General features: G+C 71.1%; 406 protein-coding genes, 10 tRNA genes, 9 pseudogenes and 1 riboswitch (2 of these 426 only partly in view). Of the genes and pseudogenes, 250 read left to right on the forward strand and 175 right to left on the reverse strand.

All coding sequences use genetic code 11. The features are described 5' to 3' along the window. Positions 1-70 carry the beginning of a PTS transporter subunit EIIC gene (locus A6P39_RS25865; RefSeq protein ID WP_067048248.1) on the reverse strand. The gene continues 1,232 nt to the left of window position 1, outside the view, so 70 of the gene's 1,302 nt are visible here — the first part of the coding sequence; its start codon is at positions 68-70; the stop codon falls past the left edge of the window. Positions 71-197: 127 nt separating this feature from the next. Here A6P39_RS25865 and A6P39_RS25870 point away from each other — a divergent pair, with 127 nt between their 5' ends. The 3 genes from A6P39_RS25870 to A6P39_RS25880 all read left to right on the forward strand — a co-directional run bounded on the left by A6P39_RS25870 (position 198) and on the right by A6P39_RS25880 (position 1,772). Further along, positions 198-431: a glucose PTS transporter subunit EIIB gene (locus tag A6P39_RS25870; protein WP_067048251.1), complete on the forward strand. Its 234-nt coding sequence runs from the start codon at positions 198-200 to the stop codon at positions 429-431. Positions 432-509: 78 nt separating this feature from the next. Further along, positions 510-1,247 carry a ribonuclease PH gene (gene rph, locus A6P39_RS25875; RefSeq protein ID WP_067048254.1) on the forward strand — a complete coding sequence of 246 codons (738 nt, stop codon included), beginning with the start codon at positions 510-512 and terminating at the stop codon, positions 1,245-1,247. A 129-nt stretch (positions 1,248-1,376) separates the two neighbouring features. Further along, complete coding sequence (locus A6P39_RS25880; RefSeq protein ID WP_067048258.1) at positions 1,377-1,772, forward strand: hypothetical protein; 396 nt, start codon at positions 1,377-1,379, stop codon at positions 1,770-1,772. Positions 1,773-1,815: 43 nt separating this feature from the next. Here the strand turns inward: A6P39_RS25880 and A6P39_RS25885 are convergent, their stop codons facing one another. The 4 genes from A6P39_RS25885 to A6P39_RS25900 are packed head-to-tail and all read right to left on the reverse strand — an operon-like array spanning position 1,816 to position 5,152. Further along, positions 1,816-2,547, reverse strand: coding sequence for a DUF1707 SHOCT-like domain-containing protein (locus tag A6P39_RS25885; RefSeq protein ID WP_067048261.1), 732 nt, complete (start codon positions 2,545-2,547; stop codon positions 1,816-1,818). A gap of 9 nt (positions 2,548-2,556) precedes the next feature. Continuing rightward, positions 2,557-3,519 (reverse strand): ABC transporter ATP-binding protein, encoded by a 963-nt coding sequence (locus A6P39_RS25890; protein WP_067048271.1) that lies wholly within the window; start codon positions 3,517-3,519, stop codon positions 2,557-2,559. Between the two features lie 3 nt (positions 3,520-3,522). Continuing rightward, on the reverse strand, positions 3,523-4,299 hold the full coding sequence (locus tag A6P39_RS25895) for an ABC transporter permease (protein ID WP_234378986.1): 777 nt from the start codon (positions 4,297-4,299) through the stop codon (positions 3,523-3,525). Between the two features lie 52 nt (positions 4,300-4,351). Further along, complete coding sequence (locus A6P39_RS25900) at positions 4,352-5,152, reverse strand: ABC transporter permease (protein WP_067048277.1); 801 nt, start codon at positions 5,150-5,152, stop codon at positions 4,352-4,354. A gap of 1,190 nt (positions 5,153-6,342) precedes the next feature. On the opposite strand from A6P39_RS25900, the gene A6P39_RS25905 reads away from it, so the two are divergent. Beyond that, on the forward strand, positions 6,343-8,985 hold the full coding sequence (locus A6P39_RS25905) for a transglycosylase domain-containing protein (RefSeq protein WP_275883905.1): 2,643 nt from the start codon (positions 6,343-6,345) through the stop codon (positions 8,983-8,985). Between the two features lie 18 nt (positions 8,986-9,003). On the opposite strand, the gene sugE is transcribed toward A6P39_RS25905, so the two are convergent. The 3 genes from sugE to A6P39_RS25920 all read right to left on the reverse strand — a co-directional run bounded on the left by sugE (position 9,004) and on the right by A6P39_RS25920 (position 10,224). Continuing rightward, positions 9,004-9,324: a quaternary ammonium compound efflux SMR transporter SugE gene (gene sugE, locus A6P39_RS25910; protein WP_067048479.1), complete on the reverse strand. Its 321-nt coding sequence runs from the start codon at positions 9,322-9,324 to the stop codon at positions 9,004-9,006. Positions 9,325-9,355: 31 nt separating this feature from the next. Further along, positions 9,356-9,424: riboswitch (guanidine-III (ykkC-III) riboswitch) on the reverse strand. 67 nt (positions 9,425-9,491) lie between these two features. Then, complete coding sequence (locus tag A6P39_RS25915) at positions 9,492-9,794, reverse strand: GroES family chaperonin (protein ID WP_107304396.1); 303 nt, start codon at positions 9,792-9,794, stop codon at positions 9,492-9,494. 100 nt (positions 9,795-9,894) lie between these two features. Next, entirely contained in the window at positions 9,895-10,224 is a 330-nt protein-coding gene (locus A6P39_RS25920) for a DUF3618 domain-containing protein (protein ID WP_067048282.1), read from the reverse strand. 93 nt (positions 10,225-10,317) lie between these two features. Here A6P39_RS25920 and bcp point away from each other — a divergent pair, with 93 nt between their 5' ends. Together bcp and A6P39_RS25930 are read left to right on the forward strand one after the other, a co-directional pair. Next, a complete protein-coding gene (bcp, locus tag A6P39_RS25925; protein WP_067048284.1) occupies positions 10,318-10,785 on the forward strand; it encodes a thioredoxin-dependent thiol peroxidase in 468 nt (155 codons plus the stop codon). A gap of 47 nt (positions 10,786-10,832) precedes the next feature. After that, positions 10,833-10,919, forward strand: a tRNA-Leu gene (locus tag A6P39_RS25930). Between the two features lie 4 nt (positions 10,920-10,923). Here the strand turns inward: A6P39_RS25930 and rdgB are convergent. Then, the gene (gene rdgB / locus A6P39_RS25935; protein ID WP_067048286.1) at positions 10,924-11,526 is read right to left on the reverse strand and encodes an RdgB/HAM1 family non-canonical purine NTP pyrophosphatase; all 603 of its coding nucleotides are present in this window, start codon (positions 11,524-11,526) and stop codon (positions 10,924-10,926) included. A 24-nt stretch (positions 11,527-11,550) separates the two neighbouring features. Further along, positions 11,551-12,885, reverse strand: coding sequence for an SGNH/GDSL hydrolase family protein (locus A6P39_RS25940; RefSeq protein WP_067048288.1), 1,335 nt, complete (start codon positions 12,883-12,885; stop codon positions 11,551-11,553). 210 nt (positions 12,886-13,095) lie between these two features. Between A6P39_RS25940 and A6P39_RS25945 the strand changes: the two genes are divergently transcribed. After that, positions 13,096-14,424 carry a DUF445 domain-containing protein gene (locus A6P39_RS25945; RefSeq protein WP_275883906.1) on the forward strand — a complete coding sequence of 443 codons (1,329 nt, stop codon included), beginning with the start codon at positions 13,096-13,098 and terminating at the stop codon, positions 14,422-14,424. A 141-nt stretch (positions 14,425-14,565) separates the two neighbouring features. On the opposite strand, the gene A6P39_RS25950 is transcribed toward A6P39_RS25945, so the two are convergent. Beyond that, positions 14,566-15,009, reverse strand: a complete 444-nt coding sequence (locus A6P39_RS25950) for a hypothetical protein (RefSeq protein ID WP_067048485.1) — start codon at positions 15,007-15,009, stop codon at positions 14,566-14,568. A gap of 195 nt (positions 15,010-15,204) precedes the next feature. Between A6P39_RS25950 and A6P39_RS25955 the strand changes: the two genes are divergently transcribed. Further along, positions 15,205-16,167: a GlxA family transcriptional regulator gene (locus A6P39_RS25955; protein ID WP_079133506.1), complete on the forward strand. Its 963-nt coding sequence runs from the start codon at positions 15,205-15,207 to the stop codon at positions 16,165-16,167. A 204-nt stretch (positions 16,168-16,371) separates the two neighbouring features. On the opposite strand, the gene A6P39_RS25960 is transcribed toward A6P39_RS25955, so the two are convergent. Then, positions 16,372-16,674 carry a hypothetical protein gene (locus tag A6P39_RS25960; protein ID WP_067048292.1) on the reverse strand — a complete coding sequence of 101 codons (303 nt, stop codon included), beginning with the start codon at positions 16,672-16,674 and terminating at the stop codon, positions 16,372-16,374. 1,458 nt (positions 16,675-18,132) lie between these two features. Here A6P39_RS25960 and A6P39_RS25965 point away from each other — a divergent pair. The 4 genes from A6P39_RS25965 to drmB are packed head-to-tail and all read left to right on the forward strand — an operon-like array spanning position 18,133 to position 26,859. Further along, the gene (locus A6P39_RS25965; RefSeq protein ID WP_159396105.1) at positions 18,133-19,722 is read left to right on the forward strand and encodes a hypothetical protein; all 1,590 of its coding nucleotides are present in this window, start codon (positions 18,133-18,135) and stop codon (positions 19,720-19,722) included. After that, entirely contained in the window at positions 19,722-21,461 is a 1,740-nt protein-coding gene (locus tag A6P39_RS25970) for a nuclease-related domain-containing DEAD/DEAH box helicase (protein WP_079133507.1), read from the forward strand. Before A6P39_RS25965 ends, A6P39_RS25970 begins: the two co-directional genes overlap by 1 nt. A gap of 2 nt (positions 21,462-21,463) precedes the next feature. After that, on the forward strand, positions 21,464-24,916 hold the full coding sequence (locus tag A6P39_RS25975) for a helicase-related protein (RefSeq protein ID WP_067048298.1): 3,453 nt from the start codon (positions 21,464-21,466) through the stop codon (positions 24,914-24,916). Further along, on the forward strand, positions 24,913-26,859 hold the full coding sequence (gene drmB, locus A6P39_RS25980) for a DUF1998 domain-containing protein (RefSeq protein ID WP_234378981.1): 1,947 nt from the start codon (positions 24,913-24,915) through the stop codon (positions 26,857-26,859). The genes A6P39_RS25975 and drmB overlap by 4 nt, the downstream gene beginning before the upstream one ends. A gap of 85 nt (positions 26,860-26,944) precedes the next feature. On the opposite strand, the gene A6P39_RS25985 is transcribed toward drmB, so the two are convergent. Together A6P39_RS25985 and A6P39_RS25990 are read right to left on the reverse strand one after the other, a co-directional pair. Further along, entirely contained in the window at positions 26,945-27,142 is a 198-nt protein-coding gene (locus A6P39_RS25985) for a DUF397 domain-containing protein (RefSeq protein ID WP_067048300.1), read from the reverse strand. After that, entirely contained in the window at positions 27,143-27,988 is an 846-nt protein-coding gene (locus A6P39_RS25990) for a helix-turn-helix domain-containing protein (protein WP_067048303.1), read from the reverse strand. 220 nt (positions 27,989-28,208) lie between these two features. On the opposite strand from A6P39_RS25990, the gene A6P39_RS25995 reads away from it, so the two are divergent. Next, positions 28,209-28,835: an ATP-binding protein gene (locus A6P39_RS25995; RefSeq protein WP_067048305.1), complete on the forward strand. Its 627-nt coding sequence runs from the start codon at positions 28,209-28,211 to the stop codon at positions 28,833-28,835. Here the strand turns inward: A6P39_RS25995 and A6P39_RS26000 are convergent. After that, on the reverse strand, positions 28,832-29,581 hold the full coding sequence (locus tag A6P39_RS26000; protein ID WP_067048493.1) for an HNH endonuclease: 750 nt from the start codon (positions 29,579-29,581) through the stop codon (positions 28,832-28,834). The genes A6P39_RS25995 and A6P39_RS26000 overlap by 4 nt on opposite strands. Before the next feature lie 161 nt (positions 29,582-29,742). On the opposite strand from A6P39_RS26000, the gene A6P39_RS26005 reads away from it, so the two are divergent. Next, positions 29,743-30,963 (forward strand): DNA cytosine methyltransferase, encoded by a 1,221-nt coding sequence (locus tag A6P39_RS26005; protein WP_067048308.1) that lies wholly within the window; start codon positions 29,743-29,745, stop codon positions 30,961-30,963. On the opposite strand, the gene A6P39_RS26010 is transcribed toward A6P39_RS26005, so the two are convergent. The 3 genes from A6P39_RS26010 to A6P39_RS26020 all read right to left on the reverse strand — a co-directional run bounded on the left by A6P39_RS26010 (position 30,964) and on the right by A6P39_RS26020 (position 33,427). Continuing rightward, positions 30,964-31,431, reverse strand: a complete 468-nt coding sequence (locus A6P39_RS26010; protein WP_267893336.1) for a very short patch repair endonuclease — start codon at positions 31,429-31,431, stop codon at positions 30,964-30,966. 50 nt (positions 31,432-31,481) lie between these two features. Continuing rightward, on the reverse strand, positions 31,482-32,321 hold the full coding sequence (locus A6P39_RS26015) for an HNH endonuclease (RefSeq protein ID WP_079133509.1): 840 nt from the start codon (positions 32,319-32,321) through the stop codon (positions 31,482-31,484). Between the two features lie 71 nt (positions 32,322-32,392). After that, positions 32,393-33,427: a hypothetical protein gene (locus tag A6P39_RS26020; protein ID WP_067048310.1), complete on the reverse strand. Its 1,035-nt coding sequence runs from the start codon at positions 33,425-33,427 to the stop codon at positions 32,393-32,395. A gap of 222 nt (positions 33,428-33,649) precedes the next feature. Between A6P39_RS26020 and A6P39_RS26025 the strand changes: the two genes are divergently transcribed. Beyond that, a complete protein-coding gene (locus A6P39_RS26025; protein ID WP_234378988.1) occupies positions 33,650-34,609 on the forward strand; it encodes a permease in 960 nt (319 codons plus the stop codon). Further along, positions 34,606-35,427: a TIGR03943 family putative permease subunit gene (locus tag A6P39_RS26030; protein ID WP_067048318.1), complete on the forward strand. Its 822-nt coding sequence runs from the start codon at positions 34,606-34,608 to the stop codon at positions 35,425-35,427. Before A6P39_RS26025 ends, A6P39_RS26030 begins: the two co-directional genes overlap by 4 nt. Here A6P39_RS26030 and A6P39_RS26035 read toward each other — a convergent pair. Then, positions 35,417-36,892: a glycoside hydrolase gene (locus A6P39_RS26035; protein WP_067048323.1), complete on the reverse strand. Its 1,476-nt coding sequence runs from the start codon at positions 36,890-36,892 to the stop codon at positions 35,417-35,419. The two genes, A6P39_RS26030 and A6P39_RS26035, sit on opposite strands and share 11 nt — an antisense overlap. A 252-nt stretch (positions 36,893-37,144) precedes the next feature. On the opposite strand from A6P39_RS26035, the gene A6P39_RS26040 reads away from it, so the two are divergent. Then, positions 37,145-37,942, forward strand: a complete 798-nt coding sequence (locus A6P39_RS26040) for a class E sortase (RefSeq protein ID WP_067048340.1) — start codon at positions 37,145-37,147, stop codon at positions 37,940-37,942. A gap of 12 nt (positions 37,943-37,954) precedes the next feature. Here A6P39_RS26040 and A6P39_RS26045 read toward each other — a convergent pair whose 3' ends face one another. Continuing rightward, positions 37,955-39,352: an MFS transporter gene (locus A6P39_RS26045; protein WP_067048350.1), complete on the reverse strand. Its 1,398-nt coding sequence runs from the start codon at positions 39,350-39,352 to the stop codon at positions 37,955-37,957. Positions 39,353-39,458: 106 nt separating this feature from the next. On the opposite strand from A6P39_RS26045, the gene A6P39_RS26050 reads away from it, so the two are divergent. Further along, a complete protein-coding gene (locus A6P39_RS26050) occupies positions 39,459-39,995 on the forward strand; it encodes a winged helix-turn-helix transcriptional regulator (protein ID WP_067048496.1) in 537 nt (178 codons plus the stop codon). A gap of 6 nt (positions 39,996-40,001) precedes the next feature. Here the strand turns inward: A6P39_RS26050 and A6P39_RS26055 are convergent, their stop codons facing one another. Continuing rightward, positions 40,002-40,838 (reverse strand): serine hydrolase domain-containing protein, encoded by an 837-nt coding sequence (locus A6P39_RS26055; protein ID WP_067048360.1) that lies wholly within the window; start codon positions 40,836-40,838, stop codon positions 40,002-40,004. 134 nt (positions 40,839-40,972) lie between these two features. Between A6P39_RS26055 and A6P39_RS26060 the strand changes: the two genes are divergently transcribed. The 3 genes from A6P39_RS26060 (at position 40,973) to A6P39_RS26070 (ending at position 43,184) form a co-directional block, all read left to right on the forward strand. Next, the gene (locus tag A6P39_RS26060) at positions 40,973-41,284 is read left to right on the forward strand and encodes a DUF6412 domain-containing protein (protein WP_067048369.1); all 312 of its coding nucleotides are present in this window, start codon (positions 40,973-40,975) and stop codon (positions 41,282-41,284) included. A gap of 170 nt (positions 41,285-41,454) precedes the next feature. Then, positions 41,455-42,198: a YidC/Oxa1 family membrane protein insertase gene (locus A6P39_RS26065; RefSeq protein ID WP_067048372.1), complete on the forward strand. Its 744-nt coding sequence runs from the start codon at positions 41,455-41,457 to the stop codon at positions 42,196-42,198. 128 nt (positions 42,199-42,326) lie between these two features. Continuing rightward, positions 42,327-43,184, forward strand: a complete 858-nt coding sequence (locus tag A6P39_RS26070) for a fumarylacetoacetate hydrolase family protein (protein WP_067048499.1) — start codon at positions 42,327-42,329, stop codon at positions 43,182-43,184. Positions 43,185-43,211: 27 nt separating this feature from the next. On the opposite strand, the gene A6P39_RS26075 is transcribed toward A6P39_RS26070, so the two are convergent. The 3 genes from A6P39_RS26075 to A6P39_RS26085 all read right to left on the reverse strand — a co-directional run bounded on the left by A6P39_RS26075 (position 43,212) and on the right by A6P39_RS26085 (position 45,725). Beyond that, positions 43,212-44,075 carry an LLM class F420-dependent oxidoreductase gene (locus tag A6P39_RS26075; RefSeq protein WP_067048375.1) on the reverse strand — a complete coding sequence of 288 codons (864 nt, stop codon included), beginning with the start codon at positions 44,073-44,075 and terminating at the stop codon, positions 43,212-43,214. A gap of 85 nt (positions 44,076-44,160) precedes the next feature. Next, complete coding sequence (locus A6P39_RS26080) at positions 44,161-44,655, reverse strand: heme-degrading domain-containing protein (protein ID WP_067048378.1); 495 nt, start codon at positions 44,653-44,655, stop codon at positions 44,161-44,163. Beyond that, positions 44,655-45,725: a Gfo/Idh/MocA family protein gene (locus A6P39_RS26085; RefSeq protein WP_067048381.1), complete on the reverse strand. Its 1,071-nt coding sequence runs from the start codon at positions 45,723-45,725 to the stop codon at positions 44,655-44,657. Before A6P39_RS26085 ends, A6P39_RS26080 begins: the two co-directional genes overlap by 1 nt. A gap of 48 nt (positions 45,726-45,773) precedes the next feature. Here A6P39_RS26085 and A6P39_RS26090 point away from each other — a divergent pair, with 48 nt between their 5' ends. Then, a complete protein-coding gene (locus A6P39_RS26090; RefSeq protein WP_067048502.1) occupies positions 45,774-46,928 on the forward strand; it encodes an ROK family transcriptional regulator in 1,155 nt (384 codons plus the stop codon). 128 nt (positions 46,929-47,056) lie between these two features. Here the strand turns inward: A6P39_RS26090 and A6P39_RS26095 are convergent, their stop codons facing one another. Continuing rightward, positions 47,057-47,464 carry a VOC family protein gene (locus A6P39_RS26095; RefSeq protein ID WP_067048383.1) on the reverse strand — a complete coding sequence of 136 codons (408 nt, stop codon included), beginning with the start codon at positions 47,462-47,464 and terminating at the stop codon, positions 47,057-47,059. Positions 47,465-47,595: 131 nt separating this feature from the next. Here A6P39_RS26095 and A6P39_RS26100 point away from each other — a divergent pair, with 131 nt between their 5' ends. The 12 genes from A6P39_RS26100 to A6P39_RS26155 all read left to right on the forward strand — a co-directional run bounded on the left by A6P39_RS26100 (position 47,596) and on the right by A6P39_RS26155 (position 58,502). Further along, positions 47,596-48,498: a hypothetical protein gene (locus A6P39_RS26100; protein WP_067048389.1), complete on the forward strand. Its 903-nt coding sequence runs from the start codon at positions 47,596-47,598 to the stop codon at positions 48,496-48,498. A 49-nt stretch (positions 48,499-48,547) separates the two neighbouring features. Beyond that, entirely contained in the window at positions 48,548-49,303 is a 756-nt protein-coding gene (locus tag A6P39_RS26105; protein ID WP_067048505.1) for a GntR family transcriptional regulator, read from the forward strand. A gap of 153 nt (positions 49,304-49,456) precedes the next feature. Then, on the forward strand, positions 49,457-50,581 hold the full coding sequence (locus tag A6P39_RS26110) for a TIGR03364 family FAD-dependent oxidoreductase (RefSeq protein WP_067048392.1): 1,125 nt from the start codon (positions 49,457-49,459) through the stop codon (positions 50,579-50,581). 5 nt (positions 50,582-50,586) lie between these two features. After that, positions 50,587-51,294 carry a phosphonatase-like hydrolase gene (locus A6P39_RS26115; protein ID WP_067048397.1) on the forward strand — a complete coding sequence of 236 codons (708 nt, stop codon included), beginning with the start codon at positions 50,587-50,589 and terminating at the stop codon, positions 51,292-51,294. A gap of 1 nt (position 51,295) precedes the next feature. Then, a complete protein-coding gene (locus A6P39_RS26120) occupies positions 51,296-52,342 on the forward strand; it encodes an ABC transporter ATP-binding protein (protein ID WP_067048399.1) in 1,047 nt (348 codons plus the stop codon). After that, positions 52,335-53,117, forward strand: coding sequence for a 2-aminoethylphosphonate ABC transporter permease subunit (locus A6P39_RS26125; RefSeq protein WP_067048402.1), 783 nt, complete (start codon positions 52,335-52,337; stop codon positions 53,115-53,117). The genes A6P39_RS26120 and A6P39_RS26125 overlap by 8 nt, the downstream gene beginning before the upstream one ends. Continuing rightward, positions 53,104-53,901 carry an ABC transporter permease gene (locus A6P39_RS26130; RefSeq protein WP_199840846.1) on the forward strand — a complete coding sequence of 266 codons (798 nt, stop codon included), beginning with the start codon at positions 53,104-53,106 and terminating at the stop codon, positions 53,899-53,901. Before A6P39_RS26125 ends, A6P39_RS26130 begins: the two co-directional genes overlap by 14 nt. A 50-nt stretch (positions 53,902-53,951) precedes the next feature. Further along, positions 53,952-55,004: a 2-aminoethylphosphonate ABC transporter substrate-binding protein gene (locus A6P39_RS26135; RefSeq protein WP_067048409.1), complete on the forward strand. Its 1,053-nt coding sequence runs from the start codon at positions 53,952-53,954 to the stop codon at positions 55,002-55,004. 153 nt (positions 55,005-55,157) lie between these two features. Next, entirely contained in the window at positions 55,158-55,937 is a 780-nt protein-coding gene (locus A6P39_RS26140; protein ID WP_067048411.1) for an HAD-IIA family hydrolase, read from the forward strand. Between the two features lie 106 nt (positions 55,938-56,043). After that, positions 56,044-56,712 (forward strand): hypothetical protein, encoded by a 669-nt coding sequence (locus A6P39_RS26145; RefSeq protein WP_067048414.1) that lies wholly within the window; start codon positions 56,044-56,046, stop codon positions 56,710-56,712. 9 nt (positions 56,713-56,721) lie between these two features. Next, positions 56,722-57,387, forward strand: a complete 666-nt coding sequence (locus A6P39_RS26150; protein ID WP_067048417.1) for a class F sortase — start codon at positions 56,722-56,724, stop codon at positions 57,385-57,387. A 92-nt stretch (positions 57,388-57,479) separates the two neighbouring features. After that, complete coding sequence (locus tag A6P39_RS26155) at positions 57,480-58,502, forward strand: glycoside hydrolase family 6 protein (protein WP_067048422.1); 1,023 nt, start codon at positions 57,480-57,482, stop codon at positions 58,500-58,502. 1 nt (position 58,503) lies between these two features. Here A6P39_RS26155 and A6P39_RS26160 read toward each other — a convergent pair whose 3' ends face one another. The 4 genes from A6P39_RS26160 to A6P39_RS26175 all read right to left on the reverse strand — a co-directional run bounded on the left by A6P39_RS26160 (position 58,504) and on the right by A6P39_RS26175 (position 63,722). Beyond that, positions 58,504-60,438 carry a kelch motif-containing protein gene (locus tag A6P39_RS26160; protein WP_067048424.1) on the reverse strand — a complete coding sequence of 645 codons (1,935 nt, stop codon included), beginning with the start codon at positions 60,436-60,438 and terminating at the stop codon, positions 58,504-58,506. Continuing rightward, positions 60,435-62,405 (reverse strand): glycosyltransferase family 2 protein, encoded by a 1,971-nt coding sequence (locus A6P39_RS26165; RefSeq protein WP_067048427.1) that lies wholly within the window; start codon positions 62,403-62,405, stop codon positions 60,435-60,437. Before A6P39_RS26165 ends, A6P39_RS26160 begins: the two co-directional genes overlap by 4 nt. Before the next feature lie 317 nt (positions 62,406-62,722). After that, the gene (locus A6P39_RS26170) at positions 62,723-63,472 is read right to left on the reverse strand and encodes a FadR/GntR family transcriptional regulator (RefSeq protein ID WP_275883907.1); all 750 of its coding nucleotides are present in this window, start codon (positions 63,470-63,472) and stop codon (positions 62,723-62,725) included. Positions 63,473-63,648: 176 nt separating this feature from the next. Then, positions 63,649-63,722, reverse strand: a tRNA-Lys gene (locus A6P39_RS26175). A 188-nt stretch (positions 63,723-63,910) separates the two neighbouring features. On the opposite strand from A6P39_RS26175, the gene A6P39_RS26180 reads away from it, so the two are divergent. The 5 genes from A6P39_RS26180 to A6P39_RS26200 all read left to right on the forward strand — a co-directional run bounded on the left by A6P39_RS26180 (position 63,911) and on the right by A6P39_RS26200 (position 69,487). Further along, positions 63,911-65,245 carry a peptidoglycan-binding protein gene (locus A6P39_RS26180; protein ID WP_067050469.1) on the forward strand — a complete coding sequence of 445 codons (1,335 nt, stop codon included), beginning with the start codon at positions 63,911-63,913 and terminating at the stop codon, positions 65,243-65,245. A gap of 111 nt (positions 65,246-65,356) precedes the next feature. After that, the gene (locus A6P39_RS26185) at positions 65,357-66,487 is read left to right on the forward strand and encodes an SPFH domain-containing protein (RefSeq protein WP_067050466.1); all 1,131 of its coding nucleotides are present in this window, start codon (positions 65,357-65,359) and stop codon (positions 66,485-66,487) included. A 133-nt stretch (positions 66,488-66,620) separates the two neighbouring features. Then, positions 66,621-67,226, forward strand: coding sequence for a lytic polysaccharide monooxygenase auxiliary activity family 9 protein (locus tag A6P39_RS26190; RefSeq protein WP_067052422.1), 606 nt, complete (start codon positions 66,621-66,623; stop codon positions 67,224-67,226). Between the two features lie 118 nt (positions 67,227-67,344). Then, the gene (locus tag A6P39_RS26195) at positions 67,345-67,809 is read left to right on the forward strand and encodes a DUF3592 domain-containing protein (protein WP_067052350.1); all 465 of its coding nucleotides are present in this window, start codon (positions 67,345-67,347) and stop codon (positions 67,807-67,809) included. Positions 67,810-67,849: 40 nt separating this feature from the next. Next, positions 67,850-69,487, forward strand: a complete 1,638-nt coding sequence (locus A6P39_RS26200) for an AMP-binding protein (RefSeq protein WP_067052351.1) — start codon at positions 67,850-67,852, stop codon at positions 69,485-69,487. A 54-nt stretch (positions 69,488-69,541) separates the two neighbouring features. Here the strand turns inward: A6P39_RS26200 and A6P39_RS26205 are convergent. The 6 genes from A6P39_RS26205 to ehuB all read right to left on the reverse strand — a co-directional run bounded on the left by A6P39_RS26205 (position 69,542) and on the right by ehuB (position 73,706). Then, positions 69,542-69,615: transfer RNA gene (locus A6P39_RS26205), tRNA-Lys, on the reverse strand. 86 nt (positions 69,616-69,701) lie between these two features. Continuing rightward, positions 69,702-70,460, reverse strand: coding sequence for an IclR family transcriptional regulator (locus tag A6P39_RS26210; RefSeq protein ID WP_067052353.1), 759 nt, complete (start codon positions 70,458-70,460; stop codon positions 69,702-69,704). 166 nt (positions 70,461-70,626) lie between these two features. After that, on the reverse strand, positions 70,627-71,409 hold the full coding sequence (gene ehuA, locus A6P39_RS26215; RefSeq protein WP_067052355.1) for an ectoine/hydroxyectoine ABC transporter ATP-binding protein EhuA: 783 nt from the start codon (positions 71,407-71,409) through the stop codon (positions 70,627-70,629). Next, positions 71,399-72,049 (reverse strand): ectoine/hydroxyectoine ABC transporter permease subunit EhuD, encoded by a 651-nt coding sequence (ehuD, locus tag A6P39_RS26220; protein ID WP_067052357.1) that lies wholly within the window; start codon positions 72,047-72,049, stop codon positions 71,399-71,401. The genes ehuA and ehuD overlap by 11 nt, the downstream gene beginning before the upstream one ends. Continuing rightward, a complete protein-coding gene (gene ehuC, locus A6P39_RS26225; protein ID WP_067052360.1) occupies positions 72,049-72,783 on the reverse strand; it encodes an ectoine/hydroxyectoine ABC transporter permease subunit EhuC in 735 nt (244 codons plus the stop codon). The genes ehuD and ehuC overlap by 1 nt, the downstream gene beginning before the upstream one ends. Continuing rightward, complete coding sequence (gene ehuB / locus A6P39_RS26230) at positions 72,780-73,706, reverse strand: ectoine/hydroxyectoine ABC transporter substrate-binding protein EhuB (protein WP_067052361.1); 927 nt, start codon at positions 73,704-73,706, stop codon at positions 72,780-72,782. Before ehuB ends, ehuC begins: the two co-directional genes overlap by 4 nt. 46 nt (positions 73,707-73,752) lie before the next feature. Here ehuB and A6P39_RS26235 point away from each other — a divergent pair, with 46 nt between their 5' ends. Next, positions 73,753-74,247, forward strand: a complete 495-nt coding sequence (locus A6P39_RS26235) for a DUF3830 family protein (protein ID WP_067052363.1) — start codon at positions 73,753-73,755, stop codon at positions 74,245-74,247. Here the strand turns inward: A6P39_RS26235 and A6P39_RS26240 are convergent. Both A6P39_RS26240 and A6P39_RS26245 read right to left on the reverse strand, forming a co-directional pair. Next, complete coding sequence (locus A6P39_RS26240; protein ID WP_067052366.1) at positions 74,228-75,646, reverse strand: amidase; 1,419 nt, start codon at positions 75,644-75,646, stop codon at positions 74,228-74,230. The genes A6P39_RS26235 and A6P39_RS26240 overlap by 20 nt on opposite strands. A gap of 24 nt (positions 75,647-75,670) precedes the next feature. Next, the gene (locus tag A6P39_RS26245; RefSeq protein WP_067052367.1) at positions 75,671-76,621 is read right to left on the reverse strand and encodes a D-2-hydroxyacid dehydrogenase; all 951 of its coding nucleotides are present in this window, start codon (positions 76,619-76,621) and stop codon (positions 75,671-75,673) included. 139 nt (positions 76,622-76,760) lie between these two features. Between A6P39_RS26245 and A6P39_RS26250 the strand changes: the two genes are divergently transcribed. The 3 genes from A6P39_RS26250 (at position 76,761) to A6P39_RS26260 (ending at position 79,461) form a co-directional block, all read left to right on the forward strand. After that, complete coding sequence (locus A6P39_RS26250) at positions 76,761-77,561, forward strand: maleate cis-trans isomerase family protein (RefSeq protein ID WP_067052370.1); 801 nt, start codon at positions 76,761-76,763, stop codon at positions 77,559-77,561. Further along, positions 77,558-78,289 (forward strand): maleate cis-trans isomerase family protein, encoded by a 732-nt coding sequence (locus tag A6P39_RS26255; RefSeq protein WP_067052372.1) that lies wholly within the window; start codon positions 77,558-77,560, stop codon positions 78,287-78,289. Before A6P39_RS26250 ends, A6P39_RS26255 begins: the two co-directional genes overlap by 4 nt. Positions 78,290-78,363: 74 nt before the next feature. Beyond that, entirely contained in the window at positions 78,364-79,461 is a 1,098-nt protein-coding gene (locus tag A6P39_RS26260; RefSeq protein WP_067052374.1) for an LLM class flavin-dependent oxidoreductase, read from the forward strand. Here the strand turns inward: A6P39_RS26260 and A6P39_RS26265 are convergent. Further along, positions 79,440-81,245: a putative bifunctional diguanylate cyclase/phosphodiesterase gene (locus A6P39_RS26265; RefSeq protein ID WP_067052375.1), complete on the reverse strand. Its 1,806-nt coding sequence runs from the start codon at positions 81,243-81,245 to the stop codon at positions 79,440-79,442. The genes A6P39_RS26260 and A6P39_RS26265 overlap by 22 nt on opposite strands. A 337-nt stretch (positions 81,246-81,582) precedes the next feature. On the opposite strand from A6P39_RS26265, the gene A6P39_RS26270 reads away from it, so the two are divergent. After that, positions 81,583-82,827, forward strand: coding sequence for a M6 family metalloprotease domain-containing protein (locus tag A6P39_RS26270; RefSeq protein WP_199840936.1), 1,245 nt, complete (start codon positions 81,583-81,585; stop codon positions 82,825-82,827). Between the two features lie 139 nt (positions 82,828-82,966). Here the strand turns inward: A6P39_RS26270 and A6P39_RS26275 are convergent. The 7 genes from A6P39_RS26275 to A6P39_RS26305 form a co-directional block, all read right to left on the reverse strand. Continuing rightward, positions 82,967-83,040, reverse strand: a tRNA-Lys gene (locus A6P39_RS26275). Continuing rightward, entirely contained in the window at positions 83,031-83,603 is a 573-nt protein-coding gene (locus A6P39_RS26280) for a hypothetical protein (RefSeq protein ID WP_067052378.1), read from the reverse strand. Before A6P39_RS26280 ends, A6P39_RS26275 begins: the two co-directional genes overlap by 10 nt. Before the next feature lie 127 nt (positions 83,604-83,730). Continuing rightward, a complete protein-coding gene (locus A6P39_RS26285; RefSeq protein ID WP_067052380.1) occupies positions 83,731-84,099 on the reverse strand; it encodes a hypothetical protein in 369 nt (122 codons plus the stop codon). Between the two features lie 107 nt (positions 84,100-84,206). Continuing rightward, on the reverse strand, positions 84,207-85,544 hold the full coding sequence (locus tag A6P39_RS26290) for an AAA domain-containing protein (RefSeq protein WP_067052433.1): 1,338 nt from the start codon (positions 85,542-85,544) through the stop codon (positions 84,207-84,209). Positions 85,545-85,576: 32 nt separating this feature from the next. Then, a complete protein-coding gene (locus A6P39_RS26295; RefSeq protein WP_067052381.1) occupies positions 85,577-87,166 on the reverse strand; it encodes a hypothetical protein in 1,590 nt (529 codons plus the stop codon). Further along, positions 87,157-88,407, reverse strand: coding sequence for a hypothetical protein (locus A6P39_RS26300; protein ID WP_079133661.1), 1,251 nt, complete (start codon positions 88,405-88,407; stop codon positions 87,157-87,159). Before A6P39_RS26300 ends, A6P39_RS26295 begins: the two co-directional genes overlap by 10 nt. After that, positions 88,304-89,248 (reverse strand): phosphatase PAP2 family protein, encoded by a 945-nt coding sequence (locus tag A6P39_RS26305; RefSeq protein ID WP_067052383.1) that lies wholly within the window; start codon positions 89,246-89,248, stop codon positions 88,304-88,306. Before A6P39_RS26305 ends, A6P39_RS26300 begins: the two co-directional genes overlap by 104 nt. A 245-nt stretch (positions 89,249-89,493) precedes the next feature. On the opposite strand from A6P39_RS26305, the gene A6P39_RS26310 reads away from it, so the two are divergent. Next, a complete protein-coding gene (locus A6P39_RS26310) occupies positions 89,494-90,090 on the forward strand; it encodes a histidine phosphatase family protein (RefSeq protein ID WP_067052385.1) in 597 nt (198 codons plus the stop codon). Positions 90,091-90,131: 41 nt separating this feature from the next. Here the strand turns inward: A6P39_RS26310 and A6P39_RS26315 are convergent, their stop codons facing one another. Next, a complete protein-coding gene (locus A6P39_RS26315; protein ID WP_199840937.1) occupies positions 90,132-91,607 on the reverse strand; it encodes a hypothetical protein in 1,476 nt (491 codons plus the stop codon). A gap of 209 nt (positions 91,608-91,816) precedes the next feature. Here A6P39_RS26315 and A6P39_RS26320 point away from each other — a divergent pair, with 209 nt between their 5' ends. Then, positions 91,817-92,245 carry a hypothetical protein gene (locus A6P39_RS26320; protein ID WP_079133662.1) on the forward strand — a complete coding sequence of 143 codons (429 nt, stop codon included), beginning with the start codon at positions 91,817-91,819 and terminating at the stop codon, positions 92,243-92,245. 34 nt (positions 92,246-92,279) lie between these two features. Beyond that, a complete protein-coding gene (locus tag A6P39_RS26325) occupies positions 92,280-93,161 on the forward strand; it encodes a spermidine synthase (protein WP_067052387.1) in 882 nt (293 codons plus the stop codon). 27 nt (positions 93,162-93,188) lie between these two features. Here the strand turns inward: A6P39_RS26325 and A6P39_RS26330 are convergent, their stop codons facing one another. Further along, positions 93,189-93,695 carry a hypothetical protein gene (locus tag A6P39_RS26330; protein WP_067052389.1) on the reverse strand — a complete coding sequence of 169 codons (507 nt, stop codon included), beginning with the start codon at positions 93,693-93,695 and terminating at the stop codon, positions 93,189-93,191. Between the two features lie 100 nt (positions 93,696-93,795). Between A6P39_RS26330 and A6P39_RS26335 the strand changes: the two genes are divergently transcribed. The 3 genes from A6P39_RS26335 to A6P39_RS26345 all read left to right on the forward strand — a co-directional run bounded on the left by A6P39_RS26335 (position 93,796) and on the right by A6P39_RS26345 (position 97,514). Continuing rightward, positions 93,796-94,521 (forward strand): response regulator transcription factor, encoded by a 726-nt coding sequence (locus A6P39_RS26335; RefSeq protein ID WP_067052391.1) that lies wholly within the window; start codon positions 93,796-93,798, stop codon positions 94,519-94,521. Beyond that, complete coding sequence (locus A6P39_RS26340; RefSeq protein ID WP_067052393.1) at positions 94,518-95,903, forward strand: sensor histidine kinase; 1,386 nt, start codon at positions 94,518-94,520, stop codon at positions 95,901-95,903. Before A6P39_RS26335 ends, A6P39_RS26340 begins: the two co-directional genes overlap by 4 nt. 132 nt (positions 95,904-96,035) lie before the next feature. Further along, complete coding sequence (locus A6P39_RS26345) at positions 96,036-97,514, forward strand: cellulose binding domain-containing protein (RefSeq protein ID WP_067052440.1); 1,479 nt, start codon at positions 96,036-96,038, stop codon at positions 97,512-97,514. A 102-nt stretch (positions 97,515-97,616) separates the two neighbouring features. Here the strand turns inward: A6P39_RS26345 and A6P39_RS26350 are convergent, their stop codons facing one another. The 4 genes from A6P39_RS26350 to A6P39_RS26365 form a co-directional block, all read right to left on the reverse strand. Beyond that, a complete protein-coding gene (locus A6P39_RS26350; RefSeq protein ID WP_067052394.1) occupies positions 97,617-99,083 on the reverse strand; it encodes a GH1 family beta-glucosidase in 1,467 nt (488 codons plus the stop codon). A gap of 100 nt (positions 99,084-99,183) precedes the next feature. Next, on the reverse strand, positions 99,184-100,089 hold the full coding sequence (locus tag A6P39_RS26355) for a carbohydrate ABC transporter permease (RefSeq protein WP_067052397.1): 906 nt from the start codon (positions 100,087-100,089) through the stop codon (positions 99,184-99,186). A 10-nt stretch (positions 100,090-100,099) separates the two neighbouring features. Then, on the reverse strand, positions 100,100-101,107 hold the full coding sequence (locus A6P39_RS26360; RefSeq protein ID WP_067052442.1) for a carbohydrate ABC transporter permease: 1,008 nt from the start codon (positions 101,105-101,107) through the stop codon (positions 100,100-100,102). A gap of 5 nt (positions 101,108-101,112) precedes the next feature. Continuing rightward, positions 101,113-102,435, reverse strand: coding sequence for an ABC transporter substrate-binding protein (locus tag A6P39_RS26365; RefSeq protein WP_067052399.1), 1,323 nt, complete (start codon positions 102,433-102,435; stop codon positions 101,113-101,115). Positions 102,436-102,746: 311 nt separating this feature from the next. On the opposite strand from A6P39_RS26365, the gene A6P39_RS26370 reads away from it, so the two are divergent. Next, on the forward strand, positions 102,747-103,802 hold the full coding sequence (locus A6P39_RS26370; RefSeq protein ID WP_067052401.1) for a LacI family DNA-binding transcriptional regulator: 1,056 nt from the start codon (positions 102,747-102,749) through the stop codon (positions 103,800-103,802). A gap of 138 nt (positions 103,803-103,940) precedes the next feature. On the opposite strand, the gene A6P39_RS26375 is transcribed toward A6P39_RS26370, so the two are convergent. The 4 genes from A6P39_RS26375 to A6P39_RS26390 all read right to left on the reverse strand — a co-directional run bounded on the left by A6P39_RS26375 (position 103,941) and on the right by A6P39_RS26390 (position 106,849). Then, positions 103,941-104,013: transfer RNA gene (locus A6P39_RS26375), tRNA-His, on the reverse strand. A 106-nt stretch (positions 104,014-104,119) separates the two neighbouring features. Further along, complete coding sequence (gene orn, locus A6P39_RS26380) at positions 104,120-104,722, reverse strand: oligoribonuclease (protein ID WP_067052403.1); 603 nt, start codon at positions 104,720-104,722, stop codon at positions 104,120-104,122. Between the two features lie 246 nt (positions 104,723-104,968). After that, on the reverse strand, positions 104,969-106,189 hold the full coding sequence (locus A6P39_RS26385) for a helix-turn-helix domain-containing protein (protein WP_067052405.1): 1,221 nt from the start codon (positions 106,187-106,189) through the stop codon (positions 104,969-104,971). Between the two features lie 378 nt (positions 106,190-106,567). Next, entirely contained in the window at positions 106,568-106,849 is a 282-nt protein-coding gene (locus A6P39_RS26390; RefSeq protein WP_067052407.1) for a hypothetical protein, read from the reverse strand. 378 nt (positions 106,850-107,227) lie between these two features. Here A6P39_RS26390 and A6P39_RS26395 point away from each other — a divergent pair, with 378 nt between their 5' ends. Both A6P39_RS26395 and A6P39_RS26400 read left to right on the forward strand, forming a co-directional pair. Beyond that, entirely contained in the window at positions 107,228-107,755 is a 528-nt protein-coding gene (locus A6P39_RS26395; protein WP_067052409.1) for a universal stress protein, read from the forward strand. Positions 107,756-107,869: 114 nt separating this feature from the next. Continuing rightward, a complete protein-coding gene (locus tag A6P39_RS26400; protein WP_067052410.1) occupies positions 107,870-108,430 on the forward strand; it encodes a GPR1/FUN34/YaaH family transporter in 561 nt (186 codons plus the stop codon). Positions 108,431-108,504: 74 nt separating this feature from the next. Here the strand turns inward: A6P39_RS26400 and glmS are convergent, their stop codons facing one another. Together glmS and A6P39_RS26410 are read right to left on the reverse strand one after the other, a co-directional pair. Continuing rightward, entirely contained in the window at positions 108,505-110,322 is a 1,818-nt protein-coding gene (gene glmS / locus A6P39_RS26405) for a glutamine--fructose-6-phosphate transaminase (isomerizing) (RefSeq protein ID WP_067052412.1), read from the reverse strand. A 40-nt stretch (positions 110,323-110,362) separates the two neighbouring features. Then, a complete protein-coding gene (locus A6P39_RS26410) occupies positions 110,363-110,620 on the reverse strand; it encodes a hypothetical protein (RefSeq protein WP_067052414.1) in 258 nt (85 codons plus the stop codon). A 188-nt stretch (positions 110,621-110,808) separates the two neighbouring features. Here A6P39_RS26410 and A6P39_RS26415 point away from each other — a divergent pair, with 188 nt between their 5' ends. Beyond that, a complete protein-coding gene (locus A6P39_RS26415) occupies positions 110,809-112,374 on the forward strand; it encodes a purple acid phosphatase family protein (RefSeq protein ID WP_199840938.1) in 1,566 nt (521 codons plus the stop codon). A 190-nt stretch (positions 112,375-112,564) separates the two neighbouring features. On the opposite strand, the gene A6P39_RS26420 is transcribed toward A6P39_RS26415, so the two are convergent. Beyond that, positions 112,565-113,440, reverse strand: a complete 876-nt coding sequence (locus tag A6P39_RS26420; protein WP_067052418.1) for a DUF4429 domain-containing protein — start codon at positions 113,438-113,440, stop codon at positions 112,565-112,567. A 62-nt stretch (positions 113,441-113,502) separates the two neighbouring features. Between A6P39_RS26420 and A6P39_RS26425 the strand changes: the two genes are divergently transcribed. Next, the gene (locus A6P39_RS26425) at positions 113,503-115,104 is read left to right on the forward strand and encodes a beta-N-acetylhexosaminidase (RefSeq protein WP_067052420.1); all 1,602 of its coding nucleotides are present in this window, start codon (positions 113,503-113,505) and stop codon (positions 115,102-115,104) included. A gap of 55 nt (positions 115,105-115,159) precedes the next feature. Here A6P39_RS26425 and A6P39_RS26430 read toward each other — a convergent pair whose 3' ends face one another. The 10 genes from A6P39_RS26430 to A6P39_RS26475 form a co-directional block, all read right to left on the reverse strand. Then, on the reverse strand, positions 115,160-116,932 hold the full coding sequence (locus A6P39_RS26430) for an IucA/IucC family protein (protein ID WP_275883908.1): 1,773 nt from the start codon (positions 116,930-116,932) through the stop codon (positions 115,160-115,162). After that, positions 116,929-117,468, reverse strand: coding sequence for a GNAT family N-acetyltransferase (locus A6P39_RS26435; protein ID WP_067052257.1), 540 nt, complete (start codon positions 117,466-117,468; stop codon positions 116,929-116,931). The genes A6P39_RS26430 and A6P39_RS26435 overlap by 4 nt, the downstream gene beginning before the upstream one ends. Continuing rightward, positions 117,465-118,754 (reverse strand): lysine N(6)-hydroxylase/L-ornithine N(5)-oxygenase family protein, encoded by a 1,290-nt coding sequence (locus tag A6P39_RS26440; protein ID WP_067052255.1) that lies wholly within the window; start codon positions 118,752-118,754, stop codon positions 117,465-117,467. The genes A6P39_RS26435 and A6P39_RS26440 overlap by 4 nt, the downstream gene beginning before the upstream one ends. Beyond that, on the reverse strand, positions 118,738-120,204 hold the full coding sequence (desA, locus tag A6P39_RS26445) for a lysine decarboxylase DesA (protein WP_067052253.1): 1,467 nt from the start codon (positions 120,202-120,204) through the stop codon (positions 118,738-118,740). Before desA ends, A6P39_RS26440 begins: the two co-directional genes overlap by 17 nt. Positions 120,205-120,331: 127 nt before the next feature. Then, positions 120,332-121,174 carry a siderophore-interacting protein gene (locus tag A6P39_RS26450; protein ID WP_067052251.1) on the reverse strand — a complete coding sequence of 281 codons (843 nt, stop codon included), beginning with the start codon at positions 121,172-121,174 and terminating at the stop codon, positions 120,332-120,334. Positions 121,175-121,227: 53 nt separating this feature from the next. After that, entirely contained in the window at positions 121,228-122,274 is a 1,047-nt protein-coding gene (locus A6P39_RS26455; protein ID WP_067052249.1) for an ABC transporter substrate-binding protein, read from the reverse strand. A gap of 165 nt (positions 122,275-122,439) precedes the next feature. Beyond that, positions 122,440-123,600 carry an acyl-CoA dehydrogenase family protein gene (locus A6P39_RS26460; RefSeq protein ID WP_067052266.1) on the reverse strand — a complete coding sequence of 387 codons (1,161 nt, stop codon included), beginning with the start codon at positions 123,598-123,600 and terminating at the stop codon, positions 122,440-122,442. A gap of 5 nt (positions 123,601-123,605) precedes the next feature. Further along, the gene (locus A6P39_RS26465) at positions 123,606-124,550 is read right to left on the reverse strand and encodes a hydroxymethylglutaryl-CoA lyase (protein WP_067052247.1); all 945 of its coding nucleotides are present in this window, start codon (positions 124,548-124,550) and stop codon (positions 123,606-123,608) included. Beyond that, positions 124,547-126,550, reverse strand: a complete 2,004-nt coding sequence (locus tag A6P39_RS26470; RefSeq protein WP_067052245.1) for an acetyl/propionyl/methylcrotonyl-CoA carboxylase subunit alpha — start codon at positions 126,548-126,550, stop codon at positions 124,547-124,549. Before A6P39_RS26470 ends, A6P39_RS26465 begins: the two co-directional genes overlap by 4 nt. An 11-nt stretch (positions 126,551-126,561) precedes the next feature. Beyond that, positions 126,562-128,178, reverse strand: coding sequence for a carboxyl transferase domain-containing protein (locus A6P39_RS26475; RefSeq protein ID WP_067052243.1), 1,617 nt, complete (start codon positions 128,176-128,178; stop codon positions 126,562-126,564). Positions 128,179-128,275: 97 nt separating this feature from the next. Between A6P39_RS26475 and A6P39_RS26480 the strand changes: the two genes are divergently transcribed. The 4 genes from A6P39_RS26480 to A6P39_RS26495 all read left to right on the forward strand — a co-directional run bounded on the left by A6P39_RS26480 (position 128,276) and on the right by A6P39_RS26495 (position 131,724). Beyond that, the gene (locus tag A6P39_RS26480; RefSeq protein ID WP_067052241.1) at positions 128,276-128,905 is read left to right on the forward strand and encodes an SACE_7040 family transcriptional regulator; all 630 of its coding nucleotides are present in this window, start codon (positions 128,276-128,278) and stop codon (positions 128,903-128,905) included. Positions 128,906-129,050: 145 nt separating this feature from the next. Beyond that, entirely contained in the window at positions 129,051-130,208 is a 1,158-nt protein-coding gene (locus A6P39_RS26485) for an acyl-CoA dehydrogenase family protein (RefSeq protein WP_067052239.1), read from the forward strand. Between the two features lie 35 nt (positions 130,209-130,243). Beyond that, a complete protein-coding gene (locus A6P39_RS26490) occupies positions 130,244-131,122 on the forward strand; it encodes an acyl-CoA thioesterase (RefSeq protein WP_067052237.1) in 879 nt (292 codons plus the stop codon). A gap of 257 nt (positions 131,123-131,379) precedes the next feature. Continuing rightward, positions 131,380-131,724 (forward strand): hypothetical protein, encoded by a 345-nt coding sequence (locus A6P39_RS26495; RefSeq protein WP_159396149.1) that lies wholly within the window; start codon positions 131,380-131,382, stop codon positions 131,722-131,724. A gap of 67 nt (positions 131,725-131,791) precedes the next feature. Here the strand turns inward: A6P39_RS26495 and A6P39_RS26500 are convergent, their stop codons facing one another. Both A6P39_RS26500 and A6P39_RS26505 read right to left on the reverse strand, forming a co-directional pair. Next, the gene (locus A6P39_RS26500; RefSeq protein WP_067052234.1) at positions 131,792-132,580 is read right to left on the reverse strand and encodes a phosphatase; all 789 of its coding nucleotides are present in this window, start codon (positions 132,578-132,580) and stop codon (positions 131,792-131,794) included. Between the two features lie 62 nt (positions 132,581-132,642). Next, positions 132,643-134,124: a PucR family transcriptional regulator gene (locus A6P39_RS26505; protein ID WP_199840931.1), complete on the reverse strand. Its 1,482-nt coding sequence runs from the start codon at positions 134,122-134,124 to the stop codon at positions 132,643-132,645. Between the two features lie 146 nt (positions 134,125-134,270). On the opposite strand from A6P39_RS26505, the gene A6P39_RS26510 reads away from it, so the two are divergent. The 4 genes and pseudogenes from A6P39_RS26510 to A6P39_RS26525 form a co-directional block, all read left to right on the forward strand. Then, positions 134,271-135,731, forward strand: a complete 1,461-nt coding sequence (locus A6P39_RS26510; protein ID WP_067052230.1) for a sodium:solute symporter — start codon at positions 134,271-134,273, stop codon at positions 135,729-135,731. 56 nt (positions 135,732-135,787) lie between these two features. Next, positions 135,788-136,756 carry an agmatinase gene (gene speB / locus A6P39_RS26515; protein ID WP_055706451.1) on the forward strand — a complete coding sequence of 323 codons (969 nt, stop codon included), beginning with the start codon at positions 135,788-135,790 and terminating at the stop codon, positions 136,754-136,756. A 23-nt stretch (positions 136,757-136,779) separates the two neighbouring features. Next, positions 136,780-138,465 carry a thiamine pyrophosphate-binding protein gene (locus A6P39_RS26520; RefSeq protein ID WP_067052228.1) on the forward strand — a complete coding sequence of 562 codons (1,686 nt, stop codon included), beginning with the start codon at positions 136,780-136,782 and terminating at the stop codon, positions 138,463-138,465. A 97-nt stretch (positions 138,466-138,562) separates the two neighbouring features. Beyond that, positions 138,563-138,916, forward strand: a pseudogene (locus A6P39_RS26525) (hypothetical protein); the annotation flags it as partial. A gap of 116 nt (positions 138,917-139,032) precedes the next feature. Here A6P39_RS26525 and A6P39_RS26530 read toward each other — a convergent pair. Further along, complete coding sequence (locus A6P39_RS26530) at positions 139,033-141,321, reverse strand: glycosyltransferase family 39 protein (RefSeq protein WP_067052224.1); 2,289 nt, start codon at positions 141,319-141,321, stop codon at positions 139,033-139,035. Positions 141,322-141,466: 145 nt separating this feature from the next. On the opposite strand from A6P39_RS26530, the gene A6P39_RS26535 reads away from it, so the two are divergent. The 3 genes from A6P39_RS26535 (at position 141,467) to A6P39_RS26545 (ending at position 146,842) form a co-directional block, all read left to right on the forward strand. Next, on the forward strand, positions 141,467-142,402 hold the full coding sequence (locus A6P39_RS26535) for a serine hydrolase (protein ID WP_067052222.1): 936 nt from the start codon (positions 141,467-141,469) through the stop codon (positions 142,400-142,402). Between the two features lie 180 nt (positions 142,403-142,582). Then, positions 142,583-146,320 carry an ABC transporter ATP-binding protein gene (locus tag A6P39_RS26540; protein WP_067052220.1) on the forward strand — a complete coding sequence of 1,246 codons (3,738 nt, stop codon included), beginning with the start codon at positions 142,583-142,585 and terminating at the stop codon, positions 146,318-146,320. Positions 146,321-146,449: 129 nt separating this feature from the next. Then, the gene (locus A6P39_RS26545) at positions 146,450-146,842 is read left to right on the forward strand and encodes a hypothetical protein (protein ID WP_067052218.1); all 393 of its coding nucleotides are present in this window, start codon (positions 146,450-146,452) and stop codon (positions 146,840-146,842) included. Positions 146,843-146,860: 18 nt separating this feature from the next. Here the strand turns inward: A6P39_RS26545 and A6P39_RS26550 are convergent, their stop codons facing one another. The 3 genes from A6P39_RS26550 to A6P39_RS26560 all read right to left on the reverse strand — a co-directional run bounded on the left by A6P39_RS26550 (position 146,861) and on the right by A6P39_RS26560 (position 150,581). Next, positions 146,861-147,421: a hypothetical protein gene (locus tag A6P39_RS26550; protein WP_067052263.1), complete on the reverse strand. Its 561-nt coding sequence runs from the start codon at positions 147,419-147,421 to the stop codon at positions 146,861-146,863. A gap of 111 nt (positions 147,422-147,532) precedes the next feature. Beyond that, positions 147,533-149,380, reverse strand: a complete 1,848-nt coding sequence (locus A6P39_RS26555; RefSeq protein WP_067052215.1) for a glycoside hydrolase family 3 protein — start codon at positions 149,378-149,380, stop codon at positions 147,533-147,535. A gap of 400 nt (positions 149,381-149,780) precedes the next feature. Next, on the reverse strand, positions 149,781-150,581 hold the full coding sequence (locus tag A6P39_RS26560; protein WP_067052261.1) for a sugar phosphate isomerase/epimerase family protein: 801 nt from the start codon (positions 150,579-150,581) through the stop codon (positions 149,781-149,783). 385 nt (positions 150,582-150,966) lie between these two features. On the opposite strand from A6P39_RS26560, the gene A6P39_RS26565 reads away from it, so the two are divergent. Together A6P39_RS26565 and A6P39_RS26570 are read left to right on the forward strand one after the other, a co-directional pair. Further along, positions 150,967-151,275 (forward strand): hypothetical protein, encoded by a 309-nt coding sequence (locus A6P39_RS26565; protein ID WP_067052213.1) that lies wholly within the window; start codon positions 150,967-150,969, stop codon positions 151,273-151,275. Positions 151,276-151,429: 154 nt separating this feature from the next. After that, positions 151,430-152,755 (forward strand): FAD-dependent monooxygenase, encoded by a 1,326-nt coding sequence (locus A6P39_RS26570; RefSeq protein WP_067052211.1) that lies wholly within the window; start codon positions 151,430-151,432, stop codon positions 152,753-152,755. Here A6P39_RS26570 and A6P39_RS26575 read toward each other — a convergent pair. After that, the gene (locus tag A6P39_RS26575; protein ID WP_067052209.1) at positions 152,724-153,770 is read right to left on the reverse strand and encodes a LacI family DNA-binding transcriptional regulator; all 1,047 of its coding nucleotides are present in this window, start codon (positions 153,768-153,770) and stop codon (positions 152,724-152,726) included. The genes A6P39_RS26570 and A6P39_RS26575 overlap by 32 nt on opposite strands. A gap of 222 nt (positions 153,771-153,992) precedes the next feature. Between A6P39_RS26575 and A6P39_RS26580 the strand changes: the two genes are divergently transcribed. The 3 genes from A6P39_RS26580 to A6P39_RS26590 are packed head-to-tail and all read left to right on the forward strand — an operon-like array spanning position 153,993 to position 157,122. Then, the gene (locus A6P39_RS26580) at positions 153,993-155,144 is read left to right on the forward strand and encodes a Gfo/Idh/MocA family protein (RefSeq protein ID WP_067052207.1); all 1,152 of its coding nucleotides are present in this window, start codon (positions 153,993-153,995) and stop codon (positions 155,142-155,144) included. After that, positions 155,141-156,292 carry a dihydrodipicolinate synthase family protein gene (locus A6P39_RS26585; protein ID WP_067052205.1) on the forward strand — a complete coding sequence of 384 codons (1,152 nt, stop codon included), beginning with the start codon at positions 155,141-155,143 and terminating at the stop codon, positions 156,290-156,292. The genes A6P39_RS26580 and A6P39_RS26585 overlap by 4 nt, the downstream gene beginning before the upstream one ends. Continuing rightward, a complete protein-coding gene (locus A6P39_RS26590; RefSeq protein ID WP_067052203.1) occupies positions 156,289-157,122 on the forward strand; it encodes a sugar phosphate isomerase/epimerase family protein in 834 nt (277 codons plus the stop codon). The genes A6P39_RS26585 and A6P39_RS26590 overlap by 4 nt, the downstream gene beginning before the upstream one ends. A gap of 220 nt (positions 157,123-157,342) precedes the next feature. Here A6P39_RS26590 and rbsD read toward each other — a convergent pair whose 3' ends face one another. From rbsD to A6P39_RS26620, 6 genes are all read right to left on the reverse strand, one after another. After that, positions 157,343-157,723 (reverse strand): D-ribose pyranase, encoded by a 381-nt coding sequence (gene rbsD / locus A6P39_RS26595; protein WP_067052201.1) that lies wholly within the window; start codon positions 157,721-157,723, stop codon positions 157,343-157,345. After that, a complete protein-coding gene (locus A6P39_RS26600) occupies positions 157,720-158,622 on the reverse strand; it encodes a ribokinase (protein WP_067052199.1) in 903 nt (300 codons plus the stop codon). The genes rbsD and A6P39_RS26600 overlap by 4 nt, the downstream gene beginning before the upstream one ends. Positions 158,623-158,736: 114 nt before the next feature. Then, on the reverse strand, positions 158,737-160,689 hold the full coding sequence (locus tag A6P39_RS26605; RefSeq protein WP_067052197.1) for an ABC transporter permease/substrate-binding protein: 1,953 nt from the start codon (positions 160,687-160,689) through the stop codon (positions 158,737-158,739). After that, positions 160,679-162,199, reverse strand: a complete 1,521-nt coding sequence (locus A6P39_RS26610) for a sugar ABC transporter ATP-binding protein (protein WP_067052195.1) — start codon at positions 162,197-162,199, stop codon at positions 160,679-160,681. The genes A6P39_RS26605 and A6P39_RS26610 overlap by 11 nt, the downstream gene beginning before the upstream one ends. Next, complete coding sequence (locus A6P39_RS26615) at positions 162,196-163,239, reverse strand: LacI family DNA-binding transcriptional regulator (protein WP_067052193.1); 1,044 nt, start codon at positions 163,237-163,239, stop codon at positions 162,196-162,198. Before A6P39_RS26615 ends, A6P39_RS26610 begins: the two co-directional genes overlap by 4 nt. Positions 163,240-163,481: 242 nt before the next feature. Then, a complete protein-coding gene (locus tag A6P39_RS26620) occupies positions 163,482-165,029 on the reverse strand; it encodes an MFS transporter (protein ID WP_234379125.1) in 1,548 nt (515 codons plus the stop codon). A 209-nt stretch (positions 165,030-165,238) separates the two neighbouring features. On the opposite strand from A6P39_RS26620, the gene A6P39_RS26625 reads away from it, so the two are divergent. The 3 genes from A6P39_RS26625 (at position 165,239) to A6P39_RS26635 (ending at position 170,014) form a co-directional block, all read left to right on the forward strand. Then, on the forward strand, positions 165,239-166,141 hold the full coding sequence (locus tag A6P39_RS26625) for a helix-turn-helix domain-containing protein (RefSeq protein WP_067052189.1): 903 nt from the start codon (positions 165,239-165,241) through the stop codon (positions 166,139-166,141). 100 nt (positions 166,142-166,241) lie between these two features. After that, entirely contained in the window at positions 166,242-168,494 is a 2,253-nt protein-coding gene (recD2, locus tag A6P39_RS26630; protein WP_199840932.1) for an SF1B family DNA helicase RecD2, read from the forward strand. 230 nt (positions 168,495-168,724) lie between these two features. After that, complete coding sequence (locus A6P39_RS26635) at positions 168,725-170,014, forward strand: citrate synthase (RefSeq protein ID WP_067052187.1); 1,290 nt, start codon at positions 168,725-168,727, stop codon at positions 170,012-170,014. A gap of 674 nt (positions 170,015-170,688) precedes the next feature. On the opposite strand, the gene A6P39_RS26640 is transcribed toward A6P39_RS26635, so the two are convergent. The 4 genes from A6P39_RS26640 to A6P39_RS26655 all read right to left on the reverse strand — a co-directional run bounded on the left by A6P39_RS26640 (position 170,689) and on the right by A6P39_RS26655 (position 175,119). After that, a complete protein-coding gene (locus A6P39_RS26640) occupies positions 170,689-172,968 on the reverse strand; it encodes a heavy metal translocating P-type ATPase (RefSeq protein ID WP_275883909.1) in 2,280 nt (759 codons plus the stop codon). Positions 172,969-173,105: 137 nt separating this feature from the next. After that, entirely contained in the window at positions 173,106-173,345 is a 240-nt protein-coding gene (locus A6P39_RS26645) for a heavy-metal-associated domain-containing protein (protein ID WP_067057632.1), read from the reverse strand. 92 nt (positions 173,346-173,437) lie between these two features. Next, positions 173,438-174,388, reverse strand: a complete 951-nt coding sequence (locus A6P39_RS26650; RefSeq protein WP_067057629.1) for a PrsW family intramembrane metalloprotease — start codon at positions 174,386-174,388, stop codon at positions 173,438-173,440. Between the two features lie 86 nt (positions 174,389-174,474). After that, positions 174,475-175,119: a TetR family transcriptional regulator gene (locus A6P39_RS26655; RefSeq protein ID WP_234379341.1), complete on the reverse strand. Its 645-nt coding sequence runs from the start codon at positions 175,117-175,119 to the stop codon at positions 174,475-174,477. Positions 175,120-175,281: 162 nt separating this feature from the next. Between A6P39_RS26655 and A6P39_RS26660 the strand changes: the two genes are divergently transcribed. Both A6P39_RS26660 and A6P39_RS26665 read left to right on the forward strand, forming a co-directional pair. Further along, positions 175,282-177,528 carry an MMPL family transporter gene (locus A6P39_RS26660; protein WP_067057626.1) on the forward strand — a complete coding sequence of 749 codons (2,247 nt, stop codon included), beginning with the start codon at positions 175,282-175,284 and terminating at the stop codon, positions 177,526-177,528. A gap of 30 nt (positions 177,529-177,558) precedes the next feature. After that, positions 177,559-178,602, forward strand: a complete 1,044-nt coding sequence (locus tag A6P39_RS26665) for a zinc-dependent alcohol dehydrogenase family protein (protein ID WP_067057623.1) — start codon at positions 177,559-177,561, stop codon at positions 178,600-178,602. Positions 178,603-178,797: 195 nt separating this feature from the next. Here the strand turns inward: A6P39_RS26665 and A6P39_RS26675 are convergent, their stop codons facing one another. Then, positions 178,798-179,100 carry a helix-turn-helix transcriptional regulator gene (locus A6P39_RS26675; RefSeq protein WP_234379340.1) on the reverse strand — a complete coding sequence of 101 codons (303 nt, stop codon included), beginning with the start codon at positions 179,098-179,100 and terminating at the stop codon, positions 178,798-178,800. A gap of 244 nt (positions 179,101-179,344) precedes the next feature. Here A6P39_RS26675 and iolC point away from each other — a divergent pair, with 244 nt between their 5' ends. The 9 genes from iolC (at position 179,345) to A6P39_RS26720 (ending at position 191,563) form a co-directional block, all read left to right on the forward strand. Next, positions 179,345-180,295: a 5-dehydro-2-deoxygluconokinase gene (gene iolC, locus A6P39_RS26680; protein ID WP_067057620.1), complete on the forward strand. Its 951-nt coding sequence runs from the start codon at positions 179,345-179,347 to the stop codon at positions 180,293-180,295. A 203-nt stretch (positions 180,296-180,498) separates the two neighbouring features. Further along, the gene (locus A6P39_RS26685) at positions 180,499-181,377 is read left to right on the forward strand and encodes a Cgl0159 family (beta/alpha)8-fold protein (protein WP_067057641.1); all 879 of its coding nucleotides are present in this window, start codon (positions 180,499-180,501) and stop codon (positions 181,375-181,377) included. A gap of 7 nt (positions 181,378-181,384) precedes the next feature. Continuing rightward, entirely contained in the window at positions 181,385-182,209 is an 825-nt protein-coding gene (gene iolB / locus A6P39_RS26690) for a 5-deoxy-glucuronate isomerase (protein WP_067057616.1), read from the forward strand. Then, complete coding sequence (iolD, locus tag A6P39_RS26695; protein WP_067057613.1) at positions 182,206-184,086, forward strand: 3D-(3,5/4)-trihydroxycyclohexane-1,2-dione acylhydrolase (decyclizing); 1,881 nt, start codon at positions 182,206-182,208, stop codon at positions 184,084-184,086. Before iolB ends, iolD begins: the two co-directional genes overlap by 4 nt. 15 nt (positions 184,087-184,101) lie before the next feature. Further along, positions 184,102-185,604, forward strand: coding sequence for a CoA-acylating methylmalonate-semialdehyde dehydrogenase (gene mmsA / locus A6P39_RS26700; RefSeq protein ID WP_067057610.1), 1,503 nt, complete (start codon positions 184,102-184,104; stop codon positions 185,602-185,604). Between the two features lie 300 nt (positions 185,605-185,904). After that, positions 185,905-187,302 (forward strand): APC family permease, encoded by a 1,398-nt coding sequence (locus tag A6P39_RS26705; protein ID WP_067057608.1) that lies wholly within the window; start codon positions 185,905-185,907, stop codon positions 187,300-187,302. A 170-nt stretch (positions 187,303-187,472) separates the two neighbouring features. Next, complete coding sequence (locus A6P39_RS26710; RefSeq protein ID WP_067057605.1) at positions 187,473-190,121, forward strand: CocE/NonD family hydrolase; 2,649 nt, start codon at positions 187,473-187,475, stop codon at positions 190,119-190,121. Next, a complete protein-coding gene (locus A6P39_RS26715; protein WP_067057602.1) occupies positions 190,118-190,969 on the forward strand; it encodes an ABC transporter permease in 852 nt (283 codons plus the stop codon). The genes A6P39_RS26710 and A6P39_RS26715 overlap by 4 nt, the downstream gene beginning before the upstream one ends. A 12-nt stretch (positions 190,970-190,981) precedes the next feature. Next, the gene (locus tag A6P39_RS26720; RefSeq protein WP_234379339.1) at positions 190,982-191,563 is read left to right on the forward strand and encodes a hypothetical protein; all 582 of its coding nucleotides are present in this window, start codon (positions 190,982-190,984) and stop codon (positions 191,561-191,563) included. 102 nt (positions 191,564-191,665) lie between these two features. Here the strand turns inward: A6P39_RS26720 and A6P39_RS26725 are convergent, their stop codons facing one another. Further along, positions 191,666-192,073 (reverse strand): rodlin, encoded by a 408-nt coding sequence (locus A6P39_RS26725; protein WP_067057599.1) that lies wholly within the window; start codon positions 192,071-192,073, stop codon positions 191,666-191,668. A gap of 227 nt (positions 192,074-192,300) precedes the next feature. Continuing rightward, entirely contained in the window at positions 192,301-192,714 is a 414-nt protein-coding gene (locus A6P39_RS26730; RefSeq protein ID WP_067057596.1) for a rodlin, read from the reverse strand. 263 nt (positions 192,715-192,977) lie between these two features. Between A6P39_RS26730 and A6P39_RS26735 the strand changes: the two genes are divergently transcribed. The 3 genes from A6P39_RS26735 (at position 192,978) to A6P39_RS26745 (ending at position 194,849) form a co-directional block, all read left to right on the forward strand. Then, a complete protein-coding gene (locus tag A6P39_RS26735) occupies positions 192,978-193,394 on the forward strand; it encodes a rodlin (protein ID WP_067057593.1) in 417 nt (138 codons plus the stop codon). A 294-nt stretch (positions 193,395-193,688) separates the two neighbouring features. Beyond that, on the forward strand, positions 193,689-193,940 hold the full coding sequence (locus A6P39_RS26740; protein ID WP_234379338.1) for a chaplin: 252 nt from the start codon (positions 193,689-193,691) through the stop codon (positions 193,938-193,940). 117 nt (positions 193,941-194,057) lie between these two features. Then, positions 194,058-194,849: a chaplin gene (locus A6P39_RS26745; protein WP_067057588.1), complete on the forward strand. Its 792-nt coding sequence runs from the start codon at positions 194,058-194,060 to the stop codon at positions 194,847-194,849. Between the two features lie 77 nt (positions 194,850-194,926). Here A6P39_RS26745 and A6P39_RS26750 read toward each other — a convergent pair whose 3' ends face one another. Both A6P39_RS26750 and A6P39_RS26755 read right to left on the reverse strand, forming a co-directional pair. Next, positions 194,927-196,183: an FAD-dependent oxidoreductase gene (locus A6P39_RS26750; protein WP_067057585.1), complete on the reverse strand. Its 1,257-nt coding sequence runs from the start codon at positions 196,181-196,183 to the stop codon at positions 194,927-194,929. After that, positions 196,183-197,616, reverse strand: coding sequence for a carboxylate--amine ligase (locus tag A6P39_RS26755; protein ID WP_234379337.1), 1,434 nt, complete (start codon positions 197,614-197,616; stop codon positions 196,183-196,185). Before A6P39_RS26755 ends, A6P39_RS26750 begins: the two co-directional genes overlap by 1 nt. Positions 197,617-197,782: 166 nt before the next feature. Here A6P39_RS26755 and A6P39_RS26760 point away from each other — a divergent pair, with 166 nt between their 5' ends. Next, the gene (locus tag A6P39_RS26760) at positions 197,783-199,093 is read left to right on the forward strand and encodes a glycoside hydrolase family 26 protein (protein WP_067057582.1); all 1,311 of its coding nucleotides are present in this window, start codon (positions 197,783-197,785) and stop codon (positions 199,091-199,093) included. Between the two features lie 188 nt (positions 199,094-199,281). Here the strand turns inward: A6P39_RS26760 and A6P39_RS26765 are convergent, their stop codons facing one another. From A6P39_RS26765 to A6P39_RS26805, 9 genes are all read right to left on the reverse strand, one after another. Then, a complete protein-coding gene (locus tag A6P39_RS26765) occupies positions 199,282-200,394 on the reverse strand; it encodes a GNAT family N-acetyltransferase (RefSeq protein ID WP_067057579.1) in 1,113 nt (370 codons plus the stop codon). After that, positions 200,391-201,035: a lipopolysaccharide biosynthesis protein gene (locus tag A6P39_RS26770; RefSeq protein WP_067057576.1), complete on the reverse strand. Its 645-nt coding sequence runs from the start codon at positions 201,033-201,035 to the stop codon at positions 200,391-200,393. The genes A6P39_RS26765 and A6P39_RS26770 overlap by 4 nt, the downstream gene beginning before the upstream one ends. Further along, entirely contained in the window at positions 201,032-202,195 is a 1,164-nt protein-coding gene (locus A6P39_RS26775; RefSeq protein ID WP_067057573.1) for a glycosyltransferase, read from the reverse strand. The genes A6P39_RS26770 and A6P39_RS26775 overlap by 4 nt, the downstream gene beginning before the upstream one ends. Then, positions 202,192-202,884 carry a polysaccharide deacetylase family protein gene (locus tag A6P39_RS26780; protein WP_067057571.1) on the reverse strand — a complete coding sequence of 231 codons (693 nt, stop codon included), beginning with the start codon at positions 202,882-202,884 and terminating at the stop codon, positions 202,192-202,194. Before A6P39_RS26780 ends, A6P39_RS26775 begins: the two co-directional genes overlap by 4 nt. A gap of 52 nt (positions 202,885-202,936) precedes the next feature. Further along, positions 202,937-204,754 carry a murein biosynthesis integral membrane protein MurJ gene (locus A6P39_RS26785; protein WP_234379336.1) on the reverse strand — a complete coding sequence of 606 codons (1,818 nt, stop codon included), beginning with the start codon at positions 204,752-204,754 and terminating at the stop codon, positions 202,937-202,939. Between the two features lie 377 nt (positions 204,755-205,131). Further along, positions 205,132-206,436 carry an O-antigen ligase family protein gene (locus A6P39_RS26790; RefSeq protein WP_067057565.1) on the reverse strand — a complete coding sequence of 435 codons (1,305 nt, stop codon included), beginning with the start codon at positions 206,434-206,436 and terminating at the stop codon, positions 205,132-205,134. Between the two features lie 3 nt (positions 206,437-206,439). Beyond that, positions 206,440-207,861 carry an exopolysaccharide biosynthesis polyprenyl glycosylphosphotransferase gene (locus tag A6P39_RS26795; RefSeq protein WP_067057562.1) on the reverse strand — a complete coding sequence of 474 codons (1,422 nt, stop codon included), beginning with the start codon at positions 207,859-207,861 and terminating at the stop codon, positions 206,440-206,442. After that, entirely contained in the window at positions 207,858-209,090 is a 1,233-nt protein-coding gene (locus tag A6P39_RS26800) for a glycosyltransferase (RefSeq protein ID WP_067057559.1), read from the reverse strand. Before A6P39_RS26800 ends, A6P39_RS26795 begins: the two co-directional genes overlap by 4 nt. A 54-nt stretch (positions 209,091-209,144) precedes the next feature. Beyond that, positions 209,145-209,540 carry a hypothetical protein gene (locus A6P39_RS26805; protein ID WP_067057556.1) on the reverse strand — a complete coding sequence of 132 codons (396 nt, stop codon included), beginning with the start codon at positions 209,538-209,540 and terminating at the stop codon, positions 209,145-209,147. Positions 209,541-209,757: 217 nt separating this feature from the next. Here A6P39_RS26805 and A6P39_RS26810 point away from each other — a divergent pair, with 217 nt between their 5' ends. The 7 genes from A6P39_RS26810 to A6P39_RS26840 all read left to right on the forward strand — a co-directional run bounded on the left by A6P39_RS26810 (position 209,758) and on the right by A6P39_RS26840 (position 213,898). Beyond that, the gene (locus A6P39_RS26810; RefSeq protein ID WP_067057554.1) at positions 209,758-209,997 is read left to right on the forward strand and encodes a chaplin; all 240 of its coding nucleotides are present in this window, start codon (positions 209,758-209,760) and stop codon (positions 209,995-209,997) included. Between the two features lie 171 nt (positions 209,998-210,168). After that, entirely contained in the window at positions 210,169-210,855 is a 687-nt protein-coding gene (locus tag A6P39_RS26815; RefSeq protein WP_067057551.1) for a hypothetical protein, read from the forward strand. 189 nt (positions 210,856-211,044) lie between these two features. After that, complete coding sequence (locus tag A6P39_RS26820) at positions 211,045-211,335, forward strand: hypothetical protein (RefSeq protein ID WP_067057548.1); 291 nt, start codon at positions 211,045-211,047, stop codon at positions 211,333-211,335. 159 nt (positions 211,336-211,494) lie between these two features. Further along, entirely contained in the window at positions 211,495-211,986 is a 492-nt protein-coding gene (locus tag A6P39_RS26825; RefSeq protein ID WP_067057545.1) for a DUF5949 family protein, read from the forward strand. After that, complete coding sequence (locus A6P39_RS26830; protein WP_067057542.1) at positions 211,986-212,570, forward strand: vitamin K epoxide reductase family protein; 585 nt, start codon at positions 211,986-211,988, stop codon at positions 212,568-212,570. The genes A6P39_RS26825 and A6P39_RS26830 overlap by 1 nt, the downstream gene beginning before the upstream one ends. Before the next feature lie 116 nt (positions 212,571-212,686). Then, positions 212,687-213,208, forward strand: coding sequence for a hypothetical protein (locus tag A6P39_RS26835; RefSeq protein WP_067057539.1), 522 nt, complete (start codon positions 212,687-212,689; stop codon positions 213,206-213,208). Positions 213,209-213,370: 162 nt separating this feature from the next. Continuing rightward, entirely contained in the window at positions 213,371-213,898 is a 528-nt protein-coding gene (locus A6P39_RS26840) for a tyrosinase family oxidase copper chaperone (RefSeq protein ID WP_079133887.1), read from the forward strand. A 179-nt stretch (positions 213,899-214,077) separates the two neighbouring features. Here the strand turns inward: A6P39_RS26840 and A6P39_RS26845 are convergent, their stop codons facing one another. Both A6P39_RS26845 and A6P39_RS26850 read right to left on the reverse strand, forming a co-directional pair. Continuing rightward, the gene (locus A6P39_RS26845; RefSeq protein WP_067057533.1) at positions 214,078-214,407 is read right to left on the reverse strand and encodes a chaplin; all 330 of its coding nucleotides are present in this window, start codon (positions 214,405-214,407) and stop codon (positions 214,078-214,080) included. 143 nt (positions 214,408-214,550) lie between these two features. Continuing rightward, the gene (locus tag A6P39_RS26850) at positions 214,551-215,510 is read right to left on the reverse strand and encodes a D-2-hydroxyacid dehydrogenase family protein (protein ID WP_067057530.1); all 960 of its coding nucleotides are present in this window, start codon (positions 215,508-215,510) and stop codon (positions 214,551-214,553) included. A 92-nt stretch (positions 215,511-215,602) separates the two neighbouring features. Between A6P39_RS26850 and A6P39_RS26855 the strand changes: the two genes are divergently transcribed. Beyond that, the gene (locus A6P39_RS26855) at positions 215,603-215,740 is read left to right on the forward strand and encodes a hypothetical protein (RefSeq protein ID WP_234379335.1); all 138 of its coding nucleotides are present in this window, start codon (positions 215,603-215,605) and stop codon (positions 215,738-215,740) included. A gap of 469 nt (positions 215,741-216,209) precedes the next feature. On the opposite strand, the gene A6P39_RS26860 is transcribed toward A6P39_RS26855, so the two are convergent. Together A6P39_RS26860 and A6P39_RS26865 are read right to left on the reverse strand one after the other, a co-directional pair. After that, entirely contained in the window at positions 216,210-216,740 is a 531-nt protein-coding gene (locus A6P39_RS26860; RefSeq protein WP_067057527.1) for a hypothetical protein, read from the reverse strand. Then, positions 216,737-216,985 (reverse strand): helix-turn-helix transcriptional regulator, encoded by a 249-nt coding sequence (locus tag A6P39_RS26865; RefSeq protein ID WP_067057524.1) that lies wholly within the window; start codon positions 216,983-216,985, stop codon positions 216,737-216,739. The genes A6P39_RS26860 and A6P39_RS26865 overlap by 4 nt, the downstream gene beginning before the upstream one ends. A 72-nt stretch (positions 216,986-217,057) precedes the next feature. On the opposite strand from A6P39_RS26865, the gene A6P39_RS26870 reads away from it, so the two are divergent. Next, positions 217,058-218,110 (forward strand): IS4 family transposase, encoded by a 1,053-nt coding sequence (locus A6P39_RS26870; protein ID WP_275883910.1) that lies wholly within the window; start codon positions 217,058-217,060, stop codon positions 218,108-218,110. Positions 218,111-218,310: 200 nt separating this feature from the next. On the opposite strand, the gene A6P39_RS26875 is transcribed toward A6P39_RS26870, so the two are convergent. From A6P39_RS26875 to A6P39_RS26895, 5 genes and pseudogenes are all read right to left on the reverse strand, one after another. Beyond that, a complete protein-coding gene (locus tag A6P39_RS26875; RefSeq protein WP_234378718.1) occupies positions 218,311-218,733 on the reverse strand; it encodes a DUF3592 domain-containing protein in 423 nt (140 codons plus the stop codon). Positions 218,734-218,898: 165 nt separating this feature from the next. Beyond that, positions 218,899-219,114, reverse strand: coding sequence for a hypothetical protein (locus A6P39_RS26880; protein WP_067039417.1), 216 nt, complete (start codon positions 219,112-219,114; stop codon positions 218,899-218,901). Positions 219,115-219,202: 88 nt separating this feature from the next. Further along, positions 219,203-219,529: a hypothetical protein gene (locus A6P39_RS26885; RefSeq protein ID WP_159395928.1), complete on the reverse strand. Its 327-nt coding sequence runs from the start codon at positions 219,527-219,529 to the stop codon at positions 219,203-219,205. Between the two features lie 398 nt (positions 219,530-219,927). Continuing rightward, positions 219,928-221,154, reverse strand: a complete 1,227-nt coding sequence (locus A6P39_RS26890) for a hypothetical protein (RefSeq protein ID WP_079133121.1) — start codon at positions 221,152-221,154, stop codon at positions 219,928-219,930. A 747-nt stretch (positions 221,155-221,901) separates the two neighbouring features. After that, a pseudogene (locus A6P39_RS26895) lies at positions 221,902-222,429 on the reverse strand (IS1380 family transposase); the annotation flags it as partial. A 60-nt stretch (positions 222,430-222,489) separates the two neighbouring features. Here A6P39_RS26895 and A6P39_RS26900 point away from each other — a divergent pair. Next, positions 222,490-222,804, forward strand: a complete 315-nt coding sequence (locus A6P39_RS26900) for a PadR family transcriptional regulator (protein WP_234378727.1) — start codon at positions 222,490-222,492, stop codon at positions 222,802-222,804. Between the two features lie 405 nt (positions 222,805-223,209). Here A6P39_RS26900 and A6P39_RS26905 read toward each other — a convergent pair whose 3' ends face one another. After that, entirely contained in the window at positions 223,210-224,055 is an 846-nt protein-coding gene (locus tag A6P39_RS26905; protein WP_199840669.1) for a helix-turn-helix domain-containing protein, read from the reverse strand. 96 nt (positions 224,056-224,151) lie between these two features. Here A6P39_RS26905 and A6P39_RS26910 point away from each other — a divergent pair, with 96 nt between their 5' ends. The 6 genes and pseudogenes from A6P39_RS26910 to A6P39_RS26935 all read left to right on the forward strand — a co-directional run bounded on the left by A6P39_RS26910 (position 224,152) and on the right by A6P39_RS26935 (position 230,162). Beyond that, a complete protein-coding gene (locus A6P39_RS26910; RefSeq protein ID WP_067039420.1) occupies positions 224,152-224,928 on the forward strand; it encodes an alpha/beta fold hydrolase in 777 nt (258 codons plus the stop codon). 256 nt (positions 224,929-225,184) lie between these two features. Then, complete coding sequence (locus A6P39_RS26915; protein ID WP_067039421.1) at positions 225,185-225,937, forward strand: MBL fold metallo-hydrolase; 753 nt, start codon at positions 225,185-225,187, stop codon at positions 225,935-225,937. A 123-nt stretch (positions 225,938-226,060) separates the two neighbouring features. After that, positions 226,061-226,300 (forward strand): annotated as a pseudogene (locus A6P39_RS26920) (IS5/IS1182 family transposase); the annotation flags it as partial. Positions 226,301-227,555: 1,255 nt separating this feature from the next. Further along, positions 227,556-228,428 (forward strand): DUF4231 domain-containing protein, encoded by an 873-nt coding sequence (locus A6P39_RS26925; protein ID WP_234378719.1) that lies wholly within the window; start codon positions 227,556-227,558, stop codon positions 228,426-228,428. Between the two features lie 673 nt (positions 228,429-229,101). Continuing rightward, positions 229,102-229,623 carry a toll/interleukin-1 receptor domain-containing protein gene (locus A6P39_RS26930; RefSeq protein WP_234378720.1) on the forward strand — a complete coding sequence of 174 codons (522 nt, stop codon included), beginning with the start codon at positions 229,102-229,104 and terminating at the stop codon, positions 229,621-229,623. Positions 229,624-229,934: 311 nt separating this feature from the next. Next, positions 229,935-230,162 (forward strand): hypothetical protein, encoded by a 228-nt coding sequence (locus A6P39_RS26935; protein ID WP_067039423.1) that lies wholly within the window; start codon positions 229,935-229,937, stop codon positions 230,160-230,162. Between the two features lie 80 nt (positions 230,163-230,242). Here A6P39_RS26935 and A6P39_RS26940 read toward each other — a convergent pair whose 3' ends face one another. Next, positions 230,243-232,621 (reverse strand): P-loop ATPase, Sll1717 family, encoded by a 2,379-nt coding sequence (locus A6P39_RS26940; RefSeq protein WP_159395929.1) that lies wholly within the window; start codon positions 232,619-232,621, stop codon positions 230,243-230,245. A 620-nt stretch (positions 232,622-233,241) separates the two neighbouring features. On the opposite strand from A6P39_RS26940, the gene A6P39_RS26945 reads away from it, so the two are divergent. Beyond that, positions 233,242-233,703: a GntR family transcriptional regulator gene (locus tag A6P39_RS26945; RefSeq protein ID WP_067039425.1), complete on the forward strand. Its 462-nt coding sequence runs from the start codon at positions 233,242-233,244 to the stop codon at positions 233,701-233,703. A gap of 1 nt (position 233,704) precedes the next feature. Beyond that, entirely contained in the window at positions 233,705-234,271 is a 567-nt protein-coding gene (locus A6P39_RS26950; protein WP_067039426.1) for an HD domain-containing protein, read from the forward strand. Here A6P39_RS26950 and A6P39_RS26955 read toward each other — a convergent pair. Then, positions 234,259-234,732, reverse strand: a complete 474-nt coding sequence (locus tag A6P39_RS26955) for an NUDIX domain-containing protein (protein WP_067039427.1) — start codon at positions 234,730-234,732, stop codon at positions 234,259-234,261. The two genes, A6P39_RS26950 and A6P39_RS26955, sit on opposite strands and share 13 nt — an antisense overlap. 2 nt (positions 234,733-234,734) lie before the next feature. Beyond that, entirely contained in the window at positions 234,735-235,451 is a 717-nt protein-coding gene (locus A6P39_RS26960; protein WP_234378721.1) for an XRE family transcriptional regulator, read from the reverse strand. 747 nt (positions 235,452-236,198) lie between these two features. Here A6P39_RS26960 and A6P39_RS26965 point away from each other — a divergent pair. From A6P39_RS26965 to A6P39_RS27035, 15 genes are all read left to right on the forward strand, one after another. Continuing rightward, entirely contained in the window at positions 236,199-236,492 is a 294-nt protein-coding gene (locus A6P39_RS26965) for a hypothetical protein (RefSeq protein WP_067039428.1), read from the forward strand. Continuing rightward, positions 236,489-236,818, forward strand: a complete 330-nt coding sequence (locus A6P39_RS26970; RefSeq protein WP_067039429.1) for a hypothetical protein — start codon at positions 236,489-236,491, stop codon at positions 236,816-236,818. The genes A6P39_RS26965 and A6P39_RS26970 overlap by 4 nt, the downstream gene beginning before the upstream one ends. Further along, on the forward strand, positions 236,818-237,201 hold the full coding sequence (locus A6P39_RS26975) for an RRQRL motif-containing zinc-binding protein (RefSeq protein ID WP_067039430.1): 384 nt from the start codon (positions 236,818-236,820) through the stop codon (positions 237,199-237,201). Before A6P39_RS26970 ends, A6P39_RS26975 begins: the two co-directional genes overlap by 1 nt. Before the next feature lie 23 nt (positions 237,202-237,224). Continuing rightward, on the forward strand, positions 237,225-238,280 hold the full coding sequence (locus A6P39_RS26980; protein WP_067039431.1) for a hypothetical protein: 1,056 nt from the start codon (positions 237,225-237,227) through the stop codon (positions 238,278-238,280). 229 nt (positions 238,281-238,509) lie between these two features. Next, positions 238,510-239,010: a hypothetical protein gene (locus A6P39_RS26985; protein ID WP_067039432.1), complete on the forward strand. Its 501-nt coding sequence runs from the start codon at positions 238,510-238,512 to the stop codon at positions 239,008-239,010. Positions 239,011-239,029: 19 nt separating this feature from the next. Beyond that, entirely contained in the window at positions 239,030-239,614 is a 585-nt protein-coding gene (gene traA / locus A6P39_RS26990) for a plasmid transfer protein TraA (protein WP_079133123.1), read from the forward strand. A 13-nt stretch (positions 239,615-239,627) separates the two neighbouring features. Continuing rightward, a complete protein-coding gene (gene traB / locus A6P39_RS26995; protein WP_199840670.1) occupies positions 239,628-241,676 on the forward strand; it encodes a plasmid transfer protein TraB in 2,049 nt (682 codons plus the stop codon). A gap of 169 nt (positions 241,677-241,845) precedes the next feature. Then, positions 241,846-242,301 (forward strand): hypothetical protein, encoded by a 456-nt coding sequence (locus A6P39_RS27000; protein WP_067039433.1) that lies wholly within the window; start codon positions 241,846-241,848, stop codon positions 242,299-242,301. A 17-nt stretch (positions 242,302-242,318) separates the two neighbouring features. Then, the gene (locus A6P39_RS27005; protein ID WP_199840671.1) at positions 242,319-242,489 is read left to right on the forward strand and encodes a hypothetical protein; all 171 of its coding nucleotides are present in this window, start codon (positions 242,319-242,321) and stop codon (positions 242,487-242,489) included. A gap of 4 nt (positions 242,490-242,493) precedes the next feature. After that, the gene (gene ssb, locus A6P39_RS27010) at positions 242,494-242,940 is read left to right on the forward strand and encodes a single-stranded DNA-binding protein (protein ID WP_067039434.1); all 447 of its coding nucleotides are present in this window, start codon (positions 242,494-242,496) and stop codon (positions 242,938-242,940) included. A gap of 90 nt (positions 242,941-243,030) precedes the next feature. Further along, positions 243,031-244,308 carry a DNA cytosine methyltransferase gene (locus A6P39_RS27015; RefSeq protein ID WP_067039435.1) on the forward strand — a complete coding sequence of 426 codons (1,278 nt, stop codon included), beginning with the start codon at positions 243,031-243,033 and terminating at the stop codon, positions 244,306-244,308. A gap of 88 nt (positions 244,309-244,396) precedes the next feature. Further along, positions 244,397-245,320: a bifunctional DNA primase/polymerase gene (locus A6P39_RS27020; protein WP_067039436.1), complete on the forward strand. Its 924-nt coding sequence runs from the start codon at positions 244,397-244,399 to the stop codon at positions 245,318-245,320. Between the two features lie 367 nt (positions 245,321-245,687). Then, the gene (locus A6P39_RS27025) at positions 245,688-246,857 is read left to right on the forward strand and encodes a DUF3631 domain-containing protein (RefSeq protein WP_067039438.1); all 1,170 of its coding nucleotides are present in this window, start codon (positions 245,688-245,690) and stop codon (positions 246,855-246,857) included. A 283-nt stretch (positions 246,858-247,140) separates the two neighbouring features. Next, a complete protein-coding gene (locus A6P39_RS27030) occupies positions 247,141-247,344 on the forward strand; it encodes a helix-turn-helix transcriptional regulator (protein WP_067039439.1) in 204 nt (67 codons plus the stop codon). Further along, the gene (locus tag A6P39_RS27035) at positions 247,344-248,735 is read left to right on the forward strand and encodes a tyrosine-type recombinase/integrase (RefSeq protein ID WP_067039440.1); all 1,392 of its coding nucleotides are present in this window, start codon (positions 247,344-247,346) and stop codon (positions 248,733-248,735) included. Before A6P39_RS27030 ends, A6P39_RS27035 begins: the two co-directional genes overlap by 1 nt. 177 nt (positions 248,736-248,912) lie before the next feature. Here the strand turns inward: A6P39_RS27035 and A6P39_RS27040 are convergent. Next, positions 248,913-248,985 (reverse strand) — tRNA-Arg (locus A6P39_RS27040). A 273-nt stretch (positions 248,986-249,258) separates the two neighbouring features. On the opposite strand from A6P39_RS27040, the gene A6P39_RS27045 reads away from it, so the two are divergent. From A6P39_RS27045 to A6P39_RS27080, 8 genes are all read left to right on the forward strand, one after another. Further along, positions 249,259-250,869 (forward strand): dynamin family protein, encoded by a 1,611-nt coding sequence (locus A6P39_RS27045; RefSeq protein ID WP_067039441.1) that lies wholly within the window; start codon positions 249,259-249,261, stop codon positions 250,867-250,869. 3 nt (positions 250,870-250,872) lie between these two features. Further along, positions 250,873-253,302: a YfjP family GTPase gene (locus A6P39_RS27050; RefSeq protein ID WP_067039442.1), complete on the forward strand. Its 2,430-nt coding sequence runs from the start codon at positions 250,873-250,875 to the stop codon at positions 253,300-253,302. 332 nt (positions 253,303-253,634) lie between these two features. Continuing rightward, the gene (locus A6P39_RS27055) at positions 253,635-254,126 is read left to right on the forward strand and encodes a single-stranded DNA-binding protein (protein WP_067039443.1); all 492 of its coding nucleotides are present in this window, start codon (positions 253,635-253,637) and stop codon (positions 254,124-254,126) included. A 276-nt stretch (positions 254,127-254,402) separates the two neighbouring features. Continuing rightward, on the forward strand, positions 254,403-255,809 hold the full coding sequence (locus A6P39_RS27060) for a Cys-Gln thioester bond-forming surface protein (protein ID WP_234378722.1): 1,407 nt from the start codon (positions 254,403-254,405) through the stop codon (positions 255,807-255,809). A 714-nt stretch (positions 255,810-256,523) separates the two neighbouring features. Then, on the forward strand, positions 256,524-256,814 hold the full coding sequence (locus A6P39_RS27065; protein ID WP_067039444.1) for a ribosomal protein L7/L12: 291 nt from the start codon (positions 256,524-256,526) through the stop codon (positions 256,812-256,814). Positions 256,815-257,256: 442 nt separating this feature from the next. After that, the gene (gene ettA / locus A6P39_RS27070; protein WP_067039445.1) at positions 257,257-258,921 is read left to right on the forward strand and encodes an energy-dependent translational throttle protein EttA; all 1,665 of its coding nucleotides are present in this window, start codon (positions 257,257-257,259) and stop codon (positions 258,919-258,921) included. A 6-nt stretch (positions 258,922-258,927) separates the two neighbouring features. Then, on the forward strand, positions 258,928-259,338 hold the full coding sequence (locus A6P39_RS27075; RefSeq protein ID WP_067039446.1) for an acyl-CoA thioesterase: 411 nt from the start codon (positions 258,928-258,930) through the stop codon (positions 259,336-259,338). Continuing rightward, a complete protein-coding gene (locus A6P39_RS27080) occupies positions 259,335-260,012 on the forward strand; it encodes a hypothetical protein (RefSeq protein ID WP_067039447.1) in 678 nt (225 codons plus the stop codon). The genes A6P39_RS27075 and A6P39_RS27080 overlap by 4 nt, the downstream gene beginning before the upstream one ends. Before the next feature lie 25 nt (positions 260,013-260,037). On the opposite strand, the gene A6P39_RS27085 is transcribed toward A6P39_RS27080, so the two are convergent. Continuing rightward, complete coding sequence (locus A6P39_RS27085; RefSeq protein WP_067039448.1) at positions 260,038-260,442, reverse strand: globin; 405 nt, start codon at positions 260,440-260,442, stop codon at positions 260,038-260,040. Between the two features lie 120 nt (positions 260,443-260,562). On the opposite strand from A6P39_RS27085, the gene A6P39_RS27090 reads away from it, so the two are divergent. After that, entirely contained in the window at positions 260,563-261,537 is a 975-nt protein-coding gene (locus tag A6P39_RS27090; protein WP_067039449.1) for a methyltransferase domain-containing protein, read from the forward strand. 42 nt (positions 261,538-261,579) lie between these two features. Here A6P39_RS27090 and A6P39_RS27095 read toward each other — a convergent pair whose 3' ends face one another. From A6P39_RS27095 to A6P39_RS27160, 14 genes are all read right to left on the reverse strand, one after another. Beyond that, on the reverse strand, positions 261,580-263,166 hold the full coding sequence (locus tag A6P39_RS27095) for an FHA domain-containing protein (protein WP_067039450.1): 1,587 nt from the start codon (positions 263,164-263,166) through the stop codon (positions 261,580-261,582). Between the two features lie 33 nt (positions 263,167-263,199). After that, on the reverse strand, positions 263,200-264,540 hold the full coding sequence (locus A6P39_RS27100; RefSeq protein WP_067039451.1) for a vWA domain-containing protein: 1,341 nt from the start codon (positions 264,538-264,540) through the stop codon (positions 263,200-263,202). A 79-nt stretch (positions 264,541-264,619) separates the two neighbouring features. Further along, the gene (locus tag A6P39_RS27105) at positions 264,620-266,023 is read right to left on the reverse strand and encodes a PP2C family serine/threonine-protein phosphatase (RefSeq protein WP_067039452.1); all 1,404 of its coding nucleotides are present in this window, start codon (positions 266,021-266,023) and stop codon (positions 264,620-264,622) included. 3 nt (positions 266,024-266,026) lie between these two features. Continuing rightward, on the reverse strand, positions 266,027-268,495 hold the full coding sequence (locus A6P39_RS27110) for a serine/threonine-protein kinase (RefSeq protein WP_079133124.1): 2,469 nt from the start codon (positions 268,493-268,495) through the stop codon (positions 266,027-266,029). Further along, positions 268,492-269,769, reverse strand: a complete 1,278-nt coding sequence (locus tag A6P39_RS27115; protein WP_067039454.1) for a hypothetical protein — start codon at positions 269,767-269,769, stop codon at positions 268,492-268,494. The genes A6P39_RS27110 and A6P39_RS27115 overlap by 4 nt, the downstream gene beginning before the upstream one ends. 45 nt (positions 269,770-269,814) lie before the next feature. Then, a complete protein-coding gene (locus A6P39_RS27120) occupies positions 269,815-270,846 on the reverse strand; it encodes a glutamate ABC transporter substrate-binding protein (RefSeq protein WP_067039455.1) in 1,032 nt (343 codons plus the stop codon). A 14-nt stretch (positions 270,847-270,860) separates the two neighbouring features. Beyond that, a complete protein-coding gene (locus A6P39_RS27125) occupies positions 270,861-272,237 on the reverse strand; it encodes a hypothetical protein (RefSeq protein WP_443053075.1) in 1,377 nt (458 codons plus the stop codon). Between the two features lie 229 nt (positions 272,238-272,466). Then, entirely contained in the window at positions 272,467-273,450 is a 984-nt protein-coding gene (locus A6P39_RS27130; RefSeq protein WP_067039456.1) for an N-acetylglucosamine kinase, read from the reverse strand. Next, positions 273,441-274,706 (reverse strand): 6-phospho-beta-glucosidase, encoded by a 1,266-nt coding sequence (locus A6P39_RS27135; RefSeq protein ID WP_067039457.1) that lies wholly within the window; start codon positions 274,704-274,706, stop codon positions 273,441-273,443. Before A6P39_RS27135 ends, A6P39_RS27130 begins: the two co-directional genes overlap by 10 nt. 7 nt (positions 274,707-274,713) lie before the next feature. Then, positions 274,714-275,607 (reverse strand): carbohydrate ABC transporter permease, encoded by an 894-nt coding sequence (locus A6P39_RS27140; protein ID WP_067039458.1) that lies wholly within the window; start codon positions 275,605-275,607, stop codon positions 274,714-274,716. A gap of 2 nt (positions 275,608-275,609) precedes the next feature. Next, positions 275,610-276,551 (reverse strand): carbohydrate ABC transporter permease, encoded by a 942-nt coding sequence (locus A6P39_RS27145; protein ID WP_067039459.1) that lies wholly within the window; start codon positions 276,549-276,551, stop codon positions 275,610-275,612. A 3-nt stretch (positions 276,552-276,554) separates the two neighbouring features. Next, positions 276,555-277,898 (reverse strand): ABC transporter substrate-binding protein, encoded by a 1,344-nt coding sequence (locus tag A6P39_RS27150; protein ID WP_079133125.1) that lies wholly within the window; start codon positions 277,896-277,898, stop codon positions 276,555-276,557. A 47-nt stretch (positions 277,899-277,945) separates the two neighbouring features. Then, positions 277,946-279,157: an ROK family transcriptional regulator gene (locus A6P39_RS27155; RefSeq protein ID WP_067039460.1), complete on the reverse strand. Its 1,212-nt coding sequence runs from the start codon at positions 279,155-279,157 to the stop codon at positions 277,946-277,948. 297 nt (positions 279,158-279,454) lie between these two features. Then, positions 279,455-280,561, reverse strand: a complete 1,107-nt coding sequence (locus tag A6P39_RS27160; protein WP_067039664.1) for a mechanosensitive ion channel family protein — start codon at positions 280,559-280,561, stop codon at positions 279,455-279,457. Between the two features lie 325 nt (positions 280,562-280,886). Between A6P39_RS27160 and A6P39_RS27165 the strand changes: the two genes are divergently transcribed. From A6P39_RS27165 to A6P39_RS27180, 4 genes are all read left to right on the forward strand, one after another. After that, a complete protein-coding gene (locus A6P39_RS27165; RefSeq protein WP_023550692.1) occupies positions 280,887-281,423 on the forward strand; it encodes an HNH endonuclease in 537 nt (178 codons plus the stop codon). Positions 281,424-281,672: 249 nt separating this feature from the next. Continuing rightward, the gene (locus A6P39_RS27170) at positions 281,673-281,918 is read left to right on the forward strand and encodes a hypothetical protein (RefSeq protein WP_067039461.1); all 246 of its coding nucleotides are present in this window, start codon (positions 281,673-281,675) and stop codon (positions 281,916-281,918) included. Next, positions 281,919-284,168: a 4-alpha-glucanotransferase gene (malQ, locus tag A6P39_RS27175; RefSeq protein WP_079133126.1), complete on the forward strand. Its 2,250-nt coding sequence runs from the start codon at positions 281,919-281,921 to the stop codon at positions 284,166-284,168. Between the two features lie 4 nt (positions 284,169-284,172). Next, complete coding sequence (locus A6P39_RS27180) at positions 284,173-284,436, forward strand: hypothetical protein (RefSeq protein WP_067039462.1); 264 nt, start codon at positions 284,173-284,175, stop codon at positions 284,434-284,436. 173 nt (positions 284,437-284,609) lie between these two features. Here the strand turns inward: A6P39_RS27180 and A6P39_RS27185 are convergent. Together A6P39_RS27185 and A6P39_RS27190 are read right to left on the reverse strand one after the other, a co-directional pair. Continuing rightward, positions 284,610-284,828, reverse strand: a pseudogene (locus A6P39_RS27185) (TetR/AcrR family transcriptional regulator); the annotation flags it as partial. Positions 284,829-285,067: 239 nt separating this feature from the next. Then, on the reverse strand, positions 285,068-285,586 hold the full coding sequence (locus A6P39_RS27190; RefSeq protein ID WP_067039463.1) for a MarR family winged helix-turn-helix transcriptional regulator: 519 nt from the start codon (positions 285,584-285,586) through the stop codon (positions 285,068-285,070). A gap of 137 nt (positions 285,587-285,723) precedes the next feature. Here A6P39_RS27190 and A6P39_RS27195 point away from each other — a divergent pair, with 137 nt between their 5' ends. Genes A6P39_RS27195 through A6P39_RS27210 form a run of 4 tightly spaced genes read left to right on the forward strand, consistent with a single transcriptional unit; the run spans position 285,724 to position 289,873 of the window. Next, entirely contained in the window at positions 285,724-287,052 is a 1,329-nt protein-coding gene (locus A6P39_RS27195; protein ID WP_067039464.1) for an MFS transporter, read from the forward strand. Positions 287,053-287,060: 8 nt separating this feature from the next. Then, positions 287,061-287,978 (forward strand): EamA family transporter, encoded by a 918-nt coding sequence (locus A6P39_RS27200; protein ID WP_067039668.1) that lies wholly within the window; start codon positions 287,061-287,063, stop codon positions 287,976-287,978. A gap of 33 nt (positions 287,979-288,011) precedes the next feature. Then, positions 288,012-288,911: a DMT family transporter gene (locus A6P39_RS27205; protein WP_067039465.1), complete on the forward strand. Its 900-nt coding sequence runs from the start codon at positions 288,012-288,014 to the stop codon at positions 288,909-288,911. 17 nt (positions 288,912-288,928) lie between these two features. Beyond that, positions 288,929-289,873 (forward strand): LysR family transcriptional regulator, encoded by a 945-nt coding sequence (locus A6P39_RS27210; protein ID WP_067039466.1) that lies wholly within the window; start codon positions 288,929-288,931, stop codon positions 289,871-289,873. A 38-nt stretch (positions 289,874-289,911) separates the two neighbouring features. Here A6P39_RS27210 and pepN (A6P39_RS27215) read toward each other — a convergent pair whose 3' ends face one another. The 3 genes from pepN (A6P39_RS27215) to A6P39_RS27225 all read right to left on the reverse strand — a co-directional run bounded on the left by pepN (A6P39_RS27215) (position 289,912) and on the right by A6P39_RS27225 (position 294,497). Further along, complete coding sequence (gene pepN / locus A6P39_RS27215) at positions 289,912-292,485, reverse strand: aminopeptidase N (RefSeq protein WP_067039467.1); 2,574 nt, start codon at positions 292,483-292,485, stop codon at positions 289,912-289,914. Positions 292,486-292,650: 165 nt separating this feature from the next. After that, complete coding sequence (locus A6P39_RS27220; RefSeq protein ID WP_067039468.1) at positions 292,651-293,670, reverse strand: aspartate-semialdehyde dehydrogenase; 1,020 nt, start codon at positions 293,668-293,670, stop codon at positions 292,651-292,653. Between the two features lie 284 nt (positions 293,671-293,954). Continuing rightward, entirely contained in the window at positions 293,955-294,497 is a 543-nt protein-coding gene (locus tag A6P39_RS27225; RefSeq protein ID WP_067039469.1) for a CGNR zinc finger domain-containing protein, read from the reverse strand. A 109-nt stretch (positions 294,498-294,606) separates the two neighbouring features. Here A6P39_RS27225 and A6P39_RS27230 point away from each other — a divergent pair, with 109 nt between their 5' ends. The 6 genes from A6P39_RS27230 (at position 294,607) to A6P39_RS27255 (ending at position 301,055) form a co-directional block, all read left to right on the forward strand. Next, positions 294,607-295,053, forward strand: coding sequence for a VOC family protein (locus A6P39_RS27230; protein ID WP_067039470.1), 447 nt, complete (start codon positions 294,607-294,609; stop codon positions 295,051-295,053). Positions 295,054-295,055: 2 nt separating this feature from the next. Further along, entirely contained in the window at positions 295,056-296,036 is a 981-nt protein-coding gene (locus A6P39_RS27235) for a pyridoxamine 5'-phosphate oxidase family protein (protein WP_067039471.1), read from the forward strand. 9 nt (positions 296,037-296,045) lie between these two features. Further along, entirely contained in the window at positions 296,046-296,513 is a 468-nt protein-coding gene (locus A6P39_RS27240) for an NUDIX hydrolase (protein ID WP_107304212.1), read from the forward strand. 210 nt (positions 296,514-296,723) lie between these two features. Beyond that, on the forward strand, positions 296,724-298,475 hold the full coding sequence (locus A6P39_RS27245; RefSeq protein ID WP_067039472.1) for a TIGR03767 family metallophosphoesterase: 1,752 nt from the start codon (positions 296,724-296,726) through the stop codon (positions 298,473-298,475). A 107-nt stretch (positions 298,476-298,582) separates the two neighbouring features. Continuing rightward, positions 298,583-299,710, forward strand: coding sequence for a serine hydrolase domain-containing protein (locus tag A6P39_RS27250; protein WP_199840673.1), 1,128 nt, complete (start codon positions 298,583-298,585; stop codon positions 299,708-299,710). Between the two features lie 151 nt (positions 299,711-299,861). Continuing rightward, positions 299,862-301,055 (forward strand): glycosyltransferase, encoded by a 1,194-nt coding sequence (locus A6P39_RS27255; protein WP_067039473.1) that lies wholly within the window; start codon positions 299,862-299,864, stop codon positions 301,053-301,055. A gap of 30 nt (positions 301,056-301,085) precedes the next feature. Here A6P39_RS27255 and A6P39_RS27260 read toward each other — a convergent pair whose 3' ends face one another. From A6P39_RS27260 to pepN (A6P39_RS27270), 3 genes are all read right to left on the reverse strand, one after another. Further along, entirely contained in the window at positions 301,086-301,895 is an 810-nt protein-coding gene (locus A6P39_RS27260; protein ID WP_067039474.1) for an SGNH/GDSL hydrolase family protein, read from the reverse strand. 151 nt (positions 301,896-302,046) lie between these two features. Then, on the reverse strand, positions 302,047-303,084 hold the full coding sequence (locus A6P39_RS27265) for a hypothetical protein (RefSeq protein ID WP_067039477.1): 1,038 nt from the start codon (positions 303,082-303,084) through the stop codon (positions 302,047-302,049). 207 nt (positions 303,085-303,291) lie between these two features. Then, positions 303,292-305,889 carry an aminopeptidase N gene (gene pepN, locus A6P39_RS27270; protein ID WP_067039676.1) on the reverse strand — a complete coding sequence of 866 codons (2,598 nt, stop codon included), beginning with the start codon at positions 305,887-305,889 and terminating at the stop codon, positions 303,292-303,294. 137 nt (positions 305,890-306,026) lie between these two features. On the opposite strand from pepN (A6P39_RS27270), the gene A6P39_RS27275 reads away from it, so the two are divergent. Beyond that, positions 306,027-306,665, forward strand: coding sequence for a mycothiol-dependent nitroreductase Rv2466c family protein (locus tag A6P39_RS27275; protein ID WP_067039478.1), 639 nt, complete (start codon positions 306,027-306,029; stop codon positions 306,663-306,665). 115 nt (positions 306,666-306,780) lie between these two features. Here A6P39_RS27275 and A6P39_RS27280 read toward each other — a convergent pair whose 3' ends face one another. The 8 genes from A6P39_RS27280 to A6P39_RS27315 all read right to left on the reverse strand — a co-directional run bounded on the left by A6P39_RS27280 (position 306,781) and on the right by A6P39_RS27315 (position 315,314). Further along, positions 306,781-307,428 carry a superoxide dismutase gene (locus A6P39_RS27280; protein WP_067039479.1) on the reverse strand — a complete coding sequence of 216 codons (648 nt, stop codon included), beginning with the start codon at positions 307,426-307,428 and terminating at the stop codon, positions 306,781-306,783. Positions 307,429-307,548: 120 nt separating this feature from the next. Then, positions 307,549-308,934 carry an amino acid permease gene (locus A6P39_RS27285; protein ID WP_067039480.1) on the reverse strand — a complete coding sequence of 462 codons (1,386 nt, stop codon included), beginning with the start codon at positions 308,932-308,934 and terminating at the stop codon, positions 307,549-307,551. 120 nt (positions 308,935-309,054) lie between these two features. Then, on the reverse strand, positions 309,055-309,951 hold the full coding sequence (locus A6P39_RS27290; RefSeq protein WP_067039482.1) for a TauD/TfdA dioxygenase family protein: 897 nt from the start codon (positions 309,949-309,951) through the stop codon (positions 309,055-309,057). 12 nt (positions 309,952-309,963) lie between these two features. Further along, entirely contained in the window at positions 309,964-311,307 is a 1,344-nt protein-coding gene (locus tag A6P39_RS27295) for an LLM class flavin-dependent oxidoreductase (protein ID WP_107304213.1), read from the reverse strand. Beyond that, positions 311,304-312,038, reverse strand: coding sequence for an ABC transporter ATP-binding protein (locus tag A6P39_RS27300; protein WP_067039484.1), 735 nt, complete (start codon positions 312,036-312,038; stop codon positions 311,304-311,306). The genes A6P39_RS27295 and A6P39_RS27300 overlap by 4 nt, the downstream gene beginning before the upstream one ends. After that, positions 312,014-312,859 (reverse strand): ABC transporter permease, encoded by an 846-nt coding sequence (locus A6P39_RS27305; protein ID WP_067039486.1) that lies wholly within the window; start codon positions 312,857-312,859, stop codon positions 312,014-312,016. The genes A6P39_RS27300 and A6P39_RS27305 overlap by 25 nt, the downstream gene beginning before the upstream one ends. Continuing rightward, positions 312,856-313,899, reverse strand: coding sequence for an ABC transporter substrate-binding protein (locus A6P39_RS27310; RefSeq protein ID WP_067039488.1), 1,044 nt, complete (start codon positions 313,897-313,899; stop codon positions 312,856-312,858). The genes A6P39_RS27305 and A6P39_RS27310 overlap by 4 nt, the downstream gene beginning before the upstream one ends. A gap of 215 nt (positions 313,900-314,114) precedes the next feature. Further along, positions 314,115-315,314 (reverse strand): ROK family transcriptional regulator, encoded by a 1,200-nt coding sequence (locus tag A6P39_RS27315; protein ID WP_067039490.1) that lies wholly within the window; start codon positions 315,312-315,314, stop codon positions 314,115-314,117. 448 nt (positions 315,315-315,762) lie between these two features. On the opposite strand from A6P39_RS27315, the gene A6P39_RS27320 reads away from it, so the two are divergent. Beyond that, on the forward strand, positions 315,763-316,347 hold the full coding sequence (locus tag A6P39_RS27320) for a biotin transporter BioY (protein ID WP_067039493.1): 585 nt from the start codon (positions 315,763-315,765) through the stop codon (positions 316,345-316,347). A 207-nt stretch (positions 316,348-316,554) separates the two neighbouring features. On the opposite strand, the gene A6P39_RS27325 is transcribed toward A6P39_RS27320, so the two are convergent. Continuing rightward, positions 316,555-317,982: an amino acid permease gene (locus tag A6P39_RS27325; RefSeq protein ID WP_067039494.1), complete on the reverse strand. Its 1,428-nt coding sequence runs from the start codon at positions 317,980-317,982 to the stop codon at positions 316,555-316,557. A gap of 224 nt (positions 317,983-318,206) precedes the next feature. Here A6P39_RS27325 and A6P39_RS27330 point away from each other — a divergent pair, with 224 nt between their 5' ends. Together A6P39_RS27330 and A6P39_RS27335 are read left to right on the forward strand one after the other, a co-directional pair. Further along, positions 318,207-318,692: a ribose-5-phosphate isomerase gene (locus A6P39_RS27330; RefSeq protein ID WP_067039495.1), complete on the forward strand. Its 486-nt coding sequence runs from the start codon at positions 318,207-318,209 to the stop codon at positions 318,690-318,692. A gap of 64 nt (positions 318,693-318,756) precedes the next feature. Continuing rightward, positions 318,757-319,566 (forward strand): Fpg/Nei family DNA glycosylase, encoded by an 810-nt coding sequence (locus A6P39_RS27335; RefSeq protein WP_067039497.1) that lies wholly within the window; start codon positions 318,757-318,759, stop codon positions 319,564-319,566. Positions 319,567-319,591: 25 nt separating this feature from the next. Here A6P39_RS27335 and A6P39_RS27340 read toward each other — a convergent pair whose 3' ends face one another. Beyond that, complete coding sequence (locus tag A6P39_RS27340; protein ID WP_067039499.1) at positions 319,592-320,830, reverse strand: GNAT family N-acetyltransferase; 1,239 nt, start codon at positions 320,828-320,830, stop codon at positions 319,592-319,594. Positions 320,831-321,005: 175 nt separating this feature from the next. Between A6P39_RS27340 and A6P39_RS27345 the strand changes: the two genes are divergently transcribed. Beyond that, positions 321,006-322,178, forward strand: a complete 1,173-nt coding sequence (locus tag A6P39_RS27345) for a PP2C family protein-serine/threonine phosphatase (RefSeq protein ID WP_067039501.1) — start codon at positions 321,006-321,008, stop codon at positions 322,176-322,178. A gap of 39 nt (positions 322,179-322,217) precedes the next feature. On the opposite strand, the gene A6P39_RS27350 is transcribed toward A6P39_RS27345, so the two are convergent. Then, positions 322,218-322,877: a GNAT family N-acetyltransferase gene (locus tag A6P39_RS27350; protein ID WP_067039503.1), complete on the reverse strand. Its 660-nt coding sequence runs from the start codon at positions 322,875-322,877 to the stop codon at positions 322,218-322,220. An 85-nt stretch (positions 322,878-322,962) separates the two neighbouring features. On the opposite strand from A6P39_RS27350, the gene A6P39_RS27355 reads away from it, so the two are divergent. Then, on the forward strand, positions 322,963-323,424 hold the full coding sequence (locus A6P39_RS27355) for an HD domain-containing protein (RefSeq protein ID WP_067039505.1): 462 nt from the start codon (positions 322,963-322,965) through the stop codon (positions 323,422-323,424). A 32-nt stretch (positions 323,425-323,456) separates the two neighbouring features. Here the strand turns inward: A6P39_RS27355 and A6P39_RS27360 are convergent, their stop codons facing one another. Then, on the reverse strand, positions 323,457-324,512 hold the full coding sequence (locus A6P39_RS27360; protein WP_234378723.1) for an acyltransferase family protein: 1,056 nt from the start codon (positions 324,510-324,512) through the stop codon (positions 323,457-323,459). Between the two features lie 530 nt (positions 324,513-325,042). Here A6P39_RS27360 and A6P39_RS27365 point away from each other — a divergent pair. After that, the gene (locus tag A6P39_RS27365; protein WP_067039514.1) at positions 325,043-325,237 is read left to right on the forward strand and encodes a hypothetical protein; all 195 of its coding nucleotides are present in this window, start codon (positions 325,043-325,045) and stop codon (positions 325,235-325,237) included. Positions 325,238-325,341: 104 nt separating this feature from the next. On the opposite strand, the gene A6P39_RS27370 is transcribed toward A6P39_RS27365, so the two are convergent. Next, positions 325,342-325,415, reverse strand: a tRNA-Gly gene (locus A6P39_RS27370). Between the two features lie 160 nt (positions 325,416-325,575). Here A6P39_RS27370 and A6P39_RS27375 point away from each other — a divergent pair. The 5 genes from A6P39_RS27375 to clpX all read left to right on the forward strand — a co-directional run bounded on the left by A6P39_RS27375 (position 325,576) and on the right by clpX (position 330,334). Continuing rightward, positions 325,576-325,652 (forward strand) — tRNA-Pro (locus A6P39_RS27375). Between the two features lie 179 nt (positions 325,653-325,831). Then, positions 325,832-327,220, forward strand: a complete 1,389-nt coding sequence (tig, locus tag A6P39_RS27380) for a trigger factor (RefSeq protein ID WP_067039517.1) — start codon at positions 325,832-325,834, stop codon at positions 327,218-327,220. 318 nt (positions 327,221-327,538) lie between these two features. Next, positions 327,539-328,144, forward strand: coding sequence for an ATP-dependent Clp protease proteolytic subunit (locus tag A6P39_RS27385; RefSeq protein ID WP_067039520.1), 606 nt, complete (start codon positions 327,539-327,541; stop codon positions 328,142-328,144). A 69-nt stretch (positions 328,145-328,213) separates the two neighbouring features. Further along, positions 328,214-328,879 (forward strand): ATP-dependent Clp protease proteolytic subunit, encoded by a 666-nt coding sequence (locus A6P39_RS27390; protein ID WP_067039523.1) that lies wholly within the window; start codon positions 328,214-328,216, stop codon positions 328,877-328,879. Between the two features lie 168 nt (positions 328,880-329,047). Further along, complete coding sequence (gene clpX / locus A6P39_RS27395) at positions 329,048-330,334, forward strand: ATP-dependent Clp protease ATP-binding subunit ClpX (protein ID WP_067039526.1); 1,287 nt, start codon at positions 329,048-329,050, stop codon at positions 330,332-330,334. Positions 330,335-330,461: 127 nt separating this feature from the next. On the opposite strand, the gene A6P39_RS27400 is transcribed toward clpX, so the two are convergent. Continuing rightward, the gene (locus tag A6P39_RS27400) at positions 330,462-331,457 is read right to left on the reverse strand and encodes a hypothetical protein (RefSeq protein WP_067039529.1); all 996 of its coding nucleotides are present in this window, start codon (positions 331,455-331,457) and stop codon (positions 330,462-330,464) included. Between the two features lie 137 nt (positions 331,458-331,594). Here A6P39_RS27400 and A6P39_RS27405 point away from each other — a divergent pair, with 137 nt between their 5' ends. The 16 genes and pseudogenes from A6P39_RS27405 (at position 331,595) to A6P39_RS27480 (ending at position 352,787) form a co-directional block, all read left to right on the forward strand. Then, a complete protein-coding gene (locus A6P39_RS27405; RefSeq protein WP_067039532.1) occupies positions 331,595-334,225 on the forward strand; it encodes a valine--tRNA ligase in 2,631 nt (876 codons plus the stop codon). 170 nt (positions 334,226-334,395) lie between these two features. Next, the gene (folC, locus tag A6P39_RS27410; RefSeq protein WP_067039534.1) at positions 334,396-335,910 is read left to right on the forward strand and encodes a bifunctional tetrahydrofolate synthase/dihydrofolate synthase; all 1,515 of its coding nucleotides are present in this window, start codon (positions 334,396-334,398) and stop codon (positions 335,908-335,910) included. Positions 335,911-335,921: 11 nt separating this feature from the next. After that, positions 335,922-336,284, forward strand: a complete 363-nt coding sequence (locus A6P39_RS27415; RefSeq protein ID WP_067039537.1) for a DUF4233 domain-containing protein — start codon at positions 335,922-335,924, stop codon at positions 336,282-336,284. 66 nt (positions 336,285-336,350) lie between these two features. Then, the gene (gene ndk, locus A6P39_RS27420) at positions 336,351-336,764 is read left to right on the forward strand and encodes a nucleoside-diphosphate kinase (protein WP_067039543.1); all 414 of its coding nucleotides are present in this window, start codon (positions 336,351-336,353) and stop codon (positions 336,762-336,764) included. Between the two features lie 311 nt (positions 336,765-337,075). After that, a complete protein-coding gene (locus tag A6P39_RS27425) occupies positions 337,076-338,095 on the forward strand; it encodes a rod shape-determining protein (protein ID WP_067039545.1) in 1,020 nt (339 codons plus the stop codon). Between the two features lie 162 nt (positions 338,096-338,257). Further along, positions 338,258-339,057 (forward strand): annotated as a pseudogene (gene mreC, locus A6P39_RS27430) (rod shape-determining protein MreC). Between the two features lie 21 nt (positions 339,058-339,078). Further along, positions 339,079-339,756: a rod shape-determining protein MreD gene (gene mreD / locus A6P39_RS27435; RefSeq protein WP_067039550.1), complete on the forward strand. Its 678-nt coding sequence runs from the start codon at positions 339,079-339,081 to the stop codon at positions 339,754-339,756. 146 nt (positions 339,757-339,902) lie between these two features. Next, complete coding sequence (mrdA, locus tag A6P39_RS27440) at positions 339,903-342,152, forward strand: penicillin-binding protein 2 (RefSeq protein ID WP_067039553.1); 2,250 nt, start codon at positions 339,903-339,905, stop codon at positions 342,150-342,152. Then, complete coding sequence (rodA, locus tag A6P39_RS27445) at positions 342,149-343,342, forward strand: rod shape-determining protein RodA (RefSeq protein ID WP_067039556.1); 1,194 nt, start codon at positions 342,149-342,151, stop codon at positions 343,340-343,342. Before mrdA ends, rodA begins: the two co-directional genes overlap by 4 nt. A gap of 92 nt (positions 343,343-343,434) precedes the next feature. After that, positions 343,435-344,949: a CYTH and CHAD domain-containing protein gene (locus A6P39_RS27450; RefSeq protein WP_067039559.1), complete on the forward strand. Its 1,515-nt coding sequence runs from the start codon at positions 343,435-343,437 to the stop codon at positions 344,947-344,949. Between the two features lie 70 nt (positions 344,950-345,019). Continuing rightward, on the forward strand, positions 345,020-346,981 hold the full coding sequence (locus tag A6P39_RS27455; RefSeq protein WP_067039562.1) for a TIGR03960 family B12-binding radical SAM protein: 1,962 nt from the start codon (positions 345,020-345,022) through the stop codon (positions 346,979-346,981). A 1,031-nt stretch (positions 346,982-348,012) separates the two neighbouring features. Next, a complete protein-coding gene (locus A6P39_RS27460) occupies positions 348,013-348,543 on the forward strand; it encodes a hypothetical protein (protein ID WP_159395931.1) in 531 nt (176 codons plus the stop codon). Positions 348,544-348,752: 209 nt separating this feature from the next. Next, positions 348,753-349,565 (forward strand): DUF5819 family protein, encoded by an 813-nt coding sequence (locus A6P39_RS27465; RefSeq protein WP_159395932.1) that lies wholly within the window; start codon positions 348,753-348,755, stop codon positions 349,563-349,565. A gap of 1 nt (position 349,566) precedes the next feature. Continuing rightward, on the forward strand, positions 349,567-350,856 hold the full coding sequence (locus A6P39_RS27470) for an HTTM domain-containing protein (RefSeq protein ID WP_067039568.1): 1,290 nt from the start codon (positions 349,567-349,569) through the stop codon (positions 350,854-350,856). 656 nt (positions 350,857-351,512) lie between these two features. Beyond that, entirely contained in the window at positions 351,513-352,058 is a 546-nt protein-coding gene (locus A6P39_RS27475) for a PH domain-containing protein (RefSeq protein WP_067039571.1), read from the forward strand. Between the two features lie 393 nt (positions 352,059-352,451). Continuing rightward, the gene (locus A6P39_RS27480) at positions 352,452-352,787 is read left to right on the forward strand and encodes a hypothetical protein (protein ID WP_067039574.1); all 336 of its coding nucleotides are present in this window, start codon (positions 352,452-352,454) and stop codon (positions 352,785-352,787) included. A gap of 106 nt (positions 352,788-352,893) precedes the next feature. Here the strand turns inward: A6P39_RS27480 and A6P39_RS27485 are convergent, their stop codons facing one another. After that, complete coding sequence (locus A6P39_RS27485; protein WP_199840674.1) at positions 352,894-353,247, reverse strand: hypothetical protein; 354 nt, start codon at positions 353,245-353,247, stop codon at positions 352,894-352,896. A 341-nt stretch (positions 353,248-353,588) separates the two neighbouring features. On the opposite strand from A6P39_RS27485, the gene A6P39_RS27490 reads away from it, so the two are divergent. The 8 genes from A6P39_RS27490 (at position 353,589) to A6P39_RS27525 (ending at position 361,662) form a co-directional block, all read left to right on the forward strand. Beyond that, the gene (locus tag A6P39_RS27490; protein ID WP_067039579.1) at positions 353,589-353,810 is read left to right on the forward strand and encodes a hypothetical protein; all 222 of its coding nucleotides are present in this window, start codon (positions 353,589-353,591) and stop codon (positions 353,808-353,810) included. Between the two features lie 511 nt (positions 353,811-354,321). Further along, positions 354,322-356,871 carry an amino acid permease gene (locus A6P39_RS27495; protein WP_079133134.1) on the forward strand — a complete coding sequence of 850 codons (2,550 nt, stop codon included), beginning with the start codon at positions 354,322-354,324 and terminating at the stop codon, positions 356,869-356,871. A gap of 215 nt (positions 356,872-357,086) precedes the next feature. Then, complete coding sequence (locus tag A6P39_RS27500) at positions 357,087-357,953, forward strand: tyrosinase family protein (RefSeq protein WP_067039585.1); 867 nt, start codon at positions 357,087-357,089, stop codon at positions 357,951-357,953. Positions 357,954-358,125: 172 nt separating this feature from the next. Continuing rightward, positions 358,126-359,538, forward strand: a complete 1,413-nt coding sequence (locus tag A6P39_RS27505; RefSeq protein WP_067039589.1) for a condensation domain-containing protein — start codon at positions 358,126-358,128, stop codon at positions 359,536-359,538. Positions 359,539-359,797: 259 nt separating this feature from the next. Then, positions 359,798-360,046 (forward strand): hypothetical protein, encoded by a 249-nt coding sequence (locus tag A6P39_RS27510; protein WP_067039592.1) that lies wholly within the window; start codon positions 359,798-359,800, stop codon positions 360,044-360,046. Between the two features lie 143 nt (positions 360,047-360,189). Then, complete coding sequence (locus tag A6P39_RS27515; protein WP_067039595.1) at positions 360,190-360,573, forward strand: hypothetical protein; 384 nt, start codon at positions 360,190-360,192, stop codon at positions 360,571-360,573. A 144-nt stretch (positions 360,574-360,717) separates the two neighbouring features. Beyond that, positions 360,718-360,975, forward strand: a complete 258-nt coding sequence (locus tag A6P39_RS27520; protein ID WP_067039598.1) for a hypothetical protein — start codon at positions 360,718-360,720, stop codon at positions 360,973-360,975. Between the two features lie 342 nt (positions 360,976-361,317). After that, on the forward strand, positions 361,318-361,662 hold the full coding sequence (locus tag A6P39_RS27525) for a hypothetical protein (RefSeq protein ID WP_234378724.1): 345 nt from the start codon (positions 361,318-361,320) through the stop codon (positions 361,660-361,662). Between the two features lie 71 nt (positions 361,663-361,733). On the opposite strand, the gene A6P39_RS27530 is transcribed toward A6P39_RS27525, so the two are convergent. The 3 genes from A6P39_RS27530 to A6P39_RS27540 all read right to left on the reverse strand — a co-directional run bounded on the left by A6P39_RS27530 (position 361,734) and on the right by A6P39_RS27540 (position 363,211). Beyond that, complete coding sequence (locus tag A6P39_RS27530; protein WP_067039601.1) at positions 361,734-362,024, reverse strand: hypothetical protein; 291 nt, start codon at positions 362,022-362,024, stop codon at positions 361,734-361,736. 222 nt (positions 362,025-362,246) lie between these two features. Next, complete coding sequence (locus A6P39_RS27535; RefSeq protein WP_067039604.1) at positions 362,247-362,540, reverse strand: hypothetical protein; 294 nt, start codon at positions 362,538-362,540, stop codon at positions 362,247-362,249. Between the two features lie 209 nt (positions 362,541-362,749). Next, positions 362,750-363,211: a hypothetical protein gene (locus tag A6P39_RS27540; RefSeq protein ID WP_067039607.1), complete on the reverse strand. Its 462-nt coding sequence runs from the start codon at positions 363,209-363,211 to the stop codon at positions 362,750-362,752. A 479-nt stretch (positions 363,212-363,690) separates the two neighbouring features. On the opposite strand from A6P39_RS27540, the gene A6P39_RS27545 reads away from it, so the two are divergent. The 15 genes and pseudogenes from A6P39_RS27545 (at position 363,691) to A6P39_RS27615 (ending at position 380,024) form a co-directional block, all read left to right on the forward strand. After that, complete coding sequence (locus A6P39_RS27545; protein ID WP_275883911.1) at positions 363,691-364,491, forward strand: hypothetical protein; 801 nt, start codon at positions 363,691-363,693, stop codon at positions 364,489-364,491. 74 nt (positions 364,492-364,565) lie between these two features. Then, on the forward strand, positions 364,566-364,841 hold the full coding sequence (locus tag A6P39_RS27550) for a hypothetical protein (RefSeq protein WP_067039610.1): 276 nt from the start codon (positions 364,566-364,568) through the stop codon (positions 364,839-364,841). Positions 364,842-365,075: 234 nt separating this feature from the next. Beyond that, entirely contained in the window at positions 365,076-365,606 is a 531-nt protein-coding gene (locus A6P39_RS27555) for a peptidylprolyl isomerase (RefSeq protein ID WP_067039613.1), read from the forward strand. 48 nt (positions 365,607-365,654) lie between these two features. Continuing rightward, positions 365,655-366,419 (forward strand): annotated as a pseudogene (locus A6P39_RS27560) (hypothetical protein); the annotation flags it as partial. A 46-nt stretch (positions 366,420-366,465) separates the two neighbouring features. Further along, positions 366,466-367,242, forward strand: coding sequence for a TIGR03936 family radical SAM-associated protein (locus A6P39_RS27565; protein ID WP_067039619.1), 777 nt, complete (start codon positions 366,466-366,468; stop codon positions 367,240-367,242). 262 nt (positions 367,243-367,504) lie between these two features. Further along, positions 367,505-371,803 (forward strand): Rne/Rng family ribonuclease, encoded by a 4,299-nt coding sequence (locus tag A6P39_RS27570; protein WP_199840675.1) that lies wholly within the window; start codon positions 367,505-367,507, stop codon positions 371,801-371,803. A 230-nt stretch (positions 371,804-372,033) separates the two neighbouring features. Further along, positions 372,034-372,354, forward strand: a complete 321-nt coding sequence (gene rplU, locus A6P39_RS27575) for a 50S ribosomal protein L21 (protein ID WP_009188585.1) — start codon at positions 372,034-372,036, stop codon at positions 372,352-372,354. 14 nt (positions 372,355-372,368) lie between these two features. Next, a complete protein-coding gene (rpmA, locus tag A6P39_RS27580; protein WP_030605064.1) occupies positions 372,369-372,623 on the forward strand; it encodes a 50S ribosomal protein L27 in 255 nt (84 codons plus the stop codon). A 163-nt stretch (positions 372,624-372,786) separates the two neighbouring features. Beyond that, positions 372,787-374,235, forward strand: a complete 1,449-nt coding sequence (gene obgE / locus A6P39_RS27585) for a GTPase ObgE (protein WP_067039622.1) — start codon at positions 372,787-372,789, stop codon at positions 374,233-374,235. A gap of 253 nt (positions 374,236-374,488) precedes the next feature. Continuing rightward, positions 374,489-374,947: pseudogene (locus A6P39_RS27590) on the forward strand (hypothetical protein); the annotation flags it as partial. Between the two features lie 157 nt (positions 374,948-375,104). Continuing rightward, complete coding sequence (gene proB / locus A6P39_RS27595) at positions 375,105-376,211, forward strand: glutamate 5-kinase (protein ID WP_067039628.1); 1,107 nt, start codon at positions 375,105-375,107, stop codon at positions 376,209-376,211. Between the two features lie 165 nt (positions 376,212-376,376). Continuing rightward, a complete protein-coding gene (locus A6P39_RS27600) occupies positions 376,377-376,802 on the forward strand; it encodes a hypothetical protein (RefSeq protein WP_067039693.1) in 426 nt (141 codons plus the stop codon). An 81-nt stretch (positions 376,803-376,883) separates the two neighbouring features. Then, positions 376,884-378,170, forward strand: coding sequence for a glutamate-5-semialdehyde dehydrogenase (locus tag A6P39_RS27605; RefSeq protein WP_275883912.1), 1,287 nt, complete (start codon positions 376,884-376,886; stop codon positions 378,168-378,170). Between the two features lie 129 nt (positions 378,171-378,299). Then, the gene (locus A6P39_RS27610; protein ID WP_067049870.1) at positions 378,300-378,863 is read left to right on the forward strand and encodes an SCO2584 family spore wall biosynthesis protein; all 564 of its coding nucleotides are present in this window, start codon (positions 378,300-378,302) and stop codon (positions 378,861-378,863) included. A 90-nt stretch (positions 378,864-378,953) separates the two neighbouring features. Beyond that, positions 378,954-380,024 (forward strand): SCO2583 family membrane protein, encoded by a 1,071-nt coding sequence (locus A6P39_RS27615; protein ID WP_067049867.1) that lies wholly within the window; start codon positions 378,954-378,956, stop codon positions 380,022-380,024. 123 nt (positions 380,025-380,147) lie between these two features. Here A6P39_RS27615 and A6P39_RS27620 read toward each other — a convergent pair whose 3' ends face one another. After that, positions 380,148-381,248 carry a M48 family metallopeptidase gene (locus tag A6P39_RS27620; RefSeq protein WP_067049863.1) on the reverse strand — a complete coding sequence of 367 codons (1,101 nt, stop codon included), beginning with the start codon at positions 381,246-381,248 and terminating at the stop codon, positions 380,148-380,150. A gap of 101 nt (positions 381,249-381,349) precedes the next feature. On the opposite strand from A6P39_RS27620, the gene A6P39_RS27625 reads away from it, so the two are divergent. The 11 genes and pseudogenes from A6P39_RS27625 (at position 381,350) to A6P39_RS27670 (ending at position 386,792) form a co-directional block, all read left to right on the forward strand. After that, positions 381,350-381,514, forward strand: coding sequence for a hypothetical protein (locus A6P39_RS27625; RefSeq protein WP_199840878.1), 165 nt, complete (start codon positions 381,350-381,352; stop codon positions 381,512-381,514). 143 nt (positions 381,515-381,657) lie between these two features. Further along, entirely contained in the window at positions 381,658-381,813 is a 156-nt protein-coding gene (locus A6P39_RS27630; protein ID WP_199840877.1) for a hypothetical protein, read from the forward strand. A gap of 56 nt (positions 381,814-381,869) precedes the next feature. After that, positions 381,870-382,556, forward strand: a complete 687-nt coding sequence (nadD, locus tag A6P39_RS27635; protein WP_067049860.1) for a nicotinate-nucleotide adenylyltransferase — start codon at positions 381,870-381,872, stop codon at positions 382,554-382,556. 16 nt (positions 382,557-382,572) lie between these two features. Further along, entirely contained in the window at positions 382,573-384,300 is a 1,728-nt protein-coding gene (locus A6P39_RS27640; RefSeq protein WP_067049857.1) for an LCP family protein, read from the forward strand. 101 nt (positions 384,301-384,401) lie between these two features. Further along, the gene (gene rsfS, locus A6P39_RS27645) at positions 384,402-384,845 is read left to right on the forward strand and encodes a ribosome silencing factor (RefSeq protein WP_067049854.1); all 444 of its coding nucleotides are present in this window, start codon (positions 384,402-384,404) and stop codon (positions 384,843-384,845) included. Further along, entirely contained in the window at positions 384,845-385,513 is a 669-nt protein-coding gene (locus tag A6P39_RS27650) for a histidine phosphatase family protein (protein ID WP_067049851.1), read from the forward strand. Before rsfS ends, A6P39_RS27650 begins: the two co-directional genes overlap by 1 nt. Positions 385,514-385,605: 92 nt before the next feature. Continuing rightward, a tRNA-Ala gene (locus tag A6P39_RS27655) sits at positions 385,606-385,678 on the forward strand. Positions 385,679-385,849: 171 nt separating this feature from the next. Next, positions 385,850-386,002 (forward strand): annotated as a pseudogene (locus A6P39_RS45560) (MFS transporter); the annotation flags it as partial. 69 nt (positions 386,003-386,071) lie between these two features. Then, positions 386,072-386,245, forward strand: coding sequence for a hypothetical protein (locus A6P39_RS27660; RefSeq protein ID WP_107121669.1), 174 nt, complete (start codon positions 386,072-386,074; stop codon positions 386,243-386,245). A gap of 3 nt (positions 386,246-386,248) precedes the next feature. Further along, positions 386,249-386,482: a hypothetical protein gene (locus tag A6P39_RS27665; RefSeq protein ID WP_006136074.1), complete on the forward strand. Its 234-nt coding sequence runs from the start codon at positions 386,249-386,251 to the stop codon at positions 386,480-386,482. Positions 386,483-386,719: 237 nt separating this feature from the next. After that, a tRNA-Ala gene (locus tag A6P39_RS27670) sits at positions 386,720-386,792 on the forward strand. A gap of 115 nt (positions 386,793-386,907) precedes the next feature. Here the strand turns inward: A6P39_RS27670 and A6P39_RS27675 are convergent. Together A6P39_RS27675 and A6P39_RS27680 are read right to left on the reverse strand one after the other, a co-directional pair. Then, positions 386,908-388,518, reverse strand: a complete 1,611-nt coding sequence (locus A6P39_RS27675; protein WP_067049848.1) for an NADH-quinone oxidoreductase subunit NuoF family protein — start codon at positions 388,516-388,518, stop codon at positions 386,908-386,910. Next, complete coding sequence (locus A6P39_RS27680; RefSeq protein WP_234379018.1) at positions 388,518-389,792, reverse strand: cytochrome b/b6 domain-containing protein; 1,275 nt, start codon at positions 389,790-389,792, stop codon at positions 388,518-388,520. The genes A6P39_RS27675 and A6P39_RS27680 overlap by 1 nt, the downstream gene beginning before the upstream one ends. Positions 389,793-390,216: 424 nt before the next feature. Here A6P39_RS27680 and leuS point away from each other — a divergent pair, with 424 nt between their 5' ends. The 8 genes from leuS (at position 390,217) to holA (ending at position 401,097) form a co-directional block, all read left to right on the forward strand. After that, positions 390,217-393,099 (forward strand): leucine--tRNA ligase, encoded by a 2,883-nt coding sequence (gene leuS / locus A6P39_RS27685; RefSeq protein ID WP_067049842.1) that lies wholly within the window; start codon positions 390,217-390,219, stop codon positions 393,097-393,099. A gap of 152 nt (positions 393,100-393,251) precedes the next feature. Next, positions 393,252-393,983, forward strand: a complete 732-nt coding sequence (locus tag A6P39_RS27690; protein ID WP_067049839.1) for a hypothetical protein — start codon at positions 393,252-393,254, stop codon at positions 393,981-393,983. A 72-nt stretch (positions 393,984-394,055) separates the two neighbouring features. Next, positions 394,056-394,901, forward strand: a complete 846-nt coding sequence (locus A6P39_RS27695) for a DegV family protein (protein WP_067049836.1) — start codon at positions 394,056-394,058, stop codon at positions 394,899-394,901. Positions 394,902-395,002: 101 nt separating this feature from the next. Beyond that, entirely contained in the window at positions 395,003-396,130 is a 1,128-nt protein-coding gene (locus tag A6P39_RS27700; protein WP_107304417.1) for a ComEA family DNA-binding protein, read from the forward strand. Further along, on the forward strand, positions 396,127-398,832 hold the full coding sequence (locus A6P39_RS27705; protein ID WP_079133538.1) for a ComEC/Rec2 family competence protein: 2,706 nt from the start codon (positions 396,127-396,129) through the stop codon (positions 398,830-398,832). The genes A6P39_RS27700 and A6P39_RS27705 overlap by 4 nt, the downstream gene beginning before the upstream one ends. A 4-nt stretch (positions 398,833-398,836) precedes the next feature. Then, entirely contained in the window at positions 398,837-399,673 is an 837-nt protein-coding gene (locus tag A6P39_RS27710) for an arylamine N-acetyltransferase family protein (RefSeq protein ID WP_067049827.1), read from the forward strand. A 102-nt stretch (positions 399,674-399,775) separates the two neighbouring features. Further along, complete coding sequence (locus tag A6P39_RS27715; protein ID WP_067049824.1) at positions 399,776-400,021, forward strand: hypothetical protein; 246 nt, start codon at positions 399,776-399,778, stop codon at positions 400,019-400,021. Between the two features lie 86 nt (positions 400,022-400,107). Next, positions 400,108-401,097, forward strand: a complete 990-nt coding sequence (gene holA, locus A6P39_RS27720) for a DNA polymerase III subunit delta (RefSeq protein WP_067049821.1) — start codon at positions 400,108-400,110, stop codon at positions 401,095-401,097. A gap of 229 nt (positions 401,098-401,326) precedes the next feature. Here the strand turns inward: holA and rpsT are convergent, their stop codons facing one another. Next, positions 401,327-401,593, reverse strand: coding sequence for a 30S ribosomal protein S20 (gene rpsT, locus A6P39_RS27725; RefSeq protein WP_061922887.1), 267 nt, complete (start codon positions 401,591-401,593; stop codon positions 401,327-401,329). A 226-nt stretch (positions 401,594-401,819) separates the two neighbouring features. Between rpsT and lepA the strand changes: the two genes are divergently transcribed. From lepA to hemW, 4 genes are all read left to right on the forward strand, one after another. Further along, complete coding sequence (gene lepA, locus A6P39_RS27730) at positions 401,820-403,694, forward strand: translation elongation factor 4 (protein WP_067049818.1); 1,875 nt, start codon at positions 401,820-401,822, stop codon at positions 403,692-403,694. A 272-nt stretch (positions 403,695-403,966) separates the two neighbouring features. After that, positions 403,967-405,841, forward strand: a complete 1,875-nt coding sequence (locus A6P39_RS27735) for an AMP-dependent synthetase/ligase (protein ID WP_067049816.1) — start codon at positions 403,967-403,969, stop codon at positions 405,839-405,841. A gap of 162 nt (positions 405,842-406,003) precedes the next feature. After that, a complete protein-coding gene (locus A6P39_RS27740) occupies positions 406,004-407,824 on the forward strand; it encodes a SpoIIE family protein phosphatase (protein WP_199840879.1) in 1,821 nt (606 codons plus the stop codon). 27 nt (positions 407,825-407,851) lie between these two features. Continuing rightward, positions 407,852-409,084 (forward strand): radical SAM family heme chaperone HemW, encoded by a 1,233-nt coding sequence (hemW, locus tag A6P39_RS27745; RefSeq protein ID WP_067049873.1) that lies wholly within the window; start codon positions 407,852-407,854, stop codon positions 409,082-409,084. A gap of 63 nt (positions 409,085-409,147) precedes the next feature. Here hemW and A6P39_RS27750 read toward each other — a convergent pair whose 3' ends face one another. Together A6P39_RS27750 and A6P39_RS27755 are read right to left on the reverse strand one after the other, a co-directional pair. Next, positions 409,148-409,960 (reverse strand): DUF3097 domain-containing protein, encoded by an 813-nt coding sequence (locus A6P39_RS27750; protein ID WP_067049813.1) that lies wholly within the window; start codon positions 409,958-409,960, stop codon positions 409,148-409,150. A 34-nt stretch (positions 409,961-409,994) separates the two neighbouring features. Continuing rightward, positions 409,995-410,717, reverse strand: coding sequence for an MBL fold metallo-hydrolase (locus A6P39_RS27755; protein WP_067049809.1), 723 nt, complete (start codon positions 410,715-410,717; stop codon positions 409,995-409,997). A gap of 170 nt (positions 410,718-410,887) precedes the next feature. Here A6P39_RS27755 and hrcA point away from each other — a divergent pair, with 170 nt between their 5' ends. From hrcA to A6P39_RS27845, 18 genes and pseudogenes are all read left to right on the forward strand, one after another. Further along, on the forward strand, positions 410,888-411,904 hold the full coding sequence (hrcA, locus tag A6P39_RS27760; protein WP_067049804.1) for a heat-inducible transcriptional repressor HrcA: 1,017 nt from the start codon (positions 410,888-410,890) through the stop codon (positions 411,902-411,904). Next, positions 411,905-413,041 (forward strand): molecular chaperone DnaJ, encoded by a 1,137-nt coding sequence (dnaJ, locus tag A6P39_RS27765; RefSeq protein WP_067049802.1) that lies wholly within the window; start codon positions 411,905-411,907, stop codon positions 413,039-413,041. It begins immediately after the preceding gene. A gap of 236 nt (positions 413,042-413,277) precedes the next feature. After that, on the forward strand, positions 413,278-414,354 hold the full coding sequence (locus A6P39_RS27770) for a nitronate monooxygenase (RefSeq protein ID WP_067049799.1): 1,077 nt from the start codon (positions 413,278-413,280) through the stop codon (positions 414,352-414,354). Next, on the forward strand, positions 414,351-415,097 hold the full coding sequence (locus A6P39_RS27775; RefSeq protein WP_067049796.1) for a 16S rRNA (uracil(1498)-N(3))-methyltransferase: 747 nt from the start codon (positions 414,351-414,353) through the stop codon (positions 415,095-415,097). Before A6P39_RS27770 ends, A6P39_RS27775 begins: the two co-directional genes overlap by 4 nt. A gap of 19 nt (positions 415,098-415,116) precedes the next feature. Next, entirely contained in the window at positions 415,117-415,509 is a 393-nt protein-coding gene (locus tag A6P39_RS27780; protein ID WP_067049793.1) for a VOC family protein, read from the forward strand. Between the two features lie 75 nt (positions 415,510-415,584). Then, the gene (locus tag A6P39_RS27785; RefSeq protein WP_067049790.1) at positions 415,585-416,139 is read left to right on the forward strand and encodes a hypothetical protein; all 555 of its coding nucleotides are present in this window, start codon (positions 415,585-415,587) and stop codon (positions 416,137-416,139) included. Between the two features lie 154 nt (positions 416,140-416,293). Next, the gene (locus A6P39_RS27790) at positions 416,294-419,437 is read left to right on the forward strand and encodes a S41 family peptidase (protein WP_067049787.1); all 3,144 of its coding nucleotides are present in this window, start codon (positions 416,294-416,296) and stop codon (positions 419,435-419,437) included. 49 nt (positions 419,438-419,486) lie between these two features. After that, positions 419,487-419,840, forward strand: a complete 354-nt coding sequence (locus tag A6P39_RS27795; protein WP_067049785.1) for a histidine triad nucleotide-binding protein — start codon at positions 419,487-419,489, stop codon at positions 419,838-419,840. 6 nt (positions 419,841-419,846) lie between these two features. Beyond that, complete coding sequence (locus tag A6P39_RS27800; RefSeq protein WP_067049782.1) at positions 419,847-420,752, forward strand: ribonuclease Z; 906 nt, start codon at positions 419,847-419,849, stop codon at positions 420,750-420,752. 20 nt (positions 420,753-420,772) lie between these two features. Continuing rightward, positions 420,773-421,777, forward strand: a complete 1,005-nt coding sequence (locus A6P39_RS27805) for an adenosine deaminase (protein ID WP_067049779.1) — start codon at positions 420,773-420,775, stop codon at positions 421,775-421,777. A 206-nt stretch (positions 421,778-421,983) separates the two neighbouring features. After that, complete coding sequence (locus tag A6P39_RS27810) at positions 421,984-422,880, forward strand: 5-dehydro-4-deoxyglucarate dehydratase (RefSeq protein ID WP_067039029.1); 897 nt, start codon at positions 421,984-421,986, stop codon at positions 422,878-422,880. Next, positions 422,877-424,166, forward strand: coding sequence for a glucarate dehydratase family protein (locus A6P39_RS27815; protein ID WP_067039030.1), 1,290 nt, complete (start codon positions 422,877-422,879; stop codon positions 424,164-424,166). The genes A6P39_RS27810 and A6P39_RS27815 overlap by 4 nt, the downstream gene beginning before the upstream one ends. Positions 424,167-424,232: 66 nt before the next feature. Beyond that, positions 424,233-425,426 (forward strand): carbohydrate kinase family protein, encoded by a 1,194-nt coding sequence (locus A6P39_RS27820; RefSeq protein WP_067039031.1) that lies wholly within the window; start codon positions 424,233-424,235, stop codon positions 425,424-425,426. A gap of 148 nt (positions 425,427-425,574) precedes the next feature. Further along, the gene (locus A6P39_RS27825; RefSeq protein ID WP_079133069.1) at positions 425,575-426,654 is read left to right on the forward strand and encodes a PhoH family protein; all 1,080 of its coding nucleotides are present in this window, start codon (positions 425,575-425,577) and stop codon (positions 426,652-426,654) included. Between the two features lie 12 nt (positions 426,655-426,666). Further along, positions 426,667-427,164, forward strand: a complete 498-nt coding sequence (gene ybeY, locus A6P39_RS27830; RefSeq protein WP_067039033.1) for an rRNA maturation RNase YbeY — start codon at positions 426,667-426,669, stop codon at positions 427,162-427,164. A 16-nt stretch (positions 427,165-427,180) separates the two neighbouring features. Continuing rightward, a complete protein-coding gene (locus A6P39_RS27835; protein ID WP_067039034.1) occupies positions 427,181-428,479 on the forward strand; it encodes a hemolysin family protein in 1,299 nt (432 codons plus the stop codon). Beyond that, positions 428,476-428,835: an MmcQ/YjbR family DNA-binding protein gene (locus A6P39_RS27840; protein ID WP_067039035.1), complete on the forward strand. Its 360-nt coding sequence runs from the start codon at positions 428,476-428,478 to the stop codon at positions 428,833-428,835. Before A6P39_RS27835 ends, A6P39_RS27840 begins: the two co-directional genes overlap by 4 nt. Positions 428,836-429,130: 295 nt before the next feature. After that, a pseudogene (locus A6P39_RS27845) lies at positions 429,131-430,380 on the forward strand (IS701 family transposase). A 173-nt stretch (positions 430,381-430,553) separates the two neighbouring features. On the opposite strand, the gene A6P39_RS27850 reads toward A6P39_RS27845, so the two are convergent. Further along, positions 430,554-431,996: an MFS transporter gene (locus tag A6P39_RS27850; RefSeq protein ID WP_067054057.1), complete on the reverse strand. Its 1,443-nt coding sequence runs from the start codon at positions 431,994-431,996 to the stop codon at positions 430,554-430,556. Positions 431,997-432,105: 109 nt separating this feature from the next. Here A6P39_RS27850 and A6P39_RS27855 point away from each other — a divergent pair, with 109 nt between their 5' ends. The 5 genes from A6P39_RS27855 to A6P39_RS27875 all read left to right on the forward strand — a co-directional run bounded on the left by A6P39_RS27855 (position 432,106) and on the right by A6P39_RS27875 (position 436,608). Then, positions 432,106-432,966: a helix-turn-helix transcriptional regulator gene (locus tag A6P39_RS27855; RefSeq protein WP_107304503.1), complete on the forward strand. Its 861-nt coding sequence runs from the start codon at positions 432,106-432,108 to the stop codon at positions 432,964-432,966. Positions 432,967-432,994: 28 nt separating this feature from the next. Beyond that, positions 432,995-433,348: a cytidine deaminase gene (locus A6P39_RS27860; protein WP_067054060.1), complete on the forward strand. Its 354-nt coding sequence runs from the start codon at positions 432,995-432,997 to the stop codon at positions 433,346-433,348. Positions 433,349-433,571: 223 nt separating this feature from the next. Further along, a complete protein-coding gene (locus A6P39_RS27865) occupies positions 433,572-434,048 on the forward strand; it encodes a hypothetical protein (protein WP_067054062.1) in 477 nt (158 codons plus the stop codon). Between the two features lie 152 nt (positions 434,049-434,200). Next, positions 434,201-435,538 carry a beta-xylosidase gene (locus A6P39_RS27870; RefSeq protein ID WP_067054064.1) on the forward strand — a complete coding sequence of 446 codons (1,338 nt, stop codon included), beginning with the start codon at positions 434,201-434,203 and terminating at the stop codon, positions 435,536-435,538. Positions 435,539-435,597: 59 nt separating this feature from the next. Further along, positions 435,598-436,608, forward strand: a complete 1,011-nt coding sequence (locus A6P39_RS27875) for a WxL protein peptidoglycan domain-containing protein (protein ID WP_067054072.1) — start codon at positions 435,598-435,600, stop codon at positions 436,606-436,608. Here the strand turns inward: A6P39_RS27875 and A6P39_RS27880 are convergent. After that, positions 436,502-436,840: a P-II family nitrogen regulator gene (locus A6P39_RS27880; RefSeq protein WP_067054074.1), complete on the reverse strand. Its 339-nt coding sequence runs from the start codon at positions 436,838-436,840 to the stop codon at positions 436,502-436,504. The two genes, A6P39_RS27875 and A6P39_RS27880, sit on opposite strands and share 107 nt — an antisense overlap. Next, positions 436,837-438,150, reverse strand: coding sequence for an ammonium transporter (locus tag A6P39_RS27885; RefSeq protein WP_067054079.1), 1,314 nt, complete (start codon positions 438,148-438,150; stop codon positions 436,837-436,839). Before A6P39_RS27885 ends, A6P39_RS27880 begins: the two co-directional genes overlap by 4 nt. Before the next feature lie 208 nt (positions 438,151-438,358). Here A6P39_RS27885 and era point away from each other — a divergent pair, with 208 nt between their 5' ends. Then, complete coding sequence (gene era / locus A6P39_RS27890; protein ID WP_275883913.1) at positions 438,359-439,312, forward strand: GTPase Era; 954 nt, start codon at positions 438,359-438,361, stop codon at positions 439,310-439,312. On the opposite strand, the gene A6P39_RS27895 is transcribed toward era, so the two are convergent. Then, positions 439,309-440,163, reverse strand: a complete 855-nt coding sequence (locus A6P39_RS27895) for a helix-turn-helix transcriptional regulator (RefSeq protein WP_067039321.1) — start codon at positions 440,161-440,163, stop codon at positions 439,309-439,311. The genes era and A6P39_RS27895 overlap by 4 nt on opposite strands. A 129-nt stretch (positions 440,164-440,292) precedes the next feature. Here A6P39_RS27895 and A6P39_RS27900 point away from each other — a divergent pair, with 129 nt between their 5' ends. Continuing rightward, on the forward strand, positions 440,293-441,150 hold the full coding sequence (locus A6P39_RS27900) for an NAD-dependent epimerase/dehydratase family protein (RefSeq protein WP_067039380.1): 858 nt from the start codon (positions 440,293-440,295) through the stop codon (positions 441,148-441,150). 12 nt (positions 441,151-441,162) lie between these two features. Here the strand turns inward: A6P39_RS27900 and A6P39_RS27905 are convergent, their stop codons facing one another. From A6P39_RS27905 to A6P39_RS27920, 4 genes are read right to left on the reverse strand one after another with little or no spacing between them, the layout of a single operon-like run. After that, on the reverse strand, positions 441,163-442,413 hold the full coding sequence (locus tag A6P39_RS27905; RefSeq protein ID WP_067039322.1) for an MFS transporter: 1,251 nt from the start codon (positions 442,411-442,413) through the stop codon (positions 441,163-441,165). Next, positions 442,410-443,723, reverse strand: coding sequence for a GH1 family beta-glucosidase (locus A6P39_RS27910; RefSeq protein ID WP_079133104.1), 1,314 nt, complete (start codon positions 443,721-443,723; stop codon positions 442,410-442,412). The genes A6P39_RS27905 and A6P39_RS27910 overlap by 4 nt, the downstream gene beginning before the upstream one ends. Before the next feature lie 57 nt (positions 443,724-443,780). Next, entirely contained in the window at positions 443,781-444,047 is a 267-nt protein-coding gene (locus tag A6P39_RS27915; RefSeq protein ID WP_067039323.1) for a protealysin inhibitor emfourin, read from the reverse strand. 21 nt (positions 444,048-444,068) lie between these two features. Next, a complete protein-coding gene (locus tag A6P39_RS27920; protein WP_067039324.1) occupies positions 444,069-445,136 on the reverse strand; it encodes a M4 family metallopeptidase in 1,068 nt (355 codons plus the stop codon). 336 nt (positions 445,137-445,472) lie between these two features. Between A6P39_RS27920 and leuA the strand changes: the two genes are divergently transcribed. The 3 genes from leuA (at position 445,473) to A6P39_RS27935 (ending at position 449,441) form a co-directional block, all read left to right on the forward strand. Continuing rightward, the gene (gene leuA / locus A6P39_RS27925) at positions 445,473-447,194 is read left to right on the forward strand and encodes a 2-isopropylmalate synthase (RefSeq protein ID WP_067039325.1); all 1,722 of its coding nucleotides are present in this window, start codon (positions 445,473-445,475) and stop codon (positions 447,192-447,194) included. 184 nt (positions 447,195-447,378) lie between these two features. Next, on the forward strand, positions 447,379-448,074 hold the full coding sequence (locus tag A6P39_RS27930) for a TerB family tellurite resistance protein (RefSeq protein WP_067039326.1): 696 nt from the start codon (positions 447,379-447,381) through the stop codon (positions 448,072-448,074). A gap of 185 nt (positions 448,075-448,259) precedes the next feature. Further along, positions 448,260-449,441, forward strand: a complete 1,182-nt coding sequence (locus A6P39_RS27935) for a sialidase family protein (protein WP_067039327.1) — start codon at positions 448,260-448,262, stop codon at positions 449,439-449,441. Here A6P39_RS27935 and A6P39_RS27940 read toward each other — a convergent pair whose 3' ends face one another. Both A6P39_RS27940 and A6P39_RS27945 read right to left on the reverse strand, forming a co-directional pair. Continuing rightward, positions 449,442-450,368 (reverse strand): dihydrodipicolinate synthase family protein, encoded by a 927-nt coding sequence (locus A6P39_RS27940; protein ID WP_067039328.1) that lies wholly within the window; start codon positions 450,366-450,368, stop codon positions 449,442-449,444. After that, a complete protein-coding gene (locus tag A6P39_RS27945) occupies positions 450,369-451,016 on the reverse strand; it encodes an oligopeptide/dipeptide ABC transporter ATP-binding protein (protein WP_067039329.1) in 648 nt (215 codons plus the stop codon). A 193-nt stretch (positions 451,017-451,209) separates the two neighbouring features. On the opposite strand from A6P39_RS27945, the gene recO reads away from it, so the two are divergent. Further along, positions 451,210-451,956, forward strand: coding sequence for a DNA repair protein RecO (gene recO / locus A6P39_RS27950; RefSeq protein WP_067039330.1), 747 nt, complete (start codon positions 451,210-451,212; stop codon positions 451,954-451,956). Between the two features lie 18 nt (positions 451,957-451,974). Next, the gene (locus A6P39_RS27955) at positions 451,975-452,826 is read left to right on the forward strand and encodes an isoprenyl transferase (protein ID WP_067039331.1); all 852 of its coding nucleotides are present in this window, start codon (positions 451,975-451,977) and stop codon (positions 452,824-452,826) included. Between the two features lie 36 nt (positions 452,827-452,862). Here A6P39_RS27955 and A6P39_RS27960 read toward each other — a convergent pair whose 3' ends face one another. From A6P39_RS27960 to A6P39_RS27975, 4 genes are all read right to left on the reverse strand, one after another. Next, positions 452,863-453,279, reverse strand: coding sequence for a Fur family transcriptional regulator (locus tag A6P39_RS27960; protein WP_067039332.1), 417 nt, complete (start codon positions 453,277-453,279; stop codon positions 452,863-452,865). A 63-nt stretch (positions 453,280-453,342) separates the two neighbouring features. Beyond that, the gene (locus A6P39_RS27965; RefSeq protein WP_067039333.1) at positions 453,343-454,245 is read right to left on the reverse strand and encodes a metal ABC transporter permease; all 903 of its coding nucleotides are present in this window, start codon (positions 454,243-454,245) and stop codon (positions 453,343-453,345) included. Next, positions 454,245-455,009 (reverse strand): metal ABC transporter ATP-binding protein, encoded by a 765-nt coding sequence (locus A6P39_RS27970; RefSeq protein WP_067039334.1) that lies wholly within the window; start codon positions 455,007-455,009, stop codon positions 454,245-454,247. Before A6P39_RS27970 ends, A6P39_RS27965 begins: the two co-directional genes overlap by 1 nt. A gap of 17 nt (positions 455,010-455,026) precedes the next feature. Further along, the gene (locus A6P39_RS27975) at positions 455,027-455,983 is read right to left on the reverse strand and encodes a metal ABC transporter substrate-binding protein (RefSeq protein ID WP_067039335.1); all 957 of its coding nucleotides are present in this window, start codon (positions 455,981-455,983) and stop codon (positions 455,027-455,029) included. A 176-nt stretch (positions 455,984-456,159) separates the two neighbouring features. Between A6P39_RS27975 and A6P39_RS27980 the strand changes: the two genes are divergently transcribed. Further along, positions 456,160-457,542, forward strand: coding sequence for a glycine--tRNA ligase (locus tag A6P39_RS27980; protein ID WP_067039336.1), 1,383 nt, complete (start codon positions 456,160-456,162; stop codon positions 457,540-457,542). A gap of 83 nt (positions 457,543-457,625) precedes the next feature. Here A6P39_RS27980 and A6P39_RS27985 read toward each other — a convergent pair whose 3' ends face one another. Next, positions 457,626-458,630 carry the 3' portion of a hypothetical protein gene (locus A6P39_RS27985; RefSeq protein WP_234378703.1) on the reverse strand. Its footprint extends 129 nt past the window's final position, so only the last 1,005 of its 1,134 coding nucleotides appear in the window; its start codon lies off the right edge, out of view — the gene reads right to left on this strand; it ends in the stop codon at positions 457,626-457,628.

Raw genomic sequence — 458,630 nt, forward strand, 5'->3', positions numbered from 1 at the left:
TCTTCTGCAGGCCCTGGAAGGCGCGGTTCCAGCGGGCGCGGGCTGGGCTCACCTCGGCCTGAGTGCTCATCGGTTGGCGACCCCCTGTCCTGTGGTGTAGACCAGTCGTGGACGATTGGGTTTGCTGTGACGTCATCCTTCGGTACGCACGGCGCAATCGCTCGCGAAGTTGGGCCAACTGTGCGTGAGGAGAACAAATGGCCAGCAAGGCTGAGAAGATCGTCGCCGGTCTCGGCGGTATCGACAACATCGACGAGATCGAGGGCTGCATCACCCGGCTGCGCACCGAGGTGCACGACGCCTCCAAGGTCGACGAGTCCGCCCTGAAGGCCGCCGGCGCCCACGGCGTCGTGAAGATGGGGACCGCGATCCAGGTCGTCATCGGCACCGACGCCGACCCGATCGCCGCGGAGATCGAAGACATGATGTGAGCCGTCCCGGTTCACCTGTAAGGGGCTCTTCCCGACGCGGGAGGAGCCCCTTGCACAGGTACGACTAGGCTCGTCGCCATGTCTCGCATCGACGGCCGTACCCCCGAACAGCTCCGCCCGGTCACCATCGAACGCGGATGGAGCAAGCACGCCGAGGGCTCCGTCCTCGTCTCCTTCGGCGACACCAAGGTCTTCTGCACCGCCTCCGTGACCGAGGGCGTCCCGCGCTGGCGCAAGGGCAGCGGCGAGGGCTGGGTCACCGCGGAGTACGCCATGCTGCCCCGCGCCACCAACACCCGCGGCGACCGCGAGTCCGTCAAGGGCAGGATCGGCGGCCGTACCCACGAGATCTCCCGGCTCATCGGCCGCTCCCTGCGCGCCGTCATCGACTACAAGGCGCTCGGCGAGAACACCGTCGTCCTCGACTGCGACGTCCTCCAGGCCGACGGGGGCACGCGCACGGCCGCCATCACCGGTGCCTACGTGGCGCTGGCCGACGCCGTCGCCTGGGCCCAGGGCAAGAAGCTGATCAAGGCCGGCCGGCAGCCGCTGACCGGAACCGTGAGCGCGGTCTCCGTCGGCATCGTCGGCGGCGTCCCGCTCCTCGACCTCTGCTACGAGGAGGACGTGCGCGCCGAGACCGACATGAACGTCGTCTGCACCGGCGACGGCCGCTTCGTCGAGGTCCAGGGCACCGCCGAGGCCGAGCCCTTCGCCCGCGAGGAGCTGAACTCCCTGCTCGACCTCGCCGTCGCCGGCTGCACCGAGCTGGCCGCGATCCAGCGCGCCACCCTGGAAACCGCCCTCGGAAAGTAAAGGGCGGACCAACGCGGCGGAGGGCGCGCGGGCAACCGCGCGCCCTCCGCCGCGTCCTAGGGGTACGGGCGTTCTTACCGGGCCCCGCCGCGTCTTGTACGGGGCCTTACCAGGGGAGGAATCACCACCATGGCCGTCAGCCGACGCCGTCTCACCGCCGTCGCCGCCGTCGTGGCCACCGCCGTGCTCACCGCCGGCCTCACCACCGGGTGCGACAGCGTCGACAAGGCCCTGAACTGCGTGCAGACCGCCGACTCCATCGCCGACAGCGTCACCGCCCTGCAGCAGGCGGTGGAGAGCGCCGCGAACGATCCGACCCGGGCCGACACGTCCCTCGACGCCATCGAGAAGAACCTCGGCAAGATCGGCGACAAGACCGACCACGCCGACGTCAACAAGGCGGTCGACCACCTGAAGCAGGCCGTGGGGAACGTGCGTACGGCCATCAAGAACGGGGACAGGACACCGGACGTGAGCCCGGTGACGGACGCGGCCGGCGAACTCACCAAGGTGTGCACGAAGTAACCGCCGCTCAGCACTCCCGGGCCGCTCAGTACTCCCGGACCGCTCAGTACTCCCGGTCCCGGCGCCGCTCCTCCCGTCGCTGCTCGCGCAGCATCCTGCGCTCCTCCTTCAGCCGCTTCAGCTCGGCCCGCGTGGCCTTGCGCTGCACCGCGACCCCGCCCCAGAACGCGAACCCCCCGATGATCACGCGCGGAGCGCCCGGCTCGGGCGGGCCGTCGTCCCTCGGATGGTCGAAGCCGCCCATGACGCCGATGCCGCGCACGACGACCTCGACGCCCGGCGGCACGGTCACCTGCACCCCGCCCATGATGGCCACACAATTGATCTCGACCTCGTGGTCCGCGAAGTTCGCCTCGCGCAGGTCGATCTCGCCACCGCCCATGAAGGCAAGGCAGTTGAACCGCTTCGGCACCGTCCAGCGGCCCCTGCGCTCGAACCCCGAAAGGACCGCGACCCCGCCCGTCGAGGACCCCTCGCCGCCGACGATCCGTGAGGCCCAACTCCCGCTCTGAGCAGGCGCCTTGGTGAAGGAAACCGGCGCGGGCGGTGCCGGCGCGGCGGCCGTCGGCAGATCACGGGTGAGCGGGGCCAGTTCGCCGTAGGTACGCGCCTTGTAGGCCGCCTCCAGACGCTCCTCGAACTCCGTCATGTCGAGCCGGCCCTCGGCCAGCGCGTCCCGCAGCGCCTCGGCGACCCGCTCGCGGTCGGCGTCGGAGGCACGAAGGTCCGGGACGGGAGCAGGGGCCCGGTGGTCCGGTACCGCGTCGTCGGTCATGCCAGCAGCCTACGAGACGGCCTTGTCCGCGTACATCTTGGCGATGACGGCTTCGATGTCCGGTTCCCGCACCGACAGGTCCACCAGCGGATACTCCGCCGCGAGATGCGCCACGACCGGCGCCGCCGACTGCCCCGCGGGGAACGCCAGGAACTGCCGCGGCCCCTCCACCTTCACCACCCGGGCCGAGGGCACCTCGACCGGCGGCAGCTCCCGCTCCAGGTCCACCACCAGCGTCCGCTCGCTCTCCCCGGCCTCGTGCAGCCCCGCGAGCGGGCCGTCGTACACCAGCCGCCCGTGGTCGATCACCATCACCCGCGAGCACAACTGCTCGATGTCCTGCAGGTCATGGGTGGTCAGCAGGACCGTCGTGCCACGCTCGGCGTTCAAGTCCTTCAGGAAGCCCCGCACCTTGGCCTTCGAGACGACATCCAGGCCGATCGTCGGCTCGTCCAGGTACAGCACCTCGGGATCGTGCAGCAGCGCCGCCGCGATGTCCCCGCGCATCCGCTGGCCCAGCGACAGCTGCCGCACCGGCACATCCAACAGGGCGCCCAGCTCGAGGAGTTCGACACACCGGTCGAGGTTCTCCCGGTAACGGGCCTCGGGGATGCGGTACATGCGGTGCGCCAGCCGGTACGAGTCGATCAGCGGCAGGTCCCACCACAGCGTCGTACGCTGCCCGAACACCACCCCGATCCGGTGCGCGAGGCGCGTGCGCTCCCGCGAGGGATCGATCCCCGCCACCCGCAGCCGCCCGCCGCTCGGCGTCAGGATGCCGGTCAGCATCTTGATCGTCGTCGACTTCCCGGCGCCGTTCGGCCCGATGTAGCCCACCATCTCGCCGCGCGCCACGGTGAACGACAGCGAATCCACCGCCCGCACCTCGCGCCGCTCCCGCTTCATGAACCCGGTCTTCCTGCGCACCTCGAAGACCTTCTCGACGTCCTCGAGCGTGATGAAGTCGCCCACGCTTCAGCTCCCTGTGCTCCGATACGAACGAAGTCCGGCCCGCCACGCCAGCCCCGCCAGCGCACAGCAGCCCGCCGCCACCAGCGGAGGCGTGAACGCCACCCACCCGGGCAGGTCCAGCGGATACGGCCGCCCGAGCACATAGGTGGCGGGCAGCCAGTTCACGAAGGCCAGCGGCAGTACGAACGTCACCCCGCGCACCAGCTCCGTCGCGAACACCGTCGGCGGGTACTGCAGCAGCGTCGTCCCGCCGTACGTGAAGGCGTTCTGCACCTCGGAGGCGTCCTGCGCGACGAACTGGAACGCCGCCCCCGCCACGAACACCGCGCAGAAGATCCCGAAGCCGCTCACCACCGTCACCGGCATCAGCAGCAGCTTCAGCGGCGTCCAGTCGATCTGGACCCGGGTCAGCGACCAGCCCAGCACCAGCGAGCCCTGCAGCACCCGGCCCAGCCGCCTGAGCGCGAACCGGTCGGCCGCCACCTGCGCCAGCACCGGCACCGGCCGCACCAGCAGCGTGTCCAGCGTGCCGTCCCGCACCCGGCGCCCCAGCCGGTCCATCGACCCGATCGCCAGATCGGCCAGCCCGAACGACGCGGCCGACAGCCCGTACAGGAACGCCACCTCGGGCAGCGAGTAGCCGCCGAGCGCGTGCACCCGCGTGAACATCAGCATGATCGCGACGAAGTCGAAGAAGGTCGCCGCGAAGTTCCCGAACGTCGTCATGGCGAAGGACGCGCGGTAGGCCATCGTGGACCGCACCCACATCCCGGCGATCATCAGATAGGCCCGCACGCCGGCGACCAGCCGGCCGTCCTGCGGACCGGTGTTCTCACCCACCCTGGACCACCACCCGCCGCGTCGCCGCCGACTGCATCAGCCGGCCCGCGCCCAGCAGCGCCACCGCCCACGCCCCCTGGAACAGATACGTCCGCACCGGATCCGCGTGCCCCAGCAGCACATCCGCCGGCCCCTGGAGCAGCGACGACCACGGCAGGGCCCGCACGACCTCGCCGAGCGCGCCCGGGAAGACGTTCAGCGGCAGCAGCATCCCGCTGCAGAAGTAGCCGGCCAGCCACATCATCTGCCCCACGCCCGTGCCGTCAAGCAGCCAGAACGCGCTCAGCGCCACCAGGTAGCGCAGCCCGAAGCCGACCACCATCGCCAGCAGCACGGTGACGGCGAAGGCCAGCCAGGTGCCCGCGTCCGTCGGCAGATATGCCGGAAAACACAGCGCACCGAAGACGAAGGGGACCACCCCGCGCCCCAGCAGCTGGAAGAAGGCCCGGCCGAGATCGGCGGCGAGCCACCACAGCTGGAGATCGGCCGGCCGGTACAGGTCGATCGCCACGTCCCCCGTACGGATGCGGTCCATCAACTCGTCCTCGACCCCTCCGCCCCCGATCGCGAGCGTCGACAGGAACGCCTGCCCCAGCCACACATACGTCACGGCCTGCGCCTGGTCATAGCCTCCGAGGTGGGGTTTCGCGTCCCACAGGGCGCGATAGGTGTACACGAGAATGAGTCCGAAGACCGTGTTCGTGAACACCCCTGCCGCAGTGGCCGCCCGATACGTCGCGTACCGTCTGAATCCCCCCGCCGCGACGGCCACGTACAACCGTCCCGCGCCCACGCCAGTCCACCTCCTGGGACCGCTCGACACCGAAGCGCAGGAGCCTAGTGCGGAGGCCCGGCGACCGGCCACGTAATTTCCGTGCCGGAAGCGTGCCGGGATCCGGGAACGGAACGCCGGGTGCGAGAGTCTTCAAGCTGGGGACGCAGAAGGCGTACGAGGCGTACGGGAACGTACGACGCGAAACAGGAGTCCGTGCACGACATGAGCGACGAGCCACAGCCGCAGCAGCCGAACGAAGGCGTGGCGCCGGAAAAGCCGCTGCCGGCTGACGGGCCCGGCACACCGGGCAAGGGCACGAGCGAGGCCGACGGGACAGAGCGGAGGGGCCAGGCGGAACCGGCGGGACGGGCGCAGTCCGAGGGATCCACGCAGCCGCGCGAGGCCGGGCGGACCGAGCGGACCGAGCGGGCCGGGGACGGCCGAACGGGTGAGCCGACGACGCCCCGCGACCGCTCCGCCGAGGACCGCACGGCCTCGATGGCCCGCGCCCGCCAGGCGGCCCGGGGAGGACGGACGGAACAGGAGGAACCGGCCACGGCCGCCTCCGGCCAGCACACCGACCCCGACGCCGGCCCGGCCGGGTCTTCGACGGCCCGCGCCGCCTCCGCGCCCGACGCCGCCTCCGCGCCCGACGCTGCCTCCGCGCCCGACGCCGCCTCCGCCTCCGGTGCCGCCTCCGCCTCCGGTGCCGCCTCCGGCTCGGGTGCTGCTTCCGGCTCCGGTATCGCCGCCGGCTCCGGCTCTGCTTCTGCTTCCGGCCGGGCCGTGCCGTCCGGTGACCGCGGCTCTCGCACCGCATCAGGGGCCGACGCGGCTTCCGCGTCCGATGCCGCCTCCGCGCCGCAGGCCTCCGGTTCCTCCGCCGGAGCCGAGAAGCCCCAGTCGCCCCAGTCGCCCGAGAGCACGCAGGTGCTCCGGCGGATCAGTGCGCCCCGGGGACCCCAGGAGGAGCAGCCGGGCAAGCCGACCGGTGCGGCTCAGGGCCCCGGTGAGACGCGGGCGCCCGAGACCACCCAGGTCCTGCGGCGGGTCAGCGCTCCCCGTACGCCCGAGCCGGGCGAGAGCGCGGCCACCGAGCCGGACGCCGCCGGCCGTACTCCTCGTACCTCCGCCCCGGACACCGCGTCCCGGGACACCCGGACGGTAGCGCGGCGCGCTCGGTGCCGCGGCCGCGGGCGGAGCCGCCGGTGCCGCGAGCGCCGCCGCCGCCAGGCGGGCGCCGCCAGGCCGCGGGCGCGGCGGGCGCAGCCACCCGAGGTCCCGGCACCCGGAACTCCGGCACCACCGGAAACGCCTCCCGCACCGCTCCCACCGCTCCCACCACCGGCACCCCCCGCCAGATCCCCGGCCAGGCCTCCGCCCAGTCCGCCGAGGAGGCCACCGCCCTCCTCGCCGCGACCGGTGCGTCCCCCGGTGGTCCTGGGGATCCCGGCGGCCCGGGCGGTCCCGGCGGCCCCGGCGACGGCGGCAAGGGCAAGGGGAAGGAGAAGCGGCCCAAGCGGACCGGCTGGAAGCGGATCATCCCTACCTGGCGCATGGTGCTCGGCACCTTCTTCGTCGGCGTGCTCCTGCTCATCGGGCTGTTCTTCGTCGGCTACTCGATGGTCAACATCCCGCCGGCCAACGCCCTCGCGATCAAGCAGAGCAACGTCTACCTCTACGCCGACGGCTCCCAGCTCGCCCGCGACGGTGACATCAACCGTGAGAACGTGACCCTCGCCCAGGTCTCCAAGGACGCCCAGCACGCCGTACTGGCCGCCGAGGACCGCGACTTCTACAGCGAGTCCGCCGTCGACCCCAAGGCGATGCTGCGCGCCGCCTGGAACACCGCGACCGGCAAGGGCACGCAGTCCGGCTCGACGATCACCCAGCAGTACGTGAAGAACTACTACCTGGCCCAGGAGCAGACGCTCACCCGCAAGGCCAAGGAGTTCTTCATCGCGATCAAGCTGGACCGGAACAAGTCCAAGGACGAGATCCTCGAGGGCTACCTCAACACCAGCTACTTCGGCCGCAACGCCTACGGCATCCAGGCCGCCGCCCAGGCCTACTACGGCAAGGACGCCGCCGACCTCGACCCGGCCCGCGCCGCCTACCTCGCCGCGCTCGTCAACGCGCCGAGCGAGTACGACGTCGTGGCCCACCCGGAGAACAAGGCCGCCGCCGTCGCGCGCTGGAACTACGTCCTGGACGGCATGGTCAAGAAGGGCTGGCTCAGCCAGTCCCAGCGGGCCGGGATGAAGTTCCCCATGCCGAAGGAGCAGACCGTCTCCACCGGCCTGTCCGGCCAGCGCGGCTACCTGGTGGAGGCGGTCAAGCACTACCTCACCACGAACAACATCGTCGACCCCGACCAGCTCGCGGCCGGCGGCTACCGCATCACCACCACCATCCAGAAGGACAAGCAGGACGCCTTCGTCAAGGCGGTCAACGATCAGCTGGTCGCCAAGCTGGACAAGAAGAACAACAAGGTCGACAGCTACGTCCGGGCCGGCGGCGCCTCCGTCGACCCCAAGACCGGCAACGTCGTCGCGATGTACGGCGGCATCGACTACGTGAAGCAGTACACCAACGGCGCGACCCGCGGTGACTTCCAGGTCGGCTCGACGTTCAAGCCGTTCGTGTTCACCTCCGCGGTGCAGAACGGCTCGACCACCCAGGACGGCCGCCAGATCACGCCGAACACGATGTACGACGGCACCAACGAACGTCCGGTCCAGGGCTGGAGCGGCGGCCCCTACGCCCCGCAGAACGAGGATCAGAAGTCGTACGGCCAGATCACCGTCACCAAGGCGACGGACCTGTCCGTGAACGCCGTCTACGCGCAGATGGCCGTCGACGTCGGCCCCTCCAAGGTCAAGCAGACCGCGATCGGCCTCGGCATCCCCTCCGACACCCCGGACCTCCAGCCGTACCCGTCCATCGCCCTCGGCACCGCCACCGCCAGCGTGCTGGACATGGCGGAGGGGTACGCGACGCTCGCCAACCACGGTCAGCACGGCCAGTACTCGCTGGTCAAGAAGCTCACCAAGGACGGCACCGACGAGATCAAACTGCCCGGGCAGTCGGCCAAGCAGGCGGTCAGCCGGGAGGCCGCCGACACGACCACGGCCATGCTGCAGAGCGTGGTCGACAACGGCACCGCCACAGCCGCGCAGGGCGCGGGCCGCCCGGCGGCCGGCAAGACCGGTACCGCCGAGAGCGACACCGCCGCCTGGTTCGCGGGCTACACCCCCGACCTGGCCACGGTGGTCGCCGTCATGGGCCAGGACCCGGTGACCGCCCAGCACAGGTCGCTGTACGGCGCTCTCGGCCAGCCCCGTATGAACGGTGGCGGACCGCCCACCCAGATCTGGGCGCAGTACACGCACGACGCGCTCCAGGGCACCCCGCCCTCCGACTTCGACCTCCACCTGGCGTCGGGCGCCGACCAGCCGCAGCAGCCCAGCTCCGGCTCCTCGGCCCAGCCGGGCACCATCGGGGACCAGAGCACCGGCGGCACCCCGACCGGCACCCCGACGAGCGGCGGCACGACCGCCAGCCCGACCAACGGCGGCACCATCACCGGCACCCCGACCAACGGCGGTACGACGACGAACGGCGGCACCACCACCGGCGGCGCCACGACGACCGGCGGCGGAACCGGAACGACGGGCGGCGGCACCACGGGCGGGGGCACGACGACCGGCGGCGGAACCGGAACGACGGGCGGCGGTACGACCGGCACGGACACGACGACCACCGGCGGCGGCAGCCCCACCGGCGGCGGCACGACCGGCGGCGGTACGACCGGCACGGCCGCCGGCGCCGGAGGCGGTCCCGGCACCTGACGTCGGCCGTCCCACGTCTCAGTGACCGCTGGTCGCCTTCAGCCCCACGACGGCGACCAGCAGCAGACAGACGAAGAAGATCCGGGCGGCGGTGACCGGCTCACCCAGCAGCACCATGCCGAGCACCGCCGCACCGGCCGCGCCGATGCCCACCCACACGCCGTAGGCGGTACCGATGGGCAGGGACTTCGCGGCGTACGACAGCAGCATCATGCTCGCGACGATGCCGGCACCGGTGAGCACACTGGGCACGAGCCGGGTGAAGCCGTCGGTGTACTTCATCCCGATCGACCAGCCCACTTCCAGCAGACCGGCGACGACAAGCAGAACCCAGGCCATGAGGAGCACCTCCGAGACGTCATGCGGACGGGGTGCGTCGTCTTTGCCTTGACCCGGTACGGCGCGTCTCGTCGGGCTCTGCTCTCGAACATAGCAAAGGCAGCGCAAAGGGGGCCGGTGACGATGGTCACCGGCCCCCTTTGCGCTGCCGAACTACAGGTGCCGGGTCACAGGTACAGCCCGGTGGAGTCCTCCGACCCCTCGAACCGGTCCGCGGCCACCGCGTGCAGATCACGCTCGCGCATGAGCACGTACGCCACGCCCCGCACCTCGACCTCGGCCCGGTCCTCCGGGTCGTACAGGACCCGGTCACCCGGCTCCACGGTCCGCACGTTCTGCCCGACCGCGACGACGTCGGCCCAGGCCAGCCGCCGGCCCACCGCCGCGGTGGCCGGAATCAGAATGCCGCCTCCCGACCGCCGCTCACCTTCACCGGCGTCCTGCTTGACCAGAACCCGGTCGTGCAGCATCCGGATGGGCAGCTTGTCGTGATGAGGGGTGCTCTGCTCGTTTCTGTTGACGCTCACACCTTGAACCTACCTGCCTTCGCCCCGCACGTCCGCGCCCGGGTCAGGCCTTGCGCCGCTTGCGGCCCATGGCGAACAGCCCGACGACACCGACGGCGAGCAGCGCGACCGGCACGACCCGCTCGAGCCGAGGCGAGCCCTCGTCGTCGACGAACTGCGCCCGAACCTCACTCACCATCCGGTTGACCTGCACGTAGGCCCGCCCGACGGTGTGATCGAGATTGGCGACGACCTTGGCCTTCGCGTCCCCGATGATCGTCTGCGGATGGACCCGCACCCCGATCTCGTCGAGCGTCTCGGCCAGCACTTCACGGCGGCGCTTGATGTCCGCCTCGATCTGCGCCGGGGTTCTGGTGTCCGACGTGTCCGCCACCGTACGGCCTCCGAAGTCTGCTGATGCTGTTCCGGACAGTCTGTCAGCTCTGTGGCGCACCGCACCGCAAGGCCCCCCGGTTACGCTGGCCCGATGAGCGAGCGACTCCAGCCGGGGGACGTGGCCCCCGCCTTCACCCTCCCCGACGCCGACGGCACCGAGGTGTCCCTTTCCGCCTACAAGGGCCGCAAGGTCATCGTCTACTTCTACCCGGCTGCCCTGACTCCCGGCTGCACCAAGCAGGCCTGCGACTTCACGGACAACCTGGAGGTCCTGGCCGGCGCGGGCTACGACGTCATCGGCATCAGTCCCGACGCCCCGGAGAAGCTGGCGAAGTTCCGCGAGAAGGAGTCCCTGAAGGTCACCCTCCTCGCCGACCCCGACAAGAAGGTCCTGGACGCCTACGGCGCCTTCGGCGAGAAGAAGAACTACGGCAAGACGTACATGGGCGTCATCCGCTCCACGATCGTCGTGGACGAGGAAGGCAAGGTCGAACGCGCCCTCTACAACGTCCGTGCCACCGGCCACGTCGCCAAGATCATCAAGGATCTGGCCATCTGACCACCGGGCACCGCTGCCCGGCCGCTAGCATGGCCGGGCAGCATCACGCGGCCGTGGTGGAATTGGCAGTCACGCTGGGTTTAGGTCCCAGTGGGGTAACTCCCGTGAGGGTTCGAGTCCCTCCGGCCGCACCAGAGTTCAGCCCAGCAGCTCCCGCACCACCGGCACCAGCGCCCGGAACGCCTTCCCCCGGTGGCTGATCGCGTTCTTCTCCTCGGGGCTCAGCTCGGCGCACGTCCGCGTCTCGCCCTCGGGCTGGAGGATCGGGTCGTAGCCGAAGCCGTTCGTGCCCGCCGGGGCGTGCCTGAGGGAGCCCCGGAGCCGGCCTTCGACGACCCTCTCCGTGCCGTCCGGCAGGGCCAGGGCGGCCGCGCAGGCGAAGTGGGCGCCCCGGTGTTCGTCCGCGATGTCGGAGAGCTGGGCGAGGAGGAGAGCGAGGTTGGCCTCGTCGTCGCCGTGGCGGCCGGCCCAGCGGGCGGAGAAGATGCCGGGGGCGCCGTTCAGGACGTCGACGCAGAGACCGGAGTCGTCGGCGACGGCCGGGAGGCCCGTGGCCTGGGCGAGCGCGTGCGCCTTGAGGAGGGCGTTCTCGGCGAAGGTGACGCCGGTCTCCTTGACGTCCGGGATCTGCGGGAAGGCGTCCGCGCCGACGAGTTCGTGGGGGAGCCCGGCGTCGGCCAGGATGGCCCTCAGCTCATTGATCTTTCCGGCGTTACGGGTGGCGAGGATCAGGCGGGTCATGCCCGCCAGTATTCCTCCCGGCTCCTACAGCTGGGCCTGGCCCCCGCCCTCGAGTGTCCGCAGGTCGAACACCTCGGCCATCTTCGCGAAGCCGCGGTCGCTCGGGTGCAGATGGTCGCCGGAGTCGTAGTCGGGGCGCAGGTGGCGGGGGTCGTAGGGGTCGCGCAGGGCCTTGTCGAAGTCGACGACCGCGTCGTACACCGTGCCGGTGCGGATCTCGGCGTTGACCTGCCGGCGGACCGCCTCCCGGGCCGGCGTGTAGTCGCTGTGGCCCCGGAAGGGCGTCAGGGTGGCGCCGACGACCTTCAGGCCGCGTGCGTGCGCCTGGGCGACCAGGGTGCGCAGGCCGGTGACGATGCGGGCCGGGTCGGCGAGCCGGGGGTCGCGCAGGATGTCGTTGACGCCGAGGTCGATGACGACGACCTTGACGTTGGTGCGCGAGAGCGCGTCGCGGGCGAAGCGGCCGAGGCCGCTCTCGTTCTCGGCGGGGCGGCCGAGGCCGTCGGTGAGGACCTGGTTGCCGCTGATGCCCTCGTTCACGACGCTGTAGCGCGGCAGTTGGCCGCCGCTCTCGAGCGCGGTGCGCAGCCGGGCGGCGAGGAGGTCGGGCCAGCGGTGGTTGGCGCCGGTGGTGGAGGTGACGCCGTCGGTGATGGAGTCGCCGAACGCGACGACGGTGCCGTCGGCCTCGTTGCTGAGCACGTCCAGGGCCGTCAAGTACCGCCAGTACGGCGTCTGTTCGGTGTACGGGGTGCCGGTGGGGTCCTCGGTGACGTCACCGGCGGCGACGTAGGAGGTCTGCCGGGCGTGCTGGTGGTAGGTGACTGGGCCCGAGGGGGTGGGGGAGTAGGTGGTGACCAGGACGTCGCTGTCGTGCGGGACGGCGAGGCGTACGGCGTCGCTGGTGATCTGTCCGCCCGGGGGGATGACCACGGTGGTGGAGCCGTTGAAGGTGAGCCGGCGCATCGAGCCCGGGGCGGCCGCCGCGGCGCCGTCCCCGGTGGACAGCGCGATCGAGGCGTGCGTGATGGTCAGCGGCGACTGGCCGTAGAGGTTGGACAGCGTGATCCGGGCGCTCGTGCCGCCGGTGCCCGCGTGCACGACGTTGCGCACCGAGTGGCCCGCGAGGCCGATGGTCTCGGTGCCGGGCTCGCCGCCCACCGGGGCGGTGGCCCAGGAACCCACCCAGGTGCCCGTGGAGGCGGGGGCGGCGGAGGAGTCGTGGCGGGGGCGGCTGTCGGCGAGGGTGCCGCGGGGGGTGCCTTCGTCGGCCGCCACGGTGACGTAGATGACGGCGGATATGGCGACGACCAGCGCGATGAGCGCGGTCATGACGGCATAACCACGACGCTTGGTCATGCTGGAGCTGTTCTCCTCCGGATGGGGAGCCCGGGGCTCCGATCTTGGTGAGCCCATGATGCGTCATGGGCCCGGGAGAGCTGTCAGGGCCCTGCCCGTAACACCCCTGTGGACGGACGCCGGGAACTCTTGTTCCGTTCCGGGAGTAGCTCAGGAAGGGACAATTGTGTGCGGTATTACCGCACGGGCGGACCGGAACGGGTGGAGCTGATGGAAGCGACCGAGGCGGAGACGGAGCGGGACACGGGGCAGGGACGGGGTACGTCGTACCGCACGATGACGGCCTTCACCCCGGCGGACGAGGAGCGCCGGCGCGGGGTGCGGCGGATGAAGCTCACGGCGACCGGCCTGCTGCTGTTCGTGGCGCTGGTCTACGTCCTCGCCAGGCTCGCCACGCACGAGGGCGCCGGGCCCTGGGCCGGTTACGTCGCCGCGGCGGCGGAGGCCGGCATGGTGGGTGCGCTGGCGGACTGGTTCGCGGTCACCGCGCTCTTCCGGCACCCCCTGGGCCTGCCCATCCCGCACACCGCGATCATCCCCACCAAGAAGGATCAGCTGGGTGTCTCGCTCGGCGAGTTCGTCGGCGAGAACTTCCTCTCCGAGGACGTCGTACGGCAGCGGCTGCGCGCCGTCGGCATCAGCAGCAGATTCGGGGCGTGGCTGGCCGAGCCGGAGCACGCCGACCGGGTCACGGCGGAGCTGGCGACGGCGCTGCGCGGCGCGCTGACCGTGTTGCGGGACTCGGACGTGCAGGCGGTCGTCGGGGAGGCGATCACGCGGCGGGCGAACGCCCAGGAGATCGCGCCCGGCCTCGGCAAGATGCTGGAGAAGATCGTCGGCGACGGCGGGCACCGGCGGGTGGTGGACCTGGTGGTGGCCCGCGCGCACGACTGGCTGGTGCTGCACCGGGACGACGTGATGGTGGCCGTGGAGGGCGGTGCCCCCGGCTGGACCCCGAGGTTCGTGGACCGCAAGGTCGGCGAGCGGGTCTACAAGGAACTGCTGCGGTTCGTCACCGAGATGCGGGACATGCCCGCCCATCCGGCGCGCGGCGCGCTGGACCGGTTCCTCACCGACTTCGCCTCCGACCTGCAGTCCGACACGGAGACCCGGGCGCGGGTGGAGCGGCTCAAGGGTGAGGTGCTGGGCCGGGGCGAGGTGCAGGATCTGATCGCGTCCGTCTGGACGGCCGTACGGGCCATGATCGTCGCGGCGGCCGAGGACGAGCGCAGCGAGCTGCGGCTGCGGGTGCGGGCCGCGCTGCTGTCGCTGGGCACGCGGATGGCGACCGAGCCGAAGGTGCAGGAGAAGGTCGACAGCTGGGTCCAGGGCGCGGCGGTGCACGTCGTGACGACGTACCGCAAGGAGATCACCTCGCTGATCACCGACACCGTGGCGGGCTGGGACGCCGAGCACACCACCCGCAAGATCGAGGCCCACATCGGCCGCGATCTGCAGTTCATCCGGATCAACGGCACGGTGGTGGGGTCACTGGCGGGACTGCTCATCTACGTAGTGACGCGGACGCTGGGCGCCTGAGACCGCGGGGCACCGGACCCCCGTCGTCCTGCAGTCCCCCTCCGGCCGGAGGACGTCCTTTCGGCTGGGGGACGTCCTTCGGCGAGGAGCGAGCGGAGTCCATGGCCGCGGCGCGGACGCCGTCACCGCAGGCCGGCCCGGTCAGGCGCCGGTGCTGGATCCGGGCCGCACGATCATCAGGACGGTCACGGCGGCCCAGAGCAGGTTGAAGACGCCGGTGACCATGGCGAGCCGTGCGGTGCCCGCCCCCCGGCCCTCGACGAACGCGCTCTGTCCCGGCAGCACCAGGGCACCGAGGACGACGGCGGCGAGGGCGGTCAGCACGATCGACGTGACCAGCCAGCCACTGCCGAGCACACCCATCCGGCTCGCGGTGGCGAACCCGAAGACGGGGACGACGACACCGACGACGGCGTAGATCCGGCAGATCCGGTGCAGCAGGTTCAGCGTCCCGAGGGCGCCGTCGTCCCCGGGCGCGGCGAGGACCCGGCGCGCGACGGGCGGGAACATGCTGGCGGCGACGGTCACGGGTCCGACGGCGACGATGGCGGCGAGGACGTGGACGGCGAGGAGGAACTTGGTCACGGCGTGACGGTAGGCGGTGGGGGGATCTTGGAGGAGGGGCGAGAGCGCCAGCAATCGACGGATTCCCGCCACGAGGGGCCCGCCAGGGTGATTCTGACCACCCTGCCCGTCGCCAGGGACCATACGGCAGTAGTGAGGGCGGTGAGACGGGTGGTTGCCGTTGGCGGAATTCCGTTGAAGACCTAGGATTCCGCCATGCACACCGTGGCCGTACTCGCGCTGGACGGAGTCATCCCGTTCGACCTCTCCGCCCCCATCGACACCTTCGGCTGGGCCCGGCTGCCCGACGGCCGGGAGCCGTACCGGGTGCGGGTGTGCTCGGTGCGGGAGGAGGTGAGCGCGGGCGCCTTCACGGTGCGGGCGCCGTACGGCCTGGACGCGCTGGCGGAGGCGGACACGATCGTCCTGCCCGGAGTGGCGGACCCCGCGGAGGAGCTGCCGCCGGGGGTGGCCGAGGCGCTGCGCTCGGCCGCCTCGCAGGGCTCCCGGATCGCCTCGGTCTGCGTGGGCGCGTTCCTGTTCGCGGCGACGGGCCTGCTGGACGGTCTGCGCGCGACGACGCACTGGTACGCGGCGGCCCGGCTGGCGGAGCTGCACCCGAGGGTGACGGTCGACCCCAATGTCCTCTACGTGGACAACGGCCAGTTCCTGACCTCGGCGGGCGCGGCGGCGGCGCTGGACATGTGCCTGCACATGATCCGCAAGGACTTCGGGTCGGCCGTCGCCGCGCACGCGGCCCGGATGTCCGTGATGCCGCTGGAACGGGAGGGCGGACAGGCCCAGTTCATCGTCCACGACCTGCCCCCGGCGCCGGCGGGCGCGACCTTGGAGCCGTTGCTGACCTGGCTGGAGGACCAGTGCGACCGTGACATGACGGTGGACGAGATCGCGGCGAAGGCGGGCATGAGCACCCGTACGCTCAACCGCCGCTTCCGGGAACAGACCGGTACGACACCCCTGCAGTGGCTGCACCGGGCCCGGGTGCGGCGGGCGCAGTACCTGCTCGAGACGACGCAGTACCCGGTCGAACGCATCGCCACGCAGACCGGTTTCGGCTCCCCGACGGCCTTCCGGGAGCGCTTCCGGAGGGTGGTGGGGACGAGTCCGCAGGCGTACCGGAGGGCGTTTCGGCAGGGCAACGCCTTTTCGGCAGGGTGACGAAAAGGCGCTTCGAGATCGACCGGGATGCGGGCTCGTCAGATCTTCGCAGGGAGCCTTCCTCCTCGGCGGCCCGGTGCCGGTGACGGCACTGTCGACGTCGTGGGAGGTGCTGAGGCCGCGGAGCGGCACGGGGTGCGCTGCGGGCGGCGCCGGGGAGACAGGTCCCCAGCGCCTGCTCCGAGGGGCTGGCGGCGGCCCCGATCAGCCGCGACGGTCGGCGACGGCCCAGGAGGCGAGGGCGACGGCGCCGGCGACACCGAAGACGGACGGCCAGGCGCCGACCTTCTTGGCCAGCGGGTGGGACCCGGCGAACGCGGCGACGTAGGCGGCACTCAGCGCACCCGCGGCCTTCCCGCCGGCCTGCTTGCGCCACTGCTGAGCGGCAGCGACCCCGGCAACGGCCAGCACGGCCCCACCTAGCTGCCGCTTCTTCGTCCACCGGGCAACGCCATACCCACCGACGAGCCCACCCGCGGCAACGACCGCACTGGGAACCTTGGCCATGACTGCCTCCTCATCCACCTCATTGACCTTTTGTCTGGTCCTGAGGCTAACGAGGGGCGGCGGGGGGCCTTGCACAGGGCCCTGCCCCGACATCTCCAGCCCACGGCATCCTGCCTCGGAGCTGGGGAGCGCACCTTGATCGTGAAGGTGATCGAAGCATTGCAGTGCTCCTTCGCCGACGACCCGTCGGACGCCCTCAGCATGCCAACTACCGGTATTCCCGGGCCTGTACGGAGGACATCAAACCCGCGATGTGCGAGCACGGTGTGACTGCGGACATCGGAGGGCTGGCATCAACCACCATTTGAAGCACCGTACTCACGGCTCTTGCTCCGGCCAGTCCTGACTGGAAGCGGAGCGAACTTGGTGTAAAGGGCAGTCCACTGCTGTAATCTCCGGCCTATATGTCGTGACCTGCGTTTCCGGCATGCTCCAGGAGAAGCGCAGTGGTGGGGGTCCAGTGACATCGGCAGTACCGCGCAGTCCCTTGAGCGCTGCATTCGTCCACAGCTCAAGAGGCCCTGCTCCGCTGCCTCCCTGGGCTTCCTGGTTCGTGCAATTCGGCAGTTGGCTAGGGACGCTCGCGGACCGCGGCGATCCTGTCGGCGTAGCTCTCTCCGTGCCAGTCCTGCGGATGGCATCCGTGCTGATCTCCTGCGGGGCTGCCCACGCACTGTTCAGGCCTCAGCTGAATCCCGATCCGAGTGCTGGCGCAGAGCAGTTCAGCCGTGCACACGGCCTGCCGGCGCAACAGGCCGTACGGCTCGTACCAGTAGACGGGGGCACGTTGCAGACGGGCATCCTCATTGCAGTTCGTGACGATGCCCGTGGTCCCCGATATCAGGTCGGCGCCAGTTCATTCCCAGCGGATCGCTACCGCCTTGACGTCCTGCGCTGGCCGGACACCAGCGACGACTGGGCAGGACGGCCCACAGTTGCGCAGCCGCTGGGCTGTCTGCCAGGGCTCGCAGAACTGCTTCCTGGGTCACCCACTGACTATTGCGGATTCAGTTCGGTGTACGCCGTACTGGTGGGACACCGAACCCGGCTTGATGAGGATGCGTCGCTCCAGGTAGCCGGTGGCCTGGACCAAGCTCCAGTCGCCCTGCAGCACATCCTTCGCATCCGGGATGCCGAAAGACTGGCGCAGCCATATCGAAGTCTGCACGTGCCGGTGTACGACGAACCCGGTGACTGGGCGAGACACCTGTCGGTCCTGCGCCGATCGGTATGCGTGCTCGACGGGGCGGTCGCGGTCGCGCGCTGGGCTGCTGAACCACTGTGTCCTGTGACCGTATCCGTGGTGGAGCGCACCGCGCCAAGTGCGGAGGCAGCCGTGGATGCGCTGGTGGAGCAAAGGGCTCGCAGCGCTGTGGACATACCGCTGCCGCAGACACTGACACGTGTCCCTCCAGGCATTGAAGTACTTGCGTGGCGATACGAGGGAGGCGGGCGCTGATGTTTGCGGATGTGCAGGCGATTTACCGCTGTGCGGAGGTATCGGAGGCGTGGGACCAGCCGGTCGAGCATGCGCTGACCGAACGATTTGTGCGCGCCGCCACTCGTTTCCTGCGGTCACTTGGCGAGAGCGCCGATCTGGCGCGCTGGTCTCCTCATGCCCTGGCGGTTAGGCGTTGCCGACGCAGGGTCACGCACGTGCCCCTACCGGGCAACGCACCCGAACTCGAGCTGCTTCCTGCTGCCGACCAGCTCCGTGAGGCTGCCGGTTCCCTCGATGCTCACGAGGCGGAACGCCGAGACTTGATCCTGGAATGCGCTGCCACCTTGTCCATGCTGCACAGGCACGGAGAAGATCCACTAGGAGACTGTGTCCGTGACTTCCTCAGCGTCGGCACCCCGGGTGGGCGGCTGCTGGCCTTGTCGAGCCGTGAGTTCAGCAACCCAGTAGCCGCGTCGATGAGGCGATCGGGGGTAACCGTGCTTGTTGACGCCTATTCTGCGCTCCAGGGTGAACCTGTCATCGAGTCCGCTGTGGCTGTCGGGCCCCCTGAGTGGATTCCTCCGTCTGTGCTCGATGCGCCGCGTGCGGAGAATCTCTCCCTCGTGTACCTCCGCTGCTTTCGTACGAGGGCCGACGACACGCCTTTGCTCAAGTCGGCGTTCGGGAACGCGGTCAGCGGCCGGGCCGTCGCACACCCCATCACCGCGTCCCCGGTGTTCGTTGTTGGTGAGCCGCCTCCCCAGACCGCGCAGAGCAATGCCGAGTATGCAGCAGAACAGCCAATAGAGGACGACTTCACTCTGAGCCGAGAGGAGGCTGCCCCCGGCGAGGAGCTGTTCGATGCGATCCGGCATGCGCGCCTCCATGACGGTGCATCCAGTGAGCACGTCACTCTGGTGCCCGCGCGGATGGCGCTGCTCGCAGACTCGTCGTACACGCTGGTTCCAGCTCCCGGCAGCGGGAACATGCTCACGGTGCGTTTGGACCCTGCTGGTGGCCAACGGGTGGTGCAGGCTCTCAACGGGATGTTGGAAGAGGGGGACTTCCTGGTGCTGCGGCGGTCCTCGCACGACTTGTATCTCAAAGACCGTGCAGATGCGCTGCTGGGATCTGATGCCCTGCGGCTTCGGGCCCTGCAGAAGGAGTGGAAGCACCAATTGTGGCGGAGTGTGTCGGCTCATCCGAAGGGTTCTGCCGGCGTGGCCGATGACCTGCGCCGTCTGGGCGCAGAGACGGCGAACGTTAGCTACTGGACCAGCGAACATTGCATCAGGACCCGCAGCTTGGCCACGTTCCGTATCGTCCGGGGCTACCTCGGCCATGGAGCCGAGGCGGACTGGCTCTGGCGGGAACTGGGCCGAATCGACTCGGCACATCGGCAGGCCGGTCGTCACTTTGCCGCGGACCTGGACCGTGCACTCTGCACCGTGGACCTGAGGGCCGTAGCTGAGCACGGATTTAGCCGGACGGCGCTTTCAGTGCAGGGCGAACGTGCTGAGCTTGTCCGTGTCGATCAGATTCTTCCCGAGCCGCTGCTGGTGCCGAGCCACATGTTGTGCAGCCGCCGCACCTTTGAGGAGAGCTAATGGCACGGATGATTCCGCCGTCTTTCAATCTTGACGACACTCCGTCTCCGGGTGAGCGGGAATTCTTTGAGCGACTGCGGGACGATCCTGGCACGGAAGGATGGATCGCCCTGCACTCCCTAGGCATCGCTGAGCATCCGCGGCAGATCCGGGGGGAGGCTGACTTCGTAGTCATCGTGCCTGGCGAGGGCATTGTCTTCCTGGAACTGAAGGCACACAGGACGGCTAGCCGCTTGCCGGACGGACGGTGGCGGCTTGGCTCGCAACCGCCTACAGAACGCAGTCCGTTCAAGCAGGCCGAAGAGGCCATGTACGGATTGGCCAAGTATGTCAATCAGGTCGCCCGTGACATTCCCATGGTGCCGGCCGTCGGATTCACCCATGCAGCTTTCACTCCGCCCCGCTCCCCTGAGTGGCATAGTTGGCAGTTCTTCGACAGTACGGCATTTCATCGCCAGCCTGTCTCTGCTCTGATTCTGCGGATCTTGCGCAACTGGCGTCGTCACTTGGCCTCCACCAACAGTGCCAAAGGCTGGTTCCAAACGGATGTAAAGAAGCCAACCGTAAACCAATCTGAGCAGATCCTCCAGAAGCTACGTCCTTCCTTCGATTTTGCCGAGCCTCCACGTATCCGGCGATACCGGCGTGAGACAGAGGCTATCCGTTTTACAGAGGAACAGTTCCAGCTCCTTGACGCCATCTTCGGCAACCCGCGTTGCTTGGCAACTGGACCCGCGGGGACGGGAAAGACCTTCATCGCTCTTGAGGCCGCCCGGCGTATGGCCGCTGCGGGAAAGAACGTACTTTTCTGCTGTTACAACCGACTGCTTGGTGACTGGCTGGAGAGCGAGACCGCAGGCGATAGAAGGATTACGGCAGGTACCCTGCACGGTCAGCTGAGACACCTTGCAGGCCATCAGAAGCATCCCGTTCCCGAACGATCGGCTGCGCGCCGTTCGTACTTCGAAGAAGAGCTGCCTGAAGCAGCTCTGGCCGTCCTGTTGGACGATGAACTGACGCCCCAGCCTCCATACGATGTCCTTGTCCTGGACGAGGCCCAGGACCTGATGACCGATCACTATCTCGATGTGTTCGACGCATCACTGCGCGGTGGCCTGAGCGCCGGGACGTGGTTTATTACAGGCGACTTCACCAATCAGGCAATTTTCGGTACTCCAGGCGGAGGACTGGAACTGCTCCGAAACCGCGCTCCGTTCCTCACTTCACTCACGCTGGGGAAGAACTGTCGAAACGTGCCTGCTGTTGCGCAGTACGTGGAAACCAGCTCCAGACTGGATCCCGGATACGCCGGCTACCTGCGGCCAGAGAACGGCCGTGAGCGCGTACAGGCCTTCTGGCGAGATGATGGTGATCAATTGGCCTTGCTCGAACAGCATCTCACTCGACTGCTCAACGATGGATTCGATGCTGATGAGATAATTGTTCTCTCGCCGCTGTCCAGCCAAAGTGCGGCTCAGAAGCTCTCCCGTTCACAGAGGTGGAGCCATCGCCTCGGACCGGTCGGCAAGACAGCGCCGCGGCAGATTCCTTACGCGAGTGTAGGGGCATACAAGGGACTGGACGCCGCAGCCGTGGTTGTCACGGACTTCGACGGTGTCACCGGTCCACGTGAGGAATCTCTTTTCTATATTGCCACCTCCCGGGCTCGGGACGATCTCACCGTGCTGGCCTCCAGAGAAGCCCGCGAAGACCTCCGCCGCCTCGTACTCGGAGAATGAGCATGAATAATTCCACAACAGGACGTGAAGTCATCGTCGAGGCGCTGCGCCGTGAGCTACTTGGACCAGCTCCAGATGGCAAGCCATTGACTCTGCCTTTCGCTGACAAGGAATCGTCGTACGGACCGTGGACTGACCCGGAAAGCGGAGAGGAGATCCTTGAGCGGAACCCGCTCGTGAGATACGGAGTGGGTGTCCTGTACCCGGCCCCCACCAACAGCGGTCAACAGCAACCGGATGAGCAGACTGAACTCCCCGGCTTGTTTGAACCTGAGGTGCCGGACGGTTCGGAACTAGCGCCGAATCTTGTGCTCCCAACTGCGACTGGCCCGGCCGACGACGCCGACTTCGACCTGTCCGGTGCCAACGAACGCAAGCCGACAGCGGTCGGTCTGTCCTTCATGCTGGAGCGCAGCAACACGGGTGGCCTTGAGATCTTGCTTGAGGGCGGCCGATACCGCGTGCTTCGAGTTGACGTGCCAGCGTCGAGCCCGCGAACCTGGTGGGTACGCAATAAGCTCGCTGCGCGGTGGCGACTGAGTCCGCAGCAGCTGGCCAAGGTTCCTGACGTGCTGCGTGATCTGACCCCGGAAGTCGACCACAGTATTGGTCTTGAAGGCATCGACGTACGCCTCACAGTGCATCTGGACCAGCATCCAAAAGGTGTCCTGGTTACGGCGGCAATCGTCAATAAGTCGCAACTTGGCGGGCAGGCGCTCGCTTCGAAATGCGTATTCCAAACGAGTTTCACGGCCACGCCGCAGGACTGTCGTCTGCTGCCGTATCCCGGGGCTCAGGACACTAGCGATCACTCCGATGATGCCTCCTTCAGACTTCTCTACCGCAAGGCACAAACCTACGCTGTGGGCCACGGGTGTGCCGCGACATGGGAGGACTCCTTCGACGGGTCTCAACCGGCGTGGGTGGCGGCTGACCCTTTGCCTGAATTTGATGTACCCCGGATCACGCCAGACATCGTGGGTAAGGACGGTGCTGAACTCACCGTCTCCATGGAGGACTTGGCCTCTGGAAACGAAGCAGGGCTGGCGCAACTGCACGAGCTTCTGGCCGCGTATAAGGCGTGGATCGATAGACGCAAGGCTGAGGCTGAGTCTCTAGAAGGCGAGTTCAGAAATACTGCCGGTCGGCACCTCAAGGAGTGCGTGAAAGCATTGGGCCGTATGCAGGAGGGACTAGCCTTGGTCGAAGGCGGTGATGACACGCTGATCGCTAAGGCATTCCGTATTGCGAACCAGGCAATGTTTAAACAACAGGCCCGCTCGGGCCGGGAGCGCCGCAAGACCACCATGGCCGAAGACGGCCGCTTCCGTGTAGAGGCATTGCCCACTCTGCCGAGGGAAGACGAGCGACCTCGCCGAGGGCACTGGCGTGCGTTCCAGATCGCATTCCTCCTTGCGTCCATCCCCTCTACCGCGGACCCAGGTCACCGCCACCGCAACAGCGTGGACCTGATCTTTTTCCCGACAGGTGGCGGGAAGACGGAGGCCTATCTAGGTCTTTCGGCCTTTTCCATGGCGCTCCGGCGCCTACGCGATCCAGGCGACGTGAGTGTCACCGTACTGATGCGCTACACGCTTAGGTTGCTGACGACTCAGCAGTTCTTGCGGGCAGCGGCCCTCATCTGTGCTCTCGAGACGATCCGAGACAGCCGAGATGATTTGGGTGAGGATCCTTTCTCCATCGGCATCTGGGTGGGCGGCGACTCCACACCGAACAGCCGAAGTGATGCCGTTTCTTACCTCAACAATATGGAACGGGGAGGTGAGAACCCTTTCCTGCTGTTGCGGTGCCCTTGGTGTGCTGCCCAAATGGGCCCGGTGGAGTCAACCGGTGGTCGCAACCTGCAGGGGGCCCGGCGGCGTCGAGGTGGGCGAAGCACGAGACAGACCGCCGTTGCCGGGTATGTTAGGCAGGGCAACCGAGTCGTCTTTCAATGCCCAGACCTTGGATGCGACTTCTCTAAGTCCGATCGGCGCCTCCCCATTCATGTGGTCGACGACGACGTGTACGCGGCCCGCCCTTCAATGGTAATTGGCACGATTGACAAATTTGCCCTGCTGGCCTGGCGTCCCGAAGCGCGAGCGCTGTTCGGTATCGATGATGACGGACAACGTGCGTATTCCCCACCGGATCTGGTGATCCAGGACGAGCTGCACCTCATCGCAGGTCCGCTTGGGTCGATCGCAGGCCTTTACGAAGGTGTCGTCGAGGAGCTGTGCACCGACTACAGCGGCACTGACCCTGTGCTTCCGAAGATCATTGCCTCGACAGCAACGATCCGCAGATACGAAGAGCAGGTCAAGTCGCTCTACGGCCGTGACTCCGTGCACCTTTTCCCGCCACACGGACTCGAAGCCTCCGACTCGTTCTTTGCTGTGTATGCCCGCGACCGCGAGACCAAGAGGTTGCTGCCTGGCCGTAAGTACATAGGGGTGCATGCGCCTGCGCTCGGCTCGATGCAGACGGCACAGGTGCGTTCATTCTCCGCGCTGCTGCAAGCCGCACAGGATGCCCAGGAGGACGAGAGGGATCCCTGGTGGACCTTGATGGCCTTCTTCAACAGCCTTCGGGAACTAGGAAACTCGCTTTCCTTGCTTCAGTCTGACATCCCTGACTACCTCATCACGATCAATCGCCGTTCTGTACAAGCCCGTACGGACCGGCGCCGGTTGCGGATCGTCGAGGAGATGACCAGCCGACTGCGCCAGGACCAGGTACCCGAGGCCATGGAGAAGCTCGCCCGCACGGAGGGAACAGCCGGGGCGGTGGATGTCTGCCTGGCCTCCAGCTTGATCGAGGTCGGCATAGATATCGATCGCCTGTCTCTGATGACTGTGGTCGGTCAGCCCAAGTCAACTTCCCAGTACATTCAGGTCACTGGCCGGGTAGGCCGTCGTGCCGACCGGCCAGGCCTGATTGTCACGCTTTACGGTGCAGCCAAACCTCGCGATCGCTCGCACTTCGAGCACTTCCGCAGCTACCACCAGCGCTTGTACGCCCAAGTTGAGCCGACTAGCGCCACTCCCTTTGCTCCGCCTGTGCTGGATCGTGCTCTGCATGCAGCATTGGTGGCCTACATCCGGCAGACGATCCCGCGTGTCCTGGATGCCCCTTTCCCTTTTCCGGAAGATCTCTTCGAGCAGGCTGTGAGGCTTTTGCGTGCTCGCGCCGTGGTGTGCGACATGGAAGAGGTCAAGCGAATCGATGAGCTGATCGAGAAGCGGCGCAGGGAGTGGACCCATTGGCAGCCATCTGAATGGGGCAAGCCAGGTGGTGAGGTGGGCACCAACCAGCTCATGCACCCAGTCGGGAAGCACGTTGAGGGCCGGGTGCGGACCTCAAGTTGGGCCACCCCGACATCAATGCGCGGCGCTGACGCTGACTGCCGCGCTGAAGTGACGAGGCTGTACGCCGAGAGAGGAGCCCAGCAGTGATCATCCGCGGCGCTGTGCGACGTTCGCAGTTCGTCATGCCCTTTGGCCCAGGAGCAATGCAGGTTCTGGCCGACGGCACCTCGGTGATCACAGCTGGTCTCGATCACTGGTTCACGCCTACGGACCGCCCATTCGACGCAGATGAGTTCCGCATCGACGAGTGGCGGCTTGAGCAGCAGCTCGGTGTACGCGCTCTGCGTATGCCGCCTGACTACAGACGTCCGACGGCCTACAACAGTGGTGAAGAGAACCTAGGCCTCGTCGTTCCAGTGCTTCGGTTCCCTCGGTGGAGTTTCTGCCCGGCCTGCCGGCGCCTCTCCCAGTACGGCCTTAACCAGCAGGAACGTCCACGCTGTGGAAACTGCGTCACCCCGGAGCGCAAGAATGGACCCTTTCTGTCCCAGGTCCCTTTTATCGCTTTGTGCGAGTATGGGCACGTTCAGGACTTCCCCTGGCAGGAATGGGTGCACCGCAGTGCGTCGCCAATGTGCAAACGCATGGTTCTGGAACTTCGCTCCTCTGGCGGTGGCACCCTGGCCTCGCAAATGGTCCACTGCATCGGATGCGACCTGAGGCGTCCCCTGGAGGGCATTACGTCTCCCGCACATAGTGCAGACGGCGCCGAGTCCAGCTACCTCACCGAGGAGCTGGAGTCTGGTGCCGCGTACACGTGCAGAGGCGCCACTCCTTGGCTGGGGCGTTCTGAGGCGGATGGTGTGCCATGCCACAAGCCGCTGCGCGCTGCTCTGCGCGGCGCCTCAAATGTTTATTACCCTCTGGTGATCAGCTCGATCTTCATCCCAGAACAGACAGTTGGCGGCGCGGACGCCGACCCTGCCGCGATGAAGGCGCTGGATGAGCTGGCGCTGCAGCGGGTCCGCCGTGAGCTGCACGACTACGAGGACGGTGATGACGAGCGTGCAGTCCTGCAAGCGAAGGCAGTACGTAGGTTGGCTGGCCGTGCGAAGTGTGGCTACCTGATTGAGGGTTTCAGTGATGATGTGCTGCAGAAGGCTCTGGACGCAGTAGAAGGGATTACGAACACGCAGCCGCAGGCGCAGGGTGCCCAGCCTGTGTCGCCAGCAGCCACGACCATAGAGCTTCGTCGGCGCGAGCATCAGTTGATGCGAGAGTCTGTTGACTCCCAGCAGCTAGTCGTACGGAGCGCCGCTGGAAGATATGATGCGCAGATCTCCGGTTATTTTCCGCGTATTCGCCTGGTTGAGAAGCTTCAGGAAACCCGAGCGCTCTGGGGCTTCAATCGGGTGTATGCCGAGCATGACATGAAGTTCGCATCCCGTATGGCGCTACTGCGCCGAGAGCCTGTGGAGCACGTCGACACCTGGCTGCCGGCGTACACCGTTCTCGGTGAAGGTATCTATCTCGAACTTGATCCTGCCCGGCTGGCCGAGTGGGAACCGACTGCCTCGACTCGGCTGCAGTACCTGGCGCGAGCATTCCAAAGCGCTGCCGAGCAACGCCATCTGGGAGAGCGTGACATTTCGTCCCGCTTCGTCCTGATTCACACTCTTGCGCATTTGCTCATCAACCAGCTGACCTATGAATGCGGCTACAGCTCCGCCTCGCTGCGGGAGCGCCTCTATGTCAGTTCCGACCCCGACGGCATGGCTGGACTATTGATCTACACCGCCGCCGGCGACTCTGAAGGCACTCTCGGTGGCTTGGTGCGGATGGGACAGCCGGGCCGCTTCGAACAGGCGCTCCGCAGCGCTCTCTCCGCAGCCCGGTGGTGCTCGTCCGACCCTGTCTGTATCGACAGCCGAGGTCAGGGCCCTGATTCCTGCAACCTTGCGGCCTGCCACAGCTGCGCACTGCTGCCAGAGACCGCATGCGAGGAGTTCAATCGGTTCCTGGACAGGGGTGCGGTAGTCGGCACACTTGATCAGCCCGGTCTTGGCTACTTCCACGGACTCCTGCAGTAGCTAAACGGACCCATCTCGTAATGCGTCTCACCCCGTAGGCATGGACAGGCAGGCACTTCCGTGGTGCCTGCCCGCACGGGCCGCCTCAACTCAACCAGTGCGCCACGAAGCTGCTCCACGCCTCCGTCGACACGGCGAGGCAGGGGCCTAGGGGCTGCTTGGAGTCCCGTATCCGCACACCGTTTGAGATGAAGACGGCTTCCACGCACTCGGTTGCGTTGCCGCCGCTGTACGAGGACTTGAACCACGCTTGGTCGGGGACGGGCTGAGGGGTGCCAGACATTCAAAGCTCCTTGCGGATGCGGTGGATCATGGAGGAAGAAGCCTCCATGTTCAACGCTTGTGCGCGGAGGTACTCGAACGCAAGTCTGTATCGATCCAGTTCTTCGTCCTTCTCCAGGAAGAGGGAGCCCGTGTGGAAGTCGACGTACACCACATCGAGGGCTGCCTCGGTACCGCCGATGATGACGAAGCTGCCGAGTGCGGCTGCGTGAGCACCCTGGCAGAAGGGCAGCACCTGAAGTGTGACGTGGGGCGACTCGTTCGCTTCGAGTAGTCGGTCCAGCTGGTCCCTCATGGTCTGCGGCGATCCGACGACGCGGCGGATCACTGATTCGTCGAGGATCGCCCAGAGCCGCGGCGGCTTCGGGCGGGTGAGGATCTCCTGCCGCTTCATCCGGATGTCCACCAGCCGCTCGATCTCGGCCGGCTCCAGGGGCACTTCGTTGGCCTTCTGCAGTGCGGTGCTGTAGGCGCGTGTCTGAAGGAGGCCCGGGACGTACACACAGGCGAAGTGACTCTCGTGGAGGGCCTCATCTTCGAGTGTGAGCAGCAGATTCATGCTCTCGGGGATGGAGTCGGCAAAGGAACTCCACCAGCCTTGCAGTTTGGCACCCTTCGCAAGCCCGACGACAGCCTCGCGCTCGGCTTCAGTTGCTCCGTACGCGCGGCACAACGCTTCGACGACAAGCCACTTGACCGGCCCCGCCTGGGTCTCGTATCTGCTGACCGTCGCCTTGGATACGCCAACGAGCCGTCCGGCCTCCTCAAGGGTCAGTCCCTTCCGGGCGCGGAACTTGCGCATCATGGCGCCTAGTTGGCGACGTCGTGTTGTGGTCCGCTCGGGCATTCGACTCCTTCACCGTGCGCCGGGTGATGGCCCGGAAGTCCTCATGAGGCTAGGTAGCGGTGAACCAGGCGCACCACCAGATTCACTCGATCGATTCCCGTGAGAAGTTACACAGCGAGACTTCTCCTATGCCATGCTCGAGCACAGACCGCTACGCAGTGCAGTCGTTCAGATACGAGAAGGCGCAGGCACGTGCGTGGCTTGGGAGGGAAGACCAACCATGTCCGTCTCTGAAGCGACCGATCCCTGTCTCCGCTGCGTCCTGCCCTTTGAGGCAGCACCTGGAGAGGTGGTGTTGCTGCGAAGAGCTGCCGCGAAGCAACTGGCCATGTGGGGGACGCCGGTAGCCGTTGACGAAGCCGAGGTCATCGTCACGGAACTGGCGACGAACGTTTTCAAGCATGTGGGGGAAGGTGCCTCGGCGACGCTGGTATTGGAGTGGAGGTATGACCGGCTGCGGTTGGAGGTCCACGACAGGAGCCCCGTCCTGCCCTCTCGCAAAACGGCGGACTGCCACGAGGAGTGCGGGCGAGGTCTCCACCTCATCGCAGGCTTCGCTATGGACTGGGGCGCAGTTCTCACCGCCGTCGGCAAGGCGGTCTGGTGCGAGGTGCCGCTCAGCATGAGGAAGGGATGCCGCCGTATCGAGCGGGCCGTCGAGGCGCTGGAGAGGTACCAAAGAGCCCAGGCTGGTTGGCAAGGCCGGAGCCGGGACGGCGGCCTTGCAGAGTCCGCAGTCGAGCTGATCGCTGACCTGCTCCACTGGACGACCGTGCGTGGGCATGACCCGGACGACATCCTCGATCGTGCCCAGATGCGCTACGAAGCCGAAGCGGACGCGGCCTAGTGGAGCGCAGCCTGAGTGAGCTTCCTCATCTCCGCCCGCAGAGATGCCGGTGTGCGCCAGGATTCTCCAGGACGGCTCCTGTGGCACATCCTGTGGCAGTTGGCACACAGGCAAGCCAAGTCGTCGAGCGTTGTCTCCCGGCTTCCGGTGACATGCAAGGGAGTGACATGGTGCACTTCGATGTATCCGTCGCCGAGTTCACCGTAAGTGCGCGAGAAGTCGAACTCGCACACTTCGCAGTGGAGCGGCCCCCCTCGACGTCGAGTCTGCTCGATCTTAAGCTTGCGCAGTTTTGGATCACGCTCCCGAGCGAGGGCCCGGCGGACGAGGAGACGCCCTTCGATTGCTGTGACGCCCGTCTCATTGACTTCATCAGGCTGCGGCGCGATGCCATACAGCTCGCCCGACCCGATGCCGTCCTCGATGGCCTGCGCAGCTTGGAGCATCTCGGCTTCACGGTTAATGAGCGCGTCGATCATCAACAGCGTCGGTTTGCCGCACCGCGTGGCCGCTCCGCTGTGAAGCGGGTGATTCGTCGCGAAGTCGGTGGTCTTGCGGCTGACGCTGCCCGGAGACCTGAAACCGGGCAGTGCGAGAGCCTCGGCGCTGTGAATCGGAAGCGAGCGCAGCAGCTCGGACAGCTCCTGCACCTCCGGGTCCCCCGTCCGGAGTTCGCCCCAGCCATTCTTCACAACCAGCGCTCCAGCCAGTACAAGCTCGTCTTCCGTCCAAGGAGGCGTCCGCATGAGCAATATCGTATGAGTGTTCGGCGTTGCGGAGGGTGCGTTCAGCGAACCGCGGGGCGTGCGGCACACTTGGTGAAGTCTCGTTGTCAGTGGGGTCTGTCACCCTCAGTGATGGTGGATTGCAAGATGCGTCCGCCGCTGTACGTCTGTAAGGAGGGGGCATGACCCACACGAAGGAAACCGAGCGCGCACGCTCGGAGGCGGCGGAGTCTGAGTTCACGTCGATCGAGATCTGCGCTGGCGCCGGCGGGCAAGCCGTCGGTCTGCACCAGGCAGGCTTCAGGCATCTGGCCCTGGTTGAGATCGACCAGCATGCTGTCGCGACCCTTGAACTCAACATCAACGACCACGAGGTGTGGGCGTGGGAGAGGGAGCACTGCGACATCCTGTCGGCTGACGTCAAGAAGTTTGACCCGCACAACGACCTGTCTAAGAGTGCTGATCTGCTGAAGGGTCGCGGACTGGATCTCCTGGCAGGCGGCGTGCCCTGCCCTCCGTTCTCGCATGCAGGAAAGCAACTCGGCAAGGATGACGAGCGAGACCTCTTCCCACGCATGCTGGAACTGGTCCGCGACCTGAATCCGCGGGCCGTGATGATCGAGAATGTCCGAGGGATCATGGACCCGAAATTCTCGGACTACCGTGACTGGATCAAGGCGATGCTCCAGGGTGGGGAGTACCGAGGAGACGACGGGCACCTCGCATATGAGAGGGGACTCGGGTACAGCGTCGCCGAGTGGAAGGTCTTGGAAGCGAGCGATTTCGGAGTGCCGCAGCTTCGGCCACGGGCCGTCCTCGTTGCGTTCCGGAATGACATCATCAAGGACCTGAAGTACGAGTGGCCTACGGCTACCCATGAGGATCCGGTCAGTGTCGCAGCCAGCCTTGAGCCGTCCATGCGGGAGCGATTCGAGCCGTACTTCGAGGGCGTGCACGCAGAGACTGCTCACGCGGCTTTCGATCGATGGCTGAAGAAGGCTCGCGATCGAGATACCGAACTCAAGGGCAAGGGTGGAGGCATCGCACCTACGCTTGTCGGTGGGTCGAAGAAGCATGGCGGCGCAGATCTCGGACCCAGCCGCGCGAAGGCGGCCTGGAAGCTGCTTGGCGTCTCGGGCATGGGCGTGGCTAATGACATCGAGACATGCGCGAAGAAGCAGACTGAAGACCGTGATCTCTTCGGCCCTGACGGACCGATGCTTACTGTGCGACAGGCAGCCATCGTTCAGGGCTTCCCGCCTGAGTGGGACTTCTCGGGCGGGAAGACTGCCCAGTACCGGCAGGTAGGTAACGCATTTCCGCCGCCGGTGGCCAAGGCCGTCGGTAAGTCGATCATTGATGTACTCAAGGCCGCGCGAGAGCGCGACCAGAAGAAGAGCTGATCAACCGTTCGGTATCCCTTTTCGGACTGCGCTGCGACGCTTTTCGACCGCGGCCGCGATGCGGGCAGCGCAGTCCTCCGACGACTCGTGCTCCCAGAACCGGAGCACTGTCCATCCGGCTTCTTCAAGACGCTGGTCGGTATCCCGGTCACGGGCCATGTTCCGGGCGACCTTGTCTGACCAGTAGCCTTTGTTGGTCTTCGGTGGTACGTAGTGCTCAGGGCAACCATGCCAGTAGCAGCCGTCGATGAACACGGCTACCTTGACAGGGCGGAACACCAAGTCTGCGGTCCTGCGGAGATCGGGTAGCGGCCGGGCCGCCACCCGATAGCGAAGCCCTTGAGCGTGTACGAGCCTTCGGACAAGGCGCTCAGGAGCGGTGTCCCGGCTGCGGATGGCCTGCATATTCCTCCGCCTTGCTGCGGACGAGGCCCACGAGCCTGGTGGACGCTCCCACTCTGTAGCCACTCTGGCTGCCCTTTCCTTCTGTTCGAGCACGCTCTGGCTGCAAGATACGCTTACTGCTTCCCCTCTCGCTCTAGGCGACTGATTTCCGCTCTGATTGAGCCCTCCGGCCAGGGTTCCCAGTGCTTCACACAATAGAAAGAACGGAAACGGCCCGACTCGGGATCTTTCTTCTTTTTGGAGTCGATTTTCCAGCCGAGCGTTCGCAGCTCCCGGAGCCGCTTTTGCCAGTCATCTTGATATTGCCTCATGGAAGCGACGACGCTGATTAGTTCCGAAGGGACCCAGTCGCCCCGGAACGCCTTCAGCAGCTCACCTATCCGGCCGTGCGGCTCATCATGGTCGGCAGCTGCCTTGATTTCTTCAGCGTACTCGTCGTATGTGCTGTAGAAGGCCTTCTTGCCAGAGTTGCAGTCCTCGCACAGCGGCTGCAGGTTTTCAATGTCGTCGTTACCGCCCCAGTGGCGGGGAACTTTATGGTCGACTACCAGGATCACGTGATGCTCGGTAGGAGTTCTACCGCATTGTGCGCACCGTTGAGGGGCAAGAACCTGAGCACGCAGACGTCTGCTTAGCGCGCGCCTCAGACCGTTGCTGCGGTCGTGATTCCAGCCGCGGAGGCGATAGCGATGGTTGCGCCCATCACGGACCGTGTCGATCGAAAAATAGTCACGCAGGTCCCGGACTCGACGATCTGTTTGTGCCGGGGAGGAGCCATTTTCATCGGCTACCTCGGCTCTGATCTGCAGCATCGTCGGCGGATCGTGTCTCAGGTTGTACAGGAACTCATAGAGTCGCAAGTGGACTGCGGATAGCCCTAGCTCCGCTACCTCTATACTGTCCGGAGCGGGCGGAAATTCGGAACTTGATTCCTGCGGGTTTTCCTCGGACACTACTGACTCCGCTGCATGGTTCTGTTTTGTGTGTCAATTTTACTAAGGTGCCGTGTGCGGTGCAGACGCTTTCATGCGACAGGGCGAGGTCCGTTACCTCCGCCGTGACAGGCCTCGTACCCCTCTCCCGTGCCACACCAACACCCCGCCCCCCTCTGAGGAGGCCAAGCAACCGCCCGTCCCCGGGCCGCCAGTGTCGTCGCGTACTGCGGTAGCAGTGTCACGTCGTCCGGTGTGGAGCCCTCCGACGCCGCGAAGGCCTCGTACGACGGGACCGTGCCCGTCACGATGCCCAGGTTGCCCGTGCCCGACGACGACAGTTCGCGCAGCGACGACTCTATGGTCGACAGGTGTTCCTCGTGGGACGGGTACTCCGAGGACAGGGTCGGGTAGGCCGACAGCAGTTCGGTCAGTTCCGAGGTCGGCCAGTGCAGTACCGCCACCGGGAACGGGCGGGAGAGGGCCTCTCGGTAGGCGCCCAGTTCGGCCTGGAGGCGGGTGATCTCTGCCGCCAGCTCCGCGGGGTTGTCCGAGCCGAGGGACCAGACCCGTTTGGGGTCGTGGAGTTCGTCCAGGGAGACCGGGGACGCGTGCACGGTGTCCGCCAAGGTGTCCCAGTCGTCGTGCGGCAGGCCCAGCATGCGGCGCACGCGGTGGCGGCCGTAGAGGAGGGGATGGGTCGTGGAAGGCGGCTCGGTGTCGTCCGTCAGCAACAGGCGGGCGGCCTCCGTGAAGGTCTCCGACGCCGCCTCCAGCTCGTCGTGCCCCTCGAGCGCTTCGGCGACGATCACCCAGGGGGCCGGGTCGCGCGGGGCGGTCAGCCGGACGCCCTCGATGATCGCCCTCGCCTCCGCCTCGTGGCCGTACTCCCAGAGGTTCGAGGCCTTCAGGGCCCGGATCAGGGGAGGGTTGTCCAGGTCCGCCGGGGACGACAGCAGGCGGTCGTAGAGCGTGGTCGCGGCGGGGCGGTCGCCGGACAGTTCCAGGTGGGCCGCCGCGCGGAGGAGCAGGGCCTCGGCGTCCTCGGGGTACAGTCCCGCGGTCCGCTCCAGGCGTGCCGCTTCGGCGGTGTGGTCGACGTTCTCGGCAGGCGTGTCGGGGCGCATGGAGGACACCGTACTGCCGCGCGGTGACAAAGGTGAGGCGCGGAGGGGGCGTACGGGAAGGCCCCCTGATCTTCGTCTATCGTCGTGCGGGCATCTCAGGTGCGGGCATCCGGTGGGGGTTGCGTGAAGAGCGCGAGTGGGGCGGTCGACGTGAACGCCGGCGTCGACGTCGGCGTTGGTGCCGACAGTGAGCGGCTGGAGGCCGGGGGTGAGCAGAGTGCCGTGCCGCCCCGGTACTGGGCCCTGCTGCTCGTGGGTGCCGCCGTCGTGCCGGGCGCGGTTCTGTTTCTCGTCGGGAGGTGGGGGGACGCCCCGGCCGTGCAGGCGTGGCGGACGGTGTGCCTGGCCGTGACCGTGCAGGCCACGCCCTTCCTGCTGCTCGGGACCGCGCTGTCGGGGGCGATCAACGCGTTCGTGCCCGAGCGGTTCTTCCAGCGCCTGCTGCCCCGGCGGGCCGTGTTCGCCGTTCCCGTGGCGGGAGCCGCCGGGGTCGTGCTGCCGGGGTGCGAGTGTGCCTCCGTGCCGGTCGCCGGCAGTCTCATCGGGCGGGGGGTCCCTCCGTCCGCCGCGTTCGCGTTCCTCCTCTCCGCGCCCGCCATCAATCCCGTCGTCCTCACCGCCACCGCGATCGCGTTTCCCGGGAAGCCCGCCATGGTGCTGGCCCGGCTGCTCGCCTCGCTCGTCACCGCCGTCGTCATGGGCTGGCTGTGGCTGCGGTTCGGGCGGGCGAAGTGGCTGCGGCCCGCCGTGCGGGAGCACACCGGGCACCGGGAGGGCGGTGACCGGTGGGACGAGTTCCGGCGTGGGTTCCAGCACGACTTCCTGCACGCCGGCGGGTTCCTCGTGCTCGGGGCCATGGCGGCGGCCACCTTCAACGTCGCCGTGCCGCGCTCCGTGCTCGACACCTTCGCCGGGTCGACCTGGCTGTCCGTGCTCTTCCTGGCCGGGCTCGCCGTCCTGCTCGCCGTGTGCTCCGAGGCCGACGCCTTTCTCGCCGCCTCGCTGACCGCGTTCCCGCCGGTGGCCCGGCTCGTGTTCATGGTGGTGGGGCCCATGGTCGACCTGAAGCTGATCGCCCTGCAGGCGGGGACCTTCGGGCGGGCCTTCGCCGTGCGGTTCTCCGCGGCCACCGTCGTCGTCGCCGTCGCGTGCAGCGCGCTGATCGGGGGAGCCCTGCTGTGAAACGGTTGTCCCAGGCGGGGCTGCTCGTGCTCTGCGGGCTCGGGCTGCTGCACATCTCGCTCTTCACCGACCTGTGCCTGCGGTACGTCAAGGAGAGCATGCGACCCCTGCTCATCGCCTCCGGTGTCGTCCTGGTCCTGCTGGGCATCGCCGGCGCCCTCCTCGATCGCCGTACCGTCCCGGAAAAGGATCCGCACGACCACGACAGCCGCGACCACGACAGCCGCGACCACGACAGCCGCGGGCAGGACGGCTACGACCGCGACGGCCGCGGGCAGGGCGGCCGCGGGCACGATCACTCGCGGCTTCCCCGTGTCGCCTGGCTGCTGCTCCTGCCCGCGCTCAGCCTGCTCTTCTACGCCCCGCCCGCCCTCGGTGCCTTCACCGCCTCCCGGCAGCCGGCCAAGCCCGTCGCCGAGCAGCAGTCCTTCGGTCCGCTGCCGCGCACCTCGCCCCTGCCCATGACCCTCTCCGACTTCACCAGCCGCGTGCGGCAGGACCGCGGGCAGGCCATCCGGGGGCGCACGATCCTGATGACCGGGATCGTCACGCCCCATGGGGACGGCGGCTGGGACCTGACGCGGATCATCATCAACTGCTGTGCCGCGGACGCCCAGTCCGTGAAGGTACGGATCTACGGCGGTGACGTGCCGCCCGCGAACAGCTGGGTGACGGTGACCGGGACCTGGCACCCCGGCGGGATGCTGGGCACCGGGTCCGCGCCGGTCGCGCTGGACGCCCTCACGGTCAGGAAGGCCGCCCGGCCGGTCAACGGCTACCAGGACGCCCTTCCGCTGCCGTCGGCGCTCACCCGGTGACCCCGTCCACCTGGAGCGTCTGGACCGACTTCGGCGCGAAGGGGACCGAGAGCGACCTGCCGGACAGGTAGGTGTCCGAGTGGGACGTGTAGAGGTCGGAGCCGCCGGTCGTGACCGTGTTCCAGCGGGGGACCAGGCCGCCCGAGCCGCCGGTCACCGAGGAGAAGGACGAGAGGTCGAAGGTCAGGGTCTGGGCGGAGGACGACGTGTTCGCCGCGACGATCACCAGGCGCTTCGCCGACCGGTCCAGGGCCGCCGCCGCGTAGCTCACGCCCGTGTCCAGGATCGTCATGCCCGGGCGGATGTGCCGGGTGAACTGGGCCAGCGTGTAGTACTTCGTCTGCACCGCTCCCGGCTGGAGGGTGGCGGCGTCGTACACGATCGTCGCCCAGCCCGAGCTGGGGTCCATCACCTGCCAGTACACCCAGGCCGTGGGGTGCAGCCAGCGGAAGTCGTAGAGGAGGTTGCTCGCCAGGGTCAGGCCCGTCGAGTCGCTGTCGCCCGTCTCCGAGTTCCACAGGCCCTTGCCGGCCGTCGTCACGACGTCCGTGTAGAGCAGGTCGCGGCGGCCGCCGGAGCCCTGGTAGCCGTGGACGTTGACCCGGTCGACGTAGCCCTTCGTCGTCGAGGAGAAGGAACTCCAGGTGGTGCGGGCCAGGTCGTAGGTGTTCTCGTCCGACGCCGAGATCTTCGCCGCCGTCAGGCCGCGTTTGTCCAACTCGCTGCGCAGATAGGGGAGTACGGCCGACTGGACGGTGGCGTCCATGTGGCAGCCCTCCTGGGTGCCGGTCGCCGTCCACCAGGAGGACGAGGGCTCGTTGAAGGCCTCCACCGTCGTGAAGGTCACACCCCAGTTCTGCTTCGCGTACAGCGCGACCGCGGCCAGGTGGGAGGCGTGCTGGCGGTAGTTCCAGGACTGGAGGTTGTTGCCGCCGTCGGAGGCGCCCGAGGGGTTGTGGTTCAGACACATCCACCACATCGGGGAGTTGGCGAACAGCTCGGTGGTCGCGCCGCGCGCGGTCGCCTTCACCAGCATCGCGCGCTGGGTCGCGTCCGCCGTCCACTTGAACGACGAGGAGGCCGGGTCCTCACTCGTCCAGTCCTGCCAGTACCCCTCGATCTGCTTGAACTTCGGGATGTTGGCGGAGGCGGCCATCGACTCGCCGCTCACGCTGTTCCAGCTGCACGCGCCCAGGTTGTAGCGGGCGATGTTCAGGCCCAGACCGGGCAGTGACGTGCCGTTGTACGTCGTCTGCTTCGTCGTGAAGAAGATGTCCGCGAAGTCGTCCCGCGCGCCGAAGACGTTCGCCCACCAGGCCAGGGACGTGCCCCAGCCCTCCCAAGTGCCGTAGGTCTTCGCCGGGTTGACGGATATCGTCGCGTCCGCCCGTGCCGTGCCCGTCGCCAGGGCGCTGCCCAGGATGCCGCCGCCCGCTGCGGCCAACAGTGTTCTGCGTCGGATCATGGCTTCTCCGCCTCTCCCATTCCCCGTTTCCCGTTTCCCCGTCGCGGCTTTGGCAGCACGAAGCATCGGGGGTGCCGGGTGGGGTTGTCGAGGGTTCTGACAGCGCTTTCTAAAACCCGTTGAGGAAGGCGGACCGCTCTCCCGGATCCCTTGTGGCTATGGCCAGTTGTGCCCACTGCGCCTATCGTGCGGGCGGCTCCCGGAGGCTCCCGTGGAGGCGGGCGTGAAGGCGGGCGTGGAGGTGGGGTGCGGATGCTTGCGGCGTCGGGCGTGCGGGTCGTACGGCACAGCGACCGGCGCAGGCGTGCCCGGCGCCGCCGCGTGCTGTGGGGCGGGGGCGAGGCGCTCGTCACCGTCGGGGTGCTGCTGATGCTGCTGGTCGTGCACCAGCTGTGGTGGACCAACCGGGAGGCGAAGCGCGGCGCCCAGCGGCAGGTGCAGGCGCTGGAGCGGGAGTGGGGCACCCCGGATGCCGGTGCCGGCAGCGGTGGTCCGACGATCGCGCCCTCCGCCTCGGCCACGGCCCCGGCGGCCGGCTCCGGCAGGTCCACCTCCGGTGCGCCGGGGTCGTCGTACGTCCCCGCCGCCCTGCCCCGCCGGGGCCGGGCGTACGCCGTTCTCGACATCCCCCGGCTGGGGCTGCGTGTTCCCGTCGCCGAGGGGGTGAGCAAGGCGGACGTCCTGAACAAGGGGTACGTCGGCCATTACCGCGGCACCGGGCAGCCGGGCCAGGCCGGGAACTTCGCGCTCGCCGGGCACCGCAACACGCACGGCGAGCCCTTCCGGTACCTGCCCCGGCTGCGGCGCGGGGACGACATCGAGGTGGAGACGCGGACGGCGACGTACACGTACGACGTCGACCAGATCCTGCCGCAGACCTCGGCGACGGACTCGGGGGTCGTCATGGCGGTCCCGCGTTCCCTCGTCCATCCCCGCTACGGGTACGACCAGCCCGGCTACTACATCACCCTGACCACCTGCACCCCGGAGTTCACCTCGCGCTACCGGATGGTGGTCTGGGGCAGGCTCGTGTCCGTGCGGCCCAGGTGAGTCCCCGCACGGTCAGCGCTCCCGCAACGCCACCACGCTCACCGCGCCCACCGCCGCCAGGCCCGCCGACACCAGCAGGGCGATGTCCGTGCCGTGGGCCAGGGTGCCGGAGGAGGTGGCGAGGGCGATGGTCAGGGCGACACCGGCGCTGGAGCCGATGTAGCGGAAGGTCTGCTGGGCGCCGGAGCCCATCGCGGCGCGTTCGCGCGGGACCGAGTCCACGGAGAGCAGGGGCAGCGCGCCGTTGAGCAGGCCGCTGCCCGCGCCGCCGACGATCAATCCGGGCAGCAGCCGGGTCCAGGAGCCGGAGCCGATCGCGCCGAGCATGGTCAGGACGGCGACGGCGTGCAGGGCGAAGCCGGCGGCCAGCTGCACACGGGGGCCGATCCGGCCGGCCAGGTGCTTGACCTGCAGGGCGACCGTGAAGCTCAGCCCGGACCAGATCAGGATCAGCCAGGCCGTGTCCATGGGGGACAGCCGCAGCGTCTGCTGGATCAGGGCGGGCAGGAAGCTGAAGGGGGCGATCACGGCGAGGCCCGTGAACAGGCCGCCGGCGGCCGAGGCCAGGAAGGGCGGGTGGCGCAGCAGCCCGAGGTCGATCATCGGGGTGCCGACCCGGCGTTCCACGGCGACGAACAGCACGACGAGGACCGCGGCGGCCACGAGGAGGACCCCGACCGGTGCGCGCAGCCAGCCGTCCCGGCCCAGGGTCAGGGCCGCGACCAGGGCGACCAGGGCCAGTCCGAAGGTCAGCGCGCCGAGCGCGTCGGGCCGGCCGCCGCGTGGGGCGCGGGACTCGGTGAGCGTACGGGTGCCGAGCGCGGCCACGAGGACGGCGGCGGCGCCCAGTACGCCGTAGGCCACCCGCCAGCTGGGCAGCGCTCCCGCGATCAGCGGGCCGGCCGCGATGCCGCCGCTGACGAAGGCGCCCCAGACGCCGGTCGCGTGCAGCCGGCCGCGCGGGGAGGGGAACGCCGCCACCAGCAGGCCGAGGCTGCTCGCGAGGAGCGCGGCGCTCGCCGCTCCCTGGGCGATGCGGGCGAGGGTGAACTGCCAGGTCGACGTCGCGAAGGCGCCGAGGACGGTGGTCAGGCCGAGGGCCAGGGTGCCGCTGAGGAAGAGCCGGCGGCGGCCGTAGTCGTCGGCGAGGCTGCCGGCCACCAGCAGGAGCGCGGCGAGGCCGAGCGGGGTGCCGTTCAGCAGCCAGGCCTGGGCGGACAGGGAGGTGTGCAGGGCGCTCGCCGTGTCCGGGAGCGTGACCATCGGGGCCGTGTACGTCATCAGGGCCACGGCGGTGGCCGCGCTGGTCAGGGCGAGGGTGGCCCGGGGGCGCACGGGGGCGCCCTGGGTGGTCGCGCCGTGTACGGCGGCGGGGGCGGGGGTGCTGGTGACGGGATCGAGCCCGGTCATGGCGCGTCCTTAAGGTTCAGTCATTGAACTCACGTGACTCCGCCACCGTAACATCGTCGGTTCGTTCACTGAACCAAGAGGTCGGAAAGCGGCTACAGTGGACGGCATGGCACTGGGCAAGGACTACGCGACACAGGAGTGCTCGATCGCCCGCGCGCTCGAGGTGGTCGGCGAGCGCTGGACGCTGCTCGTCGTCCGGGACGCGATGTACGGCGTGCGGCGCTACAACGACTTCCTCGTGCACCTCGGCATCCCGCGTGCCGTCCTCGCCGCCCGGCTGCAGACGCTGACCGCCGAGGGCATCCTCGAAAAGCGCCGGTACCAGCAGTCGCCGCCCCGGGACGAGTACGTCCTCACCGAGCGCGGCATCGCCCTGTGGCCCACGCTGCGCGCCCTCGGCCTGTGGGGGCGCGAACACTTCACCGACGGCCTGCAGCGCTACTTCTGTCATGTGTCGTGCGGCACGGAACTCGGGCCGTACGGCGAATGCCCCGCGTGCGGAGTCGTCGTACCGGCCCGTGACGTCGTCATGGAGCCGGGCCCGGCGCTCGATCCGGACCCGGCGGATCCGGTCAGCCGGGTGCTGCTGAAGCCCAAGCGGCTGCTGGAGCCCCTGGAATCACCGGAGAACGTGTCCGCCTGAGGGGATTCAGGAGCGGGCCGCGCCGCCCTCTTTGAGGAGGTCGAGGCCGGCCCGGTCGGTCGCGTCCGAGTCGCCGCCCAGCCGGTGGACGACCACCCACCGGCCGTCCGCCATCGCCCCGGCGAAGAGAGAGGCGTCGCGGGTCGCGCCGTTGTGCCAGAGAAGGGGCCCGGCCGTCTGCCAGGAGGGGGCCGGATCGCCCAGCCGGCGCTCGATCGCCAGCCGGACCAGCAGATCGGCCACCGCGCGCGGAGTGGCCCACAGGCCGCCCGCCGGCAGGATCGCCCCGGTCATGGTCCAGGGCCGCCGGCCCCGGCCGAACAGGCCCGGCGCGAGCAGCCGCCGGTCCGCGTCCGGCCGCACGCTCACCTCGGCCACGTCCAGCGGCCGCAGCACGTGCTCGGCGAGCAGCTCCTCGTACGGCACACCGGCCGTCGCGACCAGCGCCGCGCCCAGGACGGCGTACCCGAGATTGGAGTACTCCTCCTGCTGCCCCGGTGGCCGGACCACGACCTTGTCCAGCCGGCCGAGCAGCCGGTACAGGGCGGCGCGGTCGAACGCGGCGTACGGATCGCGCAGGCCCGTCCCCGGGGGAAGGCGGGGCAGCCCCGAGGTGTGGTCGGCCAGGTTCCGCAGGGTGACGCCCGTGCCGGCGGGCACGGGGAGCCGGCGTTCGACGGGGTCGTCCGGGTCGAGCAGGCCCGCGGCGGCCATGCGCATCAGCGCGGTGCCGGTGAGCACCTTGGTGAACGAGCCGATCTCGACGAACCGGTCCACCGCGTGGCCGTCGGCGACCCGCGCGCCGGACGAATCGGTCAGGATGCAGCTCGGTGTGCGAGGCACGTGTGTACTCCCCCCATGTCCCCCTCGGTCGAGTCGATCATATGGACTTTCAGGTATAAAGGGCAGGTAGACATCGGCAGTTGTGGACGTGCGGACACATGCGGACACGTGCGGACGAGGGGAGGGAGGACGCCATGAAGCGCGGGATCGTCGCGTCGCGTGCCCTCGCCTCGCTGCTGCTCGTGCTGCTGCCGGTCCTGCTGCTCGACACGGGCAACCTCTCCGCGACCGTGGCCCTCGCCGCGACCGCCGCCGCCGGTTCCGCGCTCTCCGCCTGTGCCCTGCTGGCCGCCCGCAGCGCGCCGGTCTTCCCGCCCACGCGGGTGCGTACGGCGATCCGGGACCGGGCCCGGCGCACGGCCTTCCTGCCCCAGCGTGATCCCGACGCGCCCGGCCGGCGGCGGCCCAGGGCACCCGGACGCGCCCTCGCGGCGACCGCCGCGTAGGGCACGCGTCCTTCTCTCTTCCTCCGCGTGACCCCGCGCGGGTCGTCATGCCGCTCCGACCGATTCCGGTCCGGCCTTCCAGTCCGGCCGCTTCCAGTCCGGCCGCTTCCGGTCCGACCGATTCCGGTCTGGCTTCTTCCGGCACGACGAGACCCCCGGAGGGCTCACCCATGTCCGTCTTCTCCGTCTTCTCTGTCTTCTCCCTCTTCGCCCGCCTGGTCGAGCACCTCGCCGACCTGCTGACCCCGCTCTTCCACGCCTCCGCGGCAGCCGCCGCGATCGTGCTGTTCACCGCGCTCGTACGACTCCTCGTCCACCCCCTGTCCCGCGCCGCCGCCCGCGGCCAGCGGGCCCGCGCCGAACTCCAGCCGCGCATGGCCGAGTTGCGCGAGAAACACGCCAAGGATCCGCAGCGACTGCAGAAGGCGGTGCTGGAACTGCACGCCGAGGAGAAGGTCTCGCCGCTCGCCGGCTGCCTGCCGAGCCTGCTCCAGATGCCCGCCTTCTTCCTCCTCTACCACCTCTTCTCCAGCCCCACGGTCGGCGGCGGGGCCAACGGGCTGCTCAGTCACCAGCTGTTCGCGGCGCCGCTCGGCGGGCGCTGGGCCGACGCGCTCGCGGACGGCGGGGTCCTCGGCCCGGCCGGACTCGTCTACCTCGCGCTCTTCGTCCTCGTCGCCGCCGTCGCCGCCTTCAACTACCGGCGCACCAAGCAGATGATGGCCAAGAACCCGCCCGCCGTGGCCGCGGGCGGCGGCGAGCAGGTGCCGGGACTCGGCGCGGTCGGCAAGGTCATGCCGTTCATGTCGTTCTTCACGCTCGTCACGGTCGCCGTCGTACCGCTCGCGGCCGCGCTCTACGTCGTCACCAGCACCACCTGGACCGCCGTGGAGCGAGCCGCGCTGTACCGGTAGCGAGGTGCGGTTACGGTCCAGTACATGAACAGGGTCTTGCGGAGTGGACCGCGGGATTGGAGGATCGGCCAGTCCTCCGATGGCTGCACCCATCGGCCGGGCGCCCGCTATCGAGGGAGATGGTGACCATGAAGCTGCTGCGAGTCGGTACGGCAGGGGCCGAGCGGCCCGCGCTGCTCGACGCCACAGGGACGCTGCGGGACCTGTCGGGCATCGTGGCCGACATCGACGGCGCGCTCCTCGCCGACGAGGCCGCGCTCGGCCGGGTACGGGCGGCGGCCGAGGCCGGAGAGCTGCCCGCGCTGGACGCGGCGGGGCTGCGGACCGGGCCGCCGCTCGCCCGCATCGGGAAGATCGTGTGCATCGGGCTCAACTACCACGACCACGCCCGCGAGACCGGCGCCCAGCCGCCCGCCGAGCCGGTCGTCTTCTTCAAGGCGCCGGACACGGTCGTCGGCCCGAACGACACCGTGCTCGTCCCGCGCGGCTCCGTGAAGACCGACTGGGAGGTGGAGCTGGCCGTCGTCATCGGGCGTACGGCCCGCTACGTGGACTCCGCCGAGGCGGCGCTCGCCCACGTCGCCGGGTACGCGGTGGCCCATGACGTCTCCGAGCGCGAGTTCCAGATCGAGCGGGGCGGGACCTGGGACAAGGGCAAGAACTGCGAGACGTTCAACCCGCTCGGGCCGTGGCTGGTGACGGCGGACGAGATCGCCGACCCGCAGGACCTGTCGCTGAAGCTGTGGGTCAACGGGGAGCTGAAGCAGGACGGTACGACGGCCGAGCAGATCTTCCCGGTGGGGGAGGTCGTACGCTACGTCAGCCAGTTCATGACCCTCTACCCCGGGGACGTCATCAACACGGGGACCCCGGCGGGCGTGGCCATGGGACGGCCCGAGCCGAAGCCGTACCTGAGGGCCGGGGACGTCGTCGAGCTGGAGATCGCGGGCCTCGGGCGGCAGCGGCAGGAGCTGAAGGACGCGTAGTCGCTCCCCCCGGCGCAAGGTGGCCGCTCACCCCAGCGCAAGGGCGAGCCTGCGCCACTCCTCCCTCGGCAGGGTGGCCCTCCCGGTGCCGGTGATCACCTGAAGGGCCACGTGGTCCGCGCCCGCCTGGTGGAAGGCGGCGACGCGGTCGCGGACGGCGGCCTCGTCGCCCCAGGCGAACAGCGCGTCGACCAGGCGGTCGCTGCCGCCGTCCGTCAGGTCGTCCTCGGTGAAGCCGAGGCGCAGGAAGTTGTTGGTGTAGTTCGGCAGGGCCAGGTACATCGCGAGGGCCTCGCGGGCGAGGGCGCGGGCGCGGGCCGGGTCGCTGTCCAGGACCACCTTCAGCTCGGGGGCGAGCAGCGGGCCCTCGCCGAGGATCTCGCGGGCCTGCGCGGTGTGTTCGGCGGTGACCAGGTACGGCACCGCGCCCGCCGACCGGTCCCGGGACAGCTCCAGGGTCTTGGGGCCGAGGGCCGCGAGGACCCTGCGGTCTGCGGGGACGCCCGCCGTGTCCAGCGCGTCGAGGTAGGCGACCAGGGCCGAGTACGGGCGGCGGTACTGGTCGGCGAGCTTGGCGTGGCTCACGCCTAGGCCGAGCACGAAGCGGCCGGGGTGCACCGCCTCCACCTCGGCGAAGGCCGCCGCGCTCTCCTCGGCGTCGTACTGCCAGATGCTCTGGATGCTGGTGCCGACGACGAGCGTGCCGGTGGCCTCGAGGAGCGGAACGGCGTGGTGGGCGGCGCTGCTGCCGCCCAGCCAGACGGCACCGAAGCCCAGTTCCTCCAACTCGGCCGCCGCCTCAGCCAGTTCGCCGCGCCGGGAGGGTTCCTCCGAGCGCAGTCCGATGTTCCAGATGCCGTACCGGCCGATCCTGTCCTTCACGGTGCTCATGGGGCGGTCCCTCCGGGTGGGTCGTGATCATCACGTCTACAGGCATTCCCAACCGGAGGGATCCACGGCGTAATCCCCGCGGGCGTCACACGTTCAGGAACTGCTCCAGCGCCTCCACCACGAACCTGTGGTCCTGCAGCTGGGGCAGGCCCGAGACCGTCACCGCGCCGATGACCCCGGCGTTCTCGACGCGGACCGGGAACGAGCCGCCGTGCGCCGCGTAGGTGCCGGGGTCCAGGCGGGAGGAGTCCTCGAACGTCGTGCCCTTGGCGCGGAAGCGGGTGCCGACCAGGTAGGAGGAGGCGCCGTAGCGCTCCACCACCCGGCGCTTGCGGGCGATCCAGGCGTCGTTGTCCGGGGTGGAGCCCGGCAGGGCCGCGTGGAAGAGCTGCTGGCCCGCGCGGTGGATGTCGATCGCGACCGGGGCCTGGCGCTCGCGGGCCATGCCGACCAGGAGCGAGCCGAGGGCCCAGGCGTCGTCGTAGGTGAACTGCCGGAAGACCAGGCGGCGTTCCTGTGCCTCCAGCTCCTCGACGGACGGGGTCAGTTCGGGGACGGATCCGGGGGTGATCGGGGGCATCAGAGGGTCACCGTCACCTTGTCGCGGGCCGATGCGCGGGCCGCTTCCAGTACGTCGAGGGCGGCGGCCGCCTCCAGCGCGGTCACCGGGTTGGGACCGGTGCCGCGCAGGGCGCCGGCCACGGCCGCGTAGTAGGCGGGGTAGTCGCCCGGCAGGGTCGGTACGGGGGTGCCGCCGCCGGTCAGCGGGGACTCGCCGGCCCCGGTACGGCCCCACAGGGACTCCGGCTCGGCGCCCCACCGGGGCCCGGGCCGCAGGCCTTCCCGCAGGGCCGCCTCCTGCGGGTCCAGGCCGTACTTCACATAGCCCGCCTGCGAGCCCAGCACCCGGAAGCGCGGGCCGAGCTGGGCGGCCGTCGCGGAGACGTAGAGGTGGGAGCGGACGCCGTTCGCGTGCGTGAGGGCAATGAAGGTGTCGTCGTCGGTCTCGGCGCCGGCGCGGCGGACGACCGACTCGGCGTACACCTCGGTGGCCGGGCCGAACAGGACGAGGGCCTGGTCGACCACATGGCTGCCCAGGTCGTAGAGGAGACCTCCGATCTCTGCGGGGTCGCCGGACTCGCGCCAGCCGCCCTTGGGCTGCGGGCGCCAGCGCTCGAAGCGGGACTCGAAGCGCCAGACGTCACCGAGCCGGCCCTCCGTCAGCAGCCCGCGCAGGGTGAGGAAGTCGTTGTCCCAGCGGCGGTTCTGGAAGACGGAGAGGAGCAGGCCGCGTTCGTCGGCGAGGGCCGCGAGGGCGCGGGCCTCGGCGGCGGTGCCGGCGACCGGCTTGTCGACCACGACCGGCAGGCCCGCCTCGAGGGCGGTGGTGGCGAGCGGGACGTGCGTCCTGTTCGGGGACGCGATGACGATCAGGTCCAGCTCACCGGCGCGGTCGAACAGCTCCTCGGGGCCGGCGGCCGTACGGACGTCCGGGAACTCCGCGCGGGCCTGCTCCTGCCGCTCGGGGTTCGAGGTGACCACGGTGTCCAGGGCGAGGCCCTCGGTCGCGGCGATCAGCGGGGCGTGGAAGACGGAGCCGGCGAGGCCGTAGCCGATCAGGCCGACGCGGAGGGGGCTAGCAGCAGTCATGGAAGCCACTTTCGCAACGCTGTTGCCAAAGTGCAAGCGGCGGGGACAATGGGTGGCGTGAACAGGACGAGGACGGGGCCGGGGACGGGGAGCGGTGTGCCGGCGGGGGCGAATCTCGGCGTGGTGCGCAGCCACAACACCGCGCTGGTGCTGGGCCTGCTGCGGGACGCCGGGGCACAGGGCATCAGCCGGCTCGAACTGGCCGAGCGCACCGGCCTGACCCCGCAGGCCGTCAGCAAGATCACCGCGCGGCTGCGGGAGGAGGGGTACGCGGCGGAGGCCGGGCGGCGGGCGTCGACCGGGGGCAAGCCGCGGACCGTGCTGCGGCTGGTGCCGGAGGCCGGGCACGCGGTGGGCGTGCATCTGGACCGGGACGAGCTGCGGGCGGTGCTCGTGGACCTGGACGGGGCCGTGGTGGGGGAGCGGCGGACCGAGCTGGATCTGGGGGCGGGCGCGGAGGTCGTGCTCCGAGTGGTCGCCCGCGCGGTGGAGGGGCTGGCCGGGGAGGGCTTGGACCTCGGGGACGAGGGGCTCGCCGGGGCCGGGACGCTGCTCGGGGTGGGGGTGGCGCTGCCGGGGCCGCTCGACCATGCCCGGGGTGTGCTGCACCGGGTGACCGGCTTTCCCGAGTGGGACGGCTTTCCGCTGCGGGACGCGCTCGGGGAGCGGTTGGGGGTGCCGGTGGTGGTGGACAAGGACACCAATGCGGCGGCGCTCGGCCTGTCGGTCGGGGGCGAGGGCGGCTCCTTCGCCTATCTGCACCTCGGTACGGGGCTCGGCGCCGGGTTGGTGATCGGCGGGCGCGTGCACCGGGGGGCGCGGACCGGGGCGGGGGAGTTCGGGCACCAGGTGATCCAGCTGGACGGGCCGCTGTGCGAGTGCGGGAACCGTGGGTGCGTGGAGGCGCTGTGCCTGGCGGCGGTGGGGCGCGGGGAGGCCGGGGAGGCGGCGCGGGTGCTGGGGGTGGCGGCGGCGAACCTGGTCGGGCTGCTGGACATCGACGTGGTGCTGCTCGGCGGGCGGACGATCGCGGGGGCGCCGGAGGGTTTTGTGCGGGGAGTCGGGGAGGTGCTCGATGCCCGGGCTCGCCGGGAGGGGGTGCGTGGGGGTTCCGTGCGGGTCGCTCCGCGGGGGGAGCGCGTGGTGGCGGAGGGGGCCGCGCAGTTGCTGTTGGCGCCGGTGTTCGGGCGCGGGGACGTGTGACGGGCGGTGCGCTGTGCTGTGGCGGTAGCGCCCCGAAGGGGCACGGGGAACCGCGCGACCGGCCACGGCGGACCCGCGGCCGCGTACGGTCCGCGGCGGCCCGGTGGGCGGGCGCCGGGCCGGTCAGGTCACGGCAGGTTCAGCTGCCAGGAGACGCCGAAGCGGTCGTTGACCCAGGCGAACTTGGCGCTGAAACCGTAGCTGCCCAGGGGCATGAGTTCCGTGCCCTGCTCGGTGAGGGCGGCGTGGAGGCGGTTGATCTCGCCCTCGTCCTCGCACTGCACGAAGAGTGAGATCGCGGGCGTGAAGGTGAAGTCGTGGTGCGCGGGGCTGTCGATGCACATGAACTGCTGACCGGCGATCGAGAACGTGGCGCGCTGCACGCTCCCCTCCTTGCCGGTGCCATCGGCCCCGTAGCGGGTGACGTTGACGACTTCGGCGTCGTCGAAGAGCGAGGTGTAGAAGGTCATCGCCTCCTCGGCGTTGCCCTCGAACATCAGGAACGTGGTGATCTTCTGGGACGTCGCGATCTTCATGCTGCATGCTCCTCAGCGCTGGTCGGGCACGGCGCGCAGGCCTGTCCAAGTGTTACCCCGCCGATCGAGCGGACTTCGCGGCCCGTACCGGAGTGGCGGCCCGCGCGCGCGGGTCCGACCGGCATGGTCATGTGTTCATGCGACTGTGTTCGTCCCTTTCCCTCTGCCTCCCCGCAGCCGCCGCCGTCACCGTCCTCGCCCCCGCCCCCGTGTCGCCGGAGGCCGTCCGGGCCGTCCCGGCCGCCCGAGCCGTCCAGGGCGCCCACGCCGACCGTGCCGACGTACCCCCCGCGTGCGTCGGCGCGGACGCGCGGGCGTTCCCGCTGGCCACCCGGATCCGTGGCGGCCCCGGCTCGTACGAGGCGGGCGGCGGATACGGCACCTGGTACATCGACCTCACCAACACCACCCGCCGGGCCTGCACCGGTGTCCACCCGGTCGTCGTCCTCGTCGACGACAAGCGTGCCCTGCGGCCGGACCAGCCGCACCTGGACTTCTTCGACGGCTCCCGGGCCCGGCCGGTGTCGTTTGAGAGCACGGACGAGCAGGAGCTGGTCGGGGTGCTGGACGGCGCCGGGTTCGCCGGGTTCGCCGTGCCGCCCGGCAGGACCGTCAGTATCCGGGTCAGGCTCGCCCTCACCTCCGACGCCGTGGCCGACAAGGTCACCGCCAACGCCGCCGTCGTCCAGCGGCGGGGTGAGCACGGGGACTGGATCGGGGAGTCCAACGCCTACCGGTTCGGGATCGGACCGTACACGGACGACGGGACGGCCCGGCCCGAGGACACCCAGGGGGGCGGGGCCGTGGAGTCCCGGCCCTCCGGCAGCGCGCAGGGCACGCCCAGCACCGGCGCCGCATCCTCCTCCGCCCCCGACTCCTCCTTCCCCTTCGCCGAGGCGGCGCAGGAAGCCGGGGAGCGGGCCCGGGAGCTGTCGCGTACCGGGCTCGGGCTCGCCCACGGGCTGTTCGCGGCCGCCGTCGCGCTGCTCGGCGTCGGCACGGGCGCCTTCCTGCTGGCCCGCAGACGCCGCTGAACCGGAGTCCCGTACCGGGAACCGCCCCATGGTCTGCGACGATCCCTGCGTGGACTACCCGAACGACCAGGCCCCCGGCGCCCCCGTCCGCTCCGGCATCCCCGAGCACGGGCGCATCCCCAAGTACTACGCGGTGAAGGCGCGGATCGCCGCGCTGCTGGAGGAGCTGGGGGAGGGCGGCGTCATCCCGACCGAGCGGGATCTCGCCGAGCGGTACGACGTCGCCCGCGAGACCGTACGGCAGGCCGTGCGCGAGCTGGTGCTGGAGGGGCGGCTGCAGCGCCGGGGGCGCGGGACCGTCGTCGCCGGGCCCAAGCTCGCCCAGCCGCTCTCCCTCGCCAGCTACACCGAGGGCGTGCGCCGGCAGGGCCGTACCCCCGGGCGCACCCTCGTCACCCTCGACCGCTTCCCCTGCCCGGACCCCCTCGCCGCCGAGACCGGGCTGACCCGGGGCGAACCGGTGTGGCACCTGGAGCGGGTGCTGCTCGCCGACGAGGAGCGGGTCGGGCTGGAGAGCACGTACGTCGCCGTCGGGCGGGTGCCGCGGCTGGACGCCGACTTCGACCCCGACTCCTCCTTCTACGGCTACCTCACCGCCCAGGGCATCTCCTTCGGCGACGCCGACGAGCGGATCGAGACCGTGCTGGCCACACCCCGTGAGGCGCTGCTCATCGGCACTCCGCCCGCCCTGCCGATGCTGCTGATCCACCGGGTCTCCCGGGACACGCAGGGGCGGCCCCTGGAGCGTGTGCGGTCGCTGTACCGGGGGGACCGGTTCTCCTTCACCACCCACCTCAAGGGCTGAAAAGCGCCCGAAAAGTCGATGAATGTCCCACTCTTCGCCCTCCCTCATGTGTCACGAAAAGATAACGGGTCTAGCCCAAACGTGATGGGTCGTTCACGCTCGCGTTGACAGCCGGATGTCTCCGGTTCCCCGATCGCGAGGAGCGTTGCCGCCGTGAGAGTGACAGTCGTAGGAGCAGGCGTGGTGGGCACCATGCACGCCTGGCATGCAGTGCAGCGCGGCCACCAGGTCGTCCAGATCGAGCGCGAGGCCGAGGCGCGCGGCGCCTCGCTGCGCAACTTCGGGCAGATCTGGGTCAGTGGCCGCGCGGGCGGAGAAGAGCTGGAAACCGCACTGCGGGCGCGGGAGCTGTGGGAAGGCATCGGCGCCCGGGTGCCGAAGCTGGGCTTCAGGGCCAACGGATCCCTCACCCCCGTCCGCGGCCCGCTCGAGCTGGCCGTCGCCGAGACCGCCGTGGCCCGCGCGGACGCCGCCGCCCGCGGCTACAAGCTCCTCACCCCGGCCGAGGCCCGCGCCCTCAACCCCGCCCTGCGCGGGGACTTCACCGCCGCCCTGTACTGCGGGCGGGACGCCGCGGTCGAGCCCCGCACCGCCCAACTCGCCCTGCGCGCCGAACTGTTGAAGTCCCCGGACTACACCTTCCTGCCGGGACGGGAGGTGCGCGAGGTGGTCGGTGCCGGGACCGTCCGGGACGACCACGGGGACGTTCACCACGCCGACGCCGTCGTCCTGTGCACCGGCGCCTGGCTCGGCGGCCTGGTCCGCGAGCTGGCCGGGCCCGACCTGCCCGTGCGCCGCGTCCGCCTGCAGATGATGCAGACCGACCCGCTGGGCGAGCCGCTGCCGACCTCCGTCGCCGACGCCGACAGCTTCCGCTACTACCCGGCCTACGCCTCCCCGGCGCTGGACGCGCTCAACGCGGGCCAGGCTCAAGCGCAGACCGCCGCCGAGCACAAGATGCAGCTGCTCATGGTGCAGCGCGCCGACGGCGGCCTGACCATCGGCGACACCCACGAGTACGAGCACCCCTTCGCCTTCGACACCCTCGAGGACCCCTACGACCACCTCACTGGGGTCGTCGAGTCCCTCCTCGGCCGGCCGCTGCCGAAGATCCGCCGCCGCTGGGCCGGCGTGTACGCGCAGTGCACGGACCCGGGCCGGGTCGTCCACCGCCGGCCGGTGAGCGACGGGGTGTGGCTGGTCACCGGGCCCGGCGGGCGCGGCATGACCTGCTCTCCGGCGATAGCCGAACAGACCGCGAACGAACTGGACTGGTGAGAGAGTTGACCACCGACATCCGCGATATCTGCGACATCCGTCTCGTCGTCCTCGACATGGCGGGTACGACCGTCGCCGACGGCGGCCTGGTCGAGCGCGCCTTCGCCGCGGCCGCCGCCGAGCTGGGCGTCGAACCCGGCTCGGCCGAGCACGCCGGGCACCTCGCGTACGTCCGCGCCACCATGGGCGAGTCCAAGATCTCCGTCTTCCGGCACCTGTTCGGCGACGAGCAGCGCGCCCAGCGCGCCAACACCGCCTTCGAGAAGGCGTACGGCGATCTGGTCGGCGCCGGTCTGGTCGCGCCCGTCCCCGGGGCCCGCGAGGCCATCGGGGAGCTGACCGGCAGCGGTCGCACCGTCGTCCTGACCACCGGCTTCGCCCGGGTCACCCAGGACGCCATCCTCGACGCCCTCGGCTGGCGGGACCTCGCCGCGCGCACCCTGTGCCCGGCCGACGCCGGCGGGCGCGGGCGGCCGTACCCGGACATGGTCCTGGAGGCCTTCGTCCGCACCAAGGCCGCCGAGGACGTGCGGCAGGTCGCCGTCGTCGGGGACACCTCGTACGACGTGCTCAGCGGCGTACGCGCCGGGGCCGGGCTGGTCGCGGGCGTACGCACCGGGGCCCACGGGGACGAGGAGTTCCGCGCCGCCGGTGCCACCCACGTCCTCGACTCCGTCGCCGACCTGCCCGCCCTGCTCTCGGGAGCGCGCTGAGATGGGCATCCGCTTCGACTCCGTCACCGTCGCCTACGACCGCAACATCGTGCTCGACTCGCTCGACCTGACCGTCGAGCCGGGAGAGGTCATGGCGCTGCTCGGGCCGTCCGGCTCCGGCAAGACCACCGCGCTGCGGGCGGTCGCCGGGTTCGTGCGGCCCGTGTCCGGGCGGGTGCTCCTCGGCGGCAGGGATGTGACGGACCTGCCGCCGTACCGGCGGGGCATCGGCATGGTCGTGCAGCAGTACGCGCTCTTCCCGCACATGCGGGTCGACGAGAACGTGGCCTTCGGCCTGCGGGCCCGCAAAACCCCCAAGGGCGAGATACGGCAGCGGGTCGCCGAGGCGCTGGAGATGACCGGCATGGCCGCCTACGCCCGCCGCCACCCGCGTGAGCTGTCCGGCGGCCAGCAGCAGCGCGTCGCCGTCGCCCGCGCGCTCGCCATCCGGCCCGGCGTACTCCTGCTGGACGAGCCGCTGTCCGCGCTGGACGCCCGGCTGCGCTCCGGGATGCTCGCCGAACTCGCCAGGCTGCACCGGGAGTTGCCCGACGTGTCGATGCTGTACGTCACCCACGACCAGGTCGAGGCGCTGACGCTGGCCGACCGGATCGCGGTGATGGACAGGGCGAGGCTCCAGGCCTGCGGCACGCCGAGAGAGCTGTACCACTCACCGGCGAACGAGTTCACCGCCTCCTTCGTGGGCGGCGCGAACCTGATACCGGTGACCGTGGGAGCCAAGGGAGTCTCCTTCGCGGGAACGGAGCTGAAGGTCACCACGGACGGGGCGGTCACGGGGGCACGGGCCACGCTGTGCGTACGGCCGCATCTCGTCGCACTGGGCCAGGGTCCCAACCAACTCGCCGGTGTCGTACGGGAGATCCAGTGGCGCGGCGCCACCCACCGGCTGTACGTCGAGGTCGGCGGGCACACGGTCATGGCGGACCTCCGTGAACTGAGGAACCCGCCCGGCCTCGGGGACCCAGTGGCCCTGCACTTCGCGACCGAGGACGCGGTGCTGCTGCCCGCCGGAGTCACCCATGAATAGGCGCCTGCTGTGGGCCCTGCCCCCGACGGCCCTCCTGGCCCTCTTCTTCCTCTACCCCCTCGCCCTCGTCGTCCAGCAGTCCTTCCAGCCCGACACCGGCGGCACCTCCCTGAAGCCGTATGCCGACGTCTTCGCCTCCGAAGGCTTCCGGCACGCGCTGTGGACCACCGTCTGGCTGGCGCTCGCCTCGACCGCCGGATGCCTGGTGCTCGGCTTCGCGCTGGCGCTGGTCATCGCGTTCGTTCCGTTCCCGGGAGCGAAGGCGGTGGCGCGGTTCATCGACGTGTACCTGTCCTTCCCGTCCTTCCTCATCACGCTGGCACTGCTGTTCATCTACGGCAGCACCGGCATCATCGGGTCCTTCCAGTTCCTCACCACGCCCTGGGGCGTGCTGCTGGCCGAGGTCACCTACTTCACGCCGTTCGTGATGCGGCCGCTGCTCGCCGCCTTCTCGCAGCTGGACACCGCGCAGCTGGAGGCGGCCAGCTCCCTGGGCGCGCGGGCGCCGCGGATCGTACGGCGGGTGATCCTGCCCGAGGCGCTGCCCGCGCTCGCGGCCGGCGGCAGCCTCGTCCTGGTGCTCTGTCTCAACGAGTTCGGCATCGTGCTGTTCACCGGCGCGAAGGGGGTCACCACCCTGCCGGTGCTCGTCTACAGCAAGGCGATCCTGGAGTCCGACTATCCGGGCGCGTGTGTGGTCGCCGTCGTCAACGTCCTGATCTCCGTGGGCCTCTACAGCCTCTACCGGGTGGTGAGCCGTCGTGCTGGTGCATAGCCGCGGGGCCAGGCGGGCCGTGTGGGCGGTGTTCCTCGTCCTCTTCCTGCCACTGTTCGCCCTGCCCCTCCTCGTCGTCCTCGGCGCCTCCTTCGCCACCCACTGGTCCGGCGTCCTGCCCTCGGGCCCGACCGCCGCCAACTACCGTGCCGCCACCCGAGGCGAGGCCCTCCAGGCGCTCACCACCAGCCTGCTCACGGCCACCGCCGCCAGCCTGCTCGCGCTGACCGCCGGCACCTGGGCCGCGCTGGCCGCCGCCGCCCTGAAGAAGCGGTACCGGCGGATCATGGACGCCCTCTTCGTGCTGCCGGTCGCCGTACCGTCGGTCGTGGTCGGACTCTCCGTCCTGGTCGCCTTCTCCAAGCCGCCCATGCTGCTCAACGGCACCCGGTGGATCGTGATCCTCGCGCACACCGTGCTGGTCACGGCCTTCGCCCACCAGTCCGTGTCGGCGGCGATCACCCGCCTCGACCCGGCCTGCGAACAGGCCGCCGCCTCCCTCGGCGCCCGGCCGTCGTACGTGCTGTGGCGGGTCCGGCTGCCGTTGCTGCTGCCCTCCCTCACCGCCGCCGCCGGCCTCTGCTTCGCCCTGTCCATGGGCGAGCTGAGCGCCACGATGATGCTCTACCCGCCGGACTGGACCCCGCTGCCCGTCCTGATCTACGCGGCCACCGACCGCGGCGCCCTGTTCACCGGCTCCGCCGTCGCCGTGGTGCTGATGGCCGCGACCCTGCTCGTCCTGTTCGCCGTCTCCCGGGTCCGCAACCGGGCGTCGTACCGCTGACCCCACCCCCCTCCTCACATCCCGTACGAACGCCAGGAGTTGGCCTCGCCATGCCCAGAAACCGCAGCACGCTCGCCGTAGCCCTCGCCCTGCTCGCCACCCCCGCACTGTCCGCCTGCGGCTCCTCCGCCGCCTCCGACGCCAAGGAAGTCACCGTCTACAGCGCCGACGGCCTGAAGGGCGAGAACGGCGACGGCTGGTACGACAAGGTCTTCGCCGCCTTCACCCGGCAGACCGGCATCAAGGTCAAGTACGTCGAGGGCGGCTCCGGCGAGATGGTGCAGCGCGCCGTCCGTGAGCGGAGCAACCCGCAGGCCGACGTGCTGGTCACCCTGCCGCCGTTCATCCAGGAGGCCGACGCCAAGGGCCTGCTGCAGAAGTACGAGGTGAAGGACGCCGACCAGGTCGGCGGCGCCGACAAGGCCACGGACGGCACCTGGATCTCCGTCGTCGGCAACTACTTCGGCTTCGTCTACAACAAGAAGGAGCTGAAGCAGGCGCCCAGGACCTGGGACGAGCTGCTCGACGCGAAGTACAAGAACAAGCTCCAGTACTCCACGCCCGGCGTCGCCGGCGACGGCACCGCCGTGCTCATCAAGGCCATCCACGACTTCGGCGGCAAGGACCAGGGCCTCGCCTACCTGAAGAAGCTCCAGGCCAACAACGTCGGCCCGTCCGCCTCCACCGGCAAGCTCGCGCCCAAGGTCGACAAGGGCGAACTGCTCGTCGCCAACGGCGATGTGCAGATGAACTACGCCCAGTCCAAGACCATGCCGAACCTCGGCATCTGGTTCCCGGCCGGCAAGGACGGCAAGCCCACCACCTTCGCCCTGCCCTACGCGGCCGGCCTGGTCACCAAGGCCCCGCACAGCGCGAACGGCAAGAAGCTGCTCGACTTCATGCTCGCGCGGAAGCAGCAGCAGGAGGTCAGCTCGATCGGCGGCGGCTTCAGCGCCCGCCAGGACGTCAAGGCCACCGACGCGGACGCCGTCGCCCTGGCCAAGCTGATGGACGGCGTGGACTTCTTCGAGCCCGACTGGAACGACATCGACAAGAACCTGACGTCCTACGTCGAGGACTGGAAGTCGGCCACCGGCAGCTGACCTGGACCGGTCCGTGTCCGGCCGGGGTCAGGATCAGGCCGGTCTGATTAGGCTGGGGGCGTCGGTACGCCGTGGTTCCGGCGCCCCCAGCTTTCCCGCCCCTGCTTCCCCGCCCCGCTTTCTCGACCGTACGTACGCCAGGAGACGCACAACATGGCAGACCGCAAGCCGATCGAGTCGTGGCTCACCGACATGGACGGTGTCCTGATCCACGAGGGCGTTCCGATCCCCGGCGCCGACGCCTTCCTGAAGAAGCTGCGCGAGTCCGGGATGCCCTTCCTGGTACTCACCAACAACTCGATCTACACCGCCCGGGACCTGCACGCCCGGCTGCGCCGGATGGGCCTGGACGTGCCGGAGGAGAACATCTGGACCTCGGCCCTGGCCACCGCCCAGTTCCTGGACGACCAGCGGCCCGGCGGCAGCGCCTACGTCATCGGCGAGGCCGGGCTCACCACCGCGCTGCACGACATCGGCTACATCCTCACCGACCACGAGCCCGACTTCGTGATACTCGGCGAGACCCGCACCTACTCCTTCGAGGCCCTGACCAAGGCCGTCCGGCTGATCAACGGCGGCGCCCGGTTCATCGCGACCAACCCCGACAACGTCGGCCCCTCCACCGAGGGCGACCTGCCCGCCACCGGTTCCGTCGCCGCCCTGATCACCGCCGCGACCGGCAAGAGCCCGTACTTCGTCGGCAAGCCCAACCCGCTGATGATGCGGGCCGGCCTGAACGCCATCGGCGCCCACTCCGAGACCTCCGCGATGATCGGCGACCGCATGGACACCGACGTCCTCGCGGGCCTGGAGGCCGGGATGCGTACGTTCCTGGTGCTCAGCGGGGTCACTCAGCCCGCGGACGTCGACCGCCATCCCTTCCGACCCTCGAAGGTCGTCGACTCCATCGCGGACCTGGTCGACCTGATCTGAACAGGGGCTCTCAAACCCCGGCTCACCCGTTCGGCCCAATCGGGCGCCTCCCGAGGATGCGGAGGCGCCCGGTGCGGGGGAGCCTCCAGATAACTGGAGGTTCACGATGGGCTCACTACGCCTCACTGTCTGTACCGGAATCCTGGCCGTCGCCGCCTTCGCCCCGGCGGCCCACGCGGCCGACGGCGGCGCGGTCTCCGTGACCCCCGGCTCCCCGGCCCCCGGGACCGATGTGGCCCTGCGGGTACGCGGCTGCTCCGGGCCCGAGGGCACCGCCGTCTCGCCCGCGTTCGTCACCGACGCCCGGCTGACCGGCAGCCGCGGCGCCCTGGCCGGCCAGACCCGCGTCCGCTCCTCCCTGACACCCGGCGCCTACGACGTGAAGATCACCTGCGCCGACTACGTCATGATCGGGCGGATCACGGTGGCCGACCCCGGAAACGGCCCTGACCGGGGAACGGCGACCGACCGGGGAACGGGGACGTCCCGGGGAGCATCGGCCGACCCGGGAAGAGGTGCCGGCCAGGGGCCGTCGGCCGTCCCGGGAACCGGGCAGTCCGACGAGCCCATGCGGACGCCCGCCGTGGTCTCCTCTCCCACCGCCCCGGTCCACGCGGGCGGTGGCGGCACCGCCACGCACTTCGCCACCGTGGCCACCAGCGAGTCGGGACCCGACACCGCCGAAGCGGTCACCGGCCTCGGGCTCGCCGGGGTCGCCGCGCTCGCCGTCGGGCTGCGTGCCCACCGGGGCCGTGACGGCCGAAGCACCCGCTGACCGCCCGGTATGACCGACGACCACGGGCATCCCGCCGGCGGCACCGGGCGGCTGGTCTCCGTCCTGGCCTGGGCGGTGCTGCTGCTCGGGCTGTGGCTGTGGGGCCGGGCGGTGACCGGCGTACCGCACGGCACGGACAGCTCCGGCGGCGGTGGCGTGTCCGCCTCCGGCGCCGCCCCGGCCTTCCTGCCGGGCCCCGCCGCACCGCTCGGGGACGCGCTGCCCCAGCGCGTCGACATCCCGCGGCTGGGCGTGCACGCACCGGTCGTGGCCCGCGGCCTGGACACCGAGGGCGCCGTCGATCCGCCGCCCTTCGACCGGCCGGGGGTGGTCGGCTGGTACGGCGCCGGGACCAAGCCGGGCGCCGAGGGCGCGGCCCTCCTCGTCGGGCACGTCGACACCGAGACCCGGCCCGCTGTGTTCTACAAGCTCAGCACGCTGGCGCCGGGCGCGACGGTCCGGGTGGTCCGCTCGGACGGCAAGGTCGCCGAGTTCACCGTCGACGACGTGAGCGTGCTGCCCCGCGACGACTTCGACGCCCGCCAGGCCTACGGCCCCCACCGGGCCGGCCGCGCCGAACTCCGCCTGATCACCTGCGGCGGCACCTTCGACCGCGCCACGCGCAGCTACACCGCCAACGTGGTGGTCTCCGCCTACCTCACCGGCGCCCACTGACCCCGTACGCCCCGTCACGCGACCTCGTGACGAACCGTCCGGATATGTCAGCATGGGCAGGGCACCCGACAGTGCGCCCAGGGGGGAATCGCATGTACGACAACAGGGGGGCCCGGTCGTCCGCGCGGGCGTGTGCGGCGGCGGTGCTGGGGGCGGCACTGCTGCTCGCCGGATGCTCCTCGGGAGGCGGGGACAAGAACGCCGGCCCGGACACCCGGATCACCCAACAGCCCAAGTCCGCCGACCCGTTCTGGGTCAACCCGGACGGCACCGCGGCCCGCCAGCTCGCCGCCTACGCCAAGGCCGGAAAGACCTCGGAAGCAGAACAGATCCGGAAGATCGCCGAGCAGCCGGTGGGGGAGTGGATCGGCCCGGAGAACCCGGAGCAGGAGGCCCGCGGCTTCACCGAGGCCGCCGAGCACTCCGACCGCACGGCCCTGCTCGTCCTCTACGACATCCCGCACCGCGACTGCGGCCAGTACTCACAGGGCGGCGCCGCCGACGGCAACGCCTACCGGGCCTGGATCGACGGCGTGGCCCAGGGCATCCAGGACCGCCCCGCCATCGTGATCCTCGAACCGGACGCCGTCCTGCACCTGGTGGACGGCTGCACGCCCGCACAGTTCCACGAGGAGCGCTACGACCTCCTCAAGGGCGCGATCACCAGGCTCAAGTCCCTGAAGAACACCAAGGTCTACCTGGACGCGGGCAACGCCGGCTGGGGCCACCCCGACCAGATCTTCCAGCCCCTCCAGCAGGCCGGCATCGACCGGGCCGACGGCTTCTCGGTCAACGTCTCCAACTTCTACTCCACCGACGACTCCCTCGCCTACGGCACCCAGCTCTCGGCGAAGGTGGGCGGCAAGCACTTCGTCATCGACACCAGCAGGAACGGCAACGGCCCGGCCACCACCGGCGACCCGGCCAGGCGCTGGTGCAACCCCCCGGGCCGCGCCCTCGGCGAGGCCCCGACGACCAGGACGTCCGACCCCCTGGTCGACGCCTACCTGTGGGTCAAGCGCCCGGGGGAGTCGGACGGGACGTGCCAGGGAGGTCCGAAGGCGGGCCAGTGGTGGGCGAGTTACGCACTCGCCCTGGCCCGCAACAGCAAGTGACTCAAGGGATCCTGACCCACTGTGCGATGGACGGCGTCCCCTGGTCGTCGTCCACGAACAGCATGTACCACCCCGACTGCACCAGATTCCGGTTCGCCGGCACGGTCACCGTGATCCTGTCCCCGGACGTCCTGAAGTCCAGGGCGATGGACCGCTGATCCACGTCCGTCACGTGTGTCGAAGCGCTCGGCCGGATCAACCGCACCTTCCTGATGCCGGCCGCCTGCCTGGAGGTGAACGTCCCCGACGCCCCCCGGGCGATCGTCTGCGGGCCGCCGCTGAGCGAAGGCCGTGAACCCCGGTAGAGATACGGCGGCGTGTAGATCTCGATCCGCTGCTCGAACTTCCCCGGCTTGGTGTTCGCCCGGTCCCCGTACAGCGAGTCGGACCCGAAGAACATCACCCGCCCGTCCGGCAGCAGGATCGACCCGGAGTGGTAGTTGCGGCCCACCAGCGGGTCGGCGACCCGGGTGAAGCTGTTGCTGTCCGGGTGGTACAGCCGCGCCTGGAGGATGTTGGAGTCGCTGCGCCCCCGGTAGTCCTGCGAGCCGCCGCTCACCAGGACCGTGTCGTCCGGCAGGATCGAGGACTGCGGATAGCGGGTCCCCTTCTCCAGCCCGGGGCCGTCCACGAACCGGGGATTCCTCGCCTTCAGATCGATGATCCGGGTCTTCTTGCTGGACAGCTTCGACTCACCGACACCGCCACCCCCGATCACCATGAACTTCTCGTCCTGCGCGGGAGGCAGCAGCACGGTCCCGGAGGTCTCCATCATGTCCGGGTCGCTGAGCCCGGGCACCTTGGTGAAGGCATTGGTGCCGATGTCCCAGATCCCTGGATCCCGGCCGACGTTGTCGGGTCCGTACCCCGCGTTGGACCCCGAGTAGAAGATCTTCCCGTTCTGCGTCAGGAACAGCGCCGGATACGTCGGGAACTGCCGGGTCGTCCTCGTGTACGTCCATTTCTTCGTCGCCGGATCGAAGACCTCGTTCTTGCCCGGCACCAGCTGGCCGATGTCGTCGAGGCCGGAGACGCTGAGGATCCTGCCGTCCGACAGCGTGGTGAGCGTCGGGTACCAGCGGGCCTCGTTCATCGGGTCGACCTTGATGTACCGCTCGGCCACCGGGTCGAACTCGTAGGCGTCCTTGATGCCTTCGAAGTCCTTCTTGTCGAGGGCGAGCTTCTGCGCGATGCCGTAGGTGTTGCGTGCGTCGGCGCCGGTCAGGCCCTTGATGCGGTAGTTGTCCTGGGTGCCGGTCTCGTACTGGCTGCCCTCGCGCTGTGCCTCGACGTAGACGCGGCCGTAACCGGGGTTGTTCCGCAGCCACTTGCCCGCCTTGTCGAAGACCTTGGTGGCGCGCGGGATCAGGACCGGATCCTGGGAGGCGAACGTCCTGCCGTTCTGCCTGCCGGTGAATTCGGTGCCCGCGGGCAGCGTCATCGGCTTGTCCGGGTTCTCGTTGTAGAGGATCATGACGCCGCCGGCCTTCTTGACGTCGCCCTTGAGTTTCTCGTACCGCTTGGTGCCGCCCGCGATCAGCAGATCGCCGTCGGCGAGCTGGGTGTGGCCGGTGCAGAACAGGTCGTTGGGCGTGGGGACCTTCTTGATCGTGCCCTTGAGGGGATCCCAGATCCGGGTGTCGAACTTCTTCGCGTCGAAGTTGTCCTGGTTGTTGCCCGAGCCCGCGACCAGCAGCACCTTGCCGGTGTGCAGGAGCGCCGCGTGGATGGTGTCCTGGCGGTACTCCTTGGGGAACTCGATGATGTCCCAGTGCCCGTTCCCTGCCTTGTACTCAGGTCTGTTGATCTTGTACTGGTGGTATTGCGCGGTGGCGAAGCGGTAGACCCACGGCCCGTTCATCCCGGCCAGCGCGAGCACCACCGCCGTACCGATCGCGAGCCGGCGGACGCGACGGCGGCCGGACTGGTCCTTCATTCCTCACGTCCCCCAAGTCCGCCAAGGGCGATCTGCATGGTCTGCTCGGTGTCCCCGGCGCGCGCCGCCCGTCCGGGGCCCGCCCAGGAGGGGCGCTGCCGCAGCGCCGGGGCCGGCTGCGGCGCGGGCACCGCGGCCCGCGGTCCGGCCGCGTCCGCCGCCCGCTCCGGCCCCCGTTCCTCCTGCCGCAGGGTGTACCGCCAGGCGAGGATCGGCGCGGCGGTGATCAGCAGGGCGAGGCCCGCCCAGGTGATCATCGCCGGCTGGGAGTTGCCCAGCGCGAAACCGGCGCCGAGCGAGCCGCCGAAGACCAGGATGAAGAACCAGTGCACCCGGAAGGTCCCGAACAGCGTGTCGGGGCTGGCCGACTCGCCCTTGGGCGTCACCACGAACGTGCTCCTGCGGCGCAGGACCGCGTCCATCAGCGAGCGGGCGTAGATCGGCGCGGACAGCGCGGACATCACCATGCCCGCGACACCGCCCGAGCCCTCCGGCTCGTGCGGGGAGACATTGTGCCGCCGGTTCCAGATGTACAGCCCGATCTGGAGCGCGGAGGCGTTGCCGTAGAGCATCAGCCACACGGTCGGGTCGATGTTCACGCCCGAGGCGCCGAGCCCCAGGAACAGGGCGCAGCTCAGCGCCGCGAGGATCCAGTTGAGGGCGGACATCGGATAGAAGATGATCATCATCGTGTAGTTGAAGAGCTTGCCCGGCCCCAGCGTGAACAGGCCCTTCCAGTACTGCTTGAGGATCGTCTCGTAGGTGCCCCTGGACCAGCGCAGCTGCTGGGTGAAGAAGTCCGTCCAGGCGGCCGGCCCCTCACCCACCGCGAGCACGTCCGGTGTGTAGACGGACTTCCACTTCCGCCCCGTCGCCGGGTTCCTCGCCCGGTGCATCTCGAAGCCGGTCGCCATGTCCTCGGTGATCGAGTCGTACAGCCCGCCGATCTGCTTCAGCGCCCTGATCCGTACGGCGTTGGAGGTGCCGACGAACATCGGGGCGCCGTAGCGGTTGCCGGCGCGCTGGATCAGGGCGTGGAAGAGGAACTGCTGGGACTCGGCGGCCTTGGTGACGAACGTGTCGTAGTTGCCGTAGACCTGCGGGCCGATGACGAATCCGACGTCCGGGTCACGGAAGTAACCGAGCATCCGCTCCAGGTAGTTGGGCAGCGGGACGTGGTCGGTGTCGACGGAGGCGAAGTAGTCGTAGTCGTCTCCGTGCGCCTGGAGCCAGGCGTTGTAGTTGCCGTGCTTGGTCTTCGCGCGGTGCGGCCCCTTGGGCCGGTTCCACTCGGCTGTGCCCTTGCGGGTGAAGTGGTGCACGCCGAGCCGGGCGCAGACCTCCTTGACGGCCGGGTCGTCGCCCTCGTCCAGCAGCCACACGTGCAGCAGGCCGCGGTGCCGCAGCCGCACCGCCGCTTGGAGGGTCTTCGTCACCATCTCCAGCGGCTCCTTGCCGGGCACGAAGGTGGTGATGAAGGCGACGCGGGTGCCGGTCTCGGGCACGACCGGGACCGGGTCGCGGGCGACGAGCGTGGCGTGCGCGTTGGACAGCACGTTCAGACAGCGGAAGAACTCGATCAGGCCGATCGAGACGAGCATGACGGTGTCGAGGGCCGGCAGGAAGTCGTGGGCGGGATAGTCGCGTTGGGTCCAGTGCTCGGGCTGGAGCAGCCAGAACAGCAGCACCAGCGAGAGGACCGGGGCCGCGCCCAGCATGAGCGCGGCGCGCAGGCGGTGCGGCTCCTGCGAGAGCAGCGACCGGTACTGCACCGTGTACGGCCGGGCCGGGTCGGGCTGGGTGAGAGGGCCTGCGAGCCGGCTGTAGTGCTCGTAGTCGTATCTCGGCAGGCTCTTCCTCATCCGGTGGAACTGGCCCGTCCGGTGCGTGACCGCCCTGAGCCTCGTGGTCTGTGACGGGTCGTCGTGAGCGTGGCTCCGCCCGGCGCCCGTCGGCGTCGACGTCATGAGTCATTCCCCCCACACGCAGGTCACCGCGTGTTGTGTCGGTCCTTCCCGCCCGGCCGGCTCCCCTCGGCCCGCGCGCGCGGAATCCGTGGCGGCGCACGGTCCCGACGTCTTCCCCACCGCACAGACACAGGACCGTGACTCTCCGGTTGCAGATATGCCCCCCTCGGCACCGATTTATGAACGGGGCCCCCTCCCCGCCGCCGTGCCGCAACCGGTCTCTTCCCCCCAACTGCCGCCAATCGGCGGCAGCTTGGGCATCCAGGGTTCTACGGTGCTCTCCATGATCGCAAGACGCGAAACACGGTGTTTACCGGTCAAACCCGTTCATTGTGGCGCGTGTGGGGCTCGGGTGGGCGGTGTGCGCCGGTGGTCTCGGCGGGCCGAAGTGCGCCGGTGGTGGAGAGGCGGACGCGGATGTTGCCGAAGTGATCCCTTATGGCCCGCTCCGCCCGCGGCGAGTCCCCGGACCGGACCGCGTCCAGGATCTCCCGGTGCTGGCGGCAGGTGACCCGGGGATCCTGCGGCACGTCCACCAGATCCCGCTGCACCCGGTGGAAGGCGTCCCAGAACGCCTCCAGCACCTCGCTCAGCAGGACGTTGTCCAGCCCCCGGTAGAGGGTGGCGTGAAAGGCGCGGTCGGTCTCGGCGAGGCCAGCCCCCTCGGCGGCCTCCCGTTCCATGCGGTCCACGAGCCCGCTCAGTTCCACGAGGTCCGCCTCCGGCAGCCGCCCGGCCAGCCGTGACACCAGCCCCGTCTCCACGGCCTCGCGCAGCTCCAGCAGCTGGAGCAGGGAGTCCTCGCCCCGGTAGTGCCCGGCGACGGTGCGGAAGGCGAGGCCCTCGATCATCGGGGCGAACGACATCGAGCCGACGTACGTCCCGAACCCGTGCCGGATCTCCACGATCCCCATCGCCTGGAGCGCCTTCAGTGCCTCGCGCACCGAGTTCCGGCTCGCCCCGAGGTACTCCATCAGCTCCGGCTCGGTCGGCAGCGGGGCGCCCGAGGGCAGCCGCCGGTCGACGATCAGCTTCTTGATCCGCTCCTGGAGGTCCCGGGCTGCCATGGCGAGAGGGTATCCGGCCAATCGGGGCATGCGGAAAGCCCCCTGCTTCCGCGAGCGGCCTCTCGGTCGAGGGGTGTGGGTGGCGGAGCCCCCACCGCGCGCGGCGGAGCCGCGCAAAAACAGAGATGGCGATCCAGGTCCGCGCTTCCTGCGGACGTGGATCGCCATCGTCATCGTGCGCCGCCAGGGACTCGAACCCCGGACCCGCTGATTAAGAGTCAGCTGCTCTAACCAACTGAGCTAGCGGCGCCTGCTGACAGGGATAACTCTACCTGACCTTGAGGGGTGCCTCCGACCACCCCCGGGTGACCGGCCGGGGGTGCTCGGACGGCGGCGTACTTCTTTCGGACCGTCAAAGTGGTAGTCCGCTGGACAGTTGGGGAACTGACCAACGTGCACACTCGTGGACAAATCACCCCTGAATGTGAGGCAGGTCTCATGACAGCCCCGGTGTTCGAGGAATTCGCCCCCGCGAGCGACTGCGGCTGCCCCGGCTGCGCCCGTGCGCGCCACGGCAGCCGCAGGAGTCCCCGCCGGCTGTCCGGCGGCGCGGTCGTCGCCCCGGCGGCCTGCGGGCTCGTGGTCGTGGCCGCCGCGTCGGCCGTCCTCGGCGCGGCCGCCCCGGCCGCCGCCCTCACCACCGGCCGGCCCGCCGTCCATCGCCCCCCTGTCCCCGGGGGCGGCGATTCCGACACCCCCCAGGGCGGCAGGTCCCCGCTGCACGGCCGGACGGGCAAGCCGGCCGATCCCTCCAAGATCCCCACCACCACCCGGTCCAAGATCATCACCCGGGCCAAGACCTGGGTGACCGCGCAGGTGCCGTACAGCATGAGCGCGTACTGGTCCGACGGTTACCGGCAGGACTGCTCGGGCTATGTCTCCATGGCCTGGGGTCTGCCCGGCAACGAGTGGACGGGCAGCCTCGGCGACTACGGCGTGAAGATCACCAAGGAGGAGCTGGAGCCCGGCGACATCCTGCTCTACCACAACCCCGACAACCCGGAGAAGGGCTCCCATGTGGTGATCTTCGGCGGCTGGACCGACTACACGCACGCCACCTACACGGTCTACGAGCAGACGCCCCCGCACGCCCGCAGCCAGCCCACCCCGTACCCCTACTGGAGCAACGCCGACAAGTACGTCCCCTACCGCTACAAGGGTGTGATCCCGGAGGCCTCGGACGCCCAGCCGGCCGGCGGCAAGGCGCAGACCGCCTACCCCGGCGTCGCCGCCTTCGGTCCCGGCGCCGACAACCCGTACGTCGCCCTGCTCGGCCGGATGCTGGCGGCCCGGGGCGGCCGCGCGTACTACCCCCTGGGTCCCGGCCGGGCCTGGACCGAGGCGGACCGGCGGGCCACCCGGGCCTTCCAGCTCGCCCAGGGCTGGAACGGCGCCGAGACCGACGGGCTGCCCGGCCCGCGCACCTGGCACCTGCTCGTCACGGGCCGGGGCAGGGACATCGCGCCGGCCGCGGCCGCTCCGCTCCGGGTCGCCCCGCACGGGGCGCCCGGCTTTCCCGGCCGGGCCGCATTCCTGCCGGGCGCGGAGAACGACCACGTCACCCGGCTGGGCCGCCGCCTGGTGCAGAAGGGGTTCGGCGGTTTCTACGCCAAGGGTCCCGGTCCGCGCTGGGGCGAAGCGGACCGGCGCGCCGTGGCGGCCTTCCAGCGGGCCCAGGGCTGGCGGGGCGGCGCGGCGGACGGCTATCCGGGACCGGAGACCTGGCGCCGGCTGTTCGCGGACGCGGGCCCAGGCCGCGTGACCAGCCTATGACCCCCTGCCCGCTTTCTGCCCCTGTCCTCTTCCGTCCCCCCGTCTGTCCCCCTTCTGTCCCCTGCTCGTCCCCTGTTCATGACGCATCTGGCGCGGAGGCTGGAGGCACGTATGAGTACGACCACGTCACACACGCCGCCCGTATCCGACGGGCGGTCCGGCACCGCCGTGGGCCCGCCCGCCCGGCCGGCCCGGCTGATCCACAACGAGGCGACCACCGAGATCCCCGTCCATCTGCTCTTCCGTGACGACACCGCCTCGGTGAAAGTGCCGCTCAAGCCCGCCGTGGTGGGCCGCCGGCGGGACGCCGGCGAACTGCCGCGCCCCGAGCACCCGGCGCCGCCGCGCGAGCTGCCCCTGCCCGAGGTCGACCCGGAGCTGGCCGAGCGCCCGGCGCGGGCGCTGCCGGGGCTGGCCGGGGTGCTCGCCGGGGTGTGCGGGCTCACCGGGTCGGTGGCCACCTCGTGGTGGGCGGGGCTGCTCCCGCCGCTCGCCGCACAGGCGCTCCGGTTGCCCGCCGGTGCCGGCGCGGGTCTCGGTCCGGCGCAGTGGGCGGCGTACGCCGGGGCCGGGTTGCTCGGGGTGTGCGGCTTCGGCGGGCTGGCCCGGGGGCGGACCGGTCGTGCCTGGGTGCTCGGACTGTCCGGCCGCTACCGGGGGACCGTCCGGCGCACCGGGCTGCTCTGGGTGAACCCGCTGGTGCCGCGCCGCCGGGTGGACGTCCGGCTGCGGCACTGGCGCAGCGAGGCGATGCCGGCGGCGGACCCCGACGGGATGCCGCTCAGGGTCGTCGTGCTGGTGGTGTGGCGGATGCGGGACACCGCGCGGGCGCTGCTCGGCATCGAGGACCACGAGGCGTACCTGCGCGAGTGCGTGGAGTCGGCGCTGGCCCGGGTGCCGGTGGAGCAGGCGGGCGGGAGCCGGGGCGGGACGACGGCGGCCGGGGACGCGCTGACCCGGCTGGTGGCGGCGGAGACCGCGCCGGTCGGCCTGGAGGTGTTCGCGGTGCGGCCGCTGCGGGTGGAGTACGCCCCCGAGGTCGCCCCCACGATGCAGCGGCGCCGGATCACCGAGCTGGACGCCCGGCGGCGGGCCGGCATGCTCGGCTCGGTGGTGGACTCGGTGGAGGACACGGTGACCCGGCTGACCGTGCGCGGCCTGGTCGAACTCGACGACTACGAGCGGAAGGTGCTGGTGCGGGACCTGACGGTGGCGTTCTGCTCGGGGCGCGGCGAGCTGTAGCGGCGAGGGCCTGAGAGGGGGATGGACCCCCTCTTTTGTATGGACACAGTCAACTGACGGCAATAATCTGGGACTTGGTCTAGACCTACCTGCACGGCTCACCGGACTCCCCACGTTCTCGAGGAGCGGCAGCATGCGCATCAGGACCAAGTCGTCCGCGGTCGTGCTCGGGGTGGTGACCGCCGGAGCGTTCGCGCTCTCCACCGGCGGCGCCAGCGGGCACGGCTACACCGACCTCCCCATCAGCAGGCAGAAGCTCTGTGCCAACGGCACGGTGACGAACTGCGGTGACATCCAGTACGAGCCGCAGAGCGTCGAGGGGCCCAAGGGCTTCCCGGCCGCGGGGCCCGCCGACGGCCAGCTCTGCAACGGCGGGCTGAGCCGGTTCGCCCAGCTCAGCTCGCCGGCCACCCCGTCCGGCGGGGCCTGGCCCACCACCAAGGTGACGGGCGGCCAGACGTACACCTTCCGCTGGCAGTTCACGGCCGAGCACGCCACGACCGACTTCAGGTACTACGTCACCAAGCAGGGCTGGAACCAGGATCACGCCCTGTCCCGCTCGGACCTCGACCTCACCCCGTTCCTGACGGTGCCGTACAACGGCCAGCGCCCGCCGGCCACGCTCAGCCACAGCGGCACCCTGCCGTCCGGCCTGAGCGGGCACCACGTCATCCTCGCGGTGTGGACGATCGCCGACACGGGCAACGCGTTCTACGCCTGCTCGGACGTCACCTTCTGAGGGCCGTTGCGCCACAGCTGCGAAACTGAGGTTCCCTTGAGGCCGGGCACCCGGAGTGCCGGATAGGTTCGCGCCACGCCGATCACCGGGAGCGGCGGACCGACCTCGGGGGAACCTCGTGGAACTCTTCCTCTACGCCGTGCCCACCCTCGTGATCGCGGGCTTCGGCGGGGCCGCCTACGGGCTCGTCCGCCGGGCCCGGCGGATCAACCGGACCTGGACGCACGGGCTGACCGCCGAGGCGCGCTGTCTGCGGATGTACACCACGACCGGCGGGGGCCGCGGGAACACGTCGGTGCGCACCACCGTGCACCACGTCTACGAGTTCACCACCCGCGAAGGCCGTGCCGTGCGCTTCGAGGAGAAGGACGGTCCCACGACCGTCCTCGACGGTGACATCGTCACCGTGCGGTATCTGCCGGAGGCGCCCCGGCTGGCCACTGCGCTGGCGCCGTCGCGCACCCGCCTCGTCGTCGGCACCGGCTTCGGGCTGGCCTTCCTCGGGGCGGGCATCGCCTTCTGCGCGGTCTTCATCACCGTGGTCCACATGATGGCCACGGAGGGCGGCGGCATGATGCCGTGACCCTCCCTATCTGACGCCCAGTCAATTACCGTGCGCGTCCATGGAGTCCATGACGCGTACGGTCGCCGAGCTGATCGCGGCACGGTGGGGCGACCACCGGCCGGGGCTGTGGTGCGGTGAGCTGACGCTGACCCAGCACGAGGTGGCCGCGGGCGCCGCCGCCCGGGCGGCCCTGCTGGCCGACCTGCTGCCCCCGGGCGCCGTACGGCACCTCGGCGTCCTGCTCGACAACACCGAGGAGTTCCCGCTCTGGCTCGGCGCCGCCGCCCTTGCCGGCGCGGCCGTCGCCGGGATCAACCCCACGCGCCGGGGTCCCGAACTGGCCCGGGACATCCTGCACACCGAGTGCCCGGTCCTCGTCACCGAGCGGGCCCATCTGCCGCTGCTGGCGGGCCTGGAGCTGTCGGGCGTACGGATCCTCGTGACGGACGCGGACGAGTACGCCGCCCTGCTCGCCCCCTATGCCGACGCCGTGCCCGACCCGTCCCGGGCCACCCCCGCCGACCGCCTTCTGCTGTACTTCACCTCCGGCTCGACCGGCGCCCCCAAGGCCGCGATCTGCTCCCAGGGCCGGCTGGCGGCGGCCGGGCAGGCGCTGGTGCGGCAGTTCGGGGTCCGCGCGGACGACGTGCACTACGTCTGCATGCCGATGTTCCACGGCAACGCGGTGATCGCCGACTGGGCGCCCGCGCTGGCGGCCGGGGCCGGGGTGGCGCTGCGCCGGCGCTTCTCGGCGTCCGGCTTCCTCGCCGACGTGCGCCGGTACGGGGCGACGTACTTCACGTACGTCGGCCGGGCCGTCCAGTACGTCCTCGCCACCGAGGAGGGTGCGGACGACCGCGACAACCCGCTGCGTCTCGGCTTCGGCACCGAGGCCGGCGCGGCGGACGCGGCGGCCTTCGAGCGGCGGTTCGGGGTGCGGCTGGTGGAGGGGTACGGCTCCTCCGAGGGCGGCGCGGCGATCCAGTGGGCGCCGGGCACGCCGCGGGGTGCGGTGGGACCGGCGGCACCGGGGCTCGTGGTGCTCGATCCGGCCACCGGACGCGAGTGCCCGCCCGCCGTCTTCGACGCCGCCGGGCGGCTGCTCAACGGAGAGCAGGCGATAGGAGAGCTGGTCAACCGGGCCCCGAACCCCTTCGAGGGCTACTGGCGCAACCCGGCCGCCGAGGCCGAGCGCCGCCGGGCAGGGGCGTACTGGACCGGCGACCTCTTCTACCGGGACACGGCCGGCTACCTGTACTTCGCGGGCCGCGGCGACGACCGCATCCGCGTCGACGGGGAGAACCTGGCCGCCGCCGTGATCGAGAACATCGTGGCCCGGTACGAGGGCGCGGCGGCCGTCGCCGTGTACGGGGTGCCGGATCCGGTGACCGGGGACCAGGTGATGGCGACGATCGCCGGTTCCTTCGATCCGGCGGGCTTCGCGGACTTCCTGCGCGCCCAGCCCGACCTGGGCACGAAGATGGCGCCCCGGTTCGTGCGGGTGGTGGAGCGGATGCCGGTGACGGCGACGAACAAGATCCACCGGGCGCTGCTCAGGAAGGAGGGGGTCGCGTGTGCCGACCCGGTGTGGTGGCGGCCACCGGGGGAGTCCGGCTACCGGAAACTCACCTTGAGAGCGGCCGAGGGGGGTGTGGGTGGCGAAGCCCCCACAACGCGCGGCGAAGCCGCGCAATAACAGAGATGGCGGTCATGTCCACGCTTTTTGTGGACATGACCGCCATCGTCATCGTGCGCCGCCAGGGACTCGAACCCCGGACCCGCTGATTAAGAGTCAGCTGCTCTAACCAACTGAGCTAGCGGCGCATGACTCTCGCCCTCCGCCGGTTTTTGTTTCCCGCGGCTGGCGACGAAGAAAATACTACCTGGTCCTGAGGAGTGCTCGTGACCACCTAGAGGGTGAGGGACAGGAGCACCGGTGCCGCGTTGCGGTTGAGGGTCTCCGCCGCCTGCTTCAGCCGGTGTGCGTGCTCCACCGGGAGCGACAGCGCCAGGCAGCCCACGGAGGAGCCCGCGGTGATCGGGACGGCCGCGCAGACCGTGCCGATGGCGTACTCCTGCAGGTCGAGCACCGGCACGGTCGGCGGCTGTGACTCCAGGCGGGAGAGCAGCAGCTTGTCGCTGGTGATGGTGCGCGAGGTGAGGCGGGCCATCTTGTGCCGGGAGAGGTGGTCGCGGCGGGCGTTGTGGTCGAGCTGGGTCAGCAGGCTCTTGCCGACGGCGGTGGCATGGGCGGAGTAGCGGAAGTCCACCCACTCGTTCACCGCCGGGGTGCCCGGTCCGGCCGCGTACTGCGTGACCCTGACCTCGCCGTCGACGTACCGGCTCATGTAGACCGCCGCGCCGACCGAGTCGCGCAGCCGGTCCAGGGTGTGCTGGAGCTTGTCGCGCAGGGCCTGCTCGCGGTCGTGGGCCGAGGTCAGCCGGCGCAGGGTGTCGCCCGTGACGTACGCCCCGTCGTCCGTCTGCTCGACGTAACCCTCGCGGCGCAGCATGCGCAGCAGGGCGGTGAGCCGGTCGGCGCCCAGGCCGGTGCGACGGGCCAGCTCGGTGTCGGTGACGCCGGCGGAATGGCGCGCCACGGTCTCCAGGACGCGCAGTGCGTCCTGGGCGGAGTGGTACGGGGCGGTCGGCTCGTGCATCAGCGCCACGGTGTTTCCCCCCTGGCTCGCCTGTCCGGTCGGCGGATCGGTACCACGATATCGGGCAAAGGCCCGCAGGGGAGAGGGCGTTGGCGAGATTGCCTGGCCCGCCGCCCTCTCCCAACTGGGGTTCTAACCCTCTGGCATATGCCAAAGGCACCTTCGCGGCACTGTTTCACAGCACTGCGCCGAGGAATTCCCGGGTGCGCTCCTGCTCGGGATCGCTGAAGATCTTCTCCGGCGGGCCCGACTCGATGACCCGGCCGCCGTCGAACATCAGTACCTGGTCGGAGATGTCCCGGGCGAAACCCATCTCGTGGGTCACACAGAGCATCGTGATGTCGGTGCTGCGGGCGATGTCCCTGAGCAGATCGAGCACGCCCGCGACCAGCTCCGGGTCGAGCGCGGAGGTCACCTCGTCCAGCAGCAGCACCCGCGGCCGCATCGCCAGCGCCCGGGCGATCGCCACCCGCTGCTGCTGCCCGCCGGAGAGCCGGGTCGGCCGGGTGTCGCACTTGTCGGTGAGCCCCACCAGCTCCAGCAGCTCCCGGGCCCGCGCCTCGGCCTCGTCCCGGGACAGGCCGAGGACCTGCACCGGGGCCTCGGTGATGTTGCGCAGCACACTCATGTTCGGGAACAGGTTGAACTGCTGGAACACCATCCCGATCTTCTTGCGGACCTCCCGGACCTGCTTCTCCGGCGCCGGGAACAGCGGCTGCCCGTCGACGGTGATCGTGCCCTCGTCCGGCTTGGTGAGGGTCATCAGGAGTCTGAGGATCGTGGTCTTGCCGGAGCCGGAGGGGCCGATCAGGGTCACGTGCTTGCCGGGCTGGACGGAGAAGTCCAGCTGGTCGAGCACGGTGTTGGCGCCGAAGCGCTTGGTGACCTTGTCCAGGCGGATCAGCTCGGTCGGCGAGGCGTCGGTGGCGGACGGCTTGGGATGGGTCTCAACGGACAAGGCGACGCTCCAGGGCTCGCAGGAGAAGGGAGGCCAGATAGGAGATGACGATGAAGGCCACCCCGATCACGGTCAGGGGCTCGGTGAACTGGAAGTGCTGCTGGGAGAAGAGCCGGGCACGCCCGAGCATGTCCAGCACGGTGATCACCATCAGCATCGGCGTGTCCTTGAGCATGGCGATCACGTAGTTGCCGAGCGCGGGGATCACCCGGCGGACCGCCTGCGGCAGGATCACCGCGGTCCAGGTCCGTCGCCGGGGCAGGTTCAGCGCGGTCGCCGCCTCCCACTGGCCGACGGGCACCGCCTCGATGCCGGCCCGGTAGACCTGCATCGTGTACGTCGAGTAGTGCAGGCCGATCGCGAAGACACCGGTCGACAGCGCCGAGAAGGTCAGGCCCCACTCCGGCAGCACATAGAACAGGAAGAACAGCTGGACCAGCAGCGGGGTGTTGCGCACGAACTCGGTGACCACCCCGACGGGCCAGCGCACCCACCGGCTCGGCGTCCGCATCAGCAGCGTCCACAGCAGCCCGAGGGTGAAGGAGAGCAGCGAGCCGAGGGCCACCGCCTCCAGGGTGACCAGCAGTCCCTGCCAGAAGTCCGGCATGAAGTCGCTGACGGCGTTCCAGTCCCACTTCATCACAGACCCCCTCCGACGCCCCCGCCGACTCCCACACCGGTGGTCTGCGCGCGCTTCAGCTCACGCGCCGCCGACTCGGTCCCGGCGCCCTTGCCGACCCCGGCCTTCAGCCGCTTCTCCAGCGCGCGCATCAGCCGCGTCAGCACGAACGCGATCGCGAAGTAGATCAGCAGCACGTACGTGTAGATCTCCGCGCTCTGCTGCAACGCCAGACGCACCAGATTCGCGCTGAACGTCAGATCGCCCATGCCCATGACCGACACCAGCGCGGTGCCCTTGAGCAGCTCGATCAGCAGATTGCAGAAGGACGGGATCATCTCCGGCACCGCCTGCGGCAGCACTATCAGCCGCAGCCGCTGCCAGGGCGTGAAGCTGAGCGCCGTCCCGCCCTCCTTCTGCGCCGGGTCCACCGCGTTCAGGGCGCCGCGCACGATCTCCGAGCCGTACGCGCCGTACGTCAGCCCGAGTGCGAGCGTGCCCGCCCACATCGGCACCAGCTGCCAGCCGAAGGCGATCGGCAGCACGAAGAACACCCAGAAGATCATCACCAGCGCCGAGGTGCCACGGAACACCTCGGTGTAGAAGCCGGCCACGAAGCGCACGATCCACAGCCGGTGCGTCCGCGCGATGCCGACGACGAAGGACACGGCGCCGGCCAGCAGGGCGCTGAACACCAGCAGCTGGACGGTGGTCCAGACACCCTTCAGTACGAGTTCCCACAGCCCCGAGGTCATCCGCCGCACAGCTCCTTCGCGGTGAGGCCGGTCATCTCGGCCTTGGTGAAGCCGAACGGCCTGAGGATCCGGAACAGTTCGCCGCTCGTCTTCAGCTTGCGCAGCTCCACGTTGAAGGCGTCCCGCAGCCTCGTCTCGGCCGACCGGAACGCGAACGCCCCGCCGTCGACGTGCGGTTTGCCCTTGACCAGCGGCGCGAACGGCGCGGTGGCCTCCGCCTTGGACGACTTCTTCACCACCTCGCGGGTGGTGAGCGCCGTACCGGCGAAGACGTCCACGCGCCCGGCCTCCACGGCGTTCAGCCCGGCCACCTGGTCCGGGACGATCAGGATGTCGCCCTCCTTGTACCCGGCCCCCACCGCGTACTGGATCTCGGCGTACCCGGTGCCGGTGGCGAACTTCGCCTTCTTCGCGACGACGTCCTTGTAGGAGTGCAGCCCCAGCGGGTTGCCCTTGCGGACGATGAACGAGTCCAGCATCTGGTAGTCCGGATCGGCGAAGATCACCTGCTGGCAGCGCTCGGGATTGACGTACATCCCGGCCGCCACGACGTCGAACTGCTGCGAGTTGAGTCCCGGGATCAGCGAGCCGAACTCGGTCGGCACCGGCTGCACCCGGTTCACCCCCAGTCGCTTGAAGATCACCTTGGCCAGCTCGGGCGCCTCACCGGTGAGATGGCCGTCCTTGTCGATGTACCCGAAGGGGATCTCACCGGCGATCCCGAGCCGTACGACCCCTTGCGCCCGCAGCCGTTCGAGCAGGTCACCGCCGTCCTTGCCGGACGCGGCGGCCACCCGTGTGCACCCGGTGGCCGCCAGCGCACCGAGTGCCGTGAGACCGCCGAGACCGCCGAGCACCGAGCGCCGGGTGGGTCTGTGGTCCGACCGGAATGTGTGTGCGTCGTTCCCAAGTGGTGGAGCCATGGCGGCGCGGCTACCCAAGCGCACCCGGGCTATGCACCCTGGTTCCATGGCCGATCGATTCGTCTCCGTCTCACTCGACAAGCGGGACGTGCGCTGCACGGCCCGCCTTCTGACCGACCGCGCGCCCCTGACCTGCGAAGCGGTGTGGGAGGCACTGCCGCTGTCCGGCGACGTCTACCACGCCAAGTACGCGCGCAACGAGATCTACGCCCTCTTCGCGCCGTTCGCCTCCACGGAACCCCCACTGGAGAACCCGACGGTCACCCCGATTCCCGGCGACCTCTGTTACTTCTCCTTCGCCGGTACCGAACTGGGCACCAAGGCCTACGGCTACGACCGCGCCGTCCGCCCCGGCACCACGGTGGTCGACCTGGCCCTGTTCTACGAACGCAACAACCTGCTCCTCAACGGCGACGTGGGCTGGGTGCCGGGCATCGTCTGGGGCCAGGTGACCGACGGCCTCGACCGGATGGCCGAGGCCTGCAACGACCTGTGGCGCAGCGGGGCGGCTGGGGAGACGCTCAGTTTCCGGCGGGCGTGACGGCGGACGCGACGTTCCCGGAGAGGGGGACACCCGCCTCGTACAGCGCGTGCGCCGCTCGTAGTACCAGGTCGTCCCGGTGCCGGGCGGCGACGAGTTGCAACCCCACCGGCAGTCCGTCCCCGTCGGTGCCCACCGGGACGGTCGCCGCGGGCTGCTGGGTCAGGTTGAACGGGTACGTGAACGGCGTCCACCCCGTCCAGCGCCGGTGCGGCGAGGCGGGCGGCACCTCGGTGCCCGCCTCGAACGCCGTGACCGGCAGCGTCGGCGTCACCAGCAGGTCGTACGTCTCGTGGAAGAGCCCCATGCGCCGCCCGAGGTCCATGCGGACGTCCACCGCGGCCAGATAGTCCAGCGCGCTGTACCGGGCGCCCCGGACGCAGACCTCGCGCAGGCCGGGGTCCATCAGCTGCCGCTTGCGCGGGGAGAAACGCTCGGTGAGCCGGGCCGCGCCGCTGTACCACAGGGTGTTGAAGGCCTCCACCGGGTCGCTGAGGTCGGGGTCGGTCTCCTCGACGTACGCGCCCAGGTCGGCGAGGTGCGCCACCGCCCGCCGTACCGCCGCCGCGACCGCGGGCCGGACCGCGACCTGACCGCCCAGCGACGGGGAGTACGCCACCCGCAGCCCTCGTACGCCGCCCCTCAGGCTTTGCGTGAACGGGCCCGGCGCGGGCGGCAGGGCCGACCAGTCGCGGGCGTCCGGCGTCCCGATGACATCGAGCAGCAGCGCCGCGTCGGCCGCGTCCCGGGTCATCGGGCCCGCGTGCGACAGCGTGCCGAACGCGCTCGCCGGGTAGAGGGGCACCCTGCCGTACGTCGGCTTCAGACCGAAGATGCCGCAGAACGCGGCCGGGATGCGGATGCTGCCGCCGCCGTCCGTGCCCAGCGACAGCGGGCCCGCGCCGAGCGCGACGGCCGCCGCGCTGCCCCCGCTGGAGCCGCCCGCGGTCCGGGACGGGTCGTGCGGGTTGCGGGTGATCCCCGACAGCGGGGAGTCCGTCACGCCCTTCCAGCCGAACTCGGGGGTCGTGGTCTTGCCGAGGAACACCGCGCCGTGCTCGCGCAGCCGGGCCACCGAGGGCGCGTCCTCGTCCCAACTCCCTTGCTCCGAAATGGTCTTGGAGCCGCGCAGGGTCGGATGGCCGCGCAGCAGGAGGAGGTCCTTCACCGTGACCGGCACGCCGTCGAGCAGCCCGGCCGGCTCACCGCGCCGCCAGCGCTGCCCCGACTCCCGGGCCCGGGCGAGCGCGTCCTGCTCGGTGAGCCGGACGAAGGCGTTGACCTCCGGCTGGATCCGCCGGGCCCGTTCCAGGGCCTGTTCGGTCGCCTCCAGCGGGGTGAACTCGCCCTTGCGGTATCCGTCGAGGAGCTGGACGGCGGTCAGGTCGGTGAGCTGCATGCACCCTCCAAGAGGTTCCAGAGGTCAGTGGCCGGGGACGTAGCCGCGCTTCTTGTCGACCACGTTCACCAGTGATCTGCCCGCCGCCCACCGCTCGTACAACTCCACGAACTGCGTTCCCAGCTCGTCGCGCCAGCCGATCGTGTCGCCGCTCATGTGCGGGGAGACGATCAGCCCGGGCAGGCCCCACAGCGGGCTGTCCTCGGGGAGGGGTTCGGCCGTGAACACGTCGAGGGCCGCGCCCGCGATCCAGCGCCGGGTCAGCGCCCGGGCCAGGGCGTCCTCGTCGACGAGCGGCCCGCGCCCGACGTTCACGAAGAACGCCGAGGGCTGCATCACGCCGAAGCGGTGGCTGTCGAACATGTGGTGCGTCTGCTCGGTGAGCGGCGCGGCGGCGATCACCCAGTCCGCGCGGGAGATCAGCCGGTCCAGGTCGGCCGGGCCGTGGATGCCGGTCCGCGGGACCCGCCCGACCAGCGCCGTCGTCACCCCCAGCGCCTTCAGCGTCCGTACGATCGCCCGGCCGATCGGGCCCGAGCCGACCACGCACGCGCGCGTGCCCGCCACCCGCCTGCTCTCCCGGTGCCGCCAGAGCCGCTCGCGCTGGTACTCCAGCGTGCGCGGCAGATCCTTGGCGACCGTCAGCACCAGCGCCGCCACGTACTCGGCGATCGCCTGGTCGAAGATCCCGCGCGCGTTGGTCACCACCGTGTCGGACGCGGCCAGCTCCGGGCACATCAGATGGTCCACGCCCGCGCTCGCCGTGTGCACCCAGCGGGGCCGCGGCCCGTCCCCCGGCCAGGCCTCGCGCACCGCGTGCGAGGCGAAGTCCCAGACCAGCAGCACGTCCGCCCGCGGCAGTCGCTCGGCCAGACGGTCCGCGTCGGTGTGCACGATGCGCGCGCGTCCGGTGAGGCGGCCGAGCCGGGGCGGCGGGTCGGCGTCCAGGACGAGGAGGGTGGGAAGCGTCGTCATACGGGGCGGCTCCGGGCGTCTGACATGCACGGATTATGCGCGGATTGACCACGCTCGCACCCGAACCTACCTTCGTCAACACGGGCGTACTCGCGATCCGTTGCCCGCTCGTCCGCTTAGCGTGAGGCCGGTGCCTGCCATGGACGTTTCCTTTCTCGGCGGACCCTGTCCGCAGCGCGGTGTGGGGGTCGTGGCCCCTTTTGATTTCGCTCTCGACCGGGAGCTGTGGCGCTGGGTGCCCGACGAGGTGTCGCTGCACCTGACCCGCACCCCGTACGTGCCGGTCGAGGTGAGCCTGGACCTGGCCCGGCTGGTCAGCGAGCACGAGACCCTCGGCGATGCCGTGCGCGCCCTGACCGCTGTCGCCCCCGAGGTCGTCGCCTACGCCTGCACCTCCGGCAGCTTCGTCGGCGGGATCGCCGGGGAGCGGGCGATGTGCGCGGCGATGAGCCTGGCCGGCGCCCCGCCCTCGGTGACGACCTCCGGGGCGCTGCTGGAGGCGCTCGCCGAGCTGGGCGTGCGCCGGCTCGCGCTGGTCACGCCGTACACGGTGTCCGTCACCCGGGCGCTGGAGGAGTACATAGCCGAGGGCGGCGTGCAGGTCACCGGGTGCGCCTTCATGGGGCTGACCCGGGAGATCTGGCGGGTGCCGTACCGGGACGTCGTCGGCATGGCGCGGCAGGCGGTCCGTCCCGGCGCCGCCGACGCGCTGTTCATCTCCTGCACCAATCTGCCGACGTACGACGTGATCCCCCAGCTGGAGGCGGAGCTGCGCATTCCGGTGCTGTCGGCCAACCAGGTCACGATGTGGGCGGCGCTGCGCAAGCTGGGTACCCGAGCCGTGGGGCCCTATCAGGCGCTGCTGGACGAGTCGGCACGCGCCTGGCCGCCCCCCGTACCCCCGGTACTGCCGGAAGAGACGCAGGAAGGCTGGACATGACCGCACTCGGATTCCTCTACCCGGGCCGCTCCGGCGAGGACGACTACCCACGCATCGAGCAGCTCCTCGGCAGCAACATCCGGCTGGACCTGGTCCACACCGACATCGGCGAGGACGCGCACCGGGAGGACGCGCTGCGCGAGATGGGTTCGGCCGAACGGCTCGCGGCGGGGGTGGAGGAGCTGCGGCGCACGGGCGCGGAGACGGTCGTGTGGGCGTGCACCAGCGGCAGCTTCGTCCGCGGCTGGGAGGGCGCCCGGGACCAGGTGCGCTCCCTGGCCCTGGTGGCCGGGATGCCCGCCTCCTCGACGTCCTTCGCCTTCGTGCACGCGGCGAAGGAGCTGGGGGTGCGGCAGGTCGCGGTCGGGGCGACCTACCCGGACGACGTGGCCGGCCTGTTCGCGGACTTCCTGCGGGCCGGCGGCCTGGAGGTGACCGGGGTGCGGCCGTCGGGGATCATCACGGCCGCGGAGGTCGGCACGTGGGGCGAGGAGGAGGTGCTGGCGCTGGCGCGCGCGGCGGACGCCTTCGGCGGTGAGGCCGTACTGCTGCCGGACACCGCGCTGCACACGGCCGCGCATCTTCCGCTGCTGGAGAAGGAGCTGGGCAAGCCGGTGCTCACGGCCAACCAGGTGACCGTCTGGGAGGGGCTGAGGCTCGCCGACCGGCGGGTGAACGCGCCCAGGCTGGGGGCGCTGTTCACCCGGGAGCCGATCATCCAGGTCTGAGGCAGGAATAACCGGAGACCGCCTCCTGTTAGAGCCGGGCAGGACAGCCACGCCACACAACAGGAGGCCACACCGTGCCGGCAGACGAGGCAGACGAGATCCGGGGCACGACGCACGGCACCGCCCCCGTGCCCCTGTCCGTACTGGACCTGGTGACCGTCGGCGCGGGCAGTACCGCCACGGACGCGCTGCGCACCAGCGTGGCGCTGTCCCGGTTCGCGGAGGCCCGCGGGTTCCACCGGTACTGGGTCGCCGAGCACCACTCCATGCCGGGTGTGGCCTCCTCCTCACCGGCCGTGATCCTCGCCCACCTCGCCGCCCACACCGACCGCATCCGGCTCGGCTCGGGCGGTGTGATGCTGCCCAACCACGCCCCGCTGGTGATCGCCGAGCAGTTCGGCACGCTGGAGGCGATGGCACCGGGACGCATCGACCTCGGCCTCGGCCGGGCCCCCGGCACGGACGGCGCCACGGCCGCGGCCCTGCGCCGCAGCGACACCCTGAACGAGGGCGCCGACGACTTCCCGCAGCAGCTCGCCGAGCTGACCCGCTTCCTGGACGACGACTTCCCCGACGGCCATCCGTACGGCCGTATCCACGCGATCCCCGGGCCGGTGCAGGCCACCACCCCCGGCGGCGTCCAGTCCCCGCACCGCCCGCCGGTCTGGCTGCTCGGCTCCTCCGGCTTCAGCGCGCGCCTCGCCGGTCTGCTGGGCCTGCCCTTCGCCTTCGCGCACCACTTCTCCGCGCAGAACACCATCCCGGCCCTCGACCTGTACCGGGAGACCTTCCGCCCCTCCGCGGTCCTCGACGAGCCGTACGCCCTCATCGGCGTCTCGGCCCTCGCCACGGACGACGCCCAAGAGGCCCGCCGGCAGTGCCGGGCGCTGGCCCTGAACATGCTCCGCCTGCGCACCGGCCGCCCCGGTCTCTTCCCCGACCCGGCCGAGGCCGAGAAGCACGAGTTCAGCCCCATGGAGGAGGAGTTCATCACCTCCTGGACGGCCAACATCGTGCACGGCACCGCCGACGAGGTCCGCTCCGGCCTGGACGACCTGCACAAGCGCACCGGGGCCGACGAACTGATGCTGGTCTCCCACGCCCACCGCGGCGAACTGCGCCTGCGTTCCTACGAGTTGATCGCCGACGCCTACGGCTTGCCGACCGCGTAGGTCTGCTCGCCGAGCAGCTCGGAGATGCGATCCGGCGGCACCGGGCGGGAGTACAGCCAGCCCTGGCCGGTGTCGCAGCCGATCCGGCGCAGCCGGGCGGCCTGGGCGGAGGTCTCCACGCACTCGGCGGTGACCGTGATCCCGAGCCGGTGGGCGAGCTGGATCATCGCCTCCACGACGACCTCGTCGGCGGGGTTGGGGGCGATCGCCTTCTGGTCGCCCTCGTACTGGAAGCCGCGCACGAAGGAGCCGTCCAGCTTCAGCGTCGAGACCGGCAGTCGGCTGAGGTAGGCGAGGTTGGAGTAGCCGGTGCCGAAGTCGTCGATGGCGATGCGCACGCCCATGTCGCTGAGGGCCTGCAGGGCCTGCAGCGGGCGGCCCGCCGAGCCCATCACCGCCGACTCGGTCAGCTCCAGCTGGAGCAGGTGCGGGGCGAGCCCGGTCTCGGCGAGCACCGCGGCCACGTCAGCCACCAGGTCGGAGTCCCACACCTGCCGTACGGCCACGTTGACGCTGACGAAGATGGGCGGCTCGCCGGGACGGTCCAGCTGCCAGCGGCGGGCCTGCCGGCAGGCGGTGTTCAGCGCCCAGCGGCCGAGCTGCACGATCGAGCCGTCCTCCTCGGCCAGTCCGATGAACCGATTCGGCGTCAGTGTGCCGAACTGAGGATGATTCCAGCGGATCAACGCCTCGACCCCGGACAGGCGGCCGTCCTCCATGCCGACCAACGGCTGGTACTCGAGGGCGAACTCGCCGCGTTCGATGGCGGGACGCAGGGTGGAGGACAGGGCCTGACGGGTCATCCGGTGCGCGTTGCGCTCGGGGTCGAACAGGGTCCAGCGGGCCTTGCCGTCGGCCTTCGCCCAGTACAGGGTCGTGTCGGCGGCCTGCATCAGTCCGGTGGCCGTCGTACCGGCCGCGTGGCGTTCCACGACCCCGATCGACGCGGTCAGCGACAGCCGCTGGCCGGCCAGGTCGAAGGGGTCCTCGAGGGCCTTGAGCGCCGACTCGGCGAGGTCGGCGAGCTGTTCGGTGCCGGTGGAGTCCTCCACGAGCAGCGCGAACTCGTCGCCGCCGAGCCGGGCCACCAGGGGAGTGGCGGCGCGCGCGTAGCCCGCCTCGTCGGCGATCCGGGTCAAGCGCTCGGCGACCGCCGCGAGCAGCCGGTCGCCGACCCGGTGGCCGAGGGTGTCGTTGACGGCCTTGAACCCGTCGAGGTCCAGGTAGCACAGGCCGACCCGGCCGGTGCCGCTCTGCTCGTACGACTCCGCCTCCAGCGCGGCCGTGAGCCGCTCGAAGAACAGGGTCCGGTTGGGCAGCCGGGTCACCGGGTCGTGCATCTGCAAGTGCCGCAGCCGCGCCTGGAGTTCGCGGCGGGCACTGATGTCGGCGACCGACAGCAGCACCCCGGGCTCCTCGCCGGTGAGCGGGGCGACGGTGACCTGCCCCCACACCGAGTGCCCCTCGGGGTGCTTCAGCCGGCGGGTGCAGCGCAGCCGGGCCTGCCGGCCGCGCAGGACCTCGCGGTAGGCGTGCCAGCTGCGGGCGTCCGAGGCCAGGGCCACCAGATCGGCGGCGACCCGGCCGGGGAGGGTGTCCGCGGCGATGCCGAGCAGCTCCCCGAAGGCCGCGTTGGCGCTGACGACGAGTCCCGCGCGGTTCACGACGGCCATGGCGAGCGGGGCGGCCGCGAAGACACGATGGTAGGTGGTGTGGTCACTGTCTGTGACGGCTGACCGGTCGAGGTCTGCCGCGGGCGTCGGCCCTTCGGACGTTCCGCTCACCGCTCGCTCCCGCAGTGCACTCGATCTGTGTCCGTGCCTGTCCGTGCCGGAAAGTGTGCCGATCATAGAGGCTGGCCCCGGGCCCTTCCAGCCACTCTCCAGTGTCCCGGATCCGGCAAGGGTTCTGACAGATCGTTTCTGCCCGCACCTGGACGCGTTCTCCGGGCCTCCGACCAGTTGTGACGTTCCGTGAGTGATTCGGGGTGTCGAGCGCCGTCGCGCGCCGGTGCGCGGAAGGGCGCGCTCACCCTTCTGGTGCTGGATAACAGGGCATAAACCAACAGAGCACCTCAATCTGGAACGCGGGTCCCGTGAACCGCTTCCGGAGGTCAAGTCCGTGCCCAAGCTGCGCAGCACCGCCGCCGTGTGCACCACGCTGTCGGCGCTCGCCGCCACCTCGATCCTGTCCGGACCCTCGGTCGCCGAGCCCTTCGCGCCCTGTGCCCTGCACCGCACCGACGCCCACCACTCGGAGGGCGTCGACACCTGGAACCCGGACTACGACCGCCCGAGGGGCACCTTCGACGCCGTGCTGGTCTTCCTCTCCTTCCCGAACGCCACCCCGCGCACCACCCCCGCCCAGCTGACCGCCGATCACTTCCCGGCCACCAGCCGCTACTTCGACCAGGCCTCCTACGGCCGCTTCACCCTGCGCCCGCACGCGATGAACCGCTGGGTGCGCATGCCGAAGCCCGCAACCGCGTACGCCATGAGGCGCGACTGGAGCGCCGAGGACCGCAGCGCCTATCTGCGGGACGCGTTCGCGGCGGCCGACCCGGAGGTGGACTTCTCCCGCTACCAGGTCGTGTACTTCGTCGCCGACCCGGACGCGCCCGGCGTCGACTCGGACGCCACGAAGGTCGTCAACCTCGACACGCCGATGCACGTCGACGGCACGGACGTGCGGCGCGTCGTCACGGTCTTCGAGAAGCACCCGCCGGACCGGCTGGTCCTCGCCCATGAGACCGGCCACGTCTTCGACCTGCCCGACCTCTACCACCGCCCGGACGAGGGCAAGGGCGACTGGGACACCTACGTCGGCGACTGGGACCTGATGGGCAGCCAGTTCGGCCTCTCGCCCGACCTGTTCGCCTGGCACAAGTGGAAGCTGGGCTGGCTGGATCCGCGCCAGGTGGTGTGCGTACGCGGCACGGGCCCGACGCGGCTGACCCTGGAGCCGCTGGAGGCCGGGCCGGGCGTCCCGGTGCAGGGCGCGGCCGGCCCGGCCTTCGGCCTCGGCCACGGGGTGAAGGCGGCGATCGTGCGCACCGGTCCCGACAGCGCCCTGGCCTTCGAGGTGCGCGCTGCGGCCGGCAATGACATCACCACCTGCCGGCGGGGCGTGCTGGTGTACCGGATCAAGAGCGCCGCGGAGTCCGGCGGCGGTCCGGTGGAGGTCGTGGACGCCCACCCGCGGACCCAGGCCTGCTGGGAGAACTCGGTCTACCCGCCCCTCGCCGACGCCCCGGTCGCCCTGGGCGAGAGCTTCACCGTGCCCGGGGAGGGCGTGAAGGTGGAGGCGGAGGACCGGACGGCGTCGGGGGCGTGGACGGTGAAGATCACCCCGGGGGTGCGGGGCTGACGGCTCGGCCGACGGCCACTGGACCGCCCCGACGCGGGTGCGGGTGGCGGAGCCTGTGCTGCGCACGGCGGAGCCGCGCAGAAACGACATTGGCGGGTCACGATCGCGTATTTGCGACCATGACCCGCCAACCTCAACGTGCGCCGCCAGGGACTCGAACCCCGGACCCGCTGATTAAGAGTCAGCTGCTCTAACCAACTGAGCTAGCGGCGCCTGCTGACGTCGTAGACCTTAGCATCATGGTCGGCGGGAGGAAAAATCGATATCCGTACGGCAGCCCGGGCCGCTCGTACGGCCGCCCACAGGACCACCTCGGGGCCCGGCAGCCACGGATGACGCTGGTCCGGCGCCACCAGCCAGCGGGAGTCGCCCGTGGCGGAGCCGTCGTCGGCCGGGGCCGGGACGGTGACCGCGTCGCCGGTGCCGTGACACAGCAGCGGTGGCACCTCGGCCGTACGGTGTGAGCCCCACTCCTCCCAGGCCAGCAGCGAGGGCAGCCGCTGGGCGGTGCCCGGCGCGGCGAACAGCAGCATGCGGCCCCGGAACACCGCGACGGGGCCCGAGCCCGGCCCCTCGTCCCATAACCGGTCCAGCATCCTGCGGCCGAAGACCGCGGGTGCGCTCACCACGTCGAAGGCGGTGCCGCAGGGCAGGGCGAGCGGAGCGTGCGGGCGCTCCTCCCAGCGGGCCAGCGTGCTGCGCGGGTACAGGCCGGCCGAGGCGAGCCAGGCGACGCCCTCGGAGGTGACTCGGGTGACGTTCGGAGCGCTGGTCATGACACCCAGGTGTACCGGGAGTGAGCAGATCGTTCTGCTGAGTTGCCGAAACCCGGGACAACGGAGGTGGGGGAGGAGTATCTTGCCCGCCTGGCATATGCCAGGCGGGTCTACTTATACGGCCGCATCACACGGGGTCGGCGGTCGTCCGCCCTTCGCTGTCGCCCCGCATCAGATCCCGTCCGAACTCGACCATCTTCTTCGCGTAGTCCTCGGTCCACTCCGCGCGCTCGGCGATGTCGGCCGGCGTCAGCCGGTCGAAGCGGCGCGGGTCGGAGAGCTGGGCCGCGGCGATGGCCTGGAACTCCATGGCACGGTCGGCGGCCGCGCGGAACGCCTGGGTCAGCTCCGTCGCCCGGGTCAGCAGCACCCGCGGATCCTCGATCGACTCCAGGTCGAAGAAGTGCTCGGGATCGGCGGCCGCCTCCACGGGCTCGAAGATCAGGGGCGCGGGGCGTAGCCGCGGTTCGTTGCGGCGCGGCGTGGGCTCCGCCATGTCTTGTCTCCTCCTCGTAGGGTTCGCTGGGCACCGCCTGCAGGTGGGCCACCGTCCATTGTCCCGCGCCCCCGCAAGGGGCCCCGGGAACCGCCGTCCCCGACGCCTTACGGCCGCCAGACCACCCGGTGTTCGGCGAGGTGGGCCAGGAGCGCGTGGTTCGCCTCCCAGCCGTCCGGAAACTTCACCAGCGTGCCCAGCTGGACCGGTTCCGTGGACGGGTAGTCGTCCAGGAGGTCGCCCACGCCCGCACGGCAGACCACGATGCACGCGTGGCGGTGCCGGGAGGCGAGGACGCACAGGCGGCCGGTCTCCAGGTGGAACGCGGTGGCGTCGGGGCGGCCGGAGAGCGGGTGCAGGACGACCGTGACGTCGTACTCCCGGCCCTGGAGTCGGTTGGCCGTGTCGACCGTCACGTCCCTCACGCCCAGCTCGGCGAGCGCCGCGCGGACCGCCGCCGCCTGGTCGCGGTGAGCCGTGCCGACGGCGATGCGGTCGGGGGTGAGGGGGGACGGGTCGGGAGAGCGCTCGCAGGTCGCGGCGCCGCCGCGGTCGAGCAGGCGGCGTACGACCGTCGCCACCGCGCGGACCGCCTCCGGGTCGGTGCGCGGCGTGTGCCGGGCGGGCAGCTCCAGCAGGCCCCAGCCGGAGCGCGCGGCCTCGTCGATCACCCGGTCGGGGCCGGAGCCGTCCGAGGAGACGGCGAAGGCGAGGCGCCGGTCGCCGTGGTCCGTGCCGCTGCGGAACGGGGTGTACGGGTAGAACGCGTCCGAGACCAGCGGCGCAGCCGTGGCGGGCAGCCGCCAGGAGACCGGGAGGCGGTGCTGGGGGAGGGCCGGGTTGTGCGCCAGGAGCGTGGTGACGGCGGACGCCGACGGGTCGTACGAGAGACCCGCCCACTGCTCGCTGCCGACGATCGCGAACGGGTCCAGCTGCCCCGGGTCGCCCACGAACAGCGCCCGCTCGAACAGGCCGGCCACGGCCAGCAGCGAGTCCGAGCGCATCTGGTACGCCTCGTCCACGATCGCGTGCCGCCAGGGCTCGTCCACCTTCACATGCGCCCATTTCGCGGCCGTGGAGAGAACGACGGGCAGGCCCTTCAGATCAGCCGCCTTCGCGGACGTGCGAACCTGCGGCAGGTCGTCCAGCGCCGGGTCGTACGCGTCCGCGTCGCTGCTGTGCAACCGGCCGACCGGCAGCTCGGGGTTCTTCTCGGCGAGCCGCAGGACCAGGTCGTCCACCTGGGCGTTCGTCTGCGCCACCACCATCAACGGGCGCCCGGCGCCGGCCAGTTCGAGGGCCGCGCGGACCACGAGCGTCGACTTTCCGGCGCCCGGCGGGGAGTCCACGACCACGCCGCGCTCGGTGCCGTGCAGGGTGTCGCGGAGGATCGCGTCGGTGGCGCGGGCAGCAGCGGCCCCGGGGTCGAAGCCGGCCGTCGTCACGGGACCGACGGGACTGACGGGACTGACGGGACTCACAGGACGTCCTCCTCGGTCATGGAGTCGGGCGCCTCCGGCGCGGGTTCTCCCGGCGGGCCGCCGTGCGTCCACGGGGTCTCCTCCGGGTCGGGCAGCTTCGCGCCGCCGCGCTGCTCGTGCTCGAACAGCGTGAAACAGATCCGGTCGCCCTTCTCCGGCACCGAACCCGGCTCGGGCTCCTTGCCGCGGCCCATCTTGTCCAGGACGCGCAGCACCAGCACCCCGTCGGCCTCCTGCCCGGCGACCTCCGCCGACTGCGGCTTGCCGCCCAGCGAGCGGTACACCTTCGCGCGCTCGGCCAGATGCGGCCGGTCGTCCGTGCGGACCGTCACCAGCGGGCGCGGGCTGGGCCGCCTGCCCTCGCTGTACGCCATGACGACATCGATCACCTCGCCCGCGAACGCCTCCCCGGCCAGCCGCCGCCCCGCCATCACCAGCGGGTCGTCCAGCGCCTCCTGCGCCTCCAGCCGGGCCTGCTCGCGCTCACGCGTGGCCAGCTTGTTCGCCGCCGTCACCGCGTCGTCCCGGCGTGGCTGCGGGGGCTCTCCGGCCAGCACCCGGTCCCGGTGGCCGGTGAACGACCAGCGGTCCCGTGTCCAGCGCTCCTCGACATGCGCACCCTGCGGCAGCTCCCGCAGCAGATCCAGGCCCCGCCACACCGCGTCCCAGGTGGGCCGGGCGCGGCTGTCCACCAAGTCGCGGATCTCCCGCTCGGCCGCGGTGAGCGCGGCCAGCCGGCCGTCGGCGGCCACGGCGTCCTCGGCGGTGGCGAGCGCGGCACGCGCGCGGTCGTAGCGCTCGATCGCGGGGGCCAGCAGCTTGTTGTCGAACGCCGGGTCGGTGGCCGGACCGGCCGGCGGGCACAGCAGCTGGCCGGCGGCGTCCCGGCCCAGCTCGGCCCGGCGCGCGGCCTCGGCACCGAAGATGCCCTCCGGAGGGTCGATCCAGGCGAGCAGCGCACCCAGGTGCTGGTCCTCCAGGCCGGACTGGCCGGTCGCCCAGTGCCGGGACAGCACATCGGTGAGGGCCAGCAGGAGCGAGGAGCCGGGGACCCGGGCCCGCTCGCCGTAGTGGGTCAGCCAGCGGCCCAGCAGCGGGACGCGCGGCGGCGCCGGGTGGGGCGTCTCGGGGTCCTGCTCGGCCGTACGGCGAAACCGCATGGAACGGCCCAGCAGCCGTACGAAGTCCAGGCCCGCGCGGCTCGGCACGATCAGCTGGGGCGCGTCGGCGCACAGCTCCACCTCGACCTTGACCCGCTTGCCGGTCTCCGGGTCGGTCTCGGAGCGCTCGGCCGCCTCCACGGACTGCGCGTGCGCGTCGACGTACGGCAGGACGACGTCCGCCAGCTCGGCGAGGAACCCGAACCGCAGGTCACGGTCCCGCGGCTGCGGCACGACCAGCAGGCGGGGCGCGTCCCGGTCGGTGCCGACCAGCGCGCCGAGCGGGGCACCGGCCTCACCGGCGGTGGTGAGCGGCACGAACACCAGCGGGCGCTCGGACAGGTGCCGGTGCCGGACGGTCGCGACGGGCTGGGCCCGGCCACTGCCGACGGCCTCGAGCCGGGCGAGGGTGGTGATCAGCGACACGCGGCCACCTCCGCCTTCGCCGGCCCCTGCGCAGCGGCCCTGGCACCCGCCGGCGCTTCGGCACGCGCAGCGGCCCGGGCACCCGCCAGGGCCTCCGCACGCAGGGCCGCCGCCCGGCGCAGGGCCGCGACCGCCGGGTCGTCCGGGTCGCCGCTCTCGCCCCGGGCCGCGGCGAGGACGTCCTCGACCGTGGCCAGTCCGCCCAGCTCGGCGCGCAGGGGCCGGCCGAGGCGGGTGACGGCGCCCGCCTCACGCGCGCGTTCCCGGCAGTGGAAGGCCAGTTCGCACGCGGACAGGCACTCCGGCGCGTACGTCGCCGGGACCGCGGCCACGGCCGCCGTCAGCTCCTCGGCACTGCGGTCGGGCGCGAAGCACGTGTCCTCGGGCAGGGCCCCGGCGATCTCCTCGATCCGGGTGAGCCGGGCCAGCTGGCGTGCGGTGACCGCGCGCTGCTTGCGCACGTCCACGGCGGAGCCCGTCGCCAGGTTGGAGAAGTCCTTCGGGCACACCAGCAGCACCCGGTGCCGCACGCGCGGGGCGGGATCGAGGCGGGCGGCGACCTCCTCCAGGGCCAGCACGTACACCGCCGCCTGGCGGGCCGCCGCGCCGACCTTCGCCGGGTCCGCCGCGCCGTCCAGCATCGGGAAGGACTTGATCTCCACCACCGACCAGCTGCCGTCGGGGTGCACCACCACCGCGTCCGGCTCCAGGAAGGCGAGCGAGCCCGCCACGTCCAGCGCCAGCATCGGATGGTCGAGCAGCGTCCAGCCGCCCGCGCTCATGGCCTCACGCAACGCCAGCGCCGTACGCGCCGTACGCCCCTCGGGGCCGTGCGCGCTCAGGTCGGGCACGGCGGCACCCTCCGGCGGCTCGGCGGCCGGGTCGAGCCGGGCGTGCGCGAGGCGCAGCAGCTCCGCGCCGCCGTCCGCCTTCACGCGCGCCTCGAACGCGTTGCCCCGGGTCAGGGCGAACTGCGACTGCCCGAAACCGGACGGCGTGCCCAGCGCGCTCGCCAGCCGCGCCTTGTCCACTCCGGCGCCGTCCAGGATCGCCCGTCTGCGGCACCCGGGGTTGGCGGCGAGCGCCGCGAGGGCGCGCGCGTCCAGGGCCTTGGCGGGTACGTCGGGACCGCGCAGCTCAGCGAGCCGGTGCCGGAGCCCCTTCTCCCTCGTCGCTGGGGGAGGCGTCCGGTTCGGCCCCGGCGTCGAGCCGCGACTCGCGCTGCCGTGGAATTCGCTCACCCGCGGAAGTCTGGCATCCGCCACTGACAATCGGGGAACCCGTGCCGCCCGTGGCCGGTGTGCGGCGCGGGAACAGGCGGGCCCGCAGCCAGTCCAGGCCCCGCATCACGCGCGGCGCCAGCAGGTGGCCGACGCCCATGACGGCGACGCCCGCGACCGCGTCCAGGAAGTAGTGGTTGGCGGTGCCCATGACCACCAGCGCGGTGCCCAGCGGGTAGAGAACGCCCAGAACCTTCGCCACGCGCGTGCCGCCGTGACGCCACAGCATCACTCCGCACCACAGCGCCCAGCCGACGTGCAGGCTCGGCATCGCCGCGTACTGGTTGGTCATTCCGCCCAGCCCGCGCGGCGCGCTGGCCTCGCCGCCCCACCAGCCGTAGGAGCTGTAGTGGGCCATGGTGTCCACGAAACCGTGCCCGGCGGAGAGCAGCCGGGGCGGGCAGGTCGGCAGCAGGGTGAAGCCGATCAGACCTATGAAGGTGGACGTCATCAGCCAGGTGCGGGCCCGCCGGTAGTGCTCGCAGCGGGCCTTGAACAGCCAGATCAGGATGGCGGGCGTGATCAGGTAGTGCAGCGAGGCGTACCAGAAGTCCGCCGGTATGCCGAGCCAGGGCTCGCGCGTGAACAGCCGGTTGAGCGGGTGCTCCGCGTTGAGGTGCAGGGCCTTCTCGAAGCGCAGGATCGCCAGTCCGTGGTCGACGGCCGAGGCGGTGTCACCTCGCGCGAGCAGGCGGCCGGCCGAGTAGCAGCCGTAGACCAGCAGGATCAGCGGCAGCTCGGTCCACCAGCGCAGCCGGGTACGCGGGGCCCCCTCGGTGCCCGGTGTCTCGGTCTGCGGCATCCGATCGCCCTCCCCCTCCGTCTGCTGTGCGGCCCGCCCCGCAGGGCGACCGTGCCACCTTACGGCGTCCGTACATCGCCCCTGCGGGCGCTCCCTCTTCGCTCGAGGGGTGCCCGAGCGTTCGCCTAGGCGATGCGGCCCCGCGGGCACTCAGCCCTCGAAGACGCCGAGATCGCCCACGGGGTTGCCCCGGATGCGGGTGAGCGATGATGGAGGGGTTCCCTTCGCACCCGGAAAGGTCTCCCATGGCACCGCGCATCCTGCTGGCCCGGCACGGACAGACGGAATGGTCACTGTCCGGCAAGCACACCGGCAGGACCGACGTGCCGCTGCTGGAGGAGGGCCGGCGCGGAGCCAAGCTGCTCGGCGAGCGCCTGCACCGTGCCCCGCTGGACGGGCTGCCGGACGTGGAGGTGCGCACCAGCCCGCTGGTACGCGCGCGTGAAACCTGCGAACTGGCCGGCTTCGGTGACAGGGCCACCCCCTGGGACACGCTCATGGAGTGGGACTACGGCGCCTACGAGGGCCTGAAGCCGGCCGAGATACAGGCCGCGCGGCCGGGGTGGCTGATCTGGCGGGACGGGGTGCCCGAGGGCGAGACCGTCGCGGAGGTCACCGCCCGCGCGGACGCCGTCGTCGACTGGGCCCGCTCGGCCGACCGCGACGTCCTGGTCTTCGCCCACGGCCACATCCTGCGTTCCATAGGCGCCCGTTGGCTGGGCCTGCCCCTGGACTTCGCCGCCCGCATCCGCCTCAACCCGACGTCGTTGTCCGTTCTGGGCTGGGCCTACGGGGAGCCGGCGATCGAGAGCTGGAACGACACGGGGCACCTGGCCGGCTGACCGGGGCCGGCGCCGGACGGGCGCACTGCGGGGGGTGCGCCTCAGACCCTCCGCGCCCTCGGCACGGAGGCATGCCGGTCAAGGAACTCGGAGACTCCCGACGCCCGCCGGTGCGGCAGCAGGACCCGCGCCGTACCGGCCAGCATGCTCTGGATCCGCGAGGACTGGACCTGGTCCAGAAGGGACAGCACGCGCACACCGGCGGCCGCCGCCTCGTCGGGACGGCCTTCCCGGGCGAGGTCGTCGGCCAGTTCGGCGGTGTACAGCGCGATGTTCCGGGTGAAATGAGGATCCTGCAGGTGCGCCGCCCGGCGTGCGTGCCGGGACGCCCGCCGCCAGTCGCCCAGCGTGGACCAGCACTGCGCCTCCAGCCCCTCCAGCTCGGCCTCGCCGTAGAAGCTCATCCATTCGGGGTCGGCCTCGCAGTGCCCGCGCGCGAAGAGGGCGTGGGCCCGGGCCAGTGCCTGCTCGCAGCCGGCGCGGTCGGCGAGCCCTGCCCAGCCGCCCGCCTCGCGCAGCGCCAGCAGGGACATCAGACGGGCTGAGCCGAGGGGGTGCGCGGCGCGTTGGGCGGCCTGTGCCGCACGGACCGCCTCCCGGGGGCGGCCGGCGTCCCGCGCCAGGAACGCGGTGTTGCAGAAGGCGTGCGCCTCCAGTGCGGGGTCCCCCGTCATACGGGCCGTGGCCAGCGCCTCCGCGTAGTGCGAGCGGGCATCCTCGAAGCGGCCGGAGTCATGGGCCAGCCAGCCTACGGAGATGGCCAGTTCACCGGCGCCGGAGTGCAGCCGGTCGGCGGTGGTCTGCCGGGTCGCGCCGGCGTCCAGCAGCGCGTAGGCGGCGCGCAGCGGAGCCGCGGCGCGCCGGTAGAGGCCGTCCGCGCCGTGCCGGTCGTCGAGCAGCCGGATGCGGCGGACGGCCTCCTCGAGCGCGGTCGCCTCGGGCGTGCCGGGCCGTCCCAGGGGCCTGATCGCGGCCGCGGTGTCCGTGGTGAGCGCCAGTGGGCCCAGGGTGACGGCGGCGACGGTGGCGCCTCCGCCGGTCATGAATGCGCGACGCAGCACGTCGCTCTCCTCGTGGTTCAGGTGGTCGTTCTCGTACGGCTCGTACAAGTCGTGCGGGCCGTACGGATGGTGCGGGTCGTACGTGTGCTCCGTGTCTTCCTGCGGGTCATACGGATCGCAGGCCGCCCGTGACTCACCGGCCGTGTCCGTGGCCGGGCGTGCCGCCCGGCCACGGACGGCCGAGCGCGGCGCGAAGCCCAGGTCGGTGAGCGTGCGTCCGGGGAACATGTGCAGGAACACCCGCTCGTAGGCGTAGTTCGGGCAGCGGATCTCGCCTGCCTCGACCCTGCCGACGTAGCGCGCGTCACAGCTCACCCGCTCACCGATCTCGCGCGCGGCGCGCCGTACGAGCGCCGCGAACTCGGCCGGTGACCGCCTGCCGCGCAACTGCCGGAAGGCGAGGTTGGGCCGGGGTGGCCGTTCGGGCTGTGACGAGGTCACGGTTGACGACGCCATGGCCGGGTCCTCTCGTGCGAACCGTCGAACCGGGCATGAACGTACCTGCTGTGACGGACCCGCCACGCGGTGTTTGGCTACAAACCGGATATCTCATCCACGATCTGCCATGAAGTGCCATCCTTTGCGGCTCACTTGTGCCGTAGCCGTTGACGGGCCCGCGCGTTGAAGCGGTTGGACCGCAACAGTGCTGTGTGGTGGAGGCCGGCATGGAGACCAGCCAGAGCAACGAACCTTGTACGTCGCCGCTGCCGTCACCGTCTTCGTCGGCCGACGAAGACGGTGAAGACGCAGCGGCATGTGATCTTGTGACGGTGCCCGCCCGGCAGGGACTGGAGGCGGTCGACATCCTGCGGCGCGGCTCCGTCGAGTCGGTCGGGCCCGTCCTGCACGACGACGGCTGCGACACCCTCGGCTTCCTGGTCCCGGCCGGCACCGCGGCCTGCTGGGACGTACCGGGCAGCACCTGCACCGAGACCGACGGACGCGGCATGAGGCTGGCCCCCGAGCCGCCGGTACAGGGCTCGGACTGGCTGCTGCCGCCCGGCGAGGCCGACCTCGCCACCGACCCGGTGGTGCTGCGCAAGGCGCTCGGGGAGGCGGCCCGGCTGATCAAGGCGGCCGACAGCTGCCGGTGAGGCACCCGGCGCAGGCACCTGCGACAATGGTCCGATGGGCAGGGCGTCCGCGAGAACACGGCACACACGGCGCAGGCCGGCGGCCGCCGAGGCCGTCGTGGAGGCGGTCGACGGCGGGCTCGCCCAGCTCGTCCCCGATCCCGGCCGGGACCGGGCCTGGACGCTGCTGGTCGACGGCGCCCCCCAGTCGCACGTCGACCTGGACGACCCGGCGTATCTCTCCTTCGAGTACCAGCGCCGCCTCGGCCATGTCATCGACCTCGTCGCCCCGCCCGGCAAGCCCGTGCACGCCGTGCACCTCGGCGGCGGCGCCTTCACCCTCGCCCGGTACGTGGCCGCCACCCGGCCCCGCGCCACCCAGCAGGTCGTCGAGCGGGACGCGAGCCTCGTCCAACTGGTGCGCCGGGAGCTGCCGCTGGATCCGAACGCCCGGATCAGGGTGCGTTCGGCGGACGCGCGCGCGGGGCTCGGCAAAGTGCCGGACGGCTGGGCGGATCTGGTCATCGCCGATGTCTTCAGCGGCGCCCGCACGCCGGCCCATCTGACGTCCACCGAGTTCCTGGACGAGGTCCGCCGGGCGCTGAAGCCGTCCGGGGTCTACGCCGCCAACCTCGCCGACGGCCCGCCGCTCGCGCATCTGCGGGGCCAGATAGCCACCGCCGCCGCCCGGTTCGCCGAACTCGCGCTGATCGCCGACGCGGCCGTCCTGCGCGGCAAGCGCTTCGGCAACGCGATCCTCGTGGCCTCCGACGCCCCGCTCCCGCTCGCCGAACTCACCCGGCGCGCCGCCTCCGACCCGCACCCCGGCCGCGTCGAACACGGCAAGCCCCTCACCGACTTCACGGGCGGCGCGGCCCCCGTGACGGACGCGGCGGCCGTGGCCTCCCCGGCGCCGCCTCCTTCGGTGTTCCGCTGAGCCCTTCGAGCCGGCCGGCGGGGACGGTCAGTAGTTCCCGACCTCCACATGCGGCGGCCCGTCGTGCCAGGTGCAGAACACCGACACCCGGTCCGTGCCCCGGCTGAACTCCACCCGGATCCACGTCGCGGTCTTCCACACCTGCATCGACCAGCCCGTCCCCGGGGTCGCCGAGACGAGTGTGGCGTCGGCGGAGCCCAGCTCGAACACCGCCCGACCGCCATCGGTGTCGTACGCCTTGACCTGGCCGGACGCGGTGGCCGTGGCGGTCGCGGAGGGGCTCGGCGGCCGCGAGCGCGTGGGGGACGGCGCAGCGGGACTCGTCGACGGCCGCTTCGACGGGGACGGCCGGGACGTCGGCGGGGCCAGGGCCTTCGTGCCCTGCGTGGTGGCACTGGCGTCCGTGATCGGCAGGGCCCGCGGCGGGTCGTACGCCGTGCCCGCCATGACCGTGTGCACACCCCACCACGACAGCGTCACCGCCGCTCCCGTCGCGAGCAGCCACGCCATCACCGGTACGAGTCCTTTGCGCATCGCGGGCCATACTGCCTCACGACCCGCACGGGTTGTCCACAACCCCGGAGTTGTCCACAGGCCCGTACCGCATCCGTCCGCATGGCGTACGGTGCGGCGCATGGCAAGTGTGCTCGTGGTCGAGGACGACCAGTTCGTACGCTCGGCGCTCATCCGGCACCTGACCGACGCCGCGCACACCGTGCGCAGTGTCGGTACGGCGCTGGAAGCGCTGCGCGAGGTCGCCCATTTCCGTTTCGACGTGGTCATCCTGGACCTCGGACTGCCGGACCTGGACGGCTCCGAGGCCCTGAAGATGCTGCGCGGCATCACCGACGTGCCGGTCATCATCGCCACCGCCCGGGACGACGAGACGGAGACGGTCCGGCTGCTGAACGCCGGGGCGGACGACTATCTGACCAAGCCGTTCTCGGTCGAGCACCTCTCCGCCCGGATCGCGGCCGTGCTGCGCCGCTCCCGCTCCGCGGGCGCCGAGCCCCCGCCCTCCCCGGTGCTCCGGGTCGGCGGCCTGACCGTCGACCCCCTGCGCCGCCAGGCCGAGCTGGACGGGGTCCGCCTCGACCTCACCCGCCGGGAGTTCGACCTGCTCGCCTTCCTGGCCGGCCGGCCCGGGGTCGTCGTCCCGCGCAAGGAACTGCTCGCCGAGGTCTGGCAGCAGTCCTACGGCGACGACCAGACCATCGATGTCCATCTGTCCTGGCTGCGAAGGAAACTGGGCGAGACGGCCGCCCGGCCGCGCTACCTGCACACCCTGCGGGGCGTGGGCGTGAAGATCGAGCCCCCTGCCGAGCACGCTGCCGACGGGGCCGGAGGGCCGGCGCTATGAGATGGGCCCTGGTCAAGGTCTGCCTGGCGGTCACCACGATGGTCGTGGTCGCCTTCGCCGTCCCGCTCGGGCTGGTCGTCAAGGAGATGGCCCGGGACAGGGCGTTCTCCAATGCCGAGCGGGAGGCCGCCGCGGTTGCGCCCGCGCTGTCCATCACCACCGACCGGGACAAGCTGGAGCGGGTGGTGGCCTCCGCCGGAGCCGACTCCGGGATGGCCGTGCATCTGCCCGCCGCCGACGGCCGTTCCGCGCTCGACCTCGGCAGACAGCGCGCCGCCGGCCGCGACATCCAGGTCGTACGAAGAATGGGCCGGGCCTCCACGACCTCCGTCCCCGGCGGCTCCACGCTGCTCCAGCCGGTCGCGCTCAGCTCCGGTGCCATCGCGGTCGTCGAGGTCTACGTCCCCGAGTCCGAGGTGACCAACGGCGTCGGCACGGCCTGGGCGGTGCTCGCGGCCGTCGGCCTCGCGCTGATCGTCGGCTCGGTCGCGGTCGCGGACCGGCTCGGGGTGCGCATGGTGGAGCCCGCGCAGCGGCTGGTGCGGGGGGCGCACGAGCTGGGCGAGGGCAAGCTGGGCGCCCGGGTGCCGGAGGACGGCCCGACCGAACTCAGGCTCGCGGCCGTGGCGTTCAACTCCATGGCCGACCAGGTCGTCCAGCTCCTGGCGAACGAGCGCGAGCTGGCGGCCGACCTCTCCCACCGGCTGCGCACCCCGCTGACCGTGCTCCGGCTCAACGCGGCCTCCCTCGGCGCGGGACCGGCCGCGGAGCAGACCCGGGAGGCCGTCGCCCAGCTGGAGCGCGAGGTCGACACCATCATCCGCACGGCCCGCGAGGCCAAGCCGCAGACGGCCGCGGCAGGGCCCGGCACCGGCTGCGACGCGGCCGAAGTGGTGCGCGAGCGTATGGAGTTCTGGTCCGCGCTCGCCGAGGACGAGGGCCGCAAGTGGCGGGTGGCCGGCGTCGAGCGGCCGGTGCGCCTGCCCGTGGCCCGCGCCGATCTGGCCGCCGCGCTCGACGCCCTGCTCGGCAACGTCTTCCGGCACACCGCCGAGGGCACCGCCTTCGCGGTCGACGTGCACAACGGCGAGGACGCGGTGATCGTGCTGGTCTCCGACGCGGGCCCCGGCATATCCGACCCGGACGCCGCGATGGCCCGGGGCCGCGGCTCGGGCAGCGCCGGCTCGACCGGCCTGGGCCTCGACATCGTGCGCCGGCTCGCCGAGTCCACCGGCGGCGACGTCCGCATCGGCTCCTCGGTGCTGGGCGGCACCGAGGTGCGGATCTGGTTCCAGCCGGCCGGACGGCGGCCGGTGGGACGGGGACGTGTGCGCAGGCGCCGCCGATCGGGCAAACCGGTCCCCACTGGTCTCGACCATTAACCGTCCCCGATCCCTTCCTTAAGCGCACCCTAAGGTCTTCAACAGCCGTCCCGATCAGGCCGTTTGTCCGATTCCGGCCCGCTAGCGTGCTGCCGCACCCCACCCCCCGTGAAAGCGAAGGCAGGCATGCGCATGAGCACGCACCGGCGCAGGATCAGTGGCAGGAACAAGGCGATCGGCGGCCTCGTCGCCGCGGCCGTCGTCGGCGGCGGCGCGGTCCTGCTCACCGGCACCGCGAACGCGGCCGGTGTGAACGCCGCGTACACCAGGACCAGCGACTGGTCGACCGGCTACACCGCCCAGTACGTCGTCACCAACAACAGCGGCTCGCAGGAGAAGACCTGGACGCTGGAGTTCGATCTCCCGGCGGGCGCCAGGCTCAGCTCGCTGTGGAACGGCGAGTCGAGCGTGAGCGGTTCGCACGTCACCGTGAAGCCGGCGAAGTGGGACACCGAGGGCCTCGCCCCGGGCAAGTCGGTGACGGTCGGCTTCGTGGTCGAGGGCAGCGGCGCCCCGACCGGCTGTCGTATCGACAACACCCAGTGTTCGGCGGACGGCGGCGCCACCCCCGAGCCGAGCGGCCGCCCGACCGGGACCCAGTCGCCGGCCCCCGCCCCGACGGCCACCAAGACCTCCACCCCCACCCAGAGCGCGACCCCGGCGCCGACCGCCTCGCAAACGACCGGCAGCGGCAGCGGCACCGGGACCGGCACGACCGCCTCCGCCGGCTTCGCCCCCTACGTCGACACCTCCCTCTACCCGGCCTTCGACCTGGTCGGCGCCGCGGACGCGACCGGGGTGAAGAACTACAACCTCGCCTTCATCACCGACGGCGGCGGCTGCACCCCCAAGTGGGGCGGCGTGACCGACGTGACCAGCGACGCCGTGGCCGCGCAAATCGGCTCGCTGCGCGCCAAGGGCGGTGACGTCCGGGTCTCCTTCGGTGGCGCCTCCGGCTCCGAACTGGCCACCACCTGCTCCTCCGCCGACGCGCTGGCGGCGGCGTACGGCAAGGTGATCGACGCCTTCAAGCTCACCAAGGTCGACTTCGACGTCGAGGGCGGCGCGCTGCCGAACACCGCGGCGAACACCCTGCGGGCGCAGGCGATAGCGAAGCTCCAGGCCCAGCACCCGGGCCTGGACGTCTCCTTCACCCTCCCCGTGATGCCCGAGGGTCTCACCCAGGACGGCGTGAACCTGCTGTCGAACGCCAAGTCCAACGGCGCGAAGATCAGCACCGTCAACATCATGGCGATGGACTACGGCGCCTCCTACAGCGGCGACATGGGCGACTACGCCCAGCAGGCCGCGACGGCCACCCAGGCCCAGATCAAGGGCGTGCTGGGGCTGTCCGACTCCGCCGCCTGGAAGGCCGTCGCGGTCACCCCGATGATCGGCGTCAACGACGTCTCCTCCGAGGTGTTCAAGGTCGACGACGCCACCCAGTTGGTCGGCTTCGCCAAGGCCAAGGGTCTCGGCGGCCTGTCGATGTGGTCCGCCGCCCGCGACAAGCAGTGCGACGGCGGCGCGAAGAACTCCGCCGACCCGACCTGCAGCTCCATCGTCCAGGACAAGTTCGCCTTCTCGAAGGCGTTCGGCGCCTTCAACTGACCGAGCCGTCGGCGCAGACCGGGCGCGGCATCTCCCCAGGGTGCCGCGCCCGGTCCGGTACGCGGCCCGCCCCCACGGCAGGCCGCGCCCCGCCCTCCCGCGTCAGGCGGCCGAGTTCGCCCCCGGCAGCACCCCCGTCCGCGCCACCTGCGCATACCAGCGGGCGCTCGACTTGGGGGTGCGCTCCAGCGTCGCGTAGTCGACGTACACCGCGCCGAACCGTTTCCCGTAGCCGTACGCCCACTCGAAGTTGTCCATCAGGGACCACAGGTAGTAGCCGCGCACGTCCGCGCCGTCGGTGAGTGCCCGGCGGACCGCCGACAGGTGGCCGTGCAGGTAGGCGATGCGCTCGGGGTCGTGGACGCGGCCGTCGGGGTCGGGCTTGTCGTCGTAGGCCGCGCCGTTCTCGGTGATGTACAGGGGCAGCCCCGGGGCCTCGCGCGTATAGCGCATGATCAGGTCGTACAGCCCCGTCGGGTCGATCGTCCAGCCCATCTCCGTGCGCTCGCCCGGCGACTGGTGGAACAGCACGTCGTCGGCGGCCGGCCAGGGGGAGTGCTCGCTGGCGCCGTGGCCGTCCGCCCGCGGGCCCGTGACCTCGCCGGATCCGGCCGAGACCAGCGCCGGGGTGTAGTAGTTCAGGCCCAGCGCGTCCAGCTTCGGGCCCGCCGTGCGCAGATCACCGTCGAGGACGTACGACCAGTCGGTGACCGAGGCCGTCGACGCGATCAGCGACTCAGGATAGGCGCCGTGCAGCATGGGGCCGTGGAAGATCCCGTTGGCCAGGTCGTCGATCCGGCGGGCCGCGGCCAGGTCGGCCGCGTCCTGCGAAACGGGCCGGACCACCGAGGAGTTGAGGCTGACCGCGATCCGGTTGCGGGCCGGCATCACCGAGCGCAGTGCCGAAGCCGCCAGCCCGTGCCCCAGGTTGAGGTGATGGGCGGCACGCAGCGACGCCGCCGGGTCCGTCCGGCCGGGTGCGTGGACGCCGGAGCCGTAGCCCAGGAAGGCGGTGCACCAGGGCTCGTTGAGCGTGGTCCACAGCTCCACCCGGTCGCCCAGCGCCTCGCCGACCATGCGCGCGTACTCGGCGAACCGCAGCGCGGTGTCCCGCTCCGGCCAGCCGCCCGCGTCCTCCAGCTCCTGCGGCAGGTCCCAGTGGTAGAGGGTGAGCGAGGGCTTGATGCCGTGCCCCAGCAACTCGTCCACCAGGCGGCGGTAGAAGTCCAGCCCCCGCTGGACCGCCGGGCCCCGGCCGGTCGGCTGCACCCGCGGCCAGGAGACCGAGAAGCGATAGGTGCTCAGGCCCAGCTCCGCCATCAGCGCCACGTCCTCGCGGTAGCGGTGGTAGTGGTCGACGGCGATGTCACCGGTCTCGCCGCCGGCCGTCCTGCCCGGCGTATGGCTGAAGGTGTCCCAGATCGAGGGGGTACGGCCGTCCTCCCGCACCGCCCCCTCGATCTGGTACGCCGAGGTCGCCGCGCCCCACAGGAACGCGGGCGGAAACGTCACGGGGGACACGGCGGGCGCGGCGGGCACGGAGGGCACGGCGGAGACGGATTCAGACATGGAAGCGCTCCCATATGAGGTCGTGGAAGACCGGCGAAGTGAAGGAGGGTCAGGGGGCCGGGGCGGCGGTGGCCCGGCCCCCTTCAGTGGATGCGGGTGGTCAGCCCTTGACCGCGCCCTGCATGATCCCGCCCACGATCTGCTTGCCGAAGACCGCGAAGACGAGCAGCAGCGGCAGCGTGCCGAGCAGCGCGCCCGCCATGATCAGGGACTGGTCGGGGGTGTAGCCGCGGCCCAGGGCCGAGACCGCGACCTGCACGGTCGGATTGCCGTTCTGGGTGAGCACCAGGAACGGCCACAGGAAGTCGTTCCAGGTCTGCACGAACATCAGCATCCCGAGGACCGCCATCGCGGGCCGGGCCGCCGGGAACACGATGTGCCACACCACCCGCCAGCTGCTCGCGCCGTCCACCCGGGCCGCCTCGATCAGCTCGTCCGGCAGCGCCTGCATCAGGTACTGCCGCATGAAGAACACCCCGAACGCGCTCACCAGCGACGGCAGGATCACCGCCTGCAGCTGGTCGGTCCAGTCGAGCTTGGCGACCATCATGTACAGCGGGATGATGCTGAGCTGCGGCGGCACCATCATCGTGCCGATCACGATCAGCATCAGGGCGTTACGGCCCTTGAACCGCAGCTTGGCGAAGGCGAACCCGGCGATCGTCGACAGGAACACGATGGTCCCCGCCGAAACCCCGGCCACGAACGTGGTGTTGACGAACGCCTTGCCCAGATTGGCGTCGTTCCAGGCGACGTTCAGGTTGTGCATCAGGTTCGAGCCGAACCAGAACGGCGGCGGGGTCTCGGCAAGCCGGTTGTTGTCTCGGGACGCGGCGATCGCCGTCCACACCAGCGGGAACAGCGAGCCGATCGAGAACAGGACCAGCACCGCGTACGCGAGGGGCCCCGCGTGCAGCGTCCCGCCGGCCCGCGCCGACTTCGGCCGGCGCGCACCCCGGCGCTCTTCCTTGACCGTTGTCCCGGTCGGGGTCAGGGTCGTCGTCACGGCCGTACTCCTAACCACTCTCGCGCAGGCGGCGCGAGATGACGTAGTTGACGATCCCGATCACGATGAGGATCAGGAACATCGTCCAGGCGATCGCGGAGGCGCGGCCCAGGTGCTGGTTGACCCAGCCCTGCTCGTACAGATACAAGCCGAGCGTCTGGAACTGGTGCTCGGCACCGCCGGAGGCGCCCTTGTTGGCGTCGAACATCAGCGGCTCGCCGAACAGCTGCGAGGCCCCGATCGTCGACACGACACAGGTGAACAGGATCGTCGGGCGCAGTTGCGGCAGCGTCACATGGAAGAACTGCTGCCAGCGGTTCGCCCCGTCCAGGGCCGCCGACTCGTACAGGTCCTGCGGGACGGCCTGCATCGCCGCCAGGTAGATCAGCGCGTTGTAGCCGGTCCAGCGCCAGACGACGATCGAGGAGACCGCGATCTGCGAGGGCCACTTGTCGTTCTGCCAGTCGATGTGGCCGCCGCCGACGAAGTGCAGCGCCCAGTTGATCACGCCGTAGTCGCGGCCGAAGAGCAGCACGAAGACCAGCGAGGCGGCGGCGATCGAGGTCGCGTACGGCGCCAGCATCACGACCCGGAAGAAGGTCGAGGCGCGCAGCTTGTAGTTGAGGATGTGGGCCAGCCCCATCGCCATCGCCAGCTGCGGGACGGTCGAGATGATCCCGATGGTCAGGGTGTTCTTCGCCGCGTTCCAGAAGAAGTCGTCGTCGAAGATCCGGGTGTAGTTGTGCAGCCCCGCCCACTGCATGTCGGTGGGCGCGGTCAGTTCCACCGTGTGCAGCGAGGCCCAGCCCGTGTAGATCAGCGGGAACAGGCCGAAGGCGAGGAACAGCAGGAAGAAGGGGGAGACGAAGGCGTACGGGCTCCAGCGGATGTCCCGCTGCCAGCGGCGGGACAGCCGTGCCCGCCGCCGGGCGTCGGCGCCGGACACGGCGCCGGAGTGGGCCGGGGCCGCGCCCCCCTCCCCCACGGGGGGCGCGGCGGTGTCGTGCCGGGTGGCCATGCCGGTCACTTCTCCAGGTTGTTGTCGATGGTCTTGGTGGCCGTGTCCCAGGCGTCCGCGGCGGACTTGCCCTTGGTCACCAGGATCACGCCGTTGTCCGTCAGTCCCTGCTGGATGATCTGGTCCTTCGGGCCGATCGGCTGGAGCGGGATGGACTTGGCGGCCTGGGCGAAGATCGTGCCGATCGGTGCGTCCCCGGTCATCTCGTTCTTGGCGCCGGTCACCTGGGACAGCGTGTACGCCGACGGGGCGCTCGGGAAGCTGCCCTGGACGGCGAACAGCTTGGCCTGCTGGGCGGGCGCGGTCAGCCACGTGACGAACTTCTCCGCCTCCGTGACGTGCTTGCCGGACTTGGGCACGGTCAGGAAGGTGCCGCCCCAGTTGCCGGCCTGCGGTGCCTGGGCCACGTCCCACTGGCCGGCCGAGTCCGCCTTCGACTTGCCCTTGATGTAGCCGAGCATCCACGGCGGGCAGGCCACGGAGGCGAACTTGCTGTTGGAGATCAGCTGGTCCCAGCCCGGCTGGAACTGCGGCTGCGACTGCACCAGACCGTCCTTGGCGGCCTTCGCCGTGAGGTCGAAGGCGTTCTTCACGGCCGGGTTCGTCTTGTAGATGACCTTGCCGGAGGAGTCGTAGAACTTCTGGCTCTGGCTGCTGAGGATCGCGTTGAGCAGACCGCCGGGTGAGTCCATGAAGGTGGTGCCACTGGGCGCCTTCTTCTTGTACTGCTCGCCGGTCGCGACGAGCTTGCTCCAGTCACCGGCCCACAGCTTGGACACCTGGTCGCGGTCCGCCGGCAGCCCGGCCGCCTTGAACAGGTCCTTGCGGTAGCAGATCGCCATCGGGCCGATGTCGGTGCCGAGGCCGACCGTCTGGCCGTCCTTGGTGGTGGCCTGCTGCCACTTCCAGCCCAGCCAGTTGCTCTTGTCCACGCCCGTGACCTTGGACAGGTCCTCGAGCTTGGCCGCCTGGGTCTGCACGACCTCGGCGATGTTGCCGACTTCGACCGCCTGGACGTCCTGCAGTCCGCTGTTGGTGGTGAGGTGGTTGACGAGGGCCGGGTAGTAGTTCTCGTTCTTCTCGATCACGTTTTCCTTGATCGTGACGTCCGGGTGCAGCTTCTCGTAGTCGGTGTAGAGACCGGCCTCCTTGAAGCCCATGGTGCCGAACAGGCCCAGGGTGATCGTGGTCTTGCCCTTGCCGCCGCCGTCGGAGGTGTCGGACTTGCCGCCGCTGTCGTTGGCACAACCGGTCAGCAGCCCCGTGGTCAGCGCGGCCACGGCCGCGAGGGCCCCCAGCCTGCGGGACCGGTGGATGCTCGTGCGCATTGCGTCCTCCTGTTGCCTGACGTGCCGACCCCCCGGCCAACTGCACTGCTGGGCCCGTGTGTTGTTCGCTGCGGCTCGGGCGGGGAACGTGCGGGATGTGTATGTGTCAGGTAGTGTGGGAGCGCTCCCACACGTGATGTGTTGAAGAGTCGCCGCTCGGGGGCGGGGTGTCAAGGGAGCGGACGCGCAGGAGCGCGTTCAGTTACCGGAGCGTTAGCGGGGCCGTCCGGGCGGCTCGGGCGGGGCGACGCCCTGGCCAGGGCTGTTAGATTCCAGCCAGGGATGCGACACGGTCGAGAGAGGCGGAGCCCATGGCAAGCCAGGGAGCGCGGGGCCGGAGCGGTGGGCGGCCCACGCTCGAGGAGGTCGCCGCCCGGGCCGGGGTCGGCCGGGGCACGGTCTCACGGGTGATCAACGGCTCGCCCCGGGTCAGCGACGCCACCCGCGCCGCGGTCGAGGCGGCGGTCGCCGAACTGGGTTACGTCCCCAACACGGCGGCCCGCGCCCTGGCCGCCAACCGCACCGACGCGATCGCCCTGGTGGTCCCCGAACCGGAGACCCGGTTCTTCGCCGAGCCGTACTTCTCGGACATGCTGAGCGGTGTCGGCGCCGAACTCGCCGACACCGAGATGCAGTTGCTGCTGACCTTCGCGGGCAGCGACCGGGGGCGGCAGCGCCTGGCCCAGTATCTGGCGGCGCACCGGGTCGACGGTGTCCTGCTGGTCTCGGTGCATGCCGACGACCCGCTGCCCGACCTGCTGGCCCAGCTGGAGATCCCGGCCGTGATCAGTGGCCCGCGCTCGGCCGCGGAGACGCTCACCTCGGTGGACTCGGACAACTACGGCGGCGCTCGCTCGGCGGTCGAGCACCTGCTGGCGCGGGGGCGCACCCGGATCGCCCACATCACCGGCCGCCTCGACGTCTACGGCGCCCAGCGCCGCGTGGACGGCTACCGCGACGCCCTGCACGACGCGGGCCGTGGCGGGGGCGAACTCCTCGTCGAACCGGGCGACTTCACCGAGGAGGGTGGCCGGCGGGCCATGTCCGCGCTGCTGGCGCGGCACCCCGGCCTGGACGCGGTCTTCGCCGGCTCGGACGTGACGGCGGCCGGCGCCCGCCAAGTGCTGCGCGAGGCGGGCCGCCGCATCCCCGAGGACGTGGCGCTGATCGGCTACGACGACTCCGCCATCGCCCGCCACATGGACCCGCCGCTCACCAGCGTCCGCCAGCCCATCGAGGAGATGGGCCGCGCGATGATCGGCCTGCTGCTCACCGAGATCGCCGACCGGCGCCCGGCGGCATCGCGCGACCTGGAGCGGCGGCATGCGGTGCTGCCCACAGAGCTGGTGGTGCGGGCGTCGTCGTAGGCGCGGCGGCCGTTGACCGCGGGTTCGGCGACGAGACCCGCTCGCCCGGGCGGCGCGGCGGGCCGTACGCCGCGGGGCTGTTACGGGAAACAGTTCGGCCGGTGCCCCGCTCCCGCGGGCCACCGGCCGACTACTGAGGGTGAGTGACGGGACTCGAACCCGCGACATCCTGGACCACAACCAGGTGCTCTACCAGCTGAGCTACACCCACCATGACCGGTGGTGGAACTTGTCGTTTCCCCGACCGGCCGAGAAGAAGTCTACAGGGTCCGATGGGGTGCTCGCGCACATGTTTTCGCGAGCACCTTTCCCGGGCGCTACTGCGCGGGCAGGACGTGTTTGGCGGCGATTGCCTTCGCGGTGTCGGAGTCCGGGCCGGGCTGCGGGACGAACACGGCCTCGCGGTAGTAGCGCAGCTCGGCGATCGACTCGCGGATGTCGGCGAGGGCCCGGTGGTTGCCGTTCTTCTCGGGGCTGTTGAAGTACGCCCGCGGATACCAGCGGCGGGCCAGCTCCTTGATGGAGGACACGTCGACGATCCGGTAGTGGAGGTAGTCCTCCACGGTCGGCATGTCCCGCAGCAGGAAGCCGCGGTCGGTGCCGACGGAGTTGCCGCACAGCGGGGCCTTGCCGGGCTCCTTCACGTACTCCTTCACATACGCGAGGACCTGCTCCTCGGCGTCCTTGAGGGTCGTGCCGTTCGGCAGCTCCGCGAGCAGCCCGGACGCGGTGTGCATCTGACGCACCACCTCCGGCATCGTCTCCAGCGCCCGCTCCGGAGGGCGGATGACGATGTCCACCCCCTCGCCGAGTACGTTCAGCTCGGAGTCGGTGACGAGGGCGGCCACCTCGATGAGAGCGTCGTCGGACAGCGAGAGGCCGGTCATCTCGCAGTCGATCCACACCATGCGATCGTTCATGCGACCACCCTAAAGCGGGCGTCCGGTTTTGGATGCCCCTGTGCCGGTGCCGGCCTGCTGGGGGATGCCGCCTCCGGACCCCCGCTGCCGGCCTTCGGCCTCGCCCTCGACGGCCGGACGGCCGGACGGCCTGGATTTCCGCCGTTCCGCGCGGAACGGAGATCCCGTGCGGAATGGAGAGCCCCCGCGGAACGGAGATCCCGTGCGGAATGGAGAAGGGGGCGAGCAGGTGCTCGCCCCCTTCTTTCAGTTACCGCTGCGCGGTCCCGGCAGCAGGCCCACCGCGCCGGCTGTCTGGCGGCGGCCCTGCATCGGCACCCCGCTGTCCCGGTCCGCGTGCAGCATCGCGGGCGGGTGGCCCAGCGGGCCGGCGCCCGGCAGGCCGGTGGCCGGGAGCGGCTGGCCGGATGCGGGCAGGGGTGGTTCGCCCTCGACCGGCCTGTCGCCCTGCGGCCGGCGGGCCCGGTAGGCGGCCCGGTAGGCGGCGGGGGAGGAGCCGAGCTGGCGGCGGAAGTGCCCGCGCAGCGCGACGGGGGAGCGGAAGCCGCAGCGGCCCGCCACCTCGTCCACGCTGTAGTCCGACGTCTCCAGCAGCCGCTGTGCCTGGAGCACCCGCTGAGTGATCAGCCACTGCAGCGGCGCGCTGCCGGTCAGCGAACGGAACCGGCGGTCGAACGTACGACGGCTCATATAGGCGCGTGCCGCCAGGGTCTCCACGTCGAACTGCTCGTGGAGGTGCTCCAGCGCCCAGGCGACGACCTCGGCGAGCGGGTCGGCGCCGATCTCCTCGGGTAAAGACCTGTCGAGGTAGCGCTCCTGACCGCCGCTGCGGCGCGGTGGGACCACCAGGCGGCGGGCCAGCGCGCCGGCCGCCTCGTTGCCGTGGTCCGTGCGCACGATGTGGAGGCAGAGGTCGATCCCGGCCGCCGTACCGGCCGAGGTCAGTACGTCGCCGTCGTCCACGAAGAGTTCTCGCGGATCGACGTGCACCGACGGATAGCGCTTGGCCAGCGTCGGTGCGTACATCCAGTGGGTGGTCGCCGGGCGGCCGTCCAGCAGGCCCGCCGCCGCGAGGACGAAGGCGCCGGTGCACAGCCCTACGATGCGGGCGCCCTCCTCGTGCGCCCGGCGCAGTGCGTCGAGCGCCTCCTCCGGTGGTGGTGAGGTGATCGAACGCCAGGCCGGTACTACGACCGTCCCGGCGCGTGAGATCGCCTCCAGCCCGTGTGGTGCGCTGAGTTCCAGGCCTCCTGTGGTCCGCAGCGGGCCCTCTTCGCCGGCGCACACCAGCAGTCGGTAGCGCGGCACCCCGGCGTCCTGGCGGTCGATTCCGAACACCGACAGCGGGATGGAACTCTCGAAGATGGGGCCGCCGCTGAACAGCAGCACCGCGACGATCTCCTTGCGGCGGCGCCCGGAGAGTTTCCGGGCCGCGGCTTCCGGCGCGGCAGTGGAGTCGTGGCTCATACTGCTAAGCCCCCCTCGGTGGTCGCGGCTCCTCGGTTGTGTCGCTCCTGCACGTTTCCCCTCGGTCCTGCACGAGTCCCCCGCCGTAAGACAGTCAAGATCGAATTTACTGGCTACCGCGGTCTCACGGTGGCCGGTTCGACACGCCGGACATTGTCGACATGACAACTTGGCGTGAAGCATTCGATCACGAAGCGTTGCACTCGCGGGGGGCGTAGGGAAGTACGCCTTGTCGCGGTGGCCGAACAGCGTAGGGTGCGCAGCCGTCCGTAGGCCCTTTCCCTGCAGGTCAAACGGGGGTTGAGGGGTGGTCTGAACCCCCCTTGGGCGACATTCGGAAGTTGGCTGAAAAGAGGTGTTCGGGGGTACGGAAACAGGTCAGTCGACCGGTGTCCGTCGACGGGTGTGACGTCCGCCGCTTTGCGTGCCGGAACGCCGCGCGCGGCGCGCGGCGCCCCGCTCCGACTCCCGCAGCAGGATCCGGCACGCGGCCGTGACGGCGGCCAGCCCCAGGGCGGCCCCCGCGGCGCCGGCCAGCGAGGTGCCGTACCAGACCAGGACCACGGGGACGAGGACGCAGCTGAAGGCGGCCCAGCGAATCACCTCGCTCGCGCTGTCCGGCACGGGGCGCGGCGCGGAGGTGGATCGCGGTCCGGGCATCTCGACTCCCCTTCGTGCTCCCGGGGCGTGCGCGCCTGCGTACGCCCCGGGGTGGTGGCTCATCCGGTTCAACGCCGCTCGGGCCGCTCGGTCACCGGTCGGCCACCAGCCGTACGGATGTGAATCCTGTGCAAACCGCCTGTACGGGGCAGCAACCATTGCGTTACGGGCGCGGCTCGTGCATGCTCCGGTGAACCCCTAACGGACGTCGGGGGACCGCTTACGGAGCGTGCGCGGGATCTGGGCTCGGGAGGCGTGCCGCCGTACCCTTGGGGGTATGGGGTTGGGAAGATGTTTCCCGGACACAGCTCCGTGACAGCTCGCTCCGTCGCACAACTGTCGTCCCCACCCATAAAGGATCAATACGCCGAGACAGTCATGGCCGGTCACGAATTCTTCGAACCCGCGGACCGCAAGCGGCCCGTCGCCGATCCCACGGCGTCCGAGCCCCTGGCGGCGGAAGAGTCACGCCCCTCCTGCGACCCAGCCTTCCGGCACGGAGTCGTCGTCGGCTTCGACGGCTCCACCTCCAGCGAGCGTGCCCTCGCCTACGCGATCGGCATGGCCCACCGTTCCCGTTCCGGCCTGATCATCGTCCATGTCGCCAACCGTCTGCCGTCCACCGTGTGGGCCGGCTGCGAGCCACCGGTCTTCGTGGACGTGCCGGACCACCGCACCGAGGTCCTCGGGCTCGAGCTGGCCTGTGCGGACTATCTGGCCGAGGTGCCGTGGATCCTGGTCGAGCGGGGCGGGGACATCTGCCACGAGCTGGAGGAGGTGGGGCGTGAGTACGAGGCGGACGCGATCGTCGTCGGCTCCACACACGGCATCGTGGGCCGGATCTTCGGCTCCGTCGCCGGGCGGCTCGCCAAACGGGCGCAGCGGCCCGTGATCGTCATCCCCTGAGCTTCCAACTCCCTTTGTGCAGCGCAAAACTACTCGCGCGTAGGGGTGGTTTGTGCCCTTGTGAAGGGCATATATCGGTCACCGCGCAACAGCACAGCACGAAGGGAGCCCGCCGTGGACAACGAAGTCTCTGCGGGAAGCGGAAGCGCCACCGTGGTCGGCCGACTCGCCCTGGGGATCACCCTGTTGGCGTTCGGGCTCGGTACGACCGGTGTCATTCACGGCGTGGCTGCGTCCGACGCCGTCTCAGTCGCCCACTATGTGGGCGGAGTTGCCCTGTTCCTCGTCGGCCTGCTGGCCTTCCGTGACCGTGACAGCGCCTCGGGGACGGGCTTCGTGGCCCTCGGCGCGCTGTGGTTCACCTGGGCCGCCGGAGGTCACTCGTCGGCCCACGCGGCCGGGCTCTTCCTTCTCCTGTTCGCCCTCGTGGCGCTCACCCTGACCCTCGCGGGCGGGGACAGCCTCGGCCAGGTCATGCACGGGCTGCTGTTCCTGGCGATGCTGGTGCTGGCCGTCGCGGCCTTCGCGGACAGCTCCTCGCTGACCAAGGCCGGGGGCTGGGTCGCTGCCGCTTCGGGTGCGGTGGCCTGGTACGCGGCGACGGCTGCGGTCGCCCACTGGCCGACGACGCTTCCTCGGCGTGCTGCCGGCCGGGGGGTGACGGCCGCCGGCTGATTCGTGGCAGCACGGAGAAGGACCCCCACGTGCCGGGTGGCACACGTGGGGGTCCGCTCCGTCTGAGGCGGGAACTACTCCACCGTCACCGACTTCGCCAGGTTCCGCGGCTTGTCGATGTCCCGGCCGAGGGCCTTCGCCGTGTGGTAGGCGAGGAGCTGGAGCGGGATGCCCATCAGGATCGGGTCCAGTTCGTCCTCGTTCTTCGGTACGACGATCGTCTGGTCGGCCTTCTCCTGGTGCTGGTGGGCCACCGCGAGGATCTTGCCGCTGCGGGCCTTGATCTCCTCCAGGGCGGCGCGGTTCTTCTCCAGCAGGTCGTCGTCGGGGACGATCGCGACCGTCGGCAGGGCCGGCTCGATCAGGGCCAGCGGGCCGTGCTTCAGCTCGGAGGCGGGGTAGGCCTCGGCGTGGATGTAGGAGACCTCCTTGAGCTTCAGGGAGGCCTCACGGGCCACCGGGTAGCCCCGAACGCGGCCGATGAAGAGCATCGAGCGGGCGTCGGCGTACAGCTCGGCCAGCTCCTTGATGCTCTCCTCCTGCTTGAGGATCTCGGTGATCTGGCCCGGCAGCTTGCGCAGCCCCTCGATGATCCGCTTGCCGTCGCGGACCGAGAGGTCGCGGGTGCGGCCGAGGTGGAGGGCGAGGAGGGCGAAGGCCACCGTCATGTTCGTGAAGCACTTCGTCGAGACCACGCAGACCTCGGGGCCCGCGTGGACGTAGATCCCGGCGTCCGCCTCGCGGGCGATCGCCGAGCCGACCACGTTGACGACGCCGAAGACCCGGGCGCCCTTGCGCTTCAGCTCCTGCACGGCGGCGAGCACGTCGTAGGTCTCACCGGACTGGGAGACGGCGACGTAGAGGGTGTCGGGGTCGACGACCGCGTTGCGGTAGCGGAACTCGGAGGCCGGCTCGGCGTCGGCGGGGATGCGGGCCAGCTCCTCGATCATCTGGGCGCCGATCATGCCCGCGTGGTACGAGGTGCCGCAGCCGAGGATCTTCACGCGGCGGATCTGCCGGGCCTCGCGGGCGTCCAGGTTGAGGCCGCCGAGGTGCACGGTGGAGAAGCGGTCGTCGATGCGGCCGCGCAGCACGCGGTCCACGGCGTCGGCCTGCTCGAAGATCTCCTTGTGCATGTAGGTGTCGTGGCCGCCCATGTCGTACGACTCGGCCTCCCACTCCACCGTCGTGGGCTCGGACGTGGTCCGGGTGCCCTCGGTGGTGTAGGTGCGGAAGTCGTCGGCCTTGAGCGTGGCCATCTCGCCGTCGTCCAGGGTCACTATCTGGCGCGTGTGCATGACCAGGGCGGCGATGTCGGAGGCGACGAACATCTCCTTCTCACCGATGCCGAGGACGACCGGGGAGCCGTTGCGGGCCACCACGATCCGGTCGGGGAAGTCGGCGTGCAGCACGGCGATGCCGTACGTGCCCTCGATCACCCGGACCGCCTGGCGGACCTTGTCCTCCAGCTTCTCGGCGGTGGAGCGGGCGATGAGGTGGGTGAGCACCTCGGTGTCGGTCTCGGAGAGGAACTCGACACCGTCCGCCTCCAGCTTGCGGCGCAGGTCGGCGGCGTTGTCGATGATGCCGTTGTGCACGACGGCGACCTTGCTGTCGGCCGACATGTGCGGGTGGGCGTTGACGTCGGAGGGGGCGCCGTGGGTGGCCCAGCGGGTGTGGGCGATGCCGGTGGTGCCCTTGAAGCGCGCCGGGACCTTGGCCTCCAGGTCGCGCACCCGGCCCTTGGCCTTGACCATCTTCAGGCCGGGCGTCTTCGGGGAGCTGACGACGATGCCCGCGGAGTCGTAGCCGCGGTACTCCAGCCGCTGCAGGCCCTCCAGGAGGAGGGGGGCCACGTCACGCTTCCCGATGTATCCGACAATTCCACACATATATAGGTATCTCTCAGCCTGGCGTCGCAGCCGTAGAAACTCAGCCGTAGACCATGCGGCGCAGCTGCCTGAGCGTCAGCTCCGGCGGCGCCACCGCCCGGTATTTCAGGTCCGCCTCGATCCGTTCGAAGATCTCCGTGTTGACCAGGCCCTGGGCCTGGAGTTCACGGTGGCGGCGACGGACGAAGTCGTGGGTCGTCTCGTCGAAGAACGCGAGCACGTCCTGGATCACCCGCAGCGCCTCGCCCCGGCTCAGGGGCGTGGACCGCGTCAGATGATCAACGAGTTCGTCGTGCACCCGGTAGATCCTGGGCCAACGGCGCCGGTTTCGCAAGAATCGTGCCCGATTTCGGGCAGATGCCTTCCCTTGGGCTTGTCTTGGGGCGGCCTTGGGGTTGTTGGATCTCTGTTCGCGGGCTGTCCATCCTGTGTCTTGCGTCTCGTTGCCCGGACCCACGAGTTTCGGGCGCCATGGACATTCCTCGTATGGGAGTACCCGACCAGCTCGCCGAGCGCATGAGCATGGCCGAGCAGCACGAGTACCTGCGCGCCAGATTCTCGCGGCGCACCATGATCAGGGGCGGCGCCGTCACCCTGGGTGCCGTCACGGGCGGCGCGTTCGTGACGGGCGCCACCGCCCAGGCGGCCGTACCGACGCGGGCCACCGCCCCGGCGGCCGAGACGGTCGACGGCGCCCTGGTCGCCCCCTTCGGCCGCCACCTCGCCTACGGCGCCGACCCGCGCACCGAGATGACCGTCTCCTGGCAGGTCCCGGTCGCCGTCAGGAAGCCGTTCATCCGCATCGGCGCCCGCCCCTGGGACCTCTCCCGCAAGATCGAGGCCGAGGTGCGCACCCTCTACACCCCGGCCGGAGTCGGCGCGAGCGGCGACCACACGCAGTACTACCTGCACGCCCGGCTCACCCACCTGCGCCCCGGCAGGACCTACTACTACGGCGTCGGCCACGAGGGCTTCGACCCGGCCGAGCCGCACCTGCTGGGCACCCTGGGCACCTTCACCACCGCCCCCGCCCACCGGGCGCCGTTCACCTTCACCGCCTTCGGTGACGAGGGCGTCGGCTACCACGGCCTGGCCAACAACGCGCTGATCCTCGGCCAGAACCCGGCCTTCCACCTGCACGCCGGCGACATCGCCTACGGCGACCCGGCCGGCCAGGGCAAGGCCACCGACACGGGCTTCGACTCGCGCACCTGGGACCAGTTCCTGTACCAGACCGAGTCGGTCGCCAAGCAGGTCCCGTGGATGGTCAGTTACGGCAACCACGACATGGAGGCCTGGTACTCGCCCAACGGCTACGGCGGCGAGGAGGCCCGCTGGACCCTGCCGGACAACGGTCCGGACCCGAAGAACCTGCCCGGCGTCTACTCCTTCGTCCACGGCAACACCGCGATCATCTCGCTGGACCCCAACGACATCTCCTTCGAGATCCCGGCGAACCTGGGCATATCTGGTGGAACCCAGACCAAGTGGTTCGAGGCGCAGCTGAAGAAGTTCCGGGCCTGCGACGACATCGACTTCGTCATCGTGTTCTTCCACCACTGCGCGTACTGCACGTCCACGGCGCACGCCTCGGAGGGGGGCGTGCGCCAGGAGTGGGTGCCGCTGTTCGAGAAGTACCAGGTGGACCTGGTCATCAACGGCCACAACCACCAGTACGAGCGCACCGATGTCATCAAGGCCGGCGCGGTCACCAAGAAGCTCCCTATCGGCGGCACCGCCTACCCCGAGACCGAGGGCGTGGTCTACGTCACCGCCGGTGCCGCGGGCCGCAGCCTCTACGCGTTCAGCGCCCCGGACTCCTACGAGGGCCACGAGCACGAGGTCGACTCGGTCGCGTCGTTCGTCAACACCAAGGACGGCAAGGTCAACGAGACGGTCACCTGGTCCCGGGTGCGCTACCTCAACTACTCCTTCCTGCGCGTGGACGTCACCCCCGCCCCGAGCGGCCGCCAGGCCACGCTGCAGGTCTCGGGTATCGCCGAGACCGGCGAGCGCATCGACCACTTCACGGTGTCGCGCCGGGCGAAGTAGTGCCCCGGCAGGCAACGTTTGCCCGTCAAGGAGCGGCGTCCGGTGCGTGCTCTCGGTGTGCCGGCCGGATGCCCTCGTACTGGACGTACTTGGGCTTCCGGGCGGTGCGGCGAGAGGGCGTGCCGGGCGTCGCGACGGGGCGAACGTTGCCTGTTGGGGCAGTAGCTCCCCGGCCCGGGCACGGCGGTCCTCACAGGCGCTTGAGCACCGCCTGCTTGGCCAGGGTGAACTCGTCGTCCGTCAGCACCCCGTCCCGGTGCAGCTCACCCAGCTCGCGCAGCCGGCGCAGCAGGGCGTCGTGGTCGCTCTCGGCGGCTTCCGGCTCCCTGGTGCGCTGCGGCGGCACGGTCCGCGCGTCCGCGGGTGTCGCGGGATGCGGCAGCCGGGCCTGTACGGCGGCGGCCACCAGGGCCATCAGCGGGTCCTTCTTGAAGCCCCACAACTCGACCGCGTTCGGGTCGTACTTGGGCGGGGCCGTGACCGGGGCGCCGCGCACCAGCAGCCGCAGATGGCCGTTCTCCAGCCCGGCGGCCGGCTGCCACTCCACGCCGGTGATCTCCGCGAGGGAGAGGGTCCGGGGGCCGACGGCGGCCTTGGCGTCCTCCGTCTTCCAGTTCCACTCCAGCCGCACCCGCTCCCCGTCGAAGCTCGCCGAGCCGTCCCCGGCGGAGGCGGACACCGGCAGCGCCGGGCCCGGCAGCAGGTACCCGGTCACCGGATCCGGCGCGGCCCCGTCCAGCAGCAGCGCGCTGCGCACCTCGTCCGCGACGTACTCGGCGACGCCGTACCGGTCGCACTGCACCGTCAGCTGATACGGGTCGTCGGCCTCCGCGAGCCGGCCGCCGGTGGCCTGCGTCAGGGGGTCGGCGCCGTCGCGCAGCCGCAGCCTCAGCCGCCCCGACCGGCGCCCCTGCTCGAAGGAGACACCGGCCAACGCCCCCAGCGGTACGACGAGTTCACCCAGCTCGCGGCGCAGCAGGCTCACGTTCTTGTCCCGGCCCGGGGTGAGCCGCAGTGCGTCGCCGTCGAACGCCCAGGTGCCGTCCTTCTGGATGATTTCCGCCATGGAGGGATTGTTTCACCGGATCTGCGGGAGAGTGGTCTCGACCACATTTGAAGGGAGCGCATGTGAGACGCAACCACAGCACGACTCCCCGAACGCCCCGCATCCTCGGATCCCTGCTGCTCGTCGCGGCGGCCGGGGTCTTCACCCTCGGCGCCGCCCCCGCCGCCGAAGCCGCCGCCCCGGCCCCCCTCGGCCAGGTGGTCCCCGCGCCCGCCTCGGTCGCACCGGGCGGCACCCCGTACCGCATCACCCGGGGCACCGGCGTCCGTGTCGACGCCACCCCCGAGGTCCGCGGCATCGGCGCGTACCTCGCCGGTATCCTGCGGCCCTCCACCGGATACCCGCTGCCGCTCACCGACCACGGCACCGGCGGCATCTGGCTCCACCTCGCCCAGGGCGACTTCGGCGCCGAGGGCTACCGGCTGCACAGCGGCGCCGACGGTGTCACCATCGTCGCGAGCGCCCCCGCCGGCCTCTTCCACGGCGTGCAGACCCTGCGTCAGCTGCTGCCACCCGCCGTGGAGAAGAGGACCGTGCAGCCCGGCCCCTGGCAGATCGCCGGCGGCACCATCGAGGACCGCCCCCGCTACGCCTACCGCGGCGCCATGCTGGACGTCTCCCGGCACTTCTTCACCGTCGCCCAGGTCAAGCGCTACATCGACGAACTGGCCCTCTACAAGATCAACGAGCTGCATCTGCACCTCAGCGACGACCAGGGCTGGCGCATCACCACGGACTCCTGGCCGCGCCTGGCCACCTACGGCGGCTCCACCGAGGTCGGCGGCGGCAAGGGCGGCCACTACACCAAGGCCCAGTACCGCGAGATCGTCTCCTACGCGGCCTCCCGCTACCTGGAGGTCGTCCCCGAGATCGACATGCCCGGCCACACCAACGCGGCCCTCGCCTCCTACGCCCAGCTCAACTGCGACGGCACCGCGCCCCCGCTGTACACCGGCACCAAGGTCGGCTTCAGCTCGCTGTGCGTGCCCAAGCAGGTCACCTACGACTTCGCGAACGACGTCGTGCGCGAGCTGGCCGCGCTCACCCCCGGCCGCTACCTCCACATCGGCGGCGACGAGGCGCACTCCACCAGCCACGACGACTACGTGACCTTCATGGACCGGGTGCAGCCCATCGTCGCGAAGTACGGCAAGACGGTCATGGGGTGGCACCAGCTCACCGGCGCCCACCCGGCCAAGGGAGCGCTCGCCCAGTACTGGGGCACGGACGGCACCAGCGCCGCCGAGAAGGACCAGGTCGTCAAGGCCGCCCGGAACGGCACCGGGCTGGTCCTGTCCCCGGCCGACCGGGTGTACCTCGACATGAAGTACACCAAGGACACCAAGCTGGGCACCACCTGGGCGGGCCTGGTGGAGGTGCAGCGGTCCTACGACTGGGATCCGGGCGACTACCTCGCCGGAGCGCCGGGCCCGGCCATCCGCGGGGTGGAGGCGCCCCTGTGGTCCGAGACGCTGAAGACGTCCGCCGACATCGACTTCATGGCGTTCCCGCGCCTTCCCGGCGCGGCCGAGCTGGGCTGGTCCCCGGCGGCCACGCACGACTGGAACACCTACAAGGTGCGCCTGGCCGCGCAGGCCCCGCGCTGGGACGCCCTCGGGATCGGCTACTACCGGTCGCCGCAGGTGCCGTGGCCGACGAGCTGACCCACGTCCGCGGGCACCCCGGTGGACCGTACACCGGGGTGCCTGCCCGTCCAGGTCAGAACCCGGCGATCGGATTGCGCAGGGTCCCGACGAGCTGCAGCGCGCCGGACGGATCCGCCAGGTCCACCATCTGCTCGTTGTTGCGCAGCTGGAGCCGGTTGAGGCAGGACAGCGCGAACTCGGGGGCGAACATGTCGTACTGCCGGAACTTGCCGGCGAGTTCGGGCGCGGACTCCTGGTACTCACGGGTGACCTCGGCGACCGTGCGCCAGAAGCCGTCCTCCGTGAGGATCCCCTCGCCTGCCAGGTGCGCGGCGAGGAAACGGAAGAAGCAGTCGAAGACGTCGGTGAAGACCGACAGCAGCTTCTTGTCCTCGGGCACCTCCACACGGATCCGCCGCACCTCCGGCGGCAGCACCGCGTCCGGGTCCATCACCGCGATCTCCTCGGCGATGTCCTTGTAGACCGCCCGCCGCACCACCCCGTCCTCCAGCACCAGGATCACGTTCTCGCCGTGCGGCATGAAGACGAGGTCGTAGGCGTAGAAGCAGTGCAGCAGCGGGGTGTAGTACGCCCGCAGGTACTGCCGCAGCCACTCGGCGGGCGCGAGCCCGGACCGCTCGATCAGCGCGCCCGCGAAGGAGGCGCCGGTGTGGTCCAGGTGCAGCAGGGAGGCCATGGTCGCGAGGGACTCGCCGTCCTTCAGCGTGGGCACGGGGCTCTCCCGCCACAGTGCGGCCAGCATCTTGCGGTACGGCGAGTAGCGGTCGGTGGCCTGCTCGTACTCCAGGTGCCGGTAGCCCACGGCCGCCCGCTCCCGGATGATGCTCAGGCCCGTGGACTTCAGCACCGGGTCGTTCTCGATCAGCTGGGCCAGCCAGTCGTTGATCGCCGGGGTGGCCTCCATGTAGGCGGCGGACAGCCCGCGCATGAAGCCCATGTTGAGCACGGACAGGGCCGTCTTCACGTAGTGCTTGCGGGGGTCGCTGCGGTTGAAGAAGGTCCGGATGGACTGCTGGGCCAGGTACTCGTCGTCGCCCTCGCCGAGGCAGACCAGGTGCCGCCGGGCCACCTCGGCGGCGAAGGTGACGGACAGCTTGTTCCACCACTGCCAGGGGTGGACGGGGATGAGGAGGTAGTCGGCGGGGTCGAGGCCCTGGCCGGCCAGCGTGGCACGGAAGCGGTCCAGCGTCTCCTCGCCCAGCTCCTCCCGCAGGAAGGACTCGTACTCGATCCCGGCGCCCGCCGTGAACGCGGCCCGTGAGCGGTGCGCGGCCAGCCACACCAGCCGGACGGGGCTCGCGGTCTCCGGGGCGTACGACAGGTACTCGTGGACGCCGAAGCCGAGCCGCCCGTTGTTCGCGACGAAGCACGGGTGGCCCTCGGTCATCCCGGTCTCGATCGCCTGGAAGCCGCTGCCGGCCAGCTCCGCGGCGGTGATGCGGGGCTTGGCCAGCTTGTAGCAGGTGCCGGAGAGGGTGGAGGAGATCTCCTCCAGGTAGACCGGCAGGATCGCGTCGCTGAGCCCGAGGGACTCCTTCAGCTCGATGAAGAAGTCCAGGGCGGCGAGCGGGAGTTCGTCCCCCGCCCGGTGCCGGGAGAGGGAGCCGGCGTCTATCTGCCAGTGGTCGAGGGCCCGGCGGACGGCGGTGAACCGGTAGACGGTGAGCCCGTCGTCGCTGCGGACGGCGTACCGCCCGTCGCCGAGGGCCTCGGGCGTGATCAGGCGCTCGTGCGCGAACTCGGCGAGCGCCTTGCGTATGAGCAGCCGGCCGGCCGTCTCCCAGCGCTCGGGGGACAGGTGTGCCACGGCGTCGGAGAGGGTCATGCGGACACCGCCTTCGTGAACTGCTCGCGCGTACAGAAACTCAACAGGGCCCGCTTCTCCGGCTTCTGGATCTCCCGCTCGGGCACGAACCCGACGGCCTCGTTCAGGGCGTGCACGGCCGTGTTGCGCACGTCCGGCTCCACGACGACGCGGTCCACCGCGGGGTCCGCGAAGAGGTGCGCCAGCACCGCGGTGATGACGGACCTGGTGAACCCGTGCACGGGCGTGTCGGCCGGCGGCACCAGGAAGTGCATCCCGACGTCCCCCGGCCGCGGCTCGTACAGCCCCACCAGCTCCCGGTGCGCCGGGTCGTACCGCTCCATCAGGAACGCGGGCTCGCCGTCGCGCAGGCCGAGCAGGGCGTGGTGGTGCTCGTCGGCGGCGATCTCCATGTACGCGCGCTCGACGTCCTCGAGCCTTGCTTCCCGCATCATCCAGAAGGCCGCCTTCGGGTGGGTGACCCAGGTGTGCAGCAGCTCCGCGTCCTTCAGCGGGTCGACGTCACGGAAGGCGAAGGTCATGGTCGTGCTGGTCATACGGCGAACTCCTGGAACGCGATGGTCTTCTCGACCGGGTAGTACTCGCTGCCGAGCAGCTCGCGGATGATGTACGCGTTGCGGTACGCGCCCATGCCCAGGTCGGGGCTGGTGATGCTGTGGGTGTGGACGCCGGCGTTCTGCAGGAAGACGCCGCGGCCGGTGGTGTCGATGGAGTAGTTGCGGGCGACGTCGAAGCGGCCGTGGCCGTCGAAGCGGAGCCGGTCGCGCACGGGGGCGAGGAAGGCGGGCGGCGTGTAGTGGTAGCCGGTGGCCAGCACCAGGCCCTCGGTGCGGATCTCGAAGTCCTTGCCCTGTTCGTCCTGGCGGAAGCCGAGGGTGTACGCGCCGTCCTCGTAACGGGCGCTGTTCAGCGACGAGTTGGTGACCAGCCGGGTCGGGACCGGGCGGTCGCCGCTCTCGACGTTCTTCTGGTAGAGCAGGTCGAAGATCGAGTCGATCAGGTCCGAGTTGATGCCCTTGAACAGTCCCTTCTGCTGTTTCTCCAGCCGGTAGCGGGTCTCCTCGGGCAGCGCGCGGAAGTAGTCGATGTAGTCCGGGGAGGTCATCTCCAGGGTCAGTTTGGTGTATTCGAGGGGGAAGAAGCGCGGGGAGCGGGTGACCCAGTTCAGCTCGTAGCCGTGTACGTCGATCTCGGCGAGCAGCTCGTGGTAGATCTCGGCCGCGCTCTGCCCGCTGCCGACGATCGTGATCGACTTCTTCGCCTGCAGCTCCGCCTTGCGGTGCATGTACTGGGAGTTGTGCAGGACGGTGTCGCCGCCGAGCCCCTGGCAGGGCTGCGGGACGAAGGGGACGGTGCCCGTGCCGAGGATCAGGTGACGGCCCCTGAACGTCTCGCCGCCCCGGGTGCGGACGACGTACACCTCGTCCTCGTACGTCACCTCGGTGACCGTCGTCGAGAACCGCACGCTGCCGAGCTTGCCCGCCGCCCAGCGGCAGTAGTCGTCGTACTCGACGCGCAGCGGATAGAAGTTCTCGCGGATGTAGAACGAGTACAGCCGGCCCTTCTCCTTCAGGTAGTTGAGGAAGGAGTACGGCGAGGTCGGGTCGGCGAGGGTGACCAGGTCCGACATGAACGGCGTCTGCAGGTGGGCGCCGTCCAGGAACATCCCGGAGTGCCACTCGAAGTCCGGCTTGGACTCCAGGAAGACGCCGTCGAGTCCGGCGATCGGCTCGGTCAGGCAGGCGAGGCCGAGGTTGAAGGGGCCGAGCCCGATCCCCACGAAGTCATGGGTCTTTTCCGGGGCTTCAGGACGCACGGTCAAGGGACTCTCCCAGGTACTGCTCGGCGTGGCCGGCGATCAGGTCGAGGACGGCGGCGATGTCGGCCGCGGTCGTCTCGGGGTTGAGCAGGGTGAACTTCAGGTAGTGGCGGCCGCCCACCTTGGTGCCCGCGACCACGGCGTCACCGGAGGCGAACAGGGCCCGCCGGGCGTAGAGGTTGGCGCGGTCGATCTCGGCCGGGCCGGTGACGGCCGCCGGGATGCAGCGGAAGACCAGGGTGGACAGGGTGGGCTCGACGACGACGTCGAAGCGGGGGTCGGCGGCCAGCAGCTTCCAGCCCTCGGCCGCCAGGTCGCAGACCTCGTCGAAGAGCTGCCCGATGCCGTCGGCGCCCATCACCCGCAGGGTCATCCACAGCTTGAGGGCGTCGAAGCGGCGGGTGGTCTGCAGGGACTTGTCGACCTGGTTGGGGATGCGTTCGTGCACCATGCGGCGCGGGTTGAGGTACTCCGCGTGGTAGGTGGCGTGGCGCAGGGTGGCCGCGTCCTTCACCAGGACCGCGGAGGAACTCACCGGCTGGAAGAAGGACTTGTGGTAGTCGACGGTGACGGAGTCGGCCCGCTCGATGCCCGCGAGGCGGTCCCGGTACTTCAGGGAGGCGAGCAGTCCGCAGCCGTAGGCCGCGTCGACGTGCAGCCACACGCCGTACCGGGCGCACAGCTCGGCGATCTCCGGGAGGGGGTCGATGGAGCCGAAGTCGGTGGTGCCGGCGGTGGCGACGACGGCCATGGGGACGAGGCCGTCCCTCGTGCAGCGCTCCAGCTCGTGGGCGAGGGCGACGGTCTGCATCCGCTTGTCGTGGTCGACGGGGACGGGGACGACCGCCTCCTGGCGAAGGCCCAGTAGTCTGGCGGACTTCTGCACGCTGAAGTGGCTGGCCTCGGAGGCGAAGATCCGCAGTTTCGCGAGGGGATCCCCTTCCTCCCACCCCGCCCGCCCCGGCTTCGCCTCCTCCCTCGCCAGCAGCAGCGCCTGGAGGTTGGACTGGGTGCCGCCGGAGGTGAACACTCCGTCGGCGGCGGGTCCGAGGCCGATCCGCCGGGCCGTCCAGTCGATGAGCTTGCGCTCGATGAGGGTGCCGCCGGCCGACTGGTCCCAGGTGTCGAGGGAGGAGTTGACCGCCGAGAGCACGGCCTCGCCGAGCACCGCCGGGATGACGACCGGGCAGTTGAGGTGGGCGAGGTAGCGGGGGTGGTGGAAATAGACCGCGTCCTTCAGGTAGACGTCCTCCAGCTCGTCCAGGACGGCGGCGGTGTCGCCGAGCGGCCGGTCCAGGTCGATGGCGTCGACGCGGGGGGTGAGGGCGTCGACGGTGACGCCGGTGAACGGGCGGTCGGTGGTGGCGAGTTTGGCTGCCACCCGCTCGACTCCTTCGGTCACGGAGCTGCGGTAGTGCTCCGTGGTGAGGCCATTGAGCAGGTGCGAGCGCATGTGGGGGTCCTCCGGGGGACGGTCCGTGGGGTGTGAACGGGGGCCGTTTTAACTTAGGTTAGCCTAACCTAAGTTAATTGGATCAAGGCATGCCTCGCCCGTGACCGCGGTCACGAGGGGCCGGTGGTCAGCCGGTGGCGCGCAGCTGTTCCTCGGTCATCCCCCGCCGCCAGTACCCGACGAAGGTCACCCGCCGCCGGTCGACCCCGCACTCGCCGACGAAGTGCCGCCGCAACGCCTTCACCTGGCCCGACTCACCGGCGAGCCACACATAGGGCCGTCCGGCGCGGGGGAGTTGGGCGGCCCGTACGGCGTCGACGGCCATGGGGGCCCCGTCGTGCCGTACGAGCCACGTGATCTCCGCGTCCGCCTCGGTGTGCACGTCCTGGATGTCACCGGCGTGCGGCACTTCCAGCCAGGCCCGGACGCGGGTGCCGGCCGGCAGGGACTCGAGGATCGCGGTCGCGGCGGGTACGGCGGTCTCGTCGCCCCACAGGACGACGAGGTCGGTGTCCTCGGGCGGCCGGAAGCGGATCGCGCGGTTGTCGGCGACGGCCGGCCCGAGCACCAGGACCCGGTCACCGGCGGCGGCCCGGGCGGCCCAGCGGGAGGCGGGCCCGGCGGGGGCGTGGGCGCCGGGCTCGAGGCCGTGCAGGGCGAAGTCGATGTCGATCTCATCAGGGTCGCGGCGCAGCGCCCGCAGGGTGTAGGAGCGCATCACCGCCCGTACGTCGTCCGGCAGTTCGCGCCAGGCCTGCCACCAGCCGTCGCCCAGGTCCAGCGGGACGGCGGGCTCCCTCTGGCCGGGGTGCGGCAGGAAGAGCGAGAGGGACTGGTCGTTCCCCAGCGACTGGAAAGCGCACAGGTCGTCCCCGGTGAAGGTGACCCGGACCAGGGACGGCCCGAGCCGCCTCGTCCGTACGACCTGGAGGGAGAAGAAACGGTACGGGGCGGCTACGGCCGTCGTCATGCGGGCTCCTGGGATGGAATGACGTCAGGGCTGAGGTGCGGTCAGCCCGCCGGTCAGCTGACCTTCTTGGCCTTCTCCAGCGCCTCCGCCAGAGTCGTCAGCAGCGGGACGCACTTGGCGTAGGACAGGATCGGCTCGGGTGAGCGGGCGATGACCTGGCCCGCCTTCACCGCGGGCAGCTTCTTCCAGGTCGGCTTGGTGATGCCGGCGGGCTGGATCGCCGAGGTCCGGTCGTCCATCATGATGATGTCGGCCGGGTACTTGTCGACGTTCTCCCAGCTCAGCGACTCGTACCAGCCGCCGCCCTGCTTCTTCGCGCTCGCCGGGGGCTCGACGAAGTTCACGCCGAGGGACTTGAAGTACTCCAGGTCGACGGAGAGGTCGGTACCGGAGACGTAGAAGAGCTGGTCGCTCGCGGAACCGGCCATCACCCTGATGCCGGGCTTGGCCTTGGCGGCGGCGCGCAGCCGGGCGGCGGCGGCCTCGAACCGCTTCCTGGCGTCGGTCACCCTGGCCGCCTTCATGTCCGCGCCGAGCGACCCGGCGAGGTCCCACATGCGCTGCAGCGGCTGGGTGAGCTGGCGGTCGTAGACGGAGATGCCGACGCTCGGGGCCAGTTGGGCGATCTTCTTCTTCGACTCCTCGGGGACGTACCAGAGCGTGCCCGCGTTGTCGAACATCGTCGAGATCAGCACGTCCGGCGCGAGCGAGGCGTACTTCTCGATGTTGAACTGGCCCCAGGTGTTGCCGAGGACCGTCAGCTTGCTGACGTCCATGTCGCCGGCCTGGACGTCGGCCTTGCCGTCCTTGGTCGTCGTCGGGCCGAAGACGCCCTTGACCTGGACGCCGTAGTCGTAGAGCGCGGCGCCCACGCCGGTGAACGCGACGATGTTCGCGGGAACCCTGTCCAGCTTCACACTCTGGCCGCGGTCGTCCCTGAAGGACCAGGGGCCGGACTTGGCGGCCGTCGAGCCCGGGCCGGAGCTGGCGTCTTTGCCCTTGTCGTCCCCACAGGCCGCGAGTGCGGCGCCGAGTCCGATGGCGCCGCCCGCGGCGAGGATTCCGCGGCGAGTCGGATGGGTGGCACGGGCAAAGGGCATGGGTCTGACTGCTTTCGCACGGGGCGGAACGCCCGCCGGACAGGACGAAAGCAAGGTTAGCCTAACCTCAGTTGATGTCCAGGGGCCCCATGCGGCGGGACGTGATGTCCGGCGTGCGCCGTCCCGGCCGGACAGCGCACCGGACCCGCCGTGCGGGGCTCTTTCTCAGCTCACCAGCCCCAGCTCCCGGGCGATCAGCATCCGCTGCACCTCGCTCGTGCCCTCGCCGATCTCCAGGATCTTGGAGTCGCGCCACATGCGGGCCACCGGGTACTCGTTCATGAAGCCGTAGCCGCCGTGGATCTGGGTGGCGTCGCGGGCGTTGTCCACCGCGACGGTGGAGGAGTACAGCTTGGCCAGGGCCGCCTCCTTCTTGAAGGGCTCCCCGGCGACCAGCCGGGACGCCGCGTCGCGCCAGGCCAGGCGGGCCGTGTGGGCCTTCATCTCCATGTCGGCGATCTTGAACTGGATGGCCTGGTTCGCGCCGATCGGCCGGCCGAACGCCTCGCGTTCCTTGGCGTACTTCACCGATTCGTCGACGCAGCCCTGCGCCAGGCCCGTGGCCAGGGCCGCGATGGCGATCCGGCCCTCGTCGAGGATGCGCAGGAACTGGGCGTAGCCCCGGCCCTCCTCGCCGAGCAGGTTCGCGGCCGGCACCCGGACGTCCTGGAAGGACAGCTCGCGGGTGTCCGAGGCGTTCCAGCCGACCTTCGAGTAGGGCGCGGCGACCGTGAAGCCAGGCGTGCCCGACGGGACGATGATCGCCGAGATCCGCGGCCTGCCGTCCGGCCCCCGGCCGGTGACCGCCGTGACCGTCACCAGACCGGTGATGTCCGTACCGGAGTTGGTGATGAAGCACTTCGTGCCGTTGATGACCCACTCGTTCGTGTCCGCGTCCAGGCGGGCCGTCGTACGCGTGGCTCCCGCGTCCGAGCCGCCGTCCGGCTCGGTCAGGCCGAACGCGCCCAGCATCTCGCCCGCGCACAGCCGGGGGAGCCACTCGCGCTTCTGCTCCGGCGTGCCGAACAGGTGCAGGGGCATCGCGCCCAGCGAGACCCCGGCCTCGAGGGTGATGGCCACGGACGAGTCCACCCGGGCCAACTCCTCCAGGGCGATGCCGAGGGCCAGATAGTCGCCGCCCATGCCGCCGTACTCCTCCGGGAACGGCAGCCCGAACAGGCCCATACGGCCCATCTCGCGGACGATCTCGTACGGGAACTCGTGCCGCTCGTAGAAGTCGCCGATCTTCGGCGCCACCACGTCGTGCGCGAACTCCTCCACCGTGCGGCGGAGTTCCTCCAGCTCGGGGCTGAGACGGTGGTCCATGCTGATCACTGGTCCTTGTGGGAGAGAGCGCGGACGGTACGGGACGGGCTGGGCCGGTCCAGATGGGCGGCCATCCACACGCTGGTGGCGGTGAGACGGTCCAGGTCGACCCCGGTCTCGATGCCGAGGCCGTGCAGCATCCAGACGAGGTCCTCGGTGGCGAGGTTGCCGGTGGCCGACTTGGCGTACGGGCAGCCGCCCAGCCCGCCGGCGGAGGAGTCGATCGTGGTCACCCCGTGCTCCAGGGCCGCGTAGGTGTTCGCGAGCGCCTGGCCGTAGGTGTCGTGGAAGTGCACGCCGATCTCGTTGGTCGGCACGCCCTCCTCGTTGAGCAGGTTGAGCAGTTCCTGGACGTGGCCCGGGGTGGCCACGCCGATCGTGTCGCCGAGGCTCAGCTCGTCGCAGCCCATGTCCCTCAGGGCCGTGCAGACGGAGGCCACCTGGTGGAGCGGCACCGCGCCCTCCCACGGATCGCCGAAGCACATCGAGACATAGCCGCGCACATGCAGCCCCGCCTCCTTGGCGTGCCGCACCACCGGCTCGTACACGCCGAGCGACTCCTCCAGCGAGCGGTTGAGGTTGGCCCGGGCGAAGGACTCGCTGGCGCTGGCGAAGACCGCGACCCGCTCGGCGCCGAGCGCGAGCGCCCGCTCCAGGCCGCGCCGGTTGGGCACCAGCACCGGGAGCGCGAGCCCCGGAAGGTCCCTGACCAGTGGGAACAGCTGCTCGGCGTCGGCCAGTTGGGGCACCCACTTGGGATGCACGAAGCTGGTCGCCTCGATCGTCGTCAGCCCCGCGCCGGCCAGTCGGCGGATGAACTCCGCCTTCACCTCGGTGGGAACGGCCGCCTTCTCGTTCTGCAGCCCGTCGCGCGCGCCGACCTCGTGGATGCGCACGCGCGCGGGCAGGTCCGGGGCCGGGAGGACCATCGGCAGTCCCTCGACGCTCATTCCGCCACCTCCTCATGGGGTGCGATCACGGCGAGCACCTGGTCCATGGCGACCGTCGAGCCCGGCGTCACGTCCAGCTCGGCGACCGTGCCCGCGTGCGGGGCGGAGATGACGTGCTCCATCTTCATCGCCTCCACCACCAGCAGGCTCTGGCCCGCGGTGACCTCGTCGCCGACGGCGACCTTCACCACCGTCACCGTGCCCGGCATCGGCGCGGTCAGCGAGTCGGCGCCCGCGTGCGCGGCCCCGGTGAGCGCCGCGGCCACCGGGTCGTGGTCCCGCACCTGCCAGGCGTCCGCGTCCCGGCCCAGCCAGGTGCCGTCCGGCGAGGCGGCGAAGGTGTGGGCGACGCCATCGAGCCGGAAGGTGACCCGGTGCGGGCCGCCGGGCCGCGCCGGAACGCACCCGGACCCCCGCACGGGCCGGTCCGCGCCGGGCAGCAGCAGCTCGGTCCCGCCGTCCGGCGTGCTGCGCACCCGCACGGTGACCGGCTCGTGGCCGGTCACCCGCAGGTGGTGTGCCGTCCAGGCCCGCCGGCCGCCGAGGCGCCAGCCGTCCGCGGCGGCGAACGGGTTCGTCCAGCCGGGGCCGTCGGCGGGCGCGAGCGCGGCCTGACGCAGCAGCGCCGCCGCCGCGTAGACCTCGTCCGGCACCTCGTCCGGCACCAGCGCGTCCACTTCCCGCTCGACCAGACCGGTGTCCAGGTCCCCCTGGACGACCGCCGGATGCGCGAGCAGCCGCCGCAGGAAGCCCGCGTTGGTCGGCACGCCCAGCGTGACCGTCTGCGCGAGGGCCGCCCGGAGCCTGCGCAGTGCCGTCGCGCGGTCGGGGCCGTGGGCGATGACCTTGGACAGCATCGGGTCGTACAGGCTGCCCACCTCGGTGCCCTCGCCGAGCCCGGAGTCCGTGCGGACGCCCTCGCCCCGGGGCTCGTCCAGCAGCAGCACCGTGCCGCCGGAGGGGAGGAAGCCGCGCGCAGGGTCCTCGGCGCAGATCCGGGCCTCCACGGCGTGCCCCGTCAGCGTGACCTCGGACTGCGTGAAGCCCAGCTTCTCCCCGGCCGCCACCCGCAGCTGCCATTCGACCAGGTCCAGCCCGGTGACGAGTTCGGTGACCGGGTGCTCCACCTGGAGGCGGGTGTTCATCTCCATGAAGTAGTACTGCGTCGGGTCGCCTCCCGGCACGATGAACTCCACCGTGCCCGCACCCCGGTACCCGCAGGAGCGGGCCGCCTGCACGGCCGCCTCGCCCATCGACGCGCGCGTGGCCTCGTCCAGCAGGACCGAGGGCGCCTCCTCGATGATCTTCTGGTGCCGCCGCTGCAGCGAGCACTCGCGCTCACCGAGGTGGACGACATTGCCGTGCCCGTCGGCCAGCACCTGGATCTCGATGTGCCGGGGCCGGTCGATCCACCGCTCGACGAGCAGGGTGTCGTCGCCGAAGGAGGCGCGGGCCTCGCGGCGGGCGGCGGCGATCTCCTCCTCGAGGACCGTCATGTCCCGCACCAGCCGCATGCCCTTGCCGCCACCGCCGGCCGACGGCTTCAGCAGCACGGGCGCCCCCAACGAGCGGGCCGCCGCGGCCAGTTCGGGGTCGCGGCCGCCGGGGACCACCGGCACTCCGGCCGCCTGCACCGTCTCCTTGGCGCGGATCTTGTCGCCCATGAGCGCGATCGCGTCCGCCGGCGGGCCGATGAACACCAGCCCCGCCTCCTCGCACGCGCGCGCGAAGGCCGCGTTCTCGGCGAGGAAGCCGTACCCGGGGTGGACGGCCTGTGCGCCGGTGCGGGCGGCGGCCTCGAGCAGCCGCTGCACCGACAGATAGCTCTCGGCGGCCGGCGCCGGGCCGATCCGTACCGCGGTGTCGGCCTCCCGGACATGCCGCGCATCGGCGTCGGCGTCGGAGAAGACCGCCACCGAGCGCACGCCCAGCGAGCGGAGCGTACGGATGACGCGTACGGCGATCTCGCCCCGGTTGGCCACCAGCACTGTGTCGAACACGGTTCCCCTCCTCACATCCGGAAGACGCCGAACTGGGGGTCTCCCAGTGGCGCGTTGGCACAGGCCGTCAGGGCGAGTCCCAGCACCTGACGGGTCTCCAGCGGGTCGATCACGCCGTCGTCCCAGAGCCGGGCGGTGGCGTAGTAGGCGTTGCCCTGGCGCTCGTACTGCGCGCGGATCGGCGCCTTGAAGGCCTCTTCCTCCCCGGGCGGCCACTCCTCGCCGCGCGCCTCCAGCTGGTCCCGCTTGACCGTCGCGAGCACGGAGGCGGCCTGCTCGCCGCCCATGACGGAGATCTTGGCGCCCGGCCACATCCACAGGAAGCGGGGGGAGTAGGCCCGGCCGCACATCGAGTAGTTGCCCGCGCCGTACGAGCCGCCGACCACCACCGTCAGCTTCGGCACGCGCGTGCAGGCGACGGCCGTCACCATCTTGGCGCCGTGCTTGGCGATGCCGCCCGCCTCGTAGTCCTTGCCGACCATGAACCCGGAGATGTTCTGCAGGAACACCAGCGGGATGCCGCGCTGGTCGCACAGCTCGATGAAGTGGGCGCCCTTCTGGGCGGACTCGGAGAACAGGATGCCGTTGTTGGCGACGATCCCGACCGGGTGGCCGTGGATGCGGGCGAACCCGGTGACCAGCGTCTGCCCGAACTCGCTCTTGAACTCGGCGAAACGGGAGCCGTCCGTGATGCGCGCGATGATCTCGCGTACGTCGTAGGGGGTACGGGAGTCGACCGGGACCGCGCCGTACAGCCCGTAGGGGTCGGCCTTGGGCTCCACGCTCTGCCGCACCTCCCAGGGCGGGGACTGCCGGGCCGGGAGCGTGGCGACGATGTTCCGCACGATCCTGAGCGCGTGCGCGTCGTCCTCGGCGAGGTGGTCGGTGACGCCCGAGATCCGCGAGTGGACCTCGCCGCCGCCCAGCTCCTCGGCCGTGACGACCTCGCCGGTGGCCGCCTTCACCAGGGGCGGGCCGCCGAGGAAGATCGTCCCCTGGTCGCGGACGATCACCGCTTCGTCGCTCATCGCCGGGACGTACGCCCCGCCGGCGGTGCAGGAGCCGAGTACGGCGGCGATCTGTGCGATGCCCGCGCCGGACATCCGCGCCTGGTTGTAGAAGATCCGCCCGAAGTGCTCCCGGTCCGGGAACACCTCGTCCTGCATCGGCAGGAAGGCGCCGCCGGAGTCGACCAGGTAGACGCAGGGCAGACGGTTGTCGAGCGCCACCTCCTGCGCGCGCAGGTGCTTCTTCACGGTCATCGGGTAGTACGTGCCGCCCTTGACCGTGGCGTCATTGGCGACGATCACGCACTCGCGCCCGCTGACCCGCCCGATCCCGGCGATCACGCCGGCGGCCGGGGCCTGCCCGTCGTACATCCCGTCGGCCGCGAGGGGTGCCAGCTCCAGGAACGGCGAGCCCGCGTCGAGGAGCATGTCCACCCGGTCCCTGGGCAGCAGCTTGCCGCGCGCGGTGTGCCGCGCGCGGGCCTTCTCGCCACCGCCGAGCGCCGCCGCGGCCAGCTTGCCGCGCAGCTCCTCGACGAGCGCGAGGTGGGCCTGTTCATTGGCCCGCCAGGCCTCCGACGCGGGGTCTGCCGCGCTCCGGAGTTCCGGTGCCTCCTGCATCCTGCGGTCCCCTCACCCGGTGATCGAACCTGTTAATGAGCGTTAACCATTTCCTTCAGGTTAACGACCGCTAACCTCGCTGTCTAGAATTACCCGCATGGCCACCAGAACCGACGCCCCCACCCGGCGCGAACAGATCCTGAAGGAAGCCGCGCGACTCTTCGCGGAGCGCGGTTTCCACGGCGTCGGTGTGGACGAGATAGGCGCCGCGGTCGGCATCAGCGGCCCCGGTCTGTACCGCCACTTCCCGGGCAAGGACGCGATGCTCGCCGAGCTGCTGGTCGGGATCAGCGGCCAGCTGCTGACGGGGGCCAAGCGGCGCCTCGCGGAGGCCGACGGCGGCACCGGCGCCCGGGCCGTGCTCGACTCGCTGATCGAGGGCCACATCGACTTCGCCCTGGACGACCGCCCGCTGATCACCCTGCACGACCGTGAGCTGGACCGGCTGCGCGACAGCGACCGCAAGCTGGTGCGCCAGCTCCAGCGGCAGTACGTCGAGCTGTGGGTGGGGGTCGTCCGCGAGGTGTACCCGGCGCTGACCGAGCCCGCGGCCCGCTCGGCCGTCCACTCGGTCTTCGGCCTGCTCAACTCCACCCCGCACCTCGGCCGCGCGGGCACGCTGCCCGGCCGGGGCACCACGGCGGCCCTGTTGCACAGGATGGCGTGCGGCGCGTTCGAGGCGGCGGGGGAGACGGCGGCAAGGGAGGCGGCGGCGGAAGGGGAGTGAGGCGCCGGGACGTTCGCGGCAGCTTGCGGCCACAGGGCTTGCGCGTGGGATAGCTCACCCTGGACGGCGCACCGTACTGGCCGGTATCTTCGAGTCTGAGCAAGCGCTTAGACAGGCCGTCGTGTCGAGTACGTGGAGGTAAACCGTGCGCCGTACGTTGTTCAACGAGGATCACGAGGCGTTCCGGGAGACCATCCGCGCCTTCATCGAGGCCGAGGTCGTGCCCGTCTACGACGAGTGGTTCGCCGCCGGCCAGGCCCCCCGCGAGTTCTACTACAAGCTCGCCGAGCTGGGTGTCTTCGGCATCCGGGTCGACGAGGAGTACGGCGGCGCGGGCATCGACTCGTACAAGTTCGAGGCCGTCCTCTACGAGGAGACCGCCCGCGCGGGTGTCGCCTTCGGCGGCTCCGGCGTGCACGTGCTGCTCGGCCTGCCCTACATCAAGCTGCTCGCCACCGACGAGCAGAAGAAGCGCTACCTGCCGAAGTTCGTCTCCGGCGAGGAGATGTGGGCCATCGCGATGACCGAGCCGGGTACCGGCTCCGACCTCGCGGGCATGAAGACCACCGCCAGGCTCAGCGAGGACGGCACGCACTACGTCCTCAACGGCGCCAAGACCTTCATCACCGGCGGTGTGCACGCCGACCGCATGATCGTCTGCGCCCGCACCTCCGCGCCCACCGCCGAGGACCGCCGCCACGGCATCTCCCTCTTCGTCGTGGACACCAAGGCCGAGGGCTACTCGGTCGGCCGCAAGCTCGACAAGCTCGGCCTCAAGACCTCCGACACCGCCGAACTCGCGTTCGTCGACGTCAAGGTCCCCGTCGAGGACCTCCTCGGCGAGGAGAACAAGGGCTTCTACTACCTCGGCCACAACCTCGCCTCCGAGCGCTGGGGCATCGCCTTCGGCGCCTACGCGCAGGCCAAGGCCGCCGTCCGGTTCGCCAAGCAGTACGTCCAGGACCGCGTCGTCTTCGGCCAGCCCGTCGCCGCCTTCCAGAACACCAAGTTCGAGCTGGCCGCCTGCCAGGCCGAGGTGGACGCGGCCGAGGCCGTCGTCGACCGCGCCACGGAGGCCCTCGACGCCGGTGAGCTGACCCCGGCCGAGGCCGCCAGCGCCAAGCTGTTCACCACCGAGGTCGCCCACCGTGTGATCGACCGCTGCCTCCAGCTGCACGGCGGCTACGGCTTCATGAACGAGTACCCGATCGCCCGCCTCTACGCGGACAACCGCGTCAACCGCATCTACGGCGGCACCAGCGAGATCATGAAGACGATCATCGCCAAGGACATGGGCCTGTAAGGCTCGCGCCATAACTGGCCGGTACAACTGACCTCATGAGCCAGGCACTTCAGGACCTCCTCGATCTGCTCGACCTCGAGCGGATCGAGGAGGACATATTCCGCGGCCAGTCCCGCTCCGCCGTCGTCCCCCGTGTCTTCGGCGGGCAGGTCGCGGCGCAGGCGATGGTCGCCGCCGGGCGAACCGTCCCCGCGGACCGCACCGCCCACTCCCTGCACGCGTACTTCCTGCGCCCGGGCGACCCCGGCGCGCCGATCGTCTACACCGTGGACCGCATCCGCGACGGCCGCTCCTTCACCACCCGCCGCGTGGTCGCCGTCCAGCACGGCAAGCCGATCTTCCACCTCTCGGCGTCCTTCCAGACGTACGAGGACGGCCTCGAGCACCAGGCCCCGATGCCGCCCGCGCCCGACCCCGCCACGCTGCCCACCTCGCAGGAGCGGCTGCGCGGCTACGGCCACCTCGATCCGGCCGTGGTCGAGAAGTTCGCCGAGGCCCGCGAAGCGGTCGATCTGCGCTATGTCGAGGAGCCGCCGTACGGGCAGTTCGGCACGCCGCGCGAGCCGCACAGCCAGGTGTGGTTCCGCACCAACGGCAAGCTGGGCGGCGCCGTCGACGAACCGCTGCTGCACGTCGTCCTCGCCACCTACGTCTCCGACATGACCCTCCTCGACTCCGTGCTGCTCGCGCACGGCCGCGGCGGCTGGGCGGTCGGCGATGTCGTGGGCGCCTCCCTGGACCACGCGATGTGGTTCCACCGCCCCTTCCGTGCCGACGAGTGGCTGCTGTACGACCAGGAGTCGCCGTCCGCGCACGGCGGCCGGGGCCTCGGCCAGGCCCGTATCTACACACAGGACGGGCAACTCGCCATCACCGTCATCCAGGAGGGCGTGGTCCGCGTTCCGCGTGGCTGACTCGCCGAGATGCCGAGTGACGAATCGGGCATTACGCTCTTTCAGTGAAGCCGCAGTACACGGCGTGACCGTCCGGTTGCGCTCCGGATACCCGGAGTGCGAGGTCCCGGCGGTGACGACCCTGTAGCCAACCTCTGTGGCGACACCTGAAAAGCGCGCCGTGCCCTTCCCTTTCCGTGAGCACGGCGCCGGCCATCCATCCCGTGTCTTCCCTCAGGGAGCTGCGAGAGATGATGGAAACGAAAGGGTAAATTCCCATGCGAGCACAGCGCGTTAAGCGTTATGTCGTGATGTCCGCGGCCGGCCTCCTGCTGGCCGGCGGAACGGCGGTCGGCGCGGCCGGCACCGCCTCGGCGGCCCCGGCTCACCGCCACGGCCACCACCGGCACCACGAGTGCGGCTGCGGCGGCCGGCACCATCACGGCGGCCGTCACCACGGCGGCGGCGAGAACGGCCGCGGCGGCCGCGGCGGCGAGAACGGCCGAGGCGGCGGTGGCGAGAACGGTCGCAACGGTGGCGGCAACTGGGGCGGGGGCAACGGTGGCGGCAACTGGGGCGGGGGCAACGGTGGCGGCAACGGCGGTGGCGGCAACGGCCGTTGACCGCTGACGTCCAACACGCCCGCACTGTGCGGCTCCGCGCGCGAGGAGCCGCACAGTGCTGTCGGCCTCAGGAGAGCCCCGCCTCCGCGAGCAGATAGGCCGTCATCGGGTCGTAGTGGCGCGGGCTGAGCACATGGTCGTCCAGCGGTACGACGACCTGGACGGTGCCCTCGGACTCGGCGAGGAACAGTGCCGGATCGTTGCAGTCGGCGTACCCGACGGAATCGACCCCGTGCTGACCGGCGTACCCGGCCCAGCCGTGGTCGGCGACCACCAGGTCCGGCAGCGGCCGGCCCTCGCCTTCAAGTCCCGTCAGAATGGCCCGCATCGGCTCCCCGGAGTGGGTGTGCCACAGCGTCGCCCCGTGCTCCAGCACCGCGACGTCGGCGAACTGCATGACGTACCCCTCGTCCGTCTGCAGCCCGTCCGGGATGACCACGATCTCGCAGCCCGCGGCACGCAGCGCGGCGGCCGTGGCCCGGTGCACGTCCAGCAGGCCGCCGGGGTGCCCGGTGGCGAACAGCACCCGCTGCCGCCCCTCGGCCGCCTTGCGCAGCCGCGCCGCCATCCGCTCCAGCGCGTCCACGGTCAGCTCGGGGTCGATGGTGTCCTGCCCGTACCGGTACTCGGGATCGTCGTTGACCCCGACCCGCTCGGCCATCACCGCGAGCACGTCCTGCTCGTCGCTCCAGCGGTCGCCCAGCTCCAGCCCGAGCCAGAAGTTGCGGACACCGTTGGCGAGCTGACGGTAGTGGGAGAGGTTGTTCTCGCGGGGCGTGGCGACGTCCCCCGCGATACGGGTCCTCACCAGGTGGTCGACGAGCTGGGCGCGGCTGGGTGTCCCGGATATCGGCATGCCTCCCATTGTGGGGCAGCGCGTCACCGGAGTCCTCGGCATATCGGGGGCTGGGACGGGGGTCACTCGCCTGCTCGGCCGTGCCGCAGCGCGAACCACAGCTCCATGCGGACGTCCGGGTCGTCCAGGTCGGCGCCCAGCAGGGCGGCGCAGCGGGCGATGCGCTGCCGCACGGTGTTGCGGTGCACGTCCAGGGCCACCGCCGTACGGTCCCAACTGCCGTGCAGTGACAGCCAGTTGCGCAGGGTCTCGGTGAGCGCGGGCTGGCCGGTGAGCGGTGCGAGCAGGGCACGGGCGTGTGCCTCGGCGTCCGCCCGCGGCACCAGGTCGGTGAGGCCCGGCCGGGCCCCGTGCCGGACCAGCGGGGTACGGGTGGCGCGGGCCCGGGCCAGCGCACGGGCCGCCTGGGTGTCGGCGGCCGGCCACTCGCGCGGCTCCACGGCGGCACTGACCCCGAGCGTCCAGCCGGGCTGCGGCGCAGGCTCCCGCCCGCTCGGCACCAGTACCCGTACGACGTCCCGGGCGAGATCGACCAGCGGCGAACCGAGGGCGGCGCCGAGGGCGGAGGCGGCGACGGCGTCGGGCTGCTGCGTCTCGGGCCGTGCGTGGACGACGACCCAGTCGCCGTCGCCCAGCAGGGGTGCGACCTGCTCCGGCGGGGCGCCGAGCAGCAGCCGCACGAGCGCCGACGACCGCGCCGCCCCGGCACCGCTGTGATGCTCCCCGGTCAGCAGCGACAGCAGTACGGAGGCCACGGAGGCGATGGTGTGGTCCCCGGGTTCGCGCCGCGCGGTGGCCACGCCCAGGACGAAACCCTCGCCCGGACCGAGGGCGTACGCGGCGAGGTGGGTGTCCCCGAGCGTGTCGGTGGCGGAGGCGGGGGTGCCCGCGCCCGTCGGCCGTACCACCCCCGCCAGGTCCGTCAGCGCCTCCCGCACTCCTGGCCCCGCGGCCCGGCCCGCCGAGGCGATCTCCGTGCCGTCGGGGCCGTGGAGCACCGCCCGGCCGGCCAGGTGCCGGGCCAGTTGCCGCAGGACCGAGGGGACCGGGTCCGGTCGTGCGGCGGCGGAGGCGAGACCCTGCTGGGCCTCGGTGACCCGGCGCAGCTCGGCCAGCCGGGCCTGGGCCATCAGCTGCCACACCGCGCGGGCCACACCGGAGAACGTGGTCTGCGGCGGGACCTCCAGCAGCGGCAGGCCGTGGCGCTCGCAGGCGGCGGCCAGGGCGCGCGGGACGGTGTCGTGCACCGGGGCCAGGCCGAAGCCGAGCGCCGCGCCGCCCGCCGCGACGATCCGGGCGACGTAGTCGTCGAAGTACGTACCGGAGCCCGCCGCCTCCGGGATGTGCACCCCGGCCGTGAGCAGCAGCTCGCCGCCCAGCAGATACGGGTACGGGTCGGCCATCTCCGAGGTGTGCGCCCAGTGGATCACGGTTCCCCGGTCCGTCGGCCCCGCGATCTGCCGCAGTGCCAGGTCCTCGCGGGCCAGCAGGGCCGAGAGCGGTACGGGTGGGGTCGGCGGGACGGCCGGCGCTGCTGGGGTCATCGATTCCGGCATGGTGTGCATATCCTCCACTCCACCCCGTGCATATGGATGAAACGTACACTTCGCAGTCGCTTTCCGGCCACCTACTGTCGGTGGACGTCACCCGCCGGCGACCCCCAGTGCGACTTCGAGTGAAGGAGGGCCTCATGGCCGTCGACTACACAGTGATCGTCGTCTATCTCGCCGGGATGCTGGCCATGGGCTGGTGGGGCATGCGCCGCGCCAAGTCCAAGAGCGACTTCCTGGTGGCGGGCCGCCGCCTCGGGCCCGCCATGTACTCCGGCACCATGGCGGCGATCGTCCTCGGCGGCGCGTCCACCATCGGCGGCGTGGGCCTCGGCTACCAGTACGGCCTCTCCGGCGCGTGGATGGTCTTCACCATCGGCCTCGGCCTGCTCGCCCTGTCCGTCTTCTTCTCCGCCCGCATCGCCCGCCTGAAGGTCTACACCGTCTCCGAGATGCTCGACCTGCGCTACGGCGGCCGCGCCGGGCTCATCTCCGGCGTGGTCATGTGGGCGTACACCCTCATGCTGGCCGTCACCTCGACGATCGCCTACGCCACGATCTTCGACGTCCTCTTCGACATGAACCGGACGCTCGCGATCGTCGTCGGCGGCTCGATCGTCGTCGCCTACTCCACCCTCGGCGGCATGTGGTCGATCACCCTGACGGACATGGTCCAGTTCGTGGTGAAGACCATCGGCATCCTGCTCCTGCTCCTGCCGATCGCCGTGGTGAAGGCGGGCGGCTTCAGCGAGATGAGGGCCAAGCTGCCCACCTCGTACTTCGACCCGCTGGGCATCGGCGGCGAGACGATCTTCACCTACGTCCTGATCTACACGTTCGGCATGCTGATCGGCCAGGACATCTGGCAGCGCGTGTTCACCGCCCGCGGCGACAGGACCGCCAAGTGGGGCGGCACCGTGGCCGGAACCTACTGTCTGGCCTACGCCCTCGCCGGCGCGGTGATCGGCACGGCCGCCAAGGTGCTCTACCCCAAGCTCGGCAGCCCCGACGACGCCTTCGCCACCGTCGTCAAGGCCGAACTCCCCGTCGGCGTACGCGGCCTGGTGCTGGCCGCCGCCCTCGCCGCCGTGATGTCCACCTCCTCCGGCGCCCTCATCGCCTGCGCCACGGTGGCCAACAACGACATCTGGTCGCGCCTGAAGGGCGCCGTACGGCGGGACGGCGACGCGCACGACGAGGTCAAGGGCAACCGCGCCTTCATCCTGATCATGGGCGTCGCGGTGATCGGCACGGCGATCGCGCTGAACAACGTGGTCGAGGCACTGACGGTCGCCTACAACCTCCTCGTCGGCGGCCTGCTCGTGCCCATCCTCGGCGGCCTGCTGTGGAAGCGCGGCACGGCACAGGGCGCGCTGGCCTCGGTGATCGTGGGCGGCCTCGCGGTGATCGGCCTGATGGCCGGTTACGGGATCCTCGCCAACGAACCGGTCTACTACGGCCTGCTCGCCTCCCTCGCCGCCTACACGGCCGTCTCCCTGGCCACCACGCCCACCGACGAGGCCGTCCTCGCCGCCTGGCGCGAGCGCCTCGCCGGGCGGTCCGCCGAACGTCCGTCCGAACCGGTCCCGGCTCACCAGTAGAGTCGTACGGAAAGCAGTACATGCGCGACGAAGCGCAAGAAAGAAGGCATTCAGCTATGAGCAGCAACGAGACGCCCCGTGGCCCCGTCGACTCCTCCCGCATCCCGCGGTACGCCGGGCCCGCGACCTTCGCCCGGCTGCCCCGCCTGGACGAGGTCGGCACCGCCGACGTCGCCGTCGTGGGCGTGCCGTTCGACTCCGGCGTCTCGTACCGGCCGGGCGCCCGCTTCGGCGGCAACGCCATCCGCGAGGCGTCCCGGCTGCTGCGCCCCTACAACCCGGCGCAGGACGCCTCCCCGTTCGCCCTCGCCCAGGTCGCGGACGGCGGCGACATCGCCGTGAACCCGTTCAACATCAACGAGGCCGTCGAGACCATCGAGGCCGCGGCGGACGAGCTGCTCGGCACCGGCGCCCGCCTGATGACCCTGGGCGGCGACCACACCATCGCCCTGCCCCTGCTGCGCTCGGTCGCGAAGAAGCACGGCCCGGTGGCCCTGCTCCACTTCGACGCCCACCTGGACACCTGGGACACCTACTTCGGCGCCGAGTACACCCACGGCACCCCGTTCCGCCGTGCGGTGGAGGAGGGCATCCTCGACACCTCCGCCCTCTCCCACGTCGGCACCCGCGGCCCCCTGTACGGCAAGCAGGACCTCACCGACGACGAGAAGATGGGCTTCGGCATCGTCACCTCCGCGGACATCTACCGCCGCGGTGCCGACGAGGTCGCCGACCAGCTGCGCCAGCGCATCGGCGACCGCCCGCTGTACATCTCCATCGACATCGACTGCCTCGACCCGGCGCACGCGCCCGGCACCGGCACCCCGGAGGCGGGCGGCATGACCTCCCGCGAACTCCTGGAGATCCTGCGCGGCCTGGCATCCTGCAACCTGGTCTCGGCGGACGTGGTGGAGGTGGCGCCGGCGTACGACCACGCAGAGATCACCTCGGTCGCGGCCTCCCACACGGCCTACGAACTGACCACCATCATGAGCCGCCAGATCGCGGCGGCCCGCAACGCCTGACTCTCCCTAGGGGAACGAGAGCTGTGACTCACGACCATGACCTGGTACTCCGCCCGACGCAGACGCAGATCACCGCGGCCCTGAACCCTCCCCCGGGGCGCAACGGCGGAGACCTGGTCGTGGAGACGCTCACCGGGCTCGGCGCGACGACGGTCTTCGGGCTGCCCGGCCAGCACGCGCTCGGCATGTTCGACGCCCTGCGCAGGTCGTCGTTGCGCTACGTGGGCCTGCGGGTGGAGAACAACGCGGGCTTCGCGGCGGACGCGTACGGCCGCGTCACCGGCGAGGCCGCGCCTCTTCTGCTCTCGACGGGCCCGGGCGCCCTCACGTCACTGGCCGCACTCCAGGAGGCGGCCGCCGCGTCCGCCCCCGTCCTGGCGATCAGCAGCCAGGTCCCGACGGCGGGCCTGGGCGGCGGCCGCCACGGCTACCTGCACGAACTCCCCGACCAGTCGGCGTCGTTCCGGGGCGTGGTGAAGTCGGTCCACACGGTCCGCGCCCAGTCCCAGATCCCGTCCGCGATCGCGGCGGCCTGGAAGTCGGCGCTGACGGCCCCGCACGGCCCGGTATGGGTGGAGATCCCGCAGGACGTACTGCTGGCTCCGACCGCCCTGCCGGTGGTGACGGCGCCGGACGCGACTCCCGAGGACGTGGTCCCGCGCCCCGAACTGACGGCGGTGGCGGCCGACTTGCTGTCGCGGGCCGAGCGTCCGGCGATCATCGCGGGCGGCGGGGTCGTACGGTCGGACGCGTCGGGCAAGCTGCGTCAGCTGGCCGAGAAGCTGCAGGCGCCGGTCGTGACCACCTTCGGCGGCAAGGGCGCGTTCCCGTGGGAGCACCCCCTGTCGATGCAGTCCTGGCTGGAGGACCGGTACACGACGGACTTCCTGGAGGACGCGGACGTACTCCTGGTGGTCGGCTCGGGCCTCGGTGAACTCTCCTCCAACTACCACACGTTCAAGCCGCGAGGCCGAGTGATCCAGATCGAGGCCGACCTCGGCAAGCTGGAGTCCAACCACCCGGCGCTGGGCATCCACGCGGACGCCCGCCTGGCGCTGCAGGCACTGCTGGAGACGGTGGCGGAGCGGACGGACGAGTCCGCGCCGGAGCGGGTGCGGGAGCTGCTGTCCCGAGTCGGTGAGCGCATCGCGTCTCAGGAACTCAGCCTGGAACACGAGGTGTTGGGGGCCGTCCGACGCGCCCTGCCCGCCGATTCCCCGTCCTTCTGGGACATGACGATCCTGGCGTACTGGGCGTGGTCGGCCTTCGACCCCCGGGGCACCAACCTCATGCACTCGGCCCAGGGCGCCGGCGGCCTCGGCTACGGCTTCCCGGCGGCGCTGGGCGCTGCGGCGGCCGACCCGACCCGCCCCGTCCTGGCGGTCTCGGGCGACGGCGGTGCCCTGTACTCGATCGCCGAGCTGGCCACGGCCAAGCAGTACGACCTCCCCGTCACCTGGCTGATCGTCGACGACGGCGGCTACGGAATCCTCCGCGAGTACATGACGGACGCCTTCGGCCAGGCGACGGCGACGGAGCTGGCGCGCCCGGACTACGTGGCCCTGGCCGAGTCCTTCGGCGTGCCGGGCGTCCGTACGACCCCGGAGACCCTGGAGGAGGACCTGGCGAAGGCGCTGGCGGCGCCGGGCCCGTCGGTGGTCGTACTCCCCGCAGTCCTGCGGATGTTCGCGCCGACGCATCTCGGTTAGGGGTTAGCCGGAGTTCTCCCAGACGAGCACCCTGCCCCCACAGCTCACCGACGAAGATCTCCTTCAGCTCCTGATCCAGGCCCCGCCCGAACACGTGGATCAGAAGAAGGACGTCCCCCTTGCGGTGCTCTCGGCCACGACACACGGGAGTGGCCCGCTGGGTCCGGCCATACTGGAATCCCTGGCCGCCGCCTTGCGGACCATCGACCCGGACAGTGCCGCGGTCTTCGTGCAGTTCGTCGACTCCTGCCTGGCCGACCCCCAGGCGAAGCAAGGGCGGGCTGAGGCCAAGGCCGAGATGGTCCTGCAGATCCTCGAATGGCGGAAGCTGCCCGTGCCCGATGCTGTACGCGAGCGGGTCCAGTCCTGCACGGACCTGGGCCGGCTGGAAGCATGGGCCCAGCGAGCCATGCACGCCACGGACGCGGCGGAGCTGTTCACCGAGGCGTGAACAAGTAGCGGTCGGTCAGCCGCTCATGTCCCCGCCGGCCGGGTCGTCACTGCGTTGACGGCAGAACGCGCCAAGGCCGGCAGGAGGGCTTGGCGCGCTGCGGGTTGTGATGGGGTTCAGCTCACGTCCGACGGGTCAAGGCGATAGATCGCGGACTGGTTGGTGGAAGCGGACGAAGGCGAGGACGCCTTCGAGGGCGACGACGTCGAACTCTTGCTGTACGCGCTCTCCTTCACCAGCGTCCCGTGCTTCTTCACCCAGGCCGTGACCTCGGAGGACACGCTGTTGCTGTCGCCGCCGGGGCCGCCGCCCATCATGCCGCCGCCGATCTGGATGTAGTGCAGCTCGCCCTTCTTGACCAGCTCCTCGAGCTTGGCGACGGTCATCGCCTTGTCGGTGCCGGTGAAGCCCCACATGGAGATGACGGGCACCTTGGCGCTCAGCTCGATCTGGGCCGCGCTCTGCGAGTTGGAGACCGCCAGCAGCCAGGTGGCGCCGTCCTGGTGCTTCTTCAGGTACGCGATCAGCCCGCTGTTCGCGCCGCCCATCCCGCCCGGGCCGCCGCCCATGCCGGTACCCGTACGGCCGCTGCCCGTGCGTCCCGGCTCGCCGCCCGCGGCACCGGTGCCGCCCGACACGCCCTGGCCGCCGGGGAGTTCACCGCTCTGCCCGCCTCCCGGGAAGCCACCGGCCTGCCGGCCGCCGCCCGGCAACTCCCCGGCCGAGGCGCCGCCCTGGGGCATGCCGGTCGCCGAGCCGCCGGGTGCGGTGCCGCCGCCCGGGAACCCGCCGCCGGCCTCCGCGTTCCGGCCGCCGCCCGGCATCTCGCCGCCGCCCGGGAAGCCGCCCCGGCCGCCGCCCATGCCGCCGCCGAAGCCGTTGCCCGTCGAGGGACCGGCCGTCGGGTTCACGCCGCCCATGCCGCCGCCGCCCGAACCGGACGGCAGCGACCAGGCGTACGCCGCCGGGCCCGCGAGCGCCGCGACGACCGCCGCGGCGACGGAGGCCGCGAGGAGCCGTGCGCGGGCCCCGGAGCGGAAGACGAACAGGCCCACGACCGCCGCCGCCATGACGACACCCACCGTCGGCCACAGCCAGGTGTGCCACCCCGAAGCCCGGCGCAGCAGCACGATCGCCCAGACCGCGGTGACCGCGAGAGCGGCCGGCAGGACCCACGCCCAGCGCTTGTCGGCGCGGAACGCACGCAGCAGCAGCACGCCCCCGCCGCCGCACAGCGCCGCGATGCCGGGCGCGAGGGCGGTCGTGTAGTACGGGTGCATCGTGCCCTCGGCGGTCGCGAAGGTGACGTAGTGCAGGACCGTCCAGCCGCCCCACAGGATGAGCGCGGCCCGGGTGAGGTCGGTGCGCGGGGCGCGGCCGCACAGGATCAGGCCGGCGACGAGGGCGATCACCGAGAACGGGATCAGCCAGGAGATCTGGCCGCCGAGGATGTCGTTGAACATCCGGCCGAGGCCCGCGGAGCCGGAGAAGCCGCCTCCGCCCCCTCCGCCCCCTCCGCCGCCGTTGCCCTCGCCGCCGAAGATCCGGCCGAGGCCGTTGTAACCCATGATCAGGTTCCAGGCGGTGCCGTCCGTCGAACCGCCGATGTACGGTCGTTCGGAGGCGGGGACCAGGGAGACGGCGATCGCCCACCAGAAGCTGGAGACCGCGAGGACCACGCCGGCGATCAGCAGGTTCACGATCCGTCGTACGAGCTTCGGGCGCGCCGCGAACAGGTGGACGGCGAAGACGGCGGGCAGTGCGATGTAGCCCGCCAGCATCTTCGTGTTGAAGGCGAGGCCGAAGCAGACCGCCGAGCCGAGCAGCGGCAGCAGCCGTCCGGTGCGGGTGGCGCGCAGGGCGAGTGCCGCGCCGCCGACCATCAGCAGGACGAGGATCGTGTCGGGGTTGTTGTCCCGGTTGATCGCGACCGTGATCGGGGTCAGCGCGAGGACCAGCGCGGCCACCGCCGCCGCCGCGTGCCCGAAGGACCGCTTCACGGACGAGTGCAGGATCCAGATCGCGCCGAGCCCGGCCGCGACCTCCGGCAGCATCATCTGCCAGGTGCCGAAGCCGAATATCCGGCACGACAGGCTCATGACCATGTCGGCGAACGGCGGCTTGTCGACGGTGAGGAAGTTTCCGGCGTCGAGCGAGCCGAAGAACCAGGCCTTCCAGTTCTGCGTGCCGCTGTAGATGGCGGCGCTGTAGAAGCTGTTGAGGTTCGAGCCCGACAGGTTCCAGGTGTAGAGCACGGCCGCCAGCAGCATGACCGCGAGCAGCACGGGCAGCGACCAGCGCGGTGCGCGCTCCGGCTCGGCGGCGGGCGTCGGTGTCGGCGTCGGTGACGGCGGACCCGGGGTCGTCGTCGGGGCGTGGGGGATGGGATCGGTGGCAGAGGTCACCACTGCACCCTGCAGACCGGCGATGGGTGCGCGCTGTGGTGCACCTGGGCGGAAGCTGTGGGTCGGTGAGAGACGGGTGAGCCCCGCACCCGTCGGTGAGAACAGGTGTGCAACCATTCGACCGCCTCCGCGAGTCAACTGGGGCATGGATTCCCGGACATCACGACGTACCGGCGCGCTTCGTGCCGCCCTCGGCGCCGCACTGCTCATACCGGCCGCGACCGCCGTCACCGCCGCCGCCACGCCGGCCGCCGCCGTCACGCCCGCCGTCAGCTGTACGTCCGCCAAGGCGCCCCTCGCTGCCAAGCTCCAGAAGGACATCACCGCCGCCCTGGCGAACCGCACGAGCACGGTCGCCCTCGGTCTGTACGACCGCAGCACCGGCACCACCTGCACACTGCGCGCCACCAGCGCCTACGACTCGGCCAGCACCGTGAAGGTCACCGTGCTGGCGACGCTGCTGTGGGATGCCAAGAAGCACAACCGGTATCTGACCGACACCGAGGACTCGCTCGCCACGGCCATGATCACCGCGTCGGACAACGACGCGACCAGCAAGCTGTGGAAGCAGCTGGGCATGACGAAGATCAAGGGCTTCCTGGCCGCCGCGGGGATGACGAAGACCGTGCCGGGCACGGGCGGTTACTGGGGTCTGACCCAGGAGAACGTCACCGACGAGCAGCGGCTGCTGGGGCTCCTCACCGCCAGGAACAGCGTGCTGAGCGACAACTCCCGCGCCTACATCCTGAAGTTGATGGGCCAGGTCATCCCCGCGCAGCGCTGGGGCACCCCGGCCGGCGCGCCGTCCACCGTCGCCGTGCACGTCAAGAACGGCTGGCTGCAGCGCTCGACGCACGGCTGGCGCGTGCACAGCCTCGGCACGTTCAACGGCGCCGGCCACGACTACATGATCTCGGTGCTGACCCAGGACAACAGCACCATGGACTACGGCGTCACCACCATCCAGAACATCGCCGAGGCCATCCACAAGGACCTCGTACCGACCACCTCCGCCACCGCCGTCTACATCCCGACGAGCCGGCCGAGCGAGGCCTTCGTCGCGGTGCCGCCGCAGGGCTGAACCGGCCCCGTCACCCTCACGCGCACCGCCGGCCCGGCGGCGGCCGGGCCACAACGGACCCGCACCCGGAAAAGGCCGGGGCCGGGCCGGCGGAGCGTTTTGTTGCGGAGGGATGAAATCCGTTCACCTGTGCGTTGGTGCCTTGAGGCAGAGCAGGTCGAACGAACGGAAGGCACCCGCGTGGCAGCGCAACGGGGATGGGCAAAGCGCCTGGCGGCCTACGCCTGGCGGTATCCGAAAGACGTCGTCCTCGCCCTCGGTTCCTCCCTGGCCGGCATGGCCGTCATGGCCGTCGTCCCGTTGATCACCAAGGTGATCATCGACGACGTGATCGGGAACCACACCCGCTCGATGGCACCCTGGGCCGGCAGCCTGATCGGCGCGGCCGTCCTCGTCTACGCCCTCACCTACATCCGCCGCTACTACGGCGGCCGGCTCGCCCTCGACGTCCAGCACGACCTGCGGACGGAGATGTACGAGACCATCACCCGGCTCGACGGGCGGCGCCAGGACGAGCTGTCCACCGGGCAGGTGGTCGGCCGGGCCACCAGCGACCTCCAGCTGATCCAGGGCCTGCTCTTCATGCTCCCGATGACCATCGGGAACGTCCTGCTCTTCGTGATCTCCCTGGCGATCATGGCGTGGCTGTCGCTGCCGCTGACCCTGGTCGCCCTCGCCGTCGCGCCCGCGCTCGGCTGGATAGCCAGGCGCAGCCGCAGCAGGCTGCACCCGGCCACCTGGTACGCCCAGGCCCAGGCCGCCGCCGTCGCGGGAGTGGTCGACGGCGCCGTGAGCGGTGTACGCGTGGTGAAGGGCTTCGGGCAGGAGGAGCAGGAGACCGGCAAGCTCAGGGAGGTCGGCCGCAGGCTCTTCGCCGGGCGGCTGCGCACCATACGCCTGAACAGCAAGTACACCCCGGCCCTCCAGGCCGTCCCGGCCCTCGGCCAGGTCGCCATGCTGGCCCTCGGCGGCTGGCTGGCCGTGCGCGGGCACATCACGCTCGGCACGTTCGTCGCCTTCTCCAGCTATCTCGCCCAGCTGGTCGGCCCGGTCCGCATGCTCGCGATGGTCCTCACGGTCGGCCAGCAGGCCCGCGCCGGCACCGAGCGCGTCCTGGAGCTGATCGACACCGAGCCGACGATGAAGGACGGCACGAAGGCGCTGCCGGCCGACGCGCCCGCGACCGTCGAGTTCGACGACGTGTCCTTCGGGTACGGGAACGGCTCGAAGGTCCTCGACGGACTCAGCTTCGAGATACGCCCCGGCGAGACCCTCGCCGTCGTCGGCTCCTCCGGCTCCGGCAAGTCCACCCTCTCCCTGCTCCTGCCGCGCTTCTACGACGTCACCCGCGGCGCCGTCCTGATCGGCGGCCACGACGTGCGCGAGCTGACCGCGGACTCGCTGCGGGCAGCGATCGGGCTCGTCCCCGAGGATTCGTTCCTCTTCTCCGACACGGTGCGCGCCAACATCGCCTACGGCCGCCCGGACGCGACCGACGAGGAGATCCGCACGGCCGCCCGGGCCGCCCAGGCGGACCGTTTCATCGCCGAGCTGCCCGAGGGTTACGACACCAAGGTCGGCGAGCAGGGCCTGACCCTCTCGGGCGGCCAGCGCCAGCGCGTCGCGCTCGCCCGCGCCCTGCTCACCGACCCGCGCCTGCTCGTCCTGGACGACGCCACCTCGGCCGTGGACGCCCGCGTCGAGCACGAGATCCACGAGGCGCTGAAGCACGTCATGGAGGGGCGGACCACCCTCCTCATCGCGCACCGCCGCTCCACCCTGAACCTCGCCGACCGCATCGCCGTGCTCGACGGCGGTCGGCTCGCCGACCTCGGCACCCACGAGGAACTCCAGGAGCGGTGCGCGCTGTACCGCCGGCTGCTGACCGACCCGGACGAGCTGGGCGGGGTCTCCCCGGGGCACGCCCAGTCGGCCGCCCCGGCGCAGGACACGACCCTGCGCGAGGAGCTGGACGCCGAGTTCGACGCGGAGCGGGGTGTGACCCCCCGGCTGTGGACCGGCGACCGTGCGGCCAAGAACGCCGGGAGCACGGCGCTCGGCGGTACCCCCGCCACCCCCGAACTGCTCGCCCAGGTCGAGGCGCTGCCCCCGGCCACCGACACCCCGGACGTCGACGAGGCCCGCGCGGTGCGCCGCGAGGACTCCTACGGACTGCGCCGGCTGCTGCGCGGCTTCGGCGCGCCCCTGCTGATCAGCCTGGGGCTGGTCGCCGTGGACGCGGGCGCGGGCCTGCTGCTGCCGGTGCTGATCCGGCACGGCATCGACGCGGGCGTGACGAAGATGGCCCTCGGCGCGGTCTGGGCGGCCTCGCTGCTCGGCCTCGCGACCGTGCTGGTGCAGTGGGCCGCGCAGATCGGCGAGACCCGGATGACCGGGCGCACCGGCGAGCGCGTGCTGTACACGCTGCGGCTGAAGATCTTCGCCCAGCTCCAGCGGCTCGGCCTCGACTACTACGAGCGCGAGCTGACCGGCCGGATCATGACCCGGATGACGACCGACGTCGACGCCTTGTCGACGTTCCTGCAGACCGGCCTGGTCACGGCGTTCGTCTCGGTGGTCACCTTCTTCGGCATCATGGTCGTCCTGCTGGTGATCGACGTACAGCTCGCGCTCGTCGTCTTCGCGACCCTGCCGCCGCTGGTCGTCGCGACCGTCTTCTTCCGCCGGGCGAGCGTGAAGGCGTACGAACTGGCCCGTGAGCGGGTGTCGGTGGTCAACGCCGACCTGCAGGAGTCGGTGGCCGGGCTGCGGATCGTGCAGGCCTTCCGGCGCGAGCGGGACGGCGCGGCGCGGTTCGCCGGGCGCAGCGACGACTACCGCCGGGCCCGTGTCCGCGGCCAGTTGCTGATATCGGTCTACTTCCCCTTCGTCCAGCTGCTGTCCTCGGTGGCCTCGGCGTGCGTGCTGATCGAGGGCGCCCACCGGGTGGAGGCGGCCACGCTGACCACGGGTGCCCTGGTCGCCTACCTCCTCTACATCGACCTGTTCTTCGCGCCGGTGCAGCAGCTGTCCCAGGTCTTCGACGGCTACCAGCAGGCCACGGTCTCGCTGGGCCGGATCCAGGAGCTGCTGCGCGAGCCGACCTCCACGAAGTCGGCCGAGGAGCCACTGGAGGTGCTGTCCCTGCGCGGCGACATCGCCTTCGAGGACGTGCACTTCGCGTACGGCGCCGCCGACGGCGCCGAGGAGGCGCTGACCGGCATCGACCTGACGATCCCCGCCGGCCAGACGGTGGCCTTCGTCGGCGAGACGGGCGCGGGCAAGTCCACCCTGGTCAAGCTGGTCGCGCGCTTCTACGACCCCACCGGCGGCCGGGTCACGGCCGACGGCACGGACCTGCGCGCCCTCGACCTGACGTCGTACCGGCACCGGCTCGGGGTGGTCCCGCAGGAGGCGTACCTCTTCCCCGGCACGATCCGCGACGCCATCGCCTACGGCCGTCCCGACGCCACCGACGCCGAGGTGGAGGCGGCGGCGCGGGCGGTCGGGGCGCACGAGATGATCGCCCGGCTGGAGGGCGGCTATCTGCACGAGGTCGCCGAGCGCGGCCGCAATCTCTCGGCCGGCCAGCGCCAGCTCATCGCGCTCGCCCGCGCCGAGCTGGTCGACCCCGACATCCTGCTCCTGGACGAGGCCACGGCCGCCCTGGACCTGGCCACCGAGGCCCAGGTCAACCAGGCCACCGACCGGCTGTCAGGCCGCCGTACGACGCTGGTGGTCGCCCACCGCCTGACCACCGCGGCCCGCGCCGACCGGGTGGTGGTGATGGACCACGGCCGGGTCGCGGAGGACGGCACCCACGACGAACTCCTGGCCCGCGGCGGCCGGTACGCCGAGCTGTGGCGGACCTTCGTCGGCGGGGCCGAACCGGAGGAGCCGGTGGGCGCCTCCCGCTGAGGCCGGTCCATGGGCGGAGAGATGCGTTCCGCTGACGGTCGTGCAACCGTACGACACACTCGTGCGTCCGTACATCAGTACGGAGCCGTCGGGGGAAGGCGACCGAGACGGGGAACGGGGAGGACAACAGTGGACAGTGGTGGGATACGCCGGCGGCTGGCGCTCGGGGCGGCCGTGCTGGCGGCGTCGGGGGGGCTCGCGCTCGTGGCGTCCGGTACCGCACAGGCGGACGTGCAGAGTTCCTGCGCCGGACGCGAGGTGCGGGCCCTGTCGTTCAGCACCGGTGTCACGCACGTGTACAAGAACGACGGTTACGTCTGTGCGCTGACCATCGCCAGACAGCCGGGCTCGGCGCAGACGATGTCGGTCAGCGTCCAGGCCCGGGGCAACCGCCCGGTGACCGACCAGGGCAGCTACCGGCGCTTCGCGGGCCCGGTCACCGTGTACGCCGGTCACCGCTGCGTGTGGATCAAGGGCTCGGTGGGCCGGGACTCGGTGGACTCGGGCTGGATCATGTGCTGAGCGGGCGCCGGGCGGGGCTCACACCCGCCTGGCACAGCCCACCGGCTTCGTCCCGCCCAGCTGGACGTACAGCACCGTCGAGGCGGGGCACTGCGCGCGCGTCGCGGCCGCCTCGGTGATCCGGTACTGCGGCCGGTGCGCGCCCGAGCCGTCGCACGCCGTCTCGCGGACCTGGCCCGTGCCCGAGGCGTAGACGCAGTCGCCGGGGATCGTGCGCGGGCCGCCTCCGCCGCCGGGGTCGCCCGGGTGCGGGGGCTCCAGTTCGCGCATGCAGGCGTAGCCCTGGGTGCCGATGTGCAGCACGAAGTCGGTGGTCGCCGGGCACAGCGGGCCGTCGGCCGCCGCGCCGTCGTAGCGGGCGACGACCCGGGCCGCCGCCCGCTCGCTCGCACAGGGCACCTCCGTGACACCGGTCGTGCCGAAGGAGCTGCAGCTGCCGACGGCCAGGAAGCCGGTGCCGTAGCCGCCGGCCGCGGTGGGGCGGGCGTCGCCCACGGGGGTGCCCGCCTGGCCCCGGCAGCCGGTCAGCAGGACGGCCAGCAGCAGACATGCCAGCCCTGAGGCACCTTTCGCGCGCATCGTCACCCCCCGACACCCCCGCCCAGCGTGGCCCGGGGCGCCGGTGCCACGCCAGCCGTTCGGGAGGGTTTGCGCCTGACTACGGTGGTACGCCCGGTGTGTGGCGTACGCCTAGTACGTCAGCCCGTGCCCGATCGGGTACAGCACCTGCGCCGGATCGTCCGCCCGCTGGACCGGCACCGGCAGCTTCCCGCGCGGCGACACCCGCCCGGCGATCACCCGGGCCGCGGCGCGCACCTCGACGTCGGTCCAGCCGTAGGACGCCAGGCAGCCCTTCACGGCCGGGTACTGGGCCACGTCGTAGGGATTGCGGACGGCCAGGGCCACCAGTGGCCTGCCCGTGGCCAGCAGCTGCTGCACCAGGGTCCGCTGGGCGCTGCCGGTCGTGACGTCGTACGTCGCCACCACGACCGCGTCCGCGTCCTGGGCGGCCGTGACCGCCCTGGAGATGGCCGCGGCGGAGGGCGAGGTGCCGGTGGCGAGGGCCGTGGCGGTGAAGCCGAGTCCGGTGAGCGCGGCGGCCAGGACGCCGGTGGGCGGGCCGGTGGTGCCGGAGGGGGAGTCCGGGTCCGCGCCGACGACCAGGACCCGGCGCTCGCTGCGCGGGTCCAGAGGGAGGATGCGGTCCTCGTTGACGAGCAGGGTCGTGGTGCGCTCGGCGATCCGGTCGGCGGCGGCCAGGTGCGCTTTGGTGCCGACCGTGCGTTCCAGGCCCGCCCGGTCGGCGTACGGCTGGTCGAAGAGTCCCAGCCGGGACTTCAGGCGCAGGATGCGCAGGATCGATTCGTCCAGGCGGGACTCGGTCAGCTCGCCGTCCTGTACGGCCTTCAGCACGGCGTGCCAGGCCACGTCGATCGAGGGCGGGTTGAGCAGCTGGTCCGCCCCGGCCTTCAGCGCGAGCACCGGCACCCGGTCGTCGCCGTACCTGGTGCGCACGCCCTCCATGCCGAGGGAGTCGGTGATCACGACGCCGTCGTAGCCGAGTTCGCCGCGCAGGATGCCGGAGAGGACCGGGTGGGAGAGGGTGGCCGGGTCGCCGGAGCCGTCCAGGGCCGGGAACTGGATGTGGGCGGTCATGACCGAGTCGATGCCGGCGGCGATCGCGGCCCGGAACGGGACGGCGTCCAGCTTCTCCCACAGGTCCCGGCTGTGGGTGATGACCGGGAAGCCGGTGTGGCTGTCGACGGCGGTGTCGCCGTGGCCCGGGAAGTGCTTGGCGGTCGCCGCGACCCGGGACTCCTGATAGCCCTTCACCTCGGCGGCCACCAGCGTGGCGACCGCGTCCGGGTCGGCGCCGAAGGAACGCACGCCGATGATCGGGTTGGCCGGGTTCACATTGACGTCGGCGTCGGGGGAGTAGTCCTGGTTGATGCCCATCGCGCGCAGTTCGGCGCCGGAGAGCCGGCCGAGCATCCGCGCGTCGGACCGGGAGCCGGACGCACCGAGTGCCATCGCGCCCGGGAAGAGCGTGGCGGGCTTGCCGACCCGGCAGACCGCCCCGTGCTCCTGGTCGGTGGCGATGAGCACCGGCAGGCCGCGCGGCCGGTCCAGGGAAGCCTTCTGGATGCCGTTGGACAGGTCCCGGATCTGGTGCGGGTCACGGGTGTTGTGGGCCCAGGTGAAGTAGATGATCCCGCCGACGCGGTACTCCGCGATCAGCTCGGCGGCCGTGCGGACGCCGAGCTCCTTGCGGTTGGCGTCGATGTCGGCCTGGTCGGGGGCGATGGCGGAGTGGCCGTAGACCCGCATCACGAAGAGCTGGCCGACCTTCTCCTGAAGCGTCATCCGGGAGATCAGGGTGCGCAGCCGGCCCTCGTCGGGGGCCTTGCCCGCGGCGTGGACGGCCGGCGTCCGCACGGTCAGCGCGGCGGTGGCGGTGAGGCCGGCGGTGGCGGTGAGAACGGCGCGTCTGGACGGCCGTGCGGTGTTTCCCGTGTCTCCCGTGCTGGTGTCGGGCACGTGCGCTCCTTCCGGAGGAGAACCGCTGAAGGAAACTTCCAAAGAGCACCAATATCCGGGAAGTTTCTTTCCGTCAAGGCAATGCACAGTACCCGCGCAGGCGGCCGCCACCGGCGCATGGGAGGGGGCGCGCCGGTGGCGGCGGGCCGCCGGCCGCGCCGCGGCGGAGAGGGTGGGTCGGCGTTCGCGGCCAGTCGCGAGGGGCCGACGCCACGGCGCGGGGCACTAGTCCGGCGGTCCGGGCGTTGGACGGTGCCGTCCGGCGACGGGTTCCCTCCGCCGCCGGGTGACCGCCCGCCGGCCGCCCGTCGGGCTTCCACGAGGCGTTCGCGGCACTGGCCGGCTGAGCGCCCCGGAGGGCCACGGGGTCCGGGCCGGCGGCCGTACCCCGGCCCGGGATCTACGCCGCCTCGTCCAGCAACCTCAGCAGATGCTCCCGGCCGGCGCCGAGCAACTGCGCGAGCGGCGCGGCCGACGCGTACCACCGCTTCTCGTACTCCCAGCAGAGCCACCCGTCCCACCCGTGCCGGCACAGCACGTCCACGCACTCGGTGAGCGGGAGCACCCCCGAGCCCAGGGGCAGCGGCGTCGTGTCGTCGGCCGAGGCGATGTCCTTGAGCTGCACGTATCCCAGATGCGGGGCGAGGGCCGCGTAGCTCTCCGAGGGCTGCTCGCCGCCCAGCCAGGTGTGCATCACGTCCCACAGCGCGCCCACGTGGCCGTGCCCGACCGGGCCCAGCACGCGGATCGCGGCGGCGCCGGTGCGGTGCGAGTCGTGGGTCTCCAGCAGAACCCGTACCCCGAGCGCGGCGGCGTCCTCGGCGACGGTCCCGAGCCGCCGGGCGGCGATCGCGTCGGTCTCGGCGGCGGGCAGGGCCGGGTCGCCGCCCGGGAAGACCCGGACGAAGGACGCGCCCACGTCATGGGCCAGGTGAAGGAGCCGGCGCAGCTCGTCGAGCACCGGGGCGTCCTCGCCGGGCGCCGCCACGCGCGCGTACCCGGCGATGCTCAGGACCTCGATCCCGGCCGCCTTGAACTCGGCCGCCACGTCCGCCCGTTGGGACGCCCCGAGCCCCGGATGCACGGGCTCCTCCGGATGGGCGCGCAGCTCGACCCCGTGGTAGCCGTGCGCCGTGGCGAGCGCCAGTACCTCCGGCACCGGCAGACCGGGAACCCCGAGGGTGGAGAAGGCAAGCTTCATGGTCACGGACCCTACTCGTCACTCGCCGATGCGTACCCCCATCGTCGCTCACCCGGCCGGTGCAGATCCAGCCGCCGGCCCGGACGCGGCCGCCGGGGGTTTCCGGTGGACACCCGACGGTTGAAGACTTCAAGTAGGTTGAATTCTTTTGCCGGTTCTCCGCTTCGCGCCCTGGGCCTGCCTTTGACTTCCCCGCTGTCTCATCGTACGTTTAATCACGAACGTCACTTATATCCGAATAGAACCGGAAGTGACTGATCCGCCGCGGATCGCCATCGCGGGCGGCGGACCCTCCGCGCAGAGCTGCGCGCAGGCTCTGAAGCGCACGAGAGCGGCCTGGAAACGGCCGCCGGTAAGCAACCACACCCTCGGAGAGGGGCTCATCATGCGCGCGCACACCACCCGTATCAAGAGAGTGGCCATCGCAGTCTGCTCGGCTCCCATTCTGGCCCTGGCGGCCGGAGCCGGTGCCGCCAGCGCAGCCACCACCACTGCGGCTCCGGCCAATGTCGTCGCGTCCGACCACGGCGGTGGCGGCGGCTGGGGCTGGGGCGACGACCACGGCGGCGGCTGGGGCTGGGGAGACCACGGCGGCGGCGGCTGGGGTTGGGGAGACCACGGCGGCGGCGGCTGGGGCTGGGGCGACGGCTGGGGCGGCGGCGGCTGGGGCGACGGCGGCGGTTGGGGCTGCTGAACGCCGGCTGTGAAGCCACACCCCTGACAGTGAAAGGTGGATCCGGGTGCCCGGCCGATGGGCACCCGGATCCATATCAGTACCCGGATCGACCAGGACCACCCCGGACCGATCAGGATCCAGGGGATGCGGCGGCTGTGAAGGCGGTGACCGGATGAGGATCGTCTGCGTGGGCGGAGGCCCGGCCGGGCTGTACTTCTCGATCTCGGCGAAGCTGCGGGACGCCGGGCACGAGATCACGGTGATCGAGCGCGACCCGCCGGAGGCCACCTACGGCTGGGGCGTCGTGTACTGGGACGACCTGCTGGACATCCTGCACGGCAACGACCCCGAGAGCGCCCGGGCGGTGAGCGCCGGCTCCGTGCTCTGGCAGGCGCAGCAGATCCAGCTGCACGGCGCCCGGCACGACGGTACGGCGTACTTCGGGGGCTACGGCTACAGCATGGGCCGCGCGGCCCTGCTGGAGGCGCTGACCCGGCGCGCGAGGCAACTCGGCGTGGACGTACGGCACGGCGAGCGCCTGGCGGACCCGGCCGACCTGCCCGAGGCCGACCTGATCGTGGCCGCCGACGGGGCGAGCAGCCGCATCCGGCAGAGCCGCGCCGAGCACTTCGGCACGAAGACGGAGACCGGCCGCAATCCCTACATCTGGCTCGGTACGGACCAGCAGTTCGACAGCTTCGTCTTCTGCTTCGAGGAGACCGAGGCCGGCTGGATCTGGTTCCACGCCTACCCGTCGATCCGGGGCATCAGCACCTGCATCGTGGAGTGCTCCCCGCAGACCTGGCAGGGCCTGGGCCTGGACGCGATGGAGCCCGAGGAGGCCGTACCGCTGCTGGAGAAGATCTTCCACCGCGCGCTCGACGGGCACTCCCTGATCAGCAGCTCACGCGGGGCGCCGGCGCAGTGGCAGCGCTTCACGCACATCAGCAACAGGACGTGGGTGGACGGCAATGTGGTCCTGGCCGGCGACTCCGCGCACACCACCCACTTCACGCTCGGCTCCGGCACCCGGCTGGCGATGATCGACGCGATCGTGCTGGCCCACAGCCTCGCGCAGTACCCGGACCCCCGGGTCGCGCTGCGGGCGTACGACGAGCACCGCCGCGCGGAACTGCATCCCGTCCAGGCCGGAGCGCGTTCCAGCATGGCCTGGTTCGAGCAGCTCGACGACTACCTGGACCGTGACCCGGTCTCCTTCGCGTACGCCATGGCGGTCCGCACGGGCCGCGAGTCCCCCTGGCGCTACCAGGCCCACCTGGCCAACCAGATCCCGGTCGTGCGCAAAGCCCGGGTGGCCTACGACACGGGCCGCCGCTGGTACCGGGACCGCAGGAGGGGCGAGGCACCGCTGCCGCTGCTGGGCCGGTCCGTCACCCCGCGGTCCGTCACCCCGAGGTCCGGCACCCCGGGGTCCGTCACCCCGCGGTCCGTCACTCCGGGATCCGTCACCCCCGGGGCACCCCCGAAGACCCCCTGACCATCAACTCCCCCCGGACCGTCGCGATCCCGCCGGGGGGCGGCTCCTCCCGCCCCATGGCGATCCGCCCGGCCCTGGCCCCCGCCTCGGCCAACGGCAACCGCACGGTGGTCAGCGACGGCACCGCGTCGACGCTGAACGGCAGGTCGTCGAACCCGGCCACGGAGACGTCGTCAGGAATCCGCAGCCCCGACTCCCGCAGTGCCGCGCACGCCCCCAGCGCGACGGAGTCGTTCGCGGCGACGATCGCCGTGAGCCCGGAGTCCCGGCGCAGCAGTTCCAGCGTGGCCTCGTACCCGGACCGGCGGTCGTAGCGGCCGTACACCGTCCAGCGCGGGTCCTCCTCGATGCCCGCCGCGGCCAGCGCCGCCCGGTGGCCCTCCAGCCGGTGCCGGGTCGTCGTGCGCTCCTCGGGGCCGGCGATGTAGCCGAGGCGGCGGTGGCCGAGGCCGATCAGGTGCTCGGTCAGCCGGTGCGCGCCCCCGTGGTTGTCGAAGGCGAGGGCGACGGCCTCGGTCCCGGGGGCCGGCGGGCGCCCGCACAGCACCACCCGGGTCCCGGCCTCGGCCAGCTTGCGCAGCTTCGCCGCGACCGCCGCCGCGTGCGGCGCGTCCTCCACGGCACCGCCGGTCAGCACCACGGCCGCCGCCCGCTGCCGCTGCAGCAGGGTCAGATAGGTCAGCTCGCGCTCGGGGGAGCCCCCGGTGTTGCAGACGACCGCCAGCCGCTCGCCGCCCGCCCGGCCGCCCGGACCCCCGATCTCGGCCTGGATCGCGGACGCCATGATCCCGAAGAACGGGTCCGCGATGTCGTTCACCAGAATCCCGACCAGGTCGGACGTCGCCGCGGCCAGTGCGCTCGCCGGGCCGTTGAGGACGTAGTCCAGTTCGTCCACCGCCCGCAGCACCCGCTCGCGCGTGGAGGCGGCCACCGGGTAGTTGCCGTTCAGTACGCGCGACACCGTCGCGGGGGAGACCTGGGCGCGGGCCGCCACGTCCGCCAGGGTCACCGTCATGTCGTCGTCCTCCGGTCGCGCTTCGTGTCGTACGCCCTCGTAGACAGCCAGGTCCTGCTGCTGGTTCCGAGAAACCGTCGAGCAGACCTTAAAGCCATGGACCCGAGTTGTTCGCCCCCTCGAACAACTCGAAGGGGCAACGGTCTTGTACGGACCACTGTCCAGAGGCTAGTTTCTTGGTAATAGAAAGCGCTTGCTATACGTGTACCAGAGGGGACTGACGTGACACGCAAGACGGTGCGTATCGCCATGAACGGCGTGACCGGGCGCATGGGCTACCGCCAGCACCTCGTCCGGTCGATCCTCGCCCTGCGTGAGCAGGGCGGCCTCGGCCTCGGCGACGGCACCGTGCTGTGGCCGGAGCCGATCCTGCTCGGCCGCCGCGAGCACGCGCTCAGGGAGATCGCCGAACGGCACGGCCTGGAGCACGTCTCGACGGACATCGACGCGGTCCTCGCGGACGACAGCGTGGACATCTACTTCGACTCCCAGGTCACCTCCGCCCGCGAGGAGGCGGTCAAGAAGGCGATCGCCGCCGGGAAGCACGTCTACACCGAGAAGCCGACGGCGACGGGCCTCGCGGGAGCACTCGAACTGGCCCGCCTCGCGCACGCGAAGGGCATCCGGCACGGCGTCGTCCAGGACAAGATCTTCCTGCCGGGCCTGCTGAAGCTGAAGCGGCTCGTCGACGGCGGCTTCTTCGGCCGGATCCTGTCCGTCCGCGGCGAGTTCGGCTACTGGGTCTTCGAGGGCGACTGGCAGCCGGCCCAGCGCCCCTCCTGGAACTACCGCGCCGAGGACGGCGGAGGCATCGTCGTCGACATGTTCCCGCACTGGGAGTACGTCCTGCACGAGCTGTTCGGCCGCGTGACCTCCGTCCAGGCCCTCGCCACCACCCACATCCCGCAGCGCTGGGACGAGAGCGGAAAGCCCTACGACGCCACGGCGGACGACGCGGCCTACGGCATCTTCGAACTCGAAGGCGGCGCCGTCGCCCAGATCAACTCCTCCTGGGCCGTGCGCGTGGGCCGCGACGAACTGGTGGAGTTCCAGGTCGACGGCACCGAGGGCTCGGCGGTGGCCGGCCTGCGCAAGTGCCGCGCCCAGCACCGCTCCGCGACCCCCAAGCCGGTCTGGAACCCGGACCTCCCCGCCACCGAGGCTTTCCGTGACCAGTGGCAGGAAGTGCCGGACAACGGGGACTTCGGCAACGGCTTCAAGGCCCAGTGGGAGCTGTTCCTCAAGCACGTCTACGCCGACGCGCCGTACCACTGGGACCTGCTGGCCGGCGCCCGGGGCGTGCAGCTCGCCGAACTGGGCCTGAGGTCCTCCGCCGAGGGCCGCCGCATCGACGTACCGGAGATCGGGCTGTGACCATCCAACTCCCCTCCGCCGACGGCACGTTGCGGACGTACGAACCCCGGGCCGAGCCCCTGGCGGTGAGGCCGGGCACCCCCTTCACCTCCCGTACGGTGTTCTCGGCGGTGCACGTCGTGGCCGACCCGTTCGCCGACACGAGCCCCGGCTCACCCGCCGCCGTCGACTGGGACGCCACCCTCGCCTTCCGCCGCCACCTGTGGTCCCACGGACTCGGCGTCGCCGAGGCGATGGACACCGCCCAGCGCGGCATGGGCCTGGACTGGGCGGGCGCGGCCGAGCTGATTCGCCGCAGCGCCGCCGAGGCACGGTCGGTGGGCGGCCGGATCGCCTGCGGGGCCGGCACCGACCAGATCACGGGCGGCTCGCTGACGGAGATCCGCGCGGCCTACGAGGAACAGCTCGCGGTCGTCGAGGAGTCGGGCGCCCAGGCGATCCTGATGGCGTCGCGGGCCCTGGCCGCCGCCGCCCGTGGCCCCGAGGACTACCAGGAGATCTACGGCCACCTCCTGCGCCAGTGCGCCGAGCCGGTGATCCTGCACTGGCTGGGCCCGATGTTCGACCCGGCCCTGGAGGGCTACTGGGGCTCGGCCGGCCTGGACGCGGCGACCGAGATGTTCCTCCAGGTCATCGCCGCGCACCCGGAAAAGGTGGACGGCATCAAGGTGTCCCTGCTGGACGCGCGGCGGGAGATCGGCCTCCGCCGCCGGCTGCCGCCCGGCGTCCGCTGCTACACCGGCGACGACTTCCACTACCCCGAGCTGATCGAGGGCGACGACAAGGGGTTCAGCCACGCCCTGCTCGGCATCTTCGACCCGCTGGGCCCGCTGGCCGCGCAGGCGGTACGGGCCTTGGACACGGGCGATGCGACCGGCTTCCGGGGGCTGCTGGACCCGACGGTCGAGCTGTCCCGCCACCTCTTCCGGGCCCCGACCCGCTTCTACAAGACGGGCGTGGTCTTCCTGGCCTGGCTCGCGGGCCACCAGTCGCACTTCACGATGGTCGGCGGCCTCCAGTCGGCCCGGTCCCTGCCCCACCTGGCCCGCGCCTACGAACTGGCCGACGCCCTCGGCCTGTTCCCGGACCCGAAGCTCGCCGAGGAGCGGATGAAGAACCTGCTGTCGCTGTACGGGGTGACCTCATGACGGCCGATCTCTCGCGGTTCAGCATCAACCAGATGACGGTGAAGCAGCTGTCGCTGCCGGAACTGGCCGACGCCTGCGGCCGGCTGGGCGTGGGACACGTGGGCCTGTGGCGGGAACCGGTCCGGGAGTACGGCCTGGAGGCGACGGCGAAACTGATCCGCGGGGCGGGCCTGACGGTGACGACGCTGTGCCGCGGCGGCTTCCTCACGGCGATCGACCCCGGGGCCCGGGCGGTGGCGCTGGCGGACAACCGGCGGGCGGTCGAGGAGGCGGCCACGCTCGGCACGGACACCCTCGTCCTGGTCTCCGGCGGCCTCCCGCCCGGCAGCAAGGACCTGCGGGCGGCCCGCGAACGCGTCGCCGACGCCCTGGCCGAACTCGCCCCGTACGCCGGGGAGAACGGCGTACGCCTCGCCATCGAGCCCCTGCACCCCATGTACGCCTCCGACCGCTGTGTCGTCTCGACCCTGGCCCAGGCCCTGGACCTGGCCGAGCGCTTCCCCGCGCCCCAGGTCGGCGTGACCGTGGACACGTACCACATCTGGTGGGACGACCAGGCGCCCGCGCAGATCGCCCGGGCGGGCGCGGGCGGCCGTATCCACACCTTCCAGCTGGCCGACTGGACGACCCCGCTCCCCGAGGGCGTCCTCAACGGCCGGGGCCAGATCGGCGACGGCGCGATCGACATGCGCGAGTGGCGGGGCCACGTGGAGGCGGCCGGCTACACCGGCCCGATCGAGGTCGAACTCTTCAACGAGGAGCTGTGGGCCCGGGACGGCCGGGAGGTGCTGGCGCAGACGGTGGAGCGTTTCCACAGCGCGTTCCTGTGACCGCTAGTGCTGTGGCCGGAAAGGTTTGCCGGAAAGCTCGCGGCGTCCGGTGCGGTGCATCGCAAGGCGGAGCATCGCCCGTGTACTGGATGTACTCGGGTGATGCGGCAACGCGGCGAGGTGCCGTGCCGGGCGTCGCGAGCCGGTGAACCGTTCCGGTCGCAGCACTAGGGGCCTGCCCGGCCGTCGGTCCGGGTGAGCCCCTCGTCATGTCACCTGTTCAGAAGAACACCCCGCACCGCAGCAGCACATTCGCGTACGGCCGCGCCTCCCCGGTGCGGACCACCAGCCGGGCGCCCGCCGACAGCTCCTTGAGCCGCTCGTGCGGGACCAGCTCCAGGTCCTGGAAGTGGCCCTCCAGCAGTGCCCGGCCCGGGCCGCGCAGCTCCTGCGCCGCGGTCGCGCCCTCCACCACCAGCTCGGCCAGCAGACCCTCCAGCACCTGCGCGAACGACGGCACCCCGGCCCGGAACGCCAGGTCCACCACGCGTGGCCCGGCCGGGATCGGCATGCCCGCGTCGCACACCAGCACCCCGTCGCCATGCCCCAGCTCGGCGAGCGCACCGGCCAGATGACGGTTGAGGATCCCCGCCTTCTTCACAGCGCGTCGACCTCCTGCGCCGTCGGATACGACTCCTGCGCACCCCGCCTGGTCACGGCCGCCGCGCCGACCCGGGCCGCGTAGGCCGACGCCTCGGCGGGAGAGGACCCCGACCCGAGCCCGAAGGCCAGCGCGGCGGTGAAGGCATCACCCGCGCCCGTGGTGTCCACCGTGTCCACCTTCACCGGCTCCACCCGCGTCACCCCCGACGCGTCGCACACCAGCGCCCCCTGCGCGCCCAGCGTCACCACCACCGAGCGCGGCCCCTTGGCCAGCAGCAGCTTCGCCCAGTCCGCGGGCTCCTCGCTCACGCCCGCCTCGCCCAGGATCACCCGCGCCTCGTGCTCGTTGACGATCAGCGGATCACAGGCGGCCAGCACCTCGGTGGGCAGCGGCCGGGGCGGTGACGGGTTCAGGACGAAGCGGCTGTCCGGGGGCAGCTGCCGTACCACCTCCACGACCGTCTCCAGCGGGATCTCCAGCTGCGCCGACACCACCCGGGAGGCGTGGAAGAGGCTGCCCGCCGCGCGGACGTCCGCCGGGGTGAGCCGGGCGTTGGCGCCCGGGGAGACCACGATGCTGTTGTCCCCGGACGGGTCGACGGTGATCAGCGCCACCCCGGTCGGCGCCCCGCCCACCAGCACGCCGACCGTGTCGACGCCCGCCGCGCGCAGGGAGCCGAGGAGCAGCCGGCCGTGGGTGTCGTCACCGACCCGGGCCAGCAGGGCCGTTGCCGCGCCGAGCCGGGCGGCGGCGACGGCCTGGTTGGCGCCCTTGCCGCCCGGGTGGACGGCCAGGTCACCGCCGAGCACCGTCTCGCCGGCGGCCGGCCGCCGCTCGACGTCGATCACCAGGTCGGCGTTGGCCGACCCCACGACCAACAGGTCGTAGTCGTACATCAGTTGACTCCCCTTGCTCCCCGTGACTCCCTGACCCGGCCCGGGGCGGACGGCCGCCACCCGGAACACCCGAGGTGCCCATGGTGTACGGCCGCCCGCCCGGACCGCCCGTCGTCAGCCGCTGAATCCGGCCACGTTGTCCTTCGTGACCACCTTCACCGGCACCTTCACCGTCGGATCCACCTTCTTGCCCTGCACGGCCTTCAGCGCGTTGTCCACGGCGATCCTTCCCAGCTGCGTCGGCTGCTGGGCGACCGACGCGTACAGCGTGCCGCCCTTGACCGCCGTCAGCCCGTCCGGGGTGCCGTCGAAGCCGACCACCTGGACGGACCTGCCGGCCTTGGAGCCGAGCGCCTTGATCGCGCCGAGCGCCATCTCGTCGTTGGCGGCGATCACGCCCTGCACGTCCGGGTGGGCCTGGAGCAGGTTCGACATCACGTCGAGGCCCTTGGTCCGGTCGAAGTCGGCGGGCTGCTGGGCCAGTACCTGGATGCCCGGGTAGGCCTTCAGGCCGTCCGCGAAGCCCTGCGCCCGCTCCCGGGCCGCCGAGGTGCCCGCCTGGCCCTGGAGGATGACGATCTTGCCCTTGCCGCCGAGCTTCTCGGCGATGGTCTTCGCGGCCAGCTCTCCGCCGGCCACGTTGTCGGACGCCACCAGGGTGTTCACGCCGGCCTTGTTGACGCCCCGGTCGACGGCGACCACCGGGATCTTCGCCTTGTCGGCGGCCTTGACCGAGTTGCTCGCCGCGTCCGAGTCCACCGGGTTGACGATGATCGCGCCCAGGCTCGAACTGGTGAAGTTCTGCAGCTGGTTGGCCTGCTGAGAGGCGTCGTTCTGGGCGTCGGTGACGGTCAGGTCCACGCCCAGCTTCCTCGCCTCGGCCTGGGCACCGGCCCGGATCTGCACGAAGAAGGGGTTGTTGAGGGTCGACAGCGACAGGCCCATGCGCGCCTTCGCCGAGGACGACGAACCGGTGTGCAGGAAGGAGGTCGCGCCGACGACCGCCACGGTGACGACGGCCGCGAGGGCGTACGTCGCCGTCTGCTTCCCCCTGCCGCCCGGCGCGCCGCCCGTGGTCACCGGGGTCGCTCCGGCCTTGCGGCGCACGGTGTCCAGCAGCACCGCCAGCGCGATGACGACACCGATCACGACCTGCTGCCAGAACGCCGACACCGACAGGAGGTTGAGGCCGTTCCTGAGCACCGCGAGGATCAGCGCGCCGATCAGCGTGCCGGACGCCTTGCCGGTACCGCCCGCGAGCGAGGCACCGCCGATCACGACCGCGGCGATCGCGTCCAGCTCGTAGCCGTCGGCGGCCTGCGGTTGCGCCGAGGACAGCCGGGAGGCCAGCACGATGCCGGCGACGGCCGCGAACACACCGGACAGCGCGTAGATGGCGAGCTTCTGCCGCGTCACCCGCAGCCCGGAGAGCCGCGCGGCCTCCTCGTTGCCGCCGATGGCGTACATCGAGCGGCCGATGTAGGTCCGGCCGAGCACGAGGGCCGCGATCAGCCCCATCACGACCATCACCAGCACGGGCACCGGCAGCCAGCCGCCGAGCGTGTCACCGAGGTGCGAGACCGAGCCGGGGAAGGCGATGGGGGAGCCCTGCGAGATCACCAGGGCCAGACCACGGCCCACCGACAGCATCGCCAGCGTCGCGATGAACGGCGGCAGCTTGCCGTAGGCGATGAGGAAACCGTTCACCAGGCCGGCCACGACACCCGTGGCGAGGCCGAGCAGCACCGCGAGCGCCACCGGCACCCCGTGCTGTGTGGCGCTCCAGGCCAGCACGGTCGCCGACAGCGCGGCCACGGACCCGACCGACAGGTCGATGCCCGCCGAGACGATCACGAAGGTCACACCGAAGGCGAGGATCGCGGTCACGGCCGCCTGGACACCGATGTTGAGCAGGTTGTCGGTCGTCAGGAAGTCACCGGACAGTGCCGACAGGGCGATGACCAAGGCGATCAGCGCGGTGAGCGCGCCGTTGTCGAGGAGCAGCCGGCGCAGGCCGCCGGGGGCGCCGCTCGCGCCCGCCCGGCTCTTGAGCGTGTCAGTGGCCACGGCTGGCCTCCTTCTCGGTGGTGGGGGTGGAGACGGCGAGGGACATCACCGCGTCCTGGGTGGCCTCGCCGGCGGCGAGTTCACCGGCGATCCGGCCCTGGGCCATGACCAGCACCCGGTCGCTCATGCCGAGGACCTCCGGCAGGTCGCTGGAGATCATGAGCACGGCGGCGCCGGCGGCGGTCAGCTCGTTGACCAGCTGGTAGATCTCGACCTTGGCGCCGACGTCGATCCCGCGCGTCGGCTCGTCCAGGATCAGCACCTTGGTGTCGGCCAGCAGCCACTTGCCGATGACGACCTTCTGCTGGTTGCCGCCGGACAGCGTCCGCACGTGCTGCCCGAGGCCCGCCATCCGCACGCCCAGCTGCCCGGCGATCCGCTCGGCGGCCGCATGCTGCGCCCTGCGGTCGACCAGCCCGGCCCGGGTGGCGGCCCGCATGGTCACGAGGCCGAGGTTCTCCTCGACGGAGGCGTCCAGCACGAGCCCCTGACCCTTGCGGTCCTCGGGCACGAGCCCGATGCCGGCGGCCATGGCGGCGTTCACGTCATGCCGCTTCAGCTCGCTCCCGGAGACCTTCACGACCCCGCCGTCGTACGGATCGGCCCCGAACACGGCCCGTACGACCTCGGTCCGCCCGGCCCCGACGAGCCCGGCGATCCCGACCACCTCACCTGCGTGCACCTCGAAGCTCACGTCGTGGAAGACCCCGTCCCGGGTGAGCCCCTCGACGGACAGCAACGCCGCTCCCCGGTCCGGCCGTTGCCGCGGGTACTGCTGCTCGATGGACCGTCCGACCATGAGCCGTACGAGTTCGTCCTCGGACGTGGCGGCGGGCACCTGCCCGACGCTCCTGCCGTCCCGGATGACGGTGACCCGGTCACCGAGGGCGGCGATCTCCTCCAGGTGATGGGTGATGAAGACGATCCCGACGCCGTCCTCGCGCAGCGAGCGCACGATGGCGAAGAGCTTCTCCACCTCCTCGGAGGTGAGCACCGCGGTCGGCTCGTCCATGATGAGCACGCGCGCGTCCAGGCTGAGCGCCTTGGCGATCTCGACCATCTGCAGCCGGGCGATGCCGAGTTCGCGCACACGCGCGCGTGGAGACACGTTGACGCCCACGCGCGCGAGGAGCCTCTCGGCGTCGGCCTCCATCTTCTTCCGGTCGATCAGCCCGAGGCGCCGCGGCTGTCGGCCGAGGAAGATGTTCTCGGCGACGGTCAGATCCGGAACGAGGTTGAACTCCTGGTAGATGGTGGCGATTCCGAGCCGTTCGGCGTCCTGCGCACCATGGATGCGCACTTCCCGGCCGCCGGCCAGGATCCGTCCGTCATCGGGCGTATGGGCGCCGGAGAGCATCTTGATGAGCGTGCTCTTGCCGGCGCCGTTCTCACCGAGCAGCACATGGACCTCGCCCCGGCGCAGATCGAAGTCGACGCCGTCGAGCGCGACCACGCCGGGGAAGGTCTTGCGTATGCCCTCGATGCGCAGCAACTCGTCCGGGTTGCTCACGACGTGCTCCTTTGCACTGGGGAGGGGGACTGCAGGGGGGATGGGGCGGGTGGCTCGCCGCACGAGCGGCGTGCGACGAGCCGGGCGGGCAGGGTGACGGACCGGGGGGTCCGGCCCTCGATGCGGTCGACCAGGGCTCGTACGGCCGCCCGCCCCAGCTCACCGGTCGGCTGGGCGATCGCGGTGACGGGCGGATCGGTGTGCACGAACCACGGGATGTCGTCGAACGCCGCCAGCGCGATGTCGTCCGGCACGCGCAGCCCGCGCGCGCGTACGGCGTCCAGGGCACCGAGCGCCATGAGGTTGTCGGCGGCGAAGACGACCTCGGGCGGTTCCGGCAGATCCAGGAACCCCTCGGTGACCCGCCGCCCGCTCTCGGCCTGGAAGTCGCCCTGGCCTATGTAGGCGTCGGGCAGCGAGAGCCCGTGTGCGGCCAGGGCGGCCCGGAAGGCCTCGACCCGCTCGCTGCCGGTCGTGGTGGCGGCGGGCCCGGCGATGATGGCGAGCCGGCGGTGCCCGAGCGCGTGCAGGTGGGCGACCAGATCCCGTACGGCGGCCCGCCCGTCGGCCCGTACGACGGGCACGTCCACGCCGGGGATCCACCGGTCGACGAACACCATGGGGGTCCCGGCCCGGGCGGCATCGAGCATGAGCGGCGACCCCCCGTCGGTGGGGGACACGAGCAGCCCGTCGATCCGCCGGTCGAGCAGGTTCCGTACGTGATGGTCCTGCAAGTCGGGCCGCTCGTCGGCGTTGCCGATGATCACGCTGTACCCGAGCGCCCGGGCCTCCTCCTCGACGGAACGGGCCAGCTCGGTGAAGTAGGGGTTCAGCACGTCGCTGATCACGAGCCCGAGGGTGTGGGTCTGGTCGGTGCGCAGGGACCGCGCGACGGCGTTCGGCCGGTACCCCAGCTCCGTGACGGCCGCCAGCACGCGCGTGCGTGCGTCGGCACTGACCGACGGGTGCTCGTTCAGGACGCGCGACACCGTGGCCACGGACACTCCGGCCGCGGCGGCGACATCCTTGATACTCGCCATCGCCCGGCTCACCTCCTCGTGGGACCTCTGGGCGGAACGGCCGTGTAATCGTTTCCACGCCGTTGTGCAGAAAGGATTGGAAACGATTACATGAACGGATGCAAGAGGTTGAAGGTTGACCGAAATCTAATCGTGACCGGCGGGGCGGGGAGGGAGACGCGTCCGCCCCCGCCTGCTCCAGCGGAAGAGGGCTTCCGGACTGCGAGAGGCGGGGGCGGGGCGGCTGGGCGGACCGGCAGGGATCAGGTGCGGGGCAGGAGAAGCCGGGCGAGCACGGTGGTGGCGAGGAGGAGGGCGGCGACGCAGAGGAGGCCGAGGCGCATGCCCGGGAGGGAGAAGCCGCCGCCGGGGCCGGAGAGCAGGCTGCCGAAGAGGGCGACGGCGAGCGCGCCGCCGGTCTGGCGCAGGGAGTTGAGCAGCCCGGACGCGGTCCCCGCCCGCTCGCCCGGGACGGCGTCGATCAGCAGCGCGGTCAGTGCGGGCACCGCGAGCGCCCCGCCGATGCTCAGCGGCAGCAGCAGGAGCAGCACCAGCCACACCGGGGTGTGCACGGCCAGCGGCAGCATGGCCAGCATGGCCACGGCGAAGACCAGCTGACCGGTGACGATCACCGGCCGCCGGCCGAACCGCTCCGCCAGGCGCGGTGACAGCAGGTTGGTCGCCGTCACCACCGCCGACATCGGGACGAACATCAGCCCGGCCGCTGTTCCCGACATTCCCCGCAACTGCTGGTAGTACAGCCCGAGGAGGAAGATCCCGCCGTAGAAGGCGGCGTTGACGGCGAATCCGACGACCAGCGGGACCGCCACCAGACGGTCGGTCAGCATCGCCGGCGGGACCATGGGCCGGCGGTGCCGGGACTCCACCGCGTAGAACGCGAACCCGGAGGCGACGGCGAGCACGGCGGCGATCAGCACCGGGAGACTGGTCCAGCCCAGGTGACCGCCCTCGACCACCGCGAACGCCAGCCCGGCCAGCGCCAGTACGGCGGCGAGCTGGCCGCCGCCGTCCAGCGCGGCCGGCCGGCGCGGGGAGCGGGGCACGCGGACCAGCAGGCCGAGGATCACCGCGCCCACCGGGAGGTTGAGCAGGAAGACCGCCCGCCAGCCGGCCGACTCGGTGAGCAGGCCGCCCAGTACCGGGCCCGCGGCCATGGCCACAGAGCCGCCGACCGTCCACAGCGCGATGGCGCGGGCGCGCTCCCGGGTGTCCTCGTAGGCCTGCCGGATCAGCGCCAGCGAGGCCGGCATGACGACGGCGGCGGCGCCGCCCTGCGCCACGCGCGCGGCGACCAGCACGCCGATGCCCGGCGCGAGCGCGCAGCCGAGCGAGGCGAGGGTGAACAGGGCCACGCCCCAGCCATAGGCGCGGCGGGCTCCCGCGCGGTCGGCGATGGCGCCGGCGGAGAGCATCAGGGCCGCGAACATCAGGGTGTACGCGTCCACCACCCACTGCAGCCCGGACATCCCGCCGCTGAGGGAGTCCCGGATCGCCGGCAGCGCGATGTTCACGGCCGACACGTCGATGGTGATCACCGTGAACCCGAGGAGCGAGGCGACCAGGGCGACGCCTGCCCGCCGGGGCACGGCCGGAGCGCCGGCGGGCGGAGCGCCGGCGGGCGGCGCGTCCGGCCGGGCCCGGTCCGGCCGTCGCCCCCGCAGTCCTTGGGGTCCTCGAGGCGACGACGCCCCGGGGCCCGGTCCGTGGGCGGGGACAGTGGACGATGACGGGGAAGAGGTGCCCGGCACAGTGACCTCCTGGGCGCGGCAGGCGTGGTTGACGGTGTTCATCAGGGGTGATCGGGCGGGCGGCCGCAGTCCGCGGGGGCCGCGGCCCGGTGTCTCGCACCCCCTGGGCCCCGGCGGTCGGGCCGCCCGCTCCGGGGTCAACTCTGCGCCCGTCCATGACCGCGCGGCAGACCGCGCTGTACCCGGGGTGTGGCGTTCCAGGCCCTGACACGGCCCCCCACAAGCCGCGCGCGCCTGCCAGAATGGGCCGAATGGCAGCAGCGACGGACACGCGGGGCACCGAACTCGGCAGATACCTGAAGGCCCGCAGGGCGCAGGTGCGACCGGAGGACGTCGGCCTCCCGGCCGGCGCGGGCCTGCGCCGCACCCCTGGACTGCGCAGGGAGGAGCTGGCCGCGCTGGCCGGGGTGAGCGTGGACTACTACATCCGCCTGGAGCGCGGCCGCGAGACCAACCCCTCGCCCGCCGTCGTGGACGCCCTCGGCCGCGCCCTGCGCCTGCGCGGCGACGCCTACGAGCGCCTGCACGAGCTGGCGGAGCTGGCCGCCGGCCGGATGTCCGAGCTGCCGGCCTGCTCCGACCACACCGTCCGCGACTCGGTGCTGCGGATGCTGGAGTCGGTACGTCCGCTGCCGGCCTATGTGGTGAGCCGGTACAACTTCGTACTGGCCGCGAACCCGCCGGGCCGTCGGCTGCTGCCCGGGCTCTGGGACTGGCCGCAGCAGCAGCGCAACCTGACCCGCTACCTCTTTCTCCACCCGGTCGGGCGGGCGCTCTACGAGCCGTGGGAGGAGACGGTCGCGCTGTCGGTAGCGCATCTGCGGGCGGTCGCCGGCGCCGACCCGGACGACCCGGAGCTGACCGCGCTCGTCGGCGAACTGCTGCTGAAATCACCCGAGTTCGCACGACTGTGGGAGCGGTACGACGTCTGCGAGCGCGGCGGCGGGCAGAAGGTCTTCCGGCACCCGAAGGCCGGCCGGATGACACTGACCTACGAGGTCATGCGGCTGGCCCGCACCGGCGGCCAGCGGATGGTGGTCTACCAGGCAGCTCCCGGCACCCCGGACGAACAGGCCATGCTCCGCCTGGACCCGGCGGACACCCACCCGCAGCCGCTCCCCACGGCCCACCCGGCCCTGGCCCCCGCGAACTGACCCCGGTCTCAGGAGGATCGGTAACCCGCTGTCACACCCCACCGGTACCGTCGAAGGCGTGACTCAACAGGCGGGGACCTCCACGAGCGGTGAGCGGCGGATGGCCGTGCTCGAAGGTGTGCTGGAACGCATCACGTACGCCAACGAGGAGAACGGCTACACGGTCGCCCGGGTCGACACCGGCAGAGGCGCCGGCGACCTCCTCACGGTCGTCGGCGCACTGCTCGGCGCCCAGGTCGGGGAGTCCCTGAGCATGGAGGGGCGGTGGGGCTCGCATCCGCAGTACGGCAAGCAGTTCCACGTCGAGAACTACACGACGGTCCTGCCGGCCACGGTCCAGGGCATCCGGCGCTATCTGGGATCCGGGCTGGTCAAAGGCATCGGACCGGTCTTCGCCGACCGGATCACCCAGCACTTCGGGCTCGACACCCTGCGGATCATCGAGGAGGAGCCGAAGCGGCTGATCGAGGTCCCGGGGCTCGGCCCCAAGCGGACCAAGAAGATCGCCGACGCCTGGGAGGAGCAGAAGGCGATCAAGGAGGTCATGCTCTTCCTCCAGACCGTCGAGGTGTCCACCTCCATCGCCGTGCGGATCTACAAGAAGTACGGCGACGCGTCGATCTCCGTCGTCAAGAACCACCCCTACCGGCTCGCCGCCGACGTCTGGGGCATCGGCTTCCTGACCGCCGACAAGATCGCCCAGTCCGTCGGCATTCCGCACGACAGCCCGGAGCGGGTGAAGGCCGGCCTGCAGTACGCCCTGTCCCAGTCCGCCGACCAGGGCAACTGCTTCCTGCCCGAGGAGCGGCTGATCGCCGACGCGGTCAAGCTGCTCCAGGTCGACACGGGGCTTGTCATCGAGTGCCTGGCCGAACTCGCCGAGCCGCCGGAGGACGGCGAGGACCCGGGCGTCGTACGGGAGAAGGTGCCCGGCCCGGAAGGCGACACGGACGCACCCGTCACCGCCGTCTACCTGGTCCCCTTCCACCGCGCCGAGCTGTCCCTCTCCGCCCAGCTGCTCCGCCTCCTGCGCACCGAGCAGGACCGGATGCCCGCCTTCGGGGACGTCGACTGGACCAAGGCCCTCGGCTGGCTGAAGACCCGTACCGGCGCCGACCTCGCCCCCGAGCAGGAGTCCGCCGTACGTCTCGCGCTCACCGAGAAGGTCGCCGTTCTCACCGGCGGACCCGGCTGCGGCAAGTCCTTCACGGTCCGCTCGATCGTGGAGCTGGCCCGCGCCAAGCAGGCCAAGGTGCTGCTCGCCGCGCCGACCGGGCGGGCCGCCAAGCGGCTGGCCGAGCTGACCGGCGCCGAGGCCTCCACCGTGCACCGGCTGCTGGAGCTGAAGCCCGGCGGGGACGCGGCGTACGACCGGGACCGGCCGCTCGACGCCGACCTGGTGGTCGTGGACGAGGCCTCCATGCTGGACCTCCTCCTCGCCAACAAGCTCGTGAAGGCCGTGCCGCCGGGCGCCCACCTCCTCTTCGTCGGGGACGTCGACCAGCTGCCCAGCGTCGGCGCCGGCGAGGTGCTGCGCGACCTGCTCGCCGACGGCAGCCCCGTGCCCGCCGTCCGGCTCACGCGTGTCTTCCGGCAGGCCCAGCAGTCCGGTGTCGTCACCAACGCGCACCGCATCAACGCCGGGCAGCATCCGCTGACCGACGGGATGAAGGACTTCTTCCTCTTCGTCGAGGACGACACCGAGGAGGCCGGGCGGCTCACCGTGGACGTGGCGGCGCGGCGGATTCCGGCCAGGTTCGGGCTGGATCCGCGCCGGGATGTGCAGGTGCTCGCGCCGATGCACCGGGGGCCCGCCGGGGCCGGGGTCCTCAACGGGCTGCTCCAGCAGGCCATCACGCCCGGCCGGCCCGATCTGCCCGAGAAGCGGTTCGGCGGCCGGGTCTTCCGTGTCGGCGACAAGGTCACCCAGATTCGCAACAATTACGAGAAAGGGACGAACGGCGTCTTCAACGGCACCGTGGGCGTCGTCACCTCGCTCGATCCGGTCGAACAGCGGCTCACGGTGCTGACGGACGAGGACGAGGAGGTTCCGTACGAATTCGACGAACTGGACGAACTGGCCCATGCGTACGCGGTGACCATTCACCGCTCGCAGGGGAGTGAATATCCCGCTGTGGTGATTCCCGTCACGACCGGGGCATGGATGATGCTCCAGCGGAACCTCCTCTACACGGCGGTCACCCGGGCCAAACGGCTGGTCGTCCTCGTCGGGTCGCGCAAGGCGCTCGGACAGGCGGTGCGCACGGTGTCGGCGGGACGGCGGTGCACGGCCCTCGACTTCAGGCTGGCGTCACCCGCAGGACGGGCAGGCGTCACCGGTTCGGACGGGTAAGGGACCAGTGCGGGCGGGCATCGCAAAAAATGATCGATCAAATGAGTCGTGAAGGTCACAGAGCACTTCCAGATGCCGTTCGGAGGGGGCAGGATGGGCAAGTTGGCGGCACTGAGTGCCGCCAATGGGCCCAATGGTCGACCCCGAGTGCACTCTCCTGAGCCAAATGGGGGATGGTAGAGACAGTCAGGGCACCTCGAAGATGAGGCACTACGTCGGTGAGGGAAGACGTGAGCGACAACTCTGTAGTACTGCGGTACGGCGACGGCGAGTACACCTACCCGGTGGTCGACAGCACCGTCGGCGACAAGGGCTTCGACATCGGGAAGCTCCGCGCCCAGACCGGTCTGGTGACTCTGGACAGCGGATACGGCAACACGGCCGCCTATAAATCCGCCGTCACCTACCTCGACGGAGAGGCGGGCATCCTCCGCTACCGCGGCTACCCCATCGAGCAGCTGGCCGAGCGCTCCACCTTCCTCGAAGTGGCGTACCTGCTGATCAACGGCGAGCTGCCCACCGTCGACGAGCTGACGACGTTCCAGAACGACATCACGCGGCACACGCTGCTGCACGAGGATGTCAAGAACTTCTACAAGGGCTTCCCGCGCGACGCCCACCCGATGGCCATGCTGTCGTCGGTCGTCTCGGCGCTGTCCACCTTCTACCAGGACAGCCACAACCCGTTCGACGAGAAGCAGCGCAACCTCTCCACGATCCGGCTGCTCGCGAAGCTTCCGACGATCGCGGCGTACGCCTACAAGAAGTCGATCGGCCACCCGTTCGTCTACCCGCGCAACGACCTCAACTACGTCGAGAACTTCCTGCGCATGACCTTCTCGGTCCCCGCGCAGGAGTACGACCTCGACCCGGTCGTCGTCGCCGCGCTCGACAAGCTGCTGATCCTGCACGCCGACCACGAGCAGAACTGCTCGACCTCGACGGTCCGCCTGGTCGGCTCCTCGCAGGCCAACATGTTCGCGTCGATCTCGGCCGGCATCAGTGCGCTGTGGGGCCCGCTGCACGGCGGTGCCAACCAGTCCGTGCTGGAGATGCTCGAGGGCATCCGCGACTCCGGATCCGGCGTCGACACCTTCATCCGCAAGGTGAAGGACAAGGAGGACGGCGTCCGCCTGATGGGCTTCGGCCACCGGGTCTACAAGAACTTCGACCCGCGCGCCAAGATCATCAAGGCCGCCGCGCACGACGTGCTCTCCGCGCTGGGCAAGGAGGACGAGCTCCTCGACATCGCCCTGAAGCTGGAGGAGCACGCCCTCTCCGACGACTACTTCGTGGAGCGCAAGCTCTACCCGAACGTCGACTTCTACACCGGTCTGATCTACCGCGCCATGGGCTTCCCGACCGAGATGTTCACGGTCCTGTTCGCCCTCGGCCGCCTGCCGGGCTGGATCGCCCAGTGGACCGAAATGATCAAGGAGCCGGGCTCCCGCATCGGCCGCCCGCGCCAGATTTACACGGGCGTGGTCGAGCGCGACTTCGTCCCGGTCGAGGCACGCTGACACCTGCCGGTGGGGGGCGCTTCTTCCCCGGTGCCCCCGTCGCCGCTTTTCGCGGTGCCCCGCCGGCTGTCGAGCGACAGGGCCTGCCCGTGCCGGGCGGGCCCTGAAGCGGTGGCGAGCAGCAGTACGCGGCGGAAAGAGCAGAAGGCGCCCTGTCGCCGGTCCCCCCACGGGCCGACGGCCAGGGCGCCTTCCCATGTCCCGGTGCGGATTCCCCCCACGGGATCCGGCCGGGCGCTCGGAGAGGACAGCGCCTGAATCGCTGTCTTCGAGCAGAACGAGCAAAACTCGCCCCACTCCAGTGACACGGTGCGATCTGCCGGGACAACGCACGCTGGGAGGGCCGCTCAAAGCTCCCCGGTGTACGTGCCCCGGCAACGCATCTCTGAGGAGGTCCCCCAAGACATCCTCAGATGCCGGCAGACGCCCCCCAAGACGCCGAACCGACATCGCCAACTTAGACCTTCGAACCCCTTCGATGGTTACGTTCGCATCACTGTGATCTGCGTCTCTTGCATATGTCCTTTAGGTGCGCAAGAGCCCCGATACGACGATCGGAGCCCAAGCGTAAGGATGATGCGCGAGCCTTGTGAAGAGCTTATGTGGTGTGCGCGTCGGACTCTAGAGGGTCTCTTACTTCGACCGACCCGAACCGCCGGTAACCCCCGGGGACTTCAGCGGAAGCGGCGCAGCCGCAGGCTGTTGGTCACGACGAACACCGAGGAGAAGGCCATCGCCGCGCCCGCGATCATGGGATTGAGCAGCCCGGCGGCAGCCAGCGGCAGCGCGGCCACGTTGTAGCCGAAGGCCCACACCAGGTTGCCCCTGATGGTGGCCAGCGTCCGCCGGGACAGCCGGATCGCGTCCGCCGCCACACGCAGGTCCCCGCGCACCAGCGTCAGGTCGCCCGCCTCGATCGCCGCGTCCGTACCGGTGCCCATGGCGAGCCCCAGATCGGCGGTGGCCAGCGCGGCCGCGTCGTTGACGCCGTCACCGACCATCGCCACGGTGCGCCCCTCGTCCCGCAGCCGTCGTACGACGTCCACCTTGTCCTCGGGCAGCACCTCGGCGTACACCTGCGCCGGGTCGATGCCGACCGTCCGCGCGACCGCCTCGGCGACCGTCCGGTTGTCCCCGGTGAGCAGCACCGGCGTGAGCCCGAGCGCGCGCAGCTCCCGTACCGCCTCGGCGCTGGTCTCCTTGACCGCGTCGGCGACCGCGAACACCCCGCGGGCCCGCCCGTCCCAGCCGGCCACGACGGCCGTACGGCCCTGCTCCTCGGCCTCGCGGACCGCCCGGGCCAGCTCCTTCGGGAGGACGTCGTACAGGCGCCCCACGGCCACCTCGTGGCCGTCCACGTGCCCGCGTACGCCCCGTCCGGGAACGTTCTCGAAGCGCTCGGCCTCCGGCAGCTGACCGGCCCGTTCCCGGGCGCCCGCCGCGACGGCGCGGGCGACGGGGTGTTCGGAGGCGTGCTCCAGGGCGCCCGCGAGCCGCAGCAGCTCCTTCTCGTCCTCGCCGTCGGCGACGTGGACCGCCTGGAGCGTCATCCGGCCCGTGGTGACCGTGCCGGTCTTGTCGAGGACGACCGTGTCGACGCGGCGCGTGGACTCCAGCACCTCGGGGCCCTTGATGAGGATGCCGAGCTGGGCGCCGCGGCCGGTGCCGACCATCAGCGCGGTCGGGGTGGCGAGGCCCAGCGCGCAGGGGCAGGCGATGATCAGGACGGCGACGGCGGCCGTGAACGCGGCGGCCGTGTCCCCCGTCAGGCCCAGCCAGAGGCCGAACGTGGCGGCCGCGATGCCGATGACGACGGGCACGAAGACGGCGGAGACCCGGTCGGCGAGCCGCTGCACCCCGGCCTTGCCGTTCTGCGCGTCCTCCACCAGCCTCGCCATCCGCGCGAGCTGGGTGTCGGCGCCGACCCGCGTGGCCTCGACGACCAGCCGCCCGCCCGCGTTGACCGTGGCCCCGGTGACCCGGTCACCCGGTCCCACGTCCACCGGCACCGACTCGCCGGTCAGCATGGACGCGTCCACCGCGGAGACACCCTCGGTCACCGTGCCGTCGGTGGCGATCTTCTCGCCGGGCCGTACGACGAACCGGTCGCCGACGGCCAGGGCGGACACGGGGACGCGTATCTCACGGCCCTCCCGGAGCACCGCCACGTCCTTGGCGCCCAGCTCCATCAGGGCCCGCAGGGCCGCACCCGCGCGCCGCTTGGAGCGGGCCTCCAGATGGCGGCCGAGCAGGATCAGCGTGACGACTCCGGAGGCGACCTCCAGATAGATGGTGGAGGCGCCGTCCATGCGGGAGACGGTGAGGCGGAACTCGTCGTGCATGCCGGGCAGGCCCGCGTCGCCGAAGAACAGCGCCCACAGCGACCAGCCGAACGCGGCCAGCGTGCCGACCGAGACGAGCGTGTCCATGGTGGCGGCGCCGTGCCTCAGGTTGGTCCAGGCGGCGCGGTGGAAGGGCAGGCCGCCCCAGACGACGACGGGCGCGGCGAGGGTGAGCGAGAGCCACTGCCAGTTGTCGAACTGCAGCGCCGGGATCATCGCGAGCAGGACGACGGGCAGCGCGAGCAGCGCGGAGATCAGCAGCCGCTGCCGGAGGGCGGCCGACTCGGGGTCGTGCGCGGAGGGGCCCTGCGCCAAGGAGTCCGGGGCGGAGACGGCCGTCCCGGGCTCGGGCCGCGGCGGTGCGGGTTCCTCGGCGGTGTAGCCGGTCTTCTCCACGGTGGCGATCAGGTCGGCCACCCGGACGCCCTCGCCGAAGGAGATCTTCGCCTTCTCGGTGGCGAAGTTGACGGTGGCGCTCACGCCGTCCATCCGGTTGAGCTTCTTCTCCACCCGCGCGGCGCAGGAGGCGCAGGTCATCCCGCCGATGAGCAGCTCGGCCTCGAAGGAGGGCCCGGCCGTTGCGGCCGTGTTCGCTGCGGTGGTGCTGGTCATGTCCGGACTCCAGACATCGGACCGGACCGCACGGAGCCAGTATGAGCTGGTCGGTACGGCCCGGTCGGGGAAAGAAAGGTTTCGGTCCCGTACGGGACCGGACTCGCGGCTGGTGGGACGGGTGTCCGCAGCTCCGGTCAGGCCCGGCCGGCCAGCTCGAAGCCGGCCTCGTCCACGGCGGCGCGCACGGCCTCGTCGTCCAGCGGGGCCGCGGAGACGACGGTCACCTCGCCGGTCGACGCGACGGCCTTCACCGAGCTGACGCCGGGGATCTGGGAGACCTCGCCGGAGACGGCCCCCTCGCAGTGGCCACAGCTCATGCCGGTCACCTTGTAGACGGTGGTGACGGAACCCGGGGTGTCGGTGTGGGCGGTCATGTCGTTACTCCTCGTCGAGGCGTATGGGGCCGGTGGGGTCCGCGAGGTCCGCTGGGGCCGCGGAGGATTCCCACGTTCCTCACACTATACCCCTAGGGGGTATTTCTCCAAGAGGGGTCCCGGCGCGCCAGCGACCGGACCCAGCCGATCCCGCCCAGGGCCACCAGGGCGAGTCCGCCGACCGAGAACAGTGTGAACAGGTGCTCCTGCGCGGCACTCGGCCGGGCGGGATACGCCTGCGTGAACAGCGGCCCGTCCAGGCCGGCGCCGGTCAGCCGGGCCGTCACCCACGTCGCGATGCCGCGCGTGGCGTCCCACGAGGCGTGCAGCAGGCAGACGCCCAGGCAGGTGCCGGCCACCGGCGCCGTGATGCGGAAGTGCCCGTTCAGCCTGCGCCGGGACAGCAGGACGCCGCCGGCGATCGCGGTCCACAGGCCGTGCCCGAGGGGGGCGAGCACCCCGCGCAGCATCTCCGTCTCGAGCAGCGCGCGCAGATCGACGCCCTCGGTGGTGACGGCCGCGTCGAAGGCGTACCCGGCGCTCTCCAGTGCCGCGAAGCCGAAGCCGACGGCCGCGCCGAGCACGAGTCCGGCGCGCGTCCCGCGGATGCCCGGCCGGCCGCGCAGCACGAACACGAGCGCGGCCAGCTTGGCGGCCTCCTCGGTCGCTCCGATGCCGGTGAACATCCCGAGGGAGGGGCGCAGCAGGTACGACTGCGCCGGCGAGGCGCCGAGCACGCCGAGCGCGCCGCCGGTCAGGAAGCAGCCGAGGACGGCACTGACGCCCAGGTCCCGGCCGTGCCGCTCGTACGCCCACAGCACGAAGACCACCGGCGCCAGAAAGCTGCCGAGCAGGATCAGCGTCGGCAGCAGCGCGCTGTTGCGCGTCTCGTACGTCACCCACGCCGTCAGCACCCACAGGGCGAGCCCGCCGCCCAGACAGTTCCGCCACAGGCCCGCGCGGATGTGCGGGTACGGCGGCGGGGGCTGCTGCGGGCCGGGGATGCGGGCCTTGGGTGCGCCGGGCGGCGGGGAGTGACTCACGGGGGACCCCTCGGGCGGCTGCTGGGCGATTTATCCGCACTGTAGGCAGATGTGCCGGGTGCCGCAGTCCGGGCGGCTCCCCGGGATCACCCGCGGCCGGGCCGGTCTCCCACGAGTGGTTCCAGGTAGCGGACCAGGACGTCCTTGATCTCCTGGACATAGGCGGTGCGTTCGGCACCCTCGTGGGTGAGGACCAGCTCCAGGCCGGCCTTGTAGATGCCGAGGCAGACGTGCGCCGTGCGGGTGACGTCGGCCGTGGCGGCCTCGGGCATGAGGGAGGCGAGCAGGCCTTCGACGCGGCCGATCAGCGTGGTGTGCAGCTGGTCGTGCGCGTCGGCGATCCCGCCGGGCAGGTCGGGGCCGTGCATCAGCGCGAAGAAGACCGGGTGCTCGGTGTTGAAGGCGATGAACCGGTCGACGGCGGCGCCGACGGCCTGCTCGAGGGGGGTAGCCGGGTCGACGGGGGCCAGCGCCTCGCCGTAGGTCTCCCGCATCTCGTGGACGAGCCGGTCGCCCAGCTCGATCGCGATCGCCTCCTTGTTCGGGAAGAACTGGTAGAGCGTGCCCGGCGAGACACCGGCCTCGCGGGCGATGGCGTTGGTGCTGGCCGCGGTGTAGCCCGTGGTGCAGAAGACCTGGGCGGCCGCCTCGAGCAGCTGGGCGATACGGCGCTCCCCCCGGGCCTGCCGGCGGCGCGGCTGCTCCTTCTGTGTCTGCGGGTTGTCCGACACGCGTGATCCCCAGATCTCCGAACGCGATTGACAAACGCGAGTGACCGCTCGCATTCTTGATGAAACGCGAGCGATCTCTCGTGTTCGCCAGTCTATTGGCAATGACCCACTCATGCTGCCTGCCTGCACGGACATGAGTCACGGTGAAGGGGACACCGCACGATGACCGAAGTCAACAGCCCACCCCGGCCCGGCGGCTGGACCCGCTTCGTGACCGCCCGCCCCCGCCTGTCGCTGCTGGTGGCCCTGGTGCTCACCGCGCTTGCCGTGGTGGCCGGCAGCGGGGTCGCGGACCACCTCGGCAGCGGCGGCTGGGAGGACCCGGCCGCCGAGTCCTCGTACGCGACCAAGGCCCTGGAGCGCGAGTTCCCGGCCTCCCAGCCGAACCTGCTCCTCCTGGTCGACGCGGGCCGCGCCTCGGTCGACGATCCGGCGGTCGCCGCCGAGGCCCGCGACCTGACGAGCCGGCTCGCGGCGGAGAAGGGTGTGACGGGTGTCGGCTCCTACTGGCAGGCCGATGCGTCGGCGGCCCCGGCCCTGCGCGCCGAGGACGGCCACGAGGCGCTGATCGCCGCCCGCGTCACCGGCGACGAGAACACCATGGCCAAGACCCTGGACCGGATAGCCCCCCACTACCGGGGCACACACGGCCGGGTGCAGGTCAGGATCGGCGGCATCGTCGCGGTGCGGCACGAGATGCAGACCATCATCAAGGAGGACCTGACCCGCGCCGAACTGATCGCCCTGCCGATCACGCTCGTGCTGCTGGTGATGGTCTTCGGCAGCGCGATCGCCGCCCTGCTGCCGCTGGGCATCGGCATCGTCGCCATCCTCGGCACCAACGCCGTCCTGCGCGGCCTGACGACCTTCACCGACGTCTCCGTCTTCGCGCTCAACCTCACCACGGCCCTGGGCCTCGGCCTGGCCATCGACTACGCCCTGTTCATCGTCCGCCGCTACCGGGAGGAACTGTCCACGGGCGCCGCCCCGTTGACCGCGGTCGGTGCGACACTGCGCACGGCCGGGCGCACGGTGCTCTTCTCCGCCTTGACCGTCGCCGTGTCCCTGGCCGCCATGATGGTCTTCCCGCAGTACTTCCTGCGCTCCTTCGCCTACGCGGGCATCGCGGTGGTCCTGCTCGCCGCGGCCGCCGCCCTGATCCTGCTCCCGGCGGCCCTGGTCCTGCTCGGTCACCGGGTCAACTCCCTGGATCTGCGCCGCCTGTTCCGGCGCGGCCGCACCCCGGGGCCCGCCGACGGGACGGCCTGGGCACGGACGGCCGGCCTGGTGATGCGCCGCGCCCCGCTCTTCGCCCTCGGCACCACCGTCCTGCTGGTGACTCTCGGACTGCCCTTCCTGGGCGTGAAGTTCGGCACCGCCGACGACCGCCAGCTGCCCTCCACCGCCGAGTCCCACGTGGTCCAGCAGCACATCCGCGAGGACTTCCCGGGCAGCCCCGGAGGCGGCCTGGAGATCCTCGCCGAGGGCAGGGCCACCGCCGCCCAGTACGCCGCCTACAAACAGCGGGTGGCCGCCCTGCCCGATGTGGTCCGCGTCGACGGCCCGCTGGTCAAGGGCGACGCCGCCTACTTCACGGTGCAGCCGGGCGGCGAGGCCGTGGACGGCGCCGCCCAGCGCCTGACCGGCGATCTGCGCGCGCTGCACGCCCCCTTCGGCACCAAGGTGACCGGCACGGCCGCCGTCCTCGTCGACACCAAGCACGCGATAGCCGGGCGCCTGCCCTGGGCGGCCGCGTTCATCGCCGTCGTCACCCTGCTCCTGGTCTTCCTGCTGACCGGCAGCGTGCTGATACCGATCCAGGCGGTGGTCCTGAACGCGCTCAGCCTGACGGCGATGTTCGGCGCCGTGGTCTGGGTCTTCCAGGACGGCCATCTCTCCGGCCCGCTCGGCTTCACCAGCCCCGGCTCCATCGAGACCACCCTGCCCGTGCTGATGTTCTGCGTGGCCTTCGGGCTCTCCATGGACTACGGCGTGTTCCTGCTCTCACGCATCAAGGAGGAGTACGACCGCACGGGCGACCACGAAGCGGCCGTACGGCACGGACTCCAGCGCACCGGCGGGCTGATCACCGCGGCGGCGGTCATCCTCGCCGTGGTGATGGTCGCCATCGGCACCTCCCGGGTGACCAACACCAAGATGCTCGGCCTGGGCATCGCCCTGGCGGTCCTGATGGACGCGATGGTGGTCCGCAGCCTCCTGGTCCCGGCGATCATGCGGCTGACGGGCAGGGCGACCTGGTGGGCACCGGCGCCCCTGCGCCGCCTGCACGACCGGTTCGGACTCGGCGAGGGCGAGGCTCCGGCGCCCCGCGGGGCCGCGGGCAACGGCGCGACCGGCCACGGCGAACCGGAACTGGCCACGCGATCCGGGGGCTCGCTGACCCTCTAGTCTTCGCGCAGGTTCCCGAAAGGAGCGCGCATGCGAGCCGTCGTCTTCGACCGATACGCCGCCCCCGCCGAGGTACGTGAGCTGCCCGATCCCCACCCGGCCCTTCACGGAGTGGTCGTCCGCGTCGAGGCCACCGGCCTGTGCCGCAGCGACTGGCACGGCTGGATGGGCCACGACCCCGACGTCGAGCTGCCGCATGTGCCCGGGCACGAACTGGCCGGTGTCGTCGAGGCGGTGGGCCCCAGGGTCCTGCGCTGGCGGCCCGGCGACCGGGTCACCGTGCCGTTCGTCTGCGCCTGCGGCACCTGCCCGGCCTGCGCGGCGGGCGACCAGCAGGTGTGCGAGCGCCAGACCCAGCCGGGCTTCCACCACTGGGGCTCCTTCGCCGAGTACGTGGCGCTCGACCACGCCGACGTCAACCTGGTCGCGATCCCGGACGCCATGGCCGGCGCCACCGCCGCCGCCCTCGGCTGCCGCTTCGCCACCGCCTTCCGCGCGGTGGTGCAGCAGGGCCGGGTGGCGGCGGGGGAGTGGGTCGCGGTGCACGGCTGCGGCGGGGTGGGGCTGTCGGCCGTGATGATCGCGGCGGCCTGCGGGGCGCGGGTCGTGGCCGTGGACGTCTCGCCCGAGGCGCTGGCCCTGGCGCGCAGGTTCGGGGCGGCGCAGTGCGTGGACGCGTCCCGCACGCCGGACACGGCGGCGGCGATCCGCGAGCTGACCGGCGGCGGAGCCCATCTCTCTCTCGACGCCCTCGGCTCCCCCGCCACCTGCGCGGCCTCCGTGAACGGCCTGCGCCGCCGCGGCCGGCACATCCAGGTCGGCCTGCTGCCCTCCGCCGACGGCACCACCCCGGTCCCGCTGGCCCGCGCCATAGCCCTGGAGCTGGAGCTGCTGGGCAGCCATGGCATGGCCGCGCACGCCTATCCCCAGATGCTGGAGCTGGTCGGGTCCGGGGTGCTGCGCCCGGACCTGCTGGTGACGCGCACCGTCCCGCTCGCGGCGGCCCCGCAGGCCCTGGCGGCGATGGGCACGGCGCCGGGGGCGGGCGTGACGGTCATCGAGCCGTGGAGCTGAGCGCGGCCCACTCGCGGTCCACGGCCGCCATCACCACCGCCTCGTCCGCCCAGGCGCCGCCCCGCGGGGCGGCCTCCCGCCGTACGCCCTCCGCCACGAACCCGGCCTCCTCACGTGGACCCGCCGGGCCGGAAGGGAATCTCCTGTGCCCCGCACACGGGCGGTGGGGCACAGGAGACCTTTTCCGGTGCCGGGTCAGTCGGGCCTGCGGCCGCGGTTGCCAGGCCGGGAGGCGACCCAGGCGCGGACCGTGTCGGCGTACCAGTAGGGCTTGCCGCCCTCCACATGGTCGGGTGCGGGCAGCAGCCCGTGCTTGCGATAGGACCGTACGGTGTCCGGCTGCACCTTGATGTGCGCCGCGATCTCTTTGTAGGACCAGAGCCTGCGGTCGGTCATGAGTTGCACCTCCCTGCGCACGCCGCGGCGGCGGCCGGGAAGGCCGTCGGGGGAGCCGGGCGCCGCGCTGGCGATCACCAGCCTGCGCCCGGTGAACGACACAGGGTGACCGAGGGGCAGCGCCCGTAGGCGGGGTGTGACGCACAACCCGCGTACATGCGACACATGTGACACACGAGGTGCCTTTGTGACAGAGCTGCAGCAAAGTGTCTTCTGCTGCACCCCGAGCGAGCGAGTGACGCCAGAAAGCGCTGTCAAAAGCTGGTCCGTATGTCTGGACAAAACATTGACAGGGTCGGGCTTGCGCGGCTAGAAAGCCGGGGAGAGCCGTGACGAAGGGAAGCCGATGGCGTACGACCTGATCACCATGGGGCGGATCGGAGTGGACCTCTACCCGCTGCAGACCGGTGTGCCGCTCGCCCAGGTGTCGTCCTTCGGCAAGTTCCTCGGCGGTTCGGCGACGAACGTCGCGGTCGCCGCGGCGCGGCTCGGCCGGCACACGGCCGTGATCACCCGCACCGGCGACGACCCGTTCGGCGCCTATCTGCACGAGGCGCTGCGCGAGTTCGGCGTCGACGACCGCTGGGTCACCCCGGTCCCGCACCTGCCGACCCCGGTCACCTTCTGCGAGGTCTTCCCGCCGGACGACTTCCCGCTCTACTTCTACCGGCAGCCCAAGGCGCCCGACTTGGAGATCGACGCCCACGACCTGGACCTCGACGCCATCCGCGCCGCCCGGATCTTCTGGGTCACCGGCACCGGCCTGAGCGAGGAGCCGAGCCGCACGGCGACCCTCGCGTCCCTCGCCCACCGGGCCAGGTCCAGTACGACGGTCTTCGATCTCGACTGGCGCCCGATGTTCTGGAGCCACCCCGACGAGGCCCGCCCCTTCTACGCCGAGGCCCTGAGGCACACGACGGTCGCCGTCGGCAATCTGGACGAGGTGGAGGTCGCGACGGGCGTGCGCGAGCCGCACGCGGCCGCCCGCGCGCTCCTTGCGGCCGGGGTCGAGATCGCCGTCGTCAAGCAGGGATCCAAGGGCGTCCTCGCGGTCAGCGCCTCGGGCGAGTCGGCGGAGGTCCCGCCCCTCCCCGTCGACGTCCTCAACGGACTCGGCGCCGGTGACGCCTTCGGCGGCTCCCTCTGCCACGGACTCCTCGCCGGCTGGGACCTGGAGACGATCATGCGGCACGCCAACGCGGCCGGCGCCATCGTCGCCTCCCGCCTGGAGTGCTCCTCCGCGATGCCCACCCCGGACGAGGTGGCCGCCGCGCTCGAGGCCGGAGCGGTGCTGTGAGGGCCGGCCGGGTCACGGGCACCCACACCCACGGCGGGGACGCCGCCGGGCAGCAGGCCGTGACGGGCACCCGCACCGAACGCGGCACCGGCCACGACAGCACCGCGGCCACCTCCCGCGAGGCTGCCGCAGCCACCGCCCCCGACGGCATCGAGCCCGCCCTCAGGGAGGGCGCCGCAGGCTCGTCGCGCCCGCGGGTCGACGTGGCCGAACTCGTCCGCATCCGCACCCACCACCCCGAGGCCGTCGCCGAGGCCGCCGCCCGCAGGGCCCGCAGGCCGCTGCTGAACGAGGGCGGCCGGCTGATGATCGTCGCCGCCGACCACCCGGCCCGCGGCGCGCTCGGTGTCGGCGACCGCAGGCTCGCCATGGCCAACCGCGCCGACCTGCTCGAACGCCTCTGCCTGGCGCTGAGCCGCCCCGGCGTGGACGGCGTCCTCGCCACCGCCGACATCCTGGACGACCTGCTGCTGCTCGGCGCCCTCGACCACAAGGTGGTCATGGGCTCGATGAACCGGGGCGGGCTGCAGGGCGCCAGCTTCGAACTCGACGACCGCTTCACCGGTCACCGCCCCGAGGACATCCAGCGCCTCGGCTTCGACGCCGGCAAGCTGCTGTTGCGCATCGACTACGACGACCCCGGCTCGCTGACCACCCTGGAGTCCGCGGCCCGGGCCGTCGACGAGATGGCCGCGCGCCGGCTGCCCGTGTTCGTGGAGCCGTTCATCAGCCGCCGTACGCCGGAGGGGAAGCTGCGGAACGACCTGTCCGCCGAGGCGGTCACCCGGTCCATCGCCATCGCCTCCGGCCTCGGCGGCTCCTCCGCCTACACCTGGCTGAAGGTGCCCGTCACCGAGAATCCCGACGACATGGCGCGGGTGATGCAGACCTCCACCCTGCCCGCCGTCCTCCTCGGCGGCGACATCGGCGACTCGCCCGAGGACCAGGTCGCCGCGTACGAGAAGTGGCAGGGCGCGCTCCAACTCCCCACCGTGCGCGGCCTGGTGGTCGGCCGCTCGCTGCTGTACCCGGCGGACGGCGATGTGGCCGCCGCCGTGGACACCGCCGTAGGACTGCTGTGAGGGCCGCATGACCAGCACCGATCTGCATCTGCCCAAGGGCGCGACCGCGAACGCCCGGTACGCCGTCGACATCGGTCCCAAAACGGCCGGCTGGACGCACAGCAGCCTGCGGGTGGTCGAGTTGACGCCCCGTGGCACGCATACGTTCACCACCGGGGACAGTGAGTGGATCGTGCTTCCGCTGGAAGGCGGATGTACCGTACAAATTGAGGAAAACGAGATTCAACTCCTGGGCCGGGAAAGCGTGTTCGCGAAGGCTTCCGACTTCGCGTATGTTCCCCGGGACGCCCGGGTCCAGATCGCCTCCGGCGCGGGAGGCCGCTTCGCCCTGGCAGGAGCGAAGTGCGAGCGACGACTCCCCGCCCGCTACGGCCCCGCGCCGGAGGTCCCCGTCGAGCAGCGCGGCAGCGGCACGTGCGCCCGCACGGTGCGCAACTTCGCCTCCGCCGACTCCTTCCACTGCGACAAGCTGATCGCCGTCGAGGTGATCACCCCCGGCGGCAACTGGTCCTCGTACCCGCCGCACAAGCACGACGAGCACCGGCCGGGCGAGGAGTCCGAGCTGGAGGAGATCTACTACTTCGAGATCGACGGCCCGAACGGTCTCGGCTACCAGCGCGTATTCCCCTCACGTGAGGGCGGCACCGACGTCCTCGCCGAGGTCCGTTCCGGCGACGCCGTCCTGGTCCCCGACGGCTGGCACGGCCCGTCCATCGCCCAGCCCGGGCATGACATGTACTACCTGAACGTCATGGCCGGCCCGGGCGAGGCCCGGGAGTGGCGGATCTGCTTCCACCCGGATCACGTAGAGAGCACAGGGGGCTACCGATGACCACGACCCGGCTGACCGTCGCCCAGGCGCTGGTCCGCTTCCTCGCCGCCCAGTACACCGAGCGCGACGGCGAGCGGCGCCGGCTGATCGGCGCCACCTGGGGCATCTTCGGGCACGGAAACGTCGCCGGGCTCGGCCAGGCCCTGATCGAGTACGCCGAGGTGATGCCGTACCACCAGGGCCGCAACGAGCAGTCCATGGTGCACGCGGCGGTCGGCTACGCCCGCCAGTCGAACCGGCTGTCCACGCACGCGGTGACGACGTCGATCGGCCCCGGCGCCACCAACCTGGTCACCGGCGCCGCCCTCGCGACCGTCAACCACCTGCCGGTCCTGCTCCTGCCCGGTGACGTCTTCGCCACCCGCCCCGCCGACCCGGTCCTGCAGCAGCTGGAGGTGCCGTACGCGGGCGACGTCTCGGTCAACGACAGCCTGCGCCCGGTGTCGAAGTACTTCGACCGCGTCACCCGCCCGGAAGCCCTGATCCCCTCCGCGCTCCAGGCCATGCGGGTGCTCACCGACCCGGTGGACACCGGCGCGGTCACTCTCGCCCTGCCGCAGGACGTGCAGGCGGAGGCCTTCGACTGGCCGGAGGAGTTCTTCGCCGAGCGGGTGTGGACCGTACGCCGGCCGGGCGCGGACCCCGTCGAGCTGGCCGGGGCGGTCCGGGTGATCCGTGCGGCGAAGCGGCCCCTGGTCATCGCGGGCGGCGGCGTCCACCACAGCCGCGCCGAGGAGGCCCTCGCGGAGTTCGCGTCGGCCACCCGGATCCCGGTCGCCTCCACCCAGGCCGGCAAGGGCTCCCTGCGCCACGACCACCCGCAGGACGTGGGCGGGGTCGGTCACACGGGCACCGCCACCGCCGACGAACTGGCGCGCACCGCCGACCTGGTGATCGGCGTCGGCACCCGGTACACCGACTTCACCACCGCCTCCGGCACCCTCTTCGCACACCCGGACGTCCGCTTCCTGAACCTCAACATCGCGCCCTTCGACGGCCACAAACTGTCCGGGCTGCCGCTCGTCGCGGACGCCCGCAGCGGCCTTGCCGAGCTGTCCGAGGCGCTGGGGCTGCACGAGCACAGGGCCGCGGACGCGTACGTCACCGAGTACAGCGAGGACAAGGAGCGCTGGGAGCAGCGCGTCGACGCCTGCTTCGAGGCCGACGAGATCGACGTGCGCCCGACCCAGCCGCAGGTCATCGGGGCGCTGGACGCCCTGGTGGACGAGTCCGACATCATCATCAACGCGGCCGGCTCGCTCCCCGGCGATCTGCACAAGCTGTGGCGGGCCCGCTCGCGCGACCAGTACCACCTCGAGTACGGCTACTCCTGCATGGGCTACGAGATCCCGGCCGCGATCGGCGTGAAGCTCGCCGCGCCGGAGCGGAACGTGTGGGCGCTGGTCGGCGACGGCACGTATCTGATGATGCCGACGGAGATCGTGACGGCCGTGCAGGAGGGCATAGCGATCAAGATCCTGCTGCTGCAGAACCACGGGTACGCCTCCATCGGCGGGCTGTCGGAGACGGTGGGCGGTGAGCGGTTCGGCACCGCCTACCGCTTCCCGACCGAGGAGGGCACGTACACGGGCGCCCCGCTGCCCGTCGACCTCGCCGCCAACGCGGCCAGTCTCGGGATGCGGGTGCTGCGCGCGAAGACCGTGGAGGAGTTGCGCGCGGCGCTCGCCGAGGCGCGGGCCGCCGACACTCCCACATGTGTCTACGTCGAGACCGAAACGTCCGACACTGTGTCGGGCGCGCCTCCGGCGCAGGCCTGGTGGGATGTTCCTGTGGCCGAGACCGCGACCCGACCGTCGGCGGTCAAGGCCCGTGAGCTGTACGACCGGCACGTCTCGACCCGACGCCGCCATCTGTAAAAGGAGTTTCTGGGCATGACGAAGATCGTCAACCACTGGATCGGCGGCAAGACCGCCGAAGGCGCGTCGGGTGCGTACGGGCCGGTCACGGACCCGGCGACCGGCGCGGTCACCACGAAGGTCGCGTTCGCGTCGGTCGAAGAGGTGGACGCCGCGGTCGCCGCCGCGAAGGAGGCCTTCGTGACCTGGGGCCAGTCCTCGCTGGCCAAGCGCACGGAGATCCTCTTCCGCTTCCGCGCGCTGCTGGACGCCAACCGGGACGCGATCGCGGAGCTGATCACGGCCGAGCACGGCAAGGTGCACTCCGACGCGCTGGGCGAGGTGGCGCGCGGTCTGGAGATCGTGGACCTGGCCTGCGGGATCAACGTGCAGCTGAAGGGCGAGCTGTCCACGCAGGTCGCCAGCCGGGTCGACGTCTCGTCCCTGCGCCAGCCGCTCGGTGTCGTCGCCGGCATCACGCCGTTCAACTTCCCGGCCATGGTCCCGATGTGGATGTTCCCGATCGCCATCGCGTGCGGCAACACCTTCGTGCTCAAGCCGAGCGAGAAGGACCCGTCGGCGTCGGTCAAGATCGCCGAGCTGCTGGCCGAGGCCGGCCTGCCGGACGGCGTCTTCAACGTCGTGCACGGCGACAAGGTGGCCGTCGACCGGCTGCTGGAGCACCCGGACGTCAAGGCGGTGTCGTTCGTCGGCTCGACCCCGATCGCCCGCTACATCCACACCACCGCCTCCGCCCACGGCAAGCGGGTCCAGGCCCTCGGCGGCGCCAAGAACCACATGCTGGTCCTGCCGGACGCCGACCTGGACGCGGCGGCGGACGCGGCCGTGAGCGCGGCCTACGGCTCGGCGGGCGAGCGCTGCATGGCCATCTCGGCCGTCGTCGCGGTCGGCTCGATCGGCGACCAGCTGGTCGACAAGATCCGCGAGCGCGCCGAGAAGATCAAGATCGGCCCCGGCAACGACCCGACGTCCGAGATGGGCCCGCTGATCACCGCCGCCCACCGCGACAAGGTGGCCTCGTACGTCGCGGGTGCCGGCGCCGAGGGCGCCGAGGTGGTCCTGGACGGCACCGGCTACACGGTCGAGGGCTTCGAGGACGGCCACTGGATCGGCATCTCGCTGCTCGACAGGGTGCCGACCAGCGCCAAGGCCTACCAGGACGAGATCTTCGGCCCCGTGCTGTGCGTGCTGCGCGCCGAGACGTACGAGGAGGGCCTGGCCCTCATCAACGCCTCACCGTTCGGCAACGGCACCGCGATCTTCACCCGGGACGGCGGCGCGGCCCGCCGCTTCCAGCTCGAGGTCGAGGCCGGCATGGTCGGCGTGAACGTGCCGATCCCGGTGCCGGTGGGCTACCACTCCTTCGGCGGCTGGAAGGACTCGCTCTTCGGCGACCACCACATCTACGGCAACGACGGCACGCACTTCTACACCCGCGGCAAGGTCGTCACCACGCGCTGGCCCGACCCGGCCGACGCCCCGGCGGGCGTGGACCTGGGCTTCCCGCGCAACCACTGAGGGCCTCGCAGGGCCTGACGGGGCCGTCCGCTATGCGGACGGCCCTGTTTTTTTGCGGGGACGCCCTGCGATTCTCGTACAGCCCCAAGGGCCCGCGTATGTGGACCGTTGATACGGGAATCGGTTTTCGATCGCCTTATTGCTGCGGATTTCGTAGGTGAACACCCATTGACGTGGCGGTTTTCGTCGGGGTTCTCTATGCACCGCCGGGAGCGGACAAGACGAACGCACCACGATCCGCCGGAGGCGATAGCGCTCCCGACCCCACCCTCAGTCGCACGAGTCGATCGGAACCGCCGTATGACCGACACGCTCCCCCCTGTCGACACAGCCGTCACGGCCGCTTCTGACAGCCCTCAGAAACTCAAGCGGTCCATCGGCGTCGTCGGCGGCACCCTGCTCACGCTCTCGTGCGTCACGCCCGCCTCGACGCTCTTCGTGATCGTGCCCGATCTGTTCTCCAGCCTGGGCACCGCGACGGCCCTGTGCCTCGCCATCGGCGCACTGCTCTGCATCCCCGTGGCCTTCTGCTATTCGGAGCTGGGCACCCTCGTCCCCAGCGCCGGCGGCGAGTACGCCATCGTCTCCACGCTGGCCGGGCGGCTCGCCGGCTGGCTGGCCTTCGTGATGTCCCTGCTCGTCGTGATGATCGTCCCTCCGGTCATCGCCATGGGCACCGCCGACTACCTCGCCCCGGTCGTCCACCTCGACCCGTCCCTCACGGGCGCCGGCGTGATGCTCGCGGCCACCCTCGCCGGCCTGCTGGACCTGCGCGCCAACGCCTGGATCACCGGCATCTTCCTGGTCCTGGAGGTCGTCGCCGCCGGTGTCGTCGCCCTGCTCGGCTTCACCCACACCCACCGGGGCGTCGGCAGCCTCGGCTCGATGCAGATCGCCGGCGAGCACGCACACGTGAGCCCCGTGACGGCCATGATGGTGCTCTCCGGGCTCGCCATCGCCCTCTTCGCCACCCAGGGCTTCTCCACCGCGATCTACCTCTCCGAGGAACTGGAGAACCCGCGCCGCAGCGTCGCCCGCACGGTCCTCGCCACGCTCGCCATCTCCAGCGTGGTCATCCTGGTGCCGGTCGTGGCGATCACCCTGGGCGCCGGTGACCTGAAGACCCTGACCGGCGGCGACATCAGCAGCATGGTCATCGCCTGGAGCAACTCGGCCGTCGGCACCTTCGTCAGCCTCTGCGTCGCCCTCGCGATCATCAACGCGGGCATCGTCATGGTCATCCAGAACTCCCGCGTCCTGTTCGCCTCCGCCCGCGACAAGGCCTGGCCCTCGCCGGTCAACAACGCCCTGGCCAGGCTCGGCCGGTTCGGCTCCCCGTGGGTCGCCACCCTCGTCGTCGGCGTGCCGGGCGCCTTCCTCTGCTTCGTGAACCTGGACACGCTGTACGGCGTCACCGGGGTCGCCGTCACCGGCCTGTACCTGCTGGTCGCCATCGCGGCGCTGTTCGCCCGGCGCGGGGCGCACGGCGGCCGGACGGCCTGGCGGATGCCGCTGTGGCCCGCGATGCCGGTCCTGCTCATCGCGGTCCTCGTCTACATCCTCGTGGAGCAGGACCCCTCGTACCTGCTGTGGACCGGCGCCATCACCGCCGTCGCCACCCTCTACTGGGCCTTCTACCTGCGCCCGCGCCGCGAGACCCGCTGGCTGGTGTCGATCCCGGAGGACGCCGTGGAGTGACGGCCGGCCGCGGGCCCGCACCCCTGACGAACCAGGCGGATCCGGCGGGGCCGTGACCCCGCCGTACCGCGTCCGAAGTACGTCCCGCAGGCCCGTACTCCCCAGGGAGGGGCCGGGGTTCACCCCGGGGGATCCGTCGGTTGTCAGTGCGGGCCCGTACCGTTGAGGGCATGGATCTTCGCCGGCTCTCGGTGCGAGGGCTGCTCAAAGGACCGCGGCGGCTGATGGCCGCCGCGGCCGCCGTTGTGGTGCTCGCCGGGGCCGGCACCTGGACGGCCGCCGCCTCCGGCGGCCCGCCGCGGGTGCACCGCACCGACCAGGTCATGGCGGTCGACGGCGTCCGCCTGGACACCTCGTTCTTCACCCCGGCCGGCCCCGGCCGCCACCCCGCCGTCCTGCTGGCGCACGGCTTCGGCGGCAGCAAGGACGACATGCGCGGCCAGGCCGAGGACCTCGCCCGCGACGGCTACGCGGTCCTGACCTGGTCCGCGCGCGGCTTCGGCAGGTCCACCGGAAAGGTCGGGCTCAACGACCCCAGGGCCGAGGTCGCCGATGTCTCCCGGCTCATCGACTGGCTCGCGCGGCGGCCCCAGGTCCAGCTCGACAAACCCGGCGACCCGCGCGTGGGCGTGGCCGGCGGCTCGTACGGCGGCGCGATCTCCCTGCTCGCCGCCGGATACGACCACCGGGTGGACGCCATCGCCCCGGCCATCACGTACTGGAACCTCGCGGAGGCCCTCTTCCCGAACGGCGTGTTCAAGAAGCTGTGGGCCGGCGTCTTCTTCAACACCGCCGGCGGCTGCGCCCGCTTCGAGCCCGAGCTGTGCCGGATGTACGACAGGGTCGCCGAGTCCGGCACCCCGGACCAGGCCGCCCGCACCCTCCTGGAGGAACGCTCCCCGTCCGCGGTCGCCGCCCGCATCAAGGTGCCCACTTTGCTGGTGCAGGGCCAGACCGACTCGCTGTTCACCCTTGACCAGGCCGACGCCGCCGAGAAGGCGATCCGCGCGGGCGGCGCCCCCGTGGACGTCGACTGGATCGCGGGCGGCCACGACGGCGGCGACATGGAGAGCGGCCGCGTCCAGGCCCGCGTGCGCGCGTGGTTCGACCGCTATCTGAAGGGCGAGAAGAACGCCGGCACCGGCCCGGCCTTCCGGATCACCCGCACCGGCGGCGTCCGCTCCAACGACGGCACGGCGCAACTGCGCGGCGCGAGCGCGGACGCCTACCCCGGCCTGCACGACCACCCGCGGTCCGTCGCCCTGACCGGCGGCACCCAGAAGGTCGCCAACCCGGCCGGCGCCAGCCCGCCCGGCGTCTCCGCCCTGCCCGGCCTCGGCGGCTCCGGCGGCCTGTCCCAGCTGTCCGCGCTCGGCGTCGGCGTCTCCCTCGACTTCCCCGGCCAGTACGCGAAGTTCGACTCCGCCCCGCTGACCAGGGACCTGCAGATCACCGGTGCCCCCACGGCCACCGTCCACATCACCTCGCCCGGCGACGACGCCGTCCTGTTCGGCAAGGTCTACGACGTCGGCCCCGACGGCACCCGGCAGGTGCTGCCGTCCCAGCTGGTCGCGCCCTTCCGGGTGACCGGAGCCAGGGCCGGCAAGGACGTCACCCTCACCCTCCCGGCGATCGACCACGACGTGCAGAAGGGCCACCGGCTGCGCCTGGTCCTCGCCTCCACCGACCTCGGCTACGCCTCCCCGGCCGCCCCGGCCACCTACACCGTCTCCCTGAAGGGCGCCCTGAGCGTGCCGACGGCCCCCGCCGTCCGCACCGCCGCGGCACCCCTGCCGGCCTGGGTCTGGTGGCTGCCCGCGGCCGGCGCGGCCCTCGCGCTCGCCCTGCTGCTCACCGGCCGCCGCCGTACGGCCACCCCCGCACCCGACCCGGAGCTGGCCGAAGTCCCGCTGGTGATCAAGGACTTGAGCAAGCGCTACGCGAAGTCCACCGACCGGTACGCGGTGCGCGAGCTGTCCTTCCGGGTGGAGCGTGGCCAGGTGCTCGGCCTGCTCGGGCCCAACGGCGCGGGCAAGACCACCACCCTGCGGATGCTGATGGGCCTGATCACCCCGGACGACGGCGAGATAAGGGTCTTCGGCCATGCCGTCCGGCCCGGCGCGCCCGTGCTCTCCCGGGTCGGCGCCTTCGTGGAAGGCGCGGGCTTCCTGCCGCACCTGTCCGGCCGGGAGAACCTGGAGCTGTACTGGCGAGCCACCGGCCGCCCGCCCGAGGACGCCCACCTGGACGAGGCCCTGGAGATCGCCGGGCTCGGCGACGCGCTCGCCCGCGCGGTGCGCACCTACTCCCAGGGCATGCGTCAGCGCCTCGCCATCGCCCAGGCCATGCTCGGCCTGCCCGACCTGCTCATCCTCGACGAGCCCACCAACGGCCTCGACCCGCCCCAGATCCGCGAGATGCGCGAGGTGATGATCCGCTACGCGGCCGGCGGCCGTACGGTGATCGTCTCCAGCCATCTCCTCGCCGAGGTCGAGCAGTCCTGCACCCATCTGGTGGTGATGGACCGCGGCCGGCTCGTCCAGGCGGGCCCGGTCCGGGAGATCACCGGCTCCGGCGACACCCTGCTGGTCGGCACCGCCACGCCCGTGCAGGACCCGGTGGTGGAGAAGGTGGACGCGCTGCCCGGCGTCGCCTCCGCCGTGCGCACCGACGACGGACTGCTGGTCCGGCTCGAGCCGGGCGGCACGGCCGAGCGGCTGGTCGTGGAGCTGGTGCGCCTCGATGTGCCCGTCGCCTCGGTCGGCCCGCACCGCCGCCTGGAAGACGCCTTCCTGACCCTGATAGGAGGTTCCGCATGAGCACGCTCACCGAGGTTGCCTCCGGCTATCAGACCCGGCACACCCTGCCCCTGCGGGTCGAACTGGTCCGCCAGCTCAAGCGGCGCCGCACCCTGGTCATGGGCGCGATCCTCACCCTGCTGCCCTTCGTGCTGCTGATCGCCTTCGCGATCGGCACCCCGCACGACCGGGGCGGCCAGATCACCCTGATGGACACGGCCACCGCCTCGGGCGCCAACTTCGCCGCGGTGAACCTGTTCGTGTCGGTGGGCTTCCTGCTGGTGATCCCGGTCGCCCTGTTCTGCGGGGACACGGTCGCCTCCGAGGCCGGCTGGTCCTCGCTGCGCTATCTGCTCGCCGCGCCCGTGCCCCGGGCCCGGCTGCTGTGGTCCAAGCTCGTCGTGGCGCTCGGGCTCAGCCTCGCCGCGATGGTGCTGCTCCCGGTCGTGGCGCTCGCCGTCGGCACCGCGGCCTACGGCTGGGGCCCGCTGCAGATCCCCACCGGCGGCGCGCTCGACACCGGTACGGCGGTGCAGCGGCTCGTGGTGACCGTGGCGTACGTCTTCGTGTCCCAACTCGTCACCGCCGGGCTCGCGTTCTGGCTGTCCACGAAGACGGACGCCCCGCTCGGCGCGGTCGGCGGCGCGGTCGGCCTGACCATCGTGGGCAACGTCCTGGACGCGGTCACCGCCCTCGGCCACTGGCGCGACTTCCTGCCCGCGCACTGGCAGTTCGCCTGGGCCGACGCCGTCCAGCCGCACGCCGAGTGGTCCGGCATGATCCAGGGCAGCGCGATCTCCGTCACCTACGCGCTGGTGCTGTTCGCACTGGCCTTCAGAGGCTTTGCCCGCAAGGACGTGGTCTCGTAGAGAATCTCCGCCATGACCGGTGATCAAGAAGAGCGAGAAGAGCGAGAAGGACAGGCAGAGCCAGAAGGACAGGCAGAGCGAGAAGAGCGAGCCGACGCGGACCGCATATTCGTCCGCAGCAAGTGGGGTACGAACCGCTACGTCTACAACCCGGACAACCCCGTCGGCATGGCCCTCATCGTCGCCACCCTGCTGTTCGCCGCCGGCGCCCTGTGGGTGCTGCACCACTCCGGCGGCCCCGGTTCCGGCTCCTGGGACGGGGACGACCTGCGCAGCGCGGTCACGACGGCGACGGACGAGCTGTCGAAGGAAGCCGATCTGGGACCCGGTTCGGGGGACTACGACGCCATCCTGCGCGAGCAGATCGCCAAGGACGGCAACGGCCCCGAGGACGCCCTGTCCGTCACGCTCGCCTCCGCGGAGCCCGAGTCGAAGATGTTCAGCGGCGGCCTGGAGCAGGCCTGGTACTCCGTCACCGCCCACGGCACGGACACCGCGTTCTGCCTGGACGTCCAGGGCATGAAGCTCAAGGCGCGGGTGGGCTACGACCCCCTCACCATCACCGTGACCGACGGCGCGTGCACGGCCCGTTGACCTTGCGGGCTCGGCGGAGATCGTCAGGGATGCCGGGCAACACGAACACGAACGGCGGGTCACCGGAGTACCGGTGACCCGCCGTTCGCGGAGCGGGATCGCTCAGCCCTTGTTGTCGCTCTGGGTGGACAGGGCGGAGACGTCGTCCAGGATGTGCGAGAGCGGCTCGTCGCCCTTGGCCTGGGTGGAGTTCTCGGTGCACTGCTGGTTCTGCGGCGCGGACAGGACCGGGATGTCCTGGACGCCGACGTTGACCGCGGCGAGGATCGACTGGGCGTTGAGCTTCGCCGGCAGACCGATGCACGGCTTGTTCAGCGAGCCCTGGATCAGCGAGAGCTGCGGGCTCATGTCACCGAAAGTGGCGGAGTTGCCGAACTCCTGCTTGGCGCCGTTGCCGCTGAACGACGTGGTGCCGTGGTCGTTACCGATGGCGAGGGCCTGAGGGGCCGCCGCACCGGCGATACCGGCGACGGAGGCGGCAACAGCCGCGGTTGCCCACAGCTTCTTCATGATCGTTCCCTTTCGAAAGGCGGACTCCGGGGAGGAGCTGCGTGATCGTCAACGCTGTTCCCTTGCCCGGGGTTGCTCCCCTTGCCCCGAACGGACCAGCGCGGTCCGATGAGTGCACAAGCGCTGCTTACGGTCGGGGAAGGCGTGCGCGGCGGACAGGCCGAAGGGCCGCCGGGAGGCCGACGGCCCTTCGGGGCGTACCCATTCGGGCCCGGGGGGTCTCCGGGTCAGTGCTTGTCGTTGTCGGTCTGGGAGGCCAGGAGGGAGATGTCGTCCAGGATGTGCGAGAGCGGCTCGTCGCCCTTGGCCTGGGTGGAGTTCTCGGTGCACTGCTGGTTCTGCGGCGCGGACAGGATCGGGATGTCCTGGACGCCGACGTTGACGAAAGAGGCCAGCGACTGGGCGTTGAGCTTCGCCGGCAGGCCGATGCAGGGCTTGTTCAGCGAGCCCTGGATGAGGGCCATCTGCGGGCTCATTTTGCCGTACGTCGCGGAGTTGCCGAACACCTGCTTCGCGTCGTTGCCGCTGAAGGACGTGGTGCCGCTGTCGTTGCCGATGGCCAGGGCCGGCGACGCAACGGCGGCCGAGGCACCGACCACGGAAGCGGCGATCGCGGCGGAAGCCAGAACCTTCTTGATCACTTGCATTCCCTTCTGAAGAAACCCCGTCCACCGGAGCGCCCTGGTTCAACTCCCCATCCCCTGAAGGGTTCCTGGGTTTCACTCCGATGGCCCACATCAGGGGCGCGAGATGTGCCGTGTGCGCTGGATGGGGAATTCCACCGAATCCGTCCAGCCGAACGATCCGAACGGGTGATGGCCCGCAACCAAACCACCGGGATCCGGTTGATGCGGGGGCAGGAACGAACGTGCGTCTTGGCGAGGAGCCAGGAAAGGAAAGCGAAATGCTGAAGCAGGCAATGGCCGCGGCCGCGGTCGCCGCGTCCTTCATCGGTGTGTCGGCGGTGGCGGCCCCCCAGGCGCTTGCCATCGGCAACGACACCGGCACCACGTCGTTCAGCGGCAACGACGCCAAAGAGACGTTCGGCAACTCCGCCACCAAGGGCAACCTGAGCCCGCAGGCCACGCTGGTCCAGGGTTCGCTCAACAAGCTCTGCGTCGGCCTGCCGGCCAAGGCGGACGTCCAGTCGCTCTTCGCCTGGTTCCTGAACGTCGGTGTCCAGGACATCCCGGTCCTGTCCGCGCCGCAGAACCAGCAGTGCACCGAGAACTCCACCCAGGCCAAGGGCGACGAGCCGCTCTCGCACATCCTGGACGACATCTCCGCCCTGTCCACCCAGACCGACAACGACAAGCACTGACCCGGGCCGGTCAGCGCACCGCCCGGGCGACGTGCCAGATCTTCGGCGCCGCCGCCCGGGCGGCTTTTTTCTGCCCTTCGGTGCTTCTTTCCAGAGGAGTGTTTCTCCCTCGCGCCGAAGCGGGATTCCGCCCCGCTTCCGCCGACGTGTCAATTACATGAAGGCGTTCGAGTGAATTCCCAGGCGGCGCGCGTTCCATAGTTTCTTCGGCTGTCTATCCCTCGTTCTACAGCCTGCCGGTCATGGTGCGAGCCATTGAAGCTGTGCTCGCTCGGTTTCGGCCGTCATAGGGGCATGACCGCAGAGAAGGGAAAACTCATGAAGAAGAGCGCTGCTGTCGTCGCCGGCGCCATCCTGGCCCTGGGCGGGGCGGCCCCCGCCTTCGCGGACGCGAGTGCCGAGGGCGCCGCGGCCAACTCCCCGGGCTTCCTCTCCGGCAACGTGGTCCAGGTCCCGATCCACGTGCCGATCAACGTCTGCGGCAACACCGTCAACGTCTTCGCCCTGCTGAACCCGGCCTTCGGCAACACCTGCGTGAACGGCTGACGTTCCGCACCCGAACACCAGCCACCGGCTGCGTTCTGGCCGGCCCCGGCCCGTCGATCCGTCGATCAGCCGTCCGGGGCCGGCCTTCCCACATCTTCGAGCAGGAAGACAACTAGATTGCGACAGACCCTCAGCAAGGGCATCGTCGTGGCCGCCGCCGCGACCGGCGTGCTGTCCTTGTACGGCGGCAGCGCCGCGTTCGCGGACACCCGCGCGCACGGCGCCGCCCAGGGCTCGCCCGGCCTGCTGTCGGGCAACAACGTCCAGGCACCCGTGGACGTCCCGGTCAACGTCTGCGGCAACTCCGCGGACGCGGCCGCGGCATTGAACCCGGCGTTCGGCAACTCCTGTGCGAACGAGCAGGACTCCGTGCACCGTGCCCACGCAGGCCACAAAAGCCACGCCGGCCACGGCGGCCGGGGAAGACACGGCAGCCACGGCAGCCCCCACCGCCACCCGCTCGCCGACTCCGACGACCGCTCCGGCCACGGCGACTTCGTCCGCGACTCCGGATACGGCGACCTCGGCCGCGACGTGGCTCGCGACTCCGGTTACGGCGATCTCCTGGGCCCCGGCTCCACCACGCCGCCTTCGTACGGAGACGACGAGACCACACCTGCGTCCTACGGCGGGGACGAGACGACGGCCCCGCCCCGCGGCCACCGCAGCACACCTCCGGGTGGTGGTCACAGCACGCCGCCCGGCGGCGGTCGCACGACCCCTCCGCCCGGCGGGAGCCGGACCACGCCGCCGCACGGCGGTGGCGAGCACCACCCCGGGCAGCCGCCCGCCCTCGCACACACCGGTGGGGACGCCCGCTCCACGCTCGCGGCCTCGGCCGCCAGCGCCGCACTGATCGCGGCCGGAACGGTGCTGTACCGCCGGGGCCGGTCCACCGCGCACCGGTAGCACGCGGGGCCTCGCGCCCCACGGGGCGCGAGGCCGCATCGAGGTGCGGCCCCCGCCGCGACGCGGGGTACGGCCCGTCACGGCAGCGGCATCTCCAGCGGAACCTCCTGCCGCCCCGCCGGGATCCGACGGCCGGCCGGGCCCGCGCGCAGCCGTCGTCGTACTCCGCGCACCAGCGTGCCCGCCGTGAAGGCGGCGCCGTGCACGAACCGCATCGCCGGGCCGAATCCGCCCGCCGTGACGAGACCGGCCAGGAACAGGCCGGGGTACGACGACTCGAACTCCGTCCCCACCCGCGGCGCCCCGTCGCCGCCCGCCGCCAGCACCGCGCGCAGCTCGGGGGAGAGCGGCCGCAGCCGGTCCAGGGTGGCCCGGAAGCCGGTCGCCGCGATCACGTGCCCGGTGTGCAGCGACCGCGGACCGGCGCCCCGGCCCGCCGTCTCCAGGCGCAGCCCGTCCGGCACTTCACGGGCCGTCACGATCTCCCGGCCGAGCAGCACCTCCACCCGGCACTCCACCCGCTCGCGCACCCACCAGGCGCCTGCCGGGCCGAGCGCGCCGGCCGCGATCCGGGTCCGGGTGCGCTCCGGGAGCCGTCGGTACAGGCCGGGCCGCTCGGCGTAGAACCAGTTCCGCCAGCCGGGGCCGAGGCCGCTGTGCGGCAGGTGGACCGCATGCCACCAGGGACGTTCCCGGGGCGGCGGCACATCGTTCCAGCACAGCCGGTCCGCGCGGGCCAGCACCCGTACCCGGGTGCCCTGTTCGGCGAGGAGCGCGGCCGTCTCCAGGGCCGCCTGGCCGCCGCCGACGACGGTGACGTCCTGGCCGCGGAAGTGGTCGAGGCCGGCGTGGTGGCTGCTGTGCGTCACCAGCGCCGGGGAAAGGTGGCGCAGGGGAGCCGGGATCTCGGTGAAGGGCAGCACGCCCACGGCCAGCGCGACCGTCCGGGCGGTGAGCGTCTCGCCGTCCTCGGTGACCGCAGTGAACCCGCCGGGCCCGGGCGCCACCCGGGTCACCGTGCGCTCGTCGACCGGGGGTACGGCGTTGCGCGCGAACCACAGCCCGTACTCGGCGAACACCTCCAGCGGGAGCGGCTCGGCGTGCCGGGCCGTGAGGCCGTGGTGGGCGCAGAAGGCGTCGAGCCGCCAACGCCCCTGCGGATCGGAGAGGTTGGACGCCCAGGGCTCCGACTTCAGGAACATGCCGCGGGGCATGTGGTCGCGCCAGGACGCCATGGGCCGGCCGAGGACCCGGACACCGAGCCCGGCCGCCGCGGCGTGCGACGCGATGGACAGCCCGTACGGGCCGGCACCCACCACCAGCAGGTCGTACATCAGCAACTGCTCGCTCTCTCGTCGTCGCGGGGGTCGGGGAAGTCGGGGACGTCCGGGAAGCCGGGGACACCGGCGGTCAGGCCGAGGGGGAGGGGGAGGTCCTGGGGGCCCGCCTGGTGCACCAGGTGCGGTGCGGTCGCCGGCGCCGGTGCCGCGGCCGGTACGGGGGACGGGCGGCGGTGCAGCAGCCCGCTGAAGCGGTCGGTGAGAAGGCCGTGGAGGGGGCCGGTGAGGCGGCCGGTCAAGCGGCCGGTCAGGCGGCCGGTGAGGCGGCCCGTCAGGCGGGTCGCGGCATGGCGGCACCACAGGACCCACATCGCGCGGCCCGGGCCCCGGTCGTCCGGCGCGTGCCAGGCCAGCTCCCGGCCCCGCGGGGCGGGCCGCAGAGCGGTCAGGGGGGCGTAGTTCTCCACCACGAACTCCCGGCCGTGAAGCGGGACTTGCGCGGGCAGCGGGCGGTGGGTCAGGTCCAGGTGCAGGGCGCGTACGACGTCCAGGCCGGCGCCGTCGGCGAACAGCCGGAACTGGGCGCCGGGGCGCGGGTTGAAGTCGAGGAGGTGGTAGCGGCCGGTGCTGCCGCAGCGGCGGAAGTCCAGGTCGAAGATGCCCCGGTAGCCCAGCTCCCCGGTGAGCCGCTCGGCCAGCGCCCGCAGCTGCGGGTTGGGTGTCCACCGGCCGGCCGCGGTCAGGCCCGCGCCGCGCGGCCAGGCCAGCTGCTTGCGGCCGGGGCCGCCGGCCCGGACGGCGCCGGTGCGGTCGGCGTAGCCGTGGAAGAACCAGTCGCGGTCCGGCCCCGGTGGCAGGTACGCCTGGAGCAGCAGGGTGCTGCCGGCCTCCTCGCTGCGCAGGAACAGCTCCCGGGCCTCGCGCGCCGAGCGCACCAGCGCGGTCGAGCGCAGCCCGCTGCCGGCCGGCACCAGCCAGGGCCGGCTCCATTTGGCCACCAGCGGCAGCCCCAGCCGCCAGGCGGCCGCCGCCGCGTCCTCGGCGCTGTCCGGGACCAGGGTCACCGGGTGCGGGACACCGGCGGCGGCGCACACCTCGGCCAGCTCCGCCTTGTCGGCGACGCGTTCGGGCAGCGTGGCGGGCTGCTGCGGCAGCAGATAGGCGGGCGCCAGCTCCTCGCGCAGCCGGCCGGCCGCGATGGCGCTCGCGTCGTCCAGCGGGATCAGTACCGCCGGACACGCGACACGGGCCGCCACCCGGTGCAGGGCGGCAGCGATGTCGGCGGGGGACGCGCCCGGCAGCGGCGGGGGATGCAGCCGGTGCACGAAACGCGACTTGCGTACGGGGCTTCCCGTGGAATCGGCGACGACATGCACGTCCACTCCCGCTCTGCCGAGCGAGCGCACGGCGCCCAGGGTGCCGTGATGAAAGGGATTCCGGTCGATCCGCAGCAGCACCGCGGGGACCCGGATGTCCAGGAGCGACACAGGTGTTGTTCCTTGTCCTTTGTTCGCCCGTGCGGGGGCTTGGGCAACCTGAAAGCCGTAACCGCACTGGCGGAATTCGGATCGATATGACTGTGTGTCAGTGACGGCGGTTGTGCGAACAGTCGGTGCAAGGCGAGAAAACAGTCGAGTGGAAAGAGGAGCAGGCATGGCTCCACAGCAGAGACGGGACCGCTCCCGACGGCTGACCGTGGTGGCGGCGGCGGTCGCCGCCTCGGTCACCCTGGCGGCCGGTTCCGGATTCGCGGTGGGGGTGGACCCGGGCCCGCCGGCTCCGACCGCCCCGGCTCCGGCAGCCCCGGCACCGGCCACCCCGGCACCGGCGGTCCCGGCACCGCTGGTCCCGGCGCCGGCGGTCGCGGCCCCGTTGACCGTGCCTCCCGCGCCCGTCAAGCCCGCCGTGCCGCCCTTCGGGGCGTTTCTCGACTCCGGGCCGCTCGGCGTCGCACGGATGGCCCAGCTGAGCCACTGGCTGGGCGGGACCGAGCTGAAGGTCGCCCACACCTATCTGCCCGGCGACCGCTGGCGGGACATCGAGGGAGCGCCCGGCTTCCTGGACGTATGGGCGCAGTGGCGGCGCGACAAGGCCGACCGGACGCTCGTCCTCAACGTGCCCATGCTGGAGCGCAACGAGGAGTACGTACCCGACGTCGGGGCGGGCTGGCTGCTGCGGGAGGGCGCGGCCGGCGCCTTCGACCAGCACTTCAAGGCCCTGGCCGAGCGGCTGGTGGCGCTGAAGGTGCCGGACACGGTGATCGTGCTCGGCTGGGAGATGAACGGCACCACCTACCGCCATCGCTGCGGACCGGACCCGGAGAGCTGGAAGAAGTACTGGGACAGGATCGTCACCACCATGCGGGCCGTGCCGGGGCAGAAATTCCGGTTCGACTTCTCGCCGAGCCGTGGCCGGGACGCCGTGCCCTGGACAGAGTGCTATCCGGGAGACCGCACGGTCGACATCATCGGCATGGATTCCTACGACCAGCCGGCGGGCGAATCCTTCGAGGAGCAGGTGAAGGAGCCCTACGGCCTGCAACAGCACGTGGATTTCGCGAAATCCCACGGCAAGCCCATTTCCTACCCGGAATGGGGACTCTTCCGCAACGGTGACAACGGCGTATACATGCAACGCATGCTCGCCTGGATCGACGAGCACAAACCGCTGTACAACACGCTGACCGACTACTGCCCGCACGGCGTGTGGCAGTGCTCGGCCAACCCCAGGTCGTCGCAGGTCTACCGCACCGCCCTGTACGGCATCCCCGACCAGCCGGCCGCCCCGGTGCCCACACCGTCCGGTCCGGCCCCGAAGCCGGCCCCCACGCCCACTTCCACACCGACCCCGACGCATTACAAGCCCCCGGCCAACTGCTCGCCGGTGGACCTCGGCGACTGGGTCGAGTACTGGCTCGGCGGAAAGCTCTGCGTCCGCTTCGACTGGTGGTCGCGGAGCAGCTAGTGCCCCAACAGGCAACGTTCGCCCCGTCGCGACGCCCGGCACCCTCCCCCAGCCTTCGGCCGGGAGGTGCCCCCACTCGCCGCACGCCCGGAAGCCCAAGTACGTCCAGTACGAGGGCATCCGGCCGGCACACCGAGAGCACGCACCGGACGCCGCTCCTTGACAGGCAAACGTTGCCTGCCGGGGCACTAGCCCCGCCGGCGTTCCTTCCACCCGCGCAGCACCTCCTTGCCCCGCTGCCTGGCCGCCGCGTCGAGGCAGGCGGCCGCGAGCAGCGGGGCGGTGCGCCGCCGGGCCAGCAGGAGCCGCCGGTTGGGCACCGGTTCCGGCCGCCAGTGCCGCTTGTACGGCTCGTCGCCGCGCAGCAGGCTCAGCGTGCCCCGTCCGCTCGCGTGCTCGGTGCAGGCCTCCAGCAGCATCACGGCCACGTCCGCCTTGCGTTCCCGCAGGCCGGGATGGGCGCCGTAGAGATAGCCGCCGGCGAGGCTCGCCGACAGCAGGGTCAGGTCGACGGCCACCACCTCGCCGTCGATCCGGAACTCGGTGACCGCCGCGTTGCCCGAGCGGACCATCGGGCCGACCGCGCGCACCAGATGGGCCCGGAAACGGGGCTGGAGGTGCTCGGTCGTCACCTTCCGGTCCTGCCACTGCAGCCGGTGCAGCTCCAGCAGGCGGCCGAGCGCCCTGTCCACCCCCTCGGGACCGACCGTGTGGCGCTCGACGCCCAGCGACCGGAGCTTGCGCAGCTTGGCCCGCACCCGCTGCTGGGCCTTGTTCGACGACAGCCGGGCCGTCAGGCCGTCCATGGGGACGGCGGGCAGCTCCAGGCACAGGGATCCGGTCACCGTACGGCGCGGGCCGGGCCAGCGCTCGTAGATCCGCTCCACCGCCGCGCCCGGGCGCACCTCGCGGAAGTCGACCAGCGCCGTGCGGGCCGCCTCCGCCAGGGACGTGGTGAGCGCGAGCGCCGCGTGCCCGTCGTCGGCGTCGTCCAGCAGGACGTCCGCGTAGTCGGAGATCGCCCCGCCGAGCGGCACCAGCGCGGGCAGCGGCCGGCGGACCAGCATCAGCGGTGCGGCGGCCAGCAGTTCCCCGCCGGAGCGCACCAGCAGCAGCCGGAGCCGGCCGGGGCGGCCGTACGACTGCCACCACGAGTGCAGCCAGGCGTGGCTCTGGAACGGGGTCGCGGCGGCGCACCGCCCGTACAGCCGCCCCCAGGCCGGGGCCAGGGCGGCGAAGCCGGCCTCGTCGGTGACGAGTTCGGTGGTGCGGGTGGGGTGCGCCGTCCCGGTGGCCGTCACCGCGAACCGTGCGCGTCGGCGGCGACGGCCGGGCCGGGCACCGAGGCCGGGCGCACGGACTCCTCCTCCGGCCGGCGCCGTGGCCGTACCAGCAGCGCGAGTCCGCCGAGCAGCCCGCCCGCGCTCCCTCCGACCAGCCCGGTCACCTTGGGGGATGCCGAGGTCGGCGCGGTCGGTTTGACCGCGCGGGAGAACTGCAGCAGTTCGACGTGGGTGTCGTCCTTGGTGTCGTCGGCGTGCCGGGTGAGCGCGCGGGCGACCGCGTTGGCCATGTCGGCGGCCTCGGCGGGGTGGGCGGAGGTGGCGGAGACGGCGACCATCGGGGCGTCCGGCGAGGTCGCGGTGCGCACGCTGTTCTGCAGGGTGCGCACCGGCACCCCGGCCCACATCTGGGCGTCGGCGAGCACCGCGAGCTGGGTGGCGACCCGGCCGTAGGCCTGCGCGAAACCGAGGGCGGAGGCGGTGTCGGTCTTGTCGGTGGGGACGGCGATGACATAACTGGTCGCGGTGTAGGCGGGGGGCTTCAGCACGCCGTAGGCGCCGCCTAGCGCTCCGCCCGCGAGGACCCCGGCCGCCACGAGCGACCAGGACGGGAGCGCGCGGAGGCGGGAGGGGCGAGTGGTGCGCTGGTTGTCGGTCATGAGGGGCTTGCTCCCTGCTGGACGGGGACCTTGACGATGGGATGAGGGACCGCGAGCGCCGAGGCGTAGACGTCCATGAGCCGGGCGGCGCTGCGGGTGATGCAGTAGTGGCGGGCGGCCTCGGGGACGGTGCGCGGGCCGGGGCCGGCGGCGCGGACCTCGGCGAGGGCGCGGGCGTAGGCGCCGGGGTCGCACGGGACGCGCACCGCGTGCGGGGCCGCCCCGGGCGGCAGGACCTCCAGGGCCGGGCAGGAGGTGTGGCGCACCGGCAGCCCGGCCGCGAGCGCCTCCACGACCGCGAGTCCGAACGTCTCCTCGGGGCTCGGCGCGGCGAGCACGTCCATCGCCGAGGTCAGCGCGGGCAGGTCCGGGCCGGGCGAGCCGTCGCCGAGATACGGCCGCTCGCCCGCGAACAGCACCCGGTCGGCGACCTGCGCCGCCCGCGCGGTTCGCCGCAGCGCGTCCTCCTCCGGGCCGCCGCCGACCAGCAACAGCCTGCAGTCGTACGGCAGTTGGGCCAGTGCCTGGATCAGGACGGCGAAGCGCTTGCCGGGGGTGAGGCGGCCGACGGCGCCGATGACGAACGCGTCGGCGGGCAGCCCCAGCCGGTCGCGGGTGCGCAGCCGGGCCGCCGGGTCGTAGGCGAAGCGTGCCAGGTCGATGCCGTTGGGCACGACGGCGACGCGCGGTTCGGGCACGCCCCAGCGGACGAGCCGGTCGGCGACCGTGGGCGAGACGGCGACCGTGGACCGGCCGAGCCGCTCGCCCAGCAGGTACAGCCCGCGCACCCCGGCGCTGAGCGGCCGGCCCTCCATCTGCGAGTCGCCGAGGGAGTGCTCGGTGGCGACCACCGCCCGGACCCCGGCCAGCCGGGCGGCGATCCGGCCGTACAGGCAGGCCCGGTAGAGGTGGGTGTGCACGAGGTCGTAGCGGCCGCGCCGGATGATCCCGGCCAGCCGGGGCAGTGCGGCCAGGTCGCGGTTGCCGGCCATACCGAGGTTGGTCACCCGCACCCCGTCGGCCGCCAGCCCGTCGGCGACCGGCCCCGGGTTGGTCAGTGTCACGACGTCGCACGAGACCGGCATGTGCCTGATGAGCAGCCGGAGTTGCTGCTCGGCCCCGCCGACCCCGAGTCCGGTGATGATGTGCAGCGCCTTCACCGCAGCCCCTCGACGGGACGGCGGCGCAGCCGGTGCAGCCGGTACTTCAGGAACAGGCGGACGGCGCGGTCGTTCTGCCCGACGTGCACCCGCGGCAGGGTGTACGGGCCGTTCAGCGCCCCGGGGTCGATGGCGCAGGCGTAGCCGTACCCGGCCGCCCGTACGGCGTCCACGGCACGCCGGTCGACCGTGCCGTAGGGGTAGCAGAAGCCGGTGACGGGGGCGCCGGTCAGCTCCTCGAGCAGGGCGCGGCTCTCGGCGGTCTCGGCCCGCAGTCCGCGGTCGTCGGCCCGGGTGAGGTCCACATGGGTGAGGCCGTGCGAGCCGATCTCCATCCCGGCGTCGGCGGCACGCCGGATGCCCTCGGCGGTCAGCAGGGGCCGGCGCCGGCCGAGCGGGTCCCAGGCGTTGTCGCCGCCGATCCGGCCGGGCAGCACGAACAGGGTGGCCGTGCAGCCCCAACGGGACAGCGCGGGAAGGGCATGGGTGGTGAAGTCGGCGTACCCGTCGTCGAAGGTCAGGCCCACCAGGTACCGTCCCTCGCCGCGCGCGCGGGCGGCGAGCAGCTCGGCGACGGACACGCCCCGCAGCCCCCGCCGGCGCAGCCAGCGCAGCTGCAGCTCGAGCCGGCCGGGGGTGACGGTGATGCGGTAGGGGTCGTCGCAGGCGTCGCCGACCGAGTGGTACATGGCGATCCAGGGGGCGGGGCCGGGTCTGGAGTGGCGGACGGGGGCGGCGGTCTCAACGCAGGAGGGCATGGGCGAGCCTTCGGGTCAGGGTGCGTACGGTGCACAGGGCGGCGGCGCAGCCCAGGTCGCCCAGGGCCCGGCCGAGCAGGACGAACACGACGGTCACGGTGGCGCCGCCGGCGGCGAGTCCGGCGAGCGGCGACGCGGGCAGCCGCGCGGCGAAGCCGCCGGCCAGGGCGGCGACCGCCGCCGCCCGCACCGGCCGGCTCAGCTCGCGCAGCATGCGCGGGACGCGGACCGGCACGCTGCGCCGCCCCATCCCGGCGAGCAGCAGGGCGGCGGTGACGGTGATGCCGGTGGCGTTGGCGGCGGCGATCCCGGTGACGCCCCAGGAGCCGAGCGACCAGGCGCCGATCCACGACGTCACGGCGATCCCGGCCGCCATCGCGCCGACCGGGTACCAGGTGGCGCGGCCGGCCGAGAAGTAGGAGCGGACCAGGACACCGGTGAGTGTCTGGCCGAGCAGGCCGAGCGCGTAGACCCGCATCACCTCGGCGGTTGCGGCGGTGTCCTGGGCGGTGAACGCGCCGCGCTGGAACAGCAGGCCGATCAGCTGCGGGGCACAGGCCACGACCGTGGCGGCGCCGAGCAGCACCAGTCCGGCGGCCACGGCCAGATCCCGCTCCACCCGGGCCCGGGCCCGCTCCGTGTGGCCCTCGGCGAGCGCCCGCGCGACCACCGGGAAGGTGACCGTGCACAGCATCATCGACAGCGTCATCGGGATCTGCGCGACCTTCTGGGCGTAGTTCAGGTGCGAGATCGCCCCGGCGGGCAGGCCCGAGGCGAGGAACCGCTCGATCAGCACCTGCGACTGCCGGCACAGCGCGAAGAGGAGCACGGTCGCCATCAGCGGCACGTCCAGGGCACCGGGCCCGGCCACGGCCGCGGGCCCCGCAGCCGCCGTACGCCGTCTGCGCAACCCGCTCACCAGGAAGGGGAGTTGCACGCCCACCATCAGGCAGCCGCCCGCCGCCACCCCCACCGCGGCCGAGCGCACTCCCCAGTGGCCGCCGAGCGCGTACATCGCCGTGACGATGCCGAGGTTGTAGGCGATGTAGATCGCGGCCGGGGCCAGGAAGCGGCGGTGGGCCCGCAGGGCCGCGCTGCAGTATCCGGCGAGGCCGAAGCTGAGCACGCAGGTCGCGGTGAGCCGGGTGCAGTCCACGGCGAGCCCCGGATCGGGCAGGCCCGGCGCGAGTGCCGCGACGAACTGCGGGGCGGCCAGCGCGAGCAGCCCGCCCACCGCCGCGAACGCCAGCGCCAGCCGCGGCAGCGTACCGGCCACCAGCGCCCGCACCGGATCCCCCGCTGCACCCTGGGCCCGCCGGGCCAGCGCCCTGCTGAACGCCGGGATCAGCGCGAACGCCAGCCCGTCCTCGATCAGCAGCGTGGCCGCGAACTCCGGCAGGGTCCAGGCGACCAGAAACGCATCGGTGTCCTGCCCGGCCCCGAACAGCCGAGCGAGCGACTGATCCCGCACCAGCCCCAGCAACGCCCCCACGACAGACAACGAGGCGGTGACAACCGCGGCCCGAGCGAGAAAGCGCCGGGTGGGCGGGCGGTGGTGGTCGGGGGGCGTGAGGGGGGCGGGGTCCGGGGTGGTGGATGGGGCGGACCGGGCGTCGGAGGAGGTGATGACGGACCCCGACCCGGCGGGTGCGGCCGGAACCGGCTTGGCGTGTGGCTCCGGGCTCGGTTCGGGCTGCGGGGTCGGACCTGGCTCGGCAGGTGCGGCTGGAGGACCCGGCTTGGTATGCGGCGCCGGGCCCGGTTCGGCGGGTGTGGCTGGATCTGACTCGGTGGGCGCCATTGGGCCCGACTCGGCGAGCGCGGTCGGATCTGGCTCGGCGTGCGCGGTCGGGCCTGGCTTGGCGTGTGGCGCCGGGCCCGGTTCGGCGGGTGTGGCTGGATCTGACTCGGTGGGCGCCATTGGGCCCGACCCGGCGAGCACCGTCGGACCTGGCTCGGCATGCGCCGTCGGACCCGGCTCCGCAGGTGCGGCTGGACCCGGCTTGGCCAGGTTGACCAGGGCCGGCTGAGCAAGCGCGGCGGGGTCCGGCTCGGCAGGGGTGCTGGCCGGGCTCGGGCCGGGTTCGACGGGGGGTGCTGACCGGGCCACCGGTACGGTCGCCTCGCCCGTGTCGGTGGCCGGTTCCTGGTCCGGCATCTCGCCGGTCCTCGGGCCCGTCATCGCTCGCCCGGTGCGGTGGTGGCGGGCAGGGCCCACCAGGCGGTCAAGCCGAAGCACACCGCCGTCAGGACGGTCGAGGGGCCGCCGATGTCGGCGTAGGCGAAGTCGATCAGCTGCCAGACGAGCAGGCCGCAGGCGATCAGGGCGCAGTCCAGGCCGCGTTCGCCCCGCGGCCGGGAGCGGTACAGGCGGTGCAGGGCGCGGACCAGCAGGGCCAGCCAGCCGCCCGCGAGGCAGAGCAGGCCGATCAGGCCCTGTTCGCCGAGCACCAGCAGGTACATGTTGTGCGGGGAGAGCAGGGGCTCCTTGCGGAACGCGGCACCGGCGCCTTCCGTGTCGCTGCCGGAGGACAGAGCCAGCGACGCGTGTCCGTCCCGGTACTCGGGGAAACCCTTCAGGCCGACGCCGGTCAGCGGGTGTTCGCGCCACATGTCGAGCGCGGCCGCCCACATCGTGTACCGGTCGGTGACCGACTGGTCGGGCGCGTCGGTGACCCGGGTGATGCTGTCGATCCGCTCCTGCAGCATCGCCGTACCCGCCCCGAACCCGCCCACCAGCACCACGCACAGGGCCACCGCGGCCGCGCCCGCCTTCAGTGCCCGGCGCGGCCCGCTCAGCACCAGCTGCGCGGTGAGCGTGACGGCGGTGGCGATCCAGGCGCCCCGGCTGAAGGAGACGGCCAGGGGCGCACAGAGGACCAGGGCGCAGGCCGCGGCCGTCAGGCGGGTGTGGGCCGGGCCCCGGCCGAGCGCGAGACCCGTCGCGCAGACCAGGCCGAAGGACACCACCGTCGCCATGCCCATCACGTCCGACGGGCCGAAGGTGCCGACCGCGCGGATGTCCTCACCCTGGTAGGAAGCACCGGTCCCGGTGAGGTACTGGTGCACGCCGACCGCGCCCTGGAACAGCCCGAGCGCCACGAACGACCAGGCCAGCAACCGGAAGTCACGGCGTTCACGGACGAGGAGCAGGACGGCGGCGGGGACCAGCACGAAGATCTGGAGGTAGCGGCCGAGGCCGGCGATCCCCGCGCCCGGCGAGACCGCGTGCAGCGCGGCCAGCGACACACCGAACACCGGCAGGCCGAGGAGCACGGCCGCCGTCCGGCTCAGCGGTCGGCTTCGCGCGCGCAGCAGTCGTACGGCGCAGTAGGCGACCACCAGCGCGGACAGCGCGTCGGCGGGGCCCGCGCCGCCGTCGTCGCCGGGGGCGGCCGGCAGCGCGAGCAGCGCGATCACGGCCGCCACGGGCAGCACGGGCGAGAAGCGCGGGGCGTGGCGCAGGGGCAATGCGAGGGCCATCGGTCAGCTTCCCGTCGAGCGCACGAGCGCGGCCGCAGTGCGCAGCAGGACGCAGACGTCCTGCCACAGCGACCAGTTGTCGATGTAGGCGTTGTCGAAGCGGGCCCGGTCCTCGATGGAGGTGTCGCCGCGCAGCCCGTTGATCTGGGCGAGCCCGGTGATCCCGGTGCGCATCCGGTGGCGGGCCGCGTAGCCCGGATGGGCCTGGCTGAACTGCGTGACGAAGTACGGCCGTTCCGGACGCGGGCCGACCAGGCTCATGTCCCCCTTGAGCACGTTCCACAACTGGAGCAGCTCGTCCAGCGAGGTCTGCCGCAGCAGGCGGCAGAACGGGCTCATCCGGTGCTCGCCGGCCACGCTCCACCGGGTGGCGGCCTCGTGCTCGTCGGCCGGGCGGTGGGTGCGGAACTTCAGCAGGGTGAAGGGGCGGCCGTCCTTGCCGATGCGTTCCTGCCGGAACACCACGCCGGGCCCGTCGGTGCGCCGCAGCACCACCGCGCACCCCAGCAGCACCGGGCTGACCAGCACCAGCAGCGTCCCCGCGACCAGCACGTCCAGCAGCCGCTTGCCGGCGCTGCCGCGCCGCCGCGGTCCGAGGTCGAGCCGCCGTACGGCGAACCCGGCGAGCTGGTCGCGCATCTGGTACGACGGCGAGTCCGCGTCCAGCTCCCACACCGTGCAGCCCGACTCGGCGAGCGCCCGCAGCAGCGGCCCCTTCCCGGTGCGGACGGCGGGGTCGACGGTGAGCACGGCCCGCACCCCGTTCTGCACGAACGCCCGCTCCACCTCCTCGCCGCTGGTGAGCACGGGCAGGCCGCCGGGGCCGTCGGGCCGGTCGGCGACGACGCCCACGGGCCGCACCCCGCAGCGCGGATGCCGCAGCAGCGCGGCGGCCACCCGTTGCGCGGTCGCGGCGGGCCCGATCACCAGGGCGGTGTGCGGGCGGCGCAGCAGGGCGGCCCGGCGCCGCCAGTGCACCGCGCCCCGGCCCGCGCAGGCCGCCGCCGCGTGCAGCGTCACCCCGAGCAGCAGCGTGCGGGCGCCGAGGGCGCGTTCGGGGGCGTAGGCGGCGAGCAGCGCGGCGAGGCCCAGCCAGGCCACCGCGATCCGCCCGCACACCGCGGGCAGTTCGTCGAGCACGGCGGGCACCGGCCGGGCCGTGTGCGGGCGCAGCAGCAGCGCACCGGCGACCAGCGCGGCCACCAGCACCGGCCGGCGCGCCGTCTCGTCCAGCGCGACCGCGCCGACCAGCGCCGCGAACAGGTCGGCGGCGATGAGGGGAAGCGGCGGGACGGGCCGGGCGGGCGGGCGCCGCAGCGGGAACCGGAAGCCGTCGGCCGCACGGGCCGGCAGGACCGAGACGGCTGAGAATCCGGGGTCCCAGGGCTGCGCGCCGGGGGAGGGGACGGTACGTTCCGCGGTCACGAGGGGGTGGACTCCCTGCACTCGGAGGGCACGCGCGGGCGTGTTTGTCTGTTCGCATCCGGGCGGCAGGGACGCGCCCCTTCGGCGCCGTCGAGCAGCTCGCGGTAGAGGGCCGCGATCCGCTCGGCGGTGAGCCGTACGTCGTGCGTGGACAGGACGTGCCGGCGCCCCTGGTCGCCGAGCGCGGCGCGCAGCGGCGGGTCGGACAGCAGCCCGGCGACCGCCCCGGCCAGTGCCGTGGGGTCCTTCGGTGGGACCAGACAGCGAGCGGCGAGGCCGGGCGGCAGGCTCTCCCGGGCGCCGTCGACGTCGGTGAGCACGACCGGCCGGCCGCAGCCCATCGCCTCCAGCGGGGCGAGCGCCATGCCTTCCCAGCGCGAGGGCAGCACCACCAGGTCGGCGGCCCGGTACCAGGGCACGACATCGGCGACCGCGCCCGCGAACTGCACGGAGGGGTGGGCGCGTTGCCGTAACGTCTCGCGGTCCGGACCGTCACCGACCAGGGCGAGCCTCGCCCGCGGCACGGCGGTGAGGACCTGCTCCCAGGCCTCGAGCAGCACGTCCTGGCCCTTCTGGCGGCAGAGACGGCCGACGCAGACCACGAGAGGGCCGGATCCGGGACAGGGCCGCGGGCCGGATCCGGGAGGGGTGCGGGGGCCGGGTCCGAGGGGCGGGTGCGGGCCTGGTGAGAAGCGCGCGGTGTCGATGCCGTTCGGCACGACGGCGTACGCGGCCCGGACTCCGGCGTGCAGTCCGGTGGCGCGCTCTGCTTCGCTGACGCACACCACCCGGTGGGCCCAGCGCGCCCCCCACCGCTCCCAGCGCAGCGCGAGCGCCGCCGTGGCTCCGCCGACCGCCTCGAAGGACCAGGCGTGCGGCTGGAACACGGTGGGGATCCGGCCGCGGACGGCGAGCCGGCCGGCCAGGCCCGCCTTCGCACTGTGCGCGTGCACCAGTGCGGGCCGTACCTCGTCGGTCAGCCGTACGAGCCGCCGTACCTCGCCGGGCAGACCCGGCCCCGGGGAGCGGCCGGCCCGCCAGTGGCGGACGTCGGTGCCCGACTTCCGTAGTTCTTCGGCGAGTTCGCCGTCCGGGCAGGCGGCCGTGACGTGCAGACCCGCCGCGAGCTGGGCGCGCGCCAGATCCAGGACGACCCGGGCGACACCGCCGTCGACGGGTTGCGCGAGGTGCAGGACCCGCGGCCGGGGGTCGGGTGCTGACTGGTGCATGGGCGGAATACCTCGTTCACAGGGGGCGCTCGGGACGGCGGTCGGGAACGCGCCTCACACCTGTGCGTCCACGGCGACGAAGAGGACGCCGGCCCATGCCGCGTCCGGCAGGGAAACGAGCCGGAAGCCTCGCCGGTCACCGGTGTGCCGCCGAGCCGGGCCGAGATCGGACAGGTCGGAGTCGTGGCCGGGCGTGCCGTCGTAGCCGGAGATCCGCCGGGCGGGTACCGGCCCCGGTGCGCTGATCGTGGAGTCGAGTACGTCGTCCGGCGGATTGACGCAGCCGCCGCGTGCGACGGGCGTACGCCGGGGTCTTGCGACGGTTGTGCATCGGCGCCCTGCGACGGGCGTGCGCCGGGGATCGGAGGGGAGCGTGAGCCGGTCGCCCGCGCCGACGAAGTCCTCGCTGACCGCGTGCCGCACCGGGTGCGGACCCAGGAACTTGCGCATGACCGGCGGTGCCCTTTCGCATGTGCTGGAGAGATCCGTAACTCTAGTCGCTATGCGTATTAATCCGTTGAAACAGGACAAGTGTGTCGGAAGTGTGAAGGGGAGAGCTTTGCCCGCATCACCCCATTGGCGGCACAACTCCCGGTCCCGGCACGCGTTGACACAACGCCGGGTATCCGCCCGGACGTTTGCCTCGATCCCCAAGGAGCACCTCTCCATGTCGCGTATCGCGAAGGGTCTGGTCCTGACCTCCGCCGCCGTCGTGGCCGTCGCCGGCGGTGCCGGTGTGGCCTGCGCCGATTCCAGTGCGGCCGGCGTCGCCAAGAACTCGCCGGGCGTGCTGTCGGGCAACGTCGTCCAGGTCCCGATCCACGTGCCGGTCAACGTCTGCGGCAACACCGTCAACGTCATCGGGCTGCTGAACCCGGCTTTCGGAAACACCTGCGTCAACAGCTGACGCCGGGACACATCCCTTCGGCCGGCCGTCCGTCCCGCGTATCCGCCATGGGGTGGACGGCCGGAAGTCCGCTCCCCCGGATGGATCACGTTCGGTGATCCAGCGGTTGCGAGGCGCTGTCGGTGAACGGACGGTGGGCACAGGTCCCGCTGTTCACCGAAAGGAATCCCCATGCGTGCTCTGTCCGCGCGGCGCCTTGCGTCCACCATCCTTTGCGCCGCCGTCCTGGCCGGTGTCACCGGCCCGGCGGCCGTCGCCGCCGACGCGGCCGGAGAACACGCCTCCAGTGCCTCCCAGTCCGCGGTGCCGGGAGCGGAGAAGCTGCTCGCCCAGGTCAGAGCCCTGGGCGCCACCAGTTCCGTCCTCCAGCCGGTCGTCGACCTGGTCGATCAGACGCTGCAGAAAGGCAGATTGACCGACGAGGAGGCCGCCAGACTCGGCAAAGCGGCCCGGCAGGCCATCACCGAGGCCGCCAAGGCCGACCCGGCCCTGCTGGCACCGGCCGCGCCCATGACGCCGATGGCACCGATGACACCCATGGCCCCCGCCCTCCCCCCGACCGTGCACGTCCCCGCGGTCCCGGACCACCCGGCGGTCCTGAAGCACGCCGACGACGGCAAGGCGCCCTCGGCCCGCGACGCCGCCGACGACACGCTCAACTCCCTCCTGGGCGCGGTCGACGGCCTGCTGAAGGCGGCCACCTCCGACGTGTCCTCGGTGCTCTCGGCGGCCACCGGTGTGGTGTCCAACCTGCTCAACCTGTTGACGGGCACCCTCCTCGGCGGAGTCAAGTCCACCTCGGCCCCGGCCTCGCCGACGTCCCTGTCCTCGACACCGAGCCTGCCCGCGACCGGCTGACCCTACGGCGCGTGCAGCACTCCAGCCGTCGTACCCCCCGGTACGGCGGCTGGAGTGCTTTTCCCGGTGAGCCGTTTCCCGGGGATCTCATATGTCTTCTCCACGCGGGGTTTCCGCCCCGGCCGGGTCTCGTTAGGCACGGCGTCAGAAATCCCTGGGGTGACGTGAGTTGCCGAAGAAAGGAACACGATGAAGTCCCTGAAGGCTGCCGCCGTCGTTGCCGGTTCCGTGGCCCTCGCCGGCGTTGCCGCGCCCGCGTTCGCCTACAACGCCGCCGACGTGACGCCCACCAGCCTCAACGGCGCCGTCAACCAGCTCACCAAGGGTCCGCTCACCCTCCACGACGCGATGCCGCTCCAGCACCAGTCGGACGCGCTCAACACCGAGAACAAGGACTCCCTGCTGCACACGGTCAAGGGCGCCACCGGCGCGCTGAACCAGCACAACCCGCTGCTCGGCGGCCTGCCCCTGCAGAGCTGACACCCCACCCGTGCGTACGGGGGCCGGTACCGCACCGCGGCACCGGCCCCCGGCCTGTGCGGCCCCGCTTCCCTCGTTCGTGTGGAGCGGGTCAGGACGCTCCTCCGGAAGGGTGAGAAGCCGTCCGGCGGCCCGCGGACGCGTCGATAGGGTCGCGCGGTGACCTCAACCTCAAGCGACCTCCGCACCGCCGACCTCGGCACGCTCGTCCTGCTCGCCTGGAGCGGCGAGGCCCCCGACGGCGCCGACATGCCCTATCTGCTGGCCTACTCCCTGGGGGACACCGAGGGCGGCCCGCAGGCCACCGCGGCCGCGGTCGGGCACCTGCTGACCGGCAACGGGCTCCCGGTCGGCGGCGACCTGGTCGACGGCGGCACCCGGCCCGGCCTCCCGGTCAGCCTGCTGGTCGAGGCCGGCCAGGCCGTCGTACGGATGCCGCAGCTGGTCGCCCAGGCCGGCGCGCCGGCGGAGTGGCTCGAGGCCGTCGCCGAGCGCGGCTACGCCTACCTCGTGTTCACGACCCGCGCCTGGCCCGAGGGCGAGCCCGGCAAGACCGTCGAGCCGGCCGACCTCGCCGCCTTCGCCGGTGCCGAGGAGACCCTGAACGCCGCCGCGCACATCGTCCTGCCGGCCGCCAGAGTGCGCCGCTGATGCCCAAGGCCCTGGCCGGCGGCAGGGGATTCGGGCTGTTGCTGGTGCTCACCGGGGCGGCCGGGCTGCTCGCCTCCTGGGTCATCACGCTCGACAAGTTCAAGCTGCTGCAGAACCCCAATTTCGTGCCCGGGTGCAGCCTGAACCCGGTGGTGTCCTGCGGCAGCGTGATGAAGAGCGAGCAGGCTTCGGCCTTCGGGTTCCCCAATCCGATGCTGGGCCTGGTGGCCTACGGCATCGTCGTGTGCGTCGGCATGAGCCTGATCGCCGGGGCCCGCTTTCCCTGCTGGTACTGGCTGCTGTTCGAGGCCGGCTGCCTGTTCGGCGTCGGATTCGTCTCCTGGCTCCAGTTCGAGTCCCTGTACCGGATCAACGCGCTGTGCCTGTGGTGCGCTCTGGCCTGGGCCGCCACGATCCTGCTGTTCTGGTACGCCACCTCGCTGGTCCTCAGCAACGGCTTCCTGCCCGCCCCGGCCTGGCTGGAGCGGTTCCTCGCCGAGTTCACCTGGGTGCTCCCGGTGCTGCACATCGGCGTGGTCGGCATGCTGGTCCTGACCCGCTGGTGGGACTTCTGGACCAGCTGAAGAGTGACCAGCCGACTATTACGGCAGCCGGGCGAATTGTGAACAGAAGCGGTTTTCCGGCTCGTTACGCGGTACGGACGTCGAACTCCCGCATCCTGGAAGGGACCGTACCTGACATGAAGTCGACCACCCGAGGAACCCTTGCCGCCGTCGTCACGGGCGTCGCGGCCGCCGTGGGCGCCGCAGCCACGCCCGCCGCCGCGGTCGGCACGGTCCCCGTACCCGTGCCGCTGCAAGGCCTCTCCAACGCCCTGGGCACAGAGGTGCCGAAGGCGGGTCTGGAGGTGCCGGTTCCGCTGCTGATGCCGAGCGTTCCCGAGGGCCCGCGCTATGTCACCGGCCACCTGCTGCCCGAGCGCACCCTGCCCCCCGTGCCGTTCACCGGCGCCCTGCCCGGCGCCAGCCTGCGGGCACCGGTCCCGCAGGTCCTCGGCGACCACTTCGACCACGTCGGCGCCACCATCCCCGTGAACGACCTGCGCACCCTCACCCCCGGCCTGAGCGTGGACGCCCCCCTCACCCCGCCCAACCCCGACCACTTCGGCCTGCCGGACCTGAAGCAGCCCGAGGTCGGCCTCATCGCCCCGGTCCTCCAGACGGTCGCGAACGCGGACCTGTCGGGCGGCCCGGGCCTGTAGGCCCCCGCGCGAGGACACGCCGGGCACGCGGCGCACGAAGGGCCGGCCGTTCCTCCTCCTCCCCCACCGGATGGCCCTGGTGCGGTGACCCTCCGTGCCCCGGGCCGGTTAGCCGGTACGGCGTCCGGTCATGGGCGTTCGGTTCGGGACGAGGAGCAAGTGATGGGCGTCGGTGCGCGTGGCGTGGCTGTGGGTGCGGGGCGGCAGGGGAGAGGGCGAGAAGGAGCAGAAGGAGCAGAGGGAGCAGAGGGAGCAGGGGGAGCGGCGAGGCCGGCCCGGAGGGACGTGGCGCGGGGGCTGCTGGCCTCCGTCGCCGCGCTGGCGCTGGCCCCGGTCGTCGCCGCCTCCCGGCCCGTGCCCCCGGAGGAGTCCCCGGACGGCACGTCCTTCGACGAGGTCTACCGGGGCCGCCTCATCCAGGGCGTGCTGGTGCCGGTCGCGGAGGGCGGGACGGCCGACGGCGACTGGCGGATCACCGTCGACGGGCGCCCGCTGCACCTGATGCGGCGGGCCGACGGCACCTGGCTGAGCATGGTCGACCACTACACCTCGTACCGCACACCGCTGGAGGCGACCCGGGCGGCCGTGGACGAGATCGGCCCCGGCCAGCTGCTGCGCGACGACCTGGCGCCGGACCCGATGGGCGGCGAACAGATGCGCACGGCGGGACACCATGGTGTACGTGCGTAGGTGTCTACGACGTCCGGCCGTGGGACTCGACCGTCACCAGGGGATCTGAGCCGGATCTGCCGGTACGCGTGACCACCCCGCGCCGGGCACCTTCGCCTGAGCACGGGAAGAGCCCCGGCGCTCGGAGTGCCGGGGCTCTTCGGGGTCTGCCGACCGGATCGTCGTGTCCGTCGGCCCTGTCAGTGGCCGTAGCCGCTGTTGCCGTAGTTGCCGTGGCTGCCGTGACCGGCGGGGCCGTGGTTGCCCGGCTTGCCCGGCTTCTTCAGCTCGCCCTTGTTGACGCAGGTGTTGCCGAAGGTCGGGTTCAGCAGGGCGATCACGTCGACGGTGTTCCCGCACACGTTGACCGGGATGTTGACCGGGACCTGGATCAGGTTGCCGGACAGCACACCGGGCGAGCCGACGGCCGCGCCCTCGGCGCCCGCGTCGGCCAGGGCCAGTCCGGCCCCGCTGACCACCACGGCACCGGTGCCGAGGGCGACAACGGCTGCCTTCGCGATGCGAGACATCACGTTCTCCTTTTTGTTGCTCGGAAAGCGCAGCGGCAGGCCAGCCGCCGCACTTTCCGTTCAACGGCGCCGCGCGAGGCTGGTCACGCTGATCACCGGGGGATCACCCTTTCAACGGCAGCGCACCGCTTCGACCACGGCGTTCAGGGCAGCCGTCGTACCGGGGAGCCCGCCAGAAAGGCCTGGATGTTCTCCACCGCCTGGCCGTAGTACGTCGTGTAGTTGACCCGCGAGACGTAGCCGAGGTGCGGCGTGGCGAGCAGGCGGGGCGCGGTGCGCATCGGGTGGCCGGCGGGCAGCGGCTCGATGTCGAAGACGTCGACGCCCGCCCCCGCGATCCGGCCCTCGTGCAGCGCGGCCAGCAGCGCGTCCTGGTCGACGACTGATGCCCGGGAGGTGTTGATCAGGTAGGCGGTCGGCTTCATCAGGGCCAGTTCGGCGGCGCCGATGAGGCCGCGGGTGCCGTGGCCGCCGGGCACGTGGACGCAGACGAAGTCGCTGCCGGCGAGCAACTCCTCTTTGGACGTGGCCGCTTCGACGCCGTGCTCCGCGGCGCGCTCCTTTGTCAGGCGCGGGCTCCACGCGCTGACCCGCATGCCGAAGGCGAGCCCGACCCGGGCCACATGGCCGCCGATCCTGCCGAGACCGAGCACCCCGAGGCGGGCGCCGTGCAGATCGGCGCCGACGGTGGACTGCCAGGGACCGCCCGCGCGCAGGGCGGTGTTCTCCTCGACGATCCCCCGGGCCAGCCCGAGCAGCAGCGCCCAGGTCAGCTCCGCGGGCGGGATGCCCGAACTCTGTGTGCCGCACACGGTGACGCCGTGCTGCTCGGCGGCCGCGTAGTCGATGACGGTGTTGCGCATCCCGGAGGCGACGATCAGTTTCAGCCGCGGCAGCCGGGCGAGCAACGAGCCGGGAAACGGGACGCGTTCGCGCAGCGTGACGACGATGTCGAAGTCGGCGAGGGCCGCGGCGAGGTCGTCCTCGGTGCCCAGGTGCTCGCGCAGTGCGACGACCTCGACCCGGTCCTCGATCACCGACCAGTCCGCCAGCGTGGTGGCCACACCCTGGAAGTCGTCCAGTACCGCACAACGAAGCCGCATGTCGGCTCTCCTCTCCCCGCGCACGACTGTATCCACGGCGGGACGACGGGTTCCTGCCGGCCGGGGAAGCTTCGGGCCATCCGGTGCTCTCGGTGTGGCAGACCGACATCATCTACTACGGGCTGGACCTGGTCGACTACATGCACCAGGAGTTCGACGAGGCACGAAGCGATGTCGACGAGACCTGGGACCCGAGAGCAACAGTCCCCTTCTGGCGCGACCTTCTCTGAGGTCTGAGACCTGCGGGCGCCCTTAGCTTGGGAAGCTCGGGTCTTCTGGGGGCAGTTGCTGCGCTGACCTGCGGCGGAGCGATGTTGGATTCAGGTCGCACCCGTGGCCGCTCCCCGCTGTTCCCTGTGGTGCCCCGCACGATCTGGCACGCGAATGGCACGACCCGTTCGCTCCGAAGAGCCCCTGAGCGGAAGCTCAATCTTGGAGGTTTGAGTCTCAGCCGACGACAGTCGGCCACGACGGCGGGTGCGCCGACCGACCGGGCGCGCGTGTGCCTCGCTGCACCCGCACCGGTCTCGGCCACGCTGTTGGCGGGCGGCTGTGGTTGCGGTGGTGGCTGTACTCCCCTGTTGTACAGCCACCGTGGCTGTGGCTGCGCGCTCCGGCTGGCCTCTGAGTGTTCGGGTTGGCCCGGCCGCTTGCGCTTTCTTCGCGGTGGCGATTTGTCGGCCGGGCGTGGCGAACTGGTCAGGCCGTGGGGGTGTCGTCCTCGGCTGGTTCGTCTTGAGTCGTCAGGCCGGCCACCCACAAGGGCATCAGCCAGTGCACTGCGAGGACGGCGATGAGTGCTGGTGCGGTGTACGTCGTCGGGGCATGACCGATTGTCGCGCCCGTGATCAACAGGCCGACGGTGGTTGCGGCGAGGAGCAGGGTCATCATGCGGTGGGCGCAGGCCTGCACCCGCGCGCGTTCGGCCAGTTGCCGTTCGTCCAGTGCTCGTCCGCGCAGTTCGAGCAGGCCGCGGGTGGCCGCATTGATCGCTCCGGTCGCGACCATCCACGGCAGCAGCAGCACCACCATGACGACGACGGCCCAGATCGGTTTGCTCTCCGTGAGCAAGCTGTAGGCCATGAGGGCGCCGATGGCTGCGGTCAGTACCAGGTGCGCGGCGACGACCGAGCGGCGCCGGGCGGCCGTGGCGTACAGGGGCCGGCCTCGGCGATCGTTCATCAGCCGCAGCATGCTGCGGTCGTAGCGCGTGAGCGGCGTCGTGGTCATGACGTCTTCCTCCCGTAGATCTCATCCGTGAGCGGCCGGAACGGTTCGAGTGAGAACAGTGCCTCCACCGGCAGCTCGAAGAACCTCGCGATCTTCAGTGCCAGGTCGAGGCTCGGGTTGTACTGCCCCCGCTCGATGTAGCCGATGGTCTGGTAGTGCGCTCCCACCGCTTCAGCCAGGCTCTGCCGCGACACCTTCCGCTCGGCGCGAACCACGGCCAGCCTATTGTGTACCTGCTCGCTCATGTATAAGAACTACTACATCTTGGGAGGGAGTTGCAACACTCGTAGGGGTGAAGCCGGGGCTTCCCATCCCATGTGAGGTCCACCCTGCTGACCGGCGACAGTGCGTGGAAGCCCGTCGCCCGTATGTATGAGTGTGGCCGAAGCGGCCACTGGGGGCGTCGGGTGCTTCCGAGTACGGCAGCGATCTGGAAAGCCAGGTCTCGGCTGGGGGTGGCGCCGCTGCGGCAACTGTTCGCGCGGGTGTGCCGTCCGGTTGCCACACCGGACACTGAGGGCGCCTTCTACCGCGACTGGCGGCTGATCGCGATCGACGGCACCACGTTTGACCTGCCTGACACGAAGGCGAACGTGGAAGCGTTCGGCCGTCCGCCCCGTTCCGGGCGCGGTGAACAGGACGTCGGCTACCCGCAGTTGCGCATGGTCGGCTTGGTGGAGTGCGGCACCCATGCCGTCTTCGATGCTGCGATCGGAACTGTGCGCACCGGAGAGCAGGCTCTGGCCCGGGCGGCCCTGGGGTCCCTGCGGCCGGGGATACTGCTGCTGGCCGACCGCGGCTTCTACAGCGTGGACCTGTGGCGCACAGCCGCGGCCACGGGGGCGGACCTGCTGTGGCGGGTCCGCAAAGACCTCGTGCTGCCGGTCGTCGAGCAACTGTCGGACGGTTCCTACCTCACCGAGATCTTCGACCGCAGCGACATCCACCACACCCGTCGCGGGGTGCCAGTACGCGCGGTGGAGTACACCATCGCCGGCCATGAGGGCGTCTACCGGCTCATCACCACGATCCTCGACCCGGACAAGGCCCCGGCCGCGGACCTGGCCGCTCTCTACGCCCAGCGATGGGAGTTCGAGTCCACCCTCGACGAAATCAAGACCCACCTCGGCGGGTCGCAGCTGGTACTGCGTTCGCAGCACCCCGTCGGGGCCGAGCAGGAACTCTATGGCTTCCTGCTCGTCCACCATGCCATCCGGCACCTGATGCACCAGGCCGCACGGCAAGCCGACCGGGACCCCGACCGGATCTCCTTCACCCGCTCACTGCGCGTCGTGCGTCGCCAGGTCACCGACCAGGCGGCATTTTCCCCCCGGCAGACTCGCACGCGCGGTCCAAGCCACCCACGCTGAACTCCTCGAACGCCTCCTGCCACGGCGCCGCCGCCGGGCCAACCCTCGCGTCATCAAACGCAAAGTCGCCAACTGGCCGCTCAAACGCGCCGCCCACCGGGCTGCAGACCACCCAGCCACCGCGGCCATCACCCTCGTTGGCGCCACCAAACCCAAACGAGTCAAACGAATACCAAAGCCCTAAGTTACCGGTATTGAGGCTAGTGGTGTCGCACGCCGGCGCTGGAGACCATCCAAAGGATTCCGGCTGCGGTGAACGCCACGCCGAACAGCGCGGGAATGGCGACCTCGCCCCAGCGCCGGGAGCCGATGTCGATGCGGGCCTTCGTCGGAGCGCCGGGCAGGTAAACCATCGGAACCTGCCTGCCGACCGGCAGCTTCCTGGTGCCGGAGAGCGTGCTCCGGTACTCGTGCGGCACACCGTCCACATCGACGAAGCTCACCACCGCGTGTCGGGAAGGCGCCTCGCCGGAGGTGCTGACGGCGTGGCGAACCACCACCCCTTGGACGCGGATCCCCTCGCGTCGCAGCCGACGCTGCAGGGCGATCTCGTAGACGGCAAGTCCGATCACTGCCAACCCCAACAGCGCGGTCACCAACTGCCCGGACATGATCGCGTCCACCTCTTCCCGGCCTTCGTCGACCCCGTAACCGGCCGGATACGGGCGCCTGACCGGACCCGGAAGGGTGCTGACGTGGTCTGGCGGGCGCCCCTGCCTGCGATGCCGTGAAGATCCTCTGTCGCAGCCGCCGTATGTCGTCATCCACCCGCTGCCGGTCGATCGAAATCAGTCTGTGCCATCGTCCTCGGTCCGTTCAGCGCGGCGGCAGCAGCCGAAGCGGCCTGCGCCGATCAGGCCCCTCTCGCCGCTTTGGTGTCCCACTTGTCCCCCGGTTCCGTCGTCCTCGGGCATCTGCAATTCACATGGGACCTCCACCAGGCCACCGGCATCCCTGCCCGACTGCCCGAAGACCTTGCCGAGCAGGCCCTCGCGTTCGCCCACGCCGGACCGTGCTCCCGCCTGTCCCGGCCCTTTTGCTTGCCGCTCGGGGGAGGGCGTCTGCTTCAAGCCCCGGACCGGTGACCGTCCATCACATACCGCTCAAGGCGATATCCATGACTCGTACAGAGAATATGAGAAGACCAACGAGAGCGACCGTTGCCACGGTGAGGGCTGGACCGATCCGCGCCAATCGGTGCATTACCGAATAGACCACTGCGGAACCGAGGAAGGCGAAAATCGCGAAGAAGAAGGCGAACCACGTAGCTGCGCCCACCAAGACGGCGCAAACGGTAGCGGCCAGCACCGCTCCCCGACCGCGCAAGTCGCGGCGGGTAAGGAAGTAGGTACCTACACCGGGTATCACCAAGCCGATAACGAAAAACGCGGAAAAACCCAAGAGATAGCTGAACTTCATCAGGATGACTCCTTGTTGATTCTCGCGGTGCCGCCCCTCGGCCTGGTGTTGTGTGGGGGCGGCGCCAAGATCCACGACGCGGCAGGTGCCCGCTCGATCCAGGCTCTCTGGGGATCTTCTGTGCTGTTCCCCGACCTGTCGGAGGATCGGGCCCCGCAGCGAGCCGCACAGGAGAACCGTGCAGAAATCCGTTCCCGCGTCGCACCGCGCTCTGGCCGTCCGGGGGACGGCCCGCACCGACGGGGCGAGGCTGGGGTGGTCCTCCATGGGGTTCGTCGAGACGCGGACGACGGCGCCCAAGTTCGCCCGCCCGCCCGCAGCGGCGGTGGTGCCGCGCATGCCGCCGGTGCCCGCTCCTTGCCCCTCACTCGCGGAGGGCGACGAGGTAGCAGAGTGTCTCAACTGCGCTGGGCGGCCCGGAACTCCGGCAGCCAGACGGGGTTCTCGCCCGGCAGCCCGTTCTCGCCGTCTCGCACCGTGCGCGGGCAGAACAGGCTGTTGAGCACCCACGGCGTCTTGTCCGCGGTGAAGCCCGACGCGCCGCCCTTGTCCTGGCTGATTCCGTAGCCGGCCACCGCCAGCCGCCCCGTGGCGCGGAAGGCCGTGATCTGCTGCGTCAGGTAGTCGTGGTGGGCTTGCAGCCAGGACGCGGTGGCCAGGAAGTCGTTCCACTTCTCCTGGCTGAACCGCTGCTGGGTGGCGACTTTGAGGACCTGCCAGACCTGTGTGCCGCTCGGCATGCCGTACCGGGAGGCGAAACCGGGATCGACCGGGTCCTTCATGTGCTGCTTCCACAGCTTCACCAGCGAGAACTCAGTGGCCAAGAAGCGCTGGTCGGGCCGCAGCCGGGCCAGAACGTAATCGACGTACTTCTTCGCGTTCGCCATCGACGCCACGTGCGGGTGGATGTCCACGCCGGCCAGCTGCGCGGTCTTGGCGGCGAACCTCACCCAGCGGTCCGTCTGCGGGGTCTGGTTCCTGGCTTCGTCGATGCCTGTGAGTGCGCCCATGTAGAGCTGGGTGCGAGCCTGTCCGCGCTGCTCGATCGCGTGCTGCGCCAGCGCCTCGTAGAAGGCGTTGATCCGCGGGCTGTGGCGGTCGGCCTTCGTGGTCTCGTAGAAGGGCTCGTTGCCAATGACCACGATGTCGACCTTGTCCAAGACCACCGCCAGTACCTTCTGCAGCTGAGCGAGCGGCGTGCCCATCGCCTTGCTGCCGGGTGCAGGCAGCTGCTGGTCCTGGTACTGGAATTTCAGCGTCAGCACCGTCCCGTAGCCCAGGTCGGCGGCGGCCAGGAGCTTCTTCACGCCCGATTGGTCCGCGACGCTGCTCGTGTCGGTGTCCTTCATGATGTAGAAGCCGCGCAACCAGCTGGCCGAAGCAGCCTGCAACTGGGCGAAGTCGATGAGGTCGAAGTCCTGGTTGTAATTGGCGGCGAGCACGCCCTGCGCCGGCGGGGCCGTGACGTGGACGGCCCTCCCGCTGGAGGCTGAGCCGGGGGCGGAGCCGGGCGCGGCCGCTCCCATGGCGGCCAGGCCGAGGGCGCCGGCCGCGCCCAGGAAGCATCGGCGCGAGAGCTGCCGGGCTGCGTCGGCTGCCGCGGGTGCCGAGATGTCCTCGTTCATGACTCCCTTTCGATGAGGAACGGTCGGTGCCACCCTGAACGGTCCGCCGTTCCGCGGGTTAGGCGGCGTGTTCGCCCGGGGCGGCGGTGGGTCGACGGCGCGGCGGGTGGCTGAGCCGAGAGCCGCACGCCAGTCAACCCCGGGCAGTTGATGTTGCGGCACGCCTGCAGCGACCGGTTGTCCGGCGACACGGACGCGCTGCTGGGCGCGGTGGCCGCGCCGGGCTTCGCCACCGGACTGGGGCGCCCGGGCGTCGACCGCAATGGGGCGCCTGGTTGGCCTCCGGCGGTGCACGCCACCACGCGGCTGGCCCGCCCGCCGACTCGTCAGCCGGCCAGCAGGTCACCACCACCCCCCACATCGTGAGCACCGGTTGCTTCACCTGTGAGTTCCCGGATGGACAAGGCTCACAGCAACCCGGAGGAAGCGCTGCCACTGAGGTCGGAACCGGTGCCGTAGGTGCCGCCGAATGCGGGCAACGCCGGCCTTGGCCTGGAACTGGTCCGCTTGGATCTCGGTGGAGTCAGCCAGAGCGCACCCGCGGACCGTCCCAACAACCTGCGCTGTGACAGCCGCCGTCCTTCCCTCGAGCCGGTGCCGTACCCCTGGTTGGCATACCTGGTGACACGTTCCCCCCTGCTTGCATCGTGCCCGCCGCATCGGTGTCCCGACGTGATCGTCGCCGAGGATGGCACCGGATCTTGTGACATTGTTGTGGGACACTCGGTGAACAGCCGGACACGGAAGGCGAACATCGAGGTGCTGCAATGAGCCTTCGCCGTAGAGGGTGTCGGTGAAGAAGATCTGGTGGCGCATGCCTTCGTCGAGGTCGAACAAGGTCAGTTTGGCGCTGGGATGCGGGCGCTCACACCGCACGATGACCCGTGTGCCCTCGGGGTAGCCGTCCAGGTCCACAAGGCCGGTCAGCTCGGCGACCTCCGCGCCGGTGCGCAGGGAGCCGTCCTGCTCCAGCGCGGGATGCCAGACGTGCTCGGGCAGGGCGCGGATCGCGCGGCGGACCAGTTCGGTGACGGGATGACCGACCGAGAAGAACGTGTGGATGCCGCGTGAGCGCAAGCGGCGCAGGTGGGTCAGGAATGCCTTCGCGCCTCCGGCGCTGTCGGTGCGGATGAGGATGCCGGCGCCGTGGCGGTGGGCGTCGGGGATCTGGGTCAGGGCCTGCTCGAGGACGGCGATGTGATCGGCGGCGGTGTGGGCCCCGGCGTTGCGTGGCCGCAGCACTCCGGCCAGGGCTTCTCCGGTGTTGTCCAGGAAGCCGCTCTGTCGTACTCGACATAGTTGTATGTCGTACTCGATACATGGTGCACTGGTGCCGTGACGAACATTCGGCTCACCAAGCCGACGATCGCCGTATTGGAGACGCTGATCTCTGCCACGGACGACGCCCCGGCGTGGGGCCTCAGTATCTGCAGAGACGCCGATCTGGGGCCTGGCACCGTCTACCCGATCTTGGACCGCCTCAGCGAGCGCGGCTGGGTAACAAGCTACGAGGAGACAAGCCCTCATCCCGGCCGTCCCGCCCGTCGCTACTACGAACTCACCGGCGCCGGCCGCCAGCAGGCCACTCAGGCGCTAGAGGCTCGCAAGACGCGTCGCTTTGGTCTGGTTATGGCGCGGGGAACTGCATGAGGCTTCCCGGAAACCCCAGGTAGGGCATGCCAATTGCACAGCGATCACAGCAGCCGCGACGCCGTCGGGTTCTAGTGACTGCTGCGGCCAACGCCGACATCACGCGGCTCAACGACGGCGACAGAAGTCAGGTCTCGGCTGCTCTGGACGGACTGGAGTACCTAGATGATCCCGAACGCCCTGGCTCGGGGCTCAGAGAGCTGACGGGCCTGGACCACAACGTCTTCGAATTGCGTGTCGGGCCGCACGTACGTCTCATCTTGCGCGTAGAGCGTGAGATCGACTCAGAGGTCGCGCGGGTAGGCACGGTGGGGCGCCGATACAGAGAGGCGAGCACGGGGTTCCGGTGATCACGGGTTGTGACGCCACGTGATCATAGGTGTGAGTGTTCTTGTGGGCACCTCCTCACTCGGCGGCCACCGTCGCCTGCCACGCGCCCGGGCGTTTGCCTGTGGCCTTGTGGAAGAACACCGAGAAGTTGGATGCGTCGGGGAAGCCGAGTATGTCGGCGCAGCGGGCGGCGGTGAGGCGGTCGTGTGCGAGGAGCCGTTTGGCTTCCAGGGTGATCCGTTCGACGATGTATGCCTTCGCGGTGCGGCCTGTGGCCTGCTGCACCGCTCGTGAGAGGGTGCGGGGCGCGTATCCCAGAGCACGGGCGTAGTAGCCGGCGTCGTGGTGTTGCCGGAAGTGCGCTTCGACGCTGGAGCGGAACAACCGGAACACCGGATGTGTGAACCGTGCTTCGGCGTGCGGTGGGTGCAGCCGGGTGATGAGCGCGGAGAGCAGGATTTCGGGCAGCTCCGTGGAGAAGTCCTCGGGTGGGGCGGATGCTTCGAGGAGGAGATGGTTGCGCGCGGTGTCGACGAACAGCCAGTCGGCGTCGGGGATGCTCCAGTGCGCGGCCAGGTCCGGGGAGGCGACAAGCTGCCGGGTGGCGTGGGTGACCGGCGCTGTCGGCACGAACAATACGAGGTGCCCCGCCGCATCGCCGATGTCGTCCCACCGGTGCACCGCTCCGGGTGGAATCCACACCGCGGACCGCTCTGTGAGCGGGTGGCGGCGGAAATCGACCGTGACTGAGCCGGGTCCGGCGTCGATAACGGCCAGGACGTGGAAGTCGGCGCGCTGGGTGCCGCAGTCGTTCAGCTCGCGAAGGCGGCCGAACGTCATGGTCTCGACCGCGGCGGCGCGGCGTCCCGCGGGCTGGTAGGTCATTTGCCGGATCACGCTCACGTGTCCAGTTTTCACCATCGGGCGACCAGTCACGCCGATGCCCCGTCCGGGTGCAGAAGTTTCAATGAACTCCCAGGACAATCACTCAGAACGCTGATTGGAAGAAGAGCCACCATGAGCATGACGCAGCAGACGCTTCTGCCCGCTTACGACCATCGGCCGGGGACCGGACCGACTCTGGTGTTCCTGCACTATTGGGGCGGCTCCGCCCGTACCTGGGACCTCGTCGTCGACCGCCTCGCGGGCCGTGACGTGCTCACGGTCGACTTCCGCGGGTGGAGCCGGTCGAGCGCTCTGCCCGGCCCCTACACGCTCGGTCAGCTCGCCGACGACACGCTCGCCGTGCTCGCCGACGCGGGGGTCACCGACTACGTCCTGGTGGGGCATTCGATGGGGGGCAAGGTCGCACAGCTGGTCGCGGCCACCCGGCCCGCCGGCCTGCGCGGCATCGTCCTCGTCGGCTCCGGCCCGGCGAAGCCCGCCGCACAGATCACCCCCGAGTATCAGGAAGCCCTGTCGCACGCCTACGACTCCGCCGAGTCCGTGGCCGGGGCGCGGGATCACGTCCTCACCGCGACCGAACTGCTCGTGTCGGTCAAGGCGCAGATCGTGACCGACTCGCGGACCGTCACCGACGCCGCCCGCACCGAGTGGCCGCTGCACGGCATCGCGCAGGACATCACCGAGCACACGCGCATGGTCAGCGTTCCCGCCCTCGTCGTCGCCGGAGAACACGACCAGGTGGAGCCCGTCGGCGTGCTCCGCGACAACCTGGTGCCCTACCTCTCCCACCCCGACTTCGTGGTGGTCCCCCACACCGGTCACCTGATCCCGCTGGAAGCCCCGGCCGACCTCGTCGACGCCATCACCGCATTCGCGCCGGCAGCCTGACCGTCCCCGCGCCCCTGAATACCCGCCCACGGGGCCGGGACAGGCCCTGCCGCGTTGCACCGCACCCGACAGATCTGCTTGTACGCCGGCCGCACAGCGGCCGGCACCGCATCGTGGACGACCCGAGCCGGCCGCCCAGGGTTCCGGGGCAACACGGTGAGCGGCGCCCGTCACGCACCAGTCACCTCCCCGTCTCACGCCCCAACAGGCCCTGCGACCCCCTTCTTGTGACTTCTCGCAGGAAGCCCTCACCTCAATGTTCCAGACCAAAGTCATCGCGATTCCCGTGCTCGGCAAGCATTCCGTCAACGCCTACCTGCTGCTGGGCAGACAACCGATCGTCGTCGACGCCGGAACACCCGGCAGCGCCCAGCTGATCTACGACCAGATCGCCTCCCACGGCGTGAACCCCCAAGACATCCACCTGATCGTTGTCACCCACGGGCACGTCGACCACTTCGGCTCCGCCGCGGAACTCAGCCGGCTCACCGGCGCACCGATCGCGGGCACATCGCCGATTTCAGCACCTACCGAGCGGGCGGGGCCAGTGTCCCCGTACCTGCCGATCGGGCTGTTCGGACGTCTCCTCGTCCGCTCCGCGAGGGTGCGCGAGACCACCGAGCCGTTCGGGCCGGACCTCCTCATCAGGGGTGCGACACGCCTGTCAGATCTCGGTGTCGAGGCCCGCATCATGCCGACCCCGGGTCACACCGCCGGCTCCGTCTCTGTCCTCACCGACCACGGCGATCTGGTCGCCGGAGACCTCGTGGCCACCCCGTTCCTGGGCTTCGGCAAGCGACCCGCCAACCCGCCCTTCCACGACGACCGGCTCGGCAACCTCGCCAGCCTGCGCGAGATGCTGGCTCTGGCCCCCACCAAGCTCCACGTCGGCCATGGCGCACCCCTCAACCCCGAACAGGTAGGTCTCTGGGCTGCCGCAGAGCAACGACGACTCGATCGCCTCGCGGTCCGGGGGCGTCTGCGGACCAAGAGCGAACCCGCGGCATGATCACCGGATCCTCGATCCGGTCGTCGTGGGCACCAGACGACGATCCGTGCGGGTAGTCCTCCTGTCTCATACACACGAGCCGGGACTAGCAATTTCAAGATACTCACCACTCATGGGGAACCTGTGCCCGTGCTGCCTGCGTGGCTGACCGAACCGCTATGGGATCAATTCATGTCCCTGCTGCCCGAGCGGCCGAGGTATCACCCGGACCATCCGCTGGGTTGCCACCGCTCGCGCATCAGCGACCGGATCGTCTTCGACAAGCCGCTGCAGCTCCTGCGCTTCGGCCGCTCCTACCAGGCGATCGCCGATACGACCTGCTCGGCCACCACGATCCGCAACCGCCGCAACGAGTGGATCCGACGCGACCTCAAGGGCCGTGCGGAGGGCGAGACACGCACCGTGCCGGGGCATCCGGCCCTCACCCGCATCCTGCGGCAGCACATCGCCGACGAACAGCTCCAGCCGGGTGATCTCCTCTTCCAGGGGGAGACCGGCGGCATCCTCGCCGGCTCCGTCATCCGCCGGGCGTGGCGCAGCGCGCGTAAGGCTGTACTGCCCCCACACGTCTTCGAGTCGCCCACCGGGCGGCGCGTGTACGACAACCGGAACACGCGCCTGACGAAGTGGCTCAACGACGGCATCCCGCCCGCCCAGGTGGCCGAGTGGGCCGGGAACAGCGTCGCCGTGCTCCTGGCGACCTACGCCCGGTGCGTCGATGGGCAGCTGCCGGATCTCAAACGGCGGCTGGAAGCCGCGGGCGACCTCCCGGAGGCGGAGGTGCCGGGCGCTGGCTGATCTTCCACCGGTCGAGAACTTCGACAAGTATTCGACACGGCCACCCGCGAAAACCCGGTGACAGCCGGACAGCCCCGGACCGCTCCCTTGATCACCAAGGGGGTGTCCGGGGCTGACCCGTATCGAGCGAAACGGCCCCTGACCAGCAAAAAGCCCTCCCGAAGGGAGGGCTGTGCACGGGCGCCCCCGGCAGGACTCGAACCTGCGGCCAAGCGCTTAGAAGAGAGGTGGGCGCTTGGGTGTCATAAGGCGTCTGACCTGCAAGTTTCGTGATCAAGTGGCGGTCGGACGTCCTGCTCTACCGCGCATTCACCGGAGGGAAGGGTTCCAATCGCTCTGCTACCTCTGTCCGAGGCGCTCTCCAGAGAACTGCAACCCCTCCTGTGGAAGTAGCGGATGCCTCCATCGTCCCGGACGACCGCTGGCGTCCCCGAGAGCGGCGAACTGGCGGATCAGCTCGATGCGAGCTACGAGCGGGGCGTCGCAGGGCGAAGTGGTCGGTCGGGCGTGGTTGCTGTACCTCACTGCTGTCCTGCAATGGCTCCGGAGGCCCCTCTGGGTAACGCAGCAGGTCACGGCCACTGCATGCGACAGATCAGGCGGGGCGAGTCCACGAATAGTCCACTTCGCGACTGTACGAGATAAATGCCGCAAAGCTCATCGGCGCTTCTCCGTTCTTTCGCCGCAGGTGCGGAACCGTCCCTGGCATCCTGGCCTAACGGGTCGCCAACTACGATCTGGCATAGCCGCATTGGGCCTGCCCTCGCGGCCGCCTTGTGGTGCTTTCCAAGCCGGAGGCGAAGAGATCAGAGGGGGCAGAGTGAGCGGTACGGCGAACGGACTGCGGGACGACGATCTTCCCGCCGTGTTCCGGTCCTCGGACGGGGCGTCGCTTGCCGGACAGCGTCGCTACCTCCAGGGCACGAAATGTCGCCTGGCGCTCGCGGTGGCCGCCGCGCTCTGTGGTGTGCTCAACCAACGGCCGGCGTTGATCGCCGTGGTGCTGATCTTCGTAGCGACGGTCTGCGTGGAGATCTGGCTGCTCACGGAACGCCCGGAGCAGGCTTGGTACGACGGCCGTGCCCTGGCCGAGTCCGCGAAGACCCTTGCCTGGCGCTACGCGGTGGCAGGAGCGCCCTTCTCGGCTGAGTTGTCGCAGGGGGAGGCGGCACACCGTTTCGACGAGAGGCTGAAAGAGCTGTTACGGGAAGCGCCCGCTACGAGCTTGGCCCCCGTGGGGCTGGTCGCTGTCACGGACGCGATGAACGTGCTGCGAGCCCGCTCCTTCGCCGACCGGAAGAACGCCTATCTGCGGGACCGTATCGAGGACCAGCAGCGCTGGTACGCGACCAAGGCGAGCTGGAACGTGACACGGGCACGGCGGTGGCGCCTGCTGCTGGTCGCCGTCGAGGGGCTCGGCCTGGCCGCGGCCGTCTTGCGCCTGACCGGAACCTTGACCTTCGACCTCGCCGGGGTTCTGGGGGCCGTCCTGGGGGCCGGGGCGGCTTGGTTCGCGGCCCGGCAGTACGAGACGCTCGGCCGCGCCTACACCTTCGCGGCCACCGAGCTGAGTATCATCCATGGCCGGTTGTCTCAGGCGGACGAGGGCTGCTGGGCGCAGGAGGTGGCCGACGCGGAGGAAGCGATCAGCCGGGAACACACGATGTGGAGGGCTTCTCGCGGCGCCGGATGACCAAGACCCGTCCTTATGGCACAGTCATTTCTGGGACAATGCAGCTCGACCGAGCCAGGCACCTGGGTGCCTGGGCCTAAGCCGACGACAGTCAGCCACGACGGAGAGCGCGCCGACCGATCTGGCGCGTGTGTCTCGCTGTGCCGTCTCCAGCTTCAGCCACGCTGCCATGCCGTCGACCAGAGCAGGTTGCGTCAGCGGAGGCGTGGCAGTGAGACCTTGGCCGACGGCCTCTTCGCCTCGAAGCGACTTGGGGGCTCTGATGCGCCTTTGGCGTCGACGCCTTCCCACACCGAGGTCCGTTGGCCGCAGGCGAGCAGACAGCCACGCTGCATGTGAGCGGCCTTGAGCGTCTCTACCCCTCAGGGAATCGCCAACTGCCGCGATTCGCCGACGACCCCGGGCTATGCGTAAACGAGATGGCTCCCGGGGCCGCGTGGACTACCGTGTAGTTATGAGTCGTTGTACAGCCCCACGCCAGGGGCATCGGACCGCCAGCGGACGTGCGGCGTGCCCCGCGTGCGGCGGCGGAGGCTACGGGTACTCATCGCCCCGGTCCTATTACTCGCCGCCGGCTTACCCGTCGCGGAACAGTGGCGGGGGCGGCGCTACCAGTGGGGGCAGTTCCAGTAGCGGCAGAACGCGGGCGCCTTGGTCACCGAGCACCTCCTCCGTGACTTACACGGCTGCCGAGGTTAAGGGGCTGGCTCCTGTTCGCGACGCCGCCGTGTTGCGCGCGAGTCAACAGCCAGACCTTCGCGATGTCTTCCTCTGCCACGCATGGGATGACCGACGTGGTGCTGCCAAGGAGTTGTGCGGCCTGCTGGAAGCAGAGGGCGTGTCGGTCTGGTTCAGCGAGAAGGACATCGCATACGGCCTACCGTTCATGCGGGAAATCGACAGGGGCCTGGCGAGGTCGCGTACGGGTCTCGTCCTGGTCACCCCTGCGCTGCTGACACGCCTTGAGCACGGTGGCGTCTCCGACAAGGAACTCTCGGAACTCCTTGCACGTAACCTGCTGCTCCCTGTCGTGCACGAGACGACCTACGGCGCGCTTCGGAACGTCAGCCCCCTCCTTGCATCCCGAAACGGGTTCGACACGGCGGAGGATTCGATGGCAGTAGTTGCCACCAAGATCGCCGAGCTGGTCGCCGTTGACGACGACTTGATCGCACCGCCCTCACCGGCGAACTAGCCGTCCGGCGGCGTGCCTGGGCGTCGCTCCCCTCACCGGCGCCAAGCCCAAGGCACGCGAGTCGGTGGCGCGCGCTGCTGCACAAGGGCCTCAGACCAAGATTGGTCCGAGGCCTTTGCTCTGATGCCCCGGCAGGATTCGAACCTGCGACACCCGCTTCAGGAGTTCGATCACTGCTCGCACTAGCGGGGATCCGCCGGCCCACGCTGGCCGTGCCAGACTGCCTAGGACTGCTGACATCCGGCGTCGTTGATGTCACTCGTGGATGTCAGAACGGTGCAGCCGCGTGCGCTCGCTGGCACGCTGGTCTCGTGGTTGATCTGGAGCGCATCAAAGCGGAGAGCGTGGCGTACTTCAGAGCGCTCGATGAGGGCGCCGCCCTACGGCACCACTTCCGCCACGCTGACGAAGAAGGCGGCCTCTGGTACATCGAGGCCGTACCCGACCGTGGCGAGTTGACAGACCAGGCGATTGATCCTAAAGAGGAGCCGTTGGAGGCCATCCCGGCCGAAGAATTCCAGCGGGTGTGGACTCTGTGAGCGCGGTGGACAATCAGTTCGCGTGAAGCTTGAGACGCGGTCGCCCCTAAGAGCTGGCTCAGCGTCCGCCCATCGGATCTTTACAGGGAGTAGTCCTCGATTTCAAGGAAGTTGCGGTATGCGGGATGGAACTCATACCGCTCTTCTCTTTTATCGCGCCGTGAGGCGTTCCGGGCCAGGATCTTCGCCTTCCTTAGATCATCTGCGCGATCGGGGTAAGTAAAGATACCATCTCGCACTTCAATGCCCAAGAAGGAGATTTTCACAAGCCCCTCAAGGAATTGGGTAGCCTGACCTTCCTCGGTCAACCCGGGGACTGATTGAATTATCTCCAGAATCTCCGACTTCGACATAATTGACGGGCAGCCAGCGAATTCGTAGACCACCTCCTCTAAATGGTCTATGGTTGACCCGTACTCGACGATTAGTGCGTCGAGGGCAAACTTGCTGTAGTTTTTAGTCGCCTCCGTGACGTCGGATTCCTCAACTGTCAGGTGTCGCGCATTTGCCGCGCTGAAAACGGCCGCCTTACAGAAAAATACCAAGTCTCGTGGACGGTGGAGGACGACCGACAGGATGTAGTCCAGCGTTGGCCTTCCGTCAATGCTGGGACAAAAATACCTTTCCCACAGCTCGTCCGGCGAGGTCCCCTTTGGGCGGGCGGATAGATACCGCTCGTTCATCACGCGCTTCAGCAGCTCCGGCTGATTCCAGTCGATTCTCTTAGTGTTGATCTTGTCCGGCTCGCGAGCCTCCTTGATTACTTCGTCGTAAATGTCAGACCTCAAGAAGACGCTGACGGTTACGTTCACGGAACGCAGCTTATTGTTTTCCCGTTGGAATTCTTCCGAAATTCTGCTCACAGTGCTTAGCAGGCCCACGAGCAAGACCGCTTGCGTTTTGAGTTGAGCAGATTTCATCCAGGCGCTGTCGAGATTGTCTACTAGTAGTGCTACGCGGTGGCGGTCACGCAGCGCTTCCCCAAGCAACTTACGCAGATTCCCGACGATGTTGCCGTGAAGTGCCTGGGCGATCCGCTCGCGCTGCTTTTCAATAGTTCGAGCGGTCCCATGCATCTCACGGCGAACGGACTCGATGACGCGCTCAAGCCGGACTGAAAACTCCTCGGCGATGTCGTTCTGCGACAGATAGTCGCGTAGCCTCGCCATCGGGGTTCCACTCCCGATGCCGGCTGGCAGCCTGTCAGCCGCAGCGACAGCCTCCAGCGAGATCTCGGAGTAGAGCAAGAATCGCCAGAAGCTCTCAACGAGAAACGACTGATTTCCGTCGCCTCCAAGAGACTGTAATACGCTTACAAGGCCGTCTAGGTCGTAATTAGTCGGCCGGACGACGCAGACCAAATTCCGCTTATCGTCCCGCAAAACTTGCGAAGCTCGGATCATATTCGCCGATTTTCCCATACCCTTGCGCCCGACGAACACGACGCTGTTTTCGCTCAGTATCGCCTCGTATTCCGCCGTCTCAACGAAATACTCATCAAGGGTATCGGCCTCGTTTTCAGCGACATAATCGCCAAATTTTAGGTCCTTAAGTTCTGCTGTGAGTTCGACCTTTGGTGTTGGATGTGAATTTTCCATACCCTCCTGGTTCCATGCCCGGAAAGATTGCTCGCGCCATTGCCCTAGCTTCTCAGCGAGCCTTTTCTTGTTGTGGTAGGTGTAGAGGATATCTTTGTAGTCGACCGGTCCGTGGTAGTCCTCCTCGACTACCACCAACAAAGGCCGTTCTAGCCCCCTGGCGAGTCCGGCAAGAAAAGCACTCCGAGCGTTATGTAGCCGATTCTTTTCGTGCCTCTCGCCTGACATTTGAAGTAGCGTGGCAGCCGAGGAATAAACGGCATTAACGTACCAAGCCAGAGGGGCTGATCCCTGTTCCGCGGGGTCGGCGATAGTTACTTTTGTTCCTAGGTCTCTTTCCTTTCCGACCATCCTTCGGAGATTTCGCTCCGCTTCGGAAGTGTGATAAGTGGGGACATAGAAAAGGGAGTTTCTTGCGGTCCGATCTAGGGCTTGGGATACGTCATCCCATAGCGTTTTCTCGCTCGCTTCTTCAATGCCGGTCATGAATTTTGCGGCGAGTTCGCTGCCAGTTTCGTAGAAGATGCATCCGATTGTCGAGAAAATATCGAATGCCCGCCAGTCCCGCATCGTCTCCGGAGTTTTGCAAACGGACAGGACGATGTGCTTGCGCTGGCTGAAGGCGTAGCCTACTTCAAATAGGACGTTTTCACTTAGAGTGGTGACATCAAAGAGGCAGATTGTGCTGTCGTCGATATCCTGAAGCACGGCCTCGATGACGATTCTACCGGTAGCAGGGTTCGTCTCCCATGTTTTCGCTTCGGCAAAACGGCTCTTATTTATCAGGGTCGCCGCCTGCTGAATCTCCTGTGAGATGTCGGCAGGGTATTTTGAGTAGCCGAGAAAGACTTTGTAATCCATCTTGCCCCCCGTGGCTCAGTGGCGAGGTCGCCATCCCCTGATCGTTCAACGCAAGGAAGCACTCAGTCAGAAGTGCGATCTTCCTTCCCACGCCTCATTCGACTGATTTTAGACATCGACCGGTTGGTTGGGGAGACTTCTCTCGGATTCGTCGCAACCCTAGGTGTGCCAAGGTCGGCGGAGCGGGTTTGGCCCGTGGCCTGCCCGGTCTGGGGTCGAGCATGATCAGGGGGCCGTACGCTGGTTGGTAACTCGGGCAGGCTCTGGGCCTGACCGCAATGTGCACGAGTGGCCCCTGGTCTTACTCGACGCGGGACCCAGACCGGGGAGGTGGCTAAAGCCGTGGAGCCCACCGCCCCAGCCACGACGTACCCCTTCTCTGGCATCAGGTGGCTGATTGCTGTAGCGCGTGGCACGGGTGCCGGCCTTCTGGAGCGGGGCGGAGACAGGAGCGCAGGCCCGGCCGGGGGCCGGGCCGCGCGGTGAGCGGAGCGAGCCGCCTTGATGAGGTAGAGAAGGTCTCATCAAGCCGACGGGACAGCCGAGTCTGGTCCACATCATGGCGCTCCTCACCGTGGGAAGCTGAGATAGAACGATTGGCTGACCGAGAGGGAGAGCGGGTGTCGCAGCAGGGCAACCCTCGGGGGACCTTCCTGAAGGTCGCTGACGCGCTGAAGAGGCAGATCGAGGAGGATCCGGGCATGACGGTGCTGCCGTCGCTGACCGAGGTCATGCGCGATCACAAGGTCTCGCGTGGCGTGGCTGTCCGGGCGTTCGGTGTACTGAAGCAGGAAGGCGTTGCCGAACCCGCGCCAGGCGAGCGGTGGCGCGTCGTGCGCTCGGGGGCGCAAGTCGACCGGCGTCCGCTCCATCAGAGGATCGCGGACGTCATCGTGGCTGATGGGCTCGCTGCAGGGGAAGCCTTCCCGAGTGCTTCGGCGCTTGCCGAACGGTTTGGTGTCTCGCGACCGACGGTGACCAAGGCACTGGAGAAGCTGGAGGCCGCCGGCGTGCTGGCGGGGGGAGGACAGGGCAGGGTGCGGACGGTCCGCGCCGTGCCGACGCGAGAGGAGCGTTCGTAGCTTGCCGAAGTTGACGGAGTGGGCCTATCCCTTGGCTGAGTCCGTGCTCGCCGAGCCGTTGCCGCGGCGGTGGAAGCACTGCCTGGGTGTCGCCGAGAGGGCGCGTACGGTCGCGCTCATCCTCGACCAGGACGCGGATCTGCTGGAGGCTGCCGCGGTTCTGCATGACATCGGTTACGCACCGGACCTGGCCAAGACGGGCTTTCACCCGCTGGACGGCGCGCGTTACCTCCGGGATGTGGCCGACGCGGACGAACGGGTCATCAACCTGGTCGCCCACCACTCCTGTGCCTGGATGGAGGCGGAAGCACGCGGTATGCGCGAAGAGCTGGAGGGGGAGTTCCCACGCGAGCTAGAGCACCTGAACGACGCGCTCTGCTACTGCGACATGAACACCACACCCGACGGCACGCCGACGAACCCGATCGACCGGATCAACGAGATCACGGGAAGGTACGGGCCGGACAGTCTGATCGGGCAGTTCATCCGCCGGGCCGAACCCGAGATCCTCGCCTGCACGTCCCGCGTACTCGATCGGGTAGCCGCGGCCAAGCGTCAGCCGATGTAGGGAGCGGTGCGTGCCCGGTCCATGGCGTGCTCGATCCGGAGCCGCATGGTCGGGTGCACGTCTAGCGTTGCCAGGTCCGCGGGGTCGACCCAGCAGACCTGAGTCGTCTCGTTGCTCGTACGGAGTTCGCCCCCGACCGGCCGGGCGCGGAAGCAGATGCTGAACTGCTGCCGCACCTCGCCGTCGTCGTACTTCATCACGTGCCCGGGGTCCGTGTAGAGCCCGGACACGTCGGTCACCTCTACCTTGATCCCGGTCTCTTCCCATACCTCGCGCACGACCGTGTCGCTGATGGACTCGCCCACGTCGTGGCCGCCGCCGGGCAGTGCCCAGCGTCCATTGTCGGACCGCTGGATTATCAGCACTTGGCCCGCGTCGTTCTGAACGAACGCGACGACGGACGGCACGACCGAGTTGGCCGGCGGGGCGTCGGGGTCGTGCAGGTAGTCAATGCGTCCCATGCTCAGGCTCCTGTGATGTCTTGGTCCGTGATCTGGCGGGCGCCTCCCCAGGTCTGTTCGATGCTATTCGCGTAGGTGTCGAACAGGCCGCCACCCGGCATGCGGCGCAGGTGGAAGACGGGTGCCATGTAGGCGCCAATGCCGTAGACGTGGGGATTGACGAGCATTTCGTCATCAGCCCGGTATATGGAGTTGTAGAGCGTGGTCGCGTGGAGTCGGAAGCTGATTTCAGGGTGGCTCCGGAACAGGGGCCGATAGTTCACCAACGCGTTCCGGATCTTGCCGTCCATGATCCGGTGCCCCTCATCGATGCCACGCTGCTGAACGGCTTCACAGTCGGGGTCCCCGAGCAGGATGCGGACCTGCGCAGTCCCTTCCACCTTCTTCTTCAGGAGATCGTGGAACACAGGATCCTCTGACAGGAAGAGACCCGAGTAGACGAGAACGTCTACGTTCCTCTCCGCTCGCGCGTACAGGTCACGCCAGAGACCGGACGGCACTGTGTGCCGATGCGGGTAGACAGCGACAATCTCCGCCTTGGTCAGGTCCGCCGCGCTCTCGACGTTGCGTCCGTCATCCCACAACGTCGTCACGTCGACCTGAAGCGCTGCTGCCGTCGCGTACTGGTGGCGCCTGTACGGCACCTTGCCCTGAGTGATCCAGCGTTCGACCGTCTTCGGGTTGACCTGGATCGCTTCAGCGAGGCTCTGCACGGTCATACCGCGGGCTAGCAGGGCGGACCGTAAGCGCTCGTTCGACATCTGCACCCCCGTTGGGACTTCTAGGGACCTCCTGACCGTAGCCAGAAGTCCCGGAGCTGTCCACGGGTGAGGTGTCCAACTCCCCTGACCTGCGGCGATTCTGATTGTGCGCCAAGAAGTCCCGGCGCAAAGCCGAGAGGTTCCGCCGACATGCTTGACGGACCCTGATGCAGTACCTGTAAAACAGGTACTGCATCGACCGAATGCGCGACTCGGCCGGAAGGCGGCTTCATGCCGCATGCGCAGAAGGCGGGGACGCTGCAATCCCGCTGAAGGCCAGAGGACAGGGCTTCGGCCCGACTGGCGAGGTGGCCCGGTGACCGCGAGCAACGGCCGGAGAGTGGGGACGTGGTCCCCCTTGCAGTGCTTCACCCCTGCTGACCTCGACTGATGGGAAACCATTGAACCGACGAGGACCGTGGGCGCCGCCGCGATGGACCGGCCGGCGGGCGCCAGTTCGTCATCCGGGTTCGTGAGCGGAACGCGCGCTCACGGCCGATCCGGTCCGTTCTCTACCTGCCATCGCAGCGGCTAGCGCTGCGGCCGGTTGCCTCCCTCGCCCGTCCGGTCCCGCACTCGGTGCGGCGGTCGTACGGGCGGGGCGTGGGGAGCCGGATCTACCCGCTTCAACGGCTCGCGGCTCCGGTGCTGGCGCACCGGGGCCGCTGTTGTTTGGGCCGTTCCCGTCTCACTGGAGTCCGTCCCATGAAGTACATCGTTGCTGGTCATGAGGCCGTCACCGCCGCGGAGTTCGCGGAACTGGCGCTGGGAACCCCGGTCGAGCTGTGGCTGGGTGTCGAGGGCGAGACGGCCGAGGAACGCGCAGCCCGCCTGGACGCGGCGCGCGACATCCTCTCCGACCCCCAGTTCAGCGACCTGCCCGACGACCTGATCCGCCTGGCCGCGCGGATCGTCGACGAGAACCCGGAGCTGTTCAACGTGGTCCCGCTGGTCCGCCCCACCCGTCGGCGCCCGGTGCGCAGGGGGGTTGCGGCATGAACGAGGGTCTGACGCTGGACGACCTGGCCGCGCCGCTGCGGGCGCTGCGCTTGCTGGCCGCGGACTTCGGGCACCTGTCGGCACCGGCCGTGCGGGTGACCCCGATCTACCCGGAGCGGCTGGAGTTGGCGTTCCATGACGACCTGGCTGGATTTGAGGGCTGGCGGGACGCGCTGGGCATCGCGCCGGACGCGGTGACCCACGGCACGCAGAGCGGCGGCCGTACGCGCGTGCTGCGGTCGTCCATCGAATACGCGGGCGCTGAGCTGGAGTTGGTGGCCTACGCCCGGATCCCGGCTGAGGCGCTGGTGGGAGCGGCGGCCTGATGTCGGGGGCGTTCGGCAAGTGCTTCGACCCGACCGGCGCCCGCTACGGCATCCCCACCTACCCGTGGCGCCTGGCCCCGGACGGCCTGGCCACCCGCCGGCAGCTCCGCGAACGGGGCTTACGGCCGGGCGGTCAGCCGATCGCGGCGCAGATCATGCGGGGCAACCGGCGGGCCGGAGGCGAGCGGGTCAGCTACCTCTACCGCGTCGACCGCGCCAAGCCCGTGCGGCCGATGACCTCCCGCAAATGGGGCGCACTCGCGCTGGCCATGCTCGCCCGGCGCACCTGCCCCCGCTGCCGACTCGACGTCGGCTACTGCATCCCGCGCTCCTACGGCATCTGCGGGATGTGCATCGTCACCGAGGAACAGCGCACCACCTGACCTGATCGAGACAGGAAGGTCCGATGAACGACATCCGAGAACGGTCCCTGAGCTGGGGCCAGGCACTCGTGCTGAGTGCCGCCGCGGTGCCCATGGTCGCGTTCGGCGGTCTGGGTGCGTGGGGCACCTACAGCAACATCACCTCCGTGTTCCATCGGTCGGCTACCGCGCTGGGGGTGGTCGCCGCGGGTGAGGGCGCGACGCTGGTTCTGGCGCTGACCCTGGTGGGGCTGACCATGCTGGGCCAGTCCTCCCCGGCCGCCGTGCGGGTCGGTCTGTGGACGCTGCCGGCGGTGGCCTCCCTGACCGGCGCAGCGGTCGCGCCGACGGGGACGGAGTCGGTGGTGTTCGCGTTCACCCCGATGGCCATGTGCGTGGCCGCGGAGGGCATGGGCCTGCTGGCCCGCCGGATCGTGGTCTACCGCACCGGCGTGGACGCCGACGCGCAGCGCCGCAACGCGGCCGTCATGCAGCGCCTCGCCTACCACCGGGCCCGCGCCGCGAACCACCCAGAAGAGGGCGCGCGCAAGGACTCGGAGCTGAAGTCGTGGAAGCTCGCGAAGAAGGTCGGCACCGGTGACGCCCTGCTTGGGGCGCACCTGGTCGGCGTCCAGCGCGAGCGGATGACGGCCGGCGCCGATTCCGCACTGGCGGGCATGTTCGCCCTGCCCGTCACGGCCCCCGCCCCCGGCGTGACGCTCGCCCCCGAGTCACCCGCCGTCGAGGGCGCGAACGAGGAGAGCGTCACGCCCCCCGTGACGGAGGAAGACACGCAGGTCACGGCCGAAGTCGAGACCGTACCGCCGGAGCCCGTCACGCCCGTGACGGCCCCCGTCACACCCCCCGTGACGCTGGAGGAGATCGCGGCGGTGGCCGGGGTTCCCACCCCGCAGGCCGGCGAGCCGCTGACCGATGCACAGTTGGTCGTCGTCCTGCGGCACCTGCGCTACTCCGACGACCCGCCGCTGTCCTACCGCCAGGCCGTCACCGCGTTCCGCGAGGGCGGGTTCGTCGGCGGGGAACAGCGCGTGCGCAAGGCGTGGGGCTCGCTGATGTCCCACGAGGAATCGGAAGCCTGACCGTCGTCCGGCACCACCAATGAGGACCAGCCCAGTGGAAGTGGGCTGGCCCTCGTTGCGACTGCCGGAAGCAGTCGACCGCACCAGTGAAGCAGACCCGGTGAGCCCCGGCGAGCGGCACCCTCGCAGACCCGGCGAGCAGACCCGGTGAGCCCGCCCCGGCACCCGCACAGACGGGGGTCGGGGCATCGCGCACCGCCCAACCGCCCCTCCAACCAAGGAGTTCGCTGTGTCCAGCCGTACCCGCACCCGCAGCGTGAAGACGGCCGCGGGTGTCCACACCATCCACATCCCGCGCCAGCGCGGGCGTCGGCGCGCTCAGCCGTTCGTGGTCGTCGTCCCGGAGCGCCCCTCCCTGACCCGCGAAGCCGTCGGGTTCCTGGGACGGATGCTGTGGCGCTTCCGTGGCGCGCTCGCCCCCACTTTCCTGGCCGTGTCGGCGTGGCCGCTGACCGCGATCCTGCACGCGCTCGCCTGGTGGTCCGGCCTGCTGATCGCACCCCTGGCCGTCGCTCCGGTGCTGTGGCTCGGCTTCGTCCAGATCCGCCGACCGGCACGCACGGCCGCGGTCGTCTGGCGGGCCGGTCTGTCCCTGCTCGCCACGGCCGGGTTCGCCTGGCTGGCGCTGGCGGCCGGGTTCGGGCCGCTCGCGGGCCCGCTGCCCCTGATCTGGCTCCTGGCCTGGCTGGTCGCTCAGACCGCATGGCTCATCGTCCGCCGCTCCCACTGACCCGAAGGAAACCCGACTCATGGCAGACAACGGATCCGCCAACCGGGCCGCGAACCGGCGCTACCGGGAGACTCAGCACGCAGGCCGGCCGCTCATCGACGGAGCCAACGGCTCCTACGCCAAGGGCGCGGTGAACAGCAAGAACTTCGGCGCATCGTTCGCGCCCGGGTTCACCCTCAACATCAACGCAGGCAACAAGACCACCAACGGCACAGGCGGCACCGGCGCTCGCGGCGGTGGCTCACGCGCTGAATCCCTGCTGCCGGCCCCGGAATTCGGTTCCCCGGCGCAGGTGCGGCAGTACTGCAACACCCTGCGCGCGGCGGCCGTGACGCTGTCCATCGAGGTGGCCATGGGTGCCGAGATCATGAAGGGCGTGCTGGCCGCGGTCCCGGACCCGGAGGGGCGCCCGTTCGGCTCCCGGGCCCGCGCCGCGAAGGTGGCCCGCAAGTTGCAGAAGTCCGCCGACGCCCTGCGGGACGCCGCGAAGAACGCCGCGGCCTGCTACTCGACCTTCCAGCAGCAGTACGAGGAAGAGATCAACCGCGTCCGTCACCGTGCCCGCAGGCCGCAGCAGCCGGTCATGAACTGGGCTCAGCAGTAAGGAGGTTCGTTCGATGGCTGAGCGCGACGCACAGCATCAGCTTGCGGAGCTGCTGGAACTTCAGCTCCGGGGCGGCTCGGACGCCGGCGGAGTGGGCAAGTACCTGCTGCACCGGGCCAAGCCGCACATCCCGCCGTGGCTCGGGTGGGCCGGTACCGGCCTGGCCGGGGTGCTCGGTCACCTGCGGTGGGCCGACAGCGCACCGGCGGCCGTGGGCCTCACGCTGGGCTCGGTGGTGCTGACCGGCGCCACCTGGTTGATCGGCAAGAACACCAGTCAGCAGCGGCGCCTGCACTCAGCCATCACCGTGGCCGCGGGCTCCGCCTGGCTGACCGCGGCATGCCTCGCGGGCCCGACCGCGAGCCCGGTCGGGGACCTGTACCTGATGGGCGGGCCCGCCCTGGCTCTGTCCTGGAACGTGCGGCTGGTCCTGCGGCACAACCCGGACGCGTCCGGCGAAGGCTCGGACAAGGGGCTGTTGGAGAAGGTGGGTCTGGCCAGGGCGCAGATCGGCAACGCGAAGGTGGAGCCGAACCGCGTCACGGCGCCGGTCGCGCTGGAAGCCGGCGTGCAGACCAATGACGACATGACGAAGGCGCTGGGCAACATCGCCTCCGCCCTGGACCTGCCGACGTCGGCCGTGCGCTACACCCCGGATCCGGGTTCCGCCCGGCGTGGGGAACTGGTCATCGTGCCGGAAGACATGCTGGCCGAAGTCGTCGAGTGGGAAGGGCCGTCGAACCTGGGCGGTTCGATCGCTGAGCCGCTGGTCATCGGCCGGTACGACGACGGCGCCCTGCTGGTGATCTGGCTTCCGGGCGACCCGGAGGCGGGCCGCAACTCCACCCACGTCCTGGTGGCAGGCGGGACCGGGTCCGGCAAGGGCGACACGGCCCTGAACCTGCTGACAGAGATTCTGTCTCGCCGGGACGTGATCGTGTGGTTCTCCGACCCGAAGGCGTTCCAGGACTTCGCGGCCCTGCGCCCCGGGCTGGACTGGGGCGTTGAGGGTGGCACCCCGACCGAAGTCATGGTTGCGGCCGTCGAGGCCGCGATTCCGGCGCGTACGCGCTGGCTGGGTGCCCACGGCTACCGGCAGTGGGTACCGGAGGCGGCGCAGGCGCAGAACAGCCCGGAGCACACCTGCCGCCCGGACGGGCGGCCGTGCGGCTGTGAGGGGATGCCGTTCCTGGTGGCCTGGTTCGAGGAGGCCGCCAACACCCTGCGCGCGCTGGGCGACGACGCGTTCACCGGCATCGCGCAGGAAGCCCGCTCCGCCGGTATCTCGCTGATCGTGTCGCTTCAGCGGCCGTCGTACGACCAGATGTCCACCAGCACCCGCGCCTCTCTGCCGTCGGTGATCGCGCTGGGCTGCGATGCGCGCGACGAGGGGTTCTCGCTGCCGGACGAAGTCCTGGCCGCCGGCGCCCACCCCGGGGCGTGGGGCAACCGGCGTCCGGGCTACTGCTACGTCGTCTCGCCCGGCATCCCGGAGGACCGCTATCCCTCCCCGGGCCGTACCCGGCGCTTCACGCACCGGGCCGTGCCGGTGATGGAACTGCTCGCCACCTGGGCACAGCGCAACGGCGCACACGCCGACCCCGTCACCGCGGGCGCCGCCTCCAGCGTCGCCGGACGCGCCTACACCGGCCGGGCCGCGTCCGGCACCGAGCAGTCGACCGGCCTGCGGGCTGTCGAGCAGGAGGAGGACGACATGGAGCAGGGCGGCTTGCTGGTCGACCCGGAGGACCGGGACATCGACCCGGAGGCGGACCTCCCCGCGTCGGAGGAGGGCGACGATGCCCCGATCTTCGGGCAGGAGCCGGGGCGCAAGCCGTCGCCGGAGGAAGCGCGTCGGCTGTTCGCGGACGCGCTGGCGGAGTTCGAGAGTGAGGGCCGAATGATCGTGGGCCCGAAGGACTTCACGGACTGGTGCGACGCCCACAACCTGTCCCGCTCGTGGGTGTCCCTGCGGTTGAAGGAGGCGGCGCAGGAGGGCCGGTTGGAGGCGACGAACACCACCGGTCGGTGGCGCATCGTCCCCGCCCTCACGGCCGCCTGACACCCGTAACGCGTTACGCCCGCCTAACACCCAAAACCCTAGGCAGGCACGCGTGTTACCCGCCCTAACAGCGGCCGGTCACGCCGCCTAACACCTGCTCGTAACACCCTCCCGCGGGCCCGCGCACACCCCCGTGCGCGGGCCCGCGGCCGTACCGAAGGGAACTGCCGTGACCCACCCCGAGCGGCCCACGGCCGTCGAAGTCCACCACCCCCAGCCGATCACCGTGCACCCGCCCACCGGGCACTTGGTGCCGATGCAGCCGGGCCCGCCGCCGGCCGTGCAGAGCATCGTGCTGCCCGACGGCCGCGTTGTCACCGGCTACACCCTCACCTCCGCCCCGGTCCCGGCGGCTGTCGAGGCGCGGCCGGCCGTCTCCCGCACCGCGGTGAACATCGCGCTCGGGGGCATCGGGTTCGGCGCGGTGTGCGGCGGGCTGTTCCTGCTCACCTCGTTCATCGCCGCCCTGACCGCGTTCATCACCCAGCTCATCATCCTGGCCGCCGTCATCTTCGGCGGCTGGATCGCCGTCCAGATCTTCGGCGCCACCAGCCACCACGACCACGGCGGGACCACGGTCAACATCCGCAAGGCCGTCATCAAGCGCAGCCACTTCCACGGCTGAACCCCGAGAGGAGCGCCGTGTTCGAGATTCGCGTCATCTGCGAGCCGGACGACGCCGACCTCGTCAGCCGGGCCCTGGCCGCCGCGTTCGACACCGGCCCGGCACGCCAGTACCCCACCCGCGACGGCAGCCGCATCCGCCTCTACATCACCGCCGACCACCGGCCCGCCACACCCGAAAGCGAGTGATCACATGTCGTTCGGAGAGACCCCGATCACCATCATCGGCAACCTGACCGCCGACCCGGAGCTGAAGTTCACCGCCTCCGGCCAGGCCCTCGCGCGCTTCACGGTCGCCTCCACCCCGCGCACCTTCGACCGCGAGTCGAACCAGTGGAAGGACGGCACGTCCACGTTCTTCCGCTGCGCCGCCTGGCGCACCCTCGCGGAACACGTCGCCGAGTCGCTCGGCAAGGGCTCACGGGTGGTGCTGTCCGGCCGGATCCGTCAGCACGACTGGCAGACCCCGGAGGGCGAGAACCGCTCGATGCTCGCCGTCGAGGTCGACGAGATCGGCGCGTCCCTGCGCTTCACCACCGTCCAGATCAACGGCAAGCGCACCAGCGGCGCCGCCCCGTCCGGCGACCCGTGGAACACCGGGGACAACCGCCCCGAGCCGGGCAACGAACCGCCGTTCTAACCGTGCCCGGGGCGACCGCCTCTCTCGCCAAAGACACGCGGTCGCCCCGGCCAACCAGTCCACAACAGACCTGTTGGAGGCACATCCAGCATGACCCTTCACCCCACCGTGCCGCCGGAGGGCGGCAACATCAGCCTGTGCACCGGGTCCGGCGCGCTGGACCTGGCCGTGGAAGCCGTCACCGGTCTGCCCACGGCCGTGGTCGGCGAGAAGGACCCTGCCGCGTCCCGGCTGCTGGCCGCCCGCCTGCCCGGTGCCCGCAACCTGGGTGACATCACGGCCGTCGACTGGTCGGCCCTGTCCGACTCGCTTCCGCGCCCAGCGGCGCTGACCGCCGGCTTTCCCTGCCAGGACATCTCCAACGCCGGACCTCGGGGAGGGATCGCCGGTGACCGCTCAGGACTGTGGAAAACCATCGCCCGCGCCATTCGCCACCTTCGACCCCGACTCGTCTTCCTGGAAAACGTCGCCGCCATCCGCAGCCGGGGACTCGACGTCGTCGCCGCGGACCTGGCCGCGAGCGGGTATGACGCGCGGTGGATGTGCCTACGAGCTGGAGATCCCGAAGTCGGAGCCTGCCACCGGCGAGACCGCTGGTTCGCCGTCGCGTATCCCGCTGCTGAAGACCCCCACCTCCCAGTTGGGACGCAATGGGGGACCCCAGCACCCGGACAAGCGCAGGGCGGGCGGGCACGGGCCCACGCTGGAGGACGAAGTGGTCTTCTTGCTGCCCCCGACGGACGCCTGACGCTGCTGCCCACCCCGGCCGCCGCCGACGGAACCGGCGGCCCCGGGATCTCCCCGAAGCGTAAGGGCGGCATGAACCTGCGCACCGCCGTCACGCTCCTGCCGACCCCGGCGGCACGCGACTGGAAGTCCGGCGCGTCCAACCTGCTGGGGAGCAATTCCCGCCCGCTGAACGAAGTGGTGGTCAACCTGCTGCCCACCCCGAAGGCATCGGACGGGCCGCACGGCGGACCGAACCAGCGCGACAGCGCCGGGAACTACTACCTCCCCGGACAGGCCGTACGACTGGACGGCCGGTGGGTGGCCACCAACGGCACCGACTACGGGCCCGCCATCCGACGCTGGGAGCAGGTGTTGGGGCGCCTGGCGCCGGACCCGACCGAGGCGGGCACCAAGGGCAACCGCCGTCTGTCCCCGGCGTTCGTGGAGTGGATGATGGGCGCCGATCCCGGCTGGGTGACGGGTGCGGACCTGGGTCTGTCCCGCTCCGACCAGCTCAAAATCCTCGGCAACGGCGTCGTCATCCATCAGGCCGTTCACGCGTACCGCGCGCTGCTCGCCGCTGCCGTCCCCGAATCCGCGGGCCCTGCCCCGTCCCAGCTCGCTCTGGAAATCGCCTAGATACACCCGGGGCGACCGCCTCTCTCGCCAAAGACACGCGGTCGCCCCGGCCAACCAGTCCACAACAGACCTGTTGGAGGCATCCAGCATGACCCATCGCACCACCACACGGCGAGCGCACATGCTCTCCGCCGCTCTGGCCGCCGCCGTGCGCGGCTGGCACGTCCACCCGCTGCGCCCCGGCGGCAAGGCATCCGCCCTGCACGGCGAACACGCCTGCCCCCGCACGGGCGAGTGCGCCGGCGGACATGTGAAGTGGGAACAGCGCGCCACCACCGACCCCGACCGTATCCGCGCCGCATGGTCCGCAGGCGCGTTCAATGTCGGCATCGCCACCGGGCCTTCCGGTCTGGTCGTCGTCGACCTGGACGTACCCAAGGAGAGAAGCGGGAAGGGCAGTTCGGACGCGCCTTGCGGCGCGACGGCCTTTTCGGCGCTCTGCGAGCGCGCCGGAGTGTCCTGGCCGACTACCTACACGGTGCGGACGCCTTCCGGCGGCATGCACCTGTACTTCACCGCGCCGCCCGGCGTGCGCCTGCCCTGCACGGCCAAGACCGTGGCGCCGAACGTCGACACCCGCGCGTGGGGCGGCAACATCGTGGCCGCGGGCAGCGTCACCCCGGCCGGGGCGTACGAGGTCACCGACAACGCGCCCGTGGCGGTGCTGCCCGCATGGCTGCTGCACCGCCTCCAGCCCGCGCCCGCACCGGCCCCGGCGCCCGCCCCGCTGCTGGTCCCGGGCGGGGCGACCCGTCGGGCCACGGTGGCACTGGAACGGGAGGCCGCGCGGGTCAGCAAGGCGCCGGAGGGGCAGCGGCATGACCTCCTGCTCAAGCGCACGATTGCCATCGGACGCTTCGTCGTCTGGGGAGAGATCGCCCGGGACGTGGTCGAGGAGGCATTTGGGGCGGCCGGTGAGGCGGCCGGACTGCCGGCGGCCGAGTGCCGCGCGACGATCCGTGACGCGCTGGCCTACTCCGCCCGCACCTGCCGCGCCCGGGGGACGGCATGAGCCACCACCCGCCCCGCCCGCAGCCCAAATGCCCACCGGACACGGCCGGTCGCCCCGGCTCCGCCACCAGCGCGGTACGCCCGACTCAGGGGTGCGGCCAAGGAAAGGCCGCCCGTCAGGGCGTCCTTTCAGCCCTTCCCGCCGAGCAGCACTCCAGCGGCCCGACCGGCGGTGACGGGCGCTTCTCCGTGGCCTGGCTCCACATCCGCGCGCCGCGCGGCGCCACCCCTACGGCCACCTCGACGTGTCTGTGCGGCCGGGATGTGAGCGCCGTCGGGCAGCGCAGGGTGCTGGCCTTGATCGCCGACCACGAAGCCCACCGAGACCTCTGCCCGCTCCGCACCACCCAGGAAGGGAGGAACGTCGCGTGACCAGCACCGAGACGCCCGCACCGCCCACCGACGGCGCCGCACTGCTCGATGAGGTCGAAGCGTTCCACCGGCGCTTCAACATCTTCCCCCTCGATGCCGCCTACGTCGCCGTCACGCTGTGGGACGCGCACGCCCACCTGCTCGACTGCTTCGACTCCACCCCGCGCATCGCGTTCCTCTCCCCGGAGCCCGGATCGGGGAAGTCGAGGGCGCTTGAGATCGTGGAAACCCTCGTGCCGTACCCGATGGTCGCGGTCAACGCGTCCGCGTCCGCGCTGTTTCGCGCGGTCTCCGGGATGGAGGGACGGCCCACGATCCTGTTCGACGAGATCGACACCGTCTTCGGGCCCAAGGCCGGGGAGAACGAACAGCTCCGGGGGTTCCTGAACGCCGGGCACCGCCGCTCCGGCGTCATGTGGCGGTGCGTGGGCGACGGCGCCAACCAGCAGGTACAGGAGTTCCCGTCGTTCTGCGCGGTCGCGGTCGCCGGACTCGGCTCGCTGCCGGACACGATCCTGACCCGCTCCGTCATCGTCCGCATGCGGCGCCGCGCGCCGAACGAGCAGGTGGAGCCGTTCCGCCAGCGCATCCACGAGAAGGAGGGCCACGCGCTGCGTGACCGACTCGCCAACTGGGCACAGTCCGTGCGCCACCTGGTCGACGGGGTGTTCCCGAAACTCCCGGAGGGCATCAGCGACCGGCCCGCGGACGTGTGGGAACCCCTGCTGGCCGTCGCGGAGGCGGCCGGCGGTGCCTGGCCGGAGCGGGCCCGCGCCGCCTGCGTCGAGCTGGTGAACGCGGCCAAGACCAGCGACAAGGGCAGCATCGGCATCCGCCTGTTGACCGACCTGCGCGACTACGTGTTCAACGGCATCGACCGCCTGCCCACCGTCGCCATCCTGGACCGGCTCCACAGCCTTGAAGAGGCGCCGTGGGCGGACATGAGCGGCAAGCCCCTGGACGCCCGCGGGCTCTCACGGATGCTGCGCGAGTACGTCACCGCGGACAACACCCCGATCGCGGCCCGCAACATCAAGACCGGCGGAAGCGTCATGAAGGGCTACTACGCGAGCGACCTTCACGACGCGTGGCAGCGCTACTGCCCGCCCCCCGCTGAAAGTGCGCTACTTCCGCTACCTCCGCTACCGGGCAGGTCAGAGCCCTGAAATCGGTAGCGGATGCGTGCTCCGCATCCGCTACCGCCGCGCCTCATCCGCTACCCGCCCCGCGGCCACCGTCCCGGGGCCGGTAGCGGATCCATCCGCTACCGCTGCCCCTATCCGCTACCTCGATCATTCCCCTGACCAGGGAGGTAGCGGAGGTAGCGGAAGTAGCGGATCTGTCGGGGGGAGCCGGAACCCGGTTCTCCCCGCTCTGTGGCCCACATGGGACAGCGTGACGCCCCCTGCGGGGTGGCGCGGCTGTCCGGACCCATGAGAGGAGCACGCGGTGACGACGGCCGCGTACCAGCCCCGAGACGACAAGCTCACGCTCGCGGAGATCTGCAAGGACCTGAAGATCTCGCGCTCCACCTTCTACGACTGGCGCGCGAAGGGGCGCGCCCCTCGCTGCATCAAGCTGCCCAACGGTGACATCCGGGTCCGACGCAGCGACTACGAACACTGGTTGGACGACCGGGAGGACGCCGCCTGATGGACGGCATGACGTACAGCGTCAAGATCTGGAAGTCGGCGGTCTACAAGGGCAAGCGCAAGACGACCCACACCGTCCGATGGGAGTTGGACGGCAAGGAGTGGCGAGCGCCGTTCGACACGAAGGCACTGGCGGACGCCTTCCGCTCCGAGTTGGTCAGCGCGACGCGCCGTGGCGAGGCATTCAGCCTCGCCACGGGGCGCCCCATCTCGCATCAGTCCGGGGCGAGCGCGGTGAACTGGTATGACTTCGCCGTCCAGTTCGCGGACGCTCAATGGCACCGGACCGGCGGGAACAACCGCAAGAACACGTCCAAGGCGCTCATGGCTACCACCGTTGCTCTGCTGCGCACCCAGCCGACCACGTTCCGGCCGGTCGACGTGCGCACGGCGCTGCGGGAGTTCGCGTTCAACACGCGGCGCAGGGAGGACGCTCCACTCGAGATGGCCGCCATCTTGAAGTGGGTGGAGCGCAACACCCTGACCATGGCTGCATGGGAGGACCCCGCCAAGGTTGACGAAGTGCTCCGGGCCGTTGACTCGAAGTTGGACGGCACGCGCGCCGCGGCAAGCTCCGTCAAGCGCAACCGACGGATCCTGAACGTGGCCATGGAGTACGCGGTCAAGCACCGGATCCTGCGGGCGAATCCTCTACCGAAGGGGAGAGGGGCGGCGCCCAAGACGTCGTCCGCGGTCGACAAGAGGTCTCTGCTCAACCCGGAGCAGGCGGCGCGCCTGCTGGGGTGGGTCCGTCGGCGTTCGCGTGGTGGCAAGCGGCTGCACGCCTTCTTCGCCACGATGTACTACGCCGGGCCCCGCCCGGAGGAGGTTGTGGCGATGGGCGTTGCGGACGTCCGCCTGCCTGCCGAGAACGCCGAAGACCAGTGGTGCGAGTTGCTGTTCCACACGGCTCAGCCGGAGGTCGGGAAGAACTGGACGGATGACGGCGGGATCCACGAAGAGCGCGGGCTGAAGGGACGCGCTTCGGACGACACGCGCGTCGTACCGGGACACCCGTCGCTGACGCGGATCCTGCGCGAGCACATCAAGGCAGAGAGCCTGAAGCCGGGAGATCTCCTGTTCCAGGGCGAGAAGGGCGGCATGCTCGCGGGCTCGGTCATCCGCCGAGCGTGGCGCACCGCTCGCGCGGAAGTGCTCTCTCCGGAGGAATTCGCCTCGCCGCTTGGCAAGAGGGTGTACGACCTCCGGCACACCTGCCTGACCAACTGGCTCAACGACGGCATCCCGCCGGCGCAGGTGGCCGAGTGGGCGGGCAACAGCGTCCCCGTGCTGCTGGCCATCTACGCCCGGTGCATCTCGGGGCAGCTCCGGGACCTCAAACAGCGGATCTTGGCTCGCGGGGATCTTCCCAACCTGCCTGACACCGCCTGACGGCGCCCGGAGAACTTCTCCGCGTATTCACCGCAGCCACCCGCAGAAACCCGGTGACAGCCGGACAGCGCCGGACCCTCCCCACGATCACTGGGGGACGGTCCGGCGCTCTCCTGCGTGTGGCTGCACCTGCCCTGACCAGCAAAAAGCCCTCCCGGAGGGAGGGCTGAGGCTGTGCGCCCCCGGCAGGACTCGAACCTGCGGCCAAGCGCTTAGAAGGCGCCTGCTCTATCCACTGAGCTACGGGGGCCTGGTGGCGGGACCAAGGATAAAGCTCTCTGTTCCTCGACCCTGTCGCTTCGCCTCCGTGGCTCGATGTGGAGGTTCGGTGAAGCGGTCCTGATAATCGCAGGCAGGTACGAATCGTGCATCGCTTTTGGCGTCCGACGCACCGGGTGTTGTGCACTCGTTATGCCTGGACTGTGCGTGTGCCCCAGTCATCCCTTCTGCCCTTTCTGTGCTGTCGGCACGCAGACATGTCTATATGCTTCAGAATTCCCCTAAAATTGGGCATTCTTCGCATGTGGTGACCTTGGACGTACGGCCTCAGCTGCTCGACACACTCTCCGCGCTGCGCGACCGTGTCGCCGCCGCACGCTTTCCGCTCCCCCTGGACGGAGCCCCACGCGCGCGTGCCAACCGCGACGAACTCCTCGCGCAGCTCGACGACTATCTGGTACCCCGCCTGCGGGACCCCGAGGCGCCGCTGCTGGCGGTCGTCGGCGGTTCCACCGGCGCGGGCAAGTCGACGCTCGTCAATTCCCTGGTCGGCCGCCCGGTGAGCGAGGCGGGCGTGCTGCGGCCGACGACCCGGACACCGGTCCTTGTCTGCCATCCGGAGGATCATCACTGGTTCAGCGACCTGCGCGTGCTGCCCGACCTCACCCGCGTGTGGTCGCCCCAGCGGGACACCGCCGACGACCTCCTGATGCCCGGCGGCGCGCACCCCGCGCGCGTACTGCGCGTCGAGAGCGCCGAGACCCTCCCGCCCGGACTCGCCCTCCTCGACGCACCCGACGTCGACTCCCTGATCGCCGACAACCGCGCCCTCGCCGCCGAGCTGGTCTGCGCCGCCGACATCTGGATCATGGTCACCACCGCAGCCCGGTACGCCGACGCCGTCCCCTGGCACCTGCTGCGCACCGCCAAGGAGTACGACGCCACGCTCGTGACCGTCCTGGACCGGGTGCCCCACCAGGTCGTCTCCGAGGTCTCCCGGCAGTACGGCGCCCTGCTCACCAAGGCAGGACTGGGCGACGTACCCCGTTTCACCGTGCCCGAGCTGCCCGAGTCGGCCTGGGGCGCCGGCCTGTTGCCCGCCTCCGCCGTCGCCCCGCTGAAGGACTGGCTCGTCCAGCACGTCCAGGATCCCGCCGCCCGCCAGCACGTCATGGCCCGTACCGCCCACGGCCTGCTCGACTCGCTCAAGTCCCGCATGTCGGAGCTGGCCGGCGCGGCAGCCGCCCAGTACGCCGCCGCGCTCCGGCTCACCACCGCCGTGGAGACCGCCTACGACAGCGAGCACGCGCGCGTGCGTGGCCGGCTGCAGTCCGGCGCCGTACTCGCCGGGGACGCCCTCAAGCGCTGGCGGGCCTTCCCGCTGGACTGCACCGCCGGGGAACTCCTCGACGCGCTCGTGGAGAGCCTGGTCGCCCTCCTGCTGTGCGCCGTCACCGCCGCCGACGAGCGTGTCGACGAGGCCTGGCGGCAGGAGCCCGCCGGCGCCGACCCCGCCCTCGCCGCCGGCGAGTCCTCCATGGAGAGCGCCGAGCACCGCATCGGTCTCGCCGTACGGCGCTGGCGGCGCGAACTGGAGGAGTACGCCGAGGAGGAGTCGCGCGACCTGGAGCGCTCCTCCGCCCCCGACCCGGAGGGCATCGCCGCCCTGGTCGCCACCGCGCTGCTGGGCGGGCGCCGGGCGCGCAGCGCGGGCGAGGGGCTCGCCGAGCGGCTCGGCGCCCATGGCGCGCTGCGGCTGCGCGACCGGGCCGGACGGCTGCTGGGCGAGCGCGTGGACCGCGTCATGCACCGCGAACGCGAGCGGCGCCTCGCCCCGCTCGACGCCCTGGACGTCCATCCCGAGCCCCAGGCCGAACTCATCGCCGCGCTGTCGCTACTGCAGAAGGAGAGGTGACCGGTGACCGCCGTCACTGATCAGGAGCACACGGATCACATCGACCACATGGGACGCGTGGGGCGCATGGAGCACGACAGCAACGACCGCGCGGAGCAGGGCGGCGCTACGACGGCCGGCCGCACCCCTACGACCGGCACCGGCACCGGGACCGGCACCGAGATCCGAGCCGACCGCGCCGAGTGCACGGGCTCTCGGACCGGGACCGGAGCCGAGAACACCGGAGCCGAGAACGAGGACGAGGACGCGTTGAGCGAGCTGTACGCGCGCGTGCATGAACGCATGCACAAACCCGTGCACAAGCCCGTGCACAAGCCCGTGCACAAGCCCGTGCACGAACCCGTGCACGAAGGGGACAGCGCCCGCCGTGGCGCCGCTGGCCAGGCCGCCGCCTACGAAGGCAACATCTACGAAGGCAACGCGTACGAATTCGACGCGTTCGAAGCGGATGCCCCAGGGGCGGCGAGCGCGGAAGGCGCAGGCCGGGTAGACCGCGACGCCATCCACCCGTTCCCGCCCCAGTGCCCGGACCTGAGAAGAAGTCCGGATCCGAGAAGGAGTGCGGATCCGGGGAGGAGTCCGGTCACGGCCGCCGCGCCGCCTCGGCCCGTTCCGTCCCCGCACCCCCGCAGCCCGGCCGCCCTCACCTTCCGTGAGTCCGGCGCGGACGCCGCCCCGGAGCCGGCGGAGTCGGACGAAGGCTGGGACGACGGGCTGATCGCCCGGCGGGTCACCGAGGCCACCGCCGCCGCCCTCGCCGCCGAACGGGCCTCCGCCCTGGAGACCACCGGCCGCGGCCTCGGCAGCCAGACCCCGGCCCCGCTGGCGTACGACGGCCGGCTGCGCTCGCGTCTGGACGCGCTGCGCGAGCTGGTCGGGCTCTCCCGCACCCGGCTGGACGGCGACACCCTCGCCGAGGCGGGCCGGGTCCTGGACGAGGCGGCCTCCCGCCGCAAGCTGTCCGGCCGGCACACCGTCGTCGCCATCGCGGGCGCGACCGGCAGCGGCAAGTCGCAGCTGTTCAACGCCCTTGCCGGAGTGGCCATTTCGGAGACCGGGGTACGGCGCCCGACCACGGCCGCGCCCATCGCGTGCAGCTGGAGCGACGGCGCCGCGAGCCTCATCGACCGGCTGGGCATCCCGGGCCGGCTGCGCCGCCGTCCCCTGCAGAGCGCGGATGCCGAGGCGCAACTGCGCGGGCTGGTCCTGGTCGACCTGCCCGACCACGACTCCGCCGCCCTGGAGCACCGCAAGCAGGTCGACCGCATCCTGAAGCTGGTCGACGCGGTGATCTGGGTGGTCGACCCGGAGAAGTACGCCGACGCCGTGCTGCACGAGCGCTACCTGCGGCCCATGGCCGGCCACGCGGAGGTCATGTTCGTCGTCCTCAACCAGGTCGACCGGTTGCCCGGGGACGCCGCCGACCAGGTCCTGGACGACCTGCGGCGGCTGCTGGACGAGGACGGCGTCGCGCTCGGCGAGCACGGCGAACCCGGTGCCACCGTGCTCGCCCTGTCCGCGCTCACCGGTCAGGGCGTCGGCGAACTGCGCGAGAGCCTCGGCGAGTTCGTGGCCGAGCGCGGCGCGGCGGCCCGCCGGGTCGCGGCCGACGTGGACGCCGCCGCGGCCGGGCTGCGACCCGTCTACGCCACCGGGCGGCGGCCCGCCCTCAGCGAGGAGGCGCGCGAGGAGTTCGCCGCGCGGCTCGCGGACGCGGTGGGCGCCACCGCGGCGGGTGATGCCGCCGAGCGCGCCTGGCTGCGCAACGCGGGCCGCGCCTGCGGCACGCCCTGGCTGCGGCTGTGGCGCTGGTACCAGCACCGCGGCGAGTCCCCCACCGGCCGCCACCTCGTGCGGGCCCAGCCCGACGAGGAGGCCACGGCCCGCCAGCGCGTGGAACAGGCGGTCCGTACGGTGTCCGACCAGGCCTCGTCCGGGCTGCCCGCGCCCTGGGCACAGGCGGTGCGCGAGGCGGCCGTACGCGGGTCCCAGGGCCTGTCCGAGGCGCTGGACGAGCTGGCGGAACGGGCCGGCCTGCCGCCGGGGCGTCCGCCGCGCCCGGGGTGGTGGCCGGCGGCGGTGCTGGTCCAGGCGGCGATGACCCTGCTGCAGGTCGTCGGCGGCCTGTGGCTGGTGGGCCAGATCGCCGGTGTCATGGCGCCCAACCTGGGGGTTCCGGTGCTGCTGATGGTGTGCGGGATCGTCGGGGGGCCGCTGGTGGAGTGGGGCTGCCGGATGGCGGCCAGAGGCCCGGCCCGGCGCTACGGCCAGGACGCGGAACGGCGGCTGCGCGAGGCAGCCGCGAGCTGCGGCCGGGCCCGGGTGCTCGATCCGGTGGCGGCGGAGCTGCTGCGGTACCGGGAGGTGCGGGAGCAGTACGGGAGGGTGGTCCGGGGCGGGACCGGGACCGGGGCGGGGACGGGGGTGAGATGACCCGGATGAGGTGACGGGGATGAGGTGACGGGGGCCGGGGTCCCCGGGGATGGTCTTGACGTGAGGCGAACCGGGTTTCTCCCGGCCGGGTGGGAGTGCCCGGGATGTGAGCGAGGGGGCCGGGGGCGGAGAGTCACTCGTGCGGGTGGCGGGTTTTTCCACAGGTGGGGTGGCCGTCCACAGCGTCCGGCGGGCCCGGCCCGGCGGCGGCACTCTGGGGTCGCGGCGATCGCGGTTCGCGATGCGGTCGCCACGACACAGCCGTACGGGACGGGCCCGTACGCGTGCTGCCCGCAGGCCGCAGGCGCCGGGCGGGGGAGGGGAGCGAGGACATGAACGAGACCATCGTCTGCGTGGTGGGCAACGTGGCGACCCAGCCGGTGTACCGGGAGCTGGCGGCGGGTCCGTCGGCCCGGTTCCGGCTGGCGGTGACCTCCCGGTACTGGGACCGCGAGAAGAGCGCCTGGACGGACGGGCACACCAACTTCTTCACGGTGTGGGCCAACCGCCAGCTCGCGGTCAATGTGATGGCGTCGGTGGAGGTGGGCCAGCCCGTCGTCGTCCAGGGCCGGCTCAAGGTGCGCACGGAGGTCCGCGACGGACAGCAGCAGCGGGCCTCCGCCGACATCGACGCCGTGGCGATCGGCCACGACCTTGCGCGCGGTACGGCGGCCTTCCAGCGGGCGGCCAGGCCGGAGACACCGCCGACGGCGACGAGGCCGGAGCCGAACTGGGAGACAGCGCGCCCCGCGGACGCCGCGACCGAGGCGGCAGCCGGCCAGGAGCACACCCAACAGGCCCATGAACCAGCAATGGTGACATGACGTCAGCGGGCGTGCCTGGTGTGTACGGGCCCGGCGTCCCGCGCGGACGCGACCGGTTGCCCAACACCCTGTACGAACCGGTGGATTTGTCGATATGCCCAGCTCATGGACGGTCCCGGCGATAACGATTACGGATCGGATCGGCCATCGGATCATCCGACCGGCAAGTGAGGCTCCAGCTGATCCATAGGATGCCGGGCATGCCCCTAGGGGCTGCCGATTCTGCTGGTGGGACCGTCCCCCACGTCCAACGGGTCCTGCTCGAAGGGGAATTCTGTGCTTGCTGCGCTCTCTGGGTTCCGCCGGTCCGCCCCCGCGGCCCGCCTGGCCGCCGCCGCGTCGGTGTCCGGCATCGTGGCGGCCGGTGTGCTGTCCGGCGCCGGTACGGCCGTGGCCGCCGGGGCACCGCAGACCCAGGGCGGGGCGACGGCAACCATCAACGGGCTGAAGACCTACGGCGCCGCCGTGATCCACGAGGTGGGCGGCGACCAGCGGGTGGAGGCGGGCCTGTTCGAGATGTCCGTCGACGGCGGCGGCACCCTGCAGACGTACTGCATCGACCTGCACAGCCCCACCCAGCGTGACGCGCTCTACCAGGAGACGCCCTGGAGCAGCACCTCGCTGGGCACCGACAAGAACGCCGGCAAGATCCGGTGGATCCTGCAGAACTCCTACCCCCAGGTCAACAACCTCGCCGCGCTCGCCCGCAAGGCGGGCACCGGGAACCTCACCGAGCAGGACGCGGCGGCCGGCACCCAGGTCGCCATCTGGCGCTACTCCGACGGCGCGAAGGCCGACGCCGTCGACCCGCAGGCCGAGAAGCTCGCCGACTACCTGCAGAAGAGCGCCCGCGACCTCGCCGAACCGCAGGCCTCGCTCACCCTGGACCCGCCCGCGGTGTCCGGGCGGTCCGGCACGCTGCTGGGGCCGGTGACCGTGCACACCAACGCGGCCGGTGTCGCGGTCAGTCCGCCGGCGGACGCGGCCACCACCGGGGTGCGGATCGTCGACAAGACCGGCAAGACGGTCACCACCGCGAAGGACGGCAGCCGGCTGTACTTCGCCGTTCCCAAGGACTCGGCGTACGGCACCGCTCAGCTGACCGTGCAGGCGTCGACCACCGTGCCCGTGGGCCGCGCCCTCGCCTCCGACAGCCGCAGCCAGCCCCAGATACTGGCCGGCTCCAGCGAGTCCACGGTCTCCGCGACCGCCGGCGCCACCTGGGCGGCCGAGGGCGCCATACCCGCGGTCTCGGCGCGCAAGAACTGCGCCGAGGGCGCCGTGGACATCATCGCGGCGAACCGGGGCGACAAGCCGTTCCGCTTCGAGCTGATGGGTGCCGAGCACACCATCCCCGCGGGCGCGACCCGCACGGTGACGGTCCCGCTCCAGGAGGACCAGGCCTACGACTTCACGGTCACCGGCCCGAACGGCTTCAGCCAGCGCTTCACCGGCGTCCTCGACTGCAGGATCCAGGGCGCGATCACGACCCGGCAGGCCAAGAACCACAACGAGCCCAGGCCCGCCACGGTGGGCGGCGGCACCGCGGTCCCCGACACCAACCTGGCCGCGACGGGCGGCTCCGCGGTCACCCCCCTGATCGCGGGCGCGGCCATCGGCCTGGTCGTCATCGGCGGCGCGGTCCTGGTGATCCTGCGCAAGCGCGAGCAGCCGGGCGACTGAGGCAGACGTGGTGCCGCCGGGCATCAAGGCGGCGGACATCGTGGTGCCCGCCGCGCGCTGCGAGATCGTGTACGAGATTCCGGTCGACCGCTAGCAGACAGCCGACGGAGAGCCCGCCAGTGTCTCCTCACCGTCCCGGTGGCCGTTCAGCAAGGCCACTCCTGGTACACCCAGTTGCCATAGTCATCCTGGACATACCTCCAGCAGGTATTGCCAGGATGTGCCCTGGGCTGGGTGCTCGTGAAAGTGGCTGCGGCTGCGGTATGGCCCTCTGCGGAAGCCGCGAAGGCCGGGGCGCCTGACGCGACCGCCACGCCGGCAACGAACAGAGCGGAAGCAACGCCGAAGACGAAGGTCCTCGTCGGTCGAGCATGCATCGGGCACCACCTTTCACTCAGATGGCCCAACAACACCGTATTAACACGAAGCGGGAAAGGGTGCCACTCGGGGTAATCGGGGGCGAGCCCAATGCAGTTGAACTGTCAATCGCATTCGGTTTCTTGCTCGACAGCCGGATGGTGTTGCGGCCGCGGAGCCAGTTTGACGTGTATTCAACTCGCCGATGGTGAGGCAAAGTTCGTGGAACAGGCGGGCCTCACACTCACTCGTCACACCCTCCCGCGAGCCCACGGCGGCGTCGCAGTCCCGGCCGCCCGATTGCCGCCTGCCCCCGGCGAACCGTCCGCTGCCCGGATCGGCCTAGGATCATCTGTCATGGGCATCGTGGAACTTATCCTCATAGCGGGCCTCTTCGCCGGGATCGCGGCCGTCCAGAGCCGTCTGTCCGGCATGGACAAGCGATTGGTGCGCATCGAGCGCCAACTCGCCCTGGTTGCCGACCGGTTGGGGCTGGAGGAGCCGGACGAGCAGCGCGCGCAGCGGGAGCGGGTCGAGGCGCTGGTGCACGAGGGCAAGCAGATCGCGGCGATCAAGGCGTACCGCGAGATGACCGGCGCCGACCTGAAGGAAGCCAAGGATGCGGTGGACCGGATGAGCGGCAGCTAGGGGGTGTCGTTTGGATCATGCCGACCCGCACCGTTCGTCACGGCCGACCTGATCCAAACGACACCCCATAGTCGCTCACGGCGTCATGATCCAACGATGCGCCGGCTGAGATCACGGCCATGCCGCAAGGGATGGCGCTGCCTGCCCTCGGGTCCCGCGTCGCGGGTGAGGTCTTCTGGCACGCCCACAACCACCAGGTGAGAGTCCGGCTCGATGAGTGGCTGACGGCAGACGAGTGACCGCCTCCGGGCCGCCCCCGGGCCGTGCAGGGGTGCCCGAGGCCGCCCACAGTCACCGGCAGCGGCGGACGACCCACCACCGACACCCTCGAAACCCCAGGTCACAGCCCCCCGACCAAACGGGTTAACACCCAAGGCTGGCGTTCAGGCAAGATGGGGTGTATCTGCCCACTGCCAGATTTCAAGCTGCCGGACGGTTTCTCTTGGCTGAGTACATCTACACCATGCGCAAGACGCGCAAGGCGCACGGCGACAAGGTCATCCTTGACGACGTCTCGCTGAACTTCCTGCCCGGCGCGAAGATCGGTGTGGTCGGCCCGAACGGTGCCGGTAAGTCGACCGTGCTGAAGATCATGGCGGGGCTCGAGCAGCCGTCGAACGGCGACGCCTTCCTGTCGCCGGGCTACAGCGTCGGCATCCTCCTCCAGGAGCCCCCGCTCAACGAGGAGAAGACCGTCCTGGAGAACGTCCAGGAGGGTGTCGCCGAGATCAAGGGCAAGCTCGACCGGTTCAACGAGATCGCCGAGCTGATGGCCACCGACTACTCCGACGCGCTGCTCGACGAGATGGGCAAGCTGCAGGAGGAGCTGGACCACGCCAATGCCTGGGACCTCGACGCCCAGCTCGAGCAGGCCATGGACGCCCTCGGCTGCCCGCCCGGCGACTGGCCCGTCACCAACCTCTCCGGTGGTGAGAAGCGCCGCGTCGCGCTGTGCAAGCTGCTGCTGGAGCAGCCCGACCTGCTCCTCCTCGACGAGCCCACCAACCACCTCGACGCCGAGTCGGTGAACTGGCTGGAGCAGCACCTCGCCAAGTACCCGGGCACCGTCGTCGCGATCACCCACGACCGGTACTTCCTCGACAACGTCGCCGAGTGGATCCTCGAGCTGGACCGCGGCCGCGCCTACCCCTACGAGGGCAACTACTCCACCTACCTGGAGACCAAGGCCACCCGTCTGAAGGTCGAGGGCCAGAAGGACGCCAAGCGGCAGAAGCGTCTCAAGGAAGAGCTGGAGTGGGTCCGCTCCAACGCCAAGGGACGCCAGGCCAAGTCCAAGGCGCGTCTGGCCCGGTACGAGGAGATGGCCGCCGAAGCGGAGAAGATGCGCAAGCTGGACTTCGAGGAGATCCAGATTCCGCCGGGCCCGCGCCTCGGCAACGTGGTCGTCGAGATCGACAAGCTCAACAAGGCCTTCGGCGAGAAGGTCCTCGTCGACGGGCTGAGCTTCACGCTGCCGCGCAACGGCATCGTGGGCGTCATCGGCCCGAACGGTGCCGGCAAGACGACGCTCTTCAAGATGATCCAGGGCCTGGAGACCCCGGACTCCGGCGACATCAAGGTCGGCGAGACGGTGAAGATCTCGTACGTCGACCAGGGCCGCGCCAACCTCGACCCGAAGAAGACGCTGTGGGAGGTCGTGTCCGACGGGCTCGACTACATCAACGTCGGTCAGGTCGAGATGCCGTCCCGGGCGTACGTGTCCGCCTTCGGTTTCAAGGGGCCGGACCAGCAGAAGCCGACCGGTGTCCTGTCCGGTGGTGAGCGCAACCGCCTCAACCTGGCGCTGACCCTCAAGCAGGGCGGCAACCTGCTGCTCCTCGACGAGCCCACCAACGACCTCGACGTCGAGACCCTCAGCAGCCTCGAGAACGCCCTGCTGGACTTCCCGGGCTGCGCCGTCGTCGTCTCCCACGACCGGTGGTTCCTCGACCGCGTCGCCACGCACATCCTCGCCTACGAGGGTGAGTCGCGGTGGTTCTGGTTCGAGGGCAACTTCGAGTCGTACGAGAAGAACAAGATCGAGCGGCTCGGGCCGGACGCCGCGCGTCCGCACCGCGCCACCTACAAGAAGCTGACCCGGGGCTGATCGGTCTTGCGGCACATCTACCGCTGTGCGCTGCGCTGGTCGGACATGGACGCCTACGGCCATGTCAACAACGCGGTCTTCCTGCGCTATCTGGAGGAAGCCCGCATCGACTTCATGTCCGGCCGGCCCGCGCAGTCCAAGGAGGGCTCCGTGGTGGCCCGCCATGAGATCGACTACCGGCGCCAGCTCGTCTACCGGCCCACGCCCGTGGACATCGAGCTGTGGGTCACGGAGATCAGAGCCGTGTCCTTCACCGTCTCCTACGAGGTGAAGGACGAGGACGCGGTCTACGTACGGGCCTCGACCGTGGTCGTGCCGTTCGACTTCGAGGCCCAGCGCCCGCGTCGGATCACCCCGGAGGAGCGCGAGTTCCTCGAGCAGTACACGGCCGAGGCCGGGGAGGCTGTCGCCGCATGACGGTGCTGCACCTGGCCGACGAGACGGAGGCGGCGGACCTCGCCGCCTTCCTCTCCCGGCTGCTCCACTACGACCGTGGAGCCGCGGTGCGCCTGCAGGCGGCCGGTACGACGCTCGCCGTCTTCGGCCGGCCCCCCTCCTTCGAGGTGCTGGCCGTGCGCGCGGTGCGGCTGGCCAAGCCGTACGAGGACGGGCTCGAGGTCACCCTCGACGTGACCGTCTCCGCCGGTGAGCTGCTGGAGTCGGTGGACGAGCGCGCGGCCACCGCCGCCGTCCCGGCCGCCGTCACCGGGCCGCCGTGGGCCGGGATGCTGCCGCCGCGCGGCGGCTGGCGTCCGCTGCCGGGACTGCCCGGCCCGGACGCGCTGCGGGCGACCGTCGCCGCCGCGGTCACCGAATTCCGGTCGCGCACGGAGGAACTGGCGCCGGACGGCCGTACCCGCGCCGAGCTGGACCGGATCGGGCGGGACATCTGGTCCCGGGAGATCGGCCGGACCGGGCTGCCGGTGCGGGCCGTGCACGCCGCGCAGTCGCTGGGCTTCCTGCGCCCGGGCACGCGGTCGGCGGACACCGGGCTGTTCTCCTCGGGGGCATGGCTGCGGCTGCGCACCCCGTACGGGTCCGTCGCCGTCCGGCGCGCCGGGCTCGGCCCGCTCGGCGTCAGCGTCCGCTGAGCGAGCCCGGACGCCGGGGGGAGCGTCAGTCCGGGGTGTTCACCATCGACTGGGCGGCGTACGTCAGGTAGTTCCACAGCGTCCGCTCGTGCTCCTCGGAGAGCCCGAGTTCGTCGACTGCCACCCGCATGCGACCCAGCCACGCGTCGTGCGCCGCCCGGTCCACCGTGAACGGCGCGTGCCGCATGCGCAGCCGGGGGTGGCCGCGCATCTCGCTGTAGGTGCTGGGGCCGCCCCAGTACTGCATCAGGAACAGGGTCATCCGCTCCTCGGCGGGGCCCAGGTCCTCCTCCGGGTACATCGGCCGAAGGATCGGGTCCTCGGCGACTCCCTCGTAGAAACGGTGCACGAGCCGACGGAAGGTCTCTTCCCCGCCGACCTGCTCGTAGAAGGTCTGCTCCTGAAGCGTGCCGCGCCGAATCTCATTCACCTGTACATCGTCTCAGACAGGGTGACCCAGGACTCAAGGCTTAGGACCCAGGGGACATCCAGGGATATCGAGGGGCATTCAGAATCATCGGGACTCATTGACACTCATTACTATGGATCCATGGGTGCGTACGACACCGAGACCGACCGCCTGGCCGCCGCCGGGCGGGCCGCGCTGGTGCGGGAGATCGACGCCGGCGGAGTCTGGGCCGAGGACCCGGTGTGGCGGAAGACGTTCGCCGCCGTGCCCCGGCATCTGTTCGTGCCGTACTACTACGTCGCCGAGCGGGGCGGCTACCGGCGCCGCTGGGGCGAGAGCCCCGACCGGCGGGCCCGTGTGCACTGGGTGCGCGGCGCCTACGCGGACGCCCCGCTGGCCACCCGGATGCGCGACGGTGAACTGGTCTCCTCCAGCAGCCAGCCCTCCCTGATGGCCCGGATGCTGGTCGCACTGCGCGTCGAGGACGGCGACCGGGTCCTGGAGGTGGGCGCCGGAACCGGCTACAACGCGGCCCTGCTCGCCCACCGGCTCGGCGACGACGACCTCGTCACCACGATCGATCTGGAGCCGGAGATCACCGAGTCGGCCCGCCGGCACCTGGACGCGGCCGGCTTCCACCCGGCCGTCGTCACGGGCGACGGAGCGCGCGGAGTGCCCGAACGCGCCCCCTTCGACCGGATCATCGCCACCTGCGCGCTGCCCACGGTCCCGCGCGCCTGGCTCGCCCAGTGCCGCCCCGGCGCCCGGATCCTGACCCCGCTGGCCACCGGTGTGCTGGCGCTGACGGTCCGGGACCCGGAACACGCCGAGGGCCGTTTCCTGCCGACGGCCGCCTACTTCGTACCGCTGCGCGGCGGCCGGCCGGTGTCGGAGGGGGTGTCGCCGGCCGGGCTGCCGGACCGGGTCCGCGAGCAGGGGACGTTCCGCTTCCTGTTCGCCCTGACCCGGCGCACTCTCGACCCGCACGCGGCCTGTGCGCTGTGGGAGCGCGAGGACATGCCGGAGCGCGAGCGGTACGGCGTCACGGTCGCCGGCGAGCACGCCTGGGCGTGGCTGGACGACCCGCAGGGACCGTACATCTGGCCCCTGCCCTGACCCCGGTCCCGACCCGGCGCCGGTCCTGCCCCCGGGGCCGGATCAGCCCCGGTGGACGGTGATCGTCGTCCAGGCGCCCACGTGCACCCGGTCGCCGTCCTGCAGCGGGACCGGCACGAACGGCTGGATCGGTTCCTCGGACATGTTGACGGTGGTGCCGTTCGTCGAGTTCTGGTCGACGACCGCCCAGCTGCCGTTCGGCTGCTGCACCAGCACCGCGTGCTGGTGCGAGACGCCCGGGTCCTCCGGCGGCACCGCGAGGTCGATGTCGGGGGTGTCGCCGGTGGAGTGCCGGCGGCGGCCGATGGTGATCTGGTTGCCGCTGAGCGTGCGCTGCTGCTCGGGCGAGTACGCGGGCAGGTTGAGACCCGCGGCCTCGGGACCCGAGCGCTGCATCATCGCCATGAAGTACTCACGGTCCGGGCCGATCGTCGCCGTCCACGTCGCCGGACCGGCGGCCGGGGCCGGGGGCTGCGCGAAGCCGGTGCCGGGCGCGGACTGCGCGTAGGGGGCCTGCGGGTAGCCGTACCCGCCGCCGGGGCCGCCGGGCACCGGTCCCTGTGCCGGTCCGTCGGACGACGGCGGGGAGATCACCCAGTCGTCGTCACCGCCGCCGAAGGAGGGGCCGCCGGCGGGCGGCCGGCCGCTCTCGTCCGGGAAGGCGGGCGGTGCGGGCGGTGCGGGCTGCCCGAACGCCTGCGGGGCACCACCGGGACCGGCGGGCGGGGTCGGCCCGGGCGGCGGCGGGACCGGACGCGAGGGGTCGCCGCCGAAGGCCGAGGGGCCGGGCGCGCCGGGGCCGCCCTGGGGCGGGCCGGGGGGAGTGGGGGCACCGGGAGCGGAGGGCTCACGGCCGAAGGGGTCACCGGGACCGGACGACGGCCCACGGCCGAAGGACGGCGGACCGGAGGGAGCGCCGGGACCACCGGGGCCCTGACCCTGACCCTGACCCTGTGTCTGGCCCGGGATCTGGGCGCCGCCGAACCCGGACGGGCCGCCGGGACCCTGTCCCGCACCCTGCCCCGGGATCTGGGCGCCGAAGCCGGAAGGAGCACCGGAACCCGGGCCCTGGCCCGGGCCCTGCGCACCACCGAAGGCGGGCGGACCGGGCGGACCCGACGGGCCCGGGGAGGTCGGCGGGCCGGACGGGGGGCGCTCGCCGCCGAACGGCGTCGGGCCCGACGGCTCGCTGCCGAAGGACGGGATCGGCTCGGCGGGCCGGTTCACCTGCGAGGGCCGCGAGCCCTGGTACTCGTACCCGTCACCGCCGCCGTACGTCGCGCTCGGCGGCTGGAAGCGGGGCTGGGGCGGGCGCGGGGCGGCCGGGGTGTACGACGTGGCCGTGTTGGTCAGGAAGTTCCACCGGCACTCCTCGCAGAAGGGCGCGCCGCCCTCGCGGGGCGTACGGCACTGCGGGCACAGCTCCGCCTCCGGGGACGGTGCGGCCGGCGGGCGTGCGCCTGCCTGGGCACCGGGACCGCCCGGGCCGGCGGGCGGCGGGAAGCCGTAGCCCCCCGCGGCCGGAGGCGGCGGGGGAGGGGGCGGGGGTACGGCACCGGCCATGCGGTGACCGCAGACCTCGCACCAGTCGTCGGAACCCGACTGGTGTCCGTTCGGGCAGGTCGGCATGTCGGCGGTTCCCCTTCTCCAAAGCTTCCAGGGTCACTTCTTTACACGAACAGTCTTTGTGGACCGGGTCTCCAGAGTCATCTCATCGGCCTCTGCGACCTTCGCCTTCAACCGCACAGTACCTGTCGCGGCGTCGACCACGTCCACCACCTTCGCAAGCAGTTTCGCAGTATCGGCGTTCCCGGAGGCACCGGCGAGCTGAACAGCGCGCCCCAGTTTGGCGGTTGCTCCATCGAAATCGCCCGCTTTGCGAAGGTCGAGGCCTTGCTGGATGGCTTGTGCCAGTTCGGCCTGCCCGGTGTAGTGGGCGACTTGGGGGTTGATGGCGGTGGAGGCCGTCATGTCGTCGGTCCACACCGCCCGCACGAGCCCCTGTGCGCCGAGGTTCTGTACCGAACCGTCCGATTGGGGCACGACCAGCGACACCCGGGCGGCGAGCATCTCCTGGCCGAGGCCGGCCGCCGGGACCTGGACGCACAGGTGGTAGTCGCGGGACTCGTCGCCCCAGGAACCGGTCGGATAGTCCCCGGCGCGCGGGCCGGCCTCGGTGCGTCGGGCGGTCAAGTCCTCTACGGTGGGCGCCACTTGCTTGACGAACCGGATGGCCGTGCCGACCGGCGTCCACACCCTGAGGGAGACGTCGGCGACCTCCTTGCCCATGGCCGTCTCCATCATCCGCGTGAAGTCGGCGGCGAGACCGGCCGGGTCGGCGACGATGTCGGCGGTGCCGAGCAGCGCGGAGGCGATGCCTGTGACTTCTTTCACTTCCCAGTCGGTGCCCACGCCCCGCGCGTCACAGGTGAACCGTCCGCCGCATGCCTGGAGCGTCGCCCGCAGGTCCTCGGGCGACTCGTGCTCGTTGCGGCCGTCGGTGAGCAGGATGCCGTGCCGGATGGTGACGTCCGCCGAGTTCAGCAGCCGGTCGGCGAGCCGCAGCCAGGTGCCGATGGCCGTGCCGCCGCCCGCGCTGAGCGCGCGCAGTGCCTGTTTGGCCTGTTCGCGGGTGGTGGCGTCGGCGGTCGCGAGCCGGCCGCCGCCCGGATAGACCTCCGTGGCCACATGCGTGCCGCCGATCACCGCGAAGTGCGTGCCGTCGCGCAGGGCGTCGATCGCGGCGGCCGTGGCGTCCCGGGCGCCCCGCATCTTGGTCGGCGGGTAGTCCATGGAGCCGGAGCAGTCCACCATGACCGCCACGGCGGCGGACGGGCCGCGGCCCCGCGGATACACCTGGGACGCGGCGCTGCCGATCGTGCCCCCGCCGGTCGCGGTCACCGTGACGATCGCGTTGACCTCACGGCCGCCTTCCGGCAGGTACTCGTTCTGGTAGACGTCCATCGAGAACTGTGGCACGTTCGACTTCGAGAAATTGGCCATACGTACTCAAATCCCCCTTGACCACCCTGCTGACACAGGGCATGGCTGTGGACAGACCGGTCCCCTCCGGCCCGTGGCCTCAGGCCGATCCTGCCCCCTGCGGCGGCGCCGGGAACGGCACGACGGCCACTGTTACGTTGTCGTGGCCCCCGCCGTCCAGGGCGTGGCCGACCAGGACCCGGGCGCTGTGCAGCGGGCGTTCGGCCGCGTCGGCCGGCACGGCCTCGGCCATCTCCTCGGCCGACTCGGCGTAGTTCCACAGCCCGTCGGTGCACACCACGACGACTCCGGGCCGGTCGGGCTTGAACGACGCGGTGTGCGGCTCCAGTTCATAGGCGTCCGCGCCGAGCCAGCCGGTGATCGCGTGGGCGCGCTCGTCGGCGTACGCCTCGGCCTCGCTCATCAGTCCGGCGGCGACCATCTGCGCGGCCCAGGAGTCGTCCTCGGTGAGCCGGGCGGGCGGCGCGGAACGGTCGGTGGGCACCCAGTAGGCGCGGCTGTCGCCGACCCAGCCGACCACCAGCAGCCCGGAGGTGACCACCGAGCCGACGATCGTGCAGGCCGGCGCGTTCTGGTGCGGGGCGTGCTCGCGGGCCGTGGCGGGCTCCTCGGCCAGCGCGTTGACGGCCTGGGCGGCGGCGACGATCGCCTCGTGCAGGGCCGCCTGCGGATGCGTGCCGCGCGGCAGGGCGGCCAGCAGCGCGTCCCCGGCCGTCTGGGCGGCGGCGAGGGAGGCGTCGTCGGGGCGGGTGGCCGAGGAGACGCCGTCGCATACGACCGCGAGGACGGCCGGCGTGCCGTCCGGCAGCGCGGTGTGGCCGACGGAGAAGGCGTCCTCGTTGCGGTGGTGGCGCAGACCCCGGTCGCTGACGGCGGCCACCGGGCCCGACTCGCGCTCCACATGGTCGCGTTCGCGGGGCTGGGCGTGCCCGCAGTTCTCGCAGTAGCCGTCACTGTCCACCCGGCCCGCCCGGCAGGCCACGCACACCTGCGCGGGCTCCTCCGCCGCGCCGCTGGTCTCGGCCACCCGCGGGTCGGGCGCCTGCAGCGGGTACTCGTCGGGCTCCGCGGGCCGGTCGAAGCGCACCCCGGAACCGGCCCGCGCGTCCGGCACGCCGTGCCCGGGCAGCGGGGTGTCCCCGGAGTCGGTGCCGGGCAGGTCGGTCGGCAGGTGGACCGTGGGCGCGGCGCCGGAGCCGTCCTGCCCCGGGGCGGGCCAGGACACGCCCTCCGCGTCATCCCCCTCTTCCCGGTCCTCCCGGTCCTCCCGGTCCTCCCGGTCCTCCCGGTCCTCCCGGTCCCCCCGGTCCTCCCCGTCGTCGCCGGCGGCGCCGGCCATGGTCAGCGTCGGATGGTCCTGCGGCGGTGCGGACACGACGGAGAGGTCGTGTCCGCACGCTCCGCAGAAGAGGTCGCCCGACTCCACGGGCTCCGCGCAGCTCGGGCACTTCGGCAGTGCGGCCTGCTGGGGCATCTGCGACATCAACTACACCCACGTCCGGGGGCGGTAACGGTTGGCCCGTTCCACCAGTTCGATCCTCTCCTCGCCGCCGGGCGCCAGCCGGGCCAGCGTGCGGTAGGCGCGCTCCAGGCCGAAGCGGAGGCCCCGCTCGTCCAGACCGCTGCCCAGCAGCACCCGCCCGCCGGCGCCGGGCCGGTTGCCCTGGCCTCCGGAGAGTATCCAGTCCAGCGCACAGCCGAGGACTTCCACCGCCAACTGCTCGCGGCGCGCCGGATCCAGACCGTACGCGTCCAGCGCCTCGACCTGCCCGGCGGCGGCGGTCAGGTCTTCCAGGAACGGTACGTCGGACGCGCCCGCCGTACGTTGTCTGAGCCGGGCCCGCACGGCCGCGACCCGGGCGGCCGTGAAGTGGATGGAGGACTCCGGCACCGACTCCAGGGTGCGCACGGCACCGTGCCGGTCCCCGGCCGCGAGCTGCACCCGGGCCAGCCCGAAAGCGGCGCTCACAAAGCTCGGGTCGGTCGCCCACACCAGGTGGTAGTACTCGGCCGCGTTGTCCAGCTGACCCAGCACCTCCGCGCACAGGCCGAGCGCCAGCTTGGGCGCGGCCTCGCCGGGGAAGGCGTCGTAGATCGCGTCGAAGCCGAGCGCGGCGCCCTCGAAGTCACCGGTGACCAGCGAGGCCAGAGCCCGGTACCACACCACCCGCCAGTCGTCGGGCCGTTCCTCGTCCAGCTTGGCCAGGCTCATCAGCGCGCTCTGCTGCTCGCCGCTCTCCAGCCGGGCCCGGATCTGCCGCAGCCGGGTCTCCACCGTCTGCGCGGGAGCCGCCTCCAGCGCGGCGATCAGCTCCGCCGGGGCCGAGGTCATCACACCCGCGAGGAAACCGGCGTTGGGGTCGCCCGGGTCGACCAGCGGAACCGGCAGGGCGAGCGCGGCGGCGGGGGCCTCGACGCACTGCACGAGGGAGGCCGGGGGCAGGGCCGGGGCGGCCGTCGTGTTCCTGCGCACCTCCCGCGCCCCCAGCCGCGAGACGTCCCCGTCCAGCCGGGGGAACAACTCCCGGTCCACGACCTTCACTTCGGGCCCGAACAGCGTCGACAGCGCCGGGCGTGCGTGCCCGGTCTGCAGCGAGACGACCTCGCGCAGCACCCCGGTCAGCTGCTCGGCCATCTCCTGCGCGGAGCCGAACCGGCGGGCCGGGTCGGGGTCGGTGGCCCGCACGAGCAGCCGGTAGAAGGACTCGTAGCGGCGGAAGACCTCGATGGTGTCCGGGTCGGGCAGACAGTCCGCGTAGACATTGGTGTAGCCCTGGAAGTCGAAGGTGAGCACCGCGAGCGTGCGGCCCACCGTGTACAGGTCGCTCGCCACCGACGGGCCGACCTCGGCGACCTCCGGCGCCTGGTAGCCGACCGTGCCGTAGATGGCCGACTCCTCGTCGTCCATCCTGCGCACCGCGCCCATGTCGATCAGCTTGAGCTGGTCCTCGGTCTGGATGGCGTTGTCGACCTTGAAGTCGCAGTACAGCAGGTTGCGGCTGTGGAGGTGGCCCAGGGCCTCGAGGGCCTCGATGCCGTACGCGCACGCCTGTTCCACCGGCAGCGGGTCCCGTCGGCCCTCCCGGGTGCGGCGGGCGTTGGCGATCTCCTTCAGCGACTTGCCGCCGACGTACTCCATGACGATGTAGCCGTCGAGGGAGCCGGTGCGCTGGTCGAGGTGCTCGACGAAGTTGTAGATCCGCACGATGTTGTTGTGCTCGATCTCCGCGAGGAAGCGCCGCTCGGAGATCGCCGCCGCCATCGCGTCCTGGTCGCCGGTGTCCAGCAGGCCCTTGAGCACCACCCAGCGGTCGGAGACCGCCCGGTCCACGGCGAGGTAGATCCAGCCCAGCCCGCCGTGCGCGAGACAGCCCGCGACCTCGTACTGGCCGTGCACCACGTCCCCGGCCTTCAGCTTCGGCACGAAGGAGTACGGGTGCCCGCACTTGGTGCAGAAACCTTCCGTGCGGCCCGGCCGCTCCCCCCGGGCCCGCCCGACCGGCGCCCCGCAGTCCGAGCGCGAGCAGAACCGCTTGCGCTCCGGCACCTCCGGGTTCTCGAGCACCATCGCGCGCGGGTCGGGCCGCGGCACCTGCGGCACGCTCACCAGCCCGGCGCCCAGCCGCCCGCGCGCCGACGCCCCCGAGCCCGAACCGGAGCTGCGCACCGACACCGAACGCCCGCTGGAGCGGCCCGACGCGGACCGGGACAGCCGCCCCGACACCGAGCGGCGCGAGCGCGACGACTGCGACGAGGTACGGGAACTGTGCGAGCCGCGCGAACTGCCGCTGTCCGCCGCCTCCTTGGTGATCCCCGTGGGGGGCGAGCCGACCATGCCGTTCGCCGAGACGACCGGCGCGAGACCGCAGGTGTCGCAGTACAGCTCACCGCCGCCGACGTCCTCGTACGACCCCGTGCAGCCCGGCCGCTGACAGGTCTGCCCCGCCTGACTCATGACTGGTCCCCCTTGTCGCGGTCCTCGGGCGCGCCCGGCCCGCCGATCAGATCGGCCGCCAGCCGCTGGTAGCGCAGTACGGCCTGTTCGGCCACCCGCAGGTCGCACGGCGCGCTCCACAGCATCCGCCGGGCCGCGTCGTACCGCTCGATCAGGAACGGGTCCTCCGCGAGCCCGTGCCGGGCCACCTTCGCCTTGTAGGCGTCGAGCCGGCCGCGCAGCTCGGCGCGGACCGCGAGCGGCGCGGTGACCGCGGTCAACGACTCGCGGGCGCGCAGCAGTTCGTCCTCGGCCTTCTCCTCCAGCGATTCCAGCAGCGGGGAGAGCCGGTGCCACTGTGCCTGCCTGCGGTACTCGGCCGCCGTCGCCAGCTGCTCCTGGAGCACGGTCGGCGGGCCGCTGACCACCGGCACCTCGGTCGCGGCGATCTTCGCCAGCACCTCACCGCGCGCGGCGCGGGCCTCGGCGAGGGTGCGGTCGGCACGCGAGAGCACGTCCCGCAGCCGGATCAGCCGCGCCTCCGCGTCCTGCCGGACCGTCAGCACGGCGTCGATCTCCCGGCGCACGTCCTCCAGGGCGCGCGCCTCACGGTCGTACACCGTCGTGTCCGGACGGCCGCCGCCGGGCGCCGAACTGCCCTCGGCAGGAACCCAGAACGCGAGCGGGTCGCGGACGACGTCCTCGCGCAGCTTCGTCAGCGTGCGCGTGATCCGCTCCAGGTCGTCGCCCGCCGGGTGCTCGCCGGGGCGGACGCCGACGGAGTGCGCGAGCCCCCGGGTGCGCTGCAGTTCCGCGGCGAGTAAATCGATCCGGGCGGGCAGCGCCGACCACACCGCGTCGGCGGCGACGACCAGGTCCAGGCTCGTCGCGTACAGCTCGTTCATCCGGTCCACCAGGGCGGCCAGCGAGAAGGTCTCGCTCAGCCTGCTCTCCCCGGCCACGGTCACGGGCTCGCCGCGCAGCAGCCCGGTCAGCTCCACCAGGTCCTCACGGGTGGACCAGCGGCGCCGGGCGCGGATCTCGCGGGCGGAGCGCAGCGCGGCCGCGTAGGCGTCGAAGTAGGCCCACAGCCGGGTGATCCGGTCCTCGGTGGTCCGCCAGCGTTCCTCGGTGACACCGGTCAGCTCGGCGCCCTCGAGGAGCCTGCGGCCCGCGTGGTCCTGCAGGGCCAGCAGCGAGGTCTCGATCGCCTCGTGCTCCTGGCCGAGCCGCGCCAGCGCACGGTCCACCTCGTCCCGGTCCATCACCGGCCCGGCGGGGTCCGTGACGCCCATCGATCACCTCTCGCTGCTGTGGGGTTCCAAAGTCGTCCAGTGGGGTCAACCGGTGCGCAGATACCGCGGCGCGGGCGGCTTCGACGCGGCCGAGTCCTTTCCCAGTGTCGCCGACAGCCAGGTGTCGTACGACGTCTGCCAGCCGCTCGCGCGGTAGTCCACCAGGACGCGGTTGACCCGGCGTACCAGATCGTTGGCGTCCTTCTTCATCGCCACGCCGTAGTACTCGGTGGTGAACGGCGCGCCCTTCAGCTCCACCGTCGGATCCTGCGCGGCCTGGCTGGCGGCGAGCGCCCCGTCGGTCACCACCGCGTCCACCTCGCCCAGTTGCAGCCTGACCAGGCAGTCCAGCTGGTTGGGGACGGTGGTGGAGATGTCGGTGGAGGCGGGCAGGGCGCCGGCCTTCCGGTCGTCGGACAGCTTGGTGTACGCCGTCGAACCGGACGCCGTGCACACCTTCTTGTGCGCCAGGGAGGAGTTGTAGCCGGTGACCGACGACGACTTGGGCGCGAGCACCTGCTGACCGGTCTTGAAGTAGGGTGCCGAGAAGGCGACCTGGGACAGCCGCTCGCAGGTGATCGTCATGGTCCGTACGACCATGTCCACCCGTCCGTCCTGGATCGCCGAGATGCGCTGGTTGGTCGGGATCGCCTTGAACTGCACCGCGTCCGGGTCGCCGAGGACGTCCTGCGCGATCCGGTGCACCAGGTCGATGTCGAAGCCCTCCAGCTCCGCGCCCTCGGTGTTCGGGTTGCGGTAGCCCCAGTGGTAGCTGTTCTGGTCGACGCCGACGACCAGTTTGCGCCGCTCGCCCGTACGGGCCTTGATCGCGTCGATCGTCGGGCCGTCCGCGCCGGACGGCGACAGCGTCTGGTCCTGCGCCTCGGCGGGCTTGCAGGAGTCGGCGCGGGCCTGCAGGCCCTGGGTGACGGCCTGTCCGGTGCGCTGCGCGTGCCGCTCAGCGCGCTGGGTGCACGGCAGCAGCAGGACGAAGGCCAGCGCCAGCGCGCACAGCACCGCCATCGCGCCGACCCCGCCCCAGCCCCGCAGCAAGGCCCGTACACGGCTCGCGTACATCGTCCTGCCCCCTGTCACCGGTACTCCGAGAGTCTGCGTCCGATGCCGGCCACCGCACCGGCCGCGCCGAGCACCGCCAGCACGGCCGCGCCCACCGGCAGCCCGGCCAGTGCGTCCCGCCCGGCCCGGGCGGCCCGGCCGAACTCCGCCTGTTCGTGGTCGATGGCCTGGGCGAGCGAGCTGTCGACGCCGTCGAAGCACTGGCCGGTGGCGTCCTTGGGCCCGATGACCTTGTCCAGCGCCTGGTCGTAGTTGCCGTTCTCGTCCTCGGCGCGGGCCGCGGAGTGCCGCTGCTTCCACACCGCCATGTTGCTCTCGGCCGCCTTCACCGGGGCGCTGCCGCCCTGGTCGTCGGCGAGCTTCTCCGCCTGGCCCAGGCCCTTGCCGAGGGTGGCCATGTCCTTGTCGAAGTCGTAGTAGTAGGCGTCGTACGTCTGCCCGCCCACCGTCACGGTCTCGGCGCCGCGCGCCACCAGGCTCAGGTTCTCGTTGCCGCGTGCCTTCAGGGAGGCGATCCGGGCGTCGTGCAGCACGGTCAGCGAGCGGATGCCGTGGTCGTAGGAGCCGTCCAGCTCCGTGCGGGCCACCGCGTGTCCGACGACCAGCCACAGCAGGGCGATCGTGGTGGCGGCGGACGCGGCGACCAGGCCCTGGTTGAGGACGCGGTTGGTGCGCCGGAAGGTGCGGTGCTGGGCCCAGCCGAGCGCGCCGAGCGCGACCACGCCGAGCCCGATGGCGATCCAGGGGTACGGCGTGGCGTTCCCGTAGTCGGCGTCCAGCCGTCCGTTCTCCGTGGTGTAGAGGTCCTCGGCGGCCGGCAGCATCTCCTGCTGCATCTTCTCGTTGGCGTAGCGCAGGTACGCGCCGCCGACCGGATAGCCCTGCCGGTTGTAGGTCCGGGCCCGCTCCACGAGCCCCTTGTACTCGGGCAGCAGCCGGTTCAGCCTGGCGATCGCCGCCTCGGAGGCCGAACCGGGCACGGCGTTCGCGGCGGCCGTCACCAGGCCCGCGGCGGCCGTGCTGATGTCCTTCTCGTACCGCGTCCTGGACTGCGGCGTCTCCTGGCCGCCGGCCAGGAACCCGCTGGAGGCGGCGGTGTTGGCGTCCGCCAGCGAGCGGTAGATGCCGGCCGCGCCCGAACTGAGCGGCTGGCTGCGGTGCAGCACGTCGTCGGCGGCGGCCGAGCGGGCGTCGGCCTGCCAGGCGGCCGTCGCCCCGAACGCCACGACCAGCAGCGCCAGGACGGCCCCGATGATCCGCAGCCGGCCCGGTTCGGTGGTGGCCGCGGCCCGCAGCCGGTCGGCCCCCTCGGCGAACGCGGTCCGCCGGGTGGGCGCGGCCGGGGCGCCCGCGGGGCCGGGTGGGCCGGGCGGGGACGCCGGGGGCGGCAGCGGGCATGCCGGGGCCCGCCGGCGGCGGTGCCGTGCTGCTTCTCGGCGCGTGTGTCACTCGACCTCCCCCAGGGCCCATCCGTCGCCGCCCAGTATCGCGGCACGCACCGGCATCCGCACCGGCCTTCACTGGATCTTGATCGGATCGCAGTGCGCGCCCCACATGAATACGCCCTGCGCAGCTGTTCGGTTCCGCCAGGGAGTGCGGGTCAGGGACAGGACTTAGGCCCTAGCCGTCCCAGTAGCTCCTCGCCCGCTCCCGCGCCCGTGTGTCCGCCGCCAGCCGGTCCAGGCCCAGCAGGGCCGCGCCCAGGACCGGGCTCGCCGTGACCACGCGGACCTCGGCCTTGGGGGCGCGGGCGGCCAGCAGGTCGCGCACGGCGTCGTCCAGCAGGGCGTGACCGGCCGTCAGGACGCCGCCGCCGAGCAGGACTGGCGTCTGTTCGCCGAGGAGGTCCAGGCGGGTCAGCGCCACCGTCGCCATCACCGTCACCTCCTCGGCGAGCCTCGCGACGATCGCGCGGGCCACCGGGTCGCCCCCGTCGGCCGTCGCGAACAGCACGGGGGCCAGCTCGTGCCGGCGGTCGTGGCCGACGTGCCCGAGGTGCAGCGCCTCGATCAGCGCGTACATCGTCGGCAGGCCGAAGTGGCCGGGCAGGGTGCGGACCAGGGCCGTCGGCCCGCCCCGGCCGTCCTCCGCGCGGGCCGCGTGCCACAGGGCCTCCTCGGCCAGGGCCCACCCCCCGCCCCAGTCACCGGAGATCCGGCCGATGGCCGGGAAGCGGGCGGTACGGCCGTCGGGGCGCATGCCGACGCAGTTGATGCCCGCGCCGCACACCACGGCCACGCCCCGCGGCTCGGCCACGCCCGCCCGCAGGACCGCGAACGTGTCGTTGCGCACCTCCACCGACGCGCCCCACGCGCGCGCCTGCAGCGCGGCCGCCAACTGCTCCTCCTCCACCGGCAGATCGGCGTTGGCCAGGCACGCCGAGACATGCGAGACGCAGGTCACGCCCGCGTCGGCGAAGGCCCGCGCGACCGGCTCGGCCAGCGTGTCCAGCGCCGCCGGCACCCCGGCCACGGGCGGCCGGAAGCCGCCGCCGCGGGCCGTGGCCAGGACCTCCCCGGCGGCGGTGACCACGGCCACGTCGGTCTTGCTGTTGCCCGCGTCGACGGCGAGGACGGTCGGGGTCTCAGGTGCGGTCAGGCCCACGCGAGGTGCTCCCGGTTGTGTGCGATCAACTGGTCGGTGAGGGTCTCGGCGTACGCGTACTGGCCGATCAGGGGGTGCGCGAGCAGGGCGCGGAACACCCGGTCGCGGCCGCCGCGCAGCGCGGCCTCCAGGGCCAGTTCCTCGTACCCGGTCACGTTCGCCACCAGGCCGGCGAAGAGCGGGTCCAGGTCCGGCACCGGCAGCGGGGCCGGGCCGTTCGGGCCGACCGCCGCCTGGACCTCTATCACCGCGTCGTCGGGCAGGAAGGGCAGCGTGCCCTTGTTGAGCGTGTTCACCACCTGGTACGGGCTGCCCCCGCCGCCGAGCAGTGCCGCCGCCAGGTCCACGGCCGCCTCCGAGTAGAAGGCGCCGCCCCGCCTGGCCAGCAGCGCCGGCTTCTCGTCCAGCGTGGGATCGCCGTACATCTTCAGCAACTCCCGTTCCATCTCGGCCACTTCCGCGGCCCGGGACGGCTTGGTGCGCAGTTCTCCGACGACCTCGTCGTGGGCGTAGTAGTAGCGCAGGTAGTAGGAGGGGACCACGCCCAGGCGGTCCAGCAGGGGGCGTGGGAGGCGGACGTCGTCGGCGATCGCGTCGCCGTGCTCGGCCAGCAGCCCGGGCAGGACGTTCTCGCCCTCGGGGCCGCCCAGCCGGACGCCCGTCTCCCAGGTGAGGTGGTTGAGGCCCACGTGGCCGAGGTGGACGTCGGCCGGGGCCACGCCGAGCAGGTGCGCGAACTTGCGCTGGAAGCCGATCGCCACGTTGCACAGCCCGACCGCCCGGTGCCCGGCCTGGAGGAGGGCGCGGGTGACGATGCCGACCGGGTTGGTGAAGTCGATGATCCACGCGCGCGGGTTGGCACGCCGGACCCGTTCCGCGATGTCCAGCACCACCGGGACCGTGCGCAGCGCCTTGGCCAGTCCGCCCGCGCCGGTGGTCTCCTGACCGACGCAGCCGCACTCCAGCGGCCAGGTCTCGTCCTGCTCACGGGCCGCCTGGCCGCCGACGCGCAGCTGGAGCAGGACGGCGTCGGCGCCGTCGACGCCCGCGTCCAGGTCGGCGGTGGTGACGATCCGGCCGTCGTGGCCCTGCCTGGCGAAGATACGGCGGGCGAGGCCGCCCACCAGCTCCAGGCGCTCCGGCGCCGGGTCCACCAGCACCAGTTCGTCGACGGGCAGGGTGTCCCTCAGGCGTGCGAAACCGTCGATGAGTTCGGGGGTGTAGGTCGAGCCGCCGCCGACCACGGTGAGTTTCATACGAGGATCAACCCTTTACTCCGGTGAGAGTGACGCCCTCGACGAACGCCTTCTGGGCGAAGAAGAAGACGAGGATCACGGGGGCCATGACCAGCACGGTCGCGGCCATGGTGAGGTTCCAGTCGGTGTGGTGGGCGCCCTTGAAGGACTCCAGGCCGTAGGACAGGGTCCAGGCGCCGGGGTTCTCGGACGCGTAGATCTGCGGGCCGAAGTAGTCGTTCCAGGCGTAGAAGAACTGGAAGAGGGCCACGGCGGCGATGCCCGGCCTGGCCATCGGCAGGACGACCTTCAGCAGCGTCCTGAGATCCCCGCAGCCGTCCACCTTCGCCGCGTCCAGGTACTCGTTCGGGATCGTCATCAGGAACTGGCGCAGCAGGAAGATGGAGAACGCGTCGCCGAAGGCCATCGGGATGATCAGCGGCCACAGCGTGCCGGACAGATCCAGCTGCTTCGCCCAGAACAGGTACATCGGGATGATGATCACCTGTGGGGGCAGCATCATCATCGAGATCACCAGCATGAGTGACAGATTGCGGCCCCGGAAGCGGAACTTGGCGAGCGCGTACGCCACCGGGACCGACGACACCACGGTCAGCACGGTGCCGAGGCCGGCGTAGACCAGCGTGTTCTTCCACCAGGTCAGAAAGCCCGGCGTGTCGAAGACCTTCCGGTAGTTGCCCCACTCCCAGGTGTGCGGGACCAGATCCCGGCTCAGGGCCTGGCTGTCGCTCATCAGCGAGGTCAGGAACACGAACACGAAGGGCAGCGTGAAGAACAGCGCGGCGGCGACGCCGAGGGAGTGGACCGCGATCCACTCCAGCAGCGCCCTGCGCCGGGCGGTGCGCTCGGCGGCCGAGGCGGGCGCCTTCAACCCCACCGGTTTGTCCAGTACTTGGGTCATGGTCAGTCACCTGCCTGGATCAGGCCGCCCCGGCGCCGCATCAGGAACGCGGTGAACACCATCGACAGGGCGAAGAGGACGAGGGCGACGACACACGCGGAGCCGTAGTCGAAGCGCTGGAAGCCGAGGTTGTAGACGAGCTGGGGGAGGGTGAGCGTGGACTTGTCGGGGTAGCCGGGCTCGAACTGGGTGCCGGCGCCCTGGATCACGCCCGAGGCGACCTTCCCGGCGATCAGCGGCTGCGTGTAGTACTGCATCGTCTGGATGACGCCCGTGACGACGGCGAACATCACGATGGGGGAGATGTTCGGCAGCGTCACGTACCGGAAGCGCTGCCAGGCCGACGCGCCGTCCAGCTCCGCGGCCTCGTACTGCTCCGCCGGTACGTCGAGCAGCGCGGCCATGAAGATGACCATGAGGTCGCCGACGCCCCACAGCGCGAGCAGGGTCAGCGCGGGTTTGGACCAGGTGGGGTCGTTGAACCAGCCCGGCGCCGGGACGCCGGCCTTCTCCAGGATCGAATTGACCGGCCCGGTACCGGGGTTGAGCAGAAAGGCGAAGGCCATGGTCGCGGCGACCGGCGGGGCCAGGTAGGGCAGGTAGAACAGGGTGCGGAAGACGCCCGTACCGGTCTTGATCCTGGTGATCAGCAGGCCGATGCCGAGCCCGAAGACCACCCGGAGGCTCACCATCACCACGACCAGCCACAGGGTGTTGCGCATGGCGGGCCAGAAGTACGGATAGTGCTGGAAGACGTAGGTCCAGTTCTTCGTGCCGCTCCACGTCGGCGGTTTGAAGCCGTCGTAGTGCATGAACGAGAAATAGACCGTCGAGATCAGCGGATACACGAAGAACACCGCGAACCCGATCAGCCAGGGCGACATGAAGGCGAGGGTCCTGAGCGCCGAGCGGCGGCGCTTGGCCGCCAGAGTGACCGTACTCATCGGCTACTTCGCCTGCGCGATGTCCGTGTCGATCTGTGCCGCCGTCTTCCGCAGACCGGCCTTCAGATCGGTGACTTTTCCGCTCTCGTAGTCGAATCCGAGCTGCTGGATGGTGGTGAGGTACACACCGCCGTTGACGGATGCGGGCGTGGTGGTGGAATTCGGGTCGGCGGCGATGTCCAGGAACGTCCTGAAGCGCGGGTCGTACTTCAGCTTCGGGGACTTCAGGGCGGCGAGCGTGGAGGGCACGTTGTGCAGGTCGTTGGAGAAGCCGACCACCGCGTCCGTGTCCGTGGTCATGTACTTCACCAGCTCCCAGGCCGCGTTCTGCTTGTGGCTGGAGGCGGCGACGCCCGCGACGGTGCCGGTGATGTACCCCTTGCCGTACTGGTCCGCCTGGTCGTCGGGGACGGGCAGCGGGGCGACCCCGATGTCGAACTTCGGCTTGGCCGCCAGTGCCATCCCGAGCCGCCACTCGCCGTCGAGCTGCATGGCGACCTGCCCGGTGTGGAAGGGGTGCCTGGGACCCCACTCGTCACCGAGCGTCGCCCGGAACTTCTCCAGCTTCTGGAATCCGCCCAGTTCGTCCACGAGCCGCTTCTGGAAAGCGAATCCCTTCTCGAACGCGGGGTCCTTGGCGAGGTTCGACTTTCCGTCCTTGCCGAAGTACGTCGGCGAGAACTGCGCGAAGTAGTGCTCGGTGGTGGTCTCCCAGCCGTGGTAGTCCGGCATGAACCCGAGCTGTTTGTAGGAGTCGCCGTCCGGGACGGTCAGTTTCCTGGCGTCGGCCTCGAATTCGGACCAGGTCTTCGGCGGAGCGGCGATGCCCGCCTTCTTGAATTCCGTCTTGTTGTAGTAGAGCCCGTACGCGTCACCGAGCAGCGGCACCGTGCAGCGGTTCCCGTCGAACTGGGTGTACTCGTTCATCGTCTTCGGGAAGGTCGTGGCGGGGTCGATGCCCGACTTCCGGAAGAAGGGGTTGAGGTCCACCAGCGCGCCCGAGGAGCAGAACTTGCCCACGTTGTTCGTGGTGAAGGAGGAGATGACGTCGGGCGCCTTGTCGCCGCCCGAGCGCAGCGCCTGGTTGATCTTGTCGTCCGTCATGTTGCCGACGACGTTCACATGGATGTTGGGGTGCGCCCTCTCGAAGCCGGCGATCAGCGTCTTGACGGCCTGCACCTCGTTCGGTGCGCTCCAGGCGTGCCAGAAGGTGACCGTCGTGTCCTTCGTCGGGTCGTCCGAGGCGCCGGAGGCGGACTGCCCCGTACAGGCGGTGGTGAGCAACGCGAGCGAGGCGGTCACGGCAAAAGCCGTCTTTCGGACAGCTGAGGGTATGACTTCGGGCATGGCGAGGTCTCCCAGGAGGGCGGGGTGGGTGAGAGAGGGGGCGTGACTCAGCGCGAGGTGTCGAAGACCTCGTCGCGGGTGGCGACGAGCGCGCACTCCAACGCGCCGCGCAGTACGGGGTTTTCGTGGACGTCGCCGACGACCAGCCGGGGCCGGGCCGCCGCCAGCTCCGCCAGCTCGGCCTGGACGAGGGCGCGCAGCACCTCGCCGCCGGCCGTCAGGGCGGAGCCGCTGAGGACGACGAGTTCGGGGTCGAGGACGGAGACGAGCGAGGCGAGACCGGTGGCCAGCCGGGTCGCGTAGGTCTGCAGCAGCTCACGGTAGGGGCCGCTCGTGTGGTCGGCGGCGCGGGCGACGAGCGCGGCGGCGGCCTCGGAGTACGGCCCCGGCGGCACGTCCGCGATGCCGAGTTCGCGGGCCAGCTTCGGTACGGCCTGGGAGCCGGCCAGCTCCTGGTAGCCGCCGCTGTTCGCCTTGGTCACCTGGCGCACCAGGGGCGCGCCCGGCACCGGCAGGAAGCCGACCTCGCCGGCGCCGCCGGTCCAGCCGCGGTGCAGTCGGCCGCCGAGGACCAGGGCGGCGCCGAGCCCCTCCTGGTTCCACAGGAGCACGAAGTCGCCATGGCCCTTGGCGGCCCCCAGCCGCTGTTCGGCGAGGGCGACGAGGTTGACGTCGTTCTCGTACTCCACCGGCATCGGCAGGGCGGCGGCGAGGTCGTCGAGCAGGGCGGGGGAGTGCCAGCCGGGCAGGTGGGAGGCGTAGCGCAGCCGGCCGGTGCCCGGGTCGAAGGCGCCCGGGGTGCCGATGACCAGCCGGTGCACGTCGGACCGGGCGAGCCCGGCGGCCTTGACGGCGCCGTCGAGCGCGTCGGTGACCTGCCGGACGACGGGTTGGGCGGGACGGCGCCCGGGGGTGGGCAGTTCGTACTCGCCGACCGTGCGGCCGGTGATGTCGGCGACGGCGGCGCGGATGCGCTCCGGGGTGACGTCGAGCCCCGCGGCGTGGGCGGCGCCCGGATGCACCGCGTACAGCTGGGCGCTGGGGCCCGGCCGGCCCTCGCTGGTGCCGGTCACCCGGACCAGCCCGGCCGCCTCCAGGCGGGCCAGCAGCTGGGAGGCGGTGGGCTTGGACAGTCCGGTGAGCTTGCCGATCCGGGTGCGCGACAGCGGCCCGTGCTCCAGCAGCAGGTCCAGGGCGGCGCGGTCGTTCATGGCGCGCAGGACGCGCGGGGTGCCCGGCGTACCGGCGGTTCCTGCCATGGGGTCCACACCTGCCTTTCCAGCCGCCCAGCTTCTCAGTGACCTGGCCGGACGTCCAGCCGTGATCATCGGTCTGATCACCGGCTGGACGGAAGATCACTGTTAGGAAACTTTCCTATTGGGGTGGGAGGAACGTAAGCCCAGGACGAAGGGGGCGTCAATAGACAAGGCAGCTGAGGCAACGCAGTCGTTACCTGTTGACGGACACAGCGATGGGGCACCCCGTGCGCCGCCGGCGCCGGAATGCCCCATCTGTTCGCTCGGACGAGTGCGCTGACCCGTTCCGTCGTTCCCCGGTTACTTGTCCGTGCTCGTAGGCGGCTGCGCATTGATCGGCGTCGTCGCCTTCGCCTGCGGGGAGTCCGCGTTGGCGAAGGCCGACGGGGCCGCCACCGCGGCCGTCGGGTCGAGGGTGTCCGCGGCGTCCTCCGCGGACGTGGCACCGCCCACGATGCGGATGTGCGCCGCGTCGAAGGCCCGCTTGATCCGCCAGCGCAGCTCCCGCTCCACCGTCAGCGCCTTGCCCGGCATCGTCTTCGCCGCAACGCGGACGACCATGGAGTCGATCAGGACCGAGTCCAGGCCCAGGACCTCGACCGGGCCCCACAGCAGCTCGTTCCAGGGCTCTTCCTTGCTCATGTGCTCGGCGACCGCGTTCAGCGTGTCCTTGACCCTGTCCAGGTCCTCGCTCGAGCGCACCGTCACATCGACCCCGGCCGTCGCCCAGCCCTGCGAGAGGTTGCCGATCCGCTTGACCTCGCCGTTGCGGACGTACCAGATCTCGCCGTCCGAACCGCGCAGCTTGGTCACCCGCAGCCCGACCTCGATCACCTCGCCGGTCGCCACGCCCGCGTCGATCACGTCACCGACGCCGTACTGGTCCTCGAGGATCATGAACACGCCGGACAGGAAGTCCGTGACCAGGTTCCGCGCGCCGAAACCGATCGCCACACCGGCCACACCGGCCGACGCCAGCAGCGGCGCCAGGTTGATCTTGAAGGTGGACAGCACCATCAGCGCCGCCGTACCCATGATCAGGAAACTCGCCACCGAGCGGAGCACGGAACCTATCGCCGCCGACCGCTGCCGGCGCCGCTCGGCGTTGACCAGCAGCCCGCCCAGCGCGGTGCCGTCCACGGCCTGCGCGGTCCGGCCCATCCGCTCTATCAGCTTGGTGATCGCCCGCCGCACCATCGCTCTGAGCGCGACCGCGATCACCACGATCAGCAGGATCTGCAGACCCATCGCGAGCCACGTCGACCAGTTCTGCTCGACCCAGCTCGCCGCGTTCGTCGCGCTCTCCTGGGCGTCCTGGAGCGAGGGCACGGCCGGCTGCGTCGACCCGGAGGGGGAAGGGGTCGGGGACGCACCGGCGGCCAGCAGGACGACGGGCAAGGACGACACGGCAGGTACCTCCAGGTGTTGCACGGTCCGCACCGGCGGGGCGGTCAAGGGCTTCAAGGTCACGAAAAGGTCACCGGACGGACAGGACCACCACACTAACGGGGCATCGTGTGTGCCCCGCGCGAATGCGCCAAGGAGGGCCACAGGAGAGACGGGACTCACCCTGGCTTGAACTGGGCATGATCCGGGGGATGTATCGGGTGTGGTCGAAAACACTCCCAGCCCGTTACCGGGACATGGTGGCGCGTTCACCAGGCATGAGGGGAGACTGACTGCAGATCGTCCCGGCGCGAGCCACGCGCCGCCGACGCCCAAGGAGGCCCCCGTGCCGCATGTCCTGGTCCTCAACGCGTCGTACGAGCCGCTCGGCGTCGTACCGCTCCGCCGCGCGCTCATCCTCGTCCTGGAGAACAAGGCCGTCTCCCTCGAGGAATCCGGCGCCTTCATGCACAGCGCAACCGTCACAGTCCCCGCACCCAGCGTGGTCCGGCTCAAGCGATTCGTACGGGTTCCCTACCGGGGGCCCGTTCCTCTCACCCGCCGTGCGCTCTTCGCGCGCGACGGGGGCCGGTGCATGTACTGCGGTGGCGTCGCAACCAGCGTCGACCACGTCATCCCGCGCAGCCGCGGGGGCAAGCACGTCTGGGACAACGTGGTGGCGTCCTGCCGCCGCTGCAACCACGTCAAGGCCGACCGCCACCTCGTCGAGCTGGGCTGGCGACTGCGCCACAAGCCCGCTCCACCCACCGGCCTGGCCTGGCGCATCATCGGCACCGGCCATAGGGACCCGCGCTGGCTGCCCTACTTGCAGCCGTACGGCGCGGACGACGCTCTGGCCCGGATCGACGGCATCTCCGCCTGACGATCCGGGCCTTCGTGCAAGCCGTCACCGACCGGCTGCATGTCGTGCGCATGCGGCCGGTCGGACGCCCTGACTGGGCACAGTTCACGGCCTCGTTGCGCCAGGGAGGGCGTGATGAGTGGCATCTTGTTCCTTTCGGCACGTCTGCCGTAGCGCTCACGGGGTAGGGCTGCGGTGAACCCGCTGGGGCCTGACCGGTGTGATCCGCAGGTCAGGCCCTAGGTCGCCGTACATGACAAGGAGACCCCCGTGGCCGCACCGGCTCGACTGACGATCCCGGCCCAGTGGAAACCCGTGGCGGAGCCGTCCGCCGCGGCCGACGAGGCGTCCGTGTGCGTCTTCAGCGCGGAGAGCGCCTGCATCCAGGCACCGCTGACCAGCGAACCGCCGCTGCCCGACGCCGAGCCCCTGACCAGCGAGCCGCCGCTCGCCGAGACCGCCCCGCTGACCAGCGAGTCCGACCCGGTCCCGGACTCCTTCGGCCCGGGGCTGTAGATGACCGGGGCGAACGACGAGCCCCCGGGGCCGGACCCGGAGCTGGAACCGGAGCCCGAGCCCGAGCCCGAGCTGGACCGGCTCGCCGGACTGCACGGGGTCGCCACCTCCTACAGCCCCGCCCCGGGCCGTACCGTCCAGGTCCCCGCCTCCGCGGTGGCCGCCGCCCTGGCCGCCCTCGGCGTCGACGCGGCCGGACCGGACGCCGTACGCACCGCGCTCGCCGCCCGTGACCGGGAACTGCGCGAGCGCCTGCTGCCGCCCACGGTGGTCCACTGGACCGGCGCCGCGCCGCCCGCCGCCCTCGCCGCACTGCCCGCCGGCACCCGGCTGACCGTCGAGACCGAGCAGGAACGGGACCCCGGCCACGGCGGGGAGCGGGACGGGAGCGAGGACCGGGCGGAGGACCGGGACAGGCCCGGGGCCCGGGAGTGGGACGGGGTCGGCGAACTCCCGCTCGGCGTCCACCGGTTGACCGCCCTCGCCCCCGACGGCCGCAGCACCCACGCCCACCTCGTCGTCGCCCCCGACCGGCTGCCCACCCCGGCCGGCCGCTCCTACGGCCTCCTCGTCCAGCTGTACTCCCTGCTCTCGCGCCGCTCCTGGGGCATGGGCGACCTCGGTGACCTCGCCGAGCTGGCCGGCTGGGCCGGGCGCCGCGCCGGCGCCGGATTCGTGCAGGTCAACCCGCTGCACGCGGCCGTACCCGGCGCCCCCACCGACCCTTCCCCGTACCGCCCCTCCTCCCGCCGCTTCCCCGACCCGGTGCATCTGCGGATCGAGGACGTCCCCGAGTACGCCTACGCCGAGGACCGCGAGCGGCTCGGCGGGCTGCTGGAGCGGGCCGGACGGCTGCGCGCCGCCGTCCTCGACAAGGGCGCCCTCATCGACCGGGACGCCGTGTGGGAGCTGAAGCGCGAGGCCCTGGAAGCGGTGGCGGCCGTCCCCCTCGGGCCCGGCCGGCAGGCCGCCTACGACGCCTTCCGCGCCGCCCACGGCCAGGCCCTCGAGGACCACGCCACCTGGTACGCCCTGGCCGAGACGCATGGCCCCGACTGGCACGCCTGGCCCGCCGGACTGCGCGACCCCCGCTCGCCCGCCACCGCCCGCGCCCGCACCGGACTCGCCGACCGCGTCGAGTTCCACACCCGCCTCGCCTGGCTCACCGACGGCCAGCTGCGCACCGCCCAGCGTGTCGCGTCGGAGGCCGGGATGCCGGTCGGGATCGTGCACGACCTCGCCGTCGGCGTGCATCCGCAGGGCGCCGACGCCTGGGCGCAGCAGGACGTGTTCGCCGCCGGCATGTCCATCGGCGCCCCGCCCGACGCCTTCAACGCCCGCGGCCAGGACTGGGGGCTGCCGCCCTGGCGTCCCGACCGGCTCGCCGCCACCGCCTACGCCCCCTACCGCGACCTGCTGCGCGCCCTCTTCCGCTATGCCGGCGCCCTGCGCATCGACCACGTCATGGGCCTGTTCCGGCTGTGGTGGGTGCCCCGGGGCAGCGCCCCCACCGAGGGCACCTACGTGCACTACGACGCCGACGCCATGCTCGCGATCCTCGCCCTGGAGGCCACCCGCGCGGGGGCCGTCGTCATCGGCGAGGACCTCGGCACCGTCGAGCCCGGCGTCCGCGAGACGCTCCAGCGGCGTGGGGTGCTCGGCACCTCGGTGCTGTGGTTCGAACGGGACTGGGAGGGCGACGGCCGCCCGCTGCCGCCCGAGCGCTGGCGCGCCGACTGCCTGGCCACCGCCACCACCCACGATCTGCCGCCCACCGCCGCCCGGCTCACCGGCGACCACGTCGTCCTGCGCGACCGCCTGGGCCTGCTCACCCGCCCGGCGGCCGAGGAACGCACCGAGGCCGCCGCCGACACCGCCGAGTGGCTCGCCCTGCTCGGCAGCCTGGGCCTGCTGGACCGTCCGGCTGCCGGACCGCCCGGCTCCGACGAGGAGGAGGAGATCCGCGCCGTCCACCGCTTCCTGCTGCGCACCCCGGCCCGGCTGATCGGCGTCTGGCTGCCGGACGGCGTGGGCGACCGCCGCCCGCAGAATCTGCCGGGCACCTGGGACCAGTACCCGAACTGGCGGCTGCCGGTCGCGGACCGCGAGGGCCGCCCGGTGCCGCTGGAGGAGCTGGTGGCCGCGCCACGTCTGGCTGCGTTGCTCCATGTGTTCGCGCAGGTCGAAGGCGTGTCCACGCTTGCTACGGGACCCCGGGCGCGCGACCGTGCGGGCGGTTCGCTAACTTGAGATCGTGGACAAGAAGAACGCCCTGCGCGCCGGCGCCCTGGCCGCCGGTACGACGCTGATGATGCTGCTCATGTCGTCCCCCGCGCTCGCGCTGACCCGCGACGACGGCGACGACCCCGGCAAGGGCCTGAGCGTCGTCCAGACGCTGGGCCTCTACGTGCTGATCCCGCTGGCCCTGTTCGCCGTCATCGCCGGTCTGGTGATCGCGCTGGACAAGTCCAAGATCAGGACCGTCAAGCCCTCGTCCAAGTCCGGTGCCAAGGCCTGACCTGAGCGGGCACTGCTCTTCGTTCGCCGGGGGCGCCTGACCTCCCGTCGGTACGCGCGTTCGCCGTACCCGGGCAGGGTCGGCGCCCCTGGCGTTTTTCCGTGCGGGGCGCTGTGCGGGTCTCCGCGTGGGTCTCCGTGCGGGTCCCTGGGTGAGTCTCCGCGCGGCGCGGCTCAGGGGTTCGGTGCCGTCAGACAGCGCTGCACGGTCGGTCCGAGCCAGGCCAGCAGCTCCTCGCGGGTCAGTTCCCGGGCCGGCGGCAGGCGCAGTACATAGCGCGTGAGGGCCAGCCCGAGCAGCTGCGCGGCGCACAGCGCTGCCCGCGCCGGGAACTGCTCGGGGTCGGGGCACACCTGCCGGGCCACCGGCAGGAGCTGGTCCCGGAAATCCGCGTCAGGTCGGGCAGCCGCAGATCCAGTTGGACGGCCGCCGCGGGACCTAGTGCCCCAACAGGCAACGTTCGCCCCGTCGCGACGCCCGGCACGCTCCCCCAGCCTTCGGCCGGGAGGTGCCCCCACTCGCCGCACCGCCCGGAAGCCCAAGTACGTCCAGTACGAGGGCATCCGGCCGGCACACCGAGAGCACGCACCGGACGCCGCTCCTTGACGGGCAAACGTTGCCTGCCGGGGCACTAGCGCTCCGCTCCCTCGGTTCCGGCGAGCAACTCCCGCAGCAGGTCGGCCAGTTGGCCGGCCTGCTCGTCGTTCAGGCAGGACAGGGCCGCCGTCTGGACCGCGAGGCCCGCGCCGACCGCCCGGTCCACGGTGTCCAGCCCCTTGTCGGTGAGCGTCACCTGCAGGCCGCGGCGGTCGTGCGGGTCGGGGGAGCGGCGCAGCAGGCCGGCCTTCTCCAGTCTGTCGAGGCGGCCGGTCATGCCGCCGGTGGTGAGCATGAGGGTGGCCGACAGCTGGCGCGGGGAGAGGGTGTGCGGCTCGCCGGAGCGGCGCAGGGTGGCCAGTACGTCGAAATCTCCGCGCGAGATGCCGTACGGCTGGTACGCCTTCTCCATTTGGTCGCCCATGGCGCGGGAGAGGCGGTAGATCCGCCCGAAGACCTCCATCGCCCTGGACTCGAGGTCGGGCCGGACGGCCGCCCACTGGTCGATGATCGCGTCGACGGGATCCCTGCGCTGCTGCGGGCCTTCGGTCATGCGCCGAGTATCGCCCTCCCGGTGATCACTCGCAAGAAAGCGGCTCGCGAGGAAGTGACTCACAAGGAAGTGGCTTGCAAAAAAGTAGCTTAGGGCTAAGCTACTTTCCATCAAGCTACTTCGGGAGGATCGGCACGATGAACACGAGGAAGCGGCGGAGCGGGGCGGACGAGCGCGTCCCGGGGGAGTGGGCACTGCCCGTCACCGCCGCCGTCAACGGCATCGGCACCGGTATGTACGTCCCGTTCACGCTGGTCTTCTTCCACGCCGTCACCGGGCTGTCCTTCCCGGTCGTCGGCGCCGTGCTGACCGCCACCGGTCTCGCGGGCATCGCCGTACTGCCGTTCGCCGGGACGGCGGTGGACCGGTACGGCGCCCAGCGCGTGCTGTACGTGCTCTACGGCGTCCGGGTCGCCGGCTTCGCCCTCTATCCCTTCGCCCGCTCGCTCGCCGCCTTCGCCGCCGTCGCCCTGGTCACGGCCGCGGCCGACCGGGCCTTCCCCGCCGCCCAGCAGTCCCTGATCGGCGAGGTGGCGCTCGGGGCCGGGCGGGACCGGCTCCAGGCGTCGACGCGCGCGCTGCAGAACGCCGGCAGCGGCGCGGGTGCGCTGCTGGCCACGCTGGTCATCTCCCTTGCGGGCAGCGCCGGTTACACCTACGCGGCCTGGGGCAACGCCCTCTCCTTCGCACTCGCGGCACTGCTGCTGCGCCCGCTGCGACCGGTGCGCGGGGCGGGCGGGGCGGGCGCAGTGCCCCTCGGGCGGCGGTCGGGCGGCGGGTACCGGCTCGTCCTCGCCGACCGGCCCTTCCTGGTCGTCACCGGCGCCAACTTCCTGAACGCGCTGAGCTATTCGGCCCTCTCGGTGCTCTTCCCGCTGTTCATGACGGAGTGGCTGCACGGGCCCGCGGCGCTCACGGGCGCCGCGTTCACCATCAACACGGTGCTGTGTGCCGTGGGCGGGGTCGCCGTCGGCGCCCGGGTCCGCAGGGCCGGTGCCCGGCGCACCCGGGCGGCGGCGCTGGGCGGCGGCCTGTTCGCCACGGCCTTCGCCGCGCAGATCGTGCTCGGCACCCTGCGGCCGGGCTCCGGCCCGGTGCTGGGCGGTGCGCTGATCGCCGTGGTCGTCGTCTACACCGTCGGTGAGCTGATCCACAGCCCCGCCGCCCAGGTGCTCGCGGTCGAGGCGGCGCCCGAGAAGGCGCGCGGCCGGTACCTGGCGGCGTACCAGATGTCCTGGTCGCTGGCGAAGGCGGTGGCACCGTCCCTGTTCACGGCCCTGCTCGCGCTGGACGGCCGGGCGCCGTGGGCTGTCCTCGTCGCGACGTCGGCGATCGCCGCCGCCCTGCTGGTCCGGGTGGAGCGCCGGCTGCCGGCCCAGGCGCTGCGGCCGCTGCCCCTCACCCGGCACCCCATGACCCCTGTCCCCGCGTCCGTCGCCGCCGCACCCGGAGGAACCCGGCCGTGAAACGCTCCATGACGATCCCGCTGACCGCCCTCGCCCCCGTCTCCTGGGGCACCACCTACGCGGTGACCACCGAGTTCCTGCCGCCGGACCGCCCGCTGTTCACGGGCCTGATGCGGGCCCTGCCCGCCGGGCTCGTCCTGCTGGCGCTGACCCGGGTGCTGCCGAAGGGCGCCTGGTGGTGGAAGTCGCTGGTGCTCGGCGCGCTGAACATCGGCGCCTTCTTCCCGCTGCTGTTCGTGTCGGCGTACCGGCTGCCCGGCGGAACGGCGGCCGTCGTCGGCTCGGTCCAGCCGCTGTTCGTCGTCGGCCTCTCGGCACTGCTGCTGGGGCAGCGGCCGGCCGGGCGTACCCTCGCCACCGGTGCTGTGGCCGCGCTCGGTGTCAGCCTCGTCGTCCTGCGGGGCAGCGGTGCGCTCGACGCGCTCGGAGTGCTCGCGGCCGTCGCCGCCACCGCCTCGATGGCCGCCGGGACGGTGCTGACCAAGCGGTGGGGCCGCCCGGACGGCGTCGGCCCGCTGGCCCTCACCGGCTGGCAGCTCACCACGGGCGGCCTGCTCGTCGCCCCCGTCGCCTTCCTGGCCGAGGGAGCCCCGCCGGCCCTGGACGGCCGGGCCGTCGGCGGTTACCTCTACCTCGCCCTGGCGGGCACGGCCGTCGCCTACTGGCTCTGGTTCCGCGGCATCGGCCGGCTCACCGCGACCCAGGTCGCCTTCCTCGGCCCGCTGTCCCCGCTGACCGCGGCCGCCGTCGGCTGGGTGGCGCTCGGGCAGGCACTGACCCCCGTGCAGGTGGCGGGGATGGCGCTGGCGTTCGGGGCGACGCTGGCTGGGCAGTTCGGTGGCGGCGGGAGCCGACCTTTCAGTTCAGCTGAAAAGAATCGTCCAAAAGATTCGATGGACCTGATGGATCCTGCACTGCGACGGTAGCCACACGGACCCACCCCCGCCGAAAGGAGTCCCGTGGCCGTCGTCCTGCCCAGGACCACCACATCCGCCCCGTCCGCCCCCGCGGCCGGCCTCGCCCTCGCCGCCCTCGCCACCCTGGTCTGGTCCGGCAGCTTCGTCACCTCCCGCGCTCTGCACGACAGCGTCCCGCCGGTCCAGCACGCCTTCTGGCGCTGGGTGACCGCACTGGTGGCGGTGGCGCCCTTCGGCGCCCGGCAGGCCTGGCGGCAACGGGCCCTGCTGCGCCGCCACGCCCGCTACGTCCTCCTCGCCTCCCTGCTCGGCGTGGCCGTCTACAACACCCTCGTCAACCAGGCCGGACTGACCACCCCGGCCGCCACCATGGGCATGATCATGGCCGCCTCACCGGTGCTCATGGCGGTCTTCGAACGGCTCGGCGGCGTACGGCTCGGCGCACGGCGCACGGCAGGGCTGCTGATCGCCTGCGCGGGCGTGACGGTGCTCGCGGGCGGCGGCGCGCACTTCTCGTCCGGCAGTCTGTGGATGATCGCGGCGGCCTGCTGCTTCGCCGGCTACAGCGCGCTGCTGCGCCGCAAGCCGGCCGAACTGACGGGCACCGGCTTCCTGTTCACCACGTTCCTGACCGGCACGGCGCTCCTCCTGCCCGCGCAGGCGGTGAGCGTGACCGTACAGGGCTCCTTCCACCCCACCCCCGCCACCGTCCTGCCCCTCCTCTACGTCGGCGTCGCCTCCTCCGCGGTGGCCTTCTTCGCCTGGAACAAGGCCATCGCCCTCGTCGGCGCGACCCGGGCGGGCATCGTCTACCACCTCCAGCCGGTCTGCGTGGCCCTGCTGTCGTGGGCGTTGCTCGGCGAGACGACGGGCCTGCCGCAGCTGCTGGCGATGGCGCTGATCCTGGCAGGGGTGGTGCTGGGCGCGGGATCACGCCGCTGACGTGTAGCTTTTCCGGCATGGCCGAGTGGGACATCCGGAAGCTGCAGATCCTGCGCACCCTGCGCGAGCGGGGGACGGTGACCGCGACGGCCGAGGCCCTGCACATGACCCCGTCCGCGGTCTCCCAGCAGCTCACCAACCTCTCCCGGCAGCTCGGCGTCCCCCTGCTCCAGGCCCACGGCCGCCGGGTGCGCCTCACCGACGCGGCCCGCCTGGTACTGGCCCACACGGAGGCGGTCTTCGAGCAACTGGAGCGCGCGGAGGCCGCGTTGGCGGCCTACACCGGGGGAGAGGCGGGAGAGGTCCGGGTGGGCGCCTTCCCCACCTCGGTCCCCGCCCTGGTCGTACCGGCCGTACGGGCGCTGCGGGCCACCCACCCCGGGGTGACCGTCCGCGTACGGGAGGCGGAAGCGGCCGAGGCGTACGACCTGCTGACCGCCTCGGAGGTCGACCTCGCCCTGTCCCTGGCCGCCGAGGCCCCGAGCGCGGCCGACCCCCGCATCACCCAAGTCCCGCTCCTGGCCGACCCGTTGGACCTCGCCCTGCCCCCGGACCACCCGTTGGCGGCGGCCCCCGCCCTGACCCTGACCGACCTGGCGGCCGAGCCCTGGATCTTCGGCGGCAGCGGCCCCTGGTCGGACATCACCCGCCGCGCCTGCGAGGCGGCCGGCTTCAGCCCCCACCAGGGCCACTCGGCCTCCGGCTGGACCGCCATCCTCGCCATGGTGGAGGCCGGCATGGGCGTGGCCCTGATCCCGAGAACGGCCGCGACCCGCCGCGACGGCGTCGTGATGCGCGACCTCGGCCCCGCCGCCCCGGTCCGTCATGTGACGGCGGCGGTCCGCAGGGGCGGGGAGACGGGGCGGGCGGTGGCCCGGGTACTGGATGCTCTCCGGAATGCGGCGAGATCCTGCGCGACCGGGTCCCCGGCGCCCTGCGCCGGGCAGACCGCGCCCCGCTGAGGGGCGCCCGGCACAAGGGCCGGGCGCCCTGGTGCGTACTACTCGGCCGCCGCGTCCGCGGCCTGGGCCCTGAGGGCCCTCTCGACGCCCGCGCGGGACTCCGAGACGAGGCGGCGCAGGGCCGCGTTCGGGCCGGCCGCGGAGAGCCAGGTGTCCGTCTTGGCCAGGGTCTCCTCGAAGACCTGGACCGACGGGTACAGGCCGATGGCGATCTGCTGGGCGATCTCGTGCGAACGGGAGTCCCAGACGCCCTTGACGGCCTCGAAGTACCGGTCCGTGTACGGCTCCAGCAGCTCGCGCTGGTCGGTCTGCACGAAGCCGGCGATCACGGCCTCCTGCACGGCGTTGGGCAGCTTGTCGGAGTCGATCACCGACGCCCAGGCCTCCGCCTTGGCCTCCGGTGTCGGGCGGGCCGCGCGGGCGGTGGCCGCGTGCCGCTCACCGGCCGCGGTCCTGTCCCGCTCGTACTCGGCCGCGATCTCCGGCTCGTCGAAGCGGCCGACCGCCGCCAGCCGTTCCACGAACGCCCAGCGCAGCTCGGTGTCCACGGCCAGGCCCTCGATGGTGTGGGAGCCCTCCAGCAGGCCTTCCAGCAGGTCCAGCTGCTCCGGGGTGCGGGCCGTCGCCGCGAAGGCGCGGGCCCAGGCCAGCTGGTGGTCGCCGCCCGGCTCCGCCGCGCGCAGGTGGGCCAGCGTGGCGTCCGTCCAGCGGGTCAGCAGGGCCTCGCGGGCGGCCGGGTCGGCGTACAGGTCGATGGCGAGCTTGACCTGGCGGTGCAGCGACTGCACGACACCGATGTCGGACTCCTTGCCGATGCCGGACAGGACGAGGGACAGGTAGTCGCGGGCGGCCAGTTCGGCGTCCCGCGTCATGTCCCAGGCCGACGCCCAGCACAGCGCGCGCGGGAGGGAGGAGTCGAAGTCGCCGAGGTGCTCGGTGACGAACGCCAGCGACTGCTCGTCCAGGCGGACCTTGGCGTACGACAGGTCGTCGTCGTTGAGCAGGACGACCGCCGGGCGGCGCCTGCCGCTCAGCTGGGGTACGGCCGTCAGCTCGCCGTCGACGTCCAGTTCGATCCGCTCGGTGCGCACCAGCTTGCCGCTCGCGGCGTCGAGGTCGTACAGGCCGATGGCGATGCGGTGTGGGCGCAGGACCGGCTCGCCCTTGGCGCCGGCGGGCAGCGCCGGGGCCTCCTGGCGGACCGCGAAGGAGGTGATGACTCCGTCGGCGTCGGTGGCGAGCTCCGGGCGCAGGACGTTGATGCCGGCCGTCTCCAGCCACTTCTTCGACCAGGTCTTCAGGTCGCGCCCGGAGGTCTCCTCCAGGGCGCCGAGCAGCTCGGACAGGCGCGTGTTGCCGTACGCGTGCCGCTTGAAGTAGGCCTGTACGCCCTTGAAGAACTCGTCCTCGCCGACGTACGCGACGAGCTGCTTGAGCACGCTCGCGCCCTTGGCGTACGTGATGCCGTCGAAGTTGACGAGCACGTCGTCCAGGTCGCGGATGTCCGCCATGATCGGGTGCGTGGAGGGCAGCTGGTCCTGCCGGTACGCCCAGGTCTTCATCGAGTTGGCGAACGTGGTCCACGAGTGCGGCCAGCGCGAGCCGGGGGCGGCGGCCTGGCAGGCGATGGAGGTGTAGGTGGCGAACGACTCGTTCAGCCACAGGTCGTTCCACCACTCCATGGTGACCAGGTCGCCGAACCACATGTGGGCCAGCTCGTGCAGGATCGTCTCGGCCCGGACCTCGTACGCCGCGTCGGTCACCTTGGACCGGAAGACGTACTGGTCGCGGATGGTGACGGCGCCCGCGTTCTCCATCGCGCCCGCGTTGAACTCGGGCACGAACAGCTGGTCGTACTTCGCGAACGGGTAGGCGTAGTCGAACTTCTCCTGGAACCAGTCGAAGCCCTGCCGGGTCACCTCGAAGATCGCGTCCGAGTCGAGGAACTCGGCGAGCGACGGGCGGCAGTAGATGCCGAGCGGCACGGACTGCCCGTCCTTCTCGTACACGCTGTGCACGGAGTGGTACGGGCCGACGATCAGCGCGGTGACGTACGTCGAGATGCGCGGGGTCGGCTCGAAGGCCCAGACGTTGTCCTTCGGCTCCGGCGTCGGCGAGTTCGAGATGACGGTCCAGCCCTCGGGCGCCGTCACGGTGAACCGGAAGGTGGCCTTCAGGTCGGGCTGCTCGAAGGAGGCGAAGACCCGGCGGGCGTCCGGCACCTCGAACTGGGTGTACAGGTACGCCTGCTCGTCGACGGGGTCCACGAAGCGGTGCAGGCCCTCGCCGGTGTTGGTGTACGCGCAGTCGGCGACGACCCGCAGGACGTTGCGGCCCTCCAGCAGCCCCGGCAGCGTGATCCGCGAGTCCTCGAAGACCTCGCCGGGTTCGAGCGCGTCGCCGTTCAGGGTCACCTCGTGGACGGCCGGCGCGACCAGGTCGATGAAGGACGTGGAGCCGTTTTCGGCGACGTCGAAGCGCACCGTGGTCACGGACCGGTAGGTACCGCCCTCCTGCGCGCCGGAGAGGTCGAGATCGATCTCGTACGAGTCAACGGTGAGCAGCTTCGCCCGCTGCTGTGCCTCTTCGCGAGTCAGGTTTGTGCCAGGCACGCGGTCATCTCCTCGTTATGTGTGCGTTCGGCCATCCTTCCACGGGACCTGCGCGCAGGGCGACGTCCTGAGGCTGCGCGGCGCAGCCCTAGGGAAAGCCCTATGGGCCGGGAACACGAGGGGGCGGCCACCCGGAGGTGACCGCCCCTTTTCGGAGTGTCCGTGCTACTTCGCGGACAGCTCGGCCGCCACCAGCTCCGCGATCTGGACCGCGTTCAGCGCGGCGCCCTTGCGGAGGTTGTCGTTGGAGACGAACAGTGCGAGGCCGTTGTCCACCGTCTCGTCGCGGCGGATGCGGCCGACGTACGACGGGTCCTGGCCGGCCGCCTGCAGCGGGGTCGGGATGTCGGAGAGGGCGACGCCCGGGGCCTTCGCGAGCAGCTCGGTGGCGCGCTCGGGGGAGAGCGGGCGGGCGAAGCGGGCGTTGACCTGGAGGGAGTGGCCGGAGAAGACCGGGACACGGACACAGGTGCCGGAGACCTTCAGGGCGGGGATCTCCAGGATCTTGCGGGACTCGTTGCGCAGCTTCTGCTCCTCGTCGGTCTCGTTCAGACCGTCGTCGACGATCGAACCCGCCAGCGGGAGCACGTTGAAGGCGATCGGCCGCTTGTAGACCTGCGGCTCGGGGAAGTCGACCGCCGCGCCGTCATGGGTGAGCTTGTCGGCGTCGGCGACGACCTTCTGCGCCTGGCCGTGCAGCTCGGCCACGCCCGCGAGGCCCGAGCCGGACACCGCCTGGTAGGTGGCGACGACCAGCGCCTGGAGGCCTGCCTCCTCGTGCAGCGGCTTCAGGACCGGCATCGCGGCCATCGTGGTGCAGTTCGGGTTGGCGATGATGCCCTTGGGGCGGTCGGCGATCGCGTGCGGGTTCACTTCGGAGACGACCAGCGGGACCTCGGGGTCCTTGCGCCAGGCCGAGGAGTTGTCGATCACGACGGCGCCCTGGGAGGCGACCTTCTCGGCGAGTGCCCTGGAGGTCGCGCCGCCCGCGGAGAAGAGCACGATGTCCAGGCCGGTGTAGTCGGCGCTCGCCGCGTCCTCCACCGTCACGCCGTCCAGCACGGTGCCCGCCGAGCGCGCCGAGGCGAACAGGCGCAGCTCCGTCACCGGGAAGTTCCGCTCCGCGAGGATCCTGCGCATGACCGTGCCGACCTGACCGGTGGCTCCGACGATTCCGACCCTCACAGCGGCTCCCTCTTGTGTGTCTCTTCTGTGCATTTCCAGGACCAGGTGCATGACCGGGGCATTTACATCATGCGGCCCACCCCGGTCCGCCTGTCCAATTCTTTGCCGGGCGTGCCCGAGGAGTGGGACACCCGGCCCTCGGACGACGGTTCCACACCTGCGCCGTCACCCCTGCTGAGCTGGAGGAATTCCCTCGCCAGGGGGCCCGCGCCGCAAGCTGTGCTGTCCCGCCCCTGCCCGTGGGGACTCCGGCCACACGGCGGTGTGACGTACGCCTCGCAGGGTCAGCCTTCCTTCGAGCGTGCGTAATGCCGGGACGCCTTGGCCCGGTTGCCGCACGCGGCCATCGAGCACCAGCGGCGGGTGCCGTTGCGGGACGTGTCGAAGAAGTGCAGGACGCAGCCGCCGCCGGCGCAGGCGCGGATCCGCTCCGGGGCGCGCTCCAGCAGCTCCAGGTAGTTGCGTGCGGCGAGCCAGGCCGGGCCCCAGGCCGGGTCGGTGAACTCGGCCTCCTCGGCGGGGCCGTCGGCGGTCAGCCTGGCCCGGATGCGCCCGTGGGCGAGTACGGCGTCCACGAGCGGCGCCGCCTGCCGGGGCGAGGTGTGCACGGCGGCCGCGAGCGCCTCCCGGGCCTCGCGCAGATGGCGCAGTACGGGCTCGTCGGCGCGGTGCCGCCCGGCGAGCCCGTTGCTCTCCAGCCACACCGCCAGCCCCTCGGGGCCGTCGAGCAGGTCCTGGGTCACGCCCTCCCGGTTCCAGCGGGTGTTCAGCAGGTCGAGGGCGAGGGGCTCGCCGGTGAGCGGGCGGGGATCGCGGGCGGTGGACATCGGCTGCTCCTTGGTCTTCTAACCCCTCAAGTGTACGTGACCGGTTGACGCAATCGCCAATAACCGTCTAACTTGAAGACAACGGTTAAACAGCCCGAAGGGAAGCGTCATGACCCCGCGCATCGCGCACACCGGCCTGAACGTCACCGACCTAGACCGCTCGCTCGCCTTCTACCGGGACGTCCTCGGCTTCGCCCTGCTCGTGGAGGGCAAGGAGGGCGACCAGCGCTGGGCGATGCTGGGGGAGGCCGGCGGCGCCCCGCTCGTCACCCTCTGGCAGCAGGCGCAGGGTGCGTACGACAGCGGCAGGCCCGGACTGCACCACCTCGCCTTCACCGTGGACTCGGCCGAGCGGGTCCGGGAGTACGAGGCCGCGCTGCGGGAGTACGGCGCGAAGTTCGCCCACGAGGGCGTCGTCGCCCACCGGGAGGGCGGCACCTCGGGCGGGATCTTCTTCCACGACCCGGACGGCATCCGGCTGGAGATCTCGGCCCCGCTCGGCCCCGACGGCGCCCCCGCCCCGCACGACTCGGCCCCGACCTGCGGTTTCTTCTAGTCATGGGCACCTATCACGCGGGTTCGCTCGCCGTGCAGGAACTGATGGGCGTACGCGAGCGCGCCGAGCACGTCGGCCGCTCCCTCGGCCAGGACATCAAGCCGATCGCGGCGGTCTTCCTTCAGGCGCAGCCCCTGCTGGTCGTCGGCGCGGCGGACCCGGGGACGGGGAGGGTGTGGGCTTCGGCCCTCACGGGCAGCCCGGGTTTCGTCCGGGCCACCGGGCCCCGGCAGATGTCGGTCGCCACCGATACCGGGCCGGGCGCCCGGCCCGAAGGGGCGCGGGGCCGCCTCCGGCATGCGGCCACCGCCGCGCGGGCGCGACCAGCCCCGCCCGACCCGCGGCCCGGCCACGGCATGGGCGACCCGCTCGCGACGGCCCTCGGCACCCCCGGCACCGCGATCGGCACCATCGCCCTGGACCCCCGCACCCGCCGCCGCATGCGCCTCAACGGCCGGCTGCGGCCGACGGCAGGCGGCTTTGCCGTGGAGGCGGACCAGGTGTTCTCCAACTGCCCCAAGTACATCCAGCGCAGACAGTCCTACGAGACGCTCGCCGGCCGTACGCCCGGCAGCCCCCGACGGCTCACCGAACTCGGCGCGGCGGAAGCGGAGTTCATCCGGTCGGCCGACACCTTCTTCCTCGCCACGGTGCACGGCGCGGGCGCCGACGTGAGTCACCGCGGCGGCAACCCCGGCTTCGTGCGGGTCACGTCACCGCGCGAGCTGACCTGGTCCGACTACCCCGGCAACGCCATGTTCCGCACGCTCGGCAACCTGCGCACCGACCCGCGCGCCGGGCTGCTCCTCCTCGACTGGGAGAGCGGCGACACCCTCCAGCTCACCGGCGAGGCGCGCGCCGAGTTCGGCGCCGACGGCTCCCGCACCGTCCGCTTCACCCTGCTCGAGGCCCGCTCGACCCCGGCCGCGCTGCCCCTGCGCTGGTCCGCTCCGGAGTACTCACCGGCCAATCCGGACAGCTAACTTCGGGGCATGCGCGAGAACTTGAGGGTGGCGGCCTACGCCGTGTGCGTCCGCGAGGGACAGCTGCTGCTCGCCCGCTCCCCGGGCCCCGACGGCACTCCTGAGTGGGTGCTGCCGGGCGGCGGCATGGAGCACGGCGAGGACCCGTACGACACCGTCCGCCGTGAGGTCACCGAGGAGACCGGCTACCGGATCCGGGTGACCGGCCTCCTCGGCGTCGACTCCTTCCGGCGGACCGGCCGCCCGCGCGTCGGCCGCCGCACGGACCAGCAGGCGCTGCGGATCATCTACGAGGGGGAGGTCGTCGGCGGCGACCTGCGCTACGAGGTCGGCGGATCCACCGACTTCGCCGCCTGGCATCCGCTCGAGGCGGTGTCCGGACTCGTCCGGGTGCGGCTCGTCGACACGGCGCTGGGGCTGTGGCGCGAGCGGCCCGCGGACGGCCACCCGGCGCCTGCCCGATACCCCGGCAGATGAACAAGGAGCGACCGGACCCCGTCCGCCCGCGATCCACTCCATGGCGGCGCGGGCGCCCCGTGATCCACGTACGGTGATCGGCGCTGCGCGTTGCTGCCGCGTTCACGCGCAGGTCACTCCCGGTGCCAAGCATCCAGAGCGAGCGGGGCGTTCGCCACGGCGACGGCCCGCGACCACTGCCGACGCGTTCGCACTCGGGGAGATCGCGCCATGTCGCGCATACGCTCTGTCGCCACCTCCGCTCTGGGGGTCAACCGCCGTACCGTCCTCGCCGCCGCCGGAGCGGTCTCGCTCTCCGCGGGCGTCGGCTACGCCCTGCGTCCCACCGACAGCGAGGCCGTCACCGACGCCCAGGCGCCGGTCGCCGACTCCCGGCAGGCCGCCGGGACCGCTCTCGCCCCCTACACCAAGGGCACCACCCTCGCCTCCGTCGCCGCGCCCCGGAACAGCTCCGGCTACCAGCGCCTCGGCGACGGCCCCGGCTGGGCCCGGGTCGTGCGCGGCGAGCTGGCCACGCCCAAGTCCGGGCGGGCGGGCCGCCGTACCACCCTCGCCGCGTTCGTCCAGCTCACCGACCTGCACCTGCAGGACGTCCAGCACCCGCTGCGCGGGGAGTTCCTGCGCTCCAACTCCGTGCACGCCTGGCGCCCGCACGAGGCGCTGACCGTGCAGGGCGCCATCTCGCTCGTCGAGCGGGTCAACGCGCTCAAGGGCGCCCCCGTCACCGGTGCCCCGCTGCACTTCGTCATGACCACCGGCGACAACACCGACAACAACGCCCACTCCGAACTGGAGTGGTTCATGAAGGTGATGAGCGGCGGCCGCATCACCCCCAACACCGGGGACCCCCGGCACTACGAGGGTGTGCAGAACAGTGGCCTGCAGCTGTACTGGCAGCCGGAGTCCACCGCCCGCGACCACGACAAGCAGCTCGGCTTCCCGCACCTGACCGGCTTCCTGGCCGCCGCCATTCGCGAGGTGCGCAGCCCCGGCCTGGCCCTGCCCTGGTACTCCACCGTCGGCAACCACGACAGCCTCCTGCTCGGCTGCTACGGCGTCCACGGCGACCCCTGGCTCGCCGAGGCGGCCATCGGCGGCAAGAAGCTGATGAGCGTCCCGGCCGCCGACGCCAAGAAGCTCCAGGACGCCATCCACAACGCCACGGATCCGCACGGCGCCGGCTACCGCGACCTGCTCAAGGCGCACGCCCGCTCGATGCGTTCGGTCACCCCGGACGAGAAGCGGGTCCTCTACACCCCGGCCGACTACCTCAAGGCCCACCTCGACCCGGCCTACCAGGGCCACGGCCCGGTAGGCCACGGCTACTCCTCGGCGAACCTGGACGCGGGCACCCAGTACTACGCCTTCCGCATCTCCGACGACGTCATCGGCATCAGCCTCGACACCACCGACCCGGGCGGCATGCCCAACGGCTCCGTCGGCACCGCCCAGCTGACGTGGCTGGACAAGACGCTGAAGGACAACAAGGACTCCTACGCCGTCGTCTTCAGCCACCACACCAGCACGACGATGGACAACACCCGCCCCGACCCGGCCCACCCCGGCGACAGACGCGTCGGCGGCGCCGCGGTGATCTCGGTGCTGTCCTCGCACGCCAACGTGCTGGCCTGGGTGAACGGCCACGTCCACGAGAACGTCATCACCCCGCACAAGGCGGCCTCCGGCGGCCGCTCCTTCTGGGAGATCTCCACCGCCTCCCACGTCGACTACCCCCACCTCGCCCGGATCATCGAGCTGGCCGACAACAAGGACGGCACGATCTCCCTGTTCACCACGCTGATCGAGTCCGCCGCCCCGCACCGCACCGACTTCGCCGACCTCTCCCAGACCGGCCTCGCCGCCCTGTACCGCGAGCTGGCCTACAACGCGCCCGGCGCCAGCAAGGCCCTGGCGGGCGGCGCGGGCGCCCGGAACACGGAGCTGGTACTGAAGAAGGGTTGAAAGAAGGACTGAAAGTCACTCAACTGGCGTAACGGCAGGCAACCTTCTCGCATCCCGCACCCGTTTCTTCCCCCGACCGCACCATTCATCACAGGTTGGGGGAAGTCATGCGCGTACGTACGACCCTGGTGGGCGCCACCGCCCTGCTCGTCTCGGCGGCCCTGGCGGCTCCGGCAGCACTCGCCGCGCAGGGCGGCGGGCACCCGGCCACCCGCAAGGCCGTCGAGGCGGCGGTCGCGGCCGGGGTGCCCGGCGTCACCGCCACCGCGGAGGACGGCCACGGCACCTGGTCCACCACGGCAGGCGTGGGCGACCTGCGCACGGGCAGGCCGCGCTCGGCGGCCGACCGCTACCGCATCGCCAGCATCACCAAGACCTTCGTCGCCACCGTCCTGCTCCAGCTGGAGGCGGAGCACCGGATCTCCCTGGACGACACGGTGGACAAGTGGCTGCCGGGCGTCGTCCACGGCAACGGCCACGACGGCCGGCACATCACTGTCCGCCAGCTGCTGAACCACACCAGCGGCATCTACAACTACCTCGCCGACACCGGCTTCCAGCGCACGTACTTCACCGTGGACGGCTTCTCGAAGCACCGCTACGACACGGTCGGCGCGCGCGACCTGGTGGCGATCGCGATGCGGCACAAGCCCGACTTCGCGCCGGGCACCTCCTGGAACTACTCGAACACCAACTACCTGCTCGCCGGAATGGTGATCGAGAAGGTCACCGGCCACTCCTATGCCGCCGAGATCACCCGCCGCATCATCCGGCCGCTGCATCTGACGGCGACCTCGCTGCCGGGCACGAAGGTCACCCTCCCGTGGCCGAGCAGCCGGGCGTACTCGAAGTTCACCGACCCGAGCGGCCCCACGTACGACGTGACGACGCTCAGCCCGTCCATCGCCTCCTCCGCCGGCGAGATGATCTCGGACTCCGCCGACCTGGACCGCTTCTACGGCGCCCTGCTCGGCGGACGGCTCCTCGCGCACCAGCAGCTGAAGGAGATGAAGACCACGGTCGACACCCGGATCGCACCCAACGTCCGCTATGGGCTCGGACTCATGGACACCCGGCTGACCTGCGGGGTCCACGTCTGGGGCCACACGGGCGGCATCCACGGCTCGGCGTCCGAGGCGGCGACGACCGAGGACGGCCGGCACTCCGTGGCGGTCAACTTCAACGGCGACTGGACCGGGGAGACGGCGCCCGTCCTCAAAGGGGAATTCTGTTAGGCGCCGTTTCATTCGCGTCGTTTCGTGTTAACCCGCACGCAATGTCCGTACCGCCTCATATCGGCTAACCCGCTGTTCACGGGGATGGCTCGATCTTCTCGATCATTTATGCAAGGCGGGTGGTCGTGTGCGCGCTTCGCACGGACTGCGTGTGCTGTCGGTCTACGAGGGCTTCTTCTCCGGAGGGGCCCGGATCGTGCACAGCGACGTCGTACTGGGACTGGCCGAGGGCGGCCAGTCCCACCAGGTGCTCAGTATCCATGGCGAGGTCCGGCGCGAGGCCACCCGGCAGCGCATGGAGGACGACGCCTGCTACCGGGCGCTGACGGCCGCCGGGGTCGGTGTCACCTCGCTCGGGCGCAGCGCCGGACTGGTCGACGGATCCCTCGCGGCGAATGCTTTCAGCGGGCCCGAGCTGGCCGAAACGGCCAGGGCCATGGCCGGGGCCGAGGTGATCCTCTCCCTGAAGGAGCAGCCGCTCGCCCTCCTCAACCAGGGCGGCCTGCCGCGCCGCCCGGTCGTGGTCTGCCTGCACCGCTCCGACCCGGAGAACCAGGGCCCGGCGCTCGGGGAGCTGAAGGCCGCCATCGCCGACGGAACCGTGGTGGCCTGCGTGTGCTGCGCCGAGTCCACCCGGGCCGCCTACGAGGCCGCCGGCATCCCGGCCCGGCTGCTGCACGTCATCCCCAACGGCGTCGACCTGCTGCGCTTCCGGCCGGACCCGGCCGCGCGCCTCGCCTTCCGGGCCTCGCTCGGGATCCCCGCCGCCGCCCCGGTGGTCGTCTTCGCGGCCCGGTACGCCGCGATGAAGAACGTCTCCCTCCTCCTCGCCGCCGCCCGCGCCTGGCTGGCCCGTGAGGGCGGCGGGCACGTGGTGCTGTGCGGCGCCGGGATGACCTCGGGCAACTCCGGGCTGCGCGCGGACCTCGCCGGTGCCTTCGCGGACGCGCCGTCCCTCACCGACCGGGTGCACCTGCTCGGCGTACGGCAGGACATGCCGGCCGTGTACGCCGGTGCCGATGTCGTCGCCCTGACCTCCGTCTCGGGCGAGGCGGCCCCGCTGTGTCTGATCGAGGGCATGATGTGCGGCGCGGTCCCGGTGACGACCGACGTCGGCGACAGCGCGTCGATCGTCGAGGGCCTCGGCTTCGTCACCCCGCCGGACCCGGGCGCGATCGCCCTGGCCTGGACGGCCGCGGTCGCGGGCCGTACGGACCTCGCCCCCGCCCTGGAGGCCGCCCGCGAGCGCTTCAGCCGCACCCGGATGATCGCGGCCTACGCGACGCTGCTCGACGGCCTGCACGCGCAGGCCCTCCGCGCGCCGTCGCTCACGGATCCGCTGTAGCGGGCACCGCCCGGCTCAGGAGACCCGGGTTCAGGAGACCCGGTCGAGGACCGGGAGGTAGCCGCGGGCCTGTCCCGGCGCCGTCGGGTGGTACGACTCGGTGAGGGCCGGCACGTCGACGCCGTGCATCCAGGGGCTGCGGGAGCAGATCTCGTGGCCGTCGAAGGCGGCCCTGACGTCGGCGAAGGTGAACCCGTGGGCGGCGGCGCGCCGGGCGATCACCGCGTCGAGCTGGTCCACGCCGTCGTTGACGGCGGCGCGCGCCCGGTCCTGGAGGCCGGCCTCGCAGCCGCCCCTGAGGTGGTACAGGTGCGGATAGCCGAGCACCACGACGTGGGCGGCGGGCGCCCGCTCCCGGATGGCCGAGTAGAGCTGGTCCAGGTCGCGCACGAGGGGCCCGTCCATGGCCGAGCGGGCGCGGGCGACGGTGGACAGGCACAGGCTGGTGCCGCCCAGGTCGCAGCTGGTCATGACGCGGGCGAACCCGGCGTCGCTGCCGCCGACGGTGAGGGTGACCAGCCTGGTGGCGGGGCCGAGCGCCCCGAGCTGGCCGGACCGGACGTCGCCGGCCTGGGCGCCGTTGCACGCGGGGAAGGCGAACGACGTCGTCCCGTGCGCCTCGGCCCACAGCACGGGGTACGCCCGGCTGCTGCGCTTGCAGCTCTTGCGGCCGGGGAGGTAGTCACCGGCGCCGACACCGGCGGAGTAGGAGTCGCCGAGGGCCACGTAGGCCATGGCCGCCGCCCGAGGCGCTTCGTGTGCCGGCGCGGGGGCGGTGACGAGACCGGCCGAGGCGAGCAGGAGAGAGGACGCGCACGCCATCATCCAGGAATGTCGCATACCTCCCGTCTACCGTCCCCCGAGCGGCCGTCGCCTGCCAGGCTCACCCGTCCGGGTGAAACCGAGAGGGGCCACCGGAACCGGCCCGGTGGCCCCTCTTCCCCCCTCCTGAGGGCGTCTCGTCGCCCTCCTGATGCCTCCCGGTCCGTCACTACCGGGGAAGCACCACGACATACGCGGCGGGGTCGCGATCGGCGGACGCCATCAGGGCCGTACGGACCACCGCCGCCTGCTGCTCCAGCGACGCCCTGAGCTTCCTCGGGGTGATGTGGACGACCGTGATCCCGAGGCGTTCCAGGTGCTCGCGCTTGCGGGCGTACTCCGGCCACAGGTCGTCGTCGTCCTGGCGGGGGGTCCTCGTGTCCAGCTCCACCGCCACCGCCTGGTCGGGCCAGTACGCGTCCAGGCCGCCGAGGTGCGGGCCGCCGGGCAGCCGCAGGTCGACGTTCCAGAGCGGGTCGGGCAGCCCGTACTCGCGGACCATCCGGTAGAGGCGGTGCTCGGCGAGCGCGCGGCCCTCGGCCAGCAGTGCGTCCACGGCGTCGACCACATGCGGATGGTGCAGCAGCTTGGCACGGGTCAACTCCTTGACCACGGCGGCCGGTTCGCAGTGCCCGGCGCGTACCGCCTCGGTCAGCAGCCGGCGCACCGTGTGCGGGTCGGCCAGCTCCGTCACCGCGTCCGCCAGCGCCCGGGGCACGGGGGCCACGGGCAGGCCGGTCACCGTGCGGGGCCCGGGCAGGGCGGGGGTGCGCAGGACGCGGACGTAGCCGGCCGAGCGCAGCCGGCGCGACCGCGGGACCAGGACGTCGACGTGGTCCAGGGAGAGCAGCGGCGGGGTGGCCGAGAAGCCGTACAGGGTCAGTGCGGCCAGCCCCGTGATCATGGCTTCCGGGTAGTCCGGGCCGTGCGGTTCCCGGGCCGTGGGCTGGGCCGGGACGCCCCGCGCGTCCTGGCGGGCCGCGTACAGCAGGGCCCCGCGCAGCCGCTCCTCGCTCGTCGGCGGGCCGGGGTGCAGCAGGACGACGTTCGGCAGTAGCGGCTGCCAGGGGCCGCCGGGGCGGCACTGCTCGTTCAGCTCGGCCGTCGTCACGCCGTGGGCGCGCAGCTGAGCCGTCGTCAGGACGCGGCGGTGGGCCTCGGAGAGGTGCCGCAGGGGGCGGGGGGAGAGCGGGGTGTTGTGCGTCATGGCGTCGGGATTCCCACGCCCCGCCGCCCCCTTAACCGCTGTTACACGGCCGTCGAGAAGTGCGGACAAGGTGGGACTAAAGGTCAGGTGTTCGGATGCCGAGTAGGCAGCGAAAACCCCTGGTCCGATTGGGTGCGGACCAGGGGTTACGGCTCCGTTTGCCCGAATTTCGTAACGGTCACCGAGCGGGCAAGCTCAGGCCAAGGCTCAGCGGGTGCCGGCCGAGGCGTCGCACGCCTGTGCGCGCAGCGCCCGCGCCAGGTCGTCCCGCGCCTCCAGCACCAGCCGGCGCAGCGCCGGCGCCGCGTCCTGGTGCGCCGCCAGCCACGCGTCCGTCGCCTCGAGGGTCTCGGGCCGGTCCTGGAGGGCCGGGAACAGCCCGCGTACGACATCCATGCCGATCTGGATCGACCGCTCCCGCCACACCCGCTCGAGCGCCGCGAAGTACTTCTCGGCGTACGGCGCGGTCAGCTCGCGCTGCGAGGACTGGTCGAAGCCCGCGATCGTCGCCTCCACCAGGGCGTTCGACAAGGTGTCGGACTCCACGACCTGCGCCCACGCCTGCGCCTTGACCGCCGCCGACGGGCGCGCGGCCAGGCAGCGCACCTGGTGCCGCTTGCCGGACGCCGTGTCGTCGCGGGCCAGTTCGGCGGCCAGCACCGACTCGTCCACCGCGCCGTGCGCGGTCAGCGGCTCCAGGAACGCCCAGCGCAGCTCCTGGTCGACCTCCAGCCCCTCGACGACCGAGGTGCCCTCCAGCAGTCCCCGCAGCAGCTCGAAACCGGCCGGGCCGTCCGCCGTGCGCGCGTAGAAGCGCGCCCACGCCAGCTGGTGCTCGCTGCCCGGCTCGGCGTCGTACAGCTCGCGCTCCGCGCCCTGCGCGAGCAGCGCCCCGCCCCGCTCCCGCCACTCGGGCGCCGCGTAGTGCACCAGCGCCGACTCGGTCCACGCGTGCAGCATCTGGAGCACGCCGATGTCGGACTCGCGGCCCGCGAACCGCAGCACCAGAGCGATGAAGTCCCGCGCCGGCAGCAGCGCGTCCCGCGTCATGTTCCACAGCGCCGACCAGCACAGGGCGCGCGCCAGCGGATCGGTCAGCGCGCCCAGGTGCTCCCGGAGCGTGGCCAGCGAGGTCTCGTCGAAGCGGATCTTGCAGTACGTCAGGTCGTCGTCGTTGACCAGCACCAGCTCCGGCGCCTCGGCGTCCGCCAGCTCGGCCACGACCGTGCGCGGGCCCTCCACGTCCTTCTCCACGCGCGCGTACCGCTCGAGGGAGCCCTCGGGAGTGCGGCGGTACAGTCCCACCGCGACCCGGTGCGGGCGCTCCTCGGGATGCGACTCGGGGGCCTCCTGGACGATCGCCAGCTCGGCGATCCGGCCGCTCGCGGGGTCCAGCAGCACCTGCGGGGTCAGCGAGTTCACCCCGGCCGTCTGCAGCCATGCGCGCGCCCACGCCGACATGTCCCGGCCGCTGGTCTCGCCCAGCACCGACAGCAGGTTGCCGAGGCGCGTGTTGCCGTACGCGTGCCGTTTGAAGTAGCGGCGGGCGCCCTCCAGGAACGCCTCCTGGCCGACGTACGCCACCAGCTGCTTGAGCACCGAGGCGCCCTTGGCGTAGGTGATGCCGTCGAAGTTCAGCTTCGCGTCCTCGAGGTCACGGATGTCCGCCGTGACCGGATGCGTGGACGGCAGCTGGTCCGCGCGGTACGCCCACGCCTTGCGGCGGTTGGCGAAGGTGATCCAGGCGTCCTTGAAGCGGGTCGCGCCCACGGTCGCGAACGAGCCCATGAAGTCCGCGAAGGACTCCTTCAGCCACAGGTCGTCCCACCACTCCATGGTGACCAGGTCGCCGAACCACATGTGCGCCATCTCGTGCAGGACGACGTTGGCCCGCGCCTCGTACGACGCCTGCGTGACCTTCCCGCGGAAGATGTACTCCTCGCGGAAGGTCACCAGCCCCGGGTTCTCCATCGCGCCCAGGTTGTACTCGGGCACGAGCGCCTGGTCGTACTTGCCGAACGGGTACGGGTAGTCAAAGTGGTCGTGGAAGAAGTCCAGGCCCTGCTTGGTGATGAGGAAGACGTCGTCGGCGTCGAAGTGCGGGGCGAGCCCCTTGCGGCACATCGCGCCGAGCGGGATCTCCAGCTTCGTCCCGTCCTCGAACGTACGCGTGTAGGAGTCGGTGACGTGGTGGTACGGCCCCGCCACCACGCACGTGATGTACGTCGAGATCGGCTTGGTCTCCGCGAACTTCCAGATGCCGTTGGCCAGTTCGCCCGCGCCGTTGCTCCACACCGTCCAGCCCTCGGGTGCCCGCACCTCGAAGCGGTAGGGCGCCTTCAGGTCCGGCTGCTCGAAGTTCGCGAACACCCGGCGGGCGTCGGCCGGCTCGTACTGCGTGTAGAGGTAGACCTCGCCGTCCTCGGGGTCGACGAAGCGGTGCATGCCCTCGCCGGTGCGGGAGTAGGCGCACTGCGCGTCCACCACCAGTTCGTTCTCGGCGGCCAGGTCCTCCAGCGCGATCCGGGCGCCGTCGAAGACCTCGCCCGGGTCCAGGTCCCGGCCGTTGAGGGAGAGGGCGGTCACGCTCGGCGCGACCAGGTCGGCGAAGCTCGTGGCTCCCGGCTCGTTGCAGCGGAAGCGGATCGTGGTCACCGAGCGGAACGTGCGCGGCGCCCCTGCCTGGCCCTCCGGTTCCCCGTCGCCGACGGCGGACCTCAGGTCGAGGGACACGTCGTACCCGTCGACGGACAGCAGGGCGGCCCGCTCCCGGGCCTCGTCGCGGGACAGATTCTCACCGGGCACGTGCGGCACTCCCTCGTGATCGCGTGGATGGCGGCTGAACAGGACCGATCCTGCCATGCGCTCCTGACGGGCGGACCGGGGAATGGCAGGGCGAGCGGTGGTGTTCTCGCGGAAAAGTGTTCCCCACGAGGAGAGACATGTCGGACAAGACCCCCGTCGACTTCTGGTTCGACCCGCTGTGCCCCTGGGCCTGGATGACCTCCCGCTGGGTGCTGGAGGTGGAGAAGGTCCGTGACATCGAGGTCCGCTGGCATGTGATGAGCCTCGCGGTGCTCAACGAGAACAGGCTGGACGAGCTGCCCGAGGAATACCGCGAGATGCTCGAGACCAAGGCGTGGGGGCCGGTCCGGGTCGTCATCGCGGCACAGCAGGAGCACGGCGCCGAGGTGCTCGGTGACTTCTACACCGCGCTCGGCACCCGCATCCACAACCAGGGTCAGGGCCCGGAGAAGGCGGCCGTGGCCGCCGCCCTCAAGGACGCCGGGCTGCCCGAGTCCCTCATGGACCACTGGGACGCCACCCCCTACGAGGCCGAGCTGCGCGCCTCCCACAAGGAGGGCATCGACAAGGTCGGCCAGGACGTCGGCACCCCGGTCATCGCGGTCCCGGGCTCCGACGGCGAGCAGATCGCCTTCTTCGGCCCGGTCGTCACCCCCGCCCCGAAGGGCGAGGAGGCGGCCCGCCTGTGGGACGGCACGCTGGCCGTGGCCTCGGTGCCGGGCTTCTACGAGATCAAGCGGACCCGCACCAAGGGCCCCGACTTCAGCAACCTGTAGGGGCCCTGGGCATGGGAAGGCCCTCGCGAGTCCTGTCCTCGCGAGGGCCTTCCGTTCATCCGCCTGCCGCCGCGAAAGGTGAGAAGACGATCACGAGGCAGGACGACCCGGTGGCTCAGCCGGCCGGCAGCAGTACGTCCGCGCGGGACCTCGCGGCCTCGTAACGGCGGGCCACGTCCTGCCAGTTGACGACCTGCCACATGGCCTCGACGAAGTCCGCCTTCTGGTTGCGGTACTGCAGGTAGAAGGCGTGCTCCCAGGCGTCGAAGACGAGGAGCGGGGTCGAGCCCTGGCCCACGTTGCCCTGGTGGTCGTAGACCTGCTCGACGATCAGGCGCCCGCTCAGCGGCTCGTACGCGAGCACGCCCCAGCCCGAACCCTGGGTGGTGGCCGCGGCCTTGGACAGCTGGGTCCTGAAGGCGGCGAAGGAGCCGAAGGACTCCTTGACCGCCTCGGCCAGCTCACCCACCCCGTCGGCGGCGAGCGGCTCCCCGCCGCCCTCCTTCGGGCCGGTCATGTTCTGCCAGTAGATGCTGTGCAGGATGTGCCCGGACAGGTGGAAGGCCAGGTTCTTCTCGAGTCCGTTGACGTGCCCCCACGACTCCTTGTCCCGCGCCTCGGCGAGCTGCTCCAGGGTGTCGTTGGCGCCCTTCACGTAGGCCGCGTGGTGCTTGTCGTGGTGCAGCTCGATGATCTCCGGGCTGATCACGGGGGCGAGCGCGGAGTAGTCGTAGGGCAGGTCGGGCAGCGTGTAGACGGGCATGGGTGATCCCCTCCGGAACCTTATTGCAAGTAGGTTGCAACTACACGTTAGCAACAAGAGTGTCAGGGCGACAGAAAGGCCCCCACGTGTCGCACGTGGGGGCCGTTGCCGGTGCGGTGCTCAGCGCTTGGCGCGAGCCCGCTGCCGGAGGTAGCCCACGGCCGCCAGCGCCAGCGTCATCGCGCCCGTCGAGTACAGCTGCATGCGGGTGTCCGCCTCGCGGGCCATCAGGACGAAGATCGTGGCCATGCCTGCCAGGGCGACCCAGGTGAGGACCGGGAACGCCCACATGCGGACGACCAGCTTCTCGGGGCTCTCGCGTTCCACGCGGCGGCGCAGCAGGAGCTGGGAGACGGCGATGAAGATCCAGACGACCAGGATCACCGCGCCGATCATGTTCAGCAGCCACTTGAAGACGTCGTTCGGCCGCCAGTAGCTGAGCAGCACGCAGACGAAGCCCAGCACACAGGAGGTCAGGACCGCGATGCGCGGCACCCCGCCGGAGAGCCGGGCCAGGAGCCTTGGGCCCTGCCCGCGCTCGACCAGCGAGAACGCGATGCGCGAGGAGCCGTAGATGTTGGCGTTCATCGCGGACAGGAGGGCGACGAGGACGACCACGTTCATCAGCCGGCCCGCGCCGGGGATGCCGAGGTGGTCGAGCGTGGCGACGTAGGGGCCCTTCGAGACGACCTCCGCCGAGTTCCACGGGACCAGGGTGACCACGACCGCCATGGAGCCGATGTAGAACAGCGCGATGCGCCACATCGCCGTACGGACGGCGGAGGCCACGCCCCGCACCGGGTCCTGCGACTCGGCCGCCGCGATGGTGACCGTCTCCAGGCCGCCGTAGGCGAAGACGGACGCGAGCAGGCCGATGATCAGGCCGTTGCTGCCGTGGGGGAGGAAGTCGGAGAGGTTCGAGGTGCCGGGGGCGTGCGTGCCGGGCAGCACACCCGCGATGGCCAGCACGCCGAGGACCAGGAAGAGGGAGATCGCGCCGACCTTCAGCGCGGCGAACCAGAACTCGAACTCGCCGAAGTTCTTCACGGCGGCCAGGTTCGTCCCGCAGAAGACCAGCATGAACAGCGCCACCCACGCCCACTCGGGTGTGCCGGGCACCCAGCCGGAGACGATGTGCGCGGCGCCGATGCCCTCCAGGCCGACGGCCGTGCACAGCAGGATCCAGAAGGACCAGCCGGCGGCGAACCCCGCCCACGGGCCGATCGCCCGCTCGGCGTGCGCGGAGAAGGAACCCGAGGAGGGGTAGGCGGCGGACATCTCGCCGAGCATCCGCATCACCAGCATCACCAGGAGGCCGGAGACCGTGTAAGCGATCACGATGGACGGACCGGCGGCGGCGATGCCCGCGCCGGAACCGACGAACAGCCCCGCGCCGATCACCCCGCCGAGCGCGATCATCGACAGATGGCGCTGCTTGAGGCCGTGCGAGAGGGAGGCGCCCCGTTCCTCCGGCGGCGTCTGCGTAGTGGTGCTGCTGTCGGGCATGGGTGCGGCTCCCCCGTGCAATGAGCGGGCAAAAACCCCGTCAGTCTGGGCGGCCCGTCCGCTCACGCGGGCGGGCCGCCCAGTATCCGGACACCTGCCGCACGCAGGGTGAACCGGTGGTTACGCGGCCGCGAGCACCGGTGTGTAGTGCGAGGCGTCGCCCTCGATCGAGTAGCTCTCCTTGCCCTCGATGCCGGCCGGGACGTCACCGGCGACGGTCACCCGGTGCAGCCGGCGCGGCTGCCCGTCGTAGTTGTCGATGGCGTAGTGCTGGGTGATCCGGTTGTCGAAGAGGACCAGCTCGTTCTCCGACCAGCGGTGGCGCAGGATGTTCTCGGGGCGGGTGACGTACGTCTGGAGGAGGTCCAGGATCCTGCGGGACTCGCCCGTCGACAGGCCGACGATCCGCTGCGCGAACCCGCCGATGAACAGGCCGCGTTCGCCGGTCAGCGGGTGCACGCGCACCACGGGGTGGGCCGTGCGGTACGTGATGGACGTGAACTGGGCGCGCTGGGCGGCCTTCTCCTCGTCGACCTCCTCGTCCGGTACGGCGTAGTCGTAGTCGTTGGTGTGCTCGGCCCACAGGGTGTCGGCGAAGCGGCGCAGCGGCTCGGGCAGGTCGCGGTAGGCGGCAGCCGCGTTGGCGATCAGGGTCTCGCCGCCGTACGGCGGGACGGTGATCGAGCGCAGGGTGCTGGCCTGCGGCGGGTTGAGGACGAAGGTGACGTCGGTGTGCCAGTGGTTGGCGCGGCCCCGCTCGCTGTCGACGGGCAGCACGTTCGGGGCACCCTCCACGGCGCCGACCGTCGGGTGGGCGGTGGTCAGGTCGCCGAAGTGGCGGGCGAAGGCCTGCTGGCCGGCGTCGTCCAGGCCGTCGGCGGCGAAGACGAGTGCCTTGTGCACGTTGAGGGCCTCGCGGACCGCGGCGACCTGCTCCGGGGCGAGCGGGCGGCTGATGTCGACGCCGGAGACACGGGCGCCGATGCGGGCGGTGACCTTGGTGATCTCGAGGGACATGGGCGGGTCCTTTCAGACGAGGGCGGGAGCCGGGGACAGGTACTGGTTGGCGGGGCGGGGCAGGCCGTAGCGCTCCCGCAGGGTCTGGCGGGGGCCGTATTCGGTGCGGAACAGGCCTCGGGCCCGCAGGATCGGTACGACGTGTTCGACGAAGGCGTCCAGACCGGAGGGCAGCACGGCGGGCATGATGTTGAAGCCGTCGGCGGCGCCCTGCGTGAACCAGCTCTCGATCTGGCCGGCGACCTGCTCGGGCGTCCCGGCGAAGGTGAGGTGGCCGCGTCCGCCGCCGAGCCGGCCGATCAGCTGCCGGACGGTGAGCTTCTCGCGGCGCGCCAGCTCCACCACGAGTGTGTAGCGGCTCTTGGCACCTTCGACGGCGGACTCGGGCGGCAGGTCGCGGGGGAGCGCGGAATCCAGCTCCAGTGTGCCGGGCGCGAGCTGCAGCAGGCTCTCCAGCCGGGCCACCCCGTGGTCGTACACGATGTGGTCCTCCAGCACCTGCTCGGCCGCCCGCGCCTCCGCCTCCGTCGAGCCGAGCACGGGCACGATCCCGGGCAGCACCTTGATGTGCCCGGGGTCGCGTCCGGCCCGCCCGGTACGGGACTTGAGGTCGGCGTAGAAGGCCTGGGCGCCGGCGAGGGTCTGCTGGGCGGTGAAGACCGCCTCCGCGTAGCGCGCGGCGAAGGCCTTGCCGTCCTCGCTCGACCCCGCCTGCACGAGGAGCGGGTAGCCCTGGGGCGTGCGGGGGACGTTGAGCGCGCCCGCGACACTGAAGTACGTGCCCCGGTGCCGGGGCGGGTGGAGCTTGCTGTCGTCGCCCCAGACGCCGGCCGGCTTGTCGGCGACGACCGCGTCGTCCTCCCAGCTGTCCCACAGCTTGAGTGCCACGTCCAGGAACTCGGCCGCCCGGGCGTACCGCTCGGCGTGCGCGGGCTCCGCGTCGAGCCCGAAGTTCCGGGCGGCCTCCGCTCCCGCCGTGGTGACGATGTTCCACCCGGCCCGGCCGCCGCTGATGATGTCCAGCGAGGCGAACCTGCGGGCCAGGTTGTAGGGGGAGTTGTAGGAGGTGGAGGCGGTGGCGATCAGGCCGATGTGCTCGGTGGCCGTCGCCAGCGCGGTCAGCAGGGTGAGCGGTTCCAGCGATCCGGCCGGGCGCTGGGCGAGGTTGCCCCACAGCTGGGGCCCGTCGGCGAGGAAGAGGGAGTCGAAGGTGCCGCGCTCGGCGGCCCGGGCCAGCCGGACGTAGTGCTTCAGGTCGACGTGCGCGTGGGGATCGCTCTCCGGGAGCCGCCACGAGGCCTCGTGGTGGCCGGTGTTCATCAGGAACGCGTTGAGGTGGAGCTTTCTCTCTGTCACTGGTGGTCCTCCGTGACGCCCAGCGCGGTCAGCAGCTGCTCGCGGTACTCGCCCAGCAGGGCTTCGCGGTAGGAGCGCGGGTGGGGGTGGTCGATGGTCAGGTCGAGGCCGATGCGGCCCTGGTCGAGGACGAGGACGCGGTCGGCGAGCACGATCGCCTCGTCCACGTCGTGGGTGACCAGCAGCACGGACGGCCGGTGGCGTTTCCACAGGTCGCGCAGCAGGTTGTGCATCCTGATCCGGGTGAGCGCGTCCAGCGCCCCGAACGGCTCGTCGGCCAGCAGGAGTTCGGGCTCGCGGACCAGGGAGCGGGCGAGCGCGGCCCGCTGGGCCTCGCCGCCGGACAGCTCGCCCGGCCAGGCCCGCTCGCGGCCCTTCAGCCCGACCTCCGCGAGGGCGGCCCGGCCGCGCTCCTCGGCGTCCCTGCCGTCCAGGCCCAGCAGGACGTTGTCCAGCACCCGGCGCCAGGGCAGCAGCCGGGAGTCCTGGAAGACGACCGACACGCGCTCGGGGGCGGTGAGCCGGCCGCTTCCCGCGACCCCGTGGTCGAGTCCGGCGACCGCCCGCAACAGGGTGGACTTGCCCGAGCCGCTGTGCCCGAGCAAGGCCGTGAACTGTCCGGCCGGCAGGTCCAGGTCGATGCCGTCGAGGACCGTACGGTCCTCGAACGACCGGGTCAGGCCGCGGAGCCGGACGGCGGGCCGGGTCAGCTGCTCAGTGTGCGGCGCCATGCCAGCACCCTCCGTTCGATCAGACGGACCGCGCTGTCGGAGACCAGGCCGAAGACGCCGTAGATCAGCAGGCCGACCAGGATCACGTCGGTCTGGCCGTAGTTCTGCGCCTGGAACATCAGGTAGCCGAGGCCGCTGGTGGCGTTGATCTGCTCCAGCACCACCAGGCCCAGCCAGGAGCCGGTCACCCCGAGCCGGAGTCCCACGAAGAATCCGGGCAGCGTGCCGGGGATCACGACCTGGCGGACGAAGGCGAGCCGGGACAGGCCCTGTACCTCGGCGAGTTCGACGTAGCGGCTGTCGATGCCGGACAGCGCGGCGTGCGTGTTCAGGTAGACCGGTACGTAGACGACGATCGCGATGATGGCGATCTTGAAGGCCTCGCCGATGCCCAGCCAGAGGATGAACAGCGGGATCAGGCCGAGTGTCGGGATGGCCCGGTTGAGCTGCACGGTCCCGTCGATCAGCGCCTCCCCGGTCCGGCTGAGCCCGGCGGCGAGGGCGAGCAGCACGCCCGCGACCAGGCCGATCGCGAAGCCGTATCCCGCTCGCTGCAGTGAGGTCAGGACGTCGGCGGGCAGCGTGCCGTCGCTCCACAGGCGACCCGCGGTCCGCAGCACCGTCCAGGGTGCCGGGATTGCCCCCGTGTCGAGGGCCTTGGCGGCGGAGGCGGCGGCCCACAGGGCGAGGACGACGAGGGGGCCGATCAGCCGGGCGGCGGGCAGCCGGCGGCCGGGGGAGAGCCGGCGGCGCCGCCGGACCTCGGGGAGTTCCCCGGCCTGGGCCGCCGGTACGGCGGTCGTCGTGGTCACGGCGGTCATTTCCGGTACTCCTCGGGTACGGCCTTGGCGGCGATCGGCTCGAAGCGGTGGTCGAAGAGCGAGGAGACGTCGAACCTCTTCACGAAGCCGCCTTCGGCGAGCAGGTCGGCGGTCTCCTGCTCCCACTTGATCGCCTCGTCCCAACTGGGCGGGAACAGCGGCTTGTTGGCGAGCCTGGAGATGCCCTGCGCCTGCTGGGGGGTCAGGTTCTGCGTCTTGACGTAGAACTCCTCGTTCCACACGTCCGGGTGCTCGTACTGCCACACCTGGCCCCTCGCCCACTGCGGGATGTAGGCGGCGATCGCGGCGGCCTTGGCGGGGTCGTTCAGCACGGACTGCGGCGCCCACAGCAGGTTGAGCAGGTCGACGACGTCGGTGGGGATGGTGCGGGCACCCTTCGCCGCGTACTTCTGCAGATACGCGGGGGCCTGGCTGATGGCGAGCGGGGCCACGTCGACCTGCCCGGACTGCAGGGCGGTGAAGAACTGGTTGCTGGTCAGCGGGACCAGCTTCACCTCGTCGTACTTCAGGCCCGCCTGCCTCAGCGCCCGCAGCAGGACGACGCCCTGGGCCTGCCCCTGGGAGAACGCGAGCCGCTTGCCCTTGAAGTCGCGGGCGGTGTGGATGTCGCTGCCGGGCTTGGTGGCGAAGAGGTAGTTGGGCTTGCGGGTGAGGTCGATCGCCACGATCTTCGCGGCGTAGCCCTGGTAGTGCGCCTGGATCGGCGGGATGCCCGCGTTGTTGGCCAGGTCCAGGGACCCCGCGCGGAAGGCGTTGATGACATCCGGGCCCGCCCCGATGTTCAGCCAGTTCGACACGGTGAACGGCAGCGCGGGCAGCTTCGCCAGCCTGAACTGCAGCTGCTGCTGCCCCAGGTAGGAGGCGATCTTCAGGCTGGTCCCGGCCGGGACCTTGTCCGCGAGCGGCTTGGTGGCGGCCCCCTTGGTGTCGGCGGAGGCATCGCCCTTGGCGCAGCCGCTGAGGCCTGCCACGGCTGCGGACGCGCCCAGCAAGGAGGAGAGAAAGACACGACGGTGCATGGGAGAACTCCCAGGTGAAAAGAGGGAAAAGAGGGGAAGGCGCAGCAGGAATTCCGGGCAGGCAGGCCGGAGGAAGAAAGACTCACGCAGCGGGAAACACGCGCTTCATGCGCGGCAATGTGTCAGCAACAGAGGGTGCGACAACTCCTGAGCGGGTCCATGACCAGCATGTTCCCGGCCACGATCGCCCCCTGTCAACATTCCGAGTTTCTGAATTAAATAGCCTCAGGTGATGTGCCCAGCGGATCCCGGAACAGCACGTCCAGCGCCACCGAACCGCCCGCCACAGCCAGCACGGAATCGGGGAAACTCGTCGGCATCACGGCCGCCGCACGGCCCTTTCCGGCCGCTTCCCGCAGAGCCGCGAGGCAGTCCTCGAAATGGATCACGCCGACCTCGGTCACCACGACGGTCTCCGGATTGAGCACGTCCAGCAGCAGCCCGGCCGCCCGCCCCGTCGCCCGGGCCCGCTCCACCAGCAGCCGCCGGGCCAAGGTGTCCCCGGCCGCCGCCGCGGCCACCACGTGCATCGGGTTGGCCGAGCCGGTCACCCCGGCCGCGCGGGCCCGCCGGCTGAGCGTCCGCTCGCTCAGCTCCACCTGGAGGCAGCCGCTGCCGCCGCAGGGGCAGGGTTCGGTGCCGCCCGGCACCGGCAGGTGCGCGATCGTCCCGGCCGCCGAACGCGGCCCGTGGTGCACCTCGTCGTTGGTCGCGAAGGCCGCGTCGACCACATTGCCCACGAACAGGTGCAGCACGCTCCGGCAGCCCCGGGCCCGCCCGAACAGCCGCTCACCGTTCACCAGCGCCCGGGCGTGCCCGTCCACATGGACCGGCAGGCCGGTGCGGGCGCCGAGCAGCCCCCGCACCGGCACCTCGCGCCAGCCCAGCAGCGGGTGCTCGACCACACTGCCCGTCTCCCGGTCCACCCAGCCGCCGACGGCCACCCCGATGCCCAGCGGCCGGCGCCCCGGCACTCCGGCGAGCAACTCCGCCAGCCCCTCGGCGGCCCTCCCCAGCACCCAGCCGGGATCGGTGCGTTCGTGCTTCAGCTCGCGGCGGGCCACCACCCGGCCACGCAGATCCAGCAGCGCCACCGTCGTGTACGGCACGGCCACGTGCACCCCGGCGACCAGGAACCCCGTGTCGTCAAGCTCGAGCGGTACGTGCGGCCGGCCGACCCCGTTCGAGCGGCGGGGCGCGGCGGACTCCCGGATCAGACCGAGGCCGGTGAGCCGGCCGCAGTGCTCGGTCACCGAGGCGGGCGACAGCCCGGTCAGCCGGGCGATGGTGCTGCGCGCCACCGGTCCGTGCTCCAGCACGGACCGCAGCACGACACTGGCGCTGGTGCGCCGCCGGTCGCTGTCGGCGGCACGCGGAACGGGCGAGACAAGGGTGGATACCGCGGTGCGGGGCATGGAGAACCGTCCTCGGGAACGGGGCCGACACGTCTCGGAAAGGGGAGGCGTGCCGTGCAGCCCGCCCCTACCCCGGGCGGCGACAGGTGGCCGTGCCCTGGCGTCGCAGGTCGACATAGCGACGCGACGTGAGGTTCCGGGCCTGGGCGACCATGCGAGCGAAGCTAGCAAAACGCCCCCGCGCTGCCCAGAGCACGACCGACGGGCGAGACGGCCACCTCGCGGGGCTTTGGCGGGAGTCCACAGGCGCGCCGCCGAAGGGCGAGGTACCGCAGGCCACTCCACCTCAGTGACCGTGATCACGTCGAACCCTGTGGAGCCCCCACCCTTTGTACGGAGCCCACCAAGGCCTCGCTCCAGCCTTTGTCGACCGGTGACGGTGATCGGCACGAGGGGAGCGGTATAGCGTCACGGTGTTCCTGTCTGCCCCCTCACCCGCGGAGTCCCCATGAGCACCGCCACCGCCACCGCTCGCCCCGGCGCAGTCCTCGCCGACCTGCTGCCGGCGTCCCGCGTCCGCGACGCGGCCCTCGTCCTCGGCGGCGCCGTGCTCACCGGCATAGCGGCCCAGGTGGCCGTCCCGGTGCCCCACTCGCCGGTGCCGGTGACCGGGCAGACCTTCGCCGCGCTGCTCGTCGGCACCACGCTCGGCGCCCGCCGCGGCTTCCTCTCCCTCGCCCTGTACGCGCTCGCCGGCGCGGCCGGTGTGCCGTGGTTCGCGGACGGCACCTCCGGTGCCGGCATGGTCTCCTTCGGCTACGTCCTCGGCATGCTGCTCGCCTCGGCCGCCGTCGGCGCCCTGGCCCGGCGCGGCGCCGACCGCTCCCCGCTGCGCATGGCGGGCGCGATGATCCTCGGCGAGGCCGTCATCTACGCCGTCGGCGTGCCCTACCTGGCCCTGGCCGCCCACCTGTCCCTGTCCCAGGCGGTCGCGGCCGGCCTCACCCCGTTCCTGATCGGCGACGCCCTCAAGGCCGCCCTCGCCATGGGCGTGCTGCCCACCGCCTGGAAGCTGGCCGGCAAGCAGGACTGACACGGTGGTTCGCGCGGAAGAGGTTCGCCGGGTCGTACGTCTCCCCGACCCGGACGAGCCTCTTTCGCGTATCGGGGCCGTACGGCCCCGCACTCCGGTCGCCCGCCGGAAGCGTGGGCCTCGTCGGCCATGGGATGCAGTTCGGCCGCACGACCCGACGGGTGCCGTCGGGTCGTGCGGCCGTGTACCGCGGTTTGCTCCGGTGCGTCAGCCGGTGGTGACCTTCTCGGCCGTGTCCACGGCGGCCGCGCCTTCGGCACGGTCCGGGCCGAACTTCTGCTTCACCAGGGCGATCACGACGACGACCGCCGCCACGCCCACCGACAGCAGCACGGTCGTACGGCCGCTGCTCGCGCCTTCGGTGTCGGTCAGCATGTAGCCGAGGACGCCCATGATGAAGATGGCCGTCGCCCAGGTCAGGTACGGGTACAGCCACATCCTCACGACGAGCTTCTCCGGCGCCTCCCGCAGGATGATCCTGCGCATCCGCAGCTGCGAGAAGCAGATGACCAGCCACACGAACAGCGCCACCGCGCCCGAGGAGTTGACCAGGAAGAGGAAGACGGTGTCCGGGTAGGCGTAGTTGAAGAAGACCGCCACGAAGCCGAAGACGACCGAGGCCAGGATCGCCGCCATCGGCACACCGCGGGCGGTGGTGCGGGCGAACACCTTCGGCGCGTCACCGCGCTGACCGAGCGAGAACGCCATCCGGGAGGCCGTGTAGAGGCCGGAGTTGAGACAGGACAGCACCGACGTCAGCACGATCACGTTCATGATCTCGCCGGCGTGCGCGATGCCGAGGGAGTTCAGCGCGGCGACGTAGGAGCCCTGAGCCTTGATGGTCGGGTCGTTCCACGGCAGCAGCGAGACCACGACGAGGATCGAGCCGAGGTAGAAGACGCCGATCCGCCAGATGATGCTGTTGGTGGACTTGGTGACCGCGCGCTGCGGGTCCTCCGACTCGCCGGCCGCCAGGGTCGCGATCTCGCTGCCCATGAAGGAGAAGACGACCAGCAGCACACCGGTCAGGATGGCTCCGGGCCCGTGCGGCAGGAAGCCGCCGTGGTTCGTCAGATTGCCGAAGCTCGCCTTGTCCGCGTGCACGCCCGGCAGGACGCCGAAGATGGCGAGCAGACCGATGAGGATGAACGCGCCGATCGCGACGACCTTGATGCCGGCGAACCAGAACTCGAACTCGCCGTAGGAGCCGACGGAGACCAGGTTGGTCGCGGTCAGCACGGTCATCACGATGAGCGCCCAGCCCCACTGCGGCACGGCCGGGACCCAGCCCGCGAGGATCTTGGCGCCGGCGGTGGCCTCGACGGCCAGCACGACGACCCAGAAGAACCAGTAGAGCCAGCCGATGGAGAACCCGGCCCAGCGCCCGAGGGCACGGTCGGCGTGCGCGGAGAAGGAGCCGGAGGTGGGGTTTGCGGCGGACATCTCGCCGAGCATCCGCATCACGAGGACGACGAGGGTGCCGACGAGCGCGTACGACAGGAGGATGCCTGGTCCCGCGGTGGCGATACCGGAGCTGGAGCCGACGAAGAGGCCGGCTCCGATCACACCACCGATCGCGATCATCGTCAGGTGGCGGTTCTTGAGTCCTGCTTGGAGGCCCGAACCAGGGGTCATGGACGGTTTCCTTTACGCCAGGTGGAGCGGCTCGCACGAGCGGTGTACGAGTCGGTCCAGTGAATCCGAGGCAAATGAATTGGGGAACCTCTGAAACTGGATCGTTACTTGAGGTTCCCTTGAGGTTCTATGGCCTCGCTCACATTTCGGGCACTCTTTTCAAAGCCCGGTTCGCACCGGCACCCGGGGCTGCTGCCCCGGAACAGCCGTGTCACACTCGTGGCATGCGCGTGCACCTCGGCTCCGACCATGCGGGCTACGAACTCAAGAACCACCTCGTCCAGTGGCTCAAGGAGGCGGGCCACGAGCCCGTCGACTGCGGGCCGCACATCTACGACGCCCAGGACGACTACCCGCCCTTCTGCCTCCGCGCGGCGGAGCGTACGGCTGCGGACCCCGAGTCCCTCGGCATCGTGATCGGCGGCTCCGGCAACGGGGAGCAGATCGCCGCGAACAAGGTCAAGGGCGTGCGGGCCGCGCTGGCCTGGAGCGAGGAGACCGCGTCGCTGGGCCGCCAGCACAACAACGCCAACGTCGTGGCGGTGGGCGCGCGCATGCACACGCAGGAGGAGGCGACGAAGTTCGTCGAGACCTTCCTGGGCACCCCGTTCTCGGGTGACGAGCGCCACATCCGCCGCATCGACATGCTGTCGGCCTACGAAACGACGGGCGACCTCCCCCCGATCCCGGCTCACCACCCCCAGCAGTAGGGCCCCTGGGGGCTCCGGCCCCCAGGCCCCCGCCTGTTCACCCCGAGGAAGGGACAGCTCCGCCTTGCCGGAAGGGCACACCATTCATCGGCTGGCCCAGGACTACGCCGAGCGCTTCCGGGGCACCACCCCGCGGGTGACCAGCCCCCAGGGCAAGTTCTCCGATGCGGCCGCCCTTGTGGACCGCGCCGAGCTGTCGGCCACCGAAGCCCACGGCAAGCACCTCTTCCTCGGCTTCCGGGACACCGACTGGGTCCACATCCACCTCGGCCTCTTCGGCAAGGTCGGCTTCGGTGACGCCCCCGCACCCCCGCCGGCCGACACCGTCCGGCTCCGGCTCGCGAACGCCACCGCGTACGTCGACCTGCGCGGCCCGACCACCTGCGCGCTGATCACCGACTCCGAGAAACAGGCCGTGCACGACCGGCTCGGCCCCGACCCGCTGCGCGAGGACGCCGAGCCGAGTGCCGCGTACCGGCGGATCTCCCGCAGCCGTACGAGCATCGCCGCGCTGCTCATGGACCAGAAGATCGTCGCCGGCGTCGGCAACGTCTACCGCGCCGAGGTCCTCTTCCGGCACGGCATCGACCCGTACCGCGCGGGCAAGGACATCACCCCGGCCGAGTGGGACACCATCTGGGCCGACCTCGTCGGGCTGATGCGCGAGGGCGTCCGGAACAACAGGATCGACACCGTCCGGGCCGAGCACACCCCCGAGGCCATGGGCCGGCCGCCCCGCGTGGACGACCACGGCGGCGAGGTGTACGTCTACCGCCGCGCCACCCTGCCCTGCCACATCTGCGGCGACGAGATCCGCACCGCCGGCCTCGCCGCCCGCAACCTCTTCTGGTGCCCCACCTGCCAGAAGCGGTGAACCGGCGCCGGAAGGCGGGGCGGTTCTAGAAGCCGTGCGGCAGCCACGGGGCCACCGGTGAGCCGAACGCCACCGACGCCTCCGTCAGCGCGCCCGGCCGCAGCTCCCGTACCCGCCCGGCCGCCGCGAGCGACAGCAGGCTCACCCCGCCGAGATAGGCCGCGCCCAACTCCCGTACCGACAGGGCGAGATCGGCCGCGTCCGTGGTCCGCTCGCAGAACGCGCCCTTCGCGTCGCCGGTGAGCCGCCAACGCCCCGCGTTCCATGGGCAGAAGGCGTCCGCCACCTCCAGCACCACATCGACCGGTGCCTGATACGTACGCGCCGACAGCGCCGCACCGACGTCGACGAGACGGACGTACCCGTCGTCCCTCAGCCGCGGCCGGCAGCGGCGGGTGTCCGAGACCAGGTACCGCCAGGCGTCGTCGACCGGCCGTGACCCCACCGACAGGGTCGTCATCAGGTCGATGCCGAACAGGAACCGCCACAGCGCCGCCTCGGTGACGGGATCGAGCGCGGCCAGGTCCTTCAGGTGCACCGTGCCGTCGTGGCCGCTCTCGCCCCAGCCCATCTTGGTGCGGAAGCGGACGTACCCCGTCACCTCGCCGTCCCGCTCGGCGACCGCGCACTGCAGCGCCGACGCCCCGCCCCGCTCGCTCTCGGGGTCGAGGAGACCGGCCCGCTCCCAGCCCGGTTGCCGGGCCAGCATCCCCGGCCGCAGCGGCACCAGCGCCGCGTAGACCGCCTCGCAGGCGCCCAGGACGTCGGCGGGCGCCGCATAGCGCACCCGTACGCCCTCGACCCCCGGCGGCAGGGACAGCGTCACCCGGCCCGTGTCGATCTCGGCACTCGTACGGAAGGTGGCCGCGCCGTACCCGAAGCGGCCGTAGATCGCGGGCTCGGACGCGGTGAGCACCGCGAGCGGCTCGCCCAGCGCCCGCACGTCGTCCAGCTGCCGGCGCATCATCGACGTCAGCACGCCGCGCCGCCGGTGGGTGGCGGCCACGCTCACCATGGTCACGCCCGCCGTCGGGACCAGGGCCCCGCCCGGCACGGTCATCCGGAAGCTGAACGCCCCGGCCGACCCGATGATCTCCGACCCGTCCCGGGCGGCCAGCGAGCGGTCGAACTCCGTGACGGACCGGTCCAGTTCGCGCTCCTCGGCGGAGGCCACCCCGCCGAAGGCCCGGACCAGGCCGTCCCACCACCGGTCGAACTCCTCCGGCCGCAGCACGGTCAGCTCGGTCGTGCCCTCAGTCCCCATGAGCCATGCCTATCAGGGCGTTGCGGGACGAGCCAGCGAATTTGTCCGGGTCGGCAGCGTGGCGGCCCCCGGTGCCGTTCACTGTGAGGACGAGCCGTCAGGCGGAGCCCCGCACGGGGGACAAGTGGGACCTCCCGTGCCAAGCAGCCGGTCCGATGGATAGGGTCCCGAACTAATGGCAGCAGGACGAGAGCGGCGCGCGAAGGCCGACACGTTCACGGCCCGGTGGCGGATGCAGTGGCACCGGGTCCGCACCGGCCTGCGCAGAAGCGCCGTCGACTACTTCCGCGGCAACGGCTCCGACTGGGTCGCCTTCGCCGGACTGCTGCTCACCGTCCCTCTCCTCGCGGGCATGACGCTCATCGACTCGGTGTGGTGCTCCCCGGCCACCCTGGTGCTGCCGATCGTCGCCGGCGGCCTGCTGCTGCGCCCGGCGAGCCTGCTCGGCCTGTACGCGGCGGCCGCCACCGCGCTGATCGTGGAGTCGGTGCGGCTCGGCCCCTACACGGAGGGGCCGAGCCGGGTCACCCCCGGTGTGGTCCTGGTCGTGGCCGCCTGCGGCTTCTTCGGGCTGCTCACGGCCCAGTTCCGCAGCCGGGTCGGGGTGCCCTGGCGGCGCGGCGGCACCATGCTGTTCGACCTGCGCGAGCGGATCCGGGTGCAGAGCAAGCTGCCGAAGCTGCCGCAGGGCTGGCACCAGGAGATGGCGCTGCGGCCGGCCGGCGGCCAGTCCTTCTCCGGTGACTTCGTCGTCGCGGCCCGTACGAACGGCGGCCGCACCCTGGAGGTCGTGCTCACCGACGTGTCCGGCAAGGGCATGGACGCCGGATCACGCGCCCTGCTGCTGTCGGGCGCCTTCGGGGGCCTGCTGGGCTCCCTCCCCCCGCACGCCTTCCTCCCGGCCGCGAACGGCTATCTGCTCCGCCAGGACTGGGACGAGGGCTTCGCCACCTCCATCCATCTCGTCCTGGACCTCGACTCCGGGGACTACGAGCTGTACACCGCGGGCCATCCGCCGGGGCTCCAGCTGAGTGCGGGCAGCGGGCGCTGGGAGGAGAAGGCCGCCGAGGGCCCGCTGCTCGGTGTGTACGACGGCGCGCAGTTCGACCCCGTGAAGGGCTCGCTGCGGCCTGGGGATGTGCTGATGCTGTTCACGGACGGCCTGGTGGAGACCTCCGACCGGGACATCGTCGAGGGCATGGACCGCCTCACCGGCGAGGCCGACCGCTATGTCGCCGGCGGCTTCCACGGCGCCGCCTGGCATCTCATCGAGGCGGTCGCGAGGGACGTCAACGACGACCGCGCCCTGCTCCTGATCTGCCGCCAGGCATCGGGCCTCACCCGCTGAGCCCGCGCGCCCGCTGAGCCCGCCCGCCCGCTGAGGTCCTCAGGGGGCGCCCCCTTCCGTGTGCCGCATGGCGGCGCTCAGCGGGGCCAGAACCCGCCAGCCCACGCTCTCGTACAGGGCCCGGCCCTCCTCGGTCGCGCCCAGTACGGCCGCCCGGGCCCCCTGGCCGGCCCCGGCCTCGGCCAGCGTGCCGAGCACCGCGCGCCCGAGTCCGCGCCGCTGGTGCGCCGGGGCGGTCTCCACCTGGTCGACGGCGGCCGTCGTACCGGTGACGGCGATCTGCCCGCGGGCCGCGAAGGCCCCGTCGGCGGCACGCACCACCACCCGGGTGACGCCGCCCCGGCTCCAGCTGCTCAGCCGGTATCCGCCGGGGAGGCCGGGCGTGGCCTCGACGTCGGCCAGGGAGGCTGCCATGAAGGCGGCGTGCCCGTCCAGCAGGCCCCAGCCCGCAGGGAGCCACGCCGCCAGGGTCCGCGCCGGCACGAAGACCTTCAGCGCGACACCGGCGACGCTGCTCTCGGCCAGTTTCCGGACGGTCGCCCCGTCCGCGGCGGTCAGTACGTGCCGGGCCACTTCCTTCGACAGGCCGACCTGGACCGTGAAACCCCAGGGCTCACGCGTCGGTTCGGCCGCCCCCCGCGATACGACCCAGCCGTCGACCCATGCGCGTACAGCCTCGGCAGTGCTCCCGAAAGGCACGGTCCCTCCCCGAGTGAGTAATAGGTGATGATGTAGTTTGATTATTACCACACGGGACTGGGGCCGGGTACGGGACACTGGGGCGATGACGCAGCTCACTCTCGCCGAGGTCGAGGCCCTCGCCCGTGCCGCCCATGACGGTCAGACCGACAAGGCGGGACGGCCGTACGCCGAACACCTCGCCGCCGTCGCCGAGGGCGTGCGCGCCCGCGGCGGGGACCCGGAACAGATCGCGGCGGCCTGGCTGCACGACGCCGTCGAGGACGACGCGCTCACCTGGGAGTGGCTCGGACAGGCGGCGCTGACCGCGCGCACCAGGGCGATCGTGGACGCCCTCACCAAGCGGCCGGGGGAGGAGCCCGCGGCGTACGCCCGGCGGATCCTCGCCACGCCGGGCGCGCGCCTGGTGAAGGAGGCCGACCTGGCGCACAACGCCGACCCGCGGCGGCTGGCGGTCCTCGACGAGCCGACCCGGAAACGACTGACGGAGAAGTACGCGGGAATGCGCGCACTCCTCGGCCTGGAAGGCGGAGGCGTCGGCGCTTAGAGCACGCCTGGGGCCTGTCCGCCGGCCGGGACCTAGGCTCCGACGGACTCGGCCGCGTCCTGCCGGAACGCCCACTCCATCTTCGGCTCCATCGCGAAGCGGAAGACACGCCGGACGGGCCCGGTGCACAGCAGCGTGACCGCGGCGGCCGCGAGGACGGTCACCAGGATCTCGCCCGGCGGGCGATGCAGCGAGGCGTGGTCGAACCAGCCGCGGTAGCCGGCGAACTTCACCAGGAAGCCGTGCAGCAGATAGCCGTACAGGGTGCCCGCGCCCAGCGCCGTGAACCACGTCCTGCGGCCCGGCACCCAGGCGAAGAAGCAGGCGGTCAGCAGCAGCGAGCAGCCCATCATCGCGAGCGTCATCACCGGGCCGCACCACCAGGGCACGCCCAGCTCCTGCGCCGAGTCACGGTGGTAGAACCACGCGGTGTTCATGCGCGGCACCGCCCACCAGCCGACCAGCAGCGCCACGGCGAACACCGGCACCGCCGCGGCCCGCACCGAGCGGCGGCGCACCAGCCGGAAGTGCTCGGGCTTCATGTTCAGGCCGAGCACGAAGTACGGCAGGAACTGCAGGACGCGCTGGAGGTCGAGATCGTCACCGATGCTCGGCGTGACGCTCGCCAGCATGGCGATACCGACGGCCACCGGCAGCGGATACCGCACCAGCCGCCAGATCGGCGTCGTCAGCCGCCAGACGAACAGGGCGCACAGGAACCAGGTCAGATACCAGGGATCGAGGAGGCTGATCTCCTCGTGCGAGCCCGTGGCGAGGTTCTTGAACGGCGGATAGGCGGTCTCGAAGACGACGTACGGCACCAGGACACCGGTGACCAGCCGCTTCAGCCGGTCCGGGCGCATGTCGAAACTGCGGGAGAAGTAGCCGGAGATGATGATGAACGCCGGCATGTGGAAGCAGTACACGACCGTGTACAGGCCTTCCAGGATCCGGCTGTCACCCTTCAGCGGCTCCCACGAGTGCCCCATCGCGACGAGCACGATCGCCAGGTACTTGGCGTTGTCGAAGAACGCGTCGCGCTGCCTGCCGGGTCTGTCCGCCTTCGCCGGTCCCTCTTGCGCGCTCATCGGGGTGTGCGGACTGGGCACTCCGTTCGCCGGCGACTGCGCCGAGGGGAGCGGCCTGCGGTTCTGGCCGGGGGACGAGGCGGCGTCAAACATCTCAGGCACCCTAGCGTTGTCCCGGGATTTCGTAAAACTCTTCCAAGATATTCCCGGTTAAGGGCGGGAGCATCTCCGATTTTCCCAACTCGCCCTCTCCGCCCAGGTGGTGGAGTGCACACAAGGGCCAGCGTTTCACCCCTCGATGTCCCGATTCATCCCTACTAAATAGGGCATACGGCATCTCTGTGCCATCAATTCAAATTACCTGCGCACAGGATGTGTGGATAAGGAAAGGGAGTCGCGCAATTCAGCCGGGAGTCGCGCGGAACGGCGTGGTCGAATTACAGTGCGGCGGGCCGCCTGCACCGGACCGTCATCCGACGTTGTGTCACGGGCCGCATACGAGGGCCGGGTTGGTGGCACGATGGTTCTGGCGGGGGTGCGGGCCGTACCTCCGGGCCGGGAGAGCGGACCGACCGAGGGTGTGATCAGTTGTGGCCATTTCACTGTCTGTGGTGCTGCTGTTGGCGATCATCCTGGTGGTGCTGATCCGAGGGGGGAACATCAAGGCGGGCCCGGCCATCGTCGCCATACTCTTCGGCTTCTTCCTCGCCTCGACCGGCATGGCCCCCTCCATCACCCGCTTCCTGAACTCGATAGCGGACTCGATCAACTCGATCAAGTTCTGAGCCGCCGAAGCCGGACCGCCCCCGGGACGGCCGAAGGCCCGCCGTCCCCGGGACGACCGAAGGCCCGGAGAAGAGGACGTCCTCTTCTCCGGGCCTTCGGTGCGTGGAGCGGGCGACGGGAATCGAACCCGCGTAGCTAGTTTGGAAGACTAGGGCTCTACCATTGAGCTACGCCCGCAGCAGTGCGACACAGGTCGGTGACCTCGGCACTGCACGCATCGTAGCGGGTCGCCCGGCGCCTAGGCCAACGAGTTCGCGCCGGAAGCCTCCCGCGCGCCGCCTCGGAGAATACGGCCGACGTAATCGGCCGGGGCATGTACCCTACGTGTCGCACCAGACGGGGTGTGGCGCAGCTTGGTAGCGCGTCCGCTTTGGGAGCGGAAGGCCGTGGGTTCAAATCCCGCCACCCCGACCACCGGCTCACGGCGTCGTGATGATCGCCTTTTGGGGCGCTGACCGGCTGCGGTTACTATGCAAGCTGCGCGCCCGTGTGTCCCGGCCCCCATGGCCTACGTACTCCTCCGGGCGGCGAAGTCCGCCGGACCTGTCTGGCTCCGGCAGAAACCAAGAAGTCAGCCACAAGGAGACCGAACCGTGAAGAGCGCCGTGGAGACCCTGAACCCGACCCGGGTTCGGCTCACTGTCGAGGTGCCCTTCGAGGAGCTCAAGGACAGCCTCGACGCGGCGTACAAGAAGATCAACCAGCAGGTCACGGTGAAGGGCTTCCGCAAGGGCAAGATCCCGGCCCGAGTCATCGACCAGCGGTTCGGCCGCGGTGCGGTCCTGGAGGAGGCGGTCAACGACGCGCTCCCGAAGTTCTACACCGAGGCGGTCAACGAGGCCGAGCTGAGCCCGCTGGGCCAGCCCGAGGTCGACATCACCGAGCTGAAGGACGGCGAGACGCTGAACTTCACCGCCGAGGTCGACGTCCGCCCCGCCCTGGAGATCCCGGACTACTCGGGCATCGAGGTCGAGGTCGACGCCGTCGAGGTCACCGACGAGGACATCGACAAGTCGGTCGAGCAGCTCCGTGAGCGCTTCGCCTCCACCTCCCCGGTCGAGCGCGCCGCCGAGGACGGCGACGTCGTCACCATCGACCTGGAGGCCAAGGTCGACGGCGAGGTCCTCGAGGACGGCATCGCGAACGGCGTCTCCTACACGATCGGCTCCGGCGAACTGCTGGACGGCATCGACGACGCCGTCAAGGGCCTGTCCGCCGGCGAGGAGGGCACCTTCACCTCCGAGCTGAAGGGCGGCTCCGCGGCCGGCCGGGAGGCCGAGGTCACCGTCAAGGTCACCCAGGTCGCCGCCCGCGAACTGCCTGAGCTGGACGACGAGTTCGCGCAGCTCGCCTCCGAGTTCGACACCCTGGACGAGCTGAAGGCCGACAGCCGCAAGCGCCTGGCCAACATGAAGCAGTTCGACCAGGCCACCCAGGCCCAGGAGCGCGTCCTGGACAAGCTCCTCGAGCTGGTCGAGGTCCCGGTCCCCGAGAAGCTGCTCGAGGACGAGATCAACACCCGCAAGCACAACCTGGAGCACCACCAGCTCGGCCAGATGGGCCTCGACCTCGAGAAGTACCTGGAGATCCAGGGCAAGACCGCCGAGGAGTTCGAGACCGAGACCCGGGAGGCGGCGGTCAAGGGCATCAAGACCCAGTTCGTCCTCGACGAGCTGGTCAAGCAGGAGAAGCTCAACGTCAACCAGGAGGAGCTGACCGAGCACCTCATGCGGCGCGCGGCCTCCTCCGGCATGTCCCCCGACCAGTTCGCCCAGGCCGTCGTCGAGGGCGGCCAGGTGCCGCTCCTGGTCGGCGAGGTCGCCCGCGGCAAGGCCCTGGCCGTCGTGGTCGAGAAGGCCACGGTCAAGGACACCAACGGCGAGATCGTCGACCTGGAGGACGAGGAGGAGGAGACCGAGGCCGCCGAGGCGTCGGAGACCTCCGAGGCGTCGCAGACCTCCGAGGAGAACGCCGAGGGCTGAGCCGGCCCTGCGGCGCCTGTGAGGCACGTACGACGGGCCCTGGGGACTTTCCCCGGGGCCCGTTCGCCGTACGAGAGGGTCTGCCGGCCTCGGGGGCGCGGGGCCGTGCCGCTGCGCGGCTCCGGCGCCTGCGCGCGAAAGGCCACGTCACAGCCGCACTCCGCGACGCACCCGGTGCCGACGGCGCTACGCCCCCGGCGAACACCGTCATCTGCGGGATTCCCCGAAGGGACCCTCGCGTTAGGGTCCATGAAAGGCAGAACAATGAGACGGCCCGGCGCCGTCGTAAGACGAGCAGGTGGATACGTGACGAATCTGATGCCCTCCGCCGCCGGCGAGCCTTCCATCGGTGGTGGCCTCGGCGACCAGGTCTACAACCGGCTGCTCGGCGAGCGGATCATCTTCCTCGGCCAGCAGGTTGACGACGACATCGCCAACAAGATCACCGCGCAGCTGCTGCTCCTTGCGGCCGACCCCGACAAGGACATCTACCTGTACATCAACAGCCCCGGCGGCTCGGTGACGGCCGGCATGGCGATCTACGACACCATGCAGTACATCCCGAACGACGTGGTGACGATCGGCATGGGCATGGCGGCCTCGATGGGCCAGTTCCTGCTCACGGGCGGCACGGCCGGCAAGCGGTTCTCGCTGCCGCACACGGACATCATGATGCACCAGGGCTCCGCGGGCCTGGGCGGTACGGTCTCGGACATCAAGATCCAGGCCCAGTACCTGCTGCGCACCAAGAAGACCATGACCGAGCTGACCGCGTTCCACTCCGGTCAGACGGTCGAGACGATCCTCCGTGACGCCGACCGCGACCGCTGGTTCACCCCGGAAGAGGCCAAGGAGTACGGTCTCATTGACGAGATCATCACGCACGCCTCGGGTGTTCCGGGAGGCGGCGGCACCGGTGCCTGACCGGCCAGGCCACGCCACGCACCGCCGAGACCGAAGCCCCCAGAACGCCACCAGGACGGTGAACACCCCATGAGCAACTTCCACGGCGCCGCCAGCGGCATGTACGAAGGGCCCCGCCCCGACAGCCGCTACGTCGTCCCGCGTTTCGTCGAGCGCACCTCCCAGGGCATCCGCGAGTACGACCCGTACGCGAAGCTCTTCGAGGAGCGCGTGATCTTCCTGGGCGTCCAGATCGACGACGCCTCCGCCAACGACGTCATGGCGCAGCTGCTGTGCCTGGAGTCGATGGACCCGGACCGGGACATCTCGATCTACATCAACAGCCCCGGTGGCGACATGACCGCCCTCACGGCGATCTACGACACGATGCAGTTCGTGAAGCCCGACATCCAGACGGTCTGCATGGGCCAGGCGGCCTCCGCCGCGGCCATCCTGCTCGCCGCCGGCACCCCCGGCAAGCGCATGGCGCTGCCGAACTCGCGCGTCCTGATCCACCAGCCGGCGGGCTCCACCGGCCGTGGCCAGCTCTCCGACCTGGAGATCATCGCCAACGAGTTCACCCGGATGCGTGAGCAGCTGGAGAACATGCTGGCGAAGCACTCGAACCAGCCGATCGAGAAGGTCCGCGAGGACATCGAGCGCGACAAGATCCTCACGGCCGAGGAGGCGCTGGAATACGGCCTCGTCGACCAGATCATCTCCACCCGCAAGCTGAACAACAGCTCGGTCCGCTGACGCGGAGCGGCTTGCTCTCTGCCCCTCTTGGCACCGTGCACGTCAAAGTGAACCCTGCCAAGGGGGGCCCGAACACGGGGCCCGGCAAGGTACCGTCGACATAAGGCAGCACCAGGAGCCGCTGGACCCACGTGTCCAGGCGTCTCCCAGGCGAAGGGGAAGCACACCGTGGCACGCATCGGTGACGGCGGCGATCTGCTCAAGTGCTCGTTCTGCGGCAAGAGCCAGAAGCAGGTCAAGAAGCTCATCGCAGGGCCCGGTGTGTACATCTGCGACGAGTGCATCGATCTCTGCAACGAGATCATCGAGGAGGAACTCGCGGAGACCAGCGAGGTGCGCTGGGAGGAGCTGCCCAAGCCCCGCGAGATCTACGAGTTCCTCGAGGGCTACGTGGTCGGCCAGGAGGCCGCCAAGAAGGCCCTGTCCGTCGCGGTGTACAACCACTACAAACGGGTCCAGGCGGGCGAGAACGGCGGCGCGAGCGGCCGTGACGACGCCATCGAGCTGGCGAAGTCCAACATCCTCCTGCTGGGCCCCACGGGCTCCGGCAAGACCCTCCTCGCACAGACCCTGGCGCGGATGCTGAACGTCCCGTTCGCCATCGCGGACGCGACGGCGCTCACGGAGGCGGGCTACGTCGGCGAGGACGTCGAGAACATCCTCCTGAAGCTGATCCAGGCGGCGGACTACGACGTCAAGAAGGCCGAGACCGGGATCATCTACATCGACGAGATCGACAAGGTCGCGAGGAAGAGCGAGAACCCGTCGATCACCCGTGACGTGTCGGGCGAGGGCGTCCAGCAGGCGCTGCTCAAGATCCTGGAAGGCACCACGGCCTCGGTCCCGCCGCAGGGCGGCCGCAAGCACCCGCACCAGGAGTTCATCCAGATCGACACGACGAACGTCCTGTTCATCGTGGGCGGTGCCTTCGCGGGCCTGGAGAAGATCATCGAGGCCCGGGCGGGCGCCAAGGGCATCGGCTTCGGCGCCACGATCCTCTCCAAGCGCGAGCTGGAGGCCAAGGACGTCTTCGAGGACGTCATGCCGGAGGACCTGGTCAAGTTCGGCATGATCCCCGAGTTCATCGGCCGTCTGCCCGTGATCACCTCGGTCCACAACCTCGACCGCGAGGCGTTGCTGAAGATCCTGGTGGAACCCCGCAACGCGCTCGTGAAGCAGTACCAGCGTCTCTTCGAACTGGACGGCGTGGAGCTGGACTTCGAGCGCGAGGCCCTCGAGGCCATCGCCGACCAGGCCATCCTCCGCCAGACCGGCGCCCGCGGCCTGCGCGCCATCATGGAGGAGGTCCTCCAGGGCGTGATGTACGAGGTCCCGTCCCGCAAGGACGTGGCCCGCGTGGTCATCACGGCGGACGTGGTCCTCTCCAACGTCAACCCGACCCTGATCCCGCGGGATTCGCGGGGACGGGGGTCCGGGGAGCAGAAGTCGGCGTAAGAAGCTCTGCGAGACGTGCGCCTGAAGTACCTCCACCAGGCGCACGTCTTCTGTTCGAACTCGGCGAAGACATGGCACGGCCGCCACCTCTTACGAAGTGGCGGCCGTGCCTGCACTGTTGACGCTGTCAGGCCTTGACGCGGACGTCGTTGCGCAGCTTGGCCGCGAGGTCTGCAACGTCCTGCATGCTCATTCCCTTGCCACTGGCCATGCCGGCCAGGTCGAACGCCGAGATGATGGCCATGGTGCTGTGGTCGCCCCAGATGCAGACCGGCACAGTGATGGTCTTCGGCGCGCCGGACGTGGCGCCCTGGGTCGAGATCTGGCTTTCCTGACACTTCATGACGCCGTTGCTGAAGCCGGACGGCGTGAACTGCTGCGGGGAGCCGACGAGCGTGCCTTTGCCCCCGCTGGTCCCGTCGCTCTTCTTCTCGGACTTGGCCTTCGCCGTGGCGAACATCGCGTCGACGACCGCCTCGGGGTCCTTGATGGTGCCGTACGCGCCCTCGAACATCAGGCTCTGGGCGGTGAGACCGGTACCGGCCTTGTAGCCGGCCTGGACGCCCTGTGCGTTCTGGACGCCGGCCTTCTTGAAGTCGGCCATGTCCTCGTCGCTCACCGAGGAGTCACTGCCGTCAGCGGACTTCTTGTAGGTCCCGTTGATCACCGAATCCGGCGTGATCAGCTTGTGCGGCCCGTCGTCCGCGACGGAAGTGCCACCGCCCCCGCTGAACGCGAAGTACGCACCCACCGCCACGGCCGCCACCACGGCCACCGCGGCGATGATCAGGCCCGTCTTCTTCTTGCCGCCGGCCGGCTGCGGCGCCTGCGGCATGGTGTAGGGCTGCTGGCCGTAGCCGGGCTGCTGGCCGTACGGGTTCGGCTGCTGCGGCACGCCCTGCTGCGGGTAGCCGTAGCCCGGCTGCGGCGGGGCGGCCGGCGGGGCCTGCTGGGGATAGCCGTAGCCGGGCTGCGGAGCCTGCGGCTGCTGGCCGTACGGGCCCGGCTGGCCCGGCTGGCCGTAGGGCCCCGGCTGACCGTACGGACCAGGCTGTCCCGGCTGGCCGTACGGACCCGGCTGCTGGGGTGGCTGGCCGTACGGGCCCGGCTGGTTGTTGCTCATTTCTGGGTTCCCCCTAGGACGCTTATGTGTTCCTGACATCCTGGACCAGGCCCGGAAACCGCACGGCACCGGGGGCCGCACCGTTACAGAACAAACGCGTTTCGGGACCGCCCCGTGACACCTCTAAACTGACCCCCGTGACCGAGAACGCTCAGCAGCAGCCACCCGCGCCCGACTCCGAACTGCCGACCCAGTACGCGCCGGCCGATGTAGAGCGGCCGCTGTACGAGCGCTGGGTAGAGCGCGGTTACTTCGAGGCGGACGCCAAGAGCGACAAGCCGCCGTACACCGTCGTGATCCCGCCGCCGAACGTCACCGGCAGCCTGCACCTGGGCCACGCCTTCGAGCACACCCTCATCGACGCGCTGACGCGCCGTAAGCGCATGCAGGGCTACGAGACGCTGTGGCAGCCGGGCATGGACCACGCAGGCATCGCCACGCAGAACGTCGTCGAGCGCGAGCTGGGCAAGGAAGGAAAGTCCCGGCACGACCTGGGACGGGAAGCCTTCGTCGAGCGCGTCTGGCAGTGGAAGGCCGAGTCCGGCGGGCAGATCAGCGGGCAGATGCGCCGCCTCGGTGACGGCGTCGCCTGGTCGCGTGAGCGGTTCACCATGGACGAGGGGCTCTCCCAGGCCGTCCAGACCATCTTCAAGCGCCTCTACGACGACGAGCTGATCTACCGCGCCGAGCGCATCATCAACTGGTGCCCGCGCTGTCTGACGGCCATCTCGGACATCGAGGTGGAGTACCAGGACGACGACGGCGAGCTGGTCTCGCTGAAGTACGGCGACGGGGACGACACCGTCGTCGTCGCCACCACCCGTGCCGAGACGATGCTCGGTGACACGGCCGTCGCCGTCCACCCGGACGACGAGCGCTACAAGCACCTCGTCGGCAAGCTCATCAGGCTGCCGCTGACCGACCGTTCCATCCCGGTCGTCGCGGACACCCACGTCGACCCCGAGTTCGGCACCGGCGCCGTCAAGGTCACCCCGGCCCACGACCCGAACGACTTCGAGATCGGCCAGCGCCACGACCTGCCGTCCATCACGATCATGGACGAGCACGCGGTCATCACCGCGCACGGCCCCTTCCAGGGCCTGGACCGGCTCGAGGCCCGCTCCGCCATCGTCGCCGCGCTGCGCGCCGAGGGCCGGATCGTCGCCGAGAAGCGGCCGTACGTCCACTCCGTCGGCCACTGCTCGCGCTGCAAGACCACCATCGAGCCGCGCCTGTCGATGCAGTGGTGGGTCAAGGTCGGCCCGCTCGCGAAGGCGGCCGGTGACGCCGTCCGCGAGGGCAAGGTCAAGATCCACCCGCAGGAGATGGAGAAGCGGTACTTCGACTGGGTCGACAACCTCCACGACTGGTGCATCTCGCGCCAGCTGTGGTGGGGCCACCGCATCCCGGTCTGGTACGGCCCCGAGGGCGAAGTCGTCTGCGTCGGGCCCGACGAGGAGCCGCCCGGGACCGAGGCGGAGGGCTGGAAGCAGGACACCGACGTCCTCGACACCTGGTTCTCCTCCGGCCTGTGGCCGTTCTCGACCCTCGGCTGGCCCGAACAGACCGAGTCGCTCGCGAAGTTCTACCCGAACTCCGTCCTGGTCACCGGCTACGACATCCTCTTCTTCTGGGTCGCCCGGATGATGATGTTCGGCCTGTACGCGATGGACGGCACCCCGCCGTTCCACACCATCGCCCTGCACGGCATGGTCCGCGACCAGTTCGGCAAGAAGATGTCGAAGTCCTTCGGGAATGCCGTCAATCCCCTTGACTGGATGGACAAGTACGGCAGCGACGCCCTCCGGTTCACGCTCGCCCGTGGCGCGAACCCCGGTGTCGACGTCCCGATCGGCGAGGACTGGGTCCAGGGCTCCCGCAACTTCGCCAACAAGATCTGGAACGCCACCCGCTTCGCGCTGATGAACGGCGCGACGGTGGACGGCCCGCTGCCGGACGCGTCGAAGATGTCGGCGACCGACCGCTGGATCCTTTCCCGGCTCAACTCCGTCGTCGCCGAAGTCGACGCGTACTACGACGACTTCCAGTTCGCCAAGCTGTCGGACGCCCTCTTCCACTTCGCGTGGGACGAGGTCTTCGACTGGTACGTCGAGCTGTCCAAGACGACGTTCCAGGCGGGCGGCGAGCCGGCCGAGGTCAGCAAGCGGGTCCTCGGCGAGGTCCTGGACGTCACCCTCAGGCTGCTCCACCCGGTCGTCCCGTTCGTCACGGAGACCCTCTGGACGACCCTGACGGGCGGCGAGTCGGTCGTGATCGCCGACTGGCCGAAGGACAGTGGCTTCCGTGACGCGGCGGCCGAGCAGGAGATCGAGACGCTCCAGTCGGTCATCACGGAGGTCCGCCGCTTCCGCGCCGACCAGGGCCTGCAGCCCGGCCAGCGGGTCCCGGCCCGCCTGGCCCTGGACGGCACGGCTCTCGCTCCGCACGAGGCCGCCATCCGCCAGCTCCTGCGCCTGCAGCCGGAGGGCGAGTCCTTCACGGCCACGGCCACCCTGCCGGTCGCCGGCGCAGAGGTCGCGCTGGACCTCTCCGGCACGATCGACGTGGCGGCCGAGCGCAAGCGCCTCGCGAAGGATCTGGCGGCGGCCGAGAAGGAGAAGGCCCAGGCCAACGCCAAGCTCGGCAACGAGGCCTTCCTGGCCAAGGCCCCGGACAACGTGGTGGACAAGATCCGCGGCCGCCTGGTGAAGGCGGAGGAGGACATCACGCGGATCCAGGCCCAGCTGGACAGGTTGCCGCAGGCGTAAGCGGTTCTGCGTGACCGAAGGCCCCGGTGCATGTGAGGCGCCGGGGCCTTTCAGCGCCCCGCCAGGGGCGCGCGGAGGTGCGCGGGCAACCACGGCGCACCCGCGCCCGGCGATGCCGAGCACGTACCCCGAACCGGCCCGTTGTCACTTCCGCTCCGTAGACTGGCACCGTGAGCGACCACCCCGGCACCAGCGACACCCCCGACCCCCTCGACAGCTTCGACGAACTCATCGAGGCCGAGACCACCCGCGACCCCGACCTCGCGGTCATCGAGGCCGGCAGCCGTACCCTGCGCACCCAGGGCGGGCAGCCGCAGGCCGACGTGCCCGGGCGGCCGGAGGACCCGGAGGTGGACAAGGCCCTGCGCGAGGTCGAGGCGGAGCTGGCCACGCGCTGGGGCGAGACCAAACTGGAGCCGTCGGTCAGCCGTATCGCCGCGCTGATGGACCTGCTGGGCGAGCCGCAGCGGTCGTACCCCTCGATCCACATCACGGGTACGAACGGCAAGACGTCCACCGCCCGCATGATCGAGGCCCTCCTCGGCGCCTTCGAACTGCGCACCGGCCGCTACACCAGCCCCCACGTGCAGTCGGTCACCGAGCGGATCAGCCTGGACGGCGCCCCGATCTCGGCCGAGCGGTTCATCGAGACGTACCAGGACATCAAGCCGTACGTCGAGATGGTGGACGCCGCGCAGGAGTACCGCCTGTCCTTCTTCGAGGTGCTCACCGGCATGGCCTACGCGGCCTTCGCGGACGCCCCCGTGGACGTCGCCGTCGTCGAGGTCGGCATGGGCGGGTCCTGGGACGCCACCAATGTGATCGACGGCGACGTCGCCGTGATCACCCCCATCGACCTGGACCACACCGACCGGCTCGGTGAGACGCCCGCGGAGATCGCCGGCGAGAAGGGCGGGATCATCAAGCAGGACGCGACGGTGATCCTGTCGCAGCAGCCGGTGGACGCGGCGCAGGTGCTGCTGAAGAAGGCCGTCGAGGTGGACGCGACGGTGGCCCGTGAGGGGCTGGAGTTCGGGGTCGTGGCCCGGCAGGTCGCCGTCGGCGGGCAGCTGGTCACCCTGCGCGGCCTCGGCGGTGAGTACCCCGAGGTGTATCTCCCGCTGCACGGCGCCCACCAGGCGCACAACGCGGCCGTCGCGCTCGCCGCCGTGGAGGCGTTCTTCGGCGTCGGCGCCCAGCGCGCGCAGCCGCTCGACATCGACACCGTCCGCAAGGCGTTCGCGGCCGTGTCCTCGCCGGGCCGGCTGGAGGTCGTACGGCGCTCCCCGACCGTCGTGCTGGACGCGGCGCACAACCCGGCGGGTGCCGCGGCCACGGCTGAGGCGGTGCGCGAGGCGTTCGACTTCACCCGGCTGATCGGTGTGGTGGGCGCGAGCGGCGACAAGAACGTGCGGGGGCTGCTGGAGGCCTTCGAGCCGATCTTCGCCGAGGTCGTCGTCACGCAGAACTCCAGTCATCGCGCCATGGACGCGGACGAGCTGGCCGCGATCGCCGTCGAGGTGTTCGGCGAGGAGCGGGTGCAGGTCGAGCCGCGGCTGCCGGACGCCCTGGAGGCCGCGATCACGCTGGCCGAGGAGGAGGGCGAGTTCGCGGGCGGTGGCGTGCTGGTCACTGGATCTGTCATCACAGTCGGCGAGGCCCGGCTGCTGCTGGGGAAGGGCTGAGGCTCCCGAAGATGCGTACGCTGTGCTCCTCGACCTTGATCGGCGAGTTCTTCATCATCGGCTTCGCCGGGCTCGTCGCCATGAAGGATCCGTCCCTGTCCGCCTCGACGGTGTGGCTGGTCAGCGGTGTCGCGATGCTGCTGTGCGTGCTGATGTGCGCCGTGGTGACCCGCCCGGGCGGGGTGGCCCTCGGCTGGGTGCTGCAGATCGCGCTGATCGCCTCCGGTGCCTTCGTCCCCCTCATGTACTTCCTGGGCGTGGTCTTCGCGGCGCTGTGGTGGGCGTCGGTGCACTTCGGGCGAAAGGTGGACGAGGCGAAGGCCCGCTTCGCCGCGCAAGCGGAGTCGGCCTCCACTCAGGCTGACGCTGCGTAACGGACGCCCCGACACGCCCTGTAACCTCGTCCCACCGCACACGTCCGTCGCGTAAGGAGTCCCCCCGTGAGCCAGCGCACCCTCGTCCTGCTCAAGCCCGACGCCGTCCGGCGTGGCCTGACCGGCGAGATCATCAGCCGTATCGAGCGCAAGGCCGGCTGGCAGATCACCGCGCTGGAGCTGCGCACGCTGGAGCGCGCCACGCTGGAGCAGCACTACGGCGAGCACGTGGGCAAGCCCTTCTACGAGCCGCTGGTCGAGTTCATGTCCTCCGGTCCCGTCGTCGCGCTGATCGTCGAGGGCGAGCGGGTCATCGAGGGCGTGCGCCAGCTCGCCGGCCCGACCGACCCGATCGCCGCCGCGCCCGGCTCCATCCGTGGTGACTACGGCGTGATCGTCCGGGAGAACCTGATCCACGCCTCCGACTCCGAGGAGTCCGCCGAGCGCGAGGTGAAGATCTTCTTCCCGGGCCGGGCGTGAGTCCCGCGCGGATTTTTCGGTAATTTTTCTGAGGGGACGTCAGCTCCACCCTCGTGGTGCCTGACCTGGGGCGGCCGAACATTTCGGCCGTCCCTTGGCATATGCCTTGCCGATCGGGGGAACGCGTGCCTCCGATGGACCGTCTCCACAAGCGGGGCGGGCCGCCATCTGGTGACAATGGCGGAGACCCTCGCGCAGTGGCCGTGCAGGCGCGTTTACGATGGAAGCCTTCACGTCACAGCACCCGCCTCGCCGACCTGATATGCCCTCAAAAGCGCAGGAAGGCCAGATGAATCCGGATGGGGAACTCAATGTCGTTCATCGGCCGTGACATGGCTGTCGACCTCGGGACCGCCAACACGCTGGTGTACGTCAGGGGTCGCGGGATCGTACTCAACGAGCCGTCCGTCGTCGCGATCAACACCAATACGGGTGGGATCCTCGCGGTCGGTGCCGAAGCGAAGAAGATGATCGGCCGGACGCCGGGCAACATCGTGGCCGTCCGCCCGCTGAAGGACGGCGTGATCGCGGATTTCGAGATCACCGAGCGGATGCTCCGCTACTTCATCCTGAAGATCCACAAGCGGCGGTACCTCGCCCGGCCGCGGGTCGTCGTCTGTGTCCCCTCGGGCATCACGGGTGTCGAGCGCCGCGCCGTGATCGAGGCGTCCACCCAGGCCGGTGCCCGCCAGGTGCACATCATCGAGGAGCCCATGGCCGCGGCCATCGGCTCCGGCCTGCCGGTCCACGAGGCCACGGGCAACATGGTGGTGGACATCGGCGGCGGCACCACGGAGGTCGCGGTCATCTCGCTCGGCGGCATCGTCACCGCCCAGTCCATCCGCGTCGCGGGCGACGAACTGGACAACGCGATCATCCAGTACATCAAGAAGGAGTACAGCCTTCTGCTGGGTGAGCGTACGGCCGAACAGATCAAGATCACGATCGGTTCGGCGTACGACCTCGACTCCGACGAGCACACCGAAGTGCGCGGCCGGGACCTGGTGTCCGGGCTGCCCAAGACCGTCGTCATCTCGGCCGCCGAGGTCCGCAAGGCGATCGAGGAGCCGGTCAACGCGATCGTGGACGCGGTCAAGACGACCCTCGACAAGTGCCCGCCGGAGCTGTCCGGCGACATCATGGACCGAGGAATCGTTCTGACCGGCGGTGGAGCCCTGCTGCGCGGCCTCGACGAGCGGCTGCGCCGGGAGACCGGTATGCCGATCCACATCGCCGAGGACCCGCTCGACAGCGTCGCGCTCGGTTCCGGAAAGTGTGTCGAGGAGTTCGAGGCGCTCCAGCAGGTTCTCGACGCGCAGCCGCGCAGATGACGTAACTCTTTGATTCCGCCGTACGAGACGTTCTCCTCTCGTGCGGCGGATCGTTGATATAGAGGCATAAGCTCCCAAATGGGCCCCTTCGGTTTGCGTTTCGCGCGCCGCGCCGCACCGGGGCTCCCGAATTCCTATCGAGGAAGGGCACGGCCGCCGCACGTGAGGGACACGAAAGAGAGCCGGCTGCTCCTGGTCCTGCTGGTCGCCATCGCGTTCGCGCTGATCACGGTGGATATCCGGGGAGGCCGGAACTCCCCGGTCGACGGTGCGCGGCACGCCGCGGCCGCGGTGTTCGGCCCCGTCGAGAACGGGCTGTCCTCGGCGGTCGACCCCGTCGGCAACGCCGTCTCCGCGATCCGTGACTCCGGCAGCCGGCACAGCCGCCTGGCCGCACTGGAGAAGGAGAACGCGGCACTCAAGGCGAAGCTCGGCAGCGACGACCGCAACCAGACGGCATCAAACGGGACATGACGGTCCTCAACGGTGACGGCCTGGTCGGCCGCGTCACCACCGTCGGCCCGGACACCTCCACCGTGCTCCTCGCCAACGACCCCGACTTCACCGTCGGCACCCGCATGGAGGCCGGTGACGAACTCGGCTTCGCCTCCGGACAGGGCGACCGCCCGCTGCGCGTGGAACTGCTCAACGGCCAGGCGGAGGTGCACAAGGGCGACCGGCTCGTCACCTTCGGCTCGCAGAACGACCGGCCGTTCGTGCCCGGCGTGCCGGTCGGCGTGGTCTCCCGGATCGACCCCTCCAACGGCGGCCTGACCCGCACGATCTATGTCACGCCCTACGTCAGCTTCACCAAGCTCGACATCGTCGGTGTGGTCGTCGAGGCCCCGAAGAAGGACCCTCGTGACGAGGTCCTGCCGGCCAAGCCCAAGCCGATCCCGACGCCGACGGTCACCGTCACGGTCACCCCGTCGGCCAACGCGTCCGACTCGACCCGGCCATGAGCAGTAGGAGCTGACTTTCCCATGCGTCTCAACCGGATCCTGCTCTCCAGCGCGCTGGTCGTCGTGGCCCTGGTGATCCAGGTGAGCGTCCTCGCCCGCCTGCATCTGCCGGGTGCCGTCCCCGATCTGCTGCTGCTCACCGTCCTCGGCCTCGCCATGGTGTACGGCCATGTCGGCGGCTGCCTCGTCGGTTTCGGCGCGGGCCTGCTCGCCGACCTCGCCCCGCCCGCCGACCACGCGGCCGGCCGCTATGCGCTCGTCCTGTGCGTGACCTGCTACTTCGCCGGGCTCGCGCGGCCAGGGAACGGCCGGCTGAAATCGGCGACCGGCCCGATGGCCGTGGTGGTGGCCGCCGCCGTCGGCTCCACGCTGCTGTACGCGGGCGTGGGCGCGCTGGTCGGGGACACCGCCGCCCGCCACGTCGGCCTGCCCGGCCTGCTCATCTCGGCCGCCCTGTACGACCTTCTGCTCGCCCCGTTCGTGGTCCCCGCGGTCATGTGGCTCGCCCGCCGTGCCGACAACGACCCGCTCGCCGAGAGCGGTCCCGCCGCCAAGGCCGGGGACGTCACCTCGGGCTGGCTCTCCTCCGGCACCGGCCTGCGCATCGGAGGCCAGCGCGGCGGCCTCGGCGCCCTGAAGACCAGGGCCCGCACCCGTACCGTCCGCGTCGGCCGGATCAAGGGGGTCAAGCGGCTGTGACCGGCGCAGAGTTCACCCGAACGAGTCAGTTCTCGCGGAACGCGGGTTCACAGGCTGGTCGTTCATCATTCGTACGCGCACAGGCCGATCGCACGCACGTGCCGCATGCGCAGTCGTTCGTGTCCTGAGAGGGGGAGGCAGCCGCAGTGACCAACATCCCCGAGACCGGTCGGACCCCACGGGTCCAGATCCGGCTCGTCGTGATCCAGATCCTCGTCCTCTCCCTCCTCGGCACACTCGGCGGCCGCCTGTGGTATCTCCAGATCCGCGAGGGAGCCCAATACCAGAAGGAGGCATCCGGCAACCACGTCCAGCAGGTCGTCGACCCCGCAGTGCGCGGCGACATCCTGGACGCCCGGGGCGTCCCCCTCGCCGACAACGAGACCCGCCTGGTCGTCTCCGCCTCCCGCACCGAGCTGCTCAAGGAGAAGGACGGCGGCAAGGCCGTCCTCACCAAGCTGGCCGGTGTCCTCGGCATGACGCCCGAGGAGGTGAAGCAGAAGGTCCGGCTGTGCGACGCCAAGACCCCCCAGCCGTGCTGGAACGGCTCGCCGTACCAGCCGATCCCGATCACCGACAAGGCGACGCCCAAGCAGGCCCTGCAGATCCGCGAGCGCTCCGAGGACTTCCCCGGCATCAGCGCCGAGCCCGAGGCCGTGCGCCGCTACCCCGGCCCGGGCAACTCCAACACCGCGCAGGTGCTCGGCTATCTCTCGCCCGTCACCGACGCGGAGATCCAGAAGGCCAAGGACACCAACTCGCCCTACCTGCGCTCCGACATGGTCGGCCGCTCCGGCCTGGAGCGGGAGTACGACAAGGAGCTGCGCGGCAAGGCCGGCGTGACCCGCTACGAGGTGGACAACCTCGGCCGGGTCATCGGCAAGGCCAAGTCGGATGCCGCCGAGCCCGGTTCCAACCTGGTCACCAGCATCGACTCCCGGGTCCAGCGCGTCGCCGAGTACGAGCTGGACAACGCCATGAAGGCCGCCCGCCAGCAGTTCGACAAGAACACCGGCGAGAACTTCAAGGCCGACTCCGGCGCCGTCGTCGTCATGGAGGCCAAGACCGGCCGGATCGTCGCGATGGCCTCGGCGCCGACCTACGACCCGAACGCGTGGGTGGGCGGCATCTCCGCCAAGGACTACAAGGCCCTCACCGGCAAGGACTCCGACTACCCGCTGCTCAACCGGGCCATCCAGGGCCAGGCGGCTCCCGGTTCGACGTTCAAGGTGGTCTCCACGGCCGCCGCGGTCCAGGCCGGCTACGCCTGGGACGGCGGCTACCCCTGCACCAGCTCCTACTCGGTCGGCGGCCAGGTCTTCAAGAACTTCGAGGGCGAGAACTTCGGCGACATCTCCCTGGGCCGCGCCCTGGAGGTCTCCTGCGACACCGTCTTCTACGGCCTCGGCGACAACGAGTGGAAGAAGGACGGCGGCATCAACCCCAAGAAGGGCCAGCCCAAGGACTGGTTCTTCAAGACGGCCCACCAGTTCGGCCTCGGCAAGCAGACCGGCATCGACCTGCCCAACGAGGTCACCGGCCGCGTCCCCGACCGCCAGTGGAAGCTCGACTACTGGAAGGCCAACAAGGACGCCTGGTGCAAGTACGGCAAGAAGGACGGCACCTACGTCGAGAGGATCTATTACGAGGACTGCCTCGAGGGCAACAAGATGCGTGAGGGCGATGAGATCAACTACTCCATCGGCCAGGGCGACACGCTCGTCACACCGATCCAGGAGGCGATGATCTACGGCGCCGTCGCCAACGGCGGCACCGAATACTTCCCCACCATCGGCAAGGCGGTCATCAGCCCCGACGGCAAGTCCGTCCAGGAGATCAAGCCCAGGGTGCAGCGCAAGCTGCCGGTCAGCCAGGCCACCCTCAAGGGTATGAACGACGCCTTCGCGGGCGTCATCACCCGCGGTACGGCGGCGTGGAAGTTCAACGGCTGGCCGCAGGACAAGATCCAGCTGCACGGCAAGACCGGTACCGCCGAGGTCTACGGCAAGCAGACCACCGGCTGGCTGGCCACGTACTCCAAGGACTACTCGGTGATCATGACGATCTCCCAGGCCGGTACGGGTTCCGGTTCCGCCGGTGAGGCCGTGCGCAACATCTACAGCGCGCTCTACGGCGTCCAGGGCGACGGCTCCATCGACAACAAGAAGGCGCTGCTGCCCCAGCCGCAGCAGGGCCTGCCCAAGGTCCGCACGGACGGCACCATCGACGCACCGAAGATCACCGGCGACCCCGGCAAGGACGCCGAGGCCTCCCAGAAGGACAACCCCAGCAACAACTCCGACCAGCAGCCCGCCACTTCCCCCTCGCCCACCACGGGCAACCGCAACACCCGCAGGCGGCCGCGCAGGCGGGGAAGCCGGAGGATGCCCGCATGACCGGCAACAGCTTCTCCGTCTCCGGATACGGTCCCGAGCGGGCGGGCTGGACCAGGATCTTCGCCCGCGACTCGCTGGCCCGCCGGCTCGACTGGCCCATACTGATCGCCGCTCTCGCGCTGTCCCTGCTGGGCTCGCTGCTGGTCTTCTCGGCCACGCGCAACCGCACCGAGATCAACCAGGGCGACCCGTACTACTTCCTGGAACGGCACCTGCTGAACCTCGGCATCGGGTTCACCCTGATGATCGCCACGATCTGGCTCGGCCACCGCGGCCTGCGCAACATCGTGCCGGTCCTCTACGGTCTGTCGGTCCTGCTGGCGCTGGTCGTCCTCACGCCCCTCGGCGCGACGATCAACGGCCAGCGGAACTGGATCGTGATCGGCGGTTTCTCGATCCAGCCCGCCGAGTTCCTCAAGGTCGCGATCATCCTCGGGATGGCGATGATGCTGGCCGCCCGGGTGGACGCGGGTGACAAGCCGTACCCGGACCACCGGACCGTGGCGCAGTCCCTCGGCCTCGCGGCCGTACCGTGCCTGATCCTGCTGCTGATGCCCGACCTCGGCTCGGTGCTCGCCATGGTGGCCATCATCCTGGGCGTGCTGCTGGCCTCCGGCGCCTCCAACCGCTGGGTCTTCGGCCTGCTGACCACCGGCGCGATCGGCTGCATCGCCATCTGGCAGCTGCACATCCTGGACCAGTACCAGATCAACCGCTTCGCCGCCTTCGCCAACCCGAGCCTGGACCCGGCGGGCGTGGGCTACAACACCAACCAGGCCCGTATCGCCATCGGTTCCGGCGGTCTGACCGGGGCGGGGCTCTTCCACGGCTCGCAGACCACCGGCCAGTTCGTGCCCGAGCAGCAGACGGACTTCGTCTTCACGGTCGCGGGGGAGGAGCTGGGCTTCCTGGGCGCCGGCCTGATCATCGCCCTGATCGGCCTCATCCTGTGGCGGGCCTGCCGTATCGCCCGCGACTCCACGGAGCTGTACGGCACGGTCGTGGCCGCCGGAATCGTCGCCTGGTTCGCCTTCCAGGCCTTCGAGAACATCGGCATGACCCTCGGCATCATGCCGGTCACCGGCCTGCCCCTGCCGTTCGTCTCGTACGGCGGCTCGTCGATGTTCGCGGTGTGGGTGGCCGTCGGACTCCTGCAGTCGATCAAGGTACAGAGACCGATGTCCGCGTGAGGCCGGTTCACCGGGCGGGCGGTGGGAGTCTTCCTGCCATTCACCCGGAACGGCCCCTGCCGCATCGGCCCGTGGCGCACTAGATTCGGTCCATGGCGGATGCGAAACGCGAGATCGAGCGCAAGTACGAATCCGACGACAGCGGGCTTCCCGACCTGACCGGCGTCGGCGGGGTGGCGGCCGTGCTCGACAAGGGCCTGGTCGAACTCGACGCCACCTACTACGACACTGCCGACGAACGCCTGGCGGCCGCCGCTCTCACCCTGCGCCGCCGCACCGGCGGTTCGGACGCCGGCTGGCATCTGAAGTTCCCGGTCGCCCCCGGGGTCCGCGACGAGATCCGCGCCCCGCTCTCCGACAGCGTCCCCGATGAGCTCGCCGGCCTCGTCCGCTCCCGGGTCAGGGACGCCGAGCTGATCCCGCTGGTCCGGCTGCGCACCGCCCGCGACGTCCGCCACCTGGTCGACGCCGACGGCGCGCTGCTGGCCGAGGCGAGCGTCGACGCCGTGACCGCCGAACGGCTCACCGGCAAGGGCGGGGCCGCCCAGTGGACCGAGATCGAGGTGGAACTGGCCGAGGGCGGCGACCCCGCCTTCCTGGACCTGGTGGAGAAACGGCTGTGCAAGGCGGGCGTACGCCCCTCGCGCTCGCCGTCGAAGCTCGCCCGGGCCCTGGCCCAGACCGCCGGCCGCCGCAAGAGCCGCACGAGCGGCGGGAAGGACAAGCCCGAGCGGCCGGCCACCGCCGGCGATCACGTCCTCGCCTACCTCCGCGCCCAGCGCGACGTACTGGTCGACCTGGACCCCGCCGTCCGCCGTGACGTACCCGACGCGGTGCACCGCATGCGCGTCGCCACCCGCCGCGCCCGCAGCACCCTGCGCAGCTTCCGCTCGGTCCTCGACCGCCACGCCACCGACCCCCTCGCCGCGGAGCTGAAATGGCTCGCGGGCGAGCTGGGCATCGACCGCGACCAGGAAGTGCTGGCCGAACGCCTCACAACCGCCCTGGACGCCCTGCCGCCCGCCCTCGTCACCGGCCCGGTCCGCGCACGCCTCGAAGCCTGGGCGAAGGCCCGGCACGGCAGCGCCCACGGCCATCTGACCGGTGTCCTGGACTCCCGCCGCCATCTCACCCTGCTGGACACGCTGGACACCCTCCTCGCCGACCCGCCGCTGCGCACAGCGGGCGGCAAGCGGCCGGAGAAGGTGCTCGACAAGGCCGTACGCAAGGACCTCGCCGCCCTGTCCGCCCTGGTCGGACAGGCGCTCGACCTCCCGCCCGGCGAAGAGCGCGACATCGCGGTGCACGAGGCCCGCAAGAAGGCCAAGCGCACCCGGTACGCGGCCGAGGCGGCCACCGAGGCCCTGGGAAAACCGGCCCGCACCCTCACCAGGAACATGAAGTCCCTGACGACCCTCCTCGGCGAACACCAGGACAGCGTCATGGCCCGCCGGACCCTGCGCGAGCTGTCCGCGGTGGCGCACGCGGCGGGGGAGAGCGCGTTCACATACGGGCTGCTGTACGGGCGGGAGGAGGCACGCGCGGCACGCGCGGAGGGGGAGCTGCCCGGGCTGTGGCGGGAGACCGGGTCCGGTGCCTTCGGCTGACCGTACGGTTCACGCCGCCGGGCGGGTTAGGCTTGATGGTCACCCCTGTCAGCTCACGAAGGTTCCCCCGATGTCTGTCGAGTCGGTGTTCCCGCAGCTCGAAGCCCTGCTCCCGCATGTGCAGAAGCCGATCCAGTACGTGGGCGGCGAGCTGAACTCCACCGTCAAGGAGTGGGACAGCTGCGACGTCCGCTGGACGCTCATGTACCCGGACGCCTACGAGGTCGGCCTGCCCAACCAGGGCGTCATGATCCTCTACGAGGTCCTCAACGAGCAGGAGGGCGTGCTCGCCGAGCGCACCTACAGCGTGTGGCCGGACCTCGAGGCGCTCATGCGCGAGCACGGCGTCCCGCAGTTCACGGTGGACAGCCACCGCCCGGTGAAGGCCTTCGACGTGTTCGGCCTGAGCTTCTCCACGGAGCTGGGCTACACGAACATGCTCACGGCCCTGGACCTGGCGGGCATCCCCCTGGAGTCCAAGGACCGCACGATCGACGACCCGATCGTCCTGGCGGGCGGCCACGCGGCCTTCAACCCGGAACCGATCGCGGACTTCATCGACGCGGCCATCGTCGGCGACGGCGAGCAGGCCGTCCTCGACATGACGAGGATCATCCGCGAGTGGAAGGCGGAGGGCCGCCCGGGCGGCCGCGAGGAGGTCCTCTTCCGCCTGGCGAAGACGGGCGGGGTGTACATCCCGGCGTTCTACGACGTCGAGTACCTCCCGGACGGCCGCATCGCCCGCGTCGTACCGAACAAGAGCGGCGTGCCCTGGCGCGTGTCGAAGCACACGGTCATGGACCTGGACGAGTGGCCGTACCCCAAGCAGCCCCTCGTGCCCCTGGCCGAGACGGTCCACGAGCGCATGTCGGTGGAGATCTTCCGCGGCTGCACCCGCGGCTGCCGCTTCTGCCAGGCCGGCATGATCACCCGCCCGGTGCGCGAGCGCTCCATCACGGGCATCGGCGACATGGTCGACAAGGGCCTGAAGGCGACGGGTTTCGAGGAGGTGGGCCTCCTCTCCCTCTCCTCGGCCGACCACAGCGAGATCGGCGACATCGCGAAGGGCCTGGCGGACAGGTACGAGGAAGACAAGATCGGCCTGTCCCTCCCCTCCACCCGGGTCGACGCCTTCAACGTCGACCTGGCGAACGAGCTGACGCGCAACGGCCGCCGCTCGGGCCTGACCTTCGCCCCCGAGGGCGGCTCGGAGCGCATGCGCAAGGTCATCAACAAGATGGTCTCGGAGGAAGACCTCATCCGTACGGTGGCGACGGCGTACGGCAACGGCTGGCGCCAGGTGAAGCTGTACTTCATGTGCGGCCTGCCGACCGAGACGGACGACGACGTCCTCCAGATCGCCGACATGGCGACCCACGTCATCCAGAAGGGCCGAGAGGTCTCGGGCTCCAACGACATCCGCTGCACGGTCTCGATCGGCGGCTTCGTCCCCAAGCCCCACACCCCCTTCCAGTGGGCCCCGCAGCTCTCGGCGGAGGAGACGGACGCACGTCTCGCGAAGCTCCGGGACAAGATCCGCGGCGACAAGAAGTACGGCCGCTCGATCGGCTTCCGCTACCACGACGGCAAGCCGGGCATCGTCGAAGGCCTCCTGTCCCGCGGCGACCGCCGCACCGGCGCCGTGATCCGCGCGGTCTACGAGGACGGCGGCCGCTTCGACGGCTGGCGCGAGCACTTCTCCTACGACCGCTGGATGGCCTGCGCCGAAAAGGCGCTCGCCCCCTTCGGCGTGGACGTCGACTGGTACACCACCCGCGAGCGCGGCTACGAGGAGGTCCTGCCCTGGGACCACCTCGACTCCGGCCTGGACAAGGACTGGCTCTGGGAGGACTGGCAGGACGCCCTCGACGAAACAGAGGTCGAGGACTGCCGCTGGACACCGTGCTTCGACTGCGGCGTCTGCCCGCAGATGGACACCCAGATCCAAATCGGCCCGACCGGCAAGAAGTTGCTGCCTCTCACGGTCAAGAACGCGGGTCCGACGCCGGCTTCGAGCGGTCACGTGCACTGAGGTGGGCGGGGCGCTCGATCGGGTGGTTGAGGCGCCGGCAGGGGTGAGTGAGGAGGAGGTGGCTGCTGCGCTTGCGGCGGTCGGTGCTTCGTGCCCTCGCCCGTCGGCGCCGCAGCTGTCCTCCTGTACGCCGCTGCCAGCTCCCGGAAGTGCTCCGCACATCGTCTCTGAGGTGGAGTGGGACTGAGGGCGGTTCCAAGCCTCTGCACGTCTGCATGACCCCGAGCCCCTCTCCCGATGCGAGGGGCTCGTCCGTGTGCGGTGGTGTGTGAGTCTGCGGGCCCGGCACTGCCCAGCGCCGGCCGCCATTGCTCGCACCTGCTAGCGCGACCTCTATGGGCATCTCCCTTGCAGCGGCGGCGGCGAGGTGTTCAAATGCCCCATCCTTGCAAGACGGTACCGCGCCAGAAGCGGGGAGGCGCCGGCGCGGCGCTGCTTCACCAGTACAGCCAGGTACCGTGCCCGCGCAGTTCGTCGACACATTGCCGCGGACGCGGCTGTTGTTCAGGTCGACTGTGTCGCCGGCCCTGAGAATGCAGTCGACGCCTATTCCATTTGTGGCCGCGTTGCTATTGACGTTGGTGCGGTCCAGGTTGACGGTGCCAGCGAGATGGACGACCCGGCGCCATCGCAACGAGCCTTCTTCAATACCCTGTTCCTCGAACCGAACGCCGGTCCCACAGCGATAGCCTGGACCCGCACGCCAAGGACGTCGGCGACGATACCTTACAGCACCGACAGGTGGCCGAGCCTTGGCTGGCATCAAGGTTCGGCCGACCACGGGACGAGCCTCAAGGATTGCCAAACCGAGTCCTCCCGACACACGTATGGCCCTGAAGTCCATGTGGTACCGCCATCAACCGGAGTCACCATTTCAACAGGGTTGATGTAAGCCCGGTTGGGTGAAGATCCGGACGCTATTACATCATTTGGGTCACCTTCCCCTGCGTGTTTCGCTACCTCTGCCATGCCGAAAGGTTGGAGGATCCGGACAGTCCTCTGATCCACCCGCAGAGAAAGGTAGTTCACTGATGAAGGCTTTCCGGGGCCTCGTTGTAGGGCTTGTGACCGGCGCCCTGTCTTTGGGGGGCGTGGCGCTCGCCAACCCGTCCGTTCTTCCCGCCCAGCGGGTGATCACTTCCATCGGTCACACCCTCGGCTACGGAGGTGGAGGTGCGGACCACGGAGACGGCTCCACGTCCCTGAACCTGGACCACAACTGCAAGGGCGGCACCTTCGGGTACTGCACCCAGAACGCGACGTTCAACCCGACGATCACGCTGACCCTGATCCCCGTCGGCCTCATCGGGGGATCCAACGGCACGAACAACCCGAACAACGCCAACAACGGGAACAACGGGAACAACGGCAACAACGGCAACAACGGCAACAACGGGAATAACGGCAATAATGCCAACAACCCGAACAATGCCAACAACCCGAACAATGCCAACAATCCGAACAATGGCAACAACGGGAACAACGGCAACAACGGGAACAACGGGAACAACGGCAACAATGCCAATGGCCAAAACAATGGCAACAACGCGAACGGCGGCTGACAGGGGTCGCCTGATGTATGCCGGTCCCTGGGTGTCTGCTGTCGGTGAATTCAGCCGAAGTCTCGGCCCAATTACGTAGGGGCGGTAGGGAATTCCGGCGTCGCCCTGACGGGCGACGCCGGGGCTTCCGTTGTATGTGAGGCACTGAAGCGGCGCACGGCTCTCCGTCGATGCGCATGCCGGTGAGACGGCAGATCGCGAGGATCATCATGGAGCAGTTCACGAAGACAACGGGCGATTCGACGTCGCCCAGAAGCTCCGACATTCGGGTTGGCTCGCCAAGGGCGTCCGAGGCGGCCGGCCCGGCAGCGGGATGCGTCGAACCGGCCGTCCTTCCCGACGCGGGCGCTACCGGCGACGTAGCCACTACCGGAGGCATCGGGCGAGATACCGTCACGCACGTCCGATCGACGAGATCTCTGGCAGTATTGACGGCTACGGCCGCCGTCCTGCTCGGTGCGGTGTTGTGGCACCTCTGCATGGTTTTCCTGACTCTCGCGCCAGCCAATTCCGTGACAAATAGGTATCAAAAAGCGATCAATGGCTACATCTATCCGGAATTTGGTCAGAATTGGCAGATGTTCGCCCCCAACCCGCTGGCTCAGAATGTGTCGGTCGGTGCACGGGTTCAGACGCTGGGGCGTGACGGCACCCGTCACACGTGGAGCTGGGAAAACCTCTCATTCCCGCATTTGCAGGCCATGAAACACAATCCGGTTCCCAGTCATCTGGACCAGAATGTGCTACGCCGGTCCTGGGATTTCTATACGGAATCACATGATCTGAAGGACAAGCCTACGAACGGCATGCGCAGTGAACTTTCCGCCGAATACCTGACGCGGATCGCGCTTCAGCATTTCGGCCATCAGTGGAACGGCGAACGGATCGTCCGTATCCAACTCGCCAGCCGTACCAATGCCGTTGCCCCTCCGAAGTGGACGGGACAGAAAACGCCGGACACGACGGCCTACAGAATCCTGCCGTGGTGGCCGGTCGAGGAGAAGTTCTACGAGGAGCTGTGACGTGTACGAAAACCGCAACGCGGCGACGGTCGCCGTTCCGGCACCCAAACCTCCCGCAGACGGCGTCACCGCCCCCCCGTCCTCGTCGGCCCCGGCGTCACAGCCGTCGACAACCGAGCCTCCTGCCGTCCGGGTCTCCGTACGCGAACGCGTCGTCGAGGGGCTGTCGCGATTCATCGCTTTCGCCGGCCGAACCCACTCCCCGTACCAGGCCGCTGTCATCCGGATCGGCTACGGCTTCTTCTTCACCTGCTACCTGATCCGGGAGTGGCCGAACCGCCGCGTGCTGTTCGGTGACCGCAATCCCTGGTCGCTGACCATGACCAGGACCCTTGCCTCCAACACGCACGCGTTCACTGTGCTCACCTGGTCGGGTGGCCGGTGGTGGTTCGAACTCGTCTACCACGGGGCGATCGCAGCCGCCGTACTGCTCATGCTGGGTTGGCGCACCCGCGCCACGGCGGTGCTCTTCCTCGTGGGAGTGCTCGCGATCGAGAACCGGAGTCCTTTCGCAGGCGACGCCGGTGACGACATCATCCGCATCATGGCGGTGTACTTGGCCTTCACGAGCTGTGGCCAGGTCTGGTCGCTGGACGCGCGCCGCCGTGGACCGCAGGCCGGAGACGTACGAAGCGACCGGGTCGGGGCCGCGTTGTGGCTCACGCTCGGCCCGCTGCTGTTGTGGGCTTCATGCGTCCACTGGGACGGCTGGCTCGGGGTCTTCTGGGTGATGTGGAGCCTCCAGGGCCTGTGGTTCGCCCTGGACCGGTGGGCCCCTCGGCACGCGATGCGCTCACTGCTGGACTCCGGCGCCGCCATGCTGCACAACTGCGCGATACTGGTCATCGCAGCTCAGGTCTGCTTCATCTACGCCTCAGCGGGCCTGTACAAGAGCCAAGGGACAAAGTGGCAGGACGGGAGCGCCGTCTACTACGCGATGCACCTGGACCTCTTCCGTCCCTGGCCGTGGCTGACCGACCTCGTCTCGGCGAACATGCTGCTGGTCTTCCTGCTGTGCTACGGCACGGTCATCATGCAGATCTCGTTCCCCTTCACGCTCATGTACCGCAAGGTCAAGAACGTGCTGCTGGCAGTCATGATCCTCGAACACGTCGGGATCGCGGTCATCCTGGGCATCCCCTTCCTGTCGCTCGCCATGATCGTCAGCGATTCGGTCTTCCTGCCCACAGCCCTCCTCGTCTGGGCCGACGGCCGGTCCGCAGTGCTGGTACGGCGGATCCGCGAGCGCCACGGACGAGATATGGGCGGGCGATGCGTTGAAGGGGTGTGAGCGTCCGATGAACCTCCCGCACCACGCAGGCCGACTCCAAAGCCTCTCGCTGCTCGTCTACGACGGCGACTGCGGTTTCTGGTGTCACGGAGCGGCGAGCACAGCGCGAGGTGCTGTGGGTCACCCCGACCGGCAAGAAGTTGCTGCCGCTGACGGTCAAGAACGCGGGTCCGACGCCGGCTTCGAGCGGTCACGTGCACTGAGGTGGGCGGGGCGCTCGGTCGGGTGGTTGAGGCGCTGGCGGGGATGAGCGAGGAGGAGGCTGCTGCGCTGGTTGCGGTCGGCGCTTCGGTCCCTCGCCCGTCGGCGCCGCCGGCGTCCTCTCGGACGCCGTTGCCGGGCCCTGGAAGTTCCGCGCACATCCGCTCCGAGGTGGAGTGGGTCTGAAGCCGTTCCCTGGGCGTGCACCGCGTGTGACCTGTCGAGCCCCCTCCCGGATTGGGCGGGGACTCGTTGGCGTCTGATGGCGTGTGAGCCCGTGCTTGGGTGCAGACCGTATCCAGATGGTTGGTACATGATTTAACAAACTGTGAGTTACTCGTCTTTACAGGCCATCACATGTTCGGCACTCTTCCGCCATGAGAAGCGCACAATGCGCTTTCAGTATCGCTACGGGGGCTTTGGCAGCTCCCGTGCAACATGCGCGGAGGAACGACATGGCGAAGATTCCCGAAGGGCTGCGTGACGACCTGGCCGAGGCGGTCGCGCGGGAGAACTCCCTCTGGGGGTCGAAGAAGAGCCTGCTCGTCGCCTCTGGGGCCCTGCGCGACGACGAGCGCGTGCTCGCCGCGACGACGACGTTCCGCAAGCAGGGCAACGTCAACCAGCAGGGAGCGCTGATCGTCACCGACCAGAGGCTGCTGTTCGTCCACGCGCGGGCGTTCGCCTCGGCGACGGAGGAGATCCCCTTGGCCAACATCTCGGGAGTCATCGACCGCAGGGGCCTGCTTCAGGGCGCCATCGTCGTAACTGGCGCCGGCGGCATCACGACCCGCTTCACCAACATCACCAAGGACCGCGTCGGGCCAGTGATGGAAGCGATCCGCTCCCACCTTCGTGTGCCGGGGAGCGCTACGGTCGCCCCTGCCGCGGCGGGCTCGGACTCGGCGGATCAGATCAGGAAGCTGGCTGAGCTGCGGGATGCCGGAATCCTGACGGAGGAGGAATTCACGGCCAAGAAGCGGCAGATCTTGGGGCTGTAGCCGGGAGGCCGGGTCGGCTGCTGCGACATGATGCATGGCGCAGGCGGAACCTGCGCCATGTCGACGGACGTTTCGTTATCGAGCACTCCGGCCCCAGATGGACACCCAGATCCAAATCGGCCGGACCGGCAAGAAGTTGCTGCCGCTGACGGCGCACACACACCGGGCGAAAACATCAAATGGCTTCCATGGCTGTGCCGCCCGCAGCGAGGCCGGTCGCCGTGGCTTGCAGCAGCCGGGTCAGGCGCGGCTCGAAGCCGAGAGCGAAGTGCCCCCAGGGCGCGCTTGCTCGCAAAGCAGGCGGGCGACCAGCAGGCGCTGGCGTAGCAAACCGACAGCAGACTTGGCAAGTCGACAGACAGCTGAGCAAACAACCCAATAGTCTCCCGCGCCATGGGATATGCCGACATTGTGAGCGCGGTGAAGCTCGACGGCGGCGTCAAACGCTTGCCTATGTGGACCATCAAGCAGCAGGTGGCCCCGCATTGGGAGAGGCTGAGCCTCTCCCGCTCACAGACGGTCACGAACGAGCTGAAGCAGCGTGGGATCTTGACGTTGCCAACCACCCTGCCGACGGACGAACGTACCCCGGTACTGCTCGTCAATGAAAATAGTGCGCTTGGCGAGGCCCTGGTCCTCGCCAAGCGGGCCCTTACGTGCAGCAGACTGGACATGCCCATGGCCCCAGGCGCGCACAAGGAGTTGAAGAAGCTGGCACGCCAAGCGTGACGGCGGGAACCCACGGCGGAACCCATGATTCAAGGCAGCTCGGTGAAGTCGCTTGCCCCTTTGCCCCCTGGCCAGAGACGGCAAGGGGGCTGGTGCGGCAGGGCTGTCAGACCAGGCGGCAGGGCACCTCAAGGTCTTCGGACAGTGCGTAGATCGCGCAGATCCTGTGGTAGCCGTCGGCCACGATCAGCGGCCGGCCGCGGACCAGGAGCACCGGCGACAGCTTCTTTCCGGCCTGGACCTTCTCGATGTTGCTCTTTACGTGGACGTTGTCCTGCCCCAGAAGCGGCAGGCCTGAAGCGCGGAGGATGTCCTTCGCCTTCTTGATCGCGGTTGTGGCCTGACGGAGTTCCTCGACGACGCGGTTCGCCTCGCCGCGCGGCAGGATCAGTTCGAGATAGTCCAGAGCGGCCGGGAAATCATGGTCCTCCGGGTCGTGCTTCCACGCAGGGTCAGCCATCGGCATCCTCCTCGTCATGCAGGGCGGCCACCGCCCTGCCCGGCCCAGACAGAGCCGCCTGATGCCGGACAAGACGGTCCTCGACAGACGTGGCCCACTGTCCCACCTCCAGGGCCTCGGCGAGCGTCTCCGCCACGGCTCCGGTCGCTGCCGGCCGCGGTCTTCGTACCGGTGGGCCTCCCTGGTGGACGCCGCGAGCCGGTTACGCAAAGGAGATCTGCGGGCGCGTTTCGCCTCGCCAGGTGTTGAAACCCCAGGTCAGTGGCGTGCGGCGGGTGTCCCCAGCCGGATCTGTGCCGACGGCCACAGCGAACGGTGGGAACGAAGGCGCATACTGAGCCATGACAAAGCCCGCTGCACCGAAGCGTCATTTGCCCACCAGCCCCTTCAAGGCCCCGGTCACACCGGCTCCCAAGCACTTCGCCCTGGGTGATCAGGTCACACATGACGTGTACGGCCTCGGCCGGGTGATCGGCCTCGAGGACGGAATCGCGGCGCTCGTGGATTTCGGCTCGGCGCAGATGCGGATCTTGAGCCCGTACGCCAAGATGACCAAGTTGTAGGACCGCTGTGCCCGGTCACGGCACACCAGGCCCTTTCAGGGGCCTGCCACGAAAGAGAGACCTCTCATCGATCTGATCGATCTGACGCCGCTGTTCTCCGCCCCGGACGGGCAACCCCGCCGCGCCACCGCGGCGTCTCCGCCTCCGGCGACGAACCCCTTCCAGGCTCCTGACTTCGGGCACGAAGACGACACCTTGCCGCTCGAGGGCGCACAGGAGCCCGCTCCGGGCAGGCGCACGGCGCGGCCCAGGGCGGCTTAGGGGCGGCTTAGGGGGTGTCGCTCCACGGATGACGGTGCCTGCGGCAACGGGCCGCGGGCCGTCTCCCGTTTGATTTCGTGAAGTCAGCCGCTGTGACAGGCGGCCTCGCCGCTGTCCTCGCGCTGTTGCGGAGGCAAGCGGCCCGGCGGTGCAATCAAGTGTGAGGCACTTCGACGACGCCGTGTCCGTCGGCCGCCCCGCTCCCGGGACGGGGGCCGGCCGGAAAGGGCTCAAGAACGACGCCCTGGGCATGTTCTCCTCGGTGGCCATGGGCCTTGCCTCCGCCGGCCCGGCGTACAGCCTGGCCGCCACGCTGGGCGTCATCGTGGCCGGGGTCGGACTGCAGGCCCCGATCGTCACGATGCTGGCGTTCATTCCGATGCTGCTGGTCGCGTACGCCTTCCGGGAGCTGAACGCGAGCAACGCCGACTGCGGGACCACCTTCACCTGGGCGACCCGCGCCTTCGGTCCGCGCACCGGCTGGATGGGCGGCTGGGGCCTGATCGTCGCCGACGTCATCGTCATGGCGAACCTCGCCGAGATCGCCGCTGCCTACGGTTTCCGGCTGGTGGGCCTCGACGCACTGGCGGACGACCGGCTGTGGACCACCGTGGCGGGCGTCAGCTGGATCGCCGTGCTGACCGCGATCTGCTACGTCGGCATCGAGTTCTCGGCGGCTGTCCAGCGCTGGCTGCTGTGCCTGGAAGTGGTGATGCTGGTCCTTTTCGCCGTCGTCGCGCTGGTGAGGGTCTACGCCTTCCCTCCCGCGACGGCGATCCATGTCTCGGCCTCCTGGTTCAACCCCTTCCAGGTCGCCTCGGCAAGGGCCCTGACCTCGGGCGTCCTCGCGGGGGTCTTCATCTACTGGGGCTGGGACACCGCGTTCTCGGTCAACGAGGAGACCGTCGACAGCGCGCGCGTCCCCGGGCGCGCCGCGGTCATGTCCACCGTGCTGCTCCTGGTCGTGTACGGGCTGGTGTCCACCTCGGCGCAGGCGTTCGCGGGAGTCGGCACCTCGGGCATCGGGCTCGGCAACACACAGAACTCGGACGACGTGCTGTCCGGGCTGGGCGAGGCCGTGTTCGGGAGCCACGACACGGGGCTGCTCCTGTCGAGACTGCTGATCCTTATGGTGCTGACCTCGGCGCTGGCCTCCGCCGAGACCACCATCCTGCCCCTGGCCAGGACCGTCTTCTCCATGGCGGTCCACAAGGCGCTCCCCTCCCGGTTCGCCCGGGTCCACCGCCGGTACCTCACCCCGACCTGGGGCACCCTCGGCATGGGAGCGGCCTCGATCGCCCTGTACGTCCTGCTGGCGTCGTTCAGCCGGAACGCCCTGGCCGACTCGATCGACTCGGTCGGTCTCGCGATCGCGTTCCAGTACGGTCTGACCGGCTTCGCCTGCCTCTGGTACTACCGCCAGGTGCTGACCCGCAGTGCCAGGGACCTGGTCTTCAAGGGTGTGCTGCCCGGGCTGGGCGGGCTGATGATGATCCTGCTGTTCCTCTACGCCGCCTTCGTGGTCTACGCGGATCCCGGGTACGGCACGACCGTCGTCGACCTGCCGCTGATCGGCAGGACGGGCGGGGTCACCGTCCTCGGCCTCGGCGCCCTGCTGGTCGGTCTCCTGCTGATGCCGGCGGTCACCCGTGGCCACACCGTGGCCCTCAGACTCCAGCGGAGCCTGCTTCCGCGCCGCCTGCCGCAGCACGCCGCCGTCGACTCGGCGAGCCGCTATCTGCCCGCCGACAGCGGGTCAGGGGTGGGCGGCGACTGGTACGACGTCATTCCCCTGTCGGGAACCCGGGTCGGCCTGGTCGTCGGGGACGTGCTCGGGCACGGGCTGCGTGCCGCGGCCACCATGGGACGCCTGCGTACGGGCGTGCGCGTGCTGGCCCGGCTGGACCTGAGCCCGGACGAGCTGCTGTCCCGACTGGCCGACCTGGTCGAGCAGAGCGCGCAGGAGGGCGGGACCGGCCGGGGCCCGGGCAACCGCCTGCTGCCGCACGCCGACGAGGCCCTGGGCGTGAGCTGCCTGTACGCGGTGTACGACCCCGTATCGGGGAAGTGCAGCCTCGCGCGGGCCGGGGAAGCGGGGCTGGCGGTCGTCCCACCGCCCCCGGGCGTCGTCGACTGTCCGGAGCTGCCGCTCGGGCCGCCGCTGGGAATCGGCGGCGTGCCGTACCAGAGCACGGAACTGGACCTGACGCCGGGCAGTCTGCTCGCCCTTTGCACGTACGGCCTCCTCCAGGCGGCCGACGACCGTGACGCCGGGCTCGCGCGGCTGTCCCGCGTCCTGGCCGGCGGCCGAGCGCCCTTGAACGTCCTGTGCGACAGGGCGGTGGCCGCGCTGCTGCCCGGGGCGGTGGACGTGGACGCGACGCTCCTGCTGGTCCGCACGCGCCTGCTCGACCGGAACCAGCACGCCGAGTGGGCGGTGCTCCCGGAGCCGGCGGCGGTGGCCACCGTGCGCGCCGCCGTCGGCAAGCAGCTCCGCGACTGGGGGCTGGACGACCTGGCGTTCACCACCGAGCTGATCGTCAGCGAACTGGTCACCAACGCCATCCGCTACGTCGGCGGCGCGATCCAGGTACGGCTGATCCGCGACCGGTCGCTGATCTGCGAGGTCTCCGACACGGGCCACACCTCGCCCAATCTGCGGCACGCCGCGAGCGATGACGAGGGAGGCCGGGGACTGTTCATCATCGCCCAGATGACCCACCACTGGGGCACGCGCTACACCCGCACCGGCAAGACGATCTGGACCGAGCAGGACCTGCCGCGCAGCAGCGGTCCATGACCGTCTCCGGGCCGGCCGGGCAGCGGTCGCGCCCACTGAGGTGCGCGAGGCGCTCCGTCACCGGTCCGGCCGCACGGCGGTGACCCGGAGGATCGTCCGGCAGTTACCGCTGCGGCCACCGCCTGCGACAGCACCTGCGGCGGCCGGCGCAGAGCAACTACGCGATGTTGCACCCGGACTGATGGATGGGGGGCCGATGCACGAGGAGGGCGAGCGTGGCGTACACCCGTAAGAACGTCAACAGGCTGACCCGCAGCGAGCGGCGACGGTTGGTGGACGCCCTGCTGGAAGTCAAACGCCGCGGAGAGTACGACGAGTTCGTGCACATCCACATCGTGCACAACGCACCCGACGGCGAACACCATTTGCGCACGGCCCACATGACTCCGTCCTTCCTGCCCTGGCACCGCAAGCTCCTGCTGGAGCTGGAGCGGGCGCTGCGGCGGGTGGACGCGTCGGTGACCGTGCCGTACTGGGACTGGACCCGTGACCGCACGGCGAACTCCCTGCCGTGGACCGAGGACCTGCTCGGCGGCAACGGACGGCGCTCGGACCGGCAGGTGATGACCGGCCCCTTCGCCTACCGGGCGGGCTACTGGAAGCTCACCGACAGGGTGACCGACGTGCGGTACCTCACCCGCGACCTCGGCCGCGCCCACGACCCGATCCAGCTGCCGACCGGCCGCGACCTCGAATCGGCGCTGGCCGACCCGGTCTACGACGTCCGGCCCTGGAACTCGACGGTCGGCCGGGGTTTCCGCAACAGACTGGAGGGATGGGGGAGGGGGCGCGGCAGCACCTCCTGGCACAACCACAACCGGGTGCACCACTGGGTCGGCGGGGTGATGCTCGGCGCCGCCTCCCCCAACGACCCCGTTTTCTGGCTGCACCACGCCTTCGTCGACCTGCAGTGGACCCGCTGGCAGCAACGGCACCCCGGCCACCGGTACCTCCCCGCGGAGCCCCCCGGTGTGCGTGACCCCCAGCACGGCCGGATCGTGGCCCGGCACGAGAGGCTGCCGCCGTGGGACGTCACGCCGGACGAACTGGAGGACGTGAGTGGGATCTACCGGTATGAGTAGGGTCAACTCGCCCCGGTCAACAGCCGTTCAGCGGCACCCGGACACCGTCGAGGGATCGCTTCTCCGTTCGAGGTGTCACACGTCCCGCTGAAATGCCGACGACACAGCGACCACCGCTCGCGTACGGCTCCCCCTTGATCAAGCTGGTGTCTTCTGCGAAGGAGACGCCACCGTGCGAATTTCTGACATCCAGCGCTGCGAGGTCCGGCCCGGACGGCTCGTCGAGTGGACGTTCAGCCCGGCGACCATCGCGGCCGCGGCAGTGCTGCCGCCGGACCCGCGGCCGCCGGCGTACATCCAGGAGTCGCACATCCGAACGGCCCGGTCGGTACGGGAGGACGGACTGTTCGTACCGACCTGGCTCGGCACGGCGTTCGACCTGCCGGGCCGGGCCGATCTCGACGCGCTGGAACAGGCGTTGCGTGGCTGGACACTGCGTCACGAGACGCTGCGCAGCGGCTTCAGATGGACCGGTGACGACATGCACCGGTTCACGCTCGACGAGGACGACGTGTCGCTGCACCGCGACGTGGTCGGCGACTTCGCCGACGCGGGGGCGCTGATCCGGTACCTGCAGGACCGGTTCGACGCCGCGGCGGACGCGCTCGGCTGGCCGAACTTCATCTACGCGGCGGTCGTGCGCGAGGACTCCACCAGCGTGTACATGGCCTTCGACCACACCAATGTCGACGCCTACTCCCTGCAACGCATCCCGGACGAGATCCACGGGCTGTACACGGCGGGCGTCACGGGGCGGCCCGGCACCGGCCTGCCCGCGGGGAGTTACGTCGACTTCTGCGAGCAGGAGCGGGTGAACGCGGACGGCATCGACGACACCCACGCGATCGTCGCGCGCTGGCGGGAGTTCATCGGCCGGTGCGACGGGAGGCTTCCGGAGTTCCCCGTCGACCTCGGTCTGCAGCCCGGTGGTGTGCTGCCCGCCCAGAAGCTGCTGTGCGAGCCGCTCGTCGACGCGGACGCCGCCGCCGCGTTCGAGGCGCACTGCCGGCCCTACGGCGGCAGTCTGGTGGGCGTCCTGGCCGCGACCAGCCTGATCGTCCACGAACTCGGCGGGCAGCCGGTCTACCGCACGGTCGTGCCGTTCCACACCCGGCTGAAGTCCGCGTGGTCGGACTCCGTGGGCTGGTACGTCGGCGGTGCACCGATCGAGGTGCCCGCGGCACGGGACTTGGCGGACGCGCTCACCACGGTCCGCGCCGAGCTGCGGGCCAACCGGTCGCTGGCGCGCATTCCGCTGGCGCGGGTACTGCGTCTGCTCGGCGCGGACTTCCGGCCGACCTCGCCCGACATGTACTCGATCATCTCGTACGTCGACGCACGTCTCATCCCCGGCTCGGCCGACTGGACCGAGCGGAAGGCGTACGGGCTGATCCGGGTGTCGTACGGCGACCAGGTGTGCGCCTGGGTCAACCGGCTGCACGAGGGACTGTGGTTCGCCTGCCGCTATCCGGACACCGACGTCGCGTACAAGAACGTACGGCGCTACGTCGAGGCACTGCGGGACCTGATCGGCTCCGTGCCCGCGCGTGACCGCCCCCGAGTCGCGGAACCGGCGTTCTCCTGACGCAACTGTCCTCCGCGTCACCCGTGTTGGCGTCGGCGCCGTGCCGCGTCCGACGCGGACCCGGGTGACGCGACGGCATGCGCGGCACGGCAATCCATGTCCCCGTACGGCCAGTTGGCGTCCATCGGGTGATTCTGCGGGGCTATATCCCCCTCGAGGCGGATGTCCGGTGTGGAATGCCGTATGCCGCTACTGCTAGTGTTCGTTCAGTCACGCTAGGCAATCAGTTTCGCTGTATCAGCAAAGAACCGAGGGCTCCATGCGCAAGCTTCAGCAGGTCGTGATCGCAGCAGTGGCGGCCGGCGGTCTGTCCGCCATCGGTGCCGGCGCCGCCGTCGCCGACACCTACGGCGGTGACCAGCCGCTGACGTCCGACCAGTACCGCCCCTACCAGGAGTGCAGCCCGCAGACGGTGTCCGAGAACAACGTCCCGGTCCCCGTGCTCGGCCTCGCCGACACCCTGGGCGTCAACTGCCACCAGTACAACAACGCTTTCACCACCGGCTGACCCCCGGCGGCGTCATCGTGCGCGACGCCCGGCGCGGGACTCTTCGGGGCCGGCCCCAAGAGTCCCGCACCCCCGGCCGGTTGCCTGATTCTCGAAGACGGAGCCCGGCGCGGCGGGCACCCCAACAAAGGAAAGCGCATCACATGTTCAGCAGGAAGAAGATCGCGGCTGTTTCGGGGCTCGTCGGCGGCATCGCTGTGACCTGCGTCGGCTTCACCCAGGCGTATGCAGCGTCAAGTTCGGGGGGCTGCACTCGCGATCTCCTGGGCACCATCACCTGCACCCAGCAGATCAAGGGTCAGACGTCCGACGGCGGTGCCGTCCCGCATCAGGAGACCTGCCAGCCGGTGCAGCCCCTGAGATTGCCCGCCTTCCTGGGGCAGGGCACGGAGCGGCTCGGGCCCAAGGTCACCTGCTCCCCGGAGACCGTGGGAGTGCCGCCCACGGAGCCCGGTGCCGAGCAGGAGCAGCCGGACGGCGGCGCGTTGGGGCCCATGGCCCGGATTCTTCCGGCCGACGCCTCATAGCGCCGATACGGCGGCCGCCGATACGGCAGACGGGGGCCAACGCGACATGTGGAGTGTAGATCCTCAGTAACTACGGACTGTGTGTATATGCTCACATTAAGTAGTCAAGCCAGGTGTTCCGCCTGGATAAGAAAGGGTCATTCCATGCGTAAGTTTCAGCGCGTTGCAGTCGTAGCGGCGGCGGTTGCGGGGCTGTCCGCCTTCGGTGCCGGTGTCAGCTTCGCCGCCGGCGGCGAGGACGCGCCGCCTCCGCAGATCACCGCCGTGGCCACCTCGACGGCCAACGCCGTGGCCACCGGCGGTAACTTCACCCCGCCGGAGGGTGAGCCGAAGGGCGAGCCGCAGGAGCAGGGTAACCCCGGGCCCGAGCAGGGTTACGGCCAGCACCAGGGCGACGAGTAAAGACGTACCGAGGGGTCATCCTCTCGGCGCCACCACGGGCGCATCCGCCCTCTGGGGAAGCCTGATGCGCATCGCACGAACTCGGCGTCCCGGACCCGCACCGATTCGGTCTGGTCACCGGTGTGCTGAGTGAACCCGTGGCGAAGGCGGCCCGGACGCGTGACACTCCCGTCGGAGTGCGCGTCCGGGCTGCGCCACTTCCGCAACTGGGCGCACGGACAACGCGCCCAGGCGCGGAATGCCTTGTTTCGACCTTCCCGGGCCCGGGCGCACGCCAGTCAATGGCGCACGCGCCCGGGCCTTCGTCGTAGTCGTAGTCCTAGTCGTAAAGGAATTCAGTACATGCTCACTCCACGGAAGATCGCCACCGTCTCGGGGCTCGTCGGAAGTCTCGCCGTGTTCTGCGTCGGCGCCGGACACGCGTACGCGGACGGCCCCAAGAGCGACTGCAAGGCCACCGCGCAGGGCGGCACCGTCTGCGTTCACAAGAGCGAGACCCGCATCGACAAGGACGGCTCGCACGTCATCAAGCAGACGCAGGACTGCTCGACGGCAGACCGGCCGCGCGTGGTGTTTCCGGAGGGCCAGCTGCTGGACGGCGGAACCTCCAGCGTCGGGCCGGTGGTGGACTGCTCCAACACGGCAAAGATGCCCAAGGGCTTCAAGAAGCCGCACATCGAGTTCTGAGCGCCGTCGGCACAACGAAAATCCCCGGTATCCCAACCAGCGGTCGGGATACCGGGGATCGTCGTTGTGCGTTACTTGCCGAACGAGTTGTTGCAGCCCATGGACGAGCCCAGGGACGACTGCTGTGCGCCCGAGTTGCCCTCGCCGTTCAGCAGGTTGCCGCCCAGGCCGTTGAGGATGCCGACCTCGCCGAGGACGTCGAGGTTCAGGTCGTGCGACCTGCAGTTGCTGCTCTGCGTGACTTGGAATTCGTCACCGCCTTTGCCGAAGCCCTGGCCACCGGCGTGGGCGGTGCCGGCCCCCAGGAGTCCGAGACTCCCGAACGCGGTGACGAGAACAGCAGCGGTGCGGAGCTTGTGCATGTCATCTCCGGTGAAATGAGGTGGATGCGATCTGTGAGAAATCGCCAGCTTTGCCATGTGAAGGCTGATACGAAATGACCGAAAGAATCGAGTGACGCGCCGAACTCGAGTGCTTTTTTCGCCACCTCGGAGAGCTGTCGGCGCACATGAATGGTCCCGGCGCCCGGCCTGGCCCGGCGCCGGGACCATTCACTGTCCGGCGCCTCGGCGCCGGACGGAAACTCAGAAGGCGCTGTTGTTGCAGCCCATGGTCGAGCCGAGGTTGGTGGCCTGGGCGCCCGGGTTGCCCTCGCCGTTGATGGCGCTGCCCAGCAGGCCGTTGAGGAGGCCGACCTCGCCGAGGACGTCGAGGTTCAGGTCGTGCGACCGACAGTGGGAACTCTGCGTGATGTTGAACTTGTCTCCGTGGTCGCCGCCCTTGCCGTCGCCCTGGCCGCCGGCGTAGGCCGTGCCGCTCACGAGTCCGATGCTGCTGAGTGCGGCAACCAGGACGGCAACATTGCGAAGCTTGCGCATGTCATCTCCGGTGGAGTGAGTGGATGCGATCTGTGGCAGATCGACTTTTTACAGTTACGGGAGATTAGTACGAAATACGCTAAAACCGGCAACGACGCGCCGTTCTTCTGATGACTCGTCAGAAACACTCGAAAGCCGTATCGCATGCGAACGGGCCTTTCGGTCGTGATCGCCGAAAGGCCCGTGCGACGTGCGAAGATGATGGGACGTCAGCCGTGGTGTGCGTTGGCGAGCGAGTTCGACTGGCTGTTGGCCTGGGTGCAGTCGACGCCCCTGGTCTCGGAGGCGGCGAGCAGGGCGACCGGGATGTTCGCGTCGAGGAGGTTCTGCGGGCTGCACTCCTGGTACGGGCGGAACATGTTGGCCTGGCTGACCGGGCCCGCCGGGGCCGGCTGCGGGGCCGACGGAGAGATCTGGGGGCTGATCTGCGGGTTCAGCTGGGGGTTGACCTGCGGAGCGACATCGGTGCCGCGCCCCTGCGGGGCCGGTGTGCCGTAAGTCTGCGCGGTCGCCTGGGAGGAGGTGGCCGAGGCGGCCTGGGTGTCCGGCTGCGAAGCGGGAGGCGTGCCCCCGTTGTAGGCGGGGGCGACGGCGGAGCTTGGGCCGGCGCCGACGGCGGTCAGGCCGCCGGCTGCTGCGACGACGAGCGCGACTTGGTGAAGCTTGCGCATGGAATCCTCGGCCCTTCATTGACCTGTGCACGGAACCTGGTGAAATCCTGATGAGGCAGCGCAGTTGCCGCTTTTTTCGCTGCCCTGAGCGGCTGCGACGGACCATCGCTGCTTGCCCCGTGCGGAACGAGATGCGCGCGGACTCGGATACGGGTGCCGGGCCGTGGTCACCCATTTGACGCAAGGGCACAGGGGGCGCAATGGCCGGCCTTCGTGGCTGGCAAATGGGTGACGGGCCTTTGTGCGCCGTGACCATGGCGCGGGGATCCTCGTTCCGACCGGGAGAGGGCAGCGACCGTGGACTCAAAGAGGCGGTGAGGGAATTCGCTGCCGGCTCCGACGCGATGTCCGTGTGCCACTCAGGATTGACGGTGCTGACGGTGCAGTGCGATTACCGCACCGGCCGCACGCGTGATCGTCGTGATCGTACTGAATTCAATGGATTTCCCTTTTTCAGGTATCGAAGGGCCGAGGGTTTCATGCGCAAGCTTCACAAGGCCGCGCTCGTTCTAGCAGCGGCCAGTGGTCTGTCCGCCATCGGCGCCGGCGTCAGCCATGCCGACTCTCCCGTCGGATATGGCGGTGCCGCTCCGGCACCGGCGCCGGAGCAGCCGGTTCCCCAGGCCGCACCCCCGGCGCCCGCTCCGCAGTACGCCCCGCCGGCGCCACAGCAAGCCGGTTACGCCTCCGGCACGTCGCAGGGAACGGCACGGGCCACCGCCACACCGCAGTACGCCCCCCAGCCGCAGTACGCGCCGCCCCCGCAGTACGCCCCGCCGGCGCCACAGCAGACCGGTTACGCCTCCGCCTCGGCCTCGTCGCAGGGAACGGCACAGGCTTCCACCACCCCGCCCCCGCAGTACGCGCCCCAGCCGCAGTACGCACCGCAGCCGCAGTACGCGCCGCAGCCGCAGTACGCGCCGCAGCCGCAGTACGCCCCGCAGCCGCAGTACGCCCCCCAGCCGCAGTACGCCCCCCAGCCGCAGTACGCCCCCCAGCCGCAGTACGCCCCGCAGCCGGCCCCGCCCCCGCAGGTGACGCCGCAGGTCGTGCCGCAGGTCATGCCCCAGGTCGCCCCGCAGGTGGCCGTACCCCAGGGCTTCGCGCCGGAGGGCCCGACCCGTGTCGCCCCGCAGGTGAACCCACAGGTGAATCCGCAGGTGAACCCGCTCATCAACCCCCTGGTCGGGGCGCCGAGCGTGCCGGAGCTGGCTCCGGTCGGCCTCGGACAGGTGGCGGCGCCTCCGCTCGGCCAGCTGGGGCTTCCCCGGCTCGGCTGACGGCCTGCCCGTAGACGCCCGCAATACCCCCCCGATCTGTCGCAGATCCCATCCGCTCGACCAACGGAGAACCAATGCGCAAGTTCCACAAGGCAGTCCTCGTGGGCGCCGTCCTCGGCAGTGTCTGCTCCTTCGGCGGCAACACCGCCTTCGCACACGGTGAGCCGGGCCATGACTTCGACGTCACGCAGAACACCGAGTGCCGCTCGCACGACATGAACATCGACGTGCTCGGCAACATCGGCGCCATCACCGGCCTGGCGGGCAACCTGCTGAACGGCGAAGGCAACCCGGGGGCGCAGCAGAGCCACCTCGGTTCGGACATGGGCTGCAACAACCAGGCGTTCTGACCGGCCCCGGACGGACACCCGCCGCCGAATCGGGCACCGGCGCGGGTGAGGCACTGTGCCGCTCGAGCCCCCTTCCCCGGCGGGGAGGGGGCTCGTCGCTGTCCGGCCTTCGGGAACCGCGCCGTGGCCCGCGGTCACTCGTTCGGCGGTATTGCCGCCGTATGCGCCGTCAACCGGGCATGCGGCACGAAGGCCCGTGTCACGATCAAGTGACGACCAGCCAGGAGGACGACGATGGCAGAGCAGCAGCTGTACGCGACGCTGAAGACGAACAAGGGCGACATCGTGATCCGGCTCTTCCCGGATCACGCGCCGAAGACGGTGAAGAACTTCGTCGAGCTGGCGAAGGGCGAGCGGGAGTGGGTCAACCCCGAGACGGGTGCGACGACCACGGACCCGCTGTACGACGGCACGGTCTTTCACCGCGTCATCGAGGGCTTCATGATCCAGGGCGGTGACCCGCTGGGCAACGGCACGGGCGGGCCGGGATACAAGTTCGGCGACGAGATCCACCCGGACCTGGCCTTCTCCAAGCCGTATCTGATGGCCATGGCCAACGCCGGGCCGGGAACCAACGGATCCCAGTTCTTCATCACCGTCGCCCCGACCACGTGGCTCACCGGCAAGCACACCATCTTCGGCGAGGTGCAGGACGAGAAGAGCCAGAAGGTCGTGGACGCGATCGCGACGACGAGCACCAACCCCCGCACCGACCGGCCCGACGAGGACATCGTCATCGAGTCGGTGGCCATCGAGACCCGCTGAGCGCCCGGCGGCCCAGCCGTAACGCCATCGCAATCCGGCGGCGGCAGCCGCGACACGCTGCTGCGGCCGCTCGGCAGGGCCCTGCTGTGGTGCGCGAGGGCCCTGTTCGTACGGCCGCTCGTGGCGCTGGGGCGGTACGTCCTGGTCCCCCTCGGCACGGCACTCGCCCGGCTCGCGCGCGTGCTCGTCGCCGTACCGGCGATGTGGCTCCACCGTTGTGTGCTCACCCCCGTCGGCCACGGTCTCGTCCGGCTCGCGCACCATCTGCTCGTCGTGCCTGCCCGGAGGCTCCACAGGTGGGTACTCGCGCCCGTCGCCACCGGCATCGGCCTCGCCCTGTACCGGGTGCTGCGCGCGCTGTTCGTCCTGCCCGCCCGCGCGCTGTGTCGCTGGGTCCTCGTGCCCGTCGGCCGGGACCTCGCCGTCGTGGTGCGGGAGGTGGGAGAGGCGCTCGGGCACGCGTGGCGGATCGCCGGGCGGATCTCGCGGGCCGCCGGCCGGGTGCTCGGGGCGGTCCTGCGACGGCTCCTCGTGGAGCCGGTGCGCTGGGTGTACCGCAGCGTCCTCACGCCCCTCGGGCACATCGTCCGGGACGCCGTCCTGCGGCCCGCGGCCGCGGGTGCGCGCTTGGCGGGCCGGGCCGTCCGCGAGGCACTGACCAGCGCGCGCGACGCGGTACGGCAGGCCCGCGCCGACATGCGGCGGATGCTGTTCGGCGAACCCCGGCAGCAGGCCGCGGCGGACCGGCGGGAACCTCAGGGGCCCGTGACACGTACTCTTGATAGCAGTACGACCGCTCTCACGAAGGACTAGGACACTGGGCAAGCGACAGCCCGAAGGCCCGCCGCCCGCACCCGCGGTGCAGCGCATCCGACTGCGCTACACCAAGCGCGGCCGCCTGAGGTTCACCAGCCACCGAGACTTCCAGCGCGCCTTCGAGCGTGCGCTGCGCCGTGCCGAGGTGCCCATGGCGTACTCGGCAGGGTTCACGCCGCACCCGAAGGTGTCGTACGCCAATGCCGCACCCACCGGCACGGGCAGTGAGGCGGAGTATCTGGAGATCGCGCTCACCGAGCCGCGTGACCCGCAGACCCTGCGCGTCCTCCTCGACGAGTCGTTGCCCGCCGGGCTCGACATCGTCGACGCGGTCGAGGCACGGACCTCGGGCCTCGCCGACCGGCTGACGGCCTCCGTCTGGGAGCTGCGGCTGGACGGCGTGGACCTGGCCGACGCCGAGCGCGCGGTCGAGGCCTTCGCGAAGGCCGACAGCGTGGAGGTGCAGCGGACGACCAAGAACGGTGTCCGCACCTTCGACGCCAGGCCGGCCGTGGCGGGCCTGGAAACGCATGGTTCACCGGCTGATAGGCCGACCGACCAGCCCTGTGCGATACTGCGGCTGGTTGTTCGGCACGTGACGCCTGCCGTACGACCCGACGACGTCCTGTCCGGTCTCCGCGCCGTGGCCGACCTGGCGCCGCCGGTCCCCGCAGCGGTGACCAGGCTGGCGCAGGGGCTGTTCGATGAAGAGACCGGCACGGTGACCGACCCGCTCGCGCCCGACCGCGAGGCAGCCGAGGCCCTGACGGCCGCACCGGCTGCCGCCGCGACGGCGCCGACGCCGGAAGGTTCCGCGTAGGGACGGACGTCGAAGCGCCGCCCTCGTACTCGGGAGCCACCTGGGTCGGGCAGCGCGCCGACCAGAAGACTTTCGCCAGGCCGTACCGACAAGGCGTACGGAACCGGCGAGACAGGACACAGAGTGCTCCCGTGCGGCGCCCGCGCCGCGGACGGCGGCCATCGCGCATCGCGCGGGCCGCGGACGTCAACGGCGTACGGCCCATCGAGGCCGACGCCGGACCAGGTGCGGCGCCCGGGAGCCTGACGGGAGAACCGCCCGCATGCTCGAGCCGACCGAACCCATCGAGGGTTCCGAACTGAACACTCCGAGCGACACCCTGCCGCCGCGCAGGCGTCGCCGTGCCGCTTCCCGCCCGGCGGGTCCGCCGGCCGCGGCGGAGGCACCCACCGAGGTGACCTTGCCGGCCATACCGGCCGACGAGGCAGCCGAGGCCACCGGGGCCCTGGTCGCAGAAGGCGACGAAGAGGCCGCCGAGGTCGAGGAGACCATCGGGACCGCTGAGACGACTGAGGCCGTCGAGGCCGCTTCGGCGTCTGCCGCCGAGGAGACGCCGGCCGCCGGCCGTCCGCGTCGCCGGGCCACACGCCGTGCGTCCGCGCCCGCCGGTGCGCCGTCCTCCGCCGAGGCCGCCGCACCCGCCGCGTCCGCCGCCGCCGGGACCGGGCAGCCCGCTGCCGCGGCCGAGGGCGGCGAGGTCGTCGTCGGCGAGGAGGCCACACCGCGCCGCGTCCGCCGCCGGGCCACCCGCACCGTTTCCGCGCCGGCCGCCCCCGAGGCCGCCGAGGCCTCCGCCACTGCCGAGCCCGTCGCAGAGCCCGTCGCGGAACCCGCCGTCGAGGCCGCTTCCGCCGGTCGTCCGCGCCGTCGGGCCACGCGCCGTGCGTCCGCGCCCGCCGCGACGCCCGCCGCGTCCGCCGAGGCCGTCGTACCGGCTGCGGCCGAGGCCGAGCCGGTCCCGCAGGAGGCCGCCGCCGTCGAGGAGACCCCGGCCGCCGCGCGTCCGCGTCGCCGCGCGACCCGCCGTGCCTCCGCGCCCGCCGGTGCTCCGCAGACCGCCGAGGCCGTGGCCGCCGAGAAGACCCCGGCCACGGACACCACCGAAGAAGCCGCCGCCGAGGTCGCCGCGCCCGCCACCGAGGAAGCCGCGCCCGTCGAGGAGGCCGCTCCGCGTCGTACCCGTCGGCGTGCCACCCGCCGGGTGTCCGCACCCGCCGGTGCGCCCGCGCAGGAGGAGGCCGCCGTGGCCGACACCCCCGCCGAGGTCCCGGCCGCCGCCGAGCCCGCTGCCCAGGAGCCGCAGGCCGTCGAGGCCGCCGCCGAGGTTCCGGCCGAGGAGGCCGCCCCGCGTCGTGCCCGGCGCCGGGTGGTGCGTGCCGCGTCCGGGTTCTCCGAGCCCGCGCGGTCCGTCCGCGCCGCGGCCGGGACTCCCGAGACACCCGAGACACCCGAGGCCGCGGAGCCCGAGGCTCCGCGCCGGCCCGCCCGCCCCGCCGTCGCCGTCTTCCAGGCGCCGGTCTTCGCCGAGCCGAAGTTCCAGACCCCGGAGCGCGCCGCTGCGGAGGCCGCGGCCGAGGCCGCCGGCACCGAGGAGTCCGAGGAGTACGCGGAGGAGCGCGCCGACGGTGCGCGCCGCCGTCGCCGCCGTCGCGCTGCCGCCGAGGAGCCGCAGGCCGTCGAGGCCGCCGTGGCCGAGGAGCCGGAAGAGGCCGAGGAGGCCGTCGAGGACCTCGCCGAGGGCGAGGAGACCGAGGAGACCGAGGAGACGGAGGGCGCCGAGGGCTTCGAGGAGTCCGGCTCCCGTCGCCGTCGCCGTCGGGGCGGCCGGCGCCGCCGTCGCGGTGAGGCCGCCGAGGGCGAGGCCGGTGAGGCCGAGGCCGACGAGCTGGCCGCCGAGCAGGCCGCGCAGGACGCCGAGGACACCGCCGAGCAGGAGGAAGAGGACGCCGAGGAGGCCCATGGCGACGAGGGCGCCGGGTCCAGCTCCAGCAGCCGGCGTCGCCGTCGCCGTCGTCGCCGCGCCGGTGACACCGGCGCCGACACCGAGCCCGGCGAGGGCGACCCGGAGCGTACGGTCGTCAAGGTCCGCGAGCCGCGCAAGCCCAGCGAGCCGTCCGACGAGGTGCAGTCCATCAAGGGCTCGACGCGTCTGGAGGCCAAGAAGCAGCGCCGCCGCGAGGGCCGCGAGCAGGGCCGCCGCCGCGTTCCGATCATCACCGAGGCCGAGTTCCTGGCCCGCCGCGAGGCCGTCGAGCGCGTGATGGTCGTGCGCCAGCACGGCGAGCGCACCCAGATCGGCGTGCTCGAGGACGGCGTGCTCGTCGAGCACTATGTCAACAAGGAGCAGTCGACCTCATACGTCGGCAACGTCTACCTGGGCAAGGTCCAGAACGTGCTGCCGTCGATGGAGGCCGCCTTCATCGACATCGGCAAGGGGCGCAATGCCGTTCTCTATGCCGGTGAGGTCAATTTCGAGGCGCTGGGGATGGCCAACGGTCCCCGTCGCATCGAGTCCGCGCTGAAGTCGGGGCAGTCCGTCCTCGTCCAGGTCACCAAGGATCCGATCGGCCACAAGGGCGCGCGTCTGACCAGCCAGGTCTCCCTGCCGGGCCGTTACCTCGTGTACGTCCCCGAGGGCTCGATGACCGGCATCAGCCGCAAGCTGCCCGACACCGAGCGCGCGCGTCTGAAGACCATCCTCAAGAAGATCGTCCCCGAGGACGCGGGCGTCATCGTGCGCACCGCCGCCGAGGGCGCGAGCGAGGAGGAGCTGCGCCGGGACGTCGAGCGGCTGCAGTCGCAGTGGGAGGACATCCAGAAGAAGGCCAAGAGCGGCAACGCTCCGACGCTGCTGTACGGCGAGCCGGACATGACCGTCCGGGTCGTGCGCGACATCTTCAACGAGGACTTCTCCAAGGTCGTCGTCAGCGGTGACGACGCCTGGGAGACGATCCACGGCTACGTCTCGCACGTCGCGCCGGACCTCGCGGGCCGGCTGTCGAAGTGGACGTCCGAGGTCGACGCCTTCGCCACCTACCGGATCGACGAGCAGCTCGCCAAGGCGCTGGACCGCAAGGTCTGGCTGCCGAGCGGCGGTTCGCTGGTCATCGACCGGACCGAGGCGATGGTCGTCGTCGATGTCAACACCGGCAAGTTCACCGGCCAGGGCGGCAACCTCGAGGAGACGGTCACCAGGAACAACCTGGAGGCGGCCGAGGAGATCGTGCGCCAGCTGCGGCTGCGCGACCTCGGCGGCATCATCGTGATCGACTTCATCGACATGGTGCTGGAGTCCAACCGGGACCTGGTGCTGCGCCGTCTGCTGGAGTGCCTGGGCCGGGACCGGACCAAGCACCAGGTCGCCGAGGTGACCTCGCTGGGCCTGGTCCAGATGACCCGCAAGCGCGTCGGGCAGGGCCTGCTGGAGTCCTTCTCCGAGACCTGCGTCCACTGCAACGGGCGCGGTGTCATCGTGCACATGGAGCAGCCGAGCGTGCCCGCCGGCGGCGGTGGCGGCAAGCGCAAGAAGCGCGGCCGTGGCGCCGAGGCGCACGAGCCCGCGGCTGAGCACGTGCACGAGACCGCCGCCGTGGCCGTGGAGACCGGCGAGGCCGTCGAGCCCGAGGTGGAGACCGCCGTCGAGGTGGCCGCCGAGGCCGCCGAGCCGGTCGCCCTCCCGGCCCCCGACTTCGCGCCGGACGAGGAGCTGTACAGCAGCGTCGCCGAGGCGGAGGCGGCTGCCACCCGTGGCCGTACGCGGCGCCGGGCGAGCCGCCGGGCCTCGGCTCCGGCGGGTGCGCCCAAGGCGGAGAGGGCCGACAGGGCTCGCAGGGAGGCCGCCTCCAAGGAGGCCGGGGCCGAGGCGCCGACCGCGCAGGAGGTCACCGTCGAGGAGACGGCGGTCCGCCCGGTGCGTCCGGAGCCTGCCGCCGAGGTCCTGGCCGAGCCGGTCGCCGTCGAGGACCAGGTGGTCGCGGCACCGCAGGCCGAGGCCGCCGAGGAGGCCGCGCCCAAGGGCCGTACGCGCCGTCGGGCGACCCGGAAGGTGTCGGCGCCGGCCGGTTCCCCGGCGGGGGCCGAGGCGACCGTGGTGACTGTCGCCGAGCAGGTGGCCGAGCCCGTCGCCGAGGTGCCCGCGGCCGAGGCCCCGGCTCCGGCCCCGGCCGCCGTCGAGGAGGCGCCCGCGCCTGCCGAGGGTGCCGCCCCGGCCCGCCCGCGCCGCCGTGCCGTGCGCAAGGCCACCGCGCCGACCGCGTCCGAGGAGGCGGCCGTCGTGGTCGTGCCGTCGGCCGCGGAGGCTCCGGCGGAGGCGGCTTCGGCGGTCGAGGAGACGGCCGGGGCACCGGCCGAGGAGGCCGCTCCGGCCAAGAAGGCGGCTCGCAAGACCGCCAAGAAGGCGGCGGTGAAGAAGGCCGCCGTCAAGAAGACCGCGGCCAAGAAGACGGCCGCCAAGAAGACGACGGCCAAGAAGGCGGCCAAGACCGCCAAGACGGCCGCCGCGAAGTCGACGGCGAAGAAGACCACCACCACGGTCTCCGCCACCGCCGCCGACGAGGGCTGACGCCCAGGGCGTGCGGCCGGTCCACCGCGACCGGCCGCACGCCCGACGGGGCCCGGTTTGACCCCCTCGGCCGGGGCCCGTAATCTTGACCGTCGGCGTGTCACTGAGCGCGCCACATCCCCGTAAACCTCTTCCTCCCGGACGCAAGGCGGGCCGGGAGAGGTCGTCCGTGTGTTTGTGGGCGGCTGGCCTGCGGGGGTGCCGTTTCTTCGAGCGAAAGAGAGATCCGCGTGTACGCCATCGTGCGCAGCGGTGGTCGCCAGCACAAGGTTGCTGTCGGCGACATCGTTGAGGTTGACAAGATTTCCACCGCCAAGGTTGGCGACACGGTCGAGCTCTCGACCCTGCTCGTTGTCGACGGCGACGCTGTGACCAGCGACCCGTGGGTGCTGGCCGGCATCAAGGTCCAGGCCGAGGTCGTGGACCACCACAAGGGCCAGAAGATCGACATTCTGCGCTACAAGAACAAGACCGGCTACCGCCGTCGGCAGGGCCACCGCCAGCAGTACACGGCGATCAAGGTCACGTCGATCCCCACGGCTGCGAAGTAAGGGACTGAAGAGACATGGCACACAAGAAGGGCGCATCGTCCACCCGGAACGGTCGCGACTCCAACGCCCAGCGGCTCGGCGTGAAGCGCTTCGGCGGTCAGGTCGTCAGCGCGGGTGAGATCCTGGTCCGCCAGCGCGGCACCCACTTCCACCCCGGCGCCGGTGTCGGCCGTGGCGGCGACGACACGCTGTTCGCCCTCCAGGCCGGTGCGGTGGAGTTCGGTACCCACCGTGGCCGCAAGGTCGTGAACATCGTTCCGGTCGCCTGAATCACCTGATCAACAGCTGATCCAGCACCGAACGCTTTCGCGAGGCGGACCTCACTTCCCGGTCGGGAAGGCGGGTCCGCCTTTCGCGTGTTAAGCGTGATGAAGAGAAACATCCGTACTCCCCCGGTCTCCGGCCGGGGGAACCCCCAGGAGGCACAGAACCATGACCACCTTCGTGGACCGCGTCGAGCTGCATGTCGCCGCGGGTAACGGAGGTCACGGCTGTGCCTCCGTCCACCGTGAGAAGTTCAAGCCGCTCGGCGGCCCGGACGGCGGGAACGGCGGGCGTGGCGGTGACATCATCCTCACCGTCGACCAGTCCGTGACGACGCTCCTCGAATACCACCACTCGCCGCACCGCAAGGCCACCAACGGCAAGCCCGGCGAGGGCGGCAACCGCTCCGGCAAGGACGGCCAGGACCTGGTCCTGCCGGTGCCGGACGGCACGGTGGTCCTCGACAAGGCGGGCAACGTCCTCGCCGACCTCGTCGGACACGGGACGTCGTACATCGCCGCGCAGGGCGGCCGGGGCGGACTCGGCAATGCCGCGCTGGCCTCCGCCCGCCGCAAGGCGCCCGGCTTCGCGCTGCTCGGCGAGCCCGGTGACCTGCAGGACGTCGTCCTGGAGCTGAAGACCGTCGCCGACGTGGCCCTCGTCGGCTACCCGAGCGCCGGCAAGTCCTCGCTGATCTCCGTGCTCAGCGCGGCCAAGCCGAAGATCGCGGACTATCCCTTCACGACCCTCGTGCCCAACCTCGGTGTCGTGACGGCGGGTTCGACCGTCTACACCATCGCCGACGTGCCCGGTCTGATCCCGGGCGCCAGCCAGGGCAGGGGCCTGGGCCTGGAGTTCCTGCGTCACGTGGAGCGGTGCAGCGTGCTGGTGCACGTGCTGGACACCGCGACCCTGGAGTCCGACCGCGACCCGGTCTCCGACCTCGACGTCATCGAGGCGGAGCTGCGCGAGTACGGCGGCCTCGACAACCGGCCCCGGATCGTCGTCCTGAACAAGATCGACGTGCCGGACGGCAAGGACCTCGCCGAGATGGTCCGCCCCGACCTGGAGGCCCGCGGCTACCGCGTCTTCGAGGTGTCGGCCGTCGCCCACACCGGGCTGCGCGAACTGTCCTTCGCGCTCGGTGACCTGGTCGCCAAGGCGCGCGCCGCGAAGCCGAAGGAGGAGGCGACCCGGATCGTCATCCGGCCCAAGGCCGTGGACGACGCCGGCTTCACCGTCACCCGCGAGGAGGTCGGCGGCGAGCTGCTGTTCCGGGTGCGCGGCGAGAAGCCCGAACGCTGGGTGCGCCAGACCGACTTCAACAACGACGAGGCCGTCGGCTACCTCGCCGACCGGCTGAACCGCCTCGGTGTGGAAGAGAAGCTGATGAAGGCGGGCGCCCGGTCCGGCGACGGCGTCGCGATCGGCCCCGAGGACAACGCGGTCGTCTTTGACTGGGAGCCGTCGGTCATGGCCGGTGCGGAGATGCTGGGCCGCCGCGGCGAGGACCACCGCTTCGACGCGGAGCGGCCGGCTGCGCAGCGCCGCAGGGACAAGCAGGCCGAGCGGGACGAGTCCCTCCGGGAGTACGACGAGTTCGACCCGTTCGAGTAGGCGAGCAGGGCTCCGTCTGCTGTTGTTGCCGCCTGGGGGCTGCCGCCCCCAGGCCCGCGCTCCGGGCCGCCCAGGGCGCCCACTGGCCGTGGACTCATCTTGGTCCTACGGCTCTCTCAGGCACGTCTCAGGCGTGAGTCCTGCCGTCCCTTGATCATGGAGAGGGACTGTGTCCAGGGCGCGCTTCCGCCGTGAAGGACCGGCTGGGAGAGTGCGGTCTTCCTAAGAGACTTCTCCAGAGACTTCTCCGTTCGATTTCATCGCGAGCGGCAAGCCGTACGCGGTCACCGACTCCGGCGAGCTGGGCGTGGAGGAGTTCAAGCGGCAGAACACCGCCGTACGGGCCGCGGCCGTTTTGTTCAACAGCGCTGTTGAGCTGGACGGCCTGCTGGACGCCGTGCGCGATCCGTCGGCCGACCCGCTGGCGGAGGAGCGTGCGGAGCTGAAGCGCTATCTGCTCGGCCCGGACGAGCCGTGGCCGATCGACCGGTTCAACACCGCGGTGGCCCAGCTCGGGCTCAAGGCCGTCACCCGCAACGTCGGGCAGGGGTCCCGGCCGGGCGCCGGGAGCGTGGATCCCGCCCGGCTGAGCAACGCGGTGCCCGGGCAGCGGACCGTGCCACCCGGACGGGGTGAACGCGGGCTGACCGTGCCGGGCCGCAGCGCCCGCCGTTGCCATCGGTACCGCCTCTTTGCCGTACGCACATCGTGAGCGAACGGCTACCCAGCGCCTGTCCGGGGGCTGGAACGGATGCGCGCGAGGCGATCCACTTCGCGTAGATTGCCGACCAGGCGGCCGGATGTGCGCGCGGGCACAAGAGCCGGAACACGAGGGAACCGAGGGCAAGGTGGCAAGGGCAAGGCAGGCCGTGGGCGAGGCCCGCAGGATCGTCGTCAAAGTGGGCTCCTCGTCGCTGACCACCGCCGCCGGCGGCCTGGACGCCGACCGCGTCGACGCACTGGTCGACGTGCTGGCCAAGATCCGCAGCGGCGGAGAGCGGGAGATCGTCCTCGTCTCCTCCGGCGCCATCGCCGCCGGTCTCGCCCCGCTCGGCCTGCGCCGCCGCCCCAAGGACCTCGCCCGCCAGCAGGCCGCCGCGAGTGTCGGCCAGGGCCTGCTCGTCGCCCGCTACACCGCCTCCTTCGCCCGCTACGGCGTCCGCGTCGGACAGGTCCTGCTCACCAGCGACGACATGAGCCGCCGCGCCCACCACCGCAACGCCTCGCGCACGCTCGACAAGCTGCTCGCGATGGGCGCCTTCCCGATCGTCAACGAGAACGACACCGTCGCCACCGACGAGATCCGTTTCGGCGACAATGACCGCCTCGCCGCCCTCGTCGCCCACCTCGTCCACGCCGACCTGCTCGTCCTCCTCTCCGACATCGACGGCGTCTACGACGGCGACCCCAGCAAGCCCGGCACCTCGCGGATAGCGGAGGTGAAGGGTCCCGAAGACCTCGCGGGCGTCGAGATCGGCAGCGCGGGCAAGGCCGGCGTCGGCACCGGCGGCATGGTCACCAAGGTCGAGGCCGCCCGGATCGCGGCCGCCGCCGGCATCCCCGTGGTCCTGACCAGCGCCGTGCACGCGGCGGAGGCCCTGAGCGGTGGCGACACCGGCACCTACTTCCACCCCACCGGGAAGCGGTCCGCCGACCGGCTGCTGTGGCTTCAGCACGCCTCCACCCCGCAGGGCGCGCTCATCCTCGACGACGGCGCCGTCGAGGCCGTCGTCAAGGGCCGCAAGTCGCTGCTGCCCGCCGGGATCGCCGCCGTGGAGGGCGAGTTCAGCGCCGGCGACCCCGTCGAACTGCGTGACACGGCGGGCCGCGCGGTGGCCCGGGGGCTCGTCAGCTTCGACGCCAAGGAGATCCCCCGGCTGATCGGCCGTTCGACCCGCGAGCTGGCACGCGAGCTGGGCCCGGCGTACGAACGTGAGGTCGTACACAGGGACGACCTGGTGCTCCTGCACGCCTGACACTCGCAAAACCGCTCGTAAAACGGGGCGTAAGGAACGCCCCCGGTGGGGGACGTTCCGTAAAACCACCACGCGGAGCGCTGCGGCCTGCTCAACTTTGTCTCAGGGACAGGGTGAAAGAACCCGTCCCGTCAAGGGGCCATGCGAGCCATGAAGGAGGCCGTCGTGAGACGAGTGCGCCCTGGGGCGACGTCGCGCGGTGCTCTGACGAGCGTCGCGGCCGGGGACACCTACGAGGAGCCCAGAGACCTGCCCCGACTGTGGCATGTCACCCTCAGCGTCTCCGGGGAACACGTCCTGCTGTCCGACCTGCGCCGGGCTCTGGAACAGCTGGCCCACGACCACCCGTTCCTCCTGACCAGCAGATACGCGACCGACCACGCCGAGATCCGGTACTGGGAAGAGGCCCGCGACCTGCACGACGCGGCCGCCGTGGCGCTGCGCCTGTGGGGCGAGCACCGGCAGAGCGCGGGACTGCCCGCATGGGAGATCGTCGGCCTCGAGGTCATCGACCGCGAGACCTACCACCACCGCATCGCCGAGGGCTACGGCCCGCCGCCCGCGACACCAGTGGGCGTCCACCCCTTCTGACCTTGTGAAGTCATCTCCGGAGCCCGTCTCGGGGTGTGGGATGAGCGGTGGGCGCCCCGCCATGCGCACTACCCTTTTTGCATGACCACGCTCTCGCCGTACGACTCGATGTCCCCGGTCACCCAGGCCGCCTACCGGTCCAAGGCCGCCGCCGCCGACCTCGCGCCGCTGCCGCGCGCCGTGAAGGACGACGCGCTGCTCGCCATCGCCGACGCCCTGGAGGTCCGGACCGCCGAGATCGTCGAGGCCAACGCCAAGGACGTGGCCAAGGCGCGGGAGAACGGCACCAGCGAGTCCGTCGTCGACCGCCTCACCCTCACCCCCGAGCGGGTCCGCGCCATCGCCTCCGACGTCCGTGACGTCGCGAAGCTGCCCGACCCGGTCGGCGAGATCGTCCGTGGCTCCACCCTCCCCAACGGCATCGACCTGCGCCAGGTCCGCGTGCCGCTCGGCGTCGTCGGCATCATCTACGAGGCCCGTCCGAACGTCACCGTCGACGCCGCCGCCCTCTGCCTGAAGTCCGGCAACGCGGTGCTGCTGCGCGGTTCGGCCTCCGCGTACGAGTCGAACACCGCGCTGGTGCGGGTGCTGCGCGACGCCGTCGGCGGCGCCGGGCTGCCCGCGGACGCCGTGCAGCTCGTGCCCGGCGAGAGCCGCGACTCCGTGCGCGAGCTGATGCGCGCCCGCGGCCTGGTCGACGTCCTCATCCCGCGCGGCGGCGCCTCCCTGATCCAGACCGTGGTCAGCGAGTCCACCGTCCCCGTCATCGAGACCGGCACCGGCAACTGCCACGTCTACGTCGACGCGGCGGCCGACATCGACATGGCGATCGACATCCTGATCAACTCCAAGGCCCAGCGGGTCAGCGTCTGCAACGCCGCCGAGACCCTCCTGGTCCACCAGGACATCGCCCCCGTGTTCCTGCCGCGCGCCCTGGACGCCCTCGCCGGGGCCGGCGTCACCGTGCACGCCGACGAGCGGGTGATGGCCTACGCCAAGGACTCCAAGGCGACCGTCGTGGAAGCCGTGGCCGAGGACTGGGAGACCGAGTACCTCTCGTACGACATCGCCGCCGCCGTCGTCGACTCCCTCGACAAGGCCGTCGAGCACATCCGGCTGTGGACCTCCGGCCACACCGAGGCGATCGTCACCACCTCCCAGCAGGCCGCCCGCCGCTTCACCCAGCTGGTCGACTCCACCACCGTCGCCGTGAACGCCTCCACCCGCTTCACCGACGGCGGCCAGTTCGGCTTCGGCGCCGAGATCGGCATCTCCACCCAGAAGCTGCACGCCCGCGGCCCGATGGGCCTGCCGGAGCTGACGAGCACGAAGTACATCGTCACCGGCGACGGTCACGTACGCCCCTGAGGTTCACCCGTTCGGACGTACGTCCCGGCCGCGGCCGCGCGGTCGGGAGGCGGCCGGAAAGCGTCTCAACAGGCGGATGAATTTCCATACCGTCTGCCCAAATTGACCCCCCAGGTCTACTCTGGATGCGTGCCGGAGGACGTGGGGGGCACGCCGTTCCCTGACGGCTGGGAGCCCGACGACGACCACGACCACGGGGTGTCGGACGAAGAGTTCGCCTCCGTGGTCTTCGACGAGGCCTTCGTACAGGCGGCGACGGTCCATGAACCGACCGCCGTCGAACGCCTCCTGGCCGCCGCACAGGCCAGAGCCGAGGCCTCCGAGGCGGAGGCCCGCCGCGCCCGCGCCCGGAGCGAACGCTACGACGACCGGTACGACTCCGAGGGGACCGATCTCAGCCAAGATCGGGACGACGACGAACTCGACGACACCTACGTCCTCGGCGACGGGCACGGCCCGTTCGCCAGACAGGTCCGCTGGCACCGTCCGGTGGCCTGGGTGCTCGCCGTCGTGATGGGCATAGGCATGGTCGCCCTGGCCTTCGCCGCCGTCTACCGGGGCGGTTCCTCCGGCACTCGCGACCGGGTGCCCGCCCCCGCCGCGACCGGTGTGGAACAGGGCAGCGCCGCCGCTCCCTCCGTCTCCGCCGAAACCTCCCAGCCGGCCGTTTCGGCCGTCCCGCGCACCCCCTGAACGCCCGCGCCCGCCCCTTGGTGAGAACCTGTCAGAAGTTGTCGTGTACCAGCGCGTTTACCTGGGGCCCCCGAGACCTACTCTGAAAGTATGGGCGGGCCAGGAGACCCACCGGAGGGGACACCCGAGGGCGGCCCCGGAGGTGCGGAGGACGAGTACCGATCCGTCGTGTTCGACGAGTCGTTCGTCCGTGCTGCCCGCCTCCAGGAGTACTCCGCCGAGGAACGGATGGCCGACCACGCGCCCGCCGTACGCCGCCGCCCGTCCCTGCACCGCGGACTGACCCGGCAACTGCTGGCCCTCCTCGTGCTGATCGCCGTCGCCCTGGGCACGGCGGTCTATGTGAGCATCCGCCACCCCTACGACACCTCGCAGGCCCGGAGCCCCGCCGAACCCCTGCGGATGACGGTGATCCCGCTCGCCCCCACCGGCCAGGTACCCGGCACCGCCGACGCCGAGAGCCTGTACGCGCACAGCCCCGCCGCCCAGTTCGACGTCGGCGCCGAGGGCATACCGCTGCCCGCCGCGCGCGGCACCGCCCACTTCTCCGACAGCCAGGTCGTGACCGCGCTCACCACCGCCAAGGACTACATCGTCCGGTCCGCTCTCTATCCCGAAGTGCTGACCGGCCGTCAGACCGGCCCCGCCCGCTCCCTCGTCGACGGCGACCAACTCGACCAGTTCGACCAGAGCTTCGAGCACCCGGCGGCCGACGGCCGGCACGACGCCACCGGCTGGGTGGTCCGCCTCGACCCCACCCGCGCTCAGCTCGCCGACGACCGGGTCCGCGTCCAGGGCAGCCTCCAGGCCGTCGAGGCCGACGCGGACGCGCTGGAAGTCACCGCCGACCACACCTTCGTCTACGCCCTGCGCCCCACCGGCGCCCAGGCCGGCGCGCTCGTCTCCCTCTTCACCGTCCGCCGCGAGCTGACCTTCCGCTTCACCCGCGATGACCTGCGCACCCACCAGGTACAGCTGGTCACGTCCTACATCCAGGCCGGACCGCTCGCCTGCGCCGAGGACTCCACGGCATACCTGCGGCCGCTGCTGGCCGGGCAGACGGCCGGCAGCGGGGGACCGGCGGGCACCGACCCGTACGCCACGGACAGCCCGGCGGCGCTGTGCGGGACTCTCGCCGCCAGTGCCCAGCCGAAGGCGTGAGCGGCACACTTCTGCCCGTCCGGCCCCTCACCGGCGTGCGGACCCGGCACCGTCGGATCCCACCCCGCGGGCAGCGAGAGCAGCCGAGGGGCGCCGCGGTGGGAAGAGGAACTAGAGGAGGAACTACTCGTCGTCCCCGGGCGGAACGTCCACGTCCATCGGGCCCTCCTTCGCCGGCGGCGGGCTGCGGAAGCCGTCGAAGCCGCGCCGTACCCGGCCGCCGAGGTCGCCGGCGCCGCCCGCGAGGTCCGAGACCAGCTTCATCAGCGGGTCCTTGGACGTCTTCACATCGCTCGCGTAGGAGGACGCCGACTCGCGGAAGGAGTCGCTGACCGAGGTGTCCTTGTCCTCGTCGCGCCGCGCGTAGTGGCCGTCCATGATCCGCTGGAAGTCCCGGGACTCGGACCACTTCTTCAGCTCGGCCGCCCGCACGGTGGTGAACGGATGCGAGCGCGGCAGCACGTTCAGGATCTTCAGCACCGAGTCGCGCAGATCGCCTCCGGAGTCGTACTCCTCGGCCTGCTCCAGGAAGGCGTCCACGTTCATCTCGTGCAGGTGGTTACCGCCCGCGATCTTCATCAGGCCGCGCATCGAGGCCTGTACGTCCTGCCCCACCAGCAGACCCGCCCGGTCCGCGGACAGCTCCGACTTGCGGAACCACTCCCTGAGGGCCGTGATGATCGCCATGATCGCGAAGTTGCCCAGCGGGATCCAGGCGACCTTCAGCGCGAGGCTGGTCAGGAACAGCAGGATCGTCCGGTACACCGAGTGGCCGGACAGCGCGTGGCCCACCTCGTGGCCGACGACCGCGCGCATCTCCTCCTCGTCGAGGAGTTCCACGAGTCCCGTGGTGACCACGATGATCGGCTCGTCCAGGCCGATGCACATCGCGTTGGGCTGGGGGTCCTGGTTGACGTACATCGGTGGGACCTTCTCCAGGTCCAGGATGTAACAGGCGTCCAGCAGCATGTCGTGCAGATGCTGGAACTGCCGCTCGGAGACGCGCACCGAGTCGGACAGGAACAGCAGCCTCAGGCTCCGCTCCGGCAACAGCCCGCTGAGCGCCTTGAAGACCGTGTCGAACCCGCTCAGCCTGCGCAGCGCGACCAGGGCCGAGCGGTCGGCGGGATGCTCGTAGGCGCGCGAGGAGATTCCCGGGAAGCGCCTGCGCTGCCTGCTCGGCACGCGCTCGTGCCCGGTCTGCTGCCGGCCGTCGTCGGACATGTCGTCCCCCATGTGCGTGTGAGTGCCCACTGTGACCCCGAGGCAGGGCCCAGCCTAGGCGGAGATACCGTGGACGGGCAGTACAGCCGAAGGAGTCCACGATGGATCACCACCCCGCAGCCGCCTGGCTGACCGAGGCCGCCGCGAGCGCCGTCCAGCAGCACGGGACGGGGAACCTTCTCCGCATCGTGCTGGTCGTGATGGTTCTGGGCTGTGCACTGACCGCCTGGTTCCTGCTGCGCGGCTACAAGCGGAAGGACGACTGACAGGCGGCGGAAGTTCCCCGCCGGTCCCGGGCGGTTCGCCCCGCCCGGTCCCAACGGCGGAGTCGGCGTGATCGCCGCAGGGACTCCCGCATACGATGAGCCGACATCTTTATCCCGCCCACACGCGATAGGTCCTGCCGAAGATGAGCCTTCACAGCGCCGCAGCCCAGCTGGTCACCCTCGCCGAGAGCGAGGGCGGCCACCACAACAGCCTCAACCCGGCAATCACCGGCGGTGGCGCCTTCATCGTCCTGCTGCTCCTGCTGTGGATCACCACCCGCTTCAACCGCGACCGCTGAGCCGCCACCCCGTCCCCGGCGGGACGCCCAAGGCCGGGCCGGTAGGGTCTGCACGCATGGGAGAGCAGGACATGCCTACCGGTCCGGCGTTCGCGACCGCCGACGACACGGCGCACTACCCGCGGTACCGGCCGGGCCACGGCCCCGAGCACACGGGCAAGCGACGCCTGGGCGTCATGGGCGGAACGTTTGACCCGATCCACCACGGGCACCTCGTGGCGGCCAGCGAGGTCGCCGCGCAGTTCCAGCTGGACGAGGTGGTGTTCGTGCCCACCGGGCAGCCATGGCAGAAGTCCCACCGCAAGGTCTCCCCGGCCGAGGACCGCTATCTGATGACGGTCATCGCGACCGCCGAGAACCCCCAGTTCTCCGTCAGCCGCATCGACATCGACCGCGGCGGCCCCACCTACACCGTGGACACCCTGCGCGACCTGCGCGTCCTCAACCCCGACACCGACCTGTTCTTCATCACCGGCGCCGACGCGCTCGCCCAGCTGCTGACCTGGCGCGACAGCGAGGAGCTGTTCTCCCTCGCGCACTTCATCGGCGTCACCCGCCCCGGTCACCACCTGACCGACCCGGGTCTGCCGGAGGGAGGCGTCTCGCTGGTCGAGGTTCCCGCGCTCGCCATCTCCTCCACAGACTGCCGTGCGAGAGTCGCCAAGGGAGACCCCATCTGGTACATGGTGCCGGACGGAGTCGTGCGCTACATCGACAAGCGCGAGCTGTACCGCGGCGAGTGAGCCGAGAGGGGCACCGGTGAACGACCGATACGACGCGGGTGACGCGGGCCACGGCGCCGGCCCGTACGAGATCGTCGGCTACGACGAGTACGGCCGGCCCGTGTACCAGCAGGTCCGGGCACAGCAGGCGCGGCAGACTCCGCAGGCGACCTACGACCCGTACGCCCAGCATCAGGGCTACGGATACGACCCCTACGCCACCGGCCAGCAACCGCCGGTGCCCCCCTACGACTCCGGCCCGCAGGCCTCGCCGTACGACCCCTACGGTGCCCAGGCCCCGTACGACCCCTACGGCACCGGCACCCAGCACACCGTGGGGCACGACCCCTACGGGCAGGCTGCGAGCACCGGACAGCAGCCCCGGATCGCCGGGCCGACCACCCACATCCCGCAGCAGGCGGGCCCGGCCGAGGAGCCACGCGGCCAGGGGGAGCGGTCTCAGGATCCCCGTGCCGACGGTGAACCGGACCACCACACCGAGCAGTTCACCTTCGTCGAGGAACCGGACGGTGACTCCGAGGACGTCATCGACTGGCTGAAGTTCACCGAGAACCGCACCGAGCGCCGCGAGGAGGCCCGCCGCCGCGCCCGCAGCCGGATCATCGCGCTCGCGGTCGTGCTCGCCCTCGTCGCCGTCGGCGGTGTCGGCTACCTCTGGTACGCCGGAAAGCTGCCCGGCCTGTCGTCCTCGGGCTCCAAGCCCGGCACGGCCGTGCCCGTCGGCGCCCAGAAACGTGACGTGATCGTCGTCCATCTGCACAACACCGGCCAGGGCGGCACCTCCACGGCGCTGCTGGTCGACAACACCACCACCAAGCAGGGCAGCACCGTGCTGCTGCCCAACTCCCTCGCCCTGAGCGGCGACGACGGCTCCACCACGACCCTCGCCAAGTCCGTGGACAGTGACGGTTCCTCCGGCACCCGCGACCAGCTCGGCACCGTCCTCGGCACCACCATCCAGGGCACCTGGCGCCTCGACACCCCCTACCTGCAGAACCTGGTCGACCTGGTCGGCAACATCGACATCGACACCAACACCGACGTCCCCGACCCGGACACCAAGAAGAAGGGCGCCGAGCCGCTCGTCCACAAGGGCAGCGCCCAGACCCTCAGCGGCAAGATGGCGGTCGCCTACGCCACTTACCGTGCCACCGGTGAGTCCGAGAACGCACAGCTGGAGCGGTTCGGACAGGTCATGCAGGGCGTGCTGCGCAAGCTGTCCTCCGACCCGTCGTCGGCCATCACCACCGTGCAGACCCTCGCGCAGATCCTCGATCCGCCGCTCACCGACAAGGATCTCGGCACCTTCCTCGCCAAGCTCTCCGACCTGGCCAAGAGCGGCGACTACAAGACCGCCCTGCTCCCCGTGCAGCCCGACGGGACGCTGAGCGCCAGGACCAGCGACAGCGTGGTGAAGGACATCCTCGGCGGCACCGCCAAGAGCCCCGACGCCGGCTCCGCGGTCCGGGTCTCCGTGCAGAACGCCACCGGCGTGAAGGACGACACGGAAAAGGCCCGCGTCGTGCTCGTCAACGGCGGCTTCACCTTCCTGGAAGGCGGCACCACCTCCGGCACCCAGGCCGTCTCGAAGGTCGTCTACGCGGACGCCTCCGCCAAACAGAACGCCACCGAGGTCGCCAAGACCCTCGGACTGCCGGCCGGCTCCGTGACCAAGGGCACGGTCTCCTCGGGCGCCGACGTCTCGGTCGTCCTGGGCCAGGACTACAAGCCGTCCGCCTCCTGACGAAGTCCCGGGCACCCCACGTGCCCCCGTAATCACGTGGGGTGCCCCGGGCGGTCCGTGAGACCCTTGATGGCAAAAGACCGCCGACGGAAAGCCATGTAGTGACCGCCACCGACCGTTCCATTGAGCTCATCAACACCGCCGCCCAGGCGGCGGCCGACAAGCTCGCCCACGACGTCATCGCCTACGACGTCAGCGACGTACTGTCGATCACGGACGCCTTCCTGCTGGCCTCCGCGCCGAACGACCGCCAGGTCAAGGCCATCGTCGACGAGATCGAAGAGCGCCTGCTGAAGGACCTGGGCGCCAAGCCGGTGCGCCGCGAGGGCGATCGCGAGGCCCGCTGGGTGCTGCTCGACTACGTCGACATCGTCGTCCACGTCCAGCACAGCGAGGAGCGGGTCTTCTACGCCCTGGAGCGGCTGTGGAAGGACTGCCCCGAGCTGGAGCTGCCCGCCGACGCCAAGGCCACCCGTGGCAAGGCGCAGGAGCACGCCCGGCTGCAGGCCGAGGAGGCCGCCGCGGAGCCGGGCGGGGAGTGGTGATGAGCGCCACCGGTGAGGTGAGCGACCGCAAGAACCGGGGCCGTCGCATCATCCTGTGGCGGCATGGCCAGACCGCCTGGAACGTCGAGCGCCGCTTCCAGGGCAGCACGGATGTCGCGCTGACCGACACCGGCATCGGCCAGGCCCGCCGCGCCGCCCGGCTGCTCGCCTCCCTGGGCCCGGACGCGATCATCTCCTCCGACCTCCAGCGGGCGGCGAACACGGCCGCCGAACTGGCCCTGCTCACCGGCCTCGACGTCACCCGCGAGGAGGGCCTGCGCGAGACCTACGCGGGCGTCTGGCAGGGGCTGACGCACGAGGAGATCATCGAGCGGTACGGCGAGGAGTACGCCGCCTGGAAGCGCGGCGAGCCGGTCCGCCGCGGCGGCGGCGAACTGGAGACCGAGGTCGCCGAGCGAGCCGCCCCCGTCGTCCTGGGGCATGCCGAGAAGCTGCCCGAGGACGGCACGCTCGTCGTCGTCAGCCACGGCGGCACCATCCGTACCACCATCGGCCGGCTCCTCGGCCTGGAGGCACGGAACTGGGAGAGCCTCGGCGGTCTGTCCAACTGCTGCTGGTCCGTGCTCGGCGAGGGCGCCCGCGGCTGGCGGCTGCTGGAGCACAACGCGGGCACCCTTCCGGAGCCCGTCCTCGGCGACGACACCTGAGGCGCCACGGCTGCCTGACCCCGGATTTCACTTTCTGGCAGGTCACAGGCTAGAGTTCTTCTTGTTCGCCCCGCCGAGCGGGAAGAACGCAAGGGGCTATAGCTCAGTTGGTAGAGCGCCTGCATGGCATGCAGGAGGTCAGGAGTTCAATTCTCCTTAGCTCCACTGGTCGACACTCTGTTGAGTTGTCAAAGATCGGTGATGAAGGTCCCGTCCCTGTCAGGGGGCGGGACCTTCTGCATTCAGTGGCGGACGACCTCCTCTGCCTCCGCTTCCTCGCACGCTTCAGTGAACCACCCGCCACTGACAGTGACCCCCCGACCACTGGAGGAGCGCTCCTCGTTCGGCACACTGTTCCTGAACCGGCTTGAGTCGCTCGGGGCCCTGCGCTCGTATACCTGTGCGGAGGCGTTCTCGGTGTGTGCTCGCGCGCCGGCCGGACCGGCCGCGGTGGCAGCCGTGTCCGGACTGGTACTGAGGCGTCGCTGACCGTATTGCTCCGGCCGTGGCAGAATCAAACGGCCGGAAGGGGGCGCGGCCCGACGGGAGGGAGTAGCGATGCCTGCGAGCATCCTTGGGGAGGTCGGCCACCTCCTCGGTGCGGCGTTGATACGGGATACGACCACCCGGCTGAGCTGCCCTTCCTGTGGTTCCGCGCATGTCGCACAAGTGCTCGGCGACAACGGCGGGATCTCCTACGTGTGCACGGCCTGCGGCCACAGCTGGAGCTGATCGATGGGTGCACACAGGCGAAAGTGTGACTGGTGCGGGAGCGGTACGCCGATCGTCCGTGACATGGAGCCGATCAATCCCGACTACCAGTACTGGTGCGAGGAATGCGCGCGGGCGCTGATCATAAAAGGCGACCCGATCGAGACGTACCGGGAATTGGAGGGCGAGCCGATCTACGGCCGCCTCCTCGAAGAGCACTGCACACTCAAGCGGTTCTACTCCTTCGTGACGGCTTGACGCCGTCCGCACCCTTGCCACGCCATGCCACGGCAACGACCCCTGGTGGAGTTCGGGACACCCGCGCCGGACGCAGGGGCGCGGGGTGGCGGCAGCGCACCCGAGAGGCGCTCACGGTCATGAAAACCGGACATTCACGGGCATATTGGTGTGACGCTGAAACCGATTTGGTGCTGTGCCCCGGGGCCTGTAATGTTTACGTCGTCGCCGGGGGAACCGGGCGAAACAATAAAACAAGGGGCTATAGCTCAGTTGGTAGAGCGCCTGCATGGCATGCAGGAGGTCAGGAGTTCAATTCTCCTTAGCTCCACAGAAGTCGAAGGCGGACCATCCCGAGGATGGTCCGCCTTCGGCGTGTTGGGGATGCGGAAGCTGAGCGCGGCAGGCGGGTCACCCGAACCGGACGACCCGCCCGCTGCGTGTGCTCAGCGGCCCAGCGCCCGCCGGCCGCGGCCCTGGGAGAGCACCGGCAGGTTGCGCGACGGCGCCTGCCCGCGCGTGTCCTCCTCGAGGCGCAGGGCGAGGGCCGGGCAGCGGCGTACCGCGCGAAGGGCCTTGGCCTCGGCGTAGCGCGGCACCTGTGCCTGGGCGACGGTCGGGAAACCGTCGGCGCCGAGTTCGAACACCTCGGGCAGGATGTCGGCGCACAGCCCGTGACCCCGGCACAGCGTCCAGTCGACGTAGATCTTCTGGCGGCTGGCGCCGGTCTCCACGGGCTCTCCGCCGCCCGGGATGCCCGTAGGGGCCCTGCCCCCCTCGAAGAGCGGCAGAACGCCCTCCACGGGCCGTCCGCAGCCGTTCCCGAGGACATGCGCGGCCAGGTCGTCGGTGAACGCCTTGATGGTCGATTCCAGGAACATCGCCGAGCCGTCCGGGTGCGAACACGCGCCACGGCGCTTGACGTTCTTCGCGACCTGTTTCAGTGCTTCCAGGGCCGCCGGTCCGCCGCCGTTGAGGATGTCCTCCAATCCGCGTGCGGCGGCGGGCAGTCCGAGGTAGCAGGGGCCGCACTGGCCCGCGCTCTCCTCGGCCAGCCACTGCGCCACCCGCAGCGACTCGCCCAGTGGACAGGTCTCCTGGCTGATCGGCAGGATCGCGCCCGCGCCCAGCGAACCGCCCACCGCGTCCAGCGAGTTGCGGGAGACGATCGCCTCGTTGACGGTCGCCGCGTCGATCCACTTGCCGTGGTAGCCGCCGGTCAGCACGCCCTGCGGTACCGGCGGGGCGCCTGCCAGCTGGAGCACGTAGCGCAGCGGCACACCCGTGGGGACCTCGATCACCATCGGGCGGGCGACCGCGCCGGACACGGTGAGCATCACGGTGCCCGGCTCGTCGTACAGGCCGGTGTTGCCGTAGCGCTCCGGTCCGATGCGGGCGGCGATGGCAAGCTGCGCGAACGTCTCCGCGTTCGACAGCAGCGTGGGCGCCCCGCCGACACCGCTCTGCGAGGCGCTGATCTTGCGGCCGGGCGGGATCGCCGGGCCGCCGTCGACCGAGCGGATCAGCGAGGCGGCGGCGCCGGTGACCATGCGCACCGGGTTGCGCTGCACCCACGCGCGCAGTGCCGATCTACGGCTGTTGCTCAGCCCGCGTTCGGCGAGCGCGGCCTCCATGGAGCGCTGCGTGGACTCGCGTGTGACACCGATCACCAGCGTGCGCGCGCCGAGCGCCTCCGCGCACAGCAGTGCGCCGTCCAGGATCAGGTGCGGGGCGCGGTTGATGAGCACCGTGTCCTTGCGGCAGGCCGGCTCGTCCTCGCTGCCGTTGACCACGACGACCGGCCGCACCCCGCGCTTGATCGCCGACTCGGCGACCGAACGCAGCTTCTTGTGGAAGGGGAAGCCGGCGCCGCCGCGGCCCTTGAGGTTGATGTTCTCGGCGAGCTGCGCGAGCTGTTCGCCGCCCAGAGGGTCGAGCGGCCCGTGCACCTTCAGGTGCATGGGCAGGTCGAGCCGCTCCACAAGGTCGAAGCCCGACGTGAGCTGGGGAAGGCCGACGACGCGGACTTCAGGGACGTCGGGCAGGGCCTCGTTCACTAAAAGCCTCCGGACGGCGTGTTCCAGGACTCGCCCGAACCCGGTGCGTCGAAGGACGAGCCGGGCAGCGTTTCGGTAGCGGGACCGTTGTTGTACGTGTCACTGGCGTTGTACGTGCCAAAGCGGCCGTTTGTCTCACCGGTGTCGTACATCTCACTTCCGCCGTATCCGGAAGTTCCCGTATTGCCATAGACCGGGATGTTGTATCCGGTGTCCTGGAGCGGGTCGTACGCGGACGGCGGGGCCTCGCCGACCGGCGGCGGGGACGGGATCGGCCAGCTGCCGGAGGTGCTGGAGGGCCCGTCCGCGCGCGGGATGGCCTCCGTGGGCTGCAGATCCAGCGGCAGGTCCATCCGGGCCGTCTGGCCGCCTGCGAACGGCTGCTGGGCGCCTCCGCGCGGGGACACCGCACGGTAGGCGGCCGCGAAGCCCGACGCGGGCTGAGGGCCGGGGGCAGCGGGCGACTGGTACAGCGGTGCGGCGGGGGCGGCCGCCGCCTCGGGCTCGCGCCGGCTCTCGAAGCCCGGCAGGGCCGACTCCGCGACCCGGGAGCGGCTCGCGTCCAGCTCGTCGAGTCCGGGCCGCTCCGAGCTGCCGAAGAGCGCCACCAGGCGGTCGGCGATCCTGCGCTTGACCGGGCGCGGGGCGGCGCGCAGGGCGAGGGCGGCCATCACGCCCAGCAGGGACAGGCCGTAGGAGATCACGAAGAACGGCTTGGCCGCGCGGCCCGCGTACAGGCCGTGCACCAGCGCCGCACACCAGGCCGGGTAGGCCAGCATGTGCATCGCGCGCCAGCGGGCGGCGACCGGGGCCGGAGTGGCGAAGTTGCTGCGCAGGGCACCGGTGACGCCCACGAAGATCATCAACAGGCCCGCGACCGAGCCCAGGCCGATCAGGCCGCCGATTCCGGTGATGCCGAGCGAGAACGGAATGATCGCGGCGATCACGCGCGTGTGGCCGAGCGCGATCTTCGTGACGATGTGCAGCAGGAGGAACGCGATCGAGGCGATCCCGAGGGTGCGGTGCACCGCCTGGCCGACGATCCGCTGCCGGATGTTGAGGAAGATCCGGTCCTGGGCGAACAGGCCCCAGATCACCGAGCAGCTGAGCGAGACCAGCGACAGCACGCCCGCGCCGAAGTTCAGGAAATCGCGGACCTGGCTGCCTCCGACCAGCACGACCACGGGTATCAGCAGCAGGGCGACGGCGGTCGCCACCCCATAGGCCGAGCGGCCCGGTTTGGGGAGTGAGCTGGTACTACGACGAGGGTTCATGGGGGCAACTCCGAGCAGTTTCGGGAAAGCGGTCCCGCTGCCGAACTCTAAGTGGCTCCATACCGATCGGTACGGGGTTTCAGTTATTGCGTTGTTATCAACGGGCAATACGACTGGGGCGATGTCCCTTAGTGGACGGTACGCGAAGTAATTCTTGACCTTGGTTCAGTTCTGGCGGGCGTTCCTGGCATGTCCACATGGGATACGGACGCGCGTCGCGGCTTGCTCAAGGCCGTCGCGGCTCGCTCGGGGCCTGCGGTACCCTAACGCCATGCGTGCCGTACGCCTTCTGCTTAGCGGGCCGCGCTGATCAGTACCGACCCCCGGTCGTACCCGTGAGGTCGGCATCGGCGCGGCGTCCCCTCCTGTGCGAGGGGCTTTTTCATTTCCGCAGGCAGAGACGATCGATGGAGCTTTGAGGATCATGAGCGAGACGAACCCCGCTGCCACCGCCGCGACGTCGGCGGAGGCGGCGCCGCACCGCTACACGGCCGCCATGGCGGCCGAGATCGAGGCACGCTGGCAGGACTTCTGGGACGCCGACGGCACCTATGCGGCGCCGAACCCGAAGGGTGACCTGGCCGGGGACCCCGGGCTGGTCGCCAGGCCCAAGAAGTTCATCATGGACATGTTCCCGTACCCCTCCGGTGCGGGCCTGCACGTAGGCCACCCGCTGGGCTACATCGCCACCGACGTCTACGCCCGGTTCCAGCGCATGACCGGCCACAACGTCCTGCACACCCTGGGCTTCGACGCCTTCGGCCTGCCCGCCGAGCAGTATGCCGTGCAGACCGGCACGCACCCGCGTGTCTCCACCGAGGCCAACATCGAGAACATGAAGTCCCAGCTGCGCCGGCTGGGCCTGGGCCACGACAAGCGCCGGTCGTTCGCCACGATCGACCCGGACTACTACAAGTGGACCCAGTGGATCTTCCTGCAGATCTTCAATTCCTGGTACGACGAGGAGGCGCGCAGCGCCCGCCCGATCTCCGAGCTGATCGCCCGGTTCGAGTCCGGTGAGCGCGCGATTCCCGGGACCACGCGCGCGTGGAGCGAGCTGAGCACCGGCGAGCGTGCCGACATCCTGGGCGAGTACCGCCTGGCCTACGCCTCCGACGCGCCCGTGAACTGGTGTCCGGGCCTGGGCACCGTGCTGGCCAACGAGGAGGTCACCGCCGACGGCCGCTCCGAGCGCGGCAACTACCCGGTCTTCAAGGCCAAGCTGCGCCAGTGGAACATGCGCATCACCGCCTACGCCGACCGGCTGCTGGAGGACCTGGAGGAGCTGGACTGGCCCGAAGCCATCAAGCTGCAGCAGCGCAACTGGATCGGCCGCAGCGAGGGCGCCCGCATCGACTTCCCGATCGACGGCGAGCACATCACGGTCTTCACCACCCGCCAGGACACCCTGTTCGGCGCGACCTACATGGTGCTGGCGCCCGAGCACCCGCTGGTCGAGAAGTTCACCCCCGAGGCCTGGCCCGAGGGCACGCACGCGGTGTGGACCGGCGGTCACGCCACGCCCGGCGAGGCCGTCGCCGCCTACCGCGCACAGGCCGCCTCGAAGTCCGACGTCGAGCGCCAGGCCGAGGCCAAGGACAAGACCGGCGTCTTCATCGGCGCGTACGCCACCAACCCGGTCAACGGCGAGCAGATCCCGGTCTTCATCGCCGACTACGTCCTGATGGGCTACGGCACCGGCGCGATCATGGCCGTCCCGGCGGGCGATCAGCGCGACTTCGAGTTCGCGCGGGCCTTCGAGCTGCCGATCCGCTGCGTCGTCGAGCCCACCGACGGCCGTGGCACCGACACCTCGACGTGGGAGAACGCCTTCGGGGCGTACGAGGCGAAGATCATCAACTCCTCGAACGACGAGGTCTCCCTGGACGGCCTGGGCGTCGTCGAGGCCAAGGCCCGCATCACCGAGTGGCTGCAGGGCAAGGGCATCGGCGAGGGCACCGTCAACTTCCGCCTGCGCGACTGGCTGTTCAGCCGCCAGCGCTACTGGGGCGAGCCCTTCCCGATCGTCTACGACGAGGACGGCGTCGCCCACCCGCTGCCCGAGTCGATGCTGCCGCTGGAGCTGCCCGAGGTCGAGGACTACAGCCCGCGCACCTTCGACCCGGACGACGCCGACACCCAGCCCGAGACACCGCTGTCGCGCAACGAGGAATGGGTCAACGTCACTCTGGACCTGGGCGACGGCCCGAAGAAGTACCGCCGCGAGACCAACACCATGCCCAACTGGGCGGGTTCTTGCTGGTACGAGTTCCGCTACCTGGACCCGCACAACGACCGGCAGCTGGTCGACCCCGAGATCGAGCAGTACTGGATGGGCCCGCGCCAGGGCCAGCCGCACGGCGGTGTCGACCTGTACGTCGGCGGCGCCGAGCACGCCGTGCTGCACCTGCTGTACGCGCGCTTCTGGTCCAAGGTCCTGTACGACCTGGGGCACGTCTCCTCCGCGGAGCCGTTCCACAAGCTGTTCAACCAGGGCATGATCCAGGCCTACGTCTACCGCGACAGCCGCGGCATCGCGGTGCCGGCCGCCGAGGTGGAGGAGCGCGACGGCGCCTACTACTACCAGGGCGAGCAGGTCAGCCGTCTGCTGGGCAAGATGGGCAAGTCCCTGAAGAACGCGGTGACCCCGGACGAGATCTGCGCCGAGTACGGTGCCGACACCCTGCGCCTGTACGAGATGGCGATGGGCCCGCTGGACGTCTCCCGCCCGTGGGACACGCGCGCGGTGGTGGGCCAGTTCCGGCTGCTGCAGCGGCTGTGGCGCAACATCGTCGACGAGAGCACCGGCGAGGTGACGGTGGTGGACGCGGCGCCCGACGAGGACACGCTGCGCGCCCTGCACAAGGCCATCGACGGCGTGCGCCAGGACCTGGACGGCCTGCGCTTCAACACCGCCATCGCCAAGGTCACCGAGCTGAACAACCACCTGACCAAGGCAGGCGCCGCGGTGCCGCGCACGGTCGCCGAGTCGCTGGTGCTGATGGTCGCCCCGCTGGCCCCGCACATCGCCGAGGAGCTGTGGCGCAGGCTGGGCCACACCGATTCCGTCGTCCACCGGGACTTCCCGGTCGCCGACCCGAGCTACGTGGTCGACGAGACCGTGACCTGTGTCGTGCAGATCAAGGGCAAGGTCAAGGCCCGCCTGGAAGTGCCGCCGGCCATCTCCGAGGAGGAGCTGGAGAAGGCGGCCCTGTCCGACGAGAAGGTGGTCGCCGCGCTGGGCGGCGCGGACATCCGCAAGGTGATCGTGCGTGCGCCGAAGCTGGTGAACATCGTCACGGCGTAACGACCGGACGCCGCACGCGGCGGGTATCGGGGTCGTCCCCTACGGGCAGATTCGGGGCAGGCTCGGGGTTCTTCCGGAACTCCGGGCCTGCCCGCCGCGTTTACCGTGGAGAGCGCAGCGGCGTGCGCCGCGGCAGCCGGAGGAGGAGCGTCGTGGAAGCAGTCATCGCCGTGTTCGCATTGCTCTTCCTGCTGTTCGTCGGCCTTGGCGCGTACGCCACGGTGAAGGCGGTCGGCGCCGCCAAGCGCGGAGTGGACCGGACGATCGAGCAGGCCCGCCGCACGGTCGAGGACCACACCCTGCGCGCGAAATCCATCGTCCAGATCGGCCCGGCCGCCGAGATCGCCGAGCTGCGGCTCCAGCTGCGGACGTCGATGCGCGCCACCCAGGACGCGCTGCGCACGGGCGCCGCCGAGGACGAGTCGCTGAAGGAGTCCCTCGGCCTGTTCGAGCGCCTCAGCGCGCACGGCCACCAGCTGGACGCCGACCTCAGGCGCCTGGAGGCCGAGCCCGACCGGGCCGAGGTCACCGCCCGCCTCGCCGAGCTGCGCGGCCGTACCGAACGCATCACCAAGTCGGCGAACTCCCTGCGCCGGGCCGTCCGTGACCGGGAACGCCGGTTCACCGACGACGATCTCGGCGCGCTCAGCGACCAGATCGACATCGAGGCGGATGCCCTGCGCCACTGGACCCCGGCGGGGCCTGCCCAGGAGCAGCAGTGGCCCGACGCCCCCGCCGCCGAGGACCGGGCGGCGCAGCACACCCAGTCGTGGGCCGCCGGCCGCCGCCCCGCACAGGAGCCGGCTCCCCAGGCGATCACCCCGCCGTCGCGCCGCCCCGCCTACCCCTGGCAGAAGAAGCCCCGCCCCGAGAGCACCGCCTGAGCGGACCGCTCCGTTCTCGTAGGGCAGGGGCCGGGCTGCCGCGCGAGGGCTACGGCAGGTAACCTCCAGCTCATGTCCCGCCATGTCGCGATCGTCACCGATTCAACGGCCTACCTGCCGCCCCGGACGATGGAGCGCCACGGCATCACAGCGGTACCCCTGACCGTGGTTCTCGGCGACGAGGCGCTCGAAGAGGGCACCGAGATCTCGACCCGCTCGCTGGCCCAGGCGCTGCAGAAGCGCAGGCCCGTGACGACGTCCCGCCCGAGCCCCGAGGTGTTCGCGCGGACCTACCGAAGGGTCGCCGAGTCCGGCGCGAGCGGCATCGTCTCGCTGCATCTGTCCGGCGAGTTGTCCGGCACCTACGACGCGGCGGTCCTCGCGGCGCGTGAGGCACCCGTGCCGGTGCGGGTGGTGGACACCGGAATGGTCGCGATGGCCCTCGGTTTCTGTGCGCTCGCCGCGGCCGTGACCGCGGAGGCCGGCGGCACGGTGGACGAGGCCGTCACGGCCGCCGAGAAGCGCGCCGCGGGCACGTCCGCCTACTTCTACGTCGACACCCTGGACTATCTGCGCCGTGGCGGCCGTATCGGGGCCGCCCAGGCCCTTCTCGGTTCCGCACTCGCCGTCAAACCCCTGCTCCAGCTGGACGGCGGCCGTATCGAGTTGCTCGAGAAGGTCCGTACGGCGTCCAGGGCCATCGCGCGCCTGGAGGAGATCGTCGCCGAGCGGGCGGGCGGCGCCGAGGTCGACATCGCCGTCCATCACCTCGCCGCCCCCGACCGTGCCGCCGCGCTCGCCGACCGGCTGCGGGCCCGGGTACCGGGCCTGGCCGACCTGCATGTCAGCGAGGTCGGAGCGGTGATCGGGGCACACACCGGGCCCGGACTGCTGGGAGCGGTGGTCTCGCCCCGCTGAGCTTCACTCGTACGGGTGGCGAAGTTTTCCACAACCGGGCGGTAATACCCGGGAATCGACCAAGATCATCGCGAATCGGCGGGATGCCCCATCCTCGTCGCATGGCACTTCGATCACGTACACGCATCGCCTCTGCCGGCAGCGGTCCGGGCCGCGGGCCCGACTCGGACGGCCGTCTCCGGCACCGCCGTGCCCGCCGTCGTCCAACGGCTCCGGCCGAGGACCTGCGCCGTCGGGCGGAGCTTCTCTTCGGTGAACGCGACATGTCCCCGGAGGAGTTGGACCACGGGCCGCCGGAGAGGGAGAGGCGTACGGCGGCAGCGGTGTCCACGGCCACGGCCACAGGTCCGGCGCCCGGGCTGATCGCGGCGAGGACAGCGGACACCACCGCCCCCACCGCCCCCAGAGCCCGCGACCTCGAACCAGCCGGTGGCATGCACCGGTTGGAGCCGTCGAAGCCCTTGGAGCCCTCGGAGCCCTTGGAGTCGTCGGCGTCGCTCGTGCCGCCGGGCCCCGGCGCCATTGGCTGGCGTGAACGGTTGGGGCCCGCGCTGCGGGAGCGGATGCCGGTGTGGTTGCAGACGCGGTGCGGGGTGGAGCGACGGGGGGTCGTGGCGCTCGCCGTGGTGCTCGTGGCCGCCGCCGTGTTCGCCGTCCAGCACTTCTGGGCCGGGCGGACCGAGTCCGTACGGGCCCCTCAAGTGGTGCGTGCCGAGGCGCCGTACGCCAAGAAGGGCGAAGACGTGAAGACCGGCGCGGGTGTGCGTTCCACGGCGTCGCCGGGCGGGGAGATCGTCGTGGACGTCAGCGGCAAGGTCCAGGCACCGGGGATCCGGCGGCTCCCGGCCGGCTCCCGGGTGGCCGACGCGCTGCGGGCGGCCGGGGGCGTCCGCCCGGGCGTGAACACCGAGGGACTCAACCGGGCCCGCTTCCTGGTCGATGGCGAACAGGTCCTCGTCGGCGCACCCGTAGGCGCGGTGGCCCCGCCCGGCCCGGCGGGCGAAGCGGCCTCCGGACCGGCCGGTGCGGGCCCCGCGGCCCCGGTCTCCCTCAACACGGCCACCGTGGACCAGCTCGACAGCCTGCCCGGGGTAGGCCCGGTGCTGGCCCGGCACATCATCGACTACCGCACCCAGCACGGCGGTTTCCGCTCGGTGGACGAGCTGCGCGAGGTCAACGGCATCGGTGGCCGCCGCTTCAGCGATCTGCGTGACCTGGTACGGACATGAGCCGCACGATCGGCACCGGACCGCCGGGTGGTGCCACGGCCCGTGGACCCAAGGCGCGAGAGACGTTGTGCGAGGAGCGACAGCCTCCCCGAGGCGACCGGGCGGGGCCGCTGGATCTGCGCCTGGTGCCACCCGCGCTCGCGGCCTGGGCCACGGCGGCCCTGACACTGGACGCACCGGCCGGCTGGACCGCTGCGCTCGCGGTCGGCTGCCTGGTCGGCGGGGTCGTGCTGCTGTCGGCGCGGCCCGGACGGGGCAGGAGGGCCGAAGCGGCCGGAGCCGCCGCGGGACCCGAAGGGCCGGGGCGCGCCGGACGGGTGCCCGGACGGTTCGCGTGGGTACGGGCATCGGGCGCCGCCGTGTTGCTCTGTGTCGCCGCGGCGGCCGTCTCCGCCGGGCTGCACGGAGCGGATGTACGGCGAGGGCCGGTCCCCGGGCTGGCACGGCGGTTCGCGACGGTGACCGCCGAGATCGAGGTGAGCGGTGATCCCTGGCTCAGCCGGCCGCGGGTGCGTGGCGATCACGAGGCGCCCGTGGCGGTGCTGGCGCGGGCGGAGGTACTGAGCGTCGAGGAGAGCGACGGGACGCGGGCGCACACCCGGAGCCCCGTGCTGCTGGTCGTCGGCACGGACGTCCCGGCACCGGAGGGGAGCACCGGGCGAAGGGCCGGTCCGGGAGAGGAGCGCGCGGCGACCGCCCGGCCGACCAGGGAGGCGCGGGCCGGGTGGCTCGGACTGCTGCCGTCCACGCGGCTGCGGGTGGGTGGACGGCTGGCGCCCGCGCTGACGGGAGGCGACCGGACCGCGGCGGTGTTGCGGGTGCGGGGCCGGCCGGGGCCGCGGATCGTGGCGGGGCCCAGCGGGCCGCAGCGGCTGGCGGGACGGCTCCGGGCCGGATTGCGGGAGGCGGCGGACGGCCTGCCGGGGGACGCGCGGGCACTGCTGCCCGGACTGGTCGTCGGGGACACCGCACGGATCACACCCGAGCTGGACGGGGCGTTCAAGGAGACGGACCTGGCCCACACACTCGCCGTGTCGGGCAGCAACCTCACCGTTCTGCTTGCGCTGCTCATCGGTCCGCCCGGGCTGGCCCAGCGGGCCGAGCGCCGCGGCCTGGCCCCGCTCCTGGGGCTCTCGCTGCGGGCGACCGCCCTGGTCGCCGGGGCACTCACGGTGGGATTCGTGGTCGTGTGCCGGCCCGACCCCAGTGTGCTGCGGGCCGCCGCCTGCGGCGCGGTCGCGCTGCTTGCGCTGGCCACCGGGCGCCGCAGATCCCTGGTCCCGGCCCTGGCCGCGTCCGTTCTGCTGCTGGTGCTCTACGACCCGTGGCTGGCCCGCGGCTACGGCTTCCTGCTCTCCGTGCTGGCCACCGGCGCGCTGCTCGTCCTGGCGCCGGGCTGGTGCGAGGCGCTGCGCCGGCGCGGGGTGCCGCCGAGGCTCGCGGAGGCGCTGGCCGCGGCGGGCGCGGCGCAGGCGGTGTGCGCGCCCGTCGTGGCGGTGCTGTCGGCCCGGGTGAGCTTGGTGGCGGTGCCGTGCAATCTGCTGGCCGAGGCGGCGGTGGCGCCGGCGACGGTGCTGGGGTTCGCGGCGCTGATGGCAGCGCCTGTGGCGATGCCGGTGGCCAAGGTGCTGGCCTGGTGCGCGAGTTGGCCGACCAGGTGGATCGCCGGGGTGGCCCGGGCGGGGGCGGCGCTGCCCGGGGCGGGCGTGGACTGGCCGGGGAGCTGGCCGGGGGCGCTGCTGCTCGCGGCGATCACCGTGGGCGTCGTCCTGGCCGGGCGCCGGCTCTCGCGGCATCCGTGGTGGTGCGGGCTGCTGGGGCTGCTGCTTGTGCTGGCGGTGGTGCGGCCCGCGCCGCTGACCCGGGTGATCACGGGCTGGCCGCCGCCCGGTTGGCGGTTCGCGATGTGCGATGTCGGGCAGGGCGACGCGTCCGTGCTCGCGGCGGGTGACGGCGCCGGGGTGGTCGTGGACGCCGGGCCCGATCCGACGGCGGTCGACCGCTGTCTGCGACAACTGGGGATCACACGCGTCCCGCTCCTCGTCCTGACCCACTTCCACGCCGACCACGTGGCGGGCCTGCGCGGTGTGCTGCGGGGCCGCTCGGTCGCCGCGATCGAGACCACCAGCTTCGAGGAGCCAGCCGACGAGGCCGAGTTCGTCAGACAGGAGGCCGCGCGGCGGCACATTCCGCTCACGCGGGCTGTCGCCGGGGAGGAGCGGCGCACCGGTCCGCTCGCCTGGCAGGTTCTGTGGCCGCCGCCGGACAGCGGGGCACCGCCGGACCCGCGGCTCCCGGCGTGGCCCGGCCCGGTGCCGGAGCCGGACGGCCCGAACGACGCCAGTGTCGCGATGCTGGTCCGCTCGGGCGGACTGCGGCTGCTGCTGCTCGGCGACCTCGAACCCCCGGACCAGCAGGCGTTGCTGCGCTCCCCGGCCGCGGCCCAACTGGCGAACGTGGACGTGTTGAAGGTGGCCCATCACGGCTCGGCCTATCAGGACCCGGATCTGCTGCGGCTCGCGGCTCCACGGGTCGCCCTGATCTCCGTCGGCGCCGGCAACCCCTACGGCCACCCGGCACCGTCGACCGTGGCCGCACTGCGGGCGGGCGGCGCGCTGGTGCTGCGCACCGACCGGGACGGAGGACTGGCGGTCACCGGGACGGGAGGGCCGGGCGGCCGGCTGCGGGTGACGAGAGACTGAGGACATGAACTCGAGCCAGGCCGACGCCTACCTCCACCGGATCGGTGCCGTGCGCCCGCCGCGGCCCACCAGTCAAGCGCTGCGCGAGCTGCATCTGTGCCATCTGCGGGCCGTGCCCTTCGAGAATCTGTCCATCCACCTCGGCGAGGAGATCGTGCTGGAGGAGAAACGGCTGCTGGACAAGGTGGTCGGGGCGCGCCGGGGCGGCTTCTGCTACGAACTGAACGGCGCGTTCGGCGCGTTGCTCGCCGCCCTCGGCTATGAGGTGGACCTGCTCGCGGCACGCGTGTACGGCGACGAAGGGCGGCTCGGCATTCCGTACGACCACCTCGCGCTGCGGGTGCGGACGGAGGAGCAGGACACCTGGCTCGCCGACGTCGGGTTCGGGACGCACAGCCACTGTCCGCTGAGGTACGCGGAGCGCGGGGAGCAGGCCGATCCGGGCGGGGTGTTCCGGATCGTGGCGGTCGGCCCGGACGCGGCGGGGGCGGGCGGCGGCGGTCCGGCGGAGGCCGGTGACCTGGATGTCGTACGGGACGGCGCACCGCAGTACCGGCTGGAAACGCGCTCACGGACGCTCGGGGACTTCAGAGCAGGTGCCTGGTGGCACAGCACCTCGCCGCTGTCGCACTTCACTGGGTCACTGGTCTGCTCACGGATCACCGAGGACGGCGGCAGGATCACGCTGGGCGGGCACGTTCTGAGGACGACGGCCGCCGACGGCAGGCGCACGACAAGGGAGTTGGCGACGGACGAGGAGGTGCTGGCCGTGTACCGGGAGCGGTTCGGGATCGAGCTGAGCCGTGTGCCGACTGTGCGAAACCGGAATCCGAACTCCTGATCCGGATCAGTTCCGGCGCATGTGCTGGATCTTCGAGTGCTCAGCCCTGGCCAGGGGCTGACCTGGCGGTTCGCCGCTCGCGCGGTGCCGGAGAATGGGCGCGTGAGTGATGTGAGACATGTGCTGGTGCTGCCCGACCGGGATGCCGCCGAGGAGGCGGCCGAGGCGCTCGGGGAGCGGTTCGGCCTGAACGAGGAGCCCCAGCTGGTCCGGGACGCGCTGGCCGGCGAGGACGATGCCGAGGACGCGCAGTGGCTGGTGGTCGTGCGCGACGCGGACGAGCGGCTGGACCCCGCCGAACTGGACGCCTTCGCCGGTGAGTGGGACGGCTGGCGCGAGGAGCCCTGACCCCGAGACGGACTCAGGGTTCGTTCGGGGACCGGTCGGGGCTGCGGGCCGCTTCGGTGTCAGTGCCGCGTGGGATGCTGTAGGCGATGGCCAGGAAGACTGCGAATGACGACCCTCTCGCCCCGGTGACCCTTGCCGTGGGCCAGGAGGACCTCCTGCTCGACCGTGCCGTGCAGGAGGTGGTGGCCGCCGCCAGGGCCGCCGATGCCGACACGGACGTACGCGACCTCACCCCGGACCAGTTGCAGCCCGGCACCCTCGCCGAGCTGACCAGTCCGTCGCTCTTCGCCGAGCGGAAAGTCGTGGTCGTACGCAACGCACAGGATCTTTCGGCCGACACGGTCAAGGACGTGAAGGCGTATCTCGGTTCGCCCGCCGAGGAGATCACGCTCGTGCTGCTGCACGCGGGCGGTGCCAAGGGCAAGGGGCTGCTGGACGCCGCGCGCAAGGCGGGGGCGCGGGAGGTGGCCTGCCCGAAGATGACCAAGCCGGCGGACCGGCTGGCCTTCGTACGGCAGGAGTTCCGGGCGGCGGGACGGTCGGCGACGCCCGAGGCGTGCCAGGCGCTGTGCGACGCCATCGGCAGCGATCTGCGGGAGCTGGCCTCGGCGGTCGCGCAGCTGGTCGCCGATGTGGAGGGCACGGTCGACGAGGCGGTCGTCGGGCGGTACTACAGGGGTCGGGCCGAGGCCTCGAGTTTCACGGTCGCCGACCGGGCCGTGGAGGGGCGTACGGCGGAGGCGCTGGAGGCGTTGCGCTGGTCGCTGGCGACCGGGGTGGCGCCGGTGATGATCACCAGCGCGCTGGCCCAGGGAGTGCGGGCCATCGGGAAGTTGTCGTCCGCCCGTGGCGGGCGGCCGGCTGATCTCGCCCGTGAGCTGGGGATGCCGCCGTGGAAGATCGACCGGGTGCGTCAGCAGATGCGGGGGTGGACGCCGGACGGTGTCGCGGTGGCGATGCGGGCGGTGGCCGAGGCGGACGCCGGAGTGAAGGGTGGGGGAGATGATCCCGAATACGCGCTGGAGAAGGCGGTGGTGACCATCGCCCGGGCTGCCCGCTCACGCGGACGCGGGTAGGCGAGCCGGGGGAGCGGGCCGGCCGAGAAGCGGCTTCCCGGAACCTCTGGCACGCCGAAACCCCGGCATCCGCCCTGGGGAAGGGAGAGACACCGGGGTTTCGGTTCGAGCTGGAGGATTCGCACCCGCGTGGCGAACGCAGGCCGCGTGCGAATCCGGGGTGCCGAAAGGGAGCGGATGAGAGAGGGCCCGCCCTGGGTCCTTCCGGCGGTCAGATCAAAGGGAAAGCTCAGCCCTTGAGGGTCGCGACCTTGGAAGCAAGCGCCGACTTCTTGTTGGCGGCCTGGTTCTTGTGGATGACGCCCTTGGAGACGGCCTTGTCGAGCGCACGCGCGGCAGCGCGCTGCAGCTCGGTGGCCTTCTCGACGTCACCCGCGGCAGCGGCCTCGCGGGCCTTGCGGATCGCGGTCTTCAGGGAGGACTTGACGGCCTTGTTGCGCAGCCGAGCCTTCTCGTTGGTCTTGATCCGCTTGATCTGGGACTTGATGTTCGCCACGAAGGAGCCTTTTCAGGTTCTGGTGCGGGGCCGCACGGGTCCCGTACCGATGATCCAAAATTTCTCTGACGTGCCTCGCGCCGAGAGGGCATGAGGCACAGCCATCTACAGTACCAGCGGCCCTGCTGGCAGCCCAAAACGGTCCTCGGTCGCTCCCCGTGGGACGATGGAGACTACGTATCGATCCGACCCGAGGCATAAGGCGCCTCAAGAGACAGGACCCTGCGTGCCCGCGACCCCTAACCATGTGCCCGAGCCGAGCCGTACCGGCCCGGCGCTGATCCGCAATTTCTGCATCATCGCGCACATCGACCACGGCAAGTCCACGCTCGCCGACCGGATGCTCCAGCTGACCGGTGTGGTCGAGCAGCGGCAGATGCGTGCTCAGTACCTCGACCGGATGGACATCGAGCGCGAGCGCGGCATCACGATCAAGTCCCAGGCGGTGCGTCTGCCCTGGGCCCCGACCGAGGGCCCCGATCAGGGCACGACCCACATCCTCAACATGATCGACACCCCGGGGCACGTCGACTTCACCTATGAGGTCTCGCGGTCGCTGGCCGCCTGCGAGGGGACCATCCTCCTCGTCGACGCCGCCCAGGGCATCGAGGCGCAGACCCTCGCCAACCTCTACCTGGCGATGGAGAACGACCTCACGATCATCCCCGTACTGAACAAGATCGACCTGCCGGCCGCGCAGCCGGAGAAGTTCGCCGAGGAACTGGCGAACCTGGTCGGCTGCGACCCGTCCGACGTGCTGAAGGTCTCCGCCAAGACCGGTCTCGGCGTCGACGCGCTGCTGAACAAGGTCGTCAAGGAGATCCCGGCCCCGGTCGGGGTCGCCGACGCCCCCGCCCGCGCGATGATCTTCGACTCGGTCTACGACTCCTACCGCGGAGTCGTGACGTACGTGCGTGTCATCGACGGCCAGCTCAACAAGCGCGAGCGCATCAGGATGATGTCGACCGGCGCGACCCACGAGCTGCTGGAGATCGGTGTCAACTCGCCCGAGATGCTGCCGGCCGACGGTCTCGGCGTCGGCGAGGTGGGCTATCTGATCACCGGTGTGAAGGACGTGCGCCAGTCCAAGGTCGGTGACACCGTCACCAGCCAGCAGAAGGGGGCCACGGAGGCGCTGGGCGGGTACAAGGACCCGAAGCCCATGGTCTTCTCCGGCCTGTATCCGCTGGACGGCTCCGATTACCCCGAGCTGCGCGAGGCCCTGGACAAGCTGCAGCTCAACGACGCCGCGCTGGTCTACGAGCCGGAGACCTCCGCGGCCCTCGGCTTCGGCTTCCGTGTCGGCTTCCTCGGCCTGCTGCACCTGGACGTGATCCGGGAGCGGCTGGAGCGCGAGTTCGGCCTCGACCTGATCGCCACCGCGCCCAACGTGGTCTACCGCGTGGTCATGGAGGACGGCAGCGAGCACGTCGTCACCAACCCGAGCGAGTTCCCCGAGGGGAAGATCGACGAGGTGTACGAGCCGGTCGTACGGGCGACGATCCTCGCCCCGACCGAGTTCATCGGCGCGATCATGGAGCTGTGTCAGACCCGGCGCGGCACCCTGCTCGGCATGGACTACCTCTCCGAGGACCGCGTCGAGATCCGTTACACCCTCCCGCTCGCGGAGATCGTCTTCGACTTCTTCGACCAGCTGAAGTCCAAGACGCGCGGTTACGCCTCCCTCGACTACGAGCCCACGGGCGAGCAGACCAGCTCCCTGGTCAAGGTCGACATCCTGCTGCACGGCGACAAGGTGGACGCCTTCTCGGCGATCACGCACAAGGACCAGGCGTACGCGTACGGCGTACGGCTCGTCGCCAAGCTCAAGGAGCTGATCCCGCGGCAGAGCTTCGAGGTGCCGGTGCAGGCCGCCATCGGCTCCCGGGTGATCGCCCGCGAGACCATCCGCGCCATCCGCAAGGACGTCCTCGCCAAGTGCTACGGCGGTGACATCTCCCGCAAGCGGAAGCTGCTGGAGAAGCAGAAGGAAGGCAAGAAGCGGATGAAGATGGTGGGTTCCGTGGAGGTTCCGCAGGAAGCCTTCATCGCGGTCCTGTCCAGCGATGACAGCGCGGGGTCGGCCAAGGGCAAGAAGTAACCACGGGTAACAACGGGTTACGTCCGCAAACCGGGCATGAAGGGGCTCGCCGTACGAAAGTGCGGCGGGCCCCTACGCGTGCGTAACGTCGCTCTGCGTGGAAAGCGCGGGGAAACAGACAGGCCGATGCCCCTTACGCAGCGGCCGGTCGCGGCTTACTCTGATCCCTGCTCGATAGTTACTCGCGAGTTAAACAACACGCGCGAACCCCACCGTGAGTCAACCCCAGCCGCATGTGAGCAAGCCGCACCGTCGCGGGCCCGGAGGATGTCGTGAGCGACACACAGACCCTGATCGAGAACCGTCCGCCGTCCGTGGCGGCCCTCTTCCTGGAACGCGTGGCGGCCACACCGGACGCCGAGGCCTACCGCTATCCGGTCCCGCCGGCCTCGGGGCAGGGCCCCGACGACTGGAAGTCGCTGAGCTGGGCACAGGCGGCCGAGCGGGTCTACGCGATCGCGGCCGGGCTCATCGAGCTGGGCCTGGAGCCTGAGCAGCGGGTGGCGCTCGCCTCCTCCACCCGCGTCGAGTGGATCCTCGCCGACCTCGGCATCCTGTGCGCGGGCGGCGCCACGACGACCGTCTACCCGCAGACCAACGCCGACGAGTCGGCCTTCATCCTCTCCGACTCCGAGAGCCGGGTGCTCATCGCCGAGGACGCCGCCCAGGCCGCGAAGGCGGTCGAGAAGCGTGACGAGCTGCCCGAGCTGACCAAGGTCGTCGTCATCGACCCGGCCGGCGTCGAGACCGACGACTGGGTGACCACCCTCGCCGAGCTGGAGCAGCGCGGCGCCGCCTACCTCGAGAAGCACCCCGAGCTGATCAAGGAGCGGGTCGGCGCGATCACCAAGGACCAGCTCGCCACCCTCATCTACACCTCCGGCACCACCGGCCGCCCCAAGGGCGTGCGCCTGCCGCACGACAACTGGGCGTACATGGCGAAGGCGATCGCGGCGACCGGCCTCGTGACCATCGACGACGTGCAGTACCTGTGGCTGCCGCTCGCGCACGTCTTCGGCAAGGTGCTCACCTCGGGCCAGATCGAGGTCGGGCACGTCACCGCCGTGGACGGCCGTGTCGACAAGATCATCGAGAACCTTCCGGTGGTGCAGCCGACGTACATGGCGGCCGTGCCGCGCATCTTCGAGAAGGTCTACAACGGTGTCGCGGCCAAGGCCCGTGAGGGCGGCCCGGCCAAGTACAAGATCTTCCAGTGGGCCGCCGAGGTCTCCCGCGAGTACGCCAAGGTCACCCAGGACAACTTCCGCCGCACCGGCACCCACGCGGCGCCCTTCGGGCTGGCCGCCAAGCACAAGGTCGCCGACACCCTCGTCTACGCCAAGCTCCGCGAGGCCTTCGGCGGCCGGCTGCGCGCCTGTGTCTCCGGCGCCTCCGCGCTCGCCCCCGAGATCGGCTACTTCTTCGCCGGTGCCGGCATCCACATCCTGGAGGGCTACGGCCTCACCGAGTCCTCCGCGGCCTCCTTCGTCAACCCCGGCGAGGCCTACCGCACCGGCACGGTCGGCAAGCCGCTGCCCGGCACCGAGGTGCGCATCGCCGACGACGGCGAGATCCTGCTGCGCGGCCCCGGCATCATGCAGGGCTACCACAAGCTGCCCGACAAGACCTCCGAGGTGCTGGAGTCCGACGGCTGGTTCCACACCGGCGACATCGGCGAGCTGTCCCCCGACGGCTACCTGCGCATCACCGACCGCAAGAAGGACCTCATCAAGACCTCCGGCGGCAAGTACGTCGCCCCGGCCGAGGTCGAGGGCCAGTTCAAGGGCGTGTGCCCGTACGTCTCCAACATCCTGGTGCACGGCGCCGACCGGAACTACTGCACCGCCCTCATCGCCCTCGACGAGATCGCGATCCTGGACTGGGCGAAGGAGAACGGCCTGGAGGGCCGGCCGTACGCCGACGTGGTGGCCGCGCCGCAGACCGTCGAGATGGTCGACGGGTATGTGCAGCAGCTCAACGCCGGGCTCCAGAAGTGGCAGACGATCAAGAAGTTCCGGCTGCTGCCCCGGGACCTCGATGTGGAGCACGGCGAGATCACGCCGAGTCTGAAGCTGAAGCGGCCCGTGGTGGAGCGGGAGTACAAGCACCTCATCGATGAGATGTACGCCGGGACGCGGGAGAAGTAAGGGGCCGGTCACGCGGGCGGGGAGCTGCGGGCCGTCCTCGGCCGCTCGCAGCTCCCCGCACCCCTCCGGCAGTCACGGGTGTTCAAAAGGCGCCCTGTTCTGGCCACTTCGGTAACTCATCGCTTTCGTGCGCCCCCTGTCTGTCACCCTGGCCGCATGGACATGGCGGCCATACCCACACAGCGGGAGGGCGGGCCCCGGGCCCTGGGGGTGCGGGGGCGCGCCGCGCTGCCCGGCAGTGCGCTCGCGCCCGGGTCGGTCCGGGCGCTGGTGCGGGCCGCGCTGGCCGAGGCGCCCGGGGTCTCGGCCCGGCTCGTCGACGACGCCATGGCCGTCGTGAGCGAGCTGGTCACCAACGCCGTCGTGCACGCCGGTACGGACGTCGAGGTCGACTGGTGGCTGGAGGAGACCGGCGCGTTCGTCGTGGAGGTGTGCGACCGGCATCCCTCGCGCGCCCCTCGCGACCCCCTCGGCGGCGACGGGCCGTACGACACCCCCGAGTACGGGCGCGGGCTGCGGCTGGTCGCCACGCTCGCCGAGGCCTGGGGCGTCACCTATCGCGCCGGCGCCAAGACCGTCTGGGCGCGGCTGCCCCCGGGCGGCCTGGAGGAGCCGGACGGACCGGCCCCCCGCCCCGCCCTGCGGGTCGCCGAGGACCTGGCACCGCAGCCGCTGCGGGCCGACGGCGACGCGGACTGGCTCGGCCGGGGCGCGCTGTCCTTCCTCGCCGAGGCCTCCGACCTGCTCGCCGGACAGCTGGACGAGACCCTGGTCACCGCCCTCACCGGCCAGCTCATCGTGCCCCGGCTCGCCGACTGGTGCGCGGTGTGGCTGGAGGACGAGGCGAGCGTGCGCGGCGGCGCCGGCGGCGGCCCCGCCCGGGTCTGGCACACCTGTGAGGGCCGCGTCGAGGAACTGCACCGGGCCCTGGAGAAGGAGCCGCCCGCGCCGCGCGACGGGCTGCGCTCCGGCCCCGAGCCGTACCCGTGGCCCGGCGACGCGCTCGGCCCGCGCGGCGCCGAGGGCACGGCGCTGGCGTACCGGCTGATCGCGGGCGGCCGGCCGCTCGGCACGCTGGTCATCGGCCGGTGCGGGCCCGCCGGGTTCCCCGACGAGGTCACCGGGCTCGTGGAGGACCTCGGCCGCCGGGTGGCGCTCGCCATCGGCGCGGCCCGCCAGTACGCCCGCCAGGCCACCATCAGCGCCGTCCTGCAGCGCGGTCTGCTGCCCGGCGCGGTCGCCCAGATCCCCGGGATGAGCAGCGCGCTCGTCTACGAGCCGTGCGACACGGGCGGCCCCAGCGGCGACTTCTACGACCTGTTCCCGGCGGGCCACGGCCGCTGGTGCTTCGCCGTCGGCGACGTCCAGGGCAAGGGACCCGAGGCGGCGGTCGTGATCGGGCTGGCCCGGCCCTGGCTGCGGCTGCTCGCCCGCGAGGGCTACGGCGTCGCCGACGTCCTCGACCGCCTCAACCAGCTCCTCCTGGACGACGCCACCGAGGCCTCCGACGCCGCCGGCCGCGCCCTCGTCGCCGCGGGCGGCCGGCCCGTGGCCCCGGGGGAGGGCCCCCATCCCCGCTTCCTGTCCCTTCTCTACGGCGAGCTGGTGCCGTACGAGGGCGGGGTCCGCTGCACCCTCGCCGCGGCCGGCCACCCCCTGCCGCTCGTACTCGCCCCCGACGGCCTGGTCCGCACGGCCGCGCGCCCCCAGACCCTGCTCGGCGTGATCGAGGACGAGACCTACACGAGCGAGACCCTCGAGCTGCGGCCCGGCGACAGCCTGCTGTGCGTCACCGACGGGGTGACCGAGCGGCGCAACGGCTCCCTCCAGTTCGACGACGGCGACGGGCTGGCCCGCGCCCTGTCCGGCTGTGCCGGCCTGAGCGCCGAGCTGATCGCGGAAAGGATCCGCCGCCTGGTGCACGACTTCGGCGGCGGCCAGCCCGAGGACGACCTGGCCCTGCTGGTGCTCCAGGCCGGATGACGTCCGGGGTGCGGGACAATGGAGGACATGCCTTCCGCACTCCCCGACGGCGAGCCCGTCCCCGCCGACGGCGCGCTGCCCGCGTCCGCGCTCGCCGGGACCACGGGCCGCCCGCTCGGCTTCTACCTGCACGTGCCGTACTGCGCGACCCGCTGCGGCTACTGCGACTTCAACACCTACACGGCGACCGAGCTGCGCGGCACCGGCGGCGTGCTGGCCTCCCGCGACAACTACGCCGAGACGCTGACCGACGAGATCCGCCTGGCCCGCAAGGTGCTCGGCGACGACCCGCGCGAGGTCCGCACGGTCTTCGTCGGGGGCGGTACGCCGACGCTGCTTGCCGCCGGTGATCTCGTACGGATGCTGGGCGCGATCCGCGACGAGTTCGGCCTGGCGGCGGACGCGGAGATCACGACGGAGGCGAACCCGGAGTCGGTCGACCCGGCGTACCTCGCGACCCTCAGGGAGGGCGGCTTCAACCGGATCTCCTTCGGCATGCAGAGCGCGAAGCAGCACGTGCTGAAGATCCTGGACCGGACCCACACCCCCGGCCGCCCCGAGGCCTGCGTGGCGGAGGCGAGGGCGGCGGGCTTCGAGCACGTCAACCTCGACCTGATCTATGGCACGCCGGGCGAGAGCGACGACGACTGGCGGGCCTCGCTGGAGGCGGCGCTGGGCGCGGGCCCGGACCACATCAGCGCGTACGCCCTGATCGTCGAGGAGGGCACCCAGCTCGCCCGCCGGATCCGCCGCGGCGAGATCCCGATGACGGACGACGACGTCCACGCCGACCGCTACCTGATCGCCGAGGAACTGCTGTCCGCGGCGGGCTTCGACTGGTACGAGGTCTCCAACTGGGCCACCTCGGACGCCGGCCGCTGCCTGCACAACGAGCTGTACTGGCGCGGCGCCGACTGGTGGGGCGCGGGCCCCGGGGCGCACTCGCACGTCGGCGGGGTGCGCTGGTGGAACGTCAAGCATCCGGGGGCGTACGCGACGGCCCTGGCCTCCGGCCGCTCACCGGGCGCGGGCCGCGAGCTGCTCTCGGACGAGGACCGGCGGGTGGAGCGGATCCTGCTGGAGCTGCGCCTGCGCGAGGGCGTACCGCTGTCGCTTCTGAAGGAGGAGGGACTGGCGGCGTCCCGGCGCGCGCTGGGGGAGGGGCTGCTCCAGGAAGGCCCGTACGAGGAGGGGCGGGCCGTGCTGACGCTGCGGGGGCGGTTGCTGGCGGACGCGGTGGTGCGGGACCTGGTGGACTGATCACTCCGGTGGGTGAACCGGCCGGGGACGGCAGTTTGGTGCCTGTCCCCGCTTACGAGAAGGTCAGGCCCCACCGCTACCCGTGACGAAGTCGATCAGCTCCTCCACCCGCCCCAGCAGTTCCGGCTCCAGGTCCTTGTAGGACCCCACCCGCTTCAGGATCGCCTGCCACACCGCGCCGGTGTTCTCCGACGGCCAGCCCAGCGCGCGGCACACCCCCGTCTTCCAGTCCTGGCCGTGCGGCACCCGGGGCCACCCCGCGATGCCCAGGGACGACGGCTTCACCGCCTCCCAGATGTCGATGTACGGGTGGCCGACCACCAGGGCGTGCTCGCTCGTCACCGACTCGGCGATCCGCCACTCCTTCGTGCCCGGCACCAGGTGGTCCACGAGCACCCCAAGGCGGGCGTCCGGGCCGGGGGCGAACTCCGCGACGATCCTCGGCAGGTCGTCCACGCCCTCCAGGTACTCCACCACCACGCCCTCGACGCGCAGGTCGTCGCCCCAGACCTTCTCGACCAGTTCGGCGTCGTGCCGGCCCTCGACGTAGATGCGGCCGGCACGGGCCACGCGGGCGCGGGCACCGGGGACGGCGACGGAACCGGAGGCGGTGCGGGTCGGCCGTACCGGAGCGGCGGAAGGCCTCACCAGCGTCACCACCCGCCCCTCCAGCAGGAAGCCGCGCGGCTCCAGCGGGAACACGCGGTGCTTGCCAAAGCGGTCCTCCAGGGTCACCGTGCCCGCCTCGCAGCGGATCACCGCCCCGCAGAACCCGGTGCCGGGCTCCTCCACCACCAGCCCCGGCTCCGCCGCCACCTCCGGCACGGGCGGGGACTTCTTCCACGGCGGGGTCAGATCGGCGGAGTACTGGCGCATTCGAGTGACGATAGGAGAAGTCGCGGACCAGCACCTACGACACGCCGAAACGCGCCGCCAGCCCGTCGCGTTGCCCGCGCACGAACGCCGCGTCCACCACCGCTCCGTGACCCGGCACGTACACAGCGTCCTCACCGCCCAGGGCCAACAGCCGGTCGAGCGCGGCGGGCCACCGCGACGGGAGCGCGTCCGGGCCCGCCTGCGGTTCGCCGGACTCCTCGACCAGGTCGCCGCAGAACACCACCTCGCGCTCGCCGGGGACCAGGACCGCCAGGTCGTGGGCGGTGTGGCCGGGGCCCACATTGGCCAGGAGCGCCTGCCGGGCGCCGCCCAGGTCCAGCGTCCACTCGCCCGAGACCTGGTGGCCGGGCGGTACGAGCGCGTCCGCCGCCTCGTCGGCCTCGGCCGCCGGCAGGCCGTTTCTGATCGCGTCCAGGCGCAGTTCCTCGCGCTCGTGGGCGAACACCGCGTCGACGCCGACCGCCGCGTACACCTGTGCCCCGGCGAAGGCCGGCACCCCGAAGACATGATCGAAATGGGGGTGTGTGAGCGCGAGATGGGTCACACGGCCCCCGGCCAGTTGCTGCGCCTGCGCCCGCAGCAACGCGCCTTCGGCGAGACTCGAGCCGGCGTCCACCATGAGCGCCGTACCCTCTCCGAGGACCAGTCCCACGGTGCAGTCCCAGCCAGGAAGCCGGCACCGCCCGATCCCGGCGGCCAGCCGCTCCCACCCAAGCTCTTCCCAAGTCAGCGTCATACCGCGACGCTAGCCCTACGAGCCGCAGCGACGGCACCGACCTTGCCCCGGGTGTACCCGACAGCCGTACACTGGGCCGGGAAAGGCTGGCACTCGCATGGGAAGAGTGCCAGGCGGCCGACCCGACGGACGAGCGGTACGAGGGGACGACGTGCTGGAGGTGCGCGCGAATGCTGAGTGAACGCAGGCTTCAGGTACTGCGCGCCATCGTCCAGGACTACGTCGGCACCGAGGAGCCGGTCGGCTCCAAGGCGCTGACCGAGCGGCACAGCCTCGGTGTCTCCCCGGCGACGATCCGCAACGACATGGCGGCCCTGGAGGACGAGGGGTTCATCGCCCAGCCGCACACCAGTGCCGGGCGGATCCCCACCGACAAGGGCTACCGGCTCTTCGTCGACAAGCTCGCGGGCGTCAAGCCGATGACCGCGCCCGAGCGCCGGGCCATCCAGAACTTCCTCGAGGGCGCCGTCGACCTCGATGACGTGGTGGCCCGTACCGTACGGCTGCTCGCGCAGCTCACACGGCAGGTCGCCGTCGTGCAGTACCCGTCCCTGACCCGGTCCACCGTGCGGCATGTGGAGCTGCTCTCGCTCGCCCCCGCGCGCGTGATGCTCGTGCTGATCACGGACACCGGCCGGGTCGAGCAGCGGATGGTCGACTGCCCGGCGCCGTTCGGCGAGGCCTCGCTGGCGGATCTGCGGGCCCGGCTCAACAGCCGGGTCGCGGGGCGCCGGTTCACGGACGTGCCGACGCTGGTAGAGGACCTCCCGGACGCCTTCGATCCGGAGGACCGCGGTACGGTCTCCGTGGTGCTCTCCACTCTTCTGGAGACACTCGTGGAAGAGAACGAGGAGCGGCTGATGATCGGCGGCACCGCCAATCTCACCCGCTTCGGGCATGACTTTCCCCTCACGATCCGGCCGGTGCTCGAGGCGCTGGAGGAGCAGGTCGTGCTCCTCAAGCTGCTCGGCGAGGCGAAGGATCCGGGCGTGACCGTGCGTATCGGTCACGAGAACGCCCACGAGGGACTCAACTCCACCTCCGTCGTGTCGGTCGGCTACGGTTCGGGCGGCGAGGCGGTTGCCAAGCTCGGCGTGGTCGGACCGACCCGCATGGACTACCCGGGAACGATGGGAGCGGTACGCGCAGTGGCACGGTACGTCGGACAGATCCTGGCGGAGTCGTAAGTGGCCACGGACTACTACGCCGTTCTCGGCGTGCGCCGCGACGCGTCGCAGGATGAGATCAAGAAGGCGTTCCGCCGGCTCGCGCGCGAGCTGCACCCGGACGTCAACCCCGACCCGAAGACCCAGGAGCGGTTCAAGGAGATCAACGCCGCTTACGAGGTGTTGTCGGACCCGCAGAAGAAGCAGGTCTACGACCTCGGCGGCGACCCGCTCTCGCAGGCGGGCGGCGCCGGTGCGGGCGGCTTCGGGGCAGGTGGCTTCGGCAACTTCTCCGACATCATGGACGCGTTCTTCGGTACGGCGTCGCAGCGCGGCCCGCGCTCGCGCACCCGGCGCGGCCAGGACGCGATGATCCGCATCGAGGTCGAGCTGGACGAGGCGGCCTTCGGGACCACCAAGGACATCCAGGTCGACACCGCGGTCGTCTGCAACACCTGCAACGGTGAGGGCGCGGCGCCCGGCACGACCGCCCAGACGTGTGACATGTGCCGCGGCCGCGGTGAGGTGTCCCAGGTCACCCGGTCCTTCCTCGGCCAGGTCATGACCTCCCGCCCCTGCCCCCAGTGCCAGGGTTTCGGGACCGTCGTGCCGACGCCGTGCCCGGAGTGCGCCGGCGACGGGCGGGTGCGGTCGCGGCGGACGCTGACCGTGAAGATCCCGGCCGGTGTCGACAACGGCACCCGGATCCAGCTCGCCGGTGAGGGCGAGGTCGGCCCGGGCGGCGGTCCCGCCGGTGACCTGTACGTCGAGATCCACGAGCTGCCGCACCAGACGTTCCAGCGGCGCGGCGACGACCTGCACTGCACGGTGACGATCCCGATGACGGCCGCCGCGCTGGGTACGAAGGTGCCGCTGGAGACGCTGGACGGCATGGAGGAGGTCGACATCCGGCCCGGCACCCAGTCCGGCCAGTCGATCCCGCTGCACAACCGGGGCGTCACGCATCTGCGCGGCGGCGGCCGGGGTGACCTGATCGTGCACGTCGAGGTGCAGACCCCGAGCAAGCTGGACCCCGAGCAGGAGCGGCTGCTGCGCGAACTGGCCAAGCTGCGCGGCGAGGAGCGGCCCCAGGGGCAGTTCCAGCCGGGTCAGCAAGGGTTGTTCTCGCGGCTGAAAGACGCCTTCAACGGTCGCTGACGCGCGGCGCTGCGGGGTGGCCGGGGGTCCGGGGGCCGACCCCCGGGCAGACACGGTCAGCCGGGTCAGCAGGGGTTGTTCTCGCGGCTGAAGGATGCGTTCAACGGCCGCTGAGCCGTCGTACGACAGGGGTCGTGCGGGGTGTTCCGGCACCCCGTGCGGCCCCGTATGCCAATGTCCTATGCCGTCGGAAGCCCCGATTCGGACTTGTTCGAAGGACGTGACAACATGCGGTCATGTCCTCCGCGCTGACCGATCTCTTCCCCCAGCCGATCGTGCAGGCCCCCATGGCGGGCGGTGTCTCCGTCCCGCAGCTCGTCGCCGCCGTCTCCGAGGCCGGTGGCCTCGGGTTCCTCGCCGCCGGTTACAAGACCGCCGACGGGATGTACCAGGAGATCAAGCAGCTGCGGGGGCTCACCAGCCGCCCCTTCGGCGTGAACGTGTTCGTGCCCCAGCCCGAGTACGCCGAGTCGGGTGCCGTGGAGGTCTACGCCCACCAGCTGGCCGGCGAGGCCGCCTGGTACGAGACCGAGCTGGGCGATCCCGACAGCGGGCGGGACGACGGCTACGAGGCCAAGCTCGCCGTGCTCCTCGACAACCCGGTGCCGGTGGTCTCCTTCCACTTCGGGGTGCCGGGCCGGGAGGTGCTCGACCGGCTGCGCCGCGCCGGCACCCTCACCCTGGTCACGGCCACCACCGCCGAGGAGGCCCGCGCGGTCGAGCGGGCCGGCGCGGACGCGGTGATCGCGCAGGGCGTGGAGGCCGGCGGTCATCAGGGCACCCACCGGGATCTCCCCGAGAACGACGGCTCCGGCACAGGACTGCTGTCACTGGTCGCGCAGGTCCGCGAGGCCGTGGGCATCCCGGTCGTCGCGGCCGGCGGCATCATGCGCGGCAGCCAGATCGCCGCCGTCCTCGCGGCGGGCGCGAGCGCGGCCCAGCTGGGCACCGCGTTCCTCGCCACCCCCGAGTCCGGCGCCCACACCCTGCACAAGCAGGCGCTGACCAACCCCCTGTTCGCGCGCACCGAGTTGACCCGCGCCTTCTCCGGCCGCCCGGCGCGCGGACTGGTCAACCGCTTCCTGCGCGAGCACGGCCCGTACGCCCCCGCCGCGTACCCGGAGATCCACCACCTCACCTCGCCGCTGCGCAAGGCCGCCGCCAAGGCCGGGGACGCGCAGGGCATGGCGCTGTGGGCGGGCCAGGGCCACCGGCTGGCCCGGGACCTGCCGGCCGGGGAACTGGTGGCGGTGCTGGCGGCCGAACTCGCCGCCGCCCGGACAGCGTTGTCGGCCGGGGGTGACGGGCGATGACGGCCCCGGTCTTCGTCGTCGAGCACTTCGACGCGGACGGCGACCAGTACGTCCTGGACGGTCCCGAGGGCCGCCACGCGGTCTCCGTCAAGCGGCTGCAGCCCGGTGAGGAGGTCGTCCTCACCGACGGCGCCGGACGCCACGCCGTGTGCGAGGTGCTCGGCAGCGAGGGCAAGGACCGGCTGATCGTGCGCATGAGCGGCATCACTGAGGAGCCGGCGCCCAGCCCCCGCATCACCGTCGTCCAGGCCCTGCCCAAGGGCGACCGGGGCGAGGTGGCCGTCGAGACGATGACGGAGGTCGGCGTCGACGCCATCGTGCCGTGGCAGGCGGCCCGTTGCATCACACAGTGGAAGGGCGACCGGGGGCTCAAGGCCCTCGGCAAGTGGCGGGCCACCGCCCGGGAGGCCGGCAAGCAGTCCCGCCGGGTCCGCTTCCCCGAGGTCGCGGACGCGGCGACCACCAAACAGGTTGCCGCACTTCTCGCCGAAGCCGACTTCGCCGCCGTGCTGCACTCCGACTTCGAGCACGACAACCGGCCGCTGGCCACCGCCGAACTGCCCGCCGAGGGCGAGATCGTGCTGGTCGTCGGCCCCGAAGGAGGCGTCGCACGGGACGAGTTGGCCCTCTTCGAGGAGGCGGGTGCGAAGGCTTACGTACTCGGCCCCACCGTGCTGCGCACATCCACCGCCGGCACCGCCGCCGCGGCCCTGCTGCTGGGCCGCACCGGCCGCTGGTCCTGACCCACACCTGGGGGACACCGTGGAACTCGCCCAAGTCCGGCTCCTGGTCACCGACTTCACCGGCTGCTACCGCTTCTACGCCGACGTCCTCGGCCTGAAGCCGCAGTCCGGCGCGACCGAGGGCCCGTACGAGAAGTTCAGTCCGCACGTCGGCTCCGCCGGTATCGCCCTGCAGGACCGGGCCATGATGGCCGAGATCCTGGACGAACTGGGCGAGAGCGCCTGCGGGCACCGTTCCCTGGTCGTCCTGCGGGTCGACGATCTCGACGCCTACTGCGCGCAGGTCACCTCCCGCGGCGCCACCCTGCTGCACGGCCCGGCACCCATGACCGACCGCATGCGCGTCGCCCACCTCAAGGACCCGGAGGGCAACCTGGTGGAACTGCAGGAGTGGCTGCTGCTGAGCGGCTGACGTCCGCTTCCCCGAACGGGCGAGTGGCCGTATGCGGTCTTCCGTGCCGTCCCCGCCGGTGGCACTCTGCCCTGCATGGGGCTTTTGAGATGGATTCGGTACGGGCCGCGCGGGACGCGGGCGGTGGTCACGGCCGCTCTGGCCGTCGTGGCCGGCGGGGCGCTGGTGGGCTGTCAGCCGACCGATCTCAACTCCTCGACCGCCGCCTACACCACCGGTACGACCGCGACGGCCGCGCTGAAACGGCAGCACGTGAACGTCAGTTGGCTCTCCTGCACCGGCGGTTACGGCAAGGGCGCCAGGGCGGGCGGGACGCCCTCGCCGAGCCGGACCGCCGTCGTCTCCGTCAACTGCCAGGGCGAGACCAGGGACCGGCAGAAGATCGTCGTCGCCGGGGTGGTCACCAGGGCCGTCGACGGGGCGTGTGTGCGCGGGGACCTGACCGCCGAGGTCGGGGGGCACCAGGTGTTCCACGTCAACGGGCTCGGCGACTGCGGTGCCACGCCCGGGCCCACGTACCGGCCGCCCACCGGTCACCCCGGTGGCCCGCGGCCCACCGTGACGGTCACCGTCACCCGGACCCTCTGGTGCAAGGGCGACCCCACCTGCTGGCCCGCCGAGGGCAAATGACCGCCGAAGGCGGGAGACCTTCGGGGCAAGTGATCAGAACGCCGGGCGGGGCACGCCGGTCGATGCGTACAGTGACGGGGTGACTCAGGGTGCTTCGACGGGAACCACGGCGTCTTCCGGATACCTCCGATTCCCCCATGTACACGGCGATTTGGTGACGTTCGTCGCCGAGGACGACGTATGGCTCGCGCCCCTCGACGGCGGCCGGGCCTGGCGGGTCAGCGCGGACAACCGGCCCGTGACCCAGCCCCGGATATCCCCGGACGGGCGCCGTCTCGCCTGGACCTCCACCCGGGACGGCGCGCCCGAGGTGCATGTCGCCCCCGTCGACGGCGGCCCCGCCGAACGGCTGACGTACTGGGGCAACCGCCGTACCGAGGTGCGCGGCTGGACCGCCGACGGACGGGTGCTCGCGCTGGGCGCGCACGGCCGGCCCAGCTTCCGCCAGTCCTGGGCGCACGCCGTCCCGCTGGACGGCGGACCCGCCGAGACCCTGCCGTACGGCCCGGTCGGCGATGTGGCGCCGGGGCCGGCCACCGTGCTGCTGTCCGCGCCGATGGGCCGCGAGGCGGCGTACTGGAAGCGCTACCGGGGCGGTACGGCGGGCAGGCTGTGGATCGACCGGGACGGCGGCGGGGAGTTCGTACGGCTCCACGAGGAGATCGACGGCAACCTCGAGTGCCCGGTCTGGGCCGGCGACCGCATCGCCTTCCTCAGCGACCACGAGGGCACCGGCGCCCTGTACTCCTCCCTCGCCGACGGCTCCGGCCTGCGCCGCCACACCCCCCTCGACGGCTTCTACGCCCGCCACGCGTCCGGCGACGGCACCCGGGTCGTCTACAGCTCGGCCGGTGAGCTGTGGCTGCTGGAGGACCTGGAGGGCGCCGAGCCACGCCGGCTGGACGTGCGCCTCGGCGGGCCCCGGATCGATCTGCGGCCCCGCCCGGTGAACGCCGGCCGCTGGTTCGGCGCGGCCTGCCCCGACCACACCGCGCGCGGCAGCGCGGTGTGCGTGCGCGGCGGGATCCACTGGGTCACCCATCGCTCCGGCCCGGCCCGCGCCCTGGCCGCCTCCCCCGGTGTGCGCGGCCGGATGCCCCGTACCTTCCGTGCCGACGGCGAGGAGTGGGTGGTGTGGGTGACGGACGCCGAGGGCGAAGACGCCCTGGAGTTCGCCCCCGCGACCGGGAACGTGCCCGGCGCCACCCCGCGCCGGCTCGCCGCCGGACAGCTCGGCCGGGTCCTGGAGCTGGCCATGGCCCCCGACGGCAGCCGGGCCGCCGTCGCCGCGCACGACGGCAGACTGCTCCTGGTCGAGCGGGAGACCGGCGAGGTCCGCGAGGTCGACCGCAGCGAGGACGGCGAGGTCTGCGGCCTCGCCTTCTCACCCGACTCCGCCTGGCTCGCCTGGGCCCACCCCGGCCCCCGCCCGCTCTCCCAGCTGCGCCTCGCGCACACCACCGACCTGTCGGTCACCGAGGCGACCCCCCTGCGCTTCCAGGACTACGCGCCCGCCTTCACCCTCGACGGCAAGCACCTCGCGTTCCTGTCCAACCGCGCCTTCGACCCGGTCTACGACGAGCACGTCTTCGACCTCGCCTTCGTGGTCGGCGCCCGCCCGCACCTGATCACCCTGGCGGCCACCACGCCCTCGCCCTTCGGCCCGCAGCGGCACGGCCGCCCCTTCGAGACCCCGGACAAGGACGAGACCCCCGACAGCGAGGGCACCCCCGCCACCCGTATCGACCTGGAGGGCCTCGCCGACCGCATCGTCCCGTTCCCGGTGGAGGCCGGCCGCTACTCCACCCTCCAGGCCGCCAAGAACGGCGTGCTCTGGCTGCGCCACCCCGTGCAGGGCGTCCTCGGCGCCGCCCGCGCCCACCCCGAGGACCCCGACCCGCACACCGAGCTGGAGCGCTACGACCTCGCCCAGCGGCGCCTGGAGCACCTCGCCTCCGAGGCCGACCACTTCGAGGTCAGCGGCGACGGCAAACGGGTCCTGCTGTGGAGCGACGGCCGGCTGCGGGTCGTGCCCAGCGACCGCCGTACGGGCACCGACGACGACGGCGACACCAGCGTCACCGTCGACCTCGCCCGCGTCCGCCAGACCCTCGACCCGGCCGCCGAATGGCGGCAGATGTACGACGAGACCGGACGCCTCATGCGCGACCACTTCTGGCGCCCCGACCTGGGCGGCGCCGACTGGACCGGCGTCCTCGCCCGCTACCGCCCCCTCCTGGCCCGCCTGGCCACCCACAGCGACCTGACCGACCTCCTGTGGGAGGTGCAGGGCGAGCTGGGCACCTCGCACGCCTATGTCATCCCCTCCGGCGGCCGGGGCGGCGGCGCCCGCCACGGCCTGCTCGGTGCCGACATCTCCCGCCACCCGGACGGCAGTTGGCGCATCGACCGCATCCTGCCCGCGGAGACCTCCGACCCGGACGCCCGCTCCCCGCTCGCCGCACCCGGCGTCGCGGTCCGCCCGGGGGACGCGATCATCGCCGTCGCCGGGCACTGCGTCGACCCGGTGACGGGCCCGGCCCCGTTGCTCGTCGGCACCGCGGGCCACCCGGTGGAGCTGACCATCTCCCCGGCAGCGGGCGGCGAACCCCGCCACACCGTCGTGATCCCCGTCGCCGACGAGGAACCCCTGCGCTACCACGCCTGGGTCGCCGACCGCCGCGCCCACGTCCACGCCGCCTCCGCCGGTCGCCTCGGCTACCTCCACGTGCCCGACATGCAGGCCCCCGGCTGGGCCCAGATCCACCGTGACCTGCGCGTCGAGGTGGCCCGCGAGGGACTCGTGGTCGACGTCCGCGAGAACCGCGGCGGCCACACCTCCCAGCTCGTGGTCGAGAAGCTCGCCCGCCGCATCATCGGCTGGGACGTCCCGCGCGGCATGCGTCCCACCAGCTACCCCCTCGACGCCCCGCGCGGCCCGGTCGTCGCCGTCGCCAACGAGTTCTCCGGCTCCGACGGCGACATCGTCAACGCGGCGATCAAGGCCCTGGGCATCGGCCCGGTCGTCGGCACCCGCACCTGGGGCGGCGTCATCGGTATCGACAGCCGCTACCGCCTGGTCGACGGCACCCTGGTCACCCAGCCGAAGTACGCGATGTGGCTGGAGGGGCAGGGCTGGGACGTGGAGAACCGCGGGGTCGAGCCGGACGTGGAGGTCGTACAGAGACCGCAGGACTGGGCAGCGGGCCGTGACACCCAACTCGACGAGGCGGTCAGGATCGCGCTGGAGGCGCTGGAGGAGCGGCCCGCGAAAACTCCGCCGGGCATGCCGGGCTGATACGACTACGATGCACCGGTACTGATCACCAGTGTGAGGAGGCACACGCATGGCGGGAGAACCGCAGGACGACTGCCTGTTCTGCAAGATCGTCGCGGGTACGATCCCGGCGACGGTCGTCCGCGAGACAGACACCACCGTCGCATTCCGGGACATAAACCCCCAGGCCCCCACGCACATTCTGGTGATCCCCAAGGCCCACTACAAGGACGCCGCCACCCTCGGGGCCCAGGCACCGCAGCTCGCCGCCGCCGTCCTCGCCGAGACGCAGGCCGTGGCCGACGAGGAGAAGCTCGACAGCTACCGCGTCGTCTTCAACACCGGCTCCGGCGCCGGCCAGACCGTCTGGCACGCCCACGCGCACGTCCTCGGCGGCCGCGGCATGCAGTGGCCCCCCGGATAACCCACCGTGTCCGTACGTGAATTGGTGGTCCTCGGCACCGCCAGCCAGGTCCCGACCCGGCACCGCAACCACAACGGCTACCTGCTGCGCTGGGACGGCGAGGGCATCCTGTTCGACCCCGGCGAGGGCACCCAGCGCCAGATGGTGCGCGCCGGGGTCGCCGCCCACGACCTGAACCGGATCTGCGTCACCCACTTCCACGGCGACCACTGCCTCGGCCTCGCCGGAGTGATCCAGCGGATCAACCTCGACCAGGTGCCGCACGAGGTGACCGCGCACTACCCGCGCTCCGGGCAGCGCTTCTTCGACCGCCTGCGGTACGCGACGGCCTACCGGGAGACGGTCGGCATCACCGAGGCACCGGTCGCCGCCGACGGCATCCTCGCGGTGACCGCGTCGTACACCCTCGAGACCCGCAGGCTGTCCCACCCCGTGGACTCCTACGGCTACCGGCTGATCGAGCCCGACGGCCGCCGGATGCTGCCCGACCGGCTCGCCGCGCACGGGATCGAGGGGCCGGACGTCGGCCGGCTCCAGCGCGAGGGGCGGCTCGGGGGCGTGTCGCTGGAGGACGTCAGCGAAGTGCGGCGCGGGCAGCGGTTCGCGTTCGTCATGGACACCCGGCTCTGCGACGGCGTGCACGCGCTCGCGCAGGGCTGCGACCTGCTGGTGATCGAGTCCACCTTCCTGGACGAGGACGCCGAACTGGCCGCGGAGCACGGGCACCTGACCGCCGGGCAGGCCGCCGCCGTCGCCCGGGAGGCCGGTGTGCGGCACCTCGTCCTCACCCACTTCAGCCAGCGCTACGCCGATCCGGAGGAGTTCGGGCGGCAGGCGCGGGCGGCCGGGTTCGAGGGTGAGCTGACCGTGGCGTACGACCTGCTGCGAGTGGCGGTTCCGAAACGGCGGTAAAACGCCCGTACGATATTTCGATGCCCCTCCCGAAAGCAGAACTGCACCTCCACATCGAAGGCACCCTGGAGCCGGAGCTGGCGTTCGAGCTGGCCGCCCGCAACGGCGTGACCCTGCCGTACGCGGACACGGAAGAGCTGCGCAAGGCGTACGACTTCGAGGATCTCCAGTCCTTCCTGAACCTGTACTACGAGCTGATGGCCGTCCTGCGTACCGAGCAGGACTTCGCGGACCTGGCGAACGCCTACCTCGCCCGGGCCGCCGCCCAGGGCGTCCGGCACGCGGAGATCTTCTTCGACCCGCAGGCGCATCTCGCCCGGGGCGTGGTCATGGGCACGGTCGTGGAGGGCCTGTGGCGGGCGCTGGGCAGCAGCGAGCGCAACCACGGCATCTCCACCAAGCTGATCCTGTGCTTCCTGCGCGACGAGTCCGCCGAGTCGGCACTCGAGACCCTCGATGCCGCCCGGCCGTACCTGGACCGGATCACCGGCATCGGCCTGGACTCCGCCGAGGTCGGGCATCCGCCGGTGAAGTTCCGCGAGGTGTACGAGGCCGCGGCCGGGCTCGGGCTGCGGCGCGTGGCGCACGCCGGTGAGGAGGGGCCGCCGGAGTACATCAGCGAGGCCCTGGACGTGCTCGGCGTGGAGCGCGTCGACCACGGGCTGCGCTGCATGGAGGACCCGGCGCTGGTCGAGCGGCTGGTCCGGGAGCGGATCCCGCTGACCCTGTGCCCGCTGTCCAACGTCCGCCTGCGCGCCGTCGACACCCTGGCCGGCCACCCGCTGCCCGCCATGCTGGACGCGGGCCTGCTGTGCACGGTCAACTCCGACGACCCGGCGTACTTCGGCGGGTACGCGGGCGACAACTTCGCGGCCGTGCACCGGACCCTCGGCCTGAGCGAGGACCGGCTGCGCGAGCTGGCCCGCAACTCGTTCCTCGCCTCCTTCCTGGAGGACGACGAGGAGCGCCGGGCCCGCTACCTCGCCGAGGTGGAGGCGTACGAGTTCGGCGACGCCGTGTCGTAAGCGGGATACCCGGCCGGCAGCGGTCGCCGAACGGCAGCGGTCGCCGAACGGCCGGGCGGCCTCCGGCCGGAAAACCGGCCGCCGTTGACGCCTGTGTCCCTGTGTCTCTAGCTTGTTCTCATACATGGACGGCATTCATAAAGGGAGATGGTCAGGTGGGCGGCGATCCAAGTCCCGAGGGTGTGGCGCGGCGGCTTCGCGAGGGCATGGCGCGGGGTGTGCTGTCCTTCCCGCTCACCGCCTTCCACGACGACGGCTCCCTCGACCCCGACGGCCTGCGCGCCCATGTCGCCGGCCGGCTCGCCGCGGCCCCCGGCGCCGTCTTCCCGGCCTGCGGCACCGGGGAGTTCTTCTCGCTGGACGAGGACGAGTACCGCACGGTCGTCGCCGTCACCGTCGAGGAGGCGGCCGGGAGCGTGCCCGTCGTGGCCGGGACCGGGTACGGGTGGGCGCAGGCCGCCCGGTTCGCGCGGATCGCCGAGGAGGCCGGCGCCGACGCCCTGCTCGTGCTGCCCCACTACCTGGTCGAGGCCCCGCAGGACGGCCTCGCCGCCCAGCTGGAGCGGCTCGCCGCCCGCACCCGGCTGCCGATCGTGGCCTACCAGCGCGGTCAAGTCGCCTACGACACGGGCACGTTGCGACGCATCGCGCGCATCCCGAACGTCATCGGCGTCAAGGACGGGCACAGCGACCTCGACCGGCTCCAGCGCCTCACCCTCGCCGCCCCTGACGGCTTCCTCTTCTTCAACGGCGCCGCCACCGCCGAGATCCAGGCGCGTGCGTACGCCACCGTCGGCGTCCCCGCCTACTCCTCCGCCGTGCACGCCTTCGCCCCCGAGATCGCCGGAGCCTTCTTCACCGCGCTCCACGGCGGGGACCGGGGCACGGTCGACAGACTGCTGCGGGAGTTCTACGTTCCCTTCGTCGAACTGCGCGACCGCGCGCCCGGGTACGCCGTGTCCCTGGTGAAGGCGGCGGCCCGGCTCCGGGGCGAGCGCGTCGGGCCCGTGCGCGCCCCGCTCACCGACCCCGCGCCCGCCGACCTCGCCGCCCTCAAGGCCCTCCTCACCGCCGGACTCGACCTCGTAGGAGCCTCACTGTGACCCGTGATCTGACCATCGCCGAGGTGCGGCTGACCCCGGTCCTGGTGGCCGACCCGCCGCTGCTCAACGTCCAGGGCGTGCACCAGCCGTACACCCCCCGGCTGATCGTGGAGATCGTCACGGCGGACGGGGTCACCGGGCTCGGCGAGACCTACGGCGACACCAAGTACCTGGAACCGGCCCGCCGGCTGGCCGAGCGGCTCACCGGACGCTCGGTCATAGATGTGAACGCTCTGTTCGGGCTCGACCTCGGCGTGGACGCGACGGGGCTCGACGGGCAGGTCGACGCCGGCGGTCTGCGCGGGACGCAGAGCGCGGACAAGCTCCGGCTGTCCGTGCTCTCCGCCTTCGAGGTGGCCTGCCTCGACGCCCAGGGCAAGGCGCTCGGGCTGCCCGTGCACGCACTGCTCGGCGGCAAGGTGCGCGACGCGGTCGAGTACAGCGCCTACCTGTTCTACCGGTGGGCCGCGCACCCGGCGGGCGTCGCGGCCGAGCCCGACGACTGGGGCGCCGCCCTCGACCCGGCCGGAGTGGTCGCCCAGGCACGGACGTTCAAGGAGCGCTACGGCTTCACTTCCTTCAAGCTCAAGGGCGGCGTCTTCCCGCCGGACGAGGAGATCGCGGCCGTACGCGCCCTCGCCGAGGCCTTCCCCGGGCACCCGCTGCGCCTCGACCCCAACGGCGCCTGGTCGGTGGCGACCTCGCTGAGGGTGGCGAAGGAACTCGAGGACGTCCTCGAGTACCTGGAGGACCCGACGCCGGGCACGCCCGCCATGGCCGAGGTGTCCGCCGGCACCGGGGTGCCCCTGGCCACCAACATGTGCGTGACCACCTTCGGCGAGATCCGGGAGGCGTTCGCCAAGGACGCCGTCCAGGTGGTCCTCTCCGACCACCACTACTGGGGCGGACTGCGCAACACCCGCCATCTCGCGGCGATCTGCGCCACGTTCGGGGTCGGGGTGTCCATGCACTCCAACACCCATCTCGGCATCAGCCTCGCCGCCATGACCCAGGTCGCGGCCACGGTCCCGAACCTGCACCACGCCTGCGACTCCCACTACCCCTGGCAGTCCGAGGACGTCCTGACCGAGCGGCCCGTCTTCACCGGCGGCCGGGTCGCGGTGTCCGACGCGCCCGGACTCGGCGTCGCACTCGACCGGGACGCGCTGGCCCGGCTGCACCGCAGGTGGGCCGAGGACGACGGCGCGCTGCGCGACCGGGACGACGCGGCGGCGATGCGGGCGGGCGACCCGCGCTGGCGGACGCCGGTGCTGCCGCGCTGGTAAGCCCCCTCGTACGGGGCGCTGCCTGGTGCACACTGGCCAGACCCGCACCACGTCAGGGAGCGCACCGTGACCGCCTCGCACGCCTTCACCGGAGAGGAACCGGAACACCTCACCCAGGCAGCGCGCTGCCGGGCCCAGGTCGACCCGCTCGCCGCGCTGCGCGAACCCGGCGACCCGCCCTGGGACGTCTACCTGACGGGCACGGTCTTCCTCGACATCATCTTCACCGGCCTGGACTCGGCGCCCGTGCGCGGCACCGAGTCCTGGGCCCGGGGGATGGGCTCCAGCCCCGGCGGAGTCGCCAACATGGCCACCGCGCTGGCCCGGCTCGGCCTGCGGACCTCCCTCGCGGCGGCCTTCGGCGACGACCACTACGGCGAGTACTGCTGGGACACGCTCGCCCAGGGCGAGGGCATCGATCTGACGCCGTCGCGGACCGTGCCCGGCTGGCACTCTCCGGTGACGGTGTCGATGGCGTACGAGGGCGAGCGGACGATGGTCTCGCACGGGCACGAGCCGCCCCCGCAGGAGCCGTCCCACCCCTCGCCCGCCACCGCCCTCAAACGACGCCCTTCGGGCGTGGACCCCCTTCCGTGCCCGCCCCGCGCGCGTGCCGCCGTCGCCTCCCTCACGCCGGGCACGCGCGCGCCCTGGATCGCGCAGGCCGCCCACGACGGCACCCGGATCTTCGCCGACGTCGGCTGGGACGACACCGGGGCGTGGGACATCGCCGGGCTCGCCGACCTGGAGCACTGCGAGGCCTTCCTGCCGAACGCGGAGGAGGCGAAGCGGTACACCGGCGCCGAGTGCCCGCGGGTCGCCGCGCATGCCCTGACCGAGTACGTGCCGGTGGCCGTGGTGACCCTCGGGCCGCAAGGGGCGTACGCGGTGGACCGGCGGACGGGGGAGGCCGCCGAGGTGCCCGCGATCGCCGTGGAGGCGCTGGACCCGACCGGGGCCGGTGACGTGTTCGTCGCCGGGTTCGTGACCGGCTCCCTGGCCGGGTGGCCGCTGGCGGACCGGCTGGCGTTCGCCGGGCTCACGGCCGCCTTGTCGGTGCAGGAGTTCGGGGGGTCGCTGTCGGCGCCGGGGTGGTCGGAGATCGGGGCGTGGTGGCGGCGGGTGCAGTCCCTGCCCGGGCAGGACCCGGCGGCGCTGCAGAGGTATGCGTTCCTCGAGGGTCTGGTGCCCAAGGAGCTGGACCGGGCCTGGCCGCTGCGGCGGGCGGTCCCGACCATCGGGTTCCGGCGCTCGGGGTGACCGCGGTGGGCGGGTTTCCCGCGAGGCCGTGGAGGCCTGTGAAAAGCCCTACGGCCATGTCGCCCCATCGTCGTACCCTGGAGTCGCGAGGCCGCCCTCAGCCAGGCGGCCGTGACGAGGAGGAAGCGCAGGCCTTCAGCGCCGGCCCATGACACAGACATCCACAGCTCACACCCCTTCGCAGGAGCAGGCGAGAGCGCAGTTCACCGTCCCCGCCCAGCACCCCATGGTGACCGTGCTGGGTTCCGGCGACTCCCTCCTGCGTGTGATCGAGAGGGCCTTCCCGGCGGCCGACATCCACGTCCGGGGCAATGAGATCAGCGCGGCCGGCGACCCCGCGGACGTCGCCCTCATTTCGCGCGTGTTCGACGAGATGATGCTGGTGCTCCGCACCGGGCAGCCGATGACGGAGGACGCAGTGGAACGCTCGATCGCCATGCTCAAGGCGAGCGAGAACGGGACGAGCGACGGCCCGGAGACCCCGGCCCAGGTGCTGACGCAGAACATCCTGTCCTCGCGGGGCCGGACCATCCGGCCCAAGACCCTCAACCAGAAGCGGTACGTCGACGCGATCGACAAGCACACCATCGTGTTCGGCATAGGACCCGCCGGTACCGGCAAGACCTACCTGGCCATGGCCAAGGCCGTCCAGGCCCTGCAGTCCAAGCAGGTCAACCGGATCATCCTCACCCGCCCGGCGGTCGAGGCCGGCGAGCGGCTGGGCTTCCTGCCCGGCACGCTCTACGAGAAGATCGACCCCTACCTGCGCCCGCTGTACGACGCGCTGCACGACATGCTCGACCCGGACTCCATCCCCAGGCTGATGGCCGCCGGGACGATCGAGGTCGCGCCGCTCGCCTACATGCGCGGACGCACGCTCAACGACGCCTTCATCATCCTGGACGAGGCCCAGAACACGAGCCCCGAGCAGATGAAGATGTTCCTCACCCGCCTCGGCTTCGACTCGAAGATCGTGATCACCGGTGACGTCACGCAGGTCGACCTGCCGAACGGCACCAAGTCCGGTCTGCGGCAGGTGCAGGACATCCTGGAGGGCGTCGAGGACGTCCACTTCTCCCGGCTGTCGTCCCACGATGTCGTACGGCACAAGCTGGTGGGCCGTATCGTCGACGCGTACGAGTTGTACGACAGCAAGTACGGCACCGAGAACGGCACCCACAAGGGCGGCCACGGCAAGTCCGGTGCCAAGGGCTCCAAGGGGAAGTAGACCAGCACGACCATGTCGATCGACGTCAACAACGAGTCCGGTACCGAGGTCGACGAGCAGGCGATCCTCGACATCGCCCGCTACGCGCTCGCGCGGATGCGCATCCACCCGCTGTCCGAACTCTCGGTGATCGTCGTGGACGCCGACGCCATGGAGCAGCTGCACATCCAGTGGATGGACCTGCCCGGGCCGACCGATGTCATGTCGTTCCCGATGGACGAGCTGCGGCCGCCGTCCAAGGACGACGACGAGCCGCCGCAGGGGCTGCTCGGCGACATCGTGCTCTGCCCGGAGGTCGCCGCCAAGCAGGGGGCGGACGCCCCGACGCAGCACTCCATGGACGAGGAGCTGCAGCTGCTCACCGTCCATGGCGTGCTGCACCTGCTCGGGTACGACCACGAGGAGCCCGACGAGAAGGCCGAGATGTTCGGCCTCCAGGCCGCCATCGTGGACGGCTGGCGGGGCGAGCGCGGCCTGACCGGTCCGTCGCCGGCGCCGACCGTCTCGTAAGCGGGCCGGTCCCGCCATGTCCCCGCAGATCGTGACCGGCGCGATCGCGCTGGTCGTCGTCGCCTGGCTCGCCGCCTGCGCGGAGGCGGGCCTCGCGCGCGTCTCCAGCTTCCGCGCCGATGAGGCCGTCAAGTCCGGCCGGCGCGGCAGTGCCAAGCTCGCCCAGGTCGCCGCGGACCCCACCCGCTATCTCAACGTGGCCCTGCTGGTCCGCGTCGCCTGCGAGATGGCGGCCGCGGCCCTGGTGACCTACGCCTGCCTGGAGGAGTTCACCGCCACCTGGCAGGCCCTGCTCGCCGCCATCGGGGTCATGGTCCTGGTGTCGTACGTCGCCGTCGGCGTCTCCCCGCGCACCATCGGCCGCCAGCACCCCCTGAACACGGCGACGGTGGCGGCGTACGTCCTGCTGCCGCTGGCCCGCGTGATGGGCCCGATCCCGTCCCTGCTCATCCTCATCGGCAACGCGCTCACACCCGGCAAGGGCTTCAGACGCGGCCCGTTCGCCTCCGAGGCGGAGCTGCGCGCGCTGGTCGACCTCGCCGAGCAGGAGTCGCTGATCGAGGACGAGGAGCGGCGGATGGTGCACTCGGTCTTCGAACTCGGCGACACGCTCGTGCGCGAGGTGATGGTGCCGAGGACCGACCTGATCACCATCGAGCGCTTCAAGACCATCCGGCAGGCCCTCACCCTCGCGCTGCGCTCCGGGTTCTCCCGGATACCGGTGACCGGCGAGAGCGAGGACGACATCGTCGGGATCGTGTATCTGAAGGACCTGGTCCGCAAGACGCACATCAACCGCGACGCCGAGAGCGACCTGGTGTCCACCGCCATGCGGCCGGCCGTCTTCGTGCCCGACACCAAGAACGCCGGCGACCTGCTGCGCGAGATGCAGAAGGAACGCAACCACGTCGCCGTCGTCATCGACGAGTACGGCGGCACCGCCGGCATCGTCACCATCGAGGACATCCTCGAGGAGATCGTCGGCGAGATCACCGACGAGTACGACCGCGAACTGCCGCCCGTGGAGGACCTCGGCGACGACCGCTACCGCGTCACCGCCCGCCTCGACATCACCGACCTCGGCGAGCTGTACGGCCTGGAGGAGTACGACGACGAGGACGTGGAGACCGTCGGCGGACTGCTCGCCAAGGCCCTCGGCCGCGTGCCCATCGCGGCCGCGTCCGCCGAGGTCGAACTGCCCGACGAACGCCGCCTGAAGCTGACCGCGGAGGCCGCCGCCGGACGCCGGAACAAGATCGTCACGGTCCTGGTGGAACCCGTCGGGAAGGCACCGCAGGAGGAGGAACCCGAGTGACCCCCGAGGAACTGCGCGCCTTCTGCCTCTCCTTCAACGCGGCCGTGGAGGACTTCCCGTTCAACCCGGAGACCTCGGTCTTCAAGGTGCTGGGCAAGATGTTCGCCCTGACGCACCTGGGCGCGCGGCCCCTGACGGTCAACCTCAAGTGCGACCCGGAGGACGCCGTCCGGCTGCGTGGCGAGCACGAGGGCCTGATCGTCCCCGGCTGGCACATGAACAAACGGCACTGGAACACCGTGACGGTGGACGGCGGCCTGCCGGCGCGGCTGGTCCGGGAGCTGGTCGAGGACTCGTACGACCTCGTCGTCGCGGGGCTGCCGAGGGCGGAGCGGCTGCGGCTGGACCGGCCGTAAGTCCCTTGCCGGGGGCGGGCGGTGCGGGGCCCGGTGGTCCAGCCCCGCCTAGTGCTGTGGCCGGAAAGGTTTGCCGGAAAGCTCGCGGCGTCCGGTGCGGTGCATCGCAAGGCGGAGCATCGCCCGTGTACTGGATGTACTCGGGTGATGCGACAACGCGGCGAGGTGCCGTGCCGGGCGTCGCGAGCCGGTGAACCTTTCCGGTCGCAGCACTAGTAGGGCTTGGTCAGCTTCATTCGTGAGTGGCGTGTCTGTTGGGCTCGGGTGTCGTTGTGGTGGTGTGACACCTGGGGAGATGGCCGAGGTCCGGGAGGACCTGGAGGCGTTCACGGCGGAGTTGTTCGACGGGTTCTTCCGTGCTGACCAGCGGCGGTGGGGGCAGGTGTATGTGCGCGGGCTGCTGCTGGACGGGCGGCGCAAGTCGGTGGAGCCGATGGCGGCCCGGCTGGGCGAGGACGGCAACCGGCAGGCACTGGCCCACTTCGTGACAACGAGCCCATGGAATCCGGCGCACGTGCGGGCCCGCCTGGCCTGGAAGATGCAGGACGCGATCAGGCCGGAAGCGCTGATCGTCGACGACACCGGTTTCCTCAAGGACGGGGACGCCTCGGCGTGTGTGTCGCGGCAGTACACCGGGACCGCGGGCAAGGTCACCAACTGCCAGGTGGGAGTGTCGCTGCACCTGGCTACCGACCGTGCCTCGGCCGCGATCGACTGGCGGCTGTTTGTGCCCGCTTCCTGGGATCCGGCCTCGCCGGAGGCGGATGCGGCCAAGGTCGCCCGCCGTAAACGGTGCCAGATCCCCGCCGAGGCCGGTCATGTGGAGAAGTGGCAGCTGGCCCTGGACATGATCGACGAGGCCCGCAGCTGGGGCGTCGACGTCCCCTTGGTCGTCGCGGACGCCGGATACGGCGACGCCACCGCCTTCCGCCTGGGGTTGGAGGAACGGAAGCTGGCCTACGCCGTCGGTATCTCCTCCCGGCTCACCGCTCATCCCGGACATGCGCGGCCGATCACCCCGCCTACCAGGGCATTGGCCGCCCGCCGGTGGCGACGTATCCGGACAAGCCGATGACGGTGAAGGAACTGGTCATCCAGGCCGGCCAGCAGGCGGCCCGGCCGGTGTCCTGGCGCGAGGGCTCCCGGCCGGGAACGGGCCGCAGCGGCTTCAAGCGCATGTACTCGCGTTTCGTCGCCCTGCGCATCCGGCCCGCCGGACGCGAGATCCGCCAGGCCACCAAGGGTGCGGAACTGTCCGAGCGCTGGCTGCTGGCCGAATGGCCCGCCACCGAGCCGGAGCCGGTGCAGTTCTGGCTGTCCAGCCTGCCTTCCGGCATGCCCCTGGCCACACTGGTGCGGCTGGCCAAGCTCCGCTGGCGCATCGAACACGACTACCGCGAGATGAAACAGGCCCTGGGACTTGCCCACTTCGAGGGCCGCACCTGGAACGGCTGGCACCACCACGTCACCCTCGTCTCCGCCGCCCACGCCTTCTGCACCCTCCGACGCCTGGCAGGCGCCCCAAAAGACACGGCGCAGGACTGAGCCTCTACCAAGCAGTCCGCGAGCTGCAGACACTCCTCGCCCTCTGGGCCGGCACCTGCCCCACCTGCCACCGAGACATACCCACCCCAATACGAACCTGACCAAGCCCTACTAGGGCCGGGCAACGGCGCGCGCGGCCGTGTGGTGCACACGGCCGCGCGCAGCGGGATCGTTCAGACCCCGGGCCGGTCCTGGCTCCGGCCCCGGCGCAGGCCCAGTCCGACCAGGACCGCGGCGGCGAGCACGATCGCCGCGTCCAGGGCGAGGACCGTGTGGACGCCGGCCAGCAGGTCACGGGAGGTGGTGGCCAGCACGCCCAGCAGCGGGATGCCGATCGTGATGCCGACCTGCTGGGTGGAGGTCACCAGACCGGTGGCCAGGCCCTGTTCCTCGTCCGGGACACCGGAGGTGACGGTCAGGCCGTACGAGACGATCGCGCCCAGGTGGAACATGCTGGCCAGGGACACCGCCGCCGTGGCGAGCCACACCGACCAGACGTGGGAGTCCAGCACGAGCAGCGCCGCGATCAGCGCGCCCTGGCCGGCCAGCGAACCGACCAGGGTGCGACGGGCGCCGAAGCGGCCGATCACCTTCGGGGCGAGCGAGCCGGCGACGGCCGACAGCACGCCCTGCACGCCGAAGACCAGACCCGTCTCGAACGCCGACAGGTGCAGGATGTCCTGGAAGTACAGGGTCAGGACGAAGATCACCGTCGACATCATCGAGAAGGTGACCAGACCGCCGACGTTGCCCCACGCCACCGTGCGGCGGCGCAGCATGGGCAGCGAGACGAGCGGGGCGGCCGTACGTGACTCGACGACCGTGAACACGGCCAGCAGGAGCACGCCGGCGGCCAGCGCCGTGATGACGTCCGGGCGGCCGAAGCCGTGGTCGGCGGCCGTGGACAGGGCGTAGATCAGCGACAGCAGACCGCCGGTGACGGTGACCGCGCCGGGCACGTCCAGGCGCGGACGGTCCGGGGTGCGGGACTCCGGCAGCAGGCCCGGGGCCAGCGGCAGCACGATCAGCGCGAACGCCGTCAGCAGGGCCATCGTGGAACGCCAGCCGAGCGAGTCCGTCAGCACACCGCCCGCGACCATGCCGAAGGTGTACCCCAGCGACATCAGGGTGCCGGAGATGCCGAGGGCGCGGTCGCGGGCCGGGCCCTCCGGGAAGGTGGTGGTCAGCAGGGACATGCCGGTCGGCACGATCGCCGCCGCGCCCAGCCCCTGCAGCGCGCGCCCGGTCAGGAACGACGCCGGGTCCCAGGCCAGGGTCGCGAGCAGCGAGGCCGCGCCGAACAGGGCGAGGCCGGCCAGGAACAGCTTCCGGCGGCCGAACAGGTCGCCGATCCGGCCGAAGAGGAGCAGGAAGCCGCCGGAGGGCAGCGCGAACGCGGTGACCGCCCACTGCAGTGCCGAGCGGCTCATGCCGAGGTCGGTGCCGAGTTCGGGCAGGGCCACGTTCAGGACGGAGAAGTCCAGCGCGACCATGAACTGGGCCGCGCACAGCACGAACAGGACGAGCTTGTCACGCGTCGACAACCGGGGCGGCCGGGGGGTGTCGAGCGGAGTGCCCGTGGAGGTGGTGGGTTGAGTCGTGGTGTCGATCGCCATGTCTTGAGCTTCGGGCCGCCGGAATACCGGTGGGGAGTCGGAACTTATGGTGGTGGTGGCACCACCAGACACGACGGGGGAGGAGCGGTACGTGCCTGCTGCGGGGGCGATGAGGAGTGAACGGCGCAATGAGCTGCGCGAGTTCCTGATGAGCCGGCGGGCCAGGGTCAGCCCCGAGGACGCCGGGCTGCCGGCGGGCGGCGGCCGGCGCCGTACGCCCGGGCTGCGCCGGGAGGAGGTCGCCGTGCTGGCCGGGGTGGGCGCCTCCTGGTACCAGTGGCTGGAGCAGGGGCGGGAGATCTCCGTCTCGCCGTCGGTGCTCGACGCCGTGGCCCGGGTGCTGCGGCTCAGCGACGCCGAGCGCCGGCATCTGTATCTGCTGTCCGGGATGAACCCGCCCACGCCCGAAGTGGCGCCGGAGAAACGGGACATGTGCGACGGGCTGCGGCGGCTGATCGACGCTTGGATGCCGTTTCCGGCGCACATCATGGACCTGTACTACAACTGCGTGATGTACAACGACGCGGCCGCGATCGTGCTCGGCATGCGGTCGGACAACACGCAGAACTGCCTCATCGACTTCTTCGTGGACCCGGTGTACCGGTCGCGCAGTCACAGCTGGGAGCGGAACGCCCGCAGGGTCGTGGCGCAGTTCCGGGCGGCGTGTGCGGCGCGGCCGGACGACGAGGGGTTCCAGGAGGTGCTGGCCGAGGCGTCGGCGCGCAGCCCCGAGTTCGTCCGGCTGTGGGCCGAGCGGGAGATCGAGGACCAGGGGCAGATCCGCAAGGAGCTGGAGCATCCGCTGGCCGGGCTGCTGGTGGTGGAGTCGACGGCGATGAAGGTGCCGGCCCGCCCGGACCTGTCGATCATCCTCCACACCCCGCTGGACGAGGCGAACACCGCCGAGAAACTGGAGTGGCTGGCATCTCCGGAAGGCCGGCGGGGCGCGATGTACCCCGTGGCGGGGTGACGGGACCCGGGCTTCGTATGCTCTGGGCATGACCGAGAGCAACGCGCTTGATCCCGAGGACCGCAAGATCGTCACCCTGGCCCGTTCCGCGCGGGCCCGCAACGGTGTGCCCGAGGGCGCGGCCGTACGGGACGAGACGGGGCGTACGTACGTCGCCGGGACGGTGGAGCTGGCCTCGCTGCGGCTGAGCGCGCTGCGGACCGCGGTCGCGATGGCCGTGGCGTCGGGGGCGCGGTCCCTGGAGGCGGCGGCGGTGGTGAGCGAGGCGGAGTCCCTGCCGGCGGAGGATCTGGACGCCGTGTCCGACCTCGGCGGCCCGCGGACGCCGGTCCTGCTCGCCGGGCTCGACGGCGAGGTCCGGCTGACCGTCTCCGCGGGCTGAACGACCCGTTGCGGGCTGAACGCCCCGTTGCCCAGCCGAACGAAAGGTCGGCTGGAATTCAACCTTGTTCGGTCCTTGCCCCTGCGCATCAATGGAGCCGTAACTTTCCGACGGACCGTCAGATCCGCACCGCCGCGCAGTGTGCCCGCACCCGCCTGCTCAGGCCTCTTCGTCCGCCGGCCCCCACATGGCACTCCCCACCAGGGAAGGGAAGCAGATCCCCATGAGAGGCAAGCGCACGGCAATGGGTGCGGCACTGGCCGCCGGGGCCCTCGCGGTCACCGGACTGGCCTTCGCGCCCTCCGCGGCCGCCGTCACCCCACAGTCGGCGACCATCACCGCGAGCTGCGGCATCTTCGGCGGCGGCTCGGCCACGCTCACCGCCACCCAGAGCGGCACCTCGGCCACCATCACCCTCACCTCCTCCGCGATCACGGCCCCGGTCGCCGTGGCGCAGGACTCCATCTCCTCCACCCTGACCCTGGCCAAGGCGGGCGGCGGCTCCGTGGTGTTCAGCGGGACCAAGAACCCCGCCATGAACACCGGCGACGCCGTCAGTGTCGGCCCGCTCCCCGGCAGCGTCGCCTCCGGTGACAGCCTGGACGCCTACGGCGGCTCGCTGAAGATGGTGATCTTCGGGGTCACCGTGACCTGTACGGCGAGCGGTCCGCAGGCGCCCGGCCCCTTCGTCTTCGACTGACCGAACTGAGCGATCTGTTCCGGATGCCGCGGAAACTGATGATCCGTCAGATTTCTGCGGCATCTCCATTGACTTCTCACTCCGGCTCCACATCAATGCCCCCTGTCGGCGCAGACGAGCCGCTGCGCCCGCAACCCTCAGGAGGGGGCCCCATGGGTTCGACACCCCCAAGACCACGAAGATCCCGACGGTGGCGCTGGGCGTCACTGTTCGGAGCGACCGCGCTCGCGGTGACCGCGGGCGGCGCGCTGGCCTGTCCGGCCGGTGCCGCCGGCACGAACGTGGACTTCGCCACGCACTGCATCCCGCCCGCCGTCGCGGGCATCCCGCCGATCGACGGCACCACGACCGCCGACGTGTCGGTGGACAACGCCAGCCCCAAGGTCGGCGACACCGTCACCGTCACGTACACGGTCGTCACCGCCGCCGCCAGCAATCCCACCGACCTCGCTCTGCCCGCCGACATCATGACGCCGACCGGGAAGGTGACCCTCGGTGGCGCCCAGACGGGGGACGTGACCGTCGCCGGGCCGAAGAAGAACCCGCCGGTGCCGGGGAAGGCGGCCTTCCCGTCCTTCTCCATGACCGGCACGTTCACCGTCACCAAGGCCGGGCAGATCACCCTCTCGCCCGGCGACTACAACATCCACACCAGCTACATCCTCGAGCTGGACACCCCCTGCACGGTCACCAGCCCGCCCGCACCGGTGTCGCAGACCGTGACCGCCACCGACGGCACCCCGGCCAACACCCGGGCCATCTCGCTGAGTTCGGCCTCGGGTGACGCGGGCGCCAGTGTGACCGTCACCGGCAGCAACTTCACGCCGGGAGCCACCGTCACCCTGGCCGGGCGGTCCGGGAACCTGCAGACGGCCGACACGGCGACCGTGACCGCCAACTCCCAGGGCTCCTTCAGCGGCTCGCTGGTCGTCACCGACAAGACGACGACCGGGATCGTGGCCTACGAGGGCGCCTCCTGGAGCGCGGACAAGGGCGCCGGCCCCGCGGCCTACGTCGTCAACGACAACTCGCCCGTCCCGCCGGGCAGTCAGAAGCTGACGACCACCGTCAAGGCGGGCACGCTGTCCATGTCCCAGGCCGGGGACTCGGTCGCGCTGTCGTCGGTCGGCTTCGGCCAGGGCGGCGCCTCGACCGGCAAGCTGCAGACGGTGACCGTCAAGGACTTCCGCGGCGGACCCGCCGGCTGGTCCCTGACCGGCAAGGTCACCGACCTCACCGGTCCCGGCGCCAAGATCGACGCGGGCAGGCTCAGCTGGACACCCGCCTGCGCGACCAAGGCGGGCAGCCCCAGCACCTGCAAGGCCGGTTCGGCGGGCACCGTGGGAGGCTCGGGAGCCACCCTCGCACAGGCCCCCGACGGCACGTTCACCGGCGGCGAGTTCACGGTCGACGCCGGGCTCTCCCTGGACGTACCGGCGTTCACGCCTCCGGGCTCGTACTCCGGTGTGCTCACGTTGACGCTCACCTGAGCGTGCGGGCGTCCGCACCCGCCCGCTGCCCCGTCTCTCGTCCGTGGGGGTCCGCACCCATGCGCAAGCTGTACGTCCTCCTCCTGGGTCTGCTGCTGACAGCGCAGGCCGCACCCGCGCACGCCGCCGGCAACGGCAGCTGGTCCGTCTACCCGCTCGCCTCGAAAGTCGCCGCGCGGCCGTACTTCTACCTCTCGGCCGACCCCGGCCAGACCCTCACCGACAAGGTCACCGTCGCCAACACGACCGGCAGCCCGCTCACCTTCCGCCTCTACGCGGCCGACGCCTACAACACGCCCCGCGACGGCGGCTTCGCCGTACGCACGCTGAAGGAGCGGATGCTCGGGGTGGGTGCCTGGGCGCGGCTCGCGAAGGAACGGATCACCGTGCCCGGGCACCGGAGCGTCACCGTGCCCTTCACCCTGCGGGTGCCGGACGGCGCCGAACCGGGCGACCACCCGGGCGCGATCGTCGCCCTGGACGAGCGGGTCGAGCCGGGCAGCGGTGCGCTGGCCCTCGGCGTGCAGCGGGCCGTCGGCGCCCGCGTCTACCTCCGGGTGAGCGGCCCCACGCTCCCCGCGGTCTCCGTGGAACACCTGCGGATCAGCCACCACCAGCCGCTCGTCCCCGGCCTCGGCGCCGGCACGGCCACCATCTCCTACACCCTGCGCAACACCGGCAACGTCACCGTCGGCCCGAGGGTGGAGCTGAGGGCGCGCGGGCTGTTCGGCCGTACGCTGCTCGACCGCGACCTCACCCGGGTCCCCTCCGAGCTGCTGCCGGGGCAGACGGTACGGCTCACCGAACCCTGGTCCGGGGCGCCCCAGCTCGACTGGGCGGACGTGACGCTGACCGCGAGCGCGCCGGGCACCCGGCAGTCGGCGAGCGCCTCCTTCCTGGCGCTGCCCTGGCTGCTCGCCGCGGTCGTCTTCGCGGCCGGTGCGGCGTGCGGGGCGCTGCTGGTCAGAGCGCGTCGGGGCCGTGCTCGCCGGTCCGTACCCGTACGACGGTCTCCACGGGCACGGACCACACCTTCCCGTCCCCGATCTTCCCCGTCCGCGCGGCCCTGACGATCGCGTCGATCACGGCGTCGGCGTCCGCGTCCTCCACGACGACCTCGATGCGCACCTTCGGCACCAGGTCGACCCGGTACTCGGCCCCCCGGTACACCTCGGTGTGACCACGCTGGCGGCCGTAGCCGCTGGCCTCGGTCACGGTCAGACCGTGCACACCCAGCTCCTGCAGGGCGGACTTGACCTCGTCGAGGCGGTACGGCTTGACGATGGCGGTGATGAGCTTCATGCCTGGGGCTTGACCTTCTGCACGGAGTGGACGACGGACGCGCTGACCGGGGCGCCGTGGCCCAGGACGCCGTGATCGTATGCCGTCTCCGCGTGCACCGTAAGGTCCAGGCCGGTGTGCTCGTGCTCCTCGCTCGCCCTGAGGCCCATCGCCTTGTCGAGCAGCTTGCCGAGGCCGTACGTCACCGCGAAGGCGTACGCCGCGACGACCACCACGGCGAGGAACTGCTTGCCGAGCGGGGCGAGCCCGCCGCCGTAGAAGAGGCCCTCGGTGCTGCCGGTCATCGCCTTCTGGGCGAACAGGCCGATCAGCAGGGTGCCGATGATGCCGCCGACCAGGTGAACGCCGACGACGTCGAGGGAGTCGTCGTAGTTCAGCCTGAACTTCCAGCTCACCGCGTACGAGCAGACGACACCGGCGGCGAGGCCCACGACAAGGGCGCCGAGCAGGGAGACCGTGCCGCAGGAGGGGGTGATCGCGACGAGGCCGGCCACCGCGCCGGAGGCGGCGCCGAGGGTGGTGGGGTGCCCGTCCCTCTTCTGCTCGACGAAGAGCCAGCCGAGCAGGCCGGTGCAGCCGGCGGCCATGGTGTTGAGGAAGGCGGCCGCGGCGAGGCCGTTCGCGCCGAGCGCGCTGCCCGCGTTGAAGCCGAACCAGCCGAACCAGAGCAGGCCGGCGCCGAGGATCACCATCGGCAGGTTGTGCGGGCGCATCGCGTCCTTCTTGAAGCCCAGGCGCGGGCCGAGGACCAGGCACAGGGCGAGACCGGAGGCACCGGAGGTGATCTCCACGGGCAGACCGCCCGCGAAGTCGAGCGCGCCGAGCCCGGCCGAGATCCAGCCACCGGGGCCCCAGACCCAGTGGGTGACGGGGACGTATACGACGAGGGTCCACAGCGGGACGAAGACCAGCCACGCCGAGAACTTGGTCCGGTCGGCCACCGCGCCGCTGATCAGGGCGGCCGTGATGATCGCGAAGGTCAGCTGGAAGGTGGCGAACAGCAGGGTCGGGACCGTGCCGTGGACGCTCGCCGGGCCGAGGCCGTGCAGGCCGGCCTGGCCGAGGCCGCCGATGAGCCCGCCGCCGATGTCGTCCCCGAAGGCCAGGGAGTAGCCGGCGGCCAGCCAGACCACCGTGACCAGCGCGATCGACACGAAGCTCATCATCAGCATGTTCAGGACGCTCTTGGTGCGGACCATGCCGCCGTAGAACAGGGCCAGCCCCGGCGTCATCAGCAGCACGAGGGCGGTCGCGGCGAGCAGCCAGGCGGTGTCGCCGGTGTTCACTTGGGGCGCGGCGGCGAAGGTCACGGGCGTCTCCAACGGTGCGGGGGCTGTGTCAGAGAGTCACCGGTGTGCGTTTCCGGTCGCGTACGGGTGTGTTTCCGTGGCGTTTCGTTGCGTGCGGGTTTCCGGAAGCTCACGCGGAGGGCGGCGGCGGGCCGCGGGGAGGGGCGACGGGGGCCGGCGGGGCATCGCTGGTACAGCGCGGGCTCGTGGATCAGGGAGAATGGGCGGCATGAGCGTGCGTACCCAGTCATCCGAGCAGCCGGCCGAGGCCGTCCACCGCGCCGGTTTCGCCTGCTTCGTGGGCCGCCCCAACGCGGGCAAGTCCACCCTTACGAACGCTCTGGTCGGGCAGAAGGTGGCGATCACCGCGAACCAGCCGCAGACCACGCGGCACACCGTGCGCGGCATCGTGCACCGGGAGGACGCCCAGCTCATCCTGGTCGACACCCCTGGACTGCACAAGCCGCGGACGCTGCTGGGCGAGCGGCTGAACGACGTCGTACGCACCACCTGGGCCGAGGTGGACGTGATCGGCTTCTGCCTCCCCGCGAACGAGAAGATCGGTCCCGGTGACCGCTTCATCGCCAAGGAGCTGGCGGGAATCCGGAAGACCCCGAAGGTCGCGATCGTCACCAAGACCGACCTGGTGGATTCGAAGACCCTCGCCGAGCAGCTGATCGCGATCGACCAGCTGGGCAAGGAACTGGGCATCGAGTGGGCGGAGATCGTCCCGGTGTCGGCGGTGGGGGACAAGCAGGTGAACCTGCTGGCCGACCTTCTGATCCCGCTGCTGCCCGAGGGCCCGGCGCTCTACCCCGAGGGCGACCTCACCGACGAGCCCGAGCAGGTCATGATCGCCGAGCTGATCCGCGAGGCGGCACTGGAGGGCGTCCGCGACGAACTGCCGCACTCCATCGCGGTGGTCGTCGAGGAGATGCTCCCGCGCGAGGACCGCCCCGCCGACCGGCCGCTGCTGGACATCCACGCCAACGTCTACATCGAGCGCCCCAGCCAGAAGGGCATCATCATCGGCCCCAAGGGCAAGCGCCTGAAGGAGGTCGGCATCAAGTCCCGCAAGCAGATCGAGGCGCTGCTGGGGACGCCGGTCTTCCTGGACCTGCACGTGAAGGTGGCGAAGGACTGGCAACGCGACCCGAAGCAGCTCCGCAAGCTGGGTTTCTAGCCGACAGCCCCCTGAGGGGTCATGTCCTGCAACCCCACCACCCTCAGCAGCTGAAGCCGTTCGTAGGAGTCCGTTCCCGGGCGGGCCGTGTGGACGACGAGGAGGTGGTGGTGTTCGTGGCTGAGCATGACCTCGCAGTCCAGGTCCAGCAGGCCGACCAGGGGGTGCTGGAAGCGCTTGGTCGCCCGGTGGCGCGGAGCCACCTCGTGTTCGTCCCAGAGCCGAGCGAACTCCTCGCTGGCGGAACGGAGTTCAGCGACCAGGCCGGCCGGTTCCGGGTCGTCGGGGCGGGCCGCGGCCACCGCGCGCAGGTTGGCCACCTGGGCGCGCGCGTGCGGCTCGTGGTCCTCCGCCGGGAACAGTGATCGCGCGGCCGGGTCCAGGAAGAAGCGGCGCACCAGGTTCCGTTCGCGCCGCGGGCGGGCCGTCACGTCGCCGACCAGCGCCTTGGCCATCGCGTTCTGCGCCAGGACCTCTCCGCAGTCGTTCACCAGCTGCGCCGGGGTGTCGTACAGGCGGTCCAGGATCAGCAGCAGGCCGGGCCGGACATGCGTCGACGCCGTCTCGCGGCGCGGCGGCTCCTCGCCGGCCAGATGGAACAGATGGTCGTGCTCGGCGTCCGTGAGGCGCAGCGCACGCGCCAGTGCCGTCAGCATCTGGCGGGACGGACGCGGTCCCCGGGACTGTTCGAGCCGGGTGTAGTAGTCGGCCGACATGCCCGCCAGCGACGCCACCTCCTCCCGGCGCAGGCCGGGCGTACGGCGCCGGGCGCCCGGGGCGAGGCCCACGTCGGCGGGGTTCAGACGGGCACGGCCGCGGCGCAGGAAGTCGGCGAGTTCACTCCGGTTCACCCCTCCAGCGTGCGGTAGCCCGCCCGGCTTATCCAGGGACTGTCGATCCCCTGATCGGGAGTTCTCTGCCGGCCGCCCCCGCTCCGCCCCACCGTGGTGGTGAACACGGCGAACAGCGAGGAGACGATCATGCTGACACTGGTGACCGGTACGACGGGGAAGGTCGGGCAGCGCTTCGTGCCCCGGCTCATGGCGCAGGCCCGGCCCGGGGAGAGGGTGCGGGTGGTCGTACGGGACGCGGCACGGGCGGAGCGGTTCGCCGAGCTGGGTGCCGAGGTCGTGACGGCGGACCTGCGGGACGAGGACGCGCTCGGCAAGGCCGTCGCCGGGGTGGACGCCGTCGTGAACATCGCCGCCGCCTTCCGCGGCGTGCCCGACGAGGAGGCCTGGGCCGTCAACCGGGACGCGGCCGTGGCCCTCGGCCACGCCGCGCTGGCCTCCGGCGTACGGCGGTTCGTGCAGGTCAGCACGGGGCTGGTGTACGGCACCGGACGCGGCCGCCCGCTGACCGAGGAGGACGAGATCCGGCCGGGCGGCGAGATGTGGGGCGCCTACCCCGAGTCCAAGGCGGCGGCCGAGCGGGAACTGCTCGCCCTGGAGGGCGGCATGGAGGTGCGCATCGGCCGCCTCCCCTTCGTCTACGGCGACGGCGACCCGCACCTCGCCGACGTCCTGCGCTGGGCCGCGAACTGGGCCTCCACGCAGCGGCTGCACATGGGCCACCACGCCGACGTCGCCCAGGGGCTGCTGCGCCTGCTGTACGCACCGGCGGTGAACGGCCCCGTCCACAACATCGCCGACGACGCCCCCGTCACGGCCGTCGACCTGCACCAGCTCAACGACGTCGAGCTGCCCGCGGGCATGGACAGCCGGACCGACCCCGACCCGTGGCTCGGGATCATGTCCACCCAGAAGATCCGCCGGGACCTCGGCTTCCGCCCGCTCTACCCGAGCGTCTGGACCGCCCGCGACGCAGGCGCCCTGTGAGCCCGCGCGTACCTAGTCGACTCCTCTGATCCGGCCCACCAGCACCGCCCCGCCCAGCCCGATCACCGCCGCGACCAGGTACAGCACCCGGTAGCCGCCCAGGTAGGTCACGATCGGCGCGGCCAGCGCCGGCGCGGCCACCTGCGGCAGGGCGTTGGCCACGTTGATCACGCCCAGGTCCTTGCCCCGGTCCATCGCCTGCGGCAGGACGTCCGTCATCAGCGCGAAGTCGACCGAGGTGAACACGCCGAAACCGACCCCGAGGACCGCCGCCGCGACCACCGCGCCCGGCCAGGTCTGCCAGCCGGCCAGCGCCGCCGTCGCCACCGCCATCAGCACCCCCGACCAGACGACGAACGGCTTGCGCCGGCCCACCCGGTCCGACCACACCCCGCCCGCCACGACGGTCGCCAGCAGCGTCAGGCTGTTGACGGCCGTCAGGATCAGCACCCCCCGCCCGGGGTCGGAACAGTGCAGCCGGTCCCGCAGGTAGTACAGCAGGTACAGGAGCACCAGGGAGTTGCTGAGGTTGATCAGGAACCGGGTCAGCCAGGCCCAGCCGAGGTCGGGATACCGGCGTGGGCTCAGCCGGAAGCCGGCCAGGAAGCCGCGCCAGGATGCCGGGCGGTCCTCCCGCGCGAGCCGCAGGTCCTCGTGGCGCAGGACGTACGGCAGGACACCCGCCGCCGTGCACACCGCGCACGCCAGATACCCGGCCCGGATCCCGCCCGCCGCCGTCGCGAGGCCGGTGCCGCCGACCACGCCCAGGATCTGCGCCGCCCCCAGCCAGCCGCCCACCGCGCCCCGTTGGAGCCGGGGCACCCGGTCCGGCACGGCCGCCGTCACGGCCGCGAACGCCGCGTTCAGGGTGAGCTGCACCAGGCACCAGGCCGCCGCCATGGACCACACCCCGCCCGCCTCGGCGAGCAGCAGCAGGGACAGCGCGCCACCCGCCGCCCCGGCCACGATCCACGGGGTACGGCGGCCCCGGCGGGCCGTCGTCCGGTCGGACAGGGCGCCGAAGAGGGGATTGGCGAGCAGCGAGACCACCGCGCCGGCTCCGGTCACCCAGGCCAGCATCGTCTCCTTGGACATCCCGGAGCCGGGCGCGAAGTCCTTCGTCTGGGAGGCGAGCAGGATCTGCAGCGGCCCGAACCAGCCGACCCAGATCGCCCCGTTGGCCAGCGAGAGCGCCGCCGTCCAGCCCCGGCCGACCCGTTCGACCGGCTCGGCCAGGGCGGCCGAGGGCCGGGCGGTGGTCATCTCTGGGCCTGCAGCACGTCCCGGAACCAGCGGTAGGAGGCCTTCGGGGTGCGCTCCAGCGTTTCGTAGTCCACGTGCACCAGGCCGAAGCGGCGCGCGTAGCCCTCCGCCCACTCGAAGTTGTCCATCAGGGACCACACGAAGTAGCCGCGCACGTCCACCCCGCACTCCAGCGCCGCGTGCAGGGCGCGGATGTGGGCGTCCAGGTAGGCGATGCGGTCCTGGTCGTCGATGCCCTCGTACGAGCAGCCGTTCTCCGTGATGACGATCGGCGGGAGCCGGTCGCCGTAGCGGTCGCGGAAGGCGGTCAGCAGCTCGGTCAGCCCCTCCGGGACGACCGGCCAGCCGAAGTCGGTCACCGGCCGGCCCTCGATCTCCCGTACCGAGAAGGGGAGTTCGGCCGGCAGGGCGAGGCCGCCGTACTCGCTGTCCGTCCCGCCGGGTGCGCCCACCCGCGTCGGCGCGTAGTAGTTGATCCCGTACCAGTCGACGGGCTCGGCGATCACCTTGAGGTCGGCGGCCACGTCCCCGGGCATCAACTCGCCCATTCCCTCAGGGTATTCACCGAGGACGACCGGCTCGGCGAACAGGCGGTTGAGGAGGAGGTCGTAGAAGTCCGCCGCCGCCACGTCGGCCGGGTCGCCGGACGCCGGCCAGGTGGGGCCGTGGGAGTTGGCGATGCCGATGCCGCCCGCCCCGGCCGCGCGCAGGGCCTGTACCGCGAGACCGTGGGCGAGGAGCTGGTGGTGGGCGACCGGGAGCGCGTCGAACAGGAGCCGCTTGCCGGGCGCGTGGGCGCCGAGGGCGTGGCCCAGCAGGGTGTGCTCGGCGGGCTCGTTGAGGGTGATCCACTTCGGCACTCGGTCGCCCAGCCGCTCGGCCACCACCGTCACGTACTCGGCGAACCGGGCCGCTGTGTCCCGCTGGAGCCAGTCCAGCGAGGCGGGCAGGTCCCAGTGGAAGAGGGTGGGCACGGGCCGTACGCCCGCCGCGCACAGCTCGTCCACCAGGCGGTCGTAGAAGTCCAGGCCGCCGGGGGAGTTCACCCGGGGCCAGGAGACCGAGAAGCGGTACGCGTCCACGCCGAGGCCGGCGAGCAGGGCGGTGTCCTCCCGGTAGCGGTGGTAGTGGTCGCAGGCCACCGCCGCCGTCGAGCCGTCCTTCACCCGCCCCTGTTCAGCGGTGAACACGTCCCAGACGGACGGTTCGCGCTCCTTTGCCGCGCCCTCGATCTGATGGGCGGAGGTCGACACGCCCCACAGGAAGTCCGGGGGGAACCGGGGTATCGGATTGCCGTCGTCAGTCGCCATGGCCGGATCATCCTTACCCCCGGTAACGGAAGTCAACGCCCCGGCGCGGACCGGTGTTCAGGCACCCTCCTTCAGCACCCGGGAGATCAACTCCCTTTGCCCGTCGGTGAGTCGGGGATCGGCCGCGTACACCGTGCGGCCGTCCACGGTGATCTCGTACCGGAAGCCGTCCGGGACGCCGGCCGGCGGGGCGGCCGGGCCGGACGCGAGGACGCGCTCGGCCAGGGCCTGCCACTCGGGGGCGTCGGGCCGGCCCGAGGTGTCCACCTCGGCCCGGCGCTCGATCCCCGCGAAACCGCCCGTGCGCCGTACTTGGATACGCATGGGTCCTTGTCTAGTACGGAACTACGACGTGCGCACCCCGACCTGTTCCCATGCCTTCTGCGCGGCCTCCAGTTCGTCCCCGGCGCCGTACCGCGCCCGGGCCGCCTTCACCGTCAGCTTGGCGAAGTCGGCGAAGAGGGCCCCCGATTGCAGCTCGCCGCCGGTGAGCACGTCGTACCAGATCTGCCCCGCCTTCTCCCAGGCGTGCCCGGCGAGGGCCGTGGCGAGCAGGTAGAAGGCGTGGTTCGGGATGCCGGAGTTGATGTGCACGCCGCCGTTGTCGCTGCTGGTGTGCACATAGCCCGCCATGGTCGCGGGCTGCGGGTCCTTGCCCAGCCTGGGGTCGTCGTACGCCGTGCCCGGTGCCTTCATCGAGCGCAGCGCGGTGCCGTGCACGCCCGGGGCGAGCAAGCCCTCGCCGATCAGCCAGTCGGCCTGGTCGGCACTCTGGCCGAGCGAGTACTGCTTGATGAGGGAGCCGAAGACGTCGGAGACCGACTCGTTGAGGGCGCCGGACTGGCCCTCGTAGTCCAGGTTCGCGGTGTACTGGGTGACGCCGTGGGTCAGTTCGTGGCCGATGACGTCGACGCTGCTGGTGAAGTCGGCGAAGATCTGGCCGTCGCCGTCCCCGAAGACCATCTGTTCGCCGTTCCAGAAGGCGTTGTCGTAGTCCGTCCCGTAGTGCACGGACGCGTTGAGCGGCAGCCCCCGCCCGTCGATGGAGTCCCGCTCGTACGCCTTGAGGTACAGCTCGAAGGTGGCGCCGAGGCCGGCGTACGCGCGGTTGGCACTGGCGTCCTGGACCGGGTCCTGGCCCTCCGCGCGGACCTCGGTGCCGGGCAGGCCGGTGCCGTGCCCGGCGTCGTAGATCGTGCGCCTGGGCTTGGCGGCGGCGGGTGCCGCGGCGGCCGCGGCGGTCTCGGTGCGCACCGCGGTGTCACGGCGGAGGGTGCGCAGCGCGGAGTCGTGCTGGAGGGTGCGCAGCGCGGAGCCGGAGAGCGCCTGGTCCTCGTGCTGGGCGAGCCGGTCGAGGATGTGCGGCGGCACGATCGTGCAGAAGACGGGCTGGAAGCCCCCGTTGGTCGTCATGGCACAGCACCCTTGCACTGAGTGATACGACTGTCACTACCCGCAACCATGATTGGTGAAGTATCGCGACATGTGACCACGGAGTGTGACGGGGAGTGGTATGGGACACTTTTTGTCCCTTTTGTCCTCAGGGATCCCGCATACTGAAACGGGCTCACGCACCTGGCACGACTCGGCTACGCTGCGATGCATCATGCGTTTCGGGCTGCTTCTTCTTAGCTGCCGCGGCGAGGGCCTGTAGTCAGAGGCCGACTCCCTCCCCGCGGAGCTTTGGCGTTGCGTCGGCCGTCCACCCGGACACCGGGACAACCGGACATCCTGAGGAGCCCACGCACCATGGCCAACCGCCAGCAGCCCAGTTCCATGCCGATCCACAAGTACGGCCGCTACGAGCAGGTCGACATCCCGGACCGCACCTGGCCCCAGAAGCGGATCACCACCGCCCCCCGCTGGCTCTCCACCGACCTGCGCGACGGCAACCAGGCCCTGATCGACCCGATGTCGCCCGAGCGCAAGCGCCGGATGTTCGACCAGCTGGTCAAGATGGGCTACAAGGAGATCGAGGTCGGCTTCCCCGCCTCCGGCCAGACCGACTTCGACTTCGTACGCTCGATCATCGAGGAAGAGGGCGCGATCCCCGAGGACGTGACCATCTCCGTCCTGACCCAGGCCCGCGAGGACCTGATCGAGCGGACCGTGGAGTCCCTGAAGGGCGCCCGCCGGGCCACCGTCCACCTGTACAACGCCACCGCCCCGGTCTTCCGCCGGGTCGTCTTCCGCGGCTCCAAGGACGACATCAAGCAGATCGCCGTCGACGGCACCCGCCTGGTGATGGAGTACGCCGAGAAGCTGCTGGGCCCCGAGACCGAGTTCGGCTACCAGTACTCGCCCGAGATCTTCACCGACACCGAGCTGGACTTCGCCCTGGAGGTCTGCGAGGCGGTGATGGACGTCTACCAGCCGGGCCCGGGCCGCGAGATCATCCTCAACCTGCCCGCCACGGTGGAGCGTTCGACCCCGTCCACGCATGCGGACCGCTTCGAGTGGATGCACCGCAACCTGTCCCGCCGCGAGCACGTCTGCCTGTCGGTCCACCCGCACAACGACCGCGGTACGGCCGTGGCGGCGGCCGAGCTGGCCGTGATGGCCGGCGCCGACCGCGTCGAGGGCTGCCTGTTCGGGCAGGGCGAGCGCACCGGCAACGTCGACCTGGTCACCCTGGGCATGAACCTGTTCTCGCAGGGCGTCGACCCGCAGATCGACTTCTCCGACATCGACGAGATCCGTCGCGTGTGGGAGTACTGCAACCAGATGGAGGTCCACCCGCGCCACCCGTACGTGGGCGACCTGGTCTACACGTCCTTCTCCGGCTCCCACCAGGACGCCATCAAGAAGGGCTTCGACGCCATGGAGGCCGACGCAGCCGCGAAGGGCGTCACCGTCGACGACATCGAGTGGGCGGTGCCGTACCTGCCGATCGACCCCAAGGACGTCGGCCGCTCCTACGAGGCCGTCATCCGCGTCAACTCGCAGTCCGGCAAGGGCGGTATCTCCTACGTCCTGAAGAACGACCACAAGCTGGACCTGCCGCGCCGGATGCAGATCGAGTTCTCCAGGCTGATCCAGGCGAAGACGGACGCCGAGGGCGGCGAGATCACGCCGAAGGAGATCTGGGCGGTCTTCCAGGACGAGTACCTGCCGAACCCGGAGAACCCCTGGGGCCGCATCCAGGTCAGGACGGGCCAGTCGACGACGGACACCGACGGGGTCGACACCCTGACGGTCGAGGCGACGGTGGACGGCGAGGACACGGTCCTGACCGGTACCGGCAACGGTCCGATCTCGTCCTTCTTCGACGCCCTGCAGTCCATCGGCATCGACGTACGCCTGCTGGACTACCAGGAGCACACGATGAGCGAGGGCGCCTCCGCGCAGGCCGCCTCCTACATCGAATGCGCGATCGACGGCAAGGTCCTGTGGGGGATCGGCATCGACGCGAACACGACGCGTGCGTCACTGAAGGCGGTCGTCTCGGCCGTCAACCGCGCGGCCCGCTGACCGCTCTGACCGGGAGTTTCGGGGCCCCGACCGCTGTATACGGCGGCCGGGGCCCCGTCTGTTATCGGCCACCGGGCCGGGCAGGTCACAGAAAGGTCTCTTCCGGGGTACTGACTCAGGCTCCGTGGTGTGGCTAACATCACGCCAGCACGGCGATGTTGCCGCGCGGTTACGGAGGTGCGACGTGCTGCCAGTACGGGGACGAAACGGCCGTGCCACCAGGGCTGTGCACATCCTGGGCACCCGCACCGCATGGACGCCCGTCGGGGACGGCGCGTTCTACTGTCCCGGCTGCGGAGGCGACCGCAACTACCAGCGGCTGACCGGCCGTCGCCGCCTCACCCTGCTCGGGGTGCCCCTGCTGCCGCGCGGGACCGCCGGACCGGTCGTGGAGTGCGCGGCCTGCCACCAGCACTACGGCACCGACGTCCTCGACCACCCCACCACCCGCCGCTTCTCCGCGATGCTCCGCGACGCCGTGCACACCATCGCCCTCGCCGTGCTCGCCGCCGGCGGCACCTGTTCCCGCACCGCCCTGGAGACGGCCGTCGGCGCGGTCCGTGCCGCCGGCTTCGACGACTGCTCCGAGGAGCAGCTGGCCGCCCTGGTCGAGGCCCTCGCCGCCGACACCGGCCGGGTCTTCGAGCAGCCGTGCGGGGCGAGCCTGACGATAGAGCTGCACGAGGCCCTGGACCCGCTCGCCCCGCACCTGGCCCCCGCCGGCCGCGAGGCCCTCCTCCTCCAGGCCGCCCGCATCGCCCTGGCCGACGGCCCCTACACCCCCGCCGAACGCGACGCCCTCACCACGGTCGGCGCGGCCCTGACGATCTGCGCCGACGACGTCACCCGGCTGCTGGCCGCCGCCCGCACCCCGTCCTGACCGCGTCACCCTCACCTACCCCGCGAGGACCGGGCGGCGACGGCGAGCAGGCTGGTCCTGTTCCCTCCGGTCCTCCCGGTCCTCCCGGTCCTCCCGGTCCTCCCGGTCCTCCCGGTCCTCCCGGTCCCCCCGGTTTACTCCGGACGGAGTAAGGACGCCCCGGTGAATGCGGGCAGCATCACGGCGTGACCCCGCTCCGCCGCCGCTGCCTCCTCACCGGTCTCGTGCTCCTCACCTCGCTCACCGTCCGGTCGCCCGCCCACGCCACGCCCGGCTGTGTGTCCTCGGAGCCGTACGTGTCGGGGCAGGGCGGCTACCACACCTACCGGATCCCCGCGGTCGTCAGGACCCGGCGCGGAACGGTGCTGGCCTTCGCCGAGGGACGCCGCAACGGGCCGGGCGACAGCGGTGACATCGACGTCGTGCTGCGGCGCTCCACCGACGGCGGCTGCACCTGGGGCCCGCTGACCGTCGTCGCCGCCGGGCACGGGGACACCCGGGGCAACCCGGCGCCGGTCGTGGACCCGCGCACCGGCGCCGTCGTCCTCGTGACCTGCGGCAACAGCGGAGCCGTGACGGAGGCACAGATCATGCGCGGGCAGGTCCCGCCCGCGCGGGGCCGCCGGGTGTTCGTCCAGCGCAGCTGGGACGACGGCCGCCGCTTCACACCCCCGGCGGAGATCACGGCCGAGGTGAAGCGGCCCGGCTGGCGCTGGTACGCCACCGGCCCCGGCCACGCGGTCGCCCTCACCCGCGGCCCGCACGCCGGCCGGCTCCTCGTCCCCGCCGACCACTCCACCGCCCCGCCCGCCGGCTCCTCCGACACCGGTCGGGAGGCCCGGTACTACGCCGGCCACGCGCTCTACAGCGACGACGGCGGGTACACCTGGCACCTGGGCTTCGTGGCGAGCGCCCCCGACGGCGTGGGCGACGTCAACGAGACGAGCGCGGCCCAACTCCCCGGCGGACGGCTCTACTTCAACGCGCGTGACCAGTACGGCGCCGCCCGCGGCCACCGCCTTGACGCCTACTCCTCCGACGGCGGCACCACCCTCGACCGCCCCTACGCCCCCCAGCCGAGCCTGGCCGACGTCCCCGTGGTCCAGGGCAGCCTCCTCCAACTCAGCGGCCCGGGCGCCCCGTTGCTGTTCTCGGCGCCCTCCGTGCCGACGGCCCGCCGGGCCCTGGCGATCTGGTCCAGCACGGACGCCGGCCGCACCTTCACCAAGCTGCGCACGCTCTCCGGCCGCCCGGCCGCCTACTCCGACCTCGTCCGGCTGGGCCCCACCACGGTCGGTGTCCTGTACGAGACGGGCACCGCGCACGGCTTCGACAGGCTGGAGTTCCACAGGCTCACCTCGGGGTGACTAGAGCAGCCCGGCCGCCGCCAGGTACTTGCCCACCTTCTCGGTCTCCTCGCCGGACAGCGGCACCTGCGGCTCGGCCGTCACCGGGCAGTCGATGATCCCGCGCAGGTGCAGCGCCGCCTTGAACGCGCCCAGCGCCGAGGAACTCCGGCCCATCCGCGCCGGGGCCCCGGCCCCGGTCATCCCGAACAGCGCGCACAGCCGCTCCTGTTCACCCCGCGCGCCCTCCCAGTCGCCCGCCCGGCCCAGCCGGTACAGCCGGACGTACCCGTGCGGGTCGACGTTGGCCAGCCCCGGCACGGCCCCGTCCGCGCCCAGCGCCAGCGCGCAGTCCACGGTCACCTCGGAGCCCGTCAGCACGCCGAACCCGGGATGCGCGCGGGCCCCGGTGACGACCTCCCGGAAGGCGCCCAGGTCCCCGCTGGAGTCCTTGAGCCCCGCCAGCACCCCGTCGGCCGCCAGCCCCAGCACCAGATCGGCCGGGAGCTTGGTGTGCACGGCCGCCGGGATGTCGTAGGCGATGACCGGCACCGGGCTCGCGGCCGCGATCCGGCGGTAGTGGTGGACGATCTCGGCGCGGTGGGTGCGGGCGTAGAAGGGGGCGGTGACGACCACCGCCTGCGCGCCGGCCGCCGTCACCGCCGTGACGTGGTCCAGGACGCGGGGCGTGGTCATGTCGATGGCACCGGCGATGACGGGCAGCCGGCCGCCCGCATGGCCGACGACCGCCTCCACGACCAGCCGGCGCTGCCGGTCCGTGAGGAAGGCCGCCTCGGAGGTCGACCCGAGCAGGAACAGCCCGTGCACCCCGGCCTCCACCAGATGGTCGACCAGCCGGAGCAACGAGGGGACGTCCACCTCGCGCTCCGGTGTCAGGGGCGTGCAGACGGGCGGGACGACCCCGGTCAGCGGGGTGGGCAACGTCATTCAGGGCTCCTGGAGAAGACTCTGTCGGGCCAGGTCGCGGGTCGGCCGGTCCTCCTCCACAGGATGGTGGCAGCGGTAGCGGTGCCCGGGCCGTGACGCGGCCGAGAAGTCCGGCATCGACCCGGCGCACACCGCGTCCGCCTTCCAGCAGCGGGTGCGGAACGGGCAACCACTCGGCGGCCGGGTCGCCGAGGGCACCGGCCCGGTCAGCGGGATCGGGTCGAGGGGGTCGAGCAGCCCGGGCGTGGCGGAGAACAGGGCACGGGTGTACGGGTGCCGGGCGGCGTCGGTGACCCGGTCGGCCGGGGTCTCCTCCACGATCCGGCCCAGGTACATGGTGATCACCCGGTCGCTCATCCGCCGTACGATGCCCGTGCCGACCGTCGCCCGGCGCTCGGCGCCCGGCATCGCCCACAGCTCCCGGCCCCGGAACGCCACCGTCCCCGGGACCGGCCGCTGGATCCCCACCAGCACCTTCGCCAGCGTCGACTTCCCGCACCCCGACTCGCCGACCACGCCGACCGTCTCACCGGCCGCCACGCTGAAGTCGGCGCCGGTCAGGGCGTGGACCCGGGCGCGGGTGAACAGGCCCGCGCCGCGCGCCTTGTGGACGACATGGGCGTCCCGTACGTCGATGACCGCGGTCACTGGCACGCCTCCTTCGCGGGTTCCACGGGTACGGGGGCAGGCGGCAGCATGGGCGGCCGTACCGGTGGACGGGCGCGCGTTCGTGGCACAAAAGGGGCTTTGGGGGCGGTCAAGGGGGCGCACACGAACGGACCAGCGGCCGGATTTCGTCCGGATGAGCGGCGGAGTGTTTCCGGTACGCGAGAATGGCTCCATGAGTCTGTTCCGCGACGACGGCATCGTGCTGCGCACCCAGAAGCTGGGTGAAGCGGACCGGATCATCACCATCCTCACGCGCGGTCACGGGCGGGTACGGGCCGTAGCCCGGGGGGTGCGGCGGACCAAGTCGAAGTTCGGGGCCCGCCTGGAGCCCTTCTCGCACGTCGACGTGCAGTTCTTCGCGCGGGGCAGTGAGCTGGTCGGGCGCGGGCTGCCGCTGTGTACGCAGAGTGAGACCATTGCACCGTACGGTGGCGGGATCGTGACCGACTACGCCCGGTACACCGCCGGGACGGCCATGCTGGAGACCGCCGAGCGGTTCACCGACCATGAGGGTGAGCCGGCCGTGCAGCAGTATCTGCTGCTCGTCGGGGCCCTGCGGACCCTCGCGCGCGGGGAGCACGCACCGCATCTCGTCCTCGACGCCTTTCTGCTGCGCTCGCTCGCCGTCAACGGGTACGCCCCCAGCTTCGAGGCCTGCGCGAAGTGCGGTATGCCCGGTCCGAACCGGTTCTTCTCCGTGGCCTCCGGTGGATCCGTGTGCGTCGACTGCCGGGTGCCCGGCAGTGTCGTACCGTCCCCGCAGACCCTGGTTCTGCTGGGGGCGCTGCTTACGGGAGACTGGGAGACGGCCGACGCGTGCGAGGCGCGGTACGTCCGCGAGGGCAGCGGGCTGGTGTCCGCCTACCTGCACTGGCATCTGGAGCGCGGGCTGCGCTCACTGCGGTACGTGGAAAAGTAAGAGGGAAGCGAGAAGCACATGGTGGTACGCGGGATCCTGGGGCGCCAGCGGCGCGAGTACAAGGCGCCGGAGCCGCATCCGTCCGGTGCCCGTGCGCCGAAGCTCCCCGGCGAGCTGGTCCCGAACCACGTGGCCATCGTCATGGACGGCAACGGACGGTGGGCGAAGGAGCGCGGCCTGCCGCGCACCGAGGGCCACAAGGTCGGGGCGGAGCGGGTGCTGGACGTGCTCCAGGGCTCGATCGAGATCGGCGTCCGCAACATCTCGCTGTACGCCTTCTCGACCGAGAACTGGAAGCGCTCGCCGGACGAGGTCCGCTTCCTGATGAACTTCAACCGCGACTTCATCCGCAAGACCAGGGACACGCTCGACGAACTCGGCATCCGGGTGCGCTGGGTGGGCCGTATGCCCAGGCTGTGGAAGTCGGTCGCCAAGGAGCTGCAGGTCGCGCAGGAACAGACCAAGGACAACGACCTGCTCACCCTGTACTTCTGCATGAACTACGGCGGGCGGGCCGAACTTGCCGACGCGGCCAAGGCGATGGCCGAGGACGTGGCGGCGGGCCGGCTCGACCCGGGCAAGGTCAACGAGAAGACCATCCAGAAGTACCTGTACTACCCCGACATGCCGGACGTCGACCTGTTCCTGCGCCCCAGCGGCGAGCAGCGCACCTCCAACTACCTGCTCTGGCAGAGCGCGTACGCGGAGATGGTCTTCCAGCACGTGCTGTGGCCGGACTTCGACCGGCGCGACCTGTGGCGGGCCTGCGTCGAGTTCGCCTCCCGCGACCGGCGCTTCGGCGGGGCCGTCCCGAACGAGGAACTGCTGGCCATGGAAGCCGCGATGAAGGGTGATTCCTCCGACTCCTAGGTCGTCACCGACACGCCCTGCTCCGTCCCAGGAGTCTCAGTCGGCCTGCGCGGCGCAGTCCGCGCAGGTACCGAAGATCTCCACCGTGTGCGCCACGTTGACGTAGCCATGCTCCGCCGCGATCGCCTCGGCCCACTTCTCGACAGCGGGCCCCTCGACCTCCACCGCCTTGCCGCAGGCACGGCACACGAGATGATGATGGTGTTCGCCGGTGCTGCAGCGGCGGTAGACGGACTCGCCGTCGGAGGTGCGCAGGACGTCGACCTCGCCGGCGTCGGCCAGGGACTGCAGGGTGCGGTACACCGTAGTGAGCCCGACCGAGTCGCCCTTGTGCTTGAGCATGTCGTGCAGTTCCTGCGCGCTGCGGAACTCGTCGACCTCGTTCAGGGCCGCCGCCACGGCTGCACGCTGCCGGGTCGCGCGGCCCTTCACGGGCGGTCCAGCGGTCGTCACCGTTCACTCCTCACGTCTCGCTTCTGCCCGGGCGGCCATTGTGCCAGTCCGGGCAGTCAGCGGTCAGACGCCGATCTCGTCCCCGGCCTTCCGCGTGGCCGGAATCGAGCACTCCGCCGGGTCCCCGGCGGGCCCGGCCTGGGCCGCCGCGCGGGCGCGTCGCCGGGCCAGCGGGGTGGCCAGCGCCGTCAGCGCGACGAACGCGGCGATGGTCAGCAGAACGATCGTCGCACCGGGCGGGACGTCCTGGTAGTAGGAGGTGATCGTGCCGCTGACGGTCACGGCGATGCCGATCGCGACGGCGATCACGAACGTGGCGGTGAAACTGCGGGTGAGCTGCTGGGCCGCCGCCACCGGCACGACCATCAGCGCGGACACCAGCAGCAGCCCGACCACGCGCATGGCGACGGTCACCGTCACCGCGGCCGTCACCGCCGTCAGGAGGTTGAGCGCGCGCACCGGCAGGCCGGTGACCCGGGCGAACTCCTCGTCCTGGCTGACCGCGAACAGCTGGCGGCGCAGACCGAGGGTGACCAGCACCACGAACGCGGCCAGCAGGCAGATCGAGACGACGTCCGACTGCGACACCGTGGACAGCGAGCCGAACAGGTACGACGTCAGGTTCGCGTTGGAGCCGCCCGGCGCGAGGTTGATGAACATCACGCCGCCGGCCATGCCGCCGTAGAAGAGCATGGCGAGGGCGATGTCGCCGCGCGTCTTGCCGTACCAGCGGATCAGTTCCATCAGGACCGCGCCGAGGACCGAGACGGCCGTCGCCATCCACACGGGGGACGTCGACAGCAGGAAGCCCAGTCCCACTCCCGTCATCGCCACATGGCCGATGCCGTCGCCCATCAGGGCCTGGCGGCGCTGGACCAGGTAGATGCCGACGGCGGGGGCGGTGATGCCGACCAGGACGGCGGCGAGCAGCGCCCGCTGCATGAAGGCGTAGTTCAGGAAGTCCATCAGCTCAGCAGTCCCGTGTGGATCGACTCGTGGGGGTGTACGTGGTCGTGGCCGGGCAGGGCGTGCTGGCCGACCGCCTGTGGCGGCGGGCCGTCGTGCAGGACACAGCCGTCGCGCAGGACCACCGCGCGGTCGATCAGCGGCTCCAGCGGCCCGAGTTCGTGCAGCACGAGGAGGACCGTGGCGCCCGCCGCCACCTGTTCCCTCAGGGTGCGGGCGAGGATCTCCTGGCTGGCCAGGTCGACGCCCGCCATCGGCTCGTCCATGATCAGCAGCTCGGGTTCGGCGACGAGCGCGCGGGCGATCAGCACGCGCTGGTGCTGGCCGCCGGAGAGGGCGTTCACCGAGTCCTTGGCGCGGTCGGCCATCCCGACCGCCGCAAGGGCCTGCTGCACGGCCTCCCGGTCGGCGCGGCGGAAGACGCCGAAGCGGGTGCGGGAGAGCCGCCCGGAGGAGACGATCTCGGTCACCGTGGCGGGCACGCCGCCGGCGGCCGTCGTGCGCTGCGGTACGTAGCCCACGCGCGACCAGGCGCGGAACGAGCGGCGCGGGGTGCCGAACAGCTCGATCGTGCCGCCGCTCGCCGGCACCTGGCCGATGACCGTGCGGATCGCGGTGGACTTGCCGGAGCCGTTCGCGCCGAGCAGCGCGACGACCTCGCCGCGGCCGACGGTGAGGTCGATGCCGCGCAGTACGGGACGGGCGCCGAGTTCGGCGGTCACCCCGCGCAGGGCTATGACGGGCTCGCTGGGCTCACTGGTCATGTGGTCTCCCGTACCGGTCACTTGGCGCCCAGCGCCTGCTGGAGGGCCTTGAGGTTGGCCTCCTGGACGGAGAAGTAGTCCTTGCCGCGGGACTTGGCGGTGATGCCCTCGATGGGGTCCAGCACGTCGGTCCTCAGACCGGCGTCGCCCGCGATGGTCTTGGCGGTCTTGTCGCTGACGAGCGTCTCGTAGAAGACGGTGGAGACGCCGTCGGCCCTGGCCATCTGCTCCAGGTCCTTCACGCGCGCGGCGCTGGGCTCGGAGTCGGGGTCGAGGCCGGTGATGGACTCCTCGGTCAGGCCGTAGCGCTCGGCGAGGTAGCCGAAGGCGGCGTGCGTGGTGATGAAGACCTTGGTCTTCGCGCTGGCCAGGCCGTCCTTGAACTGCCTGTCCAGGCCGGTCAGCTTCGTGACCAGCGTGGCGGTGTTCTTCTCGTAGTCGGCCGCGTGCTTCGGGTCGGCCTTCTCGAAGGCCTTGCCGACTCCCTGGGCGACCTGGGCGTAGCGCACCGGGTCGAGCCAGATGTGCGGGTCGAGGCCGGCCAGCTCCTCGTTCTTGGAGGCGTCGTGGGCGGCCGCGTGGCCGCCGACCTCGTTGCCGTGCTTCTCCAGCGTGGTCAGGGCGGCCGCGTCGACCTTGGTCTTCACCGGGGACTGGGCCACCGCGTCGTCGACGGAGGGCTGGAGGTTCTTCAGGTACAGCACGGCGTCGGAGTCCTGGAGCAGCGCGATCTGCTTGGGGCTGATCTCCAGGTCGTGGGGTTCCTGGCCGGGGGAGGTGAGACTGGTGACGTGGACGTGGCTGCCACCGATCTGCTCGGCCAGGAAGGCCATGGGGTAGAAGGACGCGACGACGTCGAACTCGCCGGGGTTCGCCGCCCTCGCCGTGTCGGCGGAGCAGGCGGTGAGGGTGCCGGTGCCGAGGGCGGTGACCGCGGTGAGCGCGGCGGCGGGTATGAGGCGTCGTACGTTCATGACAGTCATTTTCAACAAACATGGAAACCGTTGTCAACAAGCCCTTGTCGGGGCCTTGTGACAGGGGGCCGATTTGGCCGAGGGGGAGCCTGCGCCGGTAACCTGAATCATTCGCAAGCAAGCTGGAAGCTTCCCGCTTCAACGCCCGTCGTCGTAATCGTCATGAAGAGAGCACCGTGGCCGCCGACAAGATCGACACCATCGTCAGCCTGAGCAAGCGCCGTGGCTTCGTTTTCCCGTGCAGTGAGATCTACGGCGGACAGCGTGCCGCCTGGGACTACGGACCGCTGGGTGTCGAGCTCAAGGAGAACATCAAGCGTCAGTGGTGGCGCTACATGGTGACGTCGCGCGAGGACGTCGTCGGTATCGACTCGTCCGTCATCCTGGCCTCCGAGGTCTGGGTCGCGTCCGGCCACGTCGCCACCTTCACGGACCCGCTGACCGAGTGCACCGCGTGTCACAAGCGGTTCCGCGCCGACCACCTGGAAGAGGCGTACGAGGAGAAGAAGGGCCACGCCCCGGCGAACGGCCTGGCCGACGTCAACTGCCCGAACTGCGGCAACAAGGGCCAGTTCACCGAGCCCAAGCAGTTCTCGGGTCTGCTCTCCACGCACCTCGGCCCCACCCAGGACAGCGGCTCTGTCGCGTACCTGCGCCCGGAGACCGCCCAGGGCATCTTCACCAACTTCGCCCAGGTGCAGACCACCTCGCGCCGCAAGCCGCCGTTCGGCATCGCGCAGATGGGCAAGTCCTTCCGCAACGAGATCACGCCCGGCAACTTCATCTTCCGCACCCGCGAGTTCGAGCAGATGGAGATGGAGTTCTTCGTCAAGCCGGGCGAGGACGAGAAGTGGCAGGAGTACTGGATGGAGCAGCGCTGGAACTGGTACACCGGCCTGGGCCTGCGTGAAGAGAACATGCGCTGGTACGAGCACCCGCAGGAGAAGCTCTCCCACTACTCCAAGCGCACCGCCGACATCGAGTACCGCTTCCAGTTCGGCGGCAGCGAGTGGGGCGAGCTGGAGGGTGTCGCCAACCGCACCGACTACGACCTCGGCGCCCACTCCAAGGCCTCCGGCCAGGACCTCGCCTACTACGACCAGGAGGCCCAGGAGCGCTGGACCCCGTACGTCATCGAGCCCGCGGCCGGTGTCGGCCGCACCATGCTGGCCTTCCTGCTCGACGCGTACGTCGAGGACGAGGCGCCGAACGCCAAGGGCAAGATGGAGAAGCGGACCGTGCTGCGGCTCGACCACCGCCTCGCCCCGGTGAAGGTGGCCGTCCTCCCGCTGTCCCGCAACCCCGAGCTGTCTCCGAAGGCCAAGGGCCTCGCCCAGGCGCTGCGGCAGAACTGGAACATCGAGTTCGACGACGCCGGTGCCATCGGCCGCCGTTACCGCCGCCAGGACGAGATCGGTACGCCGTACTGCGTGACCGTCGACTTCGACACGCTCGAGGACAACGCGGTGACCGTGCGCGAGCGCGACTCGATGAAGCAGGAGCGCGTGTCTCTCGACCAGATCGAGGGCTACCTGGCGCAGCGCCTCCTGGGCTGCTGAGGCCTGCGGCGCATCAGCCGTCGTCCGCCCGCCCGCCCGCCGGCCCCTCGGCCGGTCGGCGGGCGGGCGTCTTCATGCCCGCTTCAATTCCTGGCCGCCGTCACGATCACGTACGCCGTCCTCGTCACGCGGCCGTGGTGGGAGACGACCGTCACCGGGTAGCGGCCCGGCTTCAGGCCGGCGCGGAGGGTGGCGGTGCCGAAGTAGCGCGGGTCGTCACCGTCGGCGCCCTTGCTGGTGTCCCGGCCGAGGCGGACGGCGCGGACGAACGCCGGGGACGTGGCGGTCAGCCGGGTCTCCTCACCCGGGTCCGGGTGCGCGTCGTGCCAGATGACCCCGACCCGCCCGCCGGCGCGGACCCTGATCTCGTGGTGACCCTGGCCGGGGTAGCCCCTGCCCGGGTCGTAGAAGTCGGGGCCGTGCGCTTTGCCCAGGTAGTCGGGGTCGCCGGGCCGGGCCGCCCCGACCCGCAGATGCTGCACGGCGATGCGACGGCCGTGCGGACCGTACAGCTCGAAGGCGTAACTGCCGCCCGCCAGGCCGGGCTTGAGCGTCGGCGTGGCCGAGAAGGCCCGGGGGTCGTAGTAGTCGATCACATTGTCGTGGGCGAGCCGCACGGGCCCGGGCAGTGCCGTGGACCGCACCGTGAAGCCGGTGCCGAACTCGCCCGGGTACAGGTCGTCGAAGCGCAGCGTCACCGGCTCACCGGGCCGGGCCGCGCGCCAGTCCACGCCGACCGTGAACGACGGGCGTACCGAGCGGACGACCTGGATCCGGTCGGTGGCCACGGTGCGGCCCGCGACGGCGACCGACAGCGGGTACCAGCCGGGCCGGTCCGTCATGGCCAGCGGCGCCACCGCCTCGTAGGCGCTGTCGCCCTTGTTCCAGCGCAGCCGTACGGCCCCGCCGAACGCGCGCGACTCGGCGGTCACCGCGTCGTGTCCCTCGGCCCGGCCGACGCCGTCGAGCAGGAGGGAGACCAGCTGCCCGGGGCGGGCGTCGAGCTGGCCGTTCAGGATCAGGAGGGGTTTGCCGGGCGCGCCCGCGGGGGCGCTCCCGGTGCTCGCCGTGCTCGCGGCGTTGTGCGC

The sequence above is a fragment of the Streptomyces sp. FXJ1.172 genome (assembly GCF_001636945.3).
Lineage (GTDB): Bacteria > Actinomycetota > Actinomycetes > Streptomycetales > Streptomycetaceae > Streptomyces.

Excerpts from the sequence above, each read along its gene's own strand:
- A6P39_RS25870 (WP_067048251.1), top strand. The coding sequence starts at position 198 with ATGGCCAGCAAGGCTGAGAAGATCGTCGCCGGTCTCGGCGGTATCGAC.
- rph (WP_067048254.1), top strand. The coding sequence starts at position 510 with ATGTCTCGCATCGACGGCCGTACCCCCGAACAGCTCCGCCCGGTCACC.
- A6P39_RS25880 (WP_067048258.1), top strand. The coding sequence starts at position 1,377 with ATGGCCGTCAGCCGACGCCGTCTCACCGCCGTCGCCGCCGTCGTGGCC.
- A6P39_RS25885 (WP_067048261.1), bottom strand. The coding sequence starts at position 2,547 with ATGACCGACGACGCGGTACCGGACCACCGGGCCCCTGCTCCCGTCCCG.
- A6P39_RS25895 (WP_234378986.1), bottom strand. The coding sequence starts at position 4,299 with ATGATCGCCGGGATGTGGGTGCGGTCCACGATGGCCTACCGCGCGTCC.
- sugE (WP_067048479.1), bottom strand. The coding sequence starts at position 9,324 with ATGGCCTGGGTTCTGCTTGTCGTCGCCGGTCTGCTGGAAGTGGGCTGG.
- A6P39_RS25915 (WP_107304396.1), bottom strand. The coding sequence starts at position 9,794 with ATGCTGCACGACCGGGTTCTGGTCAAGCAGGACGCCGGTGAAGGTGAG.
- bcp (WP_067048284.1), top strand. The coding sequence starts at position 10,318 with ATGAGCGAGCGACTCCAGCCGGGGGACGTGGCCCCCGCCTTCACCCTC.
- rdgB (WP_067048286.1), bottom strand. The coding sequence starts at position 11,526 with ATGACCCGCCTGATCCTCGCCACCCGTAACGCCGGAAAGATCAATGAG.
- A6P39_RS25940 (WP_067048288.1), bottom strand. The coding sequence starts at position 12,885 with ATGACCAAGCGTCGTGGTTATGCCGTCATGACCGCGCTCATCGCGCTG.
- A6P39_RS25945 (WP_275883906.1), top strand. The coding sequence starts at position 13,096 with ATGGAAGCGACCGAGGCGGAGACGGAGCGGGACACGGGGCAGGGACGG.
- A6P39_RS25955 (WP_079133506.1), top strand. The coding sequence starts at position 15,205 with ATGCACACCGTGGCCGTACTCGCGCTGGACGGAGTCATCCCGTTCGAC.
- A6P39_RS25960 (WP_067048292.1), bottom strand. The coding sequence starts at position 16,674 with ATGGCCAAGGTTCCCAGTGCGGTCGTTGCCGCGGGTGGGCTCGTCGGT.
- A6P39_RS25965 (WP_159396105.1), top strand. The coding sequence starts at position 18,133 with ATGTTTGCGGATGTGCAGGCGATTTACCGCTGTGCGGAGGTATCGGAG.
- A6P39_RS25970 (WP_079133507.1), top strand. The coding sequence starts at position 19,722 with ATGGCACGGATGATTCCGCCGTCTTTCAATCTTGACGACACTCCGTCT.
- A6P39_RS25975 (WP_067048298.1), top strand. The coding sequence starts at position 21,464 with ATGAATAATTCCACAACAGGACGTGAAGTCATCGTCGAGGCGCTGCGC.
- A6P39_RS25985 (WP_067048300.1), bottom strand. The coding sequence starts at position 27,142 with ATGTCTGGCACCCCTCAGCCCGTCCCCGACCAAGCGTGGTTCAAGTCC.
- A6P39_RS25990 (WP_067048303.1), bottom strand. The coding sequence starts at position 27,988 with ATGCCCGAGCGGACCACAACACGACGTCGCCAACTAGGCGCCATGATG.
- A6P39_RS25995 (WP_067048305.1), top strand. The coding sequence starts at position 28,209 with ATGTCCGTCTCTGAAGCGACCGATCCCTGTCTCCGCTGCGTCCTGCCC.
- A6P39_RS26000 (WP_067048493.1), bottom strand. The coding sequence starts at position 29,581 with ATGCGGACGCCTCCTTGGACGGAAGACGAGCTTGTACTGGCTGGAGCG.
- A6P39_RS26005 (WP_067048308.1), top strand. The coding sequence starts at position 29,743 with ATGACCCACACGAAGGAAACCGAGCGCGCACGCTCGGAGGCGGCGGAG.
- A6P39_RS26020 (WP_067048310.1), bottom strand. The coding sequence starts at position 33,427 with ATGCGCCCCGACACGCCTGCCGAGAACGTCGACCACACCGCCGAAGCG.
- A6P39_RS26035 (WP_067048323.1), bottom strand. The coding sequence starts at position 36,892 with ATGATCCGACGCAGAACACTGTTGGCCGCAGCGGGCGGCGGCATCCTG.
- A6P39_RS26040 (WP_067048340.1), top strand. The coding sequence starts at position 37,145 with ATGCTTGCGGCGTCGGGCGTGCGGGTCGTACGGCACAGCGACCGGCGC.
- A6P39_RS26045 (WP_067048350.1), bottom strand. The coding sequence starts at position 39,352 with ATGACCGGGCTCGATCCCGTCACCAGCACCCCCGCCCCCGCCGCCGTA.
- A6P39_RS26050 (WP_067048496.1), top strand. The coding sequence starts at position 39,459 with ATGGCACTGGGCAAGGACTACGCGACACAGGAGTGCTCGATCGCCCGC.
- A6P39_RS26060 (WP_067048369.1), top strand. The coding sequence starts at position 40,973 with ATGAAGCGCGGGATCGTCGCGTCGCGTGCCCTCGCCTCGCTGCTGCTC.
- A6P39_RS26065 (WP_067048372.1), top strand. The coding sequence starts at position 41,455 with ATGTCCGTCTTCTCCGTCTTCTCTGTCTTCTCCCTCTTCGCCCGCCTG.
- A6P39_RS26070 (WP_067048499.1), top strand. The coding sequence starts at position 42,327 with ATGAAGCTGCTGCGAGTCGGTACGGCAGGGGCCGAGCGGCCCGCGCTG.
- A6P39_RS26075 (WP_067048375.1), bottom strand. The coding sequence starts at position 44,075 with ATGAGCACCGTGAAGGACAGGATCGGCCGGTACGGCATCTGGAACATC.
- A6P39_RS26080 (WP_067048378.1), bottom strand. The coding sequence starts at position 44,655 with ATGCCCCCGATCACCCCCGGATCCGTCCCCGAACTGACCCCGTCCGTC.
- A6P39_RS26085 (WP_067048381.1), bottom strand. The coding sequence starts at position 45,725 with ATGACTGCTGCTAGCCCCCTCCGCGTCGGCCTGATCGGCTACGGCCTC.
- A6P39_RS26090 (WP_067048502.1), top strand. The coding sequence starts at position 45,774 with ATGGGTGGCGTGAACAGGACGAGGACGGGGCCGGGGACGGGGAGCGGT.
- A6P39_RS26095 (WP_067048383.1), bottom strand. The coding sequence starts at position 47,464 with ATGAAGATCGCGACGTCCCAGAAGATCACCACGTTCCTGATGTTCGAG.
- A6P39_RS26120 (WP_067048399.1), top strand. The coding sequence starts at position 51,296 with ATGGGCATCCGCTTCGACTCCGTCACCGTCGCCTACGACCGCAACATC.
- A6P39_RS26125 (WP_067048402.1), top strand. The coding sequence starts at position 52,335 with ATGAATAGGCGCCTGCTGTGGGCCCTGCCCCCGACGGCCCTCCTGGCC.
- A6P39_RS26135 (WP_067048409.1), top strand. The coding sequence starts at position 53,952 with ATGCCCAGAAACCGCAGCACGCTCGCCGTAGCCCTCGCCCTGCTCGCC.
- A6P39_RS26140 (WP_067048411.1), top strand. The coding sequence starts at position 55,158 with ATGGCAGACCGCAAGCCGATCGAGTCGTGGCTCACCGACATGGACGGT.
- A6P39_RS26145 (WP_067048414.1), top strand. The coding sequence starts at position 56,044 with ATGGGCTCACTACGCCTCACTGTCTGTACCGGAATCCTGGCCGTCGCC.
- A6P39_RS26150 (WP_067048417.1), top strand. The coding sequence starts at position 56,722 with ATGACCGACGACCACGGGCATCCCGCCGGCGGCACCGGGCGGCTGGTC.
- A6P39_RS26155 (WP_067048422.1), top strand. The coding sequence starts at position 57,480 with ATGTACGACAACAGGGGGGCCCGGTCGTCCGCGCGGGCGTGTGCGGCG.
- A6P39_RS26160 (WP_067048424.1), bottom strand. The coding sequence starts at position 60,438 with ATGAAGGACCAGTCCGGCCGCCGTCGCGTCCGCCGGCTCGCGATCGGT.
- A6P39_RS26165 (WP_067048427.1), bottom strand. The coding sequence starts at position 62,405 with ATGACGTCGACGCCGACGGGCGCCGGGCGGAGCCACGCTCACGACGAC.
- A6P39_RS26170 (WP_275883907.1), bottom strand. The coding sequence starts at position 63,472 with ATGGCAGCCCGGGACCTCCAGGAGCGGATCAAGAAGCTGATCGTCGAC.
- A6P39_RS26180 (WP_067050469.1), top strand. The coding sequence starts at position 63,911 with ATGACAGCCCCGGTGTTCGAGGAATTCGCCCCCGCGAGCGACTGCGGC.
- A6P39_RS26185 (WP_067050466.1), top strand. The coding sequence starts at position 65,357 with ATGAGTACGACCACGTCACACACGCCGCCCGTATCCGACGGGCGGTCC.
- A6P39_RS26190 (WP_067052422.1), top strand. The coding sequence starts at position 66,621 with ATGCGCATCAGGACCAAGTCGTCCGCGGTCGTGCTCGGGGTGGTGACC.
- A6P39_RS26200 (WP_067052351.1), top strand. The coding sequence starts at position 67,850 with ATGGAGTCCATGACGCGTACGGTCGCCGAGCTGATCGCGGCACGGTGG.
- ehuD (WP_067052357.1), bottom strand. The coding sequence starts at position 72,049 with ATGAAGTGGGACTGGAACGCCGTCAGCGACTTCATGCCGGACTTCTGG.
- ehuC (WP_067052360.1), bottom strand. The coding sequence starts at position 72,783 with ATGACCTCGGGGCTGTGGGAACTCGTACTGAAGGGTGTCTGGACCACC.
- ehuB (WP_067052361.1), bottom strand. The coding sequence starts at position 73,706 with ATGGCTCCACCACTTGGGAACGACGCACACACATTCCGGTCGGACCAC.
- A6P39_RS26235 (WP_067052363.1), top strand. The coding sequence starts at position 73,753 with ATGGCCGATCGATTCGTCTCCGTCTCACTCGACAAGCGGGACGTGCGC.
- A6P39_RS26240 (WP_067052366.1), bottom strand. The coding sequence starts at position 75,646 with ATGCAGCTCACCGACCTGACCGCCGTCCAGCTCCTCGACGGATACCGC.
- A6P39_RS26245 (WP_067052367.1), bottom strand. The coding sequence starts at position 76,621 with ATGACGACGCTTCCCACCCTCCTCGTCCTGGACGCCGACCCGCCGCCC.
- A6P39_RS26250 (WP_067052370.1), top strand. The coding sequence starts at position 76,761 with ATGGACGTTTCCTTTCTCGGCGGACCCTGTCCGCAGCGCGGTGTGGGG.
- A6P39_RS26255 (WP_067052372.1), top strand. The coding sequence starts at position 77,558 with ATGACCGCACTCGGATTCCTCTACCCGGGCCGCTCCGGCGAGGACGAC.
- A6P39_RS26280 (WP_067052378.1), bottom strand. The coding sequence starts at position 83,603 with ATGACCAGCGCTCCGAACGTCACCCGAGTCACCTCCGAGGGCGTCGCC.
- A6P39_RS26285 (WP_067052380.1), bottom strand. The coding sequence starts at position 84,099 with ATGGCGGAGCCCACGCCGCGCCGCAACGAACCGCGGCTACGCCCCGCG.
- A6P39_RS26305 (WP_067052383.1), bottom strand. The coding sequence starts at position 89,248 with ATGCCGCAGACCGAGACACCGGGCACCGAGGGGGCCCCGCGTACCCGG.
- A6P39_RS26310 (WP_067052385.1), top strand. The coding sequence starts at position 89,494 with ATGGCACCGCGCATCCTGCTGGCCCGGCACGGACAGACGGAATGGTCA.
- A6P39_RS26315 (WP_199840937.1), bottom strand. The coding sequence starts at position 91,607 with ATGGCGTCGTCAACCGTGACCTCGTCACAGCCCGAACGGCCACCCCGG.
- A6P39_RS26320 (WP_079133662.1), top strand. The coding sequence starts at position 91,817 with ATGGAGACCAGCCAGAGCAACGAACCTTGTACGTCGCCGCTGCCGTCA.
- A6P39_RS26325 (WP_067052387.1), top strand. The coding sequence starts at position 92,280 with ATGGGCAGGGCGTCCGCGAGAACACGGCACACACGGCGCAGGCCGGCG.
- A6P39_RS26330 (WP_067052389.1), bottom strand. The coding sequence starts at position 93,695 with ATGCGCAAAGGACTCGTACCGGTGATGGCGTGGCTGCTCGCGACGGGA.
- A6P39_RS26335 (WP_067052391.1), top strand. The coding sequence starts at position 93,796 with ATGGCAAGTGTGCTCGTGGTCGAGGACGACCAGTTCGTACGCTCGGCG.
- A6P39_RS26340 (WP_067052393.1), top strand. The coding sequence starts at position 94,518 with ATGAGATGGGCCCTGGTCAAGGTCTGCCTGGCGGTCACCACGATGGTC.
- A6P39_RS26345 (WP_067052440.1), top strand. The coding sequence starts at position 96,036 with ATGAGCACGCACCGGCGCAGGATCAGTGGCAGGAACAAGGCGATCGGC.
- A6P39_RS26350 (WP_067052394.1), bottom strand. The coding sequence starts at position 99,083 with ATGTCTGAATCCGTCTCCGCCGTGCCCTCCGTGCCCGCCGCGCCCGCC.
- A6P39_RS26360 (WP_067052442.1), bottom strand. The coding sequence starts at position 101,107 with ATGGCCACCCGGCACGACACCGCCGCGCCCCCCGTGGGGGAGGGGGGC.
- A6P39_RS26365 (WP_067052399.1), bottom strand. The coding sequence starts at position 102,435 with ATGCGCACGAGCATCCACCGGTCCCGCAGGCTGGGGGCCCTCGCGGCC.
- A6P39_RS26370 (WP_067052401.1), top strand. The coding sequence starts at position 102,747 with ATGGCAAGCCAGGGAGCGCGGGGCCGGAGCGGTGGGCGGCCCACGCTC.
- orn (WP_067052403.1), bottom strand. The coding sequence starts at position 104,722 with ATGAACGATCGCATGGTGTGGATCGACTGCGAGATGACCGGCCTCTCG.
- A6P39_RS26385 (WP_067052405.1), bottom strand. The coding sequence starts at position 106,189 with ATGAGCCACGACTCCACTGCCGCGCCGGAAGCCGCGGCCCGGAAACTC.
- A6P39_RS26390 (WP_067052407.1), bottom strand. The coding sequence starts at position 106,849 with ATGCCCGGACCGCGATCCACCTCCGCGCCGCGCCCCGTGCCGGACAGC.
- A6P39_RS26395 (WP_067052409.1), top strand. The coding sequence starts at position 107,228 with ATGGCCGGTCACGAATTCTTCGAACCCGCGGACCGCAAGCGGCCCGTC.
- glmS (WP_067052412.1), bottom strand. The coding sequence starts at position 110,322 with ATGTGTGGAATTGTCGGATACATCGGGAAGCGTGACGTGGCCCCCCTC.
- A6P39_RS26415 (WP_199840938.1), top strand. The coding sequence starts at position 110,809 with ATGGGAGTACCCGACCAGCTCGCCGAGCGCATGAGCATGGCCGAGCAG.
- A6P39_RS26420 (WP_067052418.1), bottom strand. The coding sequence starts at position 113,440 with ATGGCGGAAATCATCCAGAAGGACGGCACCTGGGCGTTCGACGGCGAC.
- A6P39_RS26430 (WP_275883908.1), bottom strand. The coding sequence starts at position 116,932 with ATGACCCTCTCCGACGCCGTGGCACACCTGTCCCCCGAGCGCTGGGAG.
- A6P39_RS26435 (WP_067052257.1), bottom strand. The coding sequence starts at position 117,468 with ATGACCAGCACGACCATGACCTTCGCCTTCCGTGACGTCGACCCGCTG.
- desA (WP_067052253.1), bottom strand. The coding sequence starts at position 120,204 with ATGCGCTCGCACCTGCTCAATGGCCTCACCACGGAGCACTACCGCAGC.
- A6P39_RS26450 (WP_067052251.1), bottom strand. The coding sequence starts at position 121,174 with ATGACGACGGCCGTAGCCGCCCCGTACCGTTTCTTCTCCCTCCAGGTC.
- A6P39_RS26455 (WP_067052249.1), bottom strand. The coding sequence starts at position 122,274 with ATGCCCTTTGCCCGTGCCACCCATCCGACTCGCCGCGGAATCCTCGCC.
- A6P39_RS26460 (WP_067052266.1), bottom strand. The coding sequence starts at position 123,600 with ATGGACCACCGTCTCAGCCCCGAGCTGGAGGAACTCCGCCGCACGGTG.
- A6P39_RS26465 (WP_067052247.1), bottom strand. The coding sequence starts at position 124,550 with ATGAGCGTCGAGGGACTGCCGATGGTCCTCCCGGCCCCGGACCTGCCC.
- A6P39_RS26475 (WP_067052243.1), bottom strand. The coding sequence starts at position 128,178 with ATGCAGGAGGCACCGGAACTCCGGAGCGCGGCAGACCCCGCGTCGGAG.
- A6P39_RS26480 (WP_067052241.1), top strand. The coding sequence starts at position 128,276 with ATGGCCACCAGAACCGACGCCCCCACCCGGCGCGAACAGATCCTGAAG.
- A6P39_RS26490 (WP_067052237.1), top strand. The coding sequence starts at position 130,244 with ATGAGCCAGGCACTTCAGGACCTCCTCGATCTGCTCGACCTCGAGCGG.
- A6P39_RS26495 (WP_159396149.1), top strand. The coding sequence starts at position 131,380 with ATGCGAGCACAGCGCGTTAAGCGTTATGTCGTGATGTCCGCGGCCGGC.
- A6P39_RS26500 (WP_067052234.1), bottom strand. The coding sequence starts at position 132,580 with ATGCCGATATCCGGGACACCCAGCCGCGCCCAGCTCGTCGACCACCTG.
- A6P39_RS26505 (WP_199840931.1), bottom strand. The coding sequence starts at position 134,124 with ATGACCCCAGCAGCGCCGGCCGTCCCGCCGACCCCACCCGTACCGCTC.
- A6P39_RS26510 (WP_067052230.1), top strand. The coding sequence starts at position 134,271 with ATGGCCGTCGACTACACAGTGATCGTCGTCTATCTCGCCGGGATGCTG.
- speB (WP_055706451.1), top strand. The coding sequence starts at position 135,788 with ATGAGCAGCAACGAGACGCCCCGTGGCCCCGTCGACTCCTCCCGCATC.
- A6P39_RS26535 (WP_067052222.1), top strand. The coding sequence starts at position 141,467 with ATGGATTCCCGGACATCACGACGTACCGGCGCGCTTCGTGCCGCCCTC.
- A6P39_RS26550 (WP_067052263.1), bottom strand. The coding sequence starts at position 147,421 with ATGCGCGCGAAAGGTGCCTCAGGGCTGGCATGTCTGCTGCTGGCCGTC.
- A6P39_RS26560 (WP_067052261.1), bottom strand. The coding sequence starts at position 150,581 with ATGAAGCTTGCCTTCTCCACCCTCGGGGTTCCCGGTCTGCCGGTGCCG.
- A6P39_RS26565 (WP_067052213.1), top strand. The coding sequence starts at position 150,967 with ATGCGCGCGCACACCACCCGTATCAAGAGAGTGGCCATCGCAGTCTGC.
- A6P39_RS26570 (WP_067052211.1), top strand. The coding sequence starts at position 151,430 with ATGAGGATCGTCTGCGTGGGCGGAGGCCCGGCCGGGCTGTACTTCTCG.
- A6P39_RS26575 (WP_067052209.1), bottom strand. The coding sequence starts at position 153,770 with ATGACGGTGACCCTGGCGGACGTGGCGGCCCGCGCCCAGGTCTCCCCC.
- A6P39_RS26590 (WP_067052203.1), top strand. The coding sequence starts at position 156,289 with ATGACGGCCGATCTCTCGCGGTTCAGCATCAACCAGATGACGGTGAAG.
- A6P39_RS26600 (WP_067052199.1), bottom strand. The coding sequence starts at position 158,622 with ATGTACGACTACGACCTGTTGGTCGTGGGGTCGGCCAACGCCGACCTG.
- A6P39_RS26615 (WP_067052193.1), bottom strand. The coding sequence starts at position 163,239 with ATGGCGAGTATCAAGGATGTCGCCGCCGCGGCCGGAGTGTCCGTGGCC.
- A6P39_RS26620 (WP_234379125.1), bottom strand. The coding sequence starts at position 165,029 with ATGAACACCGTCAACCACGCCTGCCGCGCCCAGGAGGTCACTGTGCCG.
- A6P39_RS26625 (WP_067052189.1), top strand. The coding sequence starts at position 165,239 with ATGGCAGCAGCGACGGACACGCGGGGCACCGAACTCGGCAGATACCTG.
- recD2 (WP_199840932.1), top strand. The coding sequence starts at position 166,242 with ATGGCCGTGCTCGAAGGTGTGCTGGAACGCATCACGTACGCCAACGAG.
- A6P39_RS26640 (WP_275883909.1), bottom strand. The coding sequence starts at position 172,968 with ATGACCAGCACCACCGCAGCGAACACGGCCGCAACGGCCGGGCCCTCC.
- A6P39_RS26645 (WP_067057632.1), bottom strand. The coding sequence starts at position 173,345 with ATGACCGCCCACACCGACACCCCGGGTTCCGTCACCACCGTCTACAAG.
- A6P39_RS26660 (WP_067057626.1), top strand. The coding sequence starts at position 175,282 with ATGACCGAAGTCAACAGCCCACCCCGGCCCGGCGGCTGGACCCGCTTC.
- A6P39_RS26665 (WP_067057623.1), top strand. The coding sequence starts at position 177,559 with ATGCGAGCCGTCGTCTTCGACCGATACGCCGCCCCCGCCGAGGTACGT.
- iolC (WP_067057620.1), top strand. The coding sequence starts at position 179,345 with ATGGCGTACGACCTGATCACCATGGGGCGGATCGGAGTGGACCTCTAC.
- iolB (WP_067057616.1), top strand. The coding sequence starts at position 181,385 with ATGACCAGCACCGATCTGCATCTGCCCAAGGGCGCGACCGCGAACGCC.
- iolD (WP_067057613.1), top strand. The coding sequence starts at position 182,206 with ATGACCACGACCCGGCTGACCGTCGCCCAGGCGCTGGTCCGCTTCCTC.
- mmsA (WP_067057610.1), top strand. The coding sequence starts at position 184,102 with ATGACGAAGATCGTCAACCACTGGATCGGCGGCAAGACCGCCGAAGGC.
- A6P39_RS26705 (WP_067057608.1), top strand. The coding sequence starts at position 185,905 with ATGACCGACACGCTCCCCCCTGTCGACACAGCCGTCACGGCCGCTTCT.
- A6P39_RS26710 (WP_067057605.1), top strand. The coding sequence starts at position 187,473 with ATGGATCTTCGCCGGCTCTCGGTGCGAGGGCTGCTCAAAGGACCGCGG.
- A6P39_RS26715 (WP_067057602.1), top strand. The coding sequence starts at position 190,118 with ATGAGCACGCTCACCGAGGTTGCCTCCGGCTATCAGACCCGGCACACC.
- A6P39_RS26720 (WP_234379339.1), top strand. The coding sequence starts at position 190,982 with ATGACCGGTGATCAAGAAGAGCGAGAAGAGCGAGAAGGACAGGCAGAG.
- A6P39_RS26725 (WP_067057599.1), bottom strand. The coding sequence starts at position 192,073 with ATGAAGAAGCTGTGGGCAACCGCGGCTGTTGCCGCCTCCGTCGCCGGT.
- A6P39_RS26735 (WP_067057593.1), top strand. The coding sequence starts at position 192,978 with ATGCTGAAGCAGGCAATGGCCGCGGCCGCGGTCGCCGCGTCCTTCATC.
- A6P39_RS26740 (WP_234379338.1), top strand. The coding sequence starts at position 193,689 with ATGACCGCAGAGAAGGGAAAACTCATGAAGAAGAGCGCTGCTGTCGTC.
- A6P39_RS26750 (WP_067057585.1), bottom strand. The coding sequence starts at position 196,183 with ATGTACGACCTGCTGGTGGTGGGTGCCGGCCCGTACGGGCTGTCCATC.
- A6P39_RS26760 (WP_067057582.1), top strand. The coding sequence starts at position 197,783 with ATGGCTCCACAGCAGAGACGGGACCGCTCCCGACGGCTGACCGTGGTG.
- A6P39_RS26770 (WP_067057576.1), bottom strand. The coding sequence starts at position 201,035 with ATGACCGACAACCAGCGCACCACTCGCCCCTCCCGCCTCCGCGCGCTC.
- A6P39_RS26780 (WP_067057571.1), bottom strand. The coding sequence starts at position 202,884 with ATGTACCACTCGGTCGGCGACGCCTGCGACGACCCCTACCGCATCACC.
- A6P39_RS26785 (WP_234379336.1), bottom strand. The coding sequence starts at position 204,754 with ATGGCGCCCACCGAGTCAGATCCAGCCACACCCGCCGAACCGGGCCCG.
- A6P39_RS26790 (WP_067057565.1), bottom strand. The coding sequence starts at position 206,436 with ATGGCCCTCGCATTGCCCCTGCGCCACGCCCCGCGCTTCTCGCCCGTG.
- A6P39_RS26800 (WP_067057559.1), bottom strand. The coding sequence starts at position 209,090 with ATGCACCAGTCAGCACCCGACCCCCGGCCGCGGGTCCTGCACCTCGCG.
- A6P39_RS26805 (WP_067057556.1), bottom strand. The coding sequence starts at position 209,540 with ATGCGCAAGTTCCTGGGTCCGCACCCGGTGCGGCACGCGGTCAGCGAG.
- A6P39_RS26810 (WP_067057554.1), top strand. The coding sequence starts at position 209,758 with ATGTCGCGTATCGCGAAGGGTCTGGTCCTGACCTCCGCCGCCGTCGTG.
- A6P39_RS26815 (WP_067057551.1), top strand. The coding sequence starts at position 210,169 with ATGCGTGCTCTGTCCGCGCGGCGCCTTGCGTCCACCATCCTTTGCGCC.
- A6P39_RS26820 (WP_067057548.1), top strand. The coding sequence starts at position 211,045 with ATGAAGTCCCTGAAGGCTGCCGCCGTCGTTGCCGGTTCCGTGGCCCTC.
- A6P39_RS26830 (WP_067057542.1), top strand. The coding sequence starts at position 211,986 with ATGCCCAAGGCCCTGGCCGGCGGCAGGGGATTCGGGCTGTTGCTGGTG.
- A6P39_RS26835 (WP_067057539.1), top strand. The coding sequence starts at position 212,687 with ATGAAGTCGACCACCCGAGGAACCCTTGCCGCCGTCGTCACGGGCGTC.
- A6P39_RS26840 (WP_079133887.1), top strand. The coding sequence starts at position 213,371 with ATGGGCGTCGGTGCGCGTGGCGTGGCTGTGGGTGCGGGGCGGCAGGGG.
- A6P39_RS26845 (WP_067057533.1), bottom strand. The coding sequence starts at position 214,407 with ATGTCTCGCATCGCGAAGGCAGCCGTTGTCGCCCTCGGCACCGGTGCC.
- A6P39_RS26850 (WP_067057530.1), bottom strand. The coding sequence starts at position 215,510 with ATGCGGCTTCGTTGTGCGGTACTGGACGACTTCCAGGGTGTGGCCACC.
- A6P39_RS26860 (WP_067057527.1), bottom strand. The coding sequence starts at position 216,740 with ATGACCACGACGCCGCTCACGCGCTACGACCGCAGCATGCTGCGGCTG.
- A6P39_RS26865 (WP_067057524.1), bottom strand. The coding sequence starts at position 216,985 with ATGAGCGAGCAGGTACACAATAGGCTGGCCGTGGTTCGCGCCGAGCGG.
- A6P39_RS26885 (WP_159395928.1), bottom strand. The coding sequence starts at position 219,529 with ATGAAGTTCAGCTATCTCTTGGGTTTTTCCGCGTTTTTCGTTATCGGC.
- A6P39_RS26890 (WP_079133121.1), bottom strand. The coding sequence starts at position 221,154 with ATGAACGAGGACATCTCGGCACCCGCGGCAGCCGACGCAGCCCGGCAG.
- A6P39_RS26905 (WP_199840669.1), bottom strand. The coding sequence starts at position 224,055 with ATGGTGAAAACTGGACACGTGAGCGTGATCCGGCAAATGACCTACCAG.
- A6P39_RS26910 (WP_067039420.1), top strand. The coding sequence starts at position 224,152 with ATGAGCATGACGCAGCAGACGCTTCTGCCCGCTTACGACCATCGGCCG.
- A6P39_RS26915 (WP_067039421.1), top strand. The coding sequence starts at position 225,185 with ATGTTCCAGACCAAAGTCATCGCGATTCCCGTGCTCGGCAAGCATTCC.
- A6P39_RS26940 (WP_159395929.1), bottom strand. The coding sequence starts at position 232,621 with ATGGATTACAAAGTCTTTCTCGGCTACTCAAAATACCCTGCCGACATC.
- A6P39_RS26955 (WP_067039427.1), bottom strand. The coding sequence starts at position 234,732 with ATGGGACGCATTGACTACCTGCACGACCCCGACGCCCCGCCGGCCAAC.
- A6P39_RS26960 (WP_234378721.1), bottom strand. The coding sequence starts at position 235,451 with ATGACCGTGCAGAGCCTCGCTGAAGCGATCCAGGTCAACCCGAAGACG.
- A6P39_RS26965 (WP_067039428.1), top strand. The coding sequence starts at position 236,199 with ATGAAGTACATCGTTGCTGGTCATGAGGCCGTCACCGCCGCGGAGTTC.
- A6P39_RS26970 (WP_067039429.1), top strand. The coding sequence starts at position 236,489 with ATGAACGAGGGTCTGACGCTGGACGACCTGGCCGCGCCGCTGCGGGCG.
- A6P39_RS26975 (WP_067039430.1), top strand. The coding sequence starts at position 236,818 with ATGTCGGGGGCGTTCGGCAAGTGCTTCGACCCGACCGGCGCCCGCTAC.
- A6P39_RS26980 (WP_067039431.1), top strand. The coding sequence starts at position 237,225 with ATGAACGACATCCGAGAACGGTCCCTGAGCTGGGGCCAGGCACTCGTG.
- traA (WP_079133123.1), top strand. The coding sequence starts at position 239,030 with ATGGCAGACAACGGATCCGCCAACCGGGCCGCGAACCGGCGCTACCGG.
- traB (WP_199840670.1), top strand. The coding sequence starts at position 239,628 with ATGGCTGAGCGCGACGCACAGCATCAGCTTGCGGAGCTGCTGGAACTT.
- ssb (WP_067039434.1), top strand. The coding sequence starts at position 242,494 with ATGTCGTTCGGAGAGACCCCGATCACCATCATCGGCAACCTGACCGCC.
- A6P39_RS27015 (WP_067039435.1), top strand. The coding sequence starts at position 243,031 with ATGACCCTTCACCCCACCGTGCCGCCGGAGGGCGGCAACATCAGCCTG.
- A6P39_RS27020 (WP_067039436.1), top strand. The coding sequence starts at position 244,397 with ATGACCCATCGCACCACCACACGGCGAGCGCACATGCTCTCCGCCGCT.
- A6P39_RS27035 (WP_067039440.1), top strand. The coding sequence starts at position 247,344 with ATGGACGGCATGACGTACAGCGTCAAGATCTGGAAGTCGGCGGTCTAC.
- A6P39_RS27055 (WP_067039443.1), top strand. The coding sequence starts at position 253,635 with ATGAACGAGACCATCGTCTGCGTGGTGGGCAACGTGGCGACCCAGCCG.
- A6P39_RS27065 (WP_067039444.1), top strand. The coding sequence starts at position 256,524 with ATGGGCATCGTGGAACTTATCCTCATAGCGGGCCTCTTCGCCGGGATC.
- A6P39_RS27080 (WP_067039447.1), top strand. The coding sequence starts at position 259,335 with ATGACGGTGCTGCACCTGGCCGACGAGACGGAGGCGGCGGACCTCGCC.
- A6P39_RS27090 (WP_067039449.1), top strand. The coding sequence starts at position 260,563 with ATGGGTGCGTACGACACCGAGACCGACCGCCTGGCCGCCGCCGGGCGG.
- A6P39_RS27095 (WP_067039450.1), bottom strand. The coding sequence starts at position 263,166 with ATGCCGACCTGCCCGAACGGACACCAGTCGGGTTCCGACGACTGGTGC.
- A6P39_RS27100 (WP_067039451.1), bottom strand. The coding sequence starts at position 264,540 with ATGGCCAATTTCTCGAAGTCGAACGTGCCACAGTTCTCGATGGACGTC.
- A6P39_RS27105 (WP_067039452.1), bottom strand. The coding sequence starts at position 266,023 with ATGTCGCAGATGCCCCAGCAGGCCGCACTGCCGAAGTGCCCGAGCTGC.
- A6P39_RS27110 (WP_079133124.1), bottom strand. The coding sequence starts at position 268,495 with ATGAGTCAGGCGGGGCAGACCTGTCAGCGGCCGGGCTGCACGGGGTCG.
- A6P39_RS27115 (WP_067039454.1), bottom strand. The coding sequence starts at position 269,769 with ATGGGCGTCACGGACCCCGCCGGGCCGGTGATGGACCGGGACGAGGTG.
- A6P39_RS27120 (WP_067039455.1), bottom strand. The coding sequence starts at position 270,846 with ATGTACGCGAGCCGTGTACGGGCCTTGCTGCGGGGCTGGGGCGGGGTC.
- A6P39_RS27135 (WP_067039457.1), bottom strand. The coding sequence starts at position 274,706 with ATGAAACTCACCGTGGTCGGCGGCGGCTCGACCTACACCCCCGAACTC.
- A6P39_RS27140 (WP_067039458.1), bottom strand. The coding sequence starts at position 275,607 with ATGACCCAAGTACTGGACAAACCGGTGGGGTTGAAGGCGCCCGCCTCG.
- A6P39_RS27145 (WP_067039459.1), bottom strand. The coding sequence starts at position 276,551 with ATGAGTACGGTCACTCTGGCGGCCAAGCGCCGCCGCTCGGCGCTCAGG.
- A6P39_RS27150 (WP_079133125.1), bottom strand. The coding sequence starts at position 277,898 with ATGCCCGAAGTCATACCCTCAGCTGTCCGAAAGACGGCTTTTGCCGTG.
- A6P39_RS27155 (WP_067039460.1), bottom strand. The coding sequence starts at position 279,157 with ATGGCAGGAACCGCCGGTACGCCGGGCACCCCGCGCGTCCTGCGCGCC.
- malQ (WP_079133126.1), top strand. The coding sequence starts at position 281,919 with ATGACCGGGGCGAACGACGAGCCCCCGGGGCCGGACCCGGAGCTGGAA.
- A6P39_RS27190 (WP_067039463.1), bottom strand. The coding sequence starts at position 285,586 with ATGACCGAAGGCCCGCAGCAGCGCAGGGATCCCGTCGACGCGATCATC.
- A6P39_RS27195 (WP_067039464.1), top strand. The coding sequence starts at position 285,724 with ATGAACACGAGGAAGCGGCGGAGCGGGGCGGACGAGCGCGTCCCGGGG.
- A6P39_RS27200 (WP_067039668.1), top strand. The coding sequence starts at position 287,061 with ATGACGATCCCGCTGACCGCCCTCGCCCCCGTCTCCTGGGGCACCACC.
- A6P39_RS27210 (WP_067039466.1), top strand. The coding sequence starts at position 288,929 with ATGGCCGAGTGGGACATCCGGAAGCTGCAGATCCTGCGCACCCTGCGC.
- A6P39_RS27225 (WP_067039469.1), bottom strand. The coding sequence starts at position 294,497 with ATGTCCACCGCCCGCGATCCCCGCCCGCTCACCGGCGAGCCCCTCGCC.
- A6P39_RS27230 (WP_067039470.1), top strand. The coding sequence starts at position 294,607 with ATGACCCCGCGCATCGCGCACACCGGCCTGAACGTCACCGACCTAGAC.
- A6P39_RS27235 (WP_067039471.1), top strand. The coding sequence starts at position 295,056 with ATGGGCACCTATCACGCGGGTTCGCTCGCCGTGCAGGAACTGATGGGC.
- A6P39_RS27240 (WP_107304212.1), top strand. The coding sequence starts at position 296,046 with ATGCGCGAGAACTTGAGGGTGGCGGCCTACGCCGTGTGCGTCCGCGAG.
- A6P39_RS27245 (WP_067039472.1), top strand. The coding sequence starts at position 296,724 with ATGTCGCGCATACGCTCTGTCGCCACCTCCGCTCTGGGGGTCAACCGC.
- A6P39_RS27250 (WP_199840673.1), top strand. The coding sequence starts at position 298,583 with ATGCGCGTACGTACGACCCTGGTGGGCGCCACCGCCCTGCTCGTCTCG.
- A6P39_RS27260 (WP_067039474.1), bottom strand. The coding sequence starts at position 301,895 with ATGCGACATTCCTGGATGATGGCGTGCGCGTCCTCTCTCCTGCTCGCC.
- A6P39_RS27265 (WP_067039477.1), bottom strand. The coding sequence starts at position 303,084 with ATGACGCACAACACCCCGCTCTCCCCCCGCCCCCTGCGGCACCTCTCC.
- A6P39_RS27275 (WP_067039478.1), top strand. The coding sequence starts at position 306,027 with ATGTCGGACAAGACCCCCGTCGACTTCTGGTTCGACCCGCTGTGCCCC.
- A6P39_RS27280 (WP_067039479.1), bottom strand. The coding sequence starts at position 307,428 with ATGCCCGTCTACACGCTGCCCGACCTGCCCTACGACTACTCCGCGCTC.
- A6P39_RS27285 (WP_067039480.1), bottom strand. The coding sequence starts at position 308,934 with ATGCCCGACAGCAGCACCACTACGCAGACGCCGCCGGAGGAACGGGGC.
- A6P39_RS27290 (WP_067039482.1), bottom strand. The coding sequence starts at position 309,951 with ATGTCCCTCGAGATCACCAAGGTCACCGCCCGCATCGGCGCCCGTGTC.
- A6P39_RS27300 (WP_067039484.1), bottom strand. The coding sequence starts at position 312,038 with ATGGCGCCGCACACTGAGCAGCTGACCCGGCCCGCCGTCCGGCTCCGC.
- A6P39_RS27305 (WP_067039486.1), bottom strand. The coding sequence starts at position 312,859 with ATGACCGCCGTGACCACGACGACCGCCGTACCGGCGGCCCAGGCCGGG.
- A6P39_RS27310 (WP_067039488.1), bottom strand. The coding sequence starts at position 313,899 with ATGCACCGTCGTGTCTTTCTCTCCTCCTTGCTGGGCGCGTCCGCAGCC.
- A6P39_RS27315 (WP_067039490.1), bottom strand. The coding sequence starts at position 315,314 with ATGCCCCGCACCGCGGTATCCACCCTTGTCTCGCCCGTTCCGCGTGCC.
- A6P39_RS27320 (WP_067039493.1), top strand. The coding sequence starts at position 315,763 with ATGAGCACCGCCACCGCCACCGCTCGCCCCGGCGCAGTCCTCGCCGAC.
- A6P39_RS27325 (WP_067039494.1), bottom strand. The coding sequence starts at position 317,982 with ATGACCCCTGGTTCGGGCCTCCAAGCAGGACTCAAGAACCGCCACCTG.
- A6P39_RS27330 (WP_067039495.1), top strand. The coding sequence starts at position 318,207 with ATGCGCGTGCACCTCGGCTCCGACCATGCGGGCTACGAACTCAAGAAC.
- A6P39_RS27340 (WP_067039499.1), bottom strand. The coding sequence starts at position 320,830 with ATGGGGACTGAGGGCACGACCGAGCTGACCGTGCTGCGGCCGGAGGAG.
- A6P39_RS27345 (WP_067039501.1), top strand. The coding sequence starts at position 321,006 with ATGGCAGCAGGACGAGAGCGGCGCGCGAAGGCCGACACGTTCACGGCC.
- A6P39_RS27355 (WP_067039505.1), top strand. The coding sequence starts at position 322,963 with ATGACGCAGCTCACTCTCGCCGAGGTCGAGGCCCTCGCCCGTGCCGCC.
- A6P39_RS27360 (WP_234378723.1), bottom strand. The coding sequence starts at position 324,512 with ATGAGCGCGCAAGAGGGACCGGCGAAGGCGGACAGACCCGGCAGGCAG.
- A6P39_RS27385 (WP_067039520.1), top strand. The coding sequence starts at position 327,539 with ATGCCCTCCGCCGCCGGCGAGCCTTCCATCGGTGGTGGCCTCGGCGAC.
- A6P39_RS27390 (WP_067039523.1), top strand. The coding sequence starts at position 328,214 with ATGAGCAACTTCCACGGCGCCGCCAGCGGCATGTACGAAGGGCCCCGC.
- A6P39_RS27400 (WP_067039529.1), bottom strand. The coding sequence starts at position 331,457 with ATGAGCAACAACCAGCCGGGCCCGTACGGCCAGCCACCCCAGCAGCCG.
- A6P39_RS27415 (WP_067039537.1), top strand. The coding sequence starts at position 335,922 with ATGCGTACGCTGTGCTCCTCGACCTTGATCGGCGAGTTCTTCATCATC.
- A6P39_RS27425 (WP_067039545.1), top strand. The coding sequence starts at position 337,076 with ATGTCGTTCATCGGCCGTGACATGGCTGTCGACCTCGGGACCGCCAAC.
- mreD (WP_067039550.1), top strand. The coding sequence starts at position 339,079 with ATGCGTCTCAACCGGATCCTGCTCTCCAGCGCGCTGGTCGTCGTGGCC.
- rodA (WP_067039556.1), top strand. The coding sequence starts at position 342,149 with ATGACCGGCAACAGCTTCTCCGTCTCCGGATACGGTCCCGAGCGGGCG.
- A6P39_RS27450 (WP_067039559.1), top strand. The coding sequence starts at position 343,435 with ATGGCGGATGCGAAACGCGAGATCGAGCGCAAGTACGAATCCGACGAC.
- A6P39_RS27455 (WP_067039562.1), top strand. The coding sequence starts at position 345,020 with ATGTCTGTCGAGTCGGTGTTCCCGCAGCTCGAAGCCCTGCTCCCGCAT.
- A6P39_RS27460 (WP_159395931.1), top strand. The coding sequence starts at position 348,013 with ATGAAGGCTTTCCGGGGCCTCGTTGTAGGGCTTGTGACCGGCGCCCTG.
- A6P39_RS27465 (WP_159395932.1), top strand. The coding sequence starts at position 348,753 with ATGGAGCAGTTCACGAAGACAACGGGCGATTCGACGTCGCCCAGAAGC.
- A6P39_RS27475 (WP_067039571.1), top strand. The coding sequence starts at position 351,513 with ATGGCGAAGATTCCCGAAGGGCTGCGTGACGACCTGGCCGAGGCGGTC.
- A6P39_RS27480 (WP_067039574.1), top strand. The coding sequence starts at position 352,452 with ATGGGATATGCCGACATTGTGAGCGCGGTGAAGCTCGACGGCGGCGTC.
- A6P39_RS27485 (WP_199840674.1), bottom strand. The coding sequence starts at position 353,247 with ATGGCTGACCCTGCGTGGAAGCACGACCCGGAGGACCATGATTTCCCG.
- A6P39_RS27490 (WP_067039579.1), top strand. The coding sequence starts at position 353,589 with ATGACAAAGCCCGCTGCACCGAAGCGTCATTTGCCCACCAGCCCCTTC.
- A6P39_RS27495 (WP_079133134.1), top strand. The coding sequence starts at position 354,322 with ATGTTCTCCTCGGTGGCCATGGGCCTTGCCTCCGCCGGCCCGGCGTAC.
- A6P39_RS27510 (WP_067039592.1), top strand. The coding sequence starts at position 359,798 with ATGCGCAAGCTTCAGCAGGTCGTGATCGCAGCAGTGGCGGCCGGCGGT.
- A6P39_RS27515 (WP_067039595.1), top strand. The coding sequence starts at position 360,190 with ATGTTCAGCAGGAAGAAGATCGCGGCTGTTTCGGGGCTCGTCGGCGGC.
- A6P39_RS27520 (WP_067039598.1), top strand. The coding sequence starts at position 360,718 with ATGCGTAAGTTTCAGCGCGTTGCAGTCGTAGCGGCGGCGGTTGCGGGG.
- A6P39_RS27525 (WP_234378724.1), top strand. The coding sequence starts at position 361,318 with ATGCTCACTCCACGGAAGATCGCCACCGTCTCGGGGCTCGTCGGAAGT.
- A6P39_RS27530 (WP_067039601.1), bottom strand. The coding sequence starts at position 362,024 with ATGCACAAGCTCCGCACCGCTGCTGTTCTCGTCACCGCGTTCGGGAGT.
- A6P39_RS27535 (WP_067039604.1), bottom strand. The coding sequence starts at position 362,540 with ATGCGCAAGCTTCGCAATGTTGCCGTCCTGGTTGCCGCACTCAGCAGC.
- A6P39_RS27540 (WP_067039607.1), bottom strand. The coding sequence starts at position 363,211 with ATGCGCAAGCTTCACCAAGTCGCGCTCGTCGTCGCAGCAGCCGGCGGC.
- A6P39_RS27545 (WP_275883911.1), top strand. The coding sequence starts at position 363,691 with ATGCGCAAGCTTCACAAGGCCGCGCTCGTTCTAGCAGCGGCCAGTGGT.
- A6P39_RS27550 (WP_067039610.1), top strand. The coding sequence starts at position 364,566 with ATGCGCAAGTTCCACAAGGCAGTCCTCGTGGGCGCCGTCCTCGGCAGT.
- A6P39_RS27555 (WP_067039613.1), top strand. The coding sequence starts at position 365,076 with ATGGCAGAGCAGCAGCTGTACGCGACGCTGAAGACGAACAAGGGCGAC.
- A6P39_RS27570 (WP_199840675.1), top strand. The coding sequence starts at position 367,505 with ATGCTCGAGCCGACCGAACCCATCGAGGGTTCCGAACTGAACACTCCG.
- rpmA (WP_030605064.1), top strand. The coding sequence starts at position 372,369 with ATGGCACACAAGAAGGGCGCATCGTCCACCCGGAACGGTCGCGACTCC.
- obgE (WP_067039622.1), top strand. The coding sequence starts at position 372,787 with ATGACCACCTTCGTGGACCGCGTCGAGCTGCATGTCGCCGCGGGTAAC.
- A6P39_RS27605 (WP_275883912.1), top strand. The coding sequence starts at position 376,884 with ATGACCACGCTCTCGCCGTACGACTCGATGTCCCCGGTCACCCAGGCC.
- A6P39_RS27615 (WP_067049867.1), top strand. The coding sequence starts at position 378,954 with ATGGGCGGGCCAGGAGACCCACCGGAGGGGACACCCGAGGGCGGCCCC.
- A6P39_RS27620 (WP_067049863.1), bottom strand. The coding sequence starts at position 381,248 with ATGTCCGACGACGGCCGGCAGCAGACCGGGCACGAGCGCGTGCCGAGC.
- A6P39_RS27625 (WP_199840878.1), top strand. The coding sequence starts at position 381,350 with ATGGATCACCACCCCGCAGCCGCCTGGCTGACCGAGGCCGCCGCGAGC.
- A6P39_RS27630 (WP_199840877.1), top strand. The coding sequence starts at position 381,658 with ATGAGCCTTCACAGCGCCGCAGCCCAGCTGGTCACCCTCGCCGAGAGC.
- nadD (WP_067049860.1), top strand. The coding sequence starts at position 381,870 with ATGGGAGAGCAGGACATGCCTACCGGTCCGGCGTTCGCGACCGCCGAC.
- A6P39_RS27650 (WP_067049851.1), top strand. The coding sequence starts at position 384,845 with ATGAGCGCCACCGGTGAGGTGAGCGACCGCAAGAACCGGGGCCGTCGC.
- A6P39_RS27660 (WP_107121669.1), top strand. The coding sequence starts at position 386,072 with ATGCCTGCGAGCATCCTTGGGGAGGTCGGCCACCTCCTCGGTGCGGCG.
- A6P39_RS27665 (WP_006136074.1), top strand. The coding sequence starts at position 386,249 with ATGGGTGCACACAGGCGAAAGTGTGACTGGTGCGGGAGCGGTACGCCG.
- A6P39_RS27680 (WP_234379018.1), bottom strand. The coding sequence starts at position 389,792 with ATGAACCCTCGTCGTAGTACCAGCTCACTCCCCAAACCGGGCCGCTCG.
- leuS (WP_067049842.1), top strand. The coding sequence starts at position 390,217 with ATGAGCGAGACGAACCCCGCTGCCACCGCCGCGACGTCGGCGGAGGCG.
- A6P39_RS27695 (WP_067049836.1), top strand. The coding sequence starts at position 394,056 with ATGTCCCGCCATGTCGCGATCGTCACCGATTCAACGGCCTACCTGCCG.
- A6P39_RS27700 (WP_107304417.1), top strand. The coding sequence starts at position 395,003 with ATGGCACTTCGATCACGTACACGCATCGCCTCTGCCGGCAGCGGTCCG.
- A6P39_RS27705 (WP_079133538.1), top strand. The coding sequence starts at position 396,127 with ATGAGCCGCACGATCGGCACCGGACCGCCGGGTGGTGCCACGGCCCGT.
- A6P39_RS27710 (WP_067049827.1), top strand. The coding sequence starts at position 398,837 with ATGAACTCGAGCCAGGCCGACGCCTACCTCCACCGGATCGGTGCCGTG.
- holA (WP_067049821.1), top strand. The coding sequence starts at position 400,108 with ATGGCCAGGAAGACTGCGAATGACGACCCTCTCGCCCCGGTGACCCTT.
- A6P39_RS27740 (WP_199840879.1), top strand. The coding sequence starts at position 406,004 with ATGGCGGCCATACCCACACAGCGGGAGGGCGGGCCCCGGGCCCTGGGG.
- hemW (WP_067049873.1), top strand. The coding sequence starts at position 407,852 with ATGCCTTCCGCACTCCCCGACGGCGAGCCCGTCCCCGCCGACGGCGCG.
- A6P39_RS27750 (WP_067049813.1), bottom strand. The coding sequence starts at position 409,960 with ATGCGCCAGTACTCCGCCGATCTGACCCCGCCGTGGAAGAAGTCCCCG.
- A6P39_RS27755 (WP_067049809.1), bottom strand. The coding sequence starts at position 410,717 with ATGACGCTGACTTGGGAAGAGCTTGGGTGGGAGCGGCTGGCCGCCGGG.
- hrcA (WP_067049804.1), top strand. The coding sequence starts at position 410,888 with ATGCTGAGTGAACGCAGGCTTCAGGTACTGCGCGCCATCGTCCAGGAC.
- A6P39_RS27770 (WP_067049799.1), top strand. The coding sequence starts at position 413,278 with ATGTCCTCCGCGCTGACCGATCTCTTCCCCCAGCCGATCGTGCAGGCC.
- A6P39_RS27775 (WP_067049796.1), top strand. The coding sequence starts at position 414,351 with ATGACGGCCCCGGTCTTCGTCGTCGAGCACTTCGACGCGGACGGCGAC.
- A6P39_RS27785 (WP_067049790.1), top strand. The coding sequence starts at position 415,585 with ATGGGGCTTTTGAGATGGATTCGGTACGGGCCGCGCGGGACGCGGGCG.
- A6P39_RS27795 (WP_067049785.1), top strand. The coding sequence starts at position 419,487 with ATGGCGGGAGAACCGCAGGACGACTGCCTGTTCTGCAAGATCGTCGCG.
- A6P39_RS27805 (WP_067049779.1), top strand. The coding sequence starts at position 420,773 with ATGCCCCTCCCGAAAGCAGAACTGCACCTCCACATCGAAGGCACCCTG.
- A6P39_RS27810 (WP_067039029.1), top strand. The coding sequence starts at position 421,984 with ATGGCGCGGGGTGTGCTGTCCTTCCCGCTCACCGCCTTCCACGACGAC.
- A6P39_RS27825 (WP_079133069.1), top strand. The coding sequence starts at position 425,575 with ATGACACAGACATCCACAGCTCACACCCCTTCGCAGGAGCAGGCGAGA.
- ybeY (WP_067039033.1), top strand. The coding sequence starts at position 426,667 with ATGTCGATCGACGTCAACAACGAGTCCGGTACCGAGGTCGACGAGCAG.
- A6P39_RS27835 (WP_067039034.1), top strand. The coding sequence starts at position 427,181 with ATGTCCCCGCAGATCGTGACCGGCGCGATCGCGCTGGTCGTCGTCGCC.
- A6P39_RS27850 (WP_067054057.1), bottom strand. The coding sequence starts at position 431,996 with ATGGCGATCGACACCACGACTCAACCCACCACCTCCACGGGCACTCCG.
- A6P39_RS27855 (WP_107304503.1), top strand. The coding sequence starts at position 432,106 with ATGAGGAGTGAACGGCGCAATGAGCTGCGCGAGTTCCTGATGAGCCGG.
- A6P39_RS27860 (WP_067054060.1), top strand. The coding sequence starts at position 432,995 with ATGACCGAGAGCAACGCGCTTGATCCCGAGGACCGCAAGATCGTCACC.
- A6P39_RS27865 (WP_067054062.1), top strand. The coding sequence starts at position 433,572 with ATGAGAGGCAAGCGCACGGCAATGGGTGCGGCACTGGCCGCCGGGGCC.
- A6P39_RS27870 (WP_067054064.1), top strand. The coding sequence starts at position 434,201 with ATGGGTTCGACACCCCCAAGACCACGAAGATCCCGACGGTGGCGCTGG.
- A6P39_RS27875 (WP_067054072.1), top strand. The coding sequence starts at position 435,598 with ATGCGCAAGCTGTACGTCCTCCTCCTGGGTCTGCTGCTGACAGCGCAG.
- A6P39_RS27880 (WP_067054074.1), bottom strand. The coding sequence starts at position 436,840 with ATGAAGCTCATCACCGCCATCGTCAAGCCGTACCGCCTCGACGAGGTC.
- era (WP_275883913.1), top strand. The coding sequence starts at position 438,359 with ATGAGCGTGCGTACCCAGTCATCCGAGCAGCCGGCCGAGGCCGTCCAC.
- A6P39_RS27900 (WP_067039380.1), top strand. The coding sequence starts at position 440,293 with ATGCTGACACTGGTGACCGGTACGACGGGGAAGGTCGGGCAGCGCTTC.
- A6P39_RS27905 (WP_067039322.1), bottom strand. The coding sequence starts at position 442,413 with ATGACCACCGCCCGGCCCTCGGCCGCCCTGGCCGAGCCGGTCGAACGG.
- A6P39_RS27910 (WP_079133104.1), bottom strand. The coding sequence starts at position 443,723 with ATGGCGACTGACGACGGCAATCCGATACCCCGGTTCCCCCCGGACTTC.
- A6P39_RS27915 (WP_067039323.1), bottom strand. The coding sequence starts at position 444,047 with ATGCGTATCCAAGTACGGCGCACGGGCGGTTTCGCGGGGATCGAGCGC.
- A6P39_RS27920 (WP_067039324.1), bottom strand. The coding sequence starts at position 445,136 with ATGACGACCAACGGGGGCTTCCAGCCCGTCTTCTGCACGATCGTGCCG.
- leuA (WP_067039325.1), top strand. The coding sequence starts at position 445,473 with ATGGCCAACCGCCAGCAGCCCAGTTCCATGCCGATCCACAAGTACGGC.
- A6P39_RS27940 (WP_067039328.1), bottom strand. The coding sequence starts at position 450,368 with ATGACGTTGCCCACCCCGCTGACCGGGGTCGTCCCGCCCGTCTGCACG.
- recO (WP_067039330.1), top strand. The coding sequence starts at position 451,210 with ATGAGTCTGTTCCGCGACGACGGCATCGTGCTGCGCACCCAGAAGCTG.
- A6P39_RS27955 (WP_067039331.1), top strand. The coding sequence starts at position 451,975 with ATGGTGGTACGCGGGATCCTGGGGCGCCAGCGGCGCGAGTACAAGGCG.
- A6P39_RS27965 (WP_067039333.1), bottom strand. The coding sequence starts at position 454,245 with ATGGACTTCCTGAACTACGCCTTCATGCAGCGGGCGCTGCTCGCCGCC.
- A6P39_RS27970 (WP_067039334.1), bottom strand. The coding sequence starts at position 455,009 with ATGACCAGTGAGCCCAGCGAGCCCGTCATAGCCCTGCGCGGGGTGACC.
- A6P39_RS27975 (WP_067039335.1), bottom strand. The coding sequence starts at position 455,983 with ATGAACGTACGACGCCTCATACCCGCCGCCGCGCTCACCGCGGTCACC.